At 51.1% G+C, this 461,373-nt stretch carries 452 protein-coding genes, 2 tRNA genes and 7 pseudogenes (2 of these 461 cut by a window edge); 224 read left to right on the forward strand and 237 right to left on the reverse strand.

Features of this window, described 5'->3' with window-relative positions; all coding sequences use genetic code 11:
* Together L2Y54_RS01890 and L2Y54_RS01895 are read right to left on the reverse strand one after the other, a co-directional pair.
* Positions 1-318 carry the 5' portion of a hypothetical protein gene (locus L2Y54_RS01890; protein ID WP_236499520.1) on the reverse strand. The gene continues 102 nt to the left of window position 1, outside the view, so 318 of the gene's 420 nt are visible here — the first part of the coding sequence; the start codon lies at positions 316-318; the stop codon falls past the left edge of the window.
* Between the two features lie 14 nt (positions 319-332).
* A complete protein-coding gene (locus L2Y54_RS01895; protein WP_236499521.1) occupies positions 333-647 on the reverse strand; it encodes a hypothetical protein in 315 nt (104 codons plus the stop codon).
* Between the two features lie 121 nt (positions 648-768).
* Between L2Y54_RS01895 and L2Y54_RS01900 the strand changes: the two genes are divergently transcribed.
* Positions 769-1,020, forward strand: a complete 252-nt coding sequence (locus tag L2Y54_RS01900) for a UPF0175 family protein (protein ID WP_236499522.1) — start codon at positions 769-771, stop codon at positions 1,018-1,020.
* Positions 1,017-1,490: a PIN domain-containing protein gene (locus tag L2Y54_RS01905; RefSeq protein ID WP_236499523.1), complete on the forward strand. Its 474-nt coding sequence runs from the start codon at positions 1,017-1,019 to the stop codon at positions 1,488-1,490. Before L2Y54_RS01900 ends, L2Y54_RS01905 begins: the two co-directional genes overlap by 4 nt.
* Before the next feature lie 8 nt (positions 1,491-1,498).
* On the opposite strand, the gene L2Y54_RS01910 is transcribed toward L2Y54_RS01905, so the two are convergent.
* From L2Y54_RS01910 to L2Y54_RS01930, 4 genes and pseudogenes are all read right to left on the reverse strand, one after another.
* On the reverse strand, positions 1,499-2,257 hold the full coding sequence (locus tag L2Y54_RS01910; RefSeq protein WP_236499524.1) for a DUF4145 domain-containing protein: 759 nt from the start codon (positions 2,255-2,257) through the stop codon (positions 1,499-1,501).
* A gap of 83 nt (positions 2,258-2,340) precedes the next feature.
* On the reverse strand, positions 2,341-2,901 hold the full coding sequence (locus L2Y54_RS01915) for an RtcB family protein (RefSeq protein WP_311196217.1): 561 nt from the start codon (positions 2,899-2,901) through the stop codon (positions 2,341-2,343).
* 54 nt (positions 2,902-2,955) lie between these two features.
* Positions 2,956-3,823 (reverse strand): annotated as a pseudogene (locus L2Y54_RS21955) (IS982 family transposase).
* Positions 3,824-3,898: 75 nt separating this feature from the next.
* The gene (locus L2Y54_RS01930; protein ID WP_311196218.1) at positions 3,899-4,570 is read right to left on the reverse strand and encodes an RtcB family protein; all 672 of its coding nucleotides are present in this window, start codon (positions 4,568-4,570) and stop codon (positions 3,899-3,901) included.
* A gap of 262 nt (positions 4,571-4,832) precedes the next feature.
* On the opposite strand from L2Y54_RS01930, the gene L2Y54_RS01935 reads away from it, so the two are divergent.
* A complete protein-coding gene (locus L2Y54_RS01935) occupies positions 4,833-5,108 on the forward strand; it encodes a helix-turn-helix domain-containing protein (protein WP_236499525.1) in 276 nt (91 codons plus the stop codon).
* Between the two features lie 349 nt (positions 5,109-5,457).
* Entirely contained in the window at positions 5,458-6,879 is a 1,422-nt protein-coding gene (gene creD, locus L2Y54_RS01940) for a cell envelope integrity protein CreD (protein WP_236499526.1), read from the forward strand.
* Here the strand turns inward: creD and L2Y54_RS01945 are convergent.
* Together L2Y54_RS01945 and L2Y54_RS01950 are read right to left on the reverse strand one after the other, a co-directional pair.
* On the reverse strand, positions 6,812-8,596 hold the full coding sequence (locus L2Y54_RS01945) for an ABC transporter ATP-binding protein (RefSeq protein ID WP_236499527.1): 1,785 nt from the start codon (positions 8,594-8,596) through the stop codon (positions 6,812-6,814). The two genes, creD and L2Y54_RS01945, sit on opposite strands and share 68 nt — an antisense overlap.
* Before the next feature lie 100 nt (positions 8,597-8,696).
* Positions 8,697-9,665, reverse strand: a complete 969-nt coding sequence (locus tag L2Y54_RS01950; protein ID WP_236499528.1) for a c-type cytochrome — start codon at positions 9,663-9,665, stop codon at positions 8,697-8,699.
* A gap of 219 nt (positions 9,666-9,884) precedes the next feature.
* On the opposite strand from L2Y54_RS01950, the gene L2Y54_RS01955 reads away from it, so the two are divergent.
* Positions 9,885-9,960, forward strand: a tRNA-Arg gene (locus L2Y54_RS01955).
* Positions 9,961-10,009: 49 nt separating this feature from the next.
* Here the strand turns inward: L2Y54_RS01955 and L2Y54_RS01960 are convergent.
* Positions 10,010-10,378 (reverse strand): metalloregulator ArsR/SmtB family transcription factor, encoded by a 369-nt coding sequence (locus L2Y54_RS01960; RefSeq protein WP_236499529.1) that lies wholly within the window; start codon positions 10,376-10,378, stop codon positions 10,010-10,012.
* A 156-nt stretch (positions 10,379-10,534) separates the two neighbouring features.
* On the opposite strand from L2Y54_RS01960, the gene L2Y54_RS01965 reads away from it, so the two are divergent.
* Both L2Y54_RS01965 and arsJ read left to right on the forward strand, forming a co-directional pair.
* Positions 10,535-11,533: an ArsJ-associated glyceraldehyde-3-phosphate dehydrogenase gene (locus L2Y54_RS01965; RefSeq protein WP_236499530.1), complete on the forward strand. Its 999-nt coding sequence runs from the start codon at positions 10,535-10,537 to the stop codon at positions 11,531-11,533.
* Positions 11,530-12,729: an organoarsenical effux MFS transporter ArsJ gene (gene arsJ, locus L2Y54_RS01970; RefSeq protein WP_236499531.1), complete on the forward strand. Its 1,200-nt coding sequence runs from the start codon at positions 11,530-11,532 to the stop codon at positions 12,727-12,729. The genes L2Y54_RS01965 and arsJ overlap by 4 nt, the downstream gene beginning before the upstream one ends.
* Positions 12,730-12,734: 5 nt before the next feature.
* Here the strand turns inward: arsJ and L2Y54_RS01975 are convergent, their stop codons facing one another.
* The gene (locus tag L2Y54_RS01975; RefSeq protein WP_236501980.1) at positions 12,735-13,199 is read right to left on the reverse strand and encodes a YaiI/YqxD family protein; all 465 of its coding nucleotides are present in this window, start codon (positions 13,197-13,199) and stop codon (positions 12,735-12,737) included.
* Between the two features lie 99 nt (positions 13,200-13,298).
* On the opposite strand from L2Y54_RS01975, the gene L2Y54_RS01980 reads away from it, so the two are divergent.
* The 3 genes from L2Y54_RS01980 to uvrD are packed head-to-tail and all read left to right on the forward strand — an operon-like array spanning position 13,299 to position 16,116.
* Positions 13,299-13,562, forward strand: coding sequence for a hypothetical protein (locus L2Y54_RS01980; RefSeq protein WP_236499532.1), 264 nt, complete (start codon positions 13,299-13,301; stop codon positions 13,560-13,562).
* On the forward strand, positions 13,556-13,909 hold the full coding sequence (locus L2Y54_RS01985; RefSeq protein WP_236499533.1) for a type II toxin-antitoxin system PemK/MazF family toxin: 354 nt from the start codon (positions 13,556-13,558) through the stop codon (positions 13,907-13,909). Before L2Y54_RS01980 ends, L2Y54_RS01985 begins: the two co-directional genes overlap by 7 nt.
* Positions 13,906-16,116 carry a DNA helicase II gene (gene uvrD / locus L2Y54_RS01990; protein WP_236499535.1) on the forward strand — a complete coding sequence of 737 codons (2,211 nt, stop codon included), beginning with the start codon at positions 13,906-13,908 and terminating at the stop codon, positions 16,114-16,116. Before L2Y54_RS01985 ends, uvrD begins: the two co-directional genes overlap by 4 nt.
* A 4-nt stretch (positions 16,117-16,120) precedes the next feature.
* Here the strand turns inward: uvrD and L2Y54_RS01995 are convergent, their stop codons facing one another.
* The 6 genes from L2Y54_RS01995 to queG form a co-directional block, all read right to left on the reverse strand.
* Positions 16,121-16,759 (reverse strand): precorrin-8X methylmutase, encoded by a 639-nt coding sequence (locus tag L2Y54_RS01995; RefSeq protein WP_236499537.1) that lies wholly within the window; start codon positions 16,757-16,759, stop codon positions 16,121-16,123.
* Entirely contained in the window at positions 16,756-17,586 is an 831-nt protein-coding gene (locus tag L2Y54_RS02000) for a DUF3298 and DUF4163 domain-containing protein (protein WP_236499538.1), read from the reverse strand. The genes L2Y54_RS01995 and L2Y54_RS02000 overlap by 4 nt, the downstream gene beginning before the upstream one ends.
* Before the next feature lie 6 nt (positions 17,587-17,592).
* Positions 17,593-18,057 (reverse strand): methyltransferase family protein, encoded by a 465-nt coding sequence (locus tag L2Y54_RS02005; protein WP_236499539.1) that lies wholly within the window; start codon positions 18,055-18,057, stop codon positions 17,593-17,595.
* Positions 18,054-18,689, reverse strand: coding sequence for a pyridoxamine 5'-phosphate oxidase (pdxH, locus tag L2Y54_RS02010; protein WP_236499540.1), 636 nt, complete (start codon positions 18,687-18,689; stop codon positions 18,054-18,056). The genes L2Y54_RS02005 and pdxH overlap by 4 nt, the downstream gene beginning before the upstream one ends.
* Positions 18,690-18,880: 191 nt before the next feature.
* Positions 18,881-19,177 (reverse strand): hypothetical protein, encoded by a 297-nt coding sequence (locus tag L2Y54_RS02015; RefSeq protein WP_236499541.1) that lies wholly within the window; start codon positions 19,175-19,177, stop codon positions 18,881-18,883.
* Positions 19,178-19,285: 108 nt separating this feature from the next.
* Complete coding sequence (gene queG / locus L2Y54_RS02020) at positions 19,286-20,335, reverse strand: tRNA epoxyqueuosine(34) reductase QueG (RefSeq protein ID WP_236499542.1); 1,050 nt, start codon at positions 20,333-20,335, stop codon at positions 19,286-19,288.
* Positions 20,336-20,423: 88 nt separating this feature from the next.
* On the opposite strand from queG, the gene hisA reads away from it, so the two are divergent.
* The 14 genes from hisA to purU are packed head-to-tail and all read left to right on the forward strand — an operon-like array spanning position 20,424 to position 30,668.
* Positions 20,424-21,164 carry a 1-(5-phosphoribosyl)-5-[(5-phosphoribosylamino)methylideneamino]imidazole-4-carboxamide isomerase gene (hisA, locus tag L2Y54_RS02025; RefSeq protein ID WP_236499543.1) on the forward strand — a complete coding sequence of 247 codons (741 nt, stop codon included), beginning with the start codon at positions 20,424-20,426 and terminating at the stop codon, positions 21,162-21,164.
* Positions 21,164-22,036, forward strand: coding sequence for a hypothetical protein (locus L2Y54_RS02030; RefSeq protein ID WP_236499544.1), 873 nt, complete (start codon positions 21,164-21,166; stop codon positions 22,034-22,036). Before hisA ends, L2Y54_RS02030 begins: the two co-directional genes overlap by 1 nt.
* A 1-nt stretch (position 22,037) precedes the next feature.
* The gene (locus tag L2Y54_RS02035) at positions 22,038-23,267 is read left to right on the forward strand and encodes a site-specific DNA-methyltransferase (RefSeq protein ID WP_236499545.1); all 1,230 of its coding nucleotides are present in this window, start codon (positions 22,038-22,040) and stop codon (positions 23,265-23,267) included.
* Positions 23,267-24,040, forward strand: coding sequence for an imidazole glycerol phosphate synthase subunit HisF (hisF, locus tag L2Y54_RS02040; RefSeq protein ID WP_236499547.1), 774 nt, complete (start codon positions 23,267-23,269; stop codon positions 24,038-24,040). The genes L2Y54_RS02035 and hisF overlap by 1 nt, the downstream gene beginning before the upstream one ends.
* Before the next feature lie 15 nt (positions 24,041-24,055).
* Positions 24,056-24,577, forward strand: coding sequence for a hypothetical protein (locus L2Y54_RS02045; RefSeq protein ID WP_236499548.1), 522 nt, complete (start codon positions 24,056-24,058; stop codon positions 24,575-24,577).
* Positions 24,578-24,595: 18 nt separating this feature from the next.
* Positions 24,596-24,916 (forward strand): phosphoribosyl-ATP diphosphatase, encoded by a 321-nt coding sequence (locus tag L2Y54_RS02050; protein WP_236501981.1) that lies wholly within the window; start codon positions 24,596-24,598, stop codon positions 24,914-24,916.
* A 23-nt stretch (positions 24,917-24,939) separates the two neighbouring features.
* Positions 24,940-25,182 (forward strand): twin-arginine translocase TatA/TatE family subunit, encoded by a 243-nt coding sequence (gene tatA / locus L2Y54_RS02055; RefSeq protein WP_236499549.1) that lies wholly within the window; start codon positions 24,940-24,942, stop codon positions 25,180-25,182.
* 23 nt (positions 25,183-25,205) lie between these two features.
* Entirely contained in the window at positions 25,206-25,505 is a 300-nt protein-coding gene (tatB, locus tag L2Y54_RS02060; RefSeq protein WP_236499550.1) for a Sec-independent protein translocase protein TatB, read from the forward strand.
* Positions 25,489-26,526, forward strand: a complete 1,038-nt coding sequence (gene tatC / locus L2Y54_RS02065; protein ID WP_236499551.1) for a twin-arginine translocase subunit TatC — start codon at positions 25,489-25,491, stop codon at positions 26,524-26,526. The genes tatB and tatC overlap by 17 nt, the downstream gene beginning before the upstream one ends.
* A complete protein-coding gene (gene gpmI / locus L2Y54_RS02070) occupies positions 26,523-28,097 on the forward strand; it encodes a 2,3-bisphosphoglycerate-independent phosphoglycerate mutase (RefSeq protein WP_236499552.1) in 1,575 nt (524 codons plus the stop codon). Before tatC ends, gpmI begins: the two co-directional genes overlap by 4 nt.
* The gene (gene thiS / locus L2Y54_RS02075; RefSeq protein WP_236501982.1) at positions 28,097-28,297 is read left to right on the forward strand and encodes a sulfur carrier protein ThiS; all 201 of its coding nucleotides are present in this window, start codon (positions 28,097-28,099) and stop codon (positions 28,295-28,297) included. Before gpmI ends, thiS begins: the two co-directional genes overlap by 1 nt.
* Before the next feature lie 15 nt (positions 28,298-28,312).
* Positions 28,313-29,095 (forward strand): thiazole synthase, encoded by a 783-nt coding sequence (locus tag L2Y54_RS02080; protein WP_236499553.1) that lies wholly within the window; start codon positions 28,313-28,315, stop codon positions 29,093-29,095.
* 14 nt (positions 29,096-29,109) lie between these two features.
* A complete protein-coding gene (gene trmB, locus L2Y54_RS02085; protein WP_236499554.1) occupies positions 29,110-29,808 on the forward strand; it encodes a tRNA (guanosine(46)-N7)-methyltransferase TrmB in 699 nt (232 codons plus the stop codon).
* Entirely contained in the window at positions 29,805-30,668 is an 864-nt protein-coding gene (purU, locus tag L2Y54_RS02090; protein ID WP_236499555.1) for a formyltetrahydrofolate deformylase, read from the forward strand. Before trmB ends, purU begins: the two co-directional genes overlap by 4 nt.
* A 67-nt stretch (positions 30,669-30,735) precedes the next feature.
* On the opposite strand, the gene L2Y54_RS02095 is transcribed toward purU, so the two are convergent.
* From L2Y54_RS02095 to L2Y54_RS02105, 3 genes are all read right to left on the reverse strand, one after another.
* On the reverse strand, positions 30,736-31,368 hold the full coding sequence (locus tag L2Y54_RS02095; protein WP_236499556.1) for a cytochrome c family protein: 633 nt from the start codon (positions 31,366-31,368) through the stop codon (positions 30,736-30,738).
* Positions 31,369-31,419: 51 nt separating this feature from the next.
* Positions 31,420-31,665: a hypothetical protein gene (locus L2Y54_RS02100; RefSeq protein WP_236499557.1), complete on the reverse strand. Its 246-nt coding sequence runs from the start codon at positions 31,663-31,665 to the stop codon at positions 31,420-31,422.
* Between the two features lie 807 nt (positions 31,666-32,472).
* Positions 32,473-33,249 carry a hypothetical protein gene (locus L2Y54_RS02105; protein ID WP_236499558.1) on the reverse strand — a complete coding sequence of 259 codons (777 nt, stop codon included), beginning with the start codon at positions 33,247-33,249 and terminating at the stop codon, positions 32,473-32,475.
* Positions 33,250-33,316: 67 nt separating this feature from the next.
* On the opposite strand from L2Y54_RS02105, the gene L2Y54_RS02110 reads away from it, so the two are divergent.
* Together L2Y54_RS02110 and L2Y54_RS02115 are read left to right on the forward strand one after the other, a co-directional pair.
* Complete coding sequence (locus L2Y54_RS02110; RefSeq protein ID WP_236499559.1) at positions 33,317-33,811, forward strand: DUF695 domain-containing protein; 495 nt, start codon at positions 33,317-33,319, stop codon at positions 33,809-33,811.
* Positions 33,808-34,362, forward strand: a complete 555-nt coding sequence (locus L2Y54_RS02115; protein WP_236499560.1) for a protein N-terminal glutamine amidohydrolase — start codon at positions 33,808-33,810, stop codon at positions 34,360-34,362. The genes L2Y54_RS02110 and L2Y54_RS02115 overlap by 4 nt, the downstream gene beginning before the upstream one ends.
* Here the strand turns inward: L2Y54_RS02115 and L2Y54_RS02120 are convergent.
* The 4 genes from L2Y54_RS02120 to L2Y54_RS02135 all read right to left on the reverse strand — a co-directional run bounded on the left by L2Y54_RS02120 (position 34,302) and on the right by L2Y54_RS02135 (position 37,436).
* Positions 34,302-35,444, reverse strand: a complete 1,143-nt coding sequence (locus L2Y54_RS02120) for a Fic family protein (protein ID WP_236499561.1) — start codon at positions 35,442-35,444, stop codon at positions 34,302-34,304. The two genes, L2Y54_RS02115 and L2Y54_RS02120, sit on opposite strands and share 61 nt — an antisense overlap.
* A gap of 86 nt (positions 35,445-35,530) precedes the next feature.
* Positions 35,531-36,766, reverse strand: coding sequence for a type II toxin-antitoxin system HipA family toxin (locus tag L2Y54_RS02125; RefSeq protein ID WP_236499562.1), 1,236 nt, complete (start codon positions 36,764-36,766; stop codon positions 35,531-35,533).
* Entirely contained in the window at positions 36,763-37,053 is a 291-nt protein-coding gene (locus L2Y54_RS02130; RefSeq protein WP_236499563.1) for a helix-turn-helix domain-containing protein, read from the reverse strand. Before L2Y54_RS02130 ends, L2Y54_RS02125 begins: the two co-directional genes overlap by 4 nt.
* A gap of 134 nt (positions 37,054-37,187) precedes the next feature.
* Entirely contained in the window at positions 37,188-37,436 is a 249-nt protein-coding gene (locus L2Y54_RS02135; RefSeq protein WP_236499564.1) for a hypothetical protein, read from the reverse strand.
* Positions 37,437-37,579: 143 nt separating this feature from the next.
* Here L2Y54_RS02135 and L2Y54_RS02140 point away from each other — a divergent pair, with 143 nt between their 5' ends.
* From L2Y54_RS02140 to L2Y54_RS02155, 4 genes are all read left to right on the forward strand, one after another.
* Positions 37,580-37,918 carry a flavodoxin family protein gene (locus L2Y54_RS02140; protein WP_236499565.1) on the forward strand — a complete coding sequence of 113 codons (339 nt, stop codon included), beginning with the start codon at positions 37,580-37,582 and terminating at the stop codon, positions 37,916-37,918.
* Between the two features lie 57 nt (positions 37,919-37,975).
* The gene (locus tag L2Y54_RS02145; protein ID WP_236499566.1) at positions 37,976-38,179 is read left to right on the forward strand and encodes a hypothetical protein; all 204 of its coding nucleotides are present in this window, start codon (positions 37,976-37,978) and stop codon (positions 38,177-38,179) included.
* Between the two features lie 95 nt (positions 38,180-38,274).
* Positions 38,275-38,670, forward strand: coding sequence for a lactoylglutathione lyase (gloA, locus tag L2Y54_RS02150; RefSeq protein WP_093070070.1), 396 nt, complete (start codon positions 38,275-38,277; stop codon positions 38,668-38,670).
* 205 nt (positions 38,671-38,875) lie between these two features.
* Positions 38,876-39,619: a DUF5131 family protein gene (locus tag L2Y54_RS02155; protein ID WP_236499567.1), complete on the forward strand. Its 744-nt coding sequence runs from the start codon at positions 38,876-38,878 to the stop codon at positions 39,617-39,619.
* Here L2Y54_RS02155 and tcmP read toward each other — a convergent pair.
* From tcmP to L2Y54_RS02170, 3 genes are all read right to left on the reverse strand, one after another.
* Entirely contained in the window at positions 39,603-40,469 is an 867-nt protein-coding gene (gene tcmP / locus L2Y54_RS02160; RefSeq protein ID WP_236499568.1) for a three-Cys-motif partner protein TcmP, read from the reverse strand. The genes L2Y54_RS02155 and tcmP overlap by 17 nt on opposite strands.
* 259 nt (positions 40,470-40,728) lie before the next feature.
* Positions 40,729-41,589, reverse strand: coding sequence for a DMT family transporter (locus L2Y54_RS02165; protein ID WP_236499569.1), 861 nt, complete (start codon positions 41,587-41,589; stop codon positions 40,729-40,731).
* A 10-nt stretch (positions 41,590-41,599) separates the two neighbouring features.
* Complete coding sequence (locus tag L2Y54_RS02170) at positions 41,600-42,124, reverse strand: hypothetical protein (protein WP_236499570.1); 525 nt, start codon at positions 42,122-42,124, stop codon at positions 41,600-41,602.
* A 116-nt stretch (positions 42,125-42,240) separates the two neighbouring features.
* Between L2Y54_RS02170 and L2Y54_RS02175 the strand changes: the two genes are divergently transcribed.
* The 7 genes from L2Y54_RS02175 to L2Y54_RS02205 all read left to right on the forward strand — a co-directional run bounded on the left by L2Y54_RS02175 (position 42,241) and on the right by L2Y54_RS02205 (position 51,710).
* A complete protein-coding gene (locus L2Y54_RS02175) occupies positions 42,241-44,004 on the forward strand; it encodes an assimilatory sulfite reductase (NADPH) flavoprotein subunit (RefSeq protein WP_236499571.1) in 1,764 nt (587 codons plus the stop codon).
* A 79-nt stretch (positions 44,005-44,083) separates the two neighbouring features.
* Complete coding sequence (locus L2Y54_RS02180) at positions 44,084-45,145, forward strand: alkene reductase (protein WP_236499572.1); 1,062 nt, start codon at positions 44,084-44,086, stop codon at positions 45,143-45,145.
* A gap of 128 nt (positions 45,146-45,273) precedes the next feature.
* Entirely contained in the window at positions 45,274-46,008 is a 735-nt protein-coding gene (locus L2Y54_RS02185) for a phosphoadenylyl-sulfate reductase (protein WP_236499573.1), read from the forward strand.
* Positions 46,008-47,735 carry an NADPH-dependent assimilatory sulfite reductase hemoprotein subunit gene (locus tag L2Y54_RS02190; RefSeq protein ID WP_236499574.1) on the forward strand — a complete coding sequence of 576 codons (1,728 nt, stop codon included), beginning with the start codon at positions 46,008-46,010 and terminating at the stop codon, positions 47,733-47,735. Before L2Y54_RS02185 ends, L2Y54_RS02190 begins: the two co-directional genes overlap by 1 nt.
* 2 nt (positions 47,736-47,737) lie before the next feature.
* Positions 47,738-48,664, forward strand: coding sequence for a sulfate adenylyltransferase subunit CysD (gene cysD / locus L2Y54_RS02195; RefSeq protein ID WP_236499575.1), 927 nt, complete (start codon positions 47,738-47,740; stop codon positions 48,662-48,664).
* On the forward strand, positions 48,664-49,932 hold the full coding sequence (gene cysN, locus L2Y54_RS02200; protein ID WP_236499576.1) for a sulfate adenylyltransferase subunit CysN: 1,269 nt from the start codon (positions 48,664-48,666) through the stop codon (positions 49,930-49,932). The genes cysD and cysN overlap by 1 nt, the downstream gene beginning before the upstream one ends.
* 11 nt (positions 49,933-49,943) lie before the next feature.
* Positions 49,944-51,710, forward strand: a complete 1,767-nt coding sequence (locus tag L2Y54_RS02205; RefSeq protein ID WP_236499578.1) for an SLC13 family permease — start codon at positions 49,944-49,946, stop codon at positions 51,708-51,710.
* A 49-nt stretch (positions 51,711-51,759) separates the two neighbouring features.
* Here the strand turns inward: L2Y54_RS02205 and L2Y54_RS02210 are convergent, their stop codons facing one another.
* From L2Y54_RS02210 to L2Y54_RS02245, 8 genes are all read right to left on the reverse strand, one after another.
* Positions 51,760-52,311 (reverse strand): hemerythrin domain-containing protein, encoded by a 552-nt coding sequence (locus tag L2Y54_RS02210; RefSeq protein ID WP_236499579.1) that lies wholly within the window; start codon positions 52,309-52,311, stop codon positions 51,760-51,762.
* Between the two features lie 79 nt (positions 52,312-52,390).
* On the reverse strand, positions 52,391-52,852 hold the full coding sequence (locus L2Y54_RS02215) for a hydrogenase maturation protease (protein ID WP_236499580.1): 462 nt from the start codon (positions 52,850-52,852) through the stop codon (positions 52,391-52,393).
* Complete coding sequence (locus L2Y54_RS02220) at positions 52,845-54,296, reverse strand: Ni/Fe hydrogenase subunit alpha (RefSeq protein WP_236499581.1); 1,452 nt, start codon at positions 54,294-54,296, stop codon at positions 52,845-52,847. Before L2Y54_RS02220 ends, L2Y54_RS02215 begins: the two co-directional genes overlap by 8 nt.
* Positions 54,297-54,306: 10 nt before the next feature.
* A complete protein-coding gene (locus tag L2Y54_RS02225) occupies positions 54,307-54,843 on the reverse strand; it encodes an NADH-quinone oxidoreductase subunit B family protein (RefSeq protein WP_236499582.1) in 537 nt (178 codons plus the stop codon).
* Positions 54,836-55,570, reverse strand: a complete 735-nt coding sequence (locus L2Y54_RS02230; RefSeq protein ID WP_236499583.1) for a 2Fe-2S iron-sulfur cluster-binding protein — start codon at positions 55,568-55,570, stop codon at positions 54,836-54,838. The genes L2Y54_RS02225 and L2Y54_RS02230 overlap by 8 nt, the downstream gene beginning before the upstream one ends.
* The gene (locus L2Y54_RS02235) at positions 55,567-57,321 is read right to left on the reverse strand and encodes an NADH-ubiquinone oxidoreductase-F iron-sulfur binding region domain-containing protein (protein WP_236499584.1); all 1,755 of its coding nucleotides are present in this window, start codon (positions 57,319-57,321) and stop codon (positions 55,567-55,569) included. Before L2Y54_RS02235 ends, L2Y54_RS02230 begins: the two co-directional genes overlap by 4 nt.
* A gap of 74 nt (positions 57,322-57,395) precedes the next feature.
* Complete coding sequence (locus tag L2Y54_RS02240; protein WP_236499585.1) at positions 57,396-57,734, reverse strand: hypothetical protein; 339 nt, start codon at positions 57,732-57,734, stop codon at positions 57,396-57,398.
* Positions 57,735-57,758: 24 nt separating this feature from the next.
* A complete protein-coding gene (locus tag L2Y54_RS02245; protein WP_236499586.1) occupies positions 57,759-58,358 on the reverse strand; it encodes an EndoU domain-containing protein in 600 nt (199 codons plus the stop codon).
* A 126-nt stretch (positions 58,359-58,484) separates the two neighbouring features.
* On the opposite strand from L2Y54_RS02245, the gene L2Y54_RS02250 reads away from it, so the two are divergent.
* Complete coding sequence (locus tag L2Y54_RS02250) at positions 58,485-59,816, forward strand: ATP-binding protein (RefSeq protein ID WP_236499587.1); 1,332 nt, start codon at positions 58,485-58,487, stop codon at positions 59,814-59,816.
* Between the two features lie 191 nt (positions 59,817-60,007).
* On the opposite strand, the gene L2Y54_RS02255 is transcribed toward L2Y54_RS02250, so the two are convergent.
* The 4 genes from L2Y54_RS02255 to L2Y54_RS02270 all read right to left on the reverse strand — a co-directional run bounded on the left by L2Y54_RS02255 (position 60,008) and on the right by L2Y54_RS02270 (position 62,303).
* Positions 60,008-60,505: a hypothetical protein gene (locus tag L2Y54_RS02255; protein ID WP_236499588.1), complete on the reverse strand. Its 498-nt coding sequence runs from the start codon at positions 60,503-60,505 to the stop codon at positions 60,008-60,010.
* 123 nt (positions 60,506-60,628) lie between these two features.
* Complete coding sequence (tnpA, locus tag L2Y54_RS02260) at positions 60,629-61,060, reverse strand: IS200/IS605 family transposase (protein ID WP_236501979.1); 432 nt, start codon at positions 61,058-61,060, stop codon at positions 60,629-60,631.
* 149 nt (positions 61,061-61,209) lie between these two features.
* The gene (locus tag L2Y54_RS02265; RefSeq protein WP_236499589.1) at positions 61,210-61,491 is read right to left on the reverse strand and encodes a hypothetical protein; all 282 of its coding nucleotides are present in this window, start codon (positions 61,489-61,491) and stop codon (positions 61,210-61,212) included.
* Positions 61,488-62,303, reverse strand: coding sequence for a hypothetical protein (locus L2Y54_RS02270; RefSeq protein ID WP_236499590.1), 816 nt, complete (start codon positions 62,301-62,303; stop codon positions 61,488-61,490). The genes L2Y54_RS02265 and L2Y54_RS02270 overlap by 4 nt, the downstream gene beginning before the upstream one ends.
* Before the next feature lie 176 nt (positions 62,304-62,479).
* On the opposite strand from L2Y54_RS02270, the gene L2Y54_RS02275 reads away from it, so the two are divergent.
* Positions 62,480-63,706, forward strand: coding sequence for an ATP-binding protein (locus tag L2Y54_RS02275; RefSeq protein ID WP_236499591.1), 1,227 nt, complete (start codon positions 62,480-62,482; stop codon positions 63,704-63,706).
* On the opposite strand, the gene L2Y54_RS02280 is transcribed toward L2Y54_RS02275, so the two are convergent.
* The 7 genes from L2Y54_RS02280 to L2Y54_RS02310 are packed head-to-tail and all read right to left on the reverse strand — an operon-like array spanning position 63,684 to position 72,833.
* Complete coding sequence (locus tag L2Y54_RS02280) at positions 63,684-64,760, reverse strand: DUF3616 domain-containing protein (RefSeq protein ID WP_236499593.1); 1,077 nt, start codon at positions 64,758-64,760, stop codon at positions 63,684-63,686. The two genes, L2Y54_RS02275 and L2Y54_RS02280, sit on opposite strands and share 23 nt — an antisense overlap.
* A gap of 13 nt (positions 64,761-64,773) precedes the next feature.
* On the reverse strand, positions 64,774-65,757 hold the full coding sequence (acuI, locus tag L2Y54_RS02285) for an acrylyl-CoA reductase (NADPH) (protein WP_236499594.1): 984 nt from the start codon (positions 65,755-65,757) through the stop codon (positions 64,774-64,776).
* A gap of 35 nt (positions 65,758-65,792) precedes the next feature.
* A complete protein-coding gene (gene polA / locus L2Y54_RS02290) occupies positions 65,793-68,552 on the reverse strand; it encodes a DNA polymerase I (protein WP_236501983.1) in 2,760 nt (919 codons plus the stop codon).
* A gap of 5 nt (positions 68,553-68,557) precedes the next feature.
* Entirely contained in the window at positions 68,558-68,923 is a 366-nt protein-coding gene (locus L2Y54_RS02295; RefSeq protein WP_236499596.1) for a DUF6164 family protein, read from the reverse strand.
* Positions 68,924-68,983: 60 nt separating this feature from the next.
* On the reverse strand, positions 68,984-70,339 hold the full coding sequence (locus tag L2Y54_RS02300) for a sigma-54-dependent transcriptional regulator (RefSeq protein ID WP_236499598.1): 1,356 nt from the start codon (positions 70,337-70,339) through the stop codon (positions 68,984-68,986).
* Entirely contained in the window at positions 70,336-72,048 is a 1,713-nt protein-coding gene (locus L2Y54_RS02305) for a sensor histidine kinase (protein ID WP_236499600.1), read from the reverse strand. The genes L2Y54_RS02300 and L2Y54_RS02305 overlap by 4 nt, the downstream gene beginning before the upstream one ends.
* A gap of 53 nt (positions 72,049-72,101) precedes the next feature.
* Positions 72,102-72,833 (reverse strand): septal ring lytic transglycosylase RlpA family protein, encoded by a 732-nt coding sequence (locus L2Y54_RS02310; protein WP_236499601.1) that lies wholly within the window; start codon positions 72,831-72,833, stop codon positions 72,102-72,104.
* 275 nt (positions 72,834-73,108) lie between these two features.
* On the opposite strand from L2Y54_RS02310, the gene L2Y54_RS02315 reads away from it, so the two are divergent.
* Positions 73,109-74,632, forward strand: a complete 1,524-nt coding sequence (locus tag L2Y54_RS02315; RefSeq protein ID WP_236499602.1) for a D-alanyl-D-alanine carboxypeptidase/D-alanyl-D-alanine-endopeptidase — start codon at positions 73,109-73,111, stop codon at positions 74,630-74,632.
* Between the two features lie 459 nt (positions 74,633-75,091).
* Here L2Y54_RS02315 and rimO read toward each other — a convergent pair whose 3' ends face one another.
* Positions 75,092-76,402, reverse strand: a complete 1,311-nt coding sequence (rimO, locus tag L2Y54_RS02320) for a 30S ribosomal protein S12 methylthiotransferase RimO (RefSeq protein WP_236499603.1) — start codon at positions 76,400-76,402, stop codon at positions 75,092-75,094.
* Between the two features lie 489 nt (positions 76,403-76,891).
* On the opposite strand from rimO, the gene L2Y54_RS02325 reads away from it, so the two are divergent.
* On the forward strand, positions 76,892-77,809 hold the full coding sequence (locus L2Y54_RS02325; protein ID WP_236499604.1) for a phosphoribulokinase: 918 nt from the start codon (positions 76,892-76,894) through the stop codon (positions 77,807-77,809).
* A gap of 42 nt (positions 77,810-77,851) precedes the next feature.
* On the opposite strand, the gene L2Y54_RS02330 is transcribed toward L2Y54_RS02325, so the two are convergent.
* Complete coding sequence (locus L2Y54_RS02330; RefSeq protein WP_236501984.1) at positions 77,852-78,274, reverse strand: HIT domain-containing protein; 423 nt, start codon at positions 78,272-78,274, stop codon at positions 77,852-77,854.
* 130 nt (positions 78,275-78,404) lie between these two features.
* On the opposite strand from L2Y54_RS02330, the gene L2Y54_RS02335 reads away from it, so the two are divergent.
* The 6 genes from L2Y54_RS02335 to ppk2 all read left to right on the forward strand — a co-directional run bounded on the left by L2Y54_RS02335 (position 78,405) and on the right by ppk2 (position 82,919).
* Positions 78,405-78,959, forward strand: coding sequence for a DUF6174 domain-containing protein (locus tag L2Y54_RS02335; RefSeq protein ID WP_236499605.1), 555 nt, complete (start codon positions 78,405-78,407; stop codon positions 78,957-78,959).
* 83 nt (positions 78,960-79,042) lie between these two features.
* Positions 79,043-79,801 (forward strand): helix-turn-helix domain-containing protein, encoded by a 759-nt coding sequence (locus L2Y54_RS02340; RefSeq protein ID WP_236499606.1) that lies wholly within the window; start codon positions 79,043-79,045, stop codon positions 79,799-79,801.
* Positions 79,798-80,658: a class I SAM-dependent methyltransferase gene (locus tag L2Y54_RS02345; protein ID WP_236499607.1), complete on the forward strand. Its 861-nt coding sequence runs from the start codon at positions 79,798-79,800 to the stop codon at positions 80,656-80,658. The genes L2Y54_RS02340 and L2Y54_RS02345 overlap by 4 nt, the downstream gene beginning before the upstream one ends.
* A 132-nt stretch (positions 80,659-80,790) precedes the next feature.
* Positions 80,791-81,063, forward strand: coding sequence for a YiaA/YiaB family inner membrane protein (locus L2Y54_RS02350; RefSeq protein ID WP_202718742.1), 273 nt, complete (start codon positions 80,791-80,793; stop codon positions 81,061-81,063).
* Positions 81,064-81,077: 14 nt separating this feature from the next.
* On the forward strand, positions 81,078-81,752 hold the full coding sequence (locus L2Y54_RS02355) for a PspA/IM30 family protein (protein WP_236499608.1): 675 nt from the start codon (positions 81,078-81,080) through the stop codon (positions 81,750-81,752).
* Positions 81,753-82,103: 351 nt separating this feature from the next.
* Positions 82,104-82,919 (forward strand): polyphosphate kinase 2, encoded by an 816-nt coding sequence (gene ppk2, locus L2Y54_RS02360; protein ID WP_236501985.1) that lies wholly within the window; start codon positions 82,104-82,106, stop codon positions 82,917-82,919.
* Between the two features lie 3 nt (positions 82,920-82,922).
* Here ppk2 and L2Y54_RS02365 read toward each other — a convergent pair whose 3' ends face one another.
* The 3 genes from L2Y54_RS02365 to L2Y54_RS02375 form a co-directional block, all read right to left on the reverse strand.
* Positions 82,923-83,705 carry a transglycosylase SLT domain-containing protein gene (locus tag L2Y54_RS02365; protein WP_236499610.1) on the reverse strand — a complete coding sequence of 261 codons (783 nt, stop codon included), beginning with the start codon at positions 83,703-83,705 and terminating at the stop codon, positions 82,923-82,925.
* Positions 83,706-83,811: 106 nt separating this feature from the next.
* Positions 83,812-84,045: a hypothetical protein gene (locus tag L2Y54_RS02370; RefSeq protein WP_236499611.1), complete on the reverse strand. Its 234-nt coding sequence runs from the start codon at positions 84,043-84,045 to the stop codon at positions 83,812-83,814.
* A gap of 12 nt (positions 84,046-84,057) precedes the next feature.
* On the reverse strand, positions 84,058-85,137 hold the full coding sequence (locus L2Y54_RS02375) for a hypothetical protein (protein WP_236499612.1): 1,080 nt from the start codon (positions 85,135-85,137) through the stop codon (positions 84,058-84,060).
* Positions 85,138-85,233: 96 nt separating this feature from the next.
* Here L2Y54_RS02375 and L2Y54_RS02380 point away from each other — a divergent pair, with 96 nt between their 5' ends.
* Positions 85,234-86,109 (forward strand): SPFH domain-containing protein, encoded by an 876-nt coding sequence (locus L2Y54_RS02380; protein ID WP_236499613.1) that lies wholly within the window; start codon positions 85,234-85,236, stop codon positions 86,107-86,109.
* Entirely contained in the window at positions 86,109-86,552 is a 444-nt protein-coding gene (locus L2Y54_RS02385; RefSeq protein ID WP_236499614.1) for an NfeD family protein, read from the forward strand. The genes L2Y54_RS02380 and L2Y54_RS02385 overlap by 1 nt, the downstream gene beginning before the upstream one ends.
* Here L2Y54_RS02385 and L2Y54_RS02390 read toward each other — a convergent pair.
* On the reverse strand, positions 86,549-87,751 hold the full coding sequence (locus L2Y54_RS02390) for a pyridoxal-phosphate-dependent aminotransferase family protein (RefSeq protein WP_236499615.1): 1,203 nt from the start codon (positions 87,749-87,751) through the stop codon (positions 86,549-86,551). The two genes, L2Y54_RS02385 and L2Y54_RS02390, sit on opposite strands and share 4 nt — an antisense overlap.
* 112 nt (positions 87,752-87,863) lie before the next feature.
* Positions 87,864-88,232, reverse strand: coding sequence for a hypothetical protein (locus L2Y54_RS02395; RefSeq protein WP_236499616.1), 369 nt, complete (start codon positions 88,230-88,232; stop codon positions 87,864-87,866).
* Between the two features lie 209 nt (positions 88,233-88,441).
* On the opposite strand from L2Y54_RS02395, the gene L2Y54_RS02400 reads away from it, so the two are divergent.
* Both L2Y54_RS02400 and L2Y54_RS02405 read left to right on the forward strand, forming a co-directional pair.
* Positions 88,442-90,925 carry a DNA topoisomerase I gene (locus L2Y54_RS02400; RefSeq protein WP_236499617.1) on the forward strand — a complete coding sequence of 828 codons (2,484 nt, stop codon included), beginning with the start codon at positions 88,442-88,444 and terminating at the stop codon, positions 90,923-90,925.
* Positions 90,926-91,032: 107 nt separating this feature from the next.
* The gene (locus L2Y54_RS02405; RefSeq protein ID WP_236499619.1) at positions 91,033-92,166 is read left to right on the forward strand and encodes a GNAT family N-acetyltransferase; all 1,134 of its coding nucleotides are present in this window, start codon (positions 91,033-91,035) and stop codon (positions 92,164-92,166) included.
* On the opposite strand, the gene L2Y54_RS02410 is transcribed toward L2Y54_RS02405, so the two are convergent.
* Positions 92,163-93,434 (reverse strand): DEAD/DEAH box helicase, encoded by a 1,272-nt coding sequence (locus L2Y54_RS02410; protein ID WP_236499621.1) that lies wholly within the window; start codon positions 93,432-93,434, stop codon positions 92,163-92,165. The genes L2Y54_RS02405 and L2Y54_RS02410 overlap by 4 nt on opposite strands.
* Before the next feature lie 236 nt (positions 93,435-93,670).
* On the opposite strand from L2Y54_RS02410, the gene L2Y54_RS02415 reads away from it, so the two are divergent.
* A complete protein-coding gene (locus L2Y54_RS02415) occupies positions 93,671-95,821 on the forward strand; it encodes a S8 family serine peptidase (RefSeq protein ID WP_236499623.1) in 2,151 nt (716 codons plus the stop codon).
* 305 nt (positions 95,822-96,126) lie between these two features.
* Here the strand turns inward: L2Y54_RS02415 and ureG are convergent, their stop codons facing one another.
* The 9 genes from ureG to ung form a co-directional block, all read right to left on the reverse strand.
* Complete coding sequence (gene ureG, locus L2Y54_RS02420; protein WP_236499625.1) at positions 96,127-96,744, reverse strand: urease accessory protein UreG; 618 nt, start codon at positions 96,742-96,744, stop codon at positions 96,127-96,129.
* Positions 96,745-96,866: 122 nt separating this feature from the next.
* Entirely contained in the window at positions 96,867-97,547 is a 681-nt protein-coding gene (locus tag L2Y54_RS02425; protein WP_236499626.1) for an urease accessory protein UreF, read from the reverse strand.
* Positions 97,531-98,001 (reverse strand): urease accessory protein UreE, encoded by a 471-nt coding sequence (gene ureE, locus L2Y54_RS02430; protein WP_236499627.1) that lies wholly within the window; start codon positions 97,999-98,001, stop codon positions 97,531-97,533. Before ureE ends, L2Y54_RS02425 begins: the two co-directional genes overlap by 17 nt.
* Before the next feature lie 9 nt (positions 98,002-98,010).
* On the reverse strand, positions 98,011-99,738 hold the full coding sequence (ureC, locus tag L2Y54_RS02435) for an urease subunit alpha (RefSeq protein WP_236499628.1): 1,728 nt from the start codon (positions 99,736-99,738) through the stop codon (positions 98,011-98,013).
* The gene (locus L2Y54_RS02440; protein WP_236499629.1) at positions 99,738-100,043 is read right to left on the reverse strand and encodes an urease subunit beta; all 306 of its coding nucleotides are present in this window, start codon (positions 100,041-100,043) and stop codon (positions 99,738-99,740) included. The genes ureC and L2Y54_RS02440 overlap by 1 nt, the downstream gene beginning before the upstream one ends.
* A gap of 10 nt (positions 100,044-100,053) precedes the next feature.
* Positions 100,054-100,356 (reverse strand): urease subunit gamma, encoded by a 303-nt coding sequence (ureA, locus tag L2Y54_RS02445; RefSeq protein ID WP_202715659.1) that lies wholly within the window; start codon positions 100,354-100,356, stop codon positions 100,054-100,056.
* A 13-nt stretch (positions 100,357-100,369) separates the two neighbouring features.
* Positions 100,370-101,197 (reverse strand): urease accessory protein UreD, encoded by an 828-nt coding sequence (locus L2Y54_RS02450; RefSeq protein ID WP_236499630.1) that lies wholly within the window; start codon positions 101,195-101,197, stop codon positions 100,370-100,372.
* The gene (locus L2Y54_RS02455) at positions 101,190-101,411 is read right to left on the reverse strand and encodes a hypothetical protein (protein WP_236499631.1); all 222 of its coding nucleotides are present in this window, start codon (positions 101,409-101,411) and stop codon (positions 101,190-101,192) included. Before L2Y54_RS02455 ends, L2Y54_RS02450 begins: the two co-directional genes overlap by 8 nt.
* A 129-nt stretch (positions 101,412-101,540) precedes the next feature.
* Positions 101,541-102,239 carry a uracil-DNA glycosylase gene (gene ung, locus L2Y54_RS02460; RefSeq protein WP_236499632.1) on the reverse strand — a complete coding sequence of 233 codons (699 nt, stop codon included), beginning with the start codon at positions 102,237-102,239 and terminating at the stop codon, positions 101,541-101,543.
* 109 nt (positions 102,240-102,348) lie between these two features.
* Here ung and L2Y54_RS02465 point away from each other — a divergent pair, with 109 nt between their 5' ends.
* The 7 genes from L2Y54_RS02465 to L2Y54_RS02495 all read left to right on the forward strand — a co-directional run bounded on the left by L2Y54_RS02465 (position 102,349) and on the right by L2Y54_RS02495 (position 110,945).
* Positions 102,349-102,486 carry a hypothetical protein gene (locus L2Y54_RS02465; protein WP_236499633.1) on the forward strand — a complete coding sequence of 46 codons (138 nt, stop codon included), beginning with the start codon at positions 102,349-102,351 and terminating at the stop codon, positions 102,484-102,486.
* Positions 102,470-103,051, forward strand: coding sequence for an ATP-binding protein (locus L2Y54_RS02470; protein ID WP_236499634.1), 582 nt, complete (start codon positions 102,470-102,472; stop codon positions 103,049-103,051). Before L2Y54_RS02465 ends, L2Y54_RS02470 begins: the two co-directional genes overlap by 17 nt.
* Positions 103,052-103,110: 59 nt before the next feature.
* Positions 103,111-105,969 carry an SNF2-related protein gene (locus tag L2Y54_RS02475; protein WP_236499635.1) on the forward strand — a complete coding sequence of 953 codons (2,859 nt, stop codon included), beginning with the start codon at positions 103,111-103,113 and terminating at the stop codon, positions 105,967-105,969.
* Between the two features lie 69 nt (positions 105,970-106,038).
* Positions 106,039-106,290 carry a UPF0175 family protein gene (locus tag L2Y54_RS02480; RefSeq protein WP_078921370.1) on the forward strand — a complete coding sequence of 84 codons (252 nt, stop codon included), beginning with the start codon at positions 106,039-106,041 and terminating at the stop codon, positions 106,288-106,290.
* A gap of 50 nt (positions 106,291-106,340) precedes the next feature.
* Positions 106,341-106,487 (forward strand): hypothetical protein, encoded by a 147-nt coding sequence (locus L2Y54_RS02485; protein WP_159448568.1) that lies wholly within the window; start codon positions 106,341-106,343, stop codon positions 106,485-106,487.
* Between the two features lie 19 nt (positions 106,488-106,506).
* Positions 106,507-108,219 carry a site-specific DNA-methyltransferase gene (locus L2Y54_RS02490; RefSeq protein ID WP_236499636.1) on the forward strand — a complete coding sequence of 571 codons (1,713 nt, stop codon included), beginning with the start codon at positions 106,507-106,509 and terminating at the stop codon, positions 108,217-108,219.
* Complete coding sequence (locus L2Y54_RS02495) at positions 108,216-110,945, forward strand: DEAD/DEAH box helicase family protein (RefSeq protein WP_236499637.1); 2,730 nt, start codon at positions 108,216-108,218, stop codon at positions 110,943-110,945. Before L2Y54_RS02490 ends, L2Y54_RS02495 begins: the two co-directional genes overlap by 4 nt.
* Positions 110,946-110,976: 31 nt before the next feature.
* Here the strand turns inward: L2Y54_RS02495 and urtE are convergent, their stop codons facing one another.
* The 5 genes from urtE to urtA form a co-directional block, all read right to left on the reverse strand.
* Positions 110,977-111,672: an urea ABC transporter ATP-binding subunit UrtE gene (gene urtE, locus L2Y54_RS02500; protein WP_236499638.1), complete on the reverse strand. Its 696-nt coding sequence runs from the start codon at positions 111,670-111,672 to the stop codon at positions 110,977-110,979.
* A complete protein-coding gene (gene urtD / locus L2Y54_RS02505) occupies positions 111,673-112,464 on the reverse strand; it encodes an urea ABC transporter ATP-binding protein UrtD (protein WP_236499639.1) in 792 nt (263 codons plus the stop codon). It abuts the gene before it with no gap.
* Complete coding sequence (urtC, locus tag L2Y54_RS02510; RefSeq protein ID WP_236499641.1) at positions 112,461-113,582, reverse strand: urea ABC transporter permease subunit UrtC; 1,122 nt, start codon at positions 113,580-113,582, stop codon at positions 112,461-112,463. Before urtC ends, urtD begins: the two co-directional genes overlap by 4 nt.
* 3 nt (positions 113,583-113,585) lie before the next feature.
* Positions 113,586-115,148 carry an urea ABC transporter permease subunit UrtB gene (gene urtB / locus L2Y54_RS02515; protein ID WP_236499643.1) on the reverse strand — a complete coding sequence of 521 codons (1,563 nt, stop codon included), beginning with the start codon at positions 115,146-115,148 and terminating at the stop codon, positions 113,586-113,588.
* Between the two features lie 90 nt (positions 115,149-115,238).
* Positions 115,239-116,417, reverse strand: a complete 1,179-nt coding sequence (gene urtA, locus L2Y54_RS02520) for an urea ABC transporter substrate-binding protein (RefSeq protein ID WP_236499645.1) — start codon at positions 116,415-116,417, stop codon at positions 115,239-115,241.
* 15 nt (positions 116,418-116,432) lie between these two features.
* Here urtA and L2Y54_RS02525 point away from each other — a divergent pair, with 15 nt between their 5' ends.
* A complete protein-coding gene (locus L2Y54_RS02525; RefSeq protein ID WP_236499646.1) occupies positions 116,433-116,597 on the forward strand; it encodes a hypothetical protein in 165 nt (54 codons plus the stop codon).
* Positions 116,594-117,286 (forward strand): ABC transporter permease, encoded by a 693-nt coding sequence (locus L2Y54_RS02530; RefSeq protein WP_236499648.1) that lies wholly within the window; start codon positions 116,594-116,596, stop codon positions 117,284-117,286. Before L2Y54_RS02525 ends, L2Y54_RS02530 begins: the two co-directional genes overlap by 4 nt.
* Here L2Y54_RS02530 and L2Y54_RS02535 read toward each other — a convergent pair.
* Entirely contained in the window at positions 117,265-117,888 is a 624-nt protein-coding gene (locus tag L2Y54_RS02535) for a LysE/ArgO family amino acid transporter (RefSeq protein WP_236499649.1), read from the reverse strand. The genes L2Y54_RS02530 and L2Y54_RS02535 overlap by 22 nt on opposite strands.
* 64 nt (positions 117,889-117,952) lie before the next feature.
* Here L2Y54_RS02535 and L2Y54_RS02540 point away from each other — a divergent pair, with 64 nt between their 5' ends.
* Positions 117,953-119,179 (forward strand): Fic family protein, encoded by a 1,227-nt coding sequence (locus tag L2Y54_RS02540; protein WP_236499650.1) that lies wholly within the window; start codon positions 117,953-117,955, stop codon positions 119,177-119,179.
* A gap of 115 nt (positions 119,180-119,294) precedes the next feature.
* Here the strand turns inward: L2Y54_RS02540 and L2Y54_RS02545 are convergent, their stop codons facing one another.
* Positions 119,295-120,209, reverse strand: a complete 915-nt coding sequence (locus L2Y54_RS02545) for a nucleotidyltransferase domain-containing protein (protein WP_236499651.1) — start codon at positions 120,207-120,209, stop codon at positions 119,295-119,297.
* A 154-nt stretch (positions 120,210-120,363) separates the two neighbouring features.
* Here L2Y54_RS02545 and L2Y54_RS02550 point away from each other — a divergent pair, with 154 nt between their 5' ends.
* Positions 120,364-122,667 (forward strand): YgiQ family radical SAM protein, encoded by a 2,304-nt coding sequence (locus tag L2Y54_RS02550; protein ID WP_236499652.1) that lies wholly within the window; start codon positions 120,364-120,366, stop codon positions 122,665-122,667.
* Between the two features lie 11 nt (positions 122,668-122,678).
* Here L2Y54_RS02550 and L2Y54_RS02555 read toward each other — a convergent pair whose 3' ends face one another.
* The 5 genes from L2Y54_RS02555 to L2Y54_RS02575 form a co-directional block, all read right to left on the reverse strand.
* The gene (locus L2Y54_RS02555; protein WP_236499653.1) at positions 122,679-124,658 is read right to left on the reverse strand and encodes a S8 family peptidase; all 1,980 of its coding nucleotides are present in this window, start codon (positions 124,656-124,658) and stop codon (positions 122,679-122,681) included.
* On the reverse strand, positions 124,655-125,353 hold the full coding sequence (locus L2Y54_RS02560) for a C39 family peptidase (RefSeq protein ID WP_236499654.1): 699 nt from the start codon (positions 125,351-125,353) through the stop codon (positions 124,655-124,657). The genes L2Y54_RS02555 and L2Y54_RS02560 overlap by 4 nt, the downstream gene beginning before the upstream one ends.
* Entirely contained in the window at positions 125,350-126,300 is a 951-nt protein-coding gene (locus L2Y54_RS02565; protein WP_236499655.1) for a transporter, read from the reverse strand. Before L2Y54_RS02565 ends, L2Y54_RS02560 begins: the two co-directional genes overlap by 4 nt.
* 44 nt (positions 126,301-126,344) lie before the next feature.
* Positions 126,345-126,887, reverse strand: a complete 543-nt coding sequence (locus L2Y54_RS02570; protein ID WP_236499656.1) for a tetratricopeptide repeat protein — start codon at positions 126,885-126,887, stop codon at positions 126,345-126,347.
* Between the two features lie 80 nt (positions 126,888-126,967).
* Positions 126,968-127,276 carry a hypothetical protein gene (locus L2Y54_RS02575; RefSeq protein ID WP_236499657.1) on the reverse strand — a complete coding sequence of 103 codons (309 nt, stop codon included), beginning with the start codon at positions 127,274-127,276 and terminating at the stop codon, positions 126,968-126,970.
* A 442-nt stretch (positions 127,277-127,718) separates the two neighbouring features.
* On the opposite strand from L2Y54_RS02575, the pseudogene L2Y54_RS02580 reads away from it, so the two are divergent.
* Positions 127,719-129,080: pseudogene (locus L2Y54_RS02580) on the forward strand (YgiQ family radical SAM protein); the annotation flags it as partial.
* On the opposite strand, the gene L2Y54_RS02585 reads toward L2Y54_RS02580, so the two are convergent.
* Complete coding sequence (locus tag L2Y54_RS02585; protein WP_236499659.1) at positions 129,077-129,778, reverse strand: hypothetical protein; 702 nt, start codon at positions 129,776-129,778, stop codon at positions 129,077-129,079. The pseudogene L2Y54_RS02580 and the gene L2Y54_RS02585 sit on opposite strands and share 4 nt — an antisense overlap.
* Positions 129,779-129,975: 197 nt before the next feature.
* On the opposite strand from L2Y54_RS02585, the gene L2Y54_RS02590 reads away from it, so the two are divergent.
* From L2Y54_RS02590 to L2Y54_RS21820, 11 genes and pseudogenes are all read left to right on the forward strand, one after another.
* Positions 129,976-132,945 (forward strand): MSCRAMM family protein, encoded by a 2,970-nt coding sequence (locus L2Y54_RS02590; protein WP_236499660.1) that lies wholly within the window; start codon positions 129,976-129,978, stop codon positions 132,943-132,945.
* 14 nt (positions 132,946-132,959) lie between these two features.
* A complete protein-coding gene (locus L2Y54_RS02595; protein ID WP_236499661.1) occupies positions 132,960-134,321 on the forward strand; it encodes a hypothetical protein in 1,362 nt (453 codons plus the stop codon).
* Entirely contained in the window at positions 134,318-135,049 is a 732-nt protein-coding gene (locus tag L2Y54_RS02600; protein WP_236499662.1) for a hypothetical protein, read from the forward strand. The genes L2Y54_RS02595 and L2Y54_RS02600 overlap by 4 nt, the downstream gene beginning before the upstream one ends.
* Positions 135,050-135,071: 22 nt before the next feature.
* Positions 135,072-137,172: pseudogene (locus L2Y54_RS02605) on the forward strand (YgiQ family radical SAM protein); the annotation flags it as partial.
* Between the two features lie 72 nt (positions 137,173-137,244).
* Positions 137,245-137,361, forward strand: coding sequence for a type II toxin-antitoxin system VapC family toxin (locus L2Y54_RS02610; RefSeq protein ID WP_236499663.1), 117 nt, complete (start codon positions 137,245-137,247; stop codon positions 137,359-137,361).
* A gap of 128 nt (positions 137,362-137,489) precedes the next feature.
* Complete coding sequence (locus L2Y54_RS02615) at positions 137,490-137,729, forward strand: hypothetical protein (protein ID WP_236499664.1); 240 nt, start codon at positions 137,490-137,492, stop codon at positions 137,727-137,729.
* A gap of 37 nt (positions 137,730-137,766) precedes the next feature.
* On the forward strand, positions 137,767-138,807 hold the full coding sequence (locus L2Y54_RS02620; protein ID WP_236497341.1) for an IS5 family transposase: 1,041 nt from the start codon (positions 137,767-137,769) through the stop codon (positions 138,805-138,807).
* A 761-nt stretch (positions 138,808-139,568) separates the two neighbouring features.
* Positions 139,569-139,988, forward strand: coding sequence for a transposase family protein (locus tag L2Y54_RS02625; protein WP_236498141.1), 420 nt, complete (start codon positions 139,569-139,571; stop codon positions 139,986-139,988).
* 91 nt (positions 139,989-140,079) lie between these two features.
* Complete coding sequence (locus L2Y54_RS02630; RefSeq protein WP_236499665.1) at positions 140,080-140,241, forward strand: hypothetical protein; 162 nt, start codon at positions 140,080-140,082, stop codon at positions 140,239-140,241.
* Positions 140,242-140,551: 310 nt separating this feature from the next.
* Positions 140,552-140,721 (forward strand): annotated as a pseudogene (locus tag L2Y54_RS21815) (ISNCY-like element ISAtsp9 family transposase); the annotation flags it as partial.
* Entirely contained in the window at positions 140,712-140,927 is a 216-nt protein-coding gene (locus L2Y54_RS21820) for a hypothetical protein (protein ID WP_236496349.1), read from the forward strand. The pseudogene L2Y54_RS21815 and the gene L2Y54_RS21820, both read left to right, overlap by 10 nt.
* Before the next feature lie 146 nt (positions 140,928-141,073).
* Here the strand turns inward: L2Y54_RS21820 and L2Y54_RS02640 are convergent, their stop codons facing one another.
* Positions 141,074-141,229 (reverse strand): PIN domain-containing protein, encoded by a 156-nt coding sequence (locus tag L2Y54_RS02640; RefSeq protein WP_236499668.1) that lies wholly within the window; start codon positions 141,227-141,229, stop codon positions 141,074-141,076.
* Between the two features lie 116 nt (positions 141,230-141,345).
* On the opposite strand from L2Y54_RS02640, the gene L2Y54_RS02645 reads away from it, so the two are divergent.
* From L2Y54_RS02645 to vapB, 6 genes are all read left to right on the forward strand, one after another.
* Positions 141,346-141,750, forward strand: a complete 405-nt coding sequence (locus L2Y54_RS02645; protein ID WP_236499669.1) for a hypothetical protein — start codon at positions 141,346-141,348, stop codon at positions 141,748-141,750.
* Between the two features lie 135 nt (positions 141,751-141,885).
* Positions 141,886-142,152, forward strand: a complete 267-nt coding sequence (locus L2Y54_RS02650; RefSeq protein WP_236499670.1) for a type II toxin-antitoxin system VapB family antitoxin — start codon at positions 141,886-141,888, stop codon at positions 142,150-142,152.
* Between the two features lie 162 nt (positions 142,153-142,314).
* Positions 142,315-142,719, forward strand: a complete 405-nt coding sequence (locus tag L2Y54_RS02655) for a hypothetical protein (RefSeq protein ID WP_236499671.1) — start codon at positions 142,315-142,317, stop codon at positions 142,717-142,719.
* Between the two features lie 167 nt (positions 142,720-142,886).
* Positions 142,887-144,059 carry an AAA family ATPase gene (locus L2Y54_RS02660; protein WP_236499672.1) on the forward strand — a complete coding sequence of 391 codons (1,173 nt, stop codon included), beginning with the start codon at positions 142,887-142,889 and terminating at the stop codon, positions 144,057-144,059.
* 3 nt (positions 144,060-144,062) lie between these two features.
* Complete coding sequence (locus tag L2Y54_RS02665; protein ID WP_236499673.1) at positions 144,063-144,614, forward strand: hypothetical protein; 552 nt, start codon at positions 144,063-144,065, stop codon at positions 144,612-144,614.
* Between the two features lie 98 nt (positions 144,615-144,712).
* Positions 144,713-144,934 carry a type II toxin-antitoxin system VapB family antitoxin gene (gene vapB, locus L2Y54_RS02670; RefSeq protein ID WP_236499674.1) on the forward strand — a complete coding sequence of 74 codons (222 nt, stop codon included), beginning with the start codon at positions 144,713-144,715 and terminating at the stop codon, positions 144,932-144,934.
* Here the strand turns inward: vapB and L2Y54_RS02675 are convergent.
* A complete protein-coding gene (locus tag L2Y54_RS02675; RefSeq protein ID WP_236499675.1) occupies positions 144,913-145,272 on the reverse strand; it encodes a putative signal transducing protein in 360 nt (119 codons plus the stop codon). The genes vapB and L2Y54_RS02675 overlap by 22 nt on opposite strands.
* A 9-nt stretch (positions 145,273-145,281) precedes the next feature.
* Positions 145,282-146,253, reverse strand: coding sequence for a bifunctional methionine sulfoxide reductase B/A protein (locus tag L2Y54_RS02680; protein WP_236499676.1), 972 nt, complete (start codon positions 146,251-146,253; stop codon positions 145,282-145,284).
* A gap of 139 nt (positions 146,254-146,392) precedes the next feature.
* Here L2Y54_RS02680 and L2Y54_RS02685 point away from each other — a divergent pair, with 139 nt between their 5' ends.
* Genes L2Y54_RS02685 through L2Y54_RS02695 form a run of 3 tightly spaced genes read left to right on the forward strand, consistent with a single transcriptional unit; the run spans position 146,393 to position 148,288 of the window.
* Positions 146,393-147,232, forward strand: a complete 840-nt coding sequence (locus L2Y54_RS02685; RefSeq protein ID WP_236499677.1) for a complex I NDUFA9 subunit family protein — start codon at positions 146,393-146,395, stop codon at positions 147,230-147,232.
* Positions 147,220-147,693, forward strand: a complete 474-nt coding sequence (locus L2Y54_RS02690; RefSeq protein WP_236499678.1) for a DUF2269 family protein — start codon at positions 147,220-147,222, stop codon at positions 147,691-147,693. Before L2Y54_RS02685 ends, L2Y54_RS02690 begins: the two co-directional genes overlap by 13 nt.
* A gap of 1 nt (position 147,694) precedes the next feature.
* Positions 147,695-148,288 carry a DUF4166 domain-containing protein gene (locus L2Y54_RS02695; protein ID WP_236499679.1) on the forward strand — a complete coding sequence of 198 codons (594 nt, stop codon included), beginning with the start codon at positions 147,695-147,697 and terminating at the stop codon, positions 148,286-148,288.
* A 30-nt stretch (positions 148,289-148,318) separates the two neighbouring features.
* Here the strand turns inward: L2Y54_RS02695 and L2Y54_RS02700 are convergent, their stop codons facing one another.
* The gene (locus tag L2Y54_RS02700) at positions 148,319-149,572 is read right to left on the reverse strand and encodes an SUMF1/EgtB/PvdO family nonheme iron enzyme (RefSeq protein WP_236499680.1); all 1,254 of its coding nucleotides are present in this window, start codon (positions 149,570-149,572) and stop codon (positions 148,319-148,321) included.
* A 128-nt stretch (positions 149,573-149,700) separates the two neighbouring features.
* Between L2Y54_RS02700 and L2Y54_RS02705 the strand changes: the two genes are divergently transcribed.
* On the forward strand, positions 149,701-149,928 hold the full coding sequence (locus L2Y54_RS02705) for a type II toxin-antitoxin system Phd/YefM family antitoxin (protein ID WP_236499681.1): 228 nt from the start codon (positions 149,701-149,703) through the stop codon (positions 149,926-149,928).
* Complete coding sequence (locus tag L2Y54_RS02710) at positions 149,925-150,329, forward strand: type II toxin-antitoxin system VapC family toxin (RefSeq protein ID WP_236499682.1); 405 nt, start codon at positions 149,925-149,927, stop codon at positions 150,327-150,329. Before L2Y54_RS02705 ends, L2Y54_RS02710 begins: the two co-directional genes overlap by 4 nt.
* Positions 150,330-150,463: 134 nt before the next feature.
* On the opposite strand, the gene L2Y54_RS02715 is transcribed toward L2Y54_RS02710, so the two are convergent.
* Positions 150,464-150,883 carry a DUF4143 domain-containing protein gene (locus L2Y54_RS02715; RefSeq protein ID WP_236499683.1) on the reverse strand — a complete coding sequence of 140 codons (420 nt, stop codon included), beginning with the start codon at positions 150,881-150,883 and terminating at the stop codon, positions 150,464-150,466.
* A 150-nt stretch (positions 150,884-151,033) separates the two neighbouring features.
* Positions 151,034-152,086 (reverse strand): CDP-6-deoxy-delta-3,4-glucoseen reductase, encoded by a 1,053-nt coding sequence (locus L2Y54_RS02720; RefSeq protein ID WP_236499684.1) that lies wholly within the window; start codon positions 152,084-152,086, stop codon positions 151,034-151,036.
* Between the two features lie 94 nt (positions 152,087-152,180).
* Here L2Y54_RS02720 and purT point away from each other — a divergent pair, with 94 nt between their 5' ends.
* A complete protein-coding gene (gene purT / locus L2Y54_RS02725) occupies positions 152,181-153,377 on the forward strand; it encodes a formate-dependent phosphoribosylglycinamide formyltransferase (RefSeq protein WP_236499685.1) in 1,197 nt (398 codons plus the stop codon).
* Between the two features lie 271 nt (positions 153,378-153,648).
* A pseudogene (locus L2Y54_RS02730) lies at positions 153,649-154,688 on the forward strand (IS5 family transposase).
* A 140-nt stretch (positions 154,689-154,828) separates the two neighbouring features.
* Here L2Y54_RS02730 and L2Y54_RS02735 read toward each other — a convergent pair.
* Positions 154,829-154,984 (reverse strand): helix-turn-helix domain-containing protein, encoded by a 156-nt coding sequence (locus L2Y54_RS02735; protein WP_236499686.1) that lies wholly within the window; start codon positions 154,982-154,984, stop codon positions 154,829-154,831.
* Positions 154,985-155,230: 246 nt separating this feature from the next.
* Between L2Y54_RS02735 and L2Y54_RS02740 the strand changes: the two genes are divergently transcribed.
* Positions 155,231-156,001, forward strand: a complete 771-nt coding sequence (locus L2Y54_RS02740) for a hypothetical protein (protein ID WP_236499687.1) — start codon at positions 155,231-155,233, stop codon at positions 155,999-156,001.
* An 84-nt stretch (positions 156,002-156,085) separates the two neighbouring features.
* Here L2Y54_RS02740 and L2Y54_RS02745 read toward each other — a convergent pair whose 3' ends face one another.
* Positions 156,086-156,694: an NBR1-Ig-like domain-containing protein gene (locus L2Y54_RS02745; RefSeq protein ID WP_236499689.1), complete on the reverse strand. Its 609-nt coding sequence runs from the start codon at positions 156,692-156,694 to the stop codon at positions 156,086-156,088.
* A gap of 142 nt (positions 156,695-156,836) precedes the next feature.
* On the opposite strand from L2Y54_RS02745, the gene L2Y54_RS02750 reads away from it, so the two are divergent.
* The 4 genes from L2Y54_RS02750 to L2Y54_RS02765 all read left to right on the forward strand — a co-directional run bounded on the left by L2Y54_RS02750 (position 156,837) and on the right by L2Y54_RS02765 (position 159,210).
* Positions 156,837-157,109, forward strand: a complete 273-nt coding sequence (locus L2Y54_RS02750; protein ID WP_236499691.1) for a helix-turn-helix domain-containing protein — start codon at positions 156,837-156,839, stop codon at positions 157,107-157,109.
* A complete protein-coding gene (locus L2Y54_RS02755; protein WP_236499692.1) occupies positions 157,106-157,744 on the forward strand; it encodes a HipA N-terminal domain-containing protein in 639 nt (212 codons plus the stop codon). Before L2Y54_RS02750 ends, L2Y54_RS02755 begins: the two co-directional genes overlap by 4 nt.
* On the forward strand, positions 157,657-158,358 hold the full coding sequence (locus L2Y54_RS02760; RefSeq protein WP_236501986.1) for a HipA domain-containing protein: 702 nt from the start codon (positions 157,657-157,659) through the stop codon (positions 158,356-158,358). Before L2Y54_RS02755 ends, L2Y54_RS02760 begins: the two co-directional genes overlap by 88 nt.
* 84 nt (positions 158,359-158,442) lie before the next feature.
* Positions 158,443-159,210, forward strand: a complete 768-nt coding sequence (locus L2Y54_RS02765; RefSeq protein WP_236499693.1) for a hypothetical protein — start codon at positions 158,443-158,445, stop codon at positions 159,208-159,210.
* Here L2Y54_RS02765 and L2Y54_RS02770 read toward each other — a convergent pair.
* Positions 159,207-160,724, reverse strand: coding sequence for a B12-binding domain-containing radical SAM protein (locus L2Y54_RS02770; RefSeq protein WP_236499694.1), 1,518 nt, complete (start codon positions 160,722-160,724; stop codon positions 159,207-159,209). The two genes, L2Y54_RS02765 and L2Y54_RS02770, sit on opposite strands and share 4 nt — an antisense overlap.
* A gap of 374 nt (positions 160,725-161,098) precedes the next feature.
* On the opposite strand from L2Y54_RS02770, the gene L2Y54_RS02775 reads away from it, so the two are divergent.
* Positions 161,099-161,503, forward strand: a complete 405-nt coding sequence (locus tag L2Y54_RS02775) for a 3D domain-containing protein (protein WP_236499695.1) — start codon at positions 161,099-161,101, stop codon at positions 161,501-161,503.
* 83 nt (positions 161,504-161,586) lie between these two features.
* The gene (locus tag L2Y54_RS02780; protein ID WP_236499696.1) at positions 161,587-162,777 is read left to right on the forward strand and encodes a BaiN/RdsA family NAD(P)/FAD-dependent oxidoreductase; all 1,191 of its coding nucleotides are present in this window, start codon (positions 161,587-161,589) and stop codon (positions 162,775-162,777) included.
* A gap of 17 nt (positions 162,778-162,794) precedes the next feature.
* On the opposite strand, the gene L2Y54_RS02785 is transcribed toward L2Y54_RS02780, so the two are convergent.
* The 5 genes from L2Y54_RS02785 to L2Y54_RS02805 form a co-directional block, all read right to left on the reverse strand.
* Positions 162,795-163,094 carry a TusE/DsrC/DsvC family sulfur relay protein gene (locus L2Y54_RS02785; protein WP_236499697.1) on the reverse strand — a complete coding sequence of 100 codons (300 nt, stop codon included), beginning with the start codon at positions 163,092-163,094 and terminating at the stop codon, positions 162,795-162,797.
* A 106-nt stretch (positions 163,095-163,200) separates the two neighbouring features.
* The gene (gene nadA / locus L2Y54_RS02790) at positions 163,201-164,262 is read right to left on the reverse strand and encodes a quinolinate synthase NadA (RefSeq protein WP_236501987.1); all 1,062 of its coding nucleotides are present in this window, start codon (positions 164,260-164,262) and stop codon (positions 163,201-163,203) included.
* Positions 164,263-164,299: 37 nt separating this feature from the next.
* Positions 164,300-165,529, reverse strand: a complete 1,230-nt coding sequence (locus L2Y54_RS02795) for an N-acetylmuramoyl-L-alanine amidase (protein ID WP_236499698.1) — start codon at positions 165,527-165,529, stop codon at positions 164,300-164,302.
* A 104-nt stretch (positions 165,530-165,633) separates the two neighbouring features.
* Positions 165,634-166,062: a tRNA (adenosine(37)-N6)-threonylcarbamoyltransferase complex ATPase subunit type 1 TsaE gene (gene tsaE, locus L2Y54_RS02800; protein ID WP_236499700.1), complete on the reverse strand. Its 429-nt coding sequence runs from the start codon at positions 166,060-166,062 to the stop codon at positions 165,634-165,636.
* Entirely contained in the window at positions 166,059-167,534 is a 1,476-nt protein-coding gene (locus L2Y54_RS02805; protein ID WP_236499702.1) for an NAD(P)H-hydrate dehydratase, read from the reverse strand. Before L2Y54_RS02805 ends, tsaE begins: the two co-directional genes overlap by 4 nt.
* Before the next feature lie 270 nt (positions 167,535-167,804).
* Between L2Y54_RS02805 and L2Y54_RS02810 the strand changes: the two genes are divergently transcribed.
* The 4 genes from L2Y54_RS02810 to hrpA all read left to right on the forward strand — a co-directional run bounded on the left by L2Y54_RS02810 (position 167,805) and on the right by hrpA (position 175,835).
* A complete protein-coding gene (locus L2Y54_RS02810) occupies positions 167,805-169,022 on the forward strand; it encodes a GGDEF domain-containing protein (RefSeq protein WP_236499704.1) in 1,218 nt (405 codons plus the stop codon).
* A 160-nt stretch (positions 169,023-169,182) separates the two neighbouring features.
* Positions 169,183-170,733, forward strand: coding sequence for a tetratricopeptide repeat protein (locus L2Y54_RS02815; RefSeq protein WP_236499705.1), 1,551 nt, complete (start codon positions 169,183-169,185; stop codon positions 170,731-170,733).
* A gap of 159 nt (positions 170,734-170,892) precedes the next feature.
* Complete coding sequence (locus L2Y54_RS02820) at positions 170,893-171,999, forward strand: trypsin-like serine peptidase (RefSeq protein ID WP_236499706.1); 1,107 nt, start codon at positions 170,893-170,895, stop codon at positions 171,997-171,999.
* 95 nt (positions 172,000-172,094) lie between these two features.
* Positions 172,095-175,835 carry an ATP-dependent RNA helicase HrpA gene (gene hrpA, locus L2Y54_RS02825; protein WP_236499707.1) on the forward strand — a complete coding sequence of 1,247 codons (3,741 nt, stop codon included), beginning with the start codon at positions 172,095-172,097 and terminating at the stop codon, positions 175,833-175,835.
* Here the strand turns inward: hrpA and L2Y54_RS02830 are convergent, their stop codons facing one another.
* The 12 genes from L2Y54_RS02830 to wecA form a co-directional block, all read right to left on the reverse strand.
* A complete protein-coding gene (locus L2Y54_RS02830) occupies positions 175,836-178,091 on the reverse strand; it encodes a GumC family protein (RefSeq protein WP_236499708.1) in 2,256 nt (751 codons plus the stop codon). It lies immediately after the preceding gene.
* A 131-nt stretch (positions 178,092-178,222) separates the two neighbouring features.
* On the reverse strand, positions 178,223-179,659 hold the full coding sequence (locus L2Y54_RS02835; RefSeq protein ID WP_236499709.1) for a mannose-1-phosphate guanylyltransferase/mannose-6-phosphate isomerase: 1,437 nt from the start codon (positions 179,657-179,659) through the stop codon (positions 178,223-178,225).
* Between the two features lie 19 nt (positions 179,660-179,678).
* Complete coding sequence (gene fcl, locus L2Y54_RS02840) at positions 179,679-180,647, reverse strand: GDP-L-fucose synthase (RefSeq protein WP_236499710.1); 969 nt, start codon at positions 180,645-180,647, stop codon at positions 179,679-179,681.
* 5 nt (positions 180,648-180,652) lie between these two features.
* Entirely contained in the window at positions 180,653-181,801 is a 1,149-nt protein-coding gene (gene gmd, locus L2Y54_RS02845) for a GDP-mannose 4,6-dehydratase (RefSeq protein ID WP_236499711.1), read from the reverse strand.
* A gap of 14 nt (positions 181,802-181,815) precedes the next feature.
* Entirely contained in the window at positions 181,816-182,625 is an 810-nt protein-coding gene (locus L2Y54_RS02850; protein WP_236499712.1) for a glycosyltransferase family 2 protein, read from the reverse strand.
* A complete protein-coding gene (pssE, locus tag L2Y54_RS02855) occupies positions 182,618-183,112 on the reverse strand; it encodes a PssE/Cps14G family polysaccharide biosynthesis glycosyltransferase (protein WP_236499713.1) in 495 nt (164 codons plus the stop codon). The genes L2Y54_RS02850 and pssE overlap by 8 nt, the downstream gene beginning before the upstream one ends.
* Positions 183,084-183,569, reverse strand: coding sequence for a PssD/Cps14F family polysaccharide biosynthesis glycosyltransferase (gene pssD, locus L2Y54_RS02860; protein WP_236499714.1), 486 nt, complete (start codon positions 183,567-183,569; stop codon positions 183,084-183,086). The genes pssE and pssD overlap by 29 nt, the downstream gene beginning before the upstream one ends.
* Entirely contained in the window at positions 183,523-184,806 is a 1,284-nt protein-coding gene (locus tag L2Y54_RS02865) for a hypothetical protein (RefSeq protein ID WP_236499715.1), read from the reverse strand. The genes pssD and L2Y54_RS02865 overlap by 47 nt, the downstream gene beginning before the upstream one ends.
* A gap of 11 nt (positions 184,807-184,817) precedes the next feature.
* Entirely contained in the window at positions 184,818-185,969 is a 1,152-nt protein-coding gene (locus L2Y54_RS02870) for a glycosyltransferase family 4 protein (protein WP_236499716.1), read from the reverse strand.
* Between the two features lie 32 nt (positions 185,970-186,001).
* A complete protein-coding gene (locus tag L2Y54_RS02875; protein ID WP_236499717.1) occupies positions 186,002-187,471 on the reverse strand; it encodes an oligosaccharide flippase family protein in 1,470 nt (489 codons plus the stop codon).
* Between the two features lie 67 nt (positions 187,472-187,538).
* A complete protein-coding gene (locus tag L2Y54_RS02880; protein ID WP_236499718.1) occupies positions 187,539-188,663 on the reverse strand; it encodes a DegT/DnrJ/EryC1/StrS family aminotransferase in 1,125 nt (374 codons plus the stop codon).
* 32 nt (positions 188,664-188,695) lie between these two features.
* On the reverse strand, positions 188,696-189,766 hold the full coding sequence (wecA, locus tag L2Y54_RS02885; protein ID WP_236499719.1) for a UDP-N-acetylglucosamine--undecaprenyl-phosphate N-acetylglucosaminephosphotransferase: 1,071 nt from the start codon (positions 189,764-189,766) through the stop codon (positions 188,696-188,698).
* A 957-nt stretch (positions 189,767-190,723) separates the two neighbouring features.
* On the opposite strand from wecA, the gene ruvB reads away from it, so the two are divergent.
* From ruvB to L2Y54_RS02945, 12 genes are all read left to right on the forward strand, one after another.
* Positions 190,724-191,791 carry a Holliday junction branch migration DNA helicase RuvB gene (gene ruvB / locus L2Y54_RS02890; RefSeq protein WP_236499720.1) on the forward strand — a complete coding sequence of 356 codons (1,068 nt, stop codon included), beginning with the start codon at positions 190,724-190,726 and terminating at the stop codon, positions 191,789-191,791.
* On the forward strand, positions 191,775-192,194 hold the full coding sequence (ybgC, locus tag L2Y54_RS02895; protein WP_255697844.1) for a tol-pal system-associated acyl-CoA thioesterase: 420 nt from the start codon (positions 191,775-191,777) through the stop codon (positions 192,192-192,194). Before ruvB ends, ybgC begins: the two co-directional genes overlap by 17 nt.
* Entirely contained in the window at positions 192,191-192,877 is a 687-nt protein-coding gene (gene tolQ, locus L2Y54_RS02900; RefSeq protein WP_236499721.1) for a protein TolQ, read from the forward strand. Before ybgC ends, tolQ begins: the two co-directional genes overlap by 4 nt.
* A complete protein-coding gene (gene tolR / locus L2Y54_RS02905) occupies positions 192,874-193,299 on the forward strand; it encodes a protein TolR (RefSeq protein WP_236499722.1) in 426 nt (141 codons plus the stop codon). Before tolQ ends, tolR begins: the two co-directional genes overlap by 4 nt.
* 26 nt (positions 193,300-193,325) lie before the next feature.
* The gene (tolA, locus tag L2Y54_RS02910) at positions 193,326-194,579 is read left to right on the forward strand and encodes a cell envelope integrity protein TolA (RefSeq protein ID WP_236499723.1); all 1,254 of its coding nucleotides are present in this window, start codon (positions 193,326-193,328) and stop codon (positions 194,577-194,579) included.
* A gap of 11 nt (positions 194,580-194,590) precedes the next feature.
* Entirely contained in the window at positions 194,591-195,820 is a 1,230-nt protein-coding gene (tolB, locus tag L2Y54_RS02915; RefSeq protein ID WP_236499724.1) for a Tol-Pal system beta propeller repeat protein TolB, read from the forward strand.
* 26 nt (positions 195,821-195,846) lie between these two features.
* Complete coding sequence (pal, locus tag L2Y54_RS02920; RefSeq protein WP_236499725.1) at positions 195,847-196,434, forward strand: peptidoglycan-associated lipoprotein Pal; 588 nt, start codon at positions 195,847-195,849, stop codon at positions 196,432-196,434.
* Position 196,435: 1 nt separating this feature from the next.
* A complete protein-coding gene (gene ybgF / locus L2Y54_RS02925; protein WP_236499727.1) occupies positions 196,436-197,386 on the forward strand; it encodes a tol-pal system protein YbgF in 951 nt (316 codons plus the stop codon).
* 104 nt (positions 197,387-197,490) lie between these two features.
* Positions 197,491-197,709 carry a hypothetical protein gene (locus tag L2Y54_RS02930; protein ID WP_236499728.1) on the forward strand — a complete coding sequence of 73 codons (219 nt, stop codon included), beginning with the start codon at positions 197,491-197,493 and terminating at the stop codon, positions 197,707-197,709.
* A 5-nt stretch (positions 197,710-197,714) separates the two neighbouring features.
* Entirely contained in the window at positions 197,715-199,571 is a 1,857-nt protein-coding gene (locus tag L2Y54_RS02935; RefSeq protein WP_236499730.1) for an ATP-binding protein, read from the forward strand.
* Between the two features lie 64 nt (positions 199,572-199,635).
* On the forward strand, positions 199,636-200,901 hold the full coding sequence (locus L2Y54_RS02940) for a YeeE/YedE family protein (protein WP_236499731.1): 1,266 nt from the start codon (positions 199,636-199,638) through the stop codon (positions 200,899-200,901).
* A 59-nt stretch (positions 200,902-200,960) separates the two neighbouring features.
* Positions 200,961-201,036 (forward strand) — tRNA-Lys (locus L2Y54_RS02945).
* A 189-nt stretch (positions 201,037-201,225) separates the two neighbouring features.
* On the opposite strand, the gene L2Y54_RS02950 is transcribed toward L2Y54_RS02945, so the two are convergent.
* The 4 genes from L2Y54_RS02950 to L2Y54_RS02965 form a co-directional block, all read right to left on the reverse strand.
* Positions 201,226-201,513, reverse strand: coding sequence for a BrnA antitoxin family protein (locus tag L2Y54_RS02950; protein WP_236499733.1), 288 nt, complete (start codon positions 201,511-201,513; stop codon positions 201,226-201,228).
* Positions 201,488-201,766, reverse strand: a complete 279-nt coding sequence (locus tag L2Y54_RS02955; protein ID WP_236499735.1) for a BrnT family toxin — start codon at positions 201,764-201,766, stop codon at positions 201,488-201,490. Before L2Y54_RS02955 ends, L2Y54_RS02950 begins: the two co-directional genes overlap by 26 nt.
* A 78-nt stretch (positions 201,767-201,844) precedes the next feature.
* Positions 201,845-202,471 carry a 2OG-Fe(II) oxygenase family protein gene (locus tag L2Y54_RS02960; RefSeq protein WP_236499736.1) on the reverse strand — a complete coding sequence of 209 codons (627 nt, stop codon included), beginning with the start codon at positions 202,469-202,471 and terminating at the stop codon, positions 201,845-201,847.
* 108 nt (positions 202,472-202,579) lie between these two features.
* Positions 202,580-202,960 (reverse strand): hypothetical protein, encoded by a 381-nt coding sequence (locus L2Y54_RS02965; protein ID WP_236499737.1) that lies wholly within the window; start codon positions 202,958-202,960, stop codon positions 202,580-202,582.
* Positions 202,961-203,201: 241 nt separating this feature from the next.
* On the opposite strand from L2Y54_RS02965, the gene L2Y54_RS02970 reads away from it, so the two are divergent.
* The 5 genes from L2Y54_RS02970 to L2Y54_RS02990 all read left to right on the forward strand — a co-directional run bounded on the left by L2Y54_RS02970 (position 203,202) and on the right by L2Y54_RS02990 (position 208,635).
* The gene (locus L2Y54_RS02970) at positions 203,202-204,710 is read left to right on the forward strand and encodes a YifB family Mg chelatase-like AAA ATPase (RefSeq protein WP_236499738.1); all 1,509 of its coding nucleotides are present in this window, start codon (positions 203,202-203,204) and stop codon (positions 204,708-204,710) included.
* Positions 204,711-204,745: 35 nt separating this feature from the next.
* A complete protein-coding gene (locus tag L2Y54_RS02975; RefSeq protein ID WP_236499739.1) occupies positions 204,746-205,906 on the forward strand; it encodes a YbfB/YjiJ family MFS transporter in 1,161 nt (386 codons plus the stop codon).
* A gap of 45 nt (positions 205,907-205,951) precedes the next feature.
* Positions 205,952-206,608, forward strand: coding sequence for a fructose-6-phosphate aldolase (gene fsa, locus L2Y54_RS02980; RefSeq protein ID WP_236499740.1), 657 nt, complete (start codon positions 205,952-205,954; stop codon positions 206,606-206,608).
* Positions 206,609-206,737: 129 nt separating this feature from the next.
* Positions 206,738-207,628: an ABC transporter ATP-binding protein gene (locus L2Y54_RS02985; RefSeq protein WP_236499741.1), complete on the forward strand. Its 891-nt coding sequence runs from the start codon at positions 206,738-206,740 to the stop codon at positions 207,626-207,628.
* Positions 207,625-208,635, forward strand: a complete 1,011-nt coding sequence (locus tag L2Y54_RS02990) for an ABC transporter permease (protein ID WP_236499742.1) — start codon at positions 207,625-207,627, stop codon at positions 208,633-208,635. The genes L2Y54_RS02985 and L2Y54_RS02990 overlap by 4 nt, the downstream gene beginning before the upstream one ends.
* A 29-nt stretch (positions 208,636-208,664) precedes the next feature.
* Here the strand turns inward: L2Y54_RS02990 and L2Y54_RS02995 are convergent, their stop codons facing one another.
* The 3 genes from L2Y54_RS02995 to asd form a co-directional block, all read right to left on the reverse strand.
* Positions 208,665-209,111 (reverse strand): hypothetical protein, encoded by a 447-nt coding sequence (locus L2Y54_RS02995; RefSeq protein ID WP_236499743.1) that lies wholly within the window; start codon positions 209,109-209,111, stop codon positions 208,665-208,667.
* A 159-nt stretch (positions 209,112-209,270) separates the two neighbouring features.
* Positions 209,271-210,665 (reverse strand): C1 family peptidase, encoded by a 1,395-nt coding sequence (locus L2Y54_RS03000; RefSeq protein ID WP_236499744.1) that lies wholly within the window; start codon positions 210,663-210,665, stop codon positions 209,271-209,273.
* Between the two features lie 15 nt (positions 210,666-210,680).
* Positions 210,681-211,799, reverse strand: coding sequence for an aspartate-semialdehyde dehydrogenase (gene asd / locus L2Y54_RS03005; RefSeq protein ID WP_236499745.1), 1,119 nt, complete (start codon positions 211,797-211,799; stop codon positions 210,681-210,683).
* 181 nt (positions 211,800-211,980) lie between these two features.
* Here asd and L2Y54_RS03010 point away from each other — a divergent pair, with 181 nt between their 5' ends.
* The gene (locus L2Y54_RS03010; protein WP_236499746.1) at positions 211,981-212,304 is read left to right on the forward strand and encodes a helix-turn-helix transcriptional regulator; all 324 of its coding nucleotides are present in this window, start codon (positions 211,981-211,983) and stop codon (positions 212,302-212,304) included.
* A complete protein-coding gene (locus tag L2Y54_RS03015; protein WP_236499747.1) occupies positions 212,294-212,440 on the forward strand; it encodes a hypothetical protein in 147 nt (48 codons plus the stop codon). Before L2Y54_RS03010 ends, L2Y54_RS03015 begins: the two co-directional genes overlap by 11 nt.
* 85 nt (positions 212,441-212,525) lie before the next feature.
* Here L2Y54_RS03015 and L2Y54_RS03020 read toward each other — a convergent pair whose 3' ends face one another.
* The 3 genes from L2Y54_RS03020 to L2Y54_RS03030 all read right to left on the reverse strand — a co-directional run bounded on the left by L2Y54_RS03020 (position 212,526) and on the right by L2Y54_RS03030 (position 215,117).
* Positions 212,526-214,391 (reverse strand): 3'-5' exonuclease, encoded by a 1,866-nt coding sequence (locus tag L2Y54_RS03020; protein ID WP_236499748.1) that lies wholly within the window; start codon positions 214,389-214,391, stop codon positions 212,526-212,528.
* A gap of 61 nt (positions 214,392-214,452) precedes the next feature.
* The gene (locus tag L2Y54_RS03025; protein ID WP_093065262.1) at positions 214,453-214,689 is read right to left on the reverse strand and encodes a YlcI/YnfO family protein; all 237 of its coding nucleotides are present in this window, start codon (positions 214,687-214,689) and stop codon (positions 214,453-214,455) included.
* Positions 214,686-215,117, reverse strand: coding sequence for a putative toxin-antitoxin system toxin component, PIN family (locus L2Y54_RS03030; RefSeq protein ID WP_093065260.1), 432 nt, complete (start codon positions 215,115-215,117; stop codon positions 214,686-214,688). The genes L2Y54_RS03025 and L2Y54_RS03030 overlap by 4 nt, the downstream gene beginning before the upstream one ends.
* A gap of 104 nt (positions 215,118-215,221) precedes the next feature.
* On the opposite strand from L2Y54_RS03030, the gene L2Y54_RS03035 reads away from it, so the two are divergent.
* Both L2Y54_RS03035 and L2Y54_RS03040 read left to right on the forward strand, forming a co-directional pair.
* Positions 215,222-215,719, forward strand: coding sequence for a type II toxin-antitoxin system Phd/YefM family antitoxin (locus L2Y54_RS03035; protein WP_236499749.1), 498 nt, complete (start codon positions 215,222-215,224; stop codon positions 215,717-215,719).
* Positions 215,720-215,734: 15 nt separating this feature from the next.
* Positions 215,735-215,962 carry a PIN domain-containing protein gene (locus L2Y54_RS03040; protein ID WP_236499750.1) on the forward strand — a complete coding sequence of 76 codons (228 nt, stop codon included), beginning with the start codon at positions 215,735-215,737 and terminating at the stop codon, positions 215,960-215,962.
* 88 nt (positions 215,963-216,050) lie between these two features.
* Here L2Y54_RS03040 and L2Y54_RS03045 read toward each other — a convergent pair whose 3' ends face one another.
* From L2Y54_RS03045 to L2Y54_RS03105, 13 genes are all read right to left on the reverse strand, one after another.
* Positions 216,051-216,947 (reverse strand): nucleotidyl transferase AbiEii/AbiGii toxin family protein, encoded by an 897-nt coding sequence (locus L2Y54_RS03045; protein ID WP_236499752.1) that lies wholly within the window; start codon positions 216,945-216,947, stop codon positions 216,051-216,053.
* The gene (gene abiEi, locus L2Y54_RS03050) at positions 216,934-217,482 is read right to left on the reverse strand and encodes a type IV toxin-antitoxin system AbiEi family antitoxin (RefSeq protein ID WP_236499754.1); all 549 of its coding nucleotides are present in this window, start codon (positions 217,480-217,482) and stop codon (positions 216,934-216,936) included. Before abiEi ends, L2Y54_RS03045 begins: the two co-directional genes overlap by 14 nt.
* Before the next feature lie 49 nt (positions 217,483-217,531).
* Positions 217,532-219,904, reverse strand: a complete 2,373-nt coding sequence (locus L2Y54_RS03055) for a DNA phosphorothioation-associated putative methyltransferase (protein WP_236499755.1) — start codon at positions 219,902-219,904, stop codon at positions 217,532-217,534.
* A gap of 209 nt (positions 219,905-220,113) precedes the next feature.
* Positions 220,114-221,622 (reverse strand): hypothetical protein, encoded by a 1,509-nt coding sequence (locus L2Y54_RS03060; protein ID WP_236499756.1) that lies wholly within the window; start codon positions 221,620-221,622, stop codon positions 220,114-220,116.
* Positions 221,623-221,804: 182 nt separating this feature from the next.
* Positions 221,805-222,845 (reverse strand): IS5 family transposase, encoded by a 1,041-nt coding sequence (locus L2Y54_RS03065; RefSeq protein ID WP_236497348.1) that lies wholly within the window; start codon positions 222,843-222,845, stop codon positions 221,805-221,807.
* A gap of 54 nt (positions 222,846-222,899) precedes the next feature.
* Entirely contained in the window at positions 222,900-223,622 is a 723-nt protein-coding gene (locus L2Y54_RS03070; RefSeq protein ID WP_236499757.1) for a hypothetical protein, read from the reverse strand.
* A 1-nt stretch (position 223,623) separates the two neighbouring features.
* Positions 223,624-224,175, reverse strand: coding sequence for a hypothetical protein (locus L2Y54_RS03075; protein WP_236499758.1), 552 nt, complete (start codon positions 224,173-224,175; stop codon positions 223,624-223,626).
* A gap of 75 nt (positions 224,176-224,250) precedes the next feature.
* Positions 224,251-224,760, reverse strand: a complete 510-nt coding sequence (locus L2Y54_RS03080) for a hypothetical protein (RefSeq protein ID WP_236499759.1) — start codon at positions 224,758-224,760, stop codon at positions 224,251-224,253.
* A 53-nt stretch (positions 224,761-224,813) separates the two neighbouring features.
* On the reverse strand, positions 224,814-225,959 hold the full coding sequence (locus L2Y54_RS03085) for an ISAs1 family transposase (RefSeq protein ID WP_236499760.1): 1,146 nt from the start codon (positions 225,957-225,959) through the stop codon (positions 224,814-224,816).
* 45 nt (positions 225,960-226,004) lie between these two features.
* Positions 226,005-226,343 carry a phosphoadenosine phosphosulfate reductase domain-containing protein gene (locus L2Y54_RS03090; RefSeq protein WP_236499761.1) on the reverse strand — a complete coding sequence of 113 codons (339 nt, stop codon included), beginning with the start codon at positions 226,341-226,343 and terminating at the stop codon, positions 226,005-226,007.
* Positions 226,336-229,812 (reverse strand): hypothetical protein, encoded by a 3,477-nt coding sequence (locus L2Y54_RS03095; RefSeq protein WP_236499762.1) that lies wholly within the window; start codon positions 229,810-229,812, stop codon positions 226,336-226,338. Before L2Y54_RS03095 ends, L2Y54_RS03090 begins: the two co-directional genes overlap by 8 nt.
* Entirely contained in the window at positions 229,809-230,741 is a 933-nt protein-coding gene (locus tag L2Y54_RS03100; protein WP_236499763.1) for a DUF4007 family protein, read from the reverse strand. Before L2Y54_RS03100 ends, L2Y54_RS03095 begins: the two co-directional genes overlap by 4 nt.
* Positions 230,731-230,946, reverse strand: a complete 216-nt coding sequence (locus L2Y54_RS03105) for a hypothetical protein (protein ID WP_236499764.1) — start codon at positions 230,944-230,946, stop codon at positions 230,731-230,733. The genes L2Y54_RS03100 and L2Y54_RS03105 overlap by 11 nt, the downstream gene beginning before the upstream one ends.
* 115 nt (positions 230,947-231,061) lie before the next feature.
* On the opposite strand from L2Y54_RS03105, the gene L2Y54_RS03110 reads away from it, so the two are divergent.
* Positions 231,062-231,265 (forward strand): DUF433 domain-containing protein, encoded by a 204-nt coding sequence (locus tag L2Y54_RS03110; RefSeq protein ID WP_236499766.1) that lies wholly within the window; start codon positions 231,062-231,064, stop codon positions 231,263-231,265.
* On the opposite strand, the gene L2Y54_RS03115 is transcribed toward L2Y54_RS03110, so the two are convergent.
* Positions 231,262-231,396 carry an HIT family protein gene (locus L2Y54_RS03115; protein WP_236499767.1) on the reverse strand — a complete coding sequence of 45 codons (135 nt, stop codon included), beginning with the start codon at positions 231,394-231,396 and terminating at the stop codon, positions 231,262-231,264. The genes L2Y54_RS03110 and L2Y54_RS03115 overlap by 4 nt on opposite strands.
* A gap of 195 nt (positions 231,397-231,591) precedes the next feature.
* Here L2Y54_RS03115 and L2Y54_RS03120 point away from each other — a divergent pair, with 195 nt between their 5' ends.
* Positions 231,592-231,921 (forward strand): helix-turn-helix domain-containing protein, encoded by a 330-nt coding sequence (locus tag L2Y54_RS03120; RefSeq protein WP_236499768.1) that lies wholly within the window; start codon positions 231,592-231,594, stop codon positions 231,919-231,921.
* A gap of 50 nt (positions 231,922-231,971) precedes the next feature.
* On the opposite strand, the gene L2Y54_RS03125 is transcribed toward L2Y54_RS03120, so the two are convergent.
* Positions 231,972-233,018, reverse strand: a complete 1,047-nt coding sequence (locus tag L2Y54_RS03125; RefSeq protein WP_236499770.1) for a Fic family protein — start codon at positions 233,016-233,018, stop codon at positions 231,972-231,974.
* Between the two features lie 181 nt (positions 233,019-233,199).
* A complete protein-coding gene (locus tag L2Y54_RS03130; protein ID WP_236499771.1) occupies positions 233,200-234,408 on the reverse strand; it encodes an RNA-guided endonuclease InsQ/TnpB family protein in 1,209 nt (402 codons plus the stop codon).
* A 162-nt stretch (positions 234,409-234,570) separates the two neighbouring features.
* Here L2Y54_RS03130 and L2Y54_RS03135 point away from each other — a divergent pair, with 162 nt between their 5' ends.
* Complete coding sequence (locus tag L2Y54_RS03135; protein ID WP_236501989.1) at positions 234,571-234,942, forward strand: DUF2237 family protein; 372 nt, start codon at positions 234,571-234,573, stop codon at positions 234,940-234,942.
* Here L2Y54_RS03135 and L2Y54_RS03140 read toward each other — a convergent pair.
* Positions 234,939-235,871 carry an EF-hand domain-containing protein gene (locus L2Y54_RS03140; protein WP_236499772.1) on the reverse strand — a complete coding sequence of 311 codons (933 nt, stop codon included), beginning with the start codon at positions 235,869-235,871 and terminating at the stop codon, positions 234,939-234,941. The two genes, L2Y54_RS03135 and L2Y54_RS03140, sit on opposite strands and share 4 nt — an antisense overlap.
* Positions 235,834-236,415 carry a LemA family protein gene (locus L2Y54_RS03145; RefSeq protein ID WP_236499773.1) on the reverse strand — a complete coding sequence of 194 codons (582 nt, stop codon included), beginning with the start codon at positions 236,413-236,415 and terminating at the stop codon, positions 235,834-235,836. The genes L2Y54_RS03140 and L2Y54_RS03145 overlap by 38 nt, the downstream gene beginning before the upstream one ends.
* A gap of 113 nt (positions 236,416-236,528) precedes the next feature.
* On the opposite strand from L2Y54_RS03145, the gene L2Y54_RS03150 reads away from it, so the two are divergent.
* Positions 236,529-237,071 carry a chalcone isomerase family protein gene (locus L2Y54_RS03150; RefSeq protein ID WP_236499774.1) on the forward strand — a complete coding sequence of 181 codons (543 nt, stop codon included), beginning with the start codon at positions 236,529-236,531 and terminating at the stop codon, positions 237,069-237,071.
* 1 nt (position 237,072) lies between these two features.
* Here the strand turns inward: L2Y54_RS03150 and L2Y54_RS03155 are convergent, their stop codons facing one another.
* The 3 genes from L2Y54_RS03155 to L2Y54_RS03165 form a co-directional block, all read right to left on the reverse strand.
* A complete protein-coding gene (locus L2Y54_RS03155) occupies positions 237,073-237,429 on the reverse strand; it encodes a Fic family protein (RefSeq protein WP_236499775.1) in 357 nt (118 codons plus the stop codon).
* Between the two features lie 405 nt (positions 237,430-237,834).
* A complete protein-coding gene (locus L2Y54_RS03160) occupies positions 237,835-239,988 on the reverse strand; it encodes a RelA/SpoT family protein (RefSeq protein ID WP_236499776.1) in 2,154 nt (717 codons plus the stop codon).
* A gap of 36 nt (positions 239,989-240,024) precedes the next feature.
* Entirely contained in the window at positions 240,025-240,708 is a 684-nt protein-coding gene (locus L2Y54_RS03165; protein WP_236499777.1) for an HAD family hydrolase, read from the reverse strand.
* Positions 240,709-240,787: 79 nt separating this feature from the next.
* Here L2Y54_RS03165 and L2Y54_RS03170 point away from each other — a divergent pair, with 79 nt between their 5' ends.
* The 4 genes from L2Y54_RS03170 to L2Y54_RS03185 all read left to right on the forward strand — a co-directional run bounded on the left by L2Y54_RS03170 (position 240,788) and on the right by L2Y54_RS03185 (position 245,587).
* Complete coding sequence (locus L2Y54_RS03170; protein ID WP_236499779.1) at positions 240,788-241,594, forward strand: esterase/lipase family protein; 807 nt, start codon at positions 240,788-240,790, stop codon at positions 241,592-241,594.
* Positions 241,595-241,708: 114 nt separating this feature from the next.
* On the forward strand, positions 241,709-242,617 hold the full coding sequence (gene glyQ / locus L2Y54_RS03175) for a glycine--tRNA ligase subunit alpha (RefSeq protein WP_093066954.1): 909 nt from the start codon (positions 241,709-241,711) through the stop codon (positions 242,615-242,617).
* Positions 242,617-244,677, forward strand: a complete 2,061-nt coding sequence (glyS, locus tag L2Y54_RS03180; protein ID WP_236499781.1) for a glycine--tRNA ligase subunit beta — start codon at positions 242,617-242,619, stop codon at positions 244,675-244,677. Before glyQ ends, glyS begins: the two co-directional genes overlap by 1 nt.
* Positions 244,678-244,720: 43 nt before the next feature.
* Complete coding sequence (locus L2Y54_RS03185; protein ID WP_236499783.1) at positions 244,721-245,587, forward strand: DMT family transporter; 867 nt, start codon at positions 244,721-244,723, stop codon at positions 245,585-245,587.
* A gap of 16 nt (positions 245,588-245,603) precedes the next feature.
* Here the strand turns inward: L2Y54_RS03185 and thiO are convergent, their stop codons facing one another.
* Together thiO and L2Y54_RS03195 are read right to left on the reverse strand one after the other, a co-directional pair.
* Complete coding sequence (thiO, locus tag L2Y54_RS03190; RefSeq protein ID WP_236499784.1) at positions 245,604-246,716, reverse strand: glycine oxidase ThiO; 1,113 nt, start codon at positions 246,714-246,716, stop codon at positions 245,604-245,606.
* Between the two features lie 82 nt (positions 246,717-246,798).
* Entirely contained in the window at positions 246,799-248,397 is a 1,599-nt protein-coding gene (locus L2Y54_RS03195; RefSeq protein WP_236499785.1) for a tetratricopeptide repeat protein, read from the reverse strand.
* A gap of 409 nt (positions 248,398-248,806) precedes the next feature.
* Between L2Y54_RS03195 and L2Y54_RS03200 the strand changes: the two genes are divergently transcribed.
* On the forward strand, positions 248,807-250,081 hold the full coding sequence (locus tag L2Y54_RS03200; RefSeq protein ID WP_236499786.1) for a hypothetical protein: 1,275 nt from the start codon (positions 248,807-248,809) through the stop codon (positions 250,079-250,081).
* A gap of 6 nt (positions 250,082-250,087) precedes the next feature.
* Here L2Y54_RS03200 and ilvD read toward each other — a convergent pair whose 3' ends face one another.
* From ilvD to L2Y54_RS03215, 3 genes are all read right to left on the reverse strand, one after another.
* Complete coding sequence (gene ilvD, locus L2Y54_RS03205) at positions 250,088-251,938, reverse strand: dihydroxy-acid dehydratase (RefSeq protein WP_236499787.1); 1,851 nt, start codon at positions 251,936-251,938, stop codon at positions 250,088-250,090.
* A gap of 111 nt (positions 251,939-252,049) precedes the next feature.
* The gene (locus L2Y54_RS03210; protein ID WP_236499788.1) at positions 252,050-252,589 is read right to left on the reverse strand and encodes a M23 family metallopeptidase; all 540 of its coding nucleotides are present in this window, start codon (positions 252,587-252,589) and stop codon (positions 252,050-252,052) included.
* A gap of 144 nt (positions 252,590-252,733) precedes the next feature.
* Complete coding sequence (locus L2Y54_RS03215; protein WP_236499789.1) at positions 252,734-253,564, reverse strand: hypothetical protein; 831 nt, start codon at positions 253,562-253,564, stop codon at positions 252,734-252,736.
* Between the two features lie 247 nt (positions 253,565-253,811).
* Here L2Y54_RS03215 and L2Y54_RS03220 point away from each other — a divergent pair, with 247 nt between their 5' ends.
* A complete protein-coding gene (locus L2Y54_RS03220) occupies positions 253,812-254,762 on the forward strand; it encodes a sulfur oxygenase reductase family protein (RefSeq protein ID WP_236499790.1) in 951 nt (316 codons plus the stop codon).
* Here L2Y54_RS03220 and L2Y54_RS03225 read toward each other — a convergent pair.
* Positions 254,748-256,376, reverse strand: coding sequence for a HAMP domain-containing sensor histidine kinase (locus tag L2Y54_RS03225; protein ID WP_236499792.1), 1,629 nt, complete (start codon positions 256,374-256,376; stop codon positions 254,748-254,750). The genes L2Y54_RS03220 and L2Y54_RS03225 overlap by 15 nt on opposite strands.
* Positions 256,367-257,065, reverse strand: coding sequence for a response regulator transcription factor (locus L2Y54_RS03230; RefSeq protein ID WP_236499794.1), 699 nt, complete (start codon positions 257,063-257,065; stop codon positions 256,367-256,369). Before L2Y54_RS03230 ends, L2Y54_RS03225 begins: the two co-directional genes overlap by 10 nt.
* A gap of 428 nt (positions 257,066-257,493) precedes the next feature.
* Between L2Y54_RS03230 and fusA the strand changes: the two genes are divergently transcribed.
* The 5 genes and pseudogenes from fusA (at position 257,494) to L2Y54_RS03255 (ending at position 265,107) form a co-directional block, all read left to right on the forward strand.
* A complete protein-coding gene (gene fusA / locus L2Y54_RS03235; RefSeq protein WP_236499795.1) occupies positions 257,494-259,590 on the forward strand; it encodes an elongation factor G in 2,097 nt (698 codons plus the stop codon).
* A gap of 333 nt (positions 259,591-259,923) precedes the next feature.
* Entirely contained in the window at positions 259,924-260,664 is a 741-nt protein-coding gene (locus L2Y54_RS03240; protein WP_236499796.1) for a helix-turn-helix domain-containing protein, read from the forward strand.
* A 215-nt stretch (positions 260,665-260,879) separates the two neighbouring features.
* Positions 260,880-261,899 carry a winged helix-turn-helix domain-containing protein gene (locus L2Y54_RS03245; RefSeq protein ID WP_236499797.1) on the forward strand — a complete coding sequence of 340 codons (1,020 nt, stop codon included), beginning with the start codon at positions 260,880-260,882 and terminating at the stop codon, positions 261,897-261,899.
* A gap of 70 nt (positions 261,900-261,969) precedes the next feature.
* Positions 261,970-262,837 (forward strand): annotated as a pseudogene (locus L2Y54_RS21960) (IS982 family transposase).
* Between the two features lie 8 nt (positions 262,838-262,845).
* Positions 262,846-265,107 (forward strand): AfsR/SARP family transcriptional regulator, encoded by a 2,262-nt coding sequence (locus L2Y54_RS03255; protein WP_236499798.1) that lies wholly within the window; start codon positions 262,846-262,848, stop codon positions 265,105-265,107.
* 4 nt (positions 265,108-265,111) lie between these two features.
* On the opposite strand, the gene L2Y54_RS03260 is transcribed toward L2Y54_RS03255, so the two are convergent.
* Genes L2Y54_RS03260 through L2Y54_RS03270 form a run of 3 tightly spaced genes read right to left on the reverse strand, consistent with a single transcriptional unit; the run spans position 265,112 to position 267,255 of the window.
* On the reverse strand, positions 265,112-265,657 hold the full coding sequence (locus L2Y54_RS03260) for a hypothetical protein (protein ID WP_236499799.1): 546 nt from the start codon (positions 265,655-265,657) through the stop codon (positions 265,112-265,114).
* Positions 265,657-266,349: a hypothetical protein gene (locus L2Y54_RS03265; RefSeq protein ID WP_236499800.1), complete on the reverse strand. Its 693-nt coding sequence runs from the start codon at positions 266,347-266,349 to the stop codon at positions 265,657-265,659. Before L2Y54_RS03265 ends, L2Y54_RS03260 begins: the two co-directional genes overlap by 1 nt.
* A gap of 15 nt (positions 266,350-266,364) precedes the next feature.
* Positions 266,365-267,255, reverse strand: a complete 891-nt coding sequence (locus tag L2Y54_RS03270) for a DUF2589 domain-containing protein (RefSeq protein ID WP_236499801.1) — start codon at positions 267,253-267,255, stop codon at positions 266,365-266,367.
* Positions 267,256-267,810: 555 nt separating this feature from the next.
* On the opposite strand from L2Y54_RS03270, the gene L2Y54_RS03275 reads away from it, so the two are divergent.
* From L2Y54_RS03275 to L2Y54_RS03290, 4 genes are all read left to right on the forward strand, one after another.
* Positions 267,811-268,332 carry a hypothetical protein gene (locus L2Y54_RS03275; RefSeq protein WP_236499803.1) on the forward strand — a complete coding sequence of 174 codons (522 nt, stop codon included), beginning with the start codon at positions 267,811-267,813 and terminating at the stop codon, positions 268,330-268,332.
* A 182-nt stretch (positions 268,333-268,514) separates the two neighbouring features.
* A complete protein-coding gene (locus L2Y54_RS03280) occupies positions 268,515-269,510 on the forward strand; it encodes a DUF2278 family protein (protein WP_236499805.1) in 996 nt (331 codons plus the stop codon).
* Positions 269,511-269,620: 110 nt separating this feature from the next.
* Positions 269,621-270,541 (forward strand): C1 family peptidase, encoded by a 921-nt coding sequence (locus tag L2Y54_RS03285; protein WP_236499806.1) that lies wholly within the window; start codon positions 269,621-269,623, stop codon positions 270,539-270,541.
* 69 nt (positions 270,542-270,610) lie between these two features.
* The gene (locus tag L2Y54_RS03290; protein WP_236499807.1) at positions 270,611-272,359 is read left to right on the forward strand and encodes an endonuclease; all 1,749 of its coding nucleotides are present in this window, start codon (positions 270,611-270,613) and stop codon (positions 272,357-272,359) included.
* On the opposite strand, the gene L2Y54_RS03295 is transcribed toward L2Y54_RS03290, so the two are convergent.
* Positions 272,360-274,648, reverse strand: a complete 2,289-nt coding sequence (locus L2Y54_RS03295) for a YncE family protein (RefSeq protein ID WP_236499808.1) — start codon at positions 274,646-274,648, stop codon at positions 272,360-272,362. It abuts the gene before it with no gap.
* A gap of 37 nt (positions 274,649-274,685) precedes the next feature.
* Entirely contained in the window at positions 274,686-275,951 is a 1,266-nt protein-coding gene (locus tag L2Y54_RS03300) for a hypothetical protein (protein WP_236499809.1), read from the reverse strand.
* Positions 275,952-276,123: 172 nt separating this feature from the next.
* Between L2Y54_RS03300 and L2Y54_RS03305 the strand changes: the two genes are divergently transcribed.
* The 8 genes from L2Y54_RS03305 to L2Y54_RS03340 all read left to right on the forward strand — a co-directional run bounded on the left by L2Y54_RS03305 (position 276,124) and on the right by L2Y54_RS03340 (position 283,505).
* Positions 276,124-276,819 carry an SDR family oxidoreductase gene (locus tag L2Y54_RS03305; protein ID WP_236499810.1) on the forward strand — a complete coding sequence of 232 codons (696 nt, stop codon included), beginning with the start codon at positions 276,124-276,126 and terminating at the stop codon, positions 276,817-276,819.
* On the forward strand, positions 276,813-278,177 hold the full coding sequence (locus L2Y54_RS03310) for an AAA family ATPase (RefSeq protein ID WP_236499811.1): 1,365 nt from the start codon (positions 276,813-276,815) through the stop codon (positions 278,175-278,177). Before L2Y54_RS03305 ends, L2Y54_RS03310 begins: the two co-directional genes overlap by 7 nt.
* Positions 278,174-278,938 (forward strand): retron system putative HNH endonuclease, encoded by a 765-nt coding sequence (locus L2Y54_RS03315; protein WP_236499812.1) that lies wholly within the window; start codon positions 278,174-278,176, stop codon positions 278,936-278,938. Before L2Y54_RS03310 ends, L2Y54_RS03315 begins: the two co-directional genes overlap by 4 nt.
* A 4-nt stretch (positions 278,939-278,942) precedes the next feature.
* Entirely contained in the window at positions 278,943-279,479 is a 537-nt protein-coding gene (locus L2Y54_RS03320) for a hypothetical protein (RefSeq protein WP_236499814.1), read from the forward strand.
* 107 nt (positions 279,480-279,586) lie between these two features.
* Positions 279,587-280,528 (forward strand): LysR family transcriptional regulator, encoded by a 942-nt coding sequence (locus L2Y54_RS03325; protein ID WP_236499815.1) that lies wholly within the window; start codon positions 279,587-279,589, stop codon positions 280,526-280,528.
* Between the two features lie 24 nt (positions 280,529-280,552).
* A complete protein-coding gene (gene mog / locus L2Y54_RS03330) occupies positions 280,553-281,098 on the forward strand; it encodes a molybdopterin adenylyltransferase (protein WP_236499817.1) in 546 nt (181 codons plus the stop codon).
* Positions 281,099-281,336: 238 nt separating this feature from the next.
* Complete coding sequence (locus L2Y54_RS03335; protein WP_236499818.1) at positions 281,337-282,539, forward strand: RtcB family protein; 1,203 nt, start codon at positions 281,337-281,339, stop codon at positions 282,537-282,539.
* A 12-nt stretch (positions 282,540-282,551) separates the two neighbouring features.
* A complete protein-coding gene (locus tag L2Y54_RS03340) occupies positions 282,552-283,505 on the forward strand; it encodes a hypothetical protein (RefSeq protein WP_236499819.1) in 954 nt (317 codons plus the stop codon).
* 279 nt (positions 283,506-283,784) lie between these two features.
* Here L2Y54_RS03340 and tnpA (L2Y54_RS03345) read toward each other — a convergent pair whose 3' ends face one another.
* Entirely contained in the window at positions 283,785-284,216 is a 432-nt protein-coding gene (gene tnpA / locus L2Y54_RS03345; RefSeq protein ID WP_236501979.1) for an IS200/IS605 family transposase, read from the reverse strand.
* A 144-nt stretch (positions 284,217-284,360) separates the two neighbouring features.
* On the opposite strand from tnpA (L2Y54_RS03345), the gene L2Y54_RS03350 reads away from it, so the two are divergent.
* The 4 genes from L2Y54_RS03350 (at position 284,361) to L2Y54_RS03365 (ending at position 290,146) form a co-directional block, all read left to right on the forward strand.
* Positions 284,361-286,454 carry a phage tail protein gene (locus L2Y54_RS03350; RefSeq protein ID WP_236499820.1) on the forward strand — a complete coding sequence of 698 codons (2,094 nt, stop codon included), beginning with the start codon at positions 284,361-284,363 and terminating at the stop codon, positions 286,452-286,454.
* Positions 286,455-287,023: 569 nt separating this feature from the next.
* A complete protein-coding gene (locus L2Y54_RS03355) occupies positions 287,024-288,685 on the forward strand; it encodes a hypothetical protein (RefSeq protein WP_236499821.1) in 1,662 nt (553 codons plus the stop codon).
* 173 nt (positions 288,686-288,858) lie between these two features.
* The gene (locus tag L2Y54_RS03360) at positions 288,859-289,035 is read left to right on the forward strand and encodes a hypothetical protein (RefSeq protein WP_236499822.1); all 177 of its coding nucleotides are present in this window, start codon (positions 288,859-288,861) and stop codon (positions 289,033-289,035) included.
* Between the two features lie 145 nt (positions 289,036-289,180).
* Complete coding sequence (locus L2Y54_RS03365; protein ID WP_236499823.1) at positions 289,181-290,146, forward strand: class I SAM-dependent methyltransferase; 966 nt, start codon at positions 289,181-289,183, stop codon at positions 290,144-290,146.
* A 21-nt stretch (positions 290,147-290,167) separates the two neighbouring features.
* Here L2Y54_RS03365 and L2Y54_RS03370 read toward each other — a convergent pair whose 3' ends face one another.
* Both L2Y54_RS03370 and L2Y54_RS03375 read right to left on the reverse strand, forming a co-directional pair.
* The gene (locus tag L2Y54_RS03370) at positions 290,168-291,244 is read right to left on the reverse strand and encodes a polysaccharide deacetylase family protein (protein ID WP_236499824.1); all 1,077 of its coding nucleotides are present in this window, start codon (positions 291,242-291,244) and stop codon (positions 290,168-290,170) included.
* A gap of 173 nt (positions 291,245-291,417) precedes the next feature.
* The gene (locus L2Y54_RS03375; RefSeq protein WP_236499825.1) at positions 291,418-293,469 is read right to left on the reverse strand and encodes a fibronectin type III domain-containing protein; all 2,052 of its coding nucleotides are present in this window, start codon (positions 293,467-293,469) and stop codon (positions 291,418-291,420) included.
* A gap of 255 nt (positions 293,470-293,724) precedes the next feature.
* Between L2Y54_RS03375 and L2Y54_RS03380 the strand changes: the two genes are divergently transcribed.
* Entirely contained in the window at positions 293,725-295,011 is a 1,287-nt protein-coding gene (locus tag L2Y54_RS03380; RefSeq protein ID WP_236499826.1) for a TolB-like translocation protein, read from the forward strand.
* A 3-nt stretch (positions 295,012-295,014) separates the two neighbouring features.
* Positions 295,015-296,259 (forward strand): O-antigen ligase family protein, encoded by a 1,245-nt coding sequence (locus tag L2Y54_RS03385; RefSeq protein WP_236499827.1) that lies wholly within the window; start codon positions 295,015-295,017, stop codon positions 296,257-296,259.
* A gap of 16 nt (positions 296,260-296,275) precedes the next feature.
* On the opposite strand, the gene L2Y54_RS03390 is transcribed toward L2Y54_RS03385, so the two are convergent.
* The 6 genes from L2Y54_RS03390 to L2Y54_RS03415 form a co-directional block, all read right to left on the reverse strand.
* The gene (locus L2Y54_RS03390) at positions 296,276-298,177 is read right to left on the reverse strand and encodes a Dam family site-specific DNA-(adenine-N6)-methyltransferase (RefSeq protein ID WP_236499829.1); all 1,902 of its coding nucleotides are present in this window, start codon (positions 298,175-298,177) and stop codon (positions 296,276-296,278) included.
* An 81-nt stretch (positions 298,178-298,258) separates the two neighbouring features.
* Complete coding sequence (locus L2Y54_RS03395) at positions 298,259-298,891, reverse strand: histidine phosphatase family protein (RefSeq protein ID WP_236499830.1); 633 nt, start codon at positions 298,889-298,891, stop codon at positions 298,259-298,261.
* Between the two features lie 7 nt (positions 298,892-298,898).
* Positions 298,899-299,405: a bifunctional pyr operon transcriptional regulator/uracil phosphoribosyltransferase PyrR gene (gene pyrR / locus L2Y54_RS03400; protein WP_236499831.1), complete on the reverse strand. Its 507-nt coding sequence runs from the start codon at positions 299,403-299,405 to the stop codon at positions 298,899-298,901.
* Positions 299,386-299,832 carry a Holliday junction resolvase RuvX gene (ruvX, locus tag L2Y54_RS03405; protein ID WP_236499832.1) on the reverse strand — a complete coding sequence of 149 codons (447 nt, stop codon included), beginning with the start codon at positions 299,830-299,832 and terminating at the stop codon, positions 299,386-299,388. Before ruvX ends, pyrR begins: the two co-directional genes overlap by 20 nt.
* Entirely contained in the window at positions 299,829-300,410 is a 582-nt protein-coding gene (locus L2Y54_RS03410; RefSeq protein WP_236499833.1) for a YqgE/AlgH family protein, read from the reverse strand. Before L2Y54_RS03410 ends, ruvX begins: the two co-directional genes overlap by 4 nt.
* Before the next feature lie 7 nt (positions 300,411-300,417).
* Positions 300,418-301,275, reverse strand: a complete 858-nt coding sequence (locus tag L2Y54_RS03415; RefSeq protein WP_236499834.1) for an energy transducer TonB — start codon at positions 301,273-301,275, stop codon at positions 300,418-300,420.
* Positions 301,276-301,424: 149 nt separating this feature from the next.
* Between L2Y54_RS03415 and L2Y54_RS03420 the strand changes: the two genes are divergently transcribed.
* Entirely contained in the window at positions 301,425-302,021 is a 597-nt protein-coding gene (locus tag L2Y54_RS03420) for an SCO family protein (RefSeq protein ID WP_236499835.1), read from the forward strand.
* Here the strand turns inward: L2Y54_RS03420 and L2Y54_RS03425 are convergent.
* From L2Y54_RS03425 to L2Y54_RS03480, 12 genes are all read right to left on the reverse strand, one after another.
* Positions 302,002-302,784: a methyltransferase domain-containing protein gene (locus L2Y54_RS03425; RefSeq protein WP_236499836.1), complete on the reverse strand. Its 783-nt coding sequence runs from the start codon at positions 302,782-302,784 to the stop codon at positions 302,002-302,004. The two genes, L2Y54_RS03420 and L2Y54_RS03425, sit on opposite strands and share 20 nt — an antisense overlap.
* A gap of 234 nt (positions 302,785-303,018) precedes the next feature.
* Positions 303,019-304,824: an ATP-binding cassette domain-containing protein gene (locus L2Y54_RS03430; RefSeq protein ID WP_236499837.1), complete on the reverse strand. Its 1,806-nt coding sequence runs from the start codon at positions 304,822-304,824 to the stop codon at positions 303,019-303,021.
* 127 nt (positions 304,825-304,951) lie between these two features.
* Entirely contained in the window at positions 304,952-306,190 is a 1,239-nt protein-coding gene (locus L2Y54_RS03435) for a cation:proton antiporter (protein ID WP_236499839.1), read from the reverse strand.
* A gap of 91 nt (positions 306,191-306,281) precedes the next feature.
* Positions 306,282-306,968 carry a response regulator gene (locus L2Y54_RS03440; protein ID WP_236499840.1) on the reverse strand — a complete coding sequence of 229 codons (687 nt, stop codon included), beginning with the start codon at positions 306,966-306,968 and terminating at the stop codon, positions 306,282-306,284.
* Entirely contained in the window at positions 306,958-308,229 is a 1,272-nt protein-coding gene (locus L2Y54_RS03445) for a DUF4118 domain-containing protein (protein WP_236499841.1), read from the reverse strand. The genes L2Y54_RS03440 and L2Y54_RS03445 overlap by 11 nt, the downstream gene beginning before the upstream one ends.
* 115 nt (positions 308,230-308,344) lie before the next feature.
* Entirely contained in the window at positions 308,345-310,378 is a 2,034-nt protein-coding gene (locus L2Y54_RS03450; protein ID WP_236499842.1) for a solute symporter family protein, read from the reverse strand.
* A gap of 10 nt (positions 310,379-310,388) precedes the next feature.
* On the reverse strand, positions 310,389-310,703 hold the full coding sequence (locus tag L2Y54_RS03455; RefSeq protein WP_236499843.1) for a DUF485 domain-containing protein: 315 nt from the start codon (positions 310,701-310,703) through the stop codon (positions 310,389-310,391).
* A gap of 537 nt (positions 310,704-311,240) precedes the next feature.
* A complete protein-coding gene (locus tag L2Y54_RS03460; protein WP_236499844.1) occupies positions 311,241-313,085 on the reverse strand; it encodes an ATP-binding protein in 1,845 nt (614 codons plus the stop codon).
* A gap of 114 nt (positions 313,086-313,199) precedes the next feature.
* The gene (locus L2Y54_RS03465; protein ID WP_236499845.1) at positions 313,200-314,822 is read right to left on the reverse strand and encodes a hypothetical protein; all 1,623 of its coding nucleotides are present in this window, start codon (positions 314,820-314,822) and stop codon (positions 313,200-313,202) included.
* 110 nt (positions 314,823-314,932) lie between these two features.
* The gene (locus tag L2Y54_RS03470) at positions 314,933-315,292 is read right to left on the reverse strand and encodes a hypothetical protein (protein WP_236499846.1); all 360 of its coding nucleotides are present in this window, start codon (positions 315,290-315,292) and stop codon (positions 314,933-314,935) included.
* A 4-nt stretch (positions 315,293-315,296) separates the two neighbouring features.
* Positions 315,297-315,584, reverse strand: a complete 288-nt coding sequence (locus L2Y54_RS03475) for a heavy-metal-associated domain-containing protein (protein ID WP_236499847.1) — start codon at positions 315,582-315,584, stop codon at positions 315,297-315,299.
* A gap of 72 nt (positions 315,585-315,656) precedes the next feature.
* Complete coding sequence (locus L2Y54_RS03480; protein ID WP_236499848.1) at positions 315,657-316,004, reverse strand: FUN14 domain-containing protein; 348 nt, start codon at positions 316,002-316,004, stop codon at positions 315,657-315,659.
* Positions 316,005-316,110: 106 nt separating this feature from the next.
* On the opposite strand from L2Y54_RS03480, the gene L2Y54_RS03485 reads away from it, so the two are divergent.
* The 3 genes from L2Y54_RS03485 (at position 316,111) to rnd (ending at position 320,630) form a co-directional block, all read left to right on the forward strand.
* Positions 316,111-317,388 (forward strand): hypothetical protein, encoded by a 1,278-nt coding sequence (locus tag L2Y54_RS03485; RefSeq protein WP_236499850.1) that lies wholly within the window; start codon positions 316,111-316,113, stop codon positions 317,386-317,388.
* Positions 317,389-317,399: 11 nt separating this feature from the next.
* Entirely contained in the window at positions 317,400-319,169 is a 1,770-nt protein-coding gene (locus L2Y54_RS03490; protein ID WP_236499851.1) for a trypsin-like serine peptidase, read from the forward strand.
* 318 nt (positions 319,170-319,487) lie between these two features.
* Entirely contained in the window at positions 319,488-320,630 is a 1,143-nt protein-coding gene (gene rnd, locus L2Y54_RS03495; protein ID WP_236499852.1) for a ribonuclease D, read from the forward strand.
* Position 320,631: 1 nt separating this feature from the next.
* On the opposite strand, the gene L2Y54_RS03500 is transcribed toward rnd, so the two are convergent.
* The gene (locus L2Y54_RS03500) at positions 320,632-321,672 is read right to left on the reverse strand and encodes a tRNA (5-methylaminomethyl-2-thiouridylate)-methyltransferase (protein WP_236501990.1); all 1,041 of its coding nucleotides are present in this window, start codon (positions 321,670-321,672) and stop codon (positions 320,632-320,634) included.
* A 156-nt stretch (positions 321,673-321,828) separates the two neighbouring features.
* Here L2Y54_RS03500 and L2Y54_RS03505 point away from each other — a divergent pair, with 156 nt between their 5' ends.
* The 7 genes and pseudogenes from L2Y54_RS03505 (at position 321,829) to L2Y54_RS03535 (ending at position 331,567) form a co-directional block, all read left to right on the forward strand.
* Positions 321,829-322,953 carry a glycosyltransferase family 4 protein gene (locus L2Y54_RS03505; protein WP_236499853.1) on the forward strand — a complete coding sequence of 375 codons (1,125 nt, stop codon included), beginning with the start codon at positions 321,829-321,831 and terminating at the stop codon, positions 322,951-322,953.
* The gene (locus L2Y54_RS03510; RefSeq protein WP_236499854.1) at positions 322,928-324,448 is read left to right on the forward strand and encodes a lipopolysaccharide biosynthesis protein; all 1,521 of its coding nucleotides are present in this window, start codon (positions 322,928-322,930) and stop codon (positions 324,446-324,448) included. Before L2Y54_RS03505 ends, L2Y54_RS03510 begins: the two co-directional genes overlap by 26 nt.
* A gap of 50 nt (positions 324,449-324,498) precedes the next feature.
* Complete coding sequence (locus L2Y54_RS03515) at positions 324,499-327,474, forward strand: glycosyltransferase (protein WP_236499855.1); 2,976 nt, start codon at positions 324,499-324,501, stop codon at positions 327,472-327,474.
* A gap of 75 nt (positions 327,475-327,549) precedes the next feature.
* Positions 327,550-328,418 (forward strand): annotated as a pseudogene (locus L2Y54_RS03520) (IS982 family transposase).
* A gap of 41 nt (positions 328,419-328,459) precedes the next feature.
* Positions 328,460-328,906 carry a tyrosine-protein kinase family protein gene (locus tag L2Y54_RS03525; protein ID WP_236499856.1) on the forward strand — a complete coding sequence of 149 codons (447 nt, stop codon included), beginning with the start codon at positions 328,460-328,462 and terminating at the stop codon, positions 328,904-328,906.
* A 178-nt stretch (positions 328,907-329,084) separates the two neighbouring features.
* Positions 329,085-330,710, forward strand: a complete 1,626-nt coding sequence (locus L2Y54_RS03530; RefSeq protein ID WP_236499857.1) for a coiled-coil domain-containing protein — start codon at positions 329,085-329,087, stop codon at positions 330,708-330,710.
* 32 nt (positions 330,711-330,742) lie between these two features.
* A complete protein-coding gene (locus L2Y54_RS03535) occupies positions 330,743-331,567 on the forward strand; it encodes a hypothetical protein (RefSeq protein ID WP_236499858.1) in 825 nt (274 codons plus the stop codon).
* A 7-nt stretch (positions 331,568-331,574) separates the two neighbouring features.
* Here the strand turns inward: L2Y54_RS03535 and cobO are convergent, their stop codons facing one another.
* The 3 genes from cobO to L2Y54_RS03550 are packed head-to-tail and all read right to left on the reverse strand — an operon-like array spanning position 331,575 to position 334,002.
* Complete coding sequence (gene cobO / locus L2Y54_RS03540) at positions 331,575-332,180, reverse strand: cob(I)yrinic acid a,c-diamide adenosyltransferase (RefSeq protein WP_236499859.1); 606 nt, start codon at positions 332,178-332,180, stop codon at positions 331,575-331,577.
* A gap of 30 nt (positions 332,181-332,210) precedes the next feature.
* Positions 332,211-333,158, reverse strand: a complete 948-nt coding sequence (locus L2Y54_RS03545; RefSeq protein WP_236499860.1) for a tRNA dihydrouridine synthase — start codon at positions 333,156-333,158, stop codon at positions 332,211-332,213.
* A gap of 16 nt (positions 333,159-333,174) precedes the next feature.
* Positions 333,175-334,002: a metallophosphoesterase gene (locus L2Y54_RS03550; RefSeq protein WP_236499861.1), complete on the reverse strand. Its 828-nt coding sequence runs from the start codon at positions 334,000-334,002 to the stop codon at positions 333,175-333,177.
* A gap of 174 nt (positions 334,003-334,176) precedes the next feature.
* Here L2Y54_RS03550 and L2Y54_RS03555 point away from each other — a divergent pair, with 174 nt between their 5' ends.
* Together L2Y54_RS03555 and L2Y54_RS03560 are read left to right on the forward strand one after the other, a co-directional pair.
* Positions 334,177-334,962: a TatD family hydrolase gene (locus L2Y54_RS03555; protein ID WP_236499862.1), complete on the forward strand. Its 786-nt coding sequence runs from the start codon at positions 334,177-334,179 to the stop codon at positions 334,960-334,962.
* Positions 334,959-335,453, forward strand: a complete 495-nt coding sequence (locus L2Y54_RS03560; protein WP_236499863.1) for a hypothetical protein — start codon at positions 334,959-334,961, stop codon at positions 335,451-335,453. The genes L2Y54_RS03555 and L2Y54_RS03560 overlap by 4 nt, the downstream gene beginning before the upstream one ends.
* A gap of 1 nt (position 335,454) precedes the next feature.
* On the opposite strand, the gene L2Y54_RS03565 is transcribed toward L2Y54_RS03560, so the two are convergent.
* From L2Y54_RS03565 to L2Y54_RS03610, 10 genes are all read right to left on the reverse strand, one after another.
* Entirely contained in the window at positions 335,455-336,111 is a 657-nt protein-coding gene (locus tag L2Y54_RS03565; RefSeq protein WP_236499864.1) for a hypothetical protein, read from the reverse strand.
* Positions 336,112-336,116: 5 nt separating this feature from the next.
* Complete coding sequence (locus L2Y54_RS03570; RefSeq protein ID WP_236499865.1) at positions 336,117-336,854, reverse strand: OmpA family protein; 738 nt, start codon at positions 336,852-336,854, stop codon at positions 336,117-336,119.
* 160 nt (positions 336,855-337,014) lie between these two features.
* Entirely contained in the window at positions 337,015-338,064 is a 1,050-nt protein-coding gene (locus tag L2Y54_RS03575) for a motility hub landmark protein FimV (protein WP_236499866.1), read from the reverse strand.
* A gap of 2 nt (positions 338,065-338,066) precedes the next feature.
* Positions 338,067-338,816 carry a phosphate/phosphite/phosphonate ABC transporter substrate-binding protein gene (locus L2Y54_RS03580; protein WP_236499867.1) on the reverse strand — a complete coding sequence of 250 codons (750 nt, stop codon included), beginning with the start codon at positions 338,814-338,816 and terminating at the stop codon, positions 338,067-338,069.
* Position 338,817: 1 nt separating this feature from the next.
* Positions 338,818-339,303 (reverse strand): PAS domain-containing protein, encoded by a 486-nt coding sequence (locus L2Y54_RS03585; RefSeq protein WP_236499868.1) that lies wholly within the window; start codon positions 339,301-339,303, stop codon positions 338,818-338,820.
* Between the two features lie 103 nt (positions 339,304-339,406).
* Positions 339,407-339,769, reverse strand: coding sequence for a roadblock/LC7 domain-containing protein (locus tag L2Y54_RS03590; RefSeq protein WP_236499869.1), 363 nt, complete (start codon positions 339,767-339,769; stop codon positions 339,407-339,409).
* A 38-nt stretch (positions 339,770-339,807) separates the two neighbouring features.
* Complete coding sequence (locus L2Y54_RS03595) at positions 339,808-340,455, reverse strand: hypothetical protein (protein WP_236499870.1); 648 nt, start codon at positions 340,453-340,455, stop codon at positions 339,808-339,810.
* Positions 340,455-341,000: a GTP-binding protein gene (locus L2Y54_RS03600; protein WP_236499871.1), complete on the reverse strand. Its 546-nt coding sequence runs from the start codon at positions 340,998-341,000 to the stop codon at positions 340,455-340,457. Before L2Y54_RS03600 ends, L2Y54_RS03595 begins: the two co-directional genes overlap by 1 nt.
* Positions 341,001-341,004: 4 nt before the next feature.
* On the reverse strand, positions 341,005-342,372 hold the full coding sequence (locus L2Y54_RS03605; protein WP_236499872.1) for a hypothetical protein: 1,368 nt from the start codon (positions 342,370-342,372) through the stop codon (positions 341,005-341,007).
* Positions 342,373-342,399: 27 nt separating this feature from the next.
* On the reverse strand, positions 342,400-343,116 hold the full coding sequence (locus tag L2Y54_RS03610; protein WP_236499873.1) for a hypothetical protein: 717 nt from the start codon (positions 343,114-343,116) through the stop codon (positions 342,400-342,402).
* 188 nt (positions 343,117-343,304) lie between these two features.
* On the opposite strand from L2Y54_RS03610, the gene L2Y54_RS03615 reads away from it, so the two are divergent.
* From L2Y54_RS03615 to L2Y54_RS03660, 10 genes are all read left to right on the forward strand, one after another.
* The gene (locus tag L2Y54_RS03615) at positions 343,305-343,700 is read left to right on the forward strand and encodes a hypothetical protein (protein WP_236499874.1); all 396 of its coding nucleotides are present in this window, start codon (positions 343,305-343,307) and stop codon (positions 343,698-343,700) included.
* A gap of 75 nt (positions 343,701-343,775) precedes the next feature.
* A complete protein-coding gene (locus L2Y54_RS03620) occupies positions 343,776-344,138 on the forward strand; it encodes a bactofilin family protein (protein WP_236499875.1) in 363 nt (120 codons plus the stop codon).
* Positions 344,139-344,348: 210 nt separating this feature from the next.
* On the forward strand, positions 344,349-344,567 hold the full coding sequence (locus tag L2Y54_RS03625) for a hypothetical protein (RefSeq protein ID WP_236499876.1): 219 nt from the start codon (positions 344,349-344,351) through the stop codon (positions 344,565-344,567).
* 118 nt (positions 344,568-344,685) lie between these two features.
* Positions 344,686-345,003, forward strand: a complete 318-nt coding sequence (locus L2Y54_RS03630) for a (2Fe-2S) ferredoxin domain-containing protein (RefSeq protein ID WP_236499877.1) — start codon at positions 344,686-344,688, stop codon at positions 345,001-345,003.
* Positions 345,000-345,857 carry a 4-hydroxybenzoate octaprenyltransferase gene (gene ubiA / locus L2Y54_RS03635; RefSeq protein ID WP_236499878.1) on the forward strand — a complete coding sequence of 286 codons (858 nt, stop codon included), beginning with the start codon at positions 345,000-345,002 and terminating at the stop codon, positions 345,855-345,857. The genes L2Y54_RS03630 and ubiA overlap by 4 nt, the downstream gene beginning before the upstream one ends.
* A 50-nt stretch (positions 345,858-345,907) precedes the next feature.
* Positions 345,908-346,423 (forward strand): 3-hydroxyacyl-[acyl-carrier-protein] dehydratase FabA, encoded by a 516-nt coding sequence (gene fabA / locus L2Y54_RS03640; RefSeq protein WP_236499879.1) that lies wholly within the window; start codon positions 345,908-345,910, stop codon positions 346,421-346,423.
* Positions 346,424-346,515: 92 nt separating this feature from the next.
* The gene (locus L2Y54_RS03645; RefSeq protein ID WP_236499880.1) at positions 346,516-347,208 is read left to right on the forward strand and encodes an SIMPL domain-containing protein; all 693 of its coding nucleotides are present in this window, start codon (positions 346,516-346,518) and stop codon (positions 347,206-347,208) included.
* 52 nt (positions 347,209-347,260) lie between these two features.
* Positions 347,261-347,509 (forward strand): type B 50S ribosomal protein L31, encoded by a 249-nt coding sequence (locus tag L2Y54_RS03650; protein ID WP_236499882.1) that lies wholly within the window; start codon positions 347,261-347,263, stop codon positions 347,507-347,509.
* An 84-nt stretch (positions 347,510-347,593) separates the two neighbouring features.
* On the forward strand, positions 347,594-348,577 hold the full coding sequence (locus L2Y54_RS03655; protein WP_236499883.1) for a M48 family metalloprotease: 984 nt from the start codon (positions 347,594-347,596) through the stop codon (positions 348,575-348,577).
* A gap of 73 nt (positions 348,578-348,650) precedes the next feature.
* Positions 348,651-349,868, forward strand: coding sequence for a malic enzyme-like NAD(P)-binding protein (locus tag L2Y54_RS03660; protein WP_236499884.1), 1,218 nt, complete (start codon positions 348,651-348,653; stop codon positions 349,866-349,868).
* A 12-nt stretch (positions 349,869-349,880) separates the two neighbouring features.
* On the opposite strand, the gene L2Y54_RS03665 is transcribed toward L2Y54_RS03660, so the two are convergent.
* From L2Y54_RS03665 to hemC, 4 genes are read right to left on the reverse strand one after another with little or no spacing between them, the layout of a single operon-like run.
* The gene (locus tag L2Y54_RS03665) at positions 349,881-351,158 is read right to left on the reverse strand and encodes a heme biosynthesis HemY N-terminal domain-containing protein (RefSeq protein WP_236499885.1); all 1,278 of its coding nucleotides are present in this window, start codon (positions 351,156-351,158) and stop codon (positions 349,881-349,883) included.
* A complete protein-coding gene (locus L2Y54_RS03670; RefSeq protein WP_236499886.1) occupies positions 351,155-352,450 on the reverse strand; it encodes a uroporphyrinogen-III C-methyltransferase in 1,296 nt (431 codons plus the stop codon). Before L2Y54_RS03670 ends, L2Y54_RS03665 begins: the two co-directional genes overlap by 4 nt.
* Positions 352,447-353,226, reverse strand: a complete 780-nt coding sequence (locus L2Y54_RS03675; protein ID WP_236499888.1) for a uroporphyrinogen-III synthase — start codon at positions 353,224-353,226, stop codon at positions 352,447-352,449. Before L2Y54_RS03675 ends, L2Y54_RS03670 begins: the two co-directional genes overlap by 4 nt.
* Positions 353,219-354,148: a hydroxymethylbilane synthase gene (gene hemC / locus L2Y54_RS03680; RefSeq protein WP_349768781.1), complete on the reverse strand. Its 930-nt coding sequence runs from the start codon at positions 354,146-354,148 to the stop codon at positions 353,219-353,221. The genes L2Y54_RS03675 and hemC overlap by 8 nt, the downstream gene beginning before the upstream one ends.
* A gap of 154 nt (positions 354,149-354,302) precedes the next feature.
* Here hemC and L2Y54_RS03685 point away from each other — a divergent pair, with 154 nt between their 5' ends.
* Entirely contained in the window at positions 354,303-355,448 is a 1,146-nt protein-coding gene (locus tag L2Y54_RS03685; protein ID WP_236499760.1) for an ISAs1 family transposase, read from the forward strand.
* Between the two features lie 268 nt (positions 355,449-355,716).
* On the opposite strand, the gene L2Y54_RS03690 is transcribed toward L2Y54_RS03685, so the two are convergent.
* Complete coding sequence (locus tag L2Y54_RS03690; protein WP_236499889.1) at positions 355,717-356,517, reverse strand: sulfite exporter TauE/SafE family protein; 801 nt, start codon at positions 356,515-356,517, stop codon at positions 355,717-355,719.
* Positions 356,518-356,571: 54 nt separating this feature from the next.
* On the opposite strand from L2Y54_RS03690, the gene L2Y54_RS03695 reads away from it, so the two are divergent.
* From L2Y54_RS03695 to hemF, 3 genes are read left to right on the forward strand one after another with little or no spacing between them, the layout of a single operon-like run.
* Positions 356,572-357,201 (forward strand): MBL fold metallo-hydrolase, encoded by a 630-nt coding sequence (locus L2Y54_RS03695; RefSeq protein ID WP_236499890.1) that lies wholly within the window; start codon positions 356,572-356,574, stop codon positions 357,199-357,201.
* 15 nt (positions 357,202-357,216) lie between these two features.
* Positions 357,217-357,810 carry a CAP domain-containing protein gene (locus L2Y54_RS03700; RefSeq protein WP_236499891.1) on the forward strand — a complete coding sequence of 198 codons (594 nt, stop codon included), beginning with the start codon at positions 357,217-357,219 and terminating at the stop codon, positions 357,808-357,810.
* A gap of 57 nt (positions 357,811-357,867) precedes the next feature.
* A complete protein-coding gene (gene hemF, locus L2Y54_RS03705; protein ID WP_236499892.1) occupies positions 357,868-358,785 on the forward strand; it encodes an oxygen-dependent coproporphyrinogen oxidase in 918 nt (305 codons plus the stop codon).
* Positions 358,786-358,793: 8 nt separating this feature from the next.
* On the opposite strand, the gene L2Y54_RS03710 is transcribed toward hemF, so the two are convergent.
* The 4 genes from L2Y54_RS03710 to L2Y54_RS03725 all read right to left on the reverse strand — a co-directional run bounded on the left by L2Y54_RS03710 (position 358,794) and on the right by L2Y54_RS03725 (position 361,682).
* A complete protein-coding gene (locus tag L2Y54_RS03710) occupies positions 358,794-358,940 on the reverse strand; it encodes a hypothetical protein (protein ID WP_236499893.1) in 147 nt (48 codons plus the stop codon).
* A 134-nt stretch (positions 358,941-359,074) separates the two neighbouring features.
* Positions 359,075-360,301, reverse strand: a complete 1,227-nt coding sequence (locus L2Y54_RS03715) for a S8 family peptidase (RefSeq protein WP_236499894.1) — start codon at positions 360,299-360,301, stop codon at positions 359,075-359,077.
* Between the two features lie 5 nt (positions 360,302-360,306).
* Positions 360,307-361,050, reverse strand: a complete 744-nt coding sequence (locus L2Y54_RS03720; RefSeq protein WP_236499895.1) for a hypothetical protein — start codon at positions 361,048-361,050, stop codon at positions 360,307-360,309.
* Between the two features lie 23 nt (positions 361,051-361,073).
* Positions 361,074-361,682 (reverse strand): sigma-70 family RNA polymerase sigma factor, encoded by a 609-nt coding sequence (locus L2Y54_RS03725; RefSeq protein WP_236499897.1) that lies wholly within the window; start codon positions 361,680-361,682, stop codon positions 361,074-361,076.
* Between the two features lie 374 nt (positions 361,683-362,056).
* On the opposite strand from L2Y54_RS03725, the gene L2Y54_RS03730 reads away from it, so the two are divergent.
* The gene (locus tag L2Y54_RS03730; RefSeq protein ID WP_236499898.1) at positions 362,057-362,443 is read left to right on the forward strand and encodes an FIG domain-containing protein; all 387 of its coding nucleotides are present in this window, start codon (positions 362,057-362,059) and stop codon (positions 362,441-362,443) included.
* A gap of 45 nt (positions 362,444-362,488) precedes the next feature.
* Here L2Y54_RS03730 and L2Y54_RS03735 read toward each other — a convergent pair whose 3' ends face one another.
* The 5 genes from L2Y54_RS03735 to purE all read right to left on the reverse strand — a co-directional run bounded on the left by L2Y54_RS03735 (position 362,489) and on the right by purE (position 367,483).
* The gene (locus L2Y54_RS03735) at positions 362,489-363,079 is read right to left on the reverse strand and encodes a class I SAM-dependent methyltransferase (RefSeq protein ID WP_202718919.1); all 591 of its coding nucleotides are present in this window, start codon (positions 363,077-363,079) and stop codon (positions 362,489-362,491) included.
* The gene (locus L2Y54_RS03740) at positions 363,079-363,456 is read right to left on the reverse strand and encodes a SirB2 family protein (protein WP_236499899.1); all 378 of its coding nucleotides are present in this window, start codon (positions 363,454-363,456) and stop codon (positions 363,079-363,081) included. Before L2Y54_RS03740 ends, L2Y54_RS03735 begins: the two co-directional genes overlap by 1 nt.
* A gap of 11 nt (positions 363,457-363,467) precedes the next feature.
* Positions 363,468-364,595 (reverse strand): 5-(carboxyamino)imidazole ribonucleotide synthase, encoded by a 1,128-nt coding sequence (locus L2Y54_RS03745; protein WP_236499900.1) that lies wholly within the window; start codon positions 364,593-364,595, stop codon positions 363,468-363,470.
* Between the two features lie 67 nt (positions 364,596-364,662).
* On the reverse strand, positions 364,663-367,068 hold the full coding sequence (locus tag L2Y54_RS03750; RefSeq protein ID WP_311196219.1) for a response regulator: 2,406 nt from the start codon (positions 367,066-367,068) through the stop codon (positions 364,663-364,665).
* Complete coding sequence (gene purE / locus L2Y54_RS03755; RefSeq protein WP_236499902.1) at positions 366,980-367,483, reverse strand: 5-(carboxyamino)imidazole ribonucleotide mutase; 504 nt, start codon at positions 367,481-367,483, stop codon at positions 366,980-366,982. Before purE ends, L2Y54_RS03750 begins: the two co-directional genes overlap by 89 nt.
* A 77-nt stretch (positions 367,484-367,560) precedes the next feature.
* Here purE and L2Y54_RS03760 point away from each other — a divergent pair, with 77 nt between their 5' ends.
* From L2Y54_RS03760 to L2Y54_RS03795, 8 genes are all read left to right on the forward strand, one after another.
* On the forward strand, positions 367,561-368,460 hold the full coding sequence (locus L2Y54_RS03760; protein ID WP_236499903.1) for a phosphoribosylaminoimidazolesuccinocarboxamide synthase: 900 nt from the start codon (positions 367,561-367,563) through the stop codon (positions 368,458-368,460).
* A gap of 115 nt (positions 368,461-368,575) precedes the next feature.
* Positions 368,576-369,544, forward strand: a complete 969-nt coding sequence (locus L2Y54_RS03765) for an NAD-dependent epimerase (RefSeq protein ID WP_236499904.1) — start codon at positions 368,576-368,578, stop codon at positions 369,542-369,544.
* Positions 369,545-369,598: 54 nt separating this feature from the next.
* Entirely contained in the window at positions 369,599-370,639 is a 1,041-nt protein-coding gene (locus tag L2Y54_RS03770; protein ID WP_236497341.1) for an IS5 family transposase, read from the forward strand.
* A gap of 261 nt (positions 370,640-370,900) precedes the next feature.
* Positions 370,901-371,899 (forward strand): type II secretion system protein GspC, encoded by a 999-nt coding sequence (gspC, locus tag L2Y54_RS03775; protein ID WP_236499905.1) that lies wholly within the window; start codon positions 370,901-370,903, stop codon positions 371,897-371,899.
* A gap of 74 nt (positions 371,900-371,973) precedes the next feature.
* Positions 371,974-373,122, forward strand: coding sequence for an efflux RND transporter periplasmic adaptor subunit (locus L2Y54_RS03780; protein ID WP_236499906.1), 1,149 nt, complete (start codon positions 371,974-371,976; stop codon positions 373,120-373,122).
* Positions 373,115-373,798 carry an ABC transporter ATP-binding protein gene (locus L2Y54_RS03785; RefSeq protein ID WP_236499907.1) on the forward strand — a complete coding sequence of 228 codons (684 nt, stop codon included), beginning with the start codon at positions 373,115-373,117 and terminating at the stop codon, positions 373,796-373,798. Before L2Y54_RS03780 ends, L2Y54_RS03785 begins: the two co-directional genes overlap by 8 nt.
* 3 nt (positions 373,799-373,801) lie before the next feature.
* Positions 373,802-375,007: an ABC transporter permease gene (locus tag L2Y54_RS03790; protein ID WP_236499908.1), complete on the forward strand. Its 1,206-nt coding sequence runs from the start codon at positions 373,802-373,804 to the stop codon at positions 375,005-375,007.
* Positions 374,893-376,209, forward strand: a complete 1,317-nt coding sequence (locus tag L2Y54_RS03795) for an ABC transporter permease (RefSeq protein WP_236499909.1) — start codon at positions 374,893-374,895, stop codon at positions 376,207-376,209. The genes L2Y54_RS03790 and L2Y54_RS03795 overlap by 115 nt, the downstream gene beginning before the upstream one ends.
* A 71-nt stretch (positions 376,210-376,280) precedes the next feature.
* Here the strand turns inward: L2Y54_RS03795 and L2Y54_RS03800 are convergent, their stop codons facing one another.
* Entirely contained in the window at positions 376,281-377,747 is a 1,467-nt protein-coding gene (locus L2Y54_RS03800; RefSeq protein WP_236499910.1) for a restriction endonuclease subunit S domain-containing protein, read from the reverse strand.
* Complete coding sequence (locus tag L2Y54_RS03805) at positions 377,714-379,705, reverse strand: type I restriction-modification system subunit M (protein WP_236499911.1); 1,992 nt, start codon at positions 379,703-379,705, stop codon at positions 377,714-377,716. Before L2Y54_RS03805 ends, L2Y54_RS03800 begins: the two co-directional genes overlap by 34 nt.
* A gap of 188 nt (positions 379,706-379,893) precedes the next feature.
* Here L2Y54_RS03805 and L2Y54_RS03810 point away from each other — a divergent pair, with 188 nt between their 5' ends.
* Positions 379,894-380,118, forward strand: a complete 225-nt coding sequence (locus L2Y54_RS03810; protein ID WP_236499912.1) for a hypothetical protein — start codon at positions 379,894-379,896, stop codon at positions 380,116-380,118.
* Positions 380,118-380,522, forward strand: a complete 405-nt coding sequence (vapC, locus tag L2Y54_RS03815) for a type II toxin-antitoxin system tRNA(fMet)-specific endonuclease VapC (protein ID WP_236499913.1) — start codon at positions 380,118-380,120, stop codon at positions 380,520-380,522. The genes L2Y54_RS03810 and vapC overlap by 1 nt, the downstream gene beginning before the upstream one ends.
* Here the strand turns inward: vapC and L2Y54_RS03820 are convergent.
* Complete coding sequence (locus tag L2Y54_RS03820; protein ID WP_236499914.1) at positions 380,519-382,558, reverse strand: primosomal protein N'; 2,040 nt, start codon at positions 382,556-382,558, stop codon at positions 380,519-380,521. The genes vapC and L2Y54_RS03820 overlap by 4 nt on opposite strands.
* A 437-nt stretch (positions 382,559-382,995) precedes the next feature.
* Here L2Y54_RS03820 and L2Y54_RS03825 point away from each other — a divergent pair, with 437 nt between their 5' ends.
* The gene (locus L2Y54_RS03825; RefSeq protein WP_236499915.1) at positions 382,996-384,618 is read left to right on the forward strand and encodes an ABC-F family ATPase; all 1,623 of its coding nucleotides are present in this window, start codon (positions 382,996-382,998) and stop codon (positions 384,616-384,618) included.
* A gap of 19 nt (positions 384,619-384,637) precedes the next feature.
* Complete coding sequence (locus tag L2Y54_RS03830; RefSeq protein WP_236499916.1) at positions 384,638-386,284, forward strand: RNA-binding domain-containing protein; 1,647 nt, start codon at positions 384,638-384,640, stop codon at positions 386,282-386,284.
* A 127-nt stretch (positions 386,285-386,411) separates the two neighbouring features.
* Here L2Y54_RS03830 and L2Y54_RS03835 read toward each other — a convergent pair whose 3' ends face one another.
* A complete protein-coding gene (locus L2Y54_RS03835) occupies positions 386,412-388,289 on the reverse strand; it encodes a tetratricopeptide repeat protein (protein ID WP_236499917.1) in 1,878 nt (625 codons plus the stop codon).
* Positions 388,290-388,392: 103 nt separating this feature from the next.
* Here L2Y54_RS03835 and L2Y54_RS03840 point away from each other — a divergent pair, with 103 nt between their 5' ends.
* On the forward strand, positions 388,393-388,626 hold the full coding sequence (locus L2Y54_RS03840) for a DUF6489 family protein (protein ID WP_236499918.1): 234 nt from the start codon (positions 388,393-388,395) through the stop codon (positions 388,624-388,626).
* On the opposite strand, the gene bioF is transcribed toward L2Y54_RS03840, so the two are convergent.
* A complete protein-coding gene (bioF, locus tag L2Y54_RS03845; protein WP_236499919.1) occupies positions 388,623-389,795 on the reverse strand; it encodes an 8-amino-7-oxononanoate synthase in 1,173 nt (390 codons plus the stop codon). The two genes, L2Y54_RS03840 and bioF, sit on opposite strands and share 4 nt — an antisense overlap.
* Before the next feature lie 50 nt (positions 389,796-389,845).
* The gene (locus L2Y54_RS03850) at positions 389,846-390,076 is read right to left on the reverse strand and encodes a sulfurtransferase TusA family protein (RefSeq protein ID WP_236499920.1); all 231 of its coding nucleotides are present in this window, start codon (positions 390,074-390,076) and stop codon (positions 389,846-389,848) included.
* 126 nt (positions 390,077-390,202) lie between these two features.
* Here L2Y54_RS03850 and dapF point away from each other — a divergent pair, with 126 nt between their 5' ends.
* From dapF to xerC, 3 genes are read left to right on the forward strand one after another with little or no spacing between them, the layout of a single operon-like run.
* Positions 390,203-391,042, forward strand: coding sequence for a diaminopimelate epimerase (dapF, locus tag L2Y54_RS03855; protein WP_236499921.1), 840 nt, complete (start codon positions 390,203-390,205; stop codon positions 391,040-391,042).
* A complete protein-coding gene (locus L2Y54_RS03860; RefSeq protein ID WP_236499922.1) occupies positions 391,039-391,758 on the forward strand; it encodes a DUF484 family protein in 720 nt (239 codons plus the stop codon). The genes dapF and L2Y54_RS03860 overlap by 4 nt, the downstream gene beginning before the upstream one ends.
* A complete protein-coding gene (xerC, locus tag L2Y54_RS03865) occupies positions 391,759-392,676 on the forward strand; it encodes a tyrosine recombinase XerC (RefSeq protein WP_236499923.1) in 918 nt (305 codons plus the stop codon).
* A gap of 3 nt (positions 392,677-392,679) precedes the next feature.
* Here the strand turns inward: xerC and L2Y54_RS03870 are convergent, their stop codons facing one another.
* From L2Y54_RS03870 to L2Y54_RS03885, 4 genes are read right to left on the reverse strand one after another with little or no spacing between them, the layout of a single operon-like run.
* On the reverse strand, positions 392,680-393,288 hold the full coding sequence (locus L2Y54_RS03870; RefSeq protein WP_236499924.1) for a hypothetical protein: 609 nt from the start codon (positions 393,286-393,288) through the stop codon (positions 392,680-392,682).
* 8 nt (positions 393,289-393,296) lie between these two features.
* A complete protein-coding gene (locus L2Y54_RS03875; protein ID WP_236499925.1) occupies positions 393,297-393,638 on the reverse strand; it encodes a hypothetical protein in 342 nt (113 codons plus the stop codon).
* Between the two features lie 24 nt (positions 393,639-393,662).
* Entirely contained in the window at positions 393,663-394,274 is a 612-nt protein-coding gene (locus L2Y54_RS03880) for an ankyrin repeat domain-containing protein (protein WP_236499926.1), read from the reverse strand.
* Positions 394,275-395,057 carry an ATP-binding protein gene (locus tag L2Y54_RS03885; protein WP_236499927.1) on the reverse strand — a complete coding sequence of 261 codons (783 nt, stop codon included), beginning with the start codon at positions 395,055-395,057 and terminating at the stop codon, positions 394,275-394,277.
* A 219-nt stretch (positions 395,058-395,276) separates the two neighbouring features.
* Between L2Y54_RS03885 and L2Y54_RS03890 the strand changes: the two genes are divergently transcribed.
* Positions 395,277-396,695 (forward strand): DUF4407 domain-containing protein, encoded by a 1,419-nt coding sequence (locus L2Y54_RS03890; RefSeq protein ID WP_236499928.1) that lies wholly within the window; start codon positions 395,277-395,279, stop codon positions 396,693-396,695.
* A 4-nt stretch (positions 396,696-396,699) separates the two neighbouring features.
* On the opposite strand, the gene L2Y54_RS03895 is transcribed toward L2Y54_RS03890, so the two are convergent.
* The 7 genes from L2Y54_RS03895 to rpmH all read right to left on the reverse strand — a co-directional run bounded on the left by L2Y54_RS03895 (position 396,700) and on the right by rpmH (position 403,971).
* Positions 396,700-397,443, reverse strand: a complete 744-nt coding sequence (locus tag L2Y54_RS03895; RefSeq protein WP_236499930.1) for a YdcF family protein — start codon at positions 397,441-397,443, stop codon at positions 396,700-396,702.
* Positions 397,440-398,390 carry a lipoyl synthase gene (gene lipA / locus L2Y54_RS03900; protein WP_236499932.1) on the reverse strand — a complete coding sequence of 317 codons (951 nt, stop codon included), beginning with the start codon at positions 398,388-398,390 and terminating at the stop codon, positions 397,440-397,442. The genes L2Y54_RS03895 and lipA overlap by 4 nt, the downstream gene beginning before the upstream one ends.
* A gap of 248 nt (positions 398,391-398,638) precedes the next feature.
* Complete coding sequence (locus tag L2Y54_RS03905; protein ID WP_236499934.1) at positions 398,639-400,306, reverse strand: ATP-binding protein; 1,668 nt, start codon at positions 400,304-400,306, stop codon at positions 398,639-398,641.
* 2 nt (positions 400,307-400,308) lie between these two features.
* Positions 400,309-401,649: a tRNA uridine-5-carboxymethylaminomethyl(34) synthesis GTPase MnmE gene (gene mnmE / locus L2Y54_RS03910; protein ID WP_236499936.1), complete on the reverse strand. Its 1,341-nt coding sequence runs from the start codon at positions 401,647-401,649 to the stop codon at positions 400,309-400,311.
* Between the two features lie 55 nt (positions 401,650-401,704).
* The gene (yidC, locus tag L2Y54_RS03915) at positions 401,705-403,390 is read right to left on the reverse strand and encodes a membrane protein insertase YidC (RefSeq protein WP_236499938.1); all 1,686 of its coding nucleotides are present in this window, start codon (positions 403,388-403,390) and stop codon (positions 401,705-401,707) included.
* A 26-nt stretch (positions 403,391-403,416) separates the two neighbouring features.
* On the reverse strand, positions 403,417-403,821 hold the full coding sequence (rnpA, locus tag L2Y54_RS03920; RefSeq protein ID WP_236499941.1) for a ribonuclease P protein component: 405 nt from the start codon (positions 403,819-403,821) through the stop codon (positions 403,417-403,419).
* Between the two features lie 15 nt (positions 403,822-403,836).
* Positions 403,837-403,971 carry a 50S ribosomal protein L34 gene (gene rpmH, locus L2Y54_RS03925; RefSeq protein ID WP_002708931.1) on the reverse strand — a complete coding sequence of 45 codons (135 nt, stop codon included), beginning with the start codon at positions 403,969-403,971 and terminating at the stop codon, positions 403,837-403,839.
* Between the two features lie 233 nt (positions 403,972-404,204).
* Between rpmH and dnaA the strand changes: the two genes are divergently transcribed.
* From dnaA to L2Y54_RS03970, 9 genes are all read left to right on the forward strand, one after another.
* On the forward strand, positions 404,205-405,599 hold the full coding sequence (gene dnaA, locus L2Y54_RS03930; protein ID WP_236499944.1) for a chromosomal replication initiator protein DnaA: 1,395 nt from the start codon (positions 404,205-404,207) through the stop codon (positions 405,597-405,599).
* A 225-nt stretch (positions 405,600-405,824) separates the two neighbouring features.
* A complete protein-coding gene (gene dnaN / locus L2Y54_RS03935; protein WP_236499946.1) occupies positions 405,825-406,934 on the forward strand; it encodes a DNA polymerase III subunit beta in 1,110 nt (369 codons plus the stop codon).
* 18 nt (positions 406,935-406,952) lie between these two features.
* Positions 406,953-408,050, forward strand: a complete 1,098-nt coding sequence (gene recF / locus L2Y54_RS03940) for a DNA replication/repair protein RecF (RefSeq protein ID WP_236499947.1) — start codon at positions 406,953-406,955, stop codon at positions 408,048-408,050.
* 29 nt (positions 408,051-408,079) lie between these two features.
* Positions 408,080-410,515: a DNA topoisomerase (ATP-hydrolyzing) subunit B gene (gene gyrB, locus L2Y54_RS03945; RefSeq protein ID WP_236499949.1), complete on the forward strand. Its 2,436-nt coding sequence runs from the start codon at positions 408,080-408,082 to the stop codon at positions 410,513-410,515.
* An 8-nt stretch (positions 410,516-410,523) separates the two neighbouring features.
* Positions 410,524-412,602, forward strand: coding sequence for a M3 family metallopeptidase (locus L2Y54_RS03950; protein WP_236499950.1), 2,079 nt, complete (start codon positions 410,524-410,526; stop codon positions 412,600-412,602).
* A complete protein-coding gene (gene xth, locus L2Y54_RS03955; protein ID WP_236499951.1) occupies positions 412,599-413,366 on the forward strand; it encodes an exodeoxyribonuclease III in 768 nt (255 codons plus the stop codon). Before L2Y54_RS03950 ends, xth begins: the two co-directional genes overlap by 4 nt.
* Positions 413,363-413,863 carry a hypothetical protein gene (locus L2Y54_RS03960; RefSeq protein WP_236499952.1) on the forward strand — a complete coding sequence of 167 codons (501 nt, stop codon included), beginning with the start codon at positions 413,363-413,365 and terminating at the stop codon, positions 413,861-413,863. The genes xth and L2Y54_RS03960 overlap by 4 nt, the downstream gene beginning before the upstream one ends.
* A 121-nt stretch (positions 413,864-413,984) precedes the next feature.
* Entirely contained in the window at positions 413,985-414,869 is an 885-nt protein-coding gene (locus L2Y54_RS03965) for a hypothetical protein (RefSeq protein WP_236499954.1), read from the forward strand.
* Positions 414,870-414,873: 4 nt separating this feature from the next.
* Complete coding sequence (locus tag L2Y54_RS03970; protein ID WP_236499955.1) at positions 414,874-415,842, forward strand: patatin-like phospholipase family protein; 969 nt, start codon at positions 414,874-414,876, stop codon at positions 415,840-415,842.
* Between the two features lie 6 nt (positions 415,843-415,848).
* Here the strand turns inward: L2Y54_RS03970 and L2Y54_RS03975 are convergent, their stop codons facing one another.
* Positions 415,849-416,526, reverse strand: a complete 678-nt coding sequence (locus tag L2Y54_RS03975; RefSeq protein WP_236499956.1) for an energy-coupling factor ABC transporter permease — start codon at positions 416,524-416,526, stop codon at positions 415,849-415,851.
* Between L2Y54_RS03975 and L2Y54_RS03980 the strand changes: the two genes are divergently transcribed.
* Positions 416,525-416,914 carry a VanZ family protein gene (locus tag L2Y54_RS03980; RefSeq protein ID WP_236499957.1) on the forward strand — a complete coding sequence of 130 codons (390 nt, stop codon included), beginning with the start codon at positions 416,525-416,527 and terminating at the stop codon, positions 416,912-416,914. The genes L2Y54_RS03975 and L2Y54_RS03980 overlap by 2 nt on opposite strands.
* Here the strand turns inward: L2Y54_RS03980 and L2Y54_RS03985 are convergent.
* The 7 genes from L2Y54_RS03985 to L2Y54_RS04015 form a co-directional block, all read right to left on the reverse strand.
* Positions 416,911-417,552 (reverse strand): DUF3299 domain-containing protein, encoded by a 642-nt coding sequence (locus tag L2Y54_RS03985; RefSeq protein ID WP_236499959.1) that lies wholly within the window; start codon positions 417,550-417,552, stop codon positions 416,911-416,913. The genes L2Y54_RS03980 and L2Y54_RS03985 overlap by 4 nt on opposite strands.
* Position 417,553: 1 nt before the next feature.
* Entirely contained in the window at positions 417,554-418,813 is a 1,260-nt protein-coding gene (locus L2Y54_RS03990; RefSeq protein ID WP_236499961.1) for an ABC transporter permease, read from the reverse strand.
* Positions 418,810-419,058 carry a VF530 family protein gene (locus L2Y54_RS03995; RefSeq protein ID WP_202719073.1) on the reverse strand — a complete coding sequence of 83 codons (249 nt, stop codon included), beginning with the start codon at positions 419,056-419,058 and terminating at the stop codon, positions 418,810-418,812. Before L2Y54_RS03995 ends, L2Y54_RS03990 begins: the two co-directional genes overlap by 4 nt.
* Before the next feature lie 77 nt (positions 419,059-419,135).
* Positions 419,136-419,816 carry an ABC transporter ATP-binding protein gene (locus L2Y54_RS04000; protein ID WP_236499963.1) on the reverse strand — a complete coding sequence of 227 codons (681 nt, stop codon included), beginning with the start codon at positions 419,814-419,816 and terminating at the stop codon, positions 419,136-419,138.
* Positions 419,806-420,837, reverse strand: coding sequence for a PDDEXK nuclease domain-containing protein (locus L2Y54_RS04005; RefSeq protein ID WP_236499965.1), 1,032 nt, complete (start codon positions 420,835-420,837; stop codon positions 419,806-419,808). The genes L2Y54_RS04000 and L2Y54_RS04005 overlap by 11 nt, the downstream gene beginning before the upstream one ends.
* An 18-nt stretch (positions 420,838-420,855) precedes the next feature.
* Positions 420,856-421,425, reverse strand: coding sequence for a DUF2796 domain-containing protein (locus L2Y54_RS04010; protein WP_236499967.1), 570 nt, complete (start codon positions 421,423-421,425; stop codon positions 420,856-420,858).
* Between the two features lies 1 nt (position 421,426).
* Positions 421,427-422,536, reverse strand: a complete 1,110-nt coding sequence (locus L2Y54_RS04015) for a CobW family GTP-binding protein (protein WP_236499969.1) — start codon at positions 422,534-422,536, stop codon at positions 421,427-421,429.
* Between the two features lie 195 nt (positions 422,537-422,731).
* Between L2Y54_RS04015 and L2Y54_RS04020 the strand changes: the two genes are divergently transcribed.
* The gene (locus tag L2Y54_RS04020) at positions 422,732-423,412 is read left to right on the forward strand and encodes a rhodanese-like domain-containing protein (RefSeq protein WP_236499970.1); all 681 of its coding nucleotides are present in this window, start codon (positions 422,732-422,734) and stop codon (positions 423,410-423,412) included.
* A 46-nt stretch (positions 423,413-423,458) separates the two neighbouring features.
* Here L2Y54_RS04020 and L2Y54_RS04025 read toward each other — a convergent pair whose 3' ends face one another.
* The gene (locus tag L2Y54_RS04025; RefSeq protein ID WP_236499972.1) at positions 423,459-425,291 is read right to left on the reverse strand and encodes an ATP-binding protein; all 1,833 of its coding nucleotides are present in this window, start codon (positions 425,289-425,291) and stop codon (positions 423,459-423,461) included.
* A gap of 13 nt (positions 425,292-425,304) precedes the next feature.
* A complete protein-coding gene (locus tag L2Y54_RS04030; protein ID WP_236499974.1) occupies positions 425,305-426,504 on the reverse strand; it encodes an FIST signal transduction protein in 1,200 nt (399 codons plus the stop codon).
* A 225-nt stretch (positions 426,505-426,729) separates the two neighbouring features.
* On the opposite strand from L2Y54_RS04030, the gene L2Y54_RS04035 reads away from it, so the two are divergent.
* Both L2Y54_RS04035 and L2Y54_RS04040 read left to right on the forward strand, forming a co-directional pair.
* The gene (locus L2Y54_RS04035) at positions 426,730-426,963 is read left to right on the forward strand and encodes a FitA-like ribbon-helix-helix domain-containing protein (protein ID WP_236499976.1); all 234 of its coding nucleotides are present in this window, start codon (positions 426,730-426,732) and stop codon (positions 426,961-426,963) included.
* Positions 426,963-427,406 carry a type II toxin-antitoxin system VapC family toxin gene (locus L2Y54_RS04040; protein ID WP_236499977.1) on the forward strand — a complete coding sequence of 148 codons (444 nt, stop codon included), beginning with the start codon at positions 426,963-426,965 and terminating at the stop codon, positions 427,404-427,406. Before L2Y54_RS04035 ends, L2Y54_RS04040 begins: the two co-directional genes overlap by 1 nt.
* Here the strand turns inward: L2Y54_RS04040 and L2Y54_RS04045 are convergent.
* The 4 genes from L2Y54_RS04045 to L2Y54_RS04060 are packed head-to-tail and all read right to left on the reverse strand — an operon-like array spanning position 427,381 to position 431,867.
* Complete coding sequence (locus L2Y54_RS04045) at positions 427,381-429,012, reverse strand: NAD(P)-binding protein (protein WP_236499980.1); 1,632 nt, start codon at positions 429,010-429,012, stop codon at positions 427,381-427,383. The two genes, L2Y54_RS04040 and L2Y54_RS04045, sit on opposite strands and share 26 nt — an antisense overlap.
* Positions 429,009-430,028: a thiamine pyrophosphate-dependent enzyme gene (locus L2Y54_RS04050; protein WP_236499982.1), complete on the reverse strand. Its 1,020-nt coding sequence runs from the start codon at positions 430,026-430,028 to the stop codon at positions 429,009-429,011. Before L2Y54_RS04050 ends, L2Y54_RS04045 begins: the two co-directional genes overlap by 4 nt.
* Before the next feature lie 10 nt (positions 430,029-430,038).
* Positions 430,039-431,292: a transketolase C-terminal domain-containing protein gene (locus L2Y54_RS04055; protein WP_236499984.1), complete on the reverse strand. Its 1,254-nt coding sequence runs from the start codon at positions 431,290-431,292 to the stop codon at positions 430,039-430,041.
* On the reverse strand, positions 431,286-431,867 hold the full coding sequence (locus L2Y54_RS04060; RefSeq protein WP_236499985.1) for a 2-oxoacid:acceptor oxidoreductase family protein: 582 nt from the start codon (positions 431,865-431,867) through the stop codon (positions 431,286-431,288). The genes L2Y54_RS04055 and L2Y54_RS04060 overlap by 7 nt, the downstream gene beginning before the upstream one ends.
* A 152-nt stretch (positions 431,868-432,019) precedes the next feature.
* On the opposite strand from L2Y54_RS04060, the gene L2Y54_RS04065 reads away from it, so the two are divergent.
* The gene (locus L2Y54_RS04065) at positions 432,020-433,141 is read left to right on the forward strand and encodes a PQQ-dependent sugar dehydrogenase (RefSeq protein WP_236499986.1); all 1,122 of its coding nucleotides are present in this window, start codon (positions 432,020-432,022) and stop codon (positions 433,139-433,141) included.
* On the opposite strand, the gene L2Y54_RS04070 is transcribed toward L2Y54_RS04065, so the two are convergent.
* Positions 433,136-433,888 carry an autoinducer binding domain-containing protein gene (locus L2Y54_RS04070; protein WP_236499988.1) on the reverse strand — a complete coding sequence of 251 codons (753 nt, stop codon included), beginning with the start codon at positions 433,886-433,888 and terminating at the stop codon, positions 433,136-433,138. The genes L2Y54_RS04065 and L2Y54_RS04070 overlap by 6 nt on opposite strands.
* Before the next feature lie 187 nt (positions 433,889-434,075).
* Here L2Y54_RS04070 and L2Y54_RS04075 point away from each other — a divergent pair, with 187 nt between their 5' ends.
* Both L2Y54_RS04075 and L2Y54_RS04080 read left to right on the forward strand, forming a co-directional pair.
* Positions 434,076-434,477, forward strand: a complete 402-nt coding sequence (locus tag L2Y54_RS04075) for a hypothetical protein (RefSeq protein WP_236499990.1) — start codon at positions 434,076-434,078, stop codon at positions 434,475-434,477.
* Positions 434,470-434,892 carry an HNH endonuclease gene (locus L2Y54_RS04080; RefSeq protein ID WP_236499992.1) on the forward strand — a complete coding sequence of 141 codons (423 nt, stop codon included), beginning with the start codon at positions 434,470-434,472 and terminating at the stop codon, positions 434,890-434,892. Before L2Y54_RS04075 ends, L2Y54_RS04080 begins: the two co-directional genes overlap by 8 nt.
* Before the next feature lie 528 nt (positions 434,893-435,420).
* Here L2Y54_RS04080 and L2Y54_RS04085 read toward each other — a convergent pair.
* Positions 435,421-436,461: an IS5 family transposase gene (locus L2Y54_RS04085; RefSeq protein WP_236497348.1), complete on the reverse strand. Its 1,041-nt coding sequence runs from the start codon at positions 436,459-436,461 to the stop codon at positions 435,421-435,423.
* A gap of 657 nt (positions 436,462-437,118) precedes the next feature.
* Between L2Y54_RS04085 and L2Y54_RS04090 the strand changes: the two genes are divergently transcribed.
* Both L2Y54_RS04090 and L2Y54_RS04095 read left to right on the forward strand, forming a co-directional pair.
* Positions 437,119-437,724, forward strand: a complete 606-nt coding sequence (locus L2Y54_RS04090; RefSeq protein WP_236499994.1) for a hypothetical protein — start codon at positions 437,119-437,121, stop codon at positions 437,722-437,724.
* A 5-nt stretch (positions 437,725-437,729) separates the two neighbouring features.
* Complete coding sequence (locus L2Y54_RS04095) at positions 437,730-438,416, forward strand: SPOR domain-containing protein (RefSeq protein WP_236499995.1); 687 nt, start codon at positions 437,730-437,732, stop codon at positions 438,414-438,416.
* Between the two features lie 179 nt (positions 438,417-438,595).
* Here L2Y54_RS04095 and L2Y54_RS04100 read toward each other — a convergent pair whose 3' ends face one another.
* A complete protein-coding gene (locus L2Y54_RS04100; RefSeq protein ID WP_236499998.1) occupies positions 438,596-439,060 on the reverse strand; it encodes a phosphate-starvation-inducible protein PsiE in 465 nt (154 codons plus the stop codon).
* 181 nt (positions 439,061-439,241) lie between these two features.
* Between L2Y54_RS04100 and L2Y54_RS04105 the strand changes: the two genes are divergently transcribed.
* The 4 genes from L2Y54_RS04105 to L2Y54_RS04120 all read left to right on the forward strand — a co-directional run bounded on the left by L2Y54_RS04105 (position 439,242) and on the right by L2Y54_RS04120 (position 445,221).
* On the forward strand, positions 439,242-442,142 hold the full coding sequence (locus tag L2Y54_RS04105; protein ID WP_236500000.1) for a molybdopterin oxidoreductase family protein: 2,901 nt from the start codon (positions 439,242-439,244) through the stop codon (positions 442,140-442,142).
* Position 442,143: 1 nt separating this feature from the next.
* Positions 442,144-442,875, forward strand: coding sequence for a 4Fe-4S dicluster domain-containing protein (locus tag L2Y54_RS04110; RefSeq protein ID WP_236500002.1), 732 nt, complete (start codon positions 442,144-442,146; stop codon positions 442,873-442,875).
* Positions 442,876-442,888: 13 nt separating this feature from the next.
* Complete coding sequence (locus tag L2Y54_RS04115; RefSeq protein ID WP_236500004.1) at positions 442,889-443,866, forward strand: dimethyl sulfoxide reductase anchor subunit family protein; 978 nt, start codon at positions 442,889-442,891, stop codon at positions 443,864-443,866.
* 182 nt (positions 443,867-444,048) lie between these two features.
* Entirely contained in the window at positions 444,049-445,221 is a 1,173-nt protein-coding gene (locus L2Y54_RS04120) for a hypothetical protein (protein ID WP_236500006.1), read from the forward strand.
* A gap of 74 nt (positions 445,222-445,295) precedes the next feature.
* On the opposite strand, the gene L2Y54_RS04125 is transcribed toward L2Y54_RS04120, so the two are convergent.
* A complete protein-coding gene (locus tag L2Y54_RS04125; RefSeq protein ID WP_236500007.1) occupies positions 445,296-447,725 on the reverse strand; it encodes a S8 family serine peptidase in 2,430 nt (809 codons plus the stop codon).
* 129 nt (positions 447,726-447,854) lie between these two features.
* Between L2Y54_RS04125 and L2Y54_RS04130 the strand changes: the two genes are divergently transcribed.
* The 3 genes from L2Y54_RS04130 (at position 447,855) to L2Y54_RS04140 (ending at position 450,049) form a co-directional block, all read left to right on the forward strand.
* Positions 447,855-448,424: a 4Fe-4S dicluster domain-containing protein gene (locus L2Y54_RS04130; protein ID WP_311196220.1), complete on the forward strand. Its 570-nt coding sequence runs from the start codon at positions 447,855-447,857 to the stop codon at positions 448,422-448,424.
* A gap of 13 nt (positions 448,425-448,437) precedes the next feature.
* A complete protein-coding gene (locus tag L2Y54_RS04135; RefSeq protein ID WP_236500009.1) occupies positions 448,438-449,415 on the forward strand; it encodes a dimethyl sulfoxide reductase anchor subunit family protein in 978 nt (325 codons plus the stop codon).
* A 100-nt stretch (positions 449,416-449,515) separates the two neighbouring features.
* A complete protein-coding gene (locus L2Y54_RS04140; RefSeq protein ID WP_236500011.1) occupies positions 449,516-450,049 on the forward strand; it encodes a YaeQ family protein in 534 nt (177 codons plus the stop codon).
* Positions 450,050-450,054: 5 nt separating this feature from the next.
* Here the strand turns inward: L2Y54_RS04140 and L2Y54_RS04145 are convergent, their stop codons facing one another.
* The 9 genes from L2Y54_RS04145 to dprA form a co-directional block, all read right to left on the reverse strand.
* Positions 450,055-451,380 (reverse strand): MvaI/BcnI family restriction endonuclease, encoded by a 1,326-nt coding sequence (locus L2Y54_RS04145; protein WP_236500013.1) that lies wholly within the window; start codon positions 451,378-451,380, stop codon positions 450,055-450,057.
* Positions 451,381-451,504: 124 nt separating this feature from the next.
* On the reverse strand, positions 451,505-451,813 hold the full coding sequence (locus tag L2Y54_RS04150) for a hypothetical protein (RefSeq protein ID WP_236500015.1): 309 nt from the start codon (positions 451,811-451,813) through the stop codon (positions 451,505-451,507).
* Entirely contained in the window at positions 451,776-453,110 is a 1,335-nt protein-coding gene (dcm, locus tag L2Y54_RS04155; RefSeq protein ID WP_311196221.1) for a DNA (cytosine-5-)-methyltransferase, read from the reverse strand. Before dcm (L2Y54_RS04155) ends, L2Y54_RS04150 begins: the two co-directional genes overlap by 38 nt.
* A gap of 102 nt (positions 453,111-453,212) precedes the next feature.
* Positions 453,213-454,481 (reverse strand): DNA (cytosine-5-)-methyltransferase, encoded by a 1,269-nt coding sequence (gene dcm, locus L2Y54_RS04165; protein ID WP_236500017.1) that lies wholly within the window; start codon positions 454,479-454,481, stop codon positions 453,213-453,215.
* Positions 454,482-454,598: 117 nt separating this feature from the next.
* A complete protein-coding gene (locus tag L2Y54_RS04170) occupies positions 454,599-455,408 on the reverse strand; it encodes a TdeIII family type II restriction endonuclease (RefSeq protein ID WP_236500019.1) in 810 nt (269 codons plus the stop codon).
* Positions 455,409-455,515: 107 nt separating this feature from the next.
* Complete coding sequence (gene speE, locus L2Y54_RS04175) at positions 455,516-456,373, reverse strand: polyamine aminopropyltransferase (protein WP_236500021.1); 858 nt, start codon at positions 456,371-456,373, stop codon at positions 455,516-455,518.
* An 86-nt stretch (positions 456,374-456,459) separates the two neighbouring features.
* Positions 456,460-458,484: a thrombospondin type 3 repeat-containing protein gene (locus L2Y54_RS04180; RefSeq protein ID WP_236500024.1), complete on the reverse strand. Its 2,025-nt coding sequence runs from the start codon at positions 458,482-458,484 to the stop codon at positions 456,460-456,462.
* 113 nt (positions 458,485-458,597) lie between these two features.
* Complete coding sequence (locus L2Y54_RS04185; RefSeq protein ID WP_236500026.1) at positions 458,598-459,071, reverse strand: Smg family protein; 474 nt, start codon at positions 459,069-459,071, stop codon at positions 458,598-458,600.
* Entirely contained in the window at positions 459,071-460,231 is a 1,161-nt protein-coding gene (dprA, locus tag L2Y54_RS04190) for a DNA-processing protein DprA (protein ID WP_236500028.1), read from the reverse strand. Before dprA ends, L2Y54_RS04185 begins: the two co-directional genes overlap by 1 nt.
* Positions 460,232-460,436: 205 nt before the next feature.
* On the opposite strand from dprA, the gene L2Y54_RS04195 reads away from it, so the two are divergent.
* Positions 460,437-461,373, forward strand: partial view of a transporter substrate-binding and LysM peptidoglycan-binding domain-containing protein gene (locus L2Y54_RS04195; protein ID WP_236500029.1) — the 5' portion only. It continues 83 nt past the right edge of the window; only the first 937 of its 1,020 coding nucleotides appear in the window; it begins with the start codon at positions 460,437-460,439; its stop codon lies off the right edge, out of view.

The raw sequence follows: 461,373 nt of genomic DNA on the forward strand, positions 1-461,373 counted from the left end.
GGAGTAAGCTCGCAATTGCTCCATGATGTAAATAACGTCCGCATCGCTCAAAAGCTGTCGTTGAATCAATGCCAAACTCGCGGGTTCAACGATGTCTTGCACGCAGTGAGAAAACACCGTTTTCCAGTAAGCATACATCGCCAAGTGCTGTTCAATATTCAGGGTGACGGATGTAGGCAATCGGCAAATTTCATGCAGCACCAGAAACGGCACATCGCCACCGATTTCTAAGGATTGCGCAATGAGTTGCTGCCATGCGGCGGTGTCGTGATAGGGGAAACGGCAGTCGATGTGGGTGTAGAATTCTTGGTAGGTCATGTTGTTCAAGCCGTTTACAAGCCGCGTTCTGCATACAGCTCATCCCGCTCAGGTATCACATCGCCGCCCAAGCTGAAGGTTTCCGCCTTGAACGGTTTGTAAGCGTGCGTGGCTTGTAATTGTGTAACTCGATAAACTCTTTCCAGTCGCGTTGGAATATCGGCACGGAAACTCAAGTAGGATTGACGAAGCATTTCAACAGCATCCCGACTTTCCGCAATGGGGCGGGTGATCCAATACTGATAGTCGGATGGTTGATTTTGGTTGGTGGTGACACGCACCACCTTCCTGATCATGCGGGGTTCGCTGGTTGCTGGAATATCTGCCATAACTACGTGCTATTGTCGTGAACTTATATTGGATTATAACATCCCCGCCCCTGATCGCTGGAGAACTTCCTACCTAGTCGTTATCATAGAACCATGAAAAACGCTAACAGAGGTGTTAGAAATGCAAGTTACACTCGATGTCCCTGAACAATTCGGGTTGGACTACACGCTTCCCGAACTCGCGAAACAAATCAAGCTGTATGCCGCTCTCGCCATGTTTCAAGTGGGGAAAATATCCGCTGGATTTGCCTGTGAGTTTGCAGGCGTAGACCGCTACCGCTTTTACGAAGAATGCGCTAAACACAAAATCCCCGTCATCCATTACGAACCCGGCGAACTCGAAGCAGAGTTGGAGGCATTGCGCGATTTATGATTATTGTTGCGGATAGTTCTGCCTTGGTTGCATTGGCAGTATGCAATGGATTGCACTTGTTGGACGCGCTTTATCAACAAGTCCGTGTGCCGCGAGCGGTGTTTGAGGAATGTGTTATTGCAGGCAAGCCAGCCGCTGAAAAACTGCGAGCCTACCTGAGTGACAAAACGGTGGATGTTGATTTGTCTGCTTTAGTCATCACCGCTAACGGACTTGGAGCGGGTGAATTACAGGCAATGGCTTTGTACAAGCACTTGAACGCTCAACACTTGTTGATTGATGATCAACGCGCAAAAAAAGTAGCGTCACTTAATGCCATTAAAGCTATTGGTAGCTTGGGGTTGTTGTTGCGTGCCAAGGAAAAAGGGCTGATTCCGGCAATCAAGCCCTATGCGACGATTATCCAGCAGGCAAATCTGTACCTCAGCGACGTGGTTGTGAATGAGGCTTTGCGGTTGGCGGGGGAATAACGCAACTGCTAACTTCCCTTGAGCTTCGGCTTACCAAGACTTTCCAATTTTTTATTCAATATTTGCCTACGTTTTTCGAGCTTTATTGGCTGAATAAATGCGAAGTCGAATAATGATTCCATGACTTCTAACAACCACTCAGCTTCGCCAGCTTCAACCTCCACAATTTCACCACTATTCGTATACTTAATCGGATGCGCTGCAAAATTACCAATTTGACGAATAGCGTCAACCGCATCATTCAGGTAACTTGGTGCGTGTGCGTTGGATATAAACTCATCTATTTCCTGTGATAGATCACGTTTTTTTATTCCTAGTGCTTCTCGAAGCACCTTTTGAAGAAGTCGTCGAGACAAAGCTGCGCTTGCTTTTGGGCTATATACTAATATGCCACTGGCCTCAAGAAAGTCATTCCGATACTCATCAGGAACTTCTGATGCCACTGAAAAATGTTCATTTTTAGGATAAATTATTTCAATGAAGTCTACTTCTATTAGGACAAACTGAGTGGGCGTAGTGCGCGGATATGCACCACGTCCTGTCTTGCGAATAACCATGACTTCTGTACAAGAAGGACATTTTTGTGTCAAAAATTCGCAACCCCGACCAAATTGATCAGAATCATAAAACTGATAATCTGTAGGATCACAAATCAGAGCATCTGTACACATAGAATCTATACTAGGGTCATAATATTCATCTAAACAATAAGTATGAATGTGGTCTGGTTGTGAATGGAACTCTTTCTTACAGGTTGGACAGCGCATAATTTTCCTAAAAATTAAAAAGTTAGATGATATGAGTTGATTTTTCAATTTCCCTCTAATGTTAACATGGGGTGAACATAATCTTAACCCTTCACACACACCACCTGCTTCAACGTATGCAGCACTTCCACCAAATCGCTCTGCGCCGCCATCACCTTGTCAATCGGCTTATAAGCCGACGGGGTTTCATCAATCACCGCCTCATCCACACGGCATTCCACCCCCGCGACAGCGCGTTTATGCTCATCCAGCGACACGCGGCGTTTCGCCTCAGTACGCGACATCACGCGCCCCGCGCCGTGGCTGCAACTGCAAAAACTTTCCTCATTACCCAGCCCGCGCACGATGAACGATTTCGCCCCCATGCTGCCCGGAATAATCCCAAGCTGACCTTTTTGCGCACTCACCGCGCCTTTGCGCGTCACCCACACATCCTTGCCGTAATGGTGTTCGCGGCTGATGTAGTTGTGGTGGCAATTCACCGCCTCCACGTCCGCCGTGAACGGGATCGGCAACACCTCGCGGATCGCTCGCAAAGTACGCGCCATCATCACTTCGCGGTTGGCTTGCGCGAAATCCTGCGCCCACGCCACCGCCTCCACGTAGTCGCGGAAATGCGGGCTACCTTCGGGGATGTACGCCAAATCCTTATCCGGCAGGTTAATGAAACCTGAGTTCGGGATAAGCCATCCCTCAATTTAGATCACAACCAATGCTGATGTTTTTAAATCCAGTGCTGGTTTTTTATCTTGATAGGCATATGACACCAAGCCAGCAATGATGTTAATCATATAGTTAGTGAGTGAACGGTGGCGTGAATGCTCAATTTGTGAAATATTTTTCAACTGATCATTGATGGTTTCGATGATGCTCCGTTTACGCAACATCAGTGTATCGAACGTGTCACGCGCCACGGGTTTCATGTTTTTCTTCAGCGAGGTAATCCATTCAACCCCTTGCTCTGCCAACGATTCTGTCAATGCCTTGGAAATGTAGCCACGATCACCAAAGACTTTGCCGACCACTTTTTTCAGCAACGTGGGAACGGGCTTACGGTCATCGGTATTACCCGAAGTAATGGCAAACGATAAAATATTGCCGCAGTCATCCACGACCAAATGAAGTTTGAACCCATAAAACCAGCCTGTTGACGATTTACCCCGCCTGCGTCTTTGCGAAAGGTGTGATGACGTGGAATACGCAAATTTTCACAGACTTTCAAGGGGTAGAGTCTATGAAGGCAATACCTCGCCCCGTTTCACAGCGTTGCTGCATAAACAGGGTTAGTGGCAAAAGAACACGCGGCATTAACTCAATAAAACGTTGATAACTAGGGAGTTGCGGGAAATGACCCTTAAGAAATACTTTGACATGACGCTCATAATACCACTTGAAAGTACGATACCCCACTTGGTGGTAATGCACCAAAATCGTCATGATTTCACTATCGCCAAGACCACTGTGGCGACGACGATGCCCGCCTTTCGGGGTCAATAACGTTTTGTTCCATTCGGGATGAAAGTCCTGACAAAAATCGTCAATGGCACAGAATAACCGTGTTAGCATCTCAGTAGCAGCCTTTGGTGGGGTCAATGTTGTGTGTGGTTACTCACATTCTCCCATGAAAGGCTGCGCCTTACCTTATCCCGAACTCAGGTTAATGAAATAGCGTTCCATATCCTTTTTCGCCTGCTCGATAAAGTGCGTACCGATGGCATTGCCTACCCCGCGTGAACCGCTGTGTAACATCACCCACACGGTTTGGGTTTCATCCAGACACACCTCAATGAAATGGTTGCCCGTACCCAGCGTCCCCAAATGCTTCAAGTTATTGGTGTTTTTCAGGAATGGATGCTTCTCGCACAAACGCTGAAAACCCGCGCTCAACGCCAGCCATTTATCCAGCACATCGTCCGGCGGATCACCCCAACTGCCGGTATCGCGTTTACCGCGAGTCGCCACGCGCCCGTGTGGAACAACTTTCTCAATCTTGCTACGCATCGCCTCCAATGAATCAGGCAAATCGGCTGCGGTCAAGGTGGTTTTTGCCGCCATCATCCCGCAACCCAAATCCACGCCCACCGCCGCCGGAATAATCGCCCCCACGGTCGGAATCACGCTGCCAATGGTTGCGCCTTTGCCCAAATGCACATCCGGCATTGCCGCAACCCATTGGTGAATAAACGGCATCTGAGCAATGTTCAGCAATTGCTTCTTGGAGTTGTCGTCGAAGGGCACGCCTTTTGTCCATGCCTTAACCGGCGCGTGACCGGCTTCGTGGAGGACTTCGTAGGGAGTGGCGGGAGTGCTCATGATGTTTTCCTTGCTTGTCGTTGGTTACGCCAGAAGTATTGCAATGGGTGTGCCAGTCAAAAGAAAAATCAATCAAGTTATTGAAAATAAATCACTAAAATGCTTTATCTAGTCTTGCTATCCAAACAACCAAACTCAACTTACTATCTAAAAAGATAAAACACCTATCTTTCTATTTATTCCTGCGTTAGCAGGAACAACCTTGCATATTGCCCGCCATACGCTATTATTCCTTGGATAGCAGGAACAATGGTAACGCACAATGGCAAGACCGCTCACACCACTTCCCACGCCCCAGCAATCCGGCGCACTCACCCCCGAACTGCTAGGGCAATTCATCCGCGCCAAACGCACCCAATCAGGCTTACGCATTGACGATGCCGCCGCCTTACTCGGCGTTGCCAAAGACACCCTAAGCAAGCTGGAACGCGGACACCACGGCGCACAACTCGGCACATTACTGCAAGTGTTAAACGGGCTAGGCATCACGCTAACCGTGGAAACGTGGGCGGAGGGCGAGAGCGATGACTGGGTATGAACACCGCCTACAGATTTTCCTTGGGGAACAACTCATCGCACACCACGGCAGAACAGCAATTCGCAGCGGCTTTACAACACAGTATCCGGCAGCACTCACAATGGGCAGACATTTTGACTTCGATCGCGTTTTGCGCCCGTACAAACGGCTCATACCTTTGCAATATGGGCGTAAAATTGATAAGTGAGCTATAGAATATTACGCCCATAATCATCTATCTGCTGACTATCATTACCTCTGCACCAAACCTGCACCCTGCTCCACGCTTTTTCCACACCGCCCGCATCAAACCTCCATTATTCCTATTTATGATGATGCTCAATCCAGTCACTAACCCAAGGAGCATCCCGTGCCGAACCAGCGTTATTACCTCAAACTGGTCATTATTGCCTGCCTGATTTTGTTTTTGCTGATCCCGCAAGCCTTTATGCTGGGGCTGGTCGGCGAACGCGCCAGTTGGCGACAACAAGCTTACAGCAGCATTGAGCAAAGCTGGCCGGGGATGCAAACCCTTGCTGGTCCCTTGCTCACCATCCCCTATCAACTCACCTACAATGTCAAAGAACTGGTCAAGGACAAGGATGGCAAAGAACGCGAAATCCTGCGCGAAGTCACCGACCAAGACGCGCTGCACCTGATTCCCAACCAACTCGACATCACTAGCACGTTAGACAGTTCACTGCGTTATCGAGGCATTTACGACGTACCGGTTTACAGCAGCGGCTTGCAAGTCAGCGGCACCTTCAACACCCAACCCTTGCTGGATTTAATCGCCGACACCAAGGGCAAACAAATCCGCTGGGAAAGTCCGCAACTCGCCGTCATGGTACGCGACCAACGCGGTATTGCTGCCCCACCCAGCCTGCAATGGAACGGCGCAACCGTCAATTTCAAACCCGGCAATAACCTCCCCGGCAGTGCCAGCGCGGGGATGCACGCCAAATTGCCCGCACTCGACCTTAACCAAGCCAGCCGTATCCCGTTTCAATTTGAGCTGGAATTGCGCGGAATGCGTTCCATGAATTTCGCCCTGCTCGCCGAAAACAGCGCGGTAAAACTCGCTGCCAACTGGCCACACCCCAGCTTCAGTGGCGAATTGCTGCCCGAAACCCGTGACATCCATGCCAATGGTTTCAATGCCTTATGGAAAGCGTCGTCATTTTCCTACAACGTCAGTGGGGCGTTGGAGCAATGCCGTGCTGGTGAATGCAGCGGCTTGCTGGAACGTGCCGTCGGTTTCGAGCTAATCCAGCCGGTGGATGTGTATCAGCAATCCGAACGCAGCATCAAATACGCTGCCCTGTTCATTATTCTCACCTTTGTGGTACTGATTTTGTTTGAATTGCTGAAAAAATTGCGGGTACATCCAGTGCAATACACGCTGGTGGGCTTTGCGCTGCTGGTGTTCTACCTGTTGCTGATTTCCTTGTCAGAACACGTCGATTTCTTGCGGGCGTATACAGCGGCGGCATTCGCCAGCACCGGCTTGCTCACCTTATATTTCGGGGCAATTTTACACAGCCACAAACTGGGCTTGCTGCTGGGCGCGGGGCTGGCGGGCTTGTATGCCTTGCTCTACCTGATTTTGCAGGCAGAGGAAAACGCCTTGCTCATGGGCAGTGTGCTAATTTTTGCGGTACTCGCGCTGCTAATGTTAGCCACCCGCCACTTCGACTGGTACGCACTCACAGCGGAGAATCCGCCTAACCGTACAATTTCCGGTACAGACCATCCTGTTCCAGCAACTCCTGATGACTCCCTTGTTCGCTGATGCCACCGTCTTCAAACACGAAAATGTGATCAGCTTGGCGCACCGCACTCAAGCGGTGTGCCACGATCAGGGTGGTACGCCCTTGCAGGAATTCGCTCATGGCGGCGTGGAGTTTTTGCTCTGTCGCCGTATCCAGTGCCGAAGTCGCTTCATCCAAAATCACCACGCTGGGGTCGGATAAAATCATCCGCGCTATCGCCAGCCGCTGGCGTTGCCCACCGGATAAACGTATGCCTTGCCGCCCCACAATCGTCTCCAAGCCTTGCGCCTGTTCGCGAATGGTGTCATCCAATTGCGCAATGCGTAAGGCTTCCCACAATTGATCATCCGACGCTTGCCGCCCTAGGGTCAGGTTGGCGCGTACCGTATCATTGAAGAGTGCGGGTTGTTGCAATACCGTGGCAACGTGTTCGCGCACCACATCCAAACCAATTTCCGTGACGGGTACACCGTCAAAATACAATTGCCCTTGCTGCGGCTGGTACAAGCCTAATAACACTTGCACGAAGGTCGATTTGCCGCCGCCGCTTGCGCCCACCAGTGCAATTTTCTGCCCCGCTCGAATGGTCAGATTCACATCCCGCAAGACCGGCGGCTTGTCACCGTAAGCAAAGGTAATGTGTTCCGCCCGCACGCTGACCGTGGTTTTGCCTGCAAAGGGGTTGTGCGTATGCGGGTAAGCGGGTTCGGGTTGCATTTCCAGCAAGGTATTAATGCGCTGCAACGCGGCTTTTGCACCGTACCAACCGTATTGAATCGCCAGTACTTCCTGCACCGGCCCCATCATGAACCACAGGTAGCTGAACACCGCGAACATTTCGCCAATACTGAGATCGGAAAACACCACCATTAACATGCTGACCGCACGAAACAGGTCAAACCCCGCGATGAATACCGTAAAAGATAAGCGGCTGGCAGCATCGCTACGCCAAGCAAATTGCCCCGCGTGTTGTTTCACCTGTTGCGCGTGTTCGGTGACACGCCCGAAAAAACTGCTGGCGCGGTTGCTGGCACGGATTTGTTGGATGGTATCGAGGGTTTCGGTCAAGGCTTGCTGGAATAATTCGAATGCACTGTTTTCCTGCTTTTTCAAGTCTTTGACATAAGAACCCAATTTAGTGGTCAGCAAGATGACCAGCGGATTCAGCAGCAAAATAAACAACGCCAATTGCCAATGCAACCACAGCAATATCGCCGTTACCCCAATCAGGGTGAGAATGGCGACAATGAATTTGCTGATACTGATGCCGAGGAAATTGTCGATGGTTTCCACATCCACCACCAGCCGCGAGCTGACCGTACCACTGCCGAGAGTTTCGTATTCGGTCATTTCCACCGTTTGAATATGCCCCAGCAAACGGCGGCGGATGCTGTAGGTGAGTTCCTTGCTGATCAGGGTAAATTCACGGTTTTGCCATACACCCGCTGCCAAGCCTGCCAAGCGCATAATGACAGTTAGCACCGTAATGAAACTGATGTATAACACCGCACCGTGCCATTCGGCGGGAAACAAGCCATTCATCCACGCCACAAGCCAGCCGGGTTTGTCGAGCAATACCTCGTCAACCAGCAGCGGAATCAACAACGGGATCGGTACGCTAATCAGTACCGCGAAAATCGCCACGAGGTTAGCAATCACCAGTTCCTTGCGATGAGTGAGCATCCGCTGGAATAGTTCTTGCCAGGAATAGGTGTGTGAAGTGCTAGGTGTTTTCATGCAGGCATACTACCCGCAATTTCGTGCACTGCAAAAAAGAAAGGCGCTTTGTAGCGCCTTTCCTTGGTTCGGCCATGAGCGACCGACATAACAACCGTTATTACTGGCTTTGGGCAACCATGTAATCAACTGCCGCTTTGATTTCATCATCTGATAATGCTGGGTTGCCACCTTTGGCAGGCATCGCGCCTTTACCATTGAGGGATGTGGCATACAGTGCTTCCGCACCGGTAGCAATGCGTGGTGCCCATACTGCCTTGTCTCCCAGTTTCGGAGAACCAGCAACGCCAACGTCATGGCAAGAGAAGCAAATACCTTTGTAAACCTTCTCACCATTGATAGCCGCAGCAGGAGCAGCAGCTTGAGCAGAGGCAGCCGCAGCAGGAGCGGCAGCTTGAGCAGAGGCAGCCGCAGCAGGAGCAGCCGCTTGAGCTGGGGCAGTCGCAGCAGGAGCAGCCGCTTGGGCTGGGGCAGTCGCAGCAGGAGCAGCCGCTTGGGCTGGGGCAGTCGCAGCAGGGGCAGCCGCAGCAGGAGCAGCCGCTTGAGCTGGGGCAGCCGCAGCAGGAGCAGCCGCAGCAGGTTTAGCTTGAGAAGACAAATCGTGACCCGCTTTGCCGGTCATATAAACAATAGCATTGCTCAGCTCTTCGTCAGTAATGGAGGGATCACCACCACGTGCTGGCATACTGTTAAGACCATTTGTCGCATTTTTCATCAGACCATCCAGACCATTGGCAACACGCGCATCCCATGCACCCTTGTCATCAATTTTTGGCGCATTCAAAACACCGCTGGTATGGCAGGCTGCACAAACTGCCGTGTAAACCGCTTCGCCGGAACGCGCTTCCTTGACGATAGACTTATCGACCGCGTTAACTTTACCAATCGGTGCAAGGTTCGCATCCATTGCAACCACTTGCGAAGTGGTATCAATTTCGCCTTTGATTGAGTTTTTCTCAATGGTACTGAATAGGTTAGAAACCAACACAGCCACCGCTGCGCCGATCAAAACGAGACCACCAATCAGCACTGGTGTAGCCATAGGGTCTTTAGGTGTAGAGTGAGCCACGTGTATCCTCCTGTAGACTGGGCGTTAAGCGCCTAACAATCTGTGAATCTTAAAAACATCAGAAAATCATAAACCGACGGATTATATTCAAAATCCCTAATATTCGCTATCTGTCGGCAACGAAAACTTGACCTGAATCATACTAAAAAATGCAATTGTCCGCACTAACACTATCATAGACGTGACGGTGCTCCTTGGGTATGATGCACTCTCTGCAACGCACCCGTAGCTCAGGGGATAGAGTATTGGCCTCCGAAGCCAAGGGTCGCTGGTTCGATTCCAGCCGGGTGCGCCAATATTTTCAAAGACATACCTCAGAAAAAACGTTTTGAGTTAGCATTGAGTTAGCACCGCGTCACCATAGAGTCACCACTAGAAATGCCATCACTCTGCCGCTCTGCCGCCGACAAACGCTGTTGATCCAACTGAAAAATGGTCTCGCTGGCACTCCCTTGCCGCAAACTAACCAACATTTCCAGTGCCCACGTCGGCAATTCAGAGTGCAAGCAATAATACACCCACAACCCTGCTTTCCGATCCTGCAAGACACCGGTTTCGCGCAAAATCGCCAAGTGCCGGGAAATCTTCGGTTGCGCCAGTTCCAGCGCTTGGGTAAGTTCGCACACGCACAATTCGCGCCCATTGGCTAACAACAGCAACAGACGCAAGCGGGTTTGATCGGCAAGGGCTTTGGTAAACGTTTCCAATAACATACAGTCGGCGAATCCTGAAGAACAATGTCAAGTATAGCGCGGATGCATGAGCTTGCGCAGGCACATAGAAAGATGAAGTTTTTGTGACAAGGGTTCAATTATATTCGACTTGGCGTATATAATCGCCACCACTGTGTAATCAACGGGAACATCACGATGGCAACGATTGGTATCAACGGCTTCGGGCGCATGGGGCGCTTGGGCATTCGCGCCGCATGGGGCAACTCGGCATTTACGTTCACGCAAGTCAATGAAATTGCAGGCAATGCTGTAACTTCCGCACATTTGCTGAAATTCGACTCTATCCACGGCATTTGGTCGCCGGAATGCAGCGCGGATGAGAACACTATGCTGGTGGATGGGCAAACGATTGCCTACACCTCCAACAAAGCCATTGAAGACACCGACTGGTCTGGCTGTGACATCGTGCTGGAATGCAGCGGCAAATTCCGCAAAATCGAGCAATTGCAGGCGTATTTCGATCAGGGTGTAAAAAAAGTCATCGTTGCTGCCCCCGTCGAAGGCGCACTAAACATTGTTTACGGCGTGAATGACGACTGGTACAAACCGGATGAGCATCACCTGATTACCGCCGCGTCTTGCACCACCAACTGCTTAGCGCCCGTGGTTAAAGTCATGCACGAAAAAGTCGGCATTAAACACGGCTGCATGACCACGTTACACAATATCACCAACACCCAAACCATTATCGACAAGGGGCATAAGGATTTGCGCCGCGCACGCGCATGTGGCGAATCCATGATTCCGACCACCACGGGTTCTGCCAAAGCCATCACCAAAATCTTCCCCGAACTGGCAGGCAAGCTCAACGGTCACGCGGTACGGATTCCGTTGCTGAATGCCTCCCTCACCGATTTCGTGTTTGAAGCCGCCCGCGAAGTCACCGCCGAAGAGCTGAACGGTTATTTCAAAGAAGCCTCAGAAACCTACCTGAAGGATATTTTGGGTTACGAAGAACGCCCGCTGGTCTCGGTGGATTACAAACACGATCCGCGATCGTCCATTATCGACGCACCGTCCACGATGGTCATCGACGGCACACAGGTGAAAATCTATGCCTGGTATGACAATGAATGGGGCTACATGAATCGCATGATGGAACTGGCAGCGAAAGTAGTCGCAAACCTGCCATGACAGCCAACCTGCGCAACTACCTCACCGTCACCTTCGGTTACTGGGCATTCACCCTCACCGATGGCGCAATCCGTATGCTGGTGGTGCTGTATTTCCACCAGCTCGGTTATTCGCCGTTTCAGGTAGCCATGCTGTTTTTGTTCTACGAATTTTTCGGCATTGTCACCAATCTGGTCGGGGGTTGGCTCGCGGCACGGCTGGGGTTAAATGTCACCATGCACATAGGAATGCTGCTGCAAATCGTGGCACTGGGGATGCTGGTTCCCACGCATTTGCTTTCAGTGCCGTATGTGATGGCAGCGCAAGCCCTCTCTGGCATTGCCAAAGACCTGAACAAAATGTCGGCGAAAGCCAGCGTCAAAACCCTCGTGCCCAAGGGTGCGAATACCCGTTTATTCAAATGGGTAGCAGTGCTGACCGGCTCGAAAAATGCGTTGAAAGGTGCGGGCTTTTTCCTCGGTGCGGTATTGTTGCAAGTCGTTGGGTTCCAATACGCGCTGCTGATCCTCGCGGGTGGCTTGTTTGTTGTGACCCTGATTACCCTATTGCTGTTACCCGATGAGATTGGCAAATCCAAGTCTAAACCGAAGTTTTCGCAGGTATTCTCCCATAAAGCGGAGATTAATTGGTTGTCGGCAGCGCGGTTTTTCCTGTTCGGGGCGCGGGATGTGTGGTTCGTGGTCGCCGTGCCGGTATTTATGGTCGGCGTATTGGGCTGGAATTATGCACAAGTCGGCACTTTTATGGCAACCTGGGTCATTGGTTACGGGATCGTGCAAGCCAGTGCGCCCGCTTTATTGCGGCTGAAAGAACACTCGCTAGGTGCGGGGGCGGCGCAATTCTGGGCATTGATATTGCTGGTCATTCCGGCTGGTATTGCGCTGGCACTGGCGCAAGGCTGGGATGCCGGAACCGTGTTAGTCACGGGATTGCTGATTTTCGGCGTGGTATTTGCCATCAATTCAGCGCTGCATTCCTACCTGATTCTGGCGTATGCCGATCACGACAAGGTGGCATTGAAAGTTGGTTTTTACTACATGGCGAATGCCGGTGGGCGCTTAATCGGCACGGTGTTATCTGGCTGGAGTTATCAGCAGTACGGTCTGGAAGGCTGTTTGTGGTTTTCCACCGCGTTTGTACTCGCGGCATTATTGCTCTCATTACCGCTGACACGCCGCCAACAGCATCCTGCCTGACCCGTTCAAACCTTGCGCGGCGTTAAGCCGTGCTTGGTGAGGAAACGGTCTAACTGATTCGCAAACGCCTGCCGATCACTCAAATTCAAGGTCGCAGGCCCGCCAGTCATCACCCCGCTGTTGCGCATTTCCTCCATCGCATTACGCACCCGCAAACGTTCACGAATATTTTCCGGGGTGTAAAACTGCCCACGTGGATTCAGCGCGTGTCCCTTTTTCTCAATGACCTCTGCCGCCAATGGAATATCGGCGGTAATCACCAAATCGCCTGCTTCCAAATCTTGCACGATGCGGTTATCTGCCACATCAAAGCCCGCCTGCACTTGAATGGTTTTGATGTAGAGTGATGGCGGAATCCGTAAGGGCTGATTCGCCACCAGCGTGGTGCGAATTTGCAAGCGTTCCGCCGCGCGAAACAGGATTTCCTTGATCACATTGGGGCAGGCATCGGCATCGACCCAGATTTGCATGGTGGTTTCCTTGGTAACAGTATTGCCCATAGTATTGACACCAGTATAACCAACGTCAATACTATCTGTAGCATTTGCCCTATTTAAACAGGTGTCACCATGTCGACTAGTATCAAAACAGCCATTTCCATTCAGCAAGATTTGTTTGATGCCATCAACCAACTGGCGCAAGAACTGCACATTTCCCGCAGCAAACTGTTCATGCTGGCGGTAGAAGACTTCATTGCTAAAAACAAAAATCGCCAATTACTGGCACAAATCAACGCCGCTTACGACGATGCCGCGCCGGATGCCGAAGAAACACAAGTACAAACCGCAATGAAACAAAAACAAGCTCGCTGTCTTGAGACAGAAGCATGGTAATCAAGCAAGGTGAGATTTATTGGGTTGATTTAGGTGAACCCACGGGTTCAGCACCAGGCTACCGACACCCGCATTTGGTGCTGCAAAATGACGTATTCAATGCCAGCCTGATTAGCACGGTAGTGGTTTGCAGCCTCACTTCCAACCTCAAGCGGGCGCAATCCCCCGGCAACGTCCTCCTGAATAAAGGCGAGGCAAACCTCTCCAAAGCCAGTGTGGTGAATGTCTCCCAAATCTACACCGTCAACAAGGACGAGCTGACCGAAAAAATCGGTAACGTGTCAGCAGAACGGATGCAGGAAATCATTGCAGGCGTGCAACTATTGATCGAACGACGGATATTATGAATACCCAATCCCCCATTCTCGCCCCCCTAAACCCGCAGCAACAACTCGCCGTTGCCGCGCCGCCCAAATCCGTCCTCGTCCTTGCAGGCGCAGGCAGCGGTAAAACCCGCGTGCTAGTCCACCGCATTGCCTGGTTAATCGAAGTCGAAAACGTCTCACCATTAAGCATCCTTGCCGTGACCTTCACCAACAAAGCGGCGGCAGAAATGCGCGGGCGCATCCAAGACCTGCTGCAACTGCCCAGCGGCGGCATGTGGGTCGGCACTTTCCACGGCATTTCACACCGTTTGCTCCGCCTGCACTGGCAGCAAGCGAAATTGCCGCAAACCTTCCAAATTCTCGATTCCGAAGACCAAATTCGCATGGTCAAGCGCATCCTCAAATCGTTGGAACTCGACGAAACCCGTTTCCCGCCGCGTCAGGTCGCCGGTTTTATCAATGCGCGTAAGGACGAAGGTTCGCGCCCGCACCACATTGAAGACAAAGGCGATTTCAACCAGCGGCAAATGGTGCAAATTTACAGCGTGTACGAACAAACCTGTCAGCGTAACGGCGTGGTCGATTTCGCCGAACTATTGCTGCGCTCGCTGGAATTGCTGCGCGATAACCCCGATTTGCAACAACATTACCGTAACCGTTTCCGCCACATTTTGGTGGACGAATTCCAAGACACCAACGCGCTGCAATACGCTTGGTTGCGCCTGTTGGCGGGGGATAAAAATCCAGTATTTGCAGTGGGCGATGACGACCAGTCGATTTACGGTTGGCGCGGCGCGAAGATCGAAAACATCCGCAATTTCACCAAACACTTCCCCGATTGCGAAACCGTGCGGCTGGAACAAAACTACCGCTCCACCGCGAATATCCTCAAAGCCGCCAATGCATTGATTGATAATAACAAAGGACGTTTGGGCAAAAACTTGTGGACGGATGGTAAGGACGGCGAACGCCTGCACCTCTACGCCGCCTTCAACGAAATCGACGAAGCGCGGTTTGTTGCCGGACGCATCCAAAAATGGGTGGATCAGGGCGGAATGCGCCGCGACGTTGCTATTTTGTACCGTTCCAACGCGCAATCGCGGGTATTTGAAAGCACGTTCAACGAAAACCGCATTCCCTACCGCGTCTACGGCGGCTTACGCTTCTTTGAACGCGCCGAAATCAAGGACGCGCTGGCGTATTTACGCCTCACCGTCAACCACCAAGACGATGCCTCGTTTGAACGTATCGTCAATCACCCACCACGCGGCATTGGCGAACGCACCGTCGACATCCTGCGCAGCCACGCCCGCGCCACCAACCTGTCCTTGTGGGAAGCCGCCGCGCAAGCCGCTGACATTGGCGACTTCACCCCGCGTGCCAGCAATGGCGTACTCGGTTTCGTGCAACTGATCAAACGCATGGCAAGCGACATTCACAGCCTGCCCTTGCGCGAACAAGTCGAAATCGTCATCGACCTTGCCGGACTCAAACCGCATTTCCTCGCCAAAGAAAAAGGCGAAGCGGGGCAAGGGCGCGTCGACAACCTCAACGAATTAGTTACCGCCGCACAGGGTTACACCTACGTGCAATCCGAAGAAACCCCGGATATGAGCGAACTTTCCGCCTTCCTCTCCCACGCAGCGTTGGAAGCGGGTGAAGGTCAGGGCGAAGCCGGTGAAGATTGCGTGCAAATGATGACGCTGCACTCTGCCAAAGGGCTGGAATTTCCGCTGGTATTTTTGTGCGGCTTGGAAGAAGGCTTGTTCCCGCATCAAATGTCCGCCGATGACCCAGCACGGTTGGAAGAAGAACGCCGCCTGTGCTACGTCGGCATTACCCGTGCGGAAAAAGAGCTGGTGATGAGTTACGCCGAACAGCGCATGTTGCACGGGCGTACCCAATTCAACCCGCCGTCACGTTTCCTGCGCGAATTACCGCCGGAATTGGTGGAAGAAGTGCGCCCGAAAGTGAAAACCTATTCCACCGGCTTTGGCGGCAATAACCAATTCCGCGCCCCTGCCAATGCCCCCAAACCCGTGACGCGCACCACCAATTTCAATGAAACCGGCTATCGCGTCGGGCAGCGGGTGCGTCATGCCAAGTTTGGCGATGGCGTGATCACCGATTCCGAAGGCGCGGGCGCACATTCGCGGGTGCAAGTGAATTTCAAAGCGGTGGGCGTCAAATGGCTGGTGTTGGGTTACGCCAATTTGGAAAAAATATGATGCATTACGCCTGAGTAGTCGGTTGCATCATCAATAAGGCATTCAGGGCAGCGGCGGCTAACACCCCGCCGCCGCGAGTGCCGTCCACCACAATGCATTCCACGCCCAATTCCTGATGCTGCCTCCATAACAGTTTCTTAGCTTCGGGGGCATTCACAAAGCCACGCGGGCAAGCAATCACCAAAGCGGGCGGACGTACACCCTCTTGTAATATTTCGATTAGGTGCAGCAATGCCGTTGCCGATTGTCCTATCAACACAATCCCACCCGACATATACGGTTTCCAGCAATCCACCGCCGTCATTGCACGGGTTTGCTTAGTAGTTTTCGCCTGAGAAATTACCGAAGCTCGCCCCATAAACCCCAGTGGTTCTTGATACAATAACGATTCTTTCAGCGCATGTTTCACCAGTTCAGCATCGTATAACAGGTTATTGCGTTGCTTAATCACCTTGCGGGCAACGCTTAAAGCATTTTCACTAAAACGAATGTACTTGACCAGATCAGGGTCGCCATACGCCAACACCATTTGGATAACCACGGGTTGTTGCTCTGGTGTAAACGCACTCAAATCAACCTGCTCCCGCAAACGGGCGTAATTCTGTTCGTGGATGCGCTCCGGGTCGCGTAAATATTCGATCATCGCGCCAACGCTGCCAGCAAACTGCCATCCGGTATCAGCGCATTGATCTCATCATACGCAACGGTAAACTCTGTCGGTCCCATTGCATACGGGGCGACTTCATACGGGTTAAAGTTAAACACCAAACCATTGCCCGACACCCCCACATTGGTATTGACCTTAAAGATACCGTTAGCAAACCAGAAACCGGCTTCTTCCAAACTTATCTTGGCATCCAGCCCGCGCTCCTGACGGAAAGCCTGTTCACCTGCCACATTCAGACGCTCCTCATAGCCTGCCACCAGCAAATCATTGAGCGTCAATTGCTTACCAGTGTTCACATCAAACACCGCGTAACGTTGCCCGCTAAAAGGATGCGCCCCCCCGGTATAACCCGATTCATGGATCTTCAAGGTAGCCAGATGTTCGGAGGCAAAACTCACCTCCACCTCGCGCACCATTTCCCACAAACCTGCCGCTTCCGGCACGTCGTTGTAATCCGCCACAAACATGCTGGCAAGTTCGTCCGGGGTTGCGGGTGGCTTGCCTTCAGCATCACTGTATTCCAGCAATTGCTCTTGGATATACTGGTTAATTACCGCAGCCGCAGCGGGTGTGCCAGCCGCCACAATCTTGGGGTAAATCAGACGCAAACTGGCACAGCGCATATTTTCAGGGGTTGTACCCGCTACATCAGGGCATTGAGGCCCGCCTAACCGCTCAAACGTCACGGTTTCCAGTGTTAATGGCCCGCTGATACTGCTTCCACCGAGGCTCGGCAGTTCCAATTTACAGCCCGTTATCAACAACAGGCTGGCAACTAACAGCATTGATTTTGCTAACATCATGTATCCTTACCACAACCAACGGCGCACTTGCGCTTTATAGTCACGATACGCGCCGCCAAAGGTTTGTTCCAGAATTTTTTCCTCAGGAATAATTTGCTCCACCGTCAATACCCACACGAATAGCGGCAACAGCAAAAACGGCGCAAGACTGCCCAACCAAATACCCCAGCCGGTTAAAATCACCAACATACCCACGTACATCGGGTTACGGGTGTAACGGTAAGGTCCGGTAGTGACCAAGGCTTGGGTACGTTCGGGGTGAATGGGGTTAAACGTGGTATGTGCACGAAAAAACAAACCCAACGACCAAAAGTCCACCAACAATGCCACCGCAATCAGTAACAAACCCACCTGATTCCAAGGCGCAGCAAGCAGATGCACCAGCGGCAACCACGCATTGACGAGCCACATCAAGCCCGCAAACGCCAACAAGTAAACCGGCGGGGGGATTTTCAGTTGCAGGAAATTCATGGTGCTAACCTCGCAATTTCCCAGCCATCCGCCTGACGTCGGTATTCAAAACGATCATGCAAACGGCTAGGGCGACCTTGCCAGAATTCAATGGTATCCGGCACGATGCGGTAGCCACCCCAAAAATCCGGCAGCGGAATATCGCCTGCACTGAATTTACGCTTCATTTCATCCAGCTTGATTTCTAGCAAAGTGCGCGAGGTAATCACCGAACTTTGCGCGGAAACCCATGCACCCAACTGGCTACCACGCGGGCGCGTCACGAAATAACGCAAAGATTCTAAGGTAGGGATTTTTTCGGCACGTCCGGTAATTTCCACCTGACGCTCCAACTCTTTCCAGAACAGCAATAACGCCACTTGCGGATTTTCCGTGATTTGTTGGGCTTTTTGGCTGTGGTAATTGGTGAAAAATACAAAGCCATTGGCATCGAAAGATTTCAGCAATACCGTGCGCAGCGTGGGTTTTCCCGTCGCGGATGCGGTCGCAATCTGCATAGCGGTGGGTTCGATCACTTCGCCGTCTATCGCCTGCTTGAGCCACAGACTGAACTGTTGGTAAGGATCGGGGTCTAGTGTTTGACGGCTTAAGCCTGCTTTGGTGTATTCGTGACGTAATGATGAAATATCCATGCTCTCACTCCCAATAATTATTGTGTGGCTGGCGCGGATTCTACCTGAATTGACACCCAACATAAAAAAGCCAGACCCTAAAATAGTGGGTCTGGCCAAAAAGACACAAAGGAAGGGCTAAGACCTTTGCGTCAAAGTGGAGTCCGCGTTGGACTCCAGGGGCTAACAAATAGGGTTTATAGCATACAATATTATTGGAGTGAGTAATATTGCGAGATAAATTTTGTTTCTTGCTCCAAAATAGGGCGCGAAACATGCAACAGAGACGCCGAGATGGTATCTAATGGGTTACTTAATGCCGGACGATACGGCATGACAGCACTCATAAACGGGCTAGCAGGGGCAGCGGCTGGTACTGGCATTCCGTAAGCACCATAGGCACGTTGTTCCCACATACTGTATAAATTATTCTCTTTTACGGTCGTGCAGCCGGGCAATACAGCCGCTGCTAACAGCGTCCACAACACACTGGCTATTCTTGTTTTCATCGCGTTGTTTTAGGGTTTGGGTTTGTGATGTGGCTATCATGCCCAAAATCAGCAGGCGTGTATATTTCTTATTGATGAATGGATTAAATTTATAGATGATTGGCAAGACTAAGCGCTAAGCCACTGTTTTTGTTGATCAATCGCCCACTGAATATGCTCTTTAACCAACACACTGTCTAATGCCTCATATTTGTGCCGCAACAGGTTCAGTGCACTCAAACTCGGCGGCGCATTCCCCAGTGCCACCGCAATATTGCGTAACCAACGCTCGTAACCAATCCTGCGAATCGGCGAACCCTCCAACCTGCGCATAAACTCGGTTTCGCTCCATTGGAACAACTCACTCAAACGTGCGCTATCCAGACCATTACGCACGGCAAAATCCGCTTCTGGCGACGTTTGCGCGAACCGATTCCAAGGGCAAATAAGCTGACAATCATCACAGCCATAAATACGGTTGCCCATGAGCGGGCGCAATGCCGAAGGAATACTGCCTTGGTATTCAATCGTGAGGTAGGAAATGCAACGTCGCGCATCCAACACATAGGGCGCGAGAATCGCTTGCGTGGGGCAAACGTCAATACACGCCGTGCATTGCCCGCAATGTTCAGTGACGCTGCCCGTCTCTTCCAAGGGTAAATCGGTGTAAATCTCACCCAGAAAAAACCACGAACCCGCGTCACGACTAAGAATATTGGTGTGTTTGCCCATCCACCCCAGCCCTGCTTTCACGGCAATGGGCTTTTCCAATACCGGAGCGCTATCGGTGAACACACGGTAGCCAAATGCACCAATCTCAGCCTGTAAGCGCTGTGCAAACTTTTCCAGCCGCTGCCTGATCACCTTGTGGTAATCACGCCCCAGTGCATAGCGCGAAATGTACGCACGTTCGGGGTGATTCAATACCATCACCGCATCGGTGCTATCCGGCGGCAAATAGTCCATGCGCACGCTGATCACGCTTAATGTGCCGGAAACCAGTTCGTCAGGGCGGCTGCGCTTCGTGCCGTGGTGCGCCATCCACGCCATGTCGCCCTGATAGCCTTGCGCCAGCCAATCCAGCAAGCGTTGCTCGGCAAGCGACAAGTCGATATTGCTGACACCGACGGCATTGAAGCCGAGTGCTTCTCCGATGGCTTGAAGCTGCGCAATCTGCATGTAGCTGCGTCCTGTTCTCGTGGTTCAAGGTTGTGACTTGCACACCCATTTTGCGGTAGCATACAGCAACCCAACCAAGGATGTGACTATGCTACTGATTCCCGCAATTGATTTGAAAGACGGCCAATGCGTGCGCCTGCGCCAAGGCCGTATGGATGACACCACTGTGTTTGCCAGCAACCCCGTCGATGTTGCCCAACGTTGGGTGGATGCGGGCGCACGCCGTCTGCATTTGGTCGATTTAAACGGTGCATTTGCAGGCAAGCCGGTGAATGGCGACGTGGTGCGTGCAGTCGCAGCACGTTTCCCGAATGTGCCGGTGCAAATCGGCGGCGGCATTCGCGATGCAGCCACCGTAGCGGCGTATCTGGAAGCGGGCGTGCAATATTGCATTATCGGCACAAAAGCGGTGCAAGAACCGCAATTTGTTATCGACCTGTGCCAGCAATTTCCCGGTCACATTATCGTCGGGATTGATGCCAAAAACGGCATGGTCGCCACCGATGGCTGGGCAGAAGTGTCTTCCGTTTCCGCGATTGAGCTTGCCAAGCAATTTGAGCAAGCCGGTGTCAGCGCGATTGTTTACACCGACATTGCCCGCGATGGCATGATGAAAGGCGTGAACGTGGAAGAAACCGCGAAACTTGCCGCCAGTATTAATATTCCCGTCGTCGCCTCCGGCGGCGTGACCAATATGGACGACATTAAAGCCCTGTGCGCGGTGGAAGACCAAGGCATTATGGGTGCAATCCTCGGTCGGTCGATCTACGAAGGCACGATTGATCTGGCAGCAGCGCAACAATACGTCGATTCCAACGGAAACATCTGATGTCGCAAGAACGGGGATTCAGTGACTACCAAAATGAAGCGGCGACGTGGATTACGCTGGCAACGGGCGACTACTATCCAAACATTTTGAATGATGCTTGCCGCTTGTATGAACCTGTGCTGGTTGAATTTGGTCAATTATTGCAACGCGCCCATTCTTCAGAATTTCTGTTTAAATCCATTGCCGCAACGCCTAATCAATGGATGCGTATTCAACTTTGCCGTGTTTTCAAAAAATATGTCAGCCCACAAACCCCTGTTGAAATGCTCAAGGTTAAAAACAAAGCCACTCACATCTGTGAACAGTTTGGATCAGGCTTTCGCCACATTGCCGAAGTCCAGCAACATTTTAATCAACGCCCTATGCCTGATGAAACGTTATGTGCCTTGCTATGGGAATACAAAGACCGAGGCAAAAAAGGTTACGACCTCACTGAGCGGGCATTCGATTTACTGCGTAGCCAACACCCCGATTGCACCTTGATTGGCCCGGAACGTGCTGGCAAAGACGTGTTGCTAGGCAGCATTTTTGATGATTATCCCAAACCGGATCGCCCGGTGGATTTTATCATTAGTGAAGGGCAGCGCATTCTCGCGATTGGTTTGGCACGTTATGATTCTGATCGAGGGGGCGCACAAGAAGACGACCGCACCGGGCAGTACCGTGAAGTGGCACAAGAAATTATCAGCTACGCTGATGCTCATGGTATGTCACATATCAAAATCGTGTACGTCAACGATGGCCCCGGATTAGTGCTAGGCTCCATGTGGCGCGACTACGCTTATCTGGAAACCCGTTGGACGGGGCGGGTAAAAGTAGTCACTTTACGCATGATCCCTGAACGTATCACCGCTGCATGGTTGAGGAGCTGAGATGGCTGTTGGTATTCCGAAACGCTTGTACCCACTGCAACCACGCCAAACGGGTGAAAACTTACCCGGTGGCTTTCGCCTCGAATACGCTGGAAAAAAACATCCCGTTGAGATTCTTGCGACACCCGCAGGCCATTATCAAACCAGCCGTGAGTATTGCAGGGGGAATAATCGCCTATTCCATGCTGACAATTTAGGGGCATTGGCAGCATTGGCTCATGACCCCGCACTGGCGGGAAAAATCCGTTTAGTGTATATCGACCCACCCTTTGCCACGGATTCGGCATTTGAATCACGCCAACAACAACACGCTTACGATGACCATCTAACAGGCACTACTTTTGTGGAAGCATTGCGTGAACGCCTGATTCTCATTCATCGCTTATTGGCAGATGATGGCTCATTGTACTTACATTTGGACAGTCGTATGGTCTTCCATATGCGCTTGATTCTGGATGAAATATTTGGCGAACAACAGTTCCGCAACTGCATTACCCGCAAAAAATGTAACCCTAAAAACTACACACGCAAAACCTACGGCACAACCGCCGATTACATTCTGTTCTATACCAAAACCGACCAGTATGTATGGAATCGTGCCTTAGAACCGTGGGATGAAGCCCGCATTCTCAAAGAATACCCGTGTAGCGATGAACAGGGACGGCGTTATAAAAAAGTCCCTGTTCACGCACCCGGTGTGCGCAACGGTGAAACCGGCAAATTATGGCGCGGCATGTTGCCGCCGCCCGGCAAGCACTGGCAATACACGCCCGATAAACTGGATGAAATGGATGCACGCGGTGAAATTTACTGGTCGCCAACAGGCAACCCACGCCGTAAAGTTTACTTAGAAAACAGTGCCGGTATCCCCGTGCAAGACATCTGGCTGGACATGAAAGATGCCCACAATCAGAATATCCAGATTACCGGTTATCCAACCGAAAAAAACCTTGCTATGCTGGAGCGGATTATTGAAGCATCCTCTAACCCCGGTGACTGGGTGCTCGATTGTTATGCCGGTTCTGGTACAACACTCGCTGCCGCTGCCAGCCTGAACCGGCAATGGATTGGCATTGACCGTAGCGATGAAGCCATCAAAACCATCTTGCACCGCTTCGAGAATGGCACAAAACGCATGGGAGACTTTGTGAATACACCAGCCAAAACCAATACATTGCCGCTATTCAATGCCAGCAATACCGACTTTACGCTTTTTGTGGAAAAGAAATAATGGGACTCGCCAAACGCATCATTCCCTGCCTTGACGTGAACAACGGTCGTGTCGTCAAAGGCGTAAACTTCGTCGACATCCGTGATGCGGGCGACCCGGTGGAAATCGCCGCGCGTTACAACCGCGAAGGTGCGGACGAAATCACCTTCCTCGATATTACCGCCAGCTCCGACAACCGCGACACCATCGTCCACATGGTGGAAGCCGTTGCCTCGCAAGTTTTCATTCCGCTCACCGTCGGCGGCGGTATCCGCAAACCCGAAGACGTGCGCCGCATGTTGAATGCCGGTGCGGATAAAGTCGGGATTAACACCGCTGCGATTACCAACCCCGATTTGGTACGCGAATGCACCGATTATTTCGGCTCGCAATGCATCGTGGTGGCAATTGATGCCAAGCGCGTCAATGAACCGGGCGAACCGGATCGCTGGGAAGTCTTCACCCACGGCGGGCGCAACCGTACCGGCATTGATGCAGTTGCATGGGCAGAAAAAATGGCGCAATACGGCGCGGGTGAATTGCTGGTCACAAGCATGGATCGCGATGGCACGAAAGTCGGCTTCGACCTCGGCTTAACCCGTGCAATTACTGACCGCGTAGGCATTCCGCTGATCGCTTCCGGCGGCGTGGGTAATTTGCAGCATTTAGCCGATGGCGTACTCAAAGGCGGGGCAGATGCGGTACTTGCCGCGAGTATTTTCCACTTTGGCGAATACACCGTGGGCGATGCTAAACGCTACATGGCAGCCCAAGGCATTGAGATGAGGCTGTAGGAGAGTTTTACGATTATGGCAGCACCCGCACAAATCCAAATTCGCTATATTCAGGAAGAAGACCGTATCCTGATGCGCATCAATACCCTGGCTAACGAAGAATTTCGTTTCTGGCTAACCCGGCGATTTCTGGTGCGCCTGTGGCCGGTTTTACAGGAATCGCTGATGTCATCGCCTGCGGTCAAACAGCACAGCGATTACAGTTCCCGCCAAGCCATCGTCGCGTTTGAACACGAACGGGCGCAAAGCAAAGCCGCGTTTAATAACCCATTCCGCGAAGTCGACAACCTGCCACTGGGCAAAGACCCGTTGCTGGTGGTGAAGGCAGGTTTTCGCCATAAAGAAAGCGGCGCGTTGCAAATTGCTTTCAAAGACAACCACGATAAAGGTGTCGACCTCAACTTAAGCAATGAGATATTGCACCTGCTGTGCAAATTATTGGACGATGCTGCGCAACAATCCGACTGGAAAATGACGGCTTTGTTACCAAACATTACCGAAACACAATCACCAGTCGCCGCGCACCAATTGAATTAGGTATACTCCAGCCCCATGATGAATGATAACGTACTTGCACAACTTGCCGAGGTGCTGGAAAGCCGCAAACAAGCGGAGCCAGACAGTTCTTATGTTGCCAAACTCTACGCCAAGGGGCTGGATGCGATCCTCAAAAAGATCGGCGAAGAAGCCACCGAAACCGTCATGGCAGCAAAAGACGGTGAGAAAGATAAAATTGTGTATGAAATCGCGGATTTATGGTTTCATACCTTGGTATTACTGGCGCAGCAGAATCTGCACCCCGATGCAGTGCTGGCAGAATTAGCCCGGCGCTCCGGCGTTTCTGGTCTGGTCGAAAAAGCCAGCCGCACACATTAACTTTACTTTTAAGGAGAAACGAAATGGGTTTAGGTGGCATCAGCCCTTGGTCATTGTTACTGATTTTGGTCATTATTCTGTTGTTGTTTGGGACTAAGCGCCTGCGCAACATGGGAAGCGACCTCGGTGAAACTTTCAAAAACTTCAAACAGTCCATGAAAAGTGGAGAAGAAGAAACCTCAGAACAAGTCTCGCAACAACCACCGCAAAATGTTCCTGGTGGGCGCGTGATCGACGCGGAAGCCAAAGAAAAAGACAAGGTTTAAGCACCTAACAGGTAACGCAAGCCATGTTTGAATCCAGTTTCCTCGAAATGCTGGTAGTGGGTGTCATTGCCCTGCTAGTGATTGGCCCTGAGCGCCTACCCGGACTTGCCCGTAAAGCCGGACGCTTGCTGGGCAAAGCGCGTGCCTTCATTGCTACCACGCGCACTGATATTGAGCGTGAATTACGCACTGAAGAAATGCGTGGAATGCTCAGCCGTCAGGAAGAGGAAATCCGCGAATTGCGTAACTTGATGCAACAAAATACGCAAGACGTTCGCCACAGTATCGAAGACGCCACCAAGACCCATGACGAAAAAAGCTAATACGTCCGCGCCGGAAGGTGAGGAACTCGGTTTCTTGCAACACCTCGTGGAGTTGCGTGACCGCTTATTGCGCATGGTGCTGGCGATTGGCATTGTGTTTTTGATCTTGATGCCATTCGCACAGGATTTGTATAACCTGCTCTCTGACCCACTGGTGCGACATTTACCAGAAGGGCAAAAATTGATTGCCGTTGGCGTCGCCTCCCCTTTCTTTATCCCCTATAAACTCGCTTTGATGGTCGCGTTCGTGTTGGCGTTGCCATACGTGCTGTATCAAGTTTGGGGATTTATTGCCCCCGGTTTATACCAGCACGAAAAGAAAATTGTCACACCGCTACTGCTTTCCAGCGTAGCACTGTTTTATGTCGGCATGGCATTTGCGTATTTCTTAGTGCTGCCGATGATGTTTAGTATCTTGCCGGGCTTCGCCCCCTCCAATGTGGATGTGACCCCGGATATTGCCGAATACCTCGATTTCGTCATGATGATGTTCATGGCATTTGGCATTGGCTTTGAAATGCCAGTAGCGACTATCTTATTAATCACCACCGGCATTGCCAATCGTGAAACCCTTGAACAATCACGTCCTTACGTCATTGTTGGCGCATTCATTGTTGGTATGTTGCTGACGCCTCCCGATGTATTATCGCAAGTCATGTTAGCTATTCCCATGTGGTTTCTGTTTGAAGTGGGTTTGCTTGCCAGCCGTCTATTTGACCAACACGTAGAAAAAACGAGTGCGGAAAGAGAAGCCCGCGAAAAACTCGAATACCAGCGTGAAATCAAACCTCCGGCTGCACCAGCCACAACAGCCGCAGCAACTGGCGCAGCAGTAGCGACAACTGCTTGGGAAAATGACCAGTACATTTTCGAGGAAACCGTGCCAGTACAATCCACTGACGATGAAACCTTCCGCCCCCTAACTGATGAAGAAATGGAAGCGGAACTGGAACGCATGGATGAAGAATTCAAACGCATGGAAGACAACTTCCGTAAGCAAGAAGATGAGAAGAAGCCATGAAACCAAGACACCCGAATGTGCCGCGTCGTAAAACCATCCTGATCATTCTGGATGGCGTTGGCGTCAACCCTAGCAAACGCTTTAATGCGGTACACGAAGCCGACACGCCCAATTTTGACCGCTATTTCGGCAGCTACCCGCATACCACCCTGCAAGCCTCCGGGCGAGCGGTCGGGCTACCGGATGGGCAAATGGGTAACTCTGAAGTCGGGCACATGACCATTGGCTGTGGCACGGTGTTGCGTCAAGATTTAGTGCGCATTGAGGACGCGATTGAGGATGGCAGTTTCTACAAAAACCATTCCCTATTGAATGCGTTAAGTAGTGCCAAAGCCGACAAACGCCCGCTGCATTTACTCGGTTTGGTGTCAGATGGCGGCGTACACAGCCACATGACGCACATTATCGCGTTGCTGAAAGCCTGCATGGAACACAATGTCAAACCGGTGTTGCATGTGATTACCGACGGGCGTGACACCGCACCGAAAATCGCCAAGCAATTTATCCAGCAAATTCAACGGGTGATGGAAATGACAGGCGGTGAAATTGCCACTGTCACCGGGCGTTTTTACGCGATGGATCGGGATAACCGTTGGGAACGCACTAAACTGGCGTGGGATGCGATGGTACGCGGCATCGGCACACCCGCCAGCAGTGCCTTGCAAGCGGTCGATGATGCGTATGCCGCTGGCGAAACCGACGAATTCATCAAACCGCGCATTATGCCGGGTGCTGAGTTAATCCAAAGCAATGACACCGTGCTGTTTTTCAACTTCCGCAATGACCGCCCCCGCCAAACCGCAAAAGCCTTGGCTGACCCGGACTTTACCGATTTCGACCGGGGTGATTTTGAGCCGGTTTCGCTCACCACCATGACGGAATACGACAAACGCCTGCTTGCCCCGGTGATTTTTTCGCCCGAACGCCCGGCGACCAATTTGGCGCAAACCATCAGCTTGGCGGGCTTGAAACAACTGCATTGCGCGGAAACCGAAAAATATGCGCACGTCACGTTCTTTTTTAACGGCGGGCGCGAACGCACTTACGCGGGCGAAGAACGTATCGTCATCCCCTCGCCCAAGGTGGAAACTTACGACGATCAACCCGAAATGAGCGCGAAAGAAGTCGCTGACACTATTATTAGTGCACTTGAGCAGGATAAATATTGCTTCATCGTAGTGAATTTCGCCAACGGTGACATGGTGGGTCACACCGCTGTCCCCGGTGCGGTGATTAAAGCAGTGGAAGCGCTGGATCGTGAAGTCGGACGCTTATTAGACAGCGCGGTCGCTCACCATTATTCGGTCATTTTGACGGCTGATCATGGCAATTGTGACGAATACGTTGACCCACTGACTGGCGAACCGAATACCCAGCACACCGTTTACCCCGTACCCTGCCTGATTATGGATAAATCCAACTGGCGGTTGTCGACCGAAGGCGGCTTAAGCAACCTTGCACCGACGGTATTGCAATTAATGGGCCTGCCAAAACCTGACGGGATGAAAGGCAAATCGTTATTGCTAGAAGAATTCCCCAAAGGTCAAAGCATTGAGGGAGCCTATAAGTGATGGAAATACTCGTGAATGGCACGCCGCACACGATCGCAGCAGACACCACAGCGGCACAATTGCTGGTGATTTTAGACCTACAAGGCAAACGCCTCGCGCTGGAAATCAATCAAACGCTCGTGCCACGCAGTCAATTTGACACCTTCGTACTGCAACCTCATGATACGGTTGAAATCGTCCACGCTATCGGTGGCGGCTAAAACAAGGAATTTACAATGCAACACGATACCCTCACCATTGCAGGCAAGGCATATTCATCCCGCCTGTTGGTTGGCACTGGCAAATACAAAGACTTAGCAGAAACCCAAGCCGCCACCGAAGCCAGCGGTGCGCAGATTATTACCGTCGCGATTCGCCGCACCAACATCGGTCAGAACAAAGACGAACCCAATTTGTTGGATGTGATTTCCTTGGATAAATACACCCTGCTGCCGAATACCGCAGGCTGTTACAACGTGGATGATGCCGTGCGCACTTGCCGCCTAGCGCGTGAATTGCTGGATGGTCACAAGCTGGTCAAACTCGAAGTGCTGGGCGATGCCAAAACCCTCTACCCTGACACGATTCAAACCCTGAAAGCTGCTGAAATTCTGGTAAAAGATGGCTTTGATGTCATGGTGTACACCAGCGATGACCCACTGATTGCGCGTCAATTGGAAGAAATCGGCTGTGTTGCCGTGATGCCGCTGGCGGCTCCAATTGGCTCAGGCTTGGGCATTCGCAACCCTTACAACATTCTCGAAATCATTGAAAACGCTAAGGTTCCAATCATTGTGGATGCGGGCGTAGGCACGGCTTCAGATGCCGCGATTGCGATGGAAATGGGCTGTGACGGCGTGTTAATGAATACCGCGATTGCGGGCGCGAAAAACCCCGTGCTAATGGCCTCCGCGATGAAAAAAGCGATTGAAGCAGGGCGTGAAGCCTTCCTTGCGGGGCGGATGCCACGTAAACGTTACGCCTCTGCCTCCTCACCGCTGGACGGCACGTTCTTCTAAACACTGGCAGAGTCATGGATACAACAGCAGCACCGCATCGCGCCATTAAAAGTTTCGTCTTGCGGCAAGGTCGCGTCACCAAAGCGCAGGAAGAAGCATTAACCAATCTGTGGCCTGTTTTCGGCATCGAACCCAGTGGTACACCGCTCGACTTCCCCACCCTATTCGGGCGCGTTGCCCCGGTAACGCTGGAAATCGGCTTTGGCAATGGTGATTCCCTCGCGCAAATGGCAGCCGCCGCGCCGGAACGTGATTTCATCGGCATTGAAGTGCATACCCCCGGTGTGGGGCATTTGCTCAAACTGATCGGTGATCAGGGTTTGCAGAATGTGCGGGTGATGAATACCGATGCGGTCGAAATCCTGCAACAACGCATCCCCATCCATTCGCTGGATCGAGTGCAATTGTTTTTTCCTGACCCTTGGCACAAGAAAAAGCACCACAAACGCCGTATCGTGCAATTACCGTTTGTAAGCCTGTTAGCCTCGCGCTTGCAAACCGGTGGGGTGTTCCACATGGCCACTGATTGGGAAAATTACGCCGAATATATGGCTGACGTTATGCAAACCAGCCCAGACTTCGTTAATCTTGCATCCCAACCACCCTATTCACCGCGCCCAGACACACGCCCACTGACCAAATTTGAAAACCGTGGGTTAAAACTGGGGCATGGCGTTTGGGATTTGCTTTACCAAAAAATTAACAAGTTATGACAACCGAAGCCAATTACATTCTCACCGTCACCTGCCCCGCCAAAACCGGGATCGTCGCTGCTGTCACCGGCTTTTTAGCAGAATCCCAATGCTACATTACCGAAATGGCGCAATACGATGATGAGATGACCCAGAAATTTTTCTGCCGGATTATGTTCCGCCGCGATAGCCAGTTATCGCCCGCGATTGACACACTCCGCCAGCAATTTGCGGTGATTGCCGAAAATTTCGAGATGCAATGGGGTATCACCAATGCCACCCGCGCCACCCGCGTGGTGCTAATGGTTTCCAAAGCGGATCACTGTTTGGTGGATTTGCTGTATCGCAAGAATAAAGGCGATTTGAATATGAACGTCGTCTGCGTGGTTTCCAATCACATGGAGTTGCGCTCTTTGGTGGAACGTGAAGGCATCCGCTTTGTATGCCTGCCCGTCGACAAAACCAATAAAGCCGAACAAGAAGCGCGAATGTTGGAAATTGTCGCCGACACCCAAGCCGAATTGGTAGTGCTGGCGCGTTACATGCAAATCCTTTCGGACGACACTTGCCGGAAATTAGCGGGCATGTGCATCAATATTCACCATTCATTCCTGCCCGGATTCAAAGGCGCACGCCCTTACCACCAAGCCTACGACCGTGGGGTAAAACTGATTGGGGCTACCGCGCATTACGTTACCTCCGATTTGGATGAAGGCCCGATCATTGAGCAATCGGTAGAGCGCGTTGACCACACTTATCAACCCGAAGCCCTCGCTGCTTTAGGACGCGACCTCGAAAACAGTGCCCTCGCCAAAGCCGTGCGGTTACACATTGAGCGGCGCGTGTTTATGGATGGCAACAAAACCGTGGTGTTCAAATAACCAACACATTGACTTTACTCAAACATTAGCAAATGCTAATGCCCGCAACAGCGGATGCAGCGACCTATCAAGCCTCCATCATGGCTTTCGGTGTTAGTGCGGAACATATGCCTTGCTTATCGTCTTTCAGCGGGTGAGTGGTGTAGTTTTTCCACACTTCCACGCCCTTAGCATCGTGCGCCGTGAGTTGCAGATACACATTGCGGAACGGTGCGCCCGTCGGGAAATTGTGTGGTAACTGGTTTTTCAAGTCGATTTTGGCTTTGAGTTTAGCGTCGGCTTTATCGACTTTGAGAGTCATGACCACACCACGTTTGACCGTAGCAGCGTCATGCCCACCCATCATGTTATGGCTTATCCGCCCATTCACCACTGGCATGTGGCAAGCTTGGCACGTTACTGATGAATTACTGGCTTCTTCATGCCCTTCAACCCCCGGCGTAGTGGTGTAATGCTTACCAGAGGGCGCTTGCAAACTCGTTTTGGAAATGTCGTAAGCCGCTGTGCCTAAACGCAATTTACCCTCTTCCCCCTCAATGCCTTTGAAGCCTTGAATGGTGTGGCAAGCGATACAGTTCACGCCTTCATTGAAAGAAGGCTGGGCATCCAATTTGGTTTTTTTCTGAATCGCCGCATTAGGTGCATGGCACTGTAAACAAGCGGGGCAAAGTGTAACATACCTTACACAAACATAGTGCATTAAATGATCATGAAACAATCAATTCACTGCATTGCCAATCCAGCAAAGCAACTAAGAATCGGTGGGGGTAATACACTTCACGTTCAAGTGACTGGGTGGTGGGCGGCGAAAAACCGTTTTCAGGGAGAATATTGCCTTGTGCTTGACACAATGCCCGAATATTTGCACACACGTCTGGCTTTTCCAGCGCACCGTGTCGCCACTTAACACAAGGTCGTCACGTGACGGTAAATGCTTCACCAACAGGTCAGCGATTTCCTGGGACATTTGCAGCAATTGCTCATCATTCAACGTCATTCATTTCCTGCCCACATTCACGCTTTCCGAAAAATTACGGCTAACCCCTTGTCCAAAAACGATTCTCGCAGTTATAGCAGCGGTAATAAGTCTTACCCCCGGCAAACAAACGCCGCCACCAACTAACCCGAACACGCCGTGCTGCTGATAAACAACGCGAGCAAGTAGAAACATTTGTGATCGCCATCGAATAAACGACTTCCTAACCCATTAGCCCACATCTAAAAGAAACAACCAAGGCACCGCCTTGGTCGCCAAAGGACAAATTCAAGAAGGGACAAGATTTGTCCTACAAGAGCCATTACGATGAATAGCAGGGCAGATACTACCTGAAAATTAAGCAGTTGTAGAACACTTTAGTTACAGTTAGATGAGATTCTAATGGGCAATGCAAGCGAAAAGCGGGTCTCCATCCTTGGAAACCCGCCAATGAACGATGATCGTGACAGAGACAACGCAATAGTAACCACTATCACATGCCTATCCATCTTCTCCAGACCAGCGGCTTCGAGCGGTGCTTGCCAAATTATCCTCTCGGCAAGCCTTCATTAGGTGATACGGGGGCAATAGTGGTCGAAAGTGTTCACCTTTTATTAACCGAAACAGCATCTATCGCGGGTGGGCTAATCCGCATCCATTTATTTTTATCATTTTGCTGTTCTTGCTCTTGAAACTGAATGTAACCTGAATAAGTTGTTATGGAAAGATGAATTTACTTGGTGGCGATAAGCTCAATAGATAACTAACATTCACCACCTAGTCGACTGAAACATTGCGTTTTCAAACCTAAAATTTTCTCTTGCAATGCTATTTGCCGGAACCGGTAAACTTACGCAGTCTGGCTTTGCCGTCGTGCATCTCGGTTTCAAATTCTTCGGTTTCAATCTCAATCCCATCCGTTTTTGCACTGATGATCAGCTTTTTTCCAAGGTAAAGCGATGAGTGCCCCAGCCCGCCCTCGGTAGGGAAAGCCATAATATCACCCACTTCCGGTTGCGCTGCGGCATCAGAGCGTGCACGCGGCACTCTGGCATTGGTGAAGCTTCTGAGATTACGGTCTGACTTTGCCAGTTCATTGGCCTGCGGTGCCCATAAATAACAAGTATTGCCATGACATTCATGCGCTGCCGGATAGCCATTACCTTTGATTTTTGTCCCGCCCAAATTCTTGGCTATGCTTAAGCCAACACCAGCGCCGACGGCATAGGCATCCGCAACCAGTTTATTGCACTTCCAATCGTATGCGTTGTAGGTACTCACGCGGACTTTGGTGGGGTCGAAGGTGTCTGCTTCCAACTCATCTTTGTTCAGGATAGTGCCAAGGCTTTTTATATCAAACGCATACGTGACGCGGTAATCCTCGTTAATGTACATGCGAAACACCCATGTCAACGCTTTCAGGCGCGGCAACAAATCTGCCGCATGACGTTGCATGAGGTCACGGTATTGATTCATCGCTGGGGTGAGACGTTGTTCTATATTGGTTCCAAAGGGGTAGTTGTCGGGGTCGCCCTGTGTCAGTTCCTGACTACGTTTAGCGAACTTTTCAAGAACTTGTTGAATGAGTGCATCTATTTCCATCATCAGCCTCCTTTACCACCGTTAGCAGCGACCAAAGTGGTGCGCTTGTTTGCGAGTTTAGCTTAATATCATGCCTTTACCGCAAGCCCAAGTGAAGATTATGACAGACAATGCCAGCAACCCCGCCGAACCCGTGTGGACAGTTGTCCAGCAAGCCGCCGCCGATGACGGTTTGCACCTGTTACGGATGCTGGATGTGGGGGAGAATTTCCCGTTTCGGCATTACCCGGAACGCTTCAGCGTTTTGTGGGAGTTTACCGAACTCGACGCGGAAGGTTTGCCCAGCGCGGCGGAACTCACCCGCATGAAGGATTTTGAAAACGCCTTGTGTGCGGTGATGCAAACCGACCATGCCGCGTTATTGGTGATGGTATTCACCGAGCCTGCCCACCGCGAATTTATCTGGTTGGCACGCAATAAATCAGCCTTCCCGAACCGGCTCAATACGGCGGAAAGTTTGGGTGCGAAACTCCCCATCACCCTTGACCATGAAACCGATGCGCAAGGCGAGTTTTACCTCTCGTATGCGACAAAAGTGCTGGAACGCTTGAAACAAACGCCATGAAACTGCCCGAACGGGAACGCTACCGCTACCAGTCTCGCTACTGCGAAGAAAACATCTGGCATCTGTGTCAGCAGCCAGAATTCCAGCACAGTGACGTAATGGTAATCGCGTCAAAAGGCAGGTTTTTCCCCATTCTCTGTCAGCGCGAGGCGAGTGTGCCGACTGAACCGCTGCTGTGGGATTACCACGTTGTGTTGCTGTGGCACGCCGCGCTGGGTGTGCGTTACATCCTCGATTTCGATACCACCTTACCGTTTTGCACGCCGGTCGCGGATTATTTTCACCAAGCGTTTGTGGATGAATCCGTGTTAAAACCGAGGTTTGTACCGCTGTTTCGGGTCATGCCTAGCGCGGAATATGCCGAAAAGCTGTTGAGCGACCGGCGGCACATGCGCGATGCCAACGGTTGGCTGGCAGAGCCACCGCCTTGGTCGCCGACCAGCGTTACCGACAGTAATTTGCACAAATTTACCGATATGCATGACACCGACTATGGGCAAATTTTGACGGCAGCGCAGGTGTTGATGCACACGGGCAAATTGATGCAATAACGCGCATAGCGCAGTTCCCCGGTTTTGTGCAGCACGCCTAATTCCACCAGTTCTTGCAAGTCGCGGGTAGCGGTTGCGCGTGAAGCATTGGTCAGGCTGAGGTAATTCTTGGCGCTCATGCCGCCGTTGAACCCGCCGATGCCTTCGGCAAATAGCCGTGCCACGACCTTTTCCTGACGTGGATTCAGTTTGCCGCGTACTTGGTCATACAAACGGGTTTTGCCGATCAGGAATTCGACTTGCTGGCGCGAATGGCGCACTGCCGCCAGCACGGTTTCGGCGAAATACGCCAGCCAACGTTGAATGTCATTATCTTTGTTCGCCCATTCCAGTTCGGTGTAATAGGCTTTTTTGTGCTGTTCGATGGTGTGGGCAAGCGCAATCAGCGTGGGTTGCCCCAAGCCTTGCGCGAGGGCTTTTTCTGCCAAGGCGCGGGCAATACGCCCATTGCCGTCTTCAAACGGGTGGATACTGACGAAATACAGGTGGGCAATGCCTGCGCGGATCAGGGGCGGCAATGCGTCCGGTGCGTTGGTTTCGGTACGGTTGAACCAGTCCACAAAGGCAGCCATTTCTGCTTCCATCTGTGCGGAAGGCGGGGCTTCAAAATGCACCTTGGGATCATCCAGCCGCCCAGAAACGACCTGCATGGCTTCAGAATGCGTGCGGTACGCGCCAATCATTTGCAAATCCCGCCGCCCGTTCAACAACATCGAATGCCAATCGAACAGGGTTTGATGACTGAGCGGTTGCTGAAAGTGAGTGTATAAATTCACCATCATTTCCGCGATGCCGTATTCCGCAGGTGTCACTTGCCGCCGATCCGTTTGCAAGCCGAATTGCCGCCGAATCGACGACTGCACACTGTCACGGTTGAGGTATTCGCCTTCAATCGCCGAGGTTTGCATGGCTTCGTTGCTGACCATTTCCACTTTTAGTTGGGTGCGGTCATCTTCCGTCAGGTGCGTGAATGCGCCCAGCAGCAAGCCGGATTCGTGCGCAAAAGCGGTTTCCAAGGGCATCAGCTTCAGTGGGTCGAAGCTGAAATTAGGCCAGTCGGGTTGTTGCCAGTTCCATGTCATGAGTCATTCGCCGTTATTCTATAACTCATTTATAGCTTATTTTGTGAGGTATAGAAATAGCGTAATCATCTATTTGACGTTCGTCATTATCCCAACCGCTCATCAATCTCCGCCAGCGCATCCCCAATCTTTTGACTTTCTGCGCCTAACACGCCTTCCGTCGCCGCAATCACCTGCCATTGCCGGGTAGCTGAGCGCACTTGTTCCAGCACTTCCCGCCAGCGTTTGATCCCGCAACTTTCCGCAACACGTTGAATATCTTTCAGGCGTGGATTGCCGCTGCCTGCAATGTCGGTGGTATGTTGGTTGTTGATGCCGCTGCTGAAGGTCAGGTCGAATGCCGGTGACAATTCCCAACCGGGGGCATGGCGGATGAAAGCAAAGTTTTTGGCATGATCATCCTTGTTGTGGGTGAGGACGTTGAACAGCATCAGGCGAAAAGCTTTTTCGGCTTCCGCCACACTGCGGGTAATGTTGTGGGTGGCATTGATGACGGTTTCGTAGCCAATACAAGGCAGCCGATGGCTAGCGTAAATATAGCCCGACAAACTGAGGACGTGATGCCGCGTATTGCCGTCGCGGTCAAAACGGCGCACCGCAAAAAACTCATCCGCAAGCGCATCCTGACCGACCCGTAGTAAACGGCATTCCGGCATTGCCAGCCCTGCCTGTTGTGCCATTTTCGCGTAAGCCAGTTCGATGCGCCCCATATCGGGAGAATCTTCCCGCGCCCGAAACTTCACCATCCAGTGTGCATAACCCTGCGGCACAGCGCGGAAACCGGACAGGCATTCATCCGCCAGATCGGACAAGGCGACGGTCACTTTCGGGCGTGCGCCACCGGGAGAACCACCCTGCACCTGCAATTGCTGCAACACTTGCGGCGTTTCGCCTTGCAACAACTGTTCGGCAGAGTGTGCCAGTTGTGCAATATCCACCGTTTCCGTCAGGGCTTCGGTGGGAATTTCCGGCTCGTATTCCAGTGTGCCCATTGCGCGTGAACCGATGTAGGCCAGCCGATCCAGCGGAGTGATTTCATGCGCTTGCCAGCCCGTTTGCTGACGGAATGCCCGATCCATTAGCAACAAACCCCAGCCATCCGGCAAGGAGTCGTAAAAAACCCCGTGCAAGCCGCCAAATTCCTGTGGCTCTGGGGAAAGCTGCGATTCTGCCTGAAACGGCAGCGTGCCGGGTGACAGATCAAACCCCGTCTTCAGCCAAGCGCGGTCATACTGGAAATAAATCCGCCCCCGCGCATCCGTTCCCAACTCACCCACAGTCGTACCGGCGATATGTACCCGCAAACGTGAAATGTGTTTCATAAACTCCCCCGTTGGCGCGTGGTGGTTTGCAGATCAGCAATGGTTTGCGGCGGCTTTTCCGCAAACAGGCGGTTGAAATTATCCATGCAATTCAGGGCGAACGCGAGTTTCAGCAGGTTGTGAAAACCGATTTGCCCGGTAGTTTCAAAGCGTTTGATGCTGGCTTCGGCAACGCCGGATTTTTCTGCCAAGGTGCGCCGCGTGAAGTTGGCTGCCAACCGTTGCGCTTTGGCTTGGGCGGCAATGGTTTTCAGCAGTGCATCAGGCGTTTGGAAAGTAATAGGCAATATATTATCCTTAAAAAGGCTAAATTGTATCTAAGAGCCATTATACTATCTTTTATCTACAATACTGAAAGCTGAATTTTCGGATTGCCGTCGCCGTTATCCGCCAAATCATGACGCGGGTTGGGGCATTGTGGTTATTTTTTGTTTTGGCAAAACTTATCGAACGCTTCTGGCGTCAACTCAAACTGATGTTTCTTCGCCAATTCCCAAGGTCGTTCACATTGGTTAGTCGCCTGACACCACGAATATCCGGCGGAACCAATGCACCCATGGGCATCCCGGTCTCCGCCCACTACTGGTGCAACGGGATTGGGTTTGGTTTCGTTACAGGCACATAAGGCAGACGCTAACACGGTTGCGGATACAAGTTTGATAGCATTCATCACAATTTTCTCCTGAAAACGTTTTGGTGGTTAACAGCTTATCACGATCATTCGCATCGAGATAACCTCGTGCTTGCCTTTTGTCAACCCACCGTCATCGGTACTGGTCTACACTGGCAGCATCAACACAGGAGGGATGTGCCATGCCCCGACAAATCCTCATCATCAACGGTTCCTACCGCCCCAATGGAGTGACCGACCAGACGCTCGCACTGATGGCGGACACCCTGCACGCCCACGACGCCCACTGCGAAACCATCACCTTGCGTGATTACCCGCTTGAGTTCTGCCTGAACTGCCGCGAATGTACCCAACAGCCGGGAACAGCACCGGGCAAGTGCATCCAGCATGACGGGATGCAGGCGCTGGTGGACAAGATCGAAGCTGCCGATGCCTACATCCTCGCTTCCCCGACCAATTTCGGTGGTGTGACCGCACTGTTCAAGCGTTTCGTGGAACGGCTGGTGATGTATGCCTACTGACCTTGGGGTGCGCCCGCGCCCAAAAACCGCAAAGCCGAGTTACCTAGGAAAAAGGCAGTGCTGGTGGCATCCTCTGCCGCGCCCGGTTTGCTGGGCCGTTGGGTGTTCGGCACGTTGCCGCAACTGAAACAGACCGCACAAGTCATTGGCGCTGCCCCCGTCGGCAAGCTGTTTACCGGGCTGGTCAGCCAAGAACCACACCTCAAGCTGCCGGAATCGGTGCAACGCAAAGCTAGAGCGTTGGCGCTGAAATTGCTGTGAGTTTGCCTGCTCAAACCCCGACACAGGCACAGTAGATTTGCTGCCATGACCCAATCGGGGCAGAATGGGCGAATCGTATTTTCAGGAGTTTCACCATGCGAATCCTTCACACCATGCTGCGCGTCGGCGATCTGGAACGCTCGATTGCGTTTTACACCAATGTCCTCGGTATGCAACTGCTGCGCCGCAAGGATTACCCGGCGGGCGAATTCACCCTTGCCTTCATCGGTTATGGCGACGAAACCGACCAGACCGTACTGGAACTGACCTACAACTGGGGCGTAGACCAGTACGAATTGGGGACGGCGTTCGGGCATATCGCGCTGGAAGTGCCGGATGTGTACGCCGCTTGTGAGAAAATGCGGGCAGCGGGCGGCAAAATCATCCGCGAAGCCGGGCCGATGAATGCGGGCACGACCATCATCGCCTTCCTCGAAGACCCGGATGGTTATCAGATTGAGCTGATTGGTGAGAAACACCAGCGGGGTTGATGTTACCTGTCTGAGCTGACGGTTGACCAAGACTACCAACGGCAGGGCATCGGCAAGCAACTCTGATAGAGTTATCGGCATGATGATGAAGAATCAGAAAATGCTTTTGTTCGTTCTTTGTTCGGTTTATTATGGCAAGTATTGCAATGAATGTTTGTGAACAAACAACAGGATATTGAGACAGCCCAAACACGGAGGGCATGGTATGAGTACGCAAAGCAAAATTGAGTGGACAGAACAAACATGGAATCCGGCAACTGGCTGTACAAAAATATCGCCGGGATGTAAGCATTGTTACGCAGAAACAATGGCAAGACGTTTACAAGCCATGGGAACACCGGGCTACGATAACGGCTTCAAGCTATCGCTGATGACTGAGCGTTTGTCACAACCGCTGACCCGCAAGAAGCCGACTATGTATTTCGTCAATTCCATGTCAGATTTATTCCATGAAGACATTCCTGATCAGTACCTTGAACAGGTATTTGATGTAATACGACAAACGCCTCACCATACCTATCAAATTCTAACCAAGCGAGCTACACGGATGCGTGAATTCTGCATGAGTCTGCATGTGCCGGAGAATGTTTGGCTAGGTGTAACTGTTGAGGATCGTGAATATGGTGTTCCGCGTATTGATGAGCTACGCCATATCCCAGCTAAAATACGCTTTTTATCGGTTGAACCGCTGCTGGAGCATTTGGGTGTAATTGATCTGTCGAATATTCATTGGGTCATTGTTGGGGGTGAAAGTGGTCCTAAAGCAAGACCAATGAAACCAGAATGGGTATCCAGTATTCGTAGACAATGTGAAGATGCAGACTCCAGTTTCTTCTTTAAGCAATGGGGAACTTGGGGAGCAGATGGCGTAAAACGTAATAAGCATCTTAATGGGCGAACTCTGGATGGTGCTATATGGGATAGCTATCCTGTTACTGCTGAGATTTAAGGATATGATTAGCAACCTTCAAAGCCAATCCTATTGCTTTTGGATCTGGATTTGATATGCAGAAAAATAGGGAAAACTGTTGAGGTTTTCTATCGTGTGGTAGAGGCAGCGGTTTTGAAACGCAAGGAAAGCAGTTTTCCAATCGCTGTTTTACCCACTTTTCCATATCTGCCATGCTGACACGGCTGACTTTTTCTGTTGATCCGAACAAATCCTGTGCTTGCTCCCTTTTGTAAAGTTCAGTTTTCCATGAATCCGTGCCCAGAATCTTATTGAGATTTTTTTCCTTGTAATCTTCAATTTTCTCAAACTCATGGTTGAGTTGTCGGTTCATTCCGCTGATAGGAAACAAAAACCAGACATCCAAAGAACGGGTAGACGCGATAGCTTCCAAGGTTTTCCATTCCACACTGTTACCATACGGATCAAGAAAAAGAACACCACGATATTTCTGTGATTGCCATGTTTTCTTGTTACTGCATATATTCTGAAGTACTTGATTGGCATCTGAATTTTCAATTTTTATATGTTGAGACGGATACTCTTTTTTTAATACCCCCAATGCATTGCAGCGTTCTTTGCTAGCCTCAATAAATAGATAGCGATCAAACTTCCGTTCAATATCTAATGCTATTCTCGCAGAACCATCGTATACCAGTTTTTGTTCATCTTCTCCCAGTAACGGAGCGTCAGGTATTTTTTCTGAGCGGTTTCCTGATCCTGCAAATGCATCGATATAGAGAAGTTCATAAGGTTTATTTTTCAATGCCTGAGTATAAAAATCGAGGTACTTTTTTAGTATCTCCAACTTGATTTCAGTCCATGCGCCGCCAAAGTAATGATCTGCCATTTGTTAATCCTTGATCTGATAATGACGATAATTGCGATTGACAATAATTTTTGCATCATAGCACATTGATAGTTTTAATCATCAATAATGAGGTACGCTGACAAGATTGTTTAGGGGCTTCCAGATTGGTTTACCAAATTCATACAGACCTTATGTGAATTGCTGTTTCAGCACACGCAACAACCACCCGGCAGAAAAGTATAAAACACAAGGTAGTTTTGGGCTGTATTTGGATAAAATACAAGGGTGTTTTTTGCTCTCAAGACACCCGCCTGTTATGCAACCACAACAGCAACCCAGCCCCCACAATCAGCCCCGTCCCCACAAAGAAATTCCACCCCAGCATATCCTGAAACAAAAACACACTGAACAAGGTCGCCGCCACCACCTGCGCATTCAGCCAAGGCGACAGCTCCGACGCGGTGATCAGCGTATACGCTTTAATCAGCAGGAAATGCCCAATCGCCCCGAACGCGCCCATGCTGATCAGCAGCAGCCATTGCAGCGCATCGGGCGTTTTCCACCACAGCGGCACGAGGAAACTCAGCACCACTGCCCCCACAATCGAGGTATAAAACAGCGAAGTGCGCGGATCATCCACCCCCGCCACTTTACGGGTCAACAGAAAATACAGCGCCAACAGCAGTGAGGCAAAAAATGCCAACAACAACGCCGGTTCAAAGGTTTGAAATCCGGGGCGAATAATCACCAGCACCCCGACAAACCCACCCGCAACCGCCAACAAATGACGCGGCAGAATCCGTTCCCCCAAGAATACACCCGCGAATAAGGTCACAAGTACCGGCGACAAATACATCAACGCCGTCGCTTCCGCCAGACTTACCGTCTTGATCGCCATGTACAGCAAAGTATTGATGCCAACCATACACAAGCCGCGCAACAACTGCGTTTTCGGCGCACGAGTCACAGCAAAATCCCGCACACCCTGCGCATAAAACAGCAACGACACAATAACGCTATGGAATAAGAACCGCGCCCACGTCACCTGAAAAGTCGAAAACTCGCGCATCAGGACTTTCCCCAGCGAATCCATGCCCGCCAGAATCACAGAAGCAATAATCGTAAGGACGATAGCGAGCAAGGCAGGGCGATTTTTCATTACAGTGAAATCACAACACCGCCAGTAGCTTTTCCCGCAATTCCCGCTCCTGTTTCTGCCCTTGCTTGGTGCTGGTAATCACCTCATGCCAAATATCAAAGTGGGTGCGCAGATCTTCGTGGGTTTGGCAAAGATCTATACTGCGAACCAAACTGGTTGCCCCGTATTGTCCCTTGAAGAAATTCAAGGTATTGATCATAAAGTGCTTAGCCATGTCGAACTTCTCAGGTTCAAACTTGGCAGGCAATTCACGAAAAATACCCGACTTCGCTGGCATTATGTCAGAGCGAGGGGCTGGAGCGGGGCGCGTATCGCTTGGCGCAACTGGCTTGGGCATTATATAGCCCCCCGTCTCCAATGCGCCCAGAATGGTATTTAATTCATCACTTACTCGCGGTAAGACTTTGAGATCCTCCTTGGTACGCTTGCCGTCAATATAAATCAGCACCGAACGTTCCAATCGGGATAAGCCATTCGCTTTGGTTTCAACTTCCTCGATACCTTTGGGGGTTTTAGCAAAGATCGTTATTGTCATGGTTTGCTTTTCCTTTTTATCTCTTTTTGAGATATTAAAATCTGATTTTATCGTTTTTTTAACTTAAATAGTTTCAGGATACTGCCAACACTTTACCATTTTTCAGGAGCAGTTACATGCTGTTAAGTCCTCAGCAATTTCAACAGGTATCCGGTGCAGTGCATGGCTTGTCACCCGCACAACTCGCATGGGTCAGCGGTTATCTGTCGGGTCTGACCCATCAGCTCGATACACCAGCCCCTCCGCCTGCTACTGCCAGTGACACACTAAAAACCACCATCCTCTACGGCAGCCAAACCGGCAATGGCAAAAAAGTGGCGGAACAACTGCTGGCACGTTTGCAGGCACAAGGTGCAAACGCGGTACTGGTCAATCTGAAAGACTACCGCCCACAGCAATTGAAAAAGGAACAGCGCGTGGTGCTGGTTATCAGTACCCACGGCAATGGCGAACCACCCGACGATGCCCGTGCCTTTTACAACTTCCTGCAAGCAGCGCGTGCGCCGCGTCTGGATACGCTGGAATACGCCATCCTGGCACTGGGCGATTCCAGCTACGAGGAATTCTGCCAAACCGGCTTGCTATTAGATCAGCGTTTGGCGGAACTGGGGGCAAGCCGTCTGTTGGAGCGGGCCGATTGCGATGTCGACTTCAATGCCACCGCCACACAATGGCAGCAGCAAGTCGCCGCCAAAACGCCAGCAACCCACACCGACAACAGCATCCATTTCAACCTTAATCCCTTGGCAAAACAGGTAACACAAGCCAAGGAATACAGTGCTGACCACCCGTTTCATGCGGAATTGCTCAATAGTATCGTGCTGACGGATAACGGCTCAGACAAGGAGGTGTTGCATCTGGAACTGTCACTGGAAGGTTCGGGGATCGACTACCAACCCGGTGATATTCTGGCGGTGGCATTCGACAATGACCCGACACTGGTGGATGAAATCCTGCAACTGACTGGCTTGTCCGGCAGCACGCAAGTGCAATCAAATGGTACAACGACTGACCTTCACAGTGCCTTGCGTCATCAGCACGAATTGACTGGCGTCACCCGTCGCCAGCTTACCCACTATGCGCAACTGCTCAATCACCCGGAATTGCAGGCGGCTGCGGCAGACAAAACTACCATGCAGGATTGGTTATACGCAGCCGACTGGGCAGATGTGTTACGCGAATTTTCCGGGAAACTGTCTGCCCAACAACTGGTGGATCTGCTGCGCCCCTTGCAACCGCGCCAGTATTCGATTGCCTCCAGCCCGACAGCACACCCGGATGAAGTCCATTTGCTGGTCAAGCGGGTGGAATACACATTCCAGACCCGTCAGCATTTTGGCGCTGCCTCCAACTGGCTGGCGCGTTTGCAGGCGGGGGAAACGGCGGGTGTGCACGTTAAACCCAACCCACATTTCAAGCTGCCCGCTGACCCGCAGACCAAAATCATCATGATTGGCGCAGGCACAGGCGTTGCCCCGTTCCGCAGTTTCCTGTTCGAGCGCGAGGCACTGGGTATTCGGGGCAATAGCTGGCTGTTCTTTGGTGAACAGCATTTCCGCACCGACTTTCTGTATCAGGCCGAATGGCAGCAACTGCTGGGCAATGGCACGCTGGAGCGTATGAGCGTGGCGTTTTCACGTGATCAAGCCGAGAAAATCTATGTGCAGCACCGTCTGCGGGAGGAAGGCGCAAGCGTGTGGCAATGGTTGCAGGAGGGGGCGCATGTCTACGTGTGCGGCGACATGAACCGCATGGCGAAAGATGTACAGCAAGCATTAGTGGATATTGTTGCAACCCACAGCGGCAAAACTGCACAGGAAGCGGCGGAGTGGTTGGAGCAATTGATGGCTGAACGCCGTTATCAACGCGACGTGTATTAAGTTTTGACCAACAGTAAATAACAGTACTGGCACATGCGTGCTAAGCTCCCTGCTATCCAGCATAACAGGGAGAACCCGCATGACCACCTTATTCGATTCCGCCCAACTGGGCGACCTGACCTTGCGCAACCGCGTGATCCTAGCGCCGCTTACCCGTTGCCGCGCCGGTGCCGGGCGTGTACCCAATGCGCTAATGGCGCAGTATTACCAGCAACGCGCCAGCGCAGGCTTGCTATTGACCGAAGCCACCTCCGTCACCCCGATGGGCGTTGGCTACCCCGATACCCCAGGCATCTGGTCGCCAGAACAAGTCGAAGGATGGAAACTAATCACCGACGCAGTACATCAGGCAGGCGGGCTGATTTTCTTGCAGCTTTGGCACGTCGGGCGCATTTCCGATTCGAGCTATTTGCAGGGTGAATTGCCGCTTGCCCCCAGCGCGATTGCGGCGGAAGGGCATGTCAGCCTGATACGCCCAGAGAAACCTTACGAAGTGCCGCGTGCGCTGGCAACCGACGAGATTCCGGGCATTGTCGCCGCTTACCGCAAGGGTGCAGAGAATGCCAAACTGGCAGGCTTTGATGGGGTGGAAATCCACGGTGCAAATGGCTATTTACTCGACCAGTTCTTGCAAGACAGCACCAATCAACGTAGCGATGCTTACGGCGGCTCACTGGAAAACCGTGCGCGGCTGCTGCTGGAAGTCACCGATGCCGTGATTGGGGTATGGGGCGCGTCACGGGTCGGAATGCACCTTGCGCCACGTTGCGATGCACACACAATGGGTGATTCCAACCCGCTGGCGACGTTCACCCATGTGGCGCAAGAACTGGGCAAGCGCAAGATTGCCTTCATTTTCACCCGCGAACACCTGGCAGCAGACAGCATTAGCCCGGCACTGAAACAGGCGTTCGGTGGCTTTTTCATCGCCAACGAAGGCTTTGATGCTGCCAGTGCCCAGCAAGTGCTGAAGGCAGGCAATGCCGATGCGGTCGCTTTCGGTAAAACCTTTATTGCCAACCCCGATTTACCACGCCGTTTGCAGGAAAACCTGCCGTTGAACCCGCCCGATTTCCAGACATTCTACGGAGTGGGGCTGACTGATCCGGCGCTGGGGTATACGGATTATCCGTTTGCGTAGACGGAAATGCGTTATTGATGCAAATCCATTTTCAAGATATTCATATCGAATTATAGCGTTTTTTTCGATTTAAGATTTCACGGATACTGCCTCGTATTCAAATTCAAGATTCCAACGAGGTAACGACCATGACCGTGAACACTGCACCGCTGCATACCCTGCACGCCGATTTTGCCGAGCTGCCCCTGGATGAAGCGCTGATTGCCCTGCGTCAGCGTTTCGACGGGCGTATTGCCTTTTCCACCAGTCTGGGGCTGGAAGATCAGGTGATTACCGATGCCATCTTCCGCAACGGGCTGGATATTGAGGTGTTCACCCTCGATACCGGGCGCAATTTCAGCGAAACCTACGATGTGCTGGATGCCACCCACAAGAAATACGCCAAGCCGATCAAGGCGTTCTACCCGCAAACGCAAGCCATTGAGCATTACGTCACCCTCAAGGGTATCAATGCGATTTACGAGTCGGTCGAAAACCGCAAGGAATGCTGCTACATCCGCAAAATCGAGCCGCTCAACCGCGCCCTGCAAGGCGTACAGGTATGGATTACCGGCCTGCGGGCGGCACAATCGGCTTACCGTGCGGACATGGGTCTGTTTGAGCGTGATGAACAGCGCGACCTGCTGAAGTTCAACCCGTTGCTGCACGCCACATCCGAGCAATTGTGGGGGTATATCCGCCAATACGACATCCCCTACAACCGCTTACATGCTGAATTCTACCCCAGCATTGGCTGCGCCCCCTGCACTCGCGCCGTTGCTGAAGGTGAAGACGAGCGTGCCGGGCGCTGGTGGTGGGAAGCGCACAATCAGGAATGCGGCCTGCACGACGGAACTAGCGATTCATCGAGGAAGGCAGCGTAATGACGGCACGCATCAACCCCAAGCCACTCAACGAGTTGGCGGTGAACGGTTCTGCGGTCGAGCACATCAAAGACCGCAGCAACTATTTGCGCGGCAATCTGGTGGAAGATTTCCAGAACCCGATTACTGGCGCTATCAGCGAAGACCATGTGCAACTGGTGAAATTTCACGGCTCCTACATGCAGGATGACCGCGATGTACGCCTGCATCGGCAAGATAAAAAGCTCGAACCGGCGTATTCCTTCATGATCCGCTTGCGGGTCGCGGGTGGTGATTTGAGTGCTGATCAGTGGGTGAAACTCGACGACATCAGCAACCGCTACGGCAATGGCACCTCACGCATTACCACGCGCCAAGCCTTGCAGTTCCACGGCATCATCAAGTTCGACATGAAAAACACCATCCAAGCGATGGATGCTGCTCTGCTCGACAGCATTGCCGGGTGTGGTGACGTGAACCGCAATGTGATGTGTACGCCTGACCCCACGCTTTCCCGCTTACACGCGGAGGTGTTCCCGTGGGCGCAAAAGATCAGCGACCACTTGCTGCCGCGCTCCCGCGCCTACCACGAAATCTGGCTGGATGAAGCCGAGGGTAAAACGCTGGTGGCGGGTGGTGAAGTCGAAGAAATTGAACCGCTGTACGGCAAACATTACCTGCCACGCAAATTCAAGATTGCCATTGCGATCCCGCCATTCAATGACATGGATGTGTACGCCAATGACATTGGCCTGATTGCGGTGGAAGAAAGCGGCAAGCTCGCCGGTTTCAATGTCGCCGTCGGTGGTGGTTTGGGGTTCACGTTTGGGCGTGACGACACTTACGCACGGCTGGCGTCAGTGATTGGTTTCTGTAGACCGGAACAGGTGCTGGACGTGTGCTTCCATACCGTTGCCATCCAGCGCGATTACGGCAACCGTCAGGATCGCAAGCTATCGCGCTTCAAATACACCCTCGACCGTCACGGCTTGGACTGGTTCAGGCAGGAACTGAATACCCGGCTGGGTTTCGCTTTGGGCAAGGCGCGGGCGTTTGAATTTGAAACCACCGGCGACCGTTTCGGCTGGCGTTCCACCACGGATGATCTGTGGCATCTGGGGCTGCGGCTGGAATACGGGCGGGTGCTGGACAACGACAGCCACCGTCTGAAATCAGCCCTGCGCCACATTGCCGAACAAAACCTGTGCAGTTTTCGTATGACAGGCAACCAGAACCTGATCCTGACTGGAGTGCGTGAAGACAATATTGATGCGGTGGAAAACATCCTGCATGAACATGGCTATGCAGCGGATACCAGCCATTTGTCCGGTTTACGGCGCAACTCGATTGCCTGCGTGGCGCTCAACACCTGCCCGCAAGCGATGGCAGAAGCGGAACGTTACCTGCCCAACCTGATCAGCAAGCTGGAAGTGTCGCTGGACAAATACGGCTTGTGCCACGATGAAATCAAAATCCGCATGACTGGCTGCCCGAATGGCTGCGGGCGTTCGGTGCTGGGTGAAATCGGCCTGATCGGCAAATCGCCGGGGCGTTACCACCTGTATCTGGGCGCGAGTTTCAACGGTGATCGTTTGAATACGCTATACCGCGAAAATCTGGACGAAACCGCGATTCTTACCACGCTGGATGCCTTGTTTGCGGCTTATGCGGCACAACGGCGTGATGCGGAAACCTTCGGTGATTTCGTCATCCGTCAGGGTTATATCAGCAACCAACAAGCGAGATAACGATGTTTTTCAGTCAACAACAAACGGCACACCAGCACCTCAACCACCTTGACTGGCTGGAAGCCGAAGCCATCCACATCCTGCGCGAAGTCGCGGGGCAATGCAGTAATCCGGCACTGCTGTTTTCTGGCGGCAAAGATTCCATCTGCTTACTGCGCTTGGCAGAAAAAGCCTTTCGCCCCGGACGTTTTCCGTTCCCTTTGCTGCACATCGACACTGGGCATAACTACCCCGAAGTCATCGCCTTCCGGGATCGTAAAGCGGCGGAAATCGGCGAACGCTTAATCGTGCGTTCGGTGGAAGATTCCATGCAACGCGGCACTGTCATGCTCAAGCATGAAAGCGAATCGCGCAACAAACACCAATCCGTCACCTTGCTGGAAGCGATTGAAGAACACGGTTTCGACGCTTGCATCGGTGGCGCACGCCGCGACGAAGAAAAAGCCCGTGCCAAAGAACGCATCATGAGCTTCCGTGACGAATTCGGGCAATGGGATCCGAAAAACCAACGCCCCGAACTGTGGAATCTGTACAACGCCCGCAGCCACAAGGGCGAAAACATCCGCGCCTTCCCAATTTCCAACTGGACGGAACTGGACGTGTGGCAATACATCGAGCGTGAAGGGCTGGAATTGCCCAGCATCTATTTCGCGCATACCCGCCCGATTGTGTACCGTCAAGGTTCCATCGTACCAGTCACAGACATTACCCCCGCGAAACCGGGTGAGGAAATTGTCGACCTGCAAGTACGCTTCCGCACCGTCGGCGACATTACCTGTACTGCGCCGGTGATTTCGGATGCGGATTCGATTGAAAAAATCATTGCGGAAACGGCGACTACGACCATTACCGAACGCGGCGCGACCCGCTTGGATGACCAAGCCTCCGAAGCGGCCATGGAACAACGCAAAAAAGAGGGGTATTTCTAATGACACATCCGATTGAAGACCACGGCTTGCTGCGCCTGTTGACCTGCGGCAGTGTGGATGATGGCAAAAGCACCTTGATTGGGCGTTTGCTGTTTGATTCCAAAGCGATTCTGGCGGATACCCTGAGCGCCATTACCAAAACCTCGCAACGGCGCGGAATGCAGGAGGTGGACTTATCGCTGCTCACCGATGGCTTGCAAGCCGAACGTGAACAAGGCATCACCATTGACGTCGCATACCGCTATTTCACCACCGGTACACGCAAATTCATCATTGCCGACGCGCCGGGGCATGAGCAATACACCCGCAACATGGTGACAGCAGCGTCCACCGCGAATCTGGCGATTATCCTAGTGGATGCGCGGAGAGGCGTGCTGACCCAGACTCGCCGTCATTCGTATCTGGCGCATTTGGTGGGAATTCCGCACTTGCTGGTTGCCGTCAACAAAATGGATTTGGTCGAGTTTAGTCAGGCACGTTTTGAAGAAATCAAACGCGATTATCTGGACTTTGCCGAACAATTGGGGATTCGCGAAGTGCAATTCATCCCACTCTCCGCCCTCAACGGCGACATGGTGGTGGATCGTGGCGAGAACCTGAACTGGTATCAAGGCCAAACGCTGATGGAGATTCTGGAAACCACGCCGAGTGCACAGCGCCGCCATGCCGCCGCGTTCCGTTTCCCGGTGCAATACGTGTGCCGCCCGCAGGATGCCAGCAATCCCGCACTGCACGATTACCGTGGCTTCATGGGGCGCGTCGAATCCGGCAGCATTGCCGTGGGTGACAGCGTAACAGTCTTGCCATCCGGTTTAAGCAGCACGGTGAAGGCAATTGAACTCGGCGGCGCAGCATTAGCCGATGCCGCCACCGAACAATCGGTCACGCTGTTGCTGGCGGATGAAATCGACATTTCCCGTGGTGACATGATCGTGAAAACGGGCGAATTACCGGCGCAAACCAAGCAATTGGCAGCAACGGTGTGCTGGTTGGCGGAAAGCCCGCTGGATCGGGCGCGGACTTACCTGATCCGTCATACCACCCGCGATACCAAAGCGAAGCTGGCGGACATTGCCTACCGTGTGGACGTAAACAGCTTGGAACAACAAGCGGTGAATCAGTTGGCGATGAATGATATTGCCAACGTCACTTTCAAGTTGGCGCAACCGCTATTCGTGGATGCCTATGCACAGAATCGTGGCACAGGTGCATTTATCGTGATTGACGCAAGCACCAATAATACCGTTGGTGCAGGGATGGTCAGCTAAAGGAGGCAGTTATGGGTTGGGAAGGAATACTTGCCATTGGCTTGGTACTGGGGGTCTTGGGCTTTCTGGCGCTATCACGGATTGCACCTGACCTGATTTTGATGACGGCACTGATCATCCTGATGGTGACAGGCGTCTTGCAACCGGATGAAGCCTTTGCCGGATTTGCCAACACCGGGCTAATGACCATTGCCGCCTTGTACATTGTCGCCGCCGGATTACGTGAAACCGGCGCGATCCAATGCATTACCCGGCGCTTGCTGGGGCAACCGGCAAGTGTGCGCGGGGCGCAATTCCGCATGTTAGTACCGACGGCGGCATTGAGTGCTTTTATGAACAATACCACGGTGGTGGCGATGCTGATTCCGGCGATTCAGGACTGGTGCAAGCGTTTGAAATTGCCACCTTCCAAATTGTTACTGCCGCTGAGCTACATTACCATCATGGGGGGAACGTGCACCCTGATTGGCACGAGCACCAATCTTGTCGTCAATGGTTTGCTGGAAAAAAGCGGGCATGGCAGTCTCGGCGTGTTTGACATCACGGGGGTCGGCTTAATCTTGCTGGCGGTGGGCAGTACCTTTCTGCTGTTATTCGGCAACCGTTTGCTGCCTAGCCGCACCGGGGTCGCGGATGATCTAGACAAGGTGCGCGAATACCATGTGGAAATGCTGGTAGAGACAGGCGTGTTGGTGGGAAAAACACTATCAGCCGCCGGTTTGACCAATCTCGGCTACGGCTATCTGGCTGAACTGGAACGCAATGGTGAGATTATCCAAAGCCCATCTGCCGATTTCGTGTTGCAAGCGGCTGACCGGCTGGCATTCATTGGTGCGCCACGCTGTGCACATGAGTTGCGCAGTATTCAGGGGTTGAAACCGGCGAATGAGGATATTCACCACTTGGGGATTGTGCATTTCCGGCGGCGCTTGGTCGAAGCGGTAATTGGCCCGGAATTCCCGTTTTTGGGTAAGACCTTGCAGGAATGCGATTTCCTCGGTTCCTATCAGGCAGTGGTATTGTCAGTGTCGCGGGGTGGCGGTGATACCTTGCCGGATAAAGGGCTGAATACACACTTACAAGTGGGCGATACCCTGTTGATGGAAGCTGGCAAGGAATTCGCCAAGCAATACGGTTTCCGCAAAGATTTTCTGTTGGTGAGTGCTCTGGAGGATTCAAGCCCGCCCAATTTCCAGAAAGCCCAACTGGCACTGGGTATTCTGGGGGTGATGGTGGTATTGAGCGCTTTTGAAATCATTCCCATTTTGCACGCTGCCTGGTTAGCGGCGGGAGCGTTGTTGCTGACACGGTGCTTGAATGCGGGACTGGCGCGGCGTTCGCTGGATTTTACCGTATTGACGGTGATTGGCGCATCGTTCGCCCTAGGTGCAGCGTTGGAAAAAACCGGGGCAGCACATTTGATTGCCGAGGCGGTAATGAGTGGCGGGCATTTGACACCCGTGATGGCGCTGGTGTTGGTGTATGCACTGACTTCCCTGTTTACCGAAGTCATTACCAATAATGCGGCAGCAGCGCTCATGTTCCCGATTTGCATGGCGATTGCAGAACAAATGGGGGTAAATTTCATGCCATTTGCCATTGCCATCATGTTTGCCGCCTCCGCCAGTTTCATGACGCCGATCGGCTACCAGACCAACCTGATGGTCTATGGCCCTGGTGGTTATCGCGTATCGGATTACCTGAAAATTGGTATTCCCATGAATATCCTAGCGGGTTGTGCCACTATCCCTGCCATTTTATGGTTTTGGCCGTTATAGCATTTGTTCCCGCCGCCGCCTCGCGGAAACGCAAAGGCGGCGGCTCATATCAAGCGCGTTGCTGCATCACTAAACGGTGCACATTACGGTAACGCTCCATGAGCTGATGCCCAAACAATGGGTCGCTATGCTCCTCAACGGATTGCTCGACGGCGATCCAATCAGCCGCATCCAAGGTGCTATTGATCAGTGGGAATAGCTCGGCTTCCTCGGTGTTCAGATGGGCTTTCTGAGCATCAATAAATGCCGTGATTTTGTCTTGCAGCTCTTGGCGGCTCAAGATGGCACTGTCATTAATCACATTGTCCAGCAAACCTTGGAATTCACGGGTGGTTGCAGGTAAATCTTGATGCTCCGCCAGCAACGCCCCAACGACAGATTCCGCTGCATCGGAACGGGCACTAAAAACGCGGTAGATGCTATCTTCCTTCGGGTGATGAATCTGGTCGGAATAGCGACGAATATAATCAGCAATATCGGTCATTAACAGCAAATCCGCATCCCCGCCGGTGGCGAGCAAACCAGCCTGTTGCTCAAGCAACTTCAACAACTTTGCCAGATTGACATGATCTTGATGCAAGTCGGTCATAATCTTATGCATAGTGATACTCCTTAATCCGAAAAATGTTGCACTGCACATAGATCATAGGGGAATTAGTACACGATATAAGCGACAAAAGTCATATTTTCCACGCTTTTTTGCGAATAAAGTGCTGTACCCATGCCAGTGCTGCCGCCAGATTTCCCGCTGCTGGTTCCGTTAACGCATCCCCCAATTCAAACGCATAGCCGCGTATGTGCAACAGGTAAGCTGGCGGTGCATCCAACCCGTACACTTGCCGGAAAGCATAAAGCACCGCCGCAGGCGACATCGCATGACTCGTGTAACTGCCATCCTGTTGCGCGGTGAGCGGCTCCACCACATACGGGGCGGCACAGGTCATATCCGCATCCATGAACAGCACGCATTCACGCCCCACCAAATCGGTAATGTGTTCGACCTGAAGCTGCATATCGGTTTGGCATTCCACACCGAGCAAGTGTTGCGCCGCAATTGCTTCCAACAACAATACGCCGAGGGCATCATCGCCGCGCCCCAGATTGCCATAGCCGAACAGCAGGATCGGGGGGATATTACCCACTATTCTTCACCACCCGGTTCAGTAACGCCCCCTCATGGCTGACCAACTCCACCTGCAATGGCATTTTGCCCAACGCATGGGTCGCGCACGACAAACACGGGTCATACGCCCGCACTGCCACTTCCAGATGATTGAGCAAGCCTTCGGTAATTTCCTGCCCATCCAAATACCGGTTAGCCACCGAGCGTACCGACTCATTCATCGCCTGATTATTGCTAGTGGTGGAAACGATCAAATTGGCTTTTTCAATCAAACCTTGCTCATCGACTTGGTAGTGGTGGAACAACGTCCCGCGTGGGGCTTCGATCACGCCGATACCTTCGCGGTGTTTTTCGCCACCGGACACCACCAAATCCGTGCCGGTAATATCGGGGTCATTGAGCAACTGTTGGATAGATTCGGCGCAATGCAGCACTTCAATCATTCGCGCCCAGTGATAAGCCAAGGTATCGTGCACATACGCGCCCCCAGCAAATGCACGGAAACGCAACCGTGCGGCTTCCGCCAACGGTGTAGAAATGCTATCGCATAGATTGACCCGTGCCAGTGGCCCCACCCGATACCAGCCGTTTTCCTTGCCCAATGCCGTCAGGTAAGGGAATTTCATGTACGACCAATTGCGCACTTCTTCACGAATCGCCGAACCGTAACCGCTGTAATCAAACTGGTCGAAAACATTACTGCCATCTGCACGGCTGGCACGCAGCCCACCGTGGTACAATTCCAGTTCGCCTTGCGCCCCGACCATGCCCAGATAATTGGTCGACAAGGTAGCGAACGCATGGTTTTCCGGGTGTTGCAGGTGGATGGTTTCATTCAATGTCACCGCATCCTGCGACCAAGCAATAATGTCGGCAATGTCGCCCAGCAAAACTTTACGTTCAGCCTCGCCCAAAGCTTTATTCATACCGCCCGGTATGGCTGCCGTGCCGTGGATGCGTTTGCCTGCAATCGCCGCGATCACTTGCTGCCCGTACTTGCGCAGTTTAACGCCTTTGAGCGCCAGTTCGGGGTAATCTTCCAGCACACCAACAATGTTACGGTGCAACAGATTTGAACCGAAACCGAACAGAAAGTCGGGCGAAGACAGGTGGAAAAAATGCAGGGCGTGCGATTGCAATACCTGCCCAAAATGCAGCAAGCGACGCAATTTGGTGGCAGTGGAGGTCAGCTCATCCACCCCGACAATCTGATCGACTGCTTTTGCGGCTGCCAAATGGTGCGACACCGGGCAAATGCCGCACAAGCGTTGCACGAAATACGGCACTTCCGTATACGGGCGACCTTGGATGAATTTTTCAAAGCCGCGAAATTCGACAATGTGCAGACGCGCTTCCTGTATGTGGTTGTCAGCATCCAGCAGCAGGGTAATTTTGCCGTGTCCTTCCACCCGTGACACCGAGTCAATGGCAATGCGGCGCGTGTTGCTTGCAGTGTGTTCCATGTCCAGACCCTCAATCGTAATGCAGCATGGCTTTCGACAGGGAAGGTTCTTTTCCCGCCAACAAGTCGCTCAAAATGGTGAAAAACGCATCGCCCGATGGCGGGCAACCCGGCAGGTAATAATCCACCCGCACCACCTCGTGCAGCGGGTGAACCTTGGATAGCAGCAACGGCAATTCAGGGTCGGACGGAATCATCGGGTTATCCACGCCCACACCGTTTACATAGGCTTCTTCCAAACATTCCTGCACCGAATAGTGGTTGCGCATTGCCGGTACGCCGCCATTGATGGCGCACGCCCCGACCGCAATCAGGATTTTGCATTGCTGGCGAAATTCACGCAGCACCTGCACGTTTTCAGCATTGCACAAACCGCCTTCCACCAAACCAATGTCACACGGCCCGCAATGTTTAATATCCGTCAGCGGGGAACGGTCAAGCTCAACGTGTTCCAGCAAGCCAACCAGTCGCTCATCCATATCCAGAAACGACATGTGGCAACCGAAACAACCCGCCAACGACGTGGTAGCGATACGGATTTTAGACATCGTGATGCTCCGTTTTTTGCAAGGTGATGGGGGTAGCCACATCGGATTCTGCCACCGAATGCCGGTCAAACGTGCGCAAGCCAATCGGCACTTCGTACCCATGCCCCTTGCTCAGAATCGCACCGACCGGACAAATACGCGCAGCCAAATCTTCGGCTTGCAAATCGCTATCGCCCAACTTACCACTGGCGGTATTCACGATGAGGTGGGATTGCGCCCCGCGTCCGCTAATCGCAAACACGTTCTTACCATCCACCTCGCGGCTAGCACGGACACACAATTCGCACAGAATGCAGCGGTCACGATCCAGCATCACAGTGGGGTGGGAAGCATCGACTTCGCGGCGCGGGTAAAACGGCGGGAAATGCCCATCCAGCATCCCAAAGTGGTAGCCCAACGCTTGCAAGGTGCAATCGCCGGTTTTACTGCATGTTGGGCACAGGTGATTGCCTTCCACGAACAACATCTGGGTCAGAGTTTTGCGTACTTCGTTGAGAGCAGCGGTATTGTTGGCGACCTGCATCCCATTACTGGCAGGCAAGGTGCAAGCGGATGCACTGCGCCCGTCCACTTCCACCGTACACAGTTTGCAACTGCCGTGCGGTGTTAGCCCCGGCTTGTGGCATAAATGCGGGATGTAGATACCCGCCGCGAGTGCCGCATCCATAATGGTTTGCCCCGCTTCGAAGGGGACGGCTTGCCCGTCGATAAAGAGTGTGTTGTTCATGACAAATGCGCCTCCGCATCATCGCGGTGAGTCAATTCGCGGCTGGTATTGAGTGCCGCATCCAGATTGAAGAACGGCGCGTAATCCTGATGCAGCAAACGCTCGGTGCAAACCTGCGGAAAACGTTCCAGCAAATCCAGCACCGGGTTTGCTGCCGTTTGCCCCAACCCGCAATGCGAACGCCGTTTCACCACCATTGCCAGCCGCGCCATTTCGGCTTGGTCGTAAGGTGTGCCATGCCCGGAAGCAATCTTGTCGATGTACTTGCGCAATAACGGCGTACCCACGCGGCAAGGCGTGCAAAAACCGCAACTTTCGTGCGCAAAAAAGTGACTGAAATTACGCACCACCGCCAGCAAATCACGCTGTGCGCCGTACACCATGATCGAACCACCCGTCGCAAGGTCTTCAAATGCCAGCTTGCGCCCAAATTCCGCCCGCCCGATCAATGCGCCAGAAGGCCCGCCGACTTGTACGGCTTGCGCGTCTTGCCCACCGCACGCTTCCAGCAAGTCTTGCACGCTAATGCCAAAGGGGTATTCGTAAATGCCGGGGGCGGTGCAATCGCCACTGACGCTGAGCACCTTGCTGCCTGCGGATTGCGCCGTGCCATGCGCCCTGAACCATTCCCCGCCGTGCACCGCAATGTGGGTGGCGGCGACCAGCGTTTCCACATTGTCGACTACGGTAGGCTGCCCCAAATAGCCGTGCGTCACCGGAAACGGGGGGCGTACCCGTGGCACACCGCGTTTCTGTTCCAACGATTCCAGCAAGGAAGATTCTTCACCGCAAATGTACGCGCCCGCTCCCATCACAATGCTGATGTCGAAATGGAAATCAGGCTGCTTGAGAATGTTTGCGCCCAGCAAGTTAGCTTCACGCATCTCGTTGAGCGTTGCTTCCAGTGGCGGCAAGAGGTAACGGTATTCACCGCGCAAATACAGATAACCGTGTTGCGCTCCGATGGCATAAGCACACAGCGCCATGCCTTCAAACACTTGCGTCGCGTAGCTGTTCAGCAAAACCCGATCCTTGAACGTACCGGGTTCGCCTTCATCGGCATTGCACACCACATAACGGGGCGTAGCGGGTGCGGCACGGCACAATTGCCATTTCAGGCTGGTGTTGAAGCCTGCACCGCCACGTCCGCGCAAACCGGATTGCTTGATTTCAGCCAGCAGGTTTTCCGCCCCGCCTTGCAACGCAGCGCGTAAGCCAGCACCCGCTGGCATGTTATCGCTAAGCAGCAAACCTGTCTGGCGGATATTATCTTGCACGGCAAACCATTCCGCAGGCCAATCATCCAGCGGTGTTCCTGCATTAATTAGCGCCGCCAGCGACGGCAAGTGTTGCGCGGTGAGTTTGGTGAGGATGCGCCCGTTCACTAACGCTGATGCGCCTTGATCACACATGCCCAAGCAAGAGGTTTCATCAATGCTGACCGCACCATCCGCACGGGTAATGCCGGGGGTAACGCCCAGCAATTCGCACAGCCTATGCATCAGCGTCAAATCGCCGCAACTGGTGCAATTGCTGAATAGCAGGTCAATGCGCCCGCGTGGAGTGCGGTGGAAAAAGCTGTAGAAATCAATCACGGCTTCTACTTGGCTGATGGGCAGCTCAAGCTCTGCCGCGAGCGGGGCGATTTCCAGTGGGGGAATGTGCAAGAAACAATGTTGCAAGTCGTGCAAGCGATGCAATAAATGGTCGTGACCTTGCTGACCTACGCCAGCAGAGAATGATGATGGCATGGCAGATGAACCGTTTTATGTTGTGTTCAAGCGGGTATTGTAATACCAATCACGCCAGCAACGTATGATTTAACTCAGGATTCGGGTGAGTGGCTATCAGCCGTGATCCGGTCGTGCCAATACCCCAATGCCTCGCCAAATGCATCCAAACTGATGCTGACAGGCTCAGCATCATCATCGCCATACAGTTCCTCGATCAAAACCTGCTGCGGCTGCAACTGCACAAAATAGCTGTTGCCGCTGATGGCATAGGCTTCAGTATCGGCAGGGTTTTCTCGGATTTTGTCTAGGGTTGTCTGTAAGGTTGCCAGCATGGTCAGGTTGGTTTGCACATCCAGCAGCAAAAAGGCGGCGGTGGCGGCGTAACCTGCGCCTTGTTGTTGCCATTGCTGCCATTCGTGTTCATGTATCATCGGTATTGCTCCTCAAGCAGTGGGTTAGCGTAGGGGGAAGGCGGTATTCACACCGCCACGGGACGACGATGCACCCGCAATCAGGTAAGGCGTGCCGTCAGCACTGCGGCAATACGCATCCGACTGATCCTGTTTGGGGGAATTAGCCCCGCACCATGCCCAATTGGGCGCACTTTTCGGGCAGTTTTGCTGATTGCGGGCGGCATACCCGATGGTATTGATCACTTGAGTCGGGGTGCAATGGTCAGGATAAAAGGTGGAAAATTTGTCCTCCCCCTTGTTGCCGACCAACTCCCATTGCCCCGCGTAAATCCCCTGCTTATTGGGTTTTTGAGTAATGCGCACATCGGCTACCGTTTGCGGGTCACTACCTTGCGGGCGCGAATGGAAACCGACTACCCGCCCCTTATTGTTCAACTCGCCGCAAAAGATATGCGCATAATTGACCTCGACACCATTGCTTGCCTTGACCCACTGGTGTGAGGGGCAGGTGACGGACTCAGCGCCAGTGCTTGTTTTGCCAGCGCTTGGTTTATAATCGTCGGGCGCAGGCTTACAAGCCACTAACCCGATGGCGGCTACGCCTAGCGTTACCCAAATCGCTGCTCGACGCTGATAACCCATGCCGTCTGCTCCCAAAATACCAAAAGGCGCATCCTAACGTATTCGGCTGGAAAATGCCTGTGGGACTCGCGGATTCCCACAAAAGCAACTATAGTAACCTGCATTACGATAACCTAGGTTACTATAATGAAATTCTACGGCAGGGAAGACGAACTCGCCCAATTGCGGGCGATAACCGCACAAGCCACCTCCGGCGGTAAAATGACCGTCATGACCGGTCGTCGGCGGGTAGGTAAAACCTTGCTTGCCAGAGAATCATGCAAAGGTGGGCAAAGCCTGTACCTGTTCATTGCCAAGAAAAGTGAAGCACTGCTCTGCGCGGAATGCACCGACATCATTAAAAACACCTTCGACGTGCCGGTGTTCGGCGACATCCAGCACTTCCGCGATGTGTTCCGGTTGTTGCTGGAAATCGGCAAAACCCAGCCTTACGTGCTGATCATTGACGAATTTCAGGAGTTTTACCGCATTAATCCGGCGGTGTATTCAGAAATCCAGAACCTGTGGGATCAGTATCGGCAGCAAACCCGCATTCACTTGATGTTTGTCGGTTCCGTCCATTCACTGATGGTCAAAATCTTCCAGAACAACAAAGAACCTCTGTTCGGGCGGGCTGACCGCATCCTATATCTGAAACCTTTCAAGCCGCAAACCATCCACGACATCTTGCAACAGGCGCAGCAATACACCCCTGAAAACCTGTTTTATGCGTATCTGCTGACAGGTGGTATTCCGCGCTACCTTGAAATTCTGCACGACAATGCCGTGTATGGGCGCGATGCCATCATGGATTTTGTCTTCAGCAAAAACTCGCCGTTTCTGGAGGAAGGCAAGCATGTGCTGATCGAAGAATTCGGCAAGGAATACGCCACTTATTTCTCCATTCTGGAATTACTGGCGAGCGGCAAAACCGGGCGTGGGGAACTGGAATCCATCCTTGCCACCAATGTCAGCGGTTATCTGGTGCGCTTACAGGATGAATACGATGTCATCGCCGTGCGCAAACCCATCAACGCCAAACCGGGCAGCAAAGTCCAGAAATACTTCATCAAGGATAATTTCCTGAATTTCTGGTTCCGTTTCATTTATCGCAACAACAGCGCAGTGGAGGCCGAAAACTTCGCCTACATCAAGCGCATTCTGGAACGTGACCTCTCCACTTACAGCGGCATGGTATTGGAACGCCTGTTTCACGTCCTGTTGACAGGCACAGGCCATTACAACCAGATTGGCAGCTATTGGGAACGCGGCAACCAGAATGAGATTGATGTGGTCGCGGTCAACGATCTGGACAAGCAAGTGCTGGTCGGGGAAGTGAAAATGAACCCGGATCGCATCCGCATCCCGGCATTGCAGCACAAGGCGGTGAAGCTGGAACAGGCGTTTGCAGGGTATGCGTTTGCGTATCAGGGGTTTAGTTTGGAGGCGATTGATCAGTATTTTGGGCGGCAAGATTAATACGGTTATGGCTTACTTTGTGAAAATGGCATTGGCAACGCAAATATTGTTCGACACGCCATCAAAGAAGAAGACCTTATGTCAAAAAGTGGTGGAGAATCTACAATAAGGACGCAGAATGTCGCACTTATTACACCTGCTAGATTCCCTATCAGCAGGTGTTTTTATTTCAGCCATCAGCGTTATAATACTCACTTCACTGATGGCTCTAACACTGATACCGACATCAATAAATTCAATTCTTTGCCAACTTCATCCAGCAGCTTCTTCATATTGTCGACCGATGAATGTCTTGTGACATACCACATACCAACCTTTTTTTGGCTTTGGTAGTCTGTTTTGGCTGTTTTTGAAACTAATGGAATTCCTGACAGACGCTTATTCAACTTGGCAACACGCTCAAAGCCAATACACTCCAAAACACTTACAAACGTATCAGTTGCCTTAGACTCTTGGAAAACTTTACCCGCTAAAGTTACACGGAGTTTTTTACGTGCGCTAACATGATCACGATGTTTAGAGTGAGTAAGTTGCTTTTTTGGCAGTTCCGTTTTATGCGTAACACCCACTTGCCAGCGTTCCATCAAGGAACTGGTATCTTTAGCAAAAGCTTGTAGTTGCATTGAAGATTGGGAGAGTTCAAGAACTCTAGAGAAATTGCCTTCCAAACTGGCTTCTGCACATGCCATTTTCAAATCATCTGCAATGTTGCTTAACGAGTGACTAAACAACCACCAGCTAAAGCTGGTGGGTTTTTTTGCTACGGACTGAAAGTCCCGGATACACGTCGGCTAAACGACGTGTCGGTACGCTTACTCCGGTTCCATCTTGAAATGGTCGTTTGGATTTGGCTCAAAGTGATGCTCCAAATACTGTTTGATCATCTCTTCCGTCATTTGACCCACGGTGGCGCAGAAATACCCGCGTGCCCAAAAATGCCTTCCCCAGTAACGTTTCTTCACATGGGGGAACTCCTCAAACAGCCGACTGGATGTCCTTCCCTTGATCCGACGCATGATTTCACTCGGTGCTAGTTCCGGCGGGCAACTCACCAAGATATGCACATGGTCTTTGCTCACCACGCCTTTGACTATCCTGATCTCAAATGCCTCGCAAGTCTGCCGAACAAGCTCACGCACACGCTGCGCTACTTCTCCCGTCAACACCTTGTAACGGTATTTCGTCACCCAAACAAAGTGATACTCAATCTGATAGACCGTGTGACTGCCATAGCGGTAATCCATGCTGCACCTCGCTTCGTTCATACAGCGCATTATCGCAGCTAAAGCTGACCGGCTAAAGCCGGTGGTTTAAACCTTGTGATTGAAAATTAATTCGACGAATTTTACTGAAACGGGATCAGTGGATTTTAATGTTACTGCTTGCATGATAATCAACCTCTCTTTATGCGTTTTGTCAGGTGTCCAACAGTGATTGTGCGACCATCTTGGGTGCTGACGACTTTATACACACTACGGTAATCGGGTAACAATTTGTGAATAGGTTCACGTCCGTATGTCCGCTCCATTGTACGGACACTGGATTGGCTAAAGTAACGGCGCACACCGCCATGACCGTCGTAGGCTTTCTCACCAAACTGGTCGAGCCATTGGTCAATGAGTGGCGGAATGCAACGTTGCTGGGCGCGGACTGCTGCGTGATTTGTCATGTTCATTTGGGTTGCCTCTCTCTCTTTGCCTGATCCTGCTGTTTGATATTTTCACGTTTTTGCTTACGTTCTTCTTTCTCCTTATTTAAATGATCGTGAAATTTAAGATTCTCAAGGAACCCATCGAAATTATCAAAAGCATTTCCCTGCATTATGCAATTAAGAAAAAGTGCATTATCTGTCTTCAATGAATCATTATCTGGTAGTTCAGCAAGTGCATTACGTTCAATAAACTGACCATGCAACAATGAGGCTCCTTCTATGTTGTATGTTTTTTGCTTTCCGTAAAGGCAGCTTCGCAAATACCAGAAAGGATCAGCTTCAATATAGTCATTAACTATATCAATTAAACTGGATTGCCATGATATGTATTTCTCATCACAATCAGTTGTGTAATCGCTATAATCCCCCATTTTCTGTTCATACTCATATTCACCATCACTGAATTTAAAAAATACTTCATCAATTGTGCTTTCTGGAACGACTAGCAAGAAAAGAACTCTATTGATAAAAGAATCACGAGGGATGTTAAGACGCTTACACTCATTCGTTATAATATTAGCTGTTTCTTCACTAAGAGAGAAATTTACAGGTGTAACCATATCCTTTGTCAAACAACTTGAAATATATTTTTTTGCTACTGGTGAATTAGGTTGTGTGATTTCTTTTGCCAGCATCTGAGCTTCATGTTTGAGGACGCGATCAACAAATCCGTCACGGTTTAGACAAGCATTTTTGATTTTCACATTTAGTCTCTCAACGAGTGGTATCCATACGTTCACGAGGATTTTCTTGCGTGTATCTGTAGGGGTCTGCATGTTGTGTGCTTCCTGTATTAACGATACAGGAAGAATAGAACATTAAACATAGAATTACAACAATAGAAAAATCTATGTTTAATGTTTTTGATTCAACAAATCTCGCCGGAACACATCCTTGCTCAATCAACTAATTCTCGACTAAACTGGAATAATATTCCAGATTGGTCAACTCCATGTTTACACACAGAACTTTGCAAAAAACCATCCAACTCGCCTCCCAAGCTTTCCCCGTATTGCTGCTAACAGGCGCACGTCAGGTGGGTAAAACCACACTCTTGGAAGCCTGTGCCGAACCTACCCGCCGCTACGTCACCCTCGACGATCCCGAACAGGCGGCACTTGCCCGCACCGACCCCGCGCTCTTCTTCCAACGCCACCCGCCGCCTGTGATCGTGGATGAAATCCAATACGCGCCGGAATTATTCCGCGCCATCAAGCTACTGGTGGATAAAGCCAAACAACCGGGCATGTTCTGGCTGACAGGTTCGCAGAAATTCCACCTCATGCAAGGCATCACCGAAAGTCTGGCGGGACGTGTCGCGGTGCTGGATTTGCTGGGTTTGTCACAAGCCGAAATCAACGGCAAAACGGATACCGCACAACCCTTCCTGCCCACCCCTGCATGGCTGGAACAAGCCCGCCAACAAGCAAGCAAACCGCTGCCACTGCCTGAGGTTTACCGCCGCATCTGGCGTGGCTCGTACCCGCGTATGGCACTGGATGACACCTTGCCGCGTGACCTGTTTTACAACGCCTACCTGCAAACCTATTTGCAGCGCGACGTGCGTGACCTAACCCGCGTCGGCGACGAACGCACCTTCCTGCTATTCCTACGAGCCGCTGCCGCCCGCACCGGGCAATTGCTCAACTACACCGATCTTGCACGGGACGTAGACATCGACCAGAAAACCGCCAAAGCATGGCTGTCGATTCTGGAAACTTCCGGCATCGTCTACCTGTTGCAGCCTTATCACAACAACGTGACGAAACGCCTGCTGAAAACCCCCAAGCTGTATTTCCTCGACACGGGTTTGTGCGCTTATCTCACCCAATGGTCATCGCCGGAAACGCTGGAAGCAGGTGCGATGTCCGGCGCAATCCTCGAAAACTGGCTGCTGGTGGAAATCCTCAAAAGCTGGTGGCACAACGGGCAAACGCCAGCGGTGTATTTTTACCGCGACAAAGAACAGCGTGAAATCGACCTGCTGATTGAGCGCGACAACACCCTGTATCCGGTGGAATTCAAGAAAACCGCCAGCCCGAACATGGGTGCGGCAAAGCACTTTACGGTACTGGAAAAACTAGACAGGCAAGCGGGGCATGGCGCAATCATCTGCCTGCGCGAAACCGATGTGCCGCTCTCGCAGGAAGTGGACGCTATTCCGGCGGGCTACTTATAGAAGGTAATACAAACACATCCCCCAACACCCCGCTCTCCCCACGCTTACGCCCTGCTGCCGCATTGTCATACACCACCAGCAACGCAGTTTCATCGTTACCTTGCGTAAACAAACACAACCCCTCAGCGTGATCATTCCCATGGCCGTGTGGAATTTCCGCCACCACCTCCAGCACAGCACGTGGAATCAGGCTTTCCGCATCCGGCTTAGCCCCACCCTGCCAACGGTAAACCCGCACTGGGCCATCCAGACTCATGGTAGGTCCTGCCAAGATCAGCAAATCCTCGCCTTGCACGCACAAATCGCGGATGCCCAAACCATCCAATTGCAGGAAATGCTTACGGTAAGGACGATCTTCCTCGCCGATACGCGCCAGTGTCAGCACGGTGGGATCGTTGTCATCTTCCACACACTCGATTTCCAGCAACACCGCCCAGCCGCGTAATACGGGCCCGCGCAAACCGAGGAACAGCCGCTTGCCAATCACCGCCAGACCTTCCACATCAAAGCCATTGTCTTTGCCGGGGATTTTCAGAAAATGCTTGATATGTGGGTCATCACGCAAGGCTTCCATCAACGCATTGCCGTTGGCGTGCAGCGGCAACTGTACCCCCGGTGTTTGCAATGTTGGAATGCCATCGACCACGTTCAGCGGAATACGAGCAATCAGGTAGCGGTTGGGGTCAGGAACAATCCTCACCAGCCGTTCAATACCTTTTTCGGTGGATTTGTCCGACTGCGGCTTCTTGCGCTTGAGGCTGTGCGAACCCACCACCCACAAATACCCGTCCTGGTAAGCCAAGCCTTCCACATCGACTTCGTTATCCTCTGCATCCGCCGCAACCGGCAACGACAAATAATCGTGCAAAGCAAAGCGGGTATGCGCGGCGTACAGCGGATTGCCATCCGCATCCGAGCCTTGGTAGCTAAGGCGTTCCAGATGGATGCTTTCGTCATTGGCAACCCACAAGGTGTCGCCGATTTGCACAATGGCAGACAGCGCATCGCGGCATTCCAGCGCAGCAGGGGCGAATTTAAAGTGAACAGCCGTCATGCCACATCCTCCATCACAAATTCAAATTCACCAACATTCGCCCCTGAATCCGCCCCGCCAAAATATCCTTGGCAGCTTGCGGCACTTCCTCCAAGGCAATCGCGCACCCTAGCTCGGCATACGCACTGGGTGGCATCGCCGCAGCAAGGCGTTCCCACACCTTCACCCGCCGTTCTTGCGGGCAACTCACCGAATCCACCCCGCGCAAACTCACATTGCGCAAAATGAACGGCATCACCGTGGTATTCAGCTCGAAACCACCCGCCAAACCGCACGCCGCCACCGTGCCGCCGTACTGCATTTCTGCCAGTACCCGCGCCAGCGTGCTACCCCCGACCACATCCACTGCCCCTGCCCAATTCTGGCTTTCCAACGGGTGTGCCGGGCGGCTCATTTCTTCGCGGGTCATGAATTCTTTTGCGCCCAACGTGGTGAGGAAATCCTGCGTCTCAGGGCGACCCGACACCGCCACCACGTGATAGCCGAGTTGCGCCAATAGCAATACCGACACGCTGCCCACGCCCCCTGCCGCGCCTGTCACCACAACTTTGCCAGAATCCGGCGTCACCCCCGCCTCTTCCAACGCCATCACACACAGCATCGCGGTGAAACCTGCCGTGCCAATAATCATCGCTTGTTTCGCATCCAAGCCCGCAGGCATTGGCACTAACCAATCCGCTTTCACCCGTGCTTTCTGCGCAAAACCGCCCCAATACCGTTCACCCACACCCCAACCCGTGAGGATAACCGGATCGCCCGCCTTGAAACGCGCATCAGCGGATTCCGCCACTGTCCCCGCGAAATCAATGCCGGGAACCATCGGGAACGAGCGAATAATTTTGCCCGTTCCCGTCACTGCCAAGCCGTCTTTGTAATTGAGCGAGGAATAAGCAACATCCACCAACACCTCGCCTTCCGGCAAGTCGCTCACGTTAAGGTGGCGCACTTCCGCGTGGGTTTTGCCTTCCACCTGACTCAGTATTAGCGCTTTAAACATAACATTCTCCTTTGATTCATCGGCGGGATACGCACTTAATGTGCCTCATCCCAATTATTCCCCATCCCACTCTCCACTAACAATGGCACTGCTAACACTGCGGCATTCGTCATTAGCGCAACCACCTGTTCGCGCACCGTTGCCATCTCGTTTTCCGGCACTTCAAACACCAGTTCATCGTGCACTTGCATAATCATTTTGGTGCGCAAGCCGCTGCCTTGCAGCCATGCATCCACCGCCAGCATCGCCTTTTTAATAATATCTGCCGCCGTGCCTTGCATCGGCGCATTAATCGCAGTGCGTTCGGCATACTGGCGGGTAGCGGCATTTTTTGAATGAATATCCGGCAGGAACAAACGCCGCCCGAACAGCGTTTCCACATAACCTTGGGCGCGTGCCTGTTCGCGGGTGTCATCCATGTACTGTTTCACGCCGGGGTAACGGGCGAAATACAGATTAACGTAATCTTGCGCATCGCGCCGATCCACCCCCAACTGTTTTGCCAAACCAAATGCCGACATCCCGTAAATCAGCCCGAAGTTAATTGCTTTCGCCGCCCGACGTTGTTCCGTGGTCACTTCCGCCAACGGTGTACCGAAAACTTCAGCAGCCGTGGCGCGATGCACATCCAGCCCTTGCGCAAACGCATTCAACAAACCGGCATCACGGGACAAATGCGCCATAATGCGCAATTCGATCTGGGAATAGTCCGCCGCCAGCAATTGACAGCCGCTTTCCGCGATAAACGCTTGGCGAATGCGCCGCCCTTCCTCATTGCGGATCGGGATATTCTGCAAATTCGGGTCTGACGACGACAACCGCCCCGTCGAAGCCACCGCCTGATGGTAAGAGGTATGCACCCGCCCGGTACGCGGGTTAATTTGCTGCGGCAATTTGTCGGTGTAAGTGGATTTGAGTTTCGCCAAACCGCGATGCACCAAAATCAGCTTAGGCAATTCATGCCCCATGTCCGCGAGTTCTTCCAACACATCTTCAGCGGTAGACGGCTGACCCTTGGGGGTTTTGCGCGGCGCGGTCAAACCGAGCTTGGTGTAAAGAATTTCCCCCAATTGCTTGGGTGAGGCAAGGTTAAATTCCTGCCCCGCCGCCGCGTAAGCCTCCAACATCACGGAATGCATCCGCGTTTCGAGTTCTTGGCTGTGACGCGCCAACATCGCCGCGTCGACTTTCACCCCATTGCGTTCAATCGTCGACAGCACGCTCACTAGCGGCACTTCCACGCTTTCATACAGCTTGCGCTGCCCGTCGAGGGCTTGCAGTTGCGCCCAGAAATGTTGATGCAGGCGCAAGGTGTAATCGGCATCTTCCGCCGCATAAGGGGTGGCTTGTTCCAACCCGACTTGATTAAACGTCAGTTGGTTTTTGCCCTTCCCCGCAATGTCCGCAAAACTGATGGTAGTGTGGTTAAGGTACTTGGCACACAGCGTGTCGAAATCGTGGCGGCTGGCAGTGGAATCCAGCACATACGATTGCAACATGGTGTCGTGCGCAATACCACGCAAGGTAATCCCGTGATTCAGCAATACACTGCGGTCGTATTTGAGATTTTGCCCAATTTTGCGAATAGCGGGGTTTTCCAGCAAGGGCTTGAGTTGCGCCAGCACGGATTCGCGATTGAGTTGCGGCGGTGCGCCGAGGTAATCGTGCGCTAATGGCAGGTAAGCCGCTTCGCCCGCTGTGATGGCGAAAGACACGCCGACGATTTGCGCTTCCATGTAATCGAGGCTGGTGGTTTCGGTGTCGAAAGCGAATTCAGCGGCGGCTTGTAGGCGGATTAGCCAAGCGTCTAGGTCGGGTTGTGTGAGGATTGAAGAATACCCCCCATCCCCAACCCTTCCCCCGCAAGGGGGGCAGGGAGCGAAGAGATCGCCGGTCGCGCCCTCTTGTTCCTTCCCCCCTTGCGGGGGAAGGTTAGGATGGGGGGTAGCGGCGAGAGCTGCCAATCTTGTCCGAAACCCATACCGCTCATACATCGCCCGCAAGGTTTCCACGTCCGGCGGATCAAACGCCAGCGTTTCCGGCTGCAAATCCAGCTCCACATCGCACTTAATCGTGACCAGCTCGAAAGACAGCGGCAAATGTGCCAAGGCTTCGCGCAGATTTTCGCCGATTTTGCCTTTGAACTCGGCGGCTCGCGCCATAATGTTTTCCAGCGAACCGTATTCCTCCAGCCATTTGACTGCTGTTTTGGGGCCAACTTTGTTGACACCGGGGACGTTATCCACGGTATCGCCAATCAGCGCGAGGTAATCGCGGATGCGTTCTGGCGCAACCCCGAATTTTTCCACCACGCCAGCGGGGTCGGCGTAATGCCCGCTCATGGTATTGATCAGGTGGACGCGCTCATCCACCAATTGCGCCATGTCTTTGTCGCCAGTGGAAATAATCACTTTACCGTCGTATTGCGCCGCTAACGTGCCGATTACGTCGTCGGCTTCCACGTCAGGAATAATCAGCAGCGGGTAGCCTTGCGCCCGAATAATCGTCAGCAAGGGTTCAATCTGGCAGCGCAAATCGTCCGGCATCGGCGGGCGGTTGGCTTTGTATTGCGGGTAAAGGTCATCGCGGAAGGTTTTGCCGGGTGCGTCGAAAATCACCGCCATGTGTTCGGGGTCGTAATCCTTGCGCAATTTATCCAGCATATTCAACACGCCGTGCATTGCGCCGGTGGGTTCGCCGTGTGCATTGGTCAGCGGGGGGAGCGCGTGGAAAGCGCGGAACAGGTAGGAGGAACCGTCCACGAGGACGAGCGGTTTGGCACTGGTATACGTCATAGAGGTCACGGACTCATCTCCAGAAATGGCGCAATGGAAAAATAAGCGACCACTGCGGCGAGGGACAATAGGGCAACAACCCGTACCGGGTATTCGCGGATTTCATCCAAGAATTGACGCTGCTCGCCACGTTGTTGACGCAGCTCGTATTCCGCCTGAATGCGTTGGCTGCGTTCTTGTTGATACTTGGCTAATAGCTGTTGAGCGGCTGGCAAATCATCACTCTCGTATAGCCAGAGTATCGGTGCTGAAATGCCCCAGTTGCCGCTTGGGGTTTCGTAGTATTCAAACCGATGGGTGTGCAGCAAGGCACAAATTTCCTCTGCCTCTTCATCAGTCACATCGCGAAAAGACATTAATTTAACAGCCATATGGATTACCTTGTTTTACTGTCTGCCAGCGTTGAGGGAATGTTTTGGTAATAGCCTAGTCTATTCCCGAAACTGTTCGCGCTCTAGCCCGTACTTTTTCATTTTGTCGGTCAGGGTCTTGCGGGGCACATCCAATGCCTCCATCACCGCGCGGGTATTGCCCTGATGGTGGTTTAATGCCTGTGCAATCAAGGTTTTCTCGAAACACGCCACTTGTTCGGTCAAGGACAGCCCTTCTAGCCGATCACCCGCGTTCATCAAGGTTGCCAGATCAAAGTTGTAAGCCTCCCCCAATAACACATAACGCTCGGCAATATTGCGCAATTCGCGGATATTTCCCGGCCAGTCATGCCCCATCAATACGTGCAAGGCGCGACTATTCAGCGGTGGCACTTCGGTTTCACAACGCGCCGCCGCAATCAACACGAAATGCTGGAACAGCAATGGAATGTCTTCGCGTCGCGCTCGCAGCGGAGTAATCTCCAGCGTCACCACATTCAAGCGGTAATACAAATCGCGGCGAAATTCCGCGCGTTCGGCAGCATCCTTCAAATCGACTTTGGTGGCGGCGATGACCCGAATATCCAGCGGAATCAGCTTGTTCGACCCCAGCCGTTCAATCTGGCGTTCTTGCAGCACCCGCAATAACGGCGCTTGCGTGGTCAGCGGCATTCCTTCGATTTCATCCAGAAACAGCGTGCCGCCATTGGCGTGTTCAAACTTGCCAATGCGTTTGCCTTTTGCCCCGGTGAATGCGCCCGCTTCATGCCCGAATAATTCACTGTCCAACAAACTGGCGGGAATAGCCGCGCAGTTAATCGCCACGTAATTGTGATCACGACGCTGGCTTTGTTCGTGGATGGAACGCGCCACCAACTCTTTGCCCGTGCCGGTTTCACCCATGACCAACACATCGGCATTCACATTCGCAATGCGGGTAATCATTTTGCGCAACAGCATAATCGCTGGGGTTTGCCCAATAATGCGCGGGCCGGGGCGGGTTTGATTAGCCAAAGCTTCTTTCAAGGCGCGGTTTTCTAAGGTGAGGCGGCGCTTGTCACTGGCGCGTTTCAACACTTCCACCAATTGTGTGTTGGAAAATGGTTTTTCCAGCAAATCGTAACCGCCGTTGCGAATCGCGCTAACCGCCGTTGCTACATCCGCGTGTCCGCTAATCAAAATCACCGGCAAGTCGCGGTCGATGCGCAAGACGTGTTGCAGAAATTCCAAGCCATCCATTTCCGGCATTCGGATGTCGGAAATAATCACGCCCTCGAATTCCGCCGTGATTAATGGCAAAGCGTCAGCGGCACGGCTAAAGGTTTGCACTTCGTACCCCGCCAGCAGCAGCGATTGCGCCGTGGCATCGCGGACTGTTTTTTCATCATCAACCAACAGAACATTCGGGGCAATCATTCGGTCTCTCCGGCGGCGGCTTGTTGCAAAGTGAGCGTGAATATTGCACCACCTTGCAGCGCATTGGCTACCCGTAACTGCCCGTTCATGTCACGCGCCAGCCGGTAAGAAATCGACAAGCCCAACCCCAAGCCTTTGCCAATGATTTTGGTGGTGAAAAACGCTTCAAATACATGCGGCATGGCGGCTTCGCTAATCCCCGTGCCGTTATCACGCACGCTAATGTCCACCTGCCCGGCGTGGGCTTGCAATGTTACCCACACCCGTGGTTCGGCTTGTTCTTCCACGGCTTCGGCGGCATTGCTGACTAAATTCACCAGAATTTGTTCCAACCACACCAAATCGGCTTGCACGTAGCGCGTTGCAGCGTCACGCTGCTGCTCCAACACAATGCGGGTTTGCGCCAACTTGGGCTGCACAATGCTTAATGCCGAATCCAAGGCCCAGTGCAAATCACAGGTTTCAATTTGACCGGCACTTTTGCGCGAAAACGTTTTCAATTGGCGGGTAATGGTCGCCATGCGTTCAGTCAGGCTGACAATTTCCAACAAATTGTGATGCGCCATTTCCGGTTTGCCAATGGCGAGAAATTGCGTGGCATTGTCGGCATACGCCCGAATCGCGGTCAGCGGGTTATTGAGTTCGTGGTTGATGCCAGCGGAAAGCTGCCCCAAGGCTGCCATTTTTGCGGCTTGTACCAATTCTTCTTGGGTGTGCTGCAATTCGCGGGTGCGTTCGGCAACTTTCGCCTCTAAATCTTCGCGGGCTTTTTGCTCGTATTCACGGCGTTGGCGCTGATTTTTCCACAGCACGTACACCAATAACAAGGTCAGCAACAGCATAAAAGCAATGATTGCCACCGTCACCAGCACCGGACGGGTAATGCTACGCCAATCGGTGAGGATGTAGACATCCCATTCAATAAACGGCATCGCGCGTTTGTGCACTAAATAATCGTACTGCCCAGTATCCACCCCTTGCAGATCCAATGCTGGATCAATGCGTAACCGCCAAGGCAAGGGAGGAATGGTTTGCTGATTGTAACGCTGATTTTGAAATAACTTGGCTTGCGTTAACGCTGACAAGGGTTGCAACGCCTGCAAACGCCACGCGGATTGGCTGGACATAAACACCACACCGTCGGGATCCGTCACCATGAATTCGGCGCTGTCTTGCTGCCATTGTTGCGCTTCTTGGGTATCAATGTCGACTTTGACTACCATCACGCCCAAGGGCTTACTTTGTGCATCAGGAATAGCATTGGCGAAATAGTAACCGCGTTTTTTCGAGGTTGTACCCAACGCATAATAACGCCCCAACTGCCCTTGCATCGCTTGCTGAAAATATTGCCGAAACGCAAAGTTCTTGCCAATAAAGGAGGCTTGGGTATTCCAGTTACTCGCCGCAATGGTCATGCCATCGGCACGCATGAGGTAAATATCCGCTGTCCCGGCAATGCGGCTGGCGGTTTCGAGCGTGCGGTTGAAATCGGCTAGGCGTTCGGGGTCGGGGGTATCGCTGGCTAAAAGTGCGCGAGCTTCCGGGTCTTGCCCCAATAATTCCGGCAGGTAGCGGTGTTTTTCTAACTCGGCGGTTAATTGCCCCACCAATTGCTGTGACAATGCCTCGGTCTTTTGCTGCAAACGCCGTTCAGCATTTTGGTAAACGGCGTAAGAAACCGTGGTTAACGTGAGCGCCGCGAACAGCACGATTGCAACCAAGGCAACCGTGCGACTGTGCGTGAGGAAACGCCAGTAATGGTTTATTCCAATACCTCGACTTTGACTTTGGCGGTTCCTGTGCTGACCATACCAATTTCTTTCGCCGCAGCCTTGGATAAGTCAATCACACGCCCGTGTTTGTGGAAACCACCTCTATCGTTGACTTTGACCTCCACCGTTTTATTGTTGCGCAAATTCGTGACACGAATACGGCAACCAAACGGTAAGCTGCCGTGGGCACAGGTCAAATCATTCTGGTCAAAACGCTCACCACTGGCAGTTTTACGCCCATGAAACTTATCACTGTAGAAAGAGGCAGTACCGACTTGGTGAGATTTGGCGGGGGTCTTGGTCGTGCGAGCGGGAGGGGAAGTGTCGGCAGTGCGTTGGTGAGCACTTACCTGAATATAATCGGGCTGAGCTTGCGGGGTTGCAACCTTGCCGCCCAAGGATTCAGGCATGATGTAATACGCCTGCTTGGATTCGTGGGCGTTATTCCACACAACCTGGCTTGACTGCTGACGTTTCTTACTCAGTAAGCGTTTTTTAGTAGGCTTGCTTGCCTTAGTTTTGGCTTTTAGCTTCGCCTTGGCTTTCACCGCTTTGTGACTGGCTGCTTTAGCGGACTTTTGTTTCGAGACCTTGGCGCTAGGCGCTTTCTCTTTAGCTAACGCGGCAGCAGGCAAACTGAATGTCACGGCTAAAGCCAGTGTCGTCAGACCAATACTAATGCTGCGTGTCCAGCCTGACCATTTGGGTTGTTGTATTTTCATTGTTATATCCATTCCTCCGACTAAATAAAGAATAAGTCTTTAAAAATCATAGCACGCTGTGCTGGATTGTAAAGCGATTCCGCTACCAACGCATACCAATGCACACGGACAATTTCAGTTGACGATTGAACTTTTTGGGCAAATTAAGGCTCTATTTATGCGGGTTATGACAGACTTATTAGTCAACAGGGCTTACAATATCCGATTTTTATCCCACCGTTTTCCGACGGGGCGCTAGAATTATTAGGTACAGGAACATGAAGAACGGGGAATCTATGCGAATTTTGCACATTAGCACATTACTGGCGTTGTCAGTTTCGATGGCTGCTTGCAGTTCACAAAATGTACAACCTGGCACAGCGGTTGCCACTCATACCCAAAGCGAGTTGTTTGGGGATACCGCATCCAGTGCATCGCGCCAACGAGCACCACAACAGCAAGCCCCCATCAACACGTGGGCGCAAGAGCCACGACAGCTTGCTGCTTTTAACCAAAATGAACACCAATCACACCCAGCCGCACAAATATCCCCCACACAATTCAAAGCAGCGGGCGGTGATAAAACTTACCGGGGTCCGGGAAAACTCAACAGTCTACCTGACAATATTGCCAGCAGCTTACGGCTGCGGGGCTTGTCAGAACAAAACCTTGGGGCTTATGTACGCCCGGTCAATGGCGGTCAGCCCTTATTGGTAGCCTATGCCGATGCGCCCCGCAACCCCGCTTCCACCATGAAATTGGTGACCAGCTACGCTGCCTTAGGCGTATTAGGCCCTGATTACCGCTGGCCGACGGAGATCTACACACTGGGTAATGTCGCTGGTGACACGCTGCAAGGCGATGTCATTATCAAAGGTTATGGCAACCCCGACTTCCGCGAAGCTGATTTCCGGCAATTACTGCAAGCATTGCGGGAGCGGGGCATCCGCAATATCGCCGGGAACTTTGTCATCGACAAAAGCTACTTCCACGTCCCCCCACAAGCGGCGATTGACGGCAAAACTGGGGCGGATTATAACGCACAGCCGGAAGCCCTGCTGTACAACGAACGCGGCAGTTGCTATGAAATGCGCAACAAAGCTGGTCAAATCCAAAAAATCTGCCCGATTCCGCCACGCAATAGCAGTGATTTAAATGCCAACTTGTTCGGCGACTTCTGGAAAATCTGGGTAGGTGAAATGAGTGGTCATCTAAGTGGTGGCTTACAAATACAGCCTGTCCCCGCCGGAGCACAATTGGTCAGCACTCACCATTCCCAACCGTTGAGTAATGTGCTGGTCGAAATCAATAAAGACAGCAACAATGTCAAAGCCCGCCAAGTCTTGCTCTCGATGGGGGCAAAACAATTCGGCGCTCCCGGTACTACCCAGAAAGGCGCGGGCGCAGTCGGGCAATTCATGGAAAGCCGGGGTTTGCGCTTTTCCAACCTGAAAATTGAAAATGGTTCGGGTCTCAGCCGCGTGGAACGCATTTCCACCCGTGAAATGGGCGAAATGCTGGTAGACGCTTATAACAGCCCTTACCGTGATGAACTGATGCGCTCAATGGCGGTATTAGGGGTGGATGGCACTGTCAAAGGCCGTCTGAAAAATCTTGCCGGGCGCGGCAAGTTCAAAACTGGCACCTTGCGCGATGTTCGCGCCCTCGCGGGTTACTTAACCGCAGCAAACGGGCAAACTTACGTGGTGGCGTTATTGCACAATGATGCCAGCATCCGTGCGACTGCCAAAGAAGCGCATGATGATCTGGTGGAATGGGTGTACTACGGTGCGCAAAACAATGTCGCCAGTGTACAATAATTGTTAATTGCTTAGTGCATTAATAAAAACCCCGCTGATGCGGGGTTTTTGTTTTTCAGAGAATCATTACCAGACCAAATGAGACAAATAACAACCACCCCAACATGCCCACAATTTCTGCGAGTGGAATTTCAAGAATCGTCATCTGATAAAAAATAATAATCACGAGTATTGGCAGTGCATCATGCAAATTCGCCAAGATAGCACTACATAATTGGTTGAATGCCTTAATCATCTTCGTTAGCCCTTATGCAGGCGCGTCATTAAATAGTTATTAGCTATATTAATGGATGCTTTGAGTACAGTACAGTGACCATGATCACTTTATGCACAAAAAATATCGGTGTAGCGCCATTCTCAATCGTTCTATTTTTAGTCAACTCATGTTGCCAAAAGTTCGATTCTTAGAGTAAATAAATAGAACGAGTTGGGCAAACTAAATTATCTTATTGATAATGATTAAATTTTTCCCCACAGGTCATGTTCATCAGCGTGGGTAATGTGCACTTGCACAAATTCACCCACCGGTAACTCGACACCTTCGATGATCACTTGCCCGTCAATTTCGGGTGCGTCACGGTGAGTACGTGCAATACTTTGCCCGTCACCCGCCTCGTCCACCAGTACCGTCATCGTTTTGCCAATCAAACGGCTGAGCTTGGCAGCGCTGATTTCGGCTTGTAATTCCATGAAACGTTCCAGACGCTCTTCCTTGACCTCTTCCGGCACTGCGCCGTCGATAGCGTTAGCGTCTGCGCCCTTAACTGGCGAATAGGTGAACGCGCCTACGCGGTCGAGTTGCGCCTCCTCTAGGAAATCCAGCAAGGTTTCAAAGTCATCTTCCGTTTCACCGGGGAAACCCACAATGAAGGTGCTGCGTACTGCAATCTCCGGGCAGGTTGCCCGCCATTTGCCCAAACGTTCCAGCACTTTTTCCGCATGAGCTGGGCGGCGCATGTTTTTCAAGACCGTGGGGCTAGCGTGTTGAAAGGGAATATCCAAATACGGCAAAATTTTGCCTTCCGCCATTAACGGCAACAGGTTATCGACGTGCGGATACGGGTAGACATAATGCAAACGCACCCACACGCCCATGTCACCCAAAGCTTCCGCTAATTGCTGCGAATGCGTTTTGATCGGGCGACCTTGCCAGAAACCCGTCCGGTATTTCACATCAATCCCATACGCGCTGGTGTCTTGCGAAATCACCAATAATTCTTTCACCCCGGCATTCACCAGATTTTCGGCTTCCTGCAATACATCCCCAATCGGGCGCGACACCAAATCGCCACGCAAGGAGGGAATAATGCAGAAGGAACAGCGGTGGTTACAGCCTTCCGAAATTTTCAGATAAGCGTAATGGCGCGGGGTCAGGCGCACCCCTTGCGGTGGAATCAGGTGCGTGTATGGGTCGTGCAAGGGTGGCAAATGTTGGTGCACCGATTGCATCACCGCTTCATACGCATGAGGGCCGGTCACGGCGAGCACGTTGGGGTAAGCATCTAGCACCGTGCCTGCATTCGCGCCCAAACAGCCGGTCACAATCACTTTGCCGTTTTCATCGAGCGCTTCGCCGATGGCTTCCAGCGACTCTTCTACCGCAGAATCAATAAAACCGCAGGTATTCACCACCACCAGATCGGCATCGTCGTAACTGCCACTGATTTCGTAACCTTCGGCACGCAATTGGGTAAGAATGCGTTCGGAATCCACCAATGCCTTGGGGCAACCGAGACTGACAAAACCGACACGGGGCTGAGCTTGTTTCATAGCAAATAACGGGTAAGTGATTGGAAAGGCGGTAATGATAGCGGATCCCGACACATTATGCTCTGGTATCCGCACAAATTGGCTGCAACACTACATCTTGTGTCAAGAACTTTTCGCAATGGCTATGGAGTTATGCACACCGCACAAGATATGGTGAAAGCGTCTCAACACCCGACTGAAATACTCAAGCAAAAACTTATTGGACAATCAAGCAATTGATTTTAAAGGATAATTTACCTGTTTTATTTTTAATCAATCTGTAAAAAATCGTTATACAACAAGCCTTCCAGAACATTATTCACAAAACTTTCCACATACTTATCCACAGGATATGGGGATAACCCACTTAAACACCTGATTCAGATACTATTAAGCTTTTGTTAAAACCCTATTTGGCGTATCCCTATCGAAAGGCATATACAGGCAACCAGCCCATTTGGTTAGAATGTTGGTCGATTGCGCATTCATATTCTGAGAGGAGAAGATTAAATGTCGAAAAAACACCCAGTTATCGCTGTAACAGGTTCCTCTGGTGCAGGTACCACCTTCGTCAAACGTGCATTTGAGCACATTTTCTTCCGTGAAAAAATCACGGCAGCCGTGGTCGAGGGTGACAGCTTCCATAGCGTTACCCGCACTGAATTCAAACAACGTGCTGCGGTAGAAACGAATTTGAGCCATTTTGGCCCAGCGGCTAATGACTTTCACGCGCTGGAAGCCTTGTTCAAAAGCTATGGCGAAATCGGCAGCGGCAAAAAGCGTTACTACCTGCACAACGATGCTGAAGCCGTGCACCACAATAAGCGTTTGGCGGATATGGGAGTCACTTGCACCGCCGGTTCTGGCGAATTTACCCCGTGGGAAGACACGGAAGCTAACACCGACATTCTATTTTACGAAGGCTTGCACGGCTTGGTGAAAGACATCTCCCCCAGTCAAAAATACGGTGGTTATGACGTTGCCAAATACGTGGATCTGGGCATTGGTGTTGTCCCTAGCGTCAATCTGGAATGGATTCAGAAAATTTCGCGTGACCATGCCGAACGCGGCTATTCACCGGAAGCCACCGTCGATACGATTATGCGCCGGATGCCGGATTACATTAACCACATCACCCCGCAATTCTCCCGCACCCACATCAACTTCCAGCGCGTGCCAACGGTGGATACCTCCAACCCGTTTATTGCGCGTGATATTCCAACCGCTGATGAAAGTTTCGTGATTATCCGCTTCGCTGACCCCAAAGCGTTTAATGTGGACTTCCCGTTCCTGCTCTCCATGATTCACGATTCCTTCATGTCACGCCGCAATAGCATCGTCGTGCCGGGTGGCAAAATGGTACTGGCGATGGAACTGATCCTGAACCCCATCATTCATGAAATGATTGAGACCAAAAATAAGCTTTAAACGGCTTCAACCCCTCCGCCTCATAGCGAGAGGGGTTTTTGACTAACGTTGCAGATAGGCACGTAAGGATTCGCAGCGGGCAGTTGCGGCTTCAGGTGCGTAAGGCTCTGGGGGGAACTTTCCCCAAACAGGCGCAGGCCATGCAGCATCGGTTTGAAAACGGGCGATGTGGTGTAAGTGCAATTGCGCAACCATATTCCCCAGTGCAGCAATATTGAGCTTATAGGGCTGGAACAACGCCATTAACGCCTGACTGACCTGATCCGATTCTGCCCATAATTGTTGGCGTTCTGCACCAGTCAGTTCATGGATTTCGCGGATTCCAGCGCGACGTGGCACCAGAATCAACCAAGGATAACGCGCTTCATTCATCAGCAATACGCGGCACAGCGCCAAATCCGTCACCCAATGCGTGTCTTGTGCCAATTGCGGGTGCAAGACAAAATCTTGATAGCCTATTTCCATTTTCACACCGTAATCCGTCGCCTGCGTCATCAACCTGATAATTGGATTCTGGCATAAGCCACCTGAACTTTCCCCTATTCCGGCGGTCTTTTGCTGTATCAATACCAGCAACTACAAGGGGATTATTGCCATGAAATACATATTGCTGACCACACTCTGCGCGGGCTTGCTGAGTGGCTGTGTCGCAACCAACCCAGCCGTAACCGACAATACCAGCGCAGTAGTGCAACACCCTGCCGCGTCTGCCGAAAGCTATTTTGCCGCCAACCGTGATCTGCTTGCTGCTGAAACCAAATGGCGGCAACACAGACCCGCACATTACCGCTACACCCTGCAACGCTCCTGTTTTTGCAGCGTCGAATTCCGCAAACCGATTGCGATTGAAGTGTCAGGCAGCACCGTCACCAAATCAACAGTCGACGGCGTAGCCCTCGCACTGGAACGCCGTGCGGATGCCTTAACCGTGGAAGATTTATTCGACATTATCCGCAAAGCCATTGACAGCAAAGCGGCACGCATCAGTGTGCAATACGACCTGCAAAATGGTCGCCCACTCTCAATCAGCGTTGACCAAAACCTACAGATAGCCGATGAGGAAATGCATTACACCGCGTCCGACTTTAAGGAAGTGACCAAAGCCAAACCCAAGGCAAAAAAGAAAGTCAAAAAATCGACTAAAAAATAACCCAAGGCAAACCCTGCCCGTAGAGACGCAAGATTTTGCGTCTCTACCTACCCAAACGGCTGACAATGCGGTAATTTATGCACATGCCGCAAACCACCGAACTCATCACCACCCTAAAAAAGCTCCTCAAGCGCCACAATAAAACCTATGTTGATGTCGCCGCCTGCCTGCAACTCTCCGAAGCCAGCGTCAAACGCTTGTTTTCCGAACAAGATTTATCGCTGCAACGTCTGGACAAAATCTGCACCTTAATGGGCATGGAAATCTCCGATCTCGTTCACGAAATGCGCTCCGAACACGCCAAGCCGATCAGCGAGTTAAGCCATGCACAGGAAAAGGAAATTGCTGACGATTTGCACCTGTTGCTCGTCACTGTGCTGGTGCTGAATCGCTGGTCATGGCAAGACATTACCAACCGTTACAACTTTAGCGAAGCGCAAGTGATCCGCTACCTTGCACACCTTGACCGCTTACACATTATCGAATTACAGCTAGGCAATCGGATTAAGCTGTTGGTTGCCCCCAATTTCAAATGGCGCGATGATGGCCCGATCATGAAATTGTTTCTCGCTAAAATCGAAACCGAATTTTTCAGGGCGCGTTTCACCAAAGACAGCGAAAAACTGGTGGTACTCAATGGCATGTTGAGCGATGCCAGTAACGCCCTGTTCCAGCGCAAAATGACGCAATTAGCCAAAGATTTCGACACCCTGAGCAAGGATGATGCCAGCCTCCCCATTGGCGAACGCAAAGGGTCGACCGTGCTGCTGGCGATACGCGACTGGGATTACGAACGCCTATTCGGTGATCAGCGTAAAGTACGCCAAGGAAGCCAAACATGAACCAACGCCTCTACACCCACGGCTGGGATGACTACGAACTGATCGACGCGGGCGACGGCAAAAAGCTGGAACGTTGGGGCAAAATCCTCACCATTCGCCCCGACGTGCAAGCCTATTTCAAACCCGGCAAGCCCCACAGCGAATGGCACACACTGGCGCATTGGGAATTCATCGAAGCCGATAAGCACAGCGGTGTGTGGCATCCATTGCGCGATGCAGCCCCAACAAGCTGGGAAATCGGCTACCAGCGGCTGCGTTTCCAGCTCGAATTAACCCGCTTCAAACACCTTGGTCTGTTCCCCGAACAGCGCTGCAATTGGGATTTTATTGCGGAACACCTGCCCGCTGAAGGTCGCTTTCTCAACCTGTTTGCGTATACCGGCGCGGCTTCGTGCAGCGCTCGGCAAACCGGCGCGGAAACCTTGCATGTGGATTCCGTCAAGCCATTGCTAACCTGGGCGCATACCAATATGGAGCGCAGCAAACTCGCTGATATTAAATGGGTGCGCGAAGATGCGCTCAAATTCGTGGAGCGCGAACTCAAACGCGGGCGGCATTACGACGGCATTATTATGGACCCGCCCGCGTGGGGCTTGGGTAAAAAAGGCGAAAAATGGAAGCTCGACAATAAGCTGGAGGCGTTATTGGAAGGCGTGCAAGGGTTGTTAACGCCTCGCGGGTTTCTGATTCTCAACACCTATTCGCCCACGATTGGCTTGCCAGAAATCACCCGCTTGGCGCATCAGTATTTCAAACCGCAACACTGCGATGTGCGAGAGTTGTGGATGCAGACGCGCACGGGCAAGGATTTGTATTATGGGAATGTATTGCGCGTAATTAAACATCAACACACCTAATAGGTATTGCCAAACAATACTCAAAGCCGTGCCACCTTCAACTTCTCCCATTCGCGTTGCGCCAAACGCAACCATCCTCTAATCTTCCTCTCAGAGCATAACAACTGTTAATCGCAACCAGAGGAACACCCCATGAACGACAATATCACCCTACCCAACTCCAGTAGCTGGTTATTCTTCGTCAAACTCACCTTCGGCATTGCGCTCGTGGGGATGGCAGCTTTCATCTTCTTCCTCGAAGGCAATCTGCTCACCAAAGGCTATCTCGCCCTAAATTCCCTGTTTCTTGTCAGCTCCACTATTATGCTGTCGAAAACCCTGCGGGATGAGCACGAAGCGCAACGTTTGTTGAATCGCATTAGCGAAGCCAAAACCAACAAAATCCTCAAAGAATACGCCGAGTAAGGGAGGCAATCCGCATGTTTTACTTAATCGAAAAACTCGCCACGGCGGTACGTGGCGGCACTCGCGAAGTACTGGAAAGCGCCGTCGATGCCAACGCCACCCGCATTTTTGGGCAGGAAATTTACGAATCCGAAAGCCATTTACGCGAAGCCAAGCAACACTTGGCACAAGTCATGGCTGATAAATTACGCCTGCAACGCCAGCTTGAGGCGCAAAAAACCCAATTGGCAACGAAAGAGGCACTGATTCGCCGCCACCTCGAACAAGGCGATGAAACCGCCGCGCTGTCACTGGCAGAAGATTTCAGTCAACACGAAGTGCGCTTAGAACAGCAACAGCGCCAACACGCGCAATTGCACGCTTACGAACAGCGGCTGTTGCAAACCCTGAAAAGCACCGCCAACAAGCTGGAACATTACCGCGCTGAATTGCGCATGGCACAAGCGACCCAACACGCCCAGCAAGCGGTCGGCAAACTGTCCCGCCATGCCAACGTTCACAGCGACAAATTTGCGCGGATGCAAGATTCGTTGGAGCGCATTCGCCAACGCCACGATGCTTTTGACGACCAAATGCAGGCGCAGCAAGACATTGATGCTTACCTCAACGGCGATTTACCGCCCGCTCAGCAGGCACGCGAACAAGCCGCAGCGGTATTGGCACGCTTGCGTAACACCCCACAGCCCTGACATTTGTCAGCAATTGTTTGCCTTAAGTTTGCTAACATGGACAAGTTAAAATTTGATGACAAGAAGGTGGAGTGCCTAATGGATAAAGAGCAAATTAACGCAACCGAACCGATGGAAACCGATCCGATTACTGCCGAGGCGGTGGAAACGTTTGCCGTGCTGCAAGCCAGCGCGGAAGCGTCTGATGCGCAAATCAGTGCTGCTGAAGACATTTTGGAACACATCGACCCCAAGCCAACCGATAGTGCCGCCGCCTTCAAAGCGCTGGAGTCGATTTTGGAAGGCGCATCGCCCGATGATGCCGCCGCACTCAAAGCCGCCCTGTTACGCTGGCAACGATACGAAGCCAGAATGCCAATCAGCCCCGACGATGAATTAGTCGATGACTGGCGCTCTGCGGTTTACCCCTATAAAAATCGCCTGTCACGCAGATCTTACGAAAAACAGAAATACCACCTGCAAGTGGAATTACTCAAGCTGCAAGCATGGGTACGCGAAACCGGGCAACGGGTCGTGATTCTGTTTGAAGGTCGCGATGCAGCGGGTAAAGGCGGCGCGATCAAACGTTTCATGGAACACCTCAATCCACGGGGTGCTCGCGTCGTGGCACTGGAAAAACCCACCGAAATGGAACGCGGACAATGGTATTTCCAGCGTTATATCCAACACTTACCGTCTGCCAGTGAGATCGTGCTAATGGATCGCTCCTGGTACAACCGTGCCGGTGTTGAGCGGGTGATGGGCTTCTGTAACGAAGCGGAGTACCTGTCTTTCATGCGCCAAGCCCCAGAATTGGAACGCCATTTGGCTAACAGTGGCATCCATCTGATTAAATTCTGGTTCTCGGTAAGCCGTAAAGAACAGCGCCGTCGTTTCAAAGAGCGTGAAATTCACCCGCTCAAGCAATGGAAACTTAGCCCGATTGACTTGGCATCCCTCGAAAAATGGGATGAATACAGCAAGGCAAAAGAAGCCATGTTCTTCCACACCGACACGTCCGAATGCCCGTGGATCATCATTAAGTCAGACTGCAAAAAGCGGGCGCGTCTCAACGCCATGCGTTACGTGCTGAACAAAATGGACTATACCGGCAAAGATCTTCGCAATATCAGCCAAGCTGACCCGCTGATCGTCGGGCGAGCCAGCTTTGGCGGCAACAACAGCTAAGGCTTACTTTAGCTTTAATACCTGTCCCGCCTTAATGGTGTAAGGCGCGGATAGGTTATTCAAACGCACCAACTTTTTGACCGGCACGCCGGTTTGGCGCATCGCCTCGTATACGGTATCACCGGTTTTCACGTGATACGTGCCACTGTGCAAATCAGCCCAGGGTAAAGCCTTGCCTACTGGCGCAGCGGCAGGTGTTGACGCGGTTTTCAACGCAGCTTGTTTCACACTCACAGCGGCACGGGGGCTTGCCTTCGTATCCGCACCTAAGCTGGCACTTTTGCCGGAAAACTTACTGTAAGCCTGCATTACTTTACTCACATACGCTTTATTGGGAATACGCCCGCCCGGTTTGATGCGGCCTTCGCCTGCGTTATAAGCGGCGACCATGCGTGGTAAATCACCGCTGTAGCGTTGCTGCAAATAACCGAGATAACGTGTGCCACCGTGGATATTTTGCTGGGCGTTATACCCATTTTTAATGTTGAAACGGCGGGCGGTGGCGGGCATGAGTTGCATCAAGCCTTTTTCTCCCAGCGTGCCACGTGCTTTAGGGCGGAAACAACTTTCCACCGTAATCACCGCTTTGACCAGACTGGCACTTACGCCGTGTTGGGCAGCAGCGTTTTGAATCAAAGGTTTATACGCACTGGCTCTGGCTTGCAGGTTATTGCTGCTGAGGGTTTGGCAGCCTGCGGCATGGGCGAAGTTGAGGGTGGCAGTTGCCAGTATTAGCGCAGCACACGCCAGCGACACGCTGACGGCGCGGTGGATCGTTTTTCTCATGAGGTGGACACTCTTTACTCAAAGTGAACCTTTTAAGCAAGAAACCACTAATGATCAATAAAAATATTTTTATTTATATATAGATTAGATTTTTTATTGTCAATAATTAAGCCAGTGCACGGTAACGTTCCATCAGGGTTTTCGTCACTTGTGACACCATTGGCTGTGCTTCCGGGTCAATCAGCTCATGAATGAAATCCAATTCATCCAACACGCGGTCAATTTTGTCGCGAGTATCGTAACTATCCAATTCCCCAGCGATTTTTTGCAAATGCTTGTAGGGGTTATCAGCAATATTGGAAATGCCTTTCATGCTGTCTTGAATGATGCCGTCTTGCATGGTGTTTGCTCCTTAGAGTGAAGTTATTCGATTTAGCAGGCGCTCGGCTGCCTGCTGCGCTCCGTTAGGGAATACTAGCGGTTTTCGCCACGGCATTTCCAGTAATGCCAAGATTTGTTGGGCAAATGTGCCTGCTTGTATCGTTTGCCAGTCGGTCAAGATCAGTTCGCCGTGTTGCGCGTGCCAATCGGGTAAATTGGGTTCTTCCGGCCAGCCTGGGCGGTTAATGCATAAAGTCGGCACTTGATTGACGACTGCTTCGGTCTGCGTACCGTAGCCAGTTTTCGTCATCACGGCATCACACGACGCCAGCAAATCCACATAAGGCAAGGCGAATAGCGAAGTTGGCAAAAAATCAGCACGCGCTTGGGTCAACGCCACATCGGGAAAAATCCAGCAAACGCCGGGAATTCGAGGCCAGTTTTCCAGTGGATATTCCATGCCCAAGCCACCGAGTGCCACTAACACGAAGCGGGTATGATTGGGCAATCCTGCTTGTTGCCGTAACCAGGCGGGATTGCGTTTACCCAACGCGGCAATGGGAGCAATAGGCTGGGTGCGAATGGCAGGGTGCATATCCATTGACGGTGTAGGTTGCAGAAAGCATTCGGCTTGCGTGTAAGCGTGTAAGATTTCCTCACGAATCCGCGCCGCCCCCGGCAATCCGCCACAGTAGGTGTGGAACACATCTGCCCAGTTCAGCGAACACAAGGTGATGGCGGGTATGCCGCATTCCCCGGCAGCATCCAGACTCAGATATGGGACATTCGCGAACAGCAAGTCGGGTTGGAGTTGTGCCAGTTCGCGGGCGGCTTGCGCTTTGCGAGCGGCGTAATTGGCGTGGAAATCGGCATACCAACGCATACTTGCGGCAACATCGACCCGCAGCGCATCGTGCATCAACATGCCTGCATCCTGCTGGTAGGAAATCAGGGTGAAAGGATGGCGGATGCGTTCGCGCAACACACGTTCCGCAGCACTGGAGCGGATGGTCAGGCGGATATTGGTGCAATCGAGTGCGTTCAATACCGCTGAGGTTTGCGCCACGTGACCGAAGCCGTGGGCGGAGATGTCGACAACAAGGTGTTTCATAAACATTTTTCGTCGGGTAAATATGCCAATTTGCAGTCGGTAAGACTACACTCAAGATTATGTAATAACCATAATCATCAAATAGGAAGCCACCTCATGACTGAATTTGCCATCGCCATTCTGGTCTTCATCGCCGCGCTCATTTTCATGGGCGTAAAAATGGTACCACAAGGCTACAACTACACCGTCGAGCGCTTTGGGCGTTACGTTACCACCCTGCAACCCGGTTTGGGCTTGATTATTCCGGTGATTTACCGCGTCGGGCGCAAAGTGAACATGATGGAACAGGTACTCGACATCCTTCCCCAACAAGTCATTACCGCCGACAATGCCAACGTCAACATTGACGGCGTGGTGTTTTACCAAGTTTTCGATCCCGCCAAAGCGTCGTATGAAGTGGCTAACCTGCAACACGCTATTTTGAACCTAATCATGACCAACTTGCGTTCGGTGTGCGGCGGTTTGGAGCTTGATCATCTGTTGAGTAAGCGTGATGAAATCGGCATACGGGTGCTCACCATTGTGGACGAGGCCACCAGCGCATGGGGTGTCAAAGTGTTGCGTGTCGAAATCAAAGACATCGAACCACCACAGGAACTGGTACGCGCCATGAACTTGCAAATGACCGCCGAACGCCAAAAACGCGCCCAAATCACTGAATCCGAAGGCAAAAAGCAAGCGCAAATCCTCGAAGCCGAAGGCATGAAAACTGCCGCCTTCCTGCGTGCCGAAGCCCGCGAACGCGAAGCGCTTGCCGAAGCGAAAGCCACCCAAATGGTGTCCAAAGCCGTCGCGGAAGGTGATGTGCAAGCCCTCAACTATTTCGTGGCGCAAAAATACGTCGAAGCATTGGGCAAGTTTGCCGATTCCAACCAGCAAAAAACCATTTTCATGCCGCTGGATACCAGTGGTCTGATGGGTTCCATCGGCAGCATCAATGAACTTTGGAAAGCGATGAAGGATAAAACCTGATGGAGACACTAGCACTGGAATTCTGGCATTGGCTGATTTTCGGCGTGTTGCTAATGGCGCTGGAAGTCTTCATTCCCGCGATGCTGGTCATGTGGTTCGGGTTTGGCGCGATCATCGCCGGTATTGCCCTGTGGCTAATCCCGTCATTGCCGTTGAGTGGGCAAATCCTGATTTTCGCGCTGGTGTCACTGGTAAGCGTATTTGGCTGGCGTAAATCGCGCTTCAGTGAGGCGAATATTCATTCCGATACGCCCGATCTCAATAACCGTTTGCACAGTCACCTCGGCAAGGAATACACCTTAACCGAGGCGATTATCAACGGGCGCGGCACCATGCGTGTGGGCGACACGGCTTGGCGGGTGCGCGGTGACGATCTGCCATCCGGCACACGGGTACGTGTTACCGGCGTAGACGGGGTGATTTTTATCGTGGAAAAAGCCTAGCCTTCGCCCGACAATACCCGTTCCATTTCTGCCATCCCCGCTGGCAAATCCAGTTCCGCCCCCGCTGCCCGCATACTCGAACCGAGCGCGTGCAAGGTGCGGAACAGGTTGTAAGCGCGGCTTTGTTCGCCCATTTGCCCGATACGCAAGATATTCAGCCCAAACGCGCCGGAAATTTCCACTTTATGCACTTTCGACATGTGTGCACGGACTATATCGGCAGACACATGATCGGGCACAACAATCCCCACCACCGAATTCAGACGGTGCGGTTTGTCGATCAGCAATTGCAAGCCCATGGTTTCAATCCCCGCTTGCAGGGCTTCGGAACAGCGTAAATGGCGCTCAAAACGTTGCGGTAAGGTTTCTTCACACACCAAGCGCAAAGCTTCGTGCAAAGCGAGGATGCCGGAAACCGGCGCGGTGTAATGGTAGGATTTTTGATTCCAAAATTTATCCGCCAGTTGCGCATCCAAACACCAGTGGAAGGGCAACTCTTTGCGCGGCGCAATCTTTTTCGCCCAGGCTTCCTCAGAAAATGCCAGCAAGGACACGCCCGGAATCGACGACAAGCCCTTTTGCCCGCCGGTAATAATCGCATCCACTTGCCAATTATCCATTGCCAGCGGCATGGTGCTTAGGGTGCACACCGCATCAACGATCACCAAACAGCCGTAGCGTTTGGCAAGCTTGGCAATTTGATTGAGGTTTTTGTTGCACACCGTGTTGGAGGTTTCGCCTTGCACCAAGGTAACGACATCAAATTGCCCTTGCTGCAAAGCGCGTTCGACCAAGGCAACATCCGCGCCTTCGTTGTGGGAAGCTTCTAAAATGGTCGGTTCTGCCCGCACCCGCCGCACCATTTCTGCCATGCGCAAACTGAAATAACCATTGGTAATGCACAGCACCCGTGAGCCGGGAGTCACTAGGTTGGCAACCGCCATTTCCATTGCTGCCGAACCGGGGCCACTCACGCCCATGACGTGGCTGGATTCGGTTTGGAACACATAGCGCCCCATGTCCTTGACTTGTTCAATCACGCGGTTCATGGTTTCGCCCAAGTGATTGATGACAATGGAATTTGCCGCCGCGACTTTTTGCGGAATCGGCACAGGCCCCGCGCCCATCATTAATAACGGCTCATCGGGCAGAATGTGTTCCAGTGGCACAATACTGGGCGGGGGGAGTAATTCGATCATGGCAAGGCTGTCCTTCAAAATAAGTCAGGCAATTTTACGCGGATTCGCCTGAATAGTAACAGTATTGTCATGTTGCACGTATCGCAACGGTGCGATACAGCCGATGTATGCACTACAACTGCACCCCAATCGTCACACCCGTGCGCGGCAACCAGGGGTAAGGTGAGCCAAAGCCATCGTAACCGTTGCGTTGACTATTGCGTTGCACTTGGCGCGACTGGCAGACGCGAAAGCCATCTTCCCACCCCAACTTGTAATCCGGTGTATTCGCTTTGCTCAAATCTTTGGCGTAGGTGAACGCCTTATTCCCTCCCGCCGATAACCCGCTTTGGCAGCCATCACGGTAGCCGGTGGTAAAGAGCACGGACTTACCACTCACTCCCACCATTTCACGCTGCAACTGCTCCGCAGGCGGCACGCTGGCACAGCCAATGACGCTAAGCGCACAACATGCATAAATAAATGTATGCCGAATACTCATAACTAAATTCCTTGTGCTGATGCACGCCAGTGATTTCAACCACCAATATTAACGCAAATTTCAGTACAAATAGCTAAAGCCCCTGAAGCGCAATATAGCTAATTTCATTTTTTACGGCGGCAAAACTTTACTTTCACCCCGATTACAAGCATAAAATGCCGCCTTGTGACTAATCGAAATACGGGCAGCGTCGCCCAGAAGCATAAGAAATGAGCGAAAACCTAGTAATTGTCGAATCTCCAGCCAAGGGGAAAACCATCCAAAAGTACTTGGGTAACGGGTTTGAAGTACTGGCCTCTTACGGGCATGTACGTGACCTGATCCCCAAGGAAGGCGCTGTCGACCCCGACAACGGCTACGCGATGCGCTATGAAATCATCGACCGCAACCAAAAGCACGTCGATGCGATTGCGCGGGCGCTCAAAAAAGCCGACAACCTTTACCTCGCGACTGACCCGGATCGCGAAGGCGAAGCCATCTCTTGGCACTTATACGAATTATTGAACGAACGCGGCGCACTCAAGGGAAAAAATGTGCAGCGTGTGGTCTTCCACGAAATCACCAAACGTGCCGTGCAAGAAGCCATTGCCAACCCGCGTGACCTTGCCTATGACTTGGTGGATGCACAGCAAGCCCGCCGTGCCTTGGATTATCTGGTCGGTTTCAACCTCTCCCCGTTGCTATGGCGCAAAATTAAACCCAGCCTGTCCGCCGGACGGGTGCAAAGCCCCGCCTTGCGTCTGATTGTGGAACGTGAAGACGAAATCGAGCGCTTCGTCCGCCAAGAATATTGGACGATGACCGCGCAAAATGCCAAAAACGGGCAAGCCTTCAACGCCCGTTTGCACACGCTGGATAACCACAAACTCGACCAATTCGACATTAATAATGAAGCGCGAGCAACCGAAGTGCGTGAGCGTTTGCTGCAAGCTGCTAACGGCAAACTGTTAGTCAGCAAAGTCGAGAAAAAACAGCGCAAGCGTTACCCCGCGCCGCCGTTCACCACATCTACCTTGCAGCAAGAAGCGGTGCGCAAACTCAAGTTTTCCACCCAACGCGCCATGCGGGTTGCCCAGCAATTGTACGAAGGCATTGATTTAGGCAGCGGGCCGGTGGGTTTAATCACCTACATGCGTACCGACTCGGTAACGCTGGCAAACGAAGCCATCGGCGAATTGCGCGGCTTGATTGAGCAACGTTACGGACAAGACAAGCTGCCGGAAACGCCGAACTTCTACAAAACCAAATCCAAAAATGCGCAGGAAGCCCACGAAGCGGTACGCCCCACTTCGGCATACCGCACACCGGAACAGGTCAAAAGCCACCTCAATGAAGAACAGTTCAAGCTGTACGAGTTGATCTGGAAACGCACGGTTGCCTGCCAAATGATCTACGCCACGCTGGATACGGTCTCGGCGGATTTAAGTGCTGAAGCAGGCAGTTTTTTCCGCGCTTCCGGCTCGACCATCCGCGATGCCGGTTTCTTGCTGGTGTATGAGGAAGGCTTGGATGACCGTGCCAGCGAAAAGGAAAACCCGCTGCCACCGTTGGAAGAAGGCGAAAGCGTCACTCTCCATGACATTGCTGCCGAACAACATTTCACCGAGCCGCCACCGCGCTACTCGGAAGCCTCCTTGGTAAAAGCACTGGAAGAATACGGCATTGGGCGACCCTCGACCTACGCCAGCATTATTTCCACCCTGTTGGCGCGTGAATACGTCGAGCTGGAAAGCCGCCGTTTCACCCCGACCGATATTGGGCGCATTGTGATCCGGTTTTTGACGGAGCATTTCACCCAATACGTCGATTACGATTTCACCGCGAATCTGGAAAATGAGCTGGATGAAATTTCACGCGGTGAAAAAGCTTGGGTTCCGGTGATGGATGCTTTCTGGCAACCGTTCCACACGCTGGTTGACGAAAAGATGGAAAGCGTCAACCGCAGCGACGTGCTGCAATCGCGAGAGATTGGCATTGATCCCGCCAGTGGCAGACCCGTGTCGGTGCGTTTAGGGCGCTTTGGTCCGATGGTACAAATCGGTACCAAAGACGATGAGGAAAAGCCGGTCTTCGCGGGGTTACGCCCCGGCATGAAGCTGGACACAGTGACGCTCGAAGAAGCGCTGGAACTCTTCAAACTACCCCGCCAATTAGGCGACACCGAAGACGGCAAAGCCATCAGCACCAATGTCGGGCGCTTTGGCGCTTACGTCAAATACGGCGACCAATTTGCATCGCTGAAAAAGGAAGACGACCCGCACACCATTACCTTGGAGCGGGCGCTGGAGCTGATTGCCGAGAAAAAAATCAAGGATGCCGAAAAGATTCTGGTGGATTTCGGCAATGGCGTGCAAATCCTCAAAGGGCGTTGGGGGCCGTACATCAACAAAGTCATTAAGCGCGTCAAAGTGCAAGCGCGTCTGCCCAAAGACCGCGAACCCGACAGCATGACCTTGGAAGAATGCGAAGCCTTGATTGCCGTCGCTGCCGAAGCCAAATCTGTCAAGAAAGGCGCGAAGAAAGCAGCCGCTACGCCCGCAACAGAATCGGCAGAACAGCCAGCCGCAGATGCTCCGGCAAAGCCTGCGAAAGCCAAAGCAGCGCCGAAAAAAACCGCTACTGCCAAAAAGCCCGTAGCGAAGAAACCGGCTGCAAGCAAAAAAACGCCTAGTTCCAAAAAATCAGCGAGTTAACGCCTGTTACCTCGCAACTGGCGATTACCGCTGCACTCGGCGGTAATCTGCCAGAGGATTACTGGGGAAATTGTTCACCTGGCGTGAACGGGGTAGCATCCGCCTCCATGCAAATTCAAATTCTCGATCATCTTGATGCCATCCCCGCCGCGCAGTGGAATGCACTGGTGCAGGACAACAACCCATTCTTGCGCCACGAATTTCTGGCGGCACTGGAACATCACGGCTGTGTGGGCGAAGCATTCGGCTGGTTGCCGCGCCATATTGCAGTGTACGAACACGATGTCTTGGTTGCCGCCATGCCCTTGTACGAAAAGTACAATACCTATGGCGAATTCGTGTTTGATCATGCGTGGGCGCAGGCGTATGAGCGCGAAGGGATGAAGTATTTCCCCAAATTGGTTTCCGCGATTCCCTACACGCCTGCCAGCGGGCAACGCTTATTGGTGCAAACCGGGCGCGAAGCGGAACTGTTTCCCTATTTACTCTCGGCAGTGATGCAAGTCGCAGAAGCCTTGCAATGCAGCAGTTTCCATTGCCTGTTTTCTCCCGCCGATCAACTGGAATGGTTGGCAGCGCAAGGCTTAACCGTGCGGCACGATTGCCAGTTTCATTGGCGCAATGCGGACTACCACAGCTTTGACGATTTCCTCGCTGCCCTCACCTCGAAAAAGCGCAAAAACATTAAGCAGGAACGCCGTAAAGTGGTGGATGCTGGGGTTAATTTACGCCTGCTCAATGGCAATACTGCAACAGCAGATGATTGGGCGCGGTTTGCGTTTTTCTACCAACACACGTTTGAAAGCAAGTGGGGCATCCCCACCATGAACGTCGGTTTTTTCCGCGAAATGGCAACGGCGCTGGGCGAACAGGTGTTGCTGATTCTGGCGGATAACCGTGAGGGCGAATGCATTGCTGGTTCCTTGATGTTTGCCAGTGCCACGCGCTTGTACGGGCGGCATTGGGGCTGCACCCAAGACATTGACAGCTTGCATTTTGAAGCGTGTTATTACCAAGGCATTGAGCACTGCATTCGCCAAGGTTTGCAGGTATTTGAGCCGGGAGCGCAGGGGGAACACAAGATTCCGCGTGGGTTTATCCCGACTCTAACCCGTTCGGCGCATTGGTTGCGGGAAGAGACCTTTCGGCAAGCAGTGGCGCGTCATGCGGAGTATGAAAAGGGCAGTGTGGCGGACTACATGCGTTCCGCCAGTGAACATTTGCCCTATCGCGAACCTTAGCGCTTTTTGCCTTTTTTGGCTGCCGCCGCTTTTTTCGCAAGCTTTTTCTTTTTGCTACCCGCCGCCTTACCAGAGGCTTTGAGTTTTTGGGGGCCAGTGTATGTGCCGACTAAGCCTTCGATGCTACGTCGCTGGAAACGTTGCTTCAAAAACCGCTCGATATTCACCATTAAATTCCATTCGGAACTTTGCACGAGGGTAATCGCCGTGCCCTTCGCATCGCCGCGCCCGGTGCGCCCAATGCGGTGGATGTAATGTACCCCGGTGCGCGGCACGTCCACATTGATCACCAATTCCACACCTGCAATGTCTAAACCTCGCGCCGCAAGGTCGGTCGCAATCAACGCCTTGATTGTGCCATCACGGAAAAACGCCATAATGCGGTTGCGCTCTTTCTGATCCATCTCGCCATGCAACACGCCACAACGCACGCCCTTGGCTTGCAAACCGCCGACCAACTCACTCGCCCGCGCACGGCTATTGGTGAATACCACCGCTTTCGCAAACGTTTCATTTAGCAGCAACCACGCCAGCAAACGCTGTTTGTGCGCAATATCGTCGGCAATAATCACCTGTTGCTCAAGGTTTGCGTGCTCATCTTGCAGCGTATTCAGGCGCAACATTTCGGGGTCACGCAACAGCTTTTCAGCGATTTTAATCATGCCGTATTGCTGGAGCGTGGCAGAAAACAGCAGCGTTTGGCGCTCTTTATTGCACGCCGCCGCGATGGTTTCCAGCTCTTGGCTGAAGCCCATTTCCAGCATCCGGTCGGCTTCGTCGAGGATCAGCACTTCCAGACGTGAAAACTCTGGGGTTTTCGCTTCCATTAATTCCAGCACGCGCCCCGGTGTAGCAATAACGATTTCGGCATTATTCAGCAGCATGTTTTGCTGCACGCGAAAATCGGCCCCACCCGTGATCAGCCCCACTTTTAGCGACGTGAATTCGGTCAGTTGCAAGCATTGCTGGTGAATTTGCTTCGCCAATTCACGGGTTGGCACGAGTACCAACGCCCGCGTACCGAAATACTCGGACGGGTTTGCCAGCAAATGGTGCAAGGTTGGCAGCAAAAACGCGGCGGTTTTGCCGCTGCCGGTTTCGGCACTGACTAGCAAATCGCGGCGCGTCATGGCGCGTGGAATCGCGGCTAACTGTACCGGACGGGGTTGGGTGAAACCCATTTTTTGCGCGGCTTGTAACAGCGGCGCGGCGAGGGCGAAGTCTGTAAAGGTGGGAACAGCCTGTGCCTGTTCGAGTTCCTGTTCCATATTTAGTTGTTCCTTGATACCTGTTTTAGGCGTTTAGTGAGGAAGTAAACGGCAAGGTAAGCGTCCGTTTAAGACGCTCGCCTATTGTACGGCATTTCATGCAAATTCTTTCATTAAGCGTATGTTCTCCTTCCATTCGTCTACTATTTCATACACATCAATCCATTTATTCTATAAACAAAAAAATAAAAAACTAATATCAAAAGCTCTTCTAATGGATAACAGAGAGTTCATTTATGTTAAAAAATATCCTGACGGGTTGCCTGATTGCAGCCGGTTTCAGCGCTGGGAGCACGGTTTGTGCGGAAACAACGACGGCACAAACACCAGCGGCTTTGCAACAACTTATGCAGTCACCACGCACCCCAAGCAAGCTCCAAGGTGGACTGGATCAACTCGCAGTCGCCAGCAACACCCGTACCACCAGAAGCCTTGCAGCACCAAACGCCTTGATGAGTACCCTCTTGCCACCGACCGCCAACGGCTACGTGGTCATTGATGCGATTGCTACCGATGGCAATACCGCCGCTTTAGCACAAAAGCTGACATCACTGGGAATGAACAATGTCGCTACTTTTGGGCGCGTCGTCTCAGGGCGTTTCCCCGTCAATAAATTGGCAGAAATGGAAAACGTCACAGAATTACGTTTTGCACGTTCCGCTCTCCTCTCCACCAACTCCTGGAACGAAACCAGCGGAAAAGTAAAAAGCCAAGGCGATCAAGCCATTCAAGCTGACAAAGCACGGCGCACACTGGATGTAAGCGGCAAAACTGTGCCCATTGGGGTACTCTCTGACAGTTACAATTGTCTGGGCGGTGCTGCATTGGGTGTAACCAACGGGGAATTACCCAGCAATGTTAAGACTTTGCAAGAAGGTTTTTGCGACAGTATTGTGGTTGATGAAGGTCGCGCTCTCATGGAAGTTGCCCACGATGTCGCTCCCGGTGCTCCCTTATTATTTCACACTGCCGATGGTGGAATGGCCAACTTTGCGCAAGGCATTATTAATCTAGCAGATGCGGGAGCAAAAGTTATTGTCGATGATGCTTTCTATCTGACCGAACCCTACTTCCAAGATGGCATCATTTCTCAAGCCATTGATCAGGTAAAAAGCCGAGGAGTAGCCTACTTGAGTTCCGCCGGTAACAGTGGGCGGGACTCTGCGGAATTCACTGACTATGCAGAAGCCATTGATGACTCGTTAGGCTTCCCATTTGATGTTGTCGATTTCGATCCGAGTGCTGGAGTGGATAGTTGTTTTGAAATTCAAGCCCCACCCGGCGCTACATTCCAATGGCTACTGCAATGGGATGAACCATTTGCATCCGCAGGTGGCACAGGTTCTACCAATGACCTTGGTCTGCTGGTCTATGTTGGCAGTGGTTGTGAGCCACAGAATTTTTTTGGCGTCAGCGATATTTTCAATATTGGCGGGGATTCCCTAGAGTTCTTTGGCGCAACCAATCTCAGCCCCGATCAACCATTAAACGTGGGCTTCCGTATTGTCAGGCTGGAAGGCAACAAACCCAGCAAATTAAAAACCATTGTGTATGGTGCAAGCATTACCGATCAACACGATACCAACAGCGGTACAATAACCAGTCACGCCAATAGCCGTGGCGGCATGGGAGTGGGAGCCGCTTATTATCGCGAAACCCCGAAATTTGGGCAGAATCCAGCGCTTGTGGAAAGTTACTCATCCGCTGGGGGAACACCTATCTTGTTTGATACCAATGGCAATCGCCTAGCCAAACCGGAACAACGCGAACAACCGGCTATCGTCGGCCCTGACGGCGTAGACACGTCGTTTTTTAGTGGTCCTGACTTAGACAATTCCGGGTATCCTGATTTTTTTGGTACGTCTGCTTCCGCCCCACACTTGGCGGGTGTCGCCGCCCTAATGCGGGAAAGAAATCCGTTTGCCTCGCCTGATCAGGTTTACAACGCTCTAAAAAGCACAGCACGGGATATGGATGACCCCAATACGGAAATCTTTGATCGCGGTTTCGATTATGGCACGGGTTACGGATTTGTGGATGCGTTGCGTGCCGTAGACCAAATATCACCACCAAAAGCGTGGTACTGTCACGGCAAGCTTGCCACCATTCTGGGTACGAATGGCGCGGATAACCTTGTCGGCACCGACGGTAATGATGTCATTGTCGGGCTAGATGGTAATGATCATATCGACGGCAAAGGGGGGAACGACCTCATTTGTGGCGGGGCAGGTAACGATAACCTGTCAGGTGGTGATGGTCATGACATCCTCTACGGTGGCGATGGTAACGATACGCTGTCTGGTGGTTCTGGGCGTGATATTTTATGGGGCGGCCCCGGCAAAGACACCCTTTTGGGTTCCATCAAAGAAGACATACTCGTGCAATAAGCCATTGATTGTTTGCTCCGCCCATGACCGGACGGAGCAAACGGCTGCTTCTAACTCAAAAAATCAACCACATCGTCAATACGCCCCTAGCAAATCCGCGCAATTATGCAGCAAAACTTTCAGTGGCGGGCAAGCGTCGTCAATGCTGCCGTCACTCAGATTTCCGACTTGGGTGTTTTTGCATTTCAGTCTGGTCGGTAGGACACAGTTTGTGGGAGAGCGTACCGAGAAACAGCGCGTAACGCCATATCCCGAACGCGGACAAATATTAGCAAGCAATTATTTACTAAAGGGATTTTTCAGGCTCAGGAACTTGCCATCGCCAACATGCCCTTGTGGATGATAAAATCAACAATCGTCTGCAAACCCAGCTTTTCCTTCAAGTTGGTGAACACAAACGGACGTTCACCGCGCATCCGTTTGCTGTCGCTCTCCATCACTTCCAGTGACGCGCCCACGTAAGGTGCAAGGTCGATCTTATTGATCACCAGCAAGTCAGAACGGGTAATACCGGGGCCGCCTTTGCGCGGAATCTTTTCGCCTTCTGCCACGTCGATCACGTAAATGGTGAGGTCGGCGAGTTCGGGGCTGAAGGTTGCCGACAGGTTATCACCACCGCTTTCAATGAAAATCAGGTCTAGTTCGGGGAAACGGATTTGCAAATCTTCTACCGCAGCAAGGTTCATCGACGCATCTTCGCGGATCGCGGTATGCGGACAACCACCGGTTTCCACACCGACAATGCGTTCCACGGGCAAGGCTTCGCTACGCATCAGGAATTGCGCATCTTCCTGCGTGTAAATGTCGTTGGTGACAACGGCGATGTCGTAAGTGTCGCGCATGGCTTTGCACAGCGCATCCAGTAGCGCGGTTTTGCCGGAACCGACCGGGCCGCCGACACCAACTCTCAATGGATTGGACATAGTTACTTTCTCCTTTGTTGAAGAAACCCCTCCCCAACCCTCCCCTTATCAGGGAAGGGAGTAAGAAAGATGTGCCGCCTTCTTGTTCCTCCCCTGATAAGGGGAGGTTAGGAGGGGTTTCTTCACGATCTAAACAAACGGGTGTATTGGGTTTCGTGACGACTGCTGGCGATGGCTAACGCGGGTGATGCTGCGCCAATGTCGTCATCAGCCACTTGCAAACCTTGCGCCACCACCTCCGGTAGCAGTGCGGTCATTTCATGCAAAATTTTCTGCCCTTGCGTTTGCCCCAGCGGGATGATTTTCACCGCCGACAACACCAGATTTTCCAGCCAGCTCCACACATAGCCGTAAGCGGCTTGTTGCAACGGGATTTGCCAATGCACCGCCGCAAGTGCGAAAGCAGCCGCTTGGCTTTGTGCCAGCAGCGGTTTCCAGCGGGCAGCATTGGGGATTTCCAAGGCAATCAGCAAATCGGTTAACGCCCGCCCGCGATTCTTTTCTTCCAGCAATAACTCGCTGGTTTCGCGACTGGCGTTGAGGATGTGAATCCAGTATTCCAGCGTTTCCACATCAGCGCGTTCGACGGCGTGATACATGCGTTGCAACACCGGAATATCCAGATGCGTCATGCCACTGTGCAACTGACTTGCCAGCCAGCCTTGCAAATCGGCGGGAGTGGTAATCCAGCCGCATTCCACCGCCCATTCAATCCCCTGCGAATAAGTGAACGAACCAATCGGCAAGGTCGGGCTGACCAGATGCAGCAGGCGTAGCAGTGCGAGGTCAGTGATCATGGTCATGATGATGTCCGTGCGAATGCCCGCCACCATACGCGCCTGCTTCCGGCTCGAACGGCGCTTGCTCGACCACTACATGCAAGCCTAAACCGTGCAACATGTCATCCAGTACATGGTCGTGTTGGTAACGGATCATCCCTGGCATGATTTGCACTGGCACATGACGGTTGCCGAGGTGGTAGCAGGCGCGTGCCAGTAACCACGGGTCGGCGCACGTCAGGGTAGATACCGTTTCGGGCGCGGCTTGGATGCGAATGAGTTCGCCGCTTGCACCTTGCAGGACATCGCCATGTTGTAGGCTGGAACCGCGTGGCAGGAATAAGCCTGCATCGCTGCCATCGTCGAGGGTGACGCGCTGGCGGCTGATAATGCGGCGTTCGTGCGGCAAGGTCAGCGACAGGTGCGGCTGGCGGGGTGGTACGCTGCTTTTATCCAGAATACGTTCGATCTTCAGCATAGCCACCTCTTAAAACAAAAAGTAACGCTGCGCCAACGGCAATTCACTCGCTGGCTCACAAATCAGCAATTCACCATCCGCCCGCACCTGATAGGTTTGCGAATCGACCTCAATCACCGGCTGGTAATCGTTGTGAATCATGCTGGCTTTGCTGATAGTACGGCAGTTTTTCACCACACCAATCAGGCTTTGCAGCCCTAATTGCTGATGCACACCCGCGTTGTAGCCCGCTTGCGAGAGGAAGGTCATGGTGGTGGCGTGTTTGGCTTTGCCGAATGCGCCGAACATGGGGCGGTAATGCACGGGTTGCGGGGTGGGAATGGAGGCATTCGGGTCACCCATCGGGGCTGCGATAATCATGCCGCCCTTGATGATCAGGCTCGGTTTTGCACCGAAAAACGCCGGTTTCCACAACACCAAATCCGCGAGTTTGCCGACTTCGATTGAGCCGACTTCGTGGGAAATGCCGTGCGTAATCGCGGGGTTGATGGTGTATTTGGCGATGTAGCGTTTGGCGCGGAAGTTGTCATTACCCTCACCCCCAGCCCCTCTCCCAGAGGTAGAGGGGGGCAAGAGATGCCCACGTTGCACTTTCATTTTGTGCGCGGTTTGCCATGTGCGGATGATGACTTCGCCAACGCGCCCCATCGCTTGTGAATCCGACGAAATCATTGAGAACGCGCCCAAGTCGTGCAAAATGTCTTCAGCGGCAATGGTTTCGCGGCGAATGCGGCTTTCGGCAAATGCCACGTCTTCGGCAATCGCGGGGGAAAGGTGGTGGCAGACCATCAGCATGTCGAGGTGTTCGTCGACCGTATTGATGGTGTAAGGGCGGGTCGGGTTAGTGGAGGACGGCAAAATATTTGCCTGCCCTGCGGCTTTGATAATGTCGGGAGCGTGTCCGCCGCCTGCGCCTTCGGTGTGGTAAGTGTGGATCACGCGGCCTTTCATGGCGGCAAGCGTGTCTTCAAGGAAGCCGGATTCATTGAGTGTGTCGGTGTGGATGGCGACTTGCACATCCAGCTCATCCGCCACCGTCAGGCAGTTGTCGATGGCAGCGGGGGTTGTGCCCCAGTCTTCATGCAGTTTCAAGCCGATTGCGCCCGCTGCGACTTGTTCACGCAAGGGTTCAGGCAGGCTGACATTGCCTTTGCCCAAGAAACCGAGGTTCATCGGCAGGCTGTCGGCGGCTTCCAACATACGGTGCATATTCCAAATGCCGGGGGTGCAGGTGGTGGCATTCGTGCCGGTTGCAGGCCCTGTGCCGCCGCCGAGCATGGTTGTCACGCCCGACATTAAGGCTTCGTCGATTTGCTGCGGGCAAATGAAGTGGATGTGCGAATCAATCCCGCCAGCGGTGAGAATGTGGCCTTCGCCTGCAATCGCTTCCGTGCCTGCGCCAACCAGAATGTTTACGCCTGCTTGGGTGTCGGGGTTGCCTGCCTTGCCGATGCCGACAATGCGCCCGTGTTTAATGCCGATGTCGGCTTTGACAATGCCCCAATGATCGAGGATCAGCGCGTTAGTAATCACCACGTCCACGACTTCGGCGTCGTTGCGCTGGCATTGCCCCATGCCGTCGCGAATGACTTTGCCGCCGCCGAATTTGACTTCATCGCCGTACACGGTGTGGTCGTGTTCGACTTCGATAATGAGTGCGGTATCGCCCAAACGCACGCGGTCGCCGGTGGTCGGGCCGTACATTTCAGCGTAAGCCTGTCTGCTAATCCGTGCCATTACAATGCCCCCATGATTTTGCCTTGGAAACCGTAGACTTCGCGTGTGCCAGCAAAGGCTACCAGTTCGACTTCGCGGGTTTGCCCCGGCTCGAACCTTACGGCAGTTCCGGCGGGAATATTGAGGCGGAAACCGCGTGCCTGATCCCGCTCAAACGCGAGTGCGTTGTTGGTTTCAAAGAAATGGTAGTGCGAACCCACCTGAATCGGGCGGTCGCCAGTATTGGCAACGGTGAGGGTGACGGTTTCGCGCCCTGCGTTGAGTTCGATGTCGCCAGCGGCGGGGAAGAGTTGTCCGGGAATCATGGGGTACTCCTTACACAATCGGGTCATGCACAGTGACGAGTTTAGTGCCATCGGGGAAAGTGGCTTCCACCTGCACGTCGTGGATCATGTCGGCAATGCCATCCATCACGTCGTCACGGGTCAGCAGGGTGCGTCCGTAATCCATCATTTCGGCGACAGAACGCCCATCGCGTGCGCCTTCCATAATCGCGCAACTGATGTAGGCAATCGCTTCAGGGTAGTTGAGTTTTAAGCCACGGGCTTTGCGGCGTTCGGCGAGTAATCCTGCGGTGAATAGCAGCAGCTTGTCTTTTTCGCGGGGGGTGAGTTCCATGTAGTGATGCTCCTTAAGTATTCCAGATACGCGGCGGGGTGGCGGTACGCCCTGTCACTAATGGGCGGATGGCTTGCCAGATAGCGCGGAACAGGCGGTGTGCCTGCGCGGTGCTATTCCCCAAATAACGCACCACTAACACGCTGTTGAGCAGGGTTGCGCCCGCTTGTCCTATGGGTAATTCAGCGCATTGGGTGCGAGCAAGTTCCAATACTGCTGTGCTTGCCGGAGTTGCCAGCAACGTAGCGACAACGGGTTGCCCGCGTAATCCAGCAGCGGTGTGCAAAGCGGTTTCGTCGGCAATCAGCAAGCGCTCCAGCAATAGCGGTTTGCCATCACGGTAGAGCGCGGTTTTGAATAATGCCCGGCCCGTTGCAAAAATCTCATCAATCACCGGGCGACCGAGGCAGTGAATTTCCCAGCCGATGTATTGCGCCGTCGTGTCCAAATGAATCGTGCTGTGCAAGGCGGTATTTGCACCGGGGAAAAAGATGTTTTCCTGTGGCAACCATTCCAGACAGCCTTGCGTGACCTGGAAATGCTGGTGTTGTTGCGCTGGTAATCCAGCACTGCGGTAAAACTTGGTTGCGCCGGGTGTGGTCAGCAAAGCATGGGCATTCGGGGCAACCTGAAAATGCATTTGCAATTGATCCCCACCCACGACACCACCCGGCGGGTGCAATACATAAGCGTGACAAACCTCACCTTCGGGGTAAAACGGGCGTTGCACTGCCAATGGCCCGCGCTGGGAACGGCTGGCAAGCACGGTTTTGGTGCTACGCTGCGCAAAACCGAGGCGTAACTCGGCTTGCCAGCCTTGGGTACACGCCGTTTCAATCACGTTTAGACGAATCAGTGCGTTTGGCGAGGTAACGCTTTACCCCCCAAACCAACAAGGCAGCACCCACTGCCACTGGCACTGCCATCCACAGGTGTGCAGCGAAGTGCGCCAGCTCTGAATGGGTTTCGGGGTGGTGCATAATGCCATCGTGGGCAACGGTAACGCCCGACAATAGGGCAAGGAGGAATGTCATGGGTACACGGCAAGATTGCATGGGTACGGTTTCCTTTCTGGCAAATTGAACAAAAAGATGCAGGTTCTGTACCAACACTCGGTACAACGTGTGGCAACGAAAGCCATCTGCACTCCCATCATACATCTGCCAAATGAGCCAAGGTATGACCTACATCCAATTCCCTGAAGAAGGCAGTGCCCAATTGACCTGCGTTCTACCGTTTGCCTGCAAAAACGCATTGGCGCGGGAAAACGGTTTGCTACCGAAAAAGCCACGTCGCGCTGACAAGGGCGATGGGTGCGCACTGGCAATAATGCAGTGGCGGGTAGTGTCAATCAGTACGGTTTTTTTCTGCGCGTGATTGCCCCACAGGATAAACACCAGGGGTTGAGTTTGGGCGCTAATGGCTTGAATGACCGTATCGGTGAAGGTTTCCCAGCCGCGTTTCTGATGGCTGCCTGCATTGCCTGCTTCCACCGTCAGTACGGTGTTGAGCAGCAACACGCCCTGCGCTGCCCACGCTTGCAAGCAGCCAGTGTGACTGTTGTTAATGCCGAGATCGTCTTGCAATTCACGGTTAATATTGAGCAGCGAACGCGGCAACGGGGCAACATCGGGTTGCACTGAAAACGCTAGGCCATGAGCGTGTCCGGGTGTGGGGTATGGGTCTTGACCGAGGATGACGACGTTGACTTGATCCAGCGGGGTGCTTTGCAGGGCGTTGAAACGCTGTTCTGGCGGGGGCAGGATGTGTTTGCCCGCCACAGCTTCGGCTTGTAGAAAATGGCTTAGGGTAAGCAAATAGGGTTTGGTGAATTCTGCACCGATGGCGGCTTGCCAGCTTGGGGGGAGTGTGGTGTTTTGCATGGGTTTACCTTGTTCAGCAGTCGCGGGGCATGTGTTATAGCATAGCGGTGACAGCGTTCACATTACGCTATACTGCCAACATTTAAGAAATAGCCTGTTTGGAGATGCCATGAACCCGATCCACCTCATGCAGCGCATTCGTTTGGGCGAAGATTCCACGCTGGAACTCAAACAGATCCATATTAAAGACGCTGGCAAAAATCTTGAGCCGCATCCTGATGGTTTATCGGATGAATTCACCTGCTGAAATTCTTGCTGTCGCCCATAGCGGCTTGCGCAATGATCCGAATGAGCAACTGGATGCACAGGAAATCCGGGGGCCATTGGATCGGCAAATACTGGATGCGTTCCACTTTGTGCGCCGTAACATGACCACGGCGGCACGTAAACCCTTGGGGCGTGTGGATTACCCGCAATACCATTTGGGCGCAGTGTTTGAGGCGATCGTGAACGCTGTCGCACATCGGGATTATTCCCTGCACGCGCAACGTATCCGCTTGTTCATGTTCGCTGATCGGCTGGAAATCCATTCACCGGGCGCATTGCCTAACACATTATCCTTGGAGTCGATGAGCCGTTTGTCTGTGCCGCGTAACGAAATCCTCGCCAGCCTGTTTTCGCGTTATTACCCGGTTGATGAAGTAGGCTTGGGCAAAAGCTATTTGATGGACAGGCGTGGTTTCGGCGTGGAAATGCTGCTGCGGGAAAGTGAGAAACTGTCTGGTAAATTGCCGAAATACGAGTCGATCAGCGATCTAGAACTGTGCCTAACCATTTATGCACAAGCGTTGCCGACTGCCGAAACATCATGAAGTGAAGATAGACAAATCCTCAGCTATACTCTACGCCTGACATCTAAAGCCGAGCTATCATGCGACTGACTCCTCACCAATCCCAATACTACGCATGGCAACTCACGCGCCATGCCGCCAGCAACTCCCTAGAATCCCTTGCCCCGACATTGGTAAACGCCCAAATCGACCTTAACCCGCATCAGGTCGAAGCCGCTTTGTTTGCCTACGAAAACCCTTTATCCAAAGGCGTGATCCTCGCGGATGAAGTCGGTTTGGGAAAAACCATCGAAGCGGGTTTGGTCATTGCGCAACGCTGGGCAGAACGCAAACGCCGGATATTAATCATCGTCCCTGCCAACCTACGCAAACAATGGCATCAGGAGTTACAGGATAAATTCGGCTTGCCTTGCTTGCTGTTGGAAAGCAAAAACTACAACACCTTGCAAAAGGCGGGTACTCGGCATCCGTTTGATAATACTGACCACATCATTATCGGCTCTTACCAATTTGCCAAAAGCAAGGCTAAAGACGTAAAAGCGGTGGATTGGGATTTGGTGGTGATGGATGAAGCGCACCGCCTGCGCAACGTTTACAAAACCGGGAACGTCATTGCCCGCACCCTCAAGGAAACACTGGCGCATGTCCATTCCAAAATCCTGCTGACCGCCACTCCGTTGCAAAATTCCTTGCTGGAACTGTATGGATTGGTCAGCCTGATTGATGATCGGGTGTTTGGTGATTTGGAGAGTTTCCGTACCCAGTTTGGGCAAGCCAACCGTGAAACGACGCTGCAAAACCTGCGTAACCGTATCAGCCCGTTTTGTAAACGCACCCTACGGCGGCAAGTCCAGCAATACGTCCCCTATACCAAGCGCATTCCGATTCTGGAAGAGTTCACACCGACACAAGATGAGCGGGATTTCTCCAACTTGGTTGCCGAGTATTTGCGCCGCCCCAAGTTGCAAGCCTTGCCGGATGGTCAACGCCAGTTGATTTCACTGGTGTTGTGGAAACTGTTGGCATCGTCTACCCATGCGATTGCGGGGGCATTGGAAACGATGGCAAACCGTTTGCAAGCCACGCTGGATGACCCGGACAAGCTGGATTCAACGCTATTGGATGACGACTATGAGGCGTTGGATGAAACCGCCGAGGAATGGGATGACGAAGACCAGATAAACGACAAGCCCCTCAACGTCCGCGAAGCTATCCAGCAAGAAATGGGAGAGCTACGCCTGTTCAAGGAAAAAGCCGACCAGATTCGGGACAACAGCAAGGGACAAGCCCTGTTGCTGGCACTGGATAAGGCATTCAAGGAACTGGAACGCTTGAGGGCAGCAAAAAAAGCCATCATTTTTACCGAATCCAAACGCACGCAAAGCTATCTGCAAAACCTGTTACGGGATACCTCTTATGGTGCAGGCTTGGTGCTATTCAATGGTACGAACAGCGACACCCAAGCCCAGCAAATCCATAAGGCATGGGCGCAACGTCATGCCGGTACGGATAAGGTTAGCGGCTCGAAAACGGCAGATACCCGTGCCGCGCTGGTTGATTACTTCCGCGAAGAGGGCAGCGTGATGATTGCCACCGAAGCGGGGGCGGAGGGTATCAACCTTCAGTTCTGTTCACTGGTGATCAATTACGATTTGCCGTGGAATCCGCAACGCATTGAGCAGCGCATTGGGCGTTGCCACCGTTACGGGCAAAAACACGATGTGGTGGTGGTCAACTTTGTCGATTTGAGCAATGAGGCCGATAAGCGTGTATATGAATTGTTGGCGCAGAAATTCCAGCTTTTTGAAGGTGTTTTCGGTGCAAGCGATGAAGTGTTGGGTGCAATTGGTTCGGGTATAGACTTTGAACGTCGCATTGCCCGCATCTACCAAACCTGCCGCAAACCGGAAGAAATTCGCAGCAGCTTTGCCGCACTCCAGCAAGAATTGGCAGGTGAAATCACGGAAGCGATGACACAAACCCGTCAGTTGTTGCTGGAAAATTTTGACGAAGAAGTCCACGCAAAACTGAAGAAACACGCGGATGACAGCCAGACCATCCTCAGCCGTTACGAGCGGATGCTGATGGATTTTACCAGTACCGCACTCGCTACCCACGCTGAATTCAGTGGTGACAACGGCTTCAATCTGCAAAGCCTGCCTACCTCGACCTTACAAGGACAAGTGCCACTCGGACGTTATGAATTGCCGCGCCGTTCTGGGGAAGCGCACCTCTACCGTTTGGGGCATCCACTGGCGGAATGGTTGCTGGCTCAAGCCAAACAAATCCATTTGCCACCTGCTCGTTTGCGTTTTGATTACGCAGCGTATGGGGCAAGGCTGGCAACACTGGAAAACCTGCGTGGTACGAGTGGCATTTTGCAAGCACGGTTACTGAGCGTTTCTGCACTAGCACAGGAAGAACAGCATTTGCTGGTGGCGGCGGTTGACCGTAATGGTCATGTGTTGGCACTGGATGACCCCGACAAACTGTTACGCATCCCGGCAATGGTCACGGCGGCACCAATAGATTTACCTGACAGCCCATTGCTGCAACACGATCTTGAGCAACGTAAAAATGCTTTGTTGCGTGAAATCAACGACCGCAACCTGAGCTATTTCGATCAGGAAGTGCAAAAGCTGGATGGCTGGGCGGATGATCTCAAACTGGGGCTGGAGCAGGAAATCAAGGACATTGACCGCGAAATCAAGGAAGTACGCCGTACCGCTGCGATTGCGCCCACACTGGATGAAAAGCTCCACTGGCAAAAACGCCAGCGCGAACTGGAAACCAAACGCAGCAAGTCACGCCGCGAACTGTTCCGGCGGCAGGATGACATCGACGAGCAGCGCAATGAATTGATCACAGAACTGGAAGACCGCTTGCAGCAGCGGGTGGAAGAACAGGTGTTGTTCACGATTGAGTGGGAATTGGTGTAGCTGCCTGATAGTTTGAGATATCAGGTATCTACGCTACACTAACGTCAACACTCACGGGGAAAAACTACTATGCACAGCCTGTCAATACCCTATGCCGATGACCTGTTGGTCACATCCGGCAAAGCACCACGAGAACTGGAAGAGGAATTACGTTTCCTGCTGGCGGTCAAGCTGTTTGAAATGCACCGTTTGTCACTGGGCAAAGCTGCCGAATTCTGCGGCATGGTCAAACTGCGCTTCATGTTTGAGTTGGGGCGGCTGAAAGTGCCAGTTGTCCATCTGAGCGATGATCAGATCGCAGATGAGTTGCTGAATGATTAAGCCCGCCATTGTTGCCAAATCTTTTGAAGACATCAAATAAACCAGCGAACATGTTAAAAAATCAGGAGAACCCATCAGGGTATCACTTTGCCGACGCTGGCAAACCGATGATCAAGCAATCTACACCGAAAATGGAGCTTGACCAACGGGATGCAGGTGGTTTATTAGGTGGTGGCACAAATAGCGATCACGAATGATTCCAAACTTGAGACCCCCATGACCCAACCCAAACTCGAACTCACCTGGATCGGCAAATCCCACCGCCCCAAACTCGAACCGCGCATCCTGCTGGAAGACCCCGCCAAGTCCCACCACGCCGCCACCCGCGTGACCGACCACGACCAGTTCGACAACCGCCTGATTTTCGGGGATAACCTGCTGGCCTTACGCGCCTTGGAAGCCGAGTTCACCGGCAAGATCAAATGCGTGTTCATCGACCCGCCGTATAACACGGGCAGCGCGTTTACGCATTACGATGACGGGCTGGAACATTCCATCTGGCTGGGGCTAATGCGTGACCGCCTCGAAATCATCCGCCGCCTCCTGTCCGACGACGGTTCATTGTGGATCACCATCGACGACAACGAATGCCACTACCTCAAAGTCCTCTGCGACGAACTCTTCGGTCGCCAAAACTTCGTCGCTAATGCCATTTGGCAAAAAAAATATTCTCCACAAAATGATGCAAAGTGGCTAAGTGATAACCATGATCATATTTTGATTTATGCGAAAAATAAAAATAGCTGGCGACCGAACCTTTTACCTCGTTCGGAAGATATGAATGCTAGATACAAGAATCCAGATAATGACCCGCGTGGCGTGTGGAAACCTGCTGATTTTTCTGTGAAAACATATTCAGCAAATAGTGATTATCCAATAACGACACCATCAGGAAGAATAGTCAATCCACCTAAAAGTCGATGTTGGGTTACATCAGAAAGTAAATTCAAAGAGTTGTTAGCAGATAACCGTATTTGGTTTGGTGAAACAGGAGGCAATGTACCTTCACTCAAGAAGTTTCTATCTGAAGTAAAAGATGGCTCTACATCTATGACTATTTGGACTTACCAAGAGGTTGGACATAACCAAGATGCAAAAAAAGAAGTCAAAGAATTCAATGAGAAAACTGTTTTTGATACCCCCAAACCTGAAAAATTATTAGAACGAATTTTAACTTTGGCGACGAATGCGGGGGATTGGGTGCTGGATTCGTTTGCGGGGAGCGGCACGACGGGCGCGGTAGCGCACAAGATGGGGCGCAAGTGGATCATGGTGGAACTGGGCGACCACTGCCACACCCACATCATCCCGCGTCTGCAAAAAGTCATCGACGGCAGCGACCAAGGCGGCATCAGCAAAGCAATGGACTGGGCGGGCGGCGGCGGATTCCGCTATTACAAACTCGCACCCTCCCTGCTAGAGCGTGACCGCTGGGGCAATTTCACCATCAACCCCGACTACAACGCCGCGATGATGAGCGAAGCCCTGTGCAAACAGCACGGCTACACCTACGCCCCCTCCGAAACCGTGTTCTGGCAACAAGGCTACGCCACCGAACGCAGTTTCCTCTACGCCACCACCCAAAACCTGTCCTTCGAGCAACTGCAAGCACTCGCGGAAGAAGTCGGCGAACACCGTTCCCTGTTGATCATCGCCGCCGCATGGCGCGGCATCAGCGGCGAAGAAGCCAGCCGCCGTTGGCCTAACCTCACCCTGAAAAAAATCCCCAACAGCATCCTGCACCTGTGCGAATGGGGCAAGGACGACTACAGCCTCAACGTCGCCAACCTGCCAATGGCGCAGCCCGTGGATGAACCCACGCCTGTAGGTCGGGCTTCAGCCCGACAAGTCGGATTAAAATCCGACCCACAACAAGACAATACCAGCGGCACACAAGCCAGCTTATTTGGGGAGGGGGAAACACCATGACACGCCAACAAACCCTGCACGACATCAAAACCAGCCTGTCCTTGCGCCCGCCGCAAGCCGAATCGCTGCAAAAGCTGGCAACCGCGCTGGAAACCGCCCCCGCCATGAACCAAACCGGCGAACGTGACCTCAACGGCATTCTGGCAAGCTTGCAAGCGCAATTCCCCACGCTGGACGATTTCGAGCGCGAATTCCCCTCGCTGTGTTTCGCGTTGGCAACAGGTGTGGGCAAAACCCGTTTGATGGGCGCGTTCATCACCTATTTGCATCAGGCTTACGGTATCAACAACTTCTTCGTGCTTGCGCCAAACCTGACGATTTACAACAAGCTGATTGCCGATTTCACCCCCAATACGCCCAAATACGTGTTCAAGGGCATCCACCATTTCGTGTTCCAGCCACCGGAAATCATCACGGGCGAAAATTACGACTACCGCGCTGCGCAAGTGCAAAGCAGCCTGCTGTCACCCGTCACCATCAATATTTTCAACATCGCCAAGATCAACTCGGAAGTGCGCGGCGGCAAAGAACCCCGTATCAAACGCATCAAAGAAGTGCTGGGCGACAGCTATTTCAACTATCTGGCAACGCTGCCCGATCTCGTGCTGCTGATGGACGAATCGCACCGCTACCGCGCCAGTGCCGGGGTGCGTTCCATCAACGAACTCAAACCGCTGTTCGGTCTGGAACTCACCGCCACCCCGTTTGTGGAAACCAGTCGTGGCCCTGTGCCTTTCAAAAACGTGGTGATGGATTACCCCCTAGCGCGTGCAATGGCAGACGGCTTTGTAAAAGAACCCGCCGTCGTCACCCAACGCGGTTTCAATGCCGCTGACCACAACCCCGATGACATTGAGCGCATCAAGCTGGAAGACGGTATTCGCCTGCACGAAACCACCAAGGTGGAACTGATCACTTACGCCCGCGAAAACGGCGTTGCCATCGTCAAACCCTTCATGCTGGTCATCGCCCGCGACACCACCCACGCCGCGCAATTGCTCACCACGGTACAAACCCTGTTCGAGGGGCGTTACCAAGGTAAGGCAATTCAGGTCGACAGCAGCAAATCCGGCGCGGAAGAAGAGGAAATGATCACCCGCCTGCTGGCAGTGGAAAGCGTCAACGAACCCACCGAAATTGTCATCCACGTCAATATGCTCAAAGAAGGCTGGGACGTGACCAACCTCTACACCATCGTGCCGCTACGTGCTGCCAACGCCCGCACCCTGATCGAACAATCCATCGGGCGCGGCTTACGCCTACCCTACGGCAAACGCACCGGCAACGCCGCCGTAGACCGCCTCAATATCGTCGCCCACGACCGCTTTCAGGAAATCATCGACGAAGCCAACAAAGGCGACTCGCCGATCCGTCTCCAGCGCATCATTCTGGATGCTCCCACGGCAGACGACAAAAAGATCAGTGTTGAAGTCAAGCCCAATTATGAAACGATGTTGGGGAAAGCAAGCCGAAGAGAAGAAACCCCTCCTAACCTCCCCTTGTCAGGGGAGGAACAAGAAGGCGGCACCTCCAGTTCTCCCCCTGATAAGGGGGAGTTAGAGGGGGTTTCTTCTGCCGAACAAGAAACAATGTGGATAGTCGCCGAAGTCGCTGCCAACTACGCCGCCAAACGCGAATTCGTCCCCACCAGCAATGCCCTGCTCAAAGCGGATGTGCAACAAGCCATTGCCGCCGAAGTCCGCGAACGCCTGACACCCCAACAAGGCGCACTTTTCACCGCTGACAACGCCGCCGACCTCGCCGCCATCGTTGCCAAAACCACCACCGTCATGGTGCAACAAACCATCGACATCCCGCGCATCCTGGTCAACCCAACCGGCGAAGTCGAAACCGGCTTCCACCCCTTCAAGCTGGATGTGAGCGGCTTGCACCTGCAACCGGGCGACCGCGAACTGGTCGGGCAGATGCTACGCACCCACGAACAATTCCACCTCAAAGCCGCCGCTGGCAAACAGGAAGAACGGCTGGAAGACTACGTGGTATTCGCCCTGCTGGATTACGACGACATTGATTACTTCAGCCAGAAAGAAATCCTCTACGACCTTGCGGGACAAATGGTGCAACATCTGCGCTCTTACCTGTCGGAAGACGAGGCGCATAACGTGCTGAACAAAGACCGCAAACTGATTGCCCGCGAAATCCATGCGCAAATGCTCAAACATTTTTGGGAAAAAGCCAGCGGTTACGAAGTGCAAGTCAGTCGTGGTTTTACCCCACTAAAATCCTGCAACTTCACCGCCAATGCCAACCAGCCGCCGCGCTCGTACCGTGAAACCGTGACGGAAACAGGCAAGATCAAACAACTGCTGTTCGGTGGTTTTGAGAAATGTTTGTACCCTTTACAGAAGTTTGATTCCGACACGGAACGCCGTTTTGCGGTGCTACTGGAGCGTGACGCGCAAAAGTGGTTCAAGCCCGCCAAAGGGCAATTCCAGATTTACTACAAGCTGGGGACAGAACAGCCAGAGTACGTGCCGGATTTTGTTGCGGAAACCGATAACGTGATTTTCATGGTGGAAACCAAGGCAAAAACCGATATGGAAGCACCTGACGTGCAAGCAAAAGCAGATGCAGCAAGACGTTGGTGCAGCCATGCCTCAGATTATGCATTGGAACAAGGTACGAAACCGTGGCGTTATTTGCTGATTCCGCACGATGAAGTACGTGAAGACCGCCAGCTAACCGACTTCCGGCGGTTTCAGTAACGGTCATGCAAAAGTCAGGTATTTGGCGGCGTTACACCGTCAAATACCGCTGAATCAACCCATCATCCAGCGTATGCATCTCCCCCTCCGCCACGCGCCGCCCGCGATCAAGAATACAAAACCGATCACCCACTTTCCGCGCAAACGGCAATTTCTGTTCCACCAGCAACACCGTCAGCCCAATGTCTTTGTTGAGCTTGCGGATAATATCGCCGATTTCCGCCACGATATTCGGCTGAATCCCTTCGGTCGGCTCGTCGAGAATCAGCAATTTCGGGTCAAGCACCAACGCCCGCCCAATCGCCAACTGTTGCTGTTGCCCGCCGGACAAATCACCGCCGCGCCGCCCCAGCATTTCCTTCAACACCGGAAACAGCTCGAAAATAAACGGCGGAATACTACGCACGTTATCGCGGCGTGCAGGTAAACCAATCAGCAAATTCTCTTCCACCGTCAGCAGCGGGAAAATCTGCCGCCCTTGTGGCACGTAACCAATGCCGAGGTTGGCACGCTTTTCAGCATCCACTCCCAGCAGGTTTTGCCCCTGATAGTGGATTGCGCCATCCCGCGCTTTGATCAAGCCCATGATGCACTGGAGCAAGGTGGTTTTGCCCACGCCATTGCGCCCCATCAGCACGGTGCATTGCCCTTCGGGGACGTGCATTTCCAAATCCCACAGCGTGTGGCTTTCGCCGTAATACTGGTTGAGTTGTTCGACTTTGAGCATTTATTCCCCCAGATACACTTCGATCACGCGCTGATCGTTTTGCACGTCGTCCATCGTGCCTTCGGCTAACACGCTGCCTTGGTGTAACACCGTGACTTTGTTGGCGATGGAACGCACGAAATCCATGTCATGTTCCACCACCACCACCGAATGTTTGCCAGCCAAGGAGGTGAGCAATTCCGCAGTACGTTCCATTTCCTGATGCGTCATCCCCGCTACGGGTTCGTCAACCAGCAGCAAATACGGCTTTTGCACCAGCAACATGCCGATTTCCAGCCATTGCTTTTGCCCGTGGGATAACGCGCCTGCTTGTTGATGGTAGTTCTCGGTCAAACCGATGGTTTGCAAGGTTTCATCAATCAAGGCTTGCTGTGCGCCGCTCAAGCGAGCGCGGAGGCTGTACCACACGCTTTTATTGCCGTGCATCGCCAGTTCCAGATTTTCGGCGACGCTGTGCGACTCGAACACGGTGGGTTTCTGGAATTTGCGCCCGATACCTGCATTGGCAATTTCGGGTTCGGAGAGTTTCAGCAAATCCACCGTTTGCCCAAACCATGCTTGCCCGCTGTCGGGGCGGGTTTTGCCGGTGATAATGTCCATCATGGTGGTTTTGCCCGCACCGTTGGGGCCGATGATGCAACGCAATTCGCCGGAATCAATGTACAGCGTCAGGTTATTAATTGCCTTGAAACCGTCGAAGCTGACGTTCAAATCTTCCAGATACAGAATCGCCTTGTGGCTGGCATCGGGTTGCCCCGTTTCCGGTTGGCGTAAATGTGCGCCTTCGCTCATGTTTGCGCCCTCCTGCTAAACTTGTGCAACCAGCGGTTTTCCTTGAGGTTTTTTACCAGCCCTGCCAAACCTTGCGGCAAATACAGCGTGACCAGCACGAATAACGCGCCCAGCATGAAAATCCACGATTCCGGCATCAATCCGGTGAACACGGTTTTGGCGTAGTTGACCAGAATCGCGCCCAGCACCGCGCCGTAGAGCGTGGCACGTCCGCCAATCGCCACCCAAATCACGATTTCAATCGAGTTGAGCGGGGAAAATTCGCCGGGGTTAATAATGCCGACTTGCGGCACGTACAACGCCCCCGCAATCCCTGCCAGCATTGCCGACACCGTAAACACCCACACCTTGTAATGCTCGACGCGGTAGCCAACAAAACGGGTACGGCTTTCCGCATCCCGAATCGCCACCACCACACGCCCCAGCTTGGAATTGATAATGTAACGGCACAGCAAATACCCGCCCGCCAACGCCAAGCCTGACAAAACAAACAGCGTCATGCGCGTGCCGTCGGCTTGCAGACTGAAGCCCAAAATATCCTTGAAATCGGTCAAGCCATTATTGCCGCCAAAGCCCATTTCATTACGGAAAAACGCCAGCAATAGCGCGTAAGTCAGCGCTTGGGTAATGATCGACAAATACACCCCCGTCACCCGTGAGCGAAACGCCAACCAGCCAAACACAAACGCCAGCAGCCCCGGCACGAGCAATACCATCAGCATCGCAAACCAGAACATATCAAAGCCGTACCAGAACCAGGGCAGCTCATTCCAGTTCAAAAACACCATGAAATCCGGCAATTCCGGGTTGCCATACACGCCGCGATCCCCGATCTGACGCATCAAATACATGCCCATCGCGTAACCGCCGAGCGCAAAGAATGCCCCGTGTCCAAGGCTGAGGATTCCCAAATACCCCCACACCAAATCCACCGCGACGGCCAGCAATGCGTAAGTCAAATACTTACCCAGCAAGGTCACAAGATACGTTGGCATGTGCAGCGGGCTGCCCGCAGGCACGAGCAAATTCAAGACAGGGACAAGCACCAATACCAGCGCGAGTACCGCCAGCATGATTTGCCCACCCCGATCATTTTGCAGAATACGTGTGATGAACATAACTTAATCCCCCGCCGCCCGACCTTTTTGCGGGAATAGCCCACGCGGTCGTTTCTGGATGAATAAAATAATGAAAACCAGCACCAGAATTTTGGCAAGCACTGCCCCCGCCCACGGTTCCAGCACCTTGTTGACCACGCCCAGCGACAAACCTGCCACCAACGTTCCCCACAAATTGCCGACCCCACCGAACACCACAACCATGAACGAATCAATAATGTAAGCCTGCCCCAGATTCGGCCCCACGTTGGTCAACTGACTGAGTGCAACACCTGCGACACCGGCAATACCCGAACCCAGCCCGAAGGTGAGCGCATCGACCCGCGCCGAACGCACCCCCATTGCCCGCGCCATTGCCCGATTCTGCGACACCGCCCGTACCTGCAACCCCAGATTGGTTTTACGCAAGACGAAATACAGCAACGCAAACACCATCAGGCAAAACAGCACGATGTAGAGGCGGTTGTACGTCAGCGACAGCACGCTATTGATTTCCAGCGAACCCGACATCCACGACGGGTTGGAAACCGGCACGTTTTGCGGTGAAATCACCGTGCGCACCAGTTGTTGCAGAATCAGGCTAATCCCAAACGTTGCCAGCAAGGTTTCCAGCGGTCGTCCGTACAAATGACGGATCACGGTACGTTCGATCAAAATCCCCATTAACCCCGACACAATAAACGCCGCAGGCACTGCCACAAACAGCGAGTAATCAATAAAGTTGGGCATGAGTTGCTGCACGATGTAAGTGGTATACGCCCCCAACATAATCAGCTCGCCGTGCGCCATATTGATCACGCCCATCACCCCAAAGGTAATCGCCAGGCCAATCGCTGCCAGCACCAGCACCGAACCTAAGCTCAAACCAAAAAACAGCGTTTCAACATGACCGTACAACGCGGCGGTATCTTCAATGGTTTTCAGTGCCGCCTGCGCGGCTTTGGCAACCTCGGCATCGCTATCTGTGGTCATCGTAGTCAAGCGATTGCGCACGCCGGGGTGTAAATTACCCGCCAGCGATTCAATCGCCGTTAGCCGTACCGCTTTATCGGCAGCATTCAAATCCGCCATTGCCAAGCCGAGTGTCAAGGCTTCTTTGACGGCAGAATCCGTTTCTTTTTCCAGCAAGCCGCGTAATTGTCCTGCCATTTCCGGCGTAACGGTTTCCAGCAAACCATTGGCGGAGGTGAGGCGTACTACGGCATCGGGGTGGCTTAAGCTGAGTTGCCCAATCGCACCGCGCACGTATTTGCGCAAACTGTTATTGGTGGGAATTTTGCGCAACTCGTCGCCCGTATTGCCATCCTTGGCGATGACCAGCGTTCCTTGTGCTTTGTCTTGATAGAGCTTGCCATCCAGCAATGCTTGCAAATACGGCACTGCTTCCGGGTCGCCGCTGGCAGCCAGTAAATCAACTGCCTCGCGGGTTTTGTCAAAAGAAGCTTCCTGAAATAAGGGAGCGGCTTGGGTGAGGGTCGCACTTTGCTGTTCAGCTTGTAGCGGTGAGCAAACCCACAACAACACACTCAATAGCAACAGACGGGTGAAGTCAGTCGTTTTCAGCATACTATTTCCTGAATACCGAGAAAGAATCCCCTCTCTTCTTCCTTGCTCCCTTCACCCCTTGCGGGGGAAGGGCTGGGGATGGGGGGTTCTTTATTCGTATTTCTGACCTGAACACTTCTTGGTTTCGGTATTGAAGTTGCCGCACGGTTTGCCGTCGGTTTCCTTACCTGTCCAGTCAGCGACGATAGGTTTGGAATCCGGCAGGAAGTCAGACCATGCGTCACCCGCTACTTCAGGAGTTTTGGAAACGACTTCAAACTGACCGTTTTCTTGGATTTCACCGATTAATACCGGCTTGGTCAGGTGATGATTCGGTAACATTTTGGCGATGCCGCCGGTGAGGTTCGGTACTTCTTGACCAATCATGGCTTCAGCTACTTTGTCGGTGTCGGTGGATTTGGCTTGTTCAACCGCTTTCACCCACATATTGAAGCCGATGACGTGCGCTTCCATCGGGTCGTTGGTGACGCGCTTGTCGTTCTTGGTGTATGCCTTCCACTTTTCGATGAACTCTTTGTTGGCGTCATTTTCGACGCTCATGAAATAGTTCCATGCAGCCAAGTGACCGACCAGTGGTTTGGTGTCGATGCCGGAAAGTTCTTCTTCACCCACCGAGAACGCCACGACGGGGATGTCTTCCGCAGAAATGCCTTGGTTGCCGAGTTCTTTGTAGAACGGTACGTTGGCATCGCCGTTGATGGTGGAAACCACAGCAGTTTTCTTGCCTTCGCCGCCAAATTTCTTGATGTCAGCGACGATGGACTGCCAGTCGGAATGACCGAACGGGGTGTAGTTGATCATGATGTCTTTTTCATCGACACCTTTGGATTTCAGGTAGGCTTCCAGAATCTTGTTGGTGGTGCGTGGGTAAACGTAGTCTGTGCCTGCCAATACCCAGCGTTTCACTTCGCCTTCTTTCATCAGGTAATCAACGGCAGGAATCGCTTGCTGGTTAGGCGCTGCACCGGTGTAGAACACGTTTTTGGAAGATTCTTCACCTTCGTATTGCACGGGGTAGAATAGCAGGCTGTTTTTCTCTTCAAATACCGGCAGGACGGATTTGCGCGAAACCGATGTCCAGCAACCGAAGGTCGCGGCAACTTTGTCTTTCTCGATCAGGTCACGGGCTTTTTCCGCAAACAAAGGCCAGTTGGAAGCAGGGTCAACCACCACAGCTTCGAGTTGCTTGCCCAGTACGCCACCTTTTTTGTTTTGTTCGTCAATCAACATCAGCATGGTGTCTTTCAGCGTGGTTTCGCTGATCGCCATGGTGCCGGAGAGGGAATGCAATACGCCGTGATGCGTAATGCCAAACTCGCTGCCACCGCTACCCGTGAACCGTTTACCTTTTACTTTATTGCGTCTCTGCTGTTCCTCGCGATTACCTTGGTGTCGATGTTGGTGTTGAAACGTGCCGAAACCTGGGCAAAACGCGGGGTGCGCGTATGAACTGGGAACTGATTTGGGACAGCTTGCCAAAATTGCTGGCGGGTACGGGTGTCACTGTGCAACTGACCTTGTTCAGCCTTGCGATTGGTTTGCTGTTGGCTGTGCCGCTGGCATTGGCGCGGTTGTCACACAACCCCTTGCTGAAGTATCCGACGGCGGGGTTTGTGTTTTATTTTCGGGGTACGCCGTTATTGGTGCAATTATTCCTGATTTATTACGGTAGCGGGCAATTCCGTGACGTGCTGAGTGATATGGGTTTGTGGACGTATTTTCGCAATGCGTGGTTTTGCGCGGTGCTGACTTTAACCTTGAATACGGCAGCGTATACGGCGGAAATTTTCCGGGGGGCGATTCAAGCCGTGCCGCGTGGTGAGATTGAGGCGGGCAAAGCGTTTGGGATGTCGGGTTGGTTGCTGTTCCGACGTGTGACCTTGCCGAAAGCGTTTCGGATTGCGTTGCCTGCGTATGGCAATGAGGTGGTGTTTTTGCTGCAAGCCACGTCATTGGTGAGCGCGATTACGGTGATTGATTTGACGGGGGCGGCGGATTTGATCCGTTCCAAAACCTTTGCGGTGTATGAAATGTATCTGACGGCGGCGGTGCTGTACCTGATCATGACTTATGTTCTGGTGTATGCGTTTCGCTTGTTGGAAAAGCGTCTGAATGCTTACCAACACAGATCGGCTTGAAGCAATCCCCACGCGATTGTCCACATAATGATGCCGATGAGGATGTCGAGGATTTGCCATGTTCTGGGCTTTTGGAAAAGCGGTGAGAGTAATCTTGCGCCGTAACCTAGCCCGAAAAACCAGATGCCCGATACGCTGACTGCGCCGAGCAGAAACCAATACTTATCGTGTGAAGGCAATGTGCCAGCAACACTGCCGAGGATGACGACGGTATCGAGGTATACGTGCGGATTCAGCAAAGTTAACGCGAATGTGGTGGCGATGACGGCTGCGAGGCTGGCGGGGTTGGCATGGCTGGCGGCGGCTTCCAGATGGCTGGTGGCTTGATAGGCACTGCGAAAGGCGTTGAATCCGTACCAGAATAGGAAAGCTGATCCCAGCAGCGCGAGGCTGCACGTTGCTATGCTGCTGTCCTTGATTAACGCGCCCAAACCCAATACGCCTGCCGACATTAATACCGCATCGCACAGGAAGCAGATCAACGCGACCCAGAAAATGTGGTGGCGGGCTAAGCCTTGCTTCAGCACGAAAGCGTTTTGTGCGCCGATGGCGACGATTAGACCGCTGGCGATCAGTGCGCCTTTTAAAACGGTTTCCAGCATGAGGACATCCAAAACGTGTAGAATAGCTTATCTTAAGCAATAACCCACTGATATATTTTACTTAATGAGTACTAAAGAACCGGACATGAAAGCGGACAAGCGTGCGGAAGACCGAGGCGAATCCATTACCATGATAGAGCCGCTGCTGATTTCTGCAACCTCCCGTTTTCGCCCTGAATTAGCTGATTTGGCTTTGGAACTCACCGCCAAATCCACCGCGCTACGTAAAAGCCTGCCGGAAGGTATTGTGCGGGCATTGTCTGATCTGGTGCGTTCCATGAATTGCTATTACAGCAACCTGATTGAAGGGCATGACACCCACCCGATTGATATTGAACGCGCCCTCAACGAAGACTACAGCGCAGACCCCCAAAAGCGTGATTTGCAACGGGAAGCCAAAGCCCATATCGCGGTTCAGCAATGGATTGACCATGATAGGCTAAATAGTCGAGCTACCTCTGTTGAAGGTATTCTGGAAACACACCGCCGCTTCTGTGAACTGCTTCCTGACGAATTGCTGTGGGTGGAAAACCTAGATTCCGGCACACGGGAACCGCTCATACCCGGCGAATTGCGCCAGCGTGATGTCATCGTCGGGCGACATATCGCCATCAGCCCCGGTGCACTGCCGCGCTTCATGGAACGCTTTCAGAATGCTTACCGCAACACCGGAAAAGTCGACGCGATTGTTGCAGCCGCCTGTGCCCATCACCGACTGTTGTGGATGCACCCGTTTCTGGATGGTAATGGTCGGGTTGCACGCTTAATGTCCTATGCCATGCTGCGTAGCGCACTGGATACCGGCGGCGTTTGGTCGGTGGCGCGTGGTCTTGCCAGAAACGAAGCGCAATACAAGCGCCTGTTGGCACAATGCGATTTACCGCGCCGTAATGATCTGGATGGGCGTGGCAATCTGAGTGAAGAGGCGCTTGCTCAGTTTGCGGTATTCTTTCTTGAAACCTGTATTGATCAGGTCGATTTTATGGAGACGCTGGTCAACCCGCAAGGCTTGCGGGAGCGTATTCTTATCTGGACGGAGGAAGAAATCCGTGCGGGTCGTCTGCCACACAAGTCAGGCATGGTGCTAGAAGCTATTTTGTATCGTGGGGCTGTGCCGCGCGGGGAAATCGCGGGACTGCTCGGAACGGGCGACCGTAATGCACGGCGGGTGACTTCGGCGTTGCTGGAACGCGGCGTGCTGGCAGCAGAATCGACACGCGCACCGCTGCTGTTGAATTTCCCTGCGACATTGGCAGCACGGTGGATGCCGGGGTTATTCCCGGAAAGGTAGCTTCATTTGCAATAGGATTTTTCTTATTTCAGAAACTCACCTACTTTTTGCAATAAAAATTTAGTTTCGTCGAGAATATGTACAAATACAATGTCCGGTACATCCATCGTGAGAGTTATGCTACGTCGTTTCCCTGATAACGTTGCAACACCTGCCCAATCTCCTCCAACGCCCGCTCCGCCGCGTGCGGACGGCTCACCGCCTCGCTGATCGAGCCGAAATGCTGTTCCAGACAATCCGTCAGCAATTGGCGGATGGCATCAATGTCCGGCGCATCTGGCAAGCGGCTGGCGAGATACACCCGTTCCAGATCGGCTTCCTTGCGGGCAAAGTAATCTTCCAGTTGCGGCAGCGACCATTCACCCCGGCGGATCGCTTTCATCTGTTCGGCATCGCGCTGCAAATCCATGTCTTGATGCATCAGCAATTGCTCAACCTCGCCCAGCAAGCGCACCACATGGTAGGCAAATTTCACGTCATAACCGAATTGCTCCGTTAATTCCTTGCGCTTGCCCTCCGGCTGTTTGGTACGGATTTTGTGCATCTGCCCGTAGGCATAGCCCTTGAACTTCGCCCAGCAGCCCTTGTGCAGAAACAATTGCCGCCGCTCGCGCACCAGCTTGCCGATGGGCGATGCATACAGCACGCAATTTTCCGGCACATACAGGCTGTCAATAATGTTGGGGTTATTATCGGTCAGCAGGCGGAAATACTTGGCAATCGCAAACACCGTCACGTCATACACCCGCCCCTTGCCACCCAACGCCGCCGCATCGCGGATATGGTGCTGCTGGTACTGCTCGAACTGCACCGAGTAGTTATCAAAGCCCGGAATTTCACCGCGCAAATGCGGAAACATCATCGTTTTGGGCGGAATCGCAAAGGCGTAGATGTCCATGTCGGAACTGTCGTTGCTGACGCCATACGCCACCGAACCCATGATGACTTCGTACTGAACGGCACTGCTGAGAAAATCCGGCGGGCTGGGCAGGAGCTTTTTTTGTTGGAGTGATTGGATGTGGCTGCTCATGGTTGTCTCATCTTATTTTTCTGGAAAATTCATCGTGCTGAAGTGTACCAAAGCATGGTGTAAGTTGTTTACCCCACACCAATAATAAGCAAACCACACGCACTGCACAAACTGCGCTAGAATAGCCGCTTTCACCCGTTACTGAAGCCACCCCATGCTGCCCAACGCCAATCCCCACGTACCTGTCGCCCTGTTCGACCACCCCAAATACTGGGCGGAATGCTATGACACTTCGCCGTATCTCCCCATGAGTCGTGCGGAAATGGACGCGCTGGGCTGGGATTCCTGCGACATTATTATCGTCACGGGCGACGCTTATGTAGACCACCCCTCGTTCGGCATGGCAGTCATCGGGCGGATGCTGGAAGCGCAAGGTTTCCGCGTCGGCATCATTGCGCAACCGGATTGGCATTCCAAAGACCCGTTCATGGCACTGGGCGCACCCAACCTGTTCTTCGGCGTGGCGGCGGGCAATATGGATTCGATGATCAACCGCTACACCGCTGACCGCAAAACGCGCTCTGACGACGTTTACACCCCCGGCGGCATGGCAGGCAAACGCCCCGACCGCGCCACACTGGTGTATACGCACCGCTGCCGCGAAGCCTTCCCCGACGTGCCGATCATTATCGGCGGGATCGAAGCCTCGTTGCGGCGCATTGCACACTTCGATTATTGGCAGGAAAAAGTCCGCACCTCGATCCTGCTGGATGCCGCTGCTGATCTGTTACTGTACGGCAATGCCGAACGCGCCGTGGTGGAAGTCGCGCACCGCATCGCCTCCGGCGAACCCGTTTCCAGCATTACCGACGTGCGCGGCACCGCCTTCATCCGCCGCGACACCCCGCAGGGCTGGATGGAAATCGACTCCAGCCGTATCGACCAACCGGGCAAAATCGACCGCATTATCAACCCCTACCTCAACACCACCGAGATGAGCGAATGCGAAGTCGAAAAGCGCAATGTGCAATGGTTTGAATACGAAGACCCGCGCAGCAAACGCCCCGACGAACACAAGCTGATCTTCCACCCCCGCGCCCGTTTAGACCGCGACACCACCGTGATCCGCCTGCCCTCTTACGAAAAAGTCAGCAAAGACAAAGCCTTGTACGCCCACGCCAACCGCGTGCTGCATCTGGAAACCAACCCCGGCAACGCCCGCGCGTTGGTGCAAAAACACGGCAATATTGACGTGTGGCTGAACCCGCCACCGATTCCGCTGACCACGCCGGAAATGGATTTCGTGTTCGGGCTGCCCTACGCCCGCTTGCCGCACCCGTCCTATAACGGCGCAAAAATCCCCGCGTATGAGATGATCCGTTTCTCGGTGAACATCATGCGCGGCTGCTTTGGTGGCTGCACCTTCTGTTCGATTACCGAACACGAAGGGCGCATTATCCAAAGCCGTTCCAAAGAATCCATCATCCGCGAAGTCGAAGAAATCCGCGACAAAGTACCGGGATTTACCGGGGTAATTTCCGACCTTGGCGGCCCCACCGCGAATATGTACCGCCTCGCCTGCAAAGACCCGAAGATCGAAGCCGCGTGCCGCAAACCCGCGTGCGTCTACCCCGACGTGTGCCACAACCTCAACACCGACCACGCCGCCTTGAAGGAATTGTACCGCGAAGCGCGTACCCTGCCCGGTATCAAGAAAATCCTGATCGGTTCAGGGGTGCGCTATGACCTTGCCATCAAAGATCCCGAATACGTCAAAGAATTGGTGACGCACCACGTCGGCGGCTATTTAAAAATTGCACCGGAACACACCGAGTCCGGCCCCCTGTCCAAAATGATGAAACCGGGCATCGGCGCGTATGACGAATTCAAACGCCTGTTCGAGAAATACACCAAGGAAGCGGGCAAAGAACAATATTTGATCCCGTATTTCATCGCCGCGCACCCCGGCACATCCGACGAAGACATGCTCAACCTCGCGCTGTGGCTAAAGAAAAACGGCTTCCGCGCCGACCAAGTGCAAGCGTTCTACCCCTCACCGATGGCCTCCGCCACCACCATGTACCACACCGACAAAAACCCGCTGCACAAAGTCACCTACAAAAGCGAAAAAGTCGCCACTGCAAAATCACCGGAACAGCGCAAGCTGCACAAAGCGTTTTTGCGCTGGCACGACCCCAAGAACTGGCCGCTACTGCGCAAAGCGATGGCGGAGATGGGGCGGCAGGAATTGATCGGCGATGGCGAGAATCAGTTGATCCCGCATTACAAGGCGGGTGAGGAACAGTTGGTGTATGAGGCGCATCGGCGCAAGAATAAGGGCGGGGAGCATCAGAAGCGGGTGGGGAAACCTGCGCAAGCGGCAGCGAGTAAGCCGAATGCGGGTAAGCCGCAGGGTGGGAAAGTGTTGACGCAGCATACGGGGTTGCCGCCGAAGCCCAAGGCTGATTTAAGTGGACGAAAATCAACTACCAATGGGGCAAAACGGCGCGGCAAATAACATCACCTTGATCACAGGTTGTGCTTATTTTTCGGAAATAATTCCATGTGTTTATTTCCAGCCCTGAAATACCCATTAGCCAGCAAAACAAAGAGTGCAACAATATAAAATAAATCAAATGCCCCGCCGCCGCCAAGCTGATTAGGGTCATTAACGGTAATGTCCCCCATATTTCCATCAGAATTATCGGGGAGAATGGACGGCTGATAGTTCTTTGCCAAATTGATGGCAGCTTCCGCATTAACTAAGCCATGTCCACTATCAAAGTCAAAACCCGTGGGTAAGGTATTTTTAGCTGTGTTGTTTATCTGGATTATATCAATAGCCGTTTCATTAAGGATATTTTTTATATCGACAGGTTGCAATGCTGGTTTAACTTGCAAGAGTAAGGCGGCAATGCCTGCAACGTGAGGGGCTGCGGCTGATGTACCAGCAATATTAGGGAAACCATTATTGTCGGTATCTTGATTTCCAAAGAAAGTAGTATCCACATCATCAGGTGCGGTAATGTCAGGCTTATGGTTAGTAACGGGAGTGCTTAACCGCTTACCGTTAGCATCAAACAGTATTGAGCCGCCGCCAGCCGAAGAATAATACTCAACCAATGCCGAAAATTGACCGTATTTAGGTGTATTCTTATAATTGCTTGCACCTACCGTGATGGCAGAAGTCGAATCAGCATGACCAAAGATCCCGCTACTGTTAGTGGCGTATTCCCCAATAATGCCATCAATACTGTTTAATATGATGTATTTCATTAACTGAGGTGAAACCCCAGATGCCTTGGTGATGACAATATCAAATTCTGTTTCACCTGACCCAACATTATTAAGAAAATACAAGGCTTCAATAGGATCTTTGCCGATATTATCAAACGCTGAGGAGGCAAGGATTCGGCTATGCTGTTTATTGAAGATAAAAATATCCAGATCATTCTGTGAACCGGAAGAGCCGCTAATCGTATACGCAGGAGAATCCCATTGTAGCATGAGGTTAAAACCGACACCTTCGGGAACGATAATGCGTTGATAAATGTCGGTGCTGCCATCTGTAGCAAAATTATGGGCATTCAGTTTTAACACCTTATCGGTGTATTCGTGATAGGCACTTTGGTAAGCATTGCGCCCTTCATTGCCTGCTGCGGTCACATAAACAACCCCTGCCTTCACTGCTTTTTGAGTGGCTTGGGTTACGGCATCCTCTTGGAAAAAGTTGGCGGAGATTGCCTTGAAATCATCTACAATAATATCGGCCTTATAATCGGACACCATTTTCAGAATAGCATTCGCAGTGGTGGCAGTGCCATTCTCGCCACTATGGAATAACAGTTTTGCACCCGGCGCAATATCATGCACAATTTGCATCAATGCCCTGCCTTCGTCTGTTCTCCCGCTGCAATCAAGCGCATCTGCCATAATGGTCACTTGAGGGGGTAAATCTTGGGTACTTTGGTCTTGTGCAGCCCCACCAAGGCAATTATAACTATCGGAAATCACCCCTACGGTTATTCCACTACCATCAACCCCAAAAGCTGGACGGGCAACACTGGATTCTGTGGCTATATCACCTTGAGTTGTCACGCTGCCTTGTGAGATTATTATTTTGCTTAACTTGACTTCATTCAAACCCTCAAGGGCATCCAATTCACCTAGCCTTTGAACGGGCATTTGCCCTGAAATAATCCTGCCATTAACTGCCAATGGTTTCATCCCATGCTGGATGAGTAGCGTTAGCAATGCTTGGGGATCGCCTTTAGCGATGACATCAATAATCACTGCATGGTTTGCCTCTGATAATGAGGACTGCCGTTCAGCATGGTTTGTTAATGACAATAATTCATGCCTGATTTTACTTCGCTTGTCAGTAAGCGTTTTTTGTCTAATCAATGTCGCTGCATTAACATCATCAGCCGTAACACTTTCAGAAAAGAGCGCCAAACCACATAATGCAGCCATAGCTATCACCAGAAAAGAATTCAACTTATTGTTCATTCCAAAACCATTTTTGTTGCTGATGCGACAGGTTTTAATGCTGAGGCACGGATCAATTCCATTTCGTTTCTGAATTTAGGCGATAACATTACTGCCAAAGGGTGTTGCGCGGGTGTGCCAAACCCTTTTTTACCCAAGATAAAAGTTTCGCCTTTCCATTCTCCTAAAAACTCATCCACCGTTAAAATCATGTTGCCACGGCTTGGGTCTGCCAGAAATATCCGGTCTTCCCTGACACCACGGAACACCGCGAAATGTTGGTAATCCTTGGTGCTGACATAGACAACAACAGGCCCCGCCAACTCTTTTAATGCGGATAACTGCAAACGTACACTGGCTGATTGATAACCCAATGAATGGCTTATCTTTTCCAGTTCAAGGAAGGACAAGCCGTGCTCTTCCACAACGGCGTATTCTTCTGCCGTTAGTGTTGCCTTGATATAGTCCAGCAGTGACTTTTCAGTAACATCATCCTGAAAGTAATACTTCATGATAGTGGCTAACGCTGCCGCACCACAGGAGTAGTCGTATTGCTGCATGACCACACTTTGATCATTAAGCTCTTTCCAGCTTTTAAAATGGTCGCCAGAGGCATTAACGGCATAGCCCATATTGCTAACGATGGGTTCGACCGTACAAGCACTCAAGAAAATAGCCAATAGGATGGGGAGATTGTGCCGCACTTTATAAATCATTGGACATTACGGATAAGCGTTAGCCCCATGCCAACATCGCTTGCGTCATTGGTTAGCCCAACATCAAAACTGGTTTCAAGGCGGGTTTTATCATCTAATCGATAATCTACCGTCCCACCCAGTGAAATAGGCTCAGAACTTGAGCCATTCAGGGCTTTTCCGTTGTATTGGGTTTCTGTCTGATATTGCCCTGAAATCCGCCCCGACATGCTAATAGAGCGGTTGACGGCAAGCCCTGAACCGATGCTGTAGGTGAGTGCTTTGCCCGGTTGGGTGCGGATACCATCCTGATCATCCGCCAGGATATGGTTATAACCAACATTTAAGAATACCACGGCAGGGTCTATGGATTTGGATATGCCAAGTCCTACGGCAGCCGTCCTGAAGTTTGAACCTACGGCTAACTTGCTGGCATCACTGGAATTTGACTTTTTATCTAGCGGAAAGCTGAGGTTGGCAGAAGCCGTGATGGAAGGGGACGTGTTTGATTCAGCTTTCAGCTTACGCATTGCGCCGATAGTGGCATTCCCAATACCTGAACCATTGTTACTGACGACGCTGTTAATGGTTGCCGTTTCGGATTTATTCTGGATTAGCGCAATTGAGGCATTGACTTCGGTGTCTTGGGTAACACCGTAACCAATACTCAATGGGATAGAAAAAGATCTGTCTTTGCTTTTCCTGAGGTTTATCTGCTTTTCATCAGTGCTGTAGTTAAAACCTAGTGAAAAATACATGTCTTTTGGTTTGAGAAGGACTTCAGATTCCCGCAGGAATAAAAGGTGGCTTTTAGTGTTTTCATCCTTCTTGCCTATAGTAGTTAGTGCCGAATCACCTTCATCAGCCAATACTTGTACATTACTAAAAACAACAGCCAAGAAGATACAGCACTGTAACAGAACTTTTAAAGAAAACATGACACTACCATTATTTAACTCATGGGGCATTACTTAATAAACCCCATGATGGTTTCTGAGTGAAATAAACTATTTTATTTTTGCAAGTACTTTAAGGCTGATGGTGTGTCAAGACCATTATCATTAGCTTTCTTCAACCATTGAGATGCAAGCTTTAAATCTTTAACTACTCCCGAACCATTTGCATACATATTAGCCAACTCCAATTGGGATATACCATCACCTTGTTCAGCCGATTTTTTAAACCAAAAAAAAGCTTTGCTATCATTTTGAATAGTGCTTTCAAACAAATAAGTATACCCCAAACTTTGCTGAGCTAAAGAATTACCTTTGTCAGCAGCATTTGTAAGCCATGCTATTCCTTTCTTAATATCTTTTTCTACTCCATCTCCTTTAAGATATTTATCCCCTAAAAGAGACATAGCCACAACATCACCTTGTTGAGCAGCATTTTTCATTAAATCGATGTTATTTTCATATTTCTCTACAGTTTTTATTTGTGGATCATTCAAATTAGTGTTAAGCCTATTTGGTGAGGAATCATTATTTGAACAAGCGCCAATAGAAAAAACCAATGCTAACATATATACAAATATCAGTAGATTTTTATTACTCATAATATAACCGTAAAAATAAATTTATGCGAAATAATGGCGTGTTCCAGAAAACAAGGAACACACCATCTCAAAAGTATTTTTTATCGAGCTACATAATACTTTGATCCAAACCAACCTATTTCAATTCCCTGATAGGTCTTACTTACAACTCCATTACTAGAGCTACCGCCCTGATAAGTTGTGTATCGATTAGTAGTGCACTGTCCATACCCAATGCTTCTGGGGTTAATAACACACAATTTGTAACCACCTCGTAGTTTCCCTGCATCGTTTTTAGACATCACTTGAACAGAATCTTGGGGTACTGAGTTCAGTATGTCCGGGCTATCTGCATAAGTGGCAGCAGAAGATAAAATCAGCAATACGGCAACACTTGAAACAAACTTCATAAGGTAAAACTCCTTTATTGATTGAATACATCGAACTTAGAGTCCAACAAATTTAAATAACTTATAAAAATACGTTATTTAATGCATCATTAATTAAATGAACAACAACTAACATGCTCATTAAGCATACAATTGACTTTTCAATTTTTCAAGTAAAACTTTGTTATTTTTTAGTGAAAACTAGGTAAATTTCAATAATTTCAATAATTTCAATAATTTCAATAATTTCAATAATTTCAATAATTTATGGAATACTGTGCCTTATTTTACAATGGAAGTGTAATATATATAATGCATTAAATGGTAGAGAAAGCTGATTTCACTCTGCTTCCTTGTCGAAGTCGAACGCCGCAACGTGCAATGGTTTGAATACGAAGACCCGCGCAGCAAACGCCCCGACGAACACAAGCTGATCTTCCACCCCCGCGCCCGTTTAGACCGCGACACCACCGTCATCCGCCTGCCGTCTTACGAAAAAGTCAGCAAAGACAAAGCCTTGTACGCCCACGCCAACCGCGTGCTGCATTTGGAAACCAACCCCGGCAACGCCCGTGCTTTGGTGCAAAAACACGGCAACATCGACGTGTGGCTGAACCCGCCGCCGATCCCGCTAACCACGCCGGAAATGGATTTCGTGTTCGGGCTGCCCTACGCACGCTTGCCGCACCCGTCCTATAACGGCGTAAAAATCCCCGCCTATGACATGATTCGTTTCTCGGTGAATATCATGCGCGGCTGCTTTGGTGGCTGCACCTTCTGTTCGATTACCGAACACGAAGGGCGCATTATCCAAAGCCGTTCCAAAGAATCCATCATTCGTGAAGTCGAGGAAATCCGCGACAAAGTGCCGGGATTTACCGGGGTAATTTCCGACCTTGGTGGCCCAACCGCGAATATGTACCGCCTCGCCTGCAAAGACCCAAAGATCGAAGCCGCGTGCCGCAAACCCGCGTGCGTCTACCCCGACGTGTGCCACAACCTCAACACCGACCACGCTGCCTTGAAGGAATTGTACCGCGAAGCGCGTACCCTGCCCGGTATCAAGAAAATCCTGATCGGTTCAGGCGTGCGCTATGACCTCGCCATCAAAGACCCCGAATACGTCAAAGAATTGGTGACGCACCACGTCGGCGGCTATTTAAAAATTGCACCCGAACACACCGAAGCCGCGCCGCTGTCCAAAATGATGAAACCGGGTATCGGCACTTACGACAAATTCAAGCAGCTCTTCGAGAAATACACCAAGGAGGCGGGCAAGGAACAATACCTGATCCCGTATTTCATCGCCGCGCACCCCGGCACATCCGACGAAGACATGCTCAACCTCGCGCTGTGGCTGAAGAAAAACGGCTTCCGCGCCGACCAAGTGCAAGCGTTTTACCCCTCACCGATGGCATCTGCCACCACCATGTACTACAGCGAAAAGAACCCGCTGCACCAAGTCACCTACAAAAGCGAAAAGGTCGCCACCGCCAAAACGCCGGAACAGCGCAAGCTGCACAAAGCCTTCCTGCGCTGGCACGACCCGAAGAACTGGCCGCTGCTGCGCAAAGCGATAGCGGAGATGGGGCGGCAGGAATTGATTGGCGATGGTGAGAACCAGTTGATCCCGCATTACAAGGCGGGCGAGGAACAGTTGGTGTATGAGGCGCATCGGCGGAAGAATAAGGGTGGGGAGCATCAGAAGCGGGTGGGGAAGGTGTTGACGCAGCATACGGGGTTGCCGCCGAAACCCAAGGCTGATGCCGGGGGCAAAGGCAAACCTGCCCCCAAACACAAACCATCAAACAAACGGCGGGGTTAATCCAGCGGGCATTTCCCCCCTGCCACCGACTGGTCAAGCCCTCCAGCCATTGGGTCATAATGGGTACGTTCAACCAAAAACTGGGTAGGGCGTTGGTAAGCCCCCGTTTTGTCGACCCAAAAACCTTCACAACTGGTAGAACCACAGGTTGGGCAAGTGCGCCCAGCGCGGGTGACGCTAATGGGACGCTGCACCGGGCTATCCGTTTTAGCTGCTTGTGTCCACTCCATCAGCTTGACGGAATGCGCCTTGTCGCTGAACAAAACCCGTGTTACGCCATCCGTACCTTGCTGTACCACCCACAATAACCGCCAGCCATATGGCGTGATCGGCGGACAACTTTTGTCCTGTATCGCCAGCCATTCCCTTGTTTCCGGGCGGTTGTCGGTTTCCACCGCTAAGCCCACCAATGGACATAATTGCTTTGGTACTACCGCCACCACACTTTCTGGCAATGCCTGAATCGCCAGCGGCAAAGCCCCTTCCGGCGGCAACTTGCCTCCAAACGCACGCGCATCTCCCCGCTCCAATGACACGCTCACCGTATGGTTTGCCAGTTTGTCAAAATCTGCCTGCCCCAGTTTTGCATTCTCCTCAGCAGGCTTGACCCCTTCAGGTTTGCAGCTACTCAATGCTGTAACAGTGAACAGCAAAACCAGCAAGCAGTGGGCAATTGGGAACTTTGTGTTACGTCTCATCGTATCCGTATCCTTTACAAATGTTGGCAGCAATTGTATAGCACATAACCAACTGAAATGATTGCCATGTTTTATATTGTTACAATATTTAACAAAAAATATGCAAATGATACTTGAAAAAAAAAAATACAAATGGCGTATAACTACCGACCAACGGCATTCATGCACCAACCCCAAGCATCACAGGAGTGAGCCTCATGGCACAAACCGTTTCTGACAAGCATACCCGTTATGCTTTCCATGCCAGCCAGTTAAACGAAGCAAAAGATACCATCCGCAGGACACGCCGGTATTTCTTCCCTGCTGATCAACTGCCACCGGAAGGTGAAGACGGGGACTGGAACAAATGGTTGGTGACAGTTACCGTTGAACAATGTTCCCTGTATGCTACGGTCAATAAACTCAAATCTGACCCGGCGGCTGACCCTGCCAAACTCACCACGATGGAAACCGCCATGAACAAGTATGTGGTGGACTATAACGCAGCGGTAGCCGCGTATCCCCAACAGATGGCAGAGATGCAAACACTGGAAAGCACTAACGACAAGTTCCTTGCGCCCGAAAGTAAGCTCAACGAGTATCTGCACGTATTGGATGAAGAAACGTGCAGCTACCTCTGTGCCGGAACAAGTAACAGCCCAACCCAACAAAGCCCATCTGCCCCTTGCCCATGTCAGTTTTTTGGTGAGAAAACCATTGAACTAACCGGAAGCCAAACCGACGCGGTACGGGTTTGGAACAGCAATTCCCACCTCAAAAGCCTGACGGTCATCGACAACCGCACCTACACGGAAGCACATCGGGATGCCATCCAATTAATTCCACCAAAAATGACCGACAAAACCCGTAAGATAAAAATGTTAAAGGACGGGTTTGAGCAAGAGCAGGACTGGATACTGTGCGACCAGATGTCCGCTGCCATCCTTGAAAATGTCACGGTTGAGGCTTGCACAGTCAAAGCCCCCGGTGGTCCTTTGCAGGGGATATTCAGCAGTGACGGGCTATTTTCCAGCCTAAAAATACTCAACAACACCATCCAGACCGCTGGCGAACACGCCATCACCATCAACGGCTTCCTGAGCGGGGAAATCTCCGGCAACACCTTGCAGGCAGTCGCCGGAAAAACGCCATCCATCCGCCTCTACCCGACCCGCATTGGTGGCAACCAAGCGGAAGAAGGCGTGGCATGGATTCTCAGTTTTGCCAACGAAGGTGGCAGCAACCCGGTGTTGCAATACGGCAAACCAGTGTTGGGCAACAACCCTTTGGTCGGGGTGGCAGGCAAAACCCAAGCCGAACTGATTGACGCACGTTCCGATATGCCGGAAAACTACCGCTGGAACAGTTTCGGGCTGGAGAACTTCCGCTACTACGCTTTCCGTGACGAGTTCAGCACCCTGACCTTCGGGCAATACCGCACCCTTGACGGCGGAAAATATTACATCCAACTGAAGGCATGGCTGGAAGATCGGATTGCCGAATACACCAACGGTATCCGCAAGATGAAGGGCTATCTACCGGACATCGCCGACATCCTGAAAGATGAACGCCACACCCAGGTGCTGCCAACCCTGCAAAAAGCACTGACAAACGCAGTCAACAGCAGCAACTACGATCATGTCAGCATCTCCAACTTCCCCGAAACCCCGATCAAGGTGTTTGTTGCCAAACAGATTGCGCTTCGGCATGGCACACTGAAAAAACTGGTGGCATTGAATGGGATGGTGCGCAACGACCTCCCCAACCTGACCGCACAGGACATGGAAAACCGCAGGCAGGCAACGCTCAAGTACCTGCTGGATGCAACCCAACTGGCGAATACAACCCCTAACCCTCTGTCAGACCCCACACTCCAGTCTGGGACTCAGGGTGAAACAGGAGGAACAACAGGCAGTGCCGCCACACCAACTGCTCCCGAACCCGTCAAAGCCACCGGCGCTTATGGCACGGGTCTGAAAGATGACCTGATGGCAACTGCCACCAGCGTTGCCCAAGACGAGGAAATTACCTTCTTCTTCAAGGATGGTTCCACCTACAACAGCGGTTACACCTTCTTCTGGCGTGTCGCCAACATCGACAGCAGTGTGGTGGCATTTGGCAGCAGTCCGCGTTACACCATCAACACCAGCAAGCTGGATGTGAAGGCTGACCACCGGATTCAGGTCGTGCTGCGTCAAGGTGATGTCACTCTATCTGGCGGGGCATTGTTCGGGGTAACGGCAAAAGCAGCAGCCGCAAGCCCGGAACAGTCAACACCAACACCTACGGAAACAGCCCCGACGACCCTGACAAAAAACTACGGCGCACTCAAAATTCTCGCCCAACCGCTAACCGTCCAGCAGAGCGACAGCATCACCTTCTCGGCTGATGCCAGCACACATTCCAATGCAGGCGATAAACTCGCCTGGTTCTGGTCGGCGAACGGCAAGACTGCCAGCACTGCCACCCTCACCCTCGACACCACCGGGCTTGCTGTCGGTGAATACAATGTCAAAGCCACACTGTATGTGACCCCGGCAGGAACGACGCAACGTACCGCCATTGCAGGCAGTGCCATGTTTACTGTGACTGTAAAGGCGGCAGCACCAGAACCACAAGCATCGCCAGCACCTGTATTACCCAAGCCACTGACAGCCAGTGGCGACCTGAAAGCGTATATCCGTGTCAGCGAAACCAGCGTTCCGCAAGGCAACAGCATCACCTTCTCGATTGACCCGAACTACCTTGCCGAGCAACAGCAAGGGGCAAAACTGACGTATTACTGGACAGCACCTACCAATTCCGGCAACCCCGCAGGGCAAGTAGCTACCTACACCATCAAGACTGATACACTTGTACCCGGCAATAACCATGTGGTGAAAGTAACCCTGTACAAGCAGTTGGATGGCAGCACCACCAGAACATCAATCGGTGGGGTGGCGACGTTTGGGGTGACGGCAGCCGCACCAACAACAGGTACGATCAACGTAGTGGTTATGGATATTGATACCCAACAGCCGATTGCAGGGGAACAATACACCCTGATACTAGATGCTGACCCAGCCAAGAAGAGCTATCCCGGTACAACGGAGGCTGATGGTAGCATTTTGGTGAAAAATATACCGTTAGGCAGCTATACCCTTATCTTTACAAACCCTGCATTCCTCAGCGCAGAAATCGTCCTGTAAATTCGGAGGCTATCATGTCAACAAATTCATCATGCAGCGTTACCCTCAATTGTGGTGCAACCGACAACAAAACCACAGTGCGCATCAAAGCAACGGGTAACTTATTCAGCTTCCGTGCGCCGTCTGACACAAGGATCAGTGCAACAGGTACAGTTGATGGAAAAACAATTAACCTTACCCCTAACAAATCCGCAAAGCTTTGGAATACGTTGGCAGGCAGCCAACAAGGTTCTGTTAAGCTGAACCTGAATGGGCATGAACTTGAACTGATCAAAGAGTTGGCGCAATATGCAGGACAGATTGTAAAGTCAGAAGACTTGAAAGTTATGGTCTATAGTCCCAACAACATTAATTATTCATTACCTACGACAAGATCTTCGCTACTGTATCCTTACCTGTTCGACGAGTGTTTGCGTGAAATAGACAGTTCAGTTCCTAACGGAACGGAAGCGTGGCAGAAAGAGTCACTAGTCAAAGCACAGGTACAAGCTGCCCAAGCTGACAAATACGAGGTTCAAATGATTGAAGCTCCAGCAAAAATACCCGACAGGGAGTTTGACTTCTCCAAACTTGACGATGTGGAGACATTTTATACACTATTGAATGATCCGCTATTGGGACCGCCTACAGGTAATTTTATCGTATTGGCAATCACTGTTCTTTCTATGGGTAATTCAACGGCAGCACGTATGTTTTGGCAGCAAATGTTAACTACCCCAAAGGTGAAAGTAGTCAGCATTGAAGGTAAAAAATTCATGTATTTTCACGGTGGTCAAAATTTTCAGACACTTATGACCGCTACTACAGAAAAAGCACTTGCCATTGCCAGAGAAGAATTGATTCGGATACTAACCAAAACAGATCCTGATTTGTGGAATTTAGGGTTAGACCGCATTGAAGCCAAAGTAGACGAACGGCTAGCCAGAGCCAATGCAACCTATATTGAAGCAGGCAAAGGCTATCGAGTCGGGATAGCGAGTTCCAAAGTTGCTAAAGTAGAACAATTTTTTGCCCCAACAGTAGACAACCTCGCTAAAGGTAACGTACTGGGAGTTTGGATCGTAGTTGGTATTGAGAGCTTTAAGTATGCCGCTACACCAGAAGCAGATCGCTATCTCAGTGATTTCATCATTTCATTGGGAACATCGCTTACCAAGTTTGCAATTGCAACAGCAGGGGGAATTTTACTTGCTGGTGCATTTCTTTCCGGTGGATGGGTTATTGTGGCAGGATTAGGGCTTGGCTTTGTTCTTGGCTGGATACTAGATGTAGTTGACAACGAATTGGGAGTAACAAATGCAATGAAAGAGGCTTTTAAAAATGTATTACCTCAAGATCCCGACTCAATTTACACAGGTGCTATGATCGCACCATGAACAAGAACAGTATATTGTTTTTTTTTGAAAACCCTGATATCTACCATGCCAGTGCAAACTGGCGTGGGGGACTCGCACTGGCAGTACTTGGTTGGATTCTAGGTTTTGGGGTATCAATATTACCAGTTATTTCCTCCGAAAGCTGGTTTCTTGCAAAACTAACCATTATTTTTCCAATACTTGGTTTATCAATTATCGTTATTCAAACAGGATTTGGGATGAGAAAATATTTCATCCCAAGCCTAATCAGTTTAACTGTAGGTTATGTTTTAAGTATCTTATTGATATTTTTATTCACTTGGGCAGGATTATTTTATTTTTTATCGCCAACCTCATGGATGGCTTTTATTCTTATCAACGCAATATTGAACTTTGTTATGTGGCGATATAACAAAATTGAATTAGAGCCAGCCAAAAAATATATTATTGAAATTTACACCAAGGGAAAGTTAGGGTTTGATGACTTGGATACTTATCGTCATGTAAGACCATCACCATTATGGATAAGAAAAATGGCATTTTGGTTCTTTCTGGTTGGACTCATTGCCTTAGGCGTAGGACGTTTTGCCAATTTATCTGCGGGTGGTAATGCTTGGTATACGCCTTATGGTATCGCTTGGGGAGTTGCACTTATTAATTTGATTCTTGTTCAGGAAGCCGCTCGATTATATGGGCAAATTAGCCCTGTAATTGCGGCAGCTAGACAACTCAGTGCGGAGAAACAATAAATATCCAATGCGCCTGTTGCCCCCCTCGTTCGGCATGGCAGTCATCGGGCGGATGCTGGAAGCGCAAGGTTTCCGCGTCGGCATCATTGCGCAACCGGATTGGCATTCCAAAGACCCGTTCATGGCACTGGGCGCACCCAACCTGTTCTTCGGCGTGGCGGCGGGCAATATGGATTCGATGATCAACCGCTACACCGCTGACCGCAAAACGCGCTCTGACGACGTTTACACCCCCGGCGGCATGGCAGGCAAACGCCCCGACCGCGCCACACTGGTGTATACGCACCGCTGCCGCGAAGCCTTCCCCGACGTGCCGATCATTATCGGCGGGATCGAAGCCTCGTTGCGGCGCATTGCACACTTCGATTATTGGCAGGAAAAAGTCCGCACCTCGATCCTGCTGGATGCCGCTGCTGATCTGTTACTGTACGGCAATGCCGAACGCGCCGTGGTGGAAGTCGCGCACCGCATCGCCTCCGGCGAACCCGTTTCCAGCATTACCGACGTGCGCGGCACCGCCTTCATCCGCCGCGACACCCCGCAGGGCTGGATGGAAATCGACTCCTCCCGCATCGACCAACCGGGCAAAATCGACCGCATTATCAACCCCTATCTCAACACCACCGAGATGAGTGAATGCGAAGTCGAAAAGCGCAACGTGCAATGGTTTGAATACGAAGACCCGCGCAGCAAACGCCCCGACGAACACAAACTGATCTTCCACCCCCGCGCCCGTTTAGACCGCGACACCACCGTGATCCGCCTGCCTCGCCCACCCCCACGCCAACCGCGTACTGCACTTGGAAACCAACCCCGGCAACGCCCGCGCCTTGGTGCAAAAACACGGCAACATCGACGTGTGGCTGAACCCGCCACCGATTCCGCTAACCACGCCGGAAATGGATTTCGTGTTCGGGCTGCCCTACGCTCGCTTGCCGCACCCGTCCTATAACGGCGTAAAAATCCCCGCCTATGACATGATTCGTTTCTCGGTGAATATCATGCGCGGCTGCTTTGGCGGCTGCACCTTCTGTTCGATTACCGAACACGAAGGGCGCATTATCCAAAGCCGTTCCAAAGAATCCATCATCCGCGAAGTCGAGGACATCCGCGACAAAGTGCCGGGATTTACCGGGGTGATTTCCGACCTTGGCGGCCCTACGGCGAATATGTACCGCCTCGCCTGCAAAGACCCAAAGATCGAAGCCGCGTGCCGCAAACCCGCGTGCGTCTACCCCGACGTGTGCCACAACCTCAACACCGACCACGCTGCCTTGAAGGAATTGTACCGCGAAGCGCGTACCCTGCCCGGTATCAAGAAAATCCTGATCGGTTCAGGCGTGCGCTATGACCTCGCCATCAAAGACCCCGAATACGTCAAAGAATTGGTGACGCACCACGTCGGCGGCTATTTAAAAATCGCACCGGAACACACCGAATCCGGCCCCCTGTCCAAAATGATGAAACCGGGCATCGGCGCGTATGACGAATTCAAACGCCTGTTCGAGAAATACACCAAGGAAGCGGGCAAAGAACAATATTTGATCCCGTATTTCATCGCCGCGCACCCCGGCACGTCCGACGAAGACATGCTCAACCTCGCGCTGTGGCTGAAGAAAAACGGCTTCCGCGCCGACCAAGTGCAAGCGTTTTACCCCTCACCGATGGCATCCGCCACCACCATGTACCACACCGACAAAAACCCGCTGCACAAAGTCACCTACAAAAGCGAAAAGGTCGCCACCGCGAAATCACCGGAACAGCGCAAGCTGCACAAAGCGTTCTTGCGCTGGCACGACCCGAAAAACTGGTCGCTGCTGCGCAAAGCAATGGCAGAGATGGGGCGGCAGGAATTGATTGGCGATGGTGAGAATCAGTTGATCCCGCATTACAAAGCGGGTGAGGAACAGTTGGTGTATGAGGCGCATCGGCGGAAGAATAAAGGCGGGGAGCATCAGAAGAGGGTGGGGAAGCCTGCGCAAGTGGCAGCGAGTAAACCGAATGCGAAGCCGCAGGGTGGGAAGGTATTGACGCAGCATACGGGGTTGCCGCCGAAGGCGCGGGCGGATTTTGGCGGTAAGCCGAAGCCGACGGGGAAACCGAAGCAGCGTAGTGGCCGATAGCCTCTTGCCTCTGCTTGACCGCCGCACACTCGATGAAATTCTGGGTTACGACGAGTACGGGATGCCCAGCGCATGATGATTGATTCGTCGGTTTTGATTGCCATCCTTGAAAATGAGCCAGAAGCAGCACGCTTGATTGAAGCGATTGCCGGTGATCCGGTATACCTGATGCCTCACTTGGTTGATTGAAAATAAATCGAGACTACCCTCTTTAATTTTCAGATAAGTGGCTATAGCAAGCAAGCAAGCAAGCAAGCAAGCAAGCAAGCAAGCAAGCAACTATCATAAGAAGAATAAATAACTAAAAAGGTAGTGTCATGATACTCGATGAAAAACAAATTACCCTTTCAAAGCTGGCAGAGCTTTTTGATAATGCATATCTTGATTTTGAAAAAAACGATAATCGAATTATCGTGAATGAAAATGACATTAATGTAGTGATTGAAATAGCTACAGATCGCAAAAGAATTCATTTTTTAGGTTTTATGGCGTTTTCTAATCGCAACACAGACAATATGGGAACCTCTAAAAACCCACTGATACCCACACAAATGTGAGAAAATGCTCATCTGAGCCACCGCCCCGTTACTAGCCATGCCCAAGAAAAGTGCCATCAAAACCAGTCTGTTTGCCGCCGAAGAGCGTGAACAGAAACTCGACCGCAAGGGCGACCTGCTGTCCACCCTGAACCAGCACGTCAACTTTGTCGCCTTGGCAGGAGAAATCGACCACATCGCCCCACGCCCCAGTGACAAGCGAGGAGGCCGTCCACCCTACCCAACGGAACTGATGGTACGGGTCTTGGTGTTGCAACACCTGTACAACCTGTCGGACGAGGCATTGGAATACCAATTGCTTGACCGGCTGTCGTTCCAACGGTTTTGTGGCCTGCGTCATTCCAGCACGATCCCGGATGCCAATACCTTGTGGGTATTCCGTGAACGGATCAGTGCGGCAGGTGGTGCGGATGCCCTGTTTGATGCCGTCCAACGGCAATTACAACAACACGGTTTTATTGCCCGTGGTGGTCAAATCGTTGATGCCACGCTGGTGGAAGCCCCTAAACAACATTTCCACAAAGAAGAAAAAGCGCTGTTGGAACAAGCGGCAACACCTGCTGACTGGACACCTGCCCAACGTCGCCAAAAGGATACGGAAGCAAGCTGGACGAAAAAACACGGTAAAAGTTACCACGGCTACAAACTCAGTATCAGTGCCGATCGGAAATACAAACTCATCCGCAAACACCACATCAGCACCGCCAAAGAACATGACACCAACCATTTTGAAGCGGTGCTTGACCGAGCCAACACCAGCCGTGACGTATGGGCGGACAAAGGTTACGAAGACCAATCCCGTGAACAACGCCTCAACCAAGGTAGCTGGCGGTTACACATCCAGCACAAAGCCAAGAAAGGCAAGCCGCAATCCGACTGCCAGAAGCGCCGCAACACCCGCATCGCCAGACCCCGCGCACGGGTTGAGCATGTGTTTGGGTCAATCTGTGCGATGGGAGGCAAAGCCATCCGCAGCATCGGGTTGGCACGGGCAGTATTCGGCCTCAGCATTAAGGCAACCGTGTATAACTTGCGGCGGCTTTGTTCACTCAAAGAGGGCGGAGTTGTGCCCATTTGATGGAGAAATTCCCGAAAAAACAGCAAAAATGCGGAAAAACCACCTGATTGTGGCTTGGTGTGCTAAAAATTGAGATGGGTTGGTGTTTTTTTAACAAAATGTCGATAGACCAACGCTAACCGTTGCAATACGCCGGGTTTTTAGAGGTTCCCAATATGTTGAAAATAATAAATAAGATGAATGATGATTTAGCTCTCGTAAGATTCAGCCTTAATGAACCTGATGACGATGGCACTACACTAATAGGTGACTATTCACTAAGTTACGAAAATGGATTGATCGATCGACATTTGATTAGCTCAATAAAAACCTTCAGCCTAGTATTTGCACATTCCCGTGAAGTAGGGCTGAATGGATGAATTCTACAAAGTGTCCAAAATGTGGCGTAATAACAACAAAAGTATATTCGCCATCAAAAAGCTCAAGAACTCCTGATGGTCAAATAATAGAAAAAACTGGTTTTGAATGTCAACATGCAACGTGCTTTCATCGCTTTGTAATAACAGAGATAATTCATATACCCAACCAGTCTGAATAAAATTGAAATAAATACTGCTTCGGCTAAATCAAAAAAGAAGAATCGGGGGTAGCCCCTGATTCTTCTTTGTGTAAAATCACAACTCCCAATCCTCCAACAACAGCTCCTGCACCCGCTCAAACTCGCGGATATTATGCGTCACCAACGTTGCTTCAGCAATTCCCGCCGATCTTAAAATGACTGTATAATCATGGTCTTGTAAAACGAGTCACTGTGCAACGAAATGCCTGCAAAACCACCTCCCCTGCCTCTTGTTGGTAGCCTGAAGCTACGCAAGACCCTCTCAGTCCCCGGATTGCTGGAACGTGTGCGCGGCTGTTTCAGTGAAGTCACTGACCACCGCAAAACCAAACCCGACTATCCCTTGGTTGACGTGCTGATGTCAGGGCTTGCCCTATTTTCGTTGAAAGACGGCTCACTGTTGCAGTTTGACAAACAGCGCGGGGACAAGGCACGACGGCACAACCTGAAAACCCTGTTTGGCATCCCCGATGCTCCCTGTGACAGCCAAATGCGCACGGTATTGGACGGGGTAAAACCGCAGCGTCTGCGCCCGGTGTTCCGCGCCATCCATCAGGAACTGCAACGGCAAGGCATACTGGAAGGCTACCGTTTTCTCAGGAAAGTATTTAGTCAGTATTGATGGAACAGGTATTTTTAGCTCTGGGGCTATCTCTTGCCCGGATTGTTGCATTAAGACACACAAGGACGGACGTGAGGAGTATTACCACCAGATGCTGGCGGCAGTGCTGGTTCACCCTGACAAGAATACCGTATTACCCTTTTTCCGAGAGGCCATCACCAAGCAGGATGGCAGCAAGAAAAATGATTGCGAACACAATGCCTCTAAACGGCTCATCCCCAGTTGCGCCAAGACTTCCCGCGCATGGAGATGATCCTGCTGCAAGATGCCCTTTCCTGCAATGCACCGCACATCCGTCTTCTGAAGTCAAACGGTTACAGCTTTATCATTACCGCCAAAGCCCGTAGTGGCAGCCTATTACTGAAGACGGTATTGGACGGGTTAGCCAATGGCAGTACCCAAGAATTGGCAGGCACGACGAGCAAAAAGTTACGGTGTGGCTACCGTTATGCCAACGACATCCCGCTCAACCATGCCAACCAAGACGTGCGGGTCAACTACATCGACTATTGGGAGGAACGCCCCGACGGTACAACCTTTATCTATGACTGCGTGACTGACATCCCCTCACCGCCGACAACGTGGCGGATGTGGTACGCGCAGCCTGTTCCCGCTGGAAGGTGGAGAACGAAACCTTTAACACCCTTAAAAATCCTCGGTTACAACCTCGAACATAATTACGGTCATGGCAAGCAACATCTTTCCACTGTGTTCGCCACCCTGATGATGTTGGCCTTCCTGATCGACCAGATTCAGGAAGCTTGCTGCCAGTACTTCCAAGCCGCCCGCACCCGCTTACAGAGCCGTACCGCATTGTGGGAGAAGATGCGTGGGATGTTCCGTGAGCATCTGATTAGCGATTGGGAGTCCTTCTATGCTGCCATCATTTGGGGTTATGAACATGCTGACCTGACACCCAAAGGCATTCGCAGCGGATGAAAATCAGGCTTGAGGGTACGCTGGGGTTTTCCAACAGGGTGTTGGGTTATGCAAAAGTCAGGCGGTATTCGGGCAGGCTTTCAGGGCTTGGAGGGTATGGTTGTGCCCGTAAAAATCAAAGCCCTCGCAGGTCTGCGAAGCTCTGATTACCGATGGATAGCGGGAATTGCTGACGTTGCTTGCAACGAGCGGACATGTGCTGCAATCAACGTATCATAATGCCCAATCGGTTGCCCCAACTGCATTAATTCGCAGCGCACCAACGCCGCTTCTTGCGATTGCTCTTCGCCCCAATCCAGCACTTGAATGTATTTGAGGAAACTATTGAGAGTAAACGACTTTCAGTATTCGACAACACCTGTCATCTTGTTTTAAAGTTCTCGCTATCAGCTTCTTAACCGTAGGATGACCCCATGCCATGACCACATTGCAAGTCAATTCAGCTATTGAACTGGATCAGGTGTTGCGCGGTGTTGAAATGCTCGACACGCCAGAGTTGGAACGTTTCTTTTCGCAAGTCGGTATCTTGTTAGCACGCCGCAAAGCACCCAGTATCCCGCAACGGGAAGCAATATTGCTGCAACAAATCAACACACCGTTGCCCGCGCAAACGCTGGCAGACTATCAGGATCTCAGCCAAAAATTGCGCGATGAGAATATTACGCCAGCCGAACATGCTCACTTACTAACCTTGGTGGATGTTGTCGAACTGGCAGATGCCGAACGGATGCAGCATTTATTTGAGCTTGCCCAACTGCGCAACGTACCACTGGATACGCTAATGCAACAGTTAGGGATTCAGACACCAACACCTTATATCTAAACGCTACGCCGAAAACGCGGGCGGATGTGGGTGGCAAGCCCAAGCCGACCAGCAAGCCCAAGCAGCGCGGCGGCAGATAGCCGCAAACCAACAAGCGTAGTATCATCATCTGACACCTTTGACAGGTAAACGGTTATGTACGCAGTAGAGTTTGAATCCTTTGTAAAAGGCAATACGCTGGAAATTCCCGCACATCTGCTCCAGCGTATCAGCAAAAATCGGCAGGTGAAGGTCATCATGCTGATGCCCGAAACAACGGAAACGGTGCAAGCACCTTCTCAAATCGCACTCAAAGAACGCTTGTTAACCATTGCCAAACGTTGTGCCGCATTGCCTCTGCTTGATCGACGCACACCCGATGAGATTCTGGGTTACGACGATTACGGGATGCCCAGCGCATGATAAGTTGATGTGTCTGGTTTTGATAGGCTAGATCACCCAACGTCCACTGCCAACCCTAGGGGCGGCATGTGGTGCCCAACGACTTTCAGTATTCGACAACACCTGTCATCTTGTTTTAAAGTTCTCGCTATCAGCTTCTTAACCGTAGGATGACCCCATGCCATGACCACATTGCAAGTCAATTCAGCTATTGAACTGGATCAGGTGTTGCGCGGCGTTGAAATGCTCGACACGCCAGAGCTGGAACGCTTCTTTTCGCAAGTTGGTATCCTGTTAGCACGCCGCAAAGCACCCAGTATCCCGCAACGGGAAGCGGTATTGCTGCAACAAATCAATACGCCGTTGCCCGCGCAAACGCTGGCAGACTATCAGGAACTCAGCCAAAAATTGCGCGATGAGAATATTACACCAGACGAACATACTCACTTACTAACCTTGGTGGATGTTGTCGAACTGGCAGATGCCGAACGGATGCAGCATTTATTTGAACTTGCCCAACTGCGCAACGTACCACTGGATACGCTAATGCAACAGTTAGGGATTCAGACACCAGCACCTTATGTCTAAACGCCATCTTTCCAGCGCGGAACAAAGCGCGATTATTGAGCGTGCGGGCGGACGTTGCGAATTTGCGCTGGCAAGCCCAAGCAGCGCAGTCGATAGAGTGCGCTGAATAACAATAGTCAAATGTGCTACAGTCATCGCTATCGAGTAGAGGTTAAGATAGGTAGCACATGGACATTACGCTGAAAAACTTGGGACCAATCCAAGAGGCAAATTTCACCGTAGGTGATTTAACAGTCATCTGCGGGCGTAATAATACAGGAAAGACTTACATTACTTACGCTACTTATGGATTTCTAGATTACTGGCATAGTGGATGGCCAGAGGTGTCGCCCATCCCTGGCTTTGACATGCATCCATTAGAAACATACGCTCGCCGCTTATTACATGTTGCCTGTATGGAATATAGCAGCAATTGGATTTCAAAAATATTTGTGGGCGGAAAAAATAAATTTAAAAACAGCACTTTCTATTTAGATGATGATATTTATGAAACACCTTCTGTTAAATCAAAAAATGTTAAGACACTACCCAACGTCTTTATTGCGAGTGCAGAACGCACTGGTGCAGCACTATTCCAGCGTGAAGTAGATTTTACGAGAAGTCGTTTGATCGACATCCTCAAGGAAACGAATGTTAATCCTCAGCAGTTATTAGGACACTTTACGGCTGAATACCCCCTCCCCGTAAAACACAACATTGATTTTATTCGTGACTTGCCAAATATTGTCAACAAACAGAGTATATTTACGCAAGAACATCCTGAAGTATTGCAAGCTTTTGACGATATTGCAGGTGGAGAGTATGCAATCAATACAGCAGGAGGGATAAGCTATAGCCCTAGCAATCAACCCGAATTAAATCTTTCATTAGCAGAAAGTTCTAGTACTGTACGTTCTTTAGTCGAAATCGGTTTTTATTTACGTCACCTTGCCCAGAAAGGTGATTTGTTGATGGTAGATGAACCAGAACTAAATCTCCATCCAGAAAACCAACGTAAAATAGCCCGTTTATTTGCTATGTTAGTCAATCACGGTATTCGTGTATTTATTACAACGCACAGTGATTATATTATTAAAGAGTTTAACACCCTGCTATTACTCAATAAATCTGATGAACGTTTACAGGCATTAGCCCAGCGAGAAGGTTATCAGCCGACTGAGTTGCTAAAGCCAGAACAATTAAACGTTTACATGACGACTGTTGATGAGCGAGTGACAGACAAAATAAGTTACACACTCATCCCTGCCAAAATCACCAGTGACAGTGGTATTGAGCTAACCTCTTTCAATGACACCATTGAAGACATGAACCGTCTGCAAGATGAAATTGTTTGGGGATAAGTTATGTCTGATACATCTGTGTTACAACGTATGCTACAACCTAGCATTTTGATTTCTTTAGAGAATCACTATGAAAGCAAAAAAGTCATATTGATTGAAAACCAGTCCCCTGACTCCTTTATTGAAATTCACAAAATTCCCGCTGATGCACTGGTTATTGATTTAGACAGAGCATTCAATAATCAGGGGTTATTTCAAGGTAAATCAGGCGAATGCAAACGCGCTGATTACGTGATCATCTCTGAACAAGAGAAAAAAGTACTTTTCATTGAAATGAAACGTAGCAACGCTCCGGCTGTAGACATTGTAAATCAATTAAAAGGTGCATTATGCGCATTTGAATATTGCCAAATTATCGGACGTGAGTTTTTTCAGGAGCGTGATTTCCTTGCACAATATCAGAAGCGTTTTATCTCTGTCAGACACACTGGGGGAACAAAACAAAAAACAGAAATCGAGCAAACCGCGCCACAGGGGGAACGACATAACAATCCCGGTTATCCATTAAGAATCAGTTGGGCAAAGTGTATACAGTTCAAGAAAATTGCCTGTTGACTGTTATTTTCTCATTTTTATGGCATTCAACCGCGCTTGAACCCCCATACATACAAGGCATATGCTAACCTCAAAGTTCCAAATAAGAGGGTATCGCCATGACTGCCATAGCCGCCAGATTATGCAAAAACGGACAAAGCCAAGCCGTCCGCATCCCACGCATTTTCCAGTTTGAAGGTATTAATGAAGTGCTGATTCGGCGCGAAGGCGATACGCTCATTATCACGCCCAAGCGCAAAAGCTGGACATCGTTTGCCGAGATCCCCAGTGCCGACGATGATTTCATGGCAGAACGCCCTCACATCGCCACCCATGACTGAAAACCCGGAATGCCCAGCACAAACCAGAGCATGAACAACAGCAGCACCAACCAAAACAGCACTGGCTTACTAAAAATCCCCAGCGCTGCAAATGACGGGTCTTTATCGTCGCTCGAAACACTACCCACTGACGTGCTGTCATATTCAGCCACCACCGCCAACGCTTCGTCGTATTGCTGCTCGCTGACCAGCACCCGTGCGAAATCATGCACAGCCGCATCGCCTACCGCCGATTGCAAGTAACGACCACCCACTTCCGCCTCAATTCCGCGACTCTGCAACATTCCTGCGACAATATCAGCCTCGATTAAATTGGCAGCACGATAAACTATTTTCATAGAAACGCTTCATTTGGTCAGTTTTGCTCGGAACTTTTCGCGGAATTTACGCAGTTTTGGGCTAATGACTATTTGGCAATAGCCCGCGCCTTCATTCAGATTGTAATAGTCTTGATGGTAATCTTCTGCTTGGTAGAACTGGGTAAAGTCGGCAATCTCGGTCACGATTGGGGCGTTGAATTCCGGCTGTAACGCTTTGAGGACTTCTGCCGCCACCTGTTTTTGCGTGGCATCATGGGTGAAAATCACGCTGCGGTACTGGGTTCCTTTGTCCGCACCTTGGCGGTTCAAGGTGGTCGGGTCATGGGTTTCTAGGTGAATTTCCAGCAAATCGCGGTAGCTGATGACAGTCGGGTCAAACAACACCTGAATCACTTCCGCGTGACCCGTCGAACCGTTGCAAACCTGCCGGTAGTTGGGGTTGTCCACCTGCCCGCCGCTGTAACCGCTTACTGCCGAATGCACGCCCGCCAGTTCGCGGAACATCGCCTCGGTACACCAGAAACAGCCGCCGCCGAACGTAGCTGTTTCCAGTTCCACCGTCACTTTTTGCAGGGCGACCGCATTCATGCAGTAACGCAAACCGCTGGGTGCGGGGCCATCAGGGAACACATGCCCCAGATGCGCTTCGCAGGTATTGCAGGTAGTTTCGACACGCGTCATGCCGTGCGAACGGTCAGCATGGTAGGCAATCGCATTGGGCGTGACCGGCTGGGTAAACGAAGGCCAGCCCGTGCCCGACTCAAATTTTTCACTGGCATCAAACAGCAGCGTGCCACAGCAGACACAGCTATACAGCCCCGGCTCAAACAGATTGCACATGCCGGAACTGAACGGGCGCTCGGTTCCCTTGTTGCGGGTAACGTGGTACGCCTCTGCGCTCAATTGCGCCCGCCACTCGGCATCCGTTTTCCTGACCGTGCGTTCAGGGGCGGGATTACCCGTATCCGCAAAGCGAATCACATCATTCCAATTAAGCATGTCGGCGTACTCCTTGAATGTAGACCTGTAGTTTTCTACAGCTTATCCCGAAACACAAAATACACTGTTCCCAGCAGGCATAACATTGCCCATCAGTTTACACTAAGGCTTCGATCAACGGTGTGCGGAAAAAGTCCCGATGAACATTCTACTCACAGGTGCAAGCGGCTTTATCGGTCATCACCTTGCGCAAGCGTTAACCGCTGGGGGACATCAGGTCATGCCGGTTTCGCGCCGTAATGGGCAGGATATGCAAACCCTGTTAACGCCGGAGGCGTGGCTACCCCTTTTGCAAGGTGTGGATGCGGTGATCAATAGCGTGGGCATTATTGCTGAAACCCGTGGGCAAACCTTTGAAAAACTGCATCACCGCGCCCCAGCAGCGTTATTTTGGGCGTGTGAACAGGCGGGGATTCGTCGCATGGTGCAAATTTCCGCCTTGGGTGCGGATGCACAGGCGTTTACCCCGTACCAGTTAAGCAAGTACGCGGCAGATGAGGTATTGCGCCGCTTGCCGCTGGAAGGGGTGGTGTTGCGCCCTTCGCTGGTTTACGGGCAAGGCGGGGCAAGCATGGCATTGTTCCAACGCCTTGCCCGTTTGCCAGTGATTCCGCTGGTCGGCGATGGGCAATACCGGGTGCAACCCGTGCACATTAGCGATGTGGTGGCAACCGTGTTCCAGTGTTTGCAGGCACTTCCGGCGCAACGCACCTTGGATGTGGTGGGTGCGCAGCCGTTGACGTTCGTGGAATGGTTGCAACAGTTGCGCCGTGCTGCCGGTAAACGTCCTGCCCCCACGCTGGCGATTCCGTTTGCCGCAGTCATGGCAAGTGCGCACGTCGGGCGATTCGTTATGCCGCTGTTGCACCCGGATAATTTACGCATGTTACAACGCGGCAATGTCGCTGACGTAGCGCCGTTGGTGGCGTTTTTGGGCAGGATGCCGCTGAGTGTGGAGGAAGGCTTATGCTATATCTGAGTTTGAAATACTTGCACATTTTGAGCATGGTGCTGCTGTTTGGAACGGGTTTGGGCAGTGCGTTCTATAAGTGGATGGCGGATCGTAGCGGCAATCTGGCACACATCGCGGTGGTCAATCGCCATGTGGTGCTGGCAGATTGGATTTTCACCACACCGACGGTAATTTTCCAGCCGTTGAGCGGGTTGGGGATGGTGTATCTGCTGGGTTTGCCGCTGGCAACGCCGTGGATTGCGCTCAGCCTTGCTCTGTATGTCATTGCGGGTGTGTGCTGGTTGCCGGTGGTGTGGCTGCAAATTCAGATGCGCAACCTTGCCGACGCCGCACTCATTTCCCAAACCGTGTTGCCTGCGCAATACTGGCACTATGCACGCCTCTGGTTCTGGCTGGGTGTACCGGCGTTTATCGCGATGATGCTGGTGGTGTTCCTGATGGTATTCAAAACAAATTTCGGAGACTGAGATGGACACAAACACACGCAAACCCTTGATGCAGCAAGCCCTTGGCGCACAGTGGGAACAATTGCCGCCCACCTTGCAGGCACATTACCAGCACGACCCCAATACCGAGGTTGGTGAACTGGATATTGAATATCCGGGCTTTATGCAGCCCTACCTCAGCTTCATGCGCTTGCTGGGGGCGCTGGTTAACCGGCGCGGCAAAGCCGTTCCGATCACGGTAGAGACTTGGATGGAGGGCAGTATCCAACGCTGGAAACGCACCCTGCACTTTCCCGATGGGCAGGAAATCCTGTTCAACAGCGTCTGTGTGTACGCGGGCGGTAATGAATTGATCGAGTACATCAATCCTTTCGTGGGGATGCGCATGGCGGTCACGGTGAAAGACGGCAAGTTGAACTACGCGGGCAGGCATTACGTGCTGAAGCTGGGCAGCGTGCTGCTGCCTATCCCCGAATGGCTGGTGCTGGGGCATACCACCGTCGTGGAAACGGCGCTGGATAACGCCAACTTTGCGATGGATTTTCGGCTGACGCATCCGTGGTTTGGGGAAGTTTATCGGTATGCTGGGAAGTTTCGGACGAAATCATTAGCCTGAAACTGAAACCACTGCACTGCTGGTCTGAGTTCAAAGTCCAAGGGCAAGTCGGAAGCCACGGTGACAAGCACTGGAAATGGGATTGTGTCTTTCACGGTAAGCAGAACGCCCGCGCTCACAGCGGTGCAGCCACGATCCACCTCGCACGATACGCATAGTGCCTGCTTGTGCCCCCCCCGGATTAGTAACAGGATACGCCGGATAATCACCATACCAATCCTGACACCATTCCCATACATTGCCGTGCATTTCGTATAAGCCCCAAGCGTTGGCGGGAAATGACTTGACTGAAACGGTTCTTTGCCGACTCAAGCCTATCTTGCCATTAGTGCAAGGATATCTACCGTTGTAGTTAACTTGTCGGGGCGTAATATTGTCACCGAAAGAAAACGGGGTATTAGTTCCAGCACGGCAGGCATATTCCCATTCCGCTTCAGTCGGAAGACGTGCATTCACTCCAGAAAGGCGGGTATTCAATTTTCTCAGGAACGTCTGAGTATCCTCCCAGCTTACTTTCTCTACAGGATTATTAGCATCATCAGTAAAATGAGCAGGATTATTATCCAGTACCGCAGTCCATAGAAATTGCGTACAAGCAGTATCGGCTAACCAAAAACCTTTCATCAGCGTCACCTGATGCAGGGTTTCATCACTGAAATATTCCTGCTCGGATTCTGGCGACCCCATCCAGAACGTCCCCGGCTCAATCCAGCGAAACTTCTGGGTAATGCCTTTCACCACCAAATCCGCGTAACGCCCGTATTGATCATGCCCTGCATCGTTTGCCCACACGGGGATTTCCCTCACCCCAACCCCTCTCCCAGAGGTAGAGGGGCTAAGAGAGAGTATTTCTTGCTCCCCCTCTACCTCTGGGAGAGGGGGCTGGGGGGTGAGGGTTCTTCCCACATGATGCCCAAGCGCCCCCAACAACAAACTCCAATCCACCGCCCCGCAAAAATCCAAGCTCTGCAAATGCCGCAACCACAACGGATACCGCACTTTCTCCGCCAGCACCGGAATCACCGGAATGCCGATTTCCTCCGCCATGCTGACTTCGTTATGCACCCACTTGGACGTGCGCACTTTCTCAGAAACCACCAGCACCATCACATCGCTGCTTTCGAGTTCAAACTCTAGCTTGTGATACCACACATCACCGGGTTTCAACCCAATCACATCACGGAACACAGCAAAGCCAGCCGCCTGCAACTGCTGCTGAATTTCGGTAGCAAGGTTTTCACCGTAGCTGCCATCGCGGGCATAACTGATAAAGGCTTTGGGCATGAGATAAAGGTCGGCTGATTGAAAGAAATGCTGCATTAATAGCAGACTAACGGCTGGATGTGAACGACCTTTGTACTTGCCAGCACCCAACAGCTTAGCTAAAGTTATGACTAACCAAGGGGCGAACCATGCAAGTCAACATCCACGAAGCCAAAACCCAGCTTTCCCACCTCATACAATGCGTGCTGAACGGAGAGGAAGTCATCATTGCCCGCAATAATCAGCCCGTGGTGCGCCTGCAAGCACTCACCAAGCCCCCCGCCAAGCGCAAGCTCGGTTCACTACGCGGCTTGGTCAAACATATCGCTGATGATTTCGACGCACCGCTGGAGGATTTTCAGGAATACATGGCATGAGAGCATTATTGGATACGCATACCCTGCTATGGCTGGTTGATAACCCTGACAAACTGCCAGCCACCGTCACAGCCATCTGCGAAGACGAAAACAATGCCCTTTTCATCAGCATTGCCAGCTTCTGGGAACTCGCTATCAAGATGAGTCTCGGCAAAATCGAGCTGGGCGACAATGCATTGGCTCACCTGAAAACATGGTGCGATGACAACGCTGTCCAGCTTTTGCCGATCAGCCTGAACCACTGCCAACAGGTTCAAACCCTGCCGTTCCATCACCGTGCCCCGTTTGACCGCTTGCTGATTGCGCAGGCATTGTGCGATCAGTTGGTGCTGCTCAGTGCCGACGGGCATTTTGCTGATTACGGCGTTGATGTGATTTGGAAACATTCAAAGGATACCTGATGTCCACAACACTGATAGCCACTGCGCCCGAACAACTCTACACCCAAATCCGCGAACTTTTGCAGACTTTATCTGGCTTACCCAATTTCGCACGCAGTGAGTGCACAATTGACGTGGACACATGACCGCGACTTTTAGCTGAAAATTTCTGCCACTGACGTATACGGCAACGCCTCAACCCCATCACTAAACGCCATACGCTCACCGCTATACACCACATAGCGGCGCGTCAATGCTGCATTCGTGTCTGAAAACCGCTGCAAACCTTTCTTAAAGCTACTATTCCACGTCGCTGCCGCCTTGATTTCCACCCCCATCAATTGACTACCCGATTTGAACAGCAAGTCGATTTCATTGCCCTGGTAATCGCGGAAAAAGTACAAATTTGCCGTCAAACCTTGGTTATAGCGTGTCTTCAACGCCTCCAACACCACCAGATTTTCAAACAAGCTACCCATGAGTGGGTCACGCGCTACTTGCGCGGCTTTTTCAATATCCAGCAAATAACTCAGCAAACCGGTATCGGTAAAATAATATTTGGGTGATTTAATCACACGCTTGCCAAAGTTTTCAAAATACGGCGGCAATATCCGTGGTGGATATACTCCGCAAAATCATCGAAACGAATCCCTGCCGCCGTCAATTCCGCTATCTGAATATCTGGAGTTCAACTCCGATATTTCACGAAACACTAGCCACCAACCTTAACCGCCATTCCCCTGCATCGCCTTCAACGTATCCGGGCTGTATTCAAACGAATCGTAAAACAACTGCGCTTCCGGCAAGCCCTGCGCCAAAAACGCCGTTTGCGCCGCATTCACCATCGGTGGTGGGCCGCTCAAATACACATCATGCCCCGACAAATCCGGGAAATCACGCGCCACCGCATCATGTACCCAGCCCGTGCGCCCCGCCCAAGCATCTTCCGGCAACGGCTCCGACAACACTGGCACGTAAGTCAGCAACGGGTGACGCGACACCCAACTGCGTACCACGCTATCCATGTACAAATCCGCCTTAGCCCGCACACCCCAATACAAGTGCACTGGCTTATCCAGCCCTTGTGCCATCATCTGTTCCAACATGCCTTTTAGCGGCGCAAACCCCGTGCCACCGCCCATCAAAATCAGCGGGCGTTCGGATTCGCGAATGTAAAAACTCCCCAACGGCCCCTCAATGCGCAGCAAAGCTTTTTCTTTCATCTCATTGAACACATGGCTGGTGAAATAACCACCCGGCACATGCCGAATATGCAATTCCAAAAACTGATCGTTAAACGGCGCATTCGCCAGTGAAAAACCGCGCCGCTTGCCATCTTTCAGCAAAATGTCGATGTATTGCCCCGCTCGGAAACGCAAGCGTTCGGACGCGGGTAATTTCAGCGTCAACTCCATCACATCCGCCGCCAATTTGCGCAGCTTTTCGACCCGCACCGGTAAGGCTTTGATTTCAATGTCCGGCTCAGAACCCACACGCGGCGCATCCAATTCCACATCGCTCATAGCGGCTGCCATGCACAAAAACGCTTTGCCGCGTTCTTCCTCATACGGCGCAAGCCCTTGCGGTTCACCAAACGGGTAATGCACCTGCCCACTCAGCACGGTGGCAGCACACGAACCACACACCCCGCCACGACAGCCGTAAGGCAACGCCACGCCTTGGCGCAAACCCGCCTCCAAAATTGCCTCGTTAGCTTCTGCCCAAAATGTGTGTCCCGAAGGTTGAACCGTTACCTTGAAAGTCATTGCTGTATCCATGAAAGTCTCGAATCGGCAGAGTGTAACGCGCAGGAATCGCTTGTGCTATTCTCCAGATTTTTCCACCCACTTGTTGCCCGCTCGGAGGCCATTCATGCGCATCGGAACCCCGCTTTCCCCCTCAGCCACCCGCGTCATGCTGCTCGGCAGCGGCGAACTCGGCAAAGAAGTCATCATTGCCCTGCAACGCTTAGGCGTGGAAGTAATCGCGGTCGACCGTTACGCCGATGCACCGGGGCATCACGTTGCACACCGCGCACACGCCATCAATATGGCCGACCCGCAAGCCTTACGCGCCTTGGTGGCAGCCGAACAGCCGCATTTTATCGTGCCGGAAATCGAAGCAATTGCCACTGATGAACTCGCGGCTATCGAAGCGGATGGCTTAGCGACCGTCATCCCCACCGCTCGCGCCACGCAACTGACCATGAACCGCGAAGGCATCCGCCGGTTGGCAGCGGAAACCTTAGGCTTGCCAACTTCGCGCTACCACTTCGCCTCCAGTTTGGCAGAGATGCAAGCCGCCGCCGATGACGTGGGCTACCCCTGTTTCGTCAAGCCGGTGATGTCATCCTCCGGCAAAGGCCAGTCGATGCTAAAAAGCGCGGATGAGGTGGAAGCCGCGTGGGAATACGCATTGTCGGCGGGGCGGGTGAATCACGGGCGGGTGATTGTGGAAGAATGCATCCATTTTGATTACGAAATCACCTTGCTCACCGTGCGTGCGGTGGGGGAAAACGGCGCAATTGCCACGCATTTCTGTGACCCGATTGGGCATCGCCAAGTCAAAGGTGATTACGTCGAAAGCTGGCAGCCGCAAGCCATGAGCGCCAGCGCCCTTGCCAAAGCGCAAGACATTGCCGCGAAAATTACGGATAACTTGGGCGGGCGCGGCTTGTTTGGGGTGGAATTATTCGTGCGCGGCGATGAGGTGTATTTCTCCGAAGTCAGCCCGCGTCCGCACGATACCGGCATGGTGACAATGGCAACGCAATTCCAGAACGAATTCGAGCTACACGCCCGCGCCATCCTCGGTTTGCCGGTGAATACTGCGTTGCATTCCACGGGCGCAAGCGCGGTGATTTACGGCGGGATGGAAGCGGAAGGCATTGCGTTTGAAGGCGTGGAACACGCGCTGCAAGTGCCAGAAAGCGACGTGCGCTTGTTCGGCAAGCCGGTGGCGTTCGAGCGGCGGCGCATGGGTGTGGCGTTAGCGCGGGGCAAGGATACCGATGAAGCGCGGGCGCGAGCGGCGGAAGCGGCAGGGCGTGTGAAGCCAGTGCTGGGTTAAACACACTCATATAGCCAATTTGCCACGCAATGAGTGGCAAATTGACGTGGACACATTGCCGCCACCTGTTTCAAACTGTCGCGCCCCCCGCCGAATACTGCTTCCACTGATGATTCGATGCCCCATTCGACTGGAAATACACCTCCAACAAATCAGGAACCGAAATCCGTAACGTCGCCGCGACTTTGATTAAGGGGAACCTCTAAAAACCCACTGATACCCACACAAATGTGAGAAAATGCTCATCTGAGCCACCGCCCCGTTACTAGCCATGCCCAAGAAAAGTGCCATCAAAACCAGTCTGTTTGCCGCCGAAGAGCGTGAACAGAAACTCGACCGCAAGGGCGACCTGCTGTCCACGCTGAACCAGCACGTCAACTTTGTCGCCTTGGCAGCAGAAATCGACCACATCGCCCCACGCCCAAGTGACAAGCGAGGAGGCCGTCCACCCTACCCAACGGAACTGATGGTACGGGTCTTGGTGTTGCAACACCTGTACAACCTGTCGGACGAGGCATTGGAATACCAATTGCTTGACCGGCTGTCGTTCCAACGGTTTTGTGGCCTGCGTCATTCCAGCACGATCCCGGATGCCAATACCTTGTGGGTATTCCGTGAACGGATCAGTGCGGCAGGTGGTGCGGATGCCCTGTTTGATGCCGTCCAACGGCAATTACAACAACACGGTTTTATTGCCCGTGGTGGTCAAATCGTCGATGCCACGCTGGTGGAAGCCCCTAAACAACATTTCCACAAAGAAGAAAAGCGCTGTTGGAACAAGCGGCAACACCCGCTGGCTGGACACCTGCCCAACGTCGCCAAAAGGATACGGAAGCAAGCTGGACGAAAAAACACGGCAAAAGCTACCACGGCTACAAACTCAGTATCAGTGCCGATCGGAAATACAAACTCATCCGCAAACGCCACATCAGCACCGCCAAAGAGCATGACACCAACCATTTTGAAGCGGTGCTTGACCGAGCCAACACCAGCCGTGACGTATGGGCGGACAAAGGTTATGAAGACCAATCCCGTGAACAACGCCTCAACCAAGGTAGCTGGCGGTTACACATCCAGCACAAAGCCAAGAAAGGCAAGCCGCAATCCGACTGCCAGAAACGCCGCAACACCCGCATCGCCAGACCCCGCGCACGGGTTGAGCATGTGTTTGGGTCAATCTGTGCGATGGGTGGCAAAGCCATCCGCAGCATTGGGTTGGCACGGGCAGTATTCGGCCTCAGCATCAAAGCAACCGTGTATAACCTGCGTCGGCTCTGTTCGCTCAGAGAGGGCGGAGTTGTGCCCATTTGATGGAGAAATTCCCGAAAAAACAGCAAAAATGCGGAAAAACAACCTGATTGTGGCTTGGTGTGCTAAAAATTGAGATGGGTTGGTGTTTTTTTAACAAAATGCCGATAGGCCAACGCTAACCGTTGCAATACGCCGGGTTTTTAGAGGTTCCCTAAGGTCGACACTTTCGCTTCCTGAATCTCTGCCCGCATCAGCTTGTGCCAGGTTTGCCGAGAAATGCCTGAGCGCTCTGCCGCCTCTTTGAGGCTAAGATCCATCACCTGCATCCGGCGTTGCACGTAGTTGGCTAAATCCATTGATGACATCCCCTATTCCCTCGATAACACCCAATAATGGCATTGAGTTTCACTGTTTGGGCGTAGGGCAACAAGGTAGAAATTTCCACCCTTGACAAAACTTAAACGCTTATTTGACAACATTGCATCAGACAAAATATCAGCTTACACAAACCAATGCTGGATGAAGGTTGAGCATGACCGTCGAGTAACGTTAAACTAGTAGAAACAACGTCTAAAACCCATCCGATTGGGAAGTCTGGATTTATGTACAAGCCTCAATATTTACTCGGTGATTTTGTTAACGCATTGTTCGCTAACCCGTCGTTTCAAGCACGCTTCGCACTCTACGTTAACTTTATCGAAACATTGGGATTTGAGGGGCGAGTTGTTTATACCTACTTGCCACTATTGAGCATAGAACGCGAAGGTAAGCTATTTCCTACGCCACCAGAATTCACGCACACCAATGACTATCCTGTTGATTTTCTATATCATTACGTCACAGAGGAGTTAGACCGCTGTGATATTAGCGTCAAAAAGATCAAAAACAATGACTTTTCGCTGACCAATTATGGCGAATACGCTGACACCATCGGCTTGAAACCTGACGAAAATCACTTTGACAAGCTGGCTACTCAGTTATACGGGTGTGTGAATGCCCTCAGCATTCCCGCAGCGGGAGTGACGGGCATTTCTACGATCAATATTATTAGCCGCGAACACCCTGCTATCTTTAACCATTTGATGCACGAACGCTCAGAACTGTTATTGCAGATGACGCAAATATTTCACAGCTTGGTGTTATCTGATCCGCAAACCTGTATGCGGTTTACGTCTCCTTTTTTGCCGAGCTTGAATGACACCGAAATCGCTATTTTACGCTATGCGGCAACGGGCAAACCCTTCAAAAATATTCAGGATCATACGGGGATTTCGTATCGCTATGCCTGCAAAGTGCTGGATACGCTGCGCAATAAATTAGGCGGGATTAACCGGGATAGATTGCTCTATCTAGCTGGACTTTTACGCTTGTAGCAAGCCCAACCCAACATTGTGTAGAGACGCAAAATCTTGCGTCTCTACCTTGGCAGACAAACTGCCATTACTGGGCTATCAATCTCACGGTATTACTTTAACCATGCAATACAACCCGGCATGAGAAGGAATTGCTACTTCGCCCGCCGCATTCACACATTTCCAATGCGAAATCGCCGCGTTGCAAGGCGTATTCGGTGCACGCAAACGTACTGCCAAACGCACATGCTCACCTGGTTTAGTATCGGGAATCGGCACGCTCTCACTTACTGATGCCAGCGAGGTACTGCCCTCTGTGCTCATGCATTGCAAGCGCCAACCAACCCAAGCGTCTTTGCCTAAATTGGTGACCTCCCAGATTTTCTCAAACTCCTCTCCGACCCGAACCTGACTATTATCGGGGAAACTCACATCCGCCACAAAACCCAACACGAAAGTGGTACTGCCACCCCGACGCCCGGCTAGTGTTACCTCGCGCCCATCAAAAAAGATACGTAACATGCTTAATGGGTGAGTTTCCAGCGTATCCGCCACCTGAGTCAGGGTGGATAGCCGTGCTTCACCAATTTCCGCACGTAACAACTTATGCCATGTTTGACGTGAAATTCCCGAACGTTTCGCAGCTTCCGTGGTCGTCATTTGCATGGCACGCAGACGCAACCGCAAGTATTCTGCTAAATCTAATGCAGACATGTTTATTATCCCTCAATGATCAACTGACGTGTGTCAATTTAACAGAAAGGAAATCAAGGCGATAGAGTGCACAAAATTTTAGTTATGCATTACATACTATACATAATGTGTTAAAATTATCGTTTTGCACTATATACTATGCATGGATATGCTATTACTGGGGCAAACTCTGCGCAATGCCCGCAAACAACGCCGTTTTACCCAAGCCGATTTGAGCGCAAAAGTCGGCATGAGCCGTGCCACACTCTCTGGAATTGAGAATGGGACGATTCCTGAAGTCGGTATCCGCAAAATACTCGCCCTCTGTTCCGTGTTGGGCTTGGAATTACTCGCGCAACCCGTCGCGCCGCGCCGCCCCACCTTGCACACGCTGGTGGATGAAGTTACCCAACGCAAAACAGGTCGCACCCCATGAGCAACACCCCACTGACGGAATCAGGCAGCCTCGATATTTACGTGCAAAACCAATGCAGCGGCACGCTAGGGCGGAGTGCATTAAGGGCGTTGACGTATGTGTTTGCGTACTTACCGGATACTCCACCCACCAAAGCCGTTTCACTCACCATGCCAGTAATGCCGGATCAATACGGCTATCAGCAAGGCGTACACCCGATTTTTCAGATGAACCTGCCCGAAGGCGAGTTACGCGAACTATTACGTAACCGTTTCCAGAAAACCGTGCAGAATTTTGACGATCTCGCCTTATTAGGAATTGTCGGGCATTCACAAATCGGGCGCATCCGCATTACCCCCACAGGAACCCTGCCTGACGCGATGCCCTTGCAAGACATGCAAGAATTGCGTACCTATTCCGGCACGGAAGATTTGTTTGCGGATTTGTTGCAACGTTACGCCCGCTATTCGGGCATTTCCGGCGTACAACCCAAAGTCTTGGTGCGCGATGCCGATACCGTCGCCAGCGCGGCACAACTGGAGCAATTCAGTTACCGCGATGCCACCACATCGTCAAAGGCTGGAACCCCGAACGCTTCCCGCAACTCGCCGCCAACGAATACTTTTGTATGCAAGCCGCTCGCAAAGCCGGGCTAGAAACCCCAGACGTGGAACTCGCCGCACAAGGTCGGCTACTCATCGTCAAACGTTTCGATCTGGATAAGCACGGTGGCTACCTCGGTTTTGAAGACTTTTGCGTGCTCAACGGCTTAGCCACCGATGACAAATACGTCGGCAGTTATCAGGATATTGCGCAACGCATCCGCCAATTTGTATCCCCCTCGCGGATACACGAAGCACTGGAACAATTTTTCCTCTCATTGGCGCTGACTTGTGCGGTACGCAATGGCGATGCACACCTGAAAAACTTCGGGGTACTTTACGATGACCCTGAGGGCGACATCCGCTTTGCGCCCGCCTTTGATATTGTCTCCACTACACCTTACATTCCCAATGACACCTTGGCGCTGTTATTTGGTGGCAGCAAAGCCTTCCCGGAACGCAAAGCGCTGTTAGCTTTTGCCCGCCAGTTTTGCAATATCAACGAGCGTCGCGCCAAACACCTGCTGGAATGGGTTGCCCACGGACTGGAAAGCACCTTACCCGACTTACAAGCCTATCAACACCAACACCCCGCTTTCACGGCGATTGGTGAACGGATGCAAACCGTTTGGAAACAAGGAATTGCTGAATTGATGGGTATCCATTAGTATTCGTGCCTAAACCTCACCGGATTAGCGATTATTATGCTGAAGTATTTAGCACATCTAAGTTGGGTAAGTTGTTGTGGCTTATTGTTAATATTAACGGGCTGCGAAAAATCCCCCGAAAATCCAGCGGCATCGGCATCCCCCAACGTGACCGTCTTGGAAACCTATATCCAAGCATTAGCGCCGGAAGACGAAACCCTCGACACCCGCTTTGGCAAACTACAAATTGCCCACAGCAAGCCCGGACTTCCCCCCGATTCATTGCTGCTGGATGACAAACAAGTTTTCCAACAAGAAGGTTTTTACCTGTCACTGCACCACTACATCAAACAAAATGCCCGTGACGTGGTGCTTTTCGGCACCAACTGCGGCGGTACGGCTTGCCCGCAAGACCAGTTTCACTTCCTGCTACTGGATAACGATGCTGAACCGACGGTGGTGACCCATTCCGATTTCAATGCCATGCCAGAAGACCTCACCCTCAATGTCGACGGCGAGCGCCTATTACTGGATCTGGGCTTCCAAGCGGGCAAACACAAAAACGCAGTACTGCAAGGCCGCCAATTAGGTATTGAGCTGGAAACCGTACCCAAAAGCTTTGTGGGTGAAGAAAACTGCCGTTGGTTATACGAAGAAGCCTTAGGCGCGTGCAAAGAATACCAGGAAACCGATGCCACTTGCCGCGACCCACAAGCCAGCTTTCCCGGTCACTTGACACGCGGCGTGGCTGCGGTGAGTGAACACCCCGGTTTTGTCAGCGAATCCTTCGCACGACGTTGCAAGATTGCCTGCGAAAGCGCCAAAATCGTCGATTACCCCACATTTGCCAAAGAAGTGTGTAGCAAATCTTAAGTCAAAAACCGTAATTGGCGCTGATTGCCGCTTTTACCCGTAGCATTCGGCATTGTTCGATTCTTACGAACCTCGCTCAAAAACGGAATCTGCCCTTTTTGCCCCGTGACCGCATAATCTTGCAGCAAAGCGTCTTCCAGCACGCTTTGCTCAATGCCCAATAGCGCCTGCCCGCCGCCATGCACCAACACGAATAAACGCGGCAAGGCAATTTGATGGGTTTGTTGCACTTGCGCATAAATCCATCCCGACAACGCCCAGAAACGCGCAAACGGCGCATCCCCCAGCAACAACGGCAAGGTATGTGCAAACCGCCCGGAATTGGCGATCATGTCCCAATAGCGGGCAAAGCGATTCATCTGCTGCATGGTGTCGAAATCCACCCGATCGGTGCGCAAAATGTTGTACGGCGGTTGCGGGTTATACACCATTCCAAATGCCTCGGTGTGGCGAATAATCGGCGTACCGCGTAAACGTTTGAGGATGCCTACTTGAATTTCATGCGGATTCAATGCCATCAAACGGTCAAAACCCGCCCCAAAACTCGGCAAATCCTCCCCCGGTAATCCAAAAATCAGATCGGTGTGCAAATGCGCGGTGGAATGTTCCCGCAACCAACGGATATTCTCTGCGGACTTCGCATTATCTTGCTTACGGCTAATCAGCGCCTGCACTTCCGGGTTAAAGGTTTGGATGCCAATCTCAAACTGCAAAGAACCCGGCGGGAAACGGGTAATCCGTTCTTTAAGCGCATCCGGCAAATGATCGGGAATCAGCTCAAAATGCAAAAACGTTTCCGCGTCCAAACGTTCCAAAAAAAAGTCCAAAATAGCTACCGTCGTGGCAATTTTCAAATTGAAGGTACGATCCACAAAACGAAACTGACGCAAGCCCCGCTGCCACAGCCGATCCATTTCCGCCAAAAAGCCCTGCAAAGCAAACGGCAAGGCGGTTTTATCCAAGGCAGACAGGCAAAACTCACATTTGAACGGACACCCGCGTGACGCTTCCACGTAAATCGAGCGCGTCGCCAAATCATCTTCCGTGTATTGCGTGTACGGTAGCGCCAACTGTGACAATGGCACTTGCTCACCGGCAATAATTTTGTTCAAGGGCTTTTGCCCATTCAACAACTGCCCACACAACTGCCGGAAACTCACCTCACCCGCCCCAGTAATCACGTAATCCGCCTGCTGCACAATCGCCTGTTGCGCGGTTTCATAACTGACTTCCGGGCCACCCAACACAATCACCACCTCAGGGGCGAGTGCTTTGAGTACCGCCACTAAAGCGGTGGTTTCGGTGATATTCCAGATATACACTCCCAGACCAATGATACGCGGCTGACAGATCAATAATTGCTCAGCAATATCCAAGGGGCGCATAGCGATCGTAAATTCCATGATTTTTGTTTGCGCCTGCCACTCCCCCTGATTGGCTAATAAGTAGCGCAAACCCAATGAGGCATGGGTGTAGCGGGCATTCAATGTGCCAATAATAATATCATCAACCATAAGAAAAATCTCATTTAACCTATTTAAACACCTAATCAATTAACGATAAATATAACAATATTTTTCAAGCCTTTGTTTAACATGCTGCATAAATGATAATTATTGATAAATTTAATTAACCAACCAACTTTTTACAAGGAAAAAATGACAACACACTGTCTCTAATATACACTCTACTGCCTTATACCATGTTGTTATATGGATACAGTGAAGTTGATTAGTGTCGCCAATCATTTGTCCCTGCAAAACATACCGTTTGTCAGTCGTCCAACAAAACATTCTTCATTAGAATATATTGATATGCTAATCTATTCTTTAATCTTTCGATCAACTTTACTGAAATTTCTTTTTAAATTAAAACCTTAGGTTAATTTATGTTTACTGTAAAACGTCTCCTGACAGTGGTTTTTCTAACCATTAGCGTGGTTGGAACCGCCTCGGCTGGGCAGAAACGGCCGAACAGCCTTCATGTAACCGCTACCGCTTATAACTCAGTTCCTGCACAAACTGACAGTACTCCAGACATCGCCGCATGGGGCGACCGCCTAATACCTGGCATGAAAGCCATCGCTATTTCCAGAGATCTATTGAAAAAGCATGGTCTTAGCTACGGTGACAGGGTAAAAATCAAGAGCCACGATGGTGAATACCTCGATGGCGAATACATCGTTTTAGACAAAATGAACTCACGCTGGCGCAAAAAAATCGACATTTACATGGGGAAAGATGTGCGCGAAGCAAAACGTTGGGGAAAACGCAAAGTGAGTATTCACTGGTAATAAACCTCCCGATCGAAGGATTTCTCAAAGCCCGCACCTATCGCGGGCTTTTTTCTTAGCAAACAAACGCTTATTATGCGCCCATGCAAACTCCAGAAACTTATGATGTCGTGATCCTCGGTGCTGGTGCAGCGGGGTTAATGTGTGCAGCAACAGCCGGAAAACGTGGGCGGCGCGTGCTATTGCTCGACAAAGCCGACAAGATTGGCAAAAAAATCCTCATTTCCGGCGGCGGGCGTTGTAATTTTACCAATCTGCACGTCAACCCCGGCGCTTATTTGTCGCAGAATCCCCACTTTTGCAAGTCGGCACTAGCACGATACACCCCACACGACTTCCTCGATTTGATGCGCCAATACCACTTAAGCTGGCATGAAAAAACCTTAGGGCAACTGTTTTGTGACCAAAAAGCCCCTGCGATTGTGGATATGTTGTGGACAGAATGCCAAGAAGCGGGTGTCACCTTACGCCTGAATACCGAAGTAACCCATACGCATCGGGAAGCAGCACACTTCCACCTGCAAACGACGCACGGCGTCGTGCAATCCACCTCATTGGTAATTGCTACCGGCGGACCGTCAATTCCCCGCATGGGTGCGACGGATTTCGGCATCCACATCGCCAAGCAGTTTGGTTTGAAAAATATCCCATTTTCCCCTGCACTCGTGCCATTCACCGTTGACCAAACTCTGTTGGATGGTTTATTCGCGGGTTTGGCAGGCGTTAGCACACCTGTAGCAGTCAGTTGCGGGGAAGGTTATTTCCGCGAACAGATGTTGTTTACCCATCGGGGTTTGAGTGGCCCTGCAATGTTGCAGATTTCATCGTATTGGCAAAAGGGCGCAGCAGTACAGATTGATTTGCTGCCGGGGCAGGATGCTTACGCTTGGCTGCAAACCTTACAAAAGCAACGCCCGAAAGCAGAACTGAAAACCGTATTAGCCGAAGTGTTACCCAACAGATTAGCGCAACGTTTATGCGAAACCCTGTTTCCTAACCGTCCCTTGGGGCAATACGGTGACAAATTGCTCCAGTCGATTGCCACGCAATTACATGCATGGGAATTAACGCCCGCAGGAACAGAAGGAATGCGTACTGCTGAAGTGAGTTTGGGTGGGGTAGATACCCGCGAATTATCGTCTAAAACGCTGGAAGCCCGCAAAGTGCCGGGGCTGTATTTCATCGGTGAAACCGTGGATGTCACCGGCTGGCTAGGCGGGTATAACTTTCAGTGGGCGTGGGCTTCGGGTTGGTGTGCGGGGCAATATGCCTAACCCCGCACGCCCAAACATTACACGCAGCCGGTAGGCTTCGGTAAACCGCCGTATTTGGTAATCGGCTTCATTGGGCCGGTTTTCCATTGCGCAAACAGGACTTTTTGATCCATATTGACGAACTTAGAAAACTTGCGGATCGGTGGTACAACAGCTTGATCTTCGTAATACTCACGCGCTTTCAGGATCTGTTCCCATTTCTCATCGGTCAGCTCGACACCATCAGCTTCTGCCATCGCCTTACCGATTTCAGGGGTCCAAGCATCCATGCTCAGCAAATAACCATCGCCATCGCGTGCTGGGATTTCTACGTTCATTGTTTAGGTCTCCTCAAATTGCCTAGTAATTTAGTAGGGTATTTTACTGATAAAGGGGCAGTGTCTGTCAATACTCACACTGGCTATAAGCAATTAGGGTGTTGCACTAATTACCTGAATCGCGGCGCATTTTGGCAAAATCCAACATCCGCTGGGTTGAGCGCAAGGCTTTCACCCGCACGCTCTCTTCGACAAAAATCTCATTGCCCCCGGTCTCCAAGACAGTCAACAGATTGTGTAAGCCATTCATCGCCATCCACGGGCAATGGGCGCAGCTTTTGCAAGTTGCTCCCTCACCCATAGTGGGGGCAGCAATGAATTCCTTATCGGGTGCTGCCTGCTGCATCTTGTAGAAAATCCCGCTGTCGGTTGCCACAATAAAACGCTTATGCGGCAAGGTTTGCGCGGCTTTAATCAATTGCGAGGTGGAACCGACCGCATCCGCCAAACGAATAATTTCTTCCGGTGATTCGGGGTGTACCAGCACACCCGCGTCGGGATACTTATCAAGCATCTCCCCCAGCGCCCGAAACTTGAATTCGTCATGCACCACACAAGCGGCTTGCCACAACAACATATCCGCCCCGGTCAAGCGCTGAATATAACGCCCCAAATGCTTGTCGGGTGCCCAGAGAATTTTCTTACCCTGCTCATCCAGCCATGTGACCAAATCGACCGCAATACTCGACGTGACCACGTAATCAGCACGTGCTTTCACCTCTGCACTGGTGTTGGAATAAACTACCACGGTACGGTCAGGGTGTTCGTCACAAAACGCGATAAACTGGTCGGCAGGGCATTCCAAATCCAAGGAACATTCGGCTTCCAGCGTTGGCATCAACACGCGCTTTTCTGGATTGAGAATTTTGGCGGTTTCGCCCATGAAACGCACCCCTGCCACGATCAGGGTTTTTGCTGGGTGTTCATTGCCAAAGCGTGCCATGTCCAATGAGTCGGAGACGTAACCGCCGGTTTCTTCAGCCAATTCTTGCAAGTCACGTTCGACGTAGTAATGCGCCACCAATACCGCGTCTTGCTCCTTGAGTTTTTGTTTGATTTGCTCCTTAACCCGCACTTTTTGCTCAGGGCTATAGCGCGGATTCAGCGCCTCAATGTGTGCGGTGAGCGGCACCTTGATAACGGGAATGGTAATGGCTTTATTGGTCATTTTACGCTTATCCACTGGCAGGCAACTGCCAGAATGCTCAGGTATTGGCTCGCCCGTTATCCGCATACGCAACCTGGTAGCGCTTGACCCCTTGGAACATTGCACTAGCCAGCTTCTGTTGGTATTCAGCAGTACGCAGGCGCTTTTCTTCCGCCGGATTGCTGATAAAAGCGGTTTCGACCAACATCGACGGAATATCCGGTGAGCGTAACACCACAAAGCGGGCGCTTTCAACACGGCGGCGCAAAGGGTTATTCACCTTGGCGAGTTCGTTCAATACCCCTTTTGCCAAACTGAGGCTGCGATCCATCATGGCATTTTGACTCAAATCGAGCAGCACGGAGGCAATTTTGTCGCTGGTATGACGCACGCCGAATTTTAATTCGTAAGAGTTTTCGCTTTCTGCCAGTAAACGCGCTGCCTCACTGGATGCACCATTTTCAGACAGAATATAAACCGAAGAGCCGCTTACCCGTGTGCTGGGGTTCGCATCTGCGTGTACCGAAATAAATAAATCCGCTTTGTATTTGTGCGCAATATCCATGCGTTCGCGCAGTGGGATGAATTTATCACCGTCACGGGTGAGAATCGCCTTCATGCCCTTTTCGCGGTCAATCCGTGCTTTGAGTTTGCGGGCAACTTGCAACACCACGTCTTTTTCCAACGTCCCGTTAGCGCCAACTGCACCGGGGTCTTTACCACCATGACCGGGGTCGATCACCACAATAAACTTACCTTTGGATGGTTCGGTTGTCGCCGGTTTCTCCAGTTGCTTCGATTCTTCCGCAGACTTTTTAGGGGGTTTCGACTTACCGCTGCCGCTACTGCCTTTACCAGTGGGGTTGAGGCTGACGGTCAGCACATGGCTGTTGCCTTCTGCGGTTAATGAGGACTTGACCGCGACTTGTTCCGCCACGTCTAACACCACCCGCAAACTGCCATCCTCACGATCAGAGTAACGAATACCGGTAATCGGCTTGCGGTCATGCGCACCCTGCTTCAGCTTGCCTTGCATCGTAGTATTTTTTAAGTCAATGACCACGCGATCCGGCTTGTCTAGGGTGAAAACCTTGTAGGCAATCGGTGCATCTAATTGCAGCAGGAAATTCAATTTATCGGCTGTCCCGCTCAGGTTTGCTCCGGTTAAGTGCCCAGCGACGGCTTCAGCAGCCAATGCTTGTACGCTATTGAATCCGCTGGCGACTGCCCCGGCGAGTGCACCTAATTTCAGAATAAAACTTCTGCGGCTCAATTTTTTGCTATTCATTGATCGGTTCGCAATGGGTGGAAAAACGTATCTTAGTTATAAGTATTAATACAGAGTGGCTCACTTTTCAAGTGAATTTTTACCAATACGTGCCAATATCATGATTATAAACGACTAAACTCTTCCAAAAAAATTTCACGCGCCTCACCGCAGTAGCGGAGGTGGACGCGCAAATCTGCTTCCGGCAAGACCCCAGCCGCTTTTTCAGGCCATTCGACGAGACAGAGTGCATCCGGGCGCAAATAATCGCGGATGCCCATGTATTCCAACTCCTCTGGTTCAGCTAAACGGTACAGATCGAAGTGGAAAATGTCGCGCCCCGCCAGATGATAGGGTTCGACTAGAGTATAAGTGGGGCTTTTGACATTGCCGGTATGCCCTAATGCACGTAACAAGCCGCGTACCAGTGTGGTTTTGCCAGCTCCCAAATCACCGTGCAGGGTAATCAAGCCACCGTTAGGAAATTGCTGTGCCACGTTTGCGCCCAGTGCGAGCATCGCGGCTTCGTCGTCTACCCGTTGCCAATTGTTCATGTATTAAGTGCTTCCCGTAAATGTGCAATGAGGTCGCTTGCCAGCAAACCGCGCTCACCACCGTCAACGGCGGCAAGATCGGCAGCGTGCGCGTGTAGCCAGACACCCGTTTCGGCGGCTGCGACCAAACCCAAACCTTGTGCCAGCAACGCCGTAATAATACCCGTCAGCGCATCACCCATGCCACCGGAGGCCATGCCGGGGTTGCCTGCGGGGCAAATGGCAATACCTTGCGTGCTGGCGATGAGTGTGCCAGCGCCTTTGAGTACGATAACGCCACCGTATTCGTGCTGCAAGCGGCGGGCAGCGGCAATACGGTCGTATTCGACACTGGGCGTGTCGCTGGCAAGTAAACGCGCCGCTTCACCGGGGTGTGGGGTCAGAATCCAATCATCGCGCTGGCTGCGGGTTTGCGCGAGCAGGTTAAGCGCATCGGCATCCAACACTTTGGGCGGCGTAGCCTGTTGGATGAGAGTAAGCAATTGGCGTGACCATGCGCTTTGCGCCAAACCGGGACCAATACCGATAGCATCCATACGCGCCAACAACGAGCGTAACCCAGCGGGGGAATCGACTGCGTGCACCATGAGTTCCGGGCGATGCAGATTGAGAAACGCAGCATGATCGGGATGGGTGGCAATGGAAACCAAACCACTCCCTGCGCGTAAAGCCGCTTCCCCCGCCAGCCGAATCGCGCCACTCATACCGGGTGCGCCACCAATTAACAGGCTATGTCCGCAATGACCTTTGTGGGCAGAACGGCGGCGAGGTGGCAAGTGTTCGCGCAGGGTGTGTTGACCGAGTAAATGCATGGCAGTGGGAACGTGAGCATATACCGCATCCGGCACATCCAGACGCGCAAACTGCAATATGCCGCCATAATCGCGGGCAGTGCCGGTGAACAACCCCGCTTTCCAGCCAATGTAAGTGACCGTCATGCTGGCAAACACCGCATCACCACAAGGCTGGCCGGTATCAGCCTGTAAACCGGAGGGAATATCAACTGCAACAACCGGGGCATGTTGCCGGTTGAGCAAAGCGATAGCACTGGCGTAAGCACCGCTGACCGGACGATCCAAACCGGTGCCGAGCAGAGCATCGACCATGACATCGGCTAATGGGAGCTGATCGGCAAAGGCTTCGACGTTTCCACCAGCCGCGAGAAAATCCTGACAGGCTTGCTGAGCAGCGCCTTGCAAACGGGTACTATCCACCAATGACAGCAGCCTCACCTGCCAACCAGCTTGCAACGCCAGACGGGCGATGACGTAACCATCCCCGCCATTATTTCCACTGCCGCACAACACCACAACGGAGCGGCTGGCAGACCAGTGCTGGCGGATGCATTCAAAAGTAGCTTGCCCCGCACGGGTCATCAGGGTGTAGGCAGGAATGCCATAGTGCTGAATGGCGATTTGATCAAGCTGCCGGACTTGGGCTGCGGAATAGACCCGGTGTTCGACAGCCATCATCCCCGATGCACTCACTACTTAACTCCAAGCGTTACCAGACACCCTTTCATTGTACTGCGCTACTCACTGGTCAGGATAGTGATGCGCCTACATAATAAAGCTCACTTTTTGAGCTTGTCTTTTATTATAAAAAAAATCTATTATTACGAACATAAATTCAACCTAACTAGCGCAATCCCTCACAAGATGCACTATATTCTGACTTGGCATTGACAGGGGCGTCACGCCAAGGCGCACTAACACAATGGTTGCAACCCAGAAAATATTTCAATGAATAAGAAAAAAATCAGCTCATCCTTGCACACGTCACCACTGATCATTCAGGGGCAGATCACGTTCCTCTCGCGGCACGGGGCAACTTGGCTATGGGGGAATGCGTTTGCGGCTACGCTGTTTGTGCTCCTACGCTGGGTAGAAAGCACAGAAAATATGGCCTTGCTGCTGGTTTGGTTCACCGCCATCTTAGCCATGAATGTGATGCGCTGGCTATTTGGACAACAGTTCTTACCCTCGCAACATTATTCCAGTGAAGAATTACAGGTGTTCGGGCAACGTTACCTCATTTACTCAACGCTCATCAGTGCGTTATGGGGTGTGTCAGGCTTTATCCTCTTCTCATTCGACCCATTGATGCAAGCAGTACATGTGTTGTTACTGGCTGGAGCCATTGTTGCCGCCATGCCGGTATTGGCGCTTTCCAGCTTGGCGTTATACCTGCAAATCGGCGCAATTCTGTTGCCGATTACGTTGAATTTATTATTGCTGGGCGAAACAGCGCAGCAATCGCTAGCATTGGCAACTGCCTTACTGGGTATGTTACTGGCGATGGCATCACGCTCGATTACCGGTTTGCTCAATGAGTTGCACAATGCACAGATTCAGGTACAGGAACAGGCGCACACCGACCCCGTGACCCAGATTTCTAACCGGCGTTTTTTCGACACTACTTTTAAGATGGAATGGCGTCGTGCCACCCGTGAAGCAAAACCCTTATCGCTGTTGATGATTGACGTTGATCATTTCAAACGTTACAACGACCGTCACGGGCATCAGGCCGGTGATCAATGCCTGCAAATTATTGCGCAATGCATTAAAGCCGTGGCACGCCGTGCATCGGATGTTGTCGCCCGCCACGGCGGCGAAGAATTTGTGATTCTATTACCGGATACACGCCTAGAAGATGCCGCATCATTAGCGGAACGGGTCCGCAAAAGCGTGGAAGATCAACGTATACCGCATTCCGATGGGGCAATTCCCCGCATTGTCACGATCAGTATTGGCGTATCCAGTTGCACCCCCACTACCGCATACGATGCGCAAACCCTACACGATGCCTCCGTGGTTTACCCCGCAATGCTATTGAATGCAGCAGATAGGGCGCTATACCGGGCTAAACGTAACGGACGTAATCAGATTGCCAAAGAAGGTTGTGGCGAAGGCATCATCAAGCTTCCCGTACCACAAGCAGCAGCAACCCATGCGGCTTAAACGTCAGATGTAACCATTACGCCACTACGTGCCGTTACAATTTGTTACAAAAACTTTATTCGGTTTCAGGAAATAGCATTTTCCTCAAAGAAAAAGATGCTATAAAGTAGCACTCGCTCTTTTAGAAGAAACACAAGAATACGGGGAATTGCTGGCTTCCATGACTATTGATAAAAAACTCATTATTGCTGAGCTTGACACCCTGCTTGCCAGCCCCGGCTTTCGCGCCAGAAAAGTTATCAAGCGTTTTTTACATTATGTTGTGCATGAAACCTTGGCAGGGCGCGGGGATGCCCTCAATCAACACAGCATTGCCATCCACGCTTTAAGTAAACCACCCGATTTTTCACCGGTCTACAACCCCTTGGTGCGCATTGAAGCAGGACGCCTGCGTAAATTGCTGAAAGCACATTACGCGGATGCGAATACCCCCGGTAACATCATGATCACCATCCCAAAGGGAACGTATCAAGCCGCTTTCACCCTGAGAACTCGTCCGCCAAACACCACAATACCGCCGGAAATTCCGTTAACCCCGCACGTCACCGAAGGGCCGCGTGTATTGCTGCAATGCCGGGTACTCGATACCGCCGCAACCAACGGTTCTACTCCCCTGTACCATAAAGTGCGCAACGATTTATTGCTGATGTTAAATCGCTTTCGCAATATTCGCGTCGTAGCGGGTGATACACCCGATACAACCAAGACTCACCATACTGATTATATCTTGAGTTGCGATCTCCAGATTACCGGCACAGAAACCGCATTATTCCTTGTTCTCACCCATGCACCCAACGCTGAATTGGTATGGGCAGACACATTACGCTTAATAACCCACCACACCCAACAGGATTTGGATAAACTGTGGATGCAGGTGGCTGCCAATACGGTTGCGGTACATTCCGGCAAAATGTTGTACCACTGGGCGCAATACCAACAAAGCATGACACCATCCATTGCGGCTCATCATCAAGCTTTGGTTCATTATCTGGCTTTCCTGCACAACATCACCCGTGAAAGTTTTAGCAAAGCCCTCATGAGTTGCCAACAACGCCTGCAACACTTTCCGCATGACAGCAAAGCGTTGGTGATTCTGGCGCGTCTATGCGGCTACGATCATGTGTTGCAATACCATTTGATTGAGAATCTGGAAACCACTTGGACGCATTCAGCCCGTACTGCCCTGAAGCTTGACCCCGGCAATGCGGAAGCGCATTCCATTTTTGCGCACAATCGCTACTTTCTCGGCGATCATGCACTGTGCCGTTCCGAATTGGAAATGGCTCGCCAAACGAATCCGTTCGACACGTCAATTGAGTATTTGTACGGATTCGGGCTGTACATGACCGGCGAGCATGAGGCAGGCATCCAAGCGATTCGTAACCTCATGGCGCTTCAGTTTCCGCAACCCGACTGGTACCACGTCCTACCTTTTTTACATGCATTCAATCAAGGCAACTATCAGGAAGCCTTAGTTTTAGCTGAGCGTATTCAGCACTTCGGCTACTGGGGAGAATTAGCCCGCAGTGTTAGTTGCTTTCGTCTGGGACAAACGGTACGTAGCCAACAAGAGCTTCAGGAATTATTACGTGATAATTCCCAACAGCCAAATACCCAAAATTCTGATAATCGGTCTATTTTCTCGCATGAAGCATTAAAAAAAGTATTGCAAACACTGCAAGAAATCAACAAACTGATGACCTCAAGTTAATACCAAAAATTAATGGTCATGGCGGTGAATACGTATTAATTATTAATCACATATTGATTAATTTAATTTATCGCTGTTTAAAAAAATTGATTTAATTAATTGTCGCAACCAGCCTATAAATCAACATAGCTTATTATACGCTGAACGGCGGGGATTTTTATGACTGACACATATTCTCATCCTTATGGAAACTGGTTATACAGCACACTATTAATTGCAGTAATCACTCCTCACTTAGCCGGGTGTAATGGTGGTAGTGCCACGGCGCAAAACAATACCAATACCACAACACCTGCCATCGCTGCTGCGGCTGCTACACCAACAACGGCCGCCGCCGCGCCCAGTGTGAACGCGCCCCCTATCGCTGCTACCGTTGTCAGCACTACCCCTACCACCAGTCAACGCTTCAGTCTGGTGGCGAGTAGCGGTCAAGTGGTTAACCCCAGCAGTTTAAACCAAGACAAAACCGTCTCAGTTGGCTCAAGCGGTGCATTAGGAAGGCCAGAAGCGCAAGGTGCCGACATGACGCCGCTGACGGATGCCGAACTGGCAGCGATAAAAACAACCACACCAACCGCAGCAGCACGTATTATTCGTGAATCAATCATTGGTTTTGATAGCCGGTTTCACGTCAACCCCTATGCTTACCCGCAACGTGCCGTGGCACTGATCACCTATAATGGCAGTACGCATTGCACTGGCTGGCTAGTAAGCCCCGATACCTTGGTAACAGCAGGGCATTGTGTACACGGCGGGGGCAGCAAGGGCAGATGGGGAACCACCACTGCATTCAGAATTTATCCCGGTTTTTCAGATGGCTATGCCCCCTATGGTTATTGCCAGCCACGTGAGATCTATTCTTCTCTCGGCTGGATTACCGCTGCGGACGGTGATGCGGATGTTGGGGTTATCAAACTCAATTGCGCCATCGGTAACGCAACCGGCTATTTCAGTTATTTCGTAGCTGCACAAACTGACAATACGGCGATTACCATCAATGGCTACCCCGGTGATAAAGCGGATGGCAATCAACAATGGGGCAGTACTGGCATTATTTTGCGCTCAACCCCTGCAAAAATTTATTACGATAATGACACGACTGGCGGCATGAGCGGCGCACCAGTTTGGTTGCAACATGATAAGACGGCATGGTCGTTGGGTATCCACACCAACGGCGAAAGCCTCTTGTCACCCGGTGCTAACGGCGGTACACGCATTTCTCAGGATGTATTCGATCTCATCACCGCCGTCAAAGAGCTTCCTTAAGCCACGCAACTTAACCGATAGATGAATCCAGCAAGGCGGCGCGTTACAATGCCCGCCTTGTCACCTGACACTAACGCTGGATTTTTGACCTTACCGTGAGCAACCTCATTCAACGCCGCGCTTTGCGCCTGCAAAATCTGCCCAAGCCTACTTACCCTGAAGAACTTCCGGTCGCCGCTCGCCGTGCAGATATTCTCGCCGCTATTCAAGCGCATCAAGTCGTCATTATTTGCGGGGAAACCGGCTCAGGCAAAACCACCCAGCTCCCCAAAATGTGCTTGGAATTGGGGCGTGGCGTGGATGGCTTTGTTGGTCACACCCAACCCCGGCGCATCGCTGCCCGCAGTGTCGCCGCCCGGATTGCCGAAGAACTCAACACACAACTCGGTCAGCAAGTCGGTTACAAAGTGCGTTTCCACGACCGCTGTTCGCCGGATAGTTACATAAAGCTTATGACTGACGGTATTTTGCTGGCAGAAATTCAGCAAGATCGCTACCTGCGCCAGTACGACACCCTGATTATCGACGAAGCACACGAACGCAGCCTCAATATCGACTTCCTACTCGGCTACCTCAAATGGCTCTTGCCGAAACGCCGTGATATGAAAATTATCATCACCTCGGCAACAATTGACCCGGAACGCTTTTCACGCCATTTCGACAATGCCCCGATCATCAATGTGTCAGGGCGAACTTACCCCGTCGACATCCGCTACCGCCCCTTGATCGACGTGGATGCCGAGGAAGAATTCGAGCGCGATCAAACCCAAGCCATTCTCGATGCGGTCGATGAATTAGGGCGCGAAGCCCCCGGCGATATTCTGATTTTCTTACCCGGCGAACGTGAAATCCGCGAAACTGCCGAAGCCTTGCGCAAACACCACCCGCCTGCCACCGAAATCCTGCCGCTGTATGCGCGGCTTTCCAACGAAGAGCAGCACCGTATTTTCGAGCCGCACGGGCAACGCCGCATTGTGTTAGCCACCAATGTCGCGGAAACTTCCCTCACCGTGCCCGGCATCAAATACGTCGTCGACAGCGGCTATGCCCGGATTTCACGCTATTCATGGCGAGCTGGCGTACAACGCTTGCCGATTGAAAAAGTCTCACAAGCCTCCGCCAACCAACGCTCTGGACGCTGCGGACGAGTTAGCAACGGCATCACCATCCGGCTTTACAGCGAAGACGATTACAACAAACGCCCCGTGTTTACCGAACCGGAAATCCTACGCACCAACCTCGCGGCGGTTATTCTGCAACTGGCTACCATGTGGACAGCGGACATTGAAGGCTTCCCCTTTGTCGAACCGCCGGATACTCGCCTGATTCGTGACGGCTACAAACTGCTGTTTGAAATCGGCGCGGTCGATAAAAACTTCAACGTCACCAGCAGTGGGCATCAACTCGCCAAACTGCCACTCGACCCCCGCTTTGGGCGCATGTTACTGGCAGCAAACGATAATGGGGCATTGCGCGAAGTATTGATCATTGTCAGTGCCTTAACCCTGCAAGACCCGCGTGAACGCCCACTGGATAAACAACAAGCACCTGATGAAAAACATGCACGTTTCAAGGATGAGCAATCCGATTTCCTCAGCTTCCTCAAATTGTGGGATTATTTCCACGAGCAACGCAAACACCTATCCCAACGCAAATTCCGCGAACTGTGCCAGAAAGAATTCCTCTCCTACATGCGCCTGCGCGAATGGCACGACATTCACACCCAATTGCATCAAATGGTGCTGGAAATGGGCGGCAAGGAAAATGACGCTCCAGCCAGTTACGACGCGATCCACCTGAGTTTGCTGACCGGGTTGCTGGGCAATATCGGCATGAAGGACGAAGAGCGCGAATACATGGGCGCGGGTGGGCGTAAATTCCACATTTTCCCCGCCTCCCATTTACGCAAAAAACCGCCGCAATGGGTCATGGCAGCGGAATTGGTGGAAACATCGCGCTTATTCGGGCGCACCATTGCCAAAATTCAACCCGAATGGGTGGAAAAACTCGCCGAACACTTGCTGCGCCACCATTACACCGAACCGCATTGGGAGCAAAAACAAGCACAAGTTGCCGCGTTTGAACGCACCTCGCTCTACGGCATCACCATCACCCCACGCCGCAAAGTCAGCTACGGGCGCATTGATCCTGTCACCTGTCGCGAAATCTTTATTCGTCACGCTTTGGTATACGGCGAATACCGCACGGCCGCGCCATTTTTCCAACACAATGCCGAACTGATTGCTGACATTGAAATGTTGGAAGCGAAGGCTCGCCGCCGCGACATTCTCACCGACGAACACCGTTTGTATGCGTTTTATGACGAACGCCTTCCCGCCCATATCGTCAATGGGCATTCTTTCGAGCGCTGGCGCAAAAAAGCCGAGCAGCACGACAGCCAATTGCTGTACCTCACCCATGCTTACCTGATGCAGCGTGACGCAGGGCATGAAAAAAGTGGGCAATTCCCCGACAGCTTGCAGGTGCAAGGCATGATTCTGCCGTTACGCTACCACTTTGATCCGAAAGCCGAAGATGATGGTGTCACGGTACGTTTACCCTTGCTGGGGCTAAATCAACTCAACCCCATCCGCTTCGAGTACTTAGTGCCGGGCATGTTGGAAGAAAAAATCACCGCGCTGATTCGTGCTTTACCCAAACACATTCGCAAACAGTTTGTACCCGCACCGGATTACGCCCGTGCCTGCATGGAAGCCATCGAACCTAGTGACACCTTGCCCTTGCAAACATCGGTGGAAAAACAGCTATTACGCATGAGTGGCAGCCAAATTCCACCCGAAGCGTGGGCAGCCATTACGCTGGAAACACACTTGCAAATGCGCTTTGAAGTCGCCGATGAAGCGGGTAAAGTGATTCGCAGCGGACGTGATTTAGACACCTTACGCGGCAAAGTGCACGCGCAAACCCGCGCGGAATTGGCATCCAAACCCGTGCAATCCATCGAACGGGTCGGCATTACCACATGGGATTTTGGTGATTTACCGGAACTCTATTGGCTGGAAGCAGGTGGCATGAAATTGCGCACATGGCCTGCCCTAGTCGATGCCAACAACAGTGTCAGCATTCGCTTGTTTGATAATGAAGCCGATGCCAGCAACGCCCATTGGCAAGGCGTATTGCGCCTGTTCTGGCTCGCTTTGCCCGCTGAAGTGAAAGACGTGCCGAAATATGTGCCGCAAATGCAGACCTTGTGCCTGCACTACGCCGCCACTGGCAAATGCGAGGAACTCAAAGACAGCATCACCCGCTACGTGTTCCGGCAAGCATTTAAAAATCACCTGAGCATCCGCAAGCAGGACAGCTTTACCCACGCACTGGGTGAATGCCGTTCACAGATTTTTCCGCAAACCCAAGAAACAGCGCGTCTGCTGACCCCGATACTCGCGCTTTACCATGACTTGCGCAAACAATTAAAAGGCAAAGTGCAACCGGCATGGTTAGAAGCCCTGAATGACATCAGCGAACAATTGAACCATCTGGTGTATGTAGGATTTCTGGACGCAGTATCCCCAGAGGAGTTACGGCACTTTCCGCGTTACCTCAAAGGCATTCAACGACGTTTGCAAAAATTGGCAGAGAACCCGACCAAAGACAGGGCATTACGGGTGCAAGTACAACCGTATTGGGATCAGTGGAAAGCGGCTTCGACTACGCTCAGCCAGCGGCGTTCCCTGAGCGAAGTCGAAGGGAACTGGCACGAGTACCGCTGGATGTTGGAAGAATTCCGGGTATCGCTATTTGCGCAGGAGCTAGGAACCGCAAGGCCAGTATCAGCCAAGCGGTTAGATGAATTATGGAAAAAAGCCCAGCCGTAGTTACTGGGTTGCAACCATCGCAGTCTGGCTGCTACGCGGGTAACGGTTCGGATAGCCGTAGTATTTATTCGATACTTCAGGTGATTTCATCTTGGTCAACACGCTACCGATGATATTGCATTGTGCCTGATGTAAACGCCCGACCGCATCTTTCAAATTACGCTTACGGGTCTGACCATAAGCACTGACAAACACCGTATTACCCGTGCGGTTAGAAATAATCAACGCATCCGCCAAGCCCATCACCGGTGGACCATCGAGGATAATGTGATCGAACATGCCTTCCACTTCACTCAATAAATCGGTGAAGCGTTCACCTGCCAATAGCTCGGTTGGATTCGGTACCGCAGAACCGGCAGAAATCGCCGATAGGTTTTGCACCGTGGTTTCCTGAATCAAATCAGCGACATTTTCTTTCTCACCCAACAAGTAATCGCTGATACCCAGACGATTTTCCAAACCCAATTTATTATGGGCCTCGGGATGGCGCATATCGCAATCAATCAACAGCACTCTTTTGCCGGTGTACGCAAATACAGTAGCCAAATTCACCGCCGTAGTGGTTTTCCCCTCACTGGGTGATGGGCTGGTGACATTCATGATGAGTGCTAAACCTTGCTGTGACGGCGCTTTCATCATGAGAATGTTTTCCCGCAATGACCGGAATGCCTCTAACATGAACGAGCTGCCGACCTGCCCACGTAATGCCAACACATTCTTATTATTACGCCCCGAAATATAAGGAATTACCCCCAATAACGGCACAGACCCCATCACACGACGCATGTCTTCCACGCTTCTTAAACGGTCATCCATCATTTCTGCCATGACTGCCGCCAATAATCCCAGCAGTAAACCCAGCGCTGCCCCCATAAACAGGTTCAACGGAATATTGGGTGCAAAAGGTCGGGTTGGCGCAACCGCTTCATCGACAATCGCCACATTACTGGCACTGCTGTCTGCAACACGACCAATTTCATTCAGGCGAGCTAATAGGCTTTCATAGTTAGTACGGTCAGCTTCAACTTCACGTTGCAAGGTCAAATAGCCAGCAGACTTATCACGATTTCCCATGAGTACCGCTTCCTGCTTTTTGACTTCACCCCTCAACTCACTTTCACGCTGTTTAGCCGCTTCGTATTCAGCCTGTAATCTGCCACGAGTAGTCCGGTCAATGCTGGAAGATTCACGCTGAATTTCCTTGGACAACTCACTAATGCGTGCCTGTAATTGCTGCATTTCTGGGAAATCCGCTTTGAATAGCTTAGATTGATCGCGGTATTCTGCTTGTACCCGCGCCAACTCTTCCTTCAAACGTTGTATTGCCGGGTTTTCCAAGGTACGGTCAGCACCCGCCACATTTTGAGAACGGTTGAGTGAAGCTTCAGCCGCAATCCGCGCACTGGTGGCAGCGGTCAGCTCCAGATTAAGAGAATCCAGCACACCGGAAGCAGCAGAACGATCACCATCCAAGGTAATGATCCCCTGCTTCTTAGCGAAGGCAACCAATTCATGCTCGGAATTCTCCAGCGTAAGCTTAGCTTCTTTCAATTTACCCTCAAGCGTTTCCTTGGTATTGGAAACCGCCTCGTTACGCAAATTTAAACTCATCTGCTTATAATTGCTCGCTAAGGCATTAACAATTTCTGCCGTTAACTTAGGATCCGTGTGATCGTAACTGATTTTGAAAATCTGCGAGTCTTCCACCGCATAAATATTCAAATTGCGCCGGAAGTTTTCGCCGACATTACTCTGTTGCGCCTGAGCCTCGTCACCAGCAATGCTCTGCTTAATGGAGGTCAACCAAGCATAAGCGCGGGCGCGTAAGGAATTATTGTCTTCAAAACGGTCGGCGATCTGCAACTCTTCAATCGTTTCATTGGTCAGGCGTTCGCTACCCAATAACTCTATCTGCGTTTGATAAAACTCGCGCTCACTGCGTGGGGCACGCGCAGGCTCTGCACGATCCCCCAAGGATACCCGCGCCTCTTCCGGGGTCACTTGCAAGGTAGTGGTTGCACGGTAGACATCTGGTGACAAAAAGGTAAACACAGCAGTCAGCAAAAACGTTGCCAAAGCAATGCCCAGCAGCAGCCACTTACGCTGCATTAACCGCCGCCACAACTCACCAAACCCAAACTCCTCAGCTTGGGCACGCGGCGCAACTTCCTCCATAGGAATATACTCCACCACCTGAGTATTCCCCGCCGACCGCACTTCGAGGCTTTTCGATTGATTTGCGTAATAGTTTTCCATCACCGCTCCTTGAGCATTGCCGCTACCGGCTATCATTAACGCCGACAGAGATTTCTGAAATTAAATCAATAATAGTACACGGCACAATAACTGCAATAAATGCCGTGCTTCAAAACAGCCCAACCATTCTACTAGGCTTCATTACGCCCATACTGATCTTCCAGACGAACGATGTCATCTTCCCCAAGATAACTGCCTGATTGAACTTCAACCAACTCCAACGGCACTTTGCCCGGATTCGCCAAACGGTGCACACTGCCCAACGGGATGTACGTTGACTGATTTTCAGTCAATAAAAAGGTTCTGTCATCACAGGTCACTTCTGCCGTGCCTCTCACTACAATCCAGTGTTCTGCACGGTGATGGTGTTTTTGCAGCGAGAGCTTTGCACCCGGTTTCACGGTAATCCGCTTAACTTGGAAACGCTCGCCCGCATCCACCGAGTCATAGCAACCCCAAGGGCGGTTGACCAAACGGTGAATAATGGCTTCGCTGCGGCCTTCCGCTTCCAATGCCGTCACAATACGCTTCACGTCTTGTGCTTTACTTTTGTGCGCAACCAAGGTGGCGTCTTTGGTTTCGATCACAATCAGATCATCAACCCCCACCAGCGTTACCAGACGGTCTTCGGTAAACACCAGATTATTGCTAGCATCATGGGTCATGACATTGCCACGCAAAACGTTATTGGCAGCATCACGTTCACTGACTTCCCACACCGCTGACCATGCACCCACATCGTTCCAACCCGCATTAAGCGGCACAGTCGCCGCATGGCGGGTATGCTCCATCACGGCATAGTCAATGGAATCGGAAGGACAATCTTTGAACGTAGCGGCATCCAAACGAATAAAATCCAAGTCATGTTGCGCGTGCTTAAAGGTTTTTTTGCAAGCGGCGAGAATGTCAGGTTTATAGGTTTCCAGTTCACGCAGGAAGACACTCGCTTTGAACATGAAAATGCCCGAATTCCACAAGTGCTTACCGCCATTCAGGTATTCAGTCGCTATTTCTAAACTGGGCTTTTCAGCAAAGGCCGCCACTTGCCAAGCATTTTCAAAACCTGCCATAGCTGCGCCTTGTTCGATATAGCCGTAACCGGTTTCCGGTGAAACAGGCGTAATCCCAAACGTCACCAAAAAGCCGTCTTCTGCCAAAGCACTAGCTTGCATAATGGCTTGCTGGAATGCGGCAATATCAGGAATTACATGGTCAGCAGGCAATACCAACATCACCGGATCCGCACCATTTGTTTCCAGCAAAGACAAAGCAGCGACCGCAACGGCTGGAGCAGTATTACGCCCCACCGGTTCGAGCAAAATACCTTGGTTTGCCTGACCAATTCCCTGTAACTGTTCTGCCACCATAAACCGGTGTTCTTCGTTACAGACAATGACGGGTGCTTGCTTGTTCACCAGACCATCAAGACGTTCCAGCGTTGACTGGAACAAAGTACGGTCTGCGCTAATCAGCGGCAAAAATTGCTTAGGGCGCAATTTGCGCGATACCGGCCACAAACGTGAACCGGAGCCACCAGAGAGGATTACGGGGGTTATTGGAGTCGCCATCTCTATACCTGCTTTAATTTTAGGATTGTCGGAAATCACGCTGATGATCCACGAACCATGCATACGTTGATTTAAGTCCATCGGGTAAGGTGATTTGGGGTTCCCAACCTAAACTTTTCAGGCGGGAAACATCCAGTAATTTGCGCGGCGTGCCATCCGGCTTGCTCGCATCGAATACAATTTTCCCTTGAAAACCGACCACTTCTGCCATGAGTTCCGCCAGTTGGGCAATGCTGCAATCCACACCCGTGCCGACATTAATATGCGACAAGGTTTGCGGCACCAATGCTTGATACTCCGCATCGTCCATTTCCATCACATGAATGGAAGCCGCAGCCATATCATCAACATGCAGAAACTCGCGCAATGGTGTCCCCGAACCCCAGACTGTCACCTGTGGTTCTTGCGCTAACATAGCCTCATGGAAACGCCGCATCAATGCAGGAATCACATGCGAATTTTCAGGGTGGAAATTGTCGTTAAAACCGTACAAATTGGTCGGCATAACACTGCGGTATTGCGTGCCATACTGACGGTTATACGATTCACATAATTTGATACCGGCGATTTTAGCAATTGCATAAGGTTCATTGGTTGCTTCCAACTCACCCTGCAACAATTCAGACTCAGCCATCGGCTGTTTGGCAAACTTGGGGTAAATGCATGACGAACCAAGGAAAAGCAGGCGCTGAACACCTGCTTGCCAAGCTGAATGAATGATATTGCTTTCAATCATCAGGTTTTCATAAATGAAATCCGCCGGATACGTGCTATTCGCATGAATCCCCCCGACTTTTGCCGCTGCCAGATAGACCTGATCAATGTTTTCCGTCTGGAAAAACTGTTCAACCTCCTGTTGACGGTTCAGGTTCAATTCCTGCCGGGAACGCAATACCAACTCCACTTCCGGGCGTTGTTGCAACTGGCGAACCAAGGCAGAGCCAACCATTCCCTGATGGCCAGCGACATAAATACGGGTTTTTTTCATGCGGATTACTCGTGGTAAGACATAATGCGGTGGCCGTGGTCTTTCAGATGCTTTTCTTTCAGCATCAGCTTCAGGTCAGATTCCATCATGTCATTCACCAGTGAATTCAAGTCATGCTTAGGAACCCAGCCCAGTTTTTCTTTGGCTTTGGTTGGATCGCCAATCAGCAACTCGACTTCAGTCGGGCGGAAATAACGTGGGTCAACCGATACAATCTCACGACCGATTTCCAAGCCATGTTGTTCCGGTGTCGCGCCCGTAGCCACTTCATAAACAGCACGGTCAAAACCAGCAATCACGCCTTTCTCATCGACACCCTCACCGTGGAACTCAACCGAGATACCAGCGCGTGCAAATGACATACGTACAAATTCACGCACTTCGGTGGTAACGCCGGTTGCAATCGCAAAGTCTTCCGGCTTATCCGCTTGCAGAATCAACCACATCATTTCGACGTAATCTTCCGCATGACCCCAGTCACGCTTGGCGGACAAATTGCCCAGATGCAGGTCTTTCTGCAAACCCAAGGCAATGCGGGAAGCCGCACGGGTGATTTTACGGGTTACGAAGGTTTCACCACGCAGAGGCGATTCGTGATTGAATAAAATGCCATTGCAAGCAAACATGCCATAGGCTTCACGGTAGTTGACCGTGATCCAGTAAGCATACAACTTAGCCACCGCATAAGGTGAACGCGGATAGAATGGCGTAGTTTCCTTTTGCGGCACTTCCTGCACCAAACCGTATAATTCAGACGTAGATGCCTGATAAATCCGGGTTTTATGAGTCAGATTAAGGAAACGCACTGCCTCCAGAATCCGCAATGTACCGATACCATCCGCATTGGCGGTGTATTCTGGCATATCGAAGGAAACGTGTACGTGGCTCATCGCCGCAAGGTTATAGATTTCATCCGGCTGGACTAAACCAATAATGCGTGTCAGGTTCATGCTATCGGTCATATCGCCGTAGTGCAGCACAAATCTGCCATCAGAGGTATGTGGATCCTGGTACAGATGGTCAATACGGTCAGTATTCAGTAAAGAAGAGCGACGTTTGATCCCGTGTACGGTATAGCCCTTTTTCAATAAAAACTCGGCCAGGTAAGCGCCATCTTGGCCTGTAATCCCAGTAATTAAAGCCGTTTTGCTCATGATTATTCCTTAATTTACATCACTTGATTGTTAGAAGCTGTTTTGCTGCGCATCAGCAAATATAAAGGGTACGAAAACCGTTTCAAATTCATCAAACCTACCGAACGTGCTGCGTATAGCGCGGAGGAAGCTGGTGAACATAGCCCGTTTTTGACTCTGAGCCTAAAGTCTTCCTTAATGCCGGACAGGCGGCGGCTATTCGAGACCCCCGTCATGTCAAAGCGTGAAAGGATAAGATCTAAGCACTGCATCTCAGACGGGTGCTTAAGCATATTCACCGCCCGCACAATATAGTCATAGTCAGATGAAATTTTATACCCCAAATCATAGCGCAAGGAGGCGTAACGGTAGTGAAAAAACATGGACTGGTGGCTACAGAACATGCCCTTTTTCAGACTGAAGGTGCGCTTTGCCGCCTTGATAATTTCCTTACCATCCGCAAATTCCTCACACATATCGCCATAGACAATCGCTGGCGGCTGCTCAGCAAACGCCTGAAGCTGGCGGTCTAACTGTATCAGGGTATCGGCTGCATACAGCGAATCCCCTGAATTCAGAAAACAAAAGTAATCACACGGCTGGATATGGCTAATGCCTTTATTCATGGCATCGTAGATACCTTTATCCGGCGCGGAAACATAGCGGATATTGGGTTGTGCCTCGGAAAGTTGCTGTAAGTAAGCCGGAGTACCGTCTTTAGAAGCACCATCAATAATGATGCATTCCCAGTTGAGGTACGTTTGTGCCAACAGCGAATCAACCGTCCGCATTAAACCCGACAGATTATTGTAACAGATTGTAATGAAAAAGAATTTTTTATTCATATATGTATCTCAATACATCACGCACCGCATTAAATTCCACTTTTGCGTAAGGCTGTAAATGCTGAGTATTGGCGTCAATGGCAAGAATCGCCGCCTCAACATCCTGGACACGCTCACACACCGCACACAAACGCTGCGATTTCACATAATTAGCCAACTCAATCTGGTGCTTATCAGCCCTATCGGTATTAGGAACCACTAATACCCGTTTTTTATGCTCCAACAACATAAAAATCGTACCAGCCCCGGCATGTGTAATGAAAAAGTCATAGTCTGCGAGTTTGTCTTTTAAACTTTTATCAAAATCGAACCAAGGCTTGTACTGCGGTTGGTAACTACCTTCACCGGTTTGCAAGGTAATCTCGTAGCGACTTTCCAAATCACGGCTTTCATCAATTTTCTTCACCAACGAGTCAAACCCGGTAGTGCCAGTGATGACAAGGATTCGCGTTTTATTATTAGAGGCGTCCAGCGAACTCAGCGTCACGATACAACTCCTTTAAGGATTCATTTTGAACAAAAAACTTGGTACTGAAAGGTGAACACGCCTTACCGGATAAGCTTTTACTGGTAAAACGGCACCAATCTTCAAAAAATATGCGTTTTTTGACACGCATAGCCTTACAAACCATGAATACCGGGATACAGATGCCCGGTCCAAAGCCAATCACCGCACGCGGCTGGTATTGGCGCACCAATTTCACGGTCAATATTACGGCTTTCAAATAAGCATTCACAAACGCGAGTGGATTGAAGGATTCATTTTTGTGCCTAATGGGCGGCACTGTATAAATTTTTTCAGTCGAATCGCCTTTCATCGTTTCCGTGTCAGTCACGTGAATGAAATCAATATTAGGATCAAGTGACTGCATTTGCTTCATCAGACGCATGGCCTGATCATGATGCCCGCCCTCGCCGTACACAAGCAATATACTTATGCCCATGGTCTACTCCTTGCAATCTAATTAGCACCATCAATAGTGCGAACTCTTCCGCACCACGCCCCAAAAAATCCCCAAAGGGAATAATCATAAAATCGGTCAGCAACAACGCTATCAAAATGATGGAAAAATTATTGCGATACTTTTCGGACAACAGATGCACAATCATGACCATCAAGAATGCTAACGGAAACAATAAAATGCCGTATTTGAATAATAGACCTGTCAAGCCAATATCCGAGACATACATATTTATCCCGTAGACTGAACGAAACCCCTCATTGAATTGAAGTGACAGTGCGCCGTGCGGCATCAAAAAGTTGCTTAACGCCTCTCCCATCATGATCCGGAATTCTTTGTTACGGTGATAGTCGTAAAAAAACACCGGCTCATTAAATGCATACACATACAGGAAGTAAGACAGATACCCCAGCACCGCCACTACCGGCACTAATAACAATACGCTTACATTAAAAGTGCTCAAACGGTGGCGCAAAATAGTAATCCACACCAACGTCAACACAATCGCCAGACCCATACCACGAGTTTGGTTAATGTAAAGCATATAAGCTGCCAACAAACCCAGCGGTATCAGCGCCTTCAAGAATTCACCGCGAGCCAACAAATAATAAGGGTACAAAGCAATCAAAAAACCGGCTTCCAGAAAACGGGTGTCAAACCGTGCATCTGTTGCCTCAAAATCATCCGCAAACTGTTCTGCATGTACCGAAAACTCAAAACCAGCATTGCGCGGAATCAACTCAAACGCATTCGCAGCCGACCAAGCCAACACGATATAAAACAAATACTTAAGAATATTCCCCAAATCAGACTCGCCGTATCCCCTACGCCCGCCGATCGTTAACATAATCAGAAAGTAAATCAGGTAGAGCAAGGTACGGCGCTCATCCAAAAAACCATACTGCAACGGCTGTTGGAAACTCACATAAGCGAAAATGGGGGGAGCCAGGAATACCAATGCCACCATCACCAAAAAATACCAGTCAATGGTATCCAACGATTCTCGCTGAGCCACAAGGATGTAAGCCAATGCTAACAGTGATAACCCAATCACTGCCTCACGTAAAAGCAACAAACCAAAGCGATGGTCATCACTCAAAAAAAACAAACCGGATACCAACGCCAACGCTGCGATCATCACCAACTTGTCAGGCATCGATGCCACCGCACCCATCTGTGCTGGTGAATCTGTTTTCAGGAATGAGGCGTTAATTTGCATACCAATCCCCGTTACTTATTAATGACAGCCAGTATTTTGCGGGCATAGTCTGCATGGTCGAAATTCTTGACACGCTGCCTACCTCTTGCCGCCAATTCCGTAGCCAAGGGTGCATCACGTAACAATTGCAACATCTTGTCTGCCATATCAGCCGCATCATTGGGATCGAAAATCAAAGCGGCATTCCCCACTTGCTCTGGCAACGCCACCACATTAGAACAACAAACTGGCACACCCAAAGCAAACGCCTCATAAATCGGAATACTGACACTCTCAAACAAGGTAGGCATCACCAACATTTGCGCCATTTTATAGAGGTAGGGAATATCCTCATAATCAATGTAACCCAGATGTTTGACACGATGCCCAAGGTTTAACGCCTGTATCTTTGCCATCAACTGCGGGTAATAATCTTGCTGTGACCCCGATAAAATTAACGTCACATCCTCATCGGTATCATTCACAATAATATTGAATGCTTCCACCAGCTTAAGATGATTTTTGTGAAACCAACACTGCGCCGGGTAGAAAATATAGCGCTTTGGGAGCGCATATTTACGTTGCACCGCTGCGAAATTTTCCGGCTTAGCCTCATAGCTGCGCAAAAACTCTGGTGGAGGAGACTGGATCACTGCTACCTTGTCGCCGGAAGCCCCCAAAAAGTTCATTATGTCCTGCTTAACATAATTCGATTCACAGATGACCGCCTTTGCAGCCCTGGTCAACGCCTGATTCCTCAACTCCCGCTTGAAACGCTCCGTTCGCGAAAAAGCATGAGGGTAATATTTTTCCTGCATATCATGCAGCGTAAAGATGAACGGCTTTTTCAAAAACACATGCGGGTACACCGAAGTTGCTGGGGATATAAACAAATCAATATCCGCATACACTTGTTTCTCATCATCCCGCAGAAAAAACGGCTGACGCATTCCCAACAATAATTGGGAAAAAATAATGGTCTGATTGAGAGTCGAGCGATTAGAAGGCGACAACTTCCTCACTTCCAAGCCATAATCATCAAAACGCGAATCATCAGTATCGGCGAAAATAATGTAGCGATTGCTCTTGTCGGCTGCGAGAGCATCCACCATTGACTGAATATACTGAAAAATACCCCCGCCATGCATGGGATAAAAAGTCAATATACCGATGTTTTTCTTCATAATAGTGCAACCATTTCTTTCGTATTTATTAGTTACTTAAAGCGCACTCGCAAGGTCTCCCGGAACAGGTAGAGCAAAGCCGCCCCAACCACTCCCATCAAGACCACGCCATCTGCCACAATAACCAGTAAATTACTGTTTATGTATTCGTGCACATAGTTCAACAACACAATTATCAACGCCCCTAGCACCACAAACAACAAGGTTTGCAACAGGTACTCACCGAACTTATGCCCCACATTGCGCTGTACCCACCAATAGAAATAAGGCAATGGCAACAACAACAAGAACAACGACAGCGCAGCACCATCATGACCATAACGCGGTGTTAACACATACATTCCCACCACATACGCCACCGTTCCCAAGAAAGAACTGATCGCGGTTACTTTTGCATTCCCTGAACCCTGTAACACCCAGTAAGCCACCACGGTATTCGACTGAAAGAAGAAATACAGGGCAATAATTTGCAAGGTCAAGGTGCTATGCAGCGCAAACTCAGGGGAAATCCACAACTCAAGGAAAGCCCCGCCCGAAGAAATCAACGCCACGCTAATCGCCATGCTAAACAAGAACACCAACCACATCGCACGCCGATACAAGGCGAGTCGCCCAACCTGATCGTTTAAACTCGATAACTCACTAAAACGCGGAAAGGTAATCTGGCTCAGCACCTGAATCAGACCATTAGCCATTTGCGCAATCGTATGTGGAATCTGGTAATACGTGACCGCCTCTGTTCCCAGAATGGCTCCGATAATAAATTTATCCAGACGGGAAACCACACCACCCAAGAAGTTACTGACAAAGGTATAAGCGCTAAACCCAATCATTTCCGCGAAAATATGACGGTCGAATGACAAACCCAACCGCACATCTTGCGGCAATACCTGCTTTCCCAAGATGTAACCACTGCTCAGTGCGATCATCTGAATAATGACGTAACCCCACAAAATAGCGATCAAATCATAACCAAACAACACCATAATGGTCGCCATCACGACACCCGCGATGTTGGCTGAATTTTGGATCACCGCTGGAATATCAAAACGATGGTAAGCCTTGAATACATTCAGGAAAAACTGATTGATATAACTCAGTAAAAAAGCCACCGCCGTAATCGACAATGCCTTAGCCGCCAGCTCAGCTTTAACAGCATCCTCGTTATAAATCAGATGACCCAACGGCAACGCAAAAATCAACACCGCAGCCGCAATGACCAAACCTAACACCACATACATCAACAAAGCGATGTCTAAAATCGGTTTAACCTTAGCATTTTCCCCAGTTACTTCGTACTGCGAAACATACTTAACAATCGCCTGACCCACACCAAGGTCAACAAAATTCATGAACCCGATCAAGGATATACAAATAATATAAAGCCCATAGATGTCGGTACCCATGTACTTGATCATCAGCGGAATCGTAGCCAATGACGCAAGTAACGGCAGCACATAGCCAAGGCCACTAAATGCGATGTTCCTCGATATATTTTTCATTATGTAAGCAACTCTGAATTTGGCAAATCAGGTTCACTAGCGAACCTGATGCCTACATTCTAACGTCTTATTGGAACATTTCCATGCATTTCCTGACAGCCGCGCATACACGCTCGACATCACGCTTTTCCATATCAAAATAAGAAGGCAGATTGATACCTTTTTGGTAGATTTGGTAAGTAACGGGCGTATGTGTACCGGGGTAGTCAGCCATCATCGACAATGGGTAGAAATAAGGGCGACTGTCCACATCAAATTCACGTAATTTCTGCATGAAAGTGTCACGAGTAGCCTCATCTGCCCCTTCAAGTTCTGCCGTCACCATCCAGTAAACATTTGTCGCCCAAGGTGCAGTCCGATTCAACGTCAAGCCCGCCAGACCACTGAGAGCTTCTTGATACCAGGTAAATATTTCCTGTTTCTTTTGCAGGATTTCTTCAATGCGCTCCAATTGCGCCAAGCCCAATGCTGCCTGCAAGTTGGTCATACGGTAGTTATAACCTACTTCCGTATGCCAGTAGCGTTTCGTGGGACTCATCGCATGATCACGCAAATACTTGGCACGGAGGTACAATGCCTCATCGTCCGTGGTAATCATGCCGCCTTCGCCAGAGGTAATCACCTTGTTACCGTAAAAGCTAAAGGAACCGCAATGCCCCCAAGACCCTACTTTTTTGCCATCGACTTCCGCACCATGCGCCTCGGCTGCATCCTCAATCACCAACAAACCGTGTTTCTCAGCAATCGCCATAATGGCTGGCATATTCGCCGGATGCCCATACAAATGCACTGGAATGATCGCCTTGGTTTTTGGCGTAATCGCCGCCTCAATAGCAGCAGGATCAATGCACAAGGTTTCAGGATCAATATCGACCAAAACCGGTACAGCACCCACGTATTTAGTCGCGTTGGCAGTAGCAATAAACGTTAAGTCTGGCATGATCACCTCATCACCCGCCTCAACACCCATACTAACCAGCGCCAAATGCAAAGAGGTCGTGCCATTACTGCACGTCAAGGCATACTTGCTACCGCAAAATTCCGCAAATTTTTCTTCAAACGCCGTGAGGTATTCACCTAAAGATGATACCCAGCCCGATGCAATAGCCGCCGTGACGTACTCGATTTCTTTTTTGGTAATGGTCGGCCTAGAGACGGGCAGGAAACCATTGTTCTGTTGTAATTGAGTCATTTATATTATTTCCTATACTAAACAATCTGTTACTAAGCAGGCTTCTTCTGCAATTGCCTTACCCTTACCGTGTATAGGGCAAATGCAGCCAAGAAGGTCAAAAAGATAGTAACCTCTTGGAAACCGCTAACATGCATTGCTATGCCCGTAGCTGCAAAAAATGCCGACAAAGTGCTAATTTTCAGAAGCGCAGACTGCTTGCTGTCCCCACTTTGTAACAAAATGTGGTGAAGATGAGTACGATCCGCTTTCAACGGTGACTGACCCCGCGAGACTCGCTCCACGATAACCCGCGCCATATCCATCAGGGGGAAAGCAATTAGCCACAGTGCAGTTGCCGCCGAGAAACTAATAGCATTGCTATTGACCGAACCATCCAGTGTCGGCTGGGTTCCCTGAATCAATAACCAAACCACGGTGAAACCAATCAGCATGGAACCTGTATCACCCATAAAAATCTTAACGATTCTCTTATCCTTTTCCTGAACGCCCCCGGCAAGGTTAGCAATCAGATAAGGAATGAGTGCACCAGAAAGGATTAAGGTCAGCTTCATGTTAGTCATGTCATCATTCAGGAAGAATAGGATTCCCATGCCCACGAATGTCACTAACGAAGAAATACCCAATAAACCGTCAATTCCATCTATCATATTGAACGCATTGATAGCAGCAAGAACGGCAAACACCGTCACCACGTAGCCAAGCGCCCCAATGTCAACGGCTGAAGTCCCAAACATTGTCCCCAGATAATGAATGTACATGCCGCTACCAGCACACATCAGCGCCGCTACCACGGTTTGTACAAACAATCTTAGCCTAGGCGACAAGTCTTTAACGTCATCAGCCACTCCAAGCGCCACAATGATACTGCTGCACACCAAATAGGTCAGTGAACTACTATTAGGCGTAATGAATAGAGAAATCCCCATCACCAAGCCTGCATAGATTGACACCCCACCTATTAACGGAATATCCCCGTTATGGAACTTACGCTCACTATTGGGTACATCCACCAAACCAAACTTAACCGCAAACGGGGTAAGTAGCAGAATGGATAACGCAGATATAAAAAAAACTAATAAAAAAATGCCCGCAAAACTCACTGGAACCTCCTGTTCACAAAAGCGCCTAATTCCCTATCTACCGATATACCCAAAAGCCTAATCGCTGAAACGCTACCGCCAAGCCGGAACACGTCCAACCCGACAAATATCTTACGAAAAACCCTTGTGCCATTGACATCTGCATGTCCTCAAGTGCTATCTCAACATTCATGTAAATCTCAGCAAAAAATGGACACTCCACGTATACCCAAAGGGTACAAGCACCATTTCGTCACAACTCAATTTACAATTACAAACAAACACTTACTCAAAAACTCAGTTCAAACGCGCAAGCAAATAAACCAAGACTATAACAAGTATTCGTCACGCCTCAAAGATAGACTCCTGTCGATAAAAAAAACTTATGACACTTCTGCCCTTTCACAAAATACATCATTTAATTGATGTATAAACACAAGTATAATGTTTTATAGAAATATAGCAACGCTACCTACCCATGAAAGAGCACATTTCATCAAAAAAACGTATTAAAATTTACTTATTAAATCAAAATCTGATCAAAAATTGTCAAAATTACTGATGAAAAAATTAATTTTCGACATAAGTAAATCATATAAAAATAAATAACCTTAATGCTTTCAGAGACAAACTATAGTTCGTTTCTTCACAATTTCTGCTGATTTTTTTAATTTTTGATGCATTTTTTTGATCGAAAACAAGCAAATGATCTTGTTAGATTATCAAGCAGGCTAATTTATCCAAAAACAAAACAAATAGATCAAATTATAACCAAAATCAATCACTGATCTGTCGACCGCCCTCGTACTTAGCTATCGACAACAGGTTTAAAAAACAAGCAAGGCTAACCTTATAAACAAAAACTTAACGTAGACCGCAGACTCGGCAATAAAATGAATGCATGGCTATGCGCTGGCGTGGCTTGGTAGAAAGCCGCTAAAATACAAACACTCAATGGACACATCAATACTGAATCTTATGGAAAAACCAGCAGCTCACATCCTCTCGCCACACAGTAAGCGCGAAGAAACGTATATCGATGAGCATATCCGCCCGCGCCGTCTACAGGACTACATTGGGCAACCCGTGGTACGCGAACAAATGGAAATTTTCATTCATGCCGCCCGCCACCGGGGGGAAGCGTTGGATCACGTCCTGATTTTTGGTCCACCGGGGCTGGGTAAAACCACGCTTTCTCACATTATAGCGCATGAAATGGGGGCGAACCTGCGGCAAACCTCCGGGCCAGTACTAGAAAAAGCTGGGGATCTGGCTGCCCTGCTGACCAACCTCGAACCTCACGACGTATTATTCATCGACGAGATTCACCGCCTCAGCCCGATGGTAGAAGAGATTCTCTACCCTGCCTTAGAAGACTTCCAGCTCGACATTATGATTGGGGAAGGCCCTGCCGCGCGTTCCATCAAGCTCGACCTCCCGCCCTTCACCTTGGTGGGCGCGACGACCCGTGCAGGTTTGCTTACCTCGCCATTACGGGATCGCTTCGGGATTGTGCAACGCCTGGAGTTTTACAATGTCGATGACCTGGCTTACATCGTGCAACGCGCCGCCAGCATTATTGGGGCAAGCATCGACGTGGGTGGCGCGCGAGAAATCGCCCGCCGGTCACGCGGCACGCCCCGTATTGCCAACCGCCTGTTACGGCGGGTACGCGATTACGTGCAAGTCAAAGGTAATGGCCTGATTGATACCGAAATGGCGGATAAAGCCCTCAATATGCTCAATGTGGATAATCAAGGTTTCGACCATATGGATCGCCGCCTACTGTTAGCTGTCATGGAAAAATTCGACGGCGGCCCCGTGGGGGTCGACAGCTTGGCTGCTGCGATTGGCGAAGAACGTGGCACGATTGAAGATGTCCTCGAACCGTTCCTCATCCAACAAGGTTTTCTGATGCGCACCCCGCGTGGGCGGGTCGCTACCCGCCATGCTTGGCAACACTTCGGGCTGACTATTCCCGCCCGTCTCAACCTAACCGAGATCCAATCAGATCAAGAAGGCAGTAGTTTTGACTTATTTGAATGAATTTATCCTCCCGGTACGGGTGTATTACGAAGATACCGATGCCGGAGGCGTGGTGTATCACGCCAATTACCTGCGTTTCATGGAACGCGCACGGACTGAATGGCTGCGCACCTTGGGCTTTGAACAAGACAAATTGGCACAAGAATTGAGTATTGTTTTCGTCGTTGCCGGGCTGGAGATTGCCTACCGTAAACCCGCCCGTTTCAATGATGCCTTATTCATTAGCGCCAAAATCGACACCATTGGACGCGCCTCACTGGTATTCAAGCAAGAAATTTGGCGGGAAGGCGGCAATAATTCGCGGGAACTCTTGACAACTGCCAGCGTCAAAGTAGTCTGTGTCAGCACGGGCAACTTTCGTTCAACGACAATTCCAACAGTAATCAGGGAACTCCTTCAGTGACAACAGATCTCTCCATACTCAAGCTGATCATGGATGCCAGCTTGGTCGTCAAAATCGTCATGATCTTACTGGTATTAGCGTCGCTACTATCTTGGACATTGATCATGGTCAAATCCAGCACCATTAACAGCACCCAAAGCAGCGTTACGCAGTTTGAAGAACGCTTCTGGAGTGGAGTTTCACTGAACTCCTTGTATGAAGAGTTGTCTCAGAAAACACAGCGGCGTGGGCTGGAGCGTATTTTTTACGACGGCTTTCACGAATACAAACGCGCCCTCAACGTAGACCCGACCTCACGGCTCTCGGTCACGGACTCGGTGCAGCGCTCCATGCGGGTTGCCGCCTCTAAAGAGGTCGATGATCTGGAAAGGAATTTAGCATTTCTAGCCACTGTCGGTTCGACCAGCCCGTATATAGGTCTGTTTGGCACAGTGTGGGGAATCATGAACTCGTTTATTTCACTCGGACAAATGCAGCAAGCCACCTTAGGCGTGGTTGCCCCCGGTATTGCCGAAGCCCTAATTGCCACCGCCATTGGCTTGTTTGCGGCAATTCCGGCAGTTATTGCCTACAACCGCTTTAGTGACAAAATCGACCGTTTGGTGGTGAGTTATGACAATTTCCGTGAAGAATTTACCGCGCTGTTAGAGCGCCATGCCAGCACGCAAAGGAAACCGGCATGAGCAGCGCCCGTCGCCGCCGTAAAATCATGGCAGAAATGAACGTGGTTCCCTACATCGACGTCATGTTGGTGCTACTGGTTATCTTCATGGTCACAGCCCCCATTATGCAAACCGGCGTAACTGTCGATGCGCCCGATGCTCAGGCTGAACCGCTGGATGCGAACAACCAGCAAGAACCCTTGACCATATCCGTTGATGCCAGTGGACGGTTATTTCTGGATGATGGCTCGGAAGTACCCGCTGCCAACGTCACCGCTTACGTGAGCAGCCAATTGGATGCCAAAGCCGAACGCCCCGTATACGTCAAAGCCGACAGCACGGTCGAATACCGGCATTTAATGAATGCAATGGTCGCCGTTCAACAAGCGGGGGCAAAAAAAATTGGCTTAATGGCTGACCCGGCACCGCCCGACCAACCGTAAGCAGATCTGAGAAGGGCTACACGATCATGTTTAAAGAAATACGTAATAAACCACAAGCACTCTTCTGGGCCATTGTGCTGCACGTCCTGATCGTCGCGGTGTTATTGCTCAGTTTCCAATTCACTGACCGCCCGGAAACCACGGAAAGTACCGCCGTCGAAGTCACCCTGCCCGACGCACCACTTCCCCCAGAAGAAAAACCCAATACCAGCGAACCGGAACGCACCGCGTTAACGGCGACAGAAGACGCCTCCCCCGCAAAAACAGAGCCAACCAAAGCGGAAGCGGAAGCCGAGGCGAAAGCGGAAGCCCAGCAACAAGCCATTGCCGCTGCGGCAGCGGCGACTGCTGCGGCACAAGCCAAACAGCAAGCCGATGCGCAACGCAAAGCACTGGCAGAAACCAAAGCCAAAGAAGCGGCACGCGAAAAAGCAGACGCTGATAAAGCTGCAAAAGCCAAAGAAGCGGCACGTCAGGAAGCATCTGCTGAAGAACGCGCCAAAGCGGAAGCACGCCGCCGCGCCGAAGCCAGAGCGGAAGCTCGCCGCCAAGACCTAGCCGCTGAAAAAGAAGCCGAACGCAAACAAGCCAATGCTGCCAACAAAGCCAAGGCAGAAGCCGAGGCAAAAGCACTGGCAGAAAAGAAAGCCCGCGAAAAAGCCAAAGCTGACGCTGCTGCTGAAGCAAAAGCCGAAGCGAAAGCAGAAGCGGCTGCTGAAGCGAAAGCCAAAGAAAAAGCCGAAGCGGCTGCCAAAGCCAAATCCGAGGCAAAAGCAGAAGCAGCTGCTGAAGCCAAAGCAGCAGAAAAAGCCAAAGCCGCCGCTGCGGAAAAAGCAGAAGCCGAAGCAGCAGCCAAAGCCAAGTCCGAAGCGCTTGCCCGTAAAAAAGCGGAAGCAGAAGAAGCGCAACTGGCTGCTGACCGTGAACGCTGGAAAGCTGCCGAAGCCAAACGCAAAGCGGCTGAAGAAGACGCCCGCCGTGCTGCCGCAGCCGCTGGCCCTAGCAACAGTGAATTAAGCGCTGCCCGCGCCGCATGGAAAGCCGCTGTCAACCGCAAAATCAAAGGCAACTGGAACAAACCCGGCGAACGCTTTGGCATGTCCGCCACTATTCGCCTAGGCATTAGCTCTTCGAGTGGTATCCGGCGTTTCACCTTATCTTGCGATGGCAGCACCGCGTTTTGCGAGTCGATAAAAGCAGCGGTACACCGTTCCGACCCGTTTCCACGTCCCGAATACAAAGAACTGTACAACGATACTCACGTTATCACGATGGATTAACAGCAATGCACATGAAAACAACCTTACTCGCATCTGTCCTGCTCGTCACAGGACTTGGCTTACCCGTCACCCTAACGGCTGAAGAGTTACACTCGCGCATTGACATTGATGCCACTGCCGGTGAAACCAGCATCATTGTGACGCCTTTCAGCCCGCTATCCAAAGTCGTCGAAGCCGACCTGCAACGCAGCGGGCGTTTCGCGCTGATGGATCCGGCACGGGCAGGCGGTAATTTCTCCCCCGACGCTTTGCGTGCGACTGGAGCAGAATACGCCGTGGTCGGCAGTCACAGCGGTGATATGAATCTCCAACTGGTCAATCTGCGCAGCGGTCAAGTCGTCCGTGCTTTCCGCATTCCCCCGCACCCGAATGAACGCCGCATGGCACACAAAGCCGCCGACTTAGTGTTTGAAAAACTCACCGGGGTAAAAGGCGCATTCGACACCCGTATTGCTTACGTTTCCGCCAGCGGGCCTGCCAAAAACCAAACCTACCAGTTGATCGTATCGGATGCAGACGGTTTCAACCCCCGCACCATCGTGTCTTCGCGCAAACCGGTGATGTCCCCCAGTTGGTCGCCGGATGGCAGGCAAGTGGCGTATGTCTCCTATGAAACGGGTCGCCCCGTGGTCTATGCGCAAGATTTAGCATCGGGTGGCAAGCGCACCATTTCTGACCCGAACCGCTCCAGCATTTCCCCGTCTTGGTCGCCGGACGGACGCTCGATTGCTTACAGTGTCGCCGAACGCGGCAATTACAATATCGTGGTCAGCGGCGCGAATGGTGGCGGCGCACGTCAAATTACCAACACACGCGGCATTAATGCTGAGCCGCAATGGGCAGACAGCAATACCATCGTATTCACCTCTGACCGCAGTGGACAACCGCAACTCTACAAAACCACTGCCAGTGGCGGCGGCGAAAGCCGGATGTCATTCAGCGGTGGCTACAATGCCGGGGCAAGCATTGCAGGCAACAGTGTCGCGATGGTAAAGCAAAGCGGCGGCACATCCAGCATCACCATTATGGATGCTGCCACCAAACAGGAACGCACCATTTCACGCGGAACCCAAGACGATTCCCCTGCCATCTCCCCCAATGGCATGATGGTGTTGTATGCGACGGATGCCGGTGGACGTAACTCCTTGGCAGTCGCCAGTGACAATGGCAAAGCCCACCAAAGCCTGTATTCACAGGCGGGCGATGTACGCGACCCCGCATGGTCGCCCTACCTTGATTAATGAATAGTGAGACGAGTGTTATGAAAATGAAAGCATTGGTTTTTTCAGTCCTGGTGGCTGCACTGAGCGTAACCGGTTGTCAACAAGTCCCGCCAAACGCTGGCGGCACAGGCGGCACTGCGGGCGGTGGTTACGGCACGGGTGGCACTGCGGGCGGTGGTTACGGCACGGGTGGCACTGCGGGTGGTGGTTACGGCACGGGTGGCACTGCGGGTGGTGGCTACGGCACTGGTTCAGGTCAATACACCCCGGCAGAGCTGCGTAACCCCAACAGCATTCTGGCGCAACGGGTCATTTATTTCGACCTCGACCGTTCAGACATCAAGCCGGAATACATGAACGTCCTCAATGCTCATGCTTCCTTGCTGACAGCCTATCCGAACCTGCGGGTACGTTTGGAAGGTCATGCCGACGAACGCGGCTCACGTGATTACAACGTTGCCTTGTCTGAGCGCCGGGGTTATTCCGTACTCGATTACATGCAGGTCAAAGGCACTAGCAGCAACCAGATGGAAGTCATCGGTTATGGCGAAGAAGTCCCGGCAGTTTTCGGGCATAATGAGGCAGCGTGGAGCAAAAACCGCCGCGTCGAAATCAAATATGCCGGAGAATAATATGATGAAAAACCAGCTAAACCGCAGCGTCCTTGGCGCTGTGGTCGCTACCCTGCTGGCAGTTGCCCCTGTGGGGGCTGCACCGCTATCGGATGAGGCTGCGGTGCAATTACTGCAACGGGTCAATGAGTTGGAGCAGGAATTGCGCAACCTGCGCGGTGATAATGAAAAACTGCAAAACGAGTTGGACATTGTGCGGAAAAGTCAGGAAGACACTTTCCAACGTGTCGATGAGCGTATCGAGAAACTGCAAGACAAAACCCCGGACACTGCGGACAAAACCGAAGCTGCGCCAGACACCGTACCCAGCAAAGTTCTCGATAATGCCGATATAGCCGCACTCAAAGCCAAAGACACGGTGCTTGACACTGCCGATAAAGCCACCAAAACCGACCCTAACGGTTTCTACAGCTACGGCACTAACAAGTCAGATGACAAAAACCCACCGGCTAACAACACTACCGACGCCAAGGTTGGTAGTCCGGCTGAAAAAACGGCAGAGCCACCCGACTCAACCAAAGAACCGGACAGCGCCACAACCGCAGACAAAACTCCCTTGCCTGAGCAAGAAGAACGGTCAGTCTATGACAACGCCTTCAAAACCTTGCTGCAAGACCCTAAAGAAGCCGTGCCGGAATTCCGTGGCTTCCTCAAGGATTACCCCAAAAGCCCGCTGGCGGCGAGTGCCCAATATTGGGTAGGCGAAGCCCTGTATGCTGAAAAAGACTACAAAGGCGCGGTTGAAGAGTTTTTAGTGGTACTCAAGGAACACAAGGGCAGTGACAAAGCCCCCGATGCCGCACTCAAACTCGGCTACAGTTTCTACGAACTCAAAGACTGGGAAAAAGCCCGTAAAACGCTGCAAGACGTGATCAGCTTCTTCCCTGATAACGCCGAAACCCGCAAGCTGGCACAAGAACGGCTTGATAAAATGAAGGCTGAGGGGCATTAAGCCCCTCTTTTTTTAATCAGACTGACAGCTTCTCCTGCAAAATTGCGCATCTTTGCATATAGTTATCTGGCAAGGATGACTATTAAATAACAGCGGAGATACGCATGTTCGGCAAAAAAAGCCCAAAACCAACCCCTGAACTTGATCTTGCGCAGGTATTGCCCCCTGTGCCACTGAAAACTGCTGCCGCCCGGCGCTTTATGGAGTTTTGCCAACACGACTTCCAGAGCCATGCCCATGCGGATGGCTTTGACCCCAACGTGTATGCGGATGCGGTCACACTGGTAGTTGACCGCCTCGAAGCCACCCGGCACATGGAGTAAGTCACATGATCATCACTGCCATTAACGCCGAAAACTTTCGCAAATACACCCATCTGCAACTGGAAAATTTACCCGAACGTGGTCTAATCGCCCTCACTGGCGGCAATGAATCCGGCAAAAGCAGCATTGGCGATGTCATACAGTTCGGTCTGTTCGGGCGCACCGAGCAAGTGAAACCCGAAGACGCAGCCAAACTGATTCACTGGGGAGCCAGCCAAGCCAGCGTTGCCTTGCGCCTGCAACACCGGGGGCATGAATACCGGCTGATACGCTCGGTCGACACCGAGGGCAATGTTGCTGCCACCCTGTTTTCCACCGAAGAAGAAGTCACGCTGGCAGATACCCCGGAAACCGTCGAGCGTCAAATCAAAGCGCTGTTCGGCTACTATTACGGCGCATTTTCCAAAGCCTTTTACTGGGGGCAACAAAGCAGCAATACCAAGGAAGGTGACAGCGACAACCTGCGTGCAATTGCCGGACTCAAAGAACACGCCACCCTCAGCAACCAACTGGAACGCGAACAAACGGAACGCCTCAATACCCTCAAGGAAATGGAAGGCCGCAGCAAACACACGTTACGTTCCATCGACACCTTGCATATTGATGACACGCAACTGCCACGCCTCAACGCCATCGTCACCGATATAGAAGAGCGCCAGCAGCAACTTACCCTCATGGCGCAACGGCTCGACAAAGAATCACTCACCTACCCCAATAACCTTGAAGCGTTTCATGGGGTTGACCAACGCTCCCGTAAAATCGGGCGTTGGACTAAAGCCACGCTGATCGTATTCCTGTTGGCGTTGTTAGTGGGCTTATTCTTCATGTTCACGCCTGAATGGGGCAAAAGCGTACTGGGCAATCTTTCCGCCTCCCTCCAAGACACACTGGGCAGAGGCGCAATCCGCCTGGCTTCGATTGCGGCGTTGGTCGGCGCAGTACTGTTGGTTTACGGCTGGTATGTGGAAATGCGCCGCTTGCGTCCGCTACAAATCCAAGCCAATCATCTCGCTGCGGCGATGGAAAACAGCTATCAAGCTTGTACCCAGCCGGTGAGCCGTCAGCTCAACACCGATAGCATCGACTATCTCGTGGAAAAGCACCTCGACATGCCAGACAACAGCACGACCCACCCTGATATGGCTTCCATACCGGAGTGGATACAAACCACACGTCTGTACAAAACCAAAGCACTTTATGTACACAGTGCGGCAGATACTCTCAATGTTGGGCTGGTCAACCGTCGGGAAGAATTGGGAAAACACCTGGAAACAGCTAAAGCCGAGATTCTCACCGCCGAGCAACAACTGGAACACCGTGCGCATTTGCAAGCACTGGCAACCGAGCAAGAACAAGCACTGGAAAACGAACGCCGCCAGCAAGTCGTCACCAGTACGGCCATCGACTTATTAAAGCGCGATGCCAGCCACTCGATTGAACGCTTCAATCAATTGGTCAAAACGCGCTGCCCAGAACTGCTGCAACGTTTCACCCAAACGCATTACAAATCGTTAGAAATTTTGCCGGATTTCAGCCTCAAAGTGCTCTCGGAGGAAAAAGGCGACTACCTTGATTTCAACGAAATTTCCACCGGCACACAACGCCAAGTGGCATTAGCCATGCGCATTGCACTCGCCAATGCCTTGGCAGATGCCACCAAAACCGACAAACAGATGTTGTTTTTGGATGAACCCTTTGCGTTCTTCGACCCGGAACGTAGCAATAACACGCTGCACAGTCTGGCAGAAACCAGTAAAGGTGTGATGAGCCAAATTTGGCTGACCGCGCAAACCAAGCCGGAAGGCATCGCGTTAGCGCATCACATCAAGTGTCGGCAAGGCGAACATACCCTGAAGGTATAGAAGCTTTCTTCTTTGCGAATTATCAACCTATAATCTCTTCAGCACTACAGTTAGAGGAGATAATATGGCTTTTGATAATTTTGCATCCGCACAGTCATTTTTGCTGATCGCGGGCTTTGTGATTGCCTTCATTATGGGGGCAATCGTCAATAAAACACACTTTTGCACAATGGGTGCGGTATCCGACTGGATTAATATGGGCGATACTGGGCGTTTTCGTGCCTGGGGTTTAGCCATTGGGGTTGCCCTGCTAGGGGTAGTCTTGCTGGAAATGGCAGGAATGGTGAATGCCAACGGCTCTTACCCACCTTACCGCAATGGGCAACTGATCTGGGCAGAAAACCTGCTGGGCGGCATCCTCTTCGGCATCGGCATGACCATCGCCGGTGGTTGCGGTAACAAATGTTTGGTGCGTATTGGCGCTGGCAACCTCAAATCCATTTTCGTATTCCTGATTATCGGGGTGGTAGCGTATTTCATGCTGAATCCATTCCCCGGCTCAGATAAAACCTTGTATTCCCTACTATTTTATCCTTGGCTTAACCCCTTGGCAGTGAACATGGGCAATTCTCAGGATTTAGGCAGCGTCATTGCAGGCGAAGACAATGCCTTAATGGCACGCTTGGTCATTGGTTTGGTTATCGGGTTATTTTTGGTCTGGCTGGCGTTTAAATCCAAAGATTTCCGCAGCAGCAGTGATTTCGCACTCGGCGGCATTGCCGTGGGTTTGTGCGTGTTAGCCGCTTGGTATGTCACCAGCAATATCTCGGTAGTTATCGACGAACAGCCTTACCCACTTACCCAGTATTACGGTGAATGGGACATGCTGGCAGAATCAGAGGAAGGCAAACCAGCGATTGGTGCGGCACTTGGCGCACAATCCTTCACTTTCATTAATCCAATGGCTCAGGCAGTGGGTTACACCGCAGGTGGTTTCAATAGCAGCCTGCTGACTTTTGGCGTCATGGCTTTCTTTGGCGTAATGGCTGGCTCTTTAGCGTGGGCATTGGTCAGCCGTACCTTCCGTATCGAATGGTTTGCATCAGCAAGTGATGTCATCAACCATGTATTGGGCGCAGTACTGATGGGGATCGGCGGGGTTTTGGCGATGGGCTGCACGGTTGGTCAAGCCATTACCGGCGTTTCCACTCTCGCGATTGGTTCGTTCATCGCCTTTGCGGGCATTGTGTTGGGCAGTGCACTCACCATGAAAGTGCAATTCTACAAAATGATGTATGAAGAAGAAGCCAGCTTTGGCAAAGCATTAATCACTGGCTTGGTCGACTTAAAACTGCTGCCCGAATCATTGCGCAAACTTGAAAAAGTTTAACGTAAACTGAAAAAAGGCTTGCAAGCTAAAGGTCTTTCCTTATAATAGCGCTCTCTCACGGGACATTAGCTCAGTCGGTAGAGCATCTGACTTTTAATTAGGTGGTCGTGCGTTCGAGTCGCACATGTCCCACCATACAAAACAAAGGGTTGCAGTTTAAAACTGCAACCCTTTTTTGTTGGCAAGCCGCTTCAGGTGTCCTTTTTCTGTTTTGACTACCTTCAAAATACCCTCATTGATTTTTTGGCATGATTCACCGGTAACGTTCAGGCACAAAAAAGCCGGAACAACGCCCGGCTATTGGTGGTGATTCGATGCTGGTAATCATGCCGCTTTTCGATGGTCGGCAATGTAGCCTTTCAGTGCTTCATCTAGCCTTGTCTGCCAGCCTTCGCCGCTTTCCCTGAAATACTCCACCACCTCAGAAGATAGCCGGATAGTAATCCGCTCTTTGGTGGGTGCTTTTTGCTTACCACGTTTCTGGATGATTTGTGCCAGTGCTGGCAACACCTCACCGATGGGGCGGAATGCTGCCATGTCTTCCGCTGTCAGTTCGCGTACTTCGCCGCTGTCGTCTGTCAGGTGTTCAACACGGGTGATATTGTCGTTCATAATTGCGCCTCTCTGGTTTGTCTGCCTTCCTGAAACTGATTACCCGTATACCGTCTTCAATCGGAGTGAAACACGCAACATGCAAGCTACCATTCAAGCAAGCCAGCATGATGTAACGCTGTTCGGGGTAATCATGGCGGGTATCTTCCTTGATGAGCGCCGTATCCCAATCAACATGCTCAACCAAATCAAACGGTAAATCCCGGTGTGCAATGTTCCAAGCGTTCTTTTTCGGGTCATAGTCAATCTTCATCTTACATCCTAATTGTATGCACAATATGACTATAGAGCAATTTTGAAAGGAATGGCATTACAGCCGCCAGATTCATAATCAATCCACATACAAATTCCGCCGCCGACAGAAAGATACCAAAATGTAACGAGTCCCCTTAGTCGTCGGGCGACCACCGTGCGGGTGTGTAATGCAAGGAAATAAGGTGCAATAACCGTTTTTCGGATTCGCCAGCACCTGATGACGCGGAAACCAAGTGCCACCGCCTTCAAAATCGGTATTCAAGCCTACCGTGAAGGTGTAATCACCGAAATCTTGGTGTATTGAGAGCAATTGCTGATCTTCAGCACGATAACGTGCCATGAAACTTTCTTCCGCCATGGTTTCCAGCCAACGTCGCCCTTCCAAGCGCCAATGCTGACGTGCTACTGGGTGACAAAACTCCTCCAACACTTTGTGGTACATGTCATCCAGCCCAAGGTCACGCAACAAGACATCCGTAGTTGGATAAAAACTGTGGCGATCCGTCGACCATTGCGCTTGCCGTTCAGCCGACTCAATGATTTCTTGGCAAAAAGCATGAGTGAATAAGGGGAAGTGGTAAATATCAGGCCCCAGCGTCTCTACCACTAGGTCAATTTCTTTACTGCGGGTTCCGGCGGCAATGTATTTTTGTACCCATGCATCCCAGTTATCTTCCCAAGATGCCAGTGTAATCTCGTCCATTGAGGTGCTCCACGATACTGCGTTAATAACTTCACAGTATGCAGGTAAGAGCCGCCTAGAGCAGAACGCCGCAAGCCAAGCGGCTTTATTCCTCAGATAATTGTGCGGCTACCCTGCTTGATTACCGGACGTGACGACACGGTAAGATTTAATCAAGGTTTGCCCCTGCTCTTGTGGCTTGAGTTGATCGGGTTGCGCAGGTGTCTCCAAGGTTAATTCCACCAAAATATGCTGCTTGCCCTGTTGGGTTTCCTGTTGCCAACAGACAGCACCCGCTTGCTCACGTGGCTCCCCGAATTGTTCGCTGTAATATTGCAGCACTTTATCGTGCGGGTCGCGGGTGATAAAGGTATGGCGTGCATACACTTTGCGTTGCCCCTGTTCAGTCGTTGCCGTACCGTGGCGGGTGCAAATGTGGCTGGCTTTCGGGTAGGGGGAAGTGCTAGAGATGCTTTGAGACTGCCCGTTGGTATCGTTAGTGTCGCTCATGTTGTTTTACCTTATGTCTTGTTTAAATGTTGTGTATTTACCACCTTATAGAACTTTTTGACGCCAAAAACCGTGATTGATTTCACAACCGTGGCGAAAAAAGCGATAGTCGTACACGGTGCTTGTTAAGCAACTTGTGTGCCAGCGCCCTGTTTTGCCTTTTGTCGACTTTGTTTGAGCTAAGGGGGCAAAAAACGCAGAATTAATGCCATTTCCGCACCAATAGTCAGCAATAATAATTATGAGCTTAGCCATCGTTTACAGCCGCACCAATAACGGGCTGGATGCCCCCTTAGTGAGCGTCGAAGTACACCTCGCCAATGGTCTGCCCGGTGTTTCCATCGTCGGCTTGCCCGAAACCGCCGTAAAAGAAAGCCGGGATCGTGTCAAAGCCGCCATGACCAATTCCGATTTCCACTTTCCGTTGCGGCGCGTCACCATTAATCTCGCTCCGGCGGATATTCCCAAAGATGGCGGGCGCTTCGATTTACCGATTGCGATTGGAATGTTGGCGGCGAGTGAGCAATTGCCCCACGAGGTATTGCAGGGCTACGAATTCATCGGTGAATTGTCCTTAGGCGGGCAATTGCGCCCCGTGCGCGGAGTCTTGCCCACCGCGTTTGCCGCCCTGCAAGCCGGACGTGCGTTGATCGTGCCGCAAGACAATGCCGCCGAAGCCAGCTTGATCAAAGGCTTGAAGGTTTTTGCTGCCAATACCCTCAGCGAAGTGGTGGAGCACCTGCACGGCAGTGAACCGCTGGTGCGCTGGGAGCAACACATTGAAACCACCGAGACCACTTACCCTTTCGATCTTAGCGATGTGAAGGGGCAATTCATGGCACGCCGAGCGCTGGAAATTGCCGCTGCGGGCGGTCACAATTTGCTAATGGTCGGGCCACCGGGAACGGGCAAAACCATGCTCGCCAACCGCCTTGCCACGATTTTGCCGCCACTGTCCGAAGACGAAGCGCTGGAATCCGCCGCGATTGCCTCCATCAGCCATCACGGTTTTGAAGCCAGCCGCTGGGGGCAACGCCAAGTGCGCGAACCGCATCATACCTCCTCCGGTGTGGCTTTAGTTGGCGGTGGTTCGCAAGTCAAACCGGGGGAAATTTCCCTCGCGCATCACGGTATTTTGTTTCTCGACGAACTCACCGAATTCGACCGAACCGTACTCGACGTACTGCGCGAACCGTTGGAAACCGGCAAGATCACGCTTTCCCGCGCTGCCCGCCAAGCCACTTACCCCGCCAAATTCCAGCTCGTCGCCGCGATGAATCCATGTCCGCAAGGGCGTGCTTGTGACTTGCGTGAAAACTGCGAATGCACCCCGGAACGTCAGCGCAAACATCGCAGCCGCATTTCCGCACCGTTTCTGGACCGCATCGACCTGCAAATCGAAGTACCACGGGTCAAGCAAGAGGATTTGCAATCCTTCAAACACGGCGAAACCAGTGCTACCGTGCGCGAACGTGTCGAAGCGGCGCGTTCCCGCCAACACGCCCGCCAAGGCAAAATCAACAATGCCTTGACTGGACGCGATGTCGACCACTATTGCGTATTGGCGGAAAAAGACCAGAAATTGCTGAATGCGGCAATGGAACGTTTCAAGCTTTCTGCACGGGCCTATCACCGCATCCTCAAAGTGGCACGAACCATTGCCGATTTAGCCGAAAGTGCCGAGATTCGTACTGCACATTTGACCGAAGCCTTGAGTTATCGCGCGTTGGATCGTTTAGCCGCGTTATAATCCACGCTGGTAAATAACGATGACAAGGTGCGGGTATGTTGCGTTCGACAGACACAAGAAAAGTATTGCTGGCAGGCATTTGTAGCCTGATCCTCACCGTGGGCTTAGCACGGTTCGCCTACACCCCGATGCTGCCGGTCATGCGGGCAGAAACTTGGCTCACCGAAGTTGCGGGCGGCTGGCTTGCTACCTTCAATTACATGGGCTACATGAGTGGCGCATTACTCGCCGCCTCCATTAGCAGTTTGCACACCAAATACCGACTCTACCGTGCAGGCTTAGTGATTGGCGTATTGAGTATTGCAGGCATGGCACTGACGCAAGACATGGTGCTGTGGTCGATTTTGCGTTACATCGCAGGCTTGAGCAGTGCCGCCGGGTTGCTGATCGGTTCGGGCTTGATGCTGAACTGGTTAATGCGTAACGGACATCGCCCAGAACTCGGTATCCACTTCGGCGGCTTGGGCGGTGGTATTCTGGTTTCAGGATTAGTCGCGGTGTTAATGACCGCAATGCATCTGAATTGGGCGCAACAGTGGATCGCATTAGGATTGCTCAGCGCATTACTGTTCATCCCCGCGTGGTTATGGCTACCCGAACCCGCTCCTCCCGCTAACCAACAAACCACGCCGCAAGCTCCGCCTTCCCTTCAATGGTTAAAGCTCATGATTGCCATGTACTTCTGTGCGGGGGTTGGCTTTGTGGTCAGCGCCACCTTCACGGTTGCGATGGTAGAAAAGATTCCTTCCCTGAATGGCTGGGGCAGTTGGGTCTGGGTATTGGTTGGCATTGCAGCAACACCGGCTTGTTTTATCTGGGATCGAGTATCACGGCGCATCGGCGATATGCCAGCGCTGCAACTGGCGTTTGCGGGGCAAATCGTAGCGATTGTATTGCCTGCGGTATCCATGAATGCGGCAATAGCGGTGTTTAGTGCCGCACTTTACGGCGCAACCTTTATCGGTATTGTCAGCCTCACCCTAACAGCCATTGGGCGGCATTACCCAGCCAACCCCGCCAAAGCGATGGCACGTTTGACCCTGAGCTATGGTGTTGCGCAAATCATCGCCCCCGCCGCGACCGGTTACATTGCGGAAGCAACCGGCAGTTACCAAGGGGGCTTGTTGATGGCAGCAGCGGTCATGGTGGTGGGCATGGGCTTGTTGTGGAAATTGCACACGACCCCCACCCATTAGGGCTATAATGGCTACCCATAAATATCAATTAGGAGATAGCTCATTATGAAATTCTTTGTGGATACTGGCGATATTAACGAAATCAGCACCTTGGTCGAAACCGGCATGGTCGATGGTGTTACCACTAACCCGTCATTAGTTGCCAGTTCAGGTAAAGATTTCGTGGCATTGGTGCGCGATATTTGCCAGCTTGTCCCCGGTCATGTCAGTGCTGAAGTGTTGGCAACCGATGTCACCACCATGCTGAAAGAAGCCGAGGTGTTACGTACCATTGCCGATAACGTTTGCATCAAAGTGCCTCTCACCGTTGACGGTTTGAAAGCTTGTAAAGCCCTATCTGCTGAAGGCACAGCAGTCAACGTCACCCTGTGTTTCAGTGCCGTTCAAGCCTTGTTGGCAGCCAAAGCAGGCGCAACTTACGTTTCCCCCTTCATTGGGCGTTTGGATGATGTGGGCGAATCCGGGATGCAGTTGATCCGTGACATCGTGAATATGTACGACAACTACCCCAACTTACATACCCAAGTACTAGCAGCCTCCATCCGCAGCCCCAGCCACGTTTTGGAATCGGCGATGGCAGGGGCGCATGTCGCCACCTTACCTCCCAAAATCATCTGGCAATTGTATAACCACCCACTGACCGACAAAGGCTTGGCAGCTTTCCTGAAAGACTGGGAAAAAACCGGTCAGAAACTCATCTAACCTCCAACCGAAAGTCATGTGCCTAGCATTGCTGGGCGCAGGCGGGGCTTATTGGTGCGCAGCACAATTCATCTGCTGCTTTACTGATTTTGTGCCATTATCCCGCTATCGTCATCAGGACAAGACATCATGACTCATCCCATTATTGAAGTGCGCGACCTGCACAAACGTTATCCCGGCGTGAATGCGGTCAATGGCATCGACTTTGCTGTCCCGCCAGGCATTTGCTTTGGGCTGCTCGGCCCTAACGGTGCGGGTAAAACCACCACCATTGAGATGATGGAAGGCATTACCAAACCCACATCAGGCGAGATTTTCTACAAAGGCGAATTGCAAGGCGCACGATTTCGGCAGGAAGCGGGTATCCAATTCCAATCAACGGCTTTGCAGGATTTCCTCACGGTGCGTGAAAACTTGAAATTTTTCAGCAGCCTGTATCCCAAAAGTTTGCCGCTGGAAGAACTGATCGAGATTTGCCGTTTGCAGGAATACCTCGACCGCGATGCCAGCAAACTCTCCGGCGGGCAACGCCAACGCATGTTGCTGGCCTTAGCGCTGGTAAATGACCCCGACGTGGTGTTCCTCGACGAACCCACCACCGGACTCGACCCGCAAGCCCGCCTCAACTTCTGGGAACTGGTCAACAATATCAAAGCCCGCCACAAAACGGTGTTGCTGACCACGCATTACATGGAAGAGGCATACAACCTGTGTGACGAAATCGTGATTATGGATCACGGCAAAATCATTGCACACGGTTCGCCCGACACCTTGCTGGCAACGCATTTTCAAGACGTGATTATCGAATTGCCAGAGCGTGATTTCCCAGAAGCGTCCAAAATCATTCCGCACCGTTATTTGGATAAAGTGACCGGCACGGTGGAAATCATCACCCAAGACGTGAACGCCACCTTGGAATTGCTGATCCAACACGGTGCATCCTTGGCGGGTTTGCAAGTGCGCCCGCGCACCCTCGAAGACCTCTTCCTAGAACTCACCGGCAAGGAGTTACGCGCGTGATCAAGCGTATTTGGGCAACGTTTTACGCCCGCTCTCTGGAATTTTTGCGGGATCGTTCCACCCTTGGCTGGAATTTCATTTTGCCAATGGCATTGGTGTTTGGCTTGGCGTTTGTGTTTTCGGGGGATGGACAGCCGCTGTTCAAAGTCGCCGTCGTCGCCCAGAGTGCCGAGCACCCGTTTCGGCACACCGAACACGTTGAGTTTTATGAGGTGACGCCGGATGCAGTGGAGGCCACCGTGCGCAAAGTCGGGCGGCATCAAGTCGATATGCTGCTGGATCTGCGGGCAGAACCTGCGCGTTATTGGATCAATAGCGATTCGCAAAACGGTTACTTTCTGGAAAAGCTGTTGCAACACAGCGGCGGTACAGCGTTGCAAGCACAGAGTGTGCAGGGCGCAGAAATCCGCTACGTCGATTGGGTGGTTCCCGGCATTTTGGGAATGAACCTGATGTTCAGTTGCTTATTCGGCGTGGGATTTGTGATCGTGCGCTACCGTAAAAGCGGCTATTTGAAACGCTTGAATGCCACGCCCTTGAGTGCTACCGAATTCCTGTTGGCGCAAATTGCTTCACGTTTGGCGCTGGTCGTCGTCGTGACCACGATTGTGTTTACCTGCACTAACCTATTCATGCATTTCACCATGGAAGGCAGTTATTGGAACTTGTTATTGGTGCTGGTATTGGGGGCATTTACCCTGATTGCGCTGAGCTTGGTGGTCGCGGCACGAGTAAGCAGCGAGGAATTAGCGGGCGGTTTACTCAACGTGTTGACCTGGCCGATGATGGTGTTGTCGGGGGTATGGTTTTCGATGGAAGGCACTAACCCGATCATGCAATGGGTCAGTCAATTGTCACCATTGACCCACATCCTCAGCGCGGCGCGGGCGATTATGCTGGATGGGGCGGGCTTGGCGGACATTGGCGTGCAATTGCTGGTATTGGTGGCAATGGCAGCGGTGTTTCTGGTGATTGGCACGTTATCGTTTAAATGGACTACCGAGTGAGGGGCAAGCCCCCTCACCGACACCGATCATTAAGCCGCTTGCGCTTTCAGCGGCAAATGCCCGTTGTGCAATAACGTCGGGTATAAATGCACGATTTCGTCGTCAATGCGGCGAATCACCAACGCAAAAATCTCGCGGGTATCGCGGATAAACGCTTCATGATCACGAATGCGCAGTTCTTTGCCTTTGCACCAGCGTTTCAAATATTGCCCAAAGACCCGCTTGATTTCACCCGAACCGGAGAGGAATTTGCGCCCGGTATTGCGGGCATCGTTGTCATCATCCATCAACAACAACTGGTATAACTCGCGCTCTTCGGTTTCCAGATGTTCTTTTACCAATTCGACATAACGGAAAAACAATTCACAGGATACTTCAGTATCACACATGGAACGTTCGTTAATCAGGTAACTTAACACATTGGACAGTTCAGTAATTTTGTGGTTTTGCTCATTGAGCTCCATGTATGAAATCATGGGGGCGGCCTCCTGTAGTGATGCTTTGTTTGGTGTTTAGTCTCCTGCGGATGATAGGTGATTAAAGCCTAACAAATCATGACATTACTCATAAGAACCAACAGGAGGAGCTTAGGGTTTCCACTAGTTATAAGCGCACGCATTAGTGACTACCACCGTTTAATCCCAACTGTAGCCGTTGTCGTTGGAGATTTTTTCGCACAAGGCTTCCAGTGCTGCTAGGAACGCTTCTTCGTCATCGGGAGTGATTTCAAAGCTGGAAAAGTCGACATACGTGCCGTTTTCGTCTTCGCTTTCTTCCCATTCGTAGTCGTAAGCGTCGTCAGTCGTGTGTTTGGAACACAGCTTGTCGATTTTCTCGACGACTTTTTCGGAATCATCGGTGTAAATATAGAAACCGGTTAAGGTTAAAGCAGCGGTTTCGCTGGCTGTTTCTTCCGTTTCTTCTTCGGAATCGTCGTAGCCTTCAACGCTGAAGTTGTAGTTTTCGTCATCTGCCCATTCATTGCAGAGTGCGTCGAGTGCTTCGAGGAAGGTGTCAGGGTCGTCGAGCGAAAGGTCAAAGTTGCTAATAATCGCGTAAGTGGTGCCGTCTTCTTCGCTTTCTTCGTAGTCAAAGTAGAAGGAATCTTCGTTTTCGTGTTGTTCGCACAATGCTTCTAAGGCGATTGCGAATTCTTCAACGGATTCGGTAGCGACATAGAAATCAAACAGTTGGATCGAGCCTTCGGAGGCAAAATACGAGCTGTCATCTTCGGATTCGATTTCCGCGCTGAAATCCAAATCCTCAATGGCTTTGACCACCCAAGTGTCGTGTCCGTTTAATGCGTCGTGGATCACGTAGTTGTAGGGGATATAGCAATAGCCGTTGTCGCCCCATTCCTGCCCCCACGAGTTACGCACGATGAACATTTTGTCTTTGTCTAAATAACCGACGCATAACATGGCGTGCCAGCCGTGTTCTTCGCGCACTTGTTCGGTTTTTTTCGGGACGGGGACGCGCCCGCGATTATCAGTGGCATCGTCGAAAGAGGAAAAGGTGTTCAGGCAAAAGGCAATCGGGTAGCCTTCAGCGAGGGTGTGGCGGTACAAATCCAGATCGGTTTCCACGTATTCCGCCTCGGCAATTTTGAAGTTGGCGGCGTGTTCGTAGGCTTCGCTGGCGGGTTCTTCGGTGATGTAAGTTTCGTCGTTAGGCCACAAGTTTTCGTGGCACGCACCGTATTTTTTCAGACCGTCAATCGCCGCTTGCATGGTAGTGCCATCGTCTTGGTCTTCATCGCCGCATTCCCGGCGGGCGTTGAAGTAAATGAACAAGCGACTGACATCACCGGCTTCCCCTAAGTGGCGTTTGGCGAGGTATTCATAAGCTCCGGCGCAGGCATTGGCGACGCAGCTAAAGCCGACTTGCTCCTCAACATCGGTGAGGAGAGGGCGCAAGTCGACTTTGGGCGGCAGCGGTTTGTTACCCGATCGCCCAATACGGCGGTGTTTGGCATCGGGAGGCACTGCTCCAACGCGGCAGCCGCCGATTTTGGGTTGACGTGGTTTCATGCGCGGCTTTCCTGTTTAGCCTATGTGTGCCAATGCAATTTTTAACATGCGGCGCACGGGTTCAGCCGCGCCCCACAGCAATTGGTCGCCAACGGTGAACGCGGTGAGGTATTGCGGCCCCAAGTTCATTTTGCGGATACGCCCCACAGGAATGGTCAGCGTGCCAGAGGCTTGTACCGGTGTCAGACCGTGCAAGGTGGATTCCTTATCATTCGGGATGACTTTTACCCACTCATTGTGGCTGGCGATAATGCTTTCGATTTCAGCCAGTGGCAAATCTTGCTTGAGCTTGATGGTGAAACCTTGCGAATGGCAACGCATTGCGCCGATACGCACACACTGTCCGTCCACGGGGATGAGGTTCGTCGCCGTTTTGCCGAGGATTTTGTTGGTTTCGGCAATGCCTTTCCACTCTTCCTTGGTTTGACCGTTTTCCCACAGCTTATCGATCCACGGGATTAGGCTGCCTGCCAAGGGTGCACCAAAATTGGCGGTGGAAAGCGTGCCGTCATTCAATTTCGCGGTGACTTTGGTGTCGATGTCGAGAATCGCGGAAGCAGGGTCTGCCAGCAAAGCGCCGACTTCACCGTTGAGTTCGCCCATTTGGGTGAGCAATTCGCGCATGTTTTTCGCGCCCGCACCGGAAGCCGCTTGGTAAGTCATGGAGGTGATCCATTCGACTAAACCTTTTTCAAACAAGCCGCCCAAGGCCATTAGCATCAGGGAAACGGTGCAGTTGCCGCCGATGTAATTTTTAATGCCGTTTTGCAAGCCCGCGTCGATGACAGCGCGGTTTACCGGGTCGAGTACGATGATGGCGTCATCAGCCATGCGCAAGGTGGAAGCCGCGTCAATCCAGTAGCCGTTCCAGCGGGCGCGAAGTGGGGCGTAAACCGCATTGGTGTAATCGCCGCCTTGGCAGGAGAGGATAATGTCCATTTCCGCCAGCTTGTCGATATTCATCGCATCTTCCAGCGGTTTCGCACCCATGCCTACGTCAGGGCCGGGTTTGCCGGACTGCGAAGTGGTGAAAAATACTGGCTCAAAGCCCTGAAAATCGTTTTCCGCACGCATCCGTTCCATCAGTACCGAACCGACCATACCGCGCCAACCGACAAAACCAACCTTTAACATCACAAACTCCGTCAAACAAGGAATACGGGTCGCCCCACTGCTGCACCCGCGAATAGGGGTAAGAGTGTAGCACCGTCAGTGATAGAGCAAAACATCGAGGTTTAGGGAAACTTGCCGTTTACCATCAAAAGCATACTATAATTAACCTTAACCGTGATTAAGTTAACCAAGATGTTCAAATATGCTGACATTATCCGCTCGTACTACCATCACACTGGAAGTTTTTGGTCACATGATCCGTGCTGCACGTTTGGAAAGAAAGATGCCACAAGCCGAACTAGCGGAACGTTTGGGCGTTAGCCGCCAAACCATCAGTGCCATTGAAAAAGGGGATGCAAAGGTTTCCATCGGTGCAGTGTTTGAAGCAGCAACAATTGTCGGCATCCCACTGCTAACCGACAACGCCCGTGAATTGCAGCGTCTTTCGACCACCGTAGCGAATCTAGCCAGCTTGCTCCCCGAACGCGCCCGGACAATCAAAGTGGAGTTGGATAATGATTTCTGACCAACAGCCAGCAGACAGCGCTTATGTATGGATTTGGTTGCCAGGGCAGACTGAACCCGTGGTTGCTGGGCGTATTGTCAGGCGGGGGCAATTGCATTATTTCACCTATGGGCGCAGTTATTTGCTAAGTGTTTAATCGGTTGCATCGCAAGTTAAGTCTACATGAAGTTACGTTTAATGTAGCTCAATGTAGACTTAATGGGGGCAATCAAATAATGACTTCACTCCGTTACAGCGGCGATTTCGCCCTGCAAGGCACGAGTAAACTCCGTTTCCTGATGGCTAGTCAGCAATAAACGGTCAGTAGCGCGGGTCATTGCGACATACAATAGCTTGGCTTCGTCGACTGCACTTTCTGCTTCCGCACTAATAAAGCCCAGACCCGCAATCACCACCAGCGGAAATTCCAACCCCTTGCTGCTGTGGAAGGTCATCAGCTTTACGGTATCGTCCGCCGGGTTAAAACCTTTCTTACTCGCGGCATCGCGCAACCAAGCACAAGGCACGCCTTCCGCCTGTATTGCCTGCCACAACGCCGCGCCCTGTTGATAATGCCGGTACAACACCGCGATGTCTGCCCATGCGGTTCCACGTTCCTCATGCCATTGGCGTAACCAACGCACCACCCGTGCAGTTTCTTCCGCAAAACTGGGGAACAAACGGCAGACCGGCGCAAAGCTGTGCCGCCCCACCATTTCAGGGACAAGCAGCGGTATATGGTCATCATCGCTATCGTGCGGTTGCAAGTATTGCCGTGCAAATTGGTAAGCAAACCCAAAGATTTCATCGGTATTGCGATAATTAAGCCGCAGCACTGTCGTGCGCCCACGTGCCTGAATCCCCACACTCGACAGGCTGAATTTCAACGCTTTGCCTTGCTGATAAATCGACTGCGCGTCATCGTACAGCAACAGCAAGGAATCCTTTTCCGGGTCAACCATGCCGCTAATCAGTTTTAACCACGCGGGCTGAAAATCATGCCCCTCGTCAATCATGATTGCGCCATATTGCGCTTTGGGAATCCGCCCATTTTCCACCGCAGCACTGACGGTATTCACCAGCGCATTCAAATACTCAACCCCCTGTTCCGATGGGCGATCAATGTGATATGCCCGCAATTGTTCACCGCACCAATCGTGAAAGTGGTAAACGCTTACCTTGTCATCAATGGCTTTTTCTTGCATCAATGCCCGTAACCGCGCCGCTAATGCAATGTTGTAACACAGCACCAGAATGGGTTTGGCTAACACCTTTGCCAGATACAAACAACGGTACGCCAATATCAAGGTTTTGCCAGAACCGGCAACCCCGTGAATGACGCGATGCCCACGCCCCATGCTGCGAGCCAGTTGTTCCTGTTGCAGATCCATCACTTTCAGAATATCGGGCAACACGGTTTCGATGGGTTTATCCGCAACGTCCTCCAGTGGGTCAGCAAACAAACTGCCTTGGGAGGCAATACGAATCTCTGGGAAAATATGCCAACGGATACGATCCAATTGCGGCACGGTCAGCGGTTTGCTGAACTGGTAATCGAACATATTCCACAAACACTGCTGGAAATCTTCCGGGTCAGTATTTTCCAGCATTTCATCACTGCACAGGGTGCGATTCCACGGCAACACGGCTTGCAAATCGGTATTGCTAAACTGCTGGCGGCTCATATTGGTCAGTACCACGCCATAGCCGTAAGGGAACGCCAATTTGCCCTGATGCCTGCCCGCGTATTGAGTCAATTGCGGGTCTTGTTCGAGTTGCTGCACCAACTTATAAGCACATTGCCGCGCTTGTTCCAGCGGGTTGGTGACGGTTTTAACGCCTTGCGGGGTTAGCAAGGTCGCTGAGGCTTTGTCGATAGACTGAATGCTATCCAACTTCCAATCTTTGACTTCCAGCAGCAATAAGCCCCGCCAAGGATGCACAATAATGAAATCGGCGTAACGCTGGCGAAAACCTTCACCCACACGCGGCTCATACCAACACAGGTAATCATCTTCCAATAACTGTTCCAAACGCCGCGCAAAACGCTTTTCGCCGGAAGTCATGCGGTTGAGGCAACTTTGTAAAGAGGGGATTAACTTAGCCATTACTCAATTTTTTATCATTTTTAGTTGATTAAGCCGCTCATTCTTCCTCGGCAACAGTCGATCACAAACGGTCAAACGCCTCCGGCTCAACATCCGGTACGGCACGCATGACCTTGAGAAAATCTGCACGAGAAGCTTGAGCCGCTTCTTGTGCCAGATAATTTTTGGTCAGCAAGGCAGACATTTTTTCAGCCGCCGCTGTTACCAAAAATTGATTGATCGAGACACCATCTGCCTTTGCCAGCTCTTTGATCTTCTCATGTAATGATTGGGGTAAACGCAATGTCAGTGTAGTCATGATGTTTGACCTCTTAATAATTCAAGAAAACGCCCCGGCGTAATCGCTTCGATCCCAAAGGTATCAATATTGGCAAAATCACGTAGGTTGTGTGTCACGATGTAACGGCTAGAGGAGGCAACCGCTAGTTCCAGTACCATGTCGTCTTTTGGATCACTTAACCACGGTCGCCATAAAAAGAAAATGTCGTGATGGCTAGTGATTCCGCAGATGTAACGCAAAAACTGGAGAATTTCTGCTTTGCTGCTTGCCCCGGTCATGTGTTCGTCGCGGGTCAGCACATCCTGATATTCGGTATACAAGGGTACAGACAACGCCACCTGAAAATGTTCCAACGGTAATTGTGAAACAAGCGCGTAAGAAGCGCCTTTACTGGAGCGTAACGCCGACAACATCACATTGGTATCAATCACAATTCGTGTTTTCATGGTGTCATATATACAACCATTTGTAGTGGTCTGGCAAGTCTCTTGCCAAAACAGGCAATCCGCCTATACTGTCTGTATTAGCCATAACTGTCAGTGAGGATACCATGCAAGTCTTACCAGCCCTTGAGGTAAAAAGCAGGTTCGGGCGTGTTTCCAATATTGTGAAGTCTGGGGAGCTTGTCACCATCACCCAACATGGCGAACCGACGATGGTTTTGTTTCCACTCAAGCTTGCCCAAGAAGTTCTCAAAGTTTACCGCACACAGGGAAAACCCAATACCCAGCAAGATGAAGGTGAAGGGTTGTTAGCATGGCTCGAAGCCAGAACCGCCAAACCCGCTTTTGATGAGCAAGCAGAGAAAGAAAGAATCCTGCAAAAGCTTGAAGAGGCAACAGGGCGGAAATTGAAGCGGTTTGCCAGCAAGGAAGAGGCTTTAGCTGCTTCTGAGCGTGCTTACCAAGAAGCCAAGCAGAACAACCCAACACCCATGACAGAGGAAGAGGAAAACGAGCTGATGAAAATCATAGAAGAGGAGCGGGAAGCTGTATGGCAAGAACAGCAAGCAGAAAAAGCAAAACACCTTGCGTCTGTTAGTCCATAACCCGAACTCATCACGATGACTATCACTAAAAAACGGCTGGTACTGGATACAAACACACTCATTAGCGCTTTCCAAAACGAAACCTCTAGCAGTGCTTCATTTTTTAAGCAGGTAAAATACACCCACGAGCTGTTAGTTTCTGATGAAACGCTTTTAGAACTCACTAAAGTGATTTTCCGCCCCTACTTTGACAAGAAATTTGCAGGTAACGACGGCAAGCGAGAGGAGTTGCTGGCAGAGTAAATCAAAGGGGTCAGACTCGATTGATTATTGTTTGGTGTTGAGCTATCACTATTGTTTATAGAATCAATCGAGTCCGACCCCTTTGATTTTACATCGTAAACTGCTGAGCTGTATCACCCGCCTCTAAAAATTGCATAACCCGCGTGCATTCGCCCTGCACGGTGTCTGCCAGATAAGTCCAAAAGGCGGTATTTTCTACTGTGCGCACCACTACAGCAGTTGGGAGAAAGCGGCGCATTTCCTGCACAAAATAGCGATGAATATCTGGGTCATCACGCAACTGCTGGGAACGTTGTGCCATCAATTGCGTAAACTGTTGGGTCGCATAGCGATGATCAATCACCTTCTTTGCTACCAAGTCTAATGGAGCATTAATATTTTGTTGCCGCAACCAAGTGATGTCCCACAAGTCACGGTTTTTGATGCGATTAGGGCGTAACGCGAAAGCCACTAATTTGTCAGCAAGAATTTCTTCACGGCTTTCGGCTTGCAGGATCAGACCGGATGTTCCCATGTCCACCCCGTAATGGTTGCGTAATACCTGCGGGCGTTTGTCGTAACTGGGGATAGCGCAAATGTCGATGTTAATGCGCTGGGCAGGCAAATGCCGTTGTTTCGGCTGGGTAATCACCCGTAATTTCCACGTATCCACATTGCCCGATTCGCGGCTTGGCTCGCTGACTTCAACCGCAAGACCGTATTTTACCCGTAAACGTTCAACCAATACCGCGCCCAAGTGACTCAGGGTTTCACGCTGAAAGTCAGCACCGCCGGTAAAATCCAAATCTTCGCTTAAACGGTTAGAGCCGTAACACGCCCGCAAGCAAGTGCCACCGATGAAGGTCAATTGACTCAACAACCCCGCTTCCGCCATCTCCCGCAGGATGTCATGGTGCAGCAACTCTTTTTCCACCACGATGCGTAACGGGGCTAGATCACCTTGCTCTTGCATGGCTTGGGAAACAAGCTGGTCAAACAAGTTCATGGGCAACCTCCCAGTCAATTAAATCCGTATCGCGACAGGTGCGTTTCATATCGCGTAACGCCAATCCCACATTTGCCCGCCACAAATGGCAACGGGTGTCGTAAACCAGTTGGTTTGCCAAATCTGCTGCCTGCTTTTTGGTGTGGATGAATTCAATCTTGCCGAAGTTGCCACAATCCATAATATGCGTGCGTCCCGATGACATCAGCGTAACCCAGTTCATGGGAAGCTGAGAGATAACCCCCGCATCACTCAAGGCTGATTCCAGACTGATGTAATTAAATTCACCCGCCCGCAACCGCGCTGCCGCACGGTACAACAGCAAGCCATCGTTAGCGCAGGTTTCTGGGTAAAGGTATAAACCCCGGCAAATGCGTTTAAGCAAGCCAGTCTGCTCTGCACGGCTGAGTAATGCTTTGAATGCAGCAGGGGTTTGTTCCGGCATTGCGCCACGTAAATCACTCAAGGTGAACAAACAATGTTCACTGTTAGCCAGTGCTTTGAGCGTATTTGCCAAGTGTTTAATCGGTTGCATCGCTATTTAGGTCTACATGAAGTTACGCTTAGTGTAGCTCAATGTAGACTTAACGAGGGCAATCAAGGGTTATTTCGCTGAATCTTTCCGCCGTCACCACCTTCGGCACGAGCCGCCCGCTTTTCCCCGGTAACATCAGCACAATAGCGCGGTTGTGTGCATCGCTGTAGCTGACGTGTAGCGGTTTGTCGTTGCCGTAGAAATACAGGCGGTCAAACGGGGTGTTTTGCACGATCCATTGCGCGACTTCCAGCATGTTTTCATCGGGGACGATGAAATCACAGGCTGCACCCTTGCGTTCGCAGATCAGGTTGCCACGGGTATTTACTTCATGGGCGGCGTGTTGGTCGCGTTTGGGGTCGATGCTGCCCTTGATGTGTTTGGCGAGTTCGGGGGAACAGAAACCGTAGGTGAGTTCGATACCGCCAAAGTAATCCATTACCGGGTCGATAATGTGCAGGGCAAGCGCGGCGAGTGCGTTATAGGTGTCAGGCTGTTTGGGGAGGTTGGGTAAGCCGGTGTTGGCTTGGGTTGCGCCGCATTCGATGAAGTCGCGGAAGGTGTGGTATTGACCGCAGGGGTCATCCAACGCGGGGGTGTGTTGCGCGGGTTGCAGTTCAAAGCCCACGACTGCCAAGCGTAAACGCTGCAAAGTGGCATCGAATTGTTCGGGGGGCATTCCGTAACCGTCTACGGCAAATTCAGGGTGGGTTGCCAGCACCTGGTCAAAGGCAAGTTGTTCGGCGTAGTGCGGGAAATCGGGGGTGAGGAAACGCGCTTTCCGGTACAGGTAAGGCGGGGTGTAGGTGTCGCCGTATTTGTAATACTCGAAACGCTGATTGACTAGGCTGATTTTGATGCGTTCTAGCAAGCGCGGCAGGGGCGATTCTTCAAAGTCATCGTATTTCATCAGCGATAATTTGCCGGATTCGGCGTGGATTTTCAGCAAATCGGCGGAGGTCACGTCACCGAAAACGAAGGTGGCGCAACCGATGTAGACCCGCAGAATCGGCGGCAATGCCACGACTTGCGCGGTGTGGAAGGTGAATGCGCCTTCTTCATCGAGATAGCCATAGCCTTGCGCGGCGGCTTGTTGGCACATTTGGCGCAGCAACGCGGGGTTGCCTGCTGAGAATAACAGGCGTTCGCCGTCGGTTTGGGCGTGTTGGTAGTTTTGGAAGAAGGCTTTGACATCGCGCTTGAGGCTTTCCGGCAAGTGGCGGTAGATGCGTTGTTGGTCGAAACGGCGCATCGCAAAGTACACCGTGAGGTCATCGCGGCGGCCGTCGAAGGCGAGTTTCAGCAGTTCATCACCCTGGAAGCGTTGCAGGAATTTCAGGGCGCGTTGTGTTGTGCCGAATAGTTCTTTGCTGGCGGTAAGGTCGGGGAATTCGTCGTCTTGGGGCGGTCTGCCCAGTTCTAGCCAGCGTAGCCAGAGTGCATCCAATAAGGTTGCGTGTTGTTCGTAGAAGGCGCGTTCTTTGTCGGCTTTGGTGAGGCGGGCAGCGCGTTCGGCTTTGGGAGCTTTCTGCACTTTGGGTAATTGGCTGATCAGGCGATTGGCGGTAGCACGGTTGCGGTAGCGGCGTTCCAGAAATGCTTGTTCTGCGTCTTTGTCTTTGAATACGAAAAATACGCCGGGGCCGACGGCTACCGGGTCTTCATCGAGTACGTGACGCAAGTATTCGCGGAATTCTTCTTGGGAATAATAGCGTTGGAAGGTGTTGCGGCTGGTGAGTACGCCATCACGGAACAAACGCCCGCGTTCGGGGGATTGTTCGCCGAGCATGACCGCCGCGCACAGGAATTGGGTGCAAAGTTGGTATGCGCCTAACACAGCTTCCATGCGTTCGGTTTTGTCTTCGATCACGTTGATGACGAAGCCGAGGTTGACTATATCGGCACTGTGTTTGGGGTTTTCGGGGCAGAAATGCGGGTCCCAGCCATTGGCGGTGATGTCGTTTTGGCGCAGGATGTCTACGTCGCTACCTTTGCCACAACCGTAGTCGAAAATCGTGTGTTTGCCTTCCAGAAAGTCATGCTTGGCGAGGAGTTGCATGGGTTTGGAGAGGGCGTAGCGAGTTAGCGCGGTGCGGTGGCGTTCGACGTTGGAAGTCTTTTCGGTAGTTTCGGGTGGTGCTATTTCACTTCCATCGAGTTTAACCAGCATGTGATCGACGACTTTGTAGCCTGCATTGCGGAGGCGTTCTTCCCATTGTTTTTTATAGCCGATTTTGCGGGAGTCTTTGAAAAGTCCGGCATCTTCGAGTTGCTTGGTAAGCGCGGCGAATTTGGGAATGTCGGGGTGATCGGGGGGGAGAAGGAGTTCTTTGCGGTGGAGGATAGGGGGGTTGATTGACTTACCATAGTCTCGGTTTGATCTTTCTATTTTAGAGTCTTTCTTCTTTAGAGTTAGACTCATTAACAAACTAGGAAAATAATTCTCAAATATATCAGTATATATCAAAAATGAAATGGTATTTTGACGATTATTCGTCTTAAGGATATTTGCCGTCTCCAATTCAAAACTAGGCAATGATTTTATTTCAGATAAAATCATTGCGTCTAGTCTTGAAAGCTTTAAGGAATCAAGATAAATATAATGATCATTGCCAACTACTTTACCTTGCATTATGACCTAACGTATTTTTTAAAAATACTTTCATTAAGTGTAGATGATCTTCCTAGATTTTTGAGGAAGTCATTGTAGTCTTTGTACGCAATTTCAAGTATGTGTTTAATATCATCCTCAGAAAGTTCATTTTCATGGCGTCTGTGTTCTTTTGAGTAATTATCTTTGAATTTATTGAAAAGTTGTTTTGAAACATCTTGACGACATATTTCAAGCTGCTCGGCGATACGTTTATTCAATATCTCATTAGATGAACTCCATATTTCAAGCATTATATATCTATACTTTGGCCAAGAATTAGGCTTCATTTCGTTGAGAGATACAATTTGTCCAAAAGTAGTGTTACTGTTATGCAGAATTTTAATATCTCCATTGCTCTCATTAAACTGCATTTCCCCAATAAATAAATTAATTATTCGTTTAAATGATACCAATGATTTTGGATAAAAGAATTCATTGATTTGGGAAAGATACTCCACCAAAAGTGTTTCTATTGATGAATCATCTGTCTTATTATCTATTGCACACGCTTCTACCTCCCCAAAAAAGGTGCAAATCAGAGATGCTTGAAATGCCTGAGATGAAAATACATCATTATATAATTGTTTTATTGTTCTGTGTACTACATCTTTTATAGCAGTGCCGTCAGTAAGCTTTGATTTATCTTTGTTATCACGCAGGTAATATTCAGAGCGAATGCTGTAGAGTTCTTGAATCCTTGAGTCTAATCTTTTCTTTGTATCATTCAAATCTTTAAGAACCTTCTCGATTCTTGGTAAGTGTTTTAATGATAGTTTATCTTTTCTATCACTTAAGTCCTTCATGTATTCTTCAAATACATTAATCTCTCCTTGACCATTGAAAATCATTGAATTGATGTGAGTATCATCACTTCTTTTTATGTTACCTTTTAATTGCAAGGTCGCTTCACTGTATACTCTAAATGGCAAAAATTGCTTGTAAAATTTTATTATGAATTTTCCATAGAATAACATAAAATTTTTATTTAGAATGTCAGCAGACTCACTAGAAAAGTGGAAACGTGACAAACTGTCATATTGCTCTTGAAGTAAATCGTTATGACCATTTAGCTTCTCTAATCCAGTCTCAAAATCACTTCTATTACCAAACTTACCTTTTCTATCACCTAATCCTACTGTGGATTCCACGGTACTCAATACAAGATGTTCTATGGTATAGTAAAGGCTTTTAACGCTGCTAATTGCGATTGGATTATTTAATTTTTGCTTTTCTTCGTCGAGATCTATGTTATTTATATTAAGAAAATGATCAGAACGCTGATCGGACGAATCCTTTATCTCACTTAAGACAGATCGCATAAAAAATGAAATTAAATCATTGTCATCTAACAATAGATTTCGTGCGCCAGAAACTGGACGAGCTGTCTTGTTCAATGTTAAAAAAACTGATCGAGCTGCTTTTTCGAGACTATAATCACCATTATAGTTAATGTCTAAACTAGGAACTGTACATATGATTACTGGCAATTCAACCTCTTTAAGATTGAATTGTCTAATGGGAACCTCTAAAAACCCGGCGTATTGCAACGGTTAGCGTTGGCCTATCGGCATTTTGTTAAAAAAACACCAACCCATCTCAATTTTTAGCACACCAAGCCACAATCAGGTTGTTTTTCCGCATTTTTGCTGTTTTTTCGGGAATTTCTCCATCAAATGGGCACAACTCCGCCCTCTCTGAGCGAACAGAGCCGACGCAGGTTATACACGGTTGCTTTGATGCTGAGGCCGAATACTGCCCGTGCCAACCCAATGCTGCGGATGGCTTTGCCACCCATCGCACAGATTGACCCAAACACATGCTCAACCCGTGCGCGGGGTCTGGCGATGCGGGTGTTGCGGCGTTTCTGGCAGTCGGATTGCGGCTTGCCTTTCTTGGCTTTGTGCTGGATGTGTAACCGCCAGCTACCTTGGTTGAGGCGTTGTTCACGGGATTGGTCTTCATAACCTTTGTCCGCCCATACGTCACGGCTGGTGTTGGCTCGGTCAAGCACCGCTTCAAAATGGTTGGTGTCATGCTCTTTGGCGGTGCTGATGTGGCGTTTGCGGATGAGTTTGTATTTCCGATCGGCACTGATACTGAGTTTGTAGCCGTGGTAGCTTTTGCCGTGTTTTTTCGTCCAGCTTGCTTCCGTATCCTTTTGGCGACGTTGGGCAGGTGTCCAGCCAGCGGGTGTTGCCGCTTGTTCCAACAGCGCTTTTTCTTCTTTGTGGAAATGTTGTTTAGGGGCTTCCACCAGCGTGGCATCGACGATTTGACCACCACGGGCAATAAAACCGTGTTGTTGTAATTGCCGTTGGACGGCATCAAACAGGGCATCCGCACCACCTGCCGCACTGATCCGTTCACGGAATACCCACAAGGTATTGGCATCCGGGATCGTGCTGGAATGACGCAGGCCACAAAACCGTTGGAACGACAGCCGGTCAAGCAATTGGTATTCCAATGCCTCGTCCGACAGGTTGTACAGGTGTTGCAACACCAAGACCCGTACCATCAGTTCCGTTGGGTAGGGTGGACGGCCTCCTCGCTTGTCACTTGGGCGTGGGGCGATGTGGTCGATTTCTGCTGCCAAGGCGACAAAGTTGACGTGCTGGTTCAGCGTGGACAGCAGGTCGCCCTTGCGGTCGAGTTTCTGTTCACGCTCTTCGGCGGCAAACAGACTGGTTTTGATGGCACTTTTCTTGGGCATGGCTAGTAACGGGGCGGTGGCTCAGATGAGCATTTTCTCACATTTGTGTGGGTATCAGTGGGTTTTTAGAGGTTCCCTAATGTAATCAGGAGTCCATTCTTCATAATATGGTTCATAAGGTTTTCTTTTGCTATCACTCCACTCATTATTGATGTTTCGGTATAAAGCTAACAATGCCATTGCTCGATGTTGTCCATCAACAATAACAAGCTTGCATCTTTTATTGTTAAATCTAAATTTAACTAATTGCTTTTTCAATATGACATTGTTAGGCATCATCGGTTGTTCAAACTGAAAAACCTCACTGCCAATTTCTCCTGAACGAGTAATATACCATTTAGCAATACCATTTTTCTTTTCATTTGACTCAAAAGCAGTAACTTTAGGGTATCTTTTTTCTGGGTTTGCTCCGATGGATTCTATTGGCAAAGCCATTATGACTATAGGTGGAAAAAATTTTACGGAGACTGTATTTTCTTCATCTAAAATATAAGGAATTAACTTTGAAGATACCCTTGCATCATTAATATCCCTTTGCATTATTTGGTCAAAGTCTAAAGATTTTGTATCGAAAATTTCTCGAACAGGTGCTAATTCACTTAGTATTTGGCTATTTTGAGAGTTTTCAAAATCCAAACCAACATGTGTCAAAAAATATTTGACTTCAAGAGACGAATGCCCATCACTTCCATCTCCTATCTTAAAGGAACCAGTTGTTCCTTCTAATGTTGTATTGAGTGCTGATTCGACTTCGATTGAAAATGCATCTTCATTCATATTAATTTCTTCCCAATACTGGATAATTAACCCGATTCAAAATATTTTCTAAGGAAACATGCATATTTTCATCTTTAGATGTTTCCTGAATAGTAATGTACAAATTGTTTAATCTAAACTTTCTTTTTACGACACGAGCCGCAAAGCTATCTTCATAGAAAAAATATTCGTCTACAATAGCTTTGTATTTTTGAATGTTATTTTTGTGTATTGTTATTCTCTGATGTAGATTTCCAGCCATTCCAATATACAAAGGTCTCATAAAGTTAGGTGATATATCCTTGAGTATCTTGGCTATTTCAAATAATGTTTCAGGCTTTTCACATAAACGCTCTAATAATCCTTGGGATATTTCATGCTTTGGGTATAATTCGCCTTGATACTTAAGTTTCAACTTTCCTTCAATTGATGCGACATATGGCTGTTCTTCATAGTGAGAAAAAATTTTCTCAATCAGAAAATCCCGCATAATTCGAGATTTGCATTCAAAACCTTTTTCTTCGTTTATTTTTTGAATGGTATATTCAATATCTCGCCTACCGATTTCATGCACATAATACCATGCATATATCCCTGGGGATTCAGGAATATGGCCTAATAAGATTTGATTCCACGTTATTTTCATATGTTATAAAGAACAGATAATACAGGATTGGTCTTCAGGGTCATCATCATCCTGGTTCTTGAGCGTATCCTGCCATTTGACTGGATAAATGATATTTGCCTTACATACAGCTTTTTCTTTCTCCCTTTTCTCTGCATGTGCAACAACTTCTTCTAAGGTTTTTCCTTGTACCCACGTGTAACCTTGTCCTGCTTCTTTCTCAATACGGACTGCATCAGCAAACCGATCAGGATGGGCACGTTTCAATCCCAGCCATTCATCTTGGCGTTGAAAGAAACAAAAATAGCACCCAGAACGACTACGCCATTGGTAATACTCAGGAATACCCACAGTATCTTCCAGAATTTTAAAAATATCTGCCCTGATCAAGCTATCTTCAATAAAAGGAAAAACAGCTTGAATGGTATCTTTTTGACTGACATACCCCTCTCGGTTTTCATCAGCCCGAATACCAATATAAGTCACGACTGGATCATCACCGACAAAAGCTTCAAATGGTTTGATTTTCATCATGCGAGTACACCAACTAGGGCAATCGCATTAAATATATCTTGTTTTACAAAGCCCTAAGTTTTAGGCTTGGTAGCCCCTGGTCTGCCTGTAACGATTTTTAGTAGGTAATCCTCATCCCAGCCTGCGTTAAGACGTTTGTTTTTCACGCCGAGCTTGACGGTTTTTTCGGTTTTGACCAAATTGAGGGCAATATGCCGAACAACCGCCATATTCGCATCGCTGTTACCGGAACGCATTCGTTGGTCATCTTCGCGGAAAGCGTAGTCCAATACCCAATGCAAATTGTTCTCGATGCCCCAATGCGCACGCACGATTTGCCCTAAACGTTCAGGGTTTGAGGCTTCCATACTGGTGATGAAGTAACGGGTTTCTTCCGTGGTTTTGTCCTTGCATTCGCGGGTAGCCGTCACAGCAATGATGCTAGTGAGCTTAGGCCAATGAACATGGTCTTTCTTTAACCAGTCGATAGCTGATGTGGCGCGTACACTACGGGTCTCAATCCGTCCATGTCCACCGTCATAGCTGACATGTCCCACGGGTGGGCAGGTGTTAGCCGATTCAAAGAACAGCTTTACGTCTTGGTGAAGTGTGCCTTGATTACCCTTTAAGCTGAGCAGGTAATCTGCACCTTTGTCTACGATTTGTAGGGCAATGGCGGTTTGGCATCCCATCGCATCCAGCGTCACCACTGCTCCTGCAATATCCAGTTGCATCAATAGTTTAGGGATGGCAGTGATTTCATTGGACTTGTCATCCACCCGCTGCTGACCTAGCACCAACTGGTTTTGAGTTGCCCAAGCACTGACCATGTAAATGGCCGACTTATCTGATGCGCTATCAAGGCTACGGCGCAGGCATTTACCATCAATGGCAATGATTTCACCGTCACTAAGGTCGCCCAAGTCTGCCACCCAGCGACTAAAACACTCACTGAACTGCTGGGTGTCGATCAACCCAAAAACGCGCCCAAAGGTATCGTGTGACGGGATACCATGCTTCAAATCCAGTACGCTGGTGAACCACTTTTCTTTGGCTCTGCCAAACTGTTCGATGGATGCCCAGTCATCCGCGCCGCAAATCACCGCGCACAGCGTGATAAAGAAAATGTCGCTCAGTTTGTGTCGCTTACGGCGATCTAAGCGTGGGTCAGGGATTGAAGCAAAGTGTTCGAGTATCGAGGCTGTCGGGCGGAGTTTCATCAGGCAACCAAAAGCATGAAAGGAAACAAGCTTAAGGGACTTTTGTCAAGACCATTTTAATGCGATTACCCTAGTACACCAACGTTGCTTGGGAGATGGCAAGTAATTATTGTGCAACTTTAACCAGTGTTCAAAGTTCCGCTCTGAACTCAGGTATTCGATTTTCTTACCTAAATATGCCTCAAGTTTCTCAAGAAAATCATAGACTTCTGGTAGTTCGGCTCCTGTATCAGTGAAAAAGTACTCTACTCGATTGTGAATTTCCGGGTAATGATCTCTAAGGTAAATTGCAAGAGCCGCACTATCCTTTCCACCCGACAAGCCTAATACGTGGCGTGAATTATCAAGTTGCGAAGCTTCATGTATGCTTAGATGCTTAGTCACGCTTCACCTTCCTAAGTTTTGGCTGAGAAATATTGACAGTCTTCTGAGATGACTGATAATCAGACAAGAAATCATCCAATAATTCTGCTAATACAGCAAGTTGTAATTCCTTATCCACGCTCGAAAGCTCATATTGGATACATTGCTTCAACTTATCGGTGGCTATTCGCTGATTTTTGCTTATGGCTACGGGTTGTTGACGTTCAGGTGAACCCTTCCGAATAGATTTGACTAAGATGACATCAAATTCATCATCTGTTTGCCGTTTTCTTTGGTCATGGATGCGTAAAGACTCAAGATCAAGCATTCGTCGAGAATACTCGCTCAACCGCCAATCCGCTTGTGTCTTATCACCATCAAGCCATTTCTCTGGCGATTTCTTACCAAGAAACATCAAAATACCGATAAACCAATCGTGATCAACCTTATCCGTATTGGTAAGACGGTTGATGAATGCTTTCAATCCATCGGTATCTACCGTATATATTTCAAGTCCTATATAACGCCCTGTGATGTGTCGCATCTCAGAAATCGTTGCATCGGCGTTTAGACGTAGAGCCTGTGCCAATAGTTTTTGCTGCTCATCTAACATCTTGGAATAAGCATGTTTCAATGCGCTCAATGTATCTTTTAACTTTTCAACATAGCCATCGAATTTGGCTTGTTCGGTTGCTCTTATCTCGAAACCTAGTGCTTGGGGAATTCCCTCAAACAATAATTGTTCGGGTGATTTAGATAAGTGGAATGCATTACGGAATGCCTTAGCGTGTTCAGGCAAGTCACTAGTCTTTTGTGTGTATTCATTCAAACCACCCACAAATGTAGCTAGTGGTTTGATAGCCTGAACTACACTTCGTGTCTTGCCATCGGTGAATAAGGCAGTCATGTATTCTTTGAAAATAGTGGCGCGGATACCTTCAATTCTAAACAGTTGCACCTTGAACAGTTCTGGTGTTTTCACAAAACGTTCTAAGACATCTTTACTGAGTGTCGGGAGGTACTGACCGTCTTCGTATAAAGCTAATTCGTCTTGATGTACAAAGTAAGCCGCCAAATACAACACAGGCAACACACCATTTTTTAGACCAAATGGTATTGAAGTTAAGATGCCATCCAGATCACTGAAAGGTCGAGCTTTCTGCTCAGTTGAATTCAGAAACTCCTCAATTTCCGTCCAAGTTGCCTGTAAAGAACTGCCACTAGTGGGTGAGAAAAATCCCCATTTACCTGTTTCATCCTGCCGATGAATGCCGGACTCACGCAATAACGCAAGATACATAGCTTTTTCAGGCGGGAATTTTTCAATACCTAAAGCTTCTTCATCTGGATGCAACAGCATCATTTCAAGTAATTTGTTACGCCCTGCGGCTGCTTGGCTTGATGGTTTGTCGCGGTTGATCAGTTCATTTTTGATCGTTGGCATTCGGCAATACAAGCTACCTAATATGTCAGATAGTTTGTTTTGAAACGTCCGTTTACCATCAATCTGAACAGGTTTACCTCGCCAATACCATTGGCTACGTTGAGGCTGCTCTAACAGTAGGTGAACTTGAGTTTCTTCCGCCTGTAGTGCCGCTTGGTAGTAATCTCTGAACTCTCGTTGTGCGACTGAATCAGAATGTAGCTCTTGGGATTTGTTTTGCACGGCTTCTAATGCTAAAACATCGGCAACTGCATCGCGTAGTGCTGCTGCATGAGGGTATTTCACCAATACATCAAGCGGCGAGGCATGAGCAACGACTTGCTTAATAAAGGTTTCATCGTCCCGTTGATCTTCAGCGAGATAGAAAACAATACGCGGAACACTCGCACTTTCGCCAATTTGATTCACTGAACTGGCATCAGTAAACGCCGTCGTGAAATAGTGCATTGCTCCTTTTTGAATGGAGAATTTGCGTGCAACAATCGGCATTCCACCATGTTGCCTACTAAGGCGTTCTGCAAGGCTGAATACACCTAATTTACCGCGTTCTTCCTGCAAGCGGAGTTCTAAATCAAAGTCACTACCTTGCCATACACGGTACTCGTTGTTGTACTTGCGTAATTGTAGAACTGCACGTTTCTGCAACACTTCCAACGCATTCGTGACAGCATCAGAGTCATGCAAACAATAACTGAGGATTTCCTTAGAGGCTTTTAAGCCCGCTTGCGCCCCGATCAGATTCAACAAACCAACGGTTTTCAGAACTCTCACTGCATCAGGGTTGTCATCGCCTAAACGCTCTAACGCGGTGACAACTTCTGTCCAACGACGATGTGTAAGATGGTCAACGACCGCAGCAGGTTGGTTACTAATAAAGTAGTCGTAAATTTCCCAAGGGTAAATCCAATCACCAAGACGCTCTAAACGTTTGAGACTATCCTGAAATCCAAATGCCTCTGTGCTTCCCAAATAGTTGAATAAGGTGCGCTCATTTTGAGCCACTTTTTGGCAAAGCAGTGGCAACAACAATGCACTGATAGGGTGTAACGGATAGCATTGTTGGAACAATTGACTAGCAGAATGCTGATCTAAAGTGCTTGGCAAAGCCTGCCACTTACCTAATAAATCAGATAATTGTTCTGTTTCTTTCGTTACTGCCTTTGGAAGTTTTTTAGGTTGTTCAACGGCTTTACTAACAATTCGTAAAGTTTGTTCTGCGGACTCTAGGAAAGGAATAACTTCAAAACGTCCTTGAACTTTTGCCCATTCATTACGTTGAGTACGACCTAATCCACGCGCATATTGTTCAAACGATTGGTGCAGCAACACGAACACTGAAAGAATTGCTCCTTTCTCATCTTCACAGCCTTTATATGCCTGCTCAGCCAATGCTTGTAACAAGTAAATATCGTTTGCTTCAGGGTGACGAGCTTCATACTCTAGGAACTTACCTAGCTCATCAATCACAATCAAAACACCGTAGCCTCCTGCACTAGCCACTGCTTCTTGTAACTGGTTGATCGTATCAATCGTTTCCGTAACGGTAATATGATCTTGTGCAGATAAGTGAGCTAATTGTTCAAGTACTAACGGATACTGCCGTTGTCCACGAGAGAAGAATGCCGTAGCTCCCTCATGTAATGATTTAGCAAGTCGTTTACTTAGTGGCTCAGGGCTGCCGGTCAAGAAAACTCTGCAATGCTCCAATGACTCCCCATTTTCATCCCAAAACTGGTCAATAACTATCTCATTGCAACGTGCTAGGACTGCTTGAGCCGCATCCGTGGCTACATCATCTGCTGCGCCTAACAAGTGCGAAAGAAATACGGCAAAGGATGACTTTCCCGAACCATATGGCCCCATTAGCGTCCATGCGCGAGGCATACTTTTCACTGTTGTAATGGTTTCGCCGACACGCGCCAATGTATCCAATGCACGAGTGGTTGGAATATAGGCATTAACAATAGCTAGTGAGTCAGCATCGCGCTCAAGGTTAATTGAACGTGTGTAATTTGTATTGACTTGTATTTGTCCGGCTAAGCTCATGCTGCTGCCTCAATAAAGTTCGATTGTTTGTAGTAACGGCGCAGGTAACTCATAGGTTCAAGTTGGGCATCACTTGTTCTGAAAAGCACTCTGACTCCTGCTGTTTCCCGAAACCTGAATGGCGTATCTTTTCTCTGCTCTAATTTTTCTAGTTTATAGAGAAAAGCACTTTCAGTCAGGCAAAATACGGCTCCCGGTGCTGGATAGTCATTTTTGCCATACATCAAATCTTCGATAGCCAATGCCTTTTCTCCTGTCGCATTGAACAGCGATGCAACTGCATAAGCAAGCACCTCGATAGGCAAGTGTCCATGATCGCCCACCTGTACCTTGTATGTTTTGTTGTCAGGTAATAATGACAAGAGTTTGATGGATGCAAACGGCGTATCTAAAAACTCGTCTGAGAACTGCTTAGCTTTCGGGCGGGTATCGGAATACATACGCAAAGCGACAGCTACATCATTTTTAAGTGTGTTTTTAGATGGTTTTATATTGCTATTCTGTTTTAAAAAATCCACTAAAGAATCAATAGCTTGTTCTGATGTAAATTCTGGTTTGTGATAACGATTGAACATCCAGTAGGCGCAAGTTGCCTGTTCAGGATTGCTTGCCATGTGCCAATGTAATAACCAAATTGTAGCTTCATCCTCAAGATAGGGATCAACACCTTCGTTCTCATCAAAGATGAAATGCCCCAGTTTTGTCGGATGGTAGCCTGTTCCTGTTTTTTCGATGATTTGGGTAGCTTGCGCCCAGTAACGAATAGCATTGACCATGTTTTTACCAACGCCAAGTCTAACAGTCGCATCATCTGCATCAAATACTGCGGAATCAGTTACTACCTCTTGATAGGCTTTGGTCAGCCAACTGTAACGCAAGGGGAATGTTTCATGTCTGCCGAAAGACATGCTTTTAGGGTTAAATTTCATGATTTGTAACCTTTACGCTAACGCTAGGAGGTGCATGATGTGTGAATCCTAGTGTTAGTTGTTGTTTGCCCTTTAGGAAGTTTTCAACATGAGCAAGAAACCACGCCTTCATATTTGAATTTTCTTTTTCAAGTTGTTCGTATAGCTCTTGTTTGGTTTCTGGGTCAATTTCGATGACAATTCGACCACTTGTTCCCCTAGCCATGCCTTAAGCCTCAATGTTACATTACACAGACTATGTAACATTACATACGTATTCCCTGCAAATAAAATTGATGGATAACAAAATCATATATCTGTTCTATGAGGTTTAATAAACGATGACATCAGAAAATTTGTTAAGCCGCATCACGGTTGAAACAGGCAAATGTGGCGGTCGCCCTTGCATTCGCGGCTTGCGTATCCGTGTACAAGATGTGCTGGGGATGCTGGCTGAAGGCATGGAAACCAAAGAGATTCTTGAGGACTACCCCTATTTGGAAGCAGCCGACATCCGCGCCGTGCTGATGTATGCCGCTCGCTAATTCCGCTTGCCTATCACATGCACATGTAGGTGAAACACGGTTTGCCCTGCCGCCTCCCCAACATTCACCCCGATGTTATAGCCTGCGGGCTGGTGTTGGGTATCCAATTGCTGCTGGGTGAGATGCAGCAATTAAAGAACCTCACCCCCCGCCCCCCTCTCCTTGACAGGCGAGGGGTTGGGGTGAGGTTCTTCATCTGTGTCTGAACAATTACAACGTAACTGGAAGCCGCGTTATAGCCTGCGGGCTGGTGCTGGGTATCCAATTGCTTCTTGAAAGATACTATAATATGCTTTTTACCGACAAAGCATTAGAATAGTGTCTTTATGAATGACTTGCCAGACCGACGCAAAGCTATCCTCTTCCCCAAGCAGCAAAAAATCCTGCGCACCTTGGGAGAAAACATCAAGTTGGCACGCAAACGCCGCCAGCTTACCCAGAAACTGATCAGCGAACGCACCGGTATCAGCCCCATCACCTTGCGTAAAATCGAAAAGGGGGATGCTGGTGTTTCCATCGGTCACTACCTGACTATGTTGGCAGCACTGAATCTAGCGGAAGACCTTGCCAACGTAGCGCAGGATGATGAATTTGGGCGCAAATTGCAGGACGCTAAATTGCTGGGCACTGACAAGAAAGGCAGAAAAGCTGATTGAGGTATCGGGTCTGCTCTTCGACTACGCTCAGGGCACGGGTCAAAAACTTCCTAACCTTTCCGCGTGTACCAGGTGCCGCGTCCTTGCCCGTGCCGCTGGATATGCCCGTTTTCCATCAGTTGGGCAATGCGCAGTTTCAGGGTGGCGCGTGGGATATGGGTGAGTTCCTCCGCCTGTTTCATGGTGATGCGCCCGTTGTCCTTGAGGTATTCGAGAATCTTGACGCTATCTGCGGGTAGGCTTTCCCAGCCTAGGTTATCCGCCATCTTCGCCGCCAGATAGTCTTTCTGAGCTTTCAGAGAACGCAGGAAAAATGATAGCCAGGGCAACCAGTCAGGGGCTTCCTGATCGAGTGTACCTTGAGTGCGACGCAAGGCGAGGTAATAGCTATCTTTATTGCGCTCAATGATGCTTTCCAGCGAGGTGTAAGGCACATAGCTGTAACCAGCCTTCAGTAGCAACAAGGTCGCCAACACCCGTGACAGCCTGCCGTTGCCATCCTGAAACGGATGGATAGCCAAAAACACTACGTTGAAAATGCCTACAGTCAGCAGCGGGTGCAGACTGCGGTCTTCCAATGTGGTGCGCGTCCAGTCCACCAGTGCCTGCATTTCCCGTGGGGTGTCAAACGGTGTAGCTGTCCTGAAAATTACCCCAAGGCTCTTGCCGGATGCGTCGAAGGCTTCTACATGGTTGTTCAGGGTTTTGTATTGCCCTCGGTGGCGTGCGTCCTTGTCGCTATGGCGTAGCAACAGGGCGTGGAATTGTTTCAGGTAGTTCTCAGTCAGGGGTATGTCGTCATGGCTTTGGAAAACGGTTTCCATCGCTTCTGCGTAGCCTGCCACTTCCTGTTCATCACGGGTCTGGAACGATTGCTTACCGATATTCCCCAGCAGGTTTTCCACTTCGGCATCACTCAGCTTTGCGCCTTCAATCCGGGTGGAAGAGCCAATGCTTTCCACGGTTGCCACCCGACGCAGGGCTTCCAAGCGTTCTGGGGTCATGCCGTGGATAGCTTTCCAACCGCCCCTGAATTCGTCGATCTCGGCAATTAACTTGAGCATTTCGGGGGTGATTGTCAGGGAATGCGTTTTCATAAATAGCCAAAAAAGTGAAAAACCTTAGCCAATAATAGCCGTAATTAGCCAATACGCAAACATTGCGCACTTTAGAAAGCCCAATCCGATAAGTACGGGAACTTGCAACGCCAACCGTTACCAGCCACATTGCACCCCAGCAAACCGACACAGGAAACCGTTCCTTTAAACTTATGCAAACTTAACCAAGGTCAAGTTTGCGGTTAAATTCCTGCTTCATGGGGGCTGGTTTCGTCTTTGGCTTGCACCCCAGACCAGCGCCTTCCCCTCCACAGGCAGACACCGTGGAACTCACGGCGTATTTTTCCAAATTATTGGCGGCGTTGAGGTCACGGTCATGGACTGCGCCACAAACGGGGCAAGTCCATTCACGTACCGATAGTGGTAGCTTGTCCACTTTATGCCCACATCCGGGGGCAGAACAGGTCTTGCTAGAGGCAAAGAACCGATCAGCCACCACGACCACCGCACCCCGCATTCCCGCCTTGTATTCCAGTTGCCGCCGGAACTCGAAAAACCCCATGTCACTGATGGCACGGGATAAATGGCGTTTTTTCACCATGCCCGATACGTTCAAGTCTTCAATGCCGATGGTGTGGAAACGGCGGGTTAAATCCGTAGTGAGTTGGTGCAAACTGTCTTGGCGGATGTTGGCAATGCTGGCGTGAAGTTTTGCCAGTTTTTGTTTCGCCTTGTGGCGGTTGGCACTCCCTTTAACCTTGCGTGACAGGCTGCGTGAGAGCCGTTTTAGACGGGAAAGTAGGGCTTTATGCGGCTTCGCCCCAATCACTTTTTCCCCCGTTGATAGCGTTGCCAGTGCAGATACACCCAAATCCACCCCCACCGTGCCTTGGTTTTCGGCAGGCGGGAGGTGGTTTTGATCCGTATCCACGGTGATGCTGGCGAACCACTGGTCAGCGGTGCGGGAAACCGTGGCGGAGAGGATTTTGCCGGAAAAGCGTAACGTTTCCCGCATCCGTACTAACCCAAGATGGGGAATACGGAGGCGGCAAGCGTTAAGGCTGAATTGGTCATTGGTGAGGGTGAAACTGTCGCGGCTTTTGCCTTTCTTTTTGAATTGCGGGTACTGGGCGCGTCCGGCAAAGAAGTTGTTGAAGGCTGCCCCGAGTTGGATGATGGCCATTTGTGGGGCGTTTTTGGTGACTTCGAGCATCCACGGGAATTGTTCGCGTTTAATCGCGTTCAACTGGCGGCGCAAGCGCATTTGGTTGGGTTTGGGCTGGGTGTTGTCGTCTTTCCATGCGGCGTATTGGGTTTGCCATTCCACCAACGCCCAGTTGTAAGCAAACCGCGCTGTACCGGCTGCTTTCGCTAAGTACGTGGCTTGTTTATTGTTGGGGTCTAGGCGGATTTTGTGGCTGATAATCATGAGCGATAGGATGCAATACAGCAGGTTTTTTGTCTAGGGGTGGGTGTTTTTGATGTTGCTATCGACAGATGAACGGTAGTCTGTGCCTTGCAACTTCTCCAAAATGACAAAGATTGGAGAGGTTTGGGTGGGTTTTGTGGTAGCTGCTTCAAACCCCGGCTCATGTACGAATCCCTCAATGTTTTAGGCACTGCCCTAGAAGAATGCAGCACCCAACCCATCACCGGCTTTTTCCGTGATGGCTCCTGCAATACCAGCAAACAAGACATCGGCTCGCACACCGTCTGTGTCGTTCTGACGCGAGAATTCCTCGAATTCAGCCGCTCACAAGGCAACGACCTAATGACACCCGTGCCAGAATACGGTTTCCCCGGCTTGAAACCGGGCGACCAATGGTGTTTGTGTGCCGCCCGTTGGCGCGAAGCTTTTGACGCGGGCAAAGCCCCACGGGTACGGGTACTGGCAACCCACCAAGACTGCTTACGCATTCTGGATCTGGCTGACTTAAAACAACACGCGGTTGATTTGTCTTAACGGATATGCGCCGCCGCCATTAGCCCCCACCAAGCCAGCGTATGCAACCACGCCGCCCACTGGTAACGCCGTGCCAATTGTTCCGGCGGAATATTCGTGATCAAAAAAAGCTGTCCTGCCTGCGCCCCTGACATGACGTGCGTTCCCGGCAGGCGCTGTTGCTCACGAATATCCGCATCCACCCACTGTTGTGCCGCAGCCAGCACATTCTGCCATTCGTCTGGGTCGATTTGCCCATTGCCATCCGCATCGAAATTCTGCAATAAGGTGTGATCATCGCGCTTCCAATCCGCCAGCAATACCGCCAAGCGTTCGCGCCGTTCTTGCGACACATTGCTATGCGCGTGGCGTTGGGTGCGCAATTCGCCCAAGGCATACAAAGTTTGTCCGGGGTAAATCGCGTGCAATAAAAACAGGTGGTTATCGCCGGTGCGCGTCACAATTTCCGCCGCTTGCGGGTACAATAAACAGCGCCCAAACGCATCCTCCAACAAAAACGGCTGGTCTTCCACGTAACCCGGCAACCACACCGTCACCGGCAAATGCGGCAAACCACGGGAACTTTCCCCATCCGGCAATGCTGCCGTGCCGGACAATTCCACATAACCTTGCGCACTGCTGCTCAGCCGTGAAGTGGGCGTATCCACAATCAAGCGATAGCGCCGGTATAAGCCCAACGCAAACCACAAACTCGCCAACGCAGGCAACAACAACCATTCACGCCCTACTTGCTGGGCCAGAAAAAAGCACCCCGCCCCCCAAAACAGCGCGAAACGCCAAGTGCTGGCAAGGTTCATCAACCCGCCCTTGCGTAATACCGCAAAGCGCTGATTTTGTGCGACGTTATACCAGTTTATGCCATCCGCATCGCCTGCAAATGGCGCAACCTGTTCAGGTTCCGGCAGTAAAGTGCGCAGCCACATCCACATCCGCGATTTCCTCAGACTTGAAACTCAACAAACGGAAGGGCTTAAAACTGAACGATTTGGCAATGATCAAATCGGGGAATTGTTCAATGCGGGTGTTATTGAGCGCGGCAGAATCGTTATAAAACTCGCGGCGATCCGCAATGCTGTCTTCCAAACCGGTAATGCGTTCGCGCAAATGCTGGAATGACTCGCTGGCTTTGAGTTCGGGGTAAGCTTCGGCAACGGCAAACAAATTTCCCAACCCAATGCGCAAGGCATTATCGGCAGCTTCCAACGCCCCCATATTGCCAAATTGCATCGCACTGACCACGCGGTTACGCGCTTCCATCACCTTTTGCAAGGTGGTTTGCTCGTATTCCATGTGTTCTTTGCACACCGCAATCAGCTTGGGTAACTCGGTATTGCGTTGTTTTAGCAATACCTCAATATTGCTCCATGCCTTTGCGGTATTATTTTTGAGTAACACCAATTGGTTATATAACAGGATGCCCCATAACAGCAGGCCACCCAACAGGGCGAAAAAGATAATGAGTCCGGTATTCATGGCGTTATTTTTATCAATAGTTTATCGGATTATACCAGTCTAGCAGCTAGTGGCAGGCGCTCCAACGTGGTATAGATGAGCGGTTATCATTACAGCAAAATACGGAGGACATCATGCAGACCCTATTGAAATTCTGGCTAACCTTACTGTGCTTACTACCGCTAGTCGGTCACAGCGCCGATCAATTTCCCACCCAACAAACCTTTGCCGGACAAAACCTAACCCTAAATGGCAAAGGCGTGCGCACCAAGGCATTTTTCAACCTCTACAACGCGGGTTTGTATGTGCAGCAAAAAAGCACCGATGCCAACGCCATCATCAGCGGCGATCAGCCCAGCGCCATGCGTTTGGAAATCACCTCAGCCATGATCACCAGCGAAAACATGGAATCAGCCGTGCGTGACGGTTTTAAGCACTCCAGCAATATCCCCGATATTCAGCCACGTATCGAACAATTAATCGCCGTGTTCAAAGAAGCCATTAAGGAAGGTGATGTCTATGATTTCATCTACACCCCCAGCAAGCTTGCCATTGTCAAAAATGGCAAACCGGCTGCCACGATTGCGGGGCATGACTTCAAACAAGCCCTGTTTAACATTTGGCTAGGGGAGCGACCGGTGCAAGCGAGTTTGAAAAAAGCCTTGTTGGGGCAGTAATTTAACGGTTTAAAAATAGCCGACCAGCCTCTGTAAGTCTGTATTGCTGCAAACGACTCTTAGGCTTATCGGGAATGGTCATTTCAAGCAAACCCTGCTCCAATAGCGGGGTGATGTGCCGTTTGTAATTCAGATAAACATTAGCCAACCCTGCCGCAGCCAATAACTCTTGCTTACTCCTGCTTCTGTATTGGCAATCAAGTAAAATAGCACTGACTTGCTCACTGACTTGCTCACTGACTTGCTCACTGACTTGCTCACTGACTTGCTCACTAGTATTGCTCTTATCGTATACCTTCAATGGTTGTTGTAATGGCACGATAAAACGTAAACGCATCCCGATTTCGAGAATCTGCAACTCCGGCAAACCTAGCTTTTCGGCTTCATTAAAAATACGCCTTACACCACTGCCCCACTAGATTTAGTGTAATTGTTCACATCCCGATGAAGAACCTCACCCCCCCGCCCCCTCTCCTTGACAGGCGAGGGGGAGCAAGAGTTGCATTGTTTATTAGCCCCTCTCCTGTCAAGGAGAGGGGTTGGGGTGAGGTTCTTTTAGATGGCGGTGAACAATTCCGTAATTAGTTCACGATCAGCTTGGCGGTTAGTAGAACCAAGACGCACGTACACACCATTCTCCGCCCCTTCACTTTTCAACCAATAACGTTTTCAACAGCGGTTTAGGTGAGGACAAATTTCGCTTGAACTCCAATGTTTTGCCTTCCGGCTGACGAATGAGAGCCTCAAAAAAGTCCATAACCCGTCACCCCTTGCGCTGCGCATCAATCACCGATGGCAATTGCAACAGCTTTTCCAGCACATCCCCAAGTTGTTGCACATCCCGGATTTCCAGGGTGAAATCCATCACTGCTAGGCAAGGGTCGTGAGTGTCGCGGGTATGCAGGCTGTGGATATTCACCTTTTCCTTGGCCAGCAGATTGGCAATATCACCCAACACGCCCGATTTGTTGTAGGTGGAAACCGTAATGTCTGCCGCATACGCTGCCGCGTGGTTGCCCCAGCCCACCTCGATAATGCGTTCCTCACGTTCCTTGCGTAAGTTAGCAAAGTCGGGGCAATCGGCACGGTGCACAATCACGCCACGCCCTTGCGACAAATACCCGCCGATCGCATCACCATTGACCGGGTGGCAACAGGTCGCCAACTGGGTATACAGCTTGCTAACCCCACGCACTTCAATACCGCTGCTCACCACATCTGGGCTACGGGTTTTCCGTAATTTGAATTCGGCTTCATGCGTATTCAGCAGGAAGCGGCGAATTTGCGCCGGGGACACTTCATTGCGCCCCACCGCAATCAGGAAATCACGCTCGCTAGGGCGGCTGAAATGCTGTGCCAGTTCCTTGTAATTCAACTTACCCAAGTTGAGCAGGTGACGTTCTTTATCGAGGATGCGTTCGCCATCTTTGGCGTTCTGTTCGTGGTTTTGCTGGCTAAACCACTGGCGTACTTTTTGGCGGGTACTGCCGGATTTCACGAAACCGAGTTCGGGTTTCATCCAATCCTGACGTGGATGCTCGTTTTTACTGGTAAGAATTTCGACCTGTTCGCCATTACGCAGCGCGTAATTGAGCGGCACAATATTGCCATTGACCTTTGCCCCCCGGCAACGATGCCCCACACTGGTGTGCACATGGTAAGCAAAATCCACGGGGGTTGAGCCTTTCGGCATGTCAATAATCCGCCCCTTGGGCGTAATCACAAATACCCGGTCGTTAAAGACTTCCGTGCGGAAATCTTCCATCAAATCACTGTCACTGTCGTTGCTATCCAATAAGCGGCGCATCGCATTGATCGCATCGCTCATGGCTTGGTCTTGCCGCCCGCCTTCTTTGTAATACCAGTGCGCTGCCACCCCTAATTCGGCGAAACGGTGCATCTCATGGGTACGGATTTGCACTTCCACAAATTTACTTTCCGGTCCCACCACCACGGTGTGGATCGACTCGTAACCATTCGGCTTGGAATTGCTAATATAATCATCGTATTCTTCGGGTATATGCCGCCAAGTGTTGTGTACGATGTCTAATACGCGATAGCAAGTGGCATGATCAGTCACCATCACCCGTACCGCACGCAAATCGTAGAGTTCATCAACACCTAGCTGCTTGCGGCTCATCTTCTTCCAAATGCTGTACAGGTGTTTGGGGCGACCATACACCTCGGCTTGAATGTCGTTTTTAACCAATAAATCCTTGAGGTTATGGATGAAATCGGCAATGTATTGCTCACGTTCAATGCGTTTACCGGCTAATGATTTGGCGATACTTTTGTAGGTGTCAGGGTGCAGGAAACGGAACGACAAATCCTCCAGTTCCCACTTGATTTGGCTAATACCCAAACGGTTCGCCAGCGGCGCGTACAAATCCATACTCAGCCGTGCCACACAACGGTGCAAATCCGACACTTCCTCCCGCGACAGCAAGCGCAGGTATTGCAAGCTCCACGCCAATTTAATCAACACCGTGCGGATGTCTTTAATCATTGCCATCAACATGCGCCGCAACTGCTCGCCTTGCTCCTGGCGGGAACTGCTGGGGTCAGTATTTTCCACACAATCACGGAAACGTTGCAGATTGCGCATGTCTTCACACAAACGCCGCACCGCTTGCCCGTATTCTTTTTCCACCACATCCAGCGTCAGGGTTTGTTGGAAACGGTTATCACATAGTAACGCTGCCATTAAGGTGGTTTGATCCACGTCCAAATGGCGCAAAATTTCGGCAACATCCAGGCTACAGGGTTGCAAAGGGTCAGTCGGCGGGGGGGATTGCAACAAATTATCAATGATTTGCCCAATCAGGTAAAAATCGCGCTCATTATCGGACACCCAAAAGCGTTCAATCCACGCCTGACGGGTTCGTGACTCGGTATCCGTGGTTCGGCTATGTCGCATGTCAGCAATGCCTCCTCTCTAACAAATAATTATTATTTATAGCTTTGTAATAACAGCCTCCAGTTGCGCAAGATGGTGAATGGTCGCATCCGGTTCCTGCCCGCCCGGCCATGCTTGGCGGTCAGGATTAAACCAAACGGTACGCAAACCTGCACTGGCTGCCCCCTGAATATCCCTCACCGGATCGTCGCCCACATAAACGGCCTGATGAGGAGAAATGCCTACGTGTTCTAATGCTTGATGGAAAATCGCCGGGTGAGGTTTCGCGACCCCGGCATCCGCAGAACTGTGGGCAAACTGAAACAAATGCCCAACGCCTATGTGATGGACACTGGCATTACCGTTACTGATAACCCCAAGCAAAAAGTGTGCCGAAAGTGATTCGAGCGCCTCCAACGCCCCTTCAAAGAAGGTCACTTCATTACGTGCCAGCCAAAATACCTCGAACCCAGCCTCCACCAAGGTATCGGGGTATGCGTGCGCCTGCGCCAATGTTGCCAGCCAGTTTTTACGTAAACAAGTAAGATTATAGTGCAATTCAGGGTATTGCTGCATGTAGTTCATGCGATGTTTAATGAGTTCATGCGGCGAGTGGTTCTCGGTAATCCGTGGATAGTGCTGTTGCAACCAGCCATAAAAACGGTGTTCAGCACGTTCAATCACTGGCTTTACCGCCCACAGGGTATCGTCAAGATCAAAAGCAATACAGCGTATAGTCATGTTGAAACTCAATGTTTAGATTAGAATTTACTGGTAATATTAGCATTAGCTAACACAACGACAAGCAGTGGAGGGTGGCATGAAAATCCGTCATTTAATAATACTAGCAGCCAGCATCCTGTTATTTCCCGCCACATTATGGGCGCAAACGGTGGTACTGGTACACGGCTTCCAAGGCAATGGCATGGATTGTCGCAAACAAGGCGTTACCCCGGTATTGCAGCAATACGGCTGGGTAGACGGCGGCAATATCGTCATGACTCAGGAGGGGGCTTACAACCTCAGCACTCCCGCTGCAAAGCCGGAACGCATTTTCTACACTGTAGAATTGCCACTGCGTGCGCCGATTATGCAGCAAACCTATTGGCTGAACACGTATTTGCAACACATCCATGCCCAGCGTCAGGAACCACTGACCTTGGTAGGGCATTCGGCGGGCGGCATCGTCTCCCGCGCTTGGTTGGTCAGCGCCAACAGTGTGCCGGTGGATGCTTTGGTAACGGTAGCGACCCCGCACGTTGGCACACCCAGCGCGGATCTGGCGAGTTTGGCAACCGATACCCCAATGGGCTTTTTCGCGGAAATGATGGGCTTTGGCAAATGGAGCGGCGATGCTGATGATTTATACGATGACCTGCGGGTGGAACAACCTGGGCGGTTTTTGTATTGGCTGAATCATCAGCCGCATCCACCGATTCGCTATGTATCGGTGGTGCGGGATAACCAGATACGCCCTGATCGCTTTGATTTTGTGGTGCCGACTTACAGCCAAGACATGAACAATACCTTTGCCCTGCGCGGTAAATCCGAATATTGGACAGTGCCACGTTCACACTTTTTGAGTATTCGGGATGGATATGTGTTGGCGCGGATTTTGACGCGCTGACAATATGCCAGAAAACCCCAATTTCCTACCGCACATTCGGTTAGAGTGCTGAATGCAGCAGCAGCTTGCAGTATACTTGCCCCCTTTCAGGCATAAACGTAAAGCAAGTAAGTTATGGCTAACTATGACCTTTCCACCTTTCAAGGGCTGATTCTGGCTCTGCAAGATTACTGGGCGCAACAGGGCTGCGTCATTATGCAACCGTATGACATGGAAATGGGCGCGGGAACATTCCACCCAGCCACATTCCTGCGTTCCATCGGCCCTGAGCCGTGGCGTGCAGCGTATGTGCAACCGTCACGTCGCCCAACCGATGGGCGTTACGGTGAAAACCCCAACCGGCTGCAACACTATTACCAGTTTCAGGTCTTGCTGAAACCGTCACCGGATAATATTCAGGAACTGTACCTCGGTTCCTTGCAAATGCTCGGTTTCGACCCGCTGGTACATGACATCCGCTTCGTCGAAGACAACTGGGAATCCCCAACGTTAGGCGCATGGGGCTTGGGCTGGGAAGTGTGGTTGAACGGCATGGAAGTCACCCAGTTTACCTATTTCCAGCAAGTCGGCGGCTTGGATTGCAAGCCCGTCAGCGGTGAAATCACCTACGGTCTGGAACGCCTCGCGATGTACATGCAAAACGTGCAAAGCGTCTACGATCTGGTATGGACGAAAGGCCCACAAGGGGTTGTCACCTACGGCAACGTTTACCACCAGAACGAAGTCGAGCAATCCACCTATAACTTTGAACACGCCAATGTTGAAGAGCTGTTTCACACCTTTGATGTGTGCGAACGCGAAAGCCAACGCCTGATCGAAGCCGGATTGCCCTTGCCCGCTTACGAACAAATGCTCAAAGCCTCGCACACTTTCAACTTGTTGGATGCGCGGAAAGCCATTTCCGTGACCGAACGCCAGCGCTTTATTTTGCGGGTGCGTACCTTGTCGCGTGCGATTGCTGAAGCCTATTACAACGTCCGTGAAGCGTTAGGCTTCCCGATGCTGTCCGCAGGAGAAAAATAATGTTACACGATTTATTGGTGGAAATTGGCACCGAAGAGTTGCCACCTAAAGCCCTGAAAAAACTCTCCGACGCTTTCACAACAGGCATCGTTGCGGGTCTAGCCGAAGCGGGTTTAGCCGCTGCCGAAGTACACCCTTACGCTGCACCGCGCCGTTTGGCGGTATGGTTGCAAGGTGTACCGGTACAGCAAGCTGACCAAATCATTGAGCGCAAAGGCCCTGCATTGGCTGCCGCGTTCGACAAGGAAGGCAATCCCAGCAAAGCGGCGGAAGGGTTTGCGCGTTCGTGTGGCGTGGCGTTTGCTGACTTGCAACAGATTGATACCGACAAAGGCGGCTGGCTGATCTTCCGTCAGCAACAAGTTGGGCAGCAAACCACGGCGTTGTTCCCTGCGATTGTGGAAAAATCGCTGGCAGCATTGCCGATTCCGAAGCGGATGCGTTGGGGCAGCGGCTCGGCGGAATTCGTGCGCCCGATCCATTGGATCGTGATGCTGGCGGATGGCGATGTCATCGACGCAAATATTCTGAGCATTCAGACCGGACGCGAAACCCGTGGACACCGTTTCCATGCGCCTGCTGCCGTCGCGATTACTACGCCAGCGGATTACGCGGTGCAATTGGGTGATGCGTATGTGATCGCCCGCTTTGAAGCGCGGCGTGACATGATCAAGGCTAAAGTTGAAGCCCTTGCTACCGAACTCGGCGGCACTGCCATCATGCCCGACGACTTGCTGGATGAAGTCACCGGCTTGGTTGAATGGCCTGTCCCCGTGGCGGGGCGTTTTGAGGAACGTTTCCTCGACGTGCCCCAAGAAGCCCTGATTTCCACCATGCAGGACAATCAGAAATACTTCGCGCTGGTGGATGCGGCTGGCAAATTGATGCCAAACTTTATCACGGTTGCCAATATCGAAAGCCGCGATGTTTCGCAAATTTCGACGGGGAACGAGCGCGTGATTCGCCCACGTTTCAGCGATGCCGAATTCTTTTGGACACAAGACAAAAAGACATCGCTGGAAAGTCGCCGCGAACAACTCAAAAAAATGGTGTTCCAGCAAAAACTCGGCACGTTGTACGACAAATCCGAGCGCGTCGCACTGCTGGCGGCAGACATTGCTAAACGCATGGGTGGGGATGAAGCCCTAGCCATTCGCGCTGCGCAATTGGGCAAGTGCGACCTCGTGACCAGCATGGTGTTTGAATTCACCGAACTGCAAGGCACGATGGGGCGCTACTACGCCAATCATGATGGCGAAGCAGCAGAAGTCGCCAGCGCAATGGAAGAGCAATACATGCCGCGCTTTGCGGGTGACGAACTGCCATCCACCGCTACCGGACGTATTTTGGCGCTGGCGGAACGACTGGATACACTTACAGGCATTTTCGGCATCGGGCAAAAACCGACGGGTGCAAAAGACCCATTCGCGTTGCGCCGAGCGGCGTTGGGCGTGTTGCGTATCTTAATCGAACTGCAATTGCCGCTGGATTTGGCAGACTTGCTGGATAAAGCCGCTGACGGTTTAACCCCGCACCTTGGCAGCAAGCCGGATACGCAAGAAGCCTTGGATTATATCCTCGAACGCCTACGTGCTTACTATCAGGAGCAAGGCATTGGTGCTGAACTGGTGGAAGCGGTTGCCTCCCTCAAACCGACCCAGCCGCTGGATTTCGACCGCAGGGTGAAAGCAGTTGCCGCGTTCCGCCAATTGACTGCTTCTGAAAGCCTTGCCGCTGCGAACAAGCGTATCGGCAATATCTTGAAAAAGGTCGAAGGCAGTTTGCCGGAAAGCGTGAACCCTGCCTTGTTGCAGCTTGAGGCAGAAAAGGCATTAGCCAGTGCCGTGCAATATCAGGAAAACAAAGTTGTGCCATTGTTTGCAGCGGGTCAATACGAAGCGGCGTTGTTGTCGTTGGCGGAATTGCGTGAGCCAGTGGACAAGTTCTTTGATGATGTCATGGTCATGGCGGATGATGTGGACTTGAAAAACAACCGGCTGGCATTGCTGAATCGCTTGCGTGGCTTGTTCCTGCGCGTGGCGGATTTGTCGGTGTTGTAAACCCGTCTTGAACTGGGATTGGTAGGATTAAAAGATGGGCAGGATGAAGAATGGGTTTCCAGTCCTGTTTGTGTTGTTGTGGAGTACGGGTTTTATCGGTGCAAAATACGGTTTGCCGTATGCCGATCCGCTGGCGTTTCTGGTGGCGCGTTATGCGCTGGTGATTGTTGCCCTTTCCGTTTTGGCGTGGGCGGGTAAAGCCGTTTGGGAAACCAATCCTAAGCAATTATTCCATTTGATGGTGGCGGGTTTGCTGTTGCAAGCGACGTATCTGGGTGGGGTGTTCGTGGCGATTAGTCACGGCTTGCCTGCTGGGTTAACCAGTTTGATTGTGGGTTTGCAGCCGTTGCTTACGGCACTGTTTGCCGGGATTTTGCTGGGCGAAACCGTGCGCCGTTATCAGTGGGTCGGGATTGCGACGGGTTTGCTCGGTGTTATTCTGGTGCTCGCGGAAAAAGCCAGTGCGGGGGCTGCGCATAGCTTTGGTTGGGAAGCGGTGATTCCGGCATTGTGCGCGTTACTCGGCATCACGTTTGGAACGTTGTATCAGAAACGTTTTTGCTCGCATTTCGATTTGCGCACGGGGTCGGTGGTGCAATTTGTACCGTCACTACTGGTGACGGCGCTGCTTGTACCTGCCATCGGTGAATGGCGGATTGAATGGACGGGCGATTTCATTTTTGCGCTGGGTTGGTTGGTAATCGTGCTGTCTTTGGGCGCGATCAGCTTGCTTAACCTGTTGATTCGGCATCACGGTGCGACCAATGTTACCAGCTTGTTTTACCTGACACCTGCGGTGACAACGCTGATTGCGTGGTTACTGTTTGATGAATGGTTAACCTTGCTGCAATGGTTCGGTATGGGCTTAACGATGTTAGGTGTGTGGTTAGTGCGGCGTAGCGCACCTTAGCCGTGTGCTTTAAGTTTTAACCGAATTCGGCACTCGGTTTGCGCACTGCATCCAAACGGTAAGGCGTCGGATCAAGACACGGCGTGCGCCCCAACATAACATCCGTCAGCAATTGCACCGACGCCAACGCCATTGTTACGCCATAACGGTAATGCCCGGCATTCACATACAGCCCGGCAATTTCCGGGTGCGCATCAATATAGGGAACCCCGTTCGGTGAGCCGGGGCGTAAACCGCTCCAATGGTTATTGATCGGCAAATCGCGTAACGCTGGCATCATCTCATAAGCCGTTTCGCGCAATTCATCCAAGCCATCGGTGGTAGTTTGCTTATCAAACCCGCGCATTTCCAAGGTGGAACCGCACAAAATACGCCCATCTTGACGCGGAATCAGGTAACGTCCTTCGTGCAATACAATGCGCTTGAGCAAACCTTTCGGCCCCCGGAACAAAATCATTTGCCCCTGCACCGGGCGTATATCCACATGCAACGCCTGCATTTCCGGGAACAAGCCCGTCCACGCCCCCGTAGTGAGAATCACATTATTCGCTTTGAAAACTTCATTGCCCAACTTCACCCCGGTCACGCGCCCATTCGCCGTTTCCAACCCCGTAACGGGGTAATGTTCCGCGATTTCAATCGGTAACAAGCGTAAGCTGGTGCGCAACGAGTCAGCAATCCGAGGGTTACGCATTTGGGCAATGTCAGGCATAAACATGCCTTGCGAGAAAGATTCTGCCAATTGTGGTTCGCAAGTTTGCATCGCAGCGGCTGAGCTTAGCGGCTGCAAATCGTAACCCCATGTTTGCGCCCAGGCTTGCGCAATAGCGGATTCATTGGCATCCGTCATCAGTAAGCCGGAACGAATCCATTGCGGATCGATCCCCGTGGTTTCCTGCAAAGTCGCACACAAGGCGGGGTAACGTTGCTGGCTGTATTGGCTCAGCCGTGAAATAGCATCCGGGTAACGCCAAGGGTAAAGCGGGGACAAAATACCACCGCCTGCCCATGTCGATTCTTTGCCCAATTCGCCTTGGTCGATGATCATGACTTTCATACCCGCTTCGTGCAAGAAACGGGCTGTCAACATACCTAAAATGCCACCACCGACAATAATTGCGTCTTTCATGCGTCATCTCAACAACAGGGGGCTTAAAGTATACGGGAGACGCGGCGCGGTCATCTAGCGATGAATGCGCTTTAGGCGTTCATTACGAAGAAGTCAGGGTATTCGTCAACGTTTCACTTAACGCTGCTAGACCGGATACTTCCGGCTTTACCAGATCCTGTTGAATATTTTCCCAGAAATCACTGGAGGGTAACGTGTTATGGCTAGGATTGGATGGCAACATATCCACTGACCGGCTGAGGGTTTGGATACAGCCCTTGCAATCATCCGAGCGGCAATGGTTGACCAAGGTACCAAAGGTATTCCATCCCCCCAGCACCGCAAACTGAGGGGCAGAACGAGCCGCTTTAGCAAATTCACCCTGCCGGAAATAAAATAAGCAAGGCACCACCCGCAGGGGATCAGGGTAACGCGAATCCAGTCCTGCCAGGTCCCGTAACACGGTGAATGCCAGTTCCCAATGCCGTAGAGCGCACAACCCTACCGCCAGCAAATGCCCTCCAGCATGATCAAAGGGATTCACTTGGCGAGCGGTTTCAATTTCCAGCTTGCCCATTTCATAATCGCCGCGATGAAAGCATTCCAATGCGAAAATGCTGTGCGCCAAGGCATTACCGGGATTGAGTTCTAAGGCGCGAAGTGCCAGACGATGCCATTGAATCTCCAGTGTAGCAGTTGACTCAGTGCGCAACATATAAGCGTACAGGCACAATACTGCGTAGTGCAAATGCGCCAAAGCATCATCATGGTAACGCTGAGTGCGGGCTTGGCAAGCCTCCAAAAACGCCTGGAGATTCGCATCCCCCGCCTTGTCCTGAAGAAAATGGATATGTTCGACCAGAACCCGATAATGACACGGGATGTCACTCTGGGTTTTCCAATAGCGGCTCCAGCAAGCCATCGCAATACCCCGATGCAGGCTGAAAATTTCCAGAATTAACTGGCTGAACACGGATTCTAGCGTTACTTGTGCATAATGCAGTGGCAATTGAGCGCTATCCGACCATAATTGTTCGCGGGTCAGCGTGTGGAACAAAACAAACTTGAGGCTAAACCCAGCCTCTGCCACTTCTGCGGTACATTGCAATAGAAAGTCTGCCTGATGCTGCTGCCAAGCCACCTCCAGCTCATCCACCTTATGCCCTTTGGGCTGACTGACTCGTGCTAGGGCGATGCGAATTTCACGAAAATTACCCAAGGTCATCGGCAATAACGAACGTAGGTTGTAGACCAAACCGCGCAAAGCATCATCCCGAATCAATTCAGTATCGGGGTAACTAATATGCACCTTAGGCCCTTGCGACTGAATACTTTTCGGGGAAAAGTGTTGTACTGCCGGTAGCGCATTGGGTTGGAGACTCTCAAAACCGGGCTGATAACTGCCGCTGGGTAACATAATTCGGTGCTTACTATGGCGACCTTCACTGGCGTAATACTCTTCCAGCAATTTACGCACCCGACCCGCCTCTACCCGTACCGCCGGGTTATCCGTAGGGCAAAAATCTGCTGGTTTTCCTAATGCCTCAATCGCAATACCGTATTGGGTTATTTTTTCACCCCGACCTACTAGGGTCTCCTCAACAATATACGTCAAGAAATTACATGCTTGTTTCTTATTCTCCAATAATCGACTAGCTAATATTTGACTGAGTTCTTTTTGAATCCATTCTTTTTCTTCCATAAAATATATTTTCTTCTTGATAAAAAACAACTAGCTTATCTAATGAGCAACTATTACTGAACCATAGGGTCGCAATAGTTGCATGAAAGCCACACGTCAACAAGATGTTAATTGTCACGCTTAGTAACGCATGAGCAGTCGCCTTTATTTTTACATATTTTCAAAAATTTAAAGAACTCAGCTCTTGTATTCTGAGTAAGTTTTGTGATTTTTCAGTGCTCGGAAATCCCTTTGCTGTTACGGGTAACACGGGGGTTTTACTTGGCTTTTATGAAGGCAAGGTTAAGCTATTACTAATATTCACAGGGTATCAGGAAGCATTCTCAAATTGGGCGATGATGACTTCATCAATTAATTATCCTACTATTTTAATATTTTCAATATTTTTCACACGAAATGGAGTGATGACATGGGGGCTTTGATTGATTCCGGCAAACACCTTGTCCTGAATAATCGCTATGCATTATTAGGCTGCATAGCGGTATCGGGCGCAGGAAAAATCTACCGGGGACGCGATCTGGAACAGGTCAAATACCAAGGGCTGGAGTCGCGCATTTTGATTCATGTATTGCCGCATCAAGCATCCCAGTGGGCATTGGATGAGCTATTCCAACACATCAGCAGCACTACCCAACACCTTGCGTTGCCTTGGATCCTCGCGCCATTGGCTTACGGGCACGACAATGGTCAGGCTTATGTCGTTCTGGAAAGCCCGGATACTTGGGAACTCCAAAGCTTCCTCACGCAAGCCGGACAACAATCGCCTTGCCATCAAAATGCTTCAAAAAACCTCAAACCATTGATTAAAAAACGGTATCTGGATGAGCACCTGGATCCGGCTTTGTTGCTGTGCGTTGCAGGAACAAACGTGCATGTACTGGCAACCGCCTTATCACCCCAAGTTCAGCAGTTGGAAAAACGCGGCACACACCGTGTGATACCCCGTAAACACATCGGTCATGCGCTAATGACAGGCTCACTATTGGCCTTGTTCGGTATTTTTACCGCCGTGGCGGGCAATGCTGTCCTGGAAACCGTTGTATCCCCCAATGAACCCATGCAACTGGCAGCGCTTGCGCCGTTGGAAATAGCGAATGTCTTACCGGTGAACCGGGAGCAACAGGTCTATAAAGACACACCGATCATGGAGGTTAATCCGCTGCCGGTTAACAAAGTTGAATCAAAAATGGTTACTCCGCCAGTAGCGGCTAAACCCACAGTAAAGCGCCAGCCCTTGCCCTCGCAGCCGCCAGCCACCGCAGAACCAGCGCCTGCAAAAAAAGCAACACCCACCGCTATGCCAGAGGAAACACCCACCGAGCAAATACCAAACACTGGCATAGCGTCACCCCAAGCGGATGACAGTATTGATAGCCTGATCCAACAGGCGTATGCCGCAATGGATGCCGGACACCTAGGGCATAGCAGTAACAGTGCGCTACATTTCACCCGAAAATTACGGGGGCAATCACCGAATCATCCCCAAGTGGCACGCTTGGGACAGGAAATGGCAGCCGCCACCCTACGGCAAATACGTGTAGCGTTACAAGCCCAGAACCTTGAGCAGACAGAGCGTTTGTTACCCATGAGCCGTCAACTGATCCAAGAGTTTAATCTGAACCACTTACAAGCGGCGCAACAGGTGTTGGAGGACAAAACACTGGAGTTGCGCACGCATTTGTAAATCCGCTTATTTTTCCAACTGCGTTACGTCACGCACCGCGCCGCGTGAAGCCGATGTGGTCATTGCCGCATACGCCTTCAACGCGGCACTCACGTAACGTTCACGGTTCACTGGCTTCCAAGCTGCTTTGCCTTGTGCATCCATCGCCGCACGCCGGGTTGCCAACACTTCATCGCTAACACGCACATTGATGGTACGGTTGGGGATGTCGATGTCGATCATATCGCCTTCTTCCACCAAGCCAATCGCGCCGCCTTCTGCTGCTTCCGGTGAAACATGCCCGATGGACAAACCCGATGTGCCGCCGGAAAAACGCCCATCCGTAATCAACGCACACGCTTTACCCAAGCCTTTGGACTTGATGTAGGAAGTGGGGTAAAGCATTTCCTGCATTCCGGGGCCGCCGCGTGGGCCTTCGTAACGGATCAATACAATGTCACCCGCGACGATTTTATCACCCAGAATGCCTGCTACCGCGTCATCTTGCGATTCAAAAATACGCGCAGGGCCGGAGAATTTGAGGATACTATCATCCACCCCAGCGGTTTTGACCACACAACCATCCAGCGCGATATTGCCGAATAACACCGCCAAGCCGCCTTCAAGGCTGTAAGCGTGGGCTTTGTCGCGGATACAGCCGTTTTCGCGGTCAATATCCAACGTGTCCCAGCGTTTGCTTTGGCTGAACGCCACTTGTGTCGGCACATTGCCGGGGCCTGCGCGGAAAAACTCATGGCGTTTCGCATCATTGGTCAAACGCACATCCCACAATGACAAAGCTTCTGCCATATTGGTCGCATGAACAGTACCGACTTCACGGTGCAACAATCCGGCGCGGTCAAGTTCACCGAGAATGCCGAATACGCCACCCGCACGGTGTACGTCTTCCATGTGATAAAGCTGGGTAGAAGGTGCTACTTTGCACAATTGCGGCACTTTGCGTGACAAGCGATCAATGTCGTTCATGGTGAAATTCACCCCTGCCTCTTCCGCCGCTGCCAGCAAATGCAGGATGGTATTGGTAGACCCCCCCATCGCAATGTCCAAACACATCGCGTTTTCAAACGCCTCAAACGAGGCAATCGAGCGCGGTAACACGGATGCATCATCCTGTTCGTAATAACGTTTCGCCAAGCCCACAATGATGCGTCCGGCTTCGAGGAACAAACGCTTGCGGTCGGAATGCGTCGCCAGCGTCGAACCATTCCCCGGCAAACTCAAACCGAGTGCTTCGGTCAAGCAGTTCATTGAGTTAGCAGTAAACATGCCCGAACACGAGCCGCAGGTTGGGCAGGCGGAACGTTCCATCGTTTCCACGTTTTCGTCGCTTTCGGCACTGTTGGCGGCGGACACCATTGCATCCACCAAGTCCAGTTTCACCAGTTTGCCACCGATGACCGCTTTGCCGGATTCCATCGGCCCGCCGGAGACGAAAACGGTGGGAATGTTCAAGCGCATGGCGGCATTTAACATCCCCGGCGTAATTTTGTCGCAGTTGGAAATGCACACCAGCGCGTCGGCACAATGCGCGTTGACCATGTATTCCACTGCATCAGCGATCAGCTCGCGGGACGGCAGCGAATACAACATCCCGCCATGCCCCATTGCAATGCCATCATCCACCGCAATCGTGTTGAATTCTTTGGCGACACCGCCAGCGGCTTCAATTTCACGCGCTACCAGTTGCCCCATGTCTTTGAGGTGGACATGCCCCGGTACAAACTGGGTGAATGAGTTGGCAATGGCGATAATGGGTTTCTGGAAGTCTGCATCGGTCATGCCGGTAGCACGCCACAAAGCGCGTGCGCCAGCCATATTGCGACCACCAGTGGAAGTGCGGGAACGGTAAACGGGCATGGTGTACTCCTGACAACATCTTGCAAAGCGGCATTCTAACGCGGGGAAGGCAGCACGTCATAATCAAACCACTAAAGAGGTACAAATTTTGCCTTCTGATCGGTAGTTTGGTTAATGCGCAGGTTTACCTTCATTTTGGTAAGCGGTCAAAAACTCATGCGGATTCACGTAAAACACCTGCTCCAAACCCAATGGCTGTTCTGCTTTCCATTCCGTGACCAGCGGTGGCAGGCTACGAATGGAGTAATACAAATTAGCCGCTACGGGTTTGGCTTGTTTAGCCGTACCAATGGTGCCAATTTTCTCACCTGTTTTAACCCAAGAGGCTGGTTTAACCTCAACCTTGTCGAGATTGGCATAGTGGTGCAGCCGCCATTTCGCGCCCAACACCCAAACTGAACTTTCACCTTGCGGGGTATCTTCACGGTAAAGCACTAAGCCACTGGTAACAGCTACGACGGCAGCACCTTGGTCGGCAAAAATATTGATGCCTTTTTGCGCACTAATGCCGCCAACTTTGTAGCCGTACACGGCAGGGCTACCCGCATAGGGTTTGGCGTTGGCAACGGGTACGTGACGGTCTTCGGGTATCCAGTACCCAATCATAAAGATGGTAAGCGCTAACAAAAGTAGCAGAGGTTTCTTGTTCATTATACACACCCTAGTATCCCTTCCTGTCGGCTGTTGTTATTTTTTGTGACAGGCAGTTCGGATTGAAAGTTCAAATTTTTATATAGCGTATAATAAAATAATTTGTTGATGCAAAAAACCTTTTTCGGAAGAGTGGCTTGTTGTTCAATTCTTTATTAGGATTTGCTTAATTTCTTTAATCGTGGGCTGCCAAGTGGACGGCACATTACCCTCCCAATCCGTTAGGTATTTATTCAAGGTTTTATCCCCGCTATCGTCACCGAGATTTAAATAATTCAGCGTCATCCAGGTCTCTGGATTGGATGAAAAAATAGGCAGCAATTGATTGGCAACCAACTCGTTGAGGTCACGACCTTGGGCGTAGGGGTCAGCACTCAGCGTTTTGGCATAGGCTTGATACCACTTGGGCAACTTCATGCTTTTAGGAAGCTGGCGATGTGCCTGTTTCACCATATCTTGCTGGTATTCTAGGAATTTAGGGGCATATTCCTGCCAATGTGGGTAGGGCGGATTCGTTTCCCAGTGTTGAGCCATTTTTTCCAGTGCAAACAAACTGAACGCTTCACACAAAGACTCTTCAAGCCATTGCTGACGGGTGATGTTATTCGGGGCAAGATCGTAATTGGACATCAAATGACACATTTCGTGGGAAAATTGATAAGCCAGTTGCGCCCAGTAACGCCCCTGAACATTGAGCATCACGATATATTCGTCATTTGGGCTTTTTTCATAGATAGCAATGGGACCGCTTTTATCATTCCTGACGATAACATTGCCAAAATTGCGCCCCGCCATATACGGTGAAATAACCTCAATGACCGAAGTCAGGACGGCTTTTATGTCATCCGAATTGGCATCCCCCCACTCACTTTCTACCTGAACCTGTGCAGGGGCGACCAAGGCATGTAAGTGCAACGGGCTAAACAACAGCAATAACAATGACAGTGCCAGCAAGTACGTTTTCACAGGGCGCATAGGGTCACTCAATTAAGTTAGGGGGATTCAAGATTGGTTTTAAGGGTCTATTCTGACGCGACAGTGAGAGTTGAAAAGCCTGCATCCTGTTAACCGGTAGCGGAAACGCGATAGTCGTATTTCCAGTGAAAATATCGCAGCAAGTTTTGCTAAAAACCTTAAGCCGCTGGGGGTTTACTCAAGGCTTGCAGAAGTTTGGCACTATGCTTGGCGGATTCGTTCAACCATGAATTTACGGAGAAAACCGATGAGTGTGGATATTAAACAATTATTTGACGCAGAACCGCAGTCGCCTTTGTATGTTGCCATTAACCGCGTACTGGTTAAAAACGACCCGAATCTGATGAGCATGATGAAACAAGCCAGTTCTAAAATGTGCTTGGCAACCGCATTAACCCCCGGCTTTCGCGGCTTTGACCTAATGCGCCAAATGGGTGCTTGCCCAATGGGGATGCGTTGGGCAGCGAATACCGACATGGGACAAGCCCTGTCACACATCTGGATTGATCAATTTACCTACTGGGATAGCTGGCAAGCCCACGAGGCTTTCCATGAAACCTTTGAAGACGTGGTGGTGGATGCCTGTGCACGTTGCGGTGAGGTATTACTGGAAGGCCCCGAAGAACCCGTCTATCGGGTGGTACACAGCAGTTTGCCCAAATTGATTTCGCAAAACCAATGGCTGCAAAAGCATTTGCAAGGCACGGCTGCCGGTTATGCAATTGATTCGGGTAAAACCGTGACGGTCATGGCGACTCACCGCATTAAGCCGGGAAAAGAAGCCGAGTTTGAAGCGGCTGAAATTCAAACGATGGAAAAGCTCAAAGAAAGTACCGGCATGGTCGGGTATATGATCCTCAAGCGTATCGGGCAATCTACTCTTGGCAGTGGTCACGCCACCGTGGCATCCATGCTGGAAGACATGAAAGACAGTTCCGGGAGCAAGCTCAAACGTACCGCCGAGGTCTGGGAAGGTTATACCCTGCCTGCCGAATATCTGGTGATGGTGGAATGGGAAAGTTTGTGTGATGCCCAAGGCGGTATGCCGCATGTGAACGTCAAACCGGAATTGCTGTTTATTCACGGCCCCAAAGTATTGGATAACTGCTTGGCTATGCCCACCGTGCGCCTGTCCACCTCGATGTTTCAGGAGCAAACCTACCGCGAAGTGCTGAATCAAGCATCAGCTCAGGGGTAGTTCAAGAATAAATTCCGCCCCGTGTGCAGCATCCCCTAGCCGGATGCTGCCACCGTAAGCTTTTAGGATGGAAGCAACGATTTCCAGCCCCAAACCCGTGCCGCCTTTGGTGCGTTTGGTGGTGAAAAACGGGGTGAAAATCTTGTCACGGTTCGCCGCAGAAACGCCTTCCCCATTGTCGTGCAAACGCAAATGCAATGTACCTCCAGCGTGGTGGGCATACACATCCACCTGTTTTGCGCCGTGTTGTAGGCTGTTGTCGAATAAATTAATCACAATGGTTTCCAGCGCATCCGGGGCAATCGCCAGCGGTGTAGTGGGCAGGGCATTGTGAATCCGCACGGTTAAGCCGCGTTCCTGATAACGGTTGTGCAACGCCTTAAACAAGGCAGGCAAGGTGCTGGTTTCGCGGCGGGTTTCCAGTGAATCCGCACGGGCTAATTCCAGCAGGCGGTTCACCAGTTGTTTGAGGCGCTGGGTATCCGCCAATAAGTTTTGAATGAATTTTTCACGGCGTTCGGTGGGCATGGTATCAATGTGATCATGCAGCAATTCCAATGCGCCTTGCATCGCCGTCAACGGTGTTTTGAATTCGTGGGAAACGTGGGTGGCAAAGCGGCGGATATAGTCGGAACGTTCCGCCAGCGCGTGGGACATGCCTGCAAAACTTTCTGACAGTTGGGCAATTTCTTTGGTGACGGGATTCTGGATGGGTTCCACTTCGCGCTGTTCGCCTTGGCGTACCCGTTCGGTTTGCCGCAATAACTCGCGGATGGGGCGCGAAATGGTCGACGACACCAATAGAATCAATAATACCGCCAGTACCAATAAGCTCAAGGTAGCAAGCAATACCACGCCCTTATTCGCATACAAGTGTTTGATAATATTATTCGGGGTACGCGACAATAGCAACACACCCTGCAAACGTTCGCTCTCAATAATCGGGAACGCCGTGAACACCCGGATTTGGCTACCCCGGCTGATCGAATACAGCGGCGGCGGCGGTTCGTCAGAAATGCGCTGGCGGATCACGCTGGCGTATTTCCCTTGCAGCGCCTGTTTGACTTCGGGAATGTGTGCCAGTGACAAACCGATCTCTTCGCGCCCCGCAATCACCGTGCCGTTAGGGTCGAGTAAACGCATACCAGAGAGCGTCACTTGCTGGGTATCACGCAATATTTGATTCATTTGCTCGCCAATCTGGCGGGCTAAAGGGTCAACGGCTTGGGTGCTGGGGCGGGCTTCGGGGCGCGGCGGCTCAATCGGGGCAATTAAATCAACACTGGGCTTAACCGGCGTATAGAACGGGTCATCCAGCGGCTGTTCCCTGGTATACGGCGGATCGGGCTGGGTCAGCGACGTAGAAAACCGAATATAACCGTACTCGCCACCTTGCTGATGCTGGCGCACCAATTGCCGAAACGTAGCCGCCAGTGCCGCCGCTTGCGAAATCAGTTCCAACTCGGTTTGCTGGACTAACTCATTCTCGTAAATACGGAAAAAATACAGCCCACCCAACGGCAGTGCCAATACCGCCAACATCACCAACAGCAGAATACTCCGCAAGCGGAACAGCGTTTTGCGTGGAAATGGCAGGCGGGCATTTATTGGCATGTGGCAAGTTTATAACCGACTCCATGCACCGTTTCAATGACATTTTCACAACCGATGTCCGCAAACTTCTGGCGAATGTGACGGATATGGCTGTCAATGGTGCGATCACTTACATAGACATTACCGTCGTAAGCATTGCCCATAATGCTGTCACGGCTGAACACGCGGCTAGGTTGGCGGGCAAACAATTGCAACATGGCGAACTCAGTCGCGGTCAGATTTAACGGCTTACTATCCCAACTCGCGGTGTGTTGTTCCGGCTGAATACTGAGCTTGCCATGCCGGAGTGTGCCTTGCTCTGCCTCAGTGGCTGGTTTGCCCTGCTGCTGGGTGCGCTTGAGGATGACATTAATCCGTGCCACCAATTCGCGTGGGCTGAACGGCTTGGTAACGTAATCATCACCACCGATTTCCAAGCCTAAAATCCGGTCAATCTCATCATCGCGGGAAGACAGGAATAAAATCGGCACTTCGGAAAACTTGCGGATTTCACGGCAGACCTCCAGCCCATCGAGTTCCGGCATATTAATGTCGAGCACCATCAAATCAGCCGCGTGACGGCGGAAGGTGTCGAGAGCTTGTCGCCCATCCTCGGTTTGTGTCACTTGCATCCCGGCTTTTTCCAGCGCAAAGCTAATCACATCGCGGATGTGAGGGTCGTCGTCGGCAATGAGGATATGTTTATTCATGCAAGAAATTTAACGAAAAGTGAGGGCAAATGGTAGCAGAAAAATATAGAACCCCGACCGGCGGGTGTCGCGCCGCCGACCGGAATCCAGAGGAGTCTACGGACTTCTGCAAGCCCGTCGGGAAAACTGACCGTAATCCAAAGATTATTGTTGTCATCGTCAGTACCCGTTTCGGTGAGTAGTGTCAGGAATGTATGCTACCGGTGGGATGTGCAGGCTTTATCCCCATAATGTGGAAATTCATCGGAAATCATTTGCAGATTCTGTGCAGAAGCCTTTGTCGCGTACCGTTATTCAAAGCCTGTTAACAGAAAAATCATGGATTTCTGCAATTCACGCTTGAATTTCCCCTTACTCCATGCTCCAAGATGCATTACAATCGCCCCCTTATTCGCAGTTCCTGCGTTTCTTCTTTGAGATTTGGACAAATGACTGACTTAACACTTTACCGGAATATCGGCATTTTCGCCCACGTTGACGCGGGCAAAACCACTACTACCGAGCGTATCCTGAAACTCACGGGCAAAATCCATAAACTGGGTGAAGTTCACGATGGCGCAGCTACCACAGACTTCATGGTGCAGGAGCAGGAACGCGGGATCACCATCCAGTCGGCTGCAACCACCTGTTTCTGGAAAGGTCACCGTTTTAACGTTATCGACACCCCAGGGCACGTTGACTTCACCATCGAAGTTTACCGTTCGCTGAAAGTTCTTGATGGCGGCGTGGGCGTATTCTGCGGTTCCGGCGGTGTTGAGCCTCAGTCTGAAACTAACTGGCGTTATGCGAACGATTCCAAAGTCGCACGTATTATTTACATCAACAAGCTTGACCGTATCGGTGCTGACTACTACCGCGTTGTCAAACAGGTAGAAGACGTACTGGGTGCTCGCCCAATGCCAATGACCTTGCCTATTGGTATCGAAGACAACTTCATTGGTGTCGTTGACCTGTTAACCCGTAAAGCATGGGTGTGGGATAGCTCCGGTGACCCACTGAACTACACCATTCAAGACGTTCCTGCTGACATGGAAGGTCTGGTCGAAGAATGGCGTGAAAAGCTGATCGAAATGGCGGTCGAGCAAGACGACGACATGATGGAAATGTACCTCGGTGGTGAAGAACCAGCCTTGGAAGACATCAAGCGCTGCATCCGCAAAGGCACGATCAATTTGGACTTCTTCCCAACGTTCGCTGGCTCTTCCTTTAAAAACAAAGGTGTGCAGTTGGTGCTGGACGGCGTAGTGGATTACCTGCCAAGCCCGATTGAAGTGAAGCCACAGCCTGAAGTTGACCTAGAAGGTAACGCTACCGGCGAATTCGCGATTGTTGATGCTAACCGCCCACTGCGTGCCTTAGCGTTCAAAATCATGGACGACAAATACGGCGCACTGACCTTTACCCGTATCTATTCCGGTACGATGAAAACCGGTGACACCATCCTCAACACCTTCACCGGCAAAACCGAACGGGTAGGCCGCATGGTGGAAATGCACGCTGACGACGCGAATGCAATCGACTTTGCACAAGCAGGCGACATTATCGCATTGGTCGGTCTGAAAAACGTGCAAACTGGTCATACCCTGTGTGATCCAAAAAATCCAGCGACACTTGAACCGATGGTATTCCCAGAGCCGGTTATCTCCTTGGCTATCTCACCGAAAAACAAAGCCGGTGCAGAAAAAATGGGTGTTGCCCTCAACAAGATGGTTAAAGAAGACCCCTCTTTCCGCGTTGAAACTGACCAAGAAACTGGCGAAACCATCCTCAAAGGCATGGGTGAGTTGCACTTGGACATCAAGGTCGACATCTTGCTGCGTACTCACGGTGTTGAAGTTAACATCGGTAAACCACAAGTTGCTTACCGCGAATCCATCACCAGCCGCGTGGAAGACAGCTACACCCATAAGAAGCAGTCCGGTGGTTCTGGTCAATACGGTAAAATCGACTACACCATCGAGCCAAACGAAGTTGGTGCAGGTTACGGTTTTGAATCCGTGGTTGTCGGTGGTTCCGTACCACGCGAATTCTGGCCTGCTATCGACAAAGGCTTCCGTGACAGCATGGTAAAAGGTCCATTGGCTGGCTACCCGGTAGTCGACGTGAAAGTAACGTTGCGCGAAGGTGGTTTCCACGCGGTTGACTCCTCTGCCATCGCGTTTGAAATTGCGGCGAAAGGCGGCTACCGTCAAACCATGCCGAAAGCTGGCCCGCAAATCCTTGAGCCGATCATGAAAGTTGACGTGTTCGCACCAGACTCTCACGTGGGTGATGTGATTGGTGACTTGAACCGTCGCCGTGCGATGATCAAGTCCCAAGATACCGCGCCTATTGGTGCGCGTATCAAGGCTGACGTTCCACTTTCCGAAATGTTTGGTTACATCGGCGATCTGCGTACCATGACTTCTGGTCGTGGTCAGTTCTCGATGGAATTCTCACATTATGCGGCTTGCCCGAAATCGGTTTCCGATCAGGTTATCAAAGAAGCGCAAGAACGTAAGAAAGCGTTGGACGCTGAGAAGTAATCGAGGGAAACCCTCACCCCAACCCCTCTCCCTGAGGGCGAGGGGCTAAGAAAAAGCCCTGCCGGGTAACTGGCGGGGCTTTTTTGCTATAGGAAAATTAATATATAGATAAAAATAAATTATAGATAATTTTAATCTATTAAATTCCGCTCTTTGAACAAAAACTATATTTTTTGTAAGGGATTTGTAAGCCAATCTGAGCATAATGCAAACAAGAAGAATAACAATTAAGCTCAAAACTGGATTAAGTATTTATTGATTCATTCCGTTTGGGGCATTAATAGGGAGGCTGTTGAGGGCAGCCTTAAGAGTGGCAAGTCGAGGGCTGATCTCATGTGTCCAGAAAGCATCGTGTGGGCTGATTTACGTTTTAACCGCAATGCACCGAGTAACCGTCGCCTAATCCCCAATGGCTGGCGGGTTGAGAAGGTGGAAACCCCTGATTATGTTAGCAATGTGACAGCGCGTGAGTCGCCGGGGTTGCTGGTGTTTGAATTCGACCGCCCTGATATTCCTTCCCTATCCAGCCTGAGCAGTATCCGGCGGCGGTTTGCGGCTATTCCGGTGCTGATGCTGACCGAATACCATTCGGAGGCGCTGGCAATCTGGGCATTGCGCAACCACGTGTCAAATTATCTGGTGGTTCCGGTATCGCAGCATGAATTGGTGGGGAGTGTGGAAGAAGCCATGACCGCTTCTAGCGCACAAGGGGTGAACCCAATCCCCAATGAATTGCGTTTTCGCTCGATTGCTTGCCACAAAACGGCAGCGGCAGTGCGTTATGTGGAAGCGCATTATCACGAAGCAGTGCGGGAAGAGGCGGTGGCGGAGGTTTGCAGCATGGGGGTGAGTGCTTTCAGCCGGACGTTCAGGAAGGAACAGGGGAAGACGTTTCGGGAATATTTGTTGGATTATCGGATTGGTAAGGCGTGTGAGTTGTTGCGGATGCCGGGGGTGAATGTGACGGATGTGGCGTTTACGGTGGGGTTTAATGATGGGTCGCATTTTTCACGGATGTTTAAGCGGCAAATAGGACAAACTCCGACAGGATTTCAGCATAACAGTGACATTTAAAACCTGCACTTGATGCAGAAAAATACCACATCTGTGCAAAAAAACCATAAAGATCAAGACCATGCCATACTGAACTCTATAAGTAGAAATTTGCCATTTTAGTCGCCATGATTATGAGTGCAGTTTATTTGCATTGAATTTGACCTTTATCACTAAGTCTTTGCCCATTAACTCTCTACACTCAACCATTGAGTGTCTAGAAAAGGATGGGCGTTATGTCTACATGGAAATCCGCCGTCAAAATCAACCCACCCCGCACCGGCAGCCGCTATTCCCGCGCTGCCTTGGTCGGGCAATTGCAAGCTGCCAGCCAGCAACCGCTAGTATGGATTTCCGCCCCCGCTGGTGCTGGCAAAACCACTTTGGTGGTTGATTACCTCGCCAGCCAAGCGATCCCTGCCCTCTGGTACCAACTCGACGCTGGCGACACTGACCCTGCCACCTTTTTCCACTACCTCGCGCAAGCCTCCTATCACCTGTGCAAGCCAGACCTGCCACTGCCCAGCCTCAGCCCCGAATACCAGGGCAACCTTGGTATCTTCACCCGCCGCTTTGCTGAACGCCTGTGCGCTGACCTCATTCCCCCGGTGGTATTTGTGTTCGACAACTTTCAGGAATTGCCGCCCGACTCACCGTTGCAGCCGCTGTTCCGCGAATTCACTGCCGCCTTACCCACCGGTTTTCAGGCATTTTTCCTCAGCCGCGACAAGCCGCCTGCGTGGGTGGCGGGGTTTGCTGCCCGCCATGCGGTCTGCCTGCTTGACCGTGCTGACCTGCGCCTGACGGAGGCAGAGTCCATCGGCATTCTGCGCCTGCTGGGCAATGGCTCTGCCACCCAGCGCAGTGAGGCGGACATCCGCCGCATCCACCTAGCAGTCGATGGCTGGGCGGCGGGGCTGATCCTGATGTACCGGGCATGGCAGAAAAACCCTGACCTGCCCCTGCCGGAGGAAGGCGACAACCCCGAACTGGTGTTCGACTATTTCGCCAGCGAATTATTGGAACGCCTACCCGCCACCACCCAGACCTTCCTGCTCCAGTCCGCCCTGCTGCCCACCTTCTCGGTGGCGCAGGTCAGCCAGCTTACTGCCCACCCACAGGCGGAACGCATCCTACAAAACCTGTATGACCGCAACTTTTTCCTCACCCACAGCAACGGGGCAGAGCCGGTCTACACCTATCACCCGCTATTCCGCGAATTCCTACTAAAACAACCTGAGTTCGGGATAAGGTAAGGCGCAGCCTTTCATGGGAGAATGTGAGTAACCACACACAACATTGACCCCACCAAAGGCTGCTACTGAGATGCTAACACGGTTATTCTGTGCCATTGACGATTTTTGTCAGGACTTTCATCCCGAATGGAACAAAACGTTATTGACCCCGAAAGGCGGGCATCGTCGTCGCCACAGTGGTCTTGGCGATAGTGAAATCATGACGATTTTGGTGCATTACCACCAAGTGGGGTATCGTACTTTCAAGTGGTATTATGAGCGTCATGTCAAAGTATTTCTTAAGGGTCATTTCCCGCAACTCCCTAGTTATCAACGTTTTATTGAGTTAATGCCGCGTGTTCTTTTGCCACTAACCCTGTTTATGCAGCAACGCTGTGAAACGGGGCGAGTATTGCCTTCATAGACTCTACCCCTTGAAAGTCTGTGAAAATTTGCGTATTCCACGTCATCACACCTTTCGCAAAGACGCAGGGCGGGGTAAATCGTCAACAGGCTGGTTTTATGGGTTCAAACTTCATTTGGTCGTGGATGACTGCGGCAATATTTTATCGTTTGCCATTACTTCGGGTAATACCGATGACCGTAAGCCCGTTCCCACGTTGCTGAAAAAAGTGGTCGGCAAAGTCTTTGGTGATCGTGGCTACATTTCCAAGGCATTGACAGAATCGTTGGCAGAGCAAGGGGTTGAATGGATTACCTCGCTGAAGAAAAACATGAAACCCGTGGCGCGTGACACGTTCGATACACTGATGTTGCGTAAACGGAGCATCATCGAAACCATCAATGATCAGTTGAAAAATATTTCACAAATTGAGCATTCACGCCACCGTTCACTCACTAACTATATGATTAACATCATTGCTGGCTTGGTGTCATATGCCTATCAAGATAAAAAACCAGCACTGGATTTAAAAACATCAGCATTGGTTGTGATCTAAATTGAGGGATGGCTTATCCCGAACTCAGGTTAAAACAGGGACAGAAATGTTGGGAACGCCCACAGCTTGACGCCTTACGCCAGCAAGCCGCACACATCTTGCGGAACACCGGGCAGCCAGAAGCCGCCATTGAACTGGCACTCTCAGGCAGTGACTGGCTCGCCGCCGCCAGCATGATTGCCACCCAAGCTCCCCACCTGCTGGTGCAAGGTCGCCACCAAACCTTGCTGGGCTGGCTGCAACGCCTGCCGGAAACGCTGCTTACCACCAACCCCTGGCTGCTGTATTGGCAAGGCGCTGCCTTTGACGGGCATGACCCGCTGGCAGCCGGACATTGTTTCGCCAGTGCCTATCCCTTGTTTGAGCAAAACGGGGATGCCAACGGCATGTACCAAACCCTTGCCAGCGCCTTGCTGGTGTCGTGGATGACCCAGCAAAACCACCAGGGTATGGATCGTTGGTTACAACGTTTTGATCAATTATTTGCCCAACAGCCTAACATGGGGGAAACCGCTGCTGAAGCACGGGTCGTGTCTGCCGTCTTAATGGCGATCTACTACCGTCGCCCCGACCACCCCCACGCAGAAGCCTTGCTAGCCCGCGCCCGCCAGTTATGGGCAGAACCGCTGGAAGCGAGACTACGCTGGCAACTGGGTTCTGCCATCGGTTTTTACCTCAGCGGCAGCGCTGAACTGTTCCAATGGGCAAGAACCTTGCGTATGTACGCCGCTAGTGGGAATAACCGGCTGGACTCCCCGCTGGAACACCTGCACCTGCTGCTGTCACTAGCCTTTGTTGATTGTTTCGCCGGGCGCTATGACACCAGCCGTGCCTACGTGCGTGAAGGTTTGGCATTAGGGCAAGCAACCGGGGTGCAGGTGTACAAGCTGTTCCTGCTGGCAGTGGGCGCTTACAACGGTTTAATGCAAACCCGGTTGGCAGAAGCCGACCACCATCTGGATGAGATGCGCGTGATCTTGGCATCCCAAGCACCCAACTTCCATACTGTCCATTACCACTTGCTGCTCAACTGGCGGGCATTGGTGGCAGGGCAGTTTGCCGATGCCCTGGATCATGGCAGGGCGGCATTAGCACTCGCCTTGGAAAACGGAGCCGTCTACCCGTTGGCACGTTGCCGTCACGGCTTAGCACTGGCATTGATTGCGAACGACCAGTCACCTCAGGAAGCGCTGGAACTGCTCGATCAAGCCAAAATCCGCTGGGGTACGGCTCGTCTCCAACAAATGGAACATGATTGCGACCTCTCAGAAGCGTGGTTACGCTTGCGCATGGGTGAGGAAGAAACCGCCGCCCGCCTGCTTACCGCTGCGTTGCTACAGGGCAAAGAACAGGGGTGGGGCTTACCGCTGTGGTCATTCCCCGCTTGGATTGAACCGCTGCTGCGCTTTGCACTGGAACGGGGAATTGAAACCGCTTGCGTGCAGTCTCTGATCCGTCAGGTTGAACTAAGCCCACACACCACCAAGGGCATTCCCGCCAATTGGCCACTACCGGTCAAAATCCAGACATTGGGGTACTTTGCGGTGGAAGTGAGCGGTGAACCACTGCCGATTGATACCCCGTCAAAAAATCGCCCATTGGAACTACTGAAAGTATTGGTTGCCTTCGGCGGGCGGGATGTCAGCGACACCCGGCTGATGGATACCTTATGGCCCGATGCCAGCGGTGATGCCGCCACCCGTTCCCTGAACACTACCTTGCACCGCCTCAGAAAAACACTCGGTGTCGAGCAAGCCATTGTTCTCAAAGACCGAAACATTTCCCTCGATGCTCACCATGTGTGGCTGGACGTGTGGGCATTTGAACGCACCTTGGAACGGCTTAGGCAGCAATTGGATCACCCACACGCCAACCCCAGCAGCGTTACACGGCTGTGGGACACTGCCAGCACCCTGTATGCCGGGCCATTTCTTGGCAAGGGGGCGCAGCAAAGCTGGGCGCTGGATATGGCAGAACGCCAGCGTAGCCGGATGTTACGCTTCACCCTAGCCGTGGGTGAGTATTGGGAAAAAGCCTCTGATTGGGAACAAGCGATTCAGGTCTACCGCAAGGGACTGGAAATCGACCCGCTCGTCGAAAGCTTTTACCAAGGGCTGATGCGCTGTTACGAAAGCCTAGGCAGACCCTCCGAAGCCCTTGCTGCCTATGAACGTTGCCGCAAATTGCTGGGCGAAGGTCTAAATGTCATGCCCGGCGCGGAAACCGTGAAGTTGTATAAAGACATCCGGGCGCGTACTGTAATAGCCTAATGCTTTAGGACAGACCTGCAACTTCCTCCCCCAGCAGGCGCAACAAATCATGCTTCGGCAATTGGCTGGCAAGCTCCATCACGCCGCCCCGCAGCTCATCCAGCTCTGTCATGGCTTGCCATAAGCAAGCAATATCCTGTACCAAGGCAAAGCCCTGCGGGCGTAATGCAGAATAAATTACCAAGAGTTTGCGCAACATATCCCGCACCCGCGCCAATTTATTTTCCAGAGGGGTGAACACCTCCAGCAATTCCTGTTGCAGCACCTGAATGGTATCAGCCGCATGGTTGGCGACTTGTTTTCGCTTGCTCAGTTTGTCACGATGTACCTGACCAGAGACGCTCAGAATACTCGCCCGACAACTAGAAACGACTGCCGCCTTGGCAACCCGGTTGTCTCTCAGCTTGCCTTCCAGTTGTTTGAGCCACCCCAAATAACGGGGTACAAATGCACTGTCTTTGGACTCGTACAAATCTACGTACCCCCCAATGGCGAGCAGCGCGTCTTCCAGCAGCAAAAATAAATCCAGTTGACTACGTTGGTTTAACATCACTCAGGTACCAATAATAATTTGCCATCATCCAGTTTGATTTCGTAGCCTTCCTCAAAAACATTCAACTTTATCGAGAGCAAAGTGTCCGGCGGCAATTCCTTGAGGATGGCGGTGTTCACTTCAACTTCCATGTTGTTGGCATCAACCTTCTGAACAATTGCCTTTTCGTTAAAAAAGACAATCAAATTCTTATGCAGGGGACTCAAATCCACTTTTTGTTCAATGAACGCTTGCGTTTGTTCCACAATATACTTGGCAGTATATTGAAACAGCTCCTGAAGTTTTCGGGTAGCTAAATTGAATTCAAGCTCTCCCTCATCCACCTGCCTAGACAATTCCTGAATGTTGCCATTCAGATCCTTCAGGCTTGGTGAAACGGCTGCCCGATACTCCTGCTTGTTTTTAATGACCAGATTAAACTGCCTAGCCAGCGTTTCATGGATAAACGCAATAGTGTCGTTGATTGGGACTTGTTGCAAATGGTGAGCACCAACGCCTCCACTGCTGACAACAGCCACCTTCAGGTTAATGTCAATGTCGCGGATACGCATACGTGGAACCGAAAAATGCTTCAGTATGTCGTGTTCGCGGTAAAGCAATGCCGTCTTGACGGCTTCCAGATCCGCACTGACTCTCGCCTCAGCACACTGGGAAACCAGCGTGCTGATCACATCCGCTAGCTTAGGCATATAGAACCCTCCTCCTTAGGTTGTGGCGGGTACAGTGGAGGCACTTAACGCTGGGACTTCCCGCATGGCTCCTTCTAGGATGCCCAACACTTTCTCCATCCCACCCGGCAACTCATCCTGCTCAGCCCTCACCCGTATATCCAACGAATAGGTACGATTAACCTGAGTACCGGAACTGGAAGACTTCTGGGTGGAATACGAGGCGCTGATTTTCGCCTTACCCCATCCCCAACCTGCCGAAGCACTAGCCGCTGCATCAAAGCGGCTACTGGTACTGCTGTTTTCGTAGGTGAAGCTGTTGATTTTGGCATTAAACTTGATTTCCACCTCCTCAACCCGCAGGTAGGGGATGGGCACAATGGTCAGCATCGGTACCTGCAATTCCATATTTTGGTACTTGGCAGGCTGTGCAGACACATTCCCCACTGTCGCGGTTGCTGTCGCTGTCGATGTCCCACTCCCGGCAGGCGGTGGGTCAAGAGTCAGGGTTGGGGCTGTGGCATAATTTCTCCCCGCACTGACGATACGAATTTCTACAACCTTCCCCTCACTATCCAAGATAGCTTCCAGAACGGCACCGGAACCTCCACCCCCACTGACAGAAACAGCAGGTGACGAGGCGTAGCCACTCCCTTGATCAGAGACGGTCACCCCTGTGATTGCCCCTGTTACCGCATCCGTCCCCGGAATTAGTTTAGGGAATTTAAACGTCACATAAACTGGATCACCCGGAATGGTTTTGCCGCTGCTATCCTTGGTGTCGGGGTAAAAGCCCACTGATTTGATAAAATCCACCGTGGATATCGCCGCTGCCGCTTGGGCATCAACCACTGCAACTAACGGCCCCCCAATCATGCTGGCAAAGTCAATGCTCGACAGTTCCTTGCCATGATTTAAATCTAACATTACGTATACTCCTTGATTAATAAGCCCACTGCTTAATTCTGCTATTTGTCATACGCATTCAAGGTATCTGGGAAAAGAGGGGCTGCGTTAGGATTTTTCTGCAAAGCACTGGTACTTTTTTGCCGCCATGTACAAATTGTAAGATTTTACCGTTTTGACAGCCAGCAACCCGACAGCGTGGTTGGGAAGGTGCAGGCTGCTGAGTCCGGTTTGCGTTTGAATTTCAGGCGAATGGATGAGCTATGGCAAGCCATGATTCGTTTGCAAACGCGGACGGACATTGGAGTTTACCGTTCTGAGGAAAAGGGATAGTGACAGCAGAAAAGTACCAACTTTTTGCAAAAAAGTGCCAGTGAAATCCTCAAACGACCAATACGATTAAACGCACTTGAACTGCTATCAAATCCAGTCGGGTATTTACACCACGCTTCTAGCGTTACATTGGGAAAGTTAAAGTCTACCGCTTTAAACCCGATGTCGGGGTTTTGTGGCTTATTTATTCTAATCCAGAAGGGGCTACTGGTTAATTAGTCCTAAATTGTAGGAGAAACTGCCATGTCAAATACAAAGTTTTATGTGCAAAAAAGGGAAAACGGCTGCGAACCTGATAGTGGCAGATGGTATTTGACCATCTACACCTGTGATAATGGGGTGTTGGAATGGTGCGGTAAAAAGTACCTCGCTTTGCCGATGAAATGTGGTTTTTTGGAATTAGACATTCCGGCAGGCTGTTATCAGGCCGTTGCCGTGTGGGGGTTCTCAGCCTCCTCTGCTGGTGTATGGGGCAACCACTGGACTCATCGGGTTATTTTTCAAGCTCCGTGTGAAGGAACCAACTGCATCAAGCTGTGGAATCCTTCCCTGCATTCCTGCGGATGGTTGTACCATCAGGCAGTTATTGAAGCTGCGGAAAACAATCCCAACCTGCCTAAAGATCTCGTTCAGAACTTTGTCAAGGCCAACGATGCATTAATGGCTGCGATCCCCGTTAAGAGTACAGCCTATGAGGTTAATAATTTTGACGAGTTCAAGCGTGCTGTCATTGCCGCTGAGAAGAGTATCACTGCTACTCCATAATTCAGGCTGAGGTACGAGTCTCGTTATTTCGAGGGTGTCGCAAAACTCCTGAGGAGAATGTTGGTAATGACGCAAAAACTCGGGTTTCAACACCCTTTCGAGGGGTGAAATTGTCCTTTTGCGACATCCTTGTTTCAAGAGAATCAGTACACATATCAACTAACCAAGCGAGGGACAACACAATGTCTTTGAAACAATACGGGGTGCTGGTGGGCAAAGCCACTGAGGCAAAACGTGAGGATGGTGAAGACACCCCCCACTATCAGGTTGAGGTACGCAGCGCAGGCGTGGACTACCGTCTGGCGATCAACGTCAAATCCAAAGGCGACAAGCCGGAATTGCTCTACCTCATCGCCGACCCTTTTGAACACCCTATCCTGAATCGGCTGGCGGAACTGGCAGAGGGCTTCACGCGGGTTCCCTCCCAAGCGGGCGGGGCAGCACTGGATTTTGTACGTGGCAACTTGTTCGACAAACACGGGATGCACACGCTGCCCCACAACCTGCCCGGCCCCAGCAATGACCTGAACGACCGGATCGAACATCTGGTATCACGTGCCATCAGTGAGCAGGATGCTCAAGTGTTCGCCTTTGGTGAACGCTGGGGGCCGGAAGCTGATCTGAAGGACAAAATTTTCAGTTTCAAGCCCGGCAATGGCGTGCATGACATCCACATGAACCAAGGCAACGACGCCGCTTACCGCAAGGATGATGGGGTATGGCAGGACGGCGCGTTGCTGTTCCACTTCCCATCAACCCGGCAATGGGTTGGTGTCTTTCTGGCATTCCAGTCACAGTCTTGGCATACGGATGACCAAACCGGTCATGCTATTGAGGGAGATGAGGACAAAACCACAGACAAGCAGGTGCGCATTGTGGCAGCGATGGTGAACCCCGCCGGACCAGACCCGGAAGTGGAAACCGTGTTGCTACTCAACCCATCACCGCAAGCCATTGACCTGAGCGGCTGGCAGATTGCTGACCAGCAAAAGCGCAAATGCCCATTGTCTGGCAGCCTGCCTGCTCACGGGACAGTCAGCGTGCCACTGGGGGCAGGGGTAAAACTGGGCAATTCTGGCGGACTGATTACCCTGCTGGATAGCAATGGCCTCAAGGTGCACGGTGTCAGCTATACCAAAATACAAGCACGGGAAGAAGATTGGCTGGTTGTGTTCTGAAGTAAGGAATCAATGAGATTACCTGCAAAAAAGTACCAGCCCGTGGCTCATCCAGCACGTATGCTGCTCTCAACGGTTTATGCCCATCTCAGTAAAAGAGGTCAAATATTATGTCCAAATTAAACGCTAAAATACTGCTAAACGGTATACACAAAGTTGTCGGCACAGGTTGGCTGCCTCCTATTCCTGACTTGCGGGACTATTCGCAAGATCATGCTGAAATCAAAAAGATGACCAAGAAACTGAAGCTAAGCAATAAAGCGGAGCTTCCCCCAAGCGTTGATTTGCGGGCGTGGTGTTCCCCCGTGGAAGATCAGGGAATGCTGGGTTCTTGTACCGCACAGGCGGGTATGGGTATTGTTGAATATTTTCAGCGCCGAGCTTTTGGCAAACATTACGACGGTTCACGTCTGTTCTTATACAAAACCACCCGTAATCTGATGGGCGTGACCGGGGATACCGGGTCGTGGTTGAGAAATACAATGGGGGCGCTATGTTTGTGTGGTGTGCCAGATGAAAAATACTGGCCATATACCGACAAACAAGGCGCTGAACCAGACGGGTTTGACCGTGAGCCAAGTGCATTTGTGTATGCCATTGCCGATAATTACGAAGCGATCAAATACTTTTGTCATGACCCCATGGGTCAGAGTGTCCCACCGGCAAGAGTCTTGACGACGGTTAAGCTGTTTCTTGCTGCTGGCATACCTTCGATGTTCGGCTTTTTCGGTTTTCCTTCCTTCGGCATGAGTGATACACCGGGGGGTATTCCTTACCCTTCCGCCGAAGAAAATGCAGAATGGGGACACGCGATTGTCGCCGTCGGCTATGATGATAATAAGACAATCAAAAATACCCAAAGTGGACAAGAGACCACCGGGGCGTTCCTAATCCGTAACTCTTGGGGGGAAGGTTGGGGTGACGCCGGTTATGGCTGGTTGCCGTATGAGTATGTCCTCAATGGTCTGGCTGTCGACTTCTGGTCACTCTTGAGTATGGAATGGGTCGATACGGATAAATTCGGTCTCTGACGCAAGCAAGCACCGGTTGTTACTTCATGTAAGCCAATTTTACCATTAAGCAATAACGAGGCATTAACCATGAGTACCTCAGATTCCTTCATTGAGTTACTGAGTGCAACCGAGCAGCGTTACGCCCAACGCGCTACGCGACGCCGCCAACACGCCAACCTCGCCCCGAAACGGATCCTTGCCGACAACGACTTGCTCAGCACCCGTTTCCTCAAGCAAGCGTTGACGGTTTCCCGTGCGGTGGTGCGCATTTTGATACGCACCAAGGATGGCAAGCTACGCGGTTACGGCACAGGCTTCTTGATTTCCCCACGGCTATTGCTTACCAATAACCACGTTCTCGGCAACGCTGAAGCCGCTGGCTACAGCCAAGCCGAATTCAATTATGAGTTGGGTGAGAATAATCAGCCCGAAGCCAGTCTGCGGGTGACATTTGACCCTGCCAGCCTGTTCCTGACCGATGAAGCCCTTGATTACACCCTCGTTGCCGTATCAGCCGAAGCCACAATGGCTGTGTACGGCTGGTTGCCGTTGCATAACCCACCCGACATTAAGGTGGGGCAATGGGTCAATATCATCCAGCACCCCAGTGGCGAACCCAAACAGCTTGCGCTGCGTGACAATCAGGTGATTGATGCACCGCAACCTTTCCTGCATTACCGGACGGATACGTCTCCCGGTTCTTCCGGCTCGCCGGTATTCACCGATCAGTGGGAAGTGGTGGCATTACACCATTCGGGCGTGCCGTTACGTGATGATCAAGGACGTTATCTCGCCACCGATGGCAGCGTGTGGACACCAGACATGGGTGAGCACCGCATCGCTTGGAAAGCTAACGAAGGCGTGCTGCTCAAACACATCATTGCCCATATCCAGCAACAAACCCTCCCCCCAGAGCAGCAAGCGTTGTTGGCAGGTGTTTTTAGCCCTGTGTCAGCCCCAGTCACTGACGACAGCGATTTACAGTCAGATTTGGCTGCACTGACCGATAGCGTTGACCGTGACTATTACGACGCGGAAACCGACCAAGCCGCTGCTGCGAGTTATTACGCCACCATTCAGACGGATGCTGACCCTGAGCAGCTCTTCCAGCAACTCAGTGATTTGGTACGCGCTACCCACCGCAAAACCTTTGCCTACAAACCCAGCACGCACGTCTACCCTTGGGTGGATTTGCACCCCGACCGTAAACTTCGCAGCATTTATTCTGGGGAGACGGTTGAGGCGGAAACCTTCATCCGCGAAGATTTCCGCATCGACCAGCTACGCGCTGCCCGCTTGCGTGAATTCTTGCTGCTGGAAACCTCCACCCCTATCGGGCGTGAACAGTTAGCGCTGGAATGGGAACGTCTGGAAGCCGAATTGCCCTACAACTGCGAACACGTTGTGCCGCAATCGTGGTTTCAGAAAAAAGAGCCGATGCGTGGCGACCTGCATCATCTGTTTGCCTGTGAAAGCCGCTGTAATAGTTTTAGGGGCAATATCCCTTACTTTGATTTTGCCGATTATGAAGAAGTGGTGCGTGATGATTGCGGCAAGCTGGAAAGCAACCAGTTTGAACCCGCCCACGGCAAAGGAACTGTTGCCCGCGCCACCTTGTATTTCCTGTTGCGTTATCCACGTGTGGTAGGTGATGCTACCCGTGAACTCCAGCGGGAACGCCTACCGACCCTATTGGCATGGCACACTGCCTTCCCGCCGGATGAATACGAATTCCACCGTAATGCCGTCATCAGCGGGATGCAGGGCAACCGCAACCCGCTGATTGATCACCCGGAATGGGCGGAAAAAGTGGATTTTACGCAGGGTATGGGGTGATTAAAACGCCATCACGTAGCTTTTGCCACCTTGCTCCAGCACACTATAACGCTCCGTGCCATCCGCATTGAAGAACACAAAGCTCGGCTTGACCACCGTATTGCTGCCATCAATGCTCAAGCCTTGCAACGACAAGCTGTTATCAAGGTTCAGCAATGGCGTGGTGTACGTCTTTAAGCGGTAGCTGTTAGCCGCCGCTTCAATCGCCACAAATTTTGCGGCTTTTTGCGAATGGTCAGCGTGTAACAAGTACGTGGCTACATTGCCATCATCATCCGCGACGCTGCGTTGATAACGCATATCCGCGCTTTGCTGTGCCGCCGTTTGGAACAAGCTGCCACCCGCCGTCAGCAAATACATGCCATCGTCCGTGCTCCACAGGTTGCTATTGGCAGCACCGACATCGTATTGCCCCTGATACGGCGAGTCATGCAACCATTGAGGTGGCACTGTACTGGTGTCGTAACGGTTCAAATCGTTGCTCGCAAAGCCGGTATCCAAGGTGTAAACGGCTTTCAGGCTCGGCACCGCTTGTAAGCGTGCACCACCGAACAGGCGTTGTGTACCGCTGTCTTCCTGCACTTGACCGCTGGCAAGGTCAATCACGTACAAATAGTTCCACTGCATATTCGCAGGCGGCGTGGCGTAAGCTTTGCCGTCATTGCCCAATGCTACGTCAAATACGTTAAAGCCCAGATTGTTGTGGAAGTTTACAAGCTCCCCCATTTCCAAATCGACATGGGTCAGCGCACCGTTATGACCAACCACCGCTGTGAGGCCGTCGGCACTGAGCGCGAGGCTGGTAGGGGCGAGTGGCAAGCCGATAGTGTGCTGTCTACCGCTGCTGGGGTTAATGATATTTAATGCATTGTTGGGTTGGCTGCTGACGGTAATCAATTGATCCAACTCATCATTATAAGCGGCATCAATCACGTTGCCGCTTAAGGGGTTAGCCGCTGCCATCACCGTGATATTTTTGCTGGCAACGTTGGTCTTGCCGAAGGCGTCGGTTGTTTTCAGGCTGAAGGTATACGTGCCTTGGGTATCCGGCGTGAAACTTGCCGTCATGGTATTGGCGGCGACGAGTGCAGCAGTACTGCCTTTCGGTGCAGCTTCCACTGTCCATTGATACGCGAGGAAATCGCCTTCGGGGTCGGTGGATTTGCTGCCATCCAGCGTGAAGATCGTCCCCAGCGTTACCGCAGTCGGTAAGGTGGCAACCGCTGTTGGCTCGGTATTGGTGTTGACCGAGAAGTTTTTCAGCACGGATTCATTACGCACGGAGGGTGATTCATACACGCCGTCACCATTGCTGTCCAGATTGACCTGCAATTTGCGCTGTGGCGGGGTCGATGTGTCGTAACCTTGCGCAATCACTTGCACTTTGCTGTTGGCTGCACCATTCAGGGCTAACTCACCTTCGAGGGGAACGCCATCGGCAGCAAACATAAACGGTTTAACCGTGCTGGCGGTGACGCAACCTTGCACGCCTTCGCAGAATTTGCCGTTAATGTCGGTGTAACCACTGCTTTCAACGACCATTTTTACCGCTTCGGCAAGTTGTTGTTTACCGGTGCTGAGGTTGCGTTGGTATTGGTTCACCAGCAAGGTGGTTTGCCCGGTGGCAACGTTCAAGTCAGTGCGCAGTGTGCCTGTTGCAGTGTAGGGTACATCGTCGACGCGAATGCCCAGGCCTTTCATGCTGACGGTGTAGGAAGTTGGGGCGGCATACATGATATTGACGGCGTGAATAACCAGCATCGCCGTGCCGTTGGTGACAACGTTTTCGCTTTTGCATTGGTTGTAAGTGACTTGCAGCGTGCCGGTGAAAGTGGCGTCATCCACTTCGCCTGTTACCGAGGCAGTGCCACCACCGGGGCAAGTATCGCTTTCGTTGACTGCACGGGCTTGATAGCGCTGTGCGGCAAGGTGTTGCGCTGCCAGTGCAGACAGAATCCGTTGGGATTGCAATAAATTGGCTTGTGCCGTGTTGGTCACAGCGGGCGCACTGGCATCGGCTGGGCGCGGCGCGGTAATGTTGTCGTTGATGTTTTCTGTGCCTAACACCAGATTCACAAACGCCATGCTGTTCGCGGTATCCAGCAACGCCAAGGCACGGCTGCCGGTATAGACGCTGCTGGCATCTGCCAACGTGGTATTGGTGTTATTGGTCGTAATAATCCCCGTGCTCGTACCGCCCGTAGTCGTGCTGGAAGTGGTTGAACCACCGCCGCACGCAGTCAACAACGTGCCTGCCACTAATACTGGCAAGATGTGCTTGGTTTCCATTGATAGCCCCTACTTTTGTTATATAAAAAACTAATGACTAGAACGCCTGCAAATAAGTTCCTGAGCCTTGTTTCACGACCGCATACCGTTGCGTGCCATCGCTGTTGAAGAACGCGAATTGCGGAATCACGGGATCGCCGCTGTTATCCAAATCCATCTCGCTGAGCTTTTTTTCTTCGCTCAAGACAAGTTGTGGTGTGCTGTAGGTTTTCAGGCGGTAATCCGAACCCGTGCCGGTAATGCCCTTGTCCAGAATGACCACAAATTTCCCCGCTTCCTGCGAATGGTCAGCGTGCAGCAGCGTGGTGGTTGGATCGTTATCGTTGTCCGACACGCTGCGCTGGTAGAGCATGTCTTGGTCTTGCGTGGTCGCCGTGCGGAACAGGGTTTCGCCCGCCGTCAGGATGTAAGCATCGTCTTCGGTGAGCCACGGCCCTTTGCCTGCTGCACCACCGATGTCGTAATCGCCGTTATACGGGGAATCATACAACCCGACTGGCGGGGCGGTGCTCACATCCGCTTTGATCAGATCGACGGGGAGTGTGCCTTTGTCGAACAGGTAAAGTGCATTCAAACTGGGAGCCAATTGCAGGTAGGAACTACCCATTTGCACCACCGACAGGCTGGATTCGACTGCACCCGTGCTTAGATTAATCGACTTTAGTGCCCCCCACAGGTCGTTACTCTGCGGCGTGGCATAGGCAATACCTCTGGCATCGAGGGCAATATCAAAAATATCCAGACTGAGGTTATTGTAAAAATCCAGCACGCTGGCGGTTTGCAAATTCACGTGCGTTACCGCGTTCTTGTGTCCGACGACAGCGGTTTTCCCATCCGGGCTGATGGCTAAGCTGGTGGGGGTAAGGTTCAAGACGACGGCTTGTTGTTCACCACTGGCTGGATTAATGATATTCAAGGCATTATCGGGTGAGGAACTGACGGTGATTAAGCGTTCCAATGCATCGCTATAGGCTGCATCCACAGCATTGCGTGTCAGCAAACGGAAAGTGTTGCCGGTGTCTGAGGTGTTACCGGTATTGTCTTCGCCGGAGGTTGTGCCACCGGTCGTACCCCCGGTTGCTGTGCCACCACCGGTTGAGGTGGATGAACCGCCAGTCGTGCCGGTGGATGTACCGGTATTGCCACCTGTTGAGGTGCCAGTCCCCGTGTTTGTCGTCGTGCCATTGTTGCCACCGCTTGTGGTCGTCGTTGCCGGTATGGATAGCGAAGCACCGGTTCCGCCGCCACAAGCGACCAGTACGCTAGACATCAGCATGACTGGAATGATATTGCTCACATGCATGTAAACCTCCCATCTTGTTATTAGTGATTTTCGTCGGGAAAGACGTAGACCCCATTATAAACTAATTAGCACAATAAATTAAAATTATAAATAAAACTGCTGGTCATGCGATAACCCACAATCATTATTGACCCTGCTATAATGTTTCCACCCCATTAGAAGGAATGCTCACATGCCCACTATTATGATTACAGGAGCCAATCGCGGCATCGGTCTGGAACTGGTTCGTCAGTACGCGGCTGACGGCTGGGAAGTGCTTGCCTGTTGCCGTTCGCCTGAAAATGCCCCCGAACTTAAGCAACTAGCGGCTGCCAATGGCAACATCAGCGTTCACCTGCTGGATGTCACCAACGCGCAACAACGCAAGGTGCTGGCTGCCCAACTGAAGGGCAAGCCCATCGACATACTCTTCAATAGCGCCGGGGTATCCGGTAGCTGGAGCGCCCAAGGTTTCGGGCATTGCCAAGCCGAGGAATGGCTGGACGTTTTGCACATTAACGTGGTGACACCAATGCTCATGATGCAAGATTTCGCCGCCAACGTTGCCCTCAGCGAGCGCAAAATCATTGCCAATATGAGCAGCAAAATGGGCAGTATCGCGGACAACACCTCCGGTGGCAGTTACCTCTACCGTTCCAGCAAAGCTGCGTTGAATATGGTCAACAAAAGTGCAGCGCACGATTTGGCGCGTAAAGGCATTAGCGTGGTATTGCTGCATCCGGGTTGGGTACGCACGGATATGGGCGGCCCGAACGGCGAGCTATCGGTGGAAGAATCCGTGACCGCGTTGAAACGCAATTTGGCAAACGTGACCTTCGCCGATTCCGGGCGCTTGCTTGACATTGATGGCAGTACTATCCCGTGGTAAATGAATTCAAAATCAGCTCACTGGAACTGAAAAACTTCCGAGCTTTTGAAGCATTGGAGATAGATTTTCACAAGAATCTAACGGTTATCGTTGCCAAGAATGGCGTGGGTAAAACGTCAATTCTTGACGCAATTGCCATAGCATTTAGTCCTTTCGTGAAGGGATTTGATGGCGGTACTAAACTCTTTTCACGTAATGATGTTCGCAGAATTAAAGTGCGTGACACCCAGAGCAATGAGGTGGAGTTAGCTTTTGGCGGGGCTATCATCAATGTATCGGCTTACCTTTTTGGAGAAAACATTACCAAGTGGGGGCGTAAACGTCCTGCTTTGGAAAAAATGCGAGTATCGGGTAAGAATACAACCGCATTAACGCAGTTGGCGCTGCATTTACAAGAACGCATTCAGACAGAAGAAGGGGTTAGCACGCTCATGTTGCCCTTGGTTTCTTATTACGGGACGGGTAGGCTTTGGAATATAGAAGAGAGTGCTGATGTCAAATTTAACAATACATCCCGCACGATCGGTTACGCTAACTGCCTCAAGCCAAGCTCAAATTTTGAGACGTTTGAGCAGTGGTTTACCTATTGGTCTGAAAATAAATGGCGCAATTTAGTGAAGGCGTTGCAAGCCAACAAAGAGCCAGTCGAAACGGAGTTCGATCAATACGTCAAGTCCGTTAATCGGGCGGTTAGTCTCTGTTTGAAAGTTAGTGGTTGGCAAGAAATTGACTATGATTTTGAGCGTCAAACCATTGTCGGCATCCACAAAGATCATGGACGGTTACCTATTCACTTATTGAGTGATGGTGTGCGTAGCATGATCGCGTTGGTAGCTGATATTGCTTTTCGTGCGACAAAACTTAATCCCCATCTGGGTGCAGAAGCTTCATGTAAAACACCTGGCATTGTTTTGATTGATGAAGTGGACATGCACCTTCACCCTGAATGGCAGCAACTTGTATTAGGGGGGCTAACGACGGCATTTCCCGAAATTCAGTTCATTGTGACTACGCATAGCCCACAGGTATTGACCACTGTGCCACCGGAATGTATCCGTGAGTTGTCGCGTGAGGGTGATAAGGTGCATGTTATTATTCCTGAGTTTTCCTTAGGGGCAGAAAGCCCTTATGTGTTGGAATCCATTCAGGGCGTACATACTCGTCCACAGCACCTTGAGATTGTGCAAGAACTTAACGAATACCAACACCTCATTGCTGAAGACCAATGGGATACACCACGCGCAGTAGTGTTACGTGAAAAATTGAACACTTGGGGGCATGGGTTTGAGCCTGCGTTGATCAAAATGGACATGGATATTCGGATGCGGGCTTATCGGCGTGGACAAGCAGCTAGATGAAAAAAGTCAATAAGTTAACTGAAATCCCAGATACTTTACGGCAATATCAAAAAGAAAATCCCTTGGCTACATGGGAACACTTTCGTAACGAATCTAACGGTGGCTACCGTCAAGTTAAAGCGCAATTGATTGTTGATCAACGTGGCTTGTGCGCCTACTGTGAAATTGATCTACATGATGGTGCGGGTAAAGGTTTGGACGATTTTAGGGTAGAACATTTCATTCCCAAAAAACCTCATAACCCACCTCCCAACCATGCTTTGGAATGGCAAAATTTGCTAGCAACATGCTGTGGTGGAAATGTTCGTGACCTTGCCGTCAGTTCGCGTTTTACGTCTCCTGATCATAGTTGCGATGTCCCTAAAAGTAATCACAACTGGTCAGAGACAATACTCAATCCATTGGATATTCCTGCATTTCCCCGCTTGTTTCGATTTGATGAATCAACAGGTGAAATAATGGTCGATGAAAAGAGTTGTCCACCTGATTTACAGGATAAAGCGAGTGAAACCATTCGCTGCTTACGTTTATCTGCGCCACGGTTACAAAAGCTCCGGTTGCCAGTGTTTGAAATACTTAACGAGCAAATGCAGGATTTTGCTAACAGTGGAGTGGGTATAGAGGAAGCCGTTGCTTTGTTGGCAGAAGCACTCTTTTCCGAAGAAATCGAAATACCACTCCCAGCATTTTTCACTAGCATTCGCTGGTATTTGGGTAATGCAGTAGAAGAGCGTCTGAATGCTATCAACTACAACGGATAAATCCATGAATACACCTGACAAGCAGCAACGCCTGCTGACAATTTTTGCACGCCTATTGCCCTTGGTCGATAGCGTATCCGACAAGGTGCGTTTTGCTGCCTTGTTGGGGGTGGCGCTGGATGTATGGATTTTCATCTGGTTGTTTTTCCTCAAGAGTTGGTCGCTGACCAGTGCCTTGATCGTGGCGGGCGTGGTGTTATTGCCGATTCTGGTGTTGCTGCGTTTCTGGTGGGCGTTGGAGGAGCTGAAGGATATTCCCACCATTGCCGGACAGATGCTGGATGATGCCAAGGGTGAAATCGGTGCAACGGTGCAAGGTATCCGAGCGGGTCAGGTGCAGAAGCTGGGTTTTCTCAGTTCCGCCAAAAGTTTGTGGAGCATTGGCTCACTCGCCAGCGAAGCGCGGGAGCTGCTAGGGTCGTATATCAGCATCGGGACACTGGTGAATCCGTTCTCTTTGGTGCTGGGCGTATTGTCGCTGCTATTTGTTTTACTGTTAGTGCTTGTCAGTTTAATACTCGTTATTTTGGCATTATTCTGACGAACGGTAGTATTTAGCCGTCAATCGGTTTTCAGCCTTAAAAAACTAATCACAAAATCTTTTTTATATATTTTTATAAATAAAAACAAGCTGCTACCATCATAGAGATGAAAGATAACGATTACCTCGCCTTAGATGGCTATTCAATGAACGTCTTCCTGACCGTACTGGAACAGGGGTCGATTGCCAGCGCCGCCGACAAGTTGGGTATTACCAAAACAGTGATTGGTAATTGCCTCACCAAACTGCGTTCGGTATTTCACGACCCCTTATTTGTGCGTACCGGTGGGCAAGAAATTGTTGCCACCGCCCGTGCTGAAAACTTGGGGGAACGGATGCGCGTGGTTTTGTCAGAAATGCAGCAGTTAACCTCAGAACCCGTTTTCACGCCGCAAAAGGCGGTGCTGAATTTTACGGTGGGTACTAACGATTTCCAACGTGACTTGGTGCTACCTGAGTTATACCGGCAAGTAGCCAGCGAAGTGAAAGCGTTTTCCTTGCGCACAATTATTTCCGAATCCCCAGCCTTGGAATGGTTGCGCACCGGTAAAGCCGATTTATTGCTCTCCCCCATTGCCCCGGAAGGGGTAGATATTCTCCATAAGCGCTTATTCATTGACCAGCCGCGTTGCTTTTTTGATGGCAATGCACGGGAAGCGCCACGCACGCTGGCAGATTTCCGGCAAGCACGTTATATCGGTCTGAATGTGGTAGAGGGTCAGCGTGCTGCGGTGATGGCTGCGCCGATTTCACGCGAATTGGAACAGCAAGTCGCGGTTCGTGTGCCTAATTTTTCAGAGATGGCGAGTTTCATGCGCGGCAGTGATTTACTGGCGATTGCACCGGGGATGTTACGCATGGGGGCGTTAGCGGAGTTTTCAGCCATTTCACCGCTATTCAATCTGCCCTCAATCACCATGTTTATGTTGTGGCATAAGCGGCACGAGGGCGACGCTGCCCATCAGTGGGTACGGGCGCAATTGGAGTCTGCGGTCACTAACGTGATGCAGCGTGGTAAACTCTCCAAATTTAACCTTGTCGGGGTTTAAATAGGATCAGTAGGAGTTCCCATAATGACAGCGCCTGCCCGTATTGGCATTTTGACCGTTTCTGACCGCGCCAGCCGTGGTGAATACGAAGACAAAGGTGGTCCCGCCATCCACGCATGGTTTAGCCAAGTTCTCACCAGCCCGTGGGAAGCGGTCGCGCGGGTGATCCCCGATGAACAGCCGGATATTGAAGCTGCCTTGCGTGAATTGAGTGATGTCGAAGGCTGTAGTTTGATTGTGACGACCGGCGGTACAGGGCCTGCGTTACGTGATGTAACCCCAGAAGCGACCGAAGCGGTGTGCAGCAAAATGCTGCCCGGTTTCGGTGAATTGATGCGCACCGCGTCGTTAAAATTTGTGCCAACCGCCATTTTATCACGGCAAACGGCAGGGATACGCGGGCGCAGTTTGATCGTGAATTTGCCGGGTAAGCCTTCCGCGATTGATGATTGCTTGCAAGCGGTATTCCCGGCGATTCCGTATTGCTTGGATTTGATTGAAGCAGCGTATCTGGAATCTGACCCTGCACAATGCAAGGCATTCCGCCCCGCTCATGCCAAACCACGTTAATCGCAATAAAATATGCTTGACTTTAGTAACACGGCAGCTACACTTTCTCACCATTATCAATCTTATTACATGGAGACACACAACATGCTGAATGGACATATACGGAGCAATTCAATCAACTAGTGTCTCCCGCGCTTGTGCCGGGGGACTGATGTCAGTCATCCGGTGTAAGAATGCGGTGCTTCGTGTGCAGCATGTCGAAAACCCCGGGTGGCCTAAAAACCAACGGGGTTTTTTTATGCCTATCAGTTTTATGCTCAATAAGGGCAAGGTTCCGGTCAAGATTTTTACTGACGATGTGGATAGCGGTTCGCTGACACAATTGGGAAATCTGTCGCAACTGCCCTTCATCCACAGCCACATTGCGGCGATGCCAGACGTGCATCACGGCATTGGTGCGACCGTGGGTTCGGTGATTCCCACCCGTGGCGCGATTATTCCCGCTGCCGTCGGCGTGGATATTGGTTGTGGAATGAATGCGGTACGGTTATCGCTCAAAGCTCACAACTTGCCTGACAACTTGTACAGCATTCGCAGCGCGATTGAACAGCGCGTGCCAACCGGTTTTGATGAACACGAACGCCCCAGCATCAACGGTTCGACCCTCAATAACATGGGTAAGCACCTCGATGTGATTACCGACAAGCACCCCGGACTGGTGAAAATGTTGAAAAACTTTCACCGCCAATGGGGCAAGCAACTCGGCACACTCGGCGGCGGCAACCATTTTATCGAGTTGTGCATCGACGAAAGTGACGACGTGTGGGTGATGCTGCATTCCGGCAGTCGCGGGGTCGGCAATGCCATCGGGCGTTATTTCATCGAAAAAGCCAAAAAGGATGTCGGGCGGGAACTTGGTCAATTGCCGGACAAAGACCTAGCCTATTTCACCGAAGGCACAAAGCATTTTGACGATTACGTGGAAGCGGTCGGTTGGGCGCAGGATTACGCCATGGTCAATCGCCGCGAAATGATGCGCTTGGTATTGGATGCGTTGCAACGCAGCAAAGCCTTGCCTGCCTTCACCACTACCCGCGAGGCGATCAATTGCCACCACAATTACGTGCAAAAGGAAGAGCACTTCGGTGCAGAGGTCTACCTGACCCGCAAGGGCGCAATCAGTGCGCAACTGGGGCAGCTTGGCATTATTCCCGGCAGCATGGGTGCGAAATCCTACATCGTGCGCGGCTTGGGCAATGCGCAATCGTTCTGCTCGTGTTCGCACGGTGCAGGGCGACGCATGAGCCGCACCGAAGCCAAACGGCGTTTCAACACCCTCGATCTGGAAGCGCAGACCAAGGGCATCGAATGCCGCAAGGACAAAGGCGTGGTCGATGAAATTCCCGGCGCGTACAAGGACATCGACGTGGTGATGCAGAACCAAAGCGATCTGGTCGAGGTCGTACATACATTGCGTCAAGTGATTTGCGTGAAAGGCTAAACGAGGTGAAATATGGAGAAAACACAAGTTGAACTGATCCGCGAATGCTTAAGCGGCAACCGCACGGTGTTTCATTACGCACCGGACAGCTACGCGCTGCAATTGCTCAAGGACTACATCGGCAATGGCATGGGGATTGCGGCCTTGCGCCGTTCCCCTTATGCCAAATTGTTAACCAAACCGATTGTGACGGAAGCTTTGGCTTTAGCGGGCAAAGGGCAGCTAGAACCTTGGCATCTGGAGGCGGTCATTGCGCAATACCGCGACCACAAACCGCTGAATTTCATCCTCACGCTGGATGAATGGGGTACAGACGACAAGGACGACCGCCATTGGAAACAGACCTGCCGCACGGGTTACGACTTGGTGTTGCAACTGAATTTTGCCAATGATCACCATCAGCACCTCAAAACGCTGGTCGGTGAGGATGATGTTGCACCGTTTTCCTATCATGGGCATCCAGTGCGCAAGGATGGCACTTTGGAAACGCTGGCGTGGGCGCGGATTGATCTCGATTTCGCCAGCAACCAAGCGTTGATCGAAGAAATTCAGTCCGATTGGGTCAAAGGCGTGGGGGATAGTTACAAAAACTATCTGTATGGCGAGGACAAGATGCAGCAATACCGCGAGGCATTGCGCCCTTACGCCAAGGTGTGGGATGAAGCGATGCTGACGGCGGCACTGTGCTTTATTCGCCGCGAACTCGGCATTCGCGACGTGTTTTACCACAGCTATGACACCGGCAATCGGCTGAAAGGTATCGAGCGTTATTACCACCTCGGCAAGCCGCCGCGTTATTTGTACACCGAATTGCCGAAAAAGTTTTGCTTCGTCCCCACCAGCGAAGCACCGGACTTCCTCAAACCTGTCCGTTATCTGCATTACCTGCAACGCCACGGTAAAGCACAATGGTTCAAACTGCCAACACAGGATCAAGCTCATGGCAAAAAAGCAGCCGCGGCCTAGTCGCAAACGTTTGTAGCGATAACTTGTTAACTGATGATGCTCCTATCCCCGATCAGCAATACTAGCGCTTCCTTCAACCCTGTCCAACAGATGATATATAAACTTAAACTTACCATCTAGTTAATTGATAATTATTTGTTTTTTAATTTACTGATAAAATTTTAGGATAATGACACTGCAATCCTGTTGACTAAACAACCACCAGCTAAAGCTGGTGGGTTTTTTTGCTACGGACTGAAAGTCCCGGATACACGTCGGCTAAACGACGTGTCGGTACGCTTACTCCGGTTCCATCTTGAAATGGTCGTTTGGATTTGGCTCAAAGTGATGCTCCAAATACTGTTTGATCATCTCTTCCGTCATTTGACCCACGGTGGCGCAGAAATACCCGCGTGCCCAAAAATGCCTTCCCCAGTAACGTTTCTTCACATGGGGGAACTCCTCAAACAGCCGACTGGATGTCCTTCCCTTGATCCGACGCATGATTTCACTCGGTGCTAGTTCCGGCGGGCAACTCACCAAGATATGCACATGGTCTTTGCTCACCACGCCTTTGACTATCCTGATCTCAAATGCCTCGCAAGTCTGCCGAACAAGCTCACGCACACGCTGCGCTACTTCTCCCGTCAACACCTTGTAACGGTATTTCGTCACCCAAACAAAGTGATACTCAATCTGATAGACCGTGTGACTGCCATAGCGGTAATCCATGCTGCACCTCGCTTCGTTCATACAGCGCATTATCGCAGCTAAAGCTGACCGGCTAAAGCCGGTGGTTTAAACCTTGTGATTGAAAATTAATTTTGTGAATTAACTAGCATTGATAAAAATTTACTTATCAATGAGGGCTAGAACATGAAAATATCATGCAAGTTAATCTTTGCTCTATTACTGAGCATTTTCTCGTATCCAGTTTTCTCGGCCTTACCTGCTCCTCAAACAATTTCACCAGCAGGTAGTACCGTTTCTCAATCTGGTGGTCTTGTGAATTTTAGCTGGACACCTGTAGCAGGTGCTGCGTCCTATTCACTTACTGGATACGCTATCGACAACAATGGTAGCATTGTTTGGGAACCTCCCCTTTTAGGTAAAGATCTGACAACCCAAGAGGCAAATTGTGTATCAGGTTCGACCTGTTCCACCTCATTATCAGTAACGGCCACTTCTGGAACATGGAAGGTTAGGGCTATAGATCCCAACAATCAAAAGGGTGATTATTCTGCATATACACCGTTCACACTATCATCTGCTCCACCACCTAATACATCATCAATTCCCCAGCCTATCTTGCCAATGGGCAGCGCAACCCGTCAGTCGAATGGTAGTGTTAATTTTAGTTGGACATCTGTAACAGGGTCTGTCTCCTACTATATTAGTGGTTATCCTACTGATAGCAACGGTAATATTGTTTGGGGAGCAGAAGCAATAAGTGAAACAATTACATCACAATCTGCAAACTGTAGTACAATTTCAACATGCTCTGTTGCCTTGTCTGTGGGTATAAATTCTGGCGCGTGGAAAGTTCGAGCTATATATGCAAACAATCAGAAAAGTGATTACTCTAATTATGCATTTTTCACACTAAACGCATCCAGTGGAGGAGCTTTACCTGTTAGTGTTCCTTATGCCAATTGGACTCCTGCAAGTGCCTCGTCAATTAATATCCCAAACTTCCTTAGCTATAATATTGATCTTGATACAGGAAAAAAGGTTTGGAGATTAGGTGGTTCACAAAATGAAATGAATACCGCAAAAATATATCCTACAGGAAGCTCAGACTCTATTAGCGCATTACATGGGCAACATTTCTATAGTCGCATATCCGTTTCTAATAAAGATGAGACCTTTGCGATTGGCAATACAGGCAACAATAGTGGATATGCTGCCTTGTGGAGAGTTTCTGATAAAAAGCTAGTAGCTTGGGTTCCTGCCTCGTTATATAATGATTCGGATGCAAGAAGTTATTACCAGAAACAAATACTCTGGGATAGAAATTCAAACAATGTTTACTGGTATATTAAAAATAATCAAATCATTAAAGTTACAATAAATTTATCTGATTTTACAACAACTTCTGCAATATACGATACGTTCAACAATTATGACCAGATTACATTTGGCAATGGCGAAGGTAATTTCTCCGATGATGGATCAAAAATAGTCATTGTGGGATATTATAATGGCAATATTAATAGCTATATTATCCCTTACAATGTGAATACCAAAAATAAAGGGACACCTAGATATGTCGCCGGTAATTCAGGAAGAATGATGGACTGGGCAGCAGTTGACCCTACAGGGCAGTATATTGTCTTTGATATACCTATTAGTAATAATAGTGCTTGGACGTGGGCAGTATCATTCAACAATGCAACAGGAACCCCATGGCTATTATATAAAAATGTAAAACACAGTGACTTCGTTATTGATAAAAATGCTGAACCTTGGATTGTATTAGGAAACTGGAAGGGTGTAGTTGCCTGTAAGCTATCATCATCATTAATGAAAAGAGTATGGCCATCCTATGAAGTTAATAATGCAGGTGATGGAAACATTGAGTTTGGCACTAGTCCTGTGAATTCTAGTTTAACTACTGCATCAGGTCATATGTCTCGTGTAAAAAATCGCTCAGGAATGGTCTTGATGTCTCGATTCATGGATGGGGGACTTTATTATATTGATATTGACAAACCAAGCGAGAGTATTTATGTAGGAAATACAAGACATGGCAAGCCTTATCAGACTAGTTATGCTTCCAGTATAGCAAAATGGGGGGTTGACGATGCAGGAGAAACAAAAGGTTATGAATCTTATAAAAGAGAACCTAGAGGAAATGCATCACCATCAGGCAGATATGTTTTCTTTGTGAGTGATTACCATGCCTATGGAAATACTTATGATATGTCTCCACCAATGACTGCCTTTTTGAATATGATAGAATTGTGGTAATCACCATTAATTATCTAGGCAAATAGACGCATGATTTTTGAGAGCAATTGGCATTAAGAATTAAGTGATAACTCTCTCTTGGAACAAGTGTCTCGTTACCGTAATAATAAATTACTTGTCAGGAGGCTGGTTTTATAACCAGCCTCAACGGCGAAATTAAACTCAAAACTTTTTCCTCAATATTCAGACTATGGGAGATCCTTGCATGTAGCCTGACTGTGGAATGGTTTTTGTATTTTATTGACAATAGCATCCCAGCAAAAAATTCCGCCTATTTTTTATCAGTCTGTTAATTGGCTGCATGATTAATAAATATTGATGAAAGTTATAGATTACCCATAAAAACAATCCTTTTATCCATTAATAGACACCGTTCGCTCTACTCCTATAAGCTAAAAATAACATTTCTCCTATATCCTCCAAGGAAATAAATGAAATTACTCTCCTAGCGATGAAAGCATCAGAAGCCATCAGGAGAAGATGGAAAGAACCATTGTATTCATGCCTTTTTGGGGAGGTTACCTCATGCGAAGTTCTAAATGAGTCAAGTTAGAATAGGAGTCAAATTTATGAAAGGTCTACGAGGCGTTGCATTCTTGGTTGCCATTAACCTGATACCTGTTTCTCAAGCAGCCAGTATCGCGGAACAGTTTGAATTTCTAGCAGGGAAAGCCTTTTTCTCCACCAGCGGTGAAAAAATCTCTTTTGATAATGGCGAATTTGCCTGGGATAAAAATCTTGCTGACACTGAACCTGCTGCCATCACGGGGCGTTACCTGAGTAGTGCAGATACTGTTGTGTTACAGCCTAACAATTCCAGTGAGCCTTTATCCGTGCTTATAGAACCGGCAACCGGGCAACTGATCTTGAACAGTGTCACCTATTCATGGGGAAAGGGAACCAGTAAGCCCGCAACGCCTGCGCCTCCTACAGGTAATACTGATGATTTGAATGAACAGTTCGACTATCTGGCAGAGAAGCAGTTTACTGCTGCTTCCGGCTCCTATTATTTCGAGGGCGGGCATTTCCAGCTTGAGTCCCCGACTGGCTCCTTGCAAGGGCAATATGTTGTGCGGGATAGCGCAATACACCTGATTTTTGACAACAGCAGCCAAGCATCCAGAACGGTTGTGGTCAGCATTGCGAATGGCACTGTTACCGACCAATCAAGTAGTGTTGTTTACAGTTGGGGTGTGGCACATTCAGGTTCGTCTACGACCAATCCTGCCCCAAACCCTGGCTCGAATACGCAACCGCCTACCCTACCACCTGTCTCTGGGGTTCCCCAAGTACCGATAGTGCCTGTTACGGAACAGTTTGAGTTCCTTAAGGGTAAAGGTTTTACTGACACGTCTTTAATTTTTTATTTGTTCTCCAGAAACACTGTTGATGGTCGTGGAACGGTTAACCGCTTTAATGGACCGCTGGAATCTACAGGAAGTTATTTTATTGGCAATGATAAAGTTTACATTCAATTCCCAAATGTCGCAGGTTTACAGGAGCCAGCACCGCTACTGGCATTTCCAACAACGTCTTCATTCGTGATCAATCCTGACAAATCGTTCAGGGGCAATCATGCGCTTGCTGACTCTATTTATACCAGTGCGAACATTGATAGAGCACTAGCGAGAATCAGGTATTTGGGAGGAAAAATCTTTCGTGGTGAATCAGGTGCTATAGCTTTTGATGGTAATTTCAGTAGTTTTGGCATAACCGGAAGGGTTGAAGTATTAGACTATACTGATCAGACCGACCCTTTTGTGGTAAATGCAGGTGTAAGTACAGGTAGTTATAGCATTTTTGACAACAGTCGGGATGACAGCAACCTCACTCTTACCGGAATGCTGAATAATGGTCAGACTTTTAGCTCCACCCTGTTCCTAGATGACTTGAATAATACGCTAATTGTGAATGGCAAAGGTTATGTCTGGCTGGGTGAATCCAGCACGGATTACAGTGAAAATGTGACGAAACCCAACCTCGGTTGGTTAATGGACAAGACCTTCATTTCAACCCAAGGCAACCAACTGTCATTCTCAAACACAAGCTATGCGTTAGTTGCTGCTGATGGGCGCACGCTGGATTCCGGTCTTGTCCGTTCGGGAGCGGTTAGTGTCTATTTGGCTCACTTGGGTAGCGACAATATGACCGTTAAAGATATTTTCCCGTTGGAAGTGAATATTAACGCTGGCTCCGTCATCTACAAGGGAGAAACGTTCTCTTGGCGCTGAGCAGTGGGTTCCAGAATGAACGGATGGGCAGAAAACAGGTCATTATGATGTGGCAGGGCTGGTTGGCAACAGGGTGCTGGAGGCGTAGCATCTTCAACCAGTCCGTTATCTGCATTACCTGCAACGCCACGGTAAAGCACAATGGTTCAAACTGCCAACACAGGAGCAAGCTCATGGCAAAAAAGCAGCCGCGTAAGCGCAATCCCGTCGCCCATCACCTGTTTATTAACCGGGGTGGGGTTCACGAAAAAAGCAATTCTGCCAAACGGCAGGAAGACAAACGCCAGTTACGTAAGCTGGTCGCAAAAGGGGGCGGGCTTTCCGCCCCCGATCTTATCTGCGCCCTCTAAACCTGAAACTGTCTGCAAAATCACACCTTTTATCCTACTGCCCCCGCCAATTCGCTCACATCACATAAACTGTAAAACACCGCTGCCTGCAAGGAACTGCAACTCAGCTAGGACAAGCACGTCTTTACAGTAGGAATCCCGCTTTATGAAACAATCTGCCAAACGTCTGGCGAAACAATGGTTGCTGCCTGTGCCAACCAAATTACGCAACAACCAGATCAAACTTGATCCCCAAGGGTTTGCTAGGATTGAACACGCCATTCGCACCCACTATCACCAAGACTGGCGCAGCGAAGCGCATTATTCCCCCGAAAAATACCAAGAAGATTTGCAAGCACACTTATCCGAACGCTTGGAAAATGATCGGCGTTTGATCGTACCTTGGTTAAACCAAGCCAAACCGTTACGCGGGCAACGGATTCTGGAAATCGGTTGCGGCACGGGTTCATCCACCGTCGCCTTAGCCGAACAGGGGGCGCAAGTGGTTGGCATCGACATCGACCAAGGCGCGTTAAAAGTGGCGCTAGAACGCGCTAATGTGTACGGTGTATCCGCCGAATTTCAAAGCGTGAATGCCAATCAACTGGTGCAAACCTTCGGCAAAGGCAATTTTGACAGCATTATTTTCTTTGCATCGCTGGAACACATGACCTTGACGGAACGGCTCGCCTCATTACGGGATGCCTGGAGCATGTTGCCGGTTGATGGTTTGCTGATCATTATCGAAACACCGAATCGCTTGTGGTTTTTCGACAGCCACACCTCGCGCTTACCGTTTTTTCACTGGCTGCCGGATAAACTCGCATTCCGCTATTCGCAATTCAGCCCGCGTGAAAATTTCCGCGAATTGTATCGGCAATACACCCCAGAATCCGCCGAACATTTCCTGCGGCGCGGGCGCGGTATGAGCTTCCATGAGCTGGAAATTGCCATCAAGCCGGTCAAGGAACTGAAAGTGGTCAGCAGCATTTCCTCGTTTCTGGGGATGCGTTACCGGCTGAAGCAATCAGCCATCGACCGCGAATACAAAGCATTACTCCGCAAGATTTATCCAGACATCCACCAAGGGTTTTTCGACGATCACCTTTACCTGATCATCGAAAAAACCTGAGAGAATCCTCAGCGTGTCCGGTTAAAAACGAAAGGGGGCGGATGCTCCCACTTTGCTAGTGTTGCGGTACAGAATGGCGACATAGGTTTGCCCCCGCTGTGCAGCACTAAGCGTAATCCCCAACTTGCCGGAAGCACTGCCATCAGCATTTGCCCCTGCCATGTCAGCTTGCCACTCACTTTGGTTGGCAGGCACGATGCCGATAAAATCGGCAGAAATACCTTCCCATTGCACTCGCACCCGCTCACCTTCCACGGTTGCCGAGACAGAGCCACTGTTCGCAGTAACGGGAGCTTCGCTGCTGCTAGCTGCGCCACCGCGATTACCCACTTGATAGGCTTCCTGGAAAGTGTAAAACCGCAACCCCAAGGCTTTTGCCCGATCAATCACCGCATTCAGTTTGCTAACGGGTATACCGTAATTGTGTGTTTCACCAGCAGGCAAAATGCGATGCGCATACAGGGTTAGAATTTCACCGCGATCTTTGGCGCGTTGCAGCGCAGCGGTGATTTCCGGTAATTCCTTTTGATAGCCACTGTCGATACCATCGCCTGATAAAAAGCCGTAACGCTTGCTGCTATTGTGGTACAGCTCATCCAAGGTCGATAAGGTTTGCCCCGCATTGGGGGTGGTGGAGCGCAAATAAGGCAAATGGGGGCGAATAGCCTCATCATATACTGGGGTACGGCGACCATTTGGGTAGGAAAAACTGACCGGGTAAAAACCAAACGCTTGCATATTGGCAATGGCAGGAAATACCTGTTCCGCAAGGTAAAGATTCACGTTACTGGCTTCAGACAAATACGGCGCATGGTGAATAGGTTTATGGTCATAACTGTGGCAGCCGATTTCATGCCCTTTATTTTGCAAGGTACGCAGCTTTTCAATTTGACTGCTGGATAAGGTATGCCAATGACTGACAAAAAACGTTGCCTTTACATCATTCCGTTCAGCGAAAAAATCATGCCACTGGTCAATAGACGTATCGTCAAATGTTAAAACAACCCCGGCAGATGCTGAATAAACGGCAACTGGCGTTAATAATAACCCGACCGAGAAAATACAATAATAAATAAAATGTTTGATAAAACGCTGCATAGCTTAACTCCCTTTGCACTATTTATTTTAAAAATGATTATCCCTAATTAATTGTCAAAGCTTAGCAAGAATAAACAATCCTGCAAGCTGAAATGCTGCACAAGATCTTTAACGGAATGCCATAAAAAAGGGGCGAATTGTTACGCCCCTTTGTGATAGCCGTTATGCCTGTTTTAACGCGCTAATACACTCGAAATTGCCGAGTAAGCCGATGCACCGGTCGCGTGGGTAGCACGTATCCGGTAACGGTAACGTATTCCAGCCACCAACCCGCTATCGTTAAAGCTCAGCACGTTCGCCCCCACCGTGCCAATAGCGGCGAAATTGGTGCAGCTACCGCCTTGACAGCGTTCGATGCCAAAGCCCGTTTCATACAGGTTGCTATCTGCCCAAGTGAGGATGGCAGCACCACCTATTTGAGCCGTGACAGTTAATGCCGTGGGTCTGACCAGTGTTTGCACATTAAGAATGGCGCTGTAAGCAGAATTCGTTGTGCCTTTGTAAGCGCGTACCCGATAACGGTAGGTCTGATTGGTGGTGAGACTGGTATTGCTAAAGCTGGTGACATTAGCCCCTTGTGTCTTGATAACGGCAAAGTTGCTGCAAGTTTCACCCAAACAACGTTCCACCTGAAAGCCTGTTTCATCACTGCTATTGTCCGCCCACACTAGCTCCGCTCTATTGCCATTCACAACCGTTGCCGTCAAATTGCTGGGTGCAGTTAGCGTTGTGGGTGGCGCAGCAGGCGTGGTAACGCTTGCCACCGGGTAGGAGGTAGCAACCGTCGTGCCGCTGTAAGCCAGAACACGGTAACGGTAACTGGTGCTGGGTTGCACGCTGCTGTCCGTGTAGGTGGTGACGTTAGCATTAACGGTGGCGAGTTCCGCGAAATTGTTACAACTGCTGCCGTTGCAACGCCCTACCACGAAGCGGGTTTCGTTGTTGCTATTGTCCGTCCAGCTCAGATTAACCTGTGTACTGCTGGCGGCAGTAGCAACGAGGTTGGTGGGCGCGGCGACAACTACCGGTGGCGGCGGTGGCGGATTGCCTGCCAGAATGATAAACGGGTTGGACGTCGCTACGGTGGTACTGCCGGATTTCGCCACTGCCACGTATTCTGTGCCTGCCACCACATTGGGGACATTCATTGCGACTTTGCCATTGGCAGCGCCGCCCGTATTGGCACTGACGAGTGCGATTGCCGGTTGGCTGGCAAGGGCAATGGACATCACATCATGCGGCAAATTCGTCCATTGCAGACCGACACGGTAGGTATTGTTGCCTTTGTCATCGGCGTAAGAGAACACAATGCTATCAGGATTTGTACCGCCGCCGCCGCCACCGCCACACGTACCGGTGGTTTCGGGTGCTTCCGCAAATGCATCGCTGAAACGGTAGAATTTCAGCCCTTTGCTGTGCGCGTACAGGATAATCTCTTTGAGTTTGCTGGCAGCAATCCCGTAATTGCTGGTTTCACCTGCTGGGAGGATACGGTGGGCGTATAAGGTGATAACTTCATCGTTAGTGCTGGCACGATCCAACGCCGCTTTAACCTCAGGCACATCATTTTGGTAAATCATATCCAAACCATCACCGACCAAATACGGGTAGGTTCCCCCGGTGCGTTTGTGGTAAATCGCATTGGTGTCTTTGAGTGGTATAGCGAAATCGGTGGGTATGGTTCCACGCAGGTAACGTACCCCCGTGTTCGTTTTAATGGCATTGTCATAGAAAGCCGAACGATCCCCGAACGGGTAAGAAAAGCTTTTGGGAATAAAACCGTAATCACCTGCTAAACCGGGGTCGCCTTGCGCCATTGCCGTAATACCGGGTTGCACTTCATCGGTCACGTATTGTGCTGCTTTGTCACAAGCCAAATTGTATGGGGCATCCCCTGCACCAATATGGTTAATGCCGTGTGCGGCAATTTCATGACCCGCATCTTCCAATTGCTTGAGTTTTACATAATGGCTGTCATTGCCCACTCTATTTTGATTAACACCTTTTACATCGGTCAGCCAATGCGATACAAAAAAAGTCGAATGTGGGTCTATTTCTGGGTTAGTCGCTTTTAAGTCGGTAAAAAACCCATGCCATTGATCAACAAACCAGTCATCAAAACTTAAAACGATACCCCCGCGCTGCATGGGTTCTGCCATTACCGGTGCGGGTACTAAACCCAATAGCAACACCAAACCCAACAACCTGTTTAAAAAATACTGCATAATTTCTCCGATTCCATTACCACTAAAGCCCTCTGGCTGTTTAGTAATGTAGACGAATAAGATTCAGTAATGCCGCGCACACAGATAAATGGATTAATCATGCCGATAAGCAGAATTAAGCGATTTGCCATTAAAAACAGATCAAAACACAGCATAAAACCAGTTATCGCAAAAAAATCTCACCTCGTCACAAAAATGCTAATCTCAGCGAGCAATCCACCAAAATAACAACAATAACCAAACAAGCAACGTTGAATGCAAAGACACCCCCTTCATCTGCTGATCATAAGCCTGCTTAGCCTGCTGTTAATCAATGGCGTGTCTGCACGTGAACGCAGTGCCAGCCCCTTACCAATACCCCCACTGGCTGGTTTCAAACTTGACCCTGACACGGGTTTGAAAGTGTGGCGCTTAGGCGGCAGTGCAGCGGAAATGCAGCAGCAATGCCCGCACCCGGAAGGTGAAGAAGTCATTACGCTGTTACATGCCCAGCATTTTTACAGCCGCACCTCACCTGCTAACCGTGACGAAACCCACGCCCTCAGTTCCGGTGGACAAAGCAAACCCCATGCGGCGTTATGGCGGCTCAACGACAAGCAATTGGTGGCATGGGTTCCTGCGGCTGACCCCGCTGCGCACCTGCAACAGCGCCAATTATTGTGGGATAAACAAGCAGCGAATGTGTATTGGTTTACCTCCGGCAATCGCCTGATGCGTGCCAGCATTGATTTTACCACTTACGAAACCCGCACCGAGGTTTGGGATACCTTTGCTGATTTCGCCTACGTCACCTTCGGCTTCGGCGAAGGCAATTTCTCCGATGATGGCAAGCGTGTAGTGTTAACCGGAGAGGCAAAGGACGGCTCAGGCATTTACCTGCAACCCTACGACGTTTCCGGCAAACAAGCCCTGCCTTGGCGCAAAGTCGCGGATGACGACAGCGCCTTCGATTGGGCAAGTGTTGACCCCACTGGCGAATATGTCGTGTATGCGCAGCACACCCCGCAGGAAATCACCGCTGTCATACCGTTTAGCGATGCGGCTAATGCCAAACCGCGCAGTTTGCTGGACGATGTAAAACACAGCGACCTCATCCTCGATAAGGCGCAGCAGGCATGGTGGGTATACGGCAACTGGCGCGGTTTGTTTGCCGTGCGGCTTGCAGATGGGCATTCCAAACGTATCTGGCCGATACAAGATGCGGGGAATGCGGAAGACGCCCCGCCCAGCTATAACGCTTCCGGGCATGTCGCACGTATTGCAGGCAAACCCGGTTGGGTATTGCTTTCCCGTCAGCAAAATGGCGATTTGTATTTGGTCGATAGCAGCGGCAAACAAGCGGCGCGTTACGTGGGTAATTCCCGTCACGGCCCCGGCGAAGTGAGCAACTACAAACGTGAAGCCCGCGCTGCCAGCTCCTTTTCGGGGCGCTACTTGTTTTTTGTGTCGGATTATTACGCTCATGCCAAGCCTGGCTATGATCCTGAACCAGAGCCGGGTACAGCTTACCTCAATTTGATTGAACTCGACCAAGAGCCATAAATCATGCGTACTGTCATTTTGGGTTTGTTTGCCCTGCATTTCGTTTTTCTCGCTTATCTGAACAATGTGTACATTGCCGGGTTGCCCGTGCGTTCGTTTCTGATTTTGCTGGCAGGCGGTTTGGTAATCATGCGTGATTATGGCGTCATGTTCCGCTTGGGGTTGGTGAGTAAGGTGTATGCCTTGTTGGCCATGCTCGGTTTGCTGGTGTCATTGGCCAATAACGTGTCCCCCGGCAGTATTGTCAATGGCGAGTTGAAATTGCTGCAATCCTACTTGATGGTGTTGGTGGCTTTTTTTGTGGTGGAACAATACGGGTTTCGGATGCTGGCTTACTTAGTCATCGGGATTGCGCTGCCATCGGCATTGGTGGGCATTATGCAGGGACTGGAGGTGCAGTTTGCGTGGAAATTGCATGGCATGTTGATGGGGATTCAGAACAAGGAATTGAGTGATGAAATTCAGTCACAGATTACCGAAGCCTTGCTGCGTCCGCCGGGTTTGAGTTTATATGCGATACCGCAAACTTACATGCTCTTGGGTGCGTTGATTTTGAATTTGTATCTGGTGCTGCAAAACCGTGATAACCCACGCATACAAGCTATCGCGGTGGTGGTCAGCGTGATACTGATTGGTGGTATTTTTGCGTCAGAAACCCGTTCGGCGATGGGCGCTGCGTTATTAATGCCAGCACTGATTTATGTGTTTTTATTTCCAGCGCGAGTGTTGCCGATTGCCGGTTTGCTGGTCTTGTTGGGTGGAGTCGCCGCCGTGTTGTTGGCAGATAAAGTAGGCTTGGATTCGCGGCTGGTAAGCCTAGATGATGCCTCCGCCGTGGGGCGCGGGACACTCTACAAATATGGCACGGAATTATTCCTGCAACAGCCGTTTGGTTACGGGTTCAATTTTGATACGGTGGAATATGCCGTGAACTATTTTATCAATGACAATAACCTGTTCCGCTACGAACCCAATGAAAAAGCGCATTACATTGTGCCAGTACACAATTCCATCCTGAATTTGGTGCATACTTTTGGGTTTGCCGGGATATTGCTACTGGGTTATTACGTCTACCGGCTGATTGGCTGGAGCTGGTATCGGGCAGTCTTTATTATGGGTGCATTTGTAAACTCGCTGTTTCACAATGCGGGTATCCTCAGCAATGACTTGTTTATGGATATAGTCATTGCAGTGATGGTGTATGAGCTGTATCGCCAACGCACGCTTGTTTCAGGCAATCGCCCGTGAAATTGCCATCATGGCTTCATTCGCCCCCCACGAACAGGTATTCCGTTACCTGATTCTTATTATCTCCGACTTTGTGCTGTTGATTACCCATTGAATAGCGGTAGTTGACCGGAATGGCTTGCACATGCGTTTTGTATTTACCCATTAAGGCTAACATTTCTTCTTGCGTGGGCTGGCTATTGGACGAGTAGGAAACCAGCAAAATGCTGTCTTTAAAACGCTTAAACAAGGTATCAAATGCTGCTGTCGCGCCTTGGCGTGAAGAAAACGGAGTCGGGTAAGACTTAAATTTTTTGGTTTGGGTGTGTTGTTGAATTTCCACACCCTGCCAATCGCGGGCAATGCCTTCGACGAAATGGTAACGCCGCACGTATTCATTGTCTGAATAAGGCGAATAGTAAGGTGGGTCAAGATACACCAAATCGCAACCTTTCGGTGAAACTTCCAAAGCGTCTTTGTGCAAGGACAGGTTGTGTTTGCCATTACTGAAGACCGCCGCATTCAAGGTGGCGACTGCTTCTAAAAACTGTGTGGCGAACGTGAGTTTTAAATCCTTGCGCCCATCGTCGTAACGTTCCCCCGTATACGTGAAAATACCGCGCGGGCGTTTTTTAACACAAGCACGGATTAACGCAGCGCGAGCAATGGCTTGTTGATACGGATCAGGCATGAGCTTGATATTCGCCCGCAAACGGTCAATTAAACGGTTGTCGTCATCGCTGAAATACAAACCCTGAAAGGTCATCTCCACAAAACCATCGCCGGGCGTTGGTGTATCCAATAAAGCTTGCGCGGCAGCACTACTCAAGGTGACATCGCTATTTTCGATCAGGGCTTTGCTAATGGTGTGAGACATTGCCATGTAGTCATTGCTAACTACTTGTTTACCTTGCGTTTTGAATAAGTAACTCACCACGCCAGAACCGGCAAACAAATCGTGTACAGTGTCAAATTCAAACTGCGAAGCCACACTCCAAATCGCATCCAATAGCTTATTTTTCGACCCCATGTAACGAGTGGAAGGGTAGTTGCTCATTTGTACCGGCAAGGCGGTAACGAGTTTGAGTTGAAACTGTTTTTTCGGGGGAACACTGACGATTACATCCTGCCCTTCGCGTTTTTTACCTTGGCAGGAAATATAACGCTTGGTTTGCAAGACATCCAAGGTAAAAGCCCCGTACAACTCATGCACCAACGGATGATTCGCATTGGTTAAAATCACATGGCAACCCAACTCATGCAGGCGCATAACCTCACTGGCTAATTCGATATGATCTTCTTCGTGAAATTGTTCTTTGGTATAGCGTTTAAAATCAGCATAAGTCGATACCGGCAAGTAAGGCGGATCGAGAAATACAAAATCGCCGGGCTGGGTGTATTCGCGCAAAACGGTTTTGTAATCCGCACACACAATCTGGGTGTGTTGCAGCAAAGTCGCCGCATTACGCAGGTTATCGGCATCCAAAATAGTCGGGTTGGTGTAGCGACCAAACGGCACATTAAATTGCCCTTGCTTATTCACCCGATACAAGCCGTTAAAACAGGTACGGTTTAAGTAAATGGTGCGAGCCGCAGCTAAACTCGGTTCGAGGCTGTACCAATCCCAAGCGCGGACGGCATAAAATTGCTCTTTATCGTAGCGGAATTGCGCCAGATGGTTAATCACCGCTTCCACATCATCAGCAACCGCCTGATACAAATTGATGAGTTCGGGGTTGCTATCCGCGATTAACCCGTTTTGGGGTTGAGACGCAAAAAATAATGCACCACCGCCGATGAAGGGTTCGATGTAACGACCATAACGTTTCGGCATTTTGTTGAGTAATTCATCGAGCAACTGAGATTTACCACCGACCCATTTGAGCAAGGGACGGGGTGTATCCAATCCAGATGATAAATACTTCAATGCGTATGCCATGATTTTTTTCCTAACAGTGGCTGATCGTCTCTAAGTATAGTCAAAAACGAACAAAACACGAACTTTAAAGTTTGCCATGAATCAAGCGTGAGGCAAACCATGCCCGACCAAAGAAGCTTCACCATCAGGGTAGGTACGCACCCGCGTAAGCTGCGCGTAGCCCACCTCAAAACGCAAGCTACGCTGATAAAGGATGTCGAGCACTTTCGCCAGTACCACCCGAATCACCCCCGCATGAGTCAGCAGTAACACATTTTGCCCCGCGTAGCAGGTCTGTAAATCCTGCCAGCCTGCTTGCACACGGTCGATGAAATCTTCCATCGCTTCACCGTTGGGGGCAATAAAGCGGCGTGGCTGATACCACAAATGTTGCATGAGTTCGGGGTCTTGCTCCCAGATGGCGGTGTGGGTTTTGCCGATCCAATCGCCGAAATCCATTTCCCCAAAGCGGGCATCGACCACAAAGGGGCAGTCGAGGCGCTGTGCCAACAAGCGTGCAAAATCGTGGCAGCGGCGGCTGGGGGAGCTGATTACGATGTCCCACTTCCCCGGATTGGTGGCGAGAGTAAGCTGTTTCCAGCCGTGATTGCCGAGCGGTTCTTGGCTGGGAGCGCAAAACAAATCAGGGGTCACGACTTGCCCGTGGCGTAACAAATCTACCGTGGTAGGCGTGCTAATGATTTCAGGGGGTGTAGATTCTGGAATTTCTGTCATGATTCGTTCAGATTTTCACCAATTGCAGGTTCAGTGGGTAGGGGCCACTGACTTGATAACGGAAACCACTGCCCGGCTCTTCACGCAACGCAATAATTTGCGGTTCAATCGGCAATTCACGCCCTTCACGCGCAATCAACGCAATCACGGTAATGCTGGCAGGGCGACCAAAATCGAACAACTCGTTCATTGCGCCCCGTAAAGTACGCCCGGTGTAGACCACATCATCCACCAGCAGTACATGACGACCTTCAATCTCAAACGGCAAGTGCGACGGTTTTTGCTGACGGTGTAAACCGACTTGGTTGAAATCATCACGGTAAAACGTGGCACTGAGTTCACCGAGTGCTTCGCTAATAGCCAAGCGTTGGTGCAAGGCTTGGGCGACCCATACACCTGCGGTATGCAAACCGACCATCACCGGGTTGCTAATGTGTTTGGCTTGCATCCAGTCGCGGGTTTGCTGTTCGAGTTGCTCGATTAAGGCATTGATATTATAGTTTTTGTTGTCCATGAGTATATTCCTGCATCCAGCTTTCGAGAATGATCGTCGCTGCTATTTGGTCAATTTCTTCTTTGCGCACTTTGCGCTTGCGCCCGGCTTGGCGGGCTTGTTTCAAGCGCTGTTCCGCTTCCAGCGACGAGAGTTGTTCGCTTACCACGTCGACTGGCAGGTGATAACGCCCTTCCAATTGGCGGATAAAGCGTAAAATCGGTTCCTGCATGGCGCTGTCCGATCCATCCAGTTTGCGCGGCATTCCCACTACCAAACGCTTTGGCTGCCATTCTTGCAGGCAACGGCTAATCGCATTCCAGTCGGGTACGCCGTCGTGCGCTTGAATGGTCGACTGCGGGGTAGCAATCCCGGTGACGGTATTGGTAATCGCCACGCCAATTCTTGCCTTGCCGTAATCAAAGCCTAGCACAGTCATGTGACTCATGCGTGACCCGCCATAACCCCTAATAAGTTCAAATCCACACCAAGAGTACGTGCCGCACCGCGCCAGCGCTCCTGATACGGCATCTCGAATAAAATCGGCGCAGTGGAAGCGCAGGTTAACCACGCATTTTCTTTGATTTCGTGTTCGAGTTGCCCCGGACTCCAGCCAGCACAACCCAACAACAGCAAAAAGTGTGCAGGACCACGATCGTGCGCAATGTCTTGCAAAATATCGCGTGACGAAGTGAGCGCTAAATTGTCGCTAATCCGCAAGGTGCTATCCCAGTTACGGTCGCCGTCATGCAATACAAAACCTTGTTCGGCTTGCACCGGACCACCACTGAGCGCGTATTGCCCGGCAATGTGCGGGTCGTCAATGATAATGTCGAGTTGCTCAAATAACTCGCCCACGGTCATATCCAGTGGGCGGTTAATGGTCACGCCGAACCCACCAAATTCATCGTGTTGACAGATCAGGCTGACCGTGTGCTCGAAGTTGGGGTCGCCCATGCTCGGCATAGCAATCAGCAGATGATTACGCAAGTTGAAGGTATCTTGGGTCACGGTTGTTTCGGTCACGCTCTGGCTATTGAGTGTTTAGGGTTCCGCTGTGGAAAATCCACGTGCGAGTGATGTTTAATTGATCCCACTTGCGGCGAATCTCATCCGGCAATGCGGGGTAAGGGCCTGCGAGTTTAATAATGCGCAGCGCAGCTTTGTCCAACACATCATACCCTGATGATAGACTAATTTGCGCATCAACAACACGCCCGCCATGATCCAGCGTAGCATTGAGGATAAGTTTGCCACTGAGGTTGCGCATAATGGCTTCTTCGGGGAAATTGATATTGCCAATGCGCTCAATTTTTTTCACCCAGGCATCAATGTACTCCGCTTCCACCGCGCTTTTGGCACTGACCGCATCAATGAAATGGATGCGCGGGCGACGGGCATAACGGGCTTCATCTTCATCCATTTCGGCAAGCAATTGCGCAATTTCCTCGGTAGCATCGGTACGCTCATCCGCTACCGGCACGTCTTCCTCTTCCACCGGCTGTTCCGGGTTTTTCTCGACGCGCTTGAAGGTTTCACCCTTAGTGGTGAGGATTTGCGGTGTCACTTTGAACGGCGTGTCGGGGGAACCGGCTTCGGATTGCACCGGCGATTCACCACTGGTTTCGATGGGCAATAGCGAAGACAACGGGCTTTGCGGGCGGTTTTTTTCATCACTGCTGCCACTGGCTTGCTGGTTAGCTTGTGCAATGAAATCCACCACATCGGGGGCTTCTGCCGAATGGGTTTGCACGAGGGTAATATCCAGCACGGGCGCGAGGCGGGTATTCTGGTTAATTTCCGGGAGAAAGCCCACGCCGAAAATCAGTGCCAAGTGCAACAGCGCGGCAACTGGAAAGGTTTTGGCTAACGGTTCGTCAGCTAGGTTCATTGGCAATACATGCATTGTTATAATACGCAGATAACGTGTCCCACGGACAGGATATTGTTGTTAATATGATCCTGCTTGCTTTTTTTCAAGGTATGCCCCTTTGATAGGGTCTATCTTAGCATTATTGATAACCGCTTGAGTAGAGTTTGATGTTGAAACAAATCATTGGGGTCGTGTTAGCCATGGTGTTGGGCGCGGGTGGCGCTTGGTTCGTAGCGGGTTTGTTTAGCCCAAATGAGTCAGTGAATGAAGCAACCCTACCCTTACCCCAGGGTGGGGATTTTACCCTGCAAGGGGTTAATGGCGCAGTCAGTCTGAGTGAATTTCGGGGCAAAATCGTGGTGCTGTATTTTGGTTATGCCGCCTGCCCGGATATTTGCCCCACCTCGATGGCAACCCTGAAAGCCGCGCTGGGACAGTTGAATGCCACCGAGTTACCGCAAGTGCAAGGGCTATTTGTCTCAGTAGACCCGGAACGCGACACCTTGGAATACATCCAGCGTTACGTCGGTTATTTTCACCCCAGTTTGATTGGGGTCAGCGGTGAGCAGACGCAGTTGCAGGAAATTACCCGCCGCTATAATGCCTTTTACCGCAAGGTCGACGTGCCGGGGTCAGCAATGGCGTACACCATTGACCATTCTGCGATGTTGTATGTGATCGACAAGCAAGGGCAGGTACGTGAACAAGTACAACACGCGGTTCCCCCCGCTGAATTAGTCGCCGCTATTCGGCGTTGGTTGTGAGTTTGCGGCACAGCATGTGCTGGTAACGTGCCAAGGAGCGCCAAGGTTCTTGTTGTGAATACTGGCGCTCCAGTGGCAACACTTCTTCCAACTTGACGGTTTTACGTACATCGCGGTACATATAATCGTAAAAGCAGCGTACCCCCGACCAAGTATGCAACTCCAACCCCATTGGAGCCAGCCAACTCAATACCTCATCAGGCTTAAGCGGGGAAATCGGGGCTAAACCGCGTTGCCCGTCACTGGCAATATTGCCTTGGCGCACGGTTTCCAAGTCGCCTGCAATCAGTCGCCGCATCACCGTGGAATGGTGGTTGAAAAACATCAGCGACAACCAGCCACCGGGCTTTAGGTGGGATAGCAATTCAGTTAATCCCGCCCGTGGCTGCGCCATCCACTCCAATACTGCGTGAAACGTAATCAGGTCAAAACTGCCACAGTCTTGTGCGGCAAGTTCTTGCACACTCGCTTGCACCAATTGGATGGAATGCTGCACACCAGCGGCAGCTACTGTCGTGGCGGCGCGTTGCAACATTTCGGTGGAAGGTTCCGCCAACACCACATGGTGTCCTTGCTCTGCCAACCAAATCGCCATTTGCCCCAGCCCGCCACCGGCATCCAGAATCCGTAAAGGGCGAGTATTGACCACCAAGGCTTGCAAATCGTCTTGCAGAATAGCCAAGCGAATCGCCCCACGCGGATCATCGTAGATGCTGCGCTGGAAACGTTGGGCTAAACCATCAAAGATACGGTCGTGTTGCATAGCGAAAACCTATGGTAGTTACTAGGAAAAAATACGCAATTTTTGACGAAGATCATAAGAAAAAACTTGACATGTAAACCGGCATTAACCTTTTCTTTGCTATGCTGATCCCAAGTTGTAAGGACTCTTTCTAATCAACTTGATGTGCCAGAGACCCCTCAACTGACCATATCATCTGGCACATGCTTCAACCGGCTGACATTCGTGGCAGCCGGTTTTTTTATGCCTGTGATACTAAGCTTGTTGCTCAAGGGCTTCCCAACGGGTGAATGCGGTTTCCAGTTCGGTTTCCAGTTTTTGCAATTCATCCTGCCGAGCGGCAAGGTGAGCCGCGCCTTGCTGGTAAAAATCAGGTTCGTTCATTAGCTCATGCAGGGCAGCAATCGCCAATTCCAGTTGTTCGATTTTGGCTGGTAATTGTTCGAGTTCGCGCTGATCTTTGAAACTGAGTTTTTTGGTTTTAGGGGCAGGTTTGACCACCTCTTGGGGTTTTTCTGCCACTTTTTCAGGTTTAGCCGCAGTAGCAGCGGGTTTTCCGGCTTCAGGCTGCGGGCGTTGCAACAGCCAGTCATCGTAACCGCCCGCGTATTCGCCGATAGTGCCGTTATCAAACACGATGGTGCGCGTCACCACCGAGTTGAGGAAACTTCTGTCATGCGAAATCAGCAATAACGTGCCTTGGTAGTCGATCAGCAATTCTTCCAGCAATTCGAGGGTTTCGGCATCGAGGTCATTGGTCGGTTCGTCGAGTACCAGTAAATTGGAAGGTTGCGAGAACAATCGCGCCAGCAATAAGCGGTTACGTTCACCGCCGGAGAGCACTTTTACCGGCTTTTGGATTTGCAGCGGGGTAAACAGGAAATCCTGCAAATAGCTGATGATGTGGCGCTTTTGCCCATTGATTTCCACAAAATCGGAACCGCTGGCAATATTGTCACGCAGGTTCTTTTCGCCATCAAATTGTGAACGGTGTTGGTCGAAATAGGCGACTTGCAAGCGTGTGCCGAGCTTCACCGTCCCCGCTGTGGGCTGTAATTGCCCTAATAACAGTTTGATCAGCGTGGTTTTGCCGACCCCGTTGGGGCCGATAATGCCGATTTTGTCGCCGCGCAAGACGGTGGTGTTGAAGTCTTGCATCAACAGCTTGCCATCCCAGCCGTAATCCAAGTGTTCGGCTTCCACCACGATTTTACCGGAATTGTCGCCTTGCCCGATTTGCGCGGTGACTTTGCCTTGCAGGTTGCGGCGTTGTTTGAATTCTTCGCGCATGGCTTCGAGGCGGCGCACACGACCTTCGTTACGGGTGCGGCGGGCTTTGACACCTTGGCGTATCCACACTTCTTCGTCGGCTAAACGCTTGTCGAATAGCGCGGCTTTTTGGGCTTCGGCATCGAGCGCGGCTTGTTTGTTTTCTTGGTATTTTTGGAAATTGCCCGGCCAACTGGTGAGCTTGCCCCGGTCAAGTTCAATAATGCGCGTGGCGAGCTTTTGCACGAAAGAACGGTCATGGCTGACAAACAATAGCGTGCTTTTGAAGCCCATCAGGAAGTTTTCCAACCATTCAATCGCGGGGATGTCGAGGTGGTTGGTCGGCTCGTCCAGCAAAAGCAAGTCGGGTTCGGCAACAAGGGCGCGTGCTAACAAAGCGCGGCGTTTCCAGCCACCGGAAAGGCTTTCAAACAAGGTGTCGGGGTCAAGTTGGATGCGGGAAAGCACGGTGTCAACTTTCCATTGGATTTGCCATTCGTCTTCAGGCTGCACTTCGCCTAAGCCTTCTGCCACGATGTCGAAAATGCGGGCAGACAGGTCGTGGGGTACGTCTTGTTGCAGGCGGGCAATTTTGAGTTCGGGCGGGTGAATCATTTCGCCATCATCCGGCAAAATATCGCGGCACAACAATTTCATCAGGGTGGATTTGCCTGTGCCGTTGCGCCCGACCAAACACAGGCGTTCGCCCGGTTCGATGGTGAGGTCGATGCCGTCAAATAGGCGATTGTCGCCGTTTTCGAGGTGGATATTGCGTAAGTGAAGTAAAGCCATGAGTGCCAGCGCGGTGTTGAACAGGCGGGCAGTATAGCGCAGATGGCGCGAACTTTCTCGCGATGACCACTTGTTTAAGTGGATACCGCACTGACCATTACAGCCAGTGCAGTATGACGCATGGAGTTTAGCTGCTTTCTAGCAAGTCCAACTTTTGTGCGACCCATTTCGTTGTCGTCGCTTGAATCAAGATGGTCATTAGAATGGCAATAAATGTGACGGAGGCGACGACATCGGCTCCGGGTGCTTTCATCCCAACCAGCATCCCCGCTAATGCCCCCGGAATAACGCCGGTTTCGCGTGTCCAGCACATGAATAACAACTCATTGCGCGTCCAATTGGCTTTCGGGTCAAGAGCGGCACACGCAAATACAGTCAGTGGACGACCAATAAACATAAAGATAAGCACCACAATAACGCCGCCGATCAGGTATTCATTCATTAAGGCGAAATTGACTTGTGAACCCAGCAAAATAAAGATGAACATACGCATGATCAATGCAGTGGTGGTAATGTAATCTTCCATGCGCTCTGCTTCACGTTCACGCATTTCAAAGCCGAACATATCCTTATTGCCTAAAATAATTCCAAACGTAAATACCGCCATAAAGCCTGATGCGTGAGCACCATCTGCCCCCATATACGCACCAATAACAGCCATTAACGTTACCAGCGGTGCGTATTCCAGCAGGAAGCTGAATTTTTCGTGGGCGATTAATACCGCTGCCAAATATCCTAAAATACCGCCAACAAAGATGCCCAAACACGCCTGCCAGAGCAATTCACCCATCGAGCCAAATAGAGAAAATTCGGCGTGACCGGCAGCAATGCCTAACACCGTAAACGTTGCAATCGCGCCCATCGCATCGTTGAAGGCGGATTCACTCATTACCGCTTGTGCGACGCGCTCACGGATTTTAACTTGCTGAAATACGGGCACGAGAGTCGCGGGGTCAGTTGAAGCGATGGTAGCCCCCAACAGCAAGGCAATAATAAACGGTATTCCCAATATCCAGTAAGCCGCTACGCCCGTGACAAACATCGAAATCAAGACCCCCAAGGTTGAGAGAATCACGACTGTAAGCCACACTTCTTTCAACACTTTCAACTTGAGGGATGCTCCGCCATCGAACAGAATGTAGCACGAGCCAAAGATCAAAATAAGCTGATTAGCGACTGAGTTGGCTTTGATGTCAATCACGCCCATGACCTCCGGCCCTAACACCATGCCTGCTAATAAAAAGATAGCTACGTCAGGCGTTTTTAACTTTTTGGCGGTGATTCCCAAGAATGAGCCAATGGCGAGAATCAGGCCAAATGTCAACAATGCTTGTTTGGCGATTTCAATAGATTCTGATGATTCCATAACTTACAATTGTGCGCTGCAATAATAAAAGCAGGATTGTAGGACAATCGTATGTAAACAGGTTGTAAAAAATTTGATAATTCGCAAATTTTTACAGGGTGAAACGGTAGCCAATACCTGTCTCGGTTAACAGGTGACGCGGTTGGGCAGGGTTCACCTCTAACTTTTGTCGCAAACGACCAATGTAAATGCGCAAGTAATGACCATCTTCAGAATGTCCCGCTCCCCACACTTCCCGCAGTAATTGCCGCTGTGTTAACACCTTATCGGGTTGGGCGAGTAGAACTGTTAATAAATGGTATTCACGCGGGGTGAGGTGCACCATTTCCTCATTGCGGGTGATGTAACGTCGCGAGCGATCCACCATGATTTCACCAAACTGAATCACGGCATTATCATTCAGCGGTCGGCTATCCTTGCGTCGCCTGAGCACCCGTAAGCGTGCCAATAATTCGGCGATGCCAAACGGTTTGGCGAGGTAGTCATCGGCTCCCACATCCAAGGCCGAGACTTTATCGGTTTCTCCATTGCGGGCGGATAACACCAAAATCGGGGTGTCTGACCAAGTACGGAATGTGAGAATAAAGTCGATACCATCAGCGTCCGGTAGCCCCAAATCCAAAATAATTAAACCGGGTTTTACATCCCCCGACATCGCCAAGCCGCTGGCTACCGTTGTTGCTTCAAAGACTTTACAGCCTTCAGACTCCAGTGCGGGGCGCAGGAATTGGCGAATGCGAAGCTCGTCTTCAACGATCAAAATCGTATTATTGTCCATAATCGGGGAATTCCTCTTCAGGGTCGTTTTCTAACACTGGGGGGATGCCTAGGGGCAGGGTAAAGCGAATACACGCACCGCCGCTGGCGTGTTGTTCTAAGTGCAAGCTACCTTGATGCGCTTTAATAATCGCTTCACAAATCACTAATCCCAACCCTGTAGTGGGAGGTCGTGCATCCGCCGCGAGTAGCATTTGGGGCGGAAAGCCCGCACCGTGATCGGCAATGCAAATCTCGGCATGATCCTCAACAATGTGGGCATGGATGCTGATCAAAGTATTAGTGGGTGTATGTTTAGCTGCATTTTCCAATAAATTACCGACGACTCTTTCGATCAGCACTGCGTCAAATAGCAGTAATGGAAAGTTAGCGGGAATGTTGATTTGCACCCGTTCGGGTGGCAATAAAGAGTTCAGTAAGCGTAACGCAGAACCAACCACTTCAAGCATAGAATGCCATTCGGTGCGTAGGCTAAGTTTACCGGCAGATAAACGCGCCAGATCCAGCAAATTCGTTACCATATCCGCTAAATGCACGGATTGTTCATGAACCGCTTCCAACATTTCTTGCTGAACAGGTTGAGAAAGTTGCTTACCACCGGCTTTCAGTGTTTCCGTTAAGCCGACCAAGGCGGTTAAGGGTGTACGTAAATCGTGAGAAAGGGATGAAAGAATAGAGGCGCGTAAGCGTTCTGACTCTACTTGCAGGCGGTTTACTTGCGCTATATCGGCATAATGCAGGCGTTCACGCGCAATTTCCAACAGGGATTCCGTTACCGGATTGTGTGGATAATGTTCCGCAATCGTTTCCACTTGGGGTTTGTCGACTGCGCCCGCCAATTCCCGTGCCATGCGGTACAACGAGTTGGTTAATTCTTCACTGAGATGGAACGCCTGATTTTTTGCCAATAAGGTTGCCGTTATTTGTCCCGTCAGTAGGGCAATCAACAGCATCACAATCAAGGTGACAATGTGTTCCACACTGGTGGTTAATAACGCAAACTGTGGCGGCACGAAGAAAAAATCGAACAGGAGCACTGACGCGAGTGCTGCGACCAAAGAAGGGCCTTGCCCCAGCCATAACGCACACAGAAACACTTCCAGCAAAAACAACATAATGATGTTGGCAATGTCCAGCACATTGACCAAGGGGTAAGACACCACGCTAACCAATATCGCCAGCAGGATAGCTAATACATAAGATTCAATCCCGTAAGGATTGTCCAGATTTAAACGGGAAAACCACAGGCTGTCGTTGGACATGGCTTGTTTCTCGTGACACTCAATCAAAGCGGGCACTATTACCCGCGATAGTGTTGCAGGCAAGAAAAACCCCCGTACTGGGCGGGGGTTTTTCACTTAAGGTAACAACCTCGGCTTAGTGTGCTTGCGCACCTTCAGCGTTGATACCAGTATTTTGACGCACATACAGCTCGTCCCACATCTCCTCAGCACGGCGATCCCGCGTGAACAGTGAAACCAGAATAGTGACCAAGAAGCCCAAGATAATGGAGAGTAAACCGGGGTTTTTCAGCATAAACCACGGTTTTTCCAAGCCCATCATGCTGGTGGTTTGACCTTCAAATTTCTTCAGATCTGCTTCAGCCGCTGTAATGGATTTTTCCAGACCCGCAATTTCTTTGGACTTGGCAGTTTTAGCTGCTTCGTCAGTCAAGGTTGCCAGATCTGCTTGCGCTTTTGCTAACTTCTCTTTCGCACCCGGAACAGCCGGTTTTTCTGGAGACGCCTTCACTTCTTTCTTGCAATCAGCGCTGGCGAACAATTCGCACGAGAAGCTCCATTGCGCTGGCGCGGCTTCTTTTGCTGCTGTCGCTGGAGTACCATCCAGCACTTTCTGTGCATCAGCAATTTTTGCCAATGGGTAAGTCATGTTGGGTGACAGCATTACCAATAAGATCGCCGTCCCTGCACCCACCAACATCCCGGCAACGATACCGTAGGTATTGGTTTTCTTCCAGTACAAGGTCAGGAAGACGGCGGGTAAGTTAGAGGAAGCCGCCACCGCAAACGCCAATGCCACCAAGTGCGCCACGTTTTGACCTTTTGCGGCGATACCGACGTAGATTGCCAATGCGCCCACGATCACAGTAGCAATACGCGCCGCCGTGATTTGTTCTTTCGCAGTAGCGCGTTCACCACGGAATACCCCCACATACAAGTCATGAGACATCGCAGAGGCTGAAGCCAATACCAAACCTGCAACAACCGCCACGATAGTCGCGAACGCAACAGCGGATACGAAGGCGAGGAACAAGTTACCCAGCATGGAATCAGCGCCACCACCGACGTACTGTGCCAACAACGGTGCTGCCATGTTACCGCCTTTATCCAACGCCATGATGGAAGCAGGGGTTACATTCATCGCAGCGCCCAAGCCCAGGAACAGGGTCAGAACGTAGAAACCACCGATGATAGCCATTGCCCAGATAACGGAAGTCCGTGCATCTTGTGCAGTTGGTACAGTGAAGAAGCGCATCAGGATGTGTGGCATACCTGCCGTACCCAATACCAACGCCATACCCAACGAGATTTGGTCAATCGGGTTTTTCAAGTACAGCCCTGGTTCGAGGAAGCGTTGACCCAGTTCAGCCGGTGTCATGTTAGTTGCTGCATCACCGATCAGCTTAGCCACTTGATTTTGAATGTCTGGGTTATCGACCGCCGCTTGCAGGAAGCCGGGCATCGAGAAACCGTATTGACCCCAAGTGAACAGCACCAGCAGGATAGAAGCTGTTACCAGCAAGATTGCCTTGATGATTTGTACCCAAGTTGTCGCTTTCATACCGCCGAATACGACATAAGTCAGCATCAGGATACCGACCGCAATAACGGAAATTTCATAGTCAATACCGATCAGGGTTTTAACCAGAACGCCGCCACCTACCATTTGAGCCGTCAGGTAGAACGTGGAAACCGTTACGGTTGAAATTGCCGCGACTGTCTTGGCTGCTTTCGGGTTGTTACGGAAAGCCAAGATGTCACCCAAGGTGTACTTACCGATGTTCCGGCAGGGTTCAGCAATCACCAATAAAACGGTGATATACGCCACCAACCAGCCTACGGAGTACATGAAACCATCATAACCGTACAGAGAGATTAGACCAGCAATACCGAGGAAAGACGCCGCAGACAGGTAATCACCTGCAATCGCCCAACCGTTTTGGATACCAGTAACAGAACGACCCGCCGCATAAAAGTCAGCCGCTGAAGAGGTTTGCTTGGCTGCACGGTACGTCACGTACATGGTCATACCAATAATCAGACCGAAGACCAGGAAAGTCAGCCATTTGAATTCGTCGGCAACCGCGCCACCGTCTGCTGCAAAAGCAGCCTGGCTTGCCAACAATGCTAATAACAGGGTTATAGAACCCGTCCAAAAAGTTTTCTTCATGCGTCTCTCCTTACTTGATCAAATTTGAGTCACGAACGATTTCTGCCGCCATCGCATCGAACTGACGGTTAGCACGACGTGCATAAACAGCCGCAATCGTCCATGCCACCACGAACTCCGACAAGGCAAACAAGATGCCGACGTTCATTGGTCCCCAAACCTTGATTTTGAACAGTTCAGGATAGTAAGCCGCCCCAATTGGCAGTAAGAAATAATAGACAGTTGAAATAATCATCAGACTCCACAAGAAGGTTGTTTTCTTCTTGTGCAAAGCCTGAAAGCGCGGGTCGTTATCGATCGCGGCCCAGTTTATATTTGACGCCATAGCTTATGACTCCTCCGTTTATTGACAAAAACTCCTCGAAAACACGTCTTAACTGTGGTGTTTGATTACGCAAAACTGACCCGTAACAGGGGTGACTTATTAAAATTGTCGACAATTTGATGTTGGGTAGACGTATTTCACTATCACACCGACAAAATTTCCCTCTCTTGAATGAAACTTGTCGATCATCGTAATGATGTCATCAGGCATGTAAAAAAGGTGTAAACAAGGCAGCGAGGTGGCTTCAAAAACCTTCGTGATTGGTTGGAACTTAAACATCAAGTCACAAGAAAAAATACAGAAAAGGAAAAAATAATGGCGGCAGGTTGGAGAAACCTGTCGCCATTCAGCAAAACCTCTCGGAGTAGAAGGTTTTGCTTTTGTACAACATACGGTTCAGAGTCTAAGTGAACGCGCCACTGAATAATGTCATGCGCCTGATAAATATGGTGTAAACAGAAGCAATTTATTTACCGTCAGAGGAACACCTCCCAGAACGGTAAGGTTTCAGTCTCATCGACCATTGGTTGTAATTAATCAAGCAGCCCCTTTCACTTTTACAGACCGCACCTCCCTGTCAAACTGCCTGACGTGCTTTTGGTACTTTTGGGTACGAATTTGCAAGGTGTGCAAGGCGTTTTGATAGTGTTTGAGTTGCGCCATCAGCTCAAGCATATTATCAATATCAGCACGTTGTAGCGTGGTGACTGGCGTTTTTGAGGGTTCGGGGGCGGGTTCAACCACCGTTTCGGATACGATTTCAACGACCGGTTCAGGGGCGGGGGCGGGGATGGGTTCAACTATCGGTTCAGACGACACCTCAATCACGGTATCTGCTGCGGTAAGCGCACTGCTTGATTCGACAATATCGTCGATTGCTGTGGCACTGCGGGTGTTTGCCAAGGTGGCGGTAAGTGCCGGGCTTAGGCTATTGAGCCATGCCAAATCAATATGCGGCGTATACACGTTGGCTTCGGTGAATTCAGGTGCTGGCTCTTTAGTTTCTACCGCCATTTCTGCCACTGCCACGGGTTCGGGAATGATTGCCGGTTCAGGTGCGCTTATAGGCGTTGGGGTGATTAATTTCCCGAACGGCCCGGTGACTTTGACCGATTTTTGCGTGACTGTCAGCGGGATAATGCCTGTCAGCGCATCGGTCTCAGGCGGGAGTGCCGCATGGTATTGCATCAGGTGCACATTCGTTTGTTTCCACGCCACCGGCCAGTCGTATTTGAATTGGCGCTGGTAAGCTTCCCTCACCCACAGCGGCAGCCAGAAACACCGACCAGAAAGTTCCAGCAAACCCAATTCACGCAATTGCAGAATGGCTTGGTAACGCTTGCGTTGGCTCAGGCGGAGGAAACCTGCGATCAGGCTGGCGTAATTATCTTGCGGCGGGCGCTTGAAGATTGGGGGCAGTGACCAATTGCGTTCCCTGCTGAGTAACGCTTCCAGCGTGTCCCAGTGAACCGGGCGGTACAATAGGCTCAGTAAATAGAGGATAGCTTCGGTGGGTTTGCCGTGCAATTCCGTGGCGTTGGCGACCAGAATACGGCGGGCTTGGCGACCGTCGGCTTGCTGATCCATCAAGACGGGGATTTGATCCATGCGTTGCCAATCGCCCGCGTGCCAGACGCTCAGATAGCCACCCAGCAAATTCAAGGTCAGCGGATTTTGCCCGTAATCAACGGCAATTTGCCGCAATTTGTCGGTATCCGCCTGCACGCCTTTGTAGCTTAAACATTCGGCGGCAGCATCCACGGATAATTTTTCCAGTGCGTGATGTTTTACACCGGTCTCATCGAAATTACCCTCCAACGGTTCGCGGCTAATGACGACGCACAGACCTGCATTTTGGGCAGCGAGGCGTTCCAGTAACACGTTCAGGCGCGGGTCGCCGACTTGGTTAGCGGCACTGCCTTTGGTGTATTGCAGGGTTTCCAAGCCATCCAGAATCAACAGGGTATGGTGCGCATTCACCAGTTTAGCCAAATACTCACCCTGTAATAAATTGGGGCAACGGGTGGCAGCTTCCCCACCAAACCAGTGCAGGGCGTAGCGGAAAAACTCCTCGACTGGATCTTCTAACGGGCGAGTAAGGTCGGGGGGGTAAAATGACCAAAGAAATACCGTTTCGGCATCATGCCAGTGCTTCTTTTGCAGCGTGTGTAGCCATTTATGTATCAGCGCAGTTTTGCCAAGCCCGATTGCGCCATGCAGCAAAAATAGGTGTGACTGGCTGTCGACCCACGCCTGATTGAGCAAGCCAATTTCGTGAGTGCGCCCAAAGAGTACGGGCGTTGCAAACTGCTTAACGTAGTCTTCTGCCTCAGTATCGCGCTGCCCACAATGGTATTCGTCCCGGATAAAGATCCTGGTCATTTGCATTTCCCCAATGCCTGTAAAACGTTCTTATGGGCTACACGGTAGCAAATCACCCGCACTTGTCAAGCAGCCCGTCTGCCATTAAGTCCGCATTTCTGGCAGAAAGTTCAGTCAGGCACTCAGGCGTTTGACCGTGGGCTGTATACCCGCCATATGGCGGGCGCGTTGCAACAGGAATGCGGCTTCACGGACTCCACCGGTTAAGCGTAACAGGCGTGTCAGCAATTTCATGTTTTGCGCCATACTGGGTTGGTCGTGGCTGAGTTCCGCATACGCCACCCCGCGTCGGGCGCAATACATCGCGGCGGATAGATTGCCGAGAATCAAATGGTGTTCACACAAATGATTCGCAATGATCGAGGCACGATACCAATGCTTTTGTACGGCGGATTTTTCCAGTTTGACACCGAGGGAACGGGTGGCTGTCACGGCTGCCTGCAAGTCGGAATGCCCTAATGCCAAATATTTAATCTGGCTACCGGGTAAGGTTGCGGTGTCAGGCGGCAGTACCGTCGCCAGTGTTTGCGTGCATTTTTCCAACAAACTTTGCAGGCGTTCGGGGATGCCGGGGAATCTGGCGCGTACCCGTTCACGGAAATACGTGCGTAACAGGCTGTGCACATCCAACGCGCCAGTATCGGGGGCAGCAGTAATCAATTGCAAGTGGTACAGGCGGCGTTGCACGCGGGAAAATTCGCGGATACTGAGTTTGCTCAGTGGTGCCAGCGCTTGCAGGGTTTCATCGGGCTTTAACCAGCGCTGAAACCAAGGTTGCCGCTGACTTTGCAACAGCAGGAATAATTCTTTCTGCGTAACCGGGCGGTCTAATAAGGTAATGAGGTAGAGCAATAATAGCTCTGGGGTTTTCCACAGCCATTGCTCGATTAGGGCGAGTACCCGCCTAGTTTGTAAGCCTTCGCGCTCTTTATCGCGCCATGCCAAAATACTGTTCACTTCCTCAATACGCCCACCATTGGCAAGGTGTGACCCCAATAAGTTGAGGGTGAGCGCATGACCGCAAAAATCATGGGAAAGCTTGCGCAAGGTGGCAGGTACTAGCAGTACACCGCGTTGGCGCAATAACTCAGCACCTTCATCGTCACTGAAGTCCGGCAGCGTGTATTGGGTAAGGTGCAGTTGGAACAATTCACAGCTTGGCAATGGTTGGCGTGAAGCAATTACACATAAACCTGGATTATAAGCTGCAAGTAAATTAATGAAGACACCCAATGCGTGTGTCTGTAATGCTGGCAATTCCCCGCTTATTTCATCAGCATCAAAACTCACGGTAGAGAAATTATCCAAGACTACTAGCGTGCGTTCACGCTGAATCAGTTTCGCCAACAGGTTGACTCGCTCGAGGGGATGGGTGGGCAAGGTAAGATGACTGCCGAACCATTGCAGCGCGTGTCCGATGAATTCGTCAACCAATGCTGGCACATCCGCAACGTCGGTGACATCGGGGAATGACCAAGCATAAACCTTGTCAGCTCCACGCCAATCAGCCGCTTCCAGCCTGCTTAGCCAAGCTTGCAGCAGCGATGTTTTCCCCGTACCACCCAAGGCATTGAGTAGAAAAAAGCCGGTGTCTTCATCGTGCCATGCTTGATCCAACGCCAAGAGTTCGCGCTCGCGGGCGACGAATCCTTGAGCACTAGTTGGTAAATTAGCAACCGTGTGTTGCGCTTGTTGCGCTTGTTGATGCCGCCAAAAGGTGACAAATACCCCAATCATCTTGCTTGCCCACCTGATAAATAGGTCGAATATTGTTATTTATTAGCTAATCAGCTTATCAAGTAAAATAGATTTTTTTAATTAAATTGGACTTATGGTATATAAGTGCTTTATTTTCCCGCACTCAATTGCTCGGCAGAGGGATCCGGGGTTTCGACCAGCTCATTTTGTACCAATTGTTCAGGACTATTATTCACCGGTGGGACCGCCGCTGCCGTGCTTTCAGTGCTTGTTTCATCAGCAGCGAGGGGCAAGTCTTCCTGCATACTATCGGTTAAATCGCTCATATTGCTCAGGCATTCTTGCAGGTAAGCGGCTTTTTTGCTGGCACTGATGCCGTCTTCTTCCGCATAGGTGTTACACAGTTCGGTAAGTGCCGCATTGTTGTTTTCAGGCGCACTGTCTTCTGCATGGATAAGGGGGCTGGTGCCTATGCCGATCAGGGTCAGCAGGATGAGTGGATATTTCATGGGGTTAACCTTTTTTGGGCATGTCAATCCGCCCAATCGCACAACTGACGACTGAGCGGGCTTTTTCTTTCAGGGATGCCAAGCCTTCGACAGAACCGCGTTCTGGATAGCCAAGACCAAACAGCGTTTGCACCGCAACGTCACGCACGGCTTCCGTGCTGTGCAAGGTGACAACCTGATGTTCTATATCGACATCAACCGCCTGGATTTGTTCATTTTCCATTAATTTTTTGGAAATGGTATTGGCACAACCACCACAGCGGATATTTTCAACTTCGATACGGGTTTCCATGACACTCATCTCCCTTAGTATTGATTAAGCTAGGAATATTAATATGGAGTCAAGCGCCGCAAAATACAAGGTTTAGCCGATTTTCAGACCGACAAAAAATCCAGCCACTGCGCTTACGCCCTTGCTGGTGATGTGCGAGAGGCGTTCGACGAGGAAACCACCGGATTGTTTGACCATGCCAGTTGCGGCATTTGCGGCACTTTGCAGCTTTTCATCCGTCATTTCGGTAATGCCGTAATACTCGGTGACGAACAGCAACACAATCGCGGCTCCGCCAAGAAATAAGGCGAGGCGCAGCATTTTTTTAGCGAAATAACCAACTGCCAGACCGATGACAAAAGGTGCTCCTACGTTCCCTAACAGGAAAGCGGAGGAGAGAATATCAGTGCTTGGCGCTGTAGTGAGAGAATAATCGTTCATTATTTGCCCTTTGATAGACCGTTTAGATCATTGGAGTTTTATTTGTAAATAGAGTTCTGCTAAATTTATCACTAATCATAAAAAATAACATGGATAGCCATCAAGCATGAAGTATTCCATCGGTTTGGCGTGTCTGCTGCTGTGTCTGGCAATGCCGATTCACGCGACACAAATCATCCAGCCTTCCACGGCGGCTATCACTGTTAGCAGCGGTAGTGTAATCGTTTTTAAGCCGGTTTACACCGTGGCAACCCCGGATAATGGTGCGGAAACCGGGCTGGGTTTACGGGTGCATTTTAATGCCAATGCCTTGCAATTCAAGGGCATGAATAACGCTTTCGCTTACGGTCTCCAGCCAGTTGGGGAAGTGAGCGTGGATAGCGCCAATCTGGATGCGGATGCCAGTACCGATCGCTATCTCACGCTGGCATGGGTGGATGTGACCGCGCAATGGCCGGGAGCCGATGCATTGCCGTTAACCTTGGGTGAAGTGGCGTTTGAACTGCTGCCGGGGTTTGCCGGTACGACGTACATCCGCACTAGTGCCAGTGATACGGCGGATGGCCTAGCTTTGCAAAGCACCCCGATGAAAGTGACGGTTGAAGCGCTCGCGGAGCCGGTAACACTCAAACTGCGCGGGCTGTTACAAGGTGCTTACGTCAGTACCGAGGGACGGATGCGGGATAGCTTGCGGGCAAGCGGTTTGGTTCCACTGGCGCAGCCTTACGCGGCATGGGGGCATACAAGCACTGAAACCACGACCACAAGCTTGCTGGCAACCACGGGTGATGATGCCCCCGTCGATTGGGTTTTGGTGGAATTACGCTCTCAACAGTCGCCGTACACCCGTCTTGCCAGCCAAGCAGCGTTATTGCAGCGTGATGGCGATATTGTCGATGCCCTGACCGGAAGCCCTACCCTGAGCTTTAAGGTTGCACCGGGAGATTATTATGTGGCTTTGCGTCACCGTAATCATTTGGGGGTAATGAGTGCCGCGCCACTGAAACTGACTGCCAGCCCCGGCACACTCGATTTTACCCACAGCACCACGCCGGTTTACGGCAATGATGTGCGTATTTCACAAAGCCCGGTGCAGCTATTGCCAACGGGCGATGCCAATGCGGATTTCAAGTTGATTGCCGATGGCCCCAATAACGATAAAAACACGGTGTTGGGTGTCATCCTTGCCAGCCCGGAAAATACCGGAGCGCATACCAATTTTCAGTTGCCGGGCTATCGGGCAACTGACATGAATCTGGATGGTAAAACCCTGTACGTCGGCCCGGATAATGATGTGAATGCCTTATTGGGCAATATTTTATTAGCACCAGGCAATAGTACTAATAGCATGAATTACATGCTGCCCAGCAGTTTGCCGCAATAAGGTCATTGATAATGAAAACGCTAACTCTTACGTGTTTATTACTGGCCTTGGCGCACAGCGTGCAGGCAAACCCGAATGTACCAACCCCGGAGGTGAGCCGCGCTGAACCAGAAGTTTTTCGTGGTGAAACGGCAACTGAAGCGGTGACATTACGCTTGCCGGTGTTACCACCGGTGGCAGCACGCGGATCCAGTACGCGCAGCGCCGCGCTGACGTCTAATGCAGTAAGTTTACCGGCGCTGCAAGCGGATGAGATTCAGTTGTTGCAAAATACACAAGGCGTGAAAGCGTACCGCGTCGGGGTGGGACGTGAGTTACCCACTAACGTCAGTCAAGCGATAGATCTGAATACTTGGCAGTGGACAACGGTTAGTGGTGGCAAGGTAGCGCATTTCAGCGTGACCTCCAGTGGCGCTATGCGGGTACGGGCGCAGGTACAGCTTGGAACATTCCCGGCGGGTGCGGAGCTGCGTTTTTATGCTCCCGCCAAACCGGATCAGGTGTTCGGACCTTATACCGACGCGCACAGCCTTAGCTGGTCGCCAACGGTGGAGGGCGATACTTTGGGCATGGAGGTCTTTCTGCCCACCGGTGTAACGCCGCAACAGGTGGAACTGGCGCTGCCGCAACTTTCGCATTTGGTGGTTGACCCTGCCAGCAGCCAACTGAAAAACAGTATTTTTAAGGAAGACTATGCCAGTTGCCAGCAGGATATTGCCTGTGCCAGCCCTGCTTGGCAGGAAACCGGCAAAGCCGTGGCGCGTTATGTCTTCACCGACACCAATGGCTTGAGTTATATGTGTTCCGGGACGGTATTGGCGGATAACGATGTTTATACACAAATACCGTATTTTTTCACCGCCGCGCATTGCGTTAATAATCAACAAGCCGCCAGCACAATGGATATGTTTTGGTTGTATGCGAACACCACTTGTGGCGGTACTAACAATAGCTTCACGCAAACCATTGGTGGCGCACAATTGTTGATGAGCAAAACAGCGTTGGATACGACATTCGTGCGGCTGAATAAGAACCCACCCGCTGGGGTGCTAATGTCGGGGTGGACGAACACCCCATTAAGCAAAAACCAAGCTGTCACGGGTATTCATCATGGTTTGGGTAGCCCGAAAAAGTACGCGATGGGCAATTTCCAATGGCGAATACGCATAGAAGCCCTCAACGATGGTGGTTATTCAGTCATGCCCGATGATAATGGCGATTTTTCCAACGTTTTGTGGCACACCGGCATTACCGCTCCGGGGAGCAGTGGGTCGGGTATTTGGGTGGAACAGGGCGGCAAGCATTACCTCAACGGTTCCTTGCTGGGTGGTTCATCGAGCTGCACGTCCCCCGATGCGCCGGATGAGTACAGCCGTTTTGAGCGCACTTGGCCTTTCATTAGCCATTGGTTAGGGGCAAGCGGAACGCCACCGTCGTTGCGCTTGCGTCATGCCACTATTCCTGCAACCGTTTTGGTGGAAGGGGTGATCGTCGCCCGTTATTTGCAAGGGGTACGCGGTGCGGCATTAGTGGAGGGTGTCACCAGCCATACGCTGAACCTTACGACCTTGGAAACGCAATTAGCCGCCGTGCAGCAGGTAATGGATATTGATGCTGACGGACAGCAGCAGGCTGATAAGGACGCACGCTTGCTGATGCGTTATTTATTGGGCTTGCGTAATGCGGCACTGATTCAGGGAATAAATTTAAGCAGTTCAGGGCGAAAAACAGCGGGCAGTATCACGACTTATATTGAGTCCATTTTGAATCCGGTTCAGTAAGCCAAAAAAAACCCGGTCATATTGACCGGGTTGACCGCTCAGACCATGCACAACCTAGCAATACTGTGCATGGCAACTACCCTCACTAGCGGTTTCAAAAACGAAATCATTCAGCAAATTTGCGTTTTATCAATGTGCAGAAAAACCGTGGCAATGTCAACAAGTAGTTGATATTGTAAATATTCTTAAGTACTAACGTTGCAGTGCATCAAAGCCAACAGAATTGCTGTGTTTTTATGGGTATGCCGGTATTCCAAGGTATGGTTGCGCAGATGTTTGCCGTACAATCTCCGCTGTTTTAGTTGAAGCGCACCACTTATGTTTGATTATATTGATAATGCTGAAAAGTTAACTGACCTGCTGGCACGGCTGGATTCTGCCGAATGGATTACCTTGGATACGGAATTCATTCGGGAAAAAACCTATTACCCGCGTTTGTGTTTGATCCAGATTGCCAGTGCTGACACCTTGGCGTGTATTGACCCGCTGGCGCTTAGTGATTTGCAACCGTTTCTGGACTGGCTTAACCAGCCACAGCGTTTGAAAGTCCTGCACGCTGCCTGGCAAGATATGGAAATTTTCCACCATTTAGGCGGGGGCAACGTACCTGCACCGCTGTTTGATACCCAAGTCGCGGCTGCCGTATTGGGCATGGGCGACCAATTGGGGTATGCACGTTTGGTCGAAGCCTTGCTGGGTTTGTCGCTGGATAAATCGCAGTCACGTACCGATTGGTCACGCCGCCCCCTGACAAAGGCGCAACTGGAATACGCCATTGACGATGTGCGCCATTTGCGTGATGTCTACCTACACTTGCGTGAACAACTGGAGCAGTTGGGGCGGATGCGCTGGCTGGAAAAACCGTTCCAGAAACTGGCAGATCCGGCTACGTATGCGGTTGACCCGCAGACGGTGTGGGAGCGGGTCAAAGGCTTGCAAATCCTCAAGCCACAGCAACTGGCCATTTTGCGTGAATTAGCCGCATGGCGTGAACAGCGGGCGTTACTCAAAGATATTCCCCGGCGTTGGATCTTGTCCGACGAAATCTTGCTGGATATGGCACGGATGCAACCGGATAGCCCAGCAGCACTGCGCCAGATTCGCGGCTTGAGCGATGAACAGATTGAACGCGGTGCGGGGGAATGGCTGGCGTGTATTGCACGTGGCAAAGCCGTACCCAAAAATGAATGCCCGACCTTACCGCGTCGCCGCAAACTGGATGCGGAGATGAGCGTGGTTGCCGATGTGCTCACCGCACTGCTCAATCAGGTGGCACACGAAAACGGCATTTCGGCGCAAATGATTGCGACCCGCCAACAGCTTGAGAAAATGCTGGAGGAAGGGCGTACCACCCTGTCTGACGACTGGCGTGGTGCTTTGGTGAATGACTTGTTTACCGCCGTATTGGCGGGCAATGCCAGCCTGCGGGTGCGTGATCAGCAATTAATAGTGGAAGTCTGATTCACAGCAACCATGCATCCGGCAAATCCGTTAACGGGGCGACACTGATTTCCTGAATCGCAGCCCCCGGTCGTGCGAATTTGCACACGACTTCCGGCGCGTGTTTGCCTTGGCTGTAACGGGCTGAAATTTGCGCGGCTAGTTGGATGTCCTCATCCGTAATCGTGTCGCCATCCAGCAAGGTTAACGGGCCGGAATGACTGGCGGTTTTGATCCAAATGAATTGGTTTTTGTAACCTTCGAGGAAATTGGTTTCGCCTTCCTCGCGTGACACAATCATTTTGAAATGCGGGCGTGGGCGTAAATGCCGTCCGATTTTCAGCAGCATAATGTCATCAAGTTCGTAATCCCGGTTGGGGCGATGCGCCCACAAATCTTTCAACTTGTCGGTGTAATTAGCATCCGTGAGGAAGCAACAGCCGCCCGCCGGTTGCGCGTATTCGGCGATTCCCCATTGCGCGGCGAGTGCCATTTGCGGTTTGCGGCTACGACCGTTGAAACCAAACAATTTTTCACGGTCAATCCAGCCTTCGCGTTCGGGTTTGCTGGGGGGCAAATTACGCGCTGACAATGGGCGTAATAGCAAGTCTTCTGCGCCGGATTCTGCGGCGATAATCGGCATGGTTTTGGCGCGTTGCGACATGGGGCGTTGCCCCACCACTTCACCGGTAATAATGAAGTCGAAACCTTTTTGCTGAATCCACTCGTGCGCTTTTTTCACCATAAAAATTTTGCAGTCAAGGCAAGGATTCATATTCGCGCCGTAACCGTATTTGGGGTTGAGCACGACATCTTTGTATTCCTCCACAATATCCACAATGTGCAGTTTGATACCAAGCTGTTCGGCTACCCACAAGGCATTATTGCGCTTGATTTTGTCGCTGTGATGTTTGCGGATAGCATGGGTATGGCCTTCTACGCAGAAGCCGGTGTAAAAGTTGATGCCTTCCACATGAATGCCTTGTTCCAGCACCGCTTTGGTGGCAAGCATGGAATCAAGGCCGCCGGAAAGCAGCGAAACAGCGCGGTATTGTCGAGTCATGACGGTCACTAACTGGTTAGGGGAAGGCGTAGTATACGCTATGCGCGGGTGGCTTGTGCCAGTCTTCCAGCGACTGCTACCACTGTTCGCGGCGGTGCTCAACAGCGATTCAATACGATGATAGGGTGTATTTATGTCTACACTTGAGTTTGTTTCATGACTGCCACTACTATTTTGTCCGCGTATTACCGGCATAAGCAAGGCGGATTTACCACGCGCCTATACCGCGCTTACCGTGCCTTGGATGCGGCGGGTTATCGGGTCATTTATATTGCGACGGAAAAGCTGCCGGTGGAGGGCGAAAATATCCAACCCATCATTTTACCGATGCGCTCCCGCCCGACTTCATTATGGTATTGGCCGGAATTTTATATCCGTGCCTTGCGTGAATTGCGCCGCCTGACCCGCGAACATCAGGTGCAACAACACCTTATGTTTTCATTTTTTTATGCCAGCTTGTCGATTCTAGCCAGTTGGGGTTTGAAAGTACGGACACTCACGTTTATTCGTGGGGATGATATTTTCGATGCGGCAAAAAAGCGCTTTGCCCGTCCGCGTATTTGGGTGCATAGCCTATTGGAGAAGCTGGGAATACGCTATTCGCATCAGGTGATTACCACCAGCGACACCATGAAGGCAATCATCAATCAACGTTCCGGCGGGCAGGATAAAACCCAAAGCTTGCCTAATAATATTGCTACGCAAGCACTGGCGATTCAGTTGCCGAATATTCGCCAGGACACGATACGAATTGCCACGCTGTCGGTGTTGAATCCGCGCAAAAATCAGTTATTGGTCTTGAAAGCACTTCAACAATTGCCCACGCAAAACTGGGAATACTTATTGATTGGCAGTGATAACAGCGGGCGAGATTATCAGGCAGAATTGCAAGCATACGTCACCGCCAATGGGTTAACGGAACGGGTGAAGTTTCTCGGCTGGCGTGATGATGTTCCCGCTATTTTGCAACGCTGCCATTTGTTGTTACTGCCGACCTTGCACGAAGGTTCGCCCAATGCCCTGCTTGAGGCAATGGGGTATGGTTTGCCTTGTCTTGCCAGTGATATTCCTGAAATTCGTGAAATTTTACCCGACGAAGAACTGTTATTTGACCCCCACGATCCGCTGGAATTGACCCACAAGCTGAGCCGTTTTCTGCAATTGCCCGGTTACGCGGGCGTGATTCAAGCCAAAACCGCCCAGTGCAAGGCGCGTTATACCTTTGACTGGGATCAGCGTTTGGTGGCGTTGGTCGATGCCGCTGCCGCTGCCGATGGTTAAACACAATAGCTATACCAGTTCTACCCTGATTCGCCTGCTGGCAATTGGGCTGAATGCGGTTGGGGCGTTGCTGTTGTTGCCGTTTGTGCTCAATGCCTTGGGGACAAACGATTTTGGCATTTGGGCAATGGCAACCTCAATCACTGGCTATTTAATGTTGCTGGATTTTGGCATTGCCTTGGCGTGCACACGCTATTTGTCGATGCATAGCGAGGATAAGCAGCAATGGCGACGCACGTTCAGCAGTGCTTTTTTGCTATCACTGGGCTTGGCTGCCGTGTTGGTTGGTCTGGCAATAGTGGTGCAGCTATCGCTTTATGGCGGGTTATTGCCTGCCACTTACCAACCCATACCGGATGTGATTACGCTGTTGTTGGTGGAAGTCGCGCTATCCATTCCCTTGCGTTTGTACCAAAGCATTTTGCGGGCAGAAGTGCGCTACGTGGAAATCGGGCTGTTTGAAATTGTGCGTATTGTGTTGCGCTTGGTAGGGATTCCGCTATTGCTGTGGGCGGGCGGCGGGTTAATGACGATTTTGGTGTATGCCTCGGTCATCAATGTGCTGTTTTTTGCGTTGATGCTGGGCAGCGTGTATTGGCGTGAACGCAGCACTTACCTCGATTGGCAGGCATGGGATGTGCAGCATTTGCGCGAATTACTCGGTTTCAGTCAATACGCCGCAGTCACGCAGGTGGCAGAGTTTTTCAAATACCGCACCGATAACCTGTTGGTTGGGGTATTGCTCGGCGTGAGTGCGGTCGCGCCTTACGCGATTATGGTGGTAATCATCGACATGTTGACGCAAATCCTAATGCGTTTTCAAAGCTATTGGGACACCATCATTATGCGCCATGCGGGGGAACAGCGGCTGGCGAGTGCGCTGGATACCACGCTGACTTCCTTGCAAATTGGGGTATCGTTGGCGTTGTTAGCCACGTTTAATACCTGGTTGTTGGGCGCTCAGTTTCTTACCTTGTGGGTGGGCGACACGTATGCGGCGCTTTCAACCTCGTTGACCTTATTCACGCTGATATTGCCGGGGCTGGCGGTGCAATTGGCAACGTCACCGTATTTCAATGCCTTAGGGCGACAACGTACCAATGCGACGCTGGCATTATTGGAAATCGCACTCAAGCTGGGCTTACTGCTGCCACTGATTAATGGGTTTGATGCGGATGGGGTTATTTTTGCCGGTGTGGTAGCAGCAATGGTGACGGCTTTACTGCGCTTGTGGGTTATAGCAGGTATTGTGCGTTGTAAGTTTGGGCACTTGGTTCAGGTAGTCATCTGCAAATTACTGCCAGTTATCGGGCTGCTGGGCGTGTTGTGGGGATTGCGTTGGATGCTGGAGAGCGTGGGTACACCGCTGCTCTTGACCGTAGCAATGATTTTATGCCTACAGGTATTGGGATTATTATTTCTTATTAGAAAACCCATTAAGACGCATCATCGAGTGGTTTCTGCCATTTGTCCACGCCTGCATGGCGGCGGCTGACAGCTTTGCCTATTGTCAAGCTTAACGAAACCATCAAAAACGAGCATCCCTTGAAAATCGCATTCATCGCCATCAAAGGAATCGACCGCATCGGCGGGGTTGAGACCTATACCATCGAGTTGGGCAGAAGGTTGGTCGATGCCGGGCATCAAGTTATTGTGTACACGGCAACCACCCCGGAACACCCGACACCCTTCTATTATCAGGGGATGCGGATTATTCCGCTGCCCACGCTACGCCATAAATATTTTGAAAAAATGGTACTGGTTATCCTCGCGAGTCTGCATCAGTTTTCGGTGAAAGGCATTGATGTGGTGCATTACCATGCTGTCGGCCCTAGCTTATTTTCGTTTTTGCCGCGCTTGGTCGGGCGTTACACCGTATTTCAAAGCCACGGGCATGAATGGGAACGTAACTCATGGAACTGGGTCGCCAGACTGTTTTTCCAGCTATCAGAAAAGCTGACGTTTTGGTTTGCGAATGATTCCACGGCGGTTTCGCGCACCCTCCAGCAGTATTACCAGCAAAAGTACCATCAGGATGTCACCTATATCCCTACCGGCATCACGCCCCGATTGCATCCCCCTGCGGTCAATACAATAACCGCTTATGGGGTAACAGCAGGCGGCTATATTCTCTACGTCGGGCGTTTGTCCTTGGAAAAACGGGTACACGATCTGATTCAAGCCTATCAGCAATTGGTGCAACCCCGCGTCAAACTGGTGATTGTGGGCAGTGCACGTGCGCAAGACCCCTATGGCGATGAATTGCAAGCGCTGGCCAACGGCGATCCGAATATCGTGTTTACCGGGGCTGTTTATGGCGAAGCCTTAGCCGAATGGTACGGCAACGCTTTTGTATACGTACTGCCCTCACAGATGGAGGGTTTACCGATTACCCTGCTGGAGGCGATGAGCCTCGGCTGCTGTTGCATCGCCAGTGATATTGACGCAAACAGTGAAGCACTCGGCGGCAAAGGCATTCTGTTTCCGACCGGGCAACCCGCCGCATTACGCGATTGCTTGCAAGCCGCTCTCGATGATCCGTCGGCAGTGCAACAAGTCGGCGCCACGTTATACCAGCGTGTTCTGACGCATTACACCTGGACACTGGTAACGGATCAATTCATTCAATTTTACCAAAAAGCACTACCGGCTACGGTCAAGAAAGGCAATGTAACCATTATGAAAGGCAAAGACGCTTCCTCGATTCATTACCCTGCCAAGACCGTGCAGGAATCGCCTAACGCCCCGCAAATTTTGCTGGCTGAACCCGTAGCAGGGCGTGATTACAGCGCTTATGCTTCGCCGCCTAAAATCCCCTTGTCGCATTACTGGAGTACCTTGCGCCAGAATATGGGGGCAATCATGTTAGCAACGGCGCTGATGACCGCGTTGCTATTAGCGTTAGCATTGCTGACTAACCCGGCCTACACTGCGAAAACCAGTGTCAAAATCGAAACAACCTCACCCAAGTTACTCGAATATGACGTGGATACCGCCCGTCCGCCATCCTATATTGATGAAAATATTTTCTACAACACCCAATACAAAATGTTGCGCAGCCGCGATTTGGCGACAGAAGTGATTGATACCTTAGGGATTCGCAACACATTGCTACAAAAGCGGGCATTTAAAGCCCCGGTTTACTGGTTGACTGATCCGATGAAAAGCTTGGTCGCGGATGTGCGCCAATTATTCCCTAGTAGTGATAACGCTTTAGGGGATAGTTCACCCGTATCGGCAGAAGAGGTTTTTCTCGAACACCTGACTATCAGCCCGGTGCGTAACTCCCGCATTATTGACATCCACTTCACGGCGGCTGATCCGATCATGGCGCGGGATGTGGTGCAAAGCATGACAGAAGTATTCGTGCAATTGCAGCAACGTGGTCGTCAGGCATCGGCTGAGCAAGCCACGCAATTTCTCGACAAACAAATTGACGAAGCTCGCGCCAAACTGCAAACCAGTGAAACTGCACTGATCCGTTATGCGCGTGACAAAAACATTGTCGATACGGACTCGGACAAATCCCTGATTGCGAAAAATCTGGAAGATCTCAGCACGTCGTTCATGGCAGCGAAGGAAAAGCGTATCCAAACCCAGAGCCTATATGACAGCAAAGGCAAGCTTTCCGGCGGGCTGAATGTGGATGAAAATCCCCTGATTCAGGAACACAAAAAAGAGCTAGGTAAACTGGAAAGCACTTACTTGGCAAACCTAGAGCTATTCAAGCCGAATTACCCTTCCATGCTCTCGTTACAGGAACAGATTGATAGCCGCAAACGTCTGATTGCCACAGAAAGCGCCCATATCCGTTCCAGCACCACGACGAATATGAAAGCCTCGTATGAAGCAGCCTTGGCGGAAGAGCGTAAGCTTGGCAACGAAATTAAGCTCTTAGAAAAGCAATTGCTGCAATTCCGTGATGACAGCATTGGTTATGCCAACCTCAAACGCGATGTCGAGACCTCCCGCAGTTTGTACGACGGTTTGCTGCAACGTCTCAAAGAAATCAATGTGGTGGAAACGGCACAGACCGGCAGCATTGCAGTGGTGGACAAAGCCATTATTCCACCGCGTAAAGATGGTCCCAGTTACGCCAAATACGGGTTATTAGGATTATTGTCGGGCTTATTCCTGAGTTCACTGTTGGTGCTGTTGCGTGAAAGCTTGCAACCCAAAGTACGCCTCACCGCTGACTTACAGGAAATCGGTGGCAAATACCAAGTGCTGCACTCCCTGCCTTTCAGTAAAACCTTGGGGCGTGGTACGCAGGCAGAATTGCTCAGCCGCAATCCAGACCCGGTGTGGGTAGATGCCTTGCGTTACCTGAAAACGTCGCTGGTGTTGGCGAATAATGGCAAGTTTCCACAAATCCTGCACATCACCAGCCCGTTACCGGGGGAAGGCAAAAGCACGACGGCGGTTAACTTGGCGCTGATGCTGGCGAATACTGGCAATAAGGTATTGCTGATTGATGCCGATTTGCGCAAGCCCACCGTACATAACCTGAGTTCGGGATAAGGTAAGGCGCAGCCTTTCATGGGAGAATGTGAGTAACCACACACAACATTGACCCCACCAAAGGCTGCTACTGAGATGCTAACACGGTTATTCTGTGCCATTGACGATTTTTGTCAGGACTTTCATCCCGAATGGAACAAAACGTTATTGACCCCGAAAGGCGGGCATCGTCGTCGCCACAGTGGTCTTGGCGATAGTGAAATCATGACGATTTTGGTGCATTACCACCAAGTGGGGTATCGTACTTTCAAGTGGTATTATGAGCGTCATGTCAAAGTATTTCTTAAGGGTCATTTCCCGCAACTCCCTAGTTATCAACGTTTTATTGAGTTAATGCCGCGTGTTCTTTTGCCACTAACCCTGTTTATGCAGCAACGCTGTGAAACGGGGCGAGGTATTGCCTTCATAGACTCTACCCCCTTGAAAGTCTGTGAAAATTTGCGTATTCCACGTCATCACACCTTTCGCAAAGACGCAGGGCGGGGTAAATCGTCAACAGGCTGGTTTTATGGGTTCAAACTTCATTTGGTCGTGGATGACTGCGGCAATATTTTATCGTTTGCCATTACTTCGGGTAATACCGATGACCGTAAGCCCGTTCCACGTTGCTGAAAAAAGTGGTCGGCAAAGTCTTTGGTGATCGTGGCTACATTTCCAAGGCATTGACAGAATCGTTGGCAGAGCAAGGGGTTGAATGGATTACCTCGCTGAAGAAAAACATGAAACCCGTGGCGCGTGACACGTTCGATACACTGATGTTGCGTAAACGGAGCATCATCGAAACCATCAATGATCAGTTGAAAAATATTTCACAAATTGAGCATTCACGCCACCGTTCACTCACTAACTATATGATTAACATCATTGCTGGCTTGGTGTCATATGCCTATCAAGATAAAAAACCAGCACTGGATTTAAAAACATCAGCATTGGTTGTGATCTAAATTGAGGGATGGCTTATCCCGAACTCAGGTTACATAAGCATTTGGAACTGGATAATACCCACGGTTTAACCCATTACCTCACGGGTGCGGCGCATGAAAGCCCGCTGGCACGGGTGAAAGGTGCGCGGTTATTATTCGTGGTTTGTGCAGGTCCGGCTGTGCCTGACCCAGTGGAGGCGCTTTCCAGCCATAATATGCAGACCTTGCTGGATAAATCACGCGAAATTTTTGATTACGTGATTATTGATGCGCCTCCCGTGCTGGGCATGGCTGATTCCTTATTGCTGGCAAACCGTGCCGATGGCACTTTGTTGATCGTGGCGAACAACCGCTCCACCAAACAGGATGTCCGCACCGGCATTGACTGCATTGAAAAAAGCCACGGTAAACTCCTGGGGCTGGTGCAGAACATGGTTCCCAGCAAAGCCAGCAGCAGCCCCAGCAGTTATTACTCTGATGGGCGCGGCATGATTGTTCACGCTGCTTAATTGTACACATTGGGCAAAATCGCGGCACTGGTGCAAATAAACGGTATATTTTTTCCAACGAGTGGTCTATTTCACACTAGAATTAAGAAATAGAAACCTACGCCCGCCTCTAACTTTAGAGGGAGACTATGGTCTATCGAATAATACGACGGGCGGATAACACTTGGGGAACGATACCATGCCACAAACCATCACCAGCGCTGCGGACAACCGCGCCATTGTCAAAGCCAAAATTCAGGAAATGAATGATTTGGCAAAAGACGCCGACACCAAAATGCGCGAAGCCTTGCAAGCCCGCAATCAAGCGTCTGCAAACGTCTGGCGTGAGCGGCGTGATCATTACAATGCCGAAGCCAAACGCCTCACCGACTGGCTGAACGCACCGCCCGCCGCGCCTAGCATGACGCCCGAAGAAATCCGCAAACGCCTCAATGAACTGCCCTATAAAATTCAGTACGCCAATAAAATGCTGACGGAATACCAGCGGGTCAACAATGCAGCAAAAATCAACGAATGGGCGCGGGAACTGCAAACCCTGGAAGCCGAACAAGCTCGGCTGCGAGCAATCAACGTGGATGCTGCGCCTAACCCAGTAACGCCAGCTCCAACAAGGCCCGCACCCGCTCCTGCACCCGCTCCTGCACCCACCCCAACACCAACCCCAGCAAGACCTGCGCCTCCTGCGCCTCCTGCGCCTCCTGCGCCTGCACCCGCTCCCGCGCCACCAGCCGCTTCCACCAGTGGGAATGATTTCATTATTACCGTGGCAGACACCTTCAATTCCAATGGCAACCAAGATTACGCACACAACGCCATTCTCAAAGAATTGCTGGAAGGCAAATACAGTGCTGCCAAGATTCCCGCCAATGATAGCAAAGCCGCCGCTTACAAGATTATCCGTGAAAACAATAGCGCCCCTTTATACTGGATCCGCAATCAAACCCAATCCCAAGAGCTGTACAATCGCCTGCCGCCAATCAGTGACGCGGAACAACGGCGTTTTCCCAAACTCAACCTGCGCGGGAAACGCATGGGGCAGACGTTTTTTATTCGCGATTTTATGCAAATTAACAGCCTAGGCAATTTGACGGTTGGCGATTTAGTGGCAGTGGATGACACCGTGTACGCCAGTTTTGCCCAAGACTTCGACAAGCTGGTGAACAATATCAATGCCTATCAGCAACAGCGCGGGCGCACTCACCGGGTATTCCCGTTCTTACGCATGGCACACCGCGATGCCTTCCAATTGATTCCTGACCGTACAGCGGATGGAATCGACCGTTTTGGCGGGGCAATCATGCGCAACGTCAGTATTTCCGGTAACGTGATTTACTCTGATGGTGCATTGCAAGGCATCTTTGCAACCGATGGGGCATTCCATAACCTGCATATTCGCAATAATCACCTGCACATCGGTGGGCAACACACGATTTCCATTAACGGCATGTTAAACGGGTCGATCATGGGTAATACGGATATTCATAACCAACCACTGGCAGCGGACAAGATTGCACTGTATCCTTTGCGGCTTGGTGGTGGTGCTAATATTTATATCACCGGATTCAGGAACAAAGCGTCACTTAGCCCAACGGATAGCCGCTATTACCAGTACGACGCGATTCTGGGTGTACCACCCGCGCGGGATTTCCGGCGGCAAGTCCAGGCGCGGGGTTCCTGTTACCGCGAAGTGGATATGATAGAACTGCATACCCTGCTTAAGCGCCAAAACCCCAAAACGCCTGCCCAATGGCAAACGCTGATGGATACTTTGGTACAACAGGGCTTTGCGCAAGCAGCCGCCTAATGACAGGATTATCACGGAGGATAACCAAGCTGATGCTGTACAACACCACAACCCTAAACCGCTTACTGCTTATCATCAGCTGCTGCTTGAGCACTGCGGGCAACGCTGCGCCTGACAAACCAGCGCCTAAACTCAGTAATCACTGGTACAAAGCCGCTTTTGACACCCGTTTCCCCCCCGCAGTACCCTCGTTACCGGCGGCAAATGGTTGGGCCGTATTGTACAAGAACAAGGCTGATTTAATGGGGGAACAATACGATGACGTATTTCGCCCCATTAGCGCGGAATTGAACGCAGCGTTGTCAGCCGACACCACCGCTAACCCGTTCCGTCAACGTTACCCCCATTTCTATACCCCCGCCAATAACCGCAAACGGCTGGGTTGTCAGGTGCTGGGAGTTCCCTTTGAGCTGGATGATAAGCCCGCAACCCAAGAATGGGTAATCGCGTTTTCCGCCATCCAATGCCTGAGTGATGATGACAGCGCCAAACTACGCCAAGGTGACACCGAACCACACCACTGGGTGTTGCAAAAGAGCACCAATGGCAAATACCGCGTCTTAGCCGAAGGTGATGGCAGTTTGCATGTGCTTAACCACCAAAAGGAACAGGGTTACAAAGAAATCCGCACACGCCTATTGCTTAAACGTGCGTTTCCCAGAAATGAGCTGCAATGCGGTGGTGCAGAGTTTACCTGGCGCTACCGCAATCAAGGTTATTACCTTGCTGCCACTGAAATCATGGCGCAAGACTGCCAGCCGCTGTATTTCCCCGAACTCACCGGTGAAGCTTGGCAGTATGCGTATGACGAATACGCCCGCCGCGCTAAAGTGCTGGTAGAGCAATGGTTACAATAACCTTGCGTTATAAATCAATGCCCGGTTGCGCTTTAATACCGTCACGGTAGGCATGTTTCACATCGGCAATATCCGACACGGTGTCAGCGAGATCACGCAAGGTATCGCTGGCTGCCCGCCCTGTCACCACGACGTGTTGCATGAGCGGACGTGCACCGATCGCATCCAGCACTTGATCCGCATCCAGATAACCGTAATTGAGCAAATAGGTCAGCTCATCCAGTACCACCAAATCGTAACTGGCATCGGTCAACATGCGTTGTGCCACTGCCCAGCCACGCTCAGAAGTTGCAATATCTTTCGCACGGTTTTGGGTTTCCCAGGTAAAACCGTCGCCTAATACGTGCCATTCGCAGCGGGCTTGCTTGCCAAAAAAGGCTTCTTCGCCGGTATCGGTACGGCTTTTGAGGAACTGGCAAACACCAACTTTCATGCCATGCCCCAATGCCCGCCCGACCATGCCAAAAGCTGAGCTGGATTTGCCCTTGCCATTGCCGGTCAGCACCAGTAACAAGCCTTTTTCTTGGTAAGCACGTGCAATGCTCGCATCAATAATGGCTTTTTTGCGTGCCATGCGTAGTTGGTGGCGGGTATTTTTATCCGTATCGGTCATCGGTTCATCTCGGCTAAGCAAGGGGGGAAATTACGCGATAATAGCCGTTTTGATCTCGCCCGGCAGTTTCATACGTTTTATGTGTTGGAACAGGGTTTCGGCTTCGGGGTATTGGCGGCGCAAATAGGTAAACCATTGCTTGATGAAACTGGCTGCGTATTGCGGGGCGCGTGCTTCCAATTCGGTAGCGTATTGCACCACCAGCGGCAGCACTTGCGCCCATGATAGCGGCGTGTACGCCTCACCTGCTAAGCGGGCGCGAATAGCTACCGCCAAATCGGGGAAACTCAATGCCCCGCGACCCAGCATCAAATCCACACAGCCACTTTCAGTGCGGGCTTGGATGGCATCAGCAACTGACCAGATTTCACCATTGGCAATGACTGGCAGATGCAAATGCGGCTTAACCTTACCGATTTCTGCCCAATACGCGGGGGGCAAATAACCGTGTTGCTTGGTGCGGGCATGGATGCACATTTCGCTGGCTCCGGCTGCCTGAATACCTTGGGTAATGTCTGCCAGTAAACTGCTGTCTTTGAAGCCGAGACGGATTTTGGCTGTCACCGGAATCTGTGGGCTGACAGCGGCGCGTACTGCCTGAACAATGTCATGCACCCGCTGCGGTTCACGCAACAACACCGAGCCACCGTCGCTATTGTTGACAGTTTTGGACGGGCAGCCAAAATTGATGTCAATACCGGGCGCACCTAAACGTTCCAGTACCTGCGCATTCAGCGCCATGTACAGCGGATTACCACCGAGGAGTTGCACGTAAACTGGCGTTCCGGCGGGGGTTTTGCCACCGGTGAGTAATTCGGGGCAAGCACGGTAAAACACACGGGTAGGCAGTTGCCGATCCACCACGCGCACAAATTCAGTCACGCAACGGTCGTAACCGCCAACACGGGTAAGCAGGTCGCGCATGGTGTGATCCACCACGCCTTCCATAGGGGCAAGAACCAGTTTGTATGGATCCACGTCAGTGTCGGTATTCTCAGATTGAAGATTTAATCACTTCTTCATTAACTTCAAATGCTAGGTAATGCACACGGGTTTGCACACTGCCGTCGGCTAATAGCACAATATCACGCCATGCTGGTTTGGTGTGGTCGAATTCGATATTTTTACGCACGGGTTTCATTTGCACACAAGTGGCAGGCGTACCATGCACCGCGACAATACGCCCATCAGCATACTCGTGTTTGCCATTGAATTCCTGATGAATATGCCCGTTGAAAACAACTTTGACTTGTGGGAAATGTTCAACCAGATTCCAGAAATACGTTTTCTGCTGTAAACCCATCACATCCATCCACTCACTGTCTATGGGTACAGGGTGGTGATGCATGAAAATGGCAACGAAGTGATCATCAGGAATCGTACTCAATTGCTGTTCAAAGTGCTCAAATTGCGCTTCAGTCAAACGCCCATCAGGTTTGCCGTCAGCATTCGTATCCAGTAACAACAAATGCCAATTCCGCACGGTAACGTGTTCCGGCATGGTGACATTACCATTGAGGTTTTCCTGCATCATTTGCGGAATATCGTGATTACCGGGAATGGTGTAAACTGGCAGGGGGAACGCGTTCAACATCGCATTGACACGCTGATACGTCGCGGGAATTTCTTCCTGTGCCAAGTCGCCTGTTAACAACAACGCACTATACCCCTGTGCTTTAGACCCCAAATGTGCCAGCATTGCCTGCAACGACAAGTTGGGATAGATCGGCATATCCGTCCATGTCAAGCGACTGTTATCACTGGCATAACAATGGGAATCTGTCACTTGAAACAAACGCACCGCATCAGGTGTTCTTTTCATATTCATAGCCCCTCACGAGCCTGTTTTTAGCATAACTGACCACATAACAACATTTTATAGTTATTTTTACGGTGTTGGCTAGTTTCTTTTTTAGATCACAATATCCGATCGCCACTAACCACATCGCCTATAGTATCCTGTTCATTACTTTAACAAAATTGCATTTTAGCGCACATGAGATTAATCGACACACATTGCCACTTTGACGAACCTGATTTTGCCGACGAACGGTCGTTATTAGTGGATAAAATGAACGTGCTTGGCATTAGCGACCTGATTTTCCCTGCCGTTAGTGCCAAGCATTGGTCACGGCTACGTGATATTTGTGCCATGTCGCCTCATTTTCATGCTACCTATGGTTTGCATCCCGTGTATCTTGCTGAACATACCCCTGATGATCTTGTGTCATTACGCCATTGGTTGAAGCAGGAACAACCCGTCGCCATTGGCGAATGTGGGTTGGATTTTTACCTGCCCGAACTGGATGTGGCACAACAGGAATCCCTATTTATCGCCCACCTAAGCTTAGCCCGTGAATTCGGGCTGCCGCTCATTATCCATGCCCGCCGTTCGCTTGACTGTGTTCTCAAACACATTCGGCGCTTTTCTGGCAAAAAAAATTTAAGTGGTGTGATTCACAGTTTTGCGGGCAGTCAGCAGCAAGCCGATACACTGATCAAGCTAGGATTTTACTTGGGTGTAGGCGGCACGATGACGTATCCTCGCGCTCAGCGTCTGCGCAATGTACTCAGCAATGTCCCTTTGGAGGCGTTACTGCTGGAAACAGATGCTCCCGATCAGCCAGATAGTGCCTGGCGCGGCAAGCGTAATGACCCCACACGCCTGCCCGTGATTGCGGCAAGTCTGGCAGAGTTGCGCGGGGAAAGCCTTGAACGTATTGCTGAAGTGACCACTGCGAATGCGGTACACTTATTCAAACTGCAACTTGAGTCATTATGAAATACTTTTTTCCAGCCTTAATGGCATTAGTCATCCTTGCGGGTGTCAGTCTCGCGCTCACACCGTATATTGCGGAACAGTTTTTTCCGGCATCCAAAACCACCTTGCGCACTGCCGACCCCGAACGTGCCAAGCAAGCGCTTGCCAATTGGTTTGGCACCGAGCCTGCTAACATGATCAACGTGCAAGCCAGCAGCCAAACCTCAGCACAAGGCAATGCCTCATGGTTTATGTTTGAAACGGAACGTGCGGCAGTGGAATATTTCATCCGTCAAAATGGTCTGACACAGCAAGACTTGAGTACTGACATTTTGCAAAGTACGTTTATGACACAACAGCCTCCAGCCCCTTGGTGGCAACCTGCCACGCTAGAACGTGAAACTTACTTTAAAGGCACCGATAACAGCCGTGACATCGGCTTGATTTACCATGCTGAACTGAAAAAAGGTTTCCTGATTGTGCGTACCTACCAAAAACCTGCCAAATTTTAAGTCAGCACAAAGCACGGGCATCTTGCACCCAGCTATCTGGTGGTTGGTAACGTTCGCTACCGATAATGCGCTGAATATGCTGCACATCATCCGCCGTGAATTCCGCCACTTGGCGGTAGGTAACAATGCCAAGTGCTTTCAAGTGACTGGCTAATTGTTGGCTAATACCTTGAATACGGGTCAGGTCGTCATACCTGAGCACCGTTGGCTCCTGCAAATCCGCTGCCGCCAGCAACGGCTCGGTTTTTTCCATGAGTGGCTCAGCTTGTAAGGTAGCCAATGCCTCTTGGTTACGCTGTAATTTAACCTGCCAATCAGCCAAGGTTTCTTCTTGCTGGTGGTATTGTTCCAGCAATTCCTGATATTCCCGACGGGTCTGTTCGAGGGTTTTCCTCAGCTCCAAAAACTGACCGTATTCACTGTCCACTGGTGGTGTGCCAATTTTGCGTAACGCTTTTTCCAGTTGGCGGGTTTTATTACGCAGATACGCATTATCAGCGCTTGCATCCTGATAGTTGCGCCGCAAACCTGCCAGCTCGGTCAGACACTGGGCAGATTCACGCACATAATACCATTTCACAACCCATCCCCCCATCAACACGCCGATCAACAGCGCAACACTGAGCAAGAGCACTATTTGGAGTGCGAGATAAAGCATCGTAGCTACTCCTTCAACACGGTAATTTCAATCCGACGATTGTGTTGCGAATCTGCGGCACTTGCCTCCACGATGGGGCGGGAAGAACCATAGCCCTTGGCCCGCACTTGCTTGGCTTCAATGCCTTGGGACAATAAATAATTGTGGATCACTTCGGCACGAGCCTGACTGACCGTCAAATTACCCAGTGCCGTGCCTTCATGGTCAGTATGCGCAGATACCTCAATAATAATCTCAGGCTGTTGACGCAATTCAGCCAGCACTTGCTCTAATGCGGCGACTGCTTTGCTGTCTAACTCGGCTCTGGAATAATCGAATTGAATCGCGCTTAAGTCAATTTTCTCGACAGGGTAACGCTTAGCCGGAATATGCAAACCTGACACAGGCACAGGAGGGGCATCCAAATTGTCAGACGCTGCGGATGCAGTGCTGACTGGAATAAGGCGGTTCTCAACTTGGCGTACCCCATAAATACCGCTAACGATTTGCTGCAAGCGTTGCAGTTCAGTTTCACCCGCAACGGTTCCGGTCAACACACCGTCACGCCCATTAAAGTGCACCAAATGCGTGGGCAAGCCTGCCTCCGCTAACGCTTGGCGGGTACGCTGCAACAAATCCGTTTCAATCGCCGGTTGCTGCACCAATAAACTCAACAGGGTTAAGACAGTGACAGTGAGCAACGCCAATAGCGCCGCGAACGGCATGACTTGCTGTTTGCTCACGGTGAACGCAGAAAAAGCCATTCGACACTCCCAATTTATTACTCGAACCATAGAATATAGGCCAATGGTTGAATATTGAGATTAGAAGTATCGTGATATATCCGCCAGCGATAGCAGGACAGAGGGGAATAAGCGGCAGACTAACAGGATAAGCTGTTAATTTATAAGAATTAACGGTTAATTACGTAATAAACGATAGAATCTCGCGGGCTTCCTGGCGTTGCTGTTCACCACCCTCAGTCAATACGTCCTGTAAAATGTCAGCCGCTCCTTCCGAATCACGCAAATCCAAATACGCACGGGCAATATCGAGCTTGAGTGCTGCGTCGGGGTTTTCATCCACTGAGGGCATAATGCTCACCGTCACGGGTGAGTCAGTCATGACAGAGGGCGGTACATCCGCAAGTATCGTTGACGTTGACTCGGCTGCCAGACCACTAGCAACCGCAACCGCTGCGGGTTCACGCTTGCGGCGCAACAGCCACAGTAACGGCAAAGTCAACAGCGCCAATAATCCCAGTAAGATCCACGGCAAATTGCCCGATCCTGCGGCTTTGGTTTCCGCAACCGCTGCCGCTGCACGAATCTGTTGCAGATCGTTCTGCAATACTTCGTTTTCACGCTCGGTTGCTGCCAGTTGTTCCTCTAACGTGGTATTGGCAGCTTTACTCGCAGACAAGGCTTTTTCAGCCTCATCCAAACGCTGTTGCAAGGTATTATCAACAGGGGCAGGAACAGGTTCGGCGGTGGCAGTGAGGGGCTTACCGCTTGCTGCCTCATTCACCATTTCCTGTAAGGCGGTATTTTCTTCTTCGAGTATCGTGATGGTTTCTTCGAGTTCAGTGACCTGTGCCTCTAAGGCTTGTAATTTCTCTTGAAGCGCCGGATCAACACCCCCCTCGGCTGGCTTGGGGGCAGGCGGTTTAAGATCAGGAATATCAACAGGATCCGGCAACTGGAGCGTTTTGCCGACGATCAGACTATTAATATTTTCACTGCGGAAAGCCTGCGGATTACGCTTGAGGATTTCCTGCATAATGATCTGACGATTCCCATAATCGGGATATTTCTCAGCAACAATCTTGCTTAAGCTGTTGCCGGACTGGATTTCCCATGTATTGTCTGCCGCCAAAACTGTGCCAGACAAACACATACCTGCCAGTGATACAGGAACCAGCACCTTCAACAAACGGGTACGCACCTGTGGGTGAAAATAGGTCAGTTTTTTCATGGTTAGTTAACCAGTGTATCCATCAGGTCAATCATAAATTCGGTATCTTCCTGTTCCTGTATTTCCCAGCCTTGTAAACCCATGCTCTCTAAGACACCTTTGCCTTTAGGGTCGGTACTCATGGCTGGCAAAATACGGCGTAATTGCTCATGCTGTTCCTGCAAGCTTGGGCTTGCCAATAACACATGGCGAATCACGTGTATTTCACTGCGAATCAATTCGCGTAACTGACGCTGAATCATCCCGGAAAGCGTTTCAAACGCATCCCGCAGAAAAAATCCAACATCCGCCTTGCCTTGCAACAAGCGTTTAGCCACTAACACATAGGTATCCACCGTGTGTGTCTGAACATTTTGCGCCGACAAATCCGCAGGCTCTAACATAATCATGGCAATCAGGTTCACATCCGGGTCATCGGTTGACGCAATGCGAATACCGGGTGCTAAATCCTCAATACGCTTTACTGGCGAATCAGCCGCCACCGCAATAATCGCCTCATCCGATTTGTGCAAGGGCGTCGCAATGGCAGTAAAGCCTTTTTCCCGCACCAACATCGCTGCATCAAAGGGGTTGGCGTAAATCAGGTCGATCCCATCGTCCTGAATCACTGCACGCTGGCTGGCGAAGTCATCAAATAAATCCACATGGATAGGCACACCCAACTGGCGTTGCAACCATGTATTAAAAATATACCAACCTGCAATTTGGGCTGGTGGAAAGTCTGGGCTGACAGTCAGGACATAGGGCTTCACTTCAGACCTCCGCTTGCTTTAATTGGGCGTAATACGCAATGCAGGCTTCGACCTGGGTGCGCGAGGGCTTACGCCTTACCGAGGTGCAACTGATTGGATTACCAGCCCGCACATTGAGGATAATGGTGGCATATACCCAGTAGTAGCGCCCATCCTTGCATAAATTTTTAACATAACCATGCCATTTCTCACCCCGCGCCACCGTTTCCCACGCATCCTTAAAAATGGCTTTCGGCATATCAGGATGGCGCAGAATATAGTGTGGCTGTCCGAGCAATTCCGCCTCAGTATAACCAGACATTTCCACAAATGCATGATTACAATGGGTAATAATGCCACGCAGATCCGTGCGCGAAACAATTAGCTTACCTTCTGGAAAAGGAATTTCCTCATCTTTAACCAAAACACGGCGCGAAGCACCATCGTAATAGCATAACCGATGCTCGGTATACGGCTCCCTTACATCCTTGTTTGTCATATCTTCCATCGCATCACTCCTTGTTGGCTTCCCACAGCCTAGGACAGTGTGGCTGCAAACCGTCAGGCACTGATTGAGACAACTTTATTATTATGGCGTTGAGATTAGCTATTTAGATAATTTTGGCAATATTCTCAGCGGCACGTTTTACATCCAAGAAAATCAAGCCAAGACGCGCATTAGGTTTTGCCAATACAGTCACTACCGCCTCATTGCCCGCATGGGTCATCAGGATATAGCCTCTAGCACCTTTGATCAGCACCTGCTCCAGCGCACCACGTGCCAACTCTTCCGCAGTCCGGTCACCCAGTGACAACATCGCGGCACTCATCGCCCCGACCCGGTCTTCATCCATACCACCCGGCAACATGGAAGCCATCATCAAGCCATCCGTAGACAACACCGCAGACGCTTCAATGTCCGCAGACGAACCGTTTAGGTCACTAAGAATGGAGTTCAGCATTTCAGAGCGCATGTCGTTTTTCTCCTTGGTTATCAATAGTTAATTTCAAGTTATACAGGTATTTCAGTATTGCCGTAACGCATTTCCAGCGCCCACACCAACCGTTTGAAATCAGGCTGGTTGAATTGGGGAATGCCGCCAATAATCAGGGTAAAACGGTTTTGACCAATGTACAGCGGCCAAAAACCCACCTCACTGTTACCACTTGCATCCACCAGCCCCCACGCCCGTTGGCGATAGCCTAGATTGCCGTGTAACAATTCTTTATGACGCGTATACACCGCCGTCAAGTTAGCACTCAATGCCGCCAGCTCTTCCGCTGCCTCATGGGTAAAACCGGCACTGCCCAGATACAGCCCCCGGCTTTCTGCCAAAATCGCCTTGCCTTCGTCAGAAAGGGTACGCAGCAACTTGGGCAATAGGCGTTCCAAGGTTTCTTCCGGGGCAGATTCACTTTGCTCCTGCCCCAGAATCATCCCGGCTTCCTGCATCCAGTGGACAAACTCCAACGCCCGCTTCTTCTTGTAACCACTTAGCTCACAGGCAACATCGACCGTAAACAGGGGGGTAGTCGCCTCCTGAAACAAACGGTGCAAAAACAAGCGCCCCGGTTCAGCAGCACTGTCCTGCACCGCATAATAAGTACCCGCTGGGGTAACACCCAGATGCAAGTTTTCTGTGAGTATGTATTCGCTCATCAGTTAGTTACTCCCGGATCCAGTGAAAACAACAGCGCCTGAATCAGCATGGTGACATCTTTGTGGCTGCGGGCATCCACCTCAAATACCGGTGCCTGCAATGACAAGGACTCCAGATAGCGCCGATACTCGACTAAACCCGGCTTGCGGTGTAAATCCATGCGCGTCACCCCGACCACCATTTGCTGCTTTTCGATAAAGTCACGGAAAGCATTGGTATAGAAGCGGATGTCCTGAAACGGATCCTTGCGGGTATTATCCAATAACAAGATCAAACCGATCCCGCCTTTGGTAAGAATATCCCACATGAAATCAAAACGTTCCTGACCGGGCGTGCCATACAAATGCACACGCTCGTTTTCACTTAACCGAATCAAGCCATAGTCCATTGCCACTGTGGTTTGTGGCTTGCGACTTTTAGTCATGTCCGAAGCATACTCGTCGGTCGCAATCGGTTTTATATCACTGATGGCAGCAATAGCAGTGGTTTTGCCTGCACCAACAGGGCCAGTAAAAATAATTTTGCGGTTGATCATGCTACTCATAAAGCTATTTCGTTCCCCCTCCCAACAAACGCTTCAACAAGCGCGAGAAGAAGCCACGACTTTCTTGCTTGGGCTTCTCTTTTTCCCGACTTTTGAGTTTGTTCTGATCCATTTCAAACAAGTTAAGTGCATTGGCTGCCGTGTGGAACGCAAATACATAGCGTTGCGGAATAGCCAAAGCGCTAGCAATATCCAGTGGGCTTGCCGGACGTTGGTTCCACAAAGCAGCGATACGCATGATATGGGGGAATTGCTCAAGGCGTGTCAGGTTGGGCCAGTATTTCAGGGAAATTTTCTGCTCAATCTCAACACCACGCCCCAAGCGACCTCGCGCAGTCAGCAAGCTGCCAACCCACACAAAGGCTTCCAAATCCAACAAGGCATCGGCATCATGCGAGGCTTGCTGCTCCAAGCGTTCGAGTTCCGCACTGTTGGGTATATGTAGCGCAAACTGCCCCGCTTGTACGGGATTATTGCACAAGACGCGGAATTCTTCTGACCGGGTGTCCAATGTGCAATAAGCAAGCCCCTGCTGCGGCATCAACAAGGCGTAATCTTTTGCTGATAATTTGAGGTATACGGTTTGCTGTGACTCTTTAGCAACCCGCATCGCCTCCAAAACCGTACTCAACAGGTAATTTTCAGGGGTAAACAATGCCACCTCTGCCACTGACTGTACGTCATCTTGTTCACCACACAGCGCTTTCCAGCGGCTTTCCGCCTCCTCTTGGGATAATGAATCATCAACAGGACGGTCGACTTCTTCCAAGGGAATATCGGCTTCTGCCGGGTCAAATACACGGGTGGGAATGTCCGCTACCGGTGCTGGCATAGGAGGCGGCACGTCCTCTGCCACATCCTCTTCATCGGGCAAGTTAATTACCAGCGAGCGAAGCTTTCTGTCAGGCCGCTCAGCATGTGCCGGTATCCCAAACGGTTGCGGAAGGTCGCGAAAATGTGCTTCCGCGTGCTGCACCAGTGGCTTTTCAGCAGAGGCGGCAGCATTCACCAGCGGGCGCTGCGACTTATGACCCTCTGACTCCAGACTAGCCACTAACTCATGCACCCGATCAGCCGCATCGGTTAAGGCGCGTGACGTTAACGGTTTGGGAATCCAGATACAATTCGGTAACTCAGCGGGGTGTACCGACAAAATAATACCGGGTTTATGTAAAGCCGCCCGTTGTTGCCAGTCTTCCTTGGCATCCGGGTGGTCGTGATCCAGAATAAAGGCATCTGCCTCGGCTTCTGGCACAACCCGAAATAAATTACGCCCAGCACCTGAGAAAAAAAACTCAAGTATCGCCCGGTTGTGCGGGCTAATCGCCAGCAGCGCAACTTTCAAAGGGCCTGTTTTAGAATGTTTCAGCATAAATCCAGCCTGCTTATCGTTATTTTTTTACCATTGTTCGGATTCCTGCTGCTTCTCCAGCCACAGGGCAGAAACCTCACGCCCTGCATCCTGCATCTGCTTAATCATGGTATCCAGCCCATCCTTGCTGCGCGTGTACTGATAAATGTTCACAAGCTCCTGCTCCATTGCCTCGTCGGTGTTGCCTGCGAGAACTTCGACCTCTAACAACTCGCGGGCAGTATCAATCTGACCATACTCCAAACAAGCAAAAACTTCCTCCATCACATTGGAATATTGCGCGGTTTCCTGCCAACGTTCAAAAGTAAGCAGCTTAACCACCGAAGTTTCCTGCCCCGTGGATAAGACAGAACCTTCCCGCCACTGTTGATGATCACCAAGTTCCGCAGAAGTCGTCAACCATTGCTGGAAAAACAGCTCATCTTGCCGACTCAAGTCATCTTTCACTAAGTTGAATAAACGTTCACGCAATAACGAACCCGCATTACCCAAGGACAGAAACAAGTCCTGGAGGCTACCAGCCAAACGGCTACGCAACGTCTCGTGTTGTGCCAACAAAATGCGTTGTGTATGCGCCCGCAAATCCTGCGGGTAGCGGCGGACATGGTGAGACAGAAACCGCCATACGCCTAACAGGTCATGGTGCTGATGCAACCGTAGCTGACGCTCAGACGCAAGACTGAAGATCAAGGGCAATTCCGGCGGGGGCTGGGCTTTCCCGCTGCGCAACAATTTTCCTAACATAATTTCAAGGTCACACCAAACACTCGATAGCGGTTTATAGTATATTCTATCCGAATACTAGAAGACATTTTAATCATAGTCTACAAACAGCAGGGAAACATGCTTTTTCTGATCAAAGGTGAAGTTCTCTATTGGGATGATGCTGTTACAATAGAGCCGCCTAGTGATTTAAGGGCAAGAGGACGCCGATGTTTTATCTAACCATACAAATTGCTTTCTTATTAGCCTTAGCTATTGTGAGCGGACTAGCCATCGGGTGGTGGGCTGGCAGTAAAACGGCTCAATCACGCACACTGGCTCAAGAAACAGCCGACAACCCTTTTGAGGCACGGTTTCGTCTGGAACAATGCCATCGGGACAATGCCACGTTGCGCCGTGACCTGAAAGAAGCAGAAGAACGCACGGAAAAACTAACTGCTCGCCTCGAAAACAGTACACAACAGGATAATGATGTGCTGGAACGCCTGGAAACCTATGAAATTCGGCTACAAGCCTTGCTGGAAGACTTGCAAATGCGTGATGATACCATTGCCGTATTGGAAAATGAGCTGGAACAAATGCGGGCGCGTAGTAATAACACATGATGTTTCGCCAGACACCTGCTAGTATCCTTGACCTAATTACTTTGTTTTGACGAACTCAATAAATAAGACAAATACATGACAACCAGAAACACCTCTTCAGCCTCGCTGCTTGAAAAAGACCTGGAAATTGTTGGCAACATTGCCTTTCAAAATAATTTATACATTCACGGAAAAGTGAATGGCAATATCGCTGCCCCTATGGATTCGCGTGCTGCCTTGTATATTCAGGGAGATAGCGAAGTGACAGGGGAAATACGTGCGCCACTCATTATTGTTTCGGGTACTATATCCGGCGATATATTTGCTTCGCGCCGTATTTCCTTAAAATCCACCGCCAAGATTAATGGCAATATTCACTACGTGGAAATACAGATGGACGAAGGTGCCGAAGTTAACGGTGTACTTACCAGCGTGAACAGTATTTCTGATGATCAATAAGCAACCATCACTATTTTATTAAAAACTTATACAGAAAGTTTAAAACAGTGCTACGCTTAGCATCGTAGGAATACCCGTTAAAGGGAAGCAAGGATTGCTCGTATAGACCTGTGGCCTTCCAGGAAACATGAAGGCTACGAGTGTTAGGTTTGCATCTTATGCGACCATCACTTACTATTTTTCAAAGTCAACTTTTGTGGAGATAAAACAATGACTCAATATCGTCTGCTGATTGCTGCTCTGCTGGCTGCATTTGCTCTGACCGCTTGCGGCGAAAAACCTGCTGAAGCACCTAAAGCGGCTGCACCTGCTGCACAACAAGGCATGAGTGGCATGTCTGGTATGGGCGGCATGTCTGGTCAAGCAGCACCTGCTGCTGAGCAAGCTGCACCTGCTGCACCTGCTACTGCACCTGCTGCACCAAAGTGATCACAGGCCGTTAGGCTGTTGAATACGAAACAGGGTGGATTTTTCCACCCTGTTTTATTTTGTGGGTACTCTTTCGTCTGGCATAATTAGCTTCTGTTCTTTAGGCAAGCCACTACCCATGAGTTACTACCAACACCACGTCTTTTTCTGCACCAATCAACGCGCTGATGGCGAATCTTGCTGTGCGCAGTTTGATGCTCAAGCCATGCGCGATTACGCCAAGCAGCGCACCAAACACTTAGGCTTACACAAAGACGGTAAATCCCGTATCAATTCTGCTGGCTGCCTGAACCGTTGTGCCGAAGGGCCGGTCATCGTCGTTTACCCCGAAGCCATTTGGTATACCTACATCGACAAAGATGATATTGATGAAATCATCGAAAGCCACTTGCAGCAAGGTAAACCCGTCGAACGTTTAATGCTCGACCCGCCATGATGGATAAGTTGCGGCACTATGCCCACTTGGTGCGGCTTGACCGTCCGATTGGTATTTATTTGTTGCTCTGGCCTACCTTGTGGGCGCTGTGGATAGCCGCTGAAGGTGTGCCCGACTTCTTAGTGTTGCTGGTATTTATTGCTGGCGTGGTGCTGATGCGTTCGGCGGGTTGCGCTATCAATGATTATGCTGACCGTGAGGTTGACCCACACGTTGCCCGTACCAAAACCCGTCCCTTGGCGGCTGGGCACATTACCCCGCGCGAAGCCTTGGGCGTGTTTGCGGTGTTGGGGTTAGTCGCCTTCGCTTTGGTGTTATTGCTGAATGGGTTGACCATTGCACTCTCGGTGGTGGCGGTATTATTGGCGGCTACCTACCCGTTTATGAAACGCTTCCATCATTTACCGCAAGTGCATCTGGGGGCAGCGTTCGCGTGGGCAATTCCGATGGCGTTTACCGCCGTGACGGGCGTATTACCGCCCGCAGTGGCGTGGTTGCTGTTTCTGGCAACCGTACTGTGGACAACCGCCTACGACACTATGTACGCGATGTGTGACCGTGAGGATGACGTGAAAATTGGGGTTAAATCCAGCGCAATTTTATTCGGGCAACACGACCGTTTGATCATTGGCATCTTGCAACTACTCATGCTGGCGTTGCTGATTACCGTTGGCATTCTCAGTGGACGCGGGTCTTGGTATTGGCTGGGGCTACTGGTGGCTGCAATGCTCTCGGTCTATCAGCAATGGTTGATTCGTGAGCGCGAACCGCAACCGAGTTTACAAGCGTTTCTGAATAACCATTGGTTAGGCATGGCAGTCTTTGCGGGGATTGCAGCCGATTATGCTTTCTGAAGCAGATTCCGCTACAATTGGCGGCTTTATGACACTCTTGAGCTTGCATTATGTCCAGACAATCCAGTTTTACCCGTGAAGAACTCCTGCAATGTGGTCGTGGCGAAATGTTCGGCCCCGGCAATGCGCAATTGCCAACCCCTAATATGCTGATGATGGATCGCGTCGTCGAAATCAGCGCTGACGGCGGAGCAGCAGGCAAAGGTCATATTCTGGCAGAACTGGATATTACCCCCGATCTATGGTTTTTTGATTGCCATTTCCCCGGTGACCCGGTAATGCCCGGCTGTTTGGGCTTGGATGCTATGTGGCAAATCATCGGTTTTTACTTGGCGTGGTTGGGCAACCCTGGTCACGGTCGTGCCTTAGGCGTGGGTGAGGTAAAGTTTTTTGGTCAAGTATTGCCGACAGCTAAAAAGGTAACGTACAAAATTGAACTGACCCGCGTGATTACCCGTAAGCTGGTGATGGGGATCGGTAACGGCAGTCTGGAAGTCGACGGTCGCGAAATTTATACCGCGAAGGACTTGCGGGTGGGTTTGTTTACCTCGACGGCGAATTTCTAAACAACCTGACTGCCTATTAAGGAACTTCTTGCCGCTGGCTCGTTCAAAACGCCAAGAAGTTTTCTTCACAACGGAAGCACAGGAGCAATACCATGAAACAACAACTCGCTGCCCTATTGATTGGTATGGCTGCGTGGGGCGTTACCCATGCCGCCGATACCCCGGTTTATGATCGGATTGCGTTTAGCGTCAGTGCTGAAAAAGAAGTGCCTAACGACGTTTTGACAGCAGTGTTGTATGCCGAACAACAAGGTCAAGATACGGTTGCAATGGCAGATGCCGTCAATCAAGCCATTACCTGGGCGATTGACGTTGCCAAGCAAGAAACCACCGTGGAAACCAGTACGCTTGATTACACGACCAATCCGATGTACACCGATTCACGTATTACGGGTTGGCAAGTGCGTCAAAGTATTCAACTCACCAGTAAAAACAGCAAGGCATTGAGTGGTTTGCTGGGTAAATTGCAGGAAAAATTACGCATCGAAGGTATCCATTACCGTGTTTCGCCTGAAGTGCAAAGCAGTACCGAAGAAGAGCTGATTAATACCGCATTAGCGAATTTCAAGAAACGTGCTGAACAAATTAAAACCAGCATGGGGCGTGCAGAATACCGTGTGGCGCGAATTGATGTACAAGCTGCTAACGATTTTCAACCACCGATGATGCGCATGGCAGCAATGGATTCCGTCGCAATGGCGGCTCCCGCAGCACCTGAATTGGAAAGTGGTAAGCAGAAACTCAAAGTGAATGTGCAAGCCGAGATTGAACTTTCGATTCAATAGCGCTAAGATGTTGCGCTTTTCGCATATACCCGAATAACTTGAGGATTTCAACATGAAGCCCGGCATTCACCCTAACTACAGAGAAGTCGTCTTTCAAGACCTGACTAGCGGCTTCGCGTTTCTGACCCGCTCCACGGTTAACACCAGAGAAAACATTGCTTGGGAAGATGGCAAAGAATACCCACTGGTCAAAGTGGAAATTTCCAGCCAATCTCACCCCTTCTACACCGGCAAGCAAGCGGTTAGCACCACGGCTGGTCGTGTGGAAAAGTTCAAGAACCGTTATGCACGTGGCAAGTAAGCCCTAGCAGACTGTTCCAGAATCATGCATCATTAAAAGGCGCTCTAACCAGCGCCTTTTTTGTTTTTGATGGAGAATGATAATATGCGGCTAACCACTCTTATTTCCAGCATACTGCTTAGCAGCACCGCCTTGCTCGCGGGGTGCTCGGTCAGCCCGGTCACGGGTGAAAAGCAATTGGCGTTAATGTCCGAAGCGGAGGAAATTCAAACCGGGCAACAAGCCCACCGTGAAATCATTGCGAAAAATCCCCCGTATCAAGATGCGGGTGTGCAAGCTTACGTCAGCCGTATCGGGCAACTGATGGCGGCACAAAGCCATCGCAATAACCTACGCTTCACGTTCACCGTATTGGATGATCCGGCTGTCAATGCGTTTGCCTTACCGGGTGGCTATATCTACATCACGACGGGATTAATGGCGTACATGAATTCCGAAGCCGAACTTGCCGGGGTGTTAGGGCATGAAATTGGTCACGTTGCCGATCGTCACAATGTCCAACAAGCCTCCTGGGGAGTCGTGGGGAGCATTGCCACCAGCGTCATCGGTGAAAAAATCGGCAATAAAGACCTGCTCAACACCATCGGTGAGCTGGGTTTAAGCAATTACAGCCGCACCCAAGAACTGGCAGCCGATGGCTTGGGTGCTGAATACCTCGCCCGTGCCGGGTATGACCCCGCCAATATGGCAAATGTAATTGCCACCCTGCAAGCTTACGACCAATTCAAAGGCGGCGGCTCCGACCCTTACCGTGACTTGTTCTCGACTCACCCAAACAATGACGTGCGCCTGCAACAACTCATTGGGCAAGCACGCCGTTACGGCAGCGGCACGCGCGATGCTGGGCGTGATACTTACCTGCGCCAGATCGACGGCTTGCGCCTGCCACTGGGCAATGGGCAAACCGTACAGGTACGCCTGCTTACCGTGCGCCCCGGCGATAATTTCAATAGCTTGGCGGCATCCAGTCGCTTAAGCAACAACGCCGCGATGCACCTGCGGGTACTGAACGGGCTGTTCCCGAATGGTGAACCCGTTCCCGGTCAATTAGTAAAGACCATACAATAACGTAGACGATAACAGCGCACCCAGTTAGCCCAATAACACTTTACCCGGATCACACACAATAGGCGGAGGAGCCATGTCCAATTTAAAAGAAGATGCGCTGAAATATCACGCTGAACCACGTCCCGGCAAAATTGCCACCCACATCACCAAGCCAACCGCGACACAACGCGACTTGTCGCTGGCGTATTCACCGGGGGTTGCGGAACCCGTGCGTGAAATCCACAAAGACCCGGAAGCGGCGTACCTGTACACCGGCAAAGGCAATCTGGTCGCCGTCATTTCCGACGGTTCCGCCGTGCTGGGTTTAGGCAATGTCGGCGCACTCGCCGGTAAACCTGTGATGGAAGGCAAAGGTTTGTTGTTCAAACGCTTTGCTGACATTGACGTGTTTGACATTGAAGTTGCCACCCAAGACGTGGAAGAGTTCATCACCGTGGTGAAGAACATTGCAGGCACATTCGGCGGGATTAATCTGGAAGACATTTCCGCACCGCGTTGTTTCGAGATTGAAAAACGCCTGCAAGCGATGCTCGACATTCCGGTATTCCACGATGACCAACACGGTACTGCGGTGATTATTGCCGCCGGTTTAATGAATGCGCTGGAAATTCAGGGCAAAAAAATCGGCGACGTGAACATTGTGTGCGTGGGCGCAGGTGCGGCAGGGATTGCCTCCATGAACCTGCTGGGAGCCTTGGGTGCGGATAAGCAAAAGCTGTTAATGGTTGACAGCAAAGGCGTGTTACACACCGGGCGTACCGATTTGAATGCTTTCAAACGCGATTACGCGGTGGAAACCGACAAGCATACCTTGGCGGATGCGTGTCAGGGTGCGGATGTGTTCATTGGTTTATCCGGCCCGGACATTATGACGGTGGATATGCTCAACAGCATGGCAGCTAACCCGATTGTATTCGCGTTGTCTAACCCCGATCCAGAAATCAATCCGGTGGTAGCGTTGGCGGCACGCAGTGATTTGATTATGGCGACGGGGCGTAGCGATCAGCCTAACCAAATCAACAATGTGTTGGGCTTCCCGTTCTTGTTCCGGGGTGCATTGGATGTACGGGCGCGTTGCATCAATATCGAGATGCTCAAAGCGGCGGTGTATACGCTGGCGGAATTAGCCCGTGAACCCGTGCCGCAAGACGTGCTGGATGCTTACGGCTTAGACGCGCTGGAATTTGGGAAAGACTACATCATTCCCAAGCCGTTTGATTTGCGTTTGCGTGAGCGTGTGCCTGCGGCAGTGTCCAAAGCGGCGTGTGACAGTGGTGTCGCACGCCTCTAAGTGACAGCTAAGTTACAGACCGTTATACGGCGTTAACACTGGCGGCGTCTGTGGGTTAACCTGCGGACGCTGCGTGGGGGTCAGGTTCAGTTTCTCACCATCGGTGCGGATGCAATAACGCAAGCCCATGCGGTAACAGCGTTGCGCATTCTCCGGCTCTTTCATGGTTTCCAGCAATTCTGCCAGTTCCAAATAGCCTTCGGTATTGGGGGCTTGGTTGAGGCTGGCTTCGTAATAGCTTTTTGCCATACCCCACAGTTTTTGCTGGTTATACAAACGTGCCAATAACAACAGCAACGCCGGATTATTGGCGGGTTGGCTGAGCTGCCATTTTTCCGCTTGTTGGATGGTATTGCCGAGACTATGGTGTTGAGTCCGCCCGTACAAATCTGCCAAACCATCATCCCAACGTTTGCTGAGAATATTGCTGATAAAACTGTTACACGCCAAATCATCCCCCGCTGCGTGCAACGCTTGCGCATACAACACAATGGCTTCGTGATTATCACGAATCGGCGTGGGTAATTTTTTCCACATTGCCTGCAACTTGTCGGTTTGTCCGCCTTTGGCATAATGCTGGAACATGGCTTTCAGGGTTGCGCCTTGTACCTTGCCCATATCATCATTTTTCAATAAGTTTTGCTTGGCTAAATCCGGCAACAATCCCAACAGTGCGTCCCAATTTTCTTGCCGGTACAACACTTTCGCCAACAACTTCAAGACGTAAGAGTGTTTGGGGGACAGTTCCCGCAAACGTATCAAGGTAGCGTGCGCTTGTTCCAACTGCCCGCCGCCAAACTGCATTTCGGCTTGCGACACCCCCACCGCGACATTGGCTTTGCTATCGCTTTCAATCGCCTGCTTGAGTAATTCGTCACGGCGCTCATAGGCTTCGCGCATGTGGGCAGCCCGTGCAGCAGCAAGGTAATTCAGCAAAGGCGTATCGCTGTAAGGCGCATGATCCACCAACAGCTTCTCAGCTTTATCCCAATGGCCTTCGGTTAATTGGATCAAACCTTGTGTCAGAGCGCGGTTGGCTTTACTCCCCAAACGTGCGGCACGAAAGCGGCTGAAACTGCGGCGCATTCCGAAGCCGTGACGCAACAAGCTGACCAGCAAATAAAAACCCACACATGCCAGCAACACCAAAGCAGCGAGCGCGGCAGTCTTCATTTCCAGACTCCACACGCCCCAAGTAATGGTGGCAATGCCGGGATGCGCCAACACTAATTGCCCCAGCCACACAAGCAGCGCGATCAAGATCAGCGATATGACTAGGTAAAACATCATTCGCGCTTGCCTCCCTCTGACTCAGCCTTGTCAGCCTTATCAGTTTTCTTGTCAGCCTTGTCAGGTGTCTCGGTCTCGACCTTATCAAGTGTATCGGCATCATTGACGGGTACACTGTTTGCTTCAGCCTGACGTGCACTTTCTAACTGCTTAAGGCTGGCAGAAATATCAGGAAGAACCGGCTGTAACTCTACTTTGGCAATGTCATCCAACTCCGTCAGCAAGGGCTTTGCCTGCTCAGGCGGGTAATAGCTACCCAACGTTTCCCGAATCAAGTTTAGTTGCGCCTTAAACCCCGTGACATCCCCCTGAAGCACCAATAAACGCAAATTTTCCAGCCGTAATTGCAACAATTGGAACAAATGCAAGCGTGCATCCGCATCCAACTGCATCTGCAAAGGCTTATCGTGTTGGCGGATGACTATCGCATCATTCAGGGTTTCCAAAGCCTTGCGCTTATAGTCTGCCCACAAGGAATTACCTTCCACTGCCGTATCGGCATCCTCTGCGGCGGGCTTGAGCTCTTCTGCCAGCGGGGTTGCGGGCAATGCAGGCAAGGGTTTCAACCCCAACATCATGGCATTAATGCGTTGCGACACGCCCACAATATCCGGTACCGGTACAGCTTCCAAGCTCGACATATCCCGCGCAATTTGTTGGCGCACCGGCAAGTAATTCACTGAGCCAACTTTCGCCAGCAATGCATCCGCTTCTTTCAAGGCGGTAATCGCTGTGCGTACATCTTTTGCCAGATGCAACTGGCGGGCTGCCAGTTTTAGCAAAAATTCAACCTCAGCAATTTGCCATTCATCCGCACTCGCTGGGGTTGCGCTTTGCTGCATTTTCGCCTGCAAAAACGTCACCTGCTCTACTTGCGAGGCGACCGTATCCGCAAACTGGCGGGTTTGGTGTTGCAACCGTGCCATTTCCTGCAAGGCTTGCTCATTATTGCTGAGTGCCTTGGCGGTTTTGGCATCCAAATCCTCCCGTAAGGTATTCAAGGCATCACTGGTCGGCACGGTCTTGAGCTGTTCACGCAAGGTAACAATTTCAGCCGCATTACTACGCGCTTTATCGTTCATACGCTGCCAATGCTTATAGCCCGCCGCAATGCCGATGGCGGTAAAAGACAGCGCCAAGATAGACACAAATATGGCAAAACGTGCGCCAGTCGATTTCGGATGAGACGCGGCATTCTCAAATTCGGCATCCGACCGCATCGGCTCAACCGCATCCACGGCGGTATGCAAAGTTCCGTTATCAGCTTCGTGTGTCGCTGGTTTATCAATCATGCTTGGAATTCCTGTGCCCAATGGATGAGTGCCTGCAACATGGCCTCATCACCGGGGTTGTCTGCAATGCAAATAGTTCCGGTAAATCCAACAGTGCGTGCCGTGGCTAACATCCGCTGGCTCCCGACCAACAAGGGAACCGTTTTTATCCAGTCGGGATTATTCAGCAGGGTGAGCAAATTCAATAAGCCCTCGCTGCTGGTGATGGTGATTATATCAAGCTGCCGCTGTTCATGAAGGTATTTCAGGTGGCTGGCATCGATTTGAGGGCAAACTCGCTGATACACATCCAAATAAGTGACCTGTGCGCCACGTTCCCGCAAGGTATCGGCGAGCAATTCCCGCCCACCTTGCCCGCGAAAAATCAGGATACGCCGCCCGCTCAAGTGCTGCGTTTGCGGCAATGCCAGAAAGTCTTCACTGGTAAAGCCGCGTGCGGGAACCCAGTGTGCAGTGAAACCGTGTTGTTGCAATACCTTCGCCGTTTGTTTGCCAATCGCACCCAAGGTCAGGGTATGCAACACTGCCCGCTGCGCCGCGTCCATTGCTTGCAGACCATATTCCACCGCATTCGCGCTAATAAATACCGCCGTGTCATAGTGTGATAACTGTGCCAGCATGAGCGAAATTGTCGCTTGCTCATCCAGCGGACAAATCTCAACCACCGGCAATAACAACACACTCGCACCCGCCTGTTCCAACGCTTGCCGAAATCCTGCTGCCTGATGCGCGGGGCGGGTAACGACAATGTGCAAGCCATGCAGTGCTTCAGGCATGAATGCCCAGTAAGGCCAGCACTTTATCACCGCCTTGTGCCAGCAAATCCTCCGCAATCGCCACACCCAAAGCATCCGGGTCAACGGTACAGCCGCGCTGTTCACAAGTATACAGCGCGGAACCATCGGGGAAGCCAATCAACCCACGCATCCGTAATGCCCCGTCTTGCAACTCGGCAAACCCTGCCACCGGTACTTGGCAGCCACCGTTGAGGCGTTGGTTCATGGCACGCTCGGCACGCACACACACCGTGGTTTCCGCGTGACGCAAAGGAGCCAGCAAGTGTTCCACCCGTGGGTCGTTGCGGCGGCACTCAATCCCGACTGCCCCTTGCCCAATCGCAGGCAAACTTTGTTCGGTGGATAAAAAGGCGGTAATCCGCGTCTGGAATTCAAGCCGAATCAATCCCGCTGCCGCCAGAATAATCGCATCGTATTCACCATTATCCAGTTTCGCCAGCCGCGTATTGACGTTGCCGCGCAAATCCTTGATCTGCAAATGCGGGTAACAGGCGCGGATTTGGGTTTGACGGCGCAAACTCGACGTTCCCACGATAGCGCCCGGTGGCAATGCATCCAAATTCTGGTAGCGGTTGGAAACAAACGCATCACGCGGGTCTTCACGCTGCAAGATCACCGGCAGATGCAAACCTTCGGGGAATTCCATCGGCACATCTTTCATGGAATGCACCGCAATATCGGCTGAACCCTCCAGCATCCCCAGCTCTAGCTCCTTGACGAACAAGCCTTTGCCGCCAATTTTAGACAACGGACTGTCGAGAATTTTATCACCACGAGTCACCATTCCCACCATTTCAATCTGGAGGTCAGGGTGAAGTGTTTGCAAGCGGTGGGCGACGTGTTCAGCTTGCCACATGGCAAGTGGGCTGGTGCGGGTAGCGATACGAATAATCTCGGACATGATTCCTGCGCGTGTCTGGTTGAATGAGAGAATGCTAGCCTAGCACTTTACGGCAAAGACGGGGTAACTTCCATCCTCAGTTAGGGTAATCGCATTAAAATGGTCTTGACAAAAGTCCCTTAAGCTTGTTTCCTTTCATGCTTTTGGTTGCCTGATGAAACTCCGCCCGACAGCCTCGATACTCGAACACTTTGCTTCAATCCCTGACCCACGCTTAGATCGCCGTAAGCGACACAAACTGAGCGACATTTTCTTTATCACGCTGTGCGCGGTGATTTGCGGCGCGGATGACTGGGCATCCATCGAACAGTTTGGCAGAGCCAAAGAAAAGTGGTTCACCAGCGTACTGGATTTGAAGCATGGTATCCCGTCACACGATACCTTTGGGCGCGTTTTTGGGTTGATCGACACCCAGCAGTTCAGTGAGTGTTTTAGTCGCTGGGTGGCAGACTTGGGCGACCTTAGTGACGGTGAAATCATTGCCATTGATGGTAAATGCCTGCGCCGTAGCCTTGATAGCGCATCAGATAAGTCGGCCATTTACATGGTCAGTGCTTGGGCAACTCAAAACCAGTTGGTGCTAGGTCAGCAGCGGGTGGATGACAAGTCCAATGAAATCACTGCCATCCCTAAACTATTGATGCAACTGGATATTGCAGGAGCAGTGGTGACGCTGGATGCGATGGGATGCCAAACCGCCATTGCCCTACAAATCGTAGACAAAGGTGCAGATTACCTGCTCAGCTTAAAGGGTAATCAAGGCACACTTCACCAAGACGTAAAGCTGTTCTTTGAATCGGCTAACACCTGCCCACCCGTGGGACATGTCAGCTATGACGGTGGACATGGACGGATTGAGACCCGTAGTGTACGCGCCACATCAGCTATCGACTGGTTAAAGAAAGACCATGTTCATTGGCCTAAGCTCACTAGCATCATTGCTGTGACGGCTACCCGCGAATGCAAGGACAAAACCACGGAAGAAACCCGTTACTTCATCACCAGTATGGAAGCCTCAAACCCTGAACGTTTAGGGCAAATCGTGCGTGCGCATTGGGGCATCGAGAACAATTTGCATTGGGTATTGGACTACGCTTTCCGCGAAGATGACCAACGAATGCGTTCCGGTAACAGCGATGCGAATATGGCGGTTGTTCGGCATATTGCCCTCAATTTGGTCAAAACCGAAAAAACCGTCAAGCTCGGCGTGAAAAACAAACGTCTTAACGCAGGCTGGGATGAGGATTACCTACTAAAAATCGTTACAGGCAGACCAGGGGCTACCAAGCCTAAAACTTAGGGCTTTGTAAAACAAGATATATTTAATGCGATTGCCCTATCCTCAGTAAATATTTACGATTAAATTTCAAACAAAACCCTTGTATTTTTTTTCATTCAGGTTACATTAAGGATACGACCAACGGAATGAAAAAATAACACGGAAGTTATACCAATTTCTTCCTCTTAACGTGGTTGTTCAAGGACGGGCGAGATGATCAGCCCCCATATGTTTCGCTTGTAACGTGCCGGATCTTTAGCCCGGATCCGGCACTTCCTTGATTACTTTCTCATAGCACCGAATGCAACATTTTCGCACTCAGTAAAATCAGCAACACCGCAAACACCTTTTTCAACGCCGCAACTGGCAAAGTGTGCGCTAAGTTTGCCCCCAAGCGCGTGGTGAAAAAACTCGTCAGTGCAATCAACAGCACCGCAGGCCAATACACAAAGCCAATGGTGTAATCGGGCAAAGCGACTTGCCCCCAACCATTGACGAGATAGCCTAGCGTCCCCGCAATCGCAATCGGCAAACCAATCCCGGCGGAGGTCGCAATCGCCTTACGCACCTCGACATTGCACCACATCATGTAAGGCACTGAGAGTGAACCACCCCCGATTGCCACCAACGCTGACACACCGCCGATTACCAGCCCTGCGACGGACAAACCCGCGATACCCGGCAATTCCCGATGCGGCTTGGGTTTCATATTCAACCACATTTGCACCGCGACATACGCCATAAACGCCGCGAAAAATAACGCCAAACCACGGGTCGATAACACCGTTGCTAAAAACGTGGCGGCAAACGTTCCCACTAGAATCCCCGGCGTAATACGTTGCACCACTGACCATTGCACCGCTTGCTTGGCATGGTGCGCCCGCATACTTGAAAACGCGGTGGGGACAATCGCCGCCATCGAGGTTGCCAAGGCAATATGCACCACGTGTTCACTGGGAAACCCTTGCGCCACAAACAACGCCGTGAGCACAGGAACCATAATGCCACCACCGCCAATGCCCAACAGCCCTGCGGCAAACCCCACCACCAAACCCAGTGCCAGAAAAGAAACCAGTAAATACCATTCCAAGCTATAATCTCCCGCTCAAATTCGTATGCAAACCTTTAGATTTAGGGCAACGTTATGCAATATCTCACCATCCCTGTCACGGCTTTTCAGCAAAATTGCAGCATTATTTGGTGTGAAACCACCTTGGAATGTGCCTTTGTCGACCCCGGTGGCGACACCGATAAATTGATTGCTGCCGTCAACAAACACGGTTTGCAACCCATCGGTGTATTTCTGACTCATGCGCATCTGGATCACGTCGGCGGTACGTTAGCATTAGCCCAGCACTACCACATCCCGATTTCTGGCCCACACCTGGCGGATAAATATTGGCTGGATGCGCTACCGGTACAGGCTAAGCAATTTGGTTTACCGCATTGTGATGCTTTTGTACCGGATACTTGGTTGCAGGAAGGCGATAATTTAACACTAGGGCAACAAACGCTGGAGATTATTCACACGCCGGGGCATACCCCCGGACACGTCGTCTTATTCCACCGCGAGCAGGGCATTGCGTTTGTGGGTGATGTGTTATTCAACGGTTCAATCGGGCGCAGCGATTTTCCGGGCGGGAACCATCAGCAACTGATTCGGTCTATAAAGACTAAGTTGTGGTCACTGGGTGATGATGTTATCGTCATTCCGGGGCATGGACCGAACACAACCATCGGTCACGAACGCCTCCACAACCCCTTTATCCCATAATGCGAGGACGATAAAGTGCGTAACCTACTTGCCATTGTTGGCGTAACTCTGCTGACCGCGTGTGGCGGCGGCGGTTCATCCAGTACTCCCGTCAATACCCCCCCAACTGCTGTTGTTCCCATTTCCCCTGCCCCTGAACCAGGTACGATGAGTGGAATGCTGGAAACGCATAACCAAGTGCGGGCAGCCGTCGCCGTCATGCCGCTTACTTGGTCGAGCCAAATGACCAGTTACGCGCAAGAATGGGCAACCTACCTTGCCAATAACAACAATTGTGAGATGAAACACCGCTCCGTTGCTGGCATTAACCCCTTAAATGTCGGCGAAAACCTTTACTGGGCAAGTGCAGTTAAATGGAGCGACGGACGTACCGAAATACAAGCAGTGACACCAACTCAAGTCGCTACGGCTTGGGCAGATGAAAAAGTCGATTACAATTACGCCAGCAATACCTGTGCGCCGGGCAAACCTTGCGGGCATTACACTCAGATGGTGTGGAACACCACCACCGAAGTAGGATGCGGCATGGCGATTTGCCCCGACAAAGGTCAGATTTGGGTGTGCAATTACAACCCACCGGGTAACTACATCGGCGTAAAACCGTATTAGAGCCACGCGCCATTTCCCGCTACAATAGGCGCTTTCAAGCATCAAGGGACGAACACCATGTCGCAAGTGGATATTGCCGCAGTCAAAACGTACCTGCTGGCATTGCAGGATGATATTTGTGAGCAATTAGCAGCCGAGGATGGCAGCGCTACGTTTGCCGAAGATGCGTGGGAACGCCCCGGTGGTGGTGGCGGACGTACTCGTGTCATCAGCAATGGCGCGGTATTTGAACAGGGTGGCGTGAATTTTTCGCATGTGTTTGGTGATAAGTTGCCACCTTCTGCGACAGCGCAACGCCCGGAATTGGCAGGACGTAGTTTTCAGGCATTGGGCGTTTCGTTGGTGATTCACCCCAATAATCCGTTAGTTCCGACCTCACACGCTAACGTGCGTTTTTTCATCGCGGAAAAAGCGGGTGAAGACCCCGTGTGGTGGTTCGGCGGCGGCTTCGACCTTACCCCGTATTATGGGTTTGAGGACGATTGCATCAGTTGGCATCATGCCGCCAAGGTAGCGTGCGACCCGTTTGGTGAGGATGTTTATGCGCGTTACAAACAATGGTGTGACGATTATTTTTTCCTCAAACACCGCAATGAACCACGCGGCATTGGCGGCTTGTTTTTCGACGATCTGAATGCGTGGGGCTTTGAGAAAACGTTCGCTTTTATGCGCAGTGTTGGTGATGCTTACATCAACGCCTACCGCCCCATTGTCAGCAAGCGTAAAGGTTTGCTGTTCACCGAAACCCAGCGCGACTTCCAGCTTTACCGCCGGGGACGCTACGTCGAATTCAACCTCGTGTATGACCGAGGCACGCTGTTCGGCTTGCAATCGGGCGGGCGCACGGAATCCATCCTGATGTCACTGCCGCCTTTGGTGAAATGGCGCTACGCTTGGCAACCCGAACCGGGCAGTGAAGAGGCACGTTTATACACTGACTTCCTGTGCCACCGTGACTGGCTGGCGGAAGCGTAAGCGACACATTACCAGCTTTTTTCACCCGGCTCTGGCTTGTGCCCTGACAGTTTGTAGAACTTCCAAGCCAGATAGCCCAAAAAGCCTAAAATAAAGACGATGGTGAAAACAGACATGAAAACAATGCCGGTAGAACTGGAAAAGAAACTGGACATGGCGTTTACTCCCTTACGGTAACTTGATAGGGCTATCGTAAGAGCAGTGACACACAGTAACGTTGCGCAAAATCAAATTGGATCAAACCAGTAAAGCACTTTCTTGCTACAGGTCAAGTTTTTGTAAGTTTCCGCTATTGTGCCGCCAATGCCCGCTCAACGTTGATTAAGCCATACCCATAATCCCGATCAAGACCCGGCTGCCCTAAATCGGTCGCCGTGTGTTTCAGGGACTCTGGGTTGAAGCGTGGATTCAGGGCTTTCAATAAGGCGATAGCACCGGTCACATGCGCGGTTGCCAGCGATGTTCCGCTCGATACTTGAAAGGAACTGCGCGGAGCCGTTGTCAAAATCCCCACACCGGGCGCGGACAGGTCAATGTAATCACCACGATTGGCACGGCTAAATACCTGTTCATTCTTATCAACCGCCGTCACGGCGATAACGCCCGGCAGTGCTGCGGGGTAAGCAGGCGGCGCTCCAGGTCCACCATTGCCCGCCGAAGCCACCACCACAATGCCTTTTTGAATGGCAGCCTCGACCAATTTGTCGACTATTGGGTCGGCATTGCCCGCAAAACTGAGATTGAGAACTTGCACACCTTCACGCATTGCCCGTTCCAAGGCTTGCGCTACCAGACTGGAATTACTGCGGCGCTCATCCGGGTTCGCCGCATTAGTGCTGAACGCGCTGATCGCAATCAATTTGGTATCGGGCGCAATTCCAATGCGGGCATTCTGACTGATAATCACCCCAGCCACTTCCGTGCCATGCAAGCGGTTGCGTTCATCTCCTTCTGGAATCAAGTTAATCCGATCAATCGTGGAACGGAAGGAATCATGGTTAATGTCAATCGGGGTGTCGATCATACCCACGACCACACCACGCCCGGTACTGCGTTGACGCATCGCATCTGCCCCGGTCAGCCCTAATGGATACTCACCCATTGGCGTATCGCTAATACTGGCGGAGATATAGAAATTGCTGGTCGACGCATCGACATCAGTTTCATTGGATTTAATCGACTTGACCAGATCATAAGGGTCTTGCCCATTCGTCGCTGCGGTAATCATGGTCGTGCCAATGGAATCGAGGTTATCACTGCGCTTCGCCCGCAATTTATATTTTTTCAGCACCGTATCCGCCACTTCGCTAGATTTTTGCTGATCATAAGCGATTAACATTTCATCTTTTTCGTAATCTATCCGCCGAAATACCGGAGTTTCCACACAAATACTGCTGCTTATATGGCACGCGGGGGAATCGCTGGCTCGACCAATCACTTTATATTCTACGGGGCTGCAAGCGCTGAGGAGTCCGATGACGGTAATGAAAGCAAGGGGGTGTAATACGGCTGGCATGACACTCAGTATTCTCGTCCGATAAAAGCAATCACCGCATTATCTTGCTGCATTTGCTGTAAAATAGTGCTCGCTTGTGGGTCAGATGAGAGCACATCTTTCATTTCAATTTTGAAATAACCGGTATCGTTTGGACCATCAAGAATACGGGCATTCCAATGCAGCAGGAATTCACGCACTTGCTGTATCCGTGCATTTCCATTGAAATCTACCAGCAATACCATGCCTTTGACCACAGGAACAGCGCCGGGATTATCCGCCACCGTAGCACTGACATAAATGCCTTCTGGCTGACTACTGACGGAGTGTGCAAACCACCCCAAAAAGCCCGCCTGAATCAGTAACAATACGGCAAATACCGCATTCACTGGCGTTAAGCCTTCCCATGTCGGCAACAGATTTCGCAGCCATTGTTTTGCTTCACCCAACCAATGACGCTTTGGTGCAAGCGGGCGCGGCGATGCCAGTGATGCGGAAGGATCCGTTTGTTCTTCGCGCTCAATGCGTTTCATTAATTTTTCTAAACGCTGTTGGGAGGTATCCACCGCAGACAGCTCCAACAGGGAATTATTGGCGCGGATCATATCCACCAGCTTAAGTTCACGACGGTATTCATCCGCTAACTCAGGGTGAATTTCCAGCATCCGTTCTACCAAGTTGCGCTCGGATTCGTTTAATTTGCCCGTGATATACCAAGGCAACAACAACCGTGCTTCTTCAACCGGATCGCCAAGTGGGTATAGGCTCATATCACAATAGTCTCAAATGCTGTTTAAAAGTCAAAATCCACGATACCGGCTTTTTCCAGTAACTGTGCCAAACGCTTACGCGCATAAAACATGCGAGTTTTGACGGTGTTTTCCGCAATATCCAGAACAATCGCCACTTCTTTGACGGATTTGTCCTCAAAATAGGTTAGTCTGATCACTTCACGGTGCTCTTCCGTTAGCTGATCCATCAGACGTAACAACTGCTGTTTCATGTCATCCAATGCCAATTCCTCGTGAGGGTCGGCGGCTGGGTCAATCATGGCATCCAGTATCGACTCGTCTTCCAACGTCATTTCCGAGGTTTTGCGTAACCACGACACCATTTTGTTGCGAGCAATGGAATAAATCCAGGTCGACACCTTTGACTTGCCTGCAAAATTTTCCGCTGACCGCCAAACATCAAACATAGCCTCATCCACAAGATCAGCCGCCTGAGCAATATCGTCACGCAGCACGCGAGAACAATATTTCACCAAACGGGGCTGGTATCTCAAATACAACTGGCTGAATGCTTGCTGATCACCGCGACTGATGTATTCCATCAACACTTCATCGCTGAGTTTGCTTAGCGTTTCAGTCAGTTGTTTTCTGTTTTGTGAGTGGCCTTCCATCTCTATGTCGCTCTCATTACGGGTTTGGTTCTAATTAATTTGAGCCAACACTCAAAAAAATAATAAATATTTTTCAAGTTGCGTTGAACCACTTGGCGAGTAGTAGCGACTTAGCGTTAACACTACACACTCAACTAGTAATATTCAAAGTTATAATACTCCCTCGCAAGTCTGGCGGGTCTTCGGATCCGCCTTTTTTTTATTTGCAAGCACTCCATTAGCATATCATAACCTACTGATACAAAATTTTTCTTTCTAACGTTGGAAGCTGGGTATGTATCAAATTGGCACCACACTGACACAATTTATCCTCGAAGAACAACGTAAACATGCAAGCGCAACCGGCGAATTTAGTTGCGTATTGAATGACCTGGATGGCTCCTCTAATTATGGATGTGAATGTATCGGTTGGTACGATTTTCTCTATTATCAAAGCGCCTGAAGGTGTGGAAAACCCGACCGCTGCCGATTTCATGCAGCCGGGTACAATGGTGGCTGAAATTCATCGGATTTTGACTCGCGGCGGCATTTTCATCTATCCGATGGATAGCAAAATGAAAGCAGCGGGCAAAACCGGCAAATTGCGCTTGTTGTACGAAGCTAACCCAATGGGTTTCATCGTTGAACAGGCGGGCGGCATGGCGACCACGGCTTATTCACGCATTATGGAACTTCAGCCGACTGACTTGCACCAGCGCGTGCCGGTGGTGATGGGGTCGCGGAATGAGGTGGAATTGGTTACGGGGTATCATAACGTTTAACCGATCTGTGGGGGCGGTTCGCGAACCGCCCCTACTTGCCGTCTATTATTGTTTCTCGGCATACGATACGGTGTAGGACTGGCCTTGTTTTAGCTTGTCGAAATTGCCGAACACTTCTTTTAGGTTGCGCTTCATGTATTCGCGCAAGCCGTTGATGGTTACGATATACACGCGCCCACCGGGTTTGAGGTGGTGTTTCATGTCGTGCAGCAAAATGCTCATCATTTCCTTGCCCACTTTCGCGGGTAAGTTGGATGCAATCACGTCAAACCGCGCATCTTTGTCGAGGTGCTGAAAACCGTTGCTCAACATGGCACGGGCATTCGCCAGCTTATTCACGCCCGCATTGCGGTTTGCGTATTCGACTGCCATGAAATCCTTATCCACCATCAGGGTTTGACCTTGTGGGGCAAGTCTTGCCATCACCAAACCCACCGGGCCATAGCCGCAGCCGAGGTCGAAGCAATCATCGGTCGGGTTGATTTTCAAGTATTTCAGCAGCAAATCTGTGCCGTCATCAATTTCACGCGGTGAAAAAATTCCCCACGTCGACAGGAAGGTGAAAGGCTGTCCGCACAACTCTGTATCAAAACGAATATCGTCGCGCAGGCTTTTGGTGTAAGGAATATCAGCCATTAGAGAATCGCCGGTGCAAGATTTTTCGCATACAGGAAGGTGTACGCAAACGCCCCCAAACCTGCCAACCACAGCACAATCGCGCTAGGCTTACTCAAACCCGGCTTCAGGGCAATGACCCCTAACACAACGTACACAATCAAGCCGACCGCTTTAATGATGACAAAATTATCCACACCGTGCGTCGTGCTGACGAATGCCATCCACAAACCGGTTCCCAATAAAATCAGCATCGTCAATGAGGCACTGGCTAACGCTGCCTTGCCACTGACTGCCGGATTGTTGGTTAACATCCATATCCCCCGGATCAGGTAAATAACCACGGAAAGCAAGGCGATAATCGCGTGTACTTTGAAGATTAAGGTGTTCATGTCCATGTGGTGTGTCCTTATTGCAATTGTTGGAAAATGTGTCCCGCCTCTGCGAGTGCGTCGCCAAGTTGTGGCGCTAAGGTACAGTAATGACCCATCTTGCGACCGGGGCGGGCTTCGTGTTTGCCGTACAAGTGTAGCTTGGTATTCGCACTTTGCAGCAATGCCAACCAGTTCGGTTGCGCATCGTGCCACAAATCGCCGAGCATATTGACCATGACCACGGGAGAGAGCAGTTCCGTTGAGCCAAAAGGCAATTCACAAACCATGCGTACTTGCTGTTCAAACTGTGAGGTGACGCAAGCATCCAGCGTATAATGCCCGCTATTGTGGGTACGTGGTGCCATTTCATTGACCAGCAATTCGCCTTGGCGAGTGATGAAGAATTCCACTGCCATCACGCCGACGAAATCCAACTTATCCGCCATGCGCGTGGCAGCGGCTTGCGCGGCAGCGGCAAGTGCGGGGTCGATACGGGCAGGCACAATGCTTTGGTGCAAAATGCCGTCGCGGTGTTCGTTTTCGGCAACGGGGAAACAGCGCACTTCGCCGTCAACATTGCGGGCGAGGATGACAGAAATCTCCCGTTCCAATTCCACCCGCTGTTCCAGCACACATGCGACATCGTGCAATTGGGCAAACGCGGCTTCTGCTTCAGCAACCGAATGCACCGTGACTTGCCCCTTGCCGTCGTAACCCATGCGGGCGGTTTTGAGAATGGCGGGGAATTGGATGCTGTTGGGTGCAGCCGTAATGTCCGCTGCGGTGTGAATCGCCGCAAACGGTACCGGCTGTAAGCCGCACGCCCGCACGAATTCTTTTTCCACAATGCGATCTTGTCCCATTTTCACCGCCTGAGCTGAAGGGCGTACTGGGCAAAACTGCGCGAGGAATTCCAGCGTTTGCGCAGGAATATTCTCGAATTCGGTGGTAATCACATCGCAACGTCTGCCAAAAGCGCTAAGCGCGGCTTCATCGTCGTAAGCGGCAATGATGTGGTCATCCGACAATTGCGCGGCGGGGCTGTGAAAATCGGGTTCTAAGATAAGCACGCGGTAGCCGAGGGTGCGGGCGGCGACGGTAAACATGCGTCCGAGTTGCCCGCCGCCGAGCATTCCGATGGTTGATCCGGGGAGTAGTATCATGAAGCTTCAGGGTCTGTTAATAGGGTAAAACAAGCGCGAAGAATACAGCAAAGTGCGTTACGACGCATCAACGCAACCATCGCTGCAATAGTTGTTGCAACTGTGTTTTATCAAACGGTTTGGTGAGAAAATCATCCATGCCTGCGGCAAAGCACTGTTCACGCACTTCCGCAACGGCATGAGCCGTGAGTGCAATAATCGGTAAGTCGCTGGCTGAAGCAAATTCACGAATGCGCTGGGTTGTTTCATAACCGTCCATCTCCGGCATACTCACATCCATGAATACCAGATCCACCGTGTGCTGCTGCAATAAGGCTAATGCTGCTGCACCACTATCGACCGTGATGACGCTTAAGCCAAGCGTTTTCAGCAATTCGCCCCCGAAAAAGCGATTTAATGGTTCATCATCCACCAATAGAATGCACAAATCTTGGGTGTGGGCTGGCAGTGCATCATCGTCAATGGGGCTGGCTTCCAGGGGAGGGGTTTCTACTAACGAGAAATTCAGGGTAAAGAAAAAGCGGCTACCTTTTCCTGTGTGGCTGACTAATTCCAGATTACCGCCCATGCGCTGCACCAATTGCTGGCTGATTACTAAACCTAGCCCGCTGCCGCCATAACGCCGCGAGGTACTGCTATCGGCTTGGAAAAACGGCTGGAACAGCCCGCGCTGTTGTTCCGCCGTTAAACCGATGCCGGTATCTGAAACCGCAAACGTTAGCTGCATACAACCAGCGGATGCCGCAGTTTCCTCATGTACCTTGAGCATCACATACCCTTGGTGAGTAAACTTAATGGCATTGCTCAACAGGTTAAGCAAAATCTGTTTTAAGCGCGTGGGGTCGCCTTGCAACCACAAGGGAGCAGGCACACGGGAATTAATGGTAAACGGTAATTGCTTGGCATTCGCCGCCTCTGCACACAGCGTATGTACCTCGTGCAATAACGCATTCAGTTCAAACGGGATTTGTTCCAAGATCAATTCACGCTGTTCAATACGTGCCACATCCAGAATATCATTGACCAACCCCAGCATGTGCTTGGCGGCAATATCGAGTTTATCCACGTAATCTTGCTGCTGCGGGGTCAACACGGTATGACGCAATAATGTACCCGTGCCGACCAAAGCATTCATCGGGGTACGCAATTCATGACTCATGGTGGTGAGGAAATCGCTTTTCGCTTTATTGGCTGCGTTTGCACTTGCCACCTGCTCACGTAAACGCAGCGTATAGTCAGCTTGTGCATTCGAGAGCAACAATAAAAATATAAAAATAACAACCAATACCAATGTTGTGGAATTAATTGGCGTGATTAAGCGTAAACCAAAGCCATCGACAACAATTGGTATAATGCCTGCCATTAGAACTGCAAATGCCCAATACAGATTAGGCATAAACCTGATCCCTATCAAGTGCAGACGTATAATGGCAAGCAAGGTCAAGCAACTGATTAGAATAACCCCACTGCCCGACACCAAAGCCCCATAATCAAGCCAAGGCAAGCTGACTGCGGAAGCAATAAATAACCAAAATACCCCTCGAAACAGCCAATCAACCTTGGGCAGATGGTGCGCCAATTCCAAAAAATGCCGGAAAAAAGCGGTGAAACTGGCAATAGCTAACAGCGCGAATACCGGGTAAAGCCGGTAATATTCAGGAATCACCCACAAATAATGGTGAAAAAATCCGGTATAACGGCTCATTTCCAGCACAGCAAATACAATAAATACCCCCAACCAGCCATACCCTTTTTCACGCAGACTGACAAACAGCAGCAGATTGTATAAGCCCAAGGCAAACAACCCTGCCAAAATGACCGCGTGGAGGAGCAAAGCATTCACATGGATACGCGCTTCTTGCTGCACCAACTCAAGACTGGCAAATATGCTATCCACACTGCCTTGCAGACGCACATACACCCAATGATCGCCTTGCGCCAAGGGTGGCAGCGCGTAGATGTGGTAATGAAAATAGGGGTCGGGCGTGAGTAAACGCGGGGCTGCATTGGGCGAATCATGCCACCAATACACCTGTAGCGGCGACTCTTCCATGTCATGAACTCTGATGTACCAGCGTTGCCAAGGGCTGGATTGGTTCTGGAAGCGCACCCGCAACCAAAAGGCATCCATGGTTAAACCTGGTGCAAACACAGCAGTGCCGGTATTGCTGAATGGCTGATCATGAAGCGGCGCTCTCACCTCATTGATCGTTAATTGCCCCGTTGGATCCCGTAAAAAATCCAAATGCGTTTTGAAATGCACTTGCGTTTGCTGATCGTTCAGTACCTCAACGGGAGTTGCACCAAGCCCAGTGGCACTGAACCATAAACAACACCATACAAACAATTGAAGCAGGCTGGTTTGTGCCACAGTTTGCTCAGCATTATTGAGGGGGCAGGGGCATAGCCATCGCATGTTGGCGTTGTTCTTCACGGAATTGCGCCAACTTTTCCGCCAAAATCGGGTCGTCATTCGCCAACATTGCCACCGCAAACAACGCTGCATTTGCCGCGCCCGCTTCGCCAATCGCAAACGTTGCCACCGGCACACCTTTGGGCATTTGCACAATCGAATACAGCGAATCAATGCCGTTCAAGGCACGGCTGGTGACAGGCACGCCTAAAATCGGCAAGGTGGTTTTTGCCGCTAACATGCCGGGCAAGTGCGCCGCACCGCCTGCACCCGCAATAATGCACTTCAAACCGCGCTCGCGTGCGGTTTCCGCGTATTCAAACAGTAAATCGGGTGTGCGATGGGCGGAAACGACGCGGTATTCATGTGCAATACCGAATTTTTCCAGTTGTTCAACGGCTTTGGACATCACGTTCCAATCGCTGTTGCTACCCATGACAACCCCTACCACTACCGCCGAATTGGGTTGAGTCATGATGCTCCCCTTATTTCTCTGCAAAATCTGATATTATAACGTGATGTACCTTTTACGCACTAACTAACCGCAAGCGAATGAATACAAACAGTCACCCAAGCAGCGTTCTTGAAACGCACATCACCTCCCTGCCGCTGATTGCACGGGGCAAAGTCCGCGATATTTACGCCGTCGATGACCAGCACATGCTGATCGTGACCACGGATCGTTTATCGGCATTCGATGTGATCATGCCGACCCCGATTCCACAGAAAGGCGTCATTCTCACCCAAGTGGCGAATTTCTGGTTTGGCTTGCTGCATGACGTGATCCCGAATCACTTGAGCAACTTGACGCTGGATGATCTACCGCTGACCGCCGCTGAAAAAGCGCAATTGCAAGGGCGCAGCATTATCGTCAAACGCCTCAAGCCCTTGCCGGTGGAAGCGATTGTGCGCGGTTACTTGATCGGTTCGGGCTGGAAAGATTACCAGCAAACCGGCGCGGTATGCGGCATCGAATTACCCGCCGGTTTGCAAATGGCCGACCGTTTGCCTAAACCGATTTTCACGCCTTCCAGCAAAGCCGACGTAGGCGATCACGACATCAATATCAGCTTTGCAGACATGCAGACGCGGATTGGGGTAGAGCTTGCCGAGCAAGTGCGCAGCGTGAGTTTGAAGTTGTATCGCCAAGCGGCTGAATACGCGCTCAAACGTGGCATTATTATCGCCGACACCAAGTTCGAGTTCGGGTTGGATGCGGAGGGCAAGCTGGTGTTGATCGACGAAATCCTCACGCCGGATTCCTCGCGTTTCTGGCCTGCTGATCAGTACAAACCCGGCATTAGTCCGCCATCGTTTGACAAACAATTCGTGCGGGATTATTTAGAAACGCTGGATTGGGGCAAGGTTGCGCCGGGGCCGGAATTGCCTGCGGAGATTATGGAAAAGACAGCGGCTAAGTATCGGGAAGTTGCCGACTTACTCACGAAATAAGACCCTCACCCCAACCCCTCTCCCAAAGGTAGAGGGGCTAAGAAATAGACATCTTGCTCCCCCTCTACCTCTGGGAGAGGGGGTTGGGGGGTGAGGGTAAACAAAAGGAAAAAATATGCGAATACTAATAACTGGGGTAGCGGGATTCATCGGGATGCACCTCGCTTTGCAATTGCTGCAACGCGGCGATGAAGTCGTCGGTATCGACAATTTCAACGATTACTACGATGTCACCTTGAAAGAACGCCGTTTACAACGGGTGATCGACGCGGATGTTGCGGGTAAATTCAAGTTCATTCGTTTGGATCTCGCCGACCGTGCGGGCATGGCGCAACTGTTTGCGGAAGAAGGCTTGGATGCGGTGGTGAATCTTGCCGCGCAAGCCGGTGTACGTTATTCCATCGACAACCCGCTGGCTTACATCGACAGTAATCTGGTCGGATTTGGGCATATTCTGGAAGGTTGCCGTCATAACGGCGTGAAGCATTTGGTGTATGCGTCATCCAGTTCGGTGTATGGCGCAAATGAATCCATGCCGTTTTCGGTGCATGACAATGTGGATCACCCACTGTCACTGTATGCCGCTTCCAAGAAAGCCAATGAGTTGATGGCGCACACGTATTCGCATTTGTACAACTTGCCGACCACGGGTTTGCGCTTTTTCACGGTGTATGGCCCTTGGAGTCGCCCGGATATGGCGATGTTTAAATTCACCAAAGCGATTTTGGCAGGCAAGCCGATTGATGTGTTCAATTACGGCAAGCATCGCCGCGATTTCACCTACATCGACGACATTGTGGAAGGGGTGATTCGCACCTTGGATCATACCGCAACGGGCAACCCCGATTGGAGTGGGATGCAGCCCGACCCCGGCACGAGCAAAGCCCCCTGGCGCGTTTACAATATCGGCAATCAGAATCCGGTGGAATTGATGGATTATATTCGTGCCATTGAAGATGCACTGGGCATGAAAGCGGAGTTGAATTTATTGCCGCTGCAACCGGGCGATGTGCCGGATACTTACGCGGATGTGGATGCGCTGGTGCAGGATGTAGGCTATCGGGAACCTCTAAAAACCCACTGATACCCACACAAATGTGAGAAAATGCTCATCTGAGCCACCGCCCCGTTACTAGCCATGCCCAAGAAAAGTGCCATCAAAACCAGTCTGTTTGCCGCCGAAGAGCGTGAACAGAAACTCGACCGCAAGGGCGACCTGCTGTCCACCCTGAACCAGCACGTCAACTTTGTCGCCTTGGCAGGAGAAATCGACCACATCGCCCCACGCCCCAGTGACAAGCGAGGAGGCCGTCCACCCTACCCAACGGAACTGATGGTACGGGTCTTGGTGTTGCAACACCTGTACAACCTGTCGGACGAGGCATTGGAATACCAATTGCTTGACCGGCTGTCGTTCCAACGGTTTTGTGGCCTGCGTCATTCCAGCACGATCCCGGATGCCAATACCTTGTGGGTATTCCGTGAACGGATCAGTGCGGCAGGTGGTGCGGATGCCCTGTTTGATGCCGTCCAACGGCAATTACAACAACACGGTTTTATTGCCCGTGGTGGTCAAATCGTTGATGCCACGCTGGTGGAAGCCCCTAAACAACATTTCCACAAAGAAGAAAAAGCGCTGTTGGAACAAGCGGCAACACCTGCTGACTGGACACCTGCCCAACGTCGCCAAAAGGATACGGAAGCAAGCTGGACGAAAAAACACGGTAAAAGTTACCACGGCTACAAACTCAGTATCAGTGCCGATCGGAAATACAAACTCATCCGCAAACACCACATCAGCACCGCCAAAGAACATGACACCAACCATTTTGAAGCGGTGCTTGACCGAGCCAACACCAGCCGTGACGTATGGGCGGACAAAGGTTACGAAGACCAATCCCGTGAACAACGCCTCAACCAAGGTAGCTGGCGGTTACACATCCAGCACAAAGCCAAGAAAGGCAAGCCGCAATCCGACTGCCAGAAGCGCCGCAACACCCGCATCGCCAGACCCCGCGCACGGGTTGAGCATGTGTTTGGGTCAATCTGTGCGATGGGAGGCAAAGCCATCCGCAGCATCGGGTTGGCACGGGCAGTATTCGGCCTCAGCATTAAGGCAACCGTGTATAACTTGCGGCGGCTTTGTTCACTCAAAGAGGGCGGAGTTGTGCCCATTTGATGGAGAAATTCCCGAAAAAACAGCAAAAATGCGGAAAAACCACCTGATTGTGGCTTGGTGTGCTAAAAATTGAGATGGGTTGGTGTTTTTTTAACAAAATGTCGATAGACCAACGCTAACCGTTGCAATACGCCGGGTTTTTAGAGGTTCCCTATCGTCCCAGTATGTCGGTTGACGAAGGTACGCGCCGCTTTGTGCAGTGGTACCGCGATTATTATCAGGTTTGAGCCATTAACTGCCATTAACGAATGAGGCTTTCCCATGCAAGGTACGCAACGTGCGCGTTTCGTTGAGCAACTGCTAAGCCGCGCCCCGGACTACGCCAGTTTTGTGCTGGTGATTTTTGCGGGCTTTTTGCTGGCACGCCTGACGTGGATGCTATTTCCCGCCGATCCGCGCCCCTTACTCACCAGCAATGATACCGGTGTGGTAAACAGCGCCACCCAAGCGAAACCCAATCTGGGCGATACTTTGGCAGGCTACCATTTGTTTGGGGTGTATCAAGCGGATAGCGGCAAACCCGCCCCGACGAATATCCAAAACACCCAATTGGCGCTCAAACTTCAGGGGGTTTATGCCCCGCCCAATGACAGCGGTTATGCGGTGATTGAGGAAAATGCGCAGCAAAAAATCTACGCAGCAGGTAGCACCATTGGGAATTCCGGGGCAGTGTTAGAACAGATTTTGGCAGACCATGTACTGTTACGACGTAATGGTCTGCTGGAAAAACTGGCGCTACCTAAACCCGAATTAGGCGGTGGCGGCAATGTGGCTGCGGCAAGTGTGGGCGATAACATGCCTATGGATATGCCCGTCGTAGACTTCACGACTCCGCCTGCTCCTGACATCGTGCCACCGCCGGAAATGTTCACCCCTAGCGAAGGGGCGGTTCCACCGCCGTTACCGGAAGAAATGCCGCCGATGGAACAACAGGGTGCAGCAGAAGCTGCCCCCAATCTGGGTGAATTTCGTCAGTCGGTGATGAACAATAATATGCGCTTGCTGGAAGTCGCCAGCCCCCAGCCTTACGAGCGTGACGGCAAATTCCTGGGGTTTCAATTAAGCCCCGGTAGCAATGTCGCGATGTTCAACCAATTGGGCTTGCAATCTGGCGATATTGTGACCGCCGTGAATGGCACGGTGCTGGAAAACCCAGCCGTTGCCATGCGTGTACTCCAAGAAGCGGCGACTGCCAACCAAGTGAACCTCAATATTACCCGCAATGGGCAAGAAGTTTCCCTGCCAATCAACTTTCAATAGTTACATGACTTTACGCAAGCTTTAGGTCACGGTGGAAGTGCTACACTGAAACGAAAAGGTCACGGAGTTTCGTCATGCGCTTTTCCCGTTTCTTACTGATCACGCCTCTGATTGCCATCCTCGCTTGGTGGCTCTGGCAGCAACAACACCCGACCGTATTGGAAGTCAGCGTTGCGAATGTCAGTCGCGGTGTCGTGGAATCGACGGTTGCCAATACCCGCGCTGGTACAGTCAAAGCCTGCCGTCGCGCCCGAATGTCCCCTTCCATCGGTGGGCAAATCAGTACCTTACCCTTTGCAAAAGGCGCACACGTCAAGGCAGGCGAGGTGTTATTACGCTTGTGGAATCACGATTTGCAAGCCACCGTAGACGCTGCTGACAAAGGCGTACAAGCCGCACGGGCGCAGCGCAGTGCTGCCTGTTTGCAAGCGGAAGAAGCACAACGCGCCGCTGAACGCGCCAAATCATTACGCAAATCCGCCAGCATCTCAGCACAAGAATTGGATAAAGCCAACACCAATGCAGCGGTAACGGCTGCCAGTTGTCATGCTGCCGAAGCACAAATTACTGTCACGCAAGCGCAACTCCACGCCGCACAAGCGCAACTGGAACGCACCCTGCTGATTGCCCCGTTTGCGGGCGTGATTGCGGACATTAACGGCGAACTCAACGAATACGTCACCCCATCGCCCCCCGGCATCCAAACCTTGCCGGTGGTGGATTTGATTGAACCGGGCTGTTTTCTGGTGAGTGCGCCGATTGACGAAGTGGATGCGCCCAAAATCAAACCCGGTTTACCCGCCCGCATAACGCTGGATGCGTGGCGCGGACGTGACTTCCCCGGCAAGGTCACGCGGGTGGGTGCTTACGTTATCGACCTCGAAAAACAAGCACGGACGGTGGAAGTTGAACTCGCTTTCACCAACCCCGCCGATCTCGATGCCTTACTGGTCGGTTACAGCGCGGATGTGGACATTATTCTCGAAACTCGCCCCGATGTGTTACGCATCCCCACCGAAGCATTATTGGACAGACAGTTTGTTTACCAACTCAACCCAGCGGGCAAGTTGGAAAAGCGCAAGATTACGACAGGCTTGAGCAACTGGAGCTTTACCGAAGTCACTGCGGGTTTGGATGAGGGTGATACGATTGTTACTACACCGGGTATAACGGGGATTGAAGAAGGTATCGCGGCAAAGGCAAAGGACACTACGGATGACTGACCCTTTCATCACCTTGCGTGACATTTGCCGTCACTTTCAGGTGGGCGATGAAACAGTACACGCGCTGGATCACGTTAGCCTCGACATCCACGCGGGCGATTACATCAGTGTGATGGGACCGTCAGGTTCGGGGAAATCGACTTTGCTGAATGCCTTGGGTTTGCTAGATCAGACTAATGCAGGCAGTTACCGCTTGGAAGGTCGCGAACTCACCACCCTGCCGGAAGAACAGCGGGCGCAAGTGCGGCGTGAAAAAATTGGTTTCATTTTCCAGTCGTTTCACCTGATCCCGCGTTTGAGTGCTGCGGATAATGTGGCGTTACCCTTGGTGCTGACCGGGATGCCTGCGGCTGCCCGTAAGACCAAAGTGCAGCAAGCCTTAGCGGGTTTAGGCTTGCAAGATCGCGCTGATCACCGTCCTGCGCAACTGTCTGGCGGGCAACAACAGCGGGTAGCGATTGCCCGCGCTACCATTATGCAAGCGCCCCTGCTGTTGGCGGATGAACCGACTGGAAATTTGGATTCGCACTCCAGCGCCGAGGTTATTCGCATCCTTGAAGCCCTAAACGCGCAAGGCATCACCCTCATTGTGGTGACGCACGATATGGAAATCGGCAAACGGGCGCGGCGGCGGGTGCGCATGGTTGATGGTAAGGTGGTTGCCGATGAGCATTGAAGCATGAAACCGCAAGATACCCTGCATTTCAGTTACCAAGCTTTACGCGCGTATCCGGGGCGTACCGCGTTGATCTTGCTGGCAATGTGCATTGGGGTGGCAGCAATTATTTTGCTCACCTCCTTGGGTGAAGGCGCACGGCTGTATGTGATTGGGCAATTCCAAGGCTTAGGTTCCAACTTGCTGATTGTGTTGCCGGGGCGTTCGGAAACCACTGGCGGTGCGCCGCCCCTGATTGGCACCACCCCGCGTGATTTAACGCTGGATGATGCACTTGCCCTGCAACGCAGCCCCGCCATCAAAGAGGTTGCGCCCATTATCCTCGGTGCTGCACCCGTCGCGTATGAATCGCGTGAGCGCGAAGTCACCATTATGGGTTCCACCCCCGCCTTGCTGAGTGCGCGGCAATTGGAACTTGCCAGCGGGCAAAGCTTGCCGGATAGCAATCCGCGTGTCGCCACGGCGGTGTGTTTGCTGGGGGAAACGGTGTGGAAAGAGCTATTCGCCAACCGCAATGCTTTGGGCGAATGGGTGCGTATCGGCGGTTCACGTTTCCGCGTGATCGGCGTACTCGCAGGCAAGGGGCAATCGCTGGGGTCGGATATGAACGACATGGTGGTGATTCCGGTTGCGAGTGCGCGGAACTTGTTTAATGCACCGTCGCTGTTTCGCATTATTGTCACGGCGGAGAGTCAAGGGCAATTGGCGCAAGCCACGCAAGACATTGAACGCATTATCCGCCAGCGTCACGACGGTGAGAATGACATTACCATTATTGCGCAAGATTCCTTGATTGGCACCTTTGACAATATCCTCAGGGCTTTGACTTGGGCGCTAGGTGGCATTGCAGCCATCAGTTTGCTGGTGGCGGGGATTCTGATTATGAATGTGATGTTGGTGGCGGTTAGCCAGCGTAAGGCTGAAATCGGCTTGCTCAAAGCCTTGGGAGCACCTACTTCGCAAGTCTTGCGCCTGTTTTTGACCGAAGCGACCTTGCTGGCGAGTGCGGGCGGAGCCATTGGTTTGCTGCTGGGCTTGGGCGGGGTATTGCTGTTGAATCAGGCAATACCGGATTTCAGTGCGCAACCGCCGTTGTGGGCATTGTTGGTGGCGGTGCTGATTACGTTTTTCACGGGCTTGCTGTTTGGCAGTATTCCGGCACGGCAGGCGGCGCGGCTGGATCCGGTCGCCGCCTTGTCGGGGAGGTAGCCATGCTATTAGCGGATTACTTGCACCTTGCTACCAGCAGTATTCGCTTCAGCCCGATGCGTAGTTTTCTGACGGCGTTGGGGATTGCGGTCGGGATTGCGGCGGTGGTGTTGCTAACCGCTTTGGGGGGCGGGGTGCAGCATTATGTGCTCCAGCAATTCACTCAGTTTGGGGCGCATATTATTGCCATCAACCCCGGCAAAAGTTCCACCTTTGGGGTATCGGGTGCAATGGTCAGCAATGTGCGTCCGCTGTCGATTGAGGATGCGGAAAGCTTGCGGCGCATTCAAGGCGTGGAAACGTCAGTACCGATGGTGCAAGGCAATTCCCCTGTCGAAGTCGGACAACTGACCCGCTGGACCACCGTCCTCGGCGTGAATCACGAAACCTTGCAAACTTGGCAATTGCACCTTGCCAGCGGACAATTTCTGCCTGATGACAGTGCTAATCAAGCCCGTAATATGGTAGTGATTGGTGCAAAAATCCGCGCTGAACTGTTTCCCGATCGCAGTCCGCTGGGTCAGCACCTGCGCATTGGGCAAGAGCGTTTTCGTGTCATCGGGGTGATGGAATCCAAAGGGCAAATCTTGGGATTTGATATGGATGATGCGGTCTACATCCCCGTTGCCCGCGCCCTTGCGCTATTCAACCGTGAAGGCTTAATGGAAATCGACGTGTTGTATCAAGCGGGAGCCAATGAAGCTGCCATTATTGAGCAAATCAAAGCCTTGCTGATTCAACGCCACGGCACGGAGGATTTCACCATCACCAGCCAAAGCGATATGCTGAAAACCTTGGGGTCGATTCTTGATCTTCTCAAAGCGGTGGTGGCGGGGATTGGTAGCATTTCCCTGCTGGTGGGCGGGGTTGGCATCCTCACCATTATGAGCATTGCGGTGAATGAACGCACCGGTGAAATCGGCTTGCTGCGGGCGTTGGGCGCATCCCGCCAGCAAGTGACCTATTTGTTTCTGCTGGAAGCCGCCGCCTTGGCGGGCTTAGGTGGTGTTGCCGGAATGCTGGTGGGGATTGGAATTGCCTGGCTGTTGCACGCCGTTATTCCCGCCATGCCGGTGCAAATCGACTGGCTGTATGTGTTGCTGGCAGAAGCTGTCGCCATCGTCACCGGGTTATTGGCAGGGTTTGCACCCGCCCAGCGGGCATCGGCATTGCCGCCAGTAGAAGCGTTACGGAGTGAATAATGACAGCAGTTTGTCCAAAACTCCCATCATTACTTTAACTTCAAACTGGACTATAGAATATAGCATATCCATTAATTCCACTTTTCAGCACCTTCAATTTCCAGCCGCAATTTGGCTAGTGCTTCCTGTTCCAATTTCCACGCCTCATCACGCAAGTGGTTAGCCTCCAACACCAATTTACCAATGGCGTTACGTTCAACTTCCGGCAGCATAGGAACAGGTATTTCACCAACCATGAAGCGGTCAATTTCTACGATAACAGACCCATAGCTGTATCTAGTTATAAGTGCCTGCCCATAGACACTAGAAAACCAAGCATAAAGATAACCAGCGGTAACATTATCTGTAGCGATAACTCGGATAGCATGTTCACTACCTGCCCATCCTTGCATGTATTTCGGGATAATTTGTACTCTGCCTATGGTGCCTGATCGAGTTATTGCCACCATATTTTCAGTTAGACATATTTCATCCAAATCCTTCTCATGCGCCCCTTTTGCCAATCCTTTGACTTCAATCGGGTCAATCTGGAACAGTTGCTTGCTGGATAACAAAGGGATGCCACCTTTAGGCACATAGACCCGCTTTCTAAATTTGGTGACGGCATTGATGGACTGGGTAAGTTGTTTGTCAGCCAATGGCAAGACTGGAAAACCAGACTCCTGTAATTGCTGCTCAATCCACCGGACTGTGGGGTTATGGAAAGCTGCATCAAGACGCTGCCCCCAATCCGAAAGACGGATTTTGCTGACAATTGACTCTTTACCTGTGACCGGTATGGATGGCAATTTTAAGGCAGTACGTAACAACGCATCCGCCTCATCCAATTTGTTGTTGGCTTCATCACGTTTCAACGCAGCATCAACAAAGGCACGCCCGATAGCAATCCGGCGAATTACAGGCAAATCAGGAATCAATACTTTTCGCAGATGGGCAAACTCGATATGTTGAATCACTGAACCATAGGTAACGCCTATAAGTTGTTGCCTACCCCACGATGAACGTAAAAATGCTGCAACATATCCAGCAGTATCTTTATCCAATGCCATTATACGAATGACATCTTCTGATAATGCCCAACCAGCCATTCTTGGTGATGCCAAACTGACATTGCCAATAGTGCCTGAACGTGACACCAAGACCATCCAAGGCTGAATCAGAAGCTGGTCTAGCTTTGTTGTTCTTGTACGACTGATGTAACTACCACGTTCAGGTCGTAAACCAATAATGTCTGAGCTTGACAAAAAGGGTACACCTTTTTCCTCGCTCACATATACGCGGGAAAAACGTGTCCCATTGTGGGCTTTTTGGCAAAGACCATTCTCTCCTAGCAATGCTTTCAAGGGGTAAGGGCAGGCACGTAACTCCGCAACCGCTTGTCGGGCTTCCAGTGCATAGGATGATGCTTCGAGGCGCAAACCATTACTGAAAACATCAGATAATCGAATGCCTGTGCCTGGCTTGGCTAATTGTTCTGCATGACGAACCGTATCTGTGGTTTTCTTTACCATCCCAACACCGCCGTGTTGTTTTTCCAAGTCAGAAACTCATTCGCAACAACAGGAGTATCATCATCTATTTGTTTTCCTGGACGCACAATACGACGGCTGGCATCCCCGTGCGCCCCAACTTCAAATAATTCAGTGCCATCTTCTTGGGTAGCGAAGAGGATTTCTTCACCTTCATCATTGCGCTTGTAGATGATGTTGCCGCGCTTGTCATGCCCTACAGCCAGCACTTGTGCCATGAAAATTTCATAGTCGTCCAGTTGCCGCTGGCGTTCTTCTTTGCGTATTTCAGCATCGGTTTTCTTTTGCAAAATAAGTACCGATGTTTGTGTACCGTTATTGGGCTGGAAGGTATCAGGGTGCAAATCAATGCTGGCAACAATACGGCAACGGGTAATCATCCAGTAGCGTACATATTCCAGTTCAGGGTTGCCAAGAATGCCATCGGGTAACACGATAGCAACGCGTCCCGCTGGTTTAAGCAGTTGCCAACAACGCTCGATGAACAAGATTTCAGGTGGACGCGAAGCATACAGATCATCCGTCTTTTGCCAGCCGCCGTCCTTGGTACGCTTCCAAACATGGGCAAGATCATATTGCACTAAGGTTTCCCGGTCAGAGACAGGCAATCTACCGCCAAAAGGAGGGTTAGACGCAATCACATCAAAATAGCCGATGCTATCAGGGCCGTGCAGTTCTGCGGGATCAATTTCTAATGCCTTCGCCAATTTCTCACGGAACTCAGCCTCCCACTGATGCGGATGCAACAGGCTGTCATTTTGCAAAATATTGCCTGAGCCATCGTTATTCATCACCATGTTCATCTTGGTGGCTTTGACCAACTCCCGATTAATGTCAAAACCGAAGAAACAACGGCTGGCAGTTTCACGAATTTCTTCATTCAACGCATGTCGATAAGCATCAGTATCCGGTAAGCCAGATATACGTCCGCGCAAGCGAGCAATGACTTCATTCATTGCAATAACCAGAAAGCCACCCGTCCCGCATGATGGGTCAAGTATTTTCTCATCTTGCTTGATGTCCAACATACGAATAGCCATGCGCTGGATATTGCGTGGTGTAAAAAACTCTCCCCGATCACCTCGCAGGTTGCTACCCACAAGTTCCTCATAGGCTTTGCCTTTTACATCAATGTGGGTATCCAGAAAATTGTAACGCTGGATTTCACCAACGATATACGCCAATGAACGGGGTTTGAGTGTAATGACATCATTTGTATCAAAAATAGCGGAATAGCGCTTTTTGACTTCATCAAAAATTTTCCCAATACGCTTCTGTACAGTTAAACGACCATCATTGCTGGCTTTCTCTTTGGCAGTTGAATAAAACTCCAGCGGCTTACTGACGTTACGCTCGTCGTGAATTTTGCAGAAAATGACTTTCAGCAGCTCAAAAAATGCTTTGTCCTTGGGCAAACCATCCGTCACATAGATGTGGTCATGACAAGTTCGGAAAGAAAACAACAGGTTATCATCCGTTGATTGCACAAGCCGATCACGGGTGGGGCGGTTGGTATCATCAATATTGCCGTCATGGGCTGGAATATCATTGGGTTCTTCCCATTCAGTACGACCTGCAACCACGATACGACGGTAAACTGACTTATGGCGGGCATTCGTCCACATTCCCCATGATGCATTTGGACAAGCCGACATATACGACTTGAGTTGTTCTTCTCCATCTTTCTTGTCGGATGGCCTCACCTTTTCATGCTTACACTCAATGATGATGTCGATGTTAACCTGAATATGCTGCGCACCTTCAGGGAAAATCGCCAGATCAACACGCTTGGTTGATGAACCAACTTTGATGGGGAATTCAACCGCAATACGTTCTGGCTTGTAACCCAGTTCCTTGACCAAACGTCGTTCAATATTTTGGCGAACGTATTCCTCTGGGGTATCGTTGCGGATCGTTCCGTCGATGTAGTCGCATATTTTGCCATCAGGGAGCGTTGTGATTTGCATGGGATAGGGTAAGCCAATAATTCAAACCTTGAGAGTGTAGCCCTTGGTTGAAAAAGAGCAATCGGTAAAGCTACCGTTCATACAAAAACCTAAATCTGCTCAAATTCAGATGTAAAAATGCCAACTGACAAACATTCAAATTTGTGCAATAGTAAAAACACATATACCACATATATTTGGAGGCATACATGCCACAACTCCACTGTTACGTCGCTGAAGAAGTTGCGACCCAACTCCAACACAAAGCCGAACAAGTACACCTCTCTATATCTAAGTATCTTGCGTTGCTGATTCAAAAAGACATTGGTACACAATGGCCTGAAGGCTATTTCGACTTATTCGGTGCTTGGGAAGGTGATGTGTTGCAACGCTCAGAGCAAGGTGAGTATGAAGTGCGAGAGGTATTATTCTGATGTACTTACTCGATACCAATACCTGTATCCAGTTCCTAAATGGCACCTCGCAAACGGTCAAACGCCACTTTCAGCGGTGTTCACCCAATGAAATTGCCCTGTGCAGTATCGTGAAAGCGGAATTATTGTTTGGTGCACGGAATAGCCAACGGGTCGAAGCCAATCTACAAAAACTGACCTTATTTTTCGCGCCGCTGGCAAGTCTGCCGTTTGATGATCGCTGTGCCGCAGAGTATGCGCAGATCCGTGCTGACCTGACACGCCAAGGCAAACTAATCGGCCCAAATGACCTACTGATTGCAGCGATTGCCCGCGCCCACGATGCTGTCTTAGTGACCAATAATACCCATGAATTTGAGCGCGTTACCAATTTGCGGTTGACCGATTGGCAAGCTGCTGTCTAGCTAAACTCAATCGGATCAATATCAATCGACCAACGCACCCCCGAACGCCCCGGCAAGCTGGCGGCTTGTTGCAGCAATTGGTGCAAAGCGTTGTGCAGCGCGGCGCGTTGCTGACTCCCCAACAGCAATTGCGCCCGGTAACGGTTGGCACGTTTTTCCAACGGTGCAGGAATCGGCCCCAAACGTTGAATCGCCGCACCATCCACCGCCAGCAAACGGTGGCTAACGTGCTCCAGAAATTCCAAGGCTTTTTCCATGCTCGCGGTGCTGCTGGCACGAATCAAGGCTTGATAGCCGAAGGGCGGGAAATTCCAGCGTTTGCGATCTTCCAATAATTGCCGTGCAAACGGGGTATAACCATGCCCAACCAATTGGTGCAATAAGGGGTGATCCGGTTGGCTGGTTTGCAAAATTACTCGCCCCGGCTTGTCGGCACGCCCGGCACGCCCCGCCACTTGCACCAGCAATTGCCCTAAACGTTCCAGTGCGCGGTAATCGGTACTGAGCAGTGATTGGTCAATGTCAATAATCACCACCAAGGTGAGATTGGGGAAGTCGTGACCTTTTGCCAGCATTTGCGTGCCGACCAGAATCAGCGGGTCATTGCTGCGCACCGTGCTGAGTTTGTCTTCGAGCTGACCTTTGCGGCTGGTGCTGTCGCGGTCAATGCGCACCACGAGGGCATCGGGAAACGTGGTTTGCAGGGTGAGTTCCAGCCGTTCCGTGCCTTGACCTTGGGTGGTGAGTTTGGGGTTTTTGCACACCGGGCATTGCAGCGGGGTGGCTTGTTCTGCGCCGCAATGGTGGCAAACCAAGCGGTTACGCCGCGCGTGCCAAGTCATATTCACGCTGCAATGGTGGCAACTGGCGTGCCAGCCACACGAAGGGCAAAACAGCGTGGGCGCAAACCCCCTGCGGTTGAGGAACACCATCGCCTGTTCGCCACGCGCTAAGGTGTCTCGTAATGCTTGCAAGCTGTGCGGGGTTAACCCGGCTTGTAATTCAAATGGGCGCGTATCCTGAATTTGCAAATCGGGTTTGCGCGTCGTGCCGGGGCGACGTTCCAGCCGGGCGTAATGAAAGCGGGCGGTTTGGGCATTGTAGAGTGCTTCCAACGACGGGGTGGCAGTTCCCATAACGATGGGAATATCCAGCATGTGAGCGCGTTTAATCGCCAAATCGCGGGCGTGGTAGCGAAAACCTTCCTGTTGCTTGAGGGAAGCATCATGCTCTTCGTCAATCACAATCAGCGCGAGCTGCGGCGCTGGGGTAAAAATCGCCGAGCGTGTGCCGATAATGATTTGCGCCGTACCGTTACGCGCTTGCAACCAAGCTTTGAAGCGTTCGCCATCACTCAAACCGGAATGCAGACATGCCATCGGGGTATCGCCAAAAAAGCGGGCAAAACGCAGCAGCAATTGTGGGGTCAAGCCGATTTCGGGAACGATGACCAGCACTTGTTTACCCGCCGCAAACAGTGGCGCAATCAAGCGCAGGTAGATTTCGGTTTTGCCGCTGCCGGTAATGCCGTGCAATAGAATTGGGCGACGCGGGGTTTGTGCATTCCATTGCTGGATGTCTTGCAGGCATTGTTGTTGTTCGTCCGTTAGTTGCAAGCGGGTGGTGTCGGGTGACGTTGTAGTGGTCGGTGCTGATGACAGCAGCAATTTTTGCAAACGGGTGGAGAGTGGTTTCGGTTTGCGCAACGCAACGGGCAAGGCAGAAAAAATCACTTCGCCCACCGGGTGGTGGTAATAACGCGCCGCCCATTGCAATAATTCCAGCAAGTGCGTATCGGGCAAGGGTGTTTCATCCAGCACGGCATCCACTGGCTTGATGGTAAACGGTGCATCGGGGTTGTCAGTCTCCGGCGCACGTTCGGCGCTGATCACCAAACCGACAGACTGTTGCTTGCCAAATGGCACGAGAACGCGCGTCCCGACTGGCAGCGCAGCATCGGCATTATGGGAGTAACTAAGCAAGGTGCGCAGCGGGCGTAACACTGCAATCTGGAGGGTATAGGCGGTTTGATTCATGACAGGCAGTTTAGCCGAATTACGCGGAATGTGCGTCGGCGTGTACCGCCTAATTTTGGGGGGAGCTTGCGGAAACCTTAACAACTACTTGCTACATAAGCGGAAATTCGGGTTATGCACAGAACCTGTGGATAACTCTGTGGATGAACGGCAAAAAGTGGCGGCTACGCCTTGTCAAATAAGCACTTATACACTTTGAATAAAAATTAAACAATACATATTTAGTCTATAATTATCAATAACTTAAATTATTTTTTCACGCAGTTATTGACAAACTAAGCGTAAATATGAAACTAAGGTTACAGTGTGGACAACTCTTAAAACCGTGCCGCGAAACTAAACGCCAGCGAAGCGTATGAATCATGGTTCAGAAATCCAGAAAATGCTAAAGTAGCGCCTCTTTGTTTTCGCTCTTACTGTCGCTCAAGGATTGATCCATGCTAGTTGCTGCCAATGTCACCATCCAGTTCGGTGCTAAACCGCTATTCGATAATGTTTCCGTCAAATTCGGCGACGGCAACCGCTACGGCTTGATCGGCGCGAATGGCTCCGGTAAATCCACTTTTATGAAAATCCTCTGCGGGCAATTAGAGCCGACAGCGGGTAACGTTTCCAAAGACCCGCACGAACGCATTGCCTATTTGCGCCAAGACCAGTTCGGTTTTGAAGACGTGCGCGTGCTGGATGTAGTGCTGATGGGGCATGAAGAAATGTGGAAAGTCATGTCCGCCAAGGATGCGATTTACGCCAATATGGAAGCCACCGAAGACGATTACATGAAAGCGGCAGAACTCGAAGGGCAGTTCGCGGAAATGGATGGCTACACCGCTGAATCGCGTGCCGGTGAATTGCTGATGGCGGTCGGCATTCCCATCGAACAGCACAACGGTCCGATGAGCCAAGTCGCCCCCGGCTGGAAATTGCGGGTATTGCTGTGTCAAGCCCTGTTCGCCAACCCCGATATTTTGTTGCTGGACGAACCGACCAACAACCTCGACATCAACACCATCCGCTGGTTGGAAGAAACGCTCAATAACCGCAACTCCACCATGATCATCATCTCGCATGACCGCCACTTTTTGAACCAAGTGTGTACCCATACGGCGGATTTGGACTTCGGTAAAATCCAGATTTACGCAGGCAACTACGACGACTTTATGGAAGCCTCCACCCAAGCGCGTGAACGCCAAGCCAACGCGAATGCTAAAGCGAAAGACCGCATTCTGGAATTGCAAGATTTTGTGCGCCGCTTCTCCGCCAACAAATCCAAGGCAAAACAAGCGACTAGTCGCCGCAAACTGATCGAAAAGCTCAAGCCGGAAGACATCAAACCTTCCAGCCGCCAATACCCGTGGATTCGCTTTGAGTACGACGAAAAAGAGCGCCTGCACCGTTTCGCCGTCGAGGTGAACAACCTCACTTTCGCTTACGACGGCATGGAAAAACCACTGATCAACAACTTCACTTTTGCGATTGAAGCGGGTGAAAAAGTCGGCATTATCGGCGAAAACGGCGTGGGTAAAACCACCCTGCTCAAACTGCTCGAAGGCAAATTGCAGCCACAAAAAGGCAGCATCAAATGGGCGGAAAAAGCCCGCATTTCCAGCTACGAGCAAGACCACGAAGACGACTTTAAAAGTGACATCAGCCTCACCGATTGGATGGCAGATTTCGTGCGCAAAAGCGGCTACGAAGGTGAAGACGCGGAAACCCAAAACCGTGGCACACTCGGACGCTTGCTGTTTGGCGGCGACACCGTGAAAAAGCCAGTACGCGTGCTTTCCGGTGGTGAAAAAGGTCGGATGATTTTCGGACGCATGATGCTCTCCCGTACCAACGTCATGCTGATGGACGAACCCACCAACCACTTAGACATGGAATCCATCGAATCCCTCAACGGTGCGCTGGATAAATACGACGGCACGCTGATGTTTGTGTCGCATGACCGGGTATTCGTCGGCTCCTTGGCAACCCGTATTTTCGACGTGAAAGGCGACGGCACGATTGTCGATTACCGTGGCACTTACGAAGAGTATTTGAGCAGCCAAGGGTTGGATTAATCGTCTTTTTGATCTGCACATGGACATCAATACGAAACTGCAAACCCTGCTGGAATTATCCGCCGAAAACGAGGTGGTTGAATTCAAGGAAGCTAAAAATGGCTACGACTTCACCAAGTTGGGGAAATATTTTTCTGCCCTGAGCAATGAAGCCAACCTGAAACGCCAAAAATCCGCATGGCTGGTTTTCGGTGTGAACGATAAGCGGGTAGTGGTCGGTTCGCAGTTTCGACTTGTGCGTAAGGATTTGGATCACCTCAAAGAAGAAATCGCCAACAAAACTACCAATCGCATTACCTTCATCGACATCCACGAAGTCAGCGAAGCAGGCAAGCGTGTGGTGTTGTTCGAGATTCCCGCCGCGCCAAAGGGTATCCCCATTACCTTTGACGGGCATTATTACGGGCGTGATGGCGAAGCTCTGTCGCCGTTAAATCTGGAAGAAATCGAGCGCATCCGCCGCCAAGCGGTTCTGGATGATTGGAGTGCGACACTGGTGACGAAAGCCTCACTGGATGATCTTGACCCAGACGCAATCCTGCTTGCCCGTAAAAATTTCAAAAACAAATTCCCTGACAAAGCCGACGAAGTGGATGCTTGGAATGATGCCACGTTCCTCAACAAAGCCAAGTTGACCATCAAAGGAAAAATGACTCGTACAGCGTTGCTGTTACTGGGCAAGGATGAGTCCGAACACTTTTTACTCCCCGCTGACCCGAAAATCCGCTGGCTACTTAAAGACAGCAATGGCAATGACCGTGACTACGCCCTGTTTGGGATTCCGTGGCTGTTAGCGGTGGATAAGGTGTTCAACAAAATCCGCAACATCAAATACCGCTACTTACAGAAAGGCACGCTGTTCCCGGAAGAAGTTGACCAGTACGCGCCGTATGCCATCCGCGAAGCTTTGAACAACTGCATTGCACATCAGGATTACACACTTGCCGGACGCATCAATGTGGTAGAACACGATGAAAGCCTAACCTTCACCAATTTGGGCAGTTTCGCCCCCGGTGATGTTGAGCGGGTGGTACGTGAAAACGCGCCGGAAGAGTATTACCGCAACCCGTTTCTTGCCACGGCGATGTTTAACCTGAAAATGGTCGATACTGCTGGGGGCGGCATCCGCAAATTGTTCCTGCTTCAGAAGCAACGTTTCTTCCCCATGCCCGACTACGAGCTGACCAATACCCGTGTGGTGTTGACCTTGACCGGCAAAGTACTGGATTTGGATTACGCCAACTTGCTGGCACAGCATGGTGATCTCAGCCTTGACGAAATCATCGCGCTCGACAAAGTGCAAAAGAAACGCCCACTCAGTACCACCGAAGAAAAGCTACTCAAAAACAAACGCTTGATCGAAGGGCGCAAACCCAACTTTTTCATCGCCAAATCCATTGCGCAAACCACCGGGCAAAAAGCCTTCTACAGCAACAACACCGCATTCGATAAGCAGTATTACCTCGACCTGATCTGCAAAGCCATCAAAGAACACGGCTCCATGACCCGCAAAGATATTGATGAGTTGCTGTGGAATAAATTACCTGATTGGATGAACGATGCACAGCGTAAGACAAAAATAGGTAACTTGCTATCACAACTCAGAAAATCTGGGAAAATTGTTAATCATGGTTCGTATAGCAAGCCATTATGGCTGCTCTCTTAACTTAGAAACCGAAAAGAGATTTAAAGAGAGATTGATTGCGTTTAGACACCATAAGACATTGATTTTAAAAAATTCTCTCTCTTAAATTGATCATTTATTACCCTTTATTTAAGAGAAAAACAAATGATCACGGGCAGGTAAACGCCGCGAGTTTATCCTCACACGCGCTGATCTTCCCGCCCGGCAAGGCCACGGCATCTTGCAAAATCGCGCAAGCTGCCGCCCTCGCCCCCGTCACGCCATGCTCGGCTTCCAACAATGCCAGCTTGTCGATGACTTTGCTGGTATTGCAATCGCGCTTGCGATCCGCGCTGACTGCCACTTGATAGCTGCTCGCCGCCTGTGCGTACAGCCCTTCCACCAGATAGCGATCCGCCACCGCCAGATAAAACTGCTTGTCGAGGATCACTTTATTGGCAGGGTTCAAGCCACGGGCAGTGCTGCAAGCCTCATCGCTGATCGTCTTTTCTACCGAGTCCAAGGGCGCAAGCCAAGCACGGGCGATACACAGATTGTTTTGAATCCAGTCAATTTTATCGTTCAATTTGACCGCTATTTCCAGTGCCAATTGTGCCTCATCCGCACTGCGCAACGGCGGTTCGGTGGATACCAGCAGCACGCCCAAGTTTGCCCAAGCAAACACGTTGCCGCAATTCTGCTCGATAGCTTGCGCGTATTTTTCCATCGCTTGAATCGGGCGATTATTGTTAAACAGCAAGGTCGCATCGCTTTCGGTACGGTTGGATGCCAGTATCTCCTGCGGTTTGGCAGCAGCACGATTGGCGCACTGTGCTTGCAAGGCTCTGACCGACGGTAATTCCACCAAAGGCGCGGTAGGCGGTTCGGGGAAGGGAGCAGCAGCACTAGCAGGCGCACTGGCAGGCGCGGCTGTACCGTAAGCCATGGGTTCCACCATAATCATACTGCGCATCGACAAGGTATCCGGCTCAAAAGCACGCGCATCCGGCAATTCCGGGTACAACGACGGCGCAGTAGCCGCCGCGATTATCGGTTCGGGCAATTTCAATGCAATTTGCGCCACTTCCGGTACCTCCGATGCCTTGCAGACTTTGGTAATGGGGTAATCAGGGCAGAGCAATCGGGTTTTATCCAAGGCACTGCCAATGGTTTGCCCCAGAATATGCCGCAAAGTGTCATTACCGCTTGCCAGTTGGCGGGCATGAGCGGAATGCAGGTCACGTAACAAGGTTTCAAGGGTTTCGGGGGTCACTTGGCTGCTTTGCAGGCGCGAACAGTAATCGAACCATTCGCCCAGTCGGCTATCGGGGTGTTCCATCGAAGCGGCTTCCCCGGTGCAATAATAATACAGGTTGTGACTTTCCGAGGCGACACTCAGCAACTGGGTGCGGGCTTCGCGCAGCATGTCGCGGATTAAATGCATATTGATGGCTTTGGGGTCGTAGTCGCCCAGCGTGCGCTCAAAGTGAAAAATACGCCCATCGAGTTCAACTTGCAGGAACAGCTTGCCCTGATCTTGATAGACCGAACCGGTGATATTGCGCCGCCCGAAAATGCTGCCGATGAATTCCACCACGTCGTTGATGGAAATGCCGGTTTCGGGCAGTTTAATGCTTGAGCCGAGCAAATAATCTTCGTTATTGCCCGTCACTGCATCAATATTGATCTTGCCATTCACATTTCTACTGGTGCGTTTGACGGTGGCGTAAATGTCGTTTTCCGCCAGCAATAATTCTTGTTTGAGCGTATTGGCGATAATACGCCCGGCATCGGCATGGCTGGCACTCATGCTTTGCGGCACGGTGAAGGCTTTCACCAAGACCAAATCGGCGCTATCCACCGCTTTGGAGACAACAAACAGTACTATTAAAAACAGCCCCAAGGTGGCAAACAGCCGCAAAAATCCCATCAAGCGCTCAGTCAGCAGCCGCATAAAATCGAGGGAATAGAGCACCCAAGCCTTTAAACGGTTGCCTAGGCTCAAAGGTGGCGCAGAATCATCCTGTGGTGGAGGTCTATCAGTCATGGATGCCCGTTTCCTTTACCAGTGTTTTACAGAGTATAGGCAATATAAACGCGACCAATGGTTTTATGGCAGAATGAGTGCATTGCAACAAAGGGAGTAACTTATGAATATCACCGTTAACGTCGACATGACCCCCGAAGAACTGCGCCGCCTCATGGGCTTGCCCGATGTACAGGAATTCAACCGCGAAGTCATGGCACAAATGCTGCAAAAAATGCAGGCAGGCGTGGAAGGTTTCGACCCACTAACGTTCTTCAAGCCGGGTGTCGCAGGCAATGCGGATATATTTAAGCAATGGGTGGATCTATTCGGGAAATTTGGTGGCACGAAAAGCTAAAACTTCCCCAGCGCAGCCAGCAAACGTTCCACATCTTCGGTCGTGTGCGCCGCCGACAATGTAACCCGCAACCGTGCGGTTTCTAACGGCACGGTGGGCGGGCGGATGGCTGTCACCAGAATCCCCCGTTCCTCCAGCTTGCGACTCATTGCTAACGCCTGCTCGCTGCTGCCCACCACAATCGGCTGAATCGCGGTATCAGACGGCATTAACGGCAAACCCAGTTGTGCCGCACCGCTGCGAAACTGCTGAATCAGGGTGCGCAAATGGTCGCGTCGCCAGCTTTCGGTTTGCACCAGTTGCAAGCTGACTAAAGTGGCAGCGGCAACCGCAGGCGGTTGTGCGGTGGTGTAAATCCAAGTGCGGGCGGTTTGCATCAGGTATTCGATCAAGTCGTGACTACCCGCGACAAATGCGCCTGCTGTCCCCAGTGCTTTGCCTAAGGTTCCCATGAGAATGGGTACGTCGTCTTGACTCAACCCGGCGGCTTCCACCAAACCCGCGCCAGTATTGCCCAATACGCCAAACCCGTGGGCATCATCCACCATCAGCCAAGCGTCATGATGCCGTGCCATCGAGGCAAGTTTGGCAAGTGGGGCAACATCGCCATCCATGCTGAAGACGCCATCGGTGAGAATCAGTTGGGTGGGTGACTCAGCGTCTTGCGCCATCAGGCGTTTGCCGAGGCTGGTGGTGTCATTGTGCGGGTAACGGATCAGCTTTGCACCGGATAACAACGCCGCATCGACCAGCGAGGCATGGTTCAAACGGTCGGCATACACCAGGTCATTACGCCCGGTCAGGAGCGCGTTGACTACGCCCAGATTGGTCATATAGCCAGTGGAAAATAGCAAAGCACGTTCCCGCCCCGTGAACGCCGCTAACGCCTCTTCAAGCTGTTGATGCGGGCGGGAATGCCCATTCACCAAGTGCGCCGCACCACTGCCGACACCGTAAGTATTCGCGGCTTGCTGGAATGCATGGATAACATCAGGGTGATTGGCCAGCCCAAGGTAATCATTGCTGCAAAACGTCAATAAGGGTTTGCCGTCAATATGGCGCTGGGGTTGTTGCGGGGAATCGGCGACGCGGGTACTGCGGTAAAGATGCCGGGAACGGCGTAGATCGAGTTCTGAGCGGATTTTGGTAAATTTGGGATCGTCAGGCATTGGGATAACTTACTAACGCAGGGGCGAAAAATCTTTCGCCCCTACTGCCATTACGCTTTCTTAATCATGAAAGTGTAGTCGCCGCCAGATTCGCTGCTGCTAATCATTGCATTGCCAGTTTGCTTGCAAAAAGCTTCCATATCTTTGACAGAGCCTGGGTCAGTAGCGATGACCTTCAGGATTTCGCCAGAAGCCAAGCCGTTAATGGCTTTTTTAGTGCGCAGAATGGGCAGTGGGCAATTTAAGCCGCGAGCGTCAAGTTCTTGTTTAAAATCAGACATAGTTCCTCTCCTGATCTTGCGATTAATGTGATGCGATCCGAAAAATTGAGTGATGTAACATATCACCAAAATTGCTGTATCGCTATATGTTTGTATACTAATGCTTTCGTCAATAGGAAATTCGGTATGGCAGGCGGCGAGCTTCATTTCACCAAAATGCAGGGTTTAGGCAATGACTTTGTGGTGCTGGATGGGATTAATCAGCGGGTAAACTTGAGTACCACACAAATTAAACACATCGCTGACCGCCATTTCGGGGTTGGGTGTGATCAATTATTGCTGGTAGAAGCCTACGCGGGCGAAGATGCGGAATTCCGTTACCGTATTTTCAATGCTGATGGCGGTGAGGTGGAACAATGCGGTAATGGGGCGCGTTGTTTTGCGCGTTTCGTGTATGATCAAGGTTTGACTCGCCATACCACTATCCCGGTCATGACTGCCAGCGGGCGCATTGTGTTATACATTCAAGCCGATGGACACGTAACGGTGAACATGGGTGTGCCGGTATTAGCACCTGCACAAATACCGTTCGTTTCCGCTCGGCAGCAAACACTTTATACTGTGGACGCGGCTGGTGAAAGCCTTGCGTTAGCGGCTGTATCAATGGGCAATCCCCATGCTGTGCTGCAAGTGGCAGATGTGGATAACGCCCCCGTCGCAACCTTAGGTGCCTTGTTGGAAAGCCACCCCGCCTTTCCCAAGCGGGTCAATGTCGGTTTTATGCAAGTGGTGGCGCGTGACCACATCCGTTTACGGGTGTTCGAGCGCGGGTGTGGCGAAACACTGGCTTGTGGAACCGGGGCGTGCGCCGCCGTGGTTGCCGGGCGCTTGCAGGGCTTGTTGGCTGAGCACGTTAGCGTCAGCTTACCCGGTGGCGAGTTACGGATTCAGTGGCAAGGTGAAGGACAGCCGGTAGCGATGACCGGCCCGGCAGTAACGGTATTCAAGGGAACTCTTAACCTATGAAAACAGCAGATGGACAGGGTGATCAGGGCATCAGCGCCGAGCAGGTAGCAGCTTGGTTGCGCCAGCACCCCAATTTTTTTCGTGAACATGAAGACGTGCTGGATGGTTTAAGCATTCCACATTTGCATACCGGCGGGGCAGTGTCGCTGCTGGAACGTTTGGTGCAACGCCAGCGTGACCAGTACCGTGAATTGCAGGAACGTCAAAGCGACATGCTGAAAGCGGCGCGTGACAGTGAGCACGTGATTGCCCGCTTGCATCATTTGGCGCTGGAATTGATGACCTGTGACAGCCTCGATGATGTGGTGGGAACCTGTAACAATATGCTGCGCGGTGACTTTAAAGCCGACAATGTGGTGTTACGCTTGATCGGGCATGGGCGCACGCGGGATGGTCTCCACTTCATTGACCCCGATGATAAATACCTCAAGCAACTCTCCACCCTGTTCCGCAAACGCCAGCCAGTGTGTGGACGTTTACGCCCGCGCCAGCAAATATTTTTGTTTGGCGACGAGGGGGCATCCATTAAATCAGCGGTGTTGATTCCCTTATTTGAAGCGCGTGAAATCGGAGTGCTGGCACTGGGCAGCGAAAACGAAGCCCGTTTTTACCCCGGCATGGGCACATTATTCATTGGGCAACTCGGCGGGCTGGTAGCACGTGCGTTAGCGCGTTATCTGGAACCGCCCTTGCATACCGTTGAGATGGGGTCTTAGGTGGCGCTACCTGAGGTTCTGGATGCGATTCTGGCGCGTTATCACCACCATTTGTTCAGTGAGAAACGCTATTCACCGCGCACAGTCAGCAGTTACGAACACGATTTAAACGATTTCATCACATGGCTGGAACAACAGGCAGGTGCGGCTGAAGTACCCTCCCCGCTGACCATCCAAACTTGGCAAGTCCGCCAGTGGATCAGTCACCTACACCGCAAAGGCTTGTCGGGCAAAAGCCTGCAACGCAAGCTGTCTTCGATCCGGCGTTTCTACCGGTTTTTATTGCGCGAAAATCTGATCGAAAATAACCCGGTCGTGGATGTGCAATCGCCGAAACATGCCCGCAAATTGCCCGACACTTTGGATGCCGATACCTTGGAACGGCTGTTGAACATCGAGTCGGACGATATTTTAGCCGTGCGCGATCGTGCTTTGATGGAATTGCTGTATTCCTCTGGGTTACGCTTGGCAGAACTGGTGGGGCTGGATCTTCACGATGTCGATCAACGCCAGCAACAAGTACGCGTGCTCGGCAAAGGCAATAAAGAACGTTACATACCCGTTGGGCGCACGGCATTAGCCGCAGTAGCCAAGTGGGTGCAGCAGCGGGCTATGTTGGCAGCACACGGCGAACCGGCCTTGTTTGTCAGCAAACGCGGCACGCGCTTGCACCCACGCAGTGTGCAATTCCGTCTGAATCACTGGCGCTTGCAACAAGGTTTGGAACAGCACGTCCACCCACACAAATTGCGCCATTCCTTCGCCAGTCATGTATTGGAATCGTCGGGGGATTTACGGGCGGTGCAAGAAATGCTGGGTCATGCTGACATCAGCACCACCCAGATTTACACGCATTTGGATTTTCAGCACCTTGCGACGGTGTATGATAAGGCACACCCACGTGCCAAGAAAAAGTAGAGGCTAGTCTTCCATCAACCAAATGGAATGGACGGTAGCAGACGACGCGGCAATATTGGTAATCGCTTCACCACCAGGGTAAACCCCCGCCGGACCATCGTTAGCAATGACTTGAAACACCATCGTCACCGGGGCGTTATTGAAGGTGGCAAACTCGCGGGATTCGATTTCAGTCCACTGGATTTCTTTCAACCCCCCCAATTTTTCGCCCACACTTTGCAGGTTTTCACCGACCCTTACCCCTTGTGCCGTGACGAAACGCGGGCTAAGGATGCGGATCAGATTAGCAGTATGGGTGCTGCGATCCAGCATGATATTCATGAGGTGTTCGCCATTCATTGTCAGCGACATCCACTCAATACCATCACCGTCTGGCTCAACAGCAACCGTGACACCCGGCATAGCCGCCGGAATGTCAGTCGACAGCATTCCTAATTGAATAGCACCCGCACTGGTATCGGTAACGGGATAACGATCGAGTAGCTTTTCAGCAGAAGAACCCTTCGATTGCTGTTGAGCCGCCGTTTGTTGCGGCGCGGAACTGTCCGTCCCACAGCCATTCAGCAACAGTGGCACTAACAATAAACCAGTACTTAAGCGAGTGCGTAACATGGCTGCTCTCAGGATGGGTTCTCAAAGAAGACATAGGAAGTCGAATAGTCACTGAATTCAAAGTAAACTTTCTTCTCACCCGCATCCACAACACCGTTGAGGTTGGCATCCATAATGCCATAGCCAAAGCGGAAAGGGCGATCAACGCCACCAGTCGTACCAGCAGCAGTGGTTAATTTATCAATCTTCATGAAACGTCTGACCAGTTTATCACCGGCATACACTTCCAGCACGCCGCTAACCCCTGTCCAGTTGTTGATTTCACGCCCGATTTTATTTTGGGTTTCCTGGGTACACGCGCCCAGCCCCAATAGTATGGCAAGTGTTAACAATACGGTTGTTAATTTCATATACTGTCCTCAATAAGCATTTAATCAGTAACCTAGGATACGTGCAGTACGCAGGTCGCCTTGGTCTAGCGCCATTTGTACCGGAGTTTTTGCTGGAGTGCCAGCAGTAAGGGCTTTAGGGTCAGCACCTTGTTTAATGAGGTAATTGGCAATATCGGCACGCCCAAAACGGGCAGCATGGTGCAACGGTGTCCAGCCGGTAGCCGTTGTCGCATTAATAACGGCACCTTTGCCGACCAACAACATCACCGCCGGTAACGCGCCTGCGGCAACTGCCGCGTGCAATGCCGTTTCACCCGATGCGGTAGCAGTGCTGGGGTCGGCACCTTGTTCCAGCAAACTACGCACACTGTCGGTATTACCCGTTTGTGCCGCATCCCAGAGTTGTTTATTCAGCTCATTTTGAGAAAGGCTCGGAGCAGCAACCTCTGCTGGCGCAACCACTGCTTCAGCTTGCGCTGGAAGAGCCTCTGTTGGTGCGACCACTGGTTCAGCTTTCGCTGCCGCTTCCGGGGCAGCCGTTGCGCTGGCTTCCGTGGGGGATGCTTTGGTTTCTGAGGTAGTCGCACAACCATTGAGGCCGAGTGCTAATACCGCAAGCCCTAATAACGCAGTAGAAAACTTCTGAGCGTACATCTAATTTAAACCTGTCTGGCAATGGTTGAAAAAGTGCCGTGCGGTGCGCCCACTTTGACCACCGCGTTCAATCGCGAAAGCCAATGCTTCTTGGTGCAGCAACTCTGCATCTTGTACCCGACCTTTAAACAGTTTGTCCACTATCTCCAGATAAATGTCTTTATTCATGGAGTGGAAAGGCAGTGACAAGCCAAAACGATCCGCCAGCGAGAGTTTGTCCTCAATGGCTTCACCGGGGTGAATTTCACCGTTGAGCATACTGGTGGCAAGATTATCGGACATTTGCTCCGGCATCATGTGCCGCCGGTTAGAAGTGGCGTAAATCAACACGTTTTCAGGTGGCTTTTCCAAGGTACCTTCCATCGTGCTTTTTAACATGCGGTATTCGCCCTGACCTTCATCGAAGGTGAGATCATCGCAATAGATAATGAAACGGTGGTGAGAGTCGACAATTTCATCGGTAATATCCACCAACACGTTCAGATCATCTTTGGAAATCTGGATCATGCGCAAACCATAGGTATGGTAACGGGTTAGCACCGCCTTGATCAGCGAAGATTTACCCACGCCACGCGCACCCCAGAGCAGGGCATGGCTGGCCGGTTTGCCCCGCAAAAAATGCTCGGTATTGCGGAACAGAGCATCTTTCTGCGCATCAATGCCTTGCAAGGTATCAGGGTTCACCAAATCCACATTCCTGATGGGTTTGAGGAAATGCCGGTTGGAACGCCATACCGCTGCCAGCGTACTACGCCAGTCAATCGTCAGTTTGCCAAAAGCCATTATAACTCCCTTCGATAATGAGCCTGTGCGGATTGCCCCACGAGTTTAGCTGTTTCCGCGAAATTTTTCCGCTGCTTTCTGAAACACTTGCGTGTGACGGGTTTTAACTTTTACACAAACTGTATCTATTTACCACCGAGTGTGGTAAATAAGAAAAGCCTAACATTAGAAAATACTAATACTGAAAGCGCACCGCATGACGCGAGGAAGGTTTGCTGCATGAAACAACTCACTCAACATCCACCCGAACCCAGTTTCAAACTCAAAACCATGAGCTTTTTGATTGGGCTGTTTATTATTTTTCTGGCGGCAGCCAATGGCATTTTTACGTATTCTGGCGCGTATTTGTATCTGGAAGAGCAAGTTTACGCCATTTTATTTGCCGTCGCCGTACAGTTTGCGATTGCTATCGCGCTGTTAGCGCTGCCTTATGTGCACGGTATCGGCAAATTATCGCTGATGGTGGTGTATGCCGCTGCGTTGCTGTTATCCAGCGTAAGCGCGTATACCTACATTTATAACAGCAGTTTGCCGGGGTATAACACCGCCCACACCGTGGATACCGGCTTGAAAGCGACCCTCACCACCCGCCTTAGCGATGTGCTGGCAGTCGAACAACAATTTTTGAGCGATGCCGAAGCCAAGGTAACGGAAACCCAACGTTTGGTGGATGAAGAAGCCAAAAGCGGCGGGCGTTCCGGTTTAGGGCCGGGCAAAGGCGCTAATTATTACGCCAAGGTCGATGCTCACGACCAAGCCGTCACCGCACAAACTGCCGCCCAGCAAAACTTTACAGCCATGCGCGAACAGCTTACCCGTGTAAATCAACAATTAGCCACCGTCAGTGATGAAGCCTTGCGCGACAGTTTGCTGGTGGAAATTGCCAAACTACGCGCCCTGACCAATGCCGATGACAGCCGTACCGCGTTAACCCAATTGCTCAAACAGGATTTGGGTCAGGTACAAAACCCGGTGGAAAAAGCGCTGGCAACCCTGTTAACACCTGACGATTACTCAATCAGCGTAATCGTGGGGATCATCTGGGCAGCAGTATTTGATTTGGTGGCACTGTTTTTGGGGATTGTGCGTTATTACTTGTTAAGCCCCGGCAAACCGATATTCCAAAGCATTTACGACGGCTTATTGGGAATCGCCGTGTTTTTCATGAAGCTGTTCCACCTGCGCAAAGAAGCGGCGTTCCAATTCGATAAAGCGCCGGGTTATCGGCAACACAAGCATGAAATCCCCCTGAACTCACCGGAAGTGCAAAACTTTGCGACCCGTTTATTGGTGGGCAGCCAGATGGCATCCCCCGATGACGCCGACCCCGCCGAACCGTTACGCACCTTAATCAGCCATATTCAGCCGCTGCATTTGGAAGGGGAAACCCAGCAAGTGGGGATTCCGTTTAGCGTGGTGGAACAAGAGTCACGCCTGAAAACCTTGCTGGCAATGCTGATCCAAAGCGGGGTGCTGTTGCATCGGCGCGAAGCGGAATGTTATGTGCTGAATCCGGCAGAAAACATGGCGCAAAAGGTCATGGTGTTCATCCGCATGGGGATGCGCAACAGCCCGGACAGTTTGCTCTCGCCCGCCGCGTTTTTACTCAGCCCTGAACAGCGTCAAGCCTTGGCGTAAGCGCTTAATACCTGAACTCATACGCCAGCAGCCCAAACCATTCGTGCAGGGCTGTTTGGCTGCGAGCCAGCGCATTGGTTTGCGGAACCCACCATAACCATTCATGCCGCCAGAAATTGCTTGAACCGTAACTCAAGGAAGCGGGAAAATACTGCACCTGCCGATCCGCAAACACTTGCATGGCACGCGGCATGTGCCAAGCGTGCGTCACGACCCACGCCGAACGAATCCCAGCATCTGCCAGTATTTGATCGGTGAAGGCGGCATTTTCCCATGTCGTGTGGCTTTGGTTTTCCTGCCAGCGCAACGGCACTTGGAAGGTATTTTCCAGCACCTCACGCATAAAATTCACATCCTGATCACTGCCGGAGAACAAAATAGGTAAGCCTGTTTTGCGGTGCAAATGCGCGGCGTAATTGAGGCGCTCCAGCTCGGTACTGGCACTCATGCGCCCCGCATACTCGCTGGCTTCGAGATTGCGCTCTGCCCCCAAAATCACAATCGCTTCCGGCAAGGGCGCTTGTAACCAGAGTTCCGGCACAGGCGGGTATTGCTGTTCCAAACCCACCATGAGCTTTTCAGCCACCACTGGCAGACTCAACACCACGGCTTGCAAGATACCAGTGAATAACACGGTCAGCATTGCGCCACGCCAGCGGTAAAGCAACAACGCCAACAATACAAACACCACCAAATTGCCGGGCGGCAACAACAGGAATTCCAGCGTGCGGCTGGTGACAACGTTCATGCGCCGACAAACGTACCGGCGGCTTGCTGATCCGCGTGGTAGGAAGAGCGCACCATTGGCCCACTGGCAACCTTGGTGAAACCCATTGCCGTGGCAATGTCGGCAAGTTCCGCGAATTCATCCGGGGTAACAAAGCGGTCTACCGGCAAATGGTGGCGGCTGGGCTGCAAGTATTGCCCCAAGGTCAGCATGTCACAGTCATGGGCGCGTAGGTCTTTCAGCGTTTCAATGACTTCTTCCTTGGTTTCGCCTAAGCCCAGCATTAAGCCGGATTTGCTGGGAATGTCTGGGAACAGGCGTTTGAATTCCTTGATTAAATTCAGCGAGTATTGGTAATCCGCACCGGGGCGCGATTGTTTGTACAAACGCGGCACGGTTTCCATATTGTGGTTAAACACATCCGGCGGGGCTGTTTCGAGAATTTGCAGGGCAATCTCCATACGCCCGCGAAAATCGGGGGTGAGAATTTCGATCTTGAGCGCCGGATTCAATTCGCGGGCTTTCTGGATGCATTGAACGAAATGTTCCGCACCACCATCACGCAAATCGTCGCGGTCAACCGAGGTGATCACCACGTATTTTAAGCTCATCGCACGGATGGTTTCCGCCATATTCAGCGGTTCATCGGCATCCAACGGCAGCGGTTTGCCGTGGGATACGTCGCAGAAGGGGCAGCGACGGGTGCAAATATCGCCCATGATCATAAAGGTTGCCGTGCCGTGGGTAAAACATTCGCCAAGGTTGGGGCAGGCGGCTTCCTCACACACCGTGTGCAGCTTTTGCTCGCGCAAAATCGCTTTGAGGCGTTTGACTTCCGGGGTGGTCGGCGCTTTGGCTTTGATCCATGCCGGTTTGCGGCGGAATTCGGTGGTTGGTTCAATCTTGATGGGGATACGGGCTACTTTGTCAGCGCCACGTTCTTTATGACCGGGTTCTTTACGTTCCATAAGGTCTGCGTGTCTCGTTTGGTGGATTGTCGACACATTTTGGCATTGTCATCAGCGTAAAGAAAGCAGCAATACTTTTTACTTGCCGTAACAATTATCTAATCTCCGTCACCGTCTGGCGGATCCAATTGCCGATTTGGCTGGCATGGGGTTCCTCACGGCAGCAAACATGAAGCGTCATTTATGACAACATGGATTTCATCCGCATTCATCCGCATTCATCCGCATTCATCCGCATTCATCCGCATTCATCCGCATTCATCCGACCTGGTGTAAAAAGTAGCAATACTCGCACCTTTCATCTGTAACTGCTTTGATTGTGTTAGCTTTCTCAGCAAAGCTTTGGCTTGCCCTTCAGATAATCGGCATAGCTCCATTGCCTCACTGCGGCTGATTTGCCCGTGTTGCGCCACGTAATTCAAAATGAGTTGCTCATTCTGTAAGCTGGAAAAACCGACTTGGCGCGTGTAAGCAGCCTTATCGCCCAATGCCTGATACAACCCAGCCGATAGCGTATAAGAGCGACCTTTGGTAACGCCATGCGCTTGGATCAACCCTGCCTCATGCAGGGTTTCCAGCACTCGCTTGGCCTGATCTAGGTCTTTTTGTAAATGCTGTGCCAGCTCTTCACTGGTGATACGCCTGAATTCGCGCAACACTGCCAAGGTGATCAGGCTATCAATCGGTAACTGGCTGCCACGCTGGCTTTCCTCATCAACTACCATTTTCAGGAAATTCAGGTCAGCTTCCGCCGTACTCAACTTCAGCACAACATTGACCGTATCGGTGCGCCGGTAATCCGGTTGCGGACGACCAAAGCGCAATAACCCCCGGTAGATTAAATCCACACCACGCCCGGAACGCTCCACCAAACCAATCCGCTTCATGGCATCCGCCAAGGCGGGATTGCGCGGGCGGGGTTCGGTGGTCAGCAGGTTATGCAGTGTTACGCCTTCCACCAAGCCACCCGGATTGCTGATGGTTAAACCCTCATCATCCAGCCGCACATGCACCGCACCCAAACGGGTGTAATCACGGTGAATAATGGCATTAGCGATGGCTTCACGGAATGCCGCTCTATCGACCTGCGGCACGGGTACGCGGAACAGACCCACTTGCAGCTCACGTTCTGGGTTAAAGGGGCGAAAACTGGTTTCCAACCAATCCAACAGTTTCAGCAACGGGAAACGCCGGAACTCATTGAAACGCACGGACTCACGTTCCAACACCTGAAACGCCAATTCGTGGGTGGGGACAAACTGGCGTAAGGCGGCCTCGCGCCCCAGCAACAATAATCCCAGCAGGGTAGGTATGCGGCTACCGTCAGGGGTGCGGCGGGTCAAACCCAATGCGCCGTCCAAGGCTTCGTCATCCAGTTCCAGTAATATCCGGTCGCCACCGTAATGCTGGATATTCTGGCGCAAACGTTCACGTTCCAGCGGGTCAAAATCGCTGAGTTGCGCCCCTTGCACCGGCTGGGCCGACAAATCCAACTGACCCAAGGTGGTCGAGCGGCTGATGAAATCATGCGGCAACAGCGGGACACATTCGGGAGCGCCGTCAAACTTGAGCCGCCGCCGTAAATAAACACCTGCGGTGGTGGCGGTTGCCGAATGGGCTTGGGGTACGCTGATGCGGGCAACACGGATGCCTTGCACATCCATAACCTCCACCCTAACAGCCAGCGAAGGGGAGGTACGGGCAGCGATCAGACCAACTAACGCATTTGCCATCTGGTGGTCGGGGTGCAAGCCAGTAGGCGTACCGTCATCTTCAACACCTAGCCACAGTTCGCCACCTTCGGTATTGGCAAGGCAAATCACTGCTGCCAGCAAATCGCTATCGGGTAGTTTCTTGCGGTCACTTTTGAATTCGATAGTGAGGGTTTCGCGAGGGGGTAATGCGACGTTTTGCATGGTTACTTGCCGATACAAAACGAACTAAAAATCTCCCCCAGCAAATCATCCGGCGTAAACCGTCCGGTAATCTGCCCCAGCGCATCTTGCGCCACCCGTAACTCTTCCGCCATCAATTCGCCCGCGTTAAACTCGCGCAACTGCAACTCAGCGCGTTCCACCGCCGCCTGCGTTTCTGCCAATGCCTGCAAATGCCGCCGCCGCGCCATGAAGGTACCTTCCGCTTCGCCCTGATAACCCATCCGCGTTTTCAACTCAGCGCGTAAGGCATCAATTCCCAACGACTGTTTGGCGGAAATATACAGGTGTTCGCCTTGTTTACCGGGTGGCTTGCCACTCAAATCCACTTTATTGTGGACGGTAATGCGTGGCAGGTGAGGGGGCAAACGTGCCAAAATGTCCGCGTTTTCCGGTTCGTCATGACGGGTATCATCCACCAGCAACAGGATCAAATCCGCCTTGGCAATTTCTGCCCAAGCACGCTCAATACCAATCTTTTCCACCGGATCATCACTCTCGCGCAAGCCAGCCGTATCGACAATGTGCAGCGGCATTCCATCAAGGTTAATGCGTTCGCGCAACACATCGCGGGTCGTGCCAGCAATCTCGGTGACAATCGCGGTTTCCTGCCCAGCCAGCGCATTCAACAAACTCGACTTGCCCGCATTCGGTCTGCCCACGATCACCAGATGCATTCCGTCACGCAATAAGCTGCCTTGCCGCGCTTTCAGGAAAATCGTGTGCAATTGTTGTTTAATGCTTTCCAGTCGGTTAGTCACCGCGACATCCGCGAGAAAGTCGATTTCCTCATCAGGAAAATCCAACGCGGCTTCCACATACACCCGCAATTCAATCAAGCCCGTGAGCAACACATTCACCGCAGCGGAAAATTCCCCCTGCAAGGAACGCAATGCCGACCGCGCTGCCTGTTCCGACCCCGAATCAATCAAATCGGCAATCGCTTCGGCTTGCGCCAAATCCAGCTTGTCATTGAGGAAAGCGCGTTCGGAAAACTCACCGGGGCGAGCCAGCCGCGCACCCAATTCCACGCAACGTTTGAGCAGCATATCTAGCACCACCGTGCCGCCATGCCCTTGCAGCTCTAACACGTCTTCACCCGTGAATGAATGCGGGGCAGGGAAATACAGTGCAATACCGTCATCCAACGCCGCGCCATCGGCAGCCTTGAACAAACGGTGAACCGCCTTACGCGGGGAGGGCAGAGAGCCGAGGATACCAACGGCAAGCTCAGGAACAAGCTTGCCGGAAAGCCGAATAATCCCAACCCCACCACGCCCCGGTGGCGTGGCTACGGCAGCGATAGTGTCAGGATTGTTCCACATGAAACATTCTCTTACTCCCTCTCCCCTTGAGGGAGAGGGTTGGGGTGAGGGGTAGTTAGGCGTGCCCAACAATTTTCTTGTTAATGTACCACTGCTGAGCAATCGACAACACGTTATTGACCACCCAGTACAGCACCAAACCAGCCGGGAACCACAGGAACATGACCGTGAAAATAATCGGCATGAACTGGAAGATTTTCTGCTGCATCGGGTCAGCCGGTGGCGGGTTGAGTTTTTGCTGTACCCACATCGACGCACCCATAATCAATGGCAGCACGAAGTACGGATCCATAATCGACAAGTCTTTGTACCACAGCAACCAGGGTGCTTGGCGCAATTCCACGCTTTCCAATAGTACCCAGTACAAGCCCATGAAGACCGGAATCTGGATCAAAATCGGCAAACAACCACCCAGCGGATTAATCTTTTCCTTGCGGTAGATGTCCATCATGGCTTTTTGCTTGCCTTGCGCGTCATTCGCAAAACGCTCGTTGATCTCCTTAATCTTGGGAGCAACCGCCTTCATTTTTGCCATCGACTTATAGCTCATGGCTGAAGGGTAGAAGAACAGCAACTTAATGAACAAGGTCAAGAAAATAATCGTCCAGCCCCAGTTACCCACCACGCTGTGGATGACCTGCATCGTCCAAAAAATCGGCTTGGAAATGAAGGCGAAAATACCGTAATCAACGGTCAAATCCAGACCACTGGCGATGCCTTCAAGAATATCCTGATTTTTTGGCCCCACATAAAAACCGGTGTTGAACTTGCCGGTTGCCCCAGGTGCCACTTGTAAAACCGGGCTACGCATCCCCAGCACATAGCCTTTAGTACCCTGTACTTGGTTGACCATACTGTAATACTGGCTGGTTTCATCACGCGGTGGAATCCAAGCACTCAGGAAGTAATGCTCCTGCATGGCTACCCAGCCGCCGGTCACGGTCTCATTCAAGTTTTTGTCTTGCATATCACCGAAAGACAGCTTGCCGTAAGCCCCGTCACGGTAATAAGCACCGCCGGTATAAGCGTAGATGCCGAATAATGAACTCGTGCTATCCACATGCCCGTGCTTGAGCTGACGGTATTCCGTACCACTCCAGGTTGAGGGGGAAGCGTTGTTAATTTCATGCTCAACATTAACGAGGAAGCTACCACGTTTGAACGTGAAACGTTTAGTAACAGTAACACCATTAGCACCCTGCCATGTCAGCGGGACGACCAACTCATCCTGTCCTTCGGGCATCGTGTATTCGGTTTGTGGCGAGGTATAAGTAGCCAAATGGTCAGGAGCAAGGGTTTTAACATCCTGACCCTCTACATTCAGATGCTGTAACCCAGACTGGGCAACGTAATTGCGCCCGGTACTATCGAGAATCCGTACCAATTTATCAGGCGTATCCAAGCTCACGGGATGCGTCGGTAAGTCGACCTCCAGCACTTCACCACCACGGGTATTAATGCGTAATGCCAGCGTATCGGTACGCACAGTCAATACTTGCCCGCCACCAGTCGCATCCGCAGCAGGCGGCGTACCCGGTACACCCGTTTGCGTTGGCAGCGCAGGGACATTGCCTTGCGTCGGTACATCTTGTTGGGCAGCAGCCCCGCCATTGGCGGTGCTAGTCACAGTGCTAGCGGCGGTTGCAGGCGGTTTAGGGGCATGATCCTGTTGCCAAGTAGTCCAAATCAGGAACAACATGAAAAGCAGGGTGAGATACAGGAAGGGACGTTGCGAATCCATGGGTAAAGCAATCCGGTTATTGACGGTTAGGGTAGGGCAATTTCATTGGGGTTGCCCAGACCGGCAGAGTATAGCTTGTGCAGGCGCAACCATAAACCTTCCAGTTGCTGGAAAATGTCAGTATTACTCATTGTCAGCACCTCGGCACGGCACATAATCACCAGATCCACCGCTGGAAGGCTAGTCTGATGGTGGCGAAAGCTCTCCCGCACCAAGCGTTTGATACGGTTACGCTCATGCGCCCGCCGTAAGGCTTTTTTGGCTATCGCCATCCCTAAACGCGGAAAGCCGACGTTGTTAGCGGCGGCTCTGGCATTCAGACCATTAGCGTGCAGGCGTTTACCGTGCTGGAATACCCGTTGGAATTCAACCCCACGAGTCAGGCGCACCTCACGCGGAAAGCCTGTTATTCCTGAGTGACCTGCATCCAAAATCTTATGGAAATCTTATGGGATCAGGCGTGCACGGCCTTTAGCACGGCGGGCGCTCAATACTTTACGACCATCCGCCGTTGCCATACGGGCGCGGAAACCGTGGGTACGGGCGCGGTGGATTTTGCTCGGTTGGAAGGTTCTTTTCATGACAAGTTACCAGTTAAATCATTAAGTCAATCACTGCCATTGCTCCAAAAAATTCTCGGAATGTGGACAGCTAAAAAGGTGAGGCACATTAAGGGATTGCATGGATTTTGTCAACACTGTAATCAATAAATGCACGTAGCTTGCGCTTGTGGATAACTCTGGGGCGTGCCTATAATTCACTGTTCCAACACCGTGCTTTCTACCCGTTTCAACCACTTTGGAACCGCTTTTCTATGCTCTGGCAACAATGTTTACAGCAACTCGAACAAGAAGTCCCTAACAGTGAAATCAACACCTGGCTGCGTGCTTTGCACGCCATTGAAAAGCGTCAGGCACTGTATTTGTTAGCCCCTAATACCATTGTGCTGCAACAAGTACATGAACACTACTTGCCACGAATTGCCTTTCATGCTCGCATTCTGACAGGCGATAATGAATTCGATGTGCTGCTACAAATCGGTTCATCGGTTGCACCGCCACCACCGCGTGAAACGCCACCGCCGACTTTCCCGTCTCCACAACCACCCAAGCTATCCGACAACAACGTCCCTAACCGCGAACGGGAATGGAACTCACAGCAACCGGCTCCCATCAGTGAACGCTTTGCCAATGCTCTCAACCCGCGTATGACTTTTGCGAATTTCGTGGAAGGCAAATCCAACCAACTTGCTTGCGCCACCTCGCAACAAGTCGGGGATCATGCCGACACCGGCTATAATCCCTTGTTCATCTACGGCGGGGTTGGCTTGGGTAAAACCCATTTAATGCACGCCATCGGCAACCGCATCCTCGAATGTGACCCCAGTGCACGGGTAATTTATGTATATGCAGAACGTTTCGTCAATGACATGATTTCCGCCATCCGCAATTCCCGCATGGAAGAATTCAAGCAACATTACCGTAGCTTGGATGCACTGCTCATCGACGACATCCAATTCTTTGCGGGCAAAGACCGTTCAATGGAAGAGTTTTTTCATACCTTCAATGCACTGCTGGAAGGTCAGAAACGCATTATTCTCGCCAGTGATAAATTCCCCCGCGATCTTGAAGGTATTGAAGACCGCTTGAAAACGCGCTTTAACTGGGGGCTAACCGTACAAATCGAATCCCCTGATCTCGAAACTCGTGTGGCGATTTTGCGCAAGAAAGCTGAAGATGCTGGCTTACGCCTACCCAATGAGGTGAGTTTTTTCATCGGCAAACGTTTCCATTCCAATATCCGTGATTTGGAAGGAGCTTTACAACGAGTCATTGCCAGTATGCGGCTGAAATGTATTACGCAAGTGACTTTAGATTTCGTGCAAAATGCCCTACGCGACCAATTAGCCAGCCAAGACAAAATGGTCTCAATGGGGAACATCAAGAAAATAGTAGCGCAATACTACAACATTCGGGTAACAGACTTGGATGCGAAAAGCCGTAACCGTTCGGTAGCACGTCCTAGGCAAATGGCGATGGCACTTTCCAAAGAACTCACCAACCACAGCTTACCTGAGATTGGCGACGAATTTGGTGGTCGTGATCACACCACCGTCATACACGCTTGCCGCAAAGTAACCGAATTACGTGAATCAACACCTAAGCTGGAGGAGGACTATCGCATCCTATTTCGTACCTTAACAAGCTGAGGATAACTACCCTGATAAGTTTGTGGGTAAGTTGTGGATAACTTTTCTCGTAAAGTTACACACAACTTACCCACAAGCAGATGACCCAGTTACCCACATCTTGTTAAGCTGTGCATAAGTGCTAATTCACCTTAAGTAATCAAAAGGTTAAGAAAACTATTCACAGGTTGCTTCTTACCTTACTATTATTACTATTCTTTAAATACATTTAAGATATATTAAGTAATGAGACTAACCCAAACTCGCGAACATCTACTCGAATCCCTGCAAGCTACTTTGGGGGCTATCGAGAAACGTCATACGTCTCCCATTTTGGAAAACGTGTTGTTACGTATTCATGGCAACCAATCTTACTGGCGTGGCACTGACTTGGAATTGGAGATTGCTACTCACGCACCGATCATGGATGGTTCTGATGGAGAGATTACTCTCCCTGCCCGCAAACTCGCTGATATTTGCAAATCCCTTCCCTCTGAAAGCATTGTAAATATTGAAGTACAAACGGATAAACGCGCCCGTGTCACTGCCGGACGCAGCCGTTTTGAACTGGCTACTCTTCCCGCAAGCGAATTCCCAGAACTGGAAGACATCGGTGATGTGCATACCCTTGAACTACCAGAGAGTACCCTCAAGCATTTGCTAGAAGCAGCATCGTTTGCCATGGCCAATCAGGATGTACGTTACTACCTCAACGGTTTACTACTGGAAGTGAACCCTGATGGAGTACGTACCGTAGCAACCGACGGACACCGTTTAGCATTGTGTTTCCATACCGCCGACATGCCTGGTGTCGAGCAAAGCCGTCAATTGATTATTCCCCGCAAAGGCGTATTGGAACTGTCACGTTTGTTACGCGGCGATTGCCAAGTACCGGTACAGGTACAAAGCAGCCAAAACCATCTACGGGTACAACTGGATAATTTACGTTTCACCACCAAGTTGGTGGATGGGCGTTACCCCGATTATCGGGCAGCCGTTCCCGGTGGTGGGCAAATTCAAGTGGATCTGGATCGCAAGGCCTTTAAAGACATGCTGAATCGGGTGGCTATTCTCTCCAATGAGAAGTTCCGAGGAGTACGCCTATCGTTGAGTGAAAACAGCTTAAAGGTCGAAGCCAATAACCCTGAGCAAGAAATCGCAACGGATGAGCTGGATGTGCATTACACCGGTAGGGATTTCAGCATTGGCTTTAATGTCACCTATTTGTTGGATGCGGTAAACCATTTGGAGGGTCAAACCCTGCGGATGCATTGCAATGCACCGGAAAGCAGTGTGTTGCTCACCGACCCTGATGATGAGAGTGTGCGCAACGTCATTATGCCGATTCGCTTATAAGGTGCGGAATCCCAACACATGTGGATAAGTCGTCTTAACGTTCAACATTGCCGAGTTATCCACAACGCCACACTAACATTAAGCGAACACGCCAATGTGTTGTACGGGGATAATGCTTCCGGCAAATCCAGTGTGCTGGAAGCCCTCGCGGTATTGTCGCGTGGACGTTCATTTCGTACCCCACGGATTGCGGAAATCATTACCCGTGGGGAACACCAACTCACCGTTGCTGCCAGCGTGGAACAGGGGATTATTTCGCAAAGTTATCCACTGGGCATTACCAAGAATGCCACCGACACCCGCATTCGTATCAATCACGCGGATGTGCAACAACAAGCGGAACTCAGTACCCACGTTCCACTCACCCTGATTCACCCCGGTTCAGTCGAATTACTCACCGGCAGCCCGACTGCTCGCCGTGCATTTTTGGATTGGATTGCGTTTTATCGCTTTGCGGAGTTCAATCGAACCTGGCGGGATTATCAACGGGTGTTAAAGCAACGCAACGCCTGCCTACGCGACCCTAGGCAACGTCAAGCGCTGCCACAGTGGACGCAGCAGTTAATCGCCTTACAACCGATTCTGTGGCGTTACAGAGTCGATGCATTAGCGGCATTGCAAACGGCATTGCAAGATTGCACCGAGTTACTCACAACCGTCAGTTATCCACAGCTTGTGCTGAGCAGTGGCTTTCCTGTGGGGATTAATCCACAGGATGAGCAACAAATAGCTCAATTTTTAAGTGAAAAAACCGAACAAGAATGCAAGCAAGGTTTCACCTTGTACGGCGCACACCGTGCCGACTTACACATTCTATTGGAAGGTGTGCCTGCCCTACGCATTGCCTCACGGGGGCAACTTAAAATACTTGCCGTGGCGTTATTACTAGCACAAAGTCATGCCATTGCGGCTAATGCGACAAAACGCGGTATAATCGCCATCGACGACTTGGCATCAGAATTGGATGAGCAAAACCAGCAAGCGTTGTACAATACCCTGCGCACGACGCAGCAACAATTAATCATAACCGGCACTCATCACCAACCCCTGAAGAATTGGGTGGCAGACGCGCAGGTGTTTCAAGTGAAACACGGGCAAGTAGTTGCCGCAAACTGATCACCCCTGACCGTAACAATGGAAATAAAATGACTGAACCAACACCTGTTGTACCCACCTACGATTCCTCGAATATTAAAGTACTCAAAGGCTTGGAAGCGGTGCGCAAACGCCCCGGTATGTACATCGGCGATACCGATGACGGCACGGGTTTGCACCACATGGTCTTCGAGGTGGTGGATAACTCTATCGACGAAGCCCTTGCCGGTTATTGCAAAGAAGTCAAAGTCGAAATTTTCAGTGATGGCTCGGTGCGCGTGTCCGATGACGGGCGTGGTATTCCGGTGGATATGCACGAAGAGGAAGGCCGTTCTGCTGCTGAAGTCATTATGACCGTGTTGCACGCGGGCGGTAAGTTTGACGATAACTCTTACAAAGTTTCCGGCGGTTTGCACGGGGTGGGTATCTCCGTGGTGAATGCGCTGTCTGCCAATTTGGAATTGACGATTCGCCGCAATGGTAAATTGCATCAGCAGATGTATAAGTTAGGCGATCCGGTTGCACCACTGGCGATTATTGGTGATACCGAAGGTACGGGAACATCCGTGCGCTTTTGGCCAAGTGCGGAAATTTTCGCGCTGACTGAATTTCATTACGACATTCTCGCGAAACGCTTACGCGAACTGTCGTTTTTGAATTCAGGGGTACGTATTCACCTGATCGACCGTCGTGGCGAAGGGCGCGAAGACATCTTTGAATACGAAGGTGGCATTAAAGCTTTCGTTGCGCATCTCAACCGCAATAAATCACCCATCCACAACAATATTATTTACTTCACTACCGAGCGCGATGACGTGGGCGTGGAAGTGGCGTTGCAGTGGAACGATTCGTATCAGGAAAACATTTTCTGCTACACCAATAACATTCCACAACGCGATGGCGGCTCGCATTTGTCCGGCTTCCGGGCTGCCCTCACCCGCACCCTGAATAGCTACATCGAAAGTGCTGGGTTGGCGAAAAAAGAAAAAATCAGTCCAACCGGTGATGATGCCCGCGAAGGCTTAACTGCTGTGTTATCAGTGAAAGTACCTGACCCGAAATTCTCATCGCAAACCAAAGACAAGTTGGTGTCTTCCGAAGTCAAAGGCATTGTCGAAGCCGCCATGAACGAACGCCTCGGTGAATTCCTGCTGGAAAGCCCTTCCGAAGCCAAGCTAATCGCAGGCAAGATGATTGAAGCAGCACGGGCGCGTGAAGCCGCTCGTAAAGCGCGTGATATGACTCGCCGCAAAGGTGCGTTAGACATTGCCGGTTTACCCGGTAAGCTAGCTGACTGCCAAGAAAAAGACCCTGCCCTCTCCGAACTGTTTCTGGTGGAAGGGGACTCGGCGGGTGGTTCCGCCAAGCAAGGGCGGGACCGTCGCACTCAAGCGATTCTGCCATTGAAAGGCAAAATCTTGAACGTGGAACGAGCGCGTTTCGACAAGATGATCAGCTCGCAAGAGGTGGGTACGTTGATCATCGCACTAGGCTGCGGCATTGGGCGCGAAGAATACAATATCGAAAAATTGCGTTACCACCGCATTATTATTATGACGGATGCGGACGTGGACGGTTCACACATTCGCACCTTGCTGCTGACCTTCTTCTATCGGCAATTGCCGGAATTGGTGGAACGCGGTTACATCTACATTGCGCAACCGCCGTTGTACAAAGCCAAGCGTGGCAAGCAAGAGCAATACATCAAAGACGATAGCGAGATGGAACGTTACTTGCTGCAATTAGCACTGGATGGCTCAAACCTGCATTTGGACGCACACTCCCCTGCGATCAGTGGCGAAGCCTTGGAAACTTTGGTACGGCAGTACAATGCCGCCAAGCAAGTGATTAGTCGCTTATCACGCCGTTACGACCGTAATTTGCTGGAAGCCCTGCTGTTTGAAAGACTGCCCTCCACCGAAGACATCAACAGCGTAACCGCCGAATCGTTTGCGGAATGGGTAGGCAGTGCCATTGCCACTATGAACACGGCTGATAACGGTGCACGTACTTATACTTCGCACTTAAACAAAATTGACGATGGCGCGTGGACGTTAGAAGTTAACCGTCGTCAGCACGGTCTTGATCACCGTATTCTGCTCGACCGTGATTTCTTCCTAATGCCAGAAACCAAATTGCTGATCAAAACCAATCGTGAAATGGATGGTTTGCTCGGTGAAGGTGCGGTGGTGATACGCGGCGAACGCAAATACGAAGCGCAGCGTTTTGACCAACTGGTCGAATGGTTAATGAAAGAAGCCAACCGTGGTTTGCAAATCAGCCGCTACAAAGGTTTGGGTGAAATGAATCCTGAGCAATTGTGGGATACCACGCTGAACCCTGAAACGCGTCGTTTGATGCAAGTGCGCGTCGAAGATGCGATTGCTGCCGACGAAGTGTTTACCATGTTGATGGGCGATGAAGTCGAGCCGCGTCGTGACTTTATCGAAAAGAATGCGTTGTCTGTTTCCAATCTGGACGTGTGAGGTTTCACGTGGAACAAGAAAATCCCCTGCTGGACATCAGCAAACTGCCGCTGTTCTCACAAATCAAACCTGAGCATGTAACCCCGGCGTTGGATGTGGTGCTTAACGATAACCGTGCGGGTTTGGTAAAAACCTTGGCACAAACTGCCGGTTTCACGTGGAACAATTTGGTTGCACCTTTGAATGAAGCCAGCAACCGTTTGGAGCGGATGTGGTCGCCCGTTAGTCATTTGAACGCCGTGGCGAACAGCGAGGAGTTGCGCAAGGAATACAATGCGAACCTGTCACGCCTCAGCGATTACCACACCGAGATGGGGCAGAACGCGCAGTTGTTTGAGGCAATTCAGGCGATTCGCAACAGCGATACTTCACTGGATGCGGCTCAACAAAAAAGTCTGGATGACAGTTTGCTGGGTTTTAAACTCTCTGGGGTGGCGTTGCCAGCGGAGCAAAAGGAACGTTACCGCGCTATCAGTCAGGAGCTTTCGCAACTGAATTCGCGCTTTTCTGACAATGTGCTGGATGCCACCAATGCTTGGACGAAGCAAATTCTGGATGTGAACGAACTCGCAGGCTTACCGGAATCGGCGTTGGAGATGGCAGCGCAAACCGCCAAGCAACGCGATTTGGAAGGCTGGGTGATTACCCTGCAATTCCCCTCTTACTTCCCAGTAATGACGTATGCGGATAACCGCGAATTGCGGGCGGAAGTTTATCGTGCGTATACCACTCGTGCGTCGGATTTGGGTGCGAATCCTGAATGGGATAACGCTCAGGTGATGCGCGATATTCTGCGTTTGCGTCACGAAGAAGCCATCCTGCTCGGCTATGCGAATTACGCCGAATTGTCGCTGGCAACCAAAATGGCGGAAAGTCCGCAACAGGTGTTGGATTTCCTCGAAGACCTTGCACACAAAGCCAAGCCGTTTGCCGAAACCGAGTTTGCTGAGGTGCAGGCGTTTGCACGGGAACATTTGGGACTGGATGAGGTGCAAGCATGGGATGTGGGCTATGTCAGTGAAAAGATGAAACAAGCGCGGTTCGATTTTACCGACGAAGATTTGAAACCCTACTTCCCGGCTGATCGTGTGATTAGCGGTTTGTTTGCGTTGGTGAGCAAACTCTTCGGCGTGCGTATCGAGCAACAAACGGCGCACATTGATTTGTGGCATTCTGACGTGCGTTTCTACTTGGTGTATGACCGTACCGATACGGTGCAAGCGTGTTTTTATCTGGATTTATACGCACGTCAGCATAAGCGTGGCGGCGCGTGGATGAGCGATTTCTGCGGGCGATTCCGACGTGCCGATGGTTTGCAAATTCCGGTCGCGTTCATGACCTGCAATAGCAGCGCACCGGTTGGCGACAAACCTGCGCTGTTTACCCACGATGAAGTGGTGACGCTGTTCCACGAATTCGGTCACGGTTTGCACCACATGCTTACCCAAGTCGATTACCCCGACATTGCCGGAATCAACGGGGTGGAATGGGATGCGGTGGAGTTGCCGAGCCAGTTCATGGAAAACTGGTGTTGGGAGCGCAGTGTGTTGGACATGATCGCGGCGCATTGGCAAACCGGTGAAACCTTGCCGGAAGCCTTGTTCCAGAAAATGCAGGCGGCGAGGCATTTCCAAACCGCGATGGGGACAGTGCGCCAACTGGAATTCTCCCTGTTCGATATGCGTTTGCACCTCGATCCGCAAGCGGCAGAACCCGGCAAGTTGGAAGCTATCCGTCAGGAAGTGTTGGCGCAAGTGGCAGTAATTAAACCCCCCGCGTTTAATCGGATGCCGAACAGTTTCACCCACGTGTTTGCCGGTGGTTACGCCGCAGGCTATTACAGCTACAAGTGGGCGGAAGTGTTGTCGGCGGATGCGTTTGCCCGCTTTGAAGAAGAAGGTTTGTTTGATGCGGGCGTGGGTGAAGCCTTCCTGAAAGAAGTGCTGCAAGTCGGTGGTTCACGCAAAGCAATGGAATCCTTCGTCGCTTTCCGTGGGCGTAAACCTTCCGCCGATGCCCTGCTTCGCCACAGCGGTCTTACCCCTTCCCCCCTTGCGGGGGAAGGTCGGGATGGGGGGGTATCTTGAAGATTGCGACATGGAACGTCAATTCGCTGCGGGTACGCTTGCCGCACGTCCTGCAATGGCTGGAAGCTGCTCAACCTGACGTATTAGCGATTCAGGAAACCAAAACGGTGGATGAGCAGTTTCCATTGGCAGAGCTGGAAGCGGCTGGTTACAACGCCGTATTCGCCGGACAGAAAACCTATAACGGCGTGGCGATTTTGAGTAAATCACCCGCCACTGACGTTGTTACTGACATCCCGGCTTTAGACGATCCACAACGCCGCATCCTTGCCGCAACTATCGACGGGGTGCGCGTGGTGAATTTGTACGTGGTCAACGGCGCGGAAGTCGGCTCGGAAAAATACGCTTACAAGCTCGATTGGCTGGCGAAAGTGACCGCGTGGTTGCAGCAACAAGCCGCGCTTTATCCGCAATTAGTGGTGCTGGGCGATTTCAATATTGCCCCGGAAGATCGCGATGTGCATGACCCGGTGGCGTGGGGTGAAGGCATCCTTTGCTCCCCTGCTGAACGTGCGGCGTTGCAGGCGATTCAGGCATTAGGCTTAAGCGATACCTTCCGCCAGTTTACCCAGCCGGACAAAAGCTTTAGCTGGTGGGATTACCGTGGCGGTGGTTTCCGGCGCAATCACGGCTTGCGGATTGATTTGATCCTTGCCAGCAAGCCCTTAGCGGATGCTTGCGAGTCGTGTGTGATTGACCGTGAACCGCGCACGTGGGAAAAGCCGTCGGATCATACGCCGGTGGTGGCGGAGTTTTCGCGATGATGCGTTATCTGTTACTGGGTTTAACGGTGTTCGTGCTGACGGTGGCGGGTAAATGGTGGTTTGATTCGCAACCTGCCACTGAATTACCCAGCGTTGCTTTGAGCCTGCAAACCCCGTGTGATTTGCGCCAAGCACCGTGTGTGGCAAGTGATGCACAAGGGCGGAGTGTACGTTTCAGCATCAATCCCGCCAGCATTCCGCTAATGGAAGAGTTGACCATACAGATGGACACCAGCGGTTTGGCAGAGGTGAATAATGTGCGTCTGACGGTGGAGGGCGTGAATATGTTCATGGGCTACCAATACGCCGAGTTGAAACCCAGCGGTCCAGCGCAATTCCAAGGCAAGCTGATTCTGCCGGTGTGTACGCTGGAACGGATGGAATGGTTGGCAACGTTGGACGTATTTACCCCCGATACCAAGCTGCAAGCCAAGATGCCATTCATCACAATTAGCAGCAAAGCTTTACCGCCGTTTAACCAAGATCTGATGAAATAATAGTCAAAATAGTCCATTTTAGCCGCCAAGCGTAAAAACACGGGTGTCTATCTGCTGAAGATTGTTATCCAGTCTGTTATCGCGTTTCATGAGCGCCATGTCAGAACGCGGTACAGTTTTCATGGTAAACAATAAAAATAATAGACCAATGGGTGCGCAATATAGATGGCGTGGCAGCATACAAATGCTGGTGGCGGTATCGCTGTTAGCCGCTTTTAGTATGGGTTCAGCCGGGTCGTCTAACCTGTCGCCTGCCTCCCCCTTGCCGGTAGCGGCAGTGAATGCCTCTTCAGCAGATAATTTAGCCTTGTCAGTCGTGTTAGCGGATGAGCTTTCGACCGTGGCTGGGGATATTACTTGGCACATCCGTGCGGCAGATGGCAGCCTTGAACAACGTCACCTTGGGCATTCGCCTACGCTGCGTTTGCCAAATGGTCAATACGAGGTAACGCTGTCGATTGGCACGTATACTTCCACCCAGACCGTTAATGTCGTGGAAGGGAAACTCAGCAAGCTCCCGTTTACTGCCAATGTTGGGCGTTTGCGCGTCAATAGTTCACACCCAGCGGACTGGAAAATTATCGCACAACACGGTGAGGATGCCGGGAAAATAGTGAGTACCGGTAGCGATAATAAAATCCTCAATACGCTGCTGCTACCCGGTGAATACGAAGTGTTAGCCAGCCGTGGCGATGGCATCCAACATTCCCAACGCTTACAAGTAAGCTCTGGTAAACTCAGTGCGGCTAATATCCAAATGCCTTCTGGCAAAGTAACGCTGGTTGCTACGCTCGATAATGGTCCCGCCCTGCACCCCATGAACTGGACGGTGTACCGGTTGGATGGCGGCAGGCAAACCATTGCAACCCCGCGTCGCCATTCTGCTAATCTCGAAGTGGCTCCCGGTCAGTACGAAGCCGTGGCAACACTGGATGGGCAAGAACGCCGTCGCGCCTTCACGGTATTGACGGGAACCAGTAACCGCATTGTGATTGCAATGGATTAAACGTATGGCACATCCCCCCCGTATTGGCATTGCACTGGGCAGTGGTTCTTCGCGTGGCTGGGCGCATATTGGCGTGTTACGCGCCTTAGCCGAACACGGCATTCACCCGGAAATTGTGTGTGGCTGTTCCGTTGGGGCTGTTGTCGGTGCCGCTTATGCTGCTCAGCGTTTGGACGTGTTAGAAACCGGGGTGCTGGCGTTCAACCGTTTAGAACTCATGCGCTTTTTCGAGTTAAACCCTTCGCTTAACGGTTTTGTGAATCGCGACAAGCTGCAACAGTTTTTTCACACCAACGTGTGTGACGCTACGCAAAGCATTGAGCAACTGTCATGCAAATTCGCCAGTGTTGCCACCGATTTAGAAACCGGGCGCGAAATCTGGTTTACGCAAGGTACGGTGCTGGAAGCCGTTTTCGCCTCCATCGCCCTGCCCGGTTTGTTTACCCCTTATCGTTATGGCAAGCAATGGCTGGTGGATGGCGGTTTGGTTAACCCCGTGCCCGTATCCATGTGCCGTGCGTTGGGTGCAGATGTCATCATTGCGGTGAATTTGAATGGCAATATTGCGCGGCGTTACGCTAACCACATCCAAAAAGCCAAACCAGAGAAACCGGCTGACGTCACCCCCAGTAAAACCAGCGACGCTGAAGCAGCTAAGTCCGAAACCTTTGTGGACACGTTGACCACCTCATTGCGTGAATATTCCGCCGCGTTATTCCCTGACACCAACAGCAAACCCAAAGAAACGGCTCCCAGCTTGATGGATGCACTCGCCGCTTCTATCAATATCATGCAGGATAAAATCACCCGCAGCCGCATGGTCGGCGACCCACCGGAAATCTTGCTAACACCCGTGCTGGAACACATTGGATTATTGGAATTCCACCGTGCGGCTGAAGCCATTGCCGAGGGGTATGACACCGTGGAACGCATGTGGCCTGAAATTAACCGCTTGCTAGATGCTAAGTCTTAGCAACGCTTAACGCGGTTTATCGTCGTCAATTTTGCGCAGGTAACGGGCATCATCAAACGCAGGAATCCATTGCGGCATATACACCACCGCAATCGCCACCAACATGCCATTGATAATGCCTTCGGGAAACATAATCAGCGGGATAAAAGGCAGATAGTAGGTTTGCAAATAGTGCGCGGTGAAAGTATCCGTCCACCACAGCAATAAGCTGCCGGTGAGCACCACGGCGACACTGCTTAGAATCGCGGCAAGAAAGCCATTAACGAATATAAAAATGAAGATATTCGTGGGTAAATGCTGCTGACTCCAGCGCAATAACTGGTGCGTAATCAAGATCGGGATGCCACCCATCACCAAGGTATTCAGTGGTATTGCCAACAAACCCGCATCCAAGCGCCAGAATGCCATGCTGACAATGACCGTAGCGGCAAGTAGCGCTAGACGCCAGCCGAACATTAGCGTCATGACGGTCATACCGAGTAAATGAAAATTGAGAGTCGTGCCTATACCTGCTCTTAATAACCATATAACACTTGCAAATACAATCGCGCCAAGGTAAACATGCGAGTGTTCGCGCACATACGTCCAATTGGCATGACGAAGTGCTCGCCCCAATACAATAAAGAACAGAAAACTGGTAACAAGCAGCCAGTCTTCATTGAAAACACTAGCAGGTATATCCATGCAAGACATCCTCTCACGATTCATACTCAACCCGCGACAAACCCGACTTCTGTTGAAGTTTTTATTCGTCGCCCTAGCACTAGTCGGTGTTGTTGCCGCATTACTGCCAGGTGGTGGTCAAGGTCTGCCCCACGCTGACAAATTGCTGCACGCAGGCGCACTGTTTGGGTTTGCCCTACTCTTGGATTTGGCAACTACCCGCAGTTTCTGGCGCTGGCAAGTACCTATACTCCTGTGCTACGGCGGTTTCATTGAGATAGTGCAAGGTTTCACAACATGGCGTTCCGCATCATTGGCTGATCTTGTGGCTGATGCCGCCGGTATCTTGCTGTACTGGGTGGTGTGGCGGCTGACACTGCAACGCATCATTCCACATGACAACGGTTAGTCCCGATAAATTTCCACGGAAGCATCCTTGATTTGGTAGCCTGCTTCGGCAAGATCGGTGTGAATTTGTTCGGTGACAATCGTGCCGTATACCCATACCGGTTCGTACATGCGTTCTACCCCGATGCTTTTACCTTCCAAGGGCTTGACCAATAAAGTTTGATTGAGTGGCGGTGGTGGCGTGTGGATGCACGCGCCAAAATACGGTACTAGCAAGAACTCTTTCACCATGCCCTTGGTTTCGTCCACTTCCAGCGGTGAAATGAAACCGGGAATTTTGATTTTCTTGCCATTGAGTGCCGAATTCACGGGTGCCGCATTCAATTCGGCTTGCATTTCTTCCAGCAGTGCATCTTCTGCGGGGTCGCCTTCGGGGATGGCATCAATTCGCGGCTGGTATTTTTGGATAATGTCCGCCAACCCCTGCCCCGGTAATTCCAGATTTTCCCACTCGATTTCGGTGTATTCGCCGTCTTGTTGCGGCTTAGACGTCGTGGTTTGGGTAACGGCTGTAATGGGTGTGCCCACAGCGGGCGCATTGCTGGGGAGTGCTGGCGGTGTCTCCACTTGGTTTTTCTCACCGCACGCGACCAGCAGGCTGGAGAGGATAATGAGGGGGAAAAGCAGTGTTGTTTTCATTTTAAACTCTTACGGTTAAACCATCTTGCAGGGAACGCCGATACGCAATTGCCCCCGGAATCAGGCTGAACAGTAACGCAAGCACCGTCACCACTGCAAGCAACAGCCCTTCATGCCAAGTCGGTAGCCAAGTACTCAGGTAAAACCCGTATTCCGCCATCACCCACGGACGTGCTGCCAACACCCCAACCCACACCAACACCGCACCCAGCAAGCCACCCAATACCGCCAATACCCCCGCTTCCAGCACAAACAGCGAGAATACCTGACGCGGGTGTGCGCCCACTGCCCGTAAAATTGCCATTTCGCGCCGCCGCTCATTTAGGGTGGAAAGCAACGTGGTCAACATGCCCAGCAAACCCGCGATGACTACAAAGCCGGTGATAATCCGCAATACGTTTTCAAACATGCCAATGGCTTGCCACAATTCTGCCAACGCCACGCCGGGGACGGTTGCCAGCAAGGGTTCGCGCTTGTAGTCGTTGATTTCACGCTGCACTCGAAACGCGGCAGCGCGGTTTTTCAGCCCGACCATGAAGGCGGTGATGACTTTGGGTTGCAGGTTTTTCTGCAAGGCGGTCTCGGCACTGATTTGATAACCGGGGACTTTTGCACCACCTACCCAGTCGATGTGAATGGCTTCAATGCCTTCCAGCGAGACATGCACGGTGCGGTCAATCGGCGTGCCAGTGGGTTTAAGAATGCCCACCACCTGAAACGGTTTGTCGTCATGCAAGGTAAAGCTAGTCGCGGCAGCACCGTGCGCAATCACGATCTTGTCGTGGAGCTGGTAGCCGAGTTTGCGTGCCACTTCTGCCCCCAACACGGCATCAAATACCCCTGCAAACGGCTTGCCATCGGCAAATTCCAGCAAGCGTTTATCGCCGTGGCGGTAGTAGCGAAAATAATCCTGATTCGTGCCCAATACCCGATAGCCCTTGTGTGAATCACCGAGACTGATGGGAATTGTCCAATCTACCAGCGGTTTGCTGGTGATCTCTTGGTAGGATTGCCAACTGATATTGTTGGTGGCGTTGCCGATACGAAACACGCTGTAGAGCAGCAATTGCACCGGGCCACTGCGTGCGCCGACCACCAAATCCGTGCCGGAAATGGTGCTTAGGAAGCTGCTTTTGGCTTCTTTGCGGATGTATTCCACGCCCAGTAACAGCGAAACACTGATAGCGATGGCAAACAGTGTGAGCAGCAAACTGGCGCGGCGGTTCCACAAACTGCGCAGGGTGAGGTGGAGTAGGATCATGATTCGCGCCGCTTTTCCCGTAACATAAAGCCGTACAGCCCTTCGACTTTTTCTCGCGCCCAAGGGGTTTTACGCAAGAATTTCAGGCTGGAAGCCATGCTGGGGTCGCTGGCAAAACAGCGCACGGGGATGCGCTCGGCTAAGCCTTCCCAACCGAAATAGTCCACCAGTTCGGTGAGGATGGTTTGCAAGGTTAAGCCGTGCAGTGGGTTGTTGTTTTGCTTTTGGGTGGGGATTGTATTCATTTCAAGACTCTCCAGCGTATGGTGTGCGGTGTGTAGGGGCAATTCATGAATTGCCCCTACGGGGATTGGCACGGGTATTATCGGCGGTTCACGTTACTCAAATCCACCACGCGCGGAAAGTGACTGGCAATGTACGGGTCATGGCTCACAAACACAATAGTGCTATTTTGAGCCGCTGCTTCCTTGAATAATAAGTTTAGAAAGCCATCACGGGTATCGGTATCCAGTGCCGAAGTCGGTTCATCCGCAATGATCAATTCGGGGCTGCCGATCAGGGCGCGGGCGACGGCGACGCGCTGTTGTTGTCCCACACTCAAGTCAGTGACGGGGCGCTCCCACAATTGACGATCTAAGCCCAGATGTTCCAGCAAGCGGTTGGTGGTGGCTTGCATATCTCCCGCCTGTTGTTTGCGCCGTTTGGAAAAATGGCAGGGTAACTGCACATTTTCCCGCACCGACAAATACGGCAAGAGGTTGAACTGCTGGAAGATCACGCCCATGTGATCCGCACGAAACCGGTCGCGGGCGGAATTATCCATATCGTGCAAGGCTTGCCCCAGAATAATCAAGCTACCGCTGGCAGGGCGCAAAATGCCTGCCAACAGGTTAAGAAACGTAGTTTTGCCGCTGCCGCTTGCGCCGCGAATAAACAGGTGTTCGCCCTGTGCAACGTGCAGTTCGGCAATTGCCAGCGTGTCACGGCTTTGCCCTTGCCAGCGGTAGTGCAGATTGTGCAGTTCGATCACGTTAAGCATCATGCTCCCCTAATTCCGCCTCAATGTCTGCAATGCTGGGAAGGGACGATTGCAATTCTGGTGGTAGATGTTTGGTGATGGTGTATTCACTCACGCCAATGGGTTTTTGCACATCCCGTAGCGCGTATTCGACCACCGTATCATTTTTGGATTTGCAAATCAGAATGCCAATGGTGGGATTGTCTTCAGGGGCTTTCAGCAAGCTATCCACGGCTGAAATATAGAAATTGAGTTTCCCCGCAAATTCGGGTTTGAACTTAACCGTTTTGAGTTCGATCACCACGTAGCAATGTAGGCGCACATGGTAGAACAACAAGTCCATGAAAAATTCATCGCCCGCTACTTCCAGCCGGTATTGCCGCCCCATGTAGGAAAAGCCTGCACCCAGTTCCAGCAAGAAACGGGTAATGTGTTCAATCAGGGCATTTTCCAGCTCACGCTCATTATGCCGTTCCCGCAACATCAGGAAATCGAAGCAATACGGATCTTTCAGCGTTTGGTGGGCAAGGTCTGAATGCGGGGCTGGCAATGTTGCTTGAAAATTATTGATGGCTTTGCCGTTACGCTGGTATAGACCTGCCTCGATGTGATGGGTCAGGACGGCGCGTGACCAATGGTTTTCGATGGTCTTTTGCACGTAGAAAGTCGCTTCATCAATGCTGTGGGTTTTGCTCACAATGACGAGGTTGTGTCCCCACGGAATTTGGGCAACAAGTTGTTGCCCGATTGCTGTTTCCACTGACCAGAACTGAAACCACTGACGCATATATTTCAGGTTGCGCAGGGAAAATCCCCTGATGTCAGGAAATTCCGCCTGCAAATCATGGCTCATCTGCTGCAAAAAACCATCGCCCCACGCTGCCTCGCGTTGTTTGGTGACGATACCTTCCGCCAAATCCCAGTACAGGTGCAATAATTCGCGGTTAACCGCCAGTGCCGCTTTGATCTGGGCTGCGTGTACGCGCTGTTTGATATCGCGGAGGAAGGCTTTGTAAGCGTCCGTTTTGGTCAGGTGTTGGCTCATGGTTACTTTGCTGCTGGGTTAATTCAGCTTAATAGTAGCGTCTTTATCCAGTTCCAGCGCTGATGCGCCCTTTTCCGTGACCCATTCCGCCTTGATGTGCTGGAAACCGTCGGGGAAGGCGGTGAAGAGTTTCACCGCCACTTCTTTCAGTTCGGCGGGTTGGGTGCAGGCAAATGACCAGGTAACGTCCATATCGTTGTGGGCTTCACCAGCAGTCTCGGCGGTATTCCCTAACAAGGCGGAGATGACTTCGGCGCTTTTGAGGGTGCAACCCGCTTCGGTATTCACGCTGAACAGTTCTGCTCCGGCTTCGAGCTTTTTCACTGCATCGGCGAGTTTTTGCTTGTCGGCATCGGTGGTGGCAGCGTGTTCAAAGCCGACGATATTGACGGCGGGGGATTCGAGCATGATTTCCAGCCCTTCTGTGCCAACGGCAAGCGACAGGGTGGCTGCACCGTGTTCGTGTGCGCCGTGTTCTTCGTGTTTATCATGCGCGTGGTCATGTTTGTCGTCATGTGCGTACAGTGTGCTGCTGGCCAGTGTTAAACACAGGGCAAGGCTACTGAGGAGGATGTTAGGGTATTTCATATTATTCTCCAGAATGAGGTGTTTGTTGGTTCACGGTTTGGGTAAACGAGGTTAATAAATTGCTGACAAAATCTTCGTCGAGATCGGCGGTGATGAACACAAAGCGGCTGCGCTGATCAGCGTCCGGCCATGCGGGGAGTTCCACTGAGGGGTAAAACAGGTGTTGCACGGCGTGTAGCACGATGGGGCGACCGGGGTATTCTTGTACATTGACGATGGCTTTCATGCGTAACAGGCGGGCGCTGCAAAATTCCACCAGCGTATCGAGTGCTTCGGAAACCCCTGCCCAGGGTAAGGGCTGGTCGAATTGCAGGGAAAAGCTGCGGATGCGCCCATCATTGCTGCCGTGCGTTGGGGTGCTGGGGTTGAGGATGCTGGGCTGTTTGAGTGGCAAACTCGCACTGACGACGCGGAAGTTTTCTGCCGCAAGCCATTGCTTGGCTTTGACGGGTTCGGATTGGTGGTAGGCGCGGAGTTTGAACACATGGTCGGGGTCAACGTTGCCATGCTGGACATGCACAATGGGGGCGGCGGGGTTGAGCGTTGCCAGCCGCGTTTCGAGCTGTTGGATCGTGGCAGCATCGGCAAGGTCAGTTTTAGTGAGCAGCAAACGGTCTGCGCCCGCGACTTGGCGCACGGCTTCAAAATGTTGGTCGAGCTGTCCGTTGCCGAATACCGCATCCACTGTGGTGACAACGCCATCCAGATAATGGCGTTTGGCTACCCAGTCGGAACGCAGCAGGGTTTCGAGAATGGGCGTGGGGTCGGCGATGCCGGTGGTTTCGATAATAATGCGTTCGTAGGGGGGGATTTTGCCATCGCGCCGCCCCATCCACAGGTTTTTCAGGGTGGGGACGAGTGAGCCTTGGATTTCGCAGCAAACGCACCCGCCGGACAGCAGCGCCATCGTGCCTTGGGTGTTATCGACGAGTTGGTGATCCAGCCCGATGCTGCCGAATTCGTTCATAATCACGGCGGTGAGCGGCGGCACGCGCAGTAAGCGTTCCCAAAACGATGGTTTCAGCAGGTTGTTGAGTACCGTGGTTTTGCCACTGCCCAAAAAGCCGGTCAGCAGGGTGATCGGGATGCGCACATCTACCGCGTCAGTCATATTGGATACTCATGCGAGCCTCTTTTGCAACAAAGTTGCAGTCGATTCTAGTGGCGGGACAAGTGGCTTGCAATGTTTGTTTTCGCGCAATATTTCTGTATAAATCAACTACACTTAAAAAGCCATGACAGCTTATCCATAAAAACAAATTGTACACTGGCAAATAATTGATCGGATAGACCTTAGGAGGAAACCATGAACATGAAGACCCGTATGCGGATCGGCGGCTTTGCCGTCTTCGCTTTATTCACTGGCGCAGCATTGGCTGATGGTTTGGACGGCAACCGTTATGGACAAGATCGCCAATACCATTCAGAAATCAGTTCGGCACAAACTTACATCGCGCTACAGCAGTATTTGTGGCCTTATGACCCTGCCAAGCGGCAGCCAATGACCATTCTTGATGTGCGTTCTATTGAGGAATATATCGGCGGACACCCGCCCGCGGCGTACAGCATTCCTTACCCGCATGTGTTCAATCGTGGCAAAGACCCCAACAAAGGCGAATACATCGCCCAGCCGAATGCTGAATTCGTCAAAGCGGTGAATGCTATGGGTTTGCCGAAAGACAGTTTAATCGTGACGGTGTGCCGCACCGGTAGCCGTAGCATCGGTGCCAGTAATTTGTTGGCGGCGGCGGGTTACACCAATGTGCGCAATATGTGGGATGGCTTTGTGGGGTTAACCCGCAAAAACACCTTGGGCGAAGAACTTGATCTGAATAATGATGGCAAAGTTGACGGCAAAGACCCGTACAGCGGCGATTTGGACGGTTGGGCAAACTTCCAAGGGTTGCCGGTTGAAATGAAGCTGGATAATCAACGCTTGTTTGCGCCGTATGCAAATTTGTACCACACGGCGAAAGGCGAGCGTTAACACCTAGCCGAGTATCGCGTTGATTCAAGAATAGGGGCGTGACGTGTTACGCCCCTAATTTGATCCACTGCCCCATGGTGGCGAGCATCACATTGAGATCAATCGGCTTGGCAATGTGATCATTCATGCCGACTTCGATGACTTTTTCCTTATCGCCTTCCATCGCATTGGCAGTCAAGGCAATTATCGGCAGGTGCTTGAACTTGGCTTGCTGGCGAATCTGGCGCGTGGCTTCGTAGCCATCCATCACCGGCATCTGACAATCCATCAATACCCCGTCGAACTCACTGGATGCCAGACGATCCAACGCTTCCTGACCATTGTTGGCGGCTTCAACAATCAGCCCACTCATTTCCAACAGTGCGATGGCAATCTCTTGGTTGATTTCGTTGTCTTCTACCACCAGAATTCTTGCCCCCTGCAACCGGGCGATGGTCTCGGCTAGACTGGTTGGGGCATCCGGCTGTACCGCAATACTGGTGTTTGTTTGCTCCTGCACTTCCACCGTGAAATGGAAGGTGCTGCCTGTGCCGAACTCACTTTCAATCCAAATATTGCCATTCATCATTTCAACGAGCTGCTTTGAAATGGCTAATCCCAGCCCTGTTCCCCCGTACTTGCGCGTGGTGGAATCGTCCGCTTGTGAGAAGGGCTGGAAAAGCCGCGCCTGTTGTTCCGGCGTTAAACCAATGCCGTTATCCTTGACGTAAAAGTGCAGCAACACGGATTCTGCACGGCGTTCTGCCAGTGTTACTGCTAGTGATACCTCACCACCAAACCCGGTAAATTTAACGCCATTATTGCCAAGGTTCAGCAGAATTTGCCGCAACCGTAAGGGATCACCGATCAGATTGGTGGAAAATAGGTTGGAGTCGATGTGCAATGTCAGCGTTTGCCCCTTTCCTGATGCACTGGGTTCGAGCAGTGCGGCAAGATTGTCGAACAACTCTTGCAAACAGAAACCGGTACTTTCCAGATTCAACTTGCCGGATTCGATCTTGGAGACATCCAGAATATCGTTGAGAATGCCCAGCAGATTTTTGGCGGAACGGTGTACTTTTTCGAGGTAGTCACGCTGTGTTAGCGATAAATCGGTTTGCAGCGCTAACTGTGCCATGCCCATGATACCGTTCATTGGCGTGCGAATCTCATGGCTCATATTGGCAAGAAAGTTGCTCTTTGCGAGGGATGCCGCTTCGGCTACATCCCTGGCTTGCAACAATTCGGCTTCGGATTGTTGCAATGAGGTGATTTGCTGTTGAATGATTTCCCGGCTATCACGACTTTGTAACAGCGTGCCGACCAACTGGCAAAACACGGTGAATGATCCGGTGAGTTCCTTGACAGGGGTATCGTACAACCGATGGTTTTGCACCGAGACCATACCCAGCACCAAGCCTTGCAGTTGATTACGGGCATTGACCAGCGGATTGATCAGCAGCAAGTAGATGCCGAGTGGCAATAAATCTGCCTGATTGTGGTAAACCAGTGGTTTTTTTGGCGGGGAACATGCAGCGGAAAAACCGTGCTCACCCAGCCATGCTGCAAATAGCCCCCAATCCACCGTCTCGTCCAACGACGTGGAAATCGCAACCGGTTGGAGAGACAAGTTGCCATCGGCAGTAAATAGCCAAACGACCCCTGTCTCCAGTTCAAACATATCGACAATGGCTTCGGCAGCAGTTTCGGCAAACTGCGTCATATCAGCTTGTCTGAGAAGCTGCTGACTGTAGCTGTAGATCGCCTCAAACCGCGCCAGCTCCCGCTCCAGGCGGTAGCCGGTATCAATCAGTTTTTGCTCAACTAAAGAAAACGATGACTTGCGGCGAAGCGCCTCGTATTTGTTTTTTAAGTCAAGGTACTCTTGTTCGCTTACCATAGTGTCAAGTTATTTAGCGGCGGTATAGCGCATAAATGGCGGTCGTATAGTTATGATAAGTGTTCGCGCCGCCAAGCTTGGCGAATTCACCGAACCCGTAAATACCCAGCCAGGGCGGTACTTCACCATCGCGGGAAAGTGGATGCTGCATACAGTATACCAATTCATCCTTGATCACTTTTGAGAACAAAAAGCGACCCCGTGCCAGACAGTCAGCGTGGAATACCGCTACGGGTGTCCGACCGTTGCCCTGTTCCACGAACCATTCCATCATCCGGTTCATTTCGGAAAAAATGAGTTCCTCGTCTCTGACCGTCAGCCATAGCTTGGTGCCTTCGGGGCATTCAGTGGTGTAGTAAAGCACGCCATCGTCACTGCGCTTGGTCACAACCCGCAGGATGTGATCGTTGCCGTATTCCTTTTTGAGATGCTCCGGCAATTCTTCTGCCAGTGCGCCAATGGGAATGGTATCGCCGCAGGTTGCCGAGGCGGGTAAGCCAAGGCGCTCGGTATACACTTCCCAAGCGGGGCGACCATCCAGCTCGATAATGCGTTGCCCTTCAGCGCGGGTCACTTCCATCGGTTCGCCTGTTGCCAGAAAACCGTGCGTTGCGCGAGTCACCACTTCCAGCGTCGGGTCAGCAAACCCCACCGCCAATGCGGCATGTTCATAGACCTGATTGTCCAGAAACTGAAAACTGATGACCCCTTTCATATTGTCGGCGGAAGTCGCTCCGAAAATGGTCACACCGGAACCCAATTGTGATTCGATGCCCGCAATACAGCTATCATTGGCAATATCGATCCCTGAGGCAATGAAATAGACCATATTGATGCCAGGATGCTGCGCCTTGAGTTGACGACCCAGTTCCTGACCCTTTTCGTAGGAGTTATTGCCAAGGATACCATCGACATGCGCCACCGAGATTTCCTCTGGCGCACCCCGAACCGCCATAATGGCGACATCTTTCATTGACTCGCTAACGCCTTCTTTACCCACGATACCGCAGCACGACGCGCCGACAATGCGGGCGCTGGGAGCCATTTCATGGGCTTGATCGAGGAGGTGCTGAAAGTTATGCCCCATCGACGAATAGATCACGAGCAAATCACAATCGGTGGCGTGCCCTTCACCGAAGGCAGCCTCCATGCATTCCGTGATGGCGCGTTTGGAATTCACCATGCGGGTGCTTGCAGAATGGAAACTTAGCATAATCACACTCCTTATTATTTTCGGAATTTTCGGAATCCAACCCTGACAGGGACTCTCCCCTGAGCAGGAAGAGGCTTTCAGTTTACGCTGAAACAGACGTTCGTTTGGCTTTTGCTGACAAGCGGTTAGCAAAAGTTAGCCTCAGAACCACTGCCATTTTCTATTTTCAGAAGGCGATAGCAATGCTATCATTGAACCATCAAGATCAACATGATGGTGACAACCATGGCTAATCTCATTGTAAGAAACATTAGCGATGAAATCGCTCAAGCATTAAAGATGCACGCCAGTCGTATGGGGATCAGTGCAGAAGCTGCCCACCGTCAAATTCTGGAACAGGTACTGATGCGCCCCAAAAAGAAAAGTTTCCTAGAGTTGTTGAAAGAGATGCCGAATGTCGGCAGAGACAGCGACTTTGAACGGATTCAAAATGATGTAGCACCAGAAGTGTTTAGCTGATGTATTTACTGGACACGAATGTTATCAGCGAACTACGCAAAAAAGAGCGGATGAATCCCGGTGTGGCGCGATTTGTAACGCAAGCCCAAGCACAGGGTTCTGTCTGTTACCTCAGTGTGATTACGCTAGGTGAGTTACGCCGGGGCATTGACCTGATTTACCATCGCGGTGATCAGGAACAAGCCACCATACTGGAACGCTGGTTAACAACCGTGCTTGAAGAGTACAGCGAACAGGTTCTGGATTTCGGCAGAGAAGAAGCCCAACTGTGGGGGCATTTACGTGTACCACACCCTGAAAATGCGTTGGATAAACAAATTGCCGCCACTGCACTGATTCATGATCTGATACTCGTCACCCGAAATACCAAAGATTTTCAGTCAACTCGTGTCAAACTCTATAACCCGTTTGATACCACTACTTCTCCTCCAACTCCACCGTAATTGCCCCGCACGGACATTCTTCCGCACACAGCCCACAACCCTTGCAGTAGTCGTAGTTGAACGCAAACCGCTTGCCCGCCCCCAGCTTGATCACCGCGCTATCCGGGCAGACCCCGTAGCAATTGTCGCACTCGAAGCAATTACCACACGACAAGCAGCGCCGCGCTTCAAACAGGGCATTGCTTTCATCCAGCCCGCCGACCACTTCGTCAAACGTGGACTGGCGGCGGATAATGTCCAGCACCGGGCGCACAGTCTTTTCCGCATCGGCGTAATACCAGGTGTTGAGGCGCTCAAAGGTGGCAGGCTCATGCTTGGGTGCAGGCTGGTAACATTCGCCACGCAACCAGGCATCAATCGCCCGCGCCGCCTTCTTGCCATGCCCGACCGCCACCGTCACGGTGCGCTCAGAACCTGCCACCATGTCGCCACCCGCAAACACGCCGTCATGGCTGGTCATCATTACCGCATCGGTTTGCACGCTATCCCACTTCATGGTCAGATTGGGAATGTGTTCCAGCAAGGTCTGTTCCACGTTCTGCCCCAACGCCAGCACTACCGAATCGGCAGGCAAAGTCTCGAATTCGCCGGTCGGCTGCGGGAAACCTTTCGCATCCAACGCCATTTTCTCAATGGTGATGCTGCCTTCTCCCGCCTCGGTGATGGTGGAAAGCCATTTCAGCTTCACGCCTTCTTCCAGCGCTTCTTTCACCTCGAAATCGTGGGCGGGCATTTTGTCGCGGGTACGGCGGTAGACGATGATGGACTCTTCCGCCCCCAGCCGTTTGGCGGTACGTGCCACGTCGATGGCAGTATTGCCGCCACCGTATATCACCACCTTGCGCCCCAGCAAGGGCTGGCTGTCTTCGACTTCGTGCAGCACGCTGACCGCATCGGTAATGTGGCTGGCATCACCCGCCGGGATGTAGGCACGCTTGGCAATCCCCGCGCCAATGCCGAGGAAAACCGCGTCGAAACCTTCCGCCGCCTGCATTGCCAACACATCATCCACGCGGGTATCAAGGCGCAACTCCACCCCCATGTCCACAATGCGCTGCACTTCGGCATCCAGCACCTGACGCGGCAAACGGTAGCGCGGAATGCCGTAACGCATCATGCCGCCCGCCGCCGTTTCCGCCTCAACGATGGTCACGCCATGCCCCATACGGCGCAAATGGTAGGCAGCGGACAAACCCGCAGGCCCCGAACCGACCACCAGCACGCGCTTGCCGCTGTCGCTTGTAGGTTTGGCGAATGCCCAGCCCTGTTTCAGCGCTTCGTCGCCGAGGAAGCGTTCGACCGCATTAATGCCAACCGCTGCATCCAGTTGCCCACGATTGCACGCGCCTTCGCAAGGGTGGTAACACACCCGCCCCATGATCGCAGGCAGCGGGTTGTTTTCAGTCAGGGAACGCCAAGCCGCTTCATAATTGCCCGATTCGGCATGGAACAGCCAGTTCTGGATATTCTCCCCCGCCGGACAAGTCGCATTGCAAGGTGGCAAACGGTCAACGTACACCGGGCGTTTGCTGCGCCATGAGCCAGTGTGGTTGGCAAGGCTGGTATTTTTATCCAGCGTAATCGCGAATGGCTTATCAATACTCATACAGCAGCCCCTCCGGTATTTAATGAGGATTTTTCCAGCAATTTGAAGCGGCGGATATTGCGGTCGGCAATCGCCTGCAATTGCGCAATCACCGCCACCTGCTTGGGATTGCGGAACAGATGGGCGAAGCGTTTTTGCAGCTTCAGATAATCCTCCACCGGCACTTGTTCGCGGATGGCGCGATGCCCGGTCATTTCGCCATGTTCGGCCTCAAACACCGGGAACAGGCCGGACTCAATCGCCAGCCGCGCCAGCTTGATGGTGTGTGCCGGGTCTGCGCCCCAACCCAGCGGGCATGGCACATGGATGTGGATGTAACGCGCCCCGTGGATGCTCATCGCCTTGGTGACTTTGGCTTCCAGATCGCGCAAATCGGCGACGGATGCAGTCGCCACGTAGGGGATTTCATGCGCCATCGCAATCAGCGGCACGCTCTTGCCCTTGCCGAACACATTGCCGTTGGGGTGTTGCCCGACCGGCACGGTGGTGGCAGTACGGGCGGCAGGTGGGGTGGCGGACGAGCGTTGCACCCCGGTGTTCATGTAGGCTTCGTTGTCGTAGCAGATGTACAACACGTCATCGTTGCGCTCAAACATCCCCGACAGGCAGCCGAAACCGATGTCAGTTGTGCCGCCGTCGCCGCCCTGCGCCAGTACGCGGGTGGTTTTGCCCTTGACCCGCTGCGCCGCCGCGACACCCGTGGCGACTGCGGCAGTGTTGCCGAACAGCGAATGTATCCACGGCAATTGCCAAGAAGATTCGGGGTACGGGGTGGAAAAGACTTCGAGGCAGCCGGTGGCGTTGCAGGCAATCAGATCATTGCCAGCGGCACGCATGGCTGCGTCCACCGCAAAGCGTGCGCCCAGCGCTTCGCCGCAGCCCTGACAGGCGCGATGCCCGGAATTGAGCGCGTTGGTGCGCTGCATCCCCGCCTGCACGCTGCGTTCTTGCTCGCTCAGCAGGCGATTGCCGACGGTAAAGGTGTCGGTCTGGTAAAACTTGATGGTGGTTTCCATGCTTGTTCTCCTAGCGAATCTGACTGGCGACAGTGCCGACACTGTGCAGGATGTTTTCCGCAATCGGCCCGGAACGGCGTCCGGCTTCCATGCGGGCGATTTCCTCGTGGACGACATCGTGCTTGAGGTCGAGGAATTCCAGCCGTTCCAGATAGCCTGAATCCGCCCGGTGGAACAACTTGCGCAAGGAATCGCGAGTAATCGGTCTGCCGCCCAAGCCTGCCACCACGGTATGCACCGGCTTGTGCAAGCCTGCCACTGCCATTTGCACGTCGGTGGCAACGATGCCGCCAATGCCCAGCGCGAGGGATTTTTCCACTACTACAATGCGTTTGGCGTGTTCCAGCGCACTGCGTACTGCCTTGTGCGGGAACGGGCGGTAGGTGCAAATCGCCAGCGAGCCGATCGACATGCCTGCCTCTCGCAACTCATCCACTACATCCTTGATTGTGCCGTTGACCGAGCCGAGTGCGACCACGATGGTGTCGGCGTCTTCGCTGCGGTACGGTTTGACCAGCCCGCCGGAATCGCGCCCGAATTGCTCCTGGAAGGCTTCCGCCAATTCGGGGATCAGCCCCAATGCCTGCATCTGCTTGTAATGGGCGAGGTAGCGCACTTCCATAAAGGCTTCCGGCCCCACCATCGCGCCAATGGTGACGGGGTTAATGGGGTCAAGAAGTTGGCGCGGCTCGAACGGTGGCAGGTAAGCATCCACCTGCTCCTGCGCGGGAATATCCACTCGCTCATAAGCGTGGGTGAGGATGAAGCCATCCACGCACACCATCACCGGCACGGAAAGCTCTTCCGCCAGCCGGAATGCTTGAATGTGCAAATCGACCGCTTCCTGATTGGTTTCGGCGTAGAGCTGAATCCAGCCGGAATCGCGCATCGACAGGCTGTCCTGATGGTCGTTCCAGATATTGATCGGCGCACCGATAGCGCGGTTGCCAATGGTCATCACGATGGGTAAACCAAGGCCGGAGGCGTTGTAAACCGCTTCCGCCATGAACAGCAAGCCCTGGCTGGCGGTGGCGGTGTAAGCCCGCGCTCCGGCAGCACTGGCACCGATGGCGACTGACAGCGCGGCGAATTCGGATTCGACATTGATGAATTCACAGGGCTGGATTTCGCCACGATCCACCATTTGCCCCAGACCTTCCACAATGTGGGTCTGCGGGGTGATGGGGTAAGCGCAAATCACTTCCGGGCGGCACAGGCCGATGGCTTCGGCGATGGCTTGGGAGCCTTCGATCTGTTTCAGCATGGTTTTCCTCCCGGTAGGGTCGCCTGTACTTGGGCAAAGGCAGCTTGTGCGGCGGCGATATTCTGTTCGGCAATCTTGCCACTGAATTTTTGGCGGATGGCGGCTTGCAACGCTTCCATCTGGATCAGTCCGGTGAGCGCGGCAAAACCACCCAGCAAGGCGGCATTGGGCAACGGACGACCGATGTACTTGAGAGCCAGTTCGCTGGCGGGGATGACGCTGATGCGTTCGCCGGGGTGTGTCTGCAAAAAGGTGTCCAGCCCCAGTTCGCTTAGCGAATGGTTGGAATTGATGAGGATGTAACCGCGTTCCGCCAGCCCTTCAAACAGGTTGACCTGATGCAACAGACCGGGGTCTTGAATGATCAGCGCGTCGGGGGTGAGGACGGGTTCACGCAGGCGGATTTCCTTATCGTCGATGCGGCAAAACGCCATGACGGGTGCGCCCATGCGCTCGGAGCCGAAGCTGGGAAAGGCTTGTGAATGTTTGCCTTCGACAAAGGCGGCGATGGAGAGCATTTCGGCGGCAGTGACAACGCCCTGCCCACCACGCCCGTGGATTCTGACTTGAAACATGCGGTGCTTCCTCTCATGCGGGAAAACGGTGTGGTTTTATTATTTGCGGTTAGCCTAGCAGTGTTGCGCGGGGATTTGCTTGATGGATGTCGGGAAAACGGTGAATAGCTTCACTATACTCAAAGGGATGGCGCGTTTTGGCGGAGGTTTCGATGTCAACTTTTTCGCATGGCTTGGTTCGTAGGTTGTTGCCGGTAGTGCTGGTGTTCTTACTGGTTTTTTCTGCTTCGTTGGCGGCGCAATCGCTGACGGCGACCAAACTGGTTGATGAACTGGAACATCCGTGGGGCATGGTGTTTTTGCCCGATGGCGAGGTGTTGGTCAGTGAACGGGCAGGCAAATTGCGGCGTATTCAGGACAACACCTTATTGCCCAAGTCGGTGAGCGGTTTGCCTGAGATTGCGGAGCAAGGGCAAGGTGGCTTGTTGGGCTTGGCATTACACCCGCAGTTTGCGCAAAACCGTTGGTTATATTTGGCGTATGCGGCTGAAGGTGACGATGGTTACAGCACGCATTTGGCGCGTGGGCGCTATCAGGATGGCGCATTGACGCAAGTTGAGGTGTTGTTTGCCGCGACGCCACAATCGTTTAGTGGGCAACATTTCGGCGGGCGGATAGCGTTTGATCGTGCCGGTTACGTTTACCTGACGCTGGGGGATCGGGGGGAGCCTGACAATTCACAGATGTTGGAAAATCATGCGGGCAGCGTGATTCGCTTGCACGATGATGGGCGGATTCCGGCGGATAATCCTTTCGTGAATACTGCCGGGGCGCAGCCGGAAATCTATACCTATGGGCATCGAAATGTGCAGGGCATTGCGTTACACCCCACCACCGGGCAGGTGTGGACGGGCGAACACGGCCCGCAAGGTGGCGATGAAATCAATATTCTGCGAGTGGGCGCGAACTACGGTTGGCCGGTGATCACTTACGGCGAAGAATACGGCGGTGGCGAAGTCGGCGCTGGCTTAACCGAAAAGGCGGGCATGGAACAGCCTGTTTTGTATTGGACACCTTCGATTGCGCCCGCTGGCATGACGTTTTACACCGGAGACAAATACCCCGGCTGGCAAGGTAATTTGCTGGTCAGCGCCCTCAAGTTTGCATTGATTTCCCGCGTTACGCTGGATGGCAATCGCTATGTGGATGAGGAACGCTTGCTGGAAGACGAAATCGGGCGGATTCGGGATATTCAGCAAGCGCCGGATGGGTATTTGTATGTGCTGACGGATGAGAGTGATGGGGCGTTGTATCGGTTGGAGCCGGGTTCATAAATATTCGTGCATATTCACCATGCCGAGTATGTACAGGAGTTCATGCGTGGTGATATTGCCGAATTCTTGGCGGATACCGACCAATACTTTTTCCGCATAGCGTGGGGTGATACCCGATGTGTGCGGAATGCTTTTCATCGGTCTGCCCGTCAATACGTGTTTGAGCACCGTTTTTTGAGTCGCATTTAGGCTTTCCAATAAGGGCTGGATGAAAAAACGCAATGACTCTTTGGAATTGATCACCGAGGCGTGATAGTCGCTGGCAATGGTGGAGAGCCGTGCCAAGTGCGTTTTTTTCAGCTTGAGGAAATGCGCCAAGTTAGCGTCTTTGTTGATGACCGAAATTCCCGCGATTGCAAATGTGCCGCGCAATGCGGGGACAAAAAGGCCGTGTTGTATGCCAAAGTTTTGGCGGGCATCTTCGGTCACAGCGCGTTCTGTGGGAGTAACGTGACCGGCGTTAATTTCTTCCCACCAATCAATCGGCTTTTTCCAGTCTTGCAATGCCAAGCGCAGCACGAAATCACGGTTGCCGTAATTGTTCTCAAGGTAATGGGCGACGAAGGGGGCGAAACTGTCACTGTAGTGCAGCACGGGTTGCACGTCTTTGCTCAGGTACATGGGCTTGGGGTAAAACGAATACAGCACGCCGTCGAAACCCAAATCCGTGATGGTTTCGGTTAGGTTCGCGAAGGTTTCACCAAATAATGTGGAACAGGGTGTTGGGGAATGGGTTGGCTCAGTCATGAGGTTACGCCGTGACAGTAAACCTTAAGACTAATAGCAAATTTGCCTACGCTCGTCTATGTTGTTGATGATCTAACGTAATAATCTGCGATGCCTACTGGAAGTGTCCGCTTCTGGCGTAACTAATCCCTATTCCCTCCTCAACTGATATACTCCAACCATGTCATCACTTAACAGGTAAACACCCATGTCTACCATACAAATCACCTCGCAGGTTTCCACCGAAGACCTATTACATGGAGTGGAAAGCCTGCCGACCGAAGAACTTGAGCAGTTTGTTGCACGGGTACTGGCGCTGTGTGCCAGACGCAAAGCCAACAGCCTGAATGAACAGGAAAGCAAGTTGTTACAACTGATCAACCGCCCTGTTCCCGCCACCTTGCAAAGCCATTATGACCTGCTGGCACAGAAACAGCGGGCAAATACGCTAAGCGCAGATGAATATGCTGAACTACTTCAAGTCATTGAACAGATTGAAAAATTTGATGCTGAACGTGTGCAGCATCTCGTGACTTTGGCACAACTGCGTCAGGTATCGCTGGATAAGCTCATGCAAGATTTGGGTATACGGCAGCCCGATTATGTCTGAGTACATTTCTAAAATATTGCGGCTTGCGGTCGCGGAGCGGGCGAAGGGTTCTTGTGAATATTGCCTGAGCCAAGCCAGATTCGCTACCCAGTCTTTCGCTATCGACCATATCCACCCTGTCAGTTGGGGTGGAGCAACTGAGATGGATAATCTGGCGTTGGCTTGTTCCGGTTGTAATAGTTACAAAGCGAACAGGCTGGATGCCACTGACCCGGTAACACAGCGACAAGTGGCCTTGTATAACCCGCGCCAACACGACTGGAATGAACACTTTTGTTGGAGCAAAGATTTTCTTTTGGTCATCGGCTTGACCCCAATTGGGCGGGCAACAGTAGAAATTTTGCGTTTGAATCGTCCACCTTTGCTTAACTTGCGTCGCGCCTTGTACAGCTTGGGCGAACACCCACCAACGTAATTACTCAAATACATGGGCTTGGGGTAGAACGAGTACAGCACGCCGTCGAAACCCAAGTCCGTGATGATTTCGGTCAAGGTCGTGAAGGTTTCACCAAACAACGTGGAGCATGGCGTTGGGGAAGGGGGTGGCTCAGTCATGAGGGTTATACCGTGACAGTAAACCTTAAGACTAGTAGCAAATTTGCTTACGCTTGATCTACGTTGTTGATGTGTTTGTCTAGTGGCGCTTGGCAAAAGTATCATTTTATTTAGGTAAAATAATTTCTATTGATGTGTGGAAATTAAGCTTTGCTTCAGGTAAAGTTCAGTGCGTAAGTACGGGTAACTATTGCCCAGCCCCATATATGGGGTTTTATGTTCTTGCAACTATTACTGGGAACCTCTAAAAACCCGGCGTATTGCAACGGTTAGCGTTGGTCTATCGACATTTTGTTAAAAAAACACCAACCCATCTCAATTTTTAGCACACCAAGCCACAATCAGGTTGTTTTTCCGCATTTTTGCTGTTTTTTCGGGAATTTCTCCATCAAATGGGCACAACTCCGCCCTCTCTGAGCGAACAGAGCCGACGCAGGTTATACACGGTTGCTTTGATGCTGAGGCCGAATACTGCCCGTGCCAACCCAATGCTGCGGATGGCTTTGCCACCCATCGCACAGATTGACCCAAACACATGCTCAACCCGTGCGCGGGGTCTGGCGATGCGGGTGTTGCGGCGTTTCTGGCAGTCGGATTGCGGCTTGCCTTTCTTGGCTTTGTGCTGGATGTGTAACCGCCAGCTACCTTGGTTGAGGCGTTGTTCACGGGATTGGTCTTCATAACCTTTGTCCGCCCATACGTCACGGCTGGTGTTGGCTCGGTCAAGCACCGCTTCAAAATGGTTGGTGTCATGCTCTTTGGCGGTGCTGATGTGGCGTTTGCGGATGAGTTTGTATTTCCGATCGGCACTGATACTGAGTTTGTAGCCGTGGTAGCTTTTGCCGTGTTTTTTCGTCCAGCTTGCTTCCGTATCCTTTTGGCGACGTTGGGCAGGTGTCCAGCCAGCGGGTGTTGCCGCTTGTTCCAACAGCGCTTTTTCTTCTTTGTGGAAATGTTGTTTAGGGGCTTCCACCAGCGTGGCATCGACGATTTGACCACCACGGGCAATAAAACCGTGTTGTTGTAATTGCCGTTGGACGGCATCAAACAGGGCATCCGCACCACCTGCCGCGCTGATCCGTTCACGGAATACCCACAAGGTATTGGCATCCGGGATCGTGCTGGAATGACGCAGGCCACAAAACCGTTGGAACGACAGCCGGTCAAGCAATTGGTATTCCAATGCCTCGTCCGACAGGTTGTACAGGTGTTGCAACACCAAGACCCGTACCATCAGTTCCGTTGGGTAGGGTGGACGGCCTCCTCGCTTGTCACTTGGGCGTGGGGCGATGTGGTCGATTTCTGCTGCCAAGGCGACAAAGTTGACGTGCTGGTTCAGCGTGGACAGCAGGTCGCCCTTGCGGTCGAGTTTCTGTTCACGCTCTTCGGCGGCAAACAGACTGGTTTTGATGGCACTTTTCTTGGGCATGGCTAGTAACGGGGCGGTGGCTCAGATGAGCATTTTCTCACATTTGTGTGGGTATCAGTGGGTTTTTAGAGGTTCCCTACTCTCTACTCAACGGGCTTAAACAACATGAACATCCGAATTGTATCTTTGTGCTTTGCACTAGGGTTGGTTGGCTGCAACTCTAATCCAGTGGTTTCTGATATAGCTTCAGCTACACTGGCGGCGACTGGTACTGCTGCTAAACCTGTTCCTGTCGTTACTACTCCTACAAGTGTAACGATACCCCACATATCCAATTCATCATCTGCGCATAGTGGTTCTACTCATAAGGTCGCATCTGATAGTTCGTTTCATCAATATCGTTGTGCTGACCTAACTGACTCACAGGCTCAGGTACTTATGGAAGCTGGTCATAGATACCTTGATGCAGATGGGGACGGAGATGCTTGTGAACCTGATCCAAGAAGAGATTATGCACCTATTCCAGCAAAGTCTTCTGATGGTAACTGTCATTGGGTTGAAGGTTATACCCGTAAGAATGGTACTAAGGTTCGTGGACATAAACGCTGTCGGTAGTTAACAAGCTATAGTAAAGATTAATTATCAAAGTTACTCAGATAGCAATTAATTTATGCAATTTTTTACATGAACGATAAACCAAAATAGTGAGATAAATCTATGAGTTTTGGACGCATTATGACTTTTGTTTTTGGGGGGGGGATGTTGGCATGGGTGGCATCACATCCTGTTGAGTCTATGGAGATTGTCAGTATGGCAGTTTCTGCGGTAAAAGATTTAATATCAATTTCCGATGGAGAAGAAGATAAAAAAGAAAAAGACCCAGCATCTCAATCTCAAGTCGCTAACGGCAACGAAAATATGCAGCAGTCTGGTGCTGGAAATTATCAGGCTGGAAGAGATTTGACGGTAAATAATGGGGTTCCATATTCTACATCAAGTTTTTACAACCCAAAACAATCATCTCAACTTAATGGCAATGGTTTAATTGAAAAAATTGATTTGCAAGGGAAAATTGATGAGCAAGTATGTGCTCATCGTAATTTTTTGGTAAAAATTAGTATAGAAAATCATCAATCTCCAAAACCAACAGTAACTGTAGAATGTGGGTCTAGTTTTACAATTAAAGATGTAGAGGGTATAAGAAATAACACAGTACGCTATACCGCATCCGCACTAGATGGTAGATTAGTTGATTCTGATAATTTCACGCTATGGGGAACTATGGATACAAACATTGTTAATCTTAAGAAATCAAGGAATTAATCAATATGAATCAATTGAATGTTTTTTTAAAATTAAGTTTTTTATTCGTTTGTTTTTTCCCAATCAAGTCTTTATCAGATGATTCGTTGAAAGTAAAGATTATTGGAATGGGAGAAACTGGAAATGAAAAATTTCTTTCAAATTTGATTGAGGTGAAAGTAACGGGGTTACAATGGAATGACAAAAAAACTGCCACACAAATAAGAGAAAGCAACGATGGTATTCTTTACTTTCCTAACCCAACTGTTGAACCTGGAGGTAAAATTACAGTAAATGTAGTTGCTAATGGATGGGAAATGTTAGAACCAACCAATGGAGTTTTTTATAGACCTTATGACTTAAATAATGAGGTTGTTGCCATAAAGATGGTTACAAATCAATCAAGGGTAAATTTAAGTAGTTTGGCAGGTAGCTTTACTAATATTTATCACAGTGATTCGGATTTGCAGTATTATGTGCAGGTTATGGCATCTAAAAGTTTAGATGGGGCAGTTGAGGTACAACAAACTTTAATAAATAATCAATTTAAAAATGCAACGTATATCGAAGCTCAAAGAGCAGATTTACCTGACATGGATAAGCTCTATAAAGTTATTGTTGGCCCTTTTGAATCTAGAAAAAGTGCAGAGGATAGTTTGGCAAAAATTGAGTCTTTGGGTGCATTTGAAAAGCCATTCATAATGCTACATTAAACTCTCATGTTAGCTGCCAAATCCCGTCCCGACAGATCATTTGCTTTAGGGCTTCGCTATGCAGCACTGCGATTAAGTTAAGCCCAGTAGTCGGACTTTAGTCCGACATTCCCTAGGTTTGTTGAGGGAGATTGTCGGGCTGAAGCCCGACCTACAGTCAGCCGCAAAAACGGAGGGTATCACGAAATCTTCGTCCCGCTGGTGTCACTCAAATTCTGGCGTTTCAGCCCTAGCTCTTCCGTGGGGGATACCTTGCTTTCGCTGTAGCGCAGGATAAACGCCGCGATTGACAGTAATAGGATTGCCGCCACAATCGTGATGATTTTTATATTGTCGAAATCTTTCAGGTCAATCGCCAAATAGCGCGTCAGCGCGGTCATGGAGATGAACAGCAGAAAAATGACCGGCAGCCGATGGGTGCGGAAGAAGATGCCGACCATTGCCCCCAATTCCAGATAGATGAACAGCAGCAGGATGTCATCCAGACTCGCGTAGGGCTTACGCATAATAATATCCACATAGGCATGGGCAGCCGACCACACAATCGTGCCACCGATCACAAACAAACCCAGCACGTGGAAAACCTCTACCGCTAGATCCCCCACTTTTTCCAAAAAATGCCCTGCGTTGCGTATTCTGTGCATGGTGTTATCTCCTCTGTGATAGTTAGGATTAAAGCACAACTATCCCTTGTGGGTGGCGTTATCTTTTCATAGAGAAAATCTATTGATATAGATAATTTTTATTATTGATTCCTTGACCTATCTCAAGCACTATCCGTGTAATGCTGTATTTCAGTAATTCCTTATTTAGTTACCTACTGATATGACTACCCAAACAAATCAAGCAACCGAAATCAAAAGCACCACCTGCTACATGTGTGCCTGCCGCTGCGGCATCAATGTCCACCTCAAAAACGGTGAGGTGAAATACATTGAAGGCAACCCTGACCATCCGCTCAATAAGGGCGTAATTTGTGCCAAGGGTTCATCCGGCATTATGAAGCAGTATTCGCCTGCCCGCCTGACCATGCCGTTGCGTCGCAAGGCCAACGCGACCCGTGGCGAAGGGCAATTTGAAGCGATTACGTGGGAAGAAGCCTTCGACACCCTCGAAACCCGCCTGCGCCACATCCGCGCCACTGACCCGAAAAAGTTCGGGCTATTCACCGGACGTGACCAGATGCAAGCCCTCACCGGCTTGTTCGCCAAGCAATTCGGTACGCCGAACTACGCGGCACACGGTGGTTTCTGCTCCGTCAATATGGCGGCAGGCATGATCTACACCATCGGCGGTTCGTTCTGGGAATTTGGCGGTCCCGACCTGCACCACGCCAAATTGTTCGTGATGATCGGTACGGCGGAAGACCACCATTCCAACCCGCTGAAAATTGAGCTGGCAGAGTTCAAACGCAACGGCGGGCGCATGATTGCGATCAACCCGGTGCGCACGGGCTATGCAGCGGTGGCGGATGAGTGGATTCCGATCCGCCCCGGCACGGATGGCGCATTGCTGTTGGCGATTACGCGCGAAATTATCGAGCAAGGTTTATACGACCGCGACTTTGTGGTGAATTACACCAACGGCCCGGAACTGGTCAACCTTGACCCGAAAAACCGCGAATACGGCATGTTCCTGCGCTTTGAAGTGCCGTTGGAAGAAGGCTGTTTTGACCCGCAAAACAAGCTGTGGTGGGATAAAGACCTCAATAAGCCGATTTCGACACACACGCCGGGCGCTGACCCGTTCCTCATTGGCGAATTCAAGCTCAAAGATGGCACGCCGGTTAAACCCGCGTTCCAATTGCTGCGTGAGCGTGTCGAATCGTACACGGCGGAATGGGCAGAAGACATTACCGGCATTCCGGCGAAAACCATCAAGCGCTTGGCGCACGAGATGGGCATCACGGCGCGTGACCAGAAAATCGAATTGCCGATTGCGTGGACAGACGTGTGGGGCAATGAGCATGATCACGTTACCGGCAATCCGGTGGCGTTCCATGCGATGCGCGGCTTGGCAGCGCATTCCAACGGTTTCCAAAGCATTCGGGCGTTAAGCATTCTGATGTCGTTGCTGGGGACGATTGACCGCCCCGGTGGTTTCCGCCACAAAGCACCGTACCCGCGCCCGATTCCGCCTTGCCCGAAAACAGGCACATCGCCGGATGCGGTCAAACCGAATACCCCGCTGGATGGAATGCCGTTGGGCTGGCCTGCTGACCCGGATGATTTGTTCGTCGATGACAAGGGCGAGCCGGTGCGGATCGACAAGGGTTTCTCGTGGGAATACCCGCTGTCGGTACACGGTTTGATGCACAACGTCATTACCAACGCATGGCGCGGCGACCCATACAAGCTCGATACCTTGCTGATTTTCATGGCGAACATGGCGTGGAATTCCTCGATGAACACTACCGAAGTCCGCGATATGCTCAAGGACAAGGATGAGAACGGCGAGTATAAAATCCCGTTTCTCGTGGTGTGCGATGCGTTCCATTCGGAAATGACCGCGTTTGCCGATTTGATCCTGCCGGATACTACGTATCTGGAACGCTACGATGTCATGTCGATGTTGGATCGTCCGATTTCTGAATACGACGGCCCGGTGGATTCGGTGCGGATTCCGATCCTGCCGCCAACCGGGCAGTGCAAACCGTTCCAAGAAGTGTTGATTGAGCTGGGTTCACGCTTAGGTTTTCCCGCGTTCACCGATAAAGACGGCAAGCGTAAATTCCGTGACTACCCCGATTTCATTGTCAATTTTGAAACCGCACCGGGGTCTGGCATTGGTTTCTTGAGCGGCTGGCGTGGGCAGAATGGGCAAAAAACCATGCGCGGTGAACCCAACCCGAACCAGTGGGAACAGTACGCTAAGAACAATTGTATGCACCATACCGTGATGCCGAAGTCGTACCAGTACATGCGTAACTGGAACGCGGGCTACCTGCAATGGGCGAAAGACAACGGCATGATACGTCACGCCGAGCCGATCAATATTCACCTGTATTCTGAGGTGTTGCACAAATTCCGCCGCGCTGCGCAAGGCATTTCGCACGGCAAGCAGCCGCCGGAACGTTTGCGTAAACGGGTGGAACGTTTCTTCGATGCGCTGCCGTTCTACCATGAGCCGCTCGAAAACGAGATGATCAATAAGCAGGATTTCCCGCTGAGTGCGTTGACCCAGCGTCCGATGGCGATGTATCACTCGTGGGATTCGCAGAATGCGTGGTTGCGCCAGATTCACGCGCACAACTATTTGCACATGCACCCCAGCGTCGGCGAAAAGTACGGTTTTGAAGACGGCGATTGGATTTGGGTGGAATCCACCCACGGGCGCGTGCGTTGCGAAGCGCGTTACTCGCAATCGGTCGAGCCAAACACGGTGTGGACTTGGAACGCAATTGGTAAAGCCTCTGGTGCGTGGGGTCTGGAAAAAGATGCCAACGAATGCACCCGTGGTTTCTTGCTGAATCACATTATCGGCGAAGAGCTACCCAATCAGGCGGAAGGCGAACACCTTTCCAATTCCGACCCGATTACCGGGCAGGCAGCATGGTTCGATGTGCGCGTCAAAGTCTACAAAGCGGACAAGAAAGAGCAAGGCTCGACCTTCCCGCAATTCCCGACTCAGCCGCGTTACCCCGGCATGGCGAAGCCTGTGGGCAAGTGGCTGACCTTCGTGGGTGGTTCTGGCAAATTCAAGAACATGTTCAAAGGGGGTAAGTAAGATGACCCAGTTGGCTTTGGTAATTGACCTGAATGTGTGCGTCGGCTGTAGCGCCTGCGTCACCTCGTGCAAAGAATGGAACACCTCCAGCGAAGGCGGCGGTGGCATGGTGGACAAAAACCCGTATGGCAAAGACCCGACGGGAACGTTCTTCAACCGCGTGCAAACTTTTGAAGTGGGCGAATACCCCAACGTCGAAACGGTGCATTTCCCGAAAAGCTGTTTGCATTGCGAAGATCCACCGTGCGTGCCGGTTTGCCCGACGGGTGCAAGCTACAAGCGCAAGGAAGACGGCATTGTGTTGGTCGATTACGACAAGTGCATTGGCTGTAAGTATTGCTCATGGGCGTGCCCTTACGGTGCGCGTGAAATCGACGAAAAGCAGAAGGTGATGAAGAAATGCACCTTGTGCGTCGACCGCATTTACGACACGACCTTGCGCGAAGACCGTCGCAAACCGGCGTGTGTGTTGGCTTGCCCAACCAGTGCGCGGCTGTTTGGTGATGTGCATGACCCGATGTCGGAAGTATCGGTGGCAATTAATGAACGTGGCGGTTATCAGTTGATGCCGGAATGGGGGACGCGCCCGTCTAACCATTACCTGCCTCGGCGTAAGATGAAGTCTCAGGTGACTGAGGAATCCTTGAACCGTATTGATAACCCGTTGAAGAAAGAAGAACAGCGTGCGCCAGTCAGCTCTGACTTGCCATCGTTGGACGACTTCCTGTTCTAAGGAGATTGGATTTATGCATCCTGCTTTTTCGGTCATTTTTTTGACCACATTGATTGGTGCGGGTCAGGGCTTGTTTCTGGCGCTGTACACGGGTCAGGTCTATAACACGTTTGGGGTGGTGGGTGATGCCATGTCGCCGCAAGCGTTATACGTTGCTGGCACGGTGATTGTGACGGTGCTCATGGGCTTGGGTTTGTTTGCCTCGTTTTTCCATTTGGGAAGACCGGAGCGGGCTTGGCGAGCAGCGACCATGTGGCGTACTTCGTGGTTGGCGCGTGAAGTGATTGTGTTGCCTGCGTTTGCGGGGATGGCGTTCGTTTGGGGTGCGCTACACTATTTGGGGATTGATCCGGTCGTGTTTACTACGGGGACGGTGGAAGTCAAACTTACCTTATTGGTGGGTCTGGTGGCGGGTGTACTGGCATTCTTGCTGTATATTTGTACGGGGATGATTTACGCGGCGATTAAGTTCATTCAGGAATGGGCTACGCCGTTGACGATTGTGAACTACACGCTGTTGGGTTTGGCTTCGGGGTTCTCGCTGGCGGCGGCGTTGAGTGCGCATTACTGTAGCAGCTTGGTGGATGCGTATGCGCTGTGGGCGTTGGTGTTTACCTTGCTGGGCTTTGTGAGCCGTATGTTTGCGTTGCGTCGTAATGCTCGCCTCAAATATAAGAGCACGGCTTGCACCGCCATTGGGGTACGTCACCCGAAGATTACCCAGATTTCACAGGGGGCAATGGGTGGCTCGTTCAATACCCGTGAGTTTTTCCATCATAAAAGCCTGCAATTCATGCAAGGGATCAAGGTGTTTTTCTTGATCATGGTGTTTATTGTGCCGGTGACGCTGGTGGTGATTGGCTGGTCGAATCAGTTGGCGGTGGTCTTGCTGGCGGCGGCCTTGATTCAGTACGTGGGCTTGCTGGCAGAACGCTGGTTCTTCTTCGCACAGGCGAATCATCCGCAGAATCTTTACTATCAGGCAACGTGATCGTAGTCTGATATGCAGAGATTAAAACGCCCGCTGATGCGGGCGTTTTTGTGTGCGCATAATTGCCGTTAGTCATTTCTTTAAGACCGCTCACAACTTTTATGTTGGCGGCTTCAGGCAGGATTTTACTGTAATTGGTACACTAAAAGTCACAATTTTTCAGTAAAAAGGAGTTTATTATCATGTTCATGATTAATAATCAAAACGCCTGCTCACAGAGCAGGGCTAATGACATTCTTGACAAAAAACAAGTCAAAGAAATCAATGCTAAGTTAGGTAAGAGCCGTTCTGCTGCAATGCAGGGTGATTCCGCTAATAGGAGTCAACTTATGCGGATGATTTCCAATATTATCAGCCAATTGATGGGACAACTGGGAACAGAAAATACCCATAATGCTAAACCATCAGGCTGTCATTGCAAGCCTGATCAGCCTGCTACCAATGAGCCGCCTACCGTAAATACCATTAATGGTAGCTATGCGCTTAAAAGCTATCTCTCCAGTTTTTATTCCAGTGCTGCCACTATTCAGGATGTGAACGGCGACGGCAAGATCAGCGCGGGGGACAGACTGGATTACGGAGCAGGTGAAGAAGCCTTGCGCTACGTCACCATTGACCAGCCACGAGCGGACGCGCTTAATGAACTCAATGCTTTAACTGATCCTGGTGCTTATGTTATTCCCGGTGTTCAAGGTACGATTACCCCTAATGCAGCACAGCGCAGCTACTTGGATACTCATTACTCAAGTAATGCTGAACTGTATGAAAGAAACGGTGATGGCAAGATCAGTGCCGGAGATAGCCTAGGTTATCAGGATGCCCAAGGTACTAGACAAACCATCATCATTAGCCAAGCATTGGCTGAGAAGTTGAATGATCCAAATCTTGACCCTGGTGGTCTTTCCAGCCCACCGGGCGAGGTTGGTCATCAGGCATTGGATTTAGACACTAAAGTAAGGACATTTTTGGATGCAAACTATTTCAATGCCAACATCATTGATAATGATGATGATGGCAAGATCAGTATAGGGGATTCTCTGACCTACAAAGATATTAGCGGTAATTTCCAGACACAATCTATCGATCAGGCATTGGCTGAGAAGTTGAATGATCCAAATCTTGACCCTGGTGGTCTTTCCAGCCCACCGGGCGAGGTTGGTCATCAGGCATTGGATTTAGACACTAAAGTAAGGGCATTTTTGGATGCAAACTATTTCAATGCCAACATCATTGATAATGATGATGATGGCAAGATCAGTATAGGGGATTCTCTGACCTACAAAGATATTAGCGGTAATTTCCAGACACAATCTATCGATCAGGCATTGGCTGAGAAGTTGAATGGATTGGAATGAGCGCATCGTTATCGTTTTAAAAGTCAACGTCCCGTTACCTAGGTTAACGGGACGCATAAACTAAGACTCAAAAACTAGTTTACTGTAAAGTTCAGCAAGCTTGTTTCGGGCCATGTGCCACTGGACTGAGGTGCTTGCACTTTCCACACGGCTGCACCGGGAGCAAAATCAACTGGTGAGGTATAACTGCAAGTACCTGATGCACAGTTTGCCGCAGTAGCTGAGATCGTTTGATAAACCACATACGGCCAGTCAAGCGAGGTATTGTCCGCAATCACCCAATAGTCGGTTTGCCCCGGTAACGGAGTCCAAGTGAAGGTAGGGCGCACTCCCGTGGTAGTACCGTTCGGGGTCAGACCTTGGAACGTACCGCCACCCGTACCACTATCAACCGTAAAGTTCAGCAAGCTTGTTTCGGGCCATGCGCCACTGGACTGAGGTGCTTGCACTTTCCACACGGCTGCACCGGGAGCAAAATCAACTGGTGAGGTATAACTGCAAGTACCTGATGCACAGTTTGCCGCAGTAGCTGAGATCGTTTGATAAACCACATACGGCCAGTCAAGCGAGGTGTTGTCCGCAATCACCCAATAGTCGGTTTGCCCCGGTAACGGAGTCCAAGTGAAGGTAGGGCGTATTCCCGTGGTAGTACCGTTCGGGGTCAGACCTTGGAACGTACCGCCACCCGTACCACTATCAACCGTAAAGTTCAGCAAGCTTGTTTCGGGCCATGCGCCACTGGACTGAGGTGCTTGCACTTTCCACACGGCTGCACCGGGAGCAAAATCAACTGGTGAGGTATAACTGCAAGTACCTGATGCACAGTTTGCCGCAGTAGCTGAGATCGTTTGATAAACCACATACGGCCAGTCAAGCGAGGTGTTGTCCGCAATCACCCAATAGTCGGTTTGCCCCGGTAACGGAGTCCAAGTAAAGGTAGGGCGTATTCCCGTGGTAGTACCGTTCGGGGTCAGACCTTGGAACGTAGTATTGCCGTTAGAAATAAGTGTTAAAGCATTGCCAACATCTATGCGAGAAATAGTATAGATTCCACCTGCTCTTTGATCAAAAACGCTAGTTCCTGAATTTTTAAGAGCGGTTAACATACTATCAACTGAAAGTGTATTATTTTTCGATCTTAAAATAGCAAAAGCTCCAGCTACGTGAGGAGCTGCCTGAGAAGTTCCCGATAGATCAGCAGTAGCGGTTGAGTTTGATGAATATGAAGAAATGATTCTAGAACCAGGAGCTAGCAAATCTGTTTCCGCACCAATATTGGAATCAATAGCAACATCATCTGTATAATACGGGACTCCAGGCTCTGCGGTATAATATAGCGGAGCAGTAGTTGATATTGTATTTCCTACACTTATCGCACTGGAGATACACGCTGGAAAAGTCATCCCATTTTTTAATGATGTATTACCAGATGCAATGACGGTAGCAATTTCATGTGACCGCAATTGATTTATAGCATCTGTCACCAAGCTGTTAAGATTGTCACATGTTCCAGAATATAACTGTCCTGTATTCTGAATACTCATATTTACAGAGCTGATTGCAAATTGATTTCTTAAGTCATCAACTCTCAGCAAAGCATTGGCTATATCTGTATTATAATGTGTTATAAATGAGTTGCCATTATTATCATAAACCTGTGTAGCCGTTTTAATGGCTATTAGATTACTATCCTTTGCTACACCATTTAATTGACCACTATTACCAACTGCAATACCTGCAACATGAGTCCCATGCCCACATCCATCAATAGTTAAAGGACAATCGTTACCTGATCCAACTGAAAATGAAGATGACGCACCGTTAGGACAAAGTGAGGTACCCCCACCAGACCCTGAGAAGCAAGCCTCAGAAACAATCTTGTTACTGAAAAAGACATGATCTGTACGAACTCCTGTATCTATGACCGCCACAGTTTGACCTTCACCTGAATATCCTTGTTCATAGGCTAAGTTTCCACCTATTAATGGTACACTTCCACTTAGTGCTCCTTTTAATGGGATATCTTCAAAAATAGATATTACATTCGGATTATTCGCTAGCGCATTGATCATCTGTTCATTCGCTAAAGTAGCCACATAAGGTAATGAGTTAAAACTCGTGACTTTGGCTTTTGCATCTACTTTTTTTATCTCTTTCGACACTTCATCGCCAGATTTTTTAATATTATCACGCTGTTCTTTGATTTTATCAGGCTTCAACATGCCCTCTGGCTTATGGGAAATTTTTAATTTAACAATTACAGGAATTTTGCCTTCTTTTCTTGCATTATCCTTAAGCTTATCGACTTGTTGTGCAAAGTTGCTGTCTTTTTCTGGTACTTCAGATCCTATCGAAACAGAGGTAAATCCAATAGGAGTGAAGGGAGCTTCTTTTTCTGGTAAATCAGCAGCCAATGTAATATTCATCGCGCTGAACAGTATGGTAGCTAATGGAATTAGATGTCGAATAGTATTCATTTCAAGCCCTGCTTTTGGTTGTTGCATAAGAGACTGACTATTTATACAAGTCAAATACATGGTATATTAATGTTACATTTTTATGTGTGATCATTAATATACATATTTTATAATTCATTGATTAAATTTAGTCAATAGTCTTAATCAAAAAAATTGATGAAATTTGAAGTGGGCGAATACCCCAACGTCGAAACGGTGCATTTCCCGAAAAGCTGTTTGCATTGCGAAGACCCGCCGTGCGTGCCGGTTTGCCCGACAGGAGCCAGCTACAAGCGCAAGGAAGACGGCATTGTGCTGGTCGATTACGACAAGTGCATCGGCTGTAAGTATTGTTCGTGGGCGTGCCCTTACGGTGCGCGGGAAATCGACGAAAAGCAGAAGGTGATGAAGAAATGCACCTTGTGCGTCGACCGGATTTACGACACGACCTTGCGGGAAGATCGTCGCAAACCGGCGTGTGTGTTGGCTTGCCCGACCAATGCACGCTTGTTTGGTGATGTGCATGACCCGATGTCGGCAGTGTCGGTGGCGATTAATGAACGTGGCGGTTATCAGTTGATGCCGGAATGGGGGACGCGCCCGGCGAACCATTACCTGCCTCGGCGTAAGATGAAATCTCAGGTGACTGAGGAATCGTTGAACCGTATTGATAACCCGTTGAAGAAAGAAGAACAGCGTGCGCCGGTCAGCTCTGACTTGCCATCGTTGGACGACTTCCTGTTCTAAGGAGATTGGATTTATGCATCCTGCTTTTTCGGTCATTTTTTTGACCACATTGATTGGTGCGGGTCAGGGCTTGTTTCTGGCGCTGTACACGGGTCAGGTTTACAACACGTTTGGGGTGGTGGGTGATGCCATGCCGCAGCAGGCGTTGTACGTTGCTGGCACGGTTATCGTAACGTTGTTAATGGGCTTGGGTTTGTTTGCCTCGTTTTTCCATTTGGGAAGACCCGAACGGGCGTGGCGAGCGGCGACCAAGTGGCGCACGTCGTGGTTGGCGCGTGAAGTGATTGTGTTGCCTGCGTTTGCGGGCATGGCGTTCGTTTGGGGTGCGCTACACTATTTGGGGATTGATCCGGTCGTGTTTACTACGGGGACGGTGGAAGTCAAACTGACCTTATTGGTGGGTCTGGTGGCGGGTGTACTGGCATTCTTGCTGTATATTTGCACGGGGATGATTTACGCGGCGATTAAGTTCATTCAGGAATGGGCTACGCCGTTGACGATTGTGAACTACACGCTGTTGGGTTTGGCTTCGGGGTTCTCGCTGGCGGCGGCGTTGAGTGCGCATTACTGTAGCAGCTTGGTGGATGCGTATGCGCTGTGGGCGTTGGTGTTTACCTTGCTGGGCTTTGTGAGCCGTATGTTTGCGTTGCGTCGTAATGCTCGCCTCAAATATAAGAGCACGGCTTGCACCGCCATTGGGGTACGTCACCCGAAGATTACCCAGATTTCACAAGGGGCAATGGGCGGCTCGTTCAATACCCGTGAGTTTTTCCATCATAAAAGCCTGCAATTCATGCAAGGGATCAAGGTGTTTTTCTTGATTGTGGCGTTTATTGTGCCGGTGACGCTGGTGGTGATTGGTTGGTCGAATCAGTTTGCGGTGGTCTTGTTGGCAGCGGCGTTGATTCAGTACGTGGGTTTGCTGGCGGAACGCTGGTTCTTCTTCGCACAGGCGAATCATCCGCAGAATCTTTACTATCAAGCAACGTAAGTTGTTTGGTGGTGAGTGATCGTGAAAACGCCCGCTGATGCGGGCGTTTTTGTTAGTATGCGCACGCACTCTTCCAGCAACACAACAGACAAGGTTCACCGTGGCAATCAAACCAACCATTTACAAAGCCAGAATTTCGTTATCGGATATGGAACGCAATTACTACGATTCCCTGAATCTGACCATTGCCCAGCACCCCTCCGAAACGCTGGAGCGCATGATGGTGCGTATTTTGGCGTATTGCCTCAATGCTCAGGAAGGAATTGAGCTGACCAAAGGGCTGGAAGACGTGGAAGAACCCGCCATCTGGGTACGCACGATGGATGAGCAAATCGCGCTGTGGATTGATTTGGGCGAACCCACGCCAGAACGGGTTAAAAAGGCAACTCATCGGGCGCGAGCGGTGCGTGTTTACAGCTTTAACAGCAAGTCGGATGTCTGGTGGTCACAAAATGTGAAGAAGTTTAGCCAGTTGGATGCTGCGTTTTACCGCTTTCCAGCAGAAGAGATTGAAGCACTGGCGGCGTTGGTGAGCCGCACGATGGATTTGTCGATAACGATTACCGGCGACTCTGCTTATATCGCGGGTGATAAGGGTGAGGTCGAGGTTCATTGGGACGTGTTACAGGCTTAGTTTTTCTATGAAAGATCGACAGTCTCATGTTTGTAATAAAGGTTGATGAGGTTGTCGTGTTTAATCCGAAACTGACTACGCCGCTTGGTGACAGGTTTTGGGGATGAAGCTTTTTCCATCTTGATCGCGGGGTCATAGGAAATGGTTCCGTTTGCTATCGCTTTCAGGAACAGCAAGAAGTCGGTTTCTTCGCATAGCAAAACTTGGCAACCAAATGCATATTCGGGGGGAGGAGTCCGAAATAGCGACGGAATATAAGCGGCTTGCGCGTGTTTGCGGTTCCAATGATCCAGCATACCGGTAAAGCTCCACGATGCAGCTATTTCTCCAGCTTGGGTTTCAAGACCAATACAGCCTGCCATATCGGTGATTTTCCCCGATTGCTGATCGTAACCATCTAAGATCAAACGTAAGCCTGTGTCGGCGTGGTAGGTGCGACCGATTGTATAAATGCCGCCAAAATTGATGCGGTCAACCTTGCCACTTTTGTCGGGATAGCCGAAGCGACGCAGGAAATCAGGTACGCCGTTATCACAATAAAATCCACCAGTGGGTTCGGGTGTCATCAGTGTTACGGGGCTTTTGGGCTTAAAAGAGCGGAAATCGTTGACACCATACTGTTTGATTTCCCATCCAAGGTAGTCTGGTTCTGAGTTACCATTCGGGGAAATGCCCAATTCTGCCTCTAACGTATAGCCGCCGCCATTTCTGGCACTGTAAGGTGTGATCACACCATCTTTCCCCAGTTTCTGTGAATCTATCCAGTTTTTCTCACAAATTTCCTTCAAGGCTTCTAATAGCAGAACGCGGGTATTTTGCTTTTTATCAGGTGGGAATAGCTCAATAAGAACACTGCTGACGTTGACGTTATTGCTGGTAAGCGCATAAAGCTCCTTGCTCAACGGGTCATCCGGGGTAGCAGCGTAACCCAATACATCGCCGTTTGGGGTGATACCAAGGAACAATGTCCTGCCTTCATCGCGGGAAGCGATCACGTTTGAGGGGGCATGACGGCAACCTTTTAGAAGCCCAGACATGCGTACTTCCGGGTATTCGGGATACAGAATAAGTTGAGCATTCGGGGCAAGATAACGTCCGTTCTTATCGACCCAATAGAAGGTAACATCGGCTTTTGTGCGTGACGTTTTGCCTTTAGCTATATTGCTATCGTCCACGTAGAGGGAACCATGAGGAATAGTGTGCAAGGCAGAAAAGCCACCTCCAAGGTAGAACTGATTTTTTGAGTTATCGTTAGGCGCTAACTTTTTCGCATAGAAACGGATTGCTCCATGTGATTCCATGAGCTGTAAGAGCGAGTTAATTGATTCCATAGATGTTTCAGTTCTGGTATTTTCGTCTTGCACGATAAATTTTTCACATGAATAGGTTAACAAAAGCCCCGCTTGTACAGGGCTTTGCGAATCAGCACTTCAGGCTTGTTGTTCTGGCTGGGAATTAATGTTGCCGAACCCACTCATCCTTGCTGGTATCCCACGTATACCCCTGATAGGTATACCACGCCTCCACACCAATAGCGCAGGCTTCCGCTTCACCAATGTTGCTGAACATATTCTCATAAATGCTCGTTACCTTGGCGCAGGCAGCATCATCTAATTCTCGCTGTCCAGTTGTTGCATTTATCTGATCTGCCGGATCATCTTCAGGATGGATATAAATGCCCAGTTCCAGCATGGCATCCCACCAAGCGCGTGTACCAGCCGCTGTTTTATCCGTAAGTGCGGGAATCATTTCTACTGACAACATAGTCTGTCTCCATTACAAATAAAGGGGTTGAGTCATCCTGATTGATCCACATATCAGCCATCAGGGGTTTGTAAGTTTGTTGCATTATCCAGGGTTTCATCACGCGGGCAACTTCGCGGAAGACAGGCATCACCACTGAGTTGCCGAACTGTTTGTACGCCCGTGTATCCGACACCGGAATACGGAAACTGTCCGGGTAGCCCATCAGCCGCGCACATTCTCGCGGGGTGAGGCGGCGCGGGTTTTTGTCTTCGCCTTGCCAGACCAGTATTTCCGAGCCATCTTTGTAATAACGGGCGGAAAGGGTACGGGTCACGCTATTGGCATACGCCAGCCCAAAACCAAAGCCGTTACCCTTAGCCTTATGCTTGTCAGAATAATCTTGCAGGTATTTCCAAAGATTGTTGGTTAGGGTGTATTTGTCATGAATCTTGCGGTTGGCATGATCGAAATAGCGACCTTCGTCGTGTTCCAGTACAGGTTCGCTACCATCGGTCTTGTGTAGGATGTTACCTAGCGTGATGCGTCCTTTGCCCGGCAGTTGCAGTGCATCCCAGCTAAATGCGGTTGGTTCGCGGAAGCCGACAATGACCGTGCGTTCACGGTGCTGGGGTGTCCAGTGCTGCCCATCAATGGTTGTCCAGTGAACCTGATAGCCAAGTTCTTCCCGCAAGGTGTGCAGGATGATACGGAACGTATTGCCCTTGTCATGGGATTGCAGATTCTTGACGTTTTCCAGCAAGAATGCACCGGGGCGTTTGGCTTTGATGATGCGTGCCACATCGAAAAACAGCGTGCCTTGAGTTTCATCCTCAAAACCGTGCGCCCGTCCAAGGGCATTTTTCTTCGAGACTCCCGCAATCGAAAACGGCTGGCAGGGAAAACCGGCTAATAGTACGTCATGTGCCGGAATGTTCGCTTCGGGTATCGTGGTAATGTCCCCGGCAATGGGTTGCCCATCGGCAAAGTTGGCGTGGTAGGTACGTTGGGCGTAGGAGTCCCACTCGCTGGTAAACACACAGCGCCCACCTTGTAATTCAAATGCTTTGCGGATACCACCAATCCCTGCAAACAGGTCGATGAAGGTGAAATCGGCACTGTCAGCGGGTTTGCCAAACGGCATCAACATCTGTTGCAGGCCGTACAGAATGCCATGTTTTGGCTCTGTCTCATGTTTTAGCCAGCGTCCGACGGTGCTGGGGTTAACTCCCAGCTTTTCAGCAATTTCGGAATGGTTGTAGTAGTGCGCAGCCTCTTCCAAACACTGCAACACCGTTGACGCTCTGACTTCGTACATGATTGACTCCACGGGAAACTTTTTTGCATTTTATGATTATAGTTTCCCTTTAGCAATCAGTGGTTCGTTTTTAGTTCGCCATTTGGATTCACACTTAGGGCATCAGCCAAACCTGAGGTTTTGTTGTACGGGCATCCCCGCAGGCTGAACATCATGCTCACCACATAGCCGATTCAGAAAATCCACGAGTGACAGCCCCAGTTCATACGCCATATTGCTGGGCACGGCATTGCCAATCTGCTTGTATTGCGAAGTCAACGCGCCCTTGAATTGCCAATCATCTGGGAAGGTTTGGATGCGGGCATATTCGCGCACGGTAAACGGACGGGTTTCTTCGGGGTGGCAACGCTCAGTCTGTTTTTGTGCGGGGGCGCAGGTGAGGGTTAGGCAAGGTTCGTCCCAATGCATCCGCCGCGCCATGCCGGTTTTGCCGCCACCGAGGTAATAACTTTGCATCATATAGGCTTTTTGCACGTCTTCCGGCAAATCACGCCAGTAACCACCGGGGGGAACTTGTGCCATTACTGCGGCTTTTTTGGCAGGGTAGCCTTGCCCAGCGGAGGTTGGAACATGGCAAGGAAACAGTTCGCCCGCTTTCAAGGCATCTTTGAGCGTGTAGATTTTTTGATAGGGGCGAGGCCAGTGGAATTTTACCAATCCGGCAAGATCATTGCGGATACCAACCAGTAGTAAACGTTCACGTTTTTGCGGGACACGATAGAAAATGGCTTTCATCACGTGCGGTTCAAGCAGTGTGTAGCCCAGTTCGTTGATGACGGAACGAATATTTTCCAGCGTTTTACCATCGTCGTGGTTGAGTAATCCGCGCACATTTTCCGCCATGAATAGCTTGGGATTGGTTTCTTTGATGGCGCGGGCAAACTCGAAAAACAGTGTGCCACGGGCATCTTCAAAGCCCATTTTTTTGCCTGCATAACTAAACGCTTGGCAGGGGAAACCACCCGTTACTACGTCAATTTGGTTATGGTATGGCGTGAAATCTAACTTGCCAATATCGCCACATTGTACGTTCCAGTGAGGGCGGTTGGCTTTGAGGGTATCGCAGGCATTTTTGTCGATTTCATTCAGCAGTACGGTATCTAGCCCTGCTTTTTCCAACCCAATCGCCAAACCACCTGCACCCGCGAACAGTTCAATGGTTTTATAGGCGTGGTCTGGAGTGATTACCGGACGTTTGGAATCATCAAAAATGAAGCGTAACTCCTCGAATTGCCGCAATTGGTCTTTGTCGTAAAAACGGTAATTATTCATAGGGTTGCGCGTAGAGGGTAGCTTCCCGCTGTTATCCCAGCGGCGTAGCGTTTCCTTTGAGACACCCAACATATCGGCAACTTGTGCGACAGAGTACATAATTAACCTTCAACAACCTTACACATGGTTACTATTATAGGTTACATAGGGCGAACTTGGCTATAAGACAGGTAAGAAGCGTTGATTTAAGCTGATCAATGGGAAAATAGTGCTGAATCAGTCATAAGTGTTTAAAAGTAAATCAATTGAGCTTTCCAGTTCCCCCGATGCTCGTAACTCAGTGAAGGATGTTGTAATGATTTCATAGGCATCTTCCAAACCCGAACAGAAATCCCAGAATTGATTTTCTACCCAAGCCTCATTGTCTGCCTCAAGTGGTCTACCGCCACCAATTACGCCTTTCCAGAATGATTTTCCTGAATTTGGATTGTAAGGAAACACAATTCTTGCAGTGGCTGAACCCGTCGGATGTTTGGAATAAAAATAGGCATACCAGTACAATACTTGCTCCATGCAACCCGTCAGTGTGGGCAAGTTAGGTTGAACCGTTTTAATATCAAAAAAGTAGTCAATCCCATCTTTAGATAACCAGATGTCAACACCCTTGCCTCTTGGGGGAGCCTCGAAAGTTTCAATAGGTCGGTTAATGAAGTGCTGGCACACTCTTTTGATTTCATCATGGCTGATTTTTGCATCGTACAAGCCATTGCCCCGTTTACGATCATCAATAATGGATTGAAGCGCGTTGTTCAGGTTAGAAGGCATATTGGCAGGGCTTTGCAGGTTTGATTCAACGACCGTGAAACCATTTTCCCGCGCTAACGCTTTGGCTAAAGGTTCCCACAATGTTGTGCCTAACGATGTTTCAAGTCCGCCAACAATTGAGCGGATTTTGCGCTCTTTGGGGATGATGAGATCCAAAATCTGAAATTTTGCTTTTTTCTTGAGGGACTTGGCGGCAAATTCTGTAATGCTGTTCTTGATGGTGTTTTTTACTAAAGTTTTTGCATTTTCTCGCGTCAACATTAATTTTCACCGCCTATTGATCAAGTCTTACATTGGATGTATTGGAAGGTTGGCTTAATGCGAGTATGCCCTCATCAAGCCAATCCTCCAGTCCTGAGAATTAAGTTTTAACCCAACAATTCCTTCATAAACTGTGGTAACGCCGCGCTGCCCTGATGCACACCCGCGTTGTAATAACGGGTTGGGAACGCCAACGCTTCCGCCGCCGTTTGCCGTGCAAATTCCACCTTGCCCGCTTTCGCCGCAATCGTGCAGCTCCACCAGCCAGTCGGATAGCTCACTAACTGGAACTGATGCAATTTCGTATCGCTGAAACCCGCTTTACGCATGGTATCGTGCATCGGCTTGATGATTTTTTCTGCGTGAACCAACGGCGATTCGCTTTGCTGTACCAGCAAGCCATTTTCGCCCAGTGCACGCCAGCAGCCACGGAAAAACTCTTCGCTATACAACACCGCGCCAGGCCCCACCGGGTCAGTGCTATCCACAATCAGCACATCCAACGAACCCGGTTCGGCATTATTGATCCACGCAATGCCGTCTTCAAACGCCAGTGTCGCACGCGGGTCATTATTGGATTCACACAATTCGGGGAAAAACATTTCGCTGACGCGGGTAACACGCTCGTCGATGTCAATTTGGATGGCAGCTTCAACTTCGGGGTGGCGCAACACTTCACGCAACGTGCCGCAATCACCACCACCGATAATGCACACACGCTTCGGGGATGGGTGGCTGAACATGACAGGATGCGCCATCATTTCATGGTAAACGAAGTTGTCGCGAGTCGTGACCATCGTGCAACCATCCAGCGTCATCAGCTTGCCGAAGGTTTTAGTATCGTAGATTTCGAGCTTTTGGAACGGGGTTTGCTCTTCGTGAATTTTGCCCGCATCGGTTAATTCCAGCCCGAAAATCGTGCCGGAATCAGAAAGTTCAGTAAACCAGTTAGGTTGGGTTGTCATGGCAGCGCCTGTTGGTTGTTCACACAAAGGCGCTATCATGCCACAAGCATTGTGGTGGGAAAATCGCTATCAGGTTAAGTTAACCATTATTTAGCCGTCGCTGCGAGTGCACCGTCAATGAACAACTGGATTGTCAGCGGTATTCCGCCATCAATACCAGCACCTGTTACTGAGACAACGGCTGCATTTGAGCTGATGGTAATACGTGGTGTGCCGACAGAACTCGTTGCAGTAATTCGTGTTTGTGCATTCTCGATTTTCGTCAAATCAGGAATGGCGTAGAAAAATGCCACCGCATTACCTGTATATACGCTGAGACTGGTAGTGCGGGTGCTATCCAGACGAATAACCTGACAACCAGTGCTGGTAACACTGACACCACTAGGCGTGCTTGAACACTGATCCAAATAATTTTTTACCCCGTCGCCATCGGTGTCACGGTCGTCTTGGGGGTCGCACGCATCGCCTAAGCCATCGTTGTCGGTATCTGCCTGATTAGAATTGGCATTGGTTGGGCAATTGTCAGTTGCATCCGGTACTCCATCCTTGTCGGCATCCAATACCACCGGAGCAGATGGTTCAACAGGGGGGGTGACGGGGGCAGCACTTACCAGAACAGGAATCTCAGCGCCGCTGCTGTTACCTTTGGCATCAGTGGCAGTGAGCCGGATGGTGTAATTGCCTGCTACCAGTGCCGTGGATGTTGCAACGCTGAGAGTATGATTGCTGGCGCTCGCGCCACCATCTGCCAGTGTTGCGGTAATGCCAGCAGGTGCTGATAAGCTGACGCTGCCAGCTTCACTCAATGTCAGTGCCGTGCTGGCACTTTTCCCAGCCTCAACAACAATAGAGGGGGTGCTGAGCAGCCGTGGGGCGGTGTTATCCGGTTTTTCTTCCGCTTGACCCAAGCCACCGTCAAATTGGCTGTAATGCAGGGTGTTCTTGTCTCGGTCGAGAGCCGTGAGGGCGTTGACCGTGCCTGCGGCGGGGCGGGTGTAATTTTGGCCTTCCCCTAACGCCAGACCAGTCATCCATTGCACATCGCTGCGGCTGCCCTGAGTGCTTTTGGCTTCAGTAAACCAGTTGGCGTTGTTGTTGGTTCCCATTTGGCGTTCATAGCGCAGTTTGGCTTCATAATTGCCCCCTTCCTGCCAGTTTTGCACTCCGGCAGACAGCTTGCCCTTTTGGTCGGCGAGGTAATAATTCCCTTCCACCCCGCCTGTAGCACGGACATCTTTTAGTCCGCCAAGTTCTTCTTCCCGCACCCCCGCGCTGACCAATATTTCGGCTTGCTCTCCCACCAGTAAGCGTTGTTGGGCGCTGATTTCCTGCCATTTCTTGCCCACATAACGCTGGGTGGAGGAAAGATCGGCATCATCGGCTTGCCCCTTTTCATACACCACGGCACTGTCACCGCTGTGCAAACCTACTTGCACATTGCTGGCGCTCAGATCACCGGCGGCATCTTCCATTCCTAGAGCTTTGGCGGCATTGGCGGTGGTGTAGCCGACGCTGCCAGTCAGGACACGGTTATCCTGAAACTGCCACGCAGCCGAGGCTTTGCTGGCTTGGGCATCGGCGGTGAAGTCGGTTTCCAGTTGGCCTGCGAGGGTTTCGTTACCTGCTTCGATTTTGACGCTACCGCCTGTACCCCAAGTCTTATTCTGAGTGACCCCCAGTTCTGCCCGTGGGCCGGTGGGAGTGTTAGTGGTAACGGCGGGATTATTGGTTACGGCAGAGGCTACATCATTGGCCGCGGTCGTGGTGGTGTTGCCAGCCGTGGCGGGTTGCAGCTTGCGGCGCATGGCTTCAGCCTGAGCAGCGGCTTGGGCAGCCAGCCGATTGGCAACAGAGGCTTCGGCAGCGGCTTGGGCAGCCGCTTTGGCGGCGGTTTGGGCAGCAATGTGCGCGGTTTTTCGGGCCTCTATTTCAGCTTCTCTGGCAACTTTGGCAGCAGCAGCGGCTTCTTCAGCGGCTTCGGCAGCACTGATTCGCGTATTGTTGGCAGGTTCAGCAGCATAGGCATTGGTGGCAAGGCTGGCAATCAGGCTTGAAGCCAGCATTAAACGCAAGGAAGCACGGCGGACACCGGAATGATGGATAGTCGACATAGATAGCAGCCCCGATTATTGATAATTCACATAACAGAGCTGATAGACCTATTTTTTCAGTAAAAGTGCTAGACGGGCAAAAATTTATTACTAATTTTTTGCCCGAATGGTATTCAATGAAACACGGGGGCTTCGCCAGAAACGCTCAAGCCTTCTGCCCAGAAAAAGCTATTGCCTTCTTCAGGGCGATTCAGCAATACCATTAATACCACCCATTTGAGGCGGTCGAGGTTAAAGTCTTCGTCCTGTAATTCCAGCACGCGGTCGAGGATTTGTTCGCGGGCTTCAGCGCTGATCACGCCAGCGTGTTCTAAGAATATTAAATAGCCTTGGCATTCGCCATCCAGCCAATAACGTTCTTGTGGGGAAAAGATGCGCGTGGTGCACGAGCGGTAGGTCACTTCCACGCGCTCTGCGTCGTCACCGAGGCTTTCCAGCCAATCGAAAGCGCGGGTAATTTCGCTATTCAGGAAACCAGCGTCTTGCAAATAACCGTGCATGGAGGCGCGGTCTTCCGGCAGGTTGTCACCCATGTCGGGATAATTGTCAAAAAGGTAGAAGAGAACGTCCAGCGTATTTTCTTTCATCAGTTTCCAGTTCCTGACCCCAATCGCATGTAATGCCCACCACCACATGCTGCTACAAGGTTGTGCAGTTCAAGCATAAGGAGGATGGATGAAACCGCGTCAGCGGTCAAGCCTGTATTCAGGATAATCTGGTCTATCGGTAGTGGTTCGTAGCCCAACGCATCAAGTACTTGCGCGTATTCGGGATCAAAGGTATCGGTGTCGGGTAATTGCGCAGACAGGTTCAATACCGCTTGTCCGGGTGTTGCCGGATTAGCCTTATCTTGTTGTAACCAAACGTTTAGTTGTGGCGCAATTTCCTCCAAAATGTCGTTGGCGGTTTCGACTAATTTTGCGCCTTGGCGGATCAAATGGTGGCAACCGCGTGCCAACGGGTTGTGAATCGAGCCGGGAATGGCAAATACTTCGCGCCCTTGTTCCATCGCATGGCGGGCGGTGACGAGCGTTCCGCTTTGCAATGCCGCTTCCACAATCAATACGCCAAAACTCATGCCGCTGATAATGCGGTTGCGGCGTGGAAAATGTTGCGGGTGTGCGGGAATACCGATGGGGAATTCGGAGACGATGCAGCCTTGTGCAGCAATGCGTTCTGCCAGTTTGCGATTGCGCAGTGGGTAAATAATGTCGAGACCGTTGCCCACTACCGCAATGGTGTTACCGCCAGCGTCCAAGGAGGCTTCGTGGCTGTGTGCATCAATTCCGACAGCTAGACCGCTTGTAACGGTTAAACCATTCGTGGCGAAATGTGCGGCAAAGGCGCGGGCGTTTTCTTTGCCGCCTTGGGTCGGGTTGCGGCTGCCCACCATGCCGATTTGCGGATCATTCAGCAAATCGGGGTTGCCGAGGGCAAACAATACCGGCGGCGCGGTGCGAATGCGTTTGAGCAAGGCGGGGTAACGGCTGTCTTCGGGCACGAGAATATGGTGATCATCGGCGGCTTCCAGCCAACGCCAATCGGGGAGCGCGGCATCACGGTCTTGCGCACGGTAGGCGGCAATGCCTTCCTGTTTCAAACCTGCTTCCAGCAAGGCACTGTCAGACACACGCAAGGCTTCCGCCGCACCGCCGAAATGTTCCACAATGCGGCGCAGGCTGCCGGGGCCCATGCCTTTGGCACGCCAGAAATGCAGACGAGCGCGAAGTTCTGAATCAGTGAGCATGAAAATAACAGTTCCGTGATGAAGAGCCTGCATTTTCTGCCACTTGGACAGGATGATGCAAACAAATCCGCTGGACTGTGGATGATTAATAATTACCTGATTGTTAGTCAATAAAATCGACCTTTTGTCTCCTTAACGTTAGGGGCTGTGCTATTGCTTCTATACTGTTACGGTCATTCAACCATAACAGTGTGAGAATTGTGGTATGCAAAAAATTATTTGGTCTTGTGGAGTTGCCTTATTTTTTCTGGCAACTAGTCTGGCAGCGGCTGTGCCGCCACCTTCACCACCTGCCACCACTGCAAGCACGCCACCCACCGAGCCGGTGAATGTACTGGCTGCCGCCAAACAAGCGGGTGTATTACGGGTGGCAATGGAACCGGATTTTCCCCCCATGTATTGGCTCAACGAAGACGGCAAGGAAGACGGTTTCGATTACCACTTGGCGCTACTCGTGGCTAAAGAGCTGGGCATTCCGACAGTGCAAGCGGTGGAAGATGATTATTCCAAGCTGCCCGGCTTGGCGGTTGAGGGTAAGGCTGACATGGTGATGGGCGGCTATATCCCTGATGATTCCATTGAGGGGGTCTATTGGTCGGATAGCTATCTGGATTTCGGGCAATGCCTGATTGTGCCGCGTGGTAGCACCATCAAAAATATCAAGCAGTTGCGCGGGAAAACCATTGGCGCTTACAAAGACCCTGCTGTTATCAAGTGGATCAACGACACGATTCCCGACAAAAAAGCACTGGTGACTTACGAAGGTGTGGGCTGGTTTCGTCATCTGGAAAAACGTGATGTCGATGCCATCATTTACGATTACCCGTTTACGGTTGAAGAAATCAAACCGTTTAGCAGCAGTTTACAGATTGCCGCCTTTAACTTGAATGAAAGCACCTACGCCATTGGCATTAAACAGGGTAACGATGCGATGCGTACCGCTGTCAACACTGCGCTTGCGAAGATCAAAGAATCCGATGAATATGCCGAGTTGATCAAACGCTACTTGCCCTTCAAAATTTCCAACGAAGTGCCAGACGGCAGCAATACCTACACCATCCAATCCGGTGATTCGCTTGGCAAAATTGCCGCAGCAAAATTGGGTACGGCGACCGCATGGAAAACGTTATGGGAACTCAACA

Origin of the sequence: Thiothrix winogradskyi (genome assembly GCF_021650935.1) — a bacterium.
GTDB lineage: Bacteria > Pseudomonadota > Gammaproteobacteria > Thiotrichales > Thiotrichaceae > Thiothrix > Thiothrix winogradskyi.

Excerpts from the sequence above, each read along its gene's own strand:
- L2Y54_RS01895 (WP_236499521.1), bottom strand. The coding sequence starts at position 647 with ATGGCAGATATTCCAGCAACCAGCGAACCCCGCATGATCAGGAAGGTG.
- L2Y54_RS01900 (WP_236499522.1), top strand. The coding sequence starts at position 769 with ATGCAAGTTACACTCGATGTCCCTGAACAATTCGGGTTGGACTACACG.
- L2Y54_RS01905 (WP_236499523.1), top strand. The coding sequence starts at position 1,017 with ATGATTATTGTTGCGGATAGTTCTGCCTTGGTTGCATTGGCAGTATGC.
- L2Y54_RS01910 (WP_236499524.1), bottom strand. The coding sequence starts at position 2,257 with ATGCGCTGTCCAACCTGTAAGAAAGAGTTCCATTCACAACCAGACCAC.
- L2Y54_RS01930 (WP_311196218.1), bottom strand. The coding sequence starts at position 4,570 with ATGAGCACTCCCGCCACTCCCTACGAAGTCCTCCACGAAGCCGGTCAC.
- L2Y54_RS01935 (WP_236499525.1), top strand. The coding sequence starts at position 4,833 with ATGGCAAGACCGCTCACACCACTTCCCACGCCCCAGCAATCCGGCGCA.
- L2Y54_RS01945 (WP_236499527.1), bottom strand. The coding sequence starts at position 8,596 with ATGAAAACACCTAGCACTTCACACACCTATTCCTGGCAAGAACTATTC.
- L2Y54_RS01960 (WP_236499529.1), bottom strand. The coding sequence starts at position 10,378 with ATGTTATTGGAAACGTTTACCAAAGCCCTTGCCGATCAAACCCGCTTG.
- L2Y54_RS01965 (WP_236499530.1), top strand. The coding sequence starts at position 10,535 with ATGGCAACGATTGGTATCAACGGCTTCGGGCGCATGGGGCGCTTGGGC.
- arsJ (WP_236499531.1), top strand. The coding sequence starts at position 11,530 with ATGACAGCCAACCTGCGCAACTACCTCACCGTCACCTTCGGTTACTGG.
- L2Y54_RS01975 (WP_236501980.1), bottom strand. The coding sequence starts at position 13,199 with ATGCAAATCTGGGTCGATGCCGATGCCTGCCCCAATGTGATCAAGGAA.
- L2Y54_RS01980 (WP_236499532.1), top strand. The coding sequence starts at position 13,299 with ATGTCGACTAGTATCAAAACAGCCATTTCCATTCAGCAAGATTTGTTT.
- L2Y54_RS01985 (WP_236499533.1), top strand. The coding sequence starts at position 13,556 with ATGGTAATCAAGCAAGGTGAGATTTATTGGGTTGATTTAGGTGAACCC.
- uvrD (WP_236499535.1), top strand. The coding sequence starts at position 13,906 with ATGAATACCCAATCCCCCATTCTCGCCCCCCTAAACCCGCAGCAACAA.
- L2Y54_RS01995 (WP_236499537.1), bottom strand. The coding sequence starts at position 16,759 with ATGATCGAATATTTACGCGACCCGGAGCGCATCCACGAACAGAATTAC.
- L2Y54_RS02000 (WP_236499538.1), bottom strand. The coding sequence starts at position 17,586 with ATGATGTTAGCAAAATCAATGCTGTTAGTTGCCAGCCTGTTGTTGATA.
- L2Y54_RS02005 (WP_236499539.1), bottom strand. The coding sequence starts at position 18,057 with ATGAATTTCCTGCAACTGAAAATCCCCCCGCCGGTTTACTTGTTGGCG.
- pdxH (WP_236499540.1), bottom strand. The coding sequence starts at position 18,689 with ATGGATATTTCATCATTACGTCACGAATACACCAAAGCAGGCTTAAGC.
- L2Y54_RS02015 (WP_236499541.1), bottom strand. The coding sequence starts at position 19,177 with ATGAAAACAAGAATAGCCAGTGTGTTGTGGACGCTGTTAGCAGCGGCT.
- queG (WP_236499542.1), bottom strand. The coding sequence starts at position 20,335 with ATGCAGATTGCGCAGCTTCAAGCCATCGGAGAAGCACTCGGCTTCAAT.
- hisA (WP_236499543.1), top strand. The coding sequence starts at position 20,424 with ATGCTACTGATTCCCGCAATTGATTTGAAAGACGGCCAATGCGTGCGC.
- L2Y54_RS02030 (WP_236499544.1), top strand. The coding sequence starts at position 21,164 with ATGTCGCAAGAACGGGGATTCAGTGACTACCAAAATGAAGCGGCGACG.
- L2Y54_RS02035 (WP_236499545.1), top strand. The coding sequence starts at position 22,038 with ATGGCTGTTGGTATTCCGAAACGCTTGTACCCACTGCAACCACGCCAA.
- hisF (WP_236499547.1), top strand. The coding sequence starts at position 23,267 with ATGGGACTCGCCAAACGCATCATTCCCTGCCTTGACGTGAACAACGGT.
- L2Y54_RS02045 (WP_236499548.1), top strand. The coding sequence starts at position 24,056 with ATGGCAGCACCCGCACAAATCCAAATTCGCTATATTCAGGAAGAAGAC.
- L2Y54_RS02050 (WP_236501981.1), top strand. The coding sequence starts at position 24,596 with ATGAATGATAACGTACTTGCACAACTTGCCGAGGTGCTGGAAAGCCGC.
- tatA (WP_236499549.1), top strand. The coding sequence starts at position 24,940 with ATGGGTTTAGGTGGCATCAGCCCTTGGTCATTGTTACTGATTTTGGTC.
- tatB (WP_236499550.1), top strand. The coding sequence starts at position 25,206 with ATGTTTGAATCCAGTTTCCTCGAAATGCTGGTAGTGGGTGTCATTGCC.
- tatC (WP_236499551.1), top strand. The coding sequence starts at position 25,489 with ATGACGAAAAAAGCTAATACGTCCGCGCCGGAAGGTGAGGAACTCGGT.
- gpmI (WP_236499552.1), top strand. The coding sequence starts at position 26,523 with ATGAAACCAAGACACCCGAATGTGCCGCGTCGTAAAACCATCCTGATC.
- thiS (WP_236501982.1), top strand. The coding sequence starts at position 28,097 with ATGGAAATACTCGTGAATGGCACGCCGCACACGATCGCAGCAGACACC.
- L2Y54_RS02080 (WP_236499553.1), top strand. The coding sequence starts at position 28,313 with ATGCAACACGATACCCTCACCATTGCAGGCAAGGCATATTCATCCCGC.
- trmB (WP_236499554.1), top strand. The coding sequence starts at position 29,110 with ATGGATACAACAGCAGCACCGCATCGCGCCATTAAAAGTTTCGTCTTG.
- purU (WP_236499555.1), top strand. The coding sequence starts at position 29,805 with ATGACAACCGAAGCCAATTACATTCTCACCGTCACCTGCCCCGCCAAA.
- L2Y54_RS02095 (WP_236499556.1), bottom strand. The coding sequence starts at position 31,368 with ATGCACTATGTTTGTGTAAGGTATGTTACACTTTGCCCCGCTTGTTTA.
- L2Y54_RS02100 (WP_236499557.1), bottom strand. The coding sequence starts at position 31,665 with ATGACGTTGAATGATGAGCAATTGCTGCAAATGTCCCAGGAAATCGCT.
- L2Y54_RS02105 (WP_236499558.1), bottom strand. The coding sequence starts at position 33,249 with ATGATGGAAATAGATGCACTCATTCAACAAGTTCTTGAAAAGTTCGCT.
- L2Y54_RS02110 (WP_236499559.1), top strand. The coding sequence starts at position 33,317 with ATGCCTTTACCGCAAGCCCAAGTGAAGATTATGACAGACAATGCCAGC.
- L2Y54_RS02115 (WP_236499560.1), top strand. The coding sequence starts at position 33,808 with ATGAAACTGCCCGAACGGGAACGCTACCGCTACCAGTCTCGCTACTGC.
- L2Y54_RS02120 (WP_236499561.1), bottom strand. The coding sequence starts at position 35,444 with ATGACATGGAACTGGCAACAACCCGACTGGCCTAATTTCAGCTTCGAC.
- L2Y54_RS02125 (WP_236499562.1), bottom strand. The coding sequence starts at position 36,766 with ATGAAACACATTTCACGTTTGCGGGTACATATCGCCGGTACGACTGTG.
- L2Y54_RS02135 (WP_236499564.1), bottom strand. The coding sequence starts at position 37,436 with ATGAATGCTATCAAACTTGTATCCGCAACCGTGTTAGCGTCTGCCTTA.
- L2Y54_RS02140 (WP_236499565.1), top strand. The coding sequence starts at position 37,580 with ATGCCCCGACAAATCCTCATCATCAACGGTTCCTACCGCCCCAATGGA.
- gloA (WP_093070070.1), top strand. The coding sequence starts at position 38,275 with ATGCGAATCCTTCACACCATGCTGCGCGTCGGCGATCTGGAACGCTCG.
- L2Y54_RS02155 (WP_236499567.1), top strand. The coding sequence starts at position 38,876 with ATGAGTACGCAAAGCAAAATTGAGTGGACAGAACAAACATGGAATCCG.
- tcmP (WP_236499568.1), bottom strand. The coding sequence starts at position 40,469 with ATGGCAGATCATTACTTTGGCGGCGCATGGACTGAAATCAAGTTGGAG.
- L2Y54_RS02165 (WP_236499569.1), bottom strand. The coding sequence starts at position 41,589 with ATGAAAAATCGCCCTGCCTTGCTCGCTATCGTCCTTACGATTATTGCT.
- L2Y54_RS02170 (WP_236499570.1), bottom strand. The coding sequence starts at position 42,124 with ATGACAATAACGATCTTTGCTAAAACCCCCAAAGGTATCGAGGAAGTT.
- L2Y54_RS02175 (WP_236499571.1), top strand. The coding sequence starts at position 42,241 with ATGCTGTTAAGTCCTCAGCAATTTCAACAGGTATCCGGTGCAGTGCAT.
- L2Y54_RS02180 (WP_236499572.1), top strand. The coding sequence starts at position 44,084 with ATGACCACCTTATTCGATTCCGCCCAACTGGGCGACCTGACCTTGCGC.
- L2Y54_RS02185 (WP_236499573.1), top strand. The coding sequence starts at position 45,274 with ATGACCGTGAACACTGCACCGCTGCATACCCTGCACGCCGATTTTGCC.
- L2Y54_RS02190 (WP_236499574.1), top strand. The coding sequence starts at position 46,008 with ATGACGGCACGCATCAACCCCAAGCCACTCAACGAGTTGGCGGTGAAC.
- cysD (WP_236499575.1), top strand. The coding sequence starts at position 47,738 with ATGTTTTTCAGTCAACAACAAACGGCACACCAGCACCTCAACCACCTT.
- cysN (WP_236499576.1), top strand. The coding sequence starts at position 48,664 with ATGACACATCCGATTGAAGACCACGGCTTGCTGCGCCTGTTGACCTGC.
- L2Y54_RS02205 (WP_236499578.1), top strand. The coding sequence starts at position 49,944 with ATGGGTTGGGAAGGAATACTTGCCATTGGCTTGGTACTGGGGGTCTTG.
- L2Y54_RS02210 (WP_236499579.1), bottom strand. The coding sequence starts at position 52,311 with ATGCATAAGATTATGACCGACTTGCATCAAGATCATGTCAATCTGGCA.
- L2Y54_RS02220 (WP_236499581.1), bottom strand. The coding sequence starts at position 54,296 with ATGGAACACACTGCAAGCAACACGCGCCGCATTGCCATTGACTCGGTG.
- L2Y54_RS02225 (WP_236499582.1), bottom strand. The coding sequence starts at position 54,843 with ATGTCTAAAATCCGTATCGCTACCACGTCGTTGGCGGGTTGTTTCGGT.
- L2Y54_RS02230 (WP_236499583.1), bottom strand. The coding sequence starts at position 55,570 with ATGAACAACACACTCTTTATCGACGGGCAAGCCGTCCCCTTCGAAGCG.
- L2Y54_RS02235 (WP_236499584.1), bottom strand. The coding sequence starts at position 57,321 with ATGCCATCATCATTCTCTGCTGGCGTAGGTCAGCAAGGTCACGACCAT.
- L2Y54_RS02240 (WP_236499585.1), bottom strand. The coding sequence starts at position 57,734 with ATGATACATGAACACGAATGGCAGCAATGGCAACAACAAGGCGCAGGT.
- L2Y54_RS02245 (WP_236499586.1), bottom strand. The coding sequence starts at position 58,358 with ATGGGTTATCAGCGTCGAGCAGCGATTTGGGTAACGCTAGGCGTAGCC.
- L2Y54_RS02250 (WP_236499587.1), top strand. The coding sequence starts at position 58,485 with ATGAAATTCTACGGCAGGGAAGACGAACTCGCCCAATTGCGGGCGATA.
- L2Y54_RS02255 (WP_236499588.1), bottom strand. The coding sequence starts at position 60,505 with ATGGCATGTGCAGAAGCCAGTTTGGAAGGCAATTTCTCTAGAGTTCTT.
- tnpA (WP_236501979.1), bottom strand. The coding sequence starts at position 61,060 with ATGGATTACCGCTATGGCAGTCACACGGTCTATCAGATTGAGTATCAC.
- L2Y54_RS02265 (WP_236499589.1), bottom strand. The coding sequence starts at position 61,491 with ATGAACATGACAAATCACGCAGCAGTCCGCGCCCAGCAACGTTGCATT.
- L2Y54_RS02270 (WP_236499590.1), bottom strand. The coding sequence starts at position 62,303 with ATGCAGACCCCTACAGATACACGCAAGAAAATCCTCGTGAACGTATGG.
- L2Y54_RS02275 (WP_236499591.1), top strand. The coding sequence starts at position 62,480 with ATGTTTACACACAGAACTTTGCAAAAAACCATCCAACTCGCCTCCCAA.
- L2Y54_RS02280 (WP_236499593.1), bottom strand. The coding sequence starts at position 64,760 with ATGACGGCTGTTCACTTTAAATTCGCCCCTGCTGCGCTGGAATGCCGC.
- acuI (WP_236499594.1), bottom strand. The coding sequence starts at position 65,757 with ATGTTTAAAGCGCTAATACTGAGTCAGGTGGAAGGCAAAACCCACGCG.
- polA (WP_236501983.1), bottom strand. The coding sequence starts at position 68,552 with ATGACGTATACCAGTGCCAAACCGCTCGTCCTCGTGGACGGTTCCTCC.
- L2Y54_RS02295 (WP_236499596.1), bottom strand. The coding sequence starts at position 68,923 with ATGGCTGTTAAATTAATGTCTTTTCGCGATGTGACTGATGAAGAGGCA.
- L2Y54_RS02300 (WP_236499598.1), bottom strand. The coding sequence starts at position 70,339 with ATGATTGCCCCGAATGTTCTGTTGGTTGATGATGAAAAAACAGTCCGC.
- L2Y54_RS02310 (WP_236499601.1), bottom strand. The coding sequence starts at position 72,833 with ATGAAAATACAACAACCCAAATGGTCAGGCTGGACACGCAGCATTAGT.
- L2Y54_RS02315 (WP_236499602.1), top strand. The coding sequence starts at position 73,109 with ATGCGAATTTTGCACATTAGCACATTACTGGCGTTGTCAGTTTCGATG.
- rimO (WP_236499603.1), bottom strand. The coding sequence starts at position 76,402 with ATGAAACAAGCTCAGCCCCGTGTCGGTTTTGTCAGTCTCGGTTGCCCC.
- L2Y54_RS02325 (WP_236499604.1), top strand. The coding sequence starts at position 76,892 with ATGTCGAAAAAACACCCAGTTATCGCTGTAACAGGTTCCTCTGGTGCA.
- L2Y54_RS02330 (WP_236501984.1), bottom strand. The coding sequence starts at position 78,274 with ATGGAAATAGGCTATCAAGATTTTGTCTTGCACCCGCAATTGGCACAA.
- L2Y54_RS02335 (WP_236499605.1), top strand. The coding sequence starts at position 78,405 with ATGAAATACATATTGCTGACCACACTCTGCGCGGGCTTGCTGAGTGGC.
- L2Y54_RS02340 (WP_236499606.1), top strand. The coding sequence starts at position 79,043 with ATGCCGCAAACCACCGAACTCATCACCACCCTAAAAAAGCTCCTCAAG.
- L2Y54_RS02345 (WP_236499607.1), top strand. The coding sequence starts at position 79,798 with ATGAACCAACGCCTCTACACCCACGGCTGGGATGACTACGAACTGATC.
- L2Y54_RS02350 (WP_202718742.1), top strand. The coding sequence starts at position 80,791 with ATGAACGACAATATCACCCTACCCAACTCCAGTAGCTGGTTATTCTTC.
- L2Y54_RS02355 (WP_236499608.1), top strand. The coding sequence starts at position 81,078 with ATGTTTTACTTAATCGAAAAACTCGCCACGGCGGTACGTGGCGGCACT.
- ppk2 (WP_236501985.1), top strand. The coding sequence starts at position 82,104 with ATGCCAATCAGCCCCGACGATGAATTAGTCGATGACTGGCGCTCTGCG.
- L2Y54_RS02365 (WP_236499610.1), bottom strand. The coding sequence starts at position 83,705 with ATGAGAAAAACGATCCACCGCGCCGTCAGCGTGTCGCTGGCGTGTGCT.
- L2Y54_RS02370 (WP_236499611.1), bottom strand. The coding sequence starts at position 84,045 with ATGCAAGACGGCATCATTCAAGACAGCATGAAAGGCATTTCCAATATT.
- L2Y54_RS02375 (WP_236499612.1), bottom strand. The coding sequence starts at position 85,137 with ATGAAACACCTTGTTGTCGACATCTCCGCCCACGGCTTCGGTCACGTG.
- L2Y54_RS02380 (WP_236499613.1), top strand. The coding sequence starts at position 85,234 with ATGACTGAATTTGCCATCGCCATTCTGGTCTTCATCGCCGCGCTCATT.
- L2Y54_RS02385 (WP_236499614.1), top strand. The coding sequence starts at position 86,109 with ATGGAGACACTAGCACTGGAATTCTGGCATTGGCTGATTTTCGGCGTG.
- L2Y54_RS02390 (WP_236499615.1), bottom strand. The coding sequence starts at position 87,751 with ATGATCGAATTACTCCCCCCGCCCAGTATTGTGCCACTGGAACACATT.
- L2Y54_RS02395 (WP_236499616.1), bottom strand. The coding sequence starts at position 88,232 with ATGAGTATTCGGCATACATTTATTTATGCATGTTGTGCGCTTAGCGTC.
- L2Y54_RS02400 (WP_236499617.1), top strand. The coding sequence starts at position 88,442 with ATGAGCGAAAACCTAGTAATTGTCGAATCTCCAGCCAAGGGGAAAACC.
- L2Y54_RS02405 (WP_236499619.1), top strand. The coding sequence starts at position 91,033 with ATGCAAATTCAAATTCTCGATCATCTTGATGCCATCCCCGCCGCGCAG.
- L2Y54_RS02410 (WP_236499621.1), bottom strand. The coding sequence starts at position 93,434 with ATGGAACAGGAACTCGAACAGGCACAGGCTGTTCCCACCTTTACAGAC.
- L2Y54_RS02415 (WP_236499623.1), top strand. The coding sequence starts at position 93,671 with ATGTTAAAAAATATCCTGACGGGTTGCCTGATTGCAGCCGGTTTCAGC.
- ureG (WP_236499625.1), bottom strand. The coding sequence starts at position 96,744 with ATGTCCAATCCATTGAGAGTTGGTGTCGGCGGCCCGGTCGGTTCCGGC.
- L2Y54_RS02425 (WP_236499626.1), bottom strand. The coding sequence starts at position 97,547 with ATGACCATGATCACTGACCTCGCACTGCTACGCCTGCTGCATCTGGTC.
- ureE (WP_236499627.1), bottom strand. The coding sequence starts at position 98,001 with ATGCTGAAGATCGAACGTATTCTGGATAAAAGCAGCGTACCACCCCGC.
- ureC (WP_236499628.1), bottom strand. The coding sequence starts at position 99,738 with ATGGCACGGATTAGCAGACAGGCTTACGCTGAAATGTACGGCCCGACC.
- L2Y54_RS02440 (WP_236499629.1), bottom strand. The coding sequence starts at position 100,043 with ATGATTCCCGGACAACTCTTCCCCGCCGCTGGCGACATCGAACTCAAC.
- ureA (WP_202715659.1), bottom strand. The coding sequence starts at position 100,356 with ATGGAACTCACCCCCCGCGAAAAAGACAAGCTGCTGCTATTCACCGCA.
- L2Y54_RS02455 (WP_236499631.1), bottom strand. The coding sequence starts at position 101,411 with ATGCAATCTTGCCGTGTACCCATGACATTCCTCCTTGCCCTATTGTCG.
- ung (WP_236499632.1), bottom strand. The coding sequence starts at position 102,239 with ATGCAAAACACCACACTCCCCCCAAGCTGGCAAGCCGCCATCGGTGCA.
- L2Y54_RS02465 (WP_236499633.1), top strand. The coding sequence starts at position 102,349 with ATGAACCCGATCCACCTCATGCAGCGCATTCGTTTGGGCGAAGATTCC.
- L2Y54_RS02470 (WP_236499634.1), top strand. The coding sequence starts at position 102,470 with ATGAATTCACCTGCTGAAATTCTTGCTGTCGCCCATAGCGGCTTGCGC.
- L2Y54_RS02475 (WP_236499635.1), top strand. The coding sequence starts at position 103,111 with ATGCGACTGACTCCTCACCAATCCCAATACTACGCATGGCAACTCACG.
- L2Y54_RS02480 (WP_078921370.1), top strand. The coding sequence starts at position 106,039 with ATGCACAGCCTGTCAATACCCTATGCCGATGACCTGTTGGTCACATCC.
- L2Y54_RS02485 (WP_159448568.1), top strand. The coding sequence starts at position 106,341 with ATGTTAAAAAATCAGGAGAACCCATCAGGGTATCACTTTGCCGACGCT.
- L2Y54_RS02490 (WP_236499636.1), top strand. The coding sequence starts at position 106,507 with ATGACCCAACCCAAACTCGAACTCACCTGGATCGGCAAATCCCACCGC.
- L2Y54_RS02495 (WP_236499637.1), top strand. The coding sequence starts at position 108,216 with ATGACACGCCAACAAACCCTGCACGACATCAAAACCAGCCTGTCCTTG.
- urtE (WP_236499638.1), bottom strand. The coding sequence starts at position 111,672 with ATGCTCAAAGTCGAACAACTCAACCAGTATTACGGCGAAAGCCACACG.
- urtD (WP_236499639.1), bottom strand. The coding sequence starts at position 112,464 with ATGAGCGAAGGCGCACATTTACGCCAACCGGAAACGGGGCAACCCGAT.
- urtC (WP_236499641.1), bottom strand. The coding sequence starts at position 113,582 with ATGTTCATCACACGTATTCTGCAAAATGATCGGGGTGGGCAAATCATG.
- urtB (WP_236499643.1), bottom strand. The coding sequence starts at position 115,148 with ATGCTGAAAACGACTGACTTCACCCGTCTGTTGCTATTGAGTGTGTTG.
- urtA (WP_236499645.1), bottom strand. The coding sequence starts at position 116,417 with ATGGCGATCAGCGAAACCACGCTGAAAGACACCATGCTGATGTTGATT.
- L2Y54_RS02525 (WP_236499646.1), top strand. The coding sequence starts at position 116,433 with ATGCAATACGCCGTGATGCGTAATGCCAAACTCGCTGCCACCGCTACC.
- L2Y54_RS02530 (WP_236499648.1), top strand. The coding sequence starts at position 116,594 with ATGAACTGGGAACTGATTTGGGACAGCTTGCCAAAATTGCTGGCGGGT.
- L2Y54_RS02535 (WP_236499649.1), bottom strand. The coding sequence starts at position 117,888 with ATGCTGGAAACCGTTTTAAAAGGCGCACTGATCGCCAGCGGTCTAATC.
- L2Y54_RS02540 (WP_236499650.1), top strand. The coding sequence starts at position 117,953 with ATGAGTACTAAAGAACCGGACATGAAAGCGGACAAGCGTGCGGAAGAC.
- L2Y54_RS02545 (WP_236499651.1), bottom strand. The coding sequence starts at position 120,209 with ATGAGCAGCCACATCCAATCACTCCAACAAAAAAAGCTCCTGCCCAGC.
- L2Y54_RS02550 (WP_236499652.1), top strand. The coding sequence starts at position 120,364 with ATGCTGCCCAACGCCAATCCCCACGTACCTGTCGCCCTGTTCGACCAC.
- L2Y54_RS02555 (WP_236499653.1), bottom strand. The coding sequence starts at position 124,658 with ATGAACAATAAGTTGAATTCTTTTCTGGTGATAGCTATGGCTGCATTA.
- L2Y54_RS02560 (WP_236499654.1), bottom strand. The coding sequence starts at position 125,353 with ATGATTTATAAAGTGCGGCACAATCTCCCCATCCTATTGGCTATTTTC.
- L2Y54_RS02565 (WP_236499655.1), bottom strand. The coding sequence starts at position 126,300 with ATGCCCCATGAGTTAAATAATGGTAGTGTCATGTTTTCTTTAAAAGTT.
- L2Y54_RS02570 (WP_236499656.1), bottom strand. The coding sequence starts at position 126,887 with ATGAGTAATAAAAATCTACTGATATTTGTATATATGTTAGCATTGGTT.
- L2Y54_RS02575 (WP_236499657.1), bottom strand. The coding sequence starts at position 127,276 with ATGAAGTTTGTTTCAAGTGTTGCCGTATTGCTGATTTTATCTTCTGCT.
- L2Y54_RS02585 (WP_236499659.1), bottom strand. The coding sequence starts at position 129,778 with ATGAGACGTAACACAAAGTTCCCAATTGCCCACTGCTTGCTGGTTTTG.
- L2Y54_RS02590 (WP_236499660.1), top strand. The coding sequence starts at position 129,976 with ATGGCACAAACCGTTTCTGACAAGCATACCCGTTATGCTTTCCATGCC.
- L2Y54_RS02595 (WP_236499661.1), top strand. The coding sequence starts at position 132,960 with ATGTCAACAAATTCATCATGCAGCGTTACCCTCAATTGTGGTGCAACC.
- L2Y54_RS02600 (WP_236499662.1), top strand. The coding sequence starts at position 134,318 with ATGAACAAGAACAGTATATTGTTTTTTTTTGAAAACCCTGATATCTAC.
- L2Y54_RS02610 (WP_236499663.1), top strand. The coding sequence starts at position 137,245 with ATGATGATTGATTCGTCGGTTTTGATTGCCATCCTTGAAAATGAGCCA.
- L2Y54_RS02615 (WP_236499664.1), top strand. The coding sequence starts at position 137,490 with ATGATACTCGATGAAAAACAAATTACCCTTTCAAAGCTGGCAGAGCTT.
- L2Y54_RS02620 (WP_236497341.1), top strand. The coding sequence starts at position 137,767 with ATGCCCAAGAAAAGTGCCATCAAAACCAGTCTGTTTGCCGCCGAAGAG.
- L2Y54_RS02625 (WP_236498141.1), top strand. The coding sequence starts at position 139,569 with ATGCCTGCAAAACCACCTCCCCTGCCTCTTGTTGGTAGCCTGAAGCTA.
- L2Y54_RS02630 (WP_236499665.1), top strand. The coding sequence starts at position 140,080 with ATGCTGGCGGCAGTGCTGGTTCACCCTGACAAGAATACCGTATTACCC.
- L2Y54_RS21820 (WP_236496349.1), top strand. The coding sequence starts at position 140,712 with ATGATGTTGGCCTTCCTGATCGACCAGATTCAGGAAGCTTGCTGCCAG.
- L2Y54_RS02645 (WP_236499669.1), top strand. The coding sequence starts at position 141,346 with ATGACCACATTGCAAGTCAATTCAGCTATTGAACTGGATCAGGTGTTG.
- L2Y54_RS02650 (WP_236499670.1), top strand. The coding sequence starts at position 141,886 with ATGTACGCAGTAGAGTTTGAATCCTTTGTAAAAGGCAATACGCTGGAA.
- L2Y54_RS02655 (WP_236499671.1), top strand. The coding sequence starts at position 142,315 with ATGACCACATTGCAAGTCAATTCAGCTATTGAACTGGATCAGGTGTTG.
- L2Y54_RS02660 (WP_236499672.1), top strand. The coding sequence starts at position 142,887 with ATGGACATTACGCTGAAAAACTTGGGACCAATCCAAGAGGCAAATTTC.
- L2Y54_RS02665 (WP_236499673.1), top strand. The coding sequence starts at position 144,063 with ATGTCTGATACATCTGTGTTACAACGTATGCTACAACCTAGCATTTTG.
- vapB (WP_236499674.1), top strand. The coding sequence starts at position 144,713 with ATGACTGCCATAGCCGCCAGATTATGCAAAAACGGACAAAGCCAAGCC.
- L2Y54_RS02675 (WP_236499675.1), bottom strand. The coding sequence starts at position 145,272 with ATGAAAATAGTTTATCGTGCTGCCAATTTAATCGAGGCTGATATTGTC.
- L2Y54_RS02680 (WP_236499676.1), bottom strand. The coding sequence starts at position 146,253 with ATGCTTAATTGGAATGATGTGATTCGCTTTGCGGATACGGGTAATCCC.
- L2Y54_RS02685 (WP_236499677.1), top strand. The coding sequence starts at position 146,393 with ATGAACATTCTACTCACAGGTGCAAGCGGCTTTATCGGTCATCACCTT.
- L2Y54_RS02690 (WP_236499678.1), top strand. The coding sequence starts at position 147,220 with ATGCTATATCTGAGTTTGAAATACTTGCACATTTTGAGCATGGTGCTG.
- L2Y54_RS02695 (WP_236499679.1), top strand. The coding sequence starts at position 147,695 with ATGGACACAAACACACGCAAACCCTTGATGCAGCAAGCCCTTGGCGCA.
- L2Y54_RS02700 (WP_236499680.1), bottom strand. The coding sequence starts at position 149,572 with ATGCCCAAAGCCTTTATCAGTTATGCCCGCGATGGCAGCTACGGTGAA.
- L2Y54_RS02705 (WP_236499681.1), top strand. The coding sequence starts at position 149,701 with ATGCAAGTCAACATCCACGAAGCCAAAACCCAGCTTTCCCACCTCATA.
- L2Y54_RS02710 (WP_236499682.1), top strand. The coding sequence starts at position 149,925 with ATGAGAGCATTATTGGATACGCATACCCTGCTATGGCTGGTTGATAAC.
- L2Y54_RS02720 (WP_236499684.1), bottom strand. The coding sequence starts at position 152,086 with ATGGATACAGCAATGACTTTCAAGGTAACGGTTCAACCTTCGGGACAC.
- purT (WP_236499685.1), top strand. The coding sequence starts at position 152,181 with ATGCGCATCGGAACCCCGCTTTCCCCCTCAGCCACCCGCGTCATGCTG.
- L2Y54_RS02735 (WP_236499686.1), bottom strand. The coding sequence starts at position 154,984 with ATGGATTTAGCCAACTACGTGCAACGCCGGATGCAGGTGATGGATCTT.
- L2Y54_RS02740 (WP_236499687.1), top strand. The coding sequence starts at position 155,231 with ATGTACAAGCCTCAATATTTACTCGGTGATTTTGTTAACGCATTGTTC.
- L2Y54_RS02745 (WP_236499689.1), bottom strand. The coding sequence starts at position 156,694 with ATGTCTGCATTAGATTTAGCAGAATACTTGCGGTTGCGTCTGCGTGCC.
- L2Y54_RS02750 (WP_236499691.1), top strand. The coding sequence starts at position 156,837 with ATGGATATGCTATTACTGGGGCAAACTCTGCGCAATGCCCGCAAACAA.
- L2Y54_RS02755 (WP_236499692.1), top strand. The coding sequence starts at position 157,106 with ATGAGCAACACCCCACTGACGGAATCAGGCAGCCTCGATATTTACGTG.
- L2Y54_RS02770 (WP_236499694.1), bottom strand. The coding sequence starts at position 160,724 with ATGGTTGATGATATTATTATTGGCACATTGAATGCCCGCTACACCCAT.
- L2Y54_RS02775 (WP_236499695.1), top strand. The coding sequence starts at position 161,099 with ATGTTTACTGTAAAACGTCTCCTGACAGTGGTTTTTCTAACCATTAGC.
- L2Y54_RS02780 (WP_236499696.1), top strand. The coding sequence starts at position 161,587 with ATGCAAACTCCAGAAACTTATGATGTCGTGATCCTCGGTGCTGGTGCA.
- L2Y54_RS02785 (WP_236499697.1), bottom strand. The coding sequence starts at position 163,094 with ATGAACGTAGAAATCCCAGCACGCGATGGCGATGGTTATTTGCTGAGC.
- nadA (WP_236501987.1), bottom strand. The coding sequence starts at position 164,262 with ATGACCAATAAAGCCATTACCATTCCCGTTATCAAGGTGCCGCTCACC.
- L2Y54_RS02795 (WP_236499698.1), bottom strand. The coding sequence starts at position 165,529 with ATGAATAGCAAAAAATTGAGCCGCAGAAGTTTTATTCTGAAATTAGGT.
- tsaE (WP_236499700.1), bottom strand. The coding sequence starts at position 166,062 with ATGAACAATTGGCAACGGGTAGACGACGAAGCCGCGATGCTCGCACTG.
- L2Y54_RS02805 (WP_236499702.1), bottom strand. The coding sequence starts at position 167,534 with ATGATGGCTGTCGAACACCGGGTCTATTCCGCAGCCCAAGTCCGGCAG.
- L2Y54_RS02810 (WP_236499704.1), top strand. The coding sequence starts at position 167,805 with ATGAATAAGAAAAAAATCAGCTCATCCTTGCACACGTCACCACTGATC.
- L2Y54_RS02815 (WP_236499705.1), top strand. The coding sequence starts at position 169,183 with ATGACTATTGATAAAAAACTCATTATTGCTGAGCTTGACACCCTGCTT.
- L2Y54_RS02820 (WP_236499706.1), top strand. The coding sequence starts at position 170,893 with ATGACTGACACATATTCTCATCCTTATGGAAACTGGTTATACAGCACA.
- L2Y54_RS02830 (WP_236499708.1), bottom strand. The coding sequence starts at position 178,091 with ATGGAAAACTATTACGCAAATCAATCGAAAAGCCTCGAAGTGCGGTCG.
- L2Y54_RS02835 (WP_236499709.1), bottom strand. The coding sequence starts at position 179,659 with ATGGCGACTCCAATAACCCCCGTAATCCTCTCTGGTGGCTCCGGTTCA.
- fcl (WP_236499710.1), bottom strand. The coding sequence starts at position 180,647 with ATGAAAAAAACCCGTATTTATGTCGCTGGCCATCAGGGAATGGTTGGC.
- gmd (WP_236499711.1), bottom strand. The coding sequence starts at position 181,801 with ATGAGCAAAACGGCTTTAATTACTGGGATTACAGGCCAAGATGGCGCT.
- L2Y54_RS02850 (WP_236499712.1), bottom strand. The coding sequence starts at position 182,625 with ATGAATAAAAAATTCTTTTTCATTACAATCTGTTACAATAATCTGTCG.
- pssD (WP_236499714.1), bottom strand. The coding sequence starts at position 183,569 with ATGGGCATAAGTATATTGCTTGTGTACGGCGAGGGCGGGCATCATGAT.
- L2Y54_RS02865 (WP_236499715.1), bottom strand. The coding sequence starts at position 184,806 with ATGCAAATTAACGCCTCATTCCTGAAAACAGATTCACCAGCACAGATG.
- L2Y54_RS02870 (WP_236499716.1), bottom strand. The coding sequence starts at position 185,969 with ATGAAGAAAAACATCGGTATATTGACTTTTTATCCCATGCATGGCGGG.
- L2Y54_RS02875 (WP_236499717.1), bottom strand. The coding sequence starts at position 187,471 with ATGAAAAATATATCGAGGAACATCGCATTTAGTGGCCTTGGCTATGTG.
- L2Y54_RS02880 (WP_236499718.1), bottom strand. The coding sequence starts at position 188,663 with ATGACTCAATTACAACAGAACAATGGTTTCCTGCCCGTCTCTAGGCCG.
- ruvB (WP_236499720.1), top strand. The coding sequence starts at position 190,724 with ATGGAAAAACCAGCAGCTCACATCCTCTCGCCACACAGTAAGCGCGAA.
- tolR (WP_236499722.1), top strand. The coding sequence starts at position 192,874 with ATGAGCAGCGCCCGTCGCCGCCGTAAAATCATGGCAGAAATGAACGTG.
- tolA (WP_236499723.1), top strand. The coding sequence starts at position 193,326 with ATGTTTAAAGAAATACGTAATAAACCACAAGCACTCTTCTGGGCCATT.
- tolB (WP_236499724.1), top strand. The coding sequence starts at position 194,591 with ATGAAAACAACCTTACTCGCATCTGTCCTGCTCGTCACAGGACTTGGC.
- pal (WP_236499725.1), top strand. The coding sequence starts at position 195,847 with ATGAAAGCATTGGTTTTTTCAGTCCTGGTGGCTGCACTGAGCGTAACC.
- ybgF (WP_236499727.1), top strand. The coding sequence starts at position 196,436 with ATGATGAAAAACCAGCTAAACCGCAGCGTCCTTGGCGCTGTGGTCGCT.
- L2Y54_RS02930 (WP_236499728.1), top strand. The coding sequence starts at position 197,491 with ATGTTCGGCAAAAAAAGCCCAAAACCAACCCCTGAACTTGATCTTGCG.
- L2Y54_RS02935 (WP_236499730.1), top strand. The coding sequence starts at position 197,715 with ATGATCATCACTGCCATTAACGCCGAAAACTTTCGCAAATACACCCAT.
- L2Y54_RS02940 (WP_236499731.1), top strand. The coding sequence starts at position 199,636 with ATGGCTTTTGATAATTTTGCATCCGCACAGTCATTTTTGCTGATCGCG.
- L2Y54_RS02950 (WP_236499733.1), bottom strand. The coding sequence starts at position 201,513 with ATGAACGACAATATCACCCGTGTTGAACACCTGACAGACGACAGCGGC.
- L2Y54_RS02955 (WP_236499735.1), bottom strand. The coding sequence starts at position 201,766 with ATGAAGATTGACTATGACCCGAAAAAGAACGCTTGGAACATTGCACAC.
- L2Y54_RS02960 (WP_236499736.1), bottom strand. The coding sequence starts at position 202,471 with ATGGACGAGATTACACTGGCATCTTGGGAAGATAACTGGGATGCATGG.
- L2Y54_RS02965 (WP_236499737.1), bottom strand. The coding sequence starts at position 202,960 with ATGAGCGACACTAACGATACCAACGGGCAGTCTCAAAGCATCTCTAGC.
- L2Y54_RS02970 (WP_236499738.1), top strand. The coding sequence starts at position 203,202 with ATGAGCTTAGCCATCGTTTACAGCCGCACCAATAACGGGCTGGATGCC.
- L2Y54_RS02975 (WP_236499739.1), top strand. The coding sequence starts at position 204,746 with ATGTTGCGTTCGACAGACACAAGAAAAGTATTGCTGGCAGGCATTTGT.
- fsa (WP_236499740.1), top strand. The coding sequence starts at position 205,952 with ATGAAATTCTTTGTGGATACTGGCGATATTAACGAAATCAGCACCTTG.
- L2Y54_RS02985 (WP_236499741.1), top strand. The coding sequence starts at position 206,738 with ATGACTCATCCCATTATTGAAGTGCGCGACCTGCACAAACGTTATCCC.
- L2Y54_RS02995 (WP_236499743.1), bottom strand. The coding sequence starts at position 209,111 with ATGATTTCATACATGGAGCTCAATGAGCAAAACCACAAAATTACTGAA.
- L2Y54_RS03000 (WP_236499744.1), bottom strand. The coding sequence starts at position 210,665 with ATGAAACCACGTCAACCCAAAATCGGCGGCTGCCGCGTTGGAGCAGTG.
- asd (WP_236499745.1), bottom strand. The coding sequence starts at position 211,799 with ATGTTAAAGGTTGGTTTTGTCGGTTGGCGCGGTATGGTCGGTTCGGTA.
- L2Y54_RS03010 (WP_236499746.1), top strand. The coding sequence starts at position 211,981 with ATGCTGACATTATCCGCTCGTACTACCATCACACTGGAAGTTTTTGGT.
- L2Y54_RS03015 (WP_236499747.1), top strand. The coding sequence starts at position 212,294 with ATGATTTCTGACCAACAGCCAGCAGACAGCGCTTATGTATGGATTTGG.
- L2Y54_RS03020 (WP_236499748.1), bottom strand. The coding sequence starts at position 214,391 with ATGGCTAAGTTAATCCCCTCTTTACAAAGTTGCCTCAACCGCATGACT.
- L2Y54_RS03025 (WP_093065262.1), bottom strand. The coding sequence starts at position 214,689 with ATGACTACACTGACATTGCGTTTACCCCAATCATTACATGAGAAGATC.
- L2Y54_RS03030 (WP_093065260.1), bottom strand. The coding sequence starts at position 215,117 with ATGAAAACACGAATTGTGATTGATACCAATGTGATGTTGTCGGCGTTA.
- L2Y54_RS03035 (WP_236499749.1), top strand. The coding sequence starts at position 215,222 with ATGCAAGTCTTACCAGCCCTTGAGGTAAAAAGCAGGTTCGGGCGTGTT.
- L2Y54_RS03040 (WP_236499750.1), top strand. The coding sequence starts at position 215,735 with ATGACTATCACTAAAAAACGGCTGGTACTGGATACAAACACACTCATT.
- L2Y54_RS03045 (WP_236499752.1), bottom strand. The coding sequence starts at position 216,947 with ATGAACTTGTTTGACCAGCTTGTTTCCCAAGCCATGCAAGAGCAAGGT.
- abiEi (WP_236499754.1), bottom strand. The coding sequence starts at position 217,482 with ATGCAACCGATTAAACACTTGGCAAATACGCTCAAAGCACTGGCTAAC.
- L2Y54_RS03055 (WP_236499755.1), bottom strand. The coding sequence starts at position 219,904 with ATGAGTCTAACTCTAAAGAAGAAAGACTCTAAAATAGAAAGATCAAAC.
- L2Y54_RS03065 (WP_236497348.1), bottom strand. The coding sequence starts at position 222,845 with ATGCCCAAGAAAAGTGCCATCAAAACCAGTCTGTTTGCCGCCGAAGAG.
- L2Y54_RS03070 (WP_236499757.1), bottom strand. The coding sequence starts at position 223,622 with ATGAATGAAGATGCATTTTCAATCGAAGTCGAATCAGCACTCAATACA.
- L2Y54_RS03080 (WP_236499759.1), bottom strand. The coding sequence starts at position 224,760 with ATGATGAAAATCAAACCATTTGAAGCTTTTGTCGGTGATGATCCAGTC.
- L2Y54_RS03085 (WP_236499760.1), bottom strand. The coding sequence starts at position 225,959 with ATGAAACTCCGCCCGACAGCCTCGATACTCGAACACTTTGCTTCAATC.
- L2Y54_RS03095 (WP_236499762.1), bottom strand. The coding sequence starts at position 229,812 with ATGAGCTTAGCCGGACAAATACAAGTCAATACAAATTACACACGTTCA.
- L2Y54_RS03100 (WP_236499763.1), bottom strand. The coding sequence starts at position 230,741 with ATGAAATTTAACCCTAAAAGCATGTCTTTCGGCAGACATGAAACATTC.
- L2Y54_RS03105 (WP_236499764.1), bottom strand. The coding sequence starts at position 230,946 with ATGGCTAGGGGAACAAGTGGTCGAATTGTCATCGAAATTGACCCAGAA.
- L2Y54_RS03110 (WP_236499766.1), top strand. The coding sequence starts at position 231,062 with ATGACATCAGAAAATTTGTTAAGCCGCATCACGGTTGAAACAGGCAAA.
- L2Y54_RS03120 (WP_236499768.1), top strand. The coding sequence starts at position 231,592 with ATGAATGACTTGCCAGACCGACGCAAAGCTATCCTCTTCCCCAAGCAG.
- L2Y54_RS03125 (WP_236499770.1), bottom strand. The coding sequence starts at position 233,018 with ATGAAAACGCATTCCCTGACAATCACCCCCGAAATGCTCAAGTTAATT.
- L2Y54_RS03130 (WP_236499771.1), bottom strand. The coding sequence starts at position 234,408 with ATGATTATCAGCCACAAAATCCGCCTAGACCCCAACAATAAACAAGCC.
- L2Y54_RS03135 (WP_236501989.1), top strand. The coding sequence starts at position 234,571 with ATGTACGAATCCCTCAATGTTTTAGGCACTGCCCTAGAAGAATGCAGC.
- L2Y54_RS03140 (WP_236499772.1), bottom strand. The coding sequence starts at position 235,871 with ATGTGGATGTGGCTGCGCACTTTACTGCCGGAACCTGAACAGGTTGCG.
- L2Y54_RS03145 (WP_236499773.1), bottom strand. The coding sequence starts at position 236,415 with ATGAATACCGGACTCATTATCTTTTTCGCCCTGTTGGGTGGCCTGCTG.
- L2Y54_RS03150 (WP_236499774.1), top strand. The coding sequence starts at position 236,529 with ATGCAGACCCTATTGAAATTCTGGCTAACCTTACTGTGCTTACTACCG.
- L2Y54_RS03160 (WP_236499776.1), bottom strand. The coding sequence starts at position 239,988 with ATGCGACATAGCCGAACCACGGATACCGAGTCACGAACCCGTCAGGCG.
- L2Y54_RS03165 (WP_236499777.1), bottom strand. The coding sequence starts at position 240,708 with ATGACTATACGCTGTATTGCTTTTGATCTTGACGATACCCTGTGGGCG.
- L2Y54_RS03170 (WP_236499779.1), top strand. The coding sequence starts at position 240,788 with ATGAAAATCCGTCATTTAATAATACTAGCAGCCAGCATCCTGTTATTT.
- glyQ (WP_093066954.1), top strand. The coding sequence starts at position 241,709 with ATGGCTAACTATGACCTTTCCACCTTTCAAGGGCTGATTCTGGCTCTG.
- glyS (WP_236499781.1), top strand. The coding sequence starts at position 242,617 with ATGTTACACGATTTATTGGTGGAAATTGGCACCGAAGAGTTGCCACCT.
- L2Y54_RS03185 (WP_236499783.1), top strand. The coding sequence starts at position 244,721 with ATGAAGAATGGGTTTCCAGTCCTGTTTGTGTTGTTGTGGAGTACGGGT.
- thiO (WP_236499784.1), bottom strand. The coding sequence starts at position 246,716 with ATGAAAGACGCAATTATTGTCGGTGGTGGCATTTTAGGTATGTTGACA.
- L2Y54_RS03195 (WP_236499785.1), bottom strand. The coding sequence starts at position 248,397 with ATGGAAGAAAAAGAATGGATTCAAAAAGAACTCAGTCAAATATTAGCT.
- L2Y54_RS03200 (WP_236499786.1), top strand. The coding sequence starts at position 248,807 with ATGGGGGCTTTGATTGATTCCGGCAAACACCTTGTCCTGAATAATCGC.
- ilvD (WP_236499787.1), bottom strand. The coding sequence starts at position 251,938 with ATGCCCGTTTACCGTTCCCGCACTTCCACTGGTGGTCGCAATATGGCT.
- L2Y54_RS03210 (WP_236499788.1), bottom strand. The coding sequence starts at position 252,589 with ATGAACAAGAAACCTCTGCTACTTTTGTTAGCGCTTACCATCTTTATG.
- L2Y54_RS03215 (WP_236499789.1), bottom strand. The coding sequence starts at position 253,564 with ATGCGCCCTGTGAAAACGTACTTGCTGGCACTGTCATTGTTATTGCTG.
- L2Y54_RS03220 (WP_236499790.1), top strand. The coding sequence starts at position 253,812 with ATGAGTGTGGATATTAAACAATTATTTGACGCAGAACCGCAGTCGCCT.
- L2Y54_RS03225 (WP_236499792.1), bottom strand. The coding sequence starts at position 256,376 with ATGCCAATAAATGCCCGCCTGCCATTTCCACGCAAAACGCTGTTCCGC.
- L2Y54_RS03230 (WP_236499794.1), bottom strand. The coding sequence starts at position 257,065 with ATGAATAAACATATCCTCATTGCCGACGACGACCCTCACATCCGCGAT.
- fusA (WP_236499795.1), top strand. The coding sequence starts at position 257,494 with ATGACTGACTTAACACTTTACCGGAATATCGGCATTTTCGCCCACGTT.
- L2Y54_RS03240 (WP_236499796.1), top strand. The coding sequence starts at position 259,924 with ATGTGTCCAGAAAGCATCGTGTGGGCTGATTTACGTTTTAACCGCAAT.
- L2Y54_RS03245 (WP_236499797.1), top strand. The coding sequence starts at position 260,880 with ATGTCTACATGGAAATCCGCCGTCAAAATCAACCCACCCCGCACCGGC.
- L2Y54_RS03255 (WP_236499798.1), top strand. The coding sequence starts at position 262,846 with ATGGCTTATCCCGAACTCAGGTTAAAACAGGGACAGAAATGTTGGGAA.
- L2Y54_RS03260 (WP_236499799.1), bottom strand. The coding sequence starts at position 265,657 with ATGTTAAACCAACGTAGTCAACTGGATTTATTTTTGCTGCTGGAAGAC.
- L2Y54_RS03265 (WP_236499800.1), bottom strand. The coding sequence starts at position 266,349 with ATGCCTAAGCTAGCGGATGTGATCAGCACGCTGGTTTCCCAGTGTGCT.
- L2Y54_RS03270 (WP_236499801.1), bottom strand. The coding sequence starts at position 267,255 with ATGTTAGATTTAAATCATGGCAAGGAACTGTCGAGCATTGACTTTGCC.
- L2Y54_RS03275 (WP_236499803.1), top strand. The coding sequence starts at position 267,811 with ATGTCAAATACAAAGTTTTATGTGCAAAAAAGGGAAAACGGCTGCGAA.
- L2Y54_RS03280 (WP_236499805.1), top strand. The coding sequence starts at position 268,515 with ATGTCTTTGAAACAATACGGGGTGCTGGTGGGCAAAGCCACTGAGGCA.
- L2Y54_RS03285 (WP_236499806.1), top strand. The coding sequence starts at position 269,621 with ATGTCCAAATTAAACGCTAAAATACTGCTAAACGGTATACACAAAGTT.
- L2Y54_RS03290 (WP_236499807.1), top strand. The coding sequence starts at position 270,611 with ATGAGTACCTCAGATTCCTTCATTGAGTTACTGAGTGCAACCGAGCAG.
- L2Y54_RS03295 (WP_236499808.1), bottom strand. The coding sequence starts at position 274,648 with ATGGAAACCAAGCACATCTTGCCAGTATTAGTGGCAGGCACGTTGTTG.
- L2Y54_RS03300 (WP_236499809.1), bottom strand. The coding sequence starts at position 275,951 with ATGCATGTGAGCAATATCATTCCAGTCATGCTGATGTCTAGCGTACTG.
- L2Y54_RS03305 (WP_236499810.1), top strand. The coding sequence starts at position 276,124 with ATGCCCACTATTATGATTACAGGAGCCAATCGCGGCATCGGTCTGGAA.
- L2Y54_RS03315 (WP_236499812.1), top strand. The coding sequence starts at position 278,174 with ATGAAAAAAGTCAATAAGTTAACTGAAATCCCAGATACTTTACGGCAA.
- L2Y54_RS03320 (WP_236499814.1), top strand. The coding sequence starts at position 278,943 with ATGAATACACCTGACAAGCAGCAACGCCTGCTGACAATTTTTGCACGC.
- L2Y54_RS03325 (WP_236499815.1), top strand. The coding sequence starts at position 279,587 with ATGAAAGATAACGATTACCTCGCCTTAGATGGCTATTCAATGAACGTC.
- mog (WP_236499817.1), top strand. The coding sequence starts at position 280,553 with ATGACAGCGCCTGCCCGTATTGGCATTTTGACCGTTTCTGACCGCGCC.
- L2Y54_RS03335 (WP_236499818.1), top strand. The coding sequence starts at position 281,337 with ATGCCTATCAGTTTTATGCTCAATAAGGGCAAGGTTCCGGTCAAGATT.
- L2Y54_RS03340 (WP_236499819.1), top strand. The coding sequence starts at position 282,552 with ATGGAGAAAACACAAGTTGAACTGATCCGCGAATGCTTAAGCGGCAAC.
- tnpA (WP_236501979.1), bottom strand. The coding sequence starts at position 284,216 with ATGGATTACCGCTATGGCAGTCACACGGTCTATCAGATTGAGTATCAC.
- L2Y54_RS03350 (WP_236499820.1), top strand. The coding sequence starts at position 284,361 with ATGAAAATATCATGCAAGTTAATCTTTGCTCTATTACTGAGCATTTTC.
- L2Y54_RS03355 (WP_236499821.1), top strand. The coding sequence starts at position 287,024 with ATGAAAGGTCTACGAGGCGTTGCATTCTTGGTTGCCATTAACCTGATA.
- L2Y54_RS03360 (WP_236499822.1), top strand. The coding sequence starts at position 288,859 with ATGGCAAAAAAGCAGCCGCGTAAGCGCAATCCCGTCGCCCATCACCTG.
- L2Y54_RS03365 (WP_236499823.1), top strand. The coding sequence starts at position 289,181 with ATGAAACAATCTGCCAAACGTCTGGCGAAACAATGGTTGCTGCCTGTG.
- L2Y54_RS03370 (WP_236499824.1), bottom strand. The coding sequence starts at position 291,244 with ATGCAGCGTTTTATCAAACATTTTATTTATTATTGTATTTTCTCGGTC.
- L2Y54_RS03375 (WP_236499825.1), bottom strand. The coding sequence starts at position 293,469 with ATGCAGTATTTTTTAAACAGGTTGTTGGGTTTGGTGTTGCTATTGGGT.
- L2Y54_RS03380 (WP_236499826.1), top strand. The coding sequence starts at position 293,725 with ATGCAAAGACACCCCCTTCATCTGCTGATCATAAGCCTGCTTAGCCTG.
- L2Y54_RS03385 (WP_236499827.1), top strand. The coding sequence starts at position 295,015 with ATGCGTACTGTCATTTTGGGTTTGTTTGCCCTGCATTTCGTTTTTCTC.
- L2Y54_RS03390 (WP_236499829.1), bottom strand. The coding sequence starts at position 298,177 with ATGGCATACGCATTGAAGTATTTATCATCTGGATTGGATACACCCCGT.
- L2Y54_RS03395 (WP_236499830.1), bottom strand. The coding sequence starts at position 298,891 with ATGACAGAAATTCCAGAATCTACACCCCCTGAAATCATTAGCACGCCT.
- pyrR (WP_236499831.1), bottom strand. The coding sequence starts at position 299,405 with ATGGACAACAAAAACTATAATATCAATGCCTTAATCGAGCAACTCGAA.
- ruvX (WP_236499832.1), bottom strand. The coding sequence starts at position 299,832 with ATGAGTCACATGACTGTGCTAGGCTTTGATTACGGCAAGGCAAGAATT.
- L2Y54_RS03415 (WP_236499834.1), bottom strand. The coding sequence starts at position 301,275 with ATGAACCTAGCTGACGAACCGTTAGCCAAAACCTTTCCAGTTGCCGCG.
- L2Y54_RS03420 (WP_236499835.1), top strand. The coding sequence starts at position 301,425 with ATGTTGAAACAAATCATTGGGGTCGTGTTAGCCATGGTGTTGGGCGCG.
- L2Y54_RS03425 (WP_236499836.1), bottom strand. The coding sequence starts at position 302,784 with ATGCAACACGACCGTATCTTTGATGGTTTAGCCCAACGTTTCCAGCGC.
- L2Y54_RS03430 (WP_236499837.1), bottom strand. The coding sequence starts at position 304,824 with ATGGCTTTACTTCACTTACGCAATATCCACCTCGAAAACGGCGACAAT.
- L2Y54_RS03435 (WP_236499839.1), bottom strand. The coding sequence starts at position 306,190 with ATGGAATCATCAGAATCTATTGAAATCGCCAAACAAGCATTGTTGACA.
- L2Y54_RS03440 (WP_236499840.1), bottom strand. The coding sequence starts at position 306,968 with ATGGACAATAATACGATTTTGATCGTTGAAGACGAGCTTCGCATTCGC.
- L2Y54_RS03445 (WP_236499841.1), bottom strand. The coding sequence starts at position 308,229 with ATGTCCAACGACAGCCTGTGGTTTTCCCGTTTAAATCTGGACAATCCT.
- L2Y54_RS03450 (WP_236499842.1), bottom strand. The coding sequence starts at position 310,378 with ATGAAGAAAACTTTTTGGACGGGTTCTATAACCCTGTTATTAGCATTG.
- L2Y54_RS03455 (WP_236499843.1), bottom strand. The coding sequence starts at position 310,703 with ATGGCGTCAAATATAAACTGGGCCGCGATCGATAACGACCCGCGCTTT.
- L2Y54_RS03460 (WP_236499844.1), bottom strand. The coding sequence starts at position 313,085 with ATGACCAGGATCTTTATCCGGGACGAATACCATTGTGGGCAGCGCGAT.
- L2Y54_RS03465 (WP_236499845.1), bottom strand. The coding sequence starts at position 314,822 with ATGATTGGGGTATTTGTCACCTTTTGGCGGCATCAACAAGCGCAACAA.
- L2Y54_RS03470 (WP_236499846.1), bottom strand. The coding sequence starts at position 315,292 with ATGAAATATCCACTCATCCTGCTGACCCTGATCGGCATAGGCACCAGC.
- L2Y54_RS03475 (WP_236499847.1), bottom strand. The coding sequence starts at position 315,584 with ATGGAAACCCGTATCGAAGTTGAAAATATCCGCTGTGGTGGTTGTGCC.
- L2Y54_RS03480 (WP_236499848.1), bottom strand. The coding sequence starts at position 316,004 with ATGAACGATTATTCTCTCACTACAGCGCCAAGCACTGATATTCTCTCC.
- L2Y54_RS03485 (WP_236499850.1), top strand. The coding sequence starts at position 316,111 with ATGAAGTATTCCATCGGTTTGGCGTGTCTGCTGCTGTGTCTGGCAATG.
- L2Y54_RS03490 (WP_236499851.1), top strand. The coding sequence starts at position 317,400 with ATGAAAACGCTAACTCTTACGTGTTTATTACTGGCCTTGGCGCACAGC.
- rnd (WP_236499852.1), top strand. The coding sequence starts at position 319,488 with ATGTTTGATTATATTGATAATGCTGAAAAGTTAACTGACCTGCTGGCA.
- L2Y54_RS03500 (WP_236501990.1), bottom strand. The coding sequence starts at position 321,672 with ATGACTCGACAATACCGCGCTGTTTCGCTGCTTTCCGGCGGCCTTGAT.
- L2Y54_RS03505 (WP_236499853.1), top strand. The coding sequence starts at position 321,829 with ATGACTGCCACTACTATTTTGTCCGCGTATTACCGGCATAAGCAAGGC.
- L2Y54_RS03510 (WP_236499854.1), top strand. The coding sequence starts at position 322,928 with ATGCCGCTGCCGCTGCCGATGGTTAAACACAATAGCTATACCAGTTCT.
- L2Y54_RS03530 (WP_236499857.1), top strand. The coding sequence starts at position 329,085 with ATGCCACAAACCATCACCAGCGCTGCGGACAACCGCGCCATTGTCAAA.
- L2Y54_RS03535 (WP_236499858.1), top strand. The coding sequence starts at position 330,743 with ATGCTGTACAACACCACAACCCTAAACCGCTTACTGCTTATCATCAGC.
- cobO (WP_236499859.1), bottom strand. The coding sequence starts at position 332,180 with ATGACCGATACGGATAAAAATACCCGCCACCAACTACGCATGGCACGC.
- L2Y54_RS03550 (WP_236499861.1), bottom strand. The coding sequence starts at position 334,002 with ATGAAAAGAACACCTGATGCGGTGCGTTTGTTTCAAGTGACAGATTCC.
- L2Y54_RS03555 (WP_236499862.1), top strand. The coding sequence starts at position 334,177 with ATGAGATTAATCGACACACATTGCCACTTTGACGAACCTGATTTTGCC.
- L2Y54_RS03560 (WP_236499863.1), top strand. The coding sequence starts at position 334,959 with ATGAAATACTTTTTTCCAGCCTTAATGGCATTAGTCATCCTTGCGGGT.
- L2Y54_RS03565 (WP_236499864.1), bottom strand. The coding sequence starts at position 336,111 with ATGCTTTATCTCGCACTCCAAATAGTGCTCTTGCTCAGTGTTGCGCTG.
- L2Y54_RS03570 (WP_236499865.1), bottom strand. The coding sequence starts at position 336,854 with ATGGCTTTTTCTGCGTTCACCGTGAGCAAACAGCAAGTCATGCCGTTC.
- L2Y54_RS03575 (WP_236499866.1), bottom strand. The coding sequence starts at position 338,064 with ATGAAAAAACTGACCTATTTTCACCCACAGGTGCGTACCCGTTTGTTG.
- L2Y54_RS03585 (WP_236499868.1), bottom strand. The coding sequence starts at position 339,303 with ATGGAAGATATGACAAACAAGGATGTAAGGGAGCCGTATACCGAGCAT.
- L2Y54_RS03590 (WP_236499869.1), bottom strand. The coding sequence starts at position 339,769 with ATGCGCTCTGAAATGCTGAACTCCATTCTTAGTGACCTAAACGGTTCG.
- L2Y54_RS03595 (WP_236499870.1), bottom strand. The coding sequence starts at position 340,455 with ATGAGCGAATACATACTCACAGAAAACTTGCATCTGGGTGTTACCCCA.
- L2Y54_RS03600 (WP_236499871.1), bottom strand. The coding sequence starts at position 341,000 with ATGAGTAGCATGATCAACCGCAAAATTATTTTTACTGGCCCTGTTGGT.
- L2Y54_RS03605 (WP_236499872.1), bottom strand. The coding sequence starts at position 342,372 with ATGCTGAAACATTCTAAAACAGGCCCTTTGAAAGTTGCGCTGCTGGCG.
- L2Y54_RS03610 (WP_236499873.1), bottom strand. The coding sequence starts at position 343,116 with ATGTTAGGAAAATTGTTGCGCAGCGGGAAAGCCCAGCCCCCGCCGGAA.
- L2Y54_RS03615 (WP_236499874.1), top strand. The coding sequence starts at position 343,305 with ATGTTTTATCTAACCATACAAATTGCTTTCTTATTAGCCTTAGCTATT.
- L2Y54_RS03620 (WP_236499875.1), top strand. The coding sequence starts at position 343,776 with ATGACAACCAGAAACACCTCTTCAGCCTCGCTGCTTGAAAAAGACCTG.
- L2Y54_RS03625 (WP_236499876.1), top strand. The coding sequence starts at position 344,349 with ATGACTCAATATCGTCTGCTGATTGCTGCTCTGCTGGCTGCATTTGCT.
- L2Y54_RS03630 (WP_236499877.1), top strand. The coding sequence starts at position 344,686 with ATGAGTTACTACCAACACCACGTCTTTTTCTGCACCAATCAACGCGCT.
- ubiA (WP_236499878.1), top strand. The coding sequence starts at position 345,000 with ATGATGGATAAGTTGCGGCACTATGCCCACTTGGTGCGGCTTGACCGT.
- fabA (WP_236499879.1), top strand. The coding sequence starts at position 345,908 with ATGTCCAGACAATCCAGTTTTACCCGTGAAGAACTCCTGCAATGTGGT.
- L2Y54_RS03645 (WP_236499880.1), top strand. The coding sequence starts at position 346,516 with ATGAAACAACAACTCGCTGCCCTATTGATTGGTATGGCTGCGTGGGGC.
- L2Y54_RS03650 (WP_236499882.1), top strand. The coding sequence starts at position 347,261 with ATGAAGCCCGGCATTCACCCTAACTACAGAGAAGTCGTCTTTCAAGAC.
- L2Y54_RS03655 (WP_236499883.1), top strand. The coding sequence starts at position 347,594 with ATGCGGCTAACCACTCTTATTTCCAGCATACTGCTTAGCAGCACCGCC.
- L2Y54_RS03660 (WP_236499884.1), top strand. The coding sequence starts at position 348,651 with ATGTCCAATTTAAAAGAAGATGCGCTGAAATATCACGCTGAACCACGT.
- L2Y54_RS03665 (WP_236499885.1), bottom strand. The coding sequence starts at position 351,158 with ATGATGTTTTACCTAGTCATATCGCTGATCTTGATCGCGCTGCTTGTG.
- L2Y54_RS03670 (WP_236499886.1), bottom strand. The coding sequence starts at position 352,450 with ATGATTGATAAACCAGCGACACACGAAGCTGATAACGGAACTTTGCAT.
- L2Y54_RS03675 (WP_236499888.1), bottom strand. The coding sequence starts at position 353,226 with ATGCCTGAAGCACTGCATGGCTTGCACATTGTCGTTACCCGCCCCGCG.
- hemC (WP_349768781.1), bottom strand. The coding sequence starts at position 354,148 with ATGTCCGAGATTATTCGTATCGCTACCCGCACCAGCCCACTTGCCATG.
- L2Y54_RS03685 (WP_236499760.1), top strand. The coding sequence starts at position 354,303 with ATGAAACTCCGCCCGACAGCCTCGATACTCGAACACTTTGCTTCAATC.
- L2Y54_RS03695 (WP_236499890.1), top strand. The coding sequence starts at position 356,572 with ATGCAATATCTCACCATCCCTGTCACGGCTTTTCAGCAAAATTGCAGC.
- hemF (WP_236499892.1), top strand. The coding sequence starts at position 357,868 with ATGTCGCAAGTGGATATTGCCGCAGTCAAAACGTACCTGCTGGCATTG.
- L2Y54_RS03710 (WP_236499893.1), bottom strand. The coding sequence starts at position 358,940 with ATGTCCAGTTTCTTTTCCAGTTCTACCGGCATTGTTTTCATGTCTGTT.
- L2Y54_RS03715 (WP_236499894.1), bottom strand. The coding sequence starts at position 360,301 with ATGCCAGCCGTATTACACCCCCTTGCTTTCATTACCGTCATCGGACTC.
- L2Y54_RS03720 (WP_236499895.1), bottom strand. The coding sequence starts at position 361,050 with ATGAGCCTATACCCACTTGGCGATCCGGTTGAAGAAGCACGGTTGTTG.
- L2Y54_RS03725 (WP_236499897.1), bottom strand. The coding sequence starts at position 361,682 with ATGGAAGGCCACTCACAAAACAGAAAACAACTGACTGAAACGCTAAGC.
- L2Y54_RS03730 (WP_236499898.1), top strand. The coding sequence starts at position 362,057 with ATGGCTCCTCTAATTATGGATGTGAATGTATCGGTTGGTACGATTTTC.
- L2Y54_RS03735 (WP_202718919.1), bottom strand. The coding sequence starts at position 363,079 with ATGGCTGATATTCCTTACACCAAAAGCCTGCGCGACGATATTCGTTTT.
- L2Y54_RS03740 (WP_236499899.1), bottom strand. The coding sequence starts at position 363,456 with ATGGACATGAACACCTTAATCTTCAAAGTACACGCGATTATCGCCTTG.
- L2Y54_RS03745 (WP_236499900.1), bottom strand. The coding sequence starts at position 364,595 with ATGATACTACTCCCCGGATCAACCATCGGAATGCTCGGCGGCGGGCAA.
- L2Y54_RS03750 (WP_311196219.1), bottom strand. The coding sequence starts at position 367,068 with ATGACGACCCGATTTTGGCGGAAAAGTTGGCGCAATTCCGTGAAGAAC.
- purE (WP_236499902.1), bottom strand. The coding sequence starts at position 367,483 with ATGACTCAACCCAATTCGGCGGTAGTGGTAGGGGTTGTCATGGGTAGC.
- L2Y54_RS03760 (WP_236499903.1), top strand. The coding sequence starts at position 367,561 with ATGAATACAAACAGTCACCCAAGCAGCGTTCTTGAAACGCACATCACC.
- L2Y54_RS03765 (WP_236499904.1), top strand. The coding sequence starts at position 368,576 with ATGCGAATACTAATAACTGGGGTAGCGGGATTCATCGGGATGCACCTC.
- L2Y54_RS03770 (WP_236497341.1), top strand. The coding sequence starts at position 369,599 with ATGCCCAAGAAAAGTGCCATCAAAACCAGTCTGTTTGCCGCCGAAGAG.
- gspC (WP_236499905.1), top strand. The coding sequence starts at position 370,901 with ATGCAAGGTACGCAACGTGCGCGTTTCGTTGAGCAACTGCTAAGCCGC.
- L2Y54_RS03780 (WP_236499906.1), top strand. The coding sequence starts at position 371,974 with ATGCGCTTTTCCCGTTTCTTACTGATCACGCCTCTGATTGCCATCCTC.
- L2Y54_RS03785 (WP_236499907.1), top strand. The coding sequence starts at position 373,115 with ATGACTGACCCTTTCATCACCTTGCGTGACATTTGCCGTCACTTTCAG.
- L2Y54_RS03790 (WP_236499908.1), top strand. The coding sequence starts at position 373,802 with ATGAAACCGCAAGATACCCTGCATTTCAGTTACCAAGCTTTACGCGCG.
- L2Y54_RS03805 (WP_236499911.1), bottom strand. The coding sequence starts at position 379,705 with ATGCAAATCACAACGCTCCCTGATGGCAAAATATGCGACTACATCGAC.
- L2Y54_RS03810 (WP_236499912.1), top strand. The coding sequence starts at position 379,894 with ATGCCACAACTCCACTGTTACGTCGCTGAAGAAGTTGCGACCCAACTC.
- vapC (WP_236499913.1), top strand. The coding sequence starts at position 380,118 with ATGTACTTACTCGATACCAATACCTGTATCCAGTTCCTAAATGGCACC.
- L2Y54_RS03820 (WP_236499914.1), bottom strand. The coding sequence starts at position 382,558 with ATGAATCAAACCGCCTATACCCTCCAGATTGCAGTGTTACGCCCGCTG.
- L2Y54_RS03825 (WP_236499915.1), top strand. The coding sequence starts at position 382,996 with ATGCTAGTTGCTGCCAATGTCACCATCCAGTTCGGTGCTAAACCGCTA.
- L2Y54_RS03830 (WP_236499916.1), top strand. The coding sequence starts at position 384,638 with ATGGACATCAATACGAAACTGCAAACCCTGCTGGAATTATCCGCCGAA.
- L2Y54_RS03835 (WP_236499917.1), bottom strand. The coding sequence starts at position 388,289 with ATGACTGATAGACCTCCACCACAGGATGATTCTGCGCCACCTTTGAGC.
- L2Y54_RS03840 (WP_236499918.1), top strand. The coding sequence starts at position 388,393 with ATGAATATCACCGTTAACGTCGACATGACCCCCGAAGAACTGCGCCGC.
- bioF (WP_236499919.1), bottom strand. The coding sequence starts at position 389,795 with ATGCCTGACGATCCCAAATTTACCAAAATCCGCTCAGAACTCGATCTA.
- L2Y54_RS03850 (WP_236499920.1), bottom strand. The coding sequence starts at position 390,076 with ATGTCTGATTTTAAACAAGAACTTGACGCTCGCGGCTTAAATTGCCCA.
- dapF (WP_236499921.1), top strand. The coding sequence starts at position 390,203 with ATGGCAGGCGGCGAGCTTCATTTCACCAAAATGCAGGGTTTAGGCAAT.
- L2Y54_RS03860 (WP_236499922.1), top strand. The coding sequence starts at position 391,039 with ATGAAAACAGCAGATGGACAGGGTGATCAGGGCATCAGCGCCGAGCAG.
- L2Y54_RS03870 (WP_236499924.1), bottom strand. The coding sequence starts at position 393,288 with ATGTTACGCACTCGCTTAAGTACTGGTTTATTGTTAGTGCCACTGTTG.
- L2Y54_RS03875 (WP_236499925.1), bottom strand. The coding sequence starts at position 393,638 with ATGAAATTAACAACCGTATTGTTAACACTTGCCATACTATTGGGGCTG.
- L2Y54_RS03880 (WP_236499926.1), bottom strand. The coding sequence starts at position 394,274 with ATGTACGCTCAGAAGTTTTCTACTGCGTTATTAGGGCTTGCGGTATTA.
- L2Y54_RS03885 (WP_236499927.1), bottom strand. The coding sequence starts at position 395,057 with ATGGCTTTTGGCAAACTGACGATTGACTGGCGTAGTACGCTGGCAGCG.
- L2Y54_RS03890 (WP_236499928.1), top strand. The coding sequence starts at position 395,277 with ATGAAACAACTCACTCAACATCCACCCGAACCCAGTTTCAAACTCAAA.
- L2Y54_RS03895 (WP_236499930.1), bottom strand. The coding sequence starts at position 397,443 with ATGAACGTTGTCACCAGCCGCACGCTGGAATTCCTGTTGTTGCCGCCC.
- lipA (WP_236499932.1), bottom strand. The coding sequence starts at position 398,390 with ATGGAACGTAAAGAACCCGGTCATAAAGAACGTGGCGCTGACAAAGTA.
- L2Y54_RS03905 (WP_236499934.1), bottom strand. The coding sequence starts at position 400,306 with ATGCAAAACGTCGCATTACCCCCTCGCGAAACCCTCACTATCGAATTC.
- mnmE (WP_236499936.1), bottom strand. The coding sequence starts at position 401,649 with ATGTGGAACAATCCTGACACTATCGCTGCCGTAGCCACGCCACCGGGG.
- yidC (WP_236499938.1), bottom strand. The coding sequence starts at position 403,390 with ATGGATTCGCAACGTCCCTTCCTGTATCTCACCCTGCTTTTCATGTTG.
- rpmH (WP_002708931.1), bottom strand. The coding sequence starts at position 403,971 with ATGAAAAGAACCTTCCAACCGAGCAAAATCCACCGCGCCCGTACCCAC.
- dnaA (WP_236499944.1), top strand. The coding sequence starts at position 404,205 with ATGCTCTGGCAACAATGTTTACAGCAACTCGAACAAGAAGTCCCTAAC.
- dnaN (WP_236499946.1), top strand. The coding sequence starts at position 405,825 with ATGAGACTAACCCAAACTCGCGAACATCTACTCGAATCCCTGCAAGCT.
- recF (WP_236499947.1), top strand. The coding sequence starts at position 406,953 with ATGTGGATAAGTCGTCTTAACGTTCAACATTGCCGAGTTATCCACAAC.
- gyrB (WP_236499949.1), top strand. The coding sequence starts at position 408,080 with ATGACTGAACCAACACCTGTTGTACCCACCTACGATTCCTCGAATATT.
- L2Y54_RS03960 (WP_236499952.1), top strand. The coding sequence starts at position 413,363 with ATGATGCGTTATCTGTTACTGGGTTTAACGGTGTTCGTGCTGACGGTG.
- L2Y54_RS03965 (WP_236499954.1), top strand. The coding sequence starts at position 413,985 with ATGGTAAACAATAAAAATAATAGACCAATGGGTGCGCAATATAGATGG.
- L2Y54_RS03970 (WP_236499955.1), top strand. The coding sequence starts at position 414,874 with ATGGCACATCCCCCCCGTATTGGCATTGCACTGGGCAGTGGTTCTTCG.
- L2Y54_RS03980 (WP_236499957.1), top strand. The coding sequence starts at position 416,525 with ATGCAAGACATCCTCTCACGATTCATACTCAACCCGCGACAAACCCGA.
- L2Y54_RS03975 (WP_236499956.1), bottom strand. The coding sequence starts at position 416,526 with ATGGATATACCTGCTAGTGTTTTCAATGAAGACTGGCTGCTTGTTACC.
- L2Y54_RS03985 (WP_236499959.1), bottom strand. The coding sequence starts at position 417,552 with ATGAAAACAACACTGCTTTTCCCCCTCATTATCCTCTCCAGCCTGCTG.
- L2Y54_RS03990 (WP_236499961.1), bottom strand. The coding sequence starts at position 418,813 with ATGATCCTACTCCACCTCACCCTGCGCAGTTTGTGGAACCGCCGCGCC.
- L2Y54_RS03995 (WP_202719073.1), bottom strand. The coding sequence starts at position 419,058 with ATGAATACAATCCCCACCCAAAAGCAAAACAACAACCCACTGCACGGC.
- L2Y54_RS04000 (WP_236499963.1), bottom strand. The coding sequence starts at position 419,816 with ATGATGCTTAACGTGATCGAACTGCACAATCTGCACTACCGCTGGCAA.
- L2Y54_RS04005 (WP_236499965.1), bottom strand. The coding sequence starts at position 420,837 with ATGAGCCAACACCTGACCAAAACGGACGCTTACAAAGCCTTCCTCCGC.
- L2Y54_RS04010 (WP_236499967.1), bottom strand. The coding sequence starts at position 421,425 with ATGAAATACCCTAACATCCTCCTCAGTAGCCTTGCCCTGTGTTTAACA.
- L2Y54_RS04015 (WP_236499969.1), bottom strand. The coding sequence starts at position 422,536 with ATGACTGACGCGGTAGATGTGCGCATCCCGATCACCCTGCTGACCGGC.
- L2Y54_RS04020 (WP_236499970.1), top strand. The coding sequence starts at position 422,732 with ATGAACATGAAGACCCGTATGCGGATCGGCGGCTTTGCCGTCTTCGCT.
- L2Y54_RS04025 (WP_236499972.1), bottom strand. The coding sequence starts at position 425,291 with ATGGTAAGCGAACAAGAGTACCTTGACTTAAAAAACAAATACGAGGCG.
- L2Y54_RS04030 (WP_236499974.1), bottom strand. The coding sequence starts at position 426,504 with ATGCTAAGTTTCCATTCTGCAAGCACCCGCATGGTGAATTCCAAACGC.
- L2Y54_RS04035 (WP_236499976.1), top strand. The coding sequence starts at position 426,730 with ATGGCTAATCTCATTGTAAGAAACATTAGCGATGAAATCGCTCAAGCA.
- L2Y54_RS04040 (WP_236499977.1), top strand. The coding sequence starts at position 426,963 with ATGTATTTACTGGACACGAATGTTATCAGCGAACTACGCAAAAAAGAG.
- L2Y54_RS04045 (WP_236499980.1), bottom strand. The coding sequence starts at position 429,012 with ATGAGTATTGATAAGCCATTCGCGATTACGCTGGATAAAAATACCAGC.
- L2Y54_RS04050 (WP_236499982.1), bottom strand. The coding sequence starts at position 430,028 with ATGGAAACCACCATCAAGTTTTACCAGACCGACACCTTTACCGTCGGC.
- L2Y54_RS04055 (WP_236499984.1), bottom strand. The coding sequence starts at position 431,292 with ATGCTGAAACAGATCGAAGGCTCCCAAGCCATCGCCGAAGCCATCGGC.
- L2Y54_RS04060 (WP_236499985.1), bottom strand. The coding sequence starts at position 431,867 with ATGTTTCAAGTCAGAATCCACGGGCGTGGTGGGCAGGGCGTTGTCACT.
- L2Y54_RS04065 (WP_236499986.1), top strand. The coding sequence starts at position 432,020 with ATGTCAACTTTTTCGCATGGCTTGGTTCGTAGGTTGTTGCCGGTAGTG.
- L2Y54_RS04070 (WP_236499988.1), bottom strand. The coding sequence starts at position 433,888 with ATGACTGAGCCAACCCATTCCCCAACACCCTGTTCCACATTATTTGGT.
- L2Y54_RS04075 (WP_236499990.1), top strand. The coding sequence starts at position 434,076 with ATGTCTACCATACAAATCACCTCGCAGGTTTCCACCGAAGACCTATTA.
- L2Y54_RS04080 (WP_236499992.1), top strand. The coding sequence starts at position 434,470 with ATGTCTGAGTACATTTCTAAAATATTGCGGCTTGCGGTCGCGGAGCGG.
- L2Y54_RS04085 (WP_236497348.1), bottom strand. The coding sequence starts at position 436,461 with ATGCCCAAGAAAAGTGCCATCAAAACCAGTCTGTTTGCCGCCGAAGAG.
- L2Y54_RS04090 (WP_236499994.1), top strand. The coding sequence starts at position 437,119 with ATGAGTTTTGGACGCATTATGACTTTTGTTTTTGGGGGGGGGATGTTG.
- L2Y54_RS04095 (WP_236499995.1), top strand. The coding sequence starts at position 437,730 with ATGAATCAATTGAATGTTTTTTTAAAATTAAGTTTTTTATTCGTTTGT.
- L2Y54_RS04100 (WP_236499998.1), bottom strand. The coding sequence starts at position 439,060 with ATGCACAGAATACGCAACGCAGGGCATTTTTTGGAAAAAGTGGGGGAT.
- L2Y54_RS04105 (WP_236500000.1), top strand. The coding sequence starts at position 439,242 with ATGACTACCCAAACAAATCAAGCAACCGAAATCAAAAGCACCACCTGC.
- L2Y54_RS04110 (WP_236500002.1), top strand. The coding sequence starts at position 442,144 with ATGACCCAGTTGGCTTTGGTAATTGACCTGAATGTGTGCGTCGGCTGT.
- L2Y54_RS04115 (WP_236500004.1), top strand. The coding sequence starts at position 442,889 with ATGCATCCTGCTTTTTCGGTCATTTTTTTGACCACATTGATTGGTGCG.
- L2Y54_RS04120 (WP_236500006.1), top strand. The coding sequence starts at position 444,049 with ATGTTCATGATTAATAATCAAAACGCCTGCTCACAGAGCAGGGCTAAT.
- L2Y54_RS04125 (WP_236500007.1), bottom strand. The coding sequence starts at position 447,725 with ATGCAACAACCAAAAGCAGGGCTTGAAATGAATACTATTCGACATCTA.
- L2Y54_RS04130 (WP_311196220.1), top strand. The coding sequence starts at position 447,855 with ATGAAATTTGAAGTGGGCGAATACCCCAACGTCGAAACGGTGCATTTC.
- L2Y54_RS04135 (WP_236500009.1), top strand. The coding sequence starts at position 448,438 with ATGCATCCTGCTTTTTCGGTCATTTTTTTGACCACATTGATTGGTGCG.
- L2Y54_RS04145 (WP_236500013.1), bottom strand. The coding sequence starts at position 451,380 with ATGGAATCAATTAACTCGCTCTTACAGCTCATGGAATCACATGGAGCA.
- L2Y54_RS04150 (WP_236500015.1), bottom strand. The coding sequence starts at position 451,813 with ATGTTGTCAGTAGAAATGATTCCCGCACTTACGGATAAAACAGCGGCT.
- dcm (WP_311196221.1), bottom strand. The coding sequence starts at position 453,110 with ATGTACGAAGTCAGAGCGTCAACGGTGTTGCAGTGTTTGGAAGAGGCT.
- dcm (WP_236500017.1), bottom strand. The coding sequence starts at position 454,481 with ATGTACTCTGTCGCACAAGTTGCCGATATGTTGGGTGTCTCAAAGGAA.
- L2Y54_RS04170 (WP_236500019.1), bottom strand. The coding sequence starts at position 455,408 with ATGTTGACGCGAGAAAATGCAAAAACTTTAGTAAAAAACACCATCAAG.
- speE (WP_236500021.1), bottom strand. The coding sequence starts at position 456,373 with ATGACAACCCAACCTAACTGGTTTACTGAACTTTCTGATTCCGGCACG.
- L2Y54_RS04180 (WP_236500024.1), bottom strand. The coding sequence starts at position 458,484 with ATGTCGACTATCCATCATTCCGGTGTCCGCCGTGCTTCCTTGCGTTTA.
- L2Y54_RS04185 (WP_236500026.1), bottom strand. The coding sequence starts at position 459,071 with ATGAAAGAAAATACGCTGGACGTTCTCTTCTACCTTTTTGACAATTAT.
- dprA (WP_236500028.1), bottom strand. The coding sequence starts at position 460,231 with ATGCTCACTGATTCAGAACTTCGCGCTCGTCTGCATTTCTGGCGTGCC.